This window comes from Pseudomonas baltica (genome assembly GCF_031880315.1).
Taxonomy (GTDB): Bacteria; Pseudomonadota; Gammaproteobacteria; order Pseudomonadales; family Pseudomonadaceae; genus Aquipseudomonas.
Genome location: NZ_CP134771.1, coordinates 860,469 through 1,321,841, shown reverse-complemented (window position 1 = coordinate 1,321,841; position 461,373 = coordinate 860,469). Strand labels below are relative to the sequence as shown.

Below are 461,373 nucleotides of genomic sequence, written 5' to 3'. Positions count from 1 at the left end.
ACGTTGACAGCATTACCCTGGGTGGCAAGCCGCTGGGGCAGTTGCGCTCGCTGTTCAAGTTCGGTCAGTTCGATGCCGCGGCGAGCAAATCGCTGTACCAGCTGTTTCAGACCAAAGTCGCGCCGCAGCAGCAAGCCGCCGCGGCGGCGGGTATTCCGTTCAAGTTGCAGCTCAGCGATGCCGACGAGCAGGCCATGAAAGGCGATATCACCAAGCTGCTCGCCGCCAAGCCGCATATCGAGCTGCAGGACCTGTCGCTCAAGACGGCCAATGGCCTCGGGCAGATGAGCCTGGCAATCGACCTGGCGCCAGTGCCGTTGAGCGGTACCGCCGTGGCTCCGACCTTTGGCGCCAACCTGTTGGGCGCAGTGGACGCCAAGGTGTCGTTGAGCAAGGCCATGCTCAATGACCTGGGCGTGGCGCAGGCCAATATCCAGGGCATTACCGACCCAGCGGCGATCGCGCAGAATGGCAAGAACGTCAGCGATATGGTCAGCGGCATGGCGGTGATGCTGCAACTGGGCAAGGCCGATGGCGATAACGTCACTTCGCAGCTGCATTACGAAGCCGGCATGGTCGACTTCAATGGTCAACGCATGACCGGGCCACAGTTCCTGGCCAGTGTGCTGGGGCGCTTCGGGCTGGGGCAGCGCTGATTCATTCGGGCGGCCTTGAGGGCCTCTTCGCGGGCAAGCCTTGCTCCCACAGGTAGCTGCTCCCACAGTGTGTGTAGGGTCAGAACTGTACACCAGTGGGAGCAAGGCTTGCCGCGAAGAGGCCTGCACTGATTGCACAAGGCGTGGCGCGATAGTCACGCCTTGGAGCTATTGTGTACAATCGCGGCCTCACCCGAGCTTCGCCTTCGAGTCGCCATGAACGATCAGCTGCCCTCCCTCAAAAAACCCGTAGGCACCGCCAAGACTGCCCGCACGGGCACCCAGGACGACCGCGTCTACGCGCATATCTTCGAGGCGATTCTGGAGCAGCGGCTGGCGCCAGGCACCAAGCTCAGCGAAGAAGCGCTGGGGGAAATCTTCGATGTCAGCCGTACCATCATTCGCCGTGCGCTCTCGCGCCTGGGGCATGAAGGCGTGGTGCTGCTGCGGCCCAATCGCGGTGCGGTGGTGGCCAGCCCCAGTGTCGAGGATGCACGGCAGGTGTTCTTCGCCCGGCGCCTGGTCGAGCGGGCGATCACCGAGTTGGCGGTGCAACATGCGGGCGCCGAAGAGTTGGCCGAGTTGCGGCAGATGGTCAATGACGAGCGCGACAGCTTTGCCCGCGGTGACCGTGGGGCCGGGATTCGTTTGTCTGGCGAGTTTCATCTCAAGCTGGCCGAGGCCGCCCGCAACACCCCGCTGATCAGTTTTCAGCGCAGCCTGGTGTCGCAGACTTCATTGATCATCGCTCAATACGAGAGCGGCAATCGCTCGCACTGCTCCTACGATGAACACACCCAGTTGATCGATGCAATCGAGGCCCGGGACGCGGTGCTGGCGGTGGAATTGATGATGCACCACATGGATCACATCGACGACAAGCTCAACCTCGATCCGGACAATGCGTCGGACGATCTGCACGCGGTGTTTTCGCATTTACTGGGTGGCAAGAGTGCGATCAAGGTCTGATCTTTTTCGGTTGCTTGCACTGGCCTCTTCGCGGGCAAGCCTTGCTCCCACAGATGTACGCTGATAGATCTCTTTACACTGTGGGAGCAAGGCTTGCTCTCACAGATGTACGCCGATAGACCTCTTTACACTGTGGGAGCAAGGCTTGCCTGCGAAGGGGCCCTCAGTAGCACCTCACATCTCGATCTACCGTTGATGCACCAACCCCCCCGCCGCATAGGTCTGCGCCACCGTGCGGTCGTCCCCCAGCGTCATCAGCACGAACAATGTCTCCTCGAAGCTCTTCGACTGGCTGATGCGGTAATCCAGCAGCGGCGTCGCCTTGTAGTCCAGCACCACGAAGTCCGCATCGCTGCCGGGCTGCAATGTGCCGATACGCTCTTCGAGGCGCAGCGCCCGCGCGCCGCCCAGGGTCGCCAGATACAGCGACTTGAAGGGGCTGAGCTTCTCACCCTGCAACTGCATCACCTTGTAGGCCTCGTTGAGGGTTTGCAGCAGCGAAAAGCTGGTGCCGCCGCCGACATCCGTGCCCAAGCCGACGTTGACCTTGAAACGCTCGGCCTGAGCCAGGTTGAACAGGCCACTGCCCAGGAACAGGTTCGAGGTCGGGCAGAAGGCGATCGCCGAACCGGTTTCGGCCAGCCGCGCGCATTCGTCGTCACACAAATGCACGCCATGGGCCAGCACCGAGCGCTCGCCTAGCAACTGATAGTGGTCATAGACGTCCAGGTAGTTCTTGCGCTCCGGGAACAGCGCCTTGACCCATTCCACTTCCTTGACGTTCTCGCTGATGTGGGTCTGCAGGTACAGGCCCTTATGTTCGCTCAGCAGTTGCCCGGCCAAGGTCAATTGCTCGGGCGTGCTGGTGGGCGCAAAACGCGGCGTCACCGCATAGTGCAGCCGGCCCTTGCCATGCCAGCGCTCGATCAGCGCCTTGCTCTCGGCATAGCTGCTGTCGGCGGTGTCGGTCAGGTAGTCGGGGGCGTTGCGGTCCATCATCACTTTGCCGGTGATCAGCCGCAGGTTCAGGCGCTCGGCGGCTTCGAACAAGGCGTCGACCGACTCGGGATGCATGCTGGCGAACACCAACGCGGTGGTGGTGCCGTTGCGCAGCAGTTCGGCGAGGAAGATCTCGGCCACCTGGTCGGCGTGGGCCTTGTCGCCGAACTGGCTTTCGCAGGGGAAGGTGTAGTTGTTGAGCCAGTCCAGCAATTGCTCGCCGTAGGCGCCGACCATGCCCGTTTGCGGAAAATGGATGTGAGTGTCGATGAAGCCGGGGGTAATCAGGGCGTTTTCGTACTCGATCAGTTCGACGTCGCCCAGGGTCGGCAATAGCGTTTCAGCGGGGCCGACCGCCTTGATCAGATCGTCTTCGACCAGCAGCACGCCATCGGCGAAATATTCATAGGACGCCTCGATGCCGACCTCGGCCGGGTCGGCGATGCTGTGCAGGATGGCGGCGCGGTAGGCGGTACGGGTAGAGCTCATGGTCGGGTCTCACGCAGATGGCTTGGTGAAAAAGGGTAGCGATTTGTGGTGGTCTTGGGGGCCCTTTCGCGGGCAAGCCCTGCTCCCACAGGTGTACGGCAGTAGACCTGCTTGCACTGTAGGAGCAAGGCTTGCCCGCGAAGAGGCCATCGGCATCGACGCATCGCTCAAGGCCTGACCTGGGCGCGTCGCGATACCGGCAGCAACTGCGCCACGGGCTCGCCGCTACGCACGCGGGTGGTACCAAAATTGGCGTTATACGTCGCGATGATCTCCGCCGCGATCGACACTGCAATTTCGATCGGCAGCTTGCCCTTGACCTCGGCCAGCCCCATCGGGCAGCGCATCCGCTGCAGCACCGCCGGCGCAAAACCGCGATCGCGCAGCCGATGTTCGAACTTGGCGCGTTTGGTTTTCGAGCCGATCAGGCCGAACCAGGTGAAGTCGTTACGCGCCAGGATCGCTGCGCTCAGTTCCAGATCGAGTTGATGATTGTGGGTCATGACGATGCAATAGCTGCCCGCTGGCAGCTCGTCGACTTCCTCCACAGGCTCCTCGGCCACTATTTTGTGCACCCCGGCCGGGATCTGGTCGGGAAATTCCTGCTCGCGCGAATCGATCCAGCGTACCCGGCACGGCAGGCTGGCGAGCAGTGGCACCAAGGCGCGGCCGACATGGCCGGCCCCGAACACGGCGATTTGCGCCTGCACCGCTGCCATCGGTTCGAACAGCAATACCGTGGCGCCGCCGCAGCACTGGCCCAGGCTGGCGCCGAGGCTGAAGCGCTGCAGGTGCGGGCCCTGGCTGGCGTTGGCGAGCATCTCGCGGGCGATGCGCATGGCCTCGTATTCCAGGTGACCGCCGCCGATGGTGTCGAACAGCTGCCGCGCGCTGACGACCATCTTCGAACCGGCATTGCGCGGCGTCGAGCCGAGCTCCTCGATGATGGTCACCAACACGCACGGTTCGCCCTGGGCTTGCAGGTCGGCGAGGGCGCTGATCCAGTTGTTCATGGTTTGGATTCCTCGGTGTGCTTGCGGGCCCCTTCGCGGGCAAGCCCTGCGCCCACAGATATACGCCGCTGGCGCTGTGTGCACTGTGGGAGCAAGGCTTGCCCACCAAAAGCCCGACCCAGCCTGCGCCGATGCATCCGGATAACCCCTGCACCCGCCGCACACCCTGCTAGTTGCCAGCCCATCAAACCACCTCCACCGCAGCCGGCACACTCGCCCCAGCCACCGCCCGGCGCATCTGCTCACACCCCCACAACACCCGCTCGGGCGTTGCTGGGGCGTCGATATCAGGCTGCAGACGATAATCCCCAAGGCTCGCCACCGCATCCTTGATCGCGCACCAAGCGGCAATACCCAGCATGAACGGCGGCTCACCCACGGCTTTGGAATGGAACACCGTGTCCTCGGGATTCTTGCGGTTCTCCACCAAAGTCACGCGCAGGTCGATAGGCATGTCCGCCACCGCCGGGATCTTGTAGCTGGCCGGGCCGCTGGTCATCAGCTTGCCCTTGCTGTTCCATACCAGCTCTTCGGTGGTCAGCCAGCCCATGCCCTGGATGAAGCCGCCCTCGACCTGGCCGATATCGATCGCCGGGTTCAACGAGGCGCCCACATCGTGAAGGATGTCGGTGCGCAGCATCTTGTATTCGCCCGTCAGGGTATCGACGATCACCTCGGCGCACGCCGCGCCATAAGCGAAGTAATAGAACGGCCGACCGCGGGCCTGGGAGCGATCGTAGAAAATCTTCGGGGTCTTGTAGAAGCCGGTGCTCGACAACGACACCTGCGCGAAATACGCCTGCTGCACCAGGGTCTCGAAGCTCAACAGCTCTTCGCGCACACGCACATGACCGTTGCGAAATTCCACGTCCTCTTCGCTGACCCGATAATGCCGCGCGGCGAACTCCACCAGCCGCTGCTTGAGCGTCTGCGCGGCATTCTGCGCGGCCTTGCCGTTCAGATCAGCACCGCTGGAGGCGGCGGTGGGCGAGGTGTTCGGCACCTTGTCGGTGTTGGTGGCGGTGATCTGGATACGCTCGATATCGACCTGAAACACCTCGGCCACCACCTGCGCGACCTTGACGTTCAGGCCCTGGCCCATTTCGGTGCCGCCATGATTGAGATGAATACTGCCATCGGTATAGATATGAATCAGCGCACCGGCCTGGTTGAGAAAACTGGCGGTAAACGAGATACCGAACTTGACCGGCGTCAGCGCCAGGCCCTTCTTGAGGATCGGGCTGTGGGCGTTGTATTGGCGGATCGATTCGCGGCGCTGGTGGTAATCGCTGCTGGCCTCGAGGTCTGCGGTCATCTCTTCGAGCAGGTTGTGTTCGACGGTCTGGTGATAGTGGGTGACGTTGCGCTCGGTCTTGCCGTAGTAGTTGGCCTTGCGCACCTGCAGCGGATCGACGCCCAGATGACGAGCGATGCGGTCCATCACCTCTTCGATGGCGACCATCCCTTGCGGGCCGCCGAAGCCGCGGTAGGCGGTGTTGGATGCCGTGTGGGTCTTGCAGCGATGGCCGTTGATGGTCGCGTCGCCCAGGTAATAGGCGTTGTCGGCATGGAACATCGCGCGGTCGACGATCGAGGCCGAAAGGTCCGGCGAGCAGCCGCAGTTGCCGGCCAGATCCAGAGCGATGCCGTGCAGGCGGCCGCTGTCGTCAAAGCCCACGTCGTATTCGATATAGAACGGATGGCGCTTGCCGGTCATCAGCATGTCTTCGACCCGCGGCAGGCGCATCTTGGTCGGTTGCCCGGTCAGGCGCGCGATCACCGCACACAGGCAGGCGGGGCTGGCGGCCTGGGTTTCCTTGCCGCCAAAGCCTCCGCCCATGCGGCGCATGTCGACCACCACCTTGTTCATCGGCACGGCCAGCACTTCGGCCACCAGCTTCTGGATTTCGGTGGGGTTTTGCGTTGAGCAGTAAACGATCATGCCGCCGTCTTCGCTGGGCATCACTGAGGAAATCTGCGTCTCCAGATAGAAGTGCTCCTGACCGCCGATGTGCAGGTTGCCCTGCAGGCGATGCGTGGCGGTGGCCAGGGCACCCGCCGAATCGCCCCGCTGATGGGTGTGACTGTCGAGCACGAAGTGGCGTTTGCGCAGCGCCTCGACCACGTCCAGCACCGGCTCCAGGTCTTCATACTCGATGACCGCCGCCATGGCTGCACGGCGCGCGGTGTCGAGGTCGCAGGCGGCGACGGCGAGCACCGGCTGACCGACGAACTGCACGGTGTCGATCGCCAGCAGCGGGTCGCCGGGCAGCAGCGGGCCAATGTCCTTGAGGCCGGGGATGTCCTCGTGGGTAATGGCGATGCGCACGCCCTCGATGGCGTAGCAGGGCGCTGTGTCGATGCTGAGGATGCGCGCGTGGGCACGGTCGGACAGCCGCGCGTACACATGCAGCTGGTTGGGGAATTCCAGCCGATCGTCGATGTAGATCGCCTCGCCTGTCACGTGCTTGTCGGCGCTGTCGTGCTTGACGCTGCGGCCGACGCCGGTGCTCAGGCCCTGGGCGAACAGCGCGGCCATTTCTTCCTGAGTCTTGATGACGTGGGGGTTAGACATAGGCGGTCACCCGGGTTTCGATATGCGGCGTATTGAGCTCGATGAAGTATTTGCGCAGCAGGTTCTGCGCGCTCAGCAGGCGGTATTCCTTGCTGGCGCGAAAGTCCGACAGCGGTGTGAAGTCATCGGCCAGCGCGGCACCGGCGGCTTCGACAGTCGCCGCTGTCCACGGCTGACCGATCAGCGCCGCCTCGGCGGCTCGCGCCCGCTTGGGAATCGCCGCCATCCCGCCGAACGCCAGGCGCGCCTCAACCACCAGCCCCTGCTCGACGCGCAGATTGAACGCCGCACACACCGCGGAAATGTCGTCGTCCAGGCGTTTCGACAGTTTGTAGGCACGGAAACGCCAGGCCGTGTCGGCACGCGGCACGATGATCTTTTCGATGAATTCGCCGGGCCGGCGCACGGTCACCCGGTAGTCGATGAAATAGTCCTGCAAGGGCAGGGTGCGAGTGCTGAGGCCTTGGCGCAGCACCACCTGCGCGCCGAGAGCGATCAGCAGCGGCGGCGAGTCGCCGATGGGCGAGGCATTGCCGATATTGCCGCCCAGGGTGCCCTGGTTGCGGATCTGCAGGGAGGCGAAGCGGTGCAGCAGGGCGCCGAAGTCCGGGTACTCCGCAGCCAGCGCCGCGTAGCAATCGGTCAGCGGCGTCGCGGCGCCGATTTCCAGGCGATCGGCGAAGGTGTCGATGCGCTTCATCTCGGCGACGTTGCCGACGTAGATCATTACCGGTAGCGGGCGATGGAACTGGGTCACTTCCAACGCCAGATCGGTGCCGCCGGCCAACAGCCGGGCATCGGGCTGCTGGGCATACAGCTCGGCGAGGTCGGCCACGGTCAGCGGCAGCAGGCAGCGTTTGTCGGCATCTGCCAGTTCGGCGGTGGCCTTGGGCGCGATGGCCTTGAGCTGGGCGATGGTGCTGGCCTCGCGGGCATCGAACTGGTCCGGCTGCGCCTGGCAGCAGGCTTGCTCGGCAGCGGCGAGGATCGGCCGGTAGCCGGTGCAGCGGCACAGGTTGCCGGCCAGAGCCTCCTGCGCCTGATGCAAGTCGGCGCCGTCGCTGTTCTTCTGCAGGGCGAACAGTGACATGACGAAGCCCGGCGTGCAGAAACCGCACTGTGAGCCGTGGCAGTCGACCATGGCCTGCTGCACGCTGTGCAGTTGCCCCTGATGTTTGAGGTCTTCAACGCTGAGCAGTTGCTTGCCGTGCAGGGCCGCCACGAACGTCAGGCACGAATTGAGGCTGCGATAACGGATGTGCTCGCGGCCCTCGGCGTTGATGTCCAGCTCGCCGACTACCACGGTACAGGCGCCACAGTCACCGCTGGCGCAGCCTTCTTTGGTGCCGGGCTTGTGCAGATGCTCGCGCAAGTACTCCAACACCGTCATGTTGGGGTCCAGCGCGTGCTCGCTGCGCAATTGCTGGTTGAGAAGAAACTGGATCACGGTAGGGCCTCGTGCGCGCTGCTTTTTAGTATGGACCGCTGCTAGGGCGGAATTTAGACAGCTGCAGTAACAGTGGTCAATTATTTTCTGACTTTCGGGTCAAGATATCGCTCCATGGCCCTCATTGGTGGCCAGAGCCCGCTCCCTCAGGCGCAGGCATATCCGCTTCGACCTGCTTATTCCATGCCAACCCACACTCCGCTTATGGCCAGCAATTGCGGTACACTGCGCCCCTTGCACCGTTGACTGATTGATGAAGGATAGCCATGACGTTCAAGGCACCGGACAGCCTTTCCGAGCAGATTGCCCATTACCTGGCCGAGCGCATCATTCGCGGCGAGCTCAAACCCGGCGAGCGCATACAGGAACAAAAGGTCACGCAGGCTCTCAATGTCAGCCGTGGCTCGGTGCGCGAGGCGTTGCTGATCCTGCAGCGCCGGCACCTGATCGTGATTTCCCCGCGCCGTGGCGCCCAGGTCAGCGAACTCAGCGCCCACAAGGTGCAGAGTCTGTGCAGCCTGATGAGCGAAATGTACATCCTGCTCGGCATCGCCGTGGCCCAGCGCTGGAAGGTCGAAGCCGACCTCGCGCCGTTCCTGGTGATCCAGCAGCGCCTCGAGGATGCCGAGGCGCGTCGCGATATCACCGCGTTCGTCGACGACAGCTTCAATGTCATGCGCGCGGCGTTCTCGTTCGCCGACAACCCCTATCTGCAAGAAACCGTCGAGAACCTGCAACCCGCCATGAGCCGCAACTATTACCTGGCCCTCGAACAGCGCAAGGCCTCGATGAACGAATACCTGGCGCTGTTCGGCGAGCTGCTTGCCGCTGTGGTGGCCCGTGACCCAGTGCGCGTGCGTGCGGTACTTACCGAGTATGGCGCGCGCAGCTGCCAGTTGGTGCTGTCCGCCCTCAAGGCCGGCTGACCGTGCGGCTCAAATCGATCAAGCTGGCCGGGTTCAAGTCGTTCGTCGACCCTACCACCGTCAACTTCCCCAGCAACATGGCGGCAGTGGTCGGCCCCAATGGCTGCGGCAAATCCAACATCATCGACGCCGTGCGCTGGGTGATGGGCGAGAGCTCGGCCAAAAATCTGCGCGGCGAGTCGATGACCGACGTCATCTTCAACGGCTCCACCAGCCGCAAGCCGGTCAGCCAGGCCAGTATCGAGCTGATTTTCGACAACAGCGACAGCACGCTGGTGGGCGAATACGCGGCCTACGCGGAGATTTCCATCCGCCGCAAGGTCACCCGCGACGCGGCGAATACCTATTACCTCAACGGCACCAAATGCCGCCGCCGGGACATCACCGATATCTTCCTCGGCACCGGCCTGGGCCCGCGCAGCTACTCGATCATCGAGCAGGGGATGATCTCCAAGCTGATCGAGGCGCGCCCCGAGGACCTGCGCAACTTCATCGAAGAAGCCGCCGGCATCTCCAAGTACAAGGAGCGTCGGCGCGAGACTGAAACCCGCATCCGCCGTACCTTTGAAAACCTCGAACGCCTCACCGACCTGCGCGAAGAACTCGAACGCCAGCTCGAACGTTTGCAGCGTCAGGCCCAGGCCGCAGAAAAGTATCAGCAGTACAAGGCCGAGGAGCGCCACCTCAAGGCGCAGCTGTCGGCGTTGCGCTGGCAGGCACTGAACGAGCAGGTCAGCCAGCGCGAAGGGGTGATCGGCAACCAGGAGGTCAGTTTCGAGTCGCTGGTGGCCGAGCAGCGCAATGCCGATGCCAGCATCGAGCGCCTGCGCGACGGGCACCACGACCTGTCCGAGCGCTTCAATCTGGTGCAGGGGCGCTTCTATTCCGTGGGTGGCGATATTGCCCGGGTCGAGCAGAGCATTCAGCACGGCCAGCAACGCCTGCGCCAGTTGCAGGACGATTTGCGCGAGGCCGAGCAGGCGCGGCAGGAGACCGAGTCGCACCTGGGCCACGACCGCACCTTGCTGGCGACCCTGGGCGAAGAGCTGGAAATGCTCGAGCCCGAGCAAGAGCTGACCAGCGCCGCCGCCGAAGAGGCCGCCGCTGCATTGGAAGAGTCCGAGCTGGGCATGCACGGCTGGCAGGAGCAGCTTCAATACCCGTTCCGCCGAGCCGCGCCGTCAGGCCGAGGTGGTGCAGGCACGTATCCAGCAGCTCGAGCAATCGATGGAGCGCCTGGCTGAGCGTCAGCGCCGCCTTGGCGAGGAGCTGGCGCTGTTGGCTGCCGACCCGGAAGACGCGGCCATTCTCGAACTGAGCGAACAGCTGGCCAGTACCGACCTGCTGCTCGAAGAGCTGCAACTCACCGATGAGCAGCAGGGTGAGCGTCTGGAGCAGACGCGCCAGCAACTGCAATCCGCGACCCGCGATCAGCAACAGGCGCAAGGCGAGTTGCAGCGCCTCAATGGCCGGTTGGCCTCGTTGGAGGCCTTGCAGCAGGCGGCGCTCGATCCAGGCACCGGGACGGCCGAGTGGCTGCGCGAGCAGGGCCTGGATCAGCGCCCGCGGCTGGCCGAAGGATTGCGCGTCGAGGCGGGCTGGGAGCTGGCGGTGGAGACGGTGCTCGGCGCTGATTTGCAGGCGGTGTTGGTGGATGATTTTGCCGGGCTGGAGCTGGCCGGGTTTGAACAGGGGGATTTGCGCCTGGTCGGCGGGCCCCTTCGCGGGCAAGCCTCGCTCCCACAAGGGCGCGCGGATGCTGACCCAGCAAAATTCCCACAAGGGCGCGCGGATGCTGACCCAGCAAAATTCCCACAAGGGAACGCAGATCCTGTGGGAGCAAGGCTTGCCCGCGAAGGGGGCCGAGAGCGCCTGCTCGATAAGGTCGAAAGTTCAGTCGATCTGGCCCCGTGGCTGGCGAACATCATCCCCGTCGAAACCCTCGACGACGCACTGGCCGCACGCACCCGTCTGCAAGAAGGCCAAAGCCTCATCAGCCGCGACGGCTACTGGGTCGGCCGCCACTTCCTGCGGGTATCCCGCGCCAGCGACGCCCACAGCGGTGTACTCGCCCGTGCCCAGGAACTCAAAGACGCCGAGGCCGATCGCGAACTGCGCGAAGCCGCCCTGGCGACCCTCGACGAGCAGTTGCAACAACTGCGCGAGCAACAGCAACAGGACGAACAAAGCCGCGAGCAGACCCGCCGCCAATTGCAGGAACAAGCCCGCCACCAAGGCGAGCTCAAGGCCCAGCTGTCCGCCAGCAAGGCTAAGGCCGAGCAACTGACCCTGCGCCGCCGTCGCCTCGACGAAGAACTCGCCGAACTGGCCGAGCAGCGCGCGCTGGAAACCGAATCCGTCGGCGAGTCGCGCCTGCACCTGCAGGACTCCCTCGACGCCATGGCCCTGGACACCGAACAACGCGAACTGCTGCTGGCCCAGCGCGACAGCCTGCGCGAGCGCCTCGACCGGGTCCGCCAGGATGCGCGTCAGCACAAGGACAACGCCCACCAACTGGCCCTGCGCCTGGGCTCGTTGCGTGCCCAACACGCCTCCACACGCCAGGCGCTGGAACGCCTGGAGCAGCAATCGGAGCGCCTGACCGAGCGCTTCGAGCAGCTCAACCTGGGCCTGGAGGAGGGCGAGGCGCCGCTCGAAGAACTGCGCCTCAAGCTCGAAGAGCTGCTCGAGCGGCGCATGGCCGTCGACGATGAAATGCGCATCGCCAAGAACGCCCTTGAAGATGCCGACCGCGAACTGCGTGAGGCCGAAAAACGCCGCACCCAGGCCGAGCAGCAATCGCAGCTGATCCGCGGTCAGATGGAGCAGCAGCGCATGGAGTGGCAAGCCCTGAGTGTGCGCCGCACCGCTCTGCAGGACCAACTGCTGGCTGACGGCTACGACTTGCACGGCGTGATCGCCACCCTGCAGGACTCGGCCAACGAAAAGGACGCCGAGCAAGAGCTCGAAAGCATCAATGGGCGCATCCAGCGCCTGGGCGCCATCAACCTTGCGGCCATCGACGAATACCAGCAGCAATCGGAACGCAAACGTTACCTCGACGCGCAGAATGCCGACTTGGTGGAAGCCCTCGAAACCCTCGAAAACGTCATCCGCAAGATCGACAAGGAAACCCGCAACCGCTTCAAGGACACCTTCGACAAGGTCAATGGCGGCCTGCAGGCGCTTTTTCCGAAAGTTTTTGGCGGTGGCAGCGCTTATTTGGAACTGACGGGCGAAGATTTACTCGATACAGGGGTCACAATCATGGCCCGTCCGCCCGGCAAGAAGAACAGCACCATCCATTTGCTCTCCGGTGGCGAAAAGGCGTTGACGGCATTGGCCCTGGTTTTTTCGATTTTCCAGCTCAATCCGGCGCCCTTCTGCATGCTCGACGAGGTCGACGCGCCGCTGGACGATGCCAACGTGGGGCGCTATGCGCGGCTGGTCAAGGAGATGTCGCAAACGGTGCAGTTCATCTATATCACCCACAACAAGATCGCCATGGAAATGGCCGATCAGCTGATGGGGGTAACGATGCACGAACCGGGCTGTTCGCGACTCGTCGCCGTGGACGTCGAAGAGGCAATGGCCTTGGTCGACGCGTGAATCGGCAGTTTTTGACGCTAAAAGCCCGCTTTGTAGCAGCCAGGTGCGACAGACGGTGTAAAGTTGACACAGGTCGTGCTAGTTTTAGCTAAATATTTCGTGCGTGGGAAAACGCCTGTCAGAACATAGGCTTGGCGCCACGTTTTAAAGGGGTTTAAACCCTTGTTTTTCAGCATTTTTTATTAGAGGCACGGGATTACATGGAATTCGGTCTGCGCGAATGGCTGATCGTTATCGGCGTCATAGTCATCGCCGGTATCCTTTTTGACGGCTGGCGCCGGATGCGCGGCAGCAAAAAAGGCAAGCTCAAATTCAGGCTCGACCGCAGTCTCTCCAATTTACCGGATGACGACAGCAGTCCAGAAGTCCTGGGCCCCTCACGCGTGCTCGACGAGCCGCGCGAGCCGGAACTCGATGAGCACGACCTGCCTTCGATGTCGGCCCCGGCCCGCGAGAGCCGCGAAACGCCCAAGCGCGCCAAGCGCCAAAGCGAACCGCAGGCCCCCGACATGAACCTCAAGCTCGATCTCGGCGAGCCGAGCTTCAGCAGCCGCGACAACGACTTCCCGGACGATAGCCCGGTGCCTCCCTTCAATGGCAATGGCAATGGCAATGGCAATAGCGAAGCTGCGGACCTGCCGCCGGTTGAAGAAGTACTGGTGATCAGTGTGATCTCGCGCAGTGAAAGCGGCTTCAAGGGCCCGGCGCTGCTTCAGAACATTCTGGAAAGCGGCCTGCGCTTCGGCGAGATGGACATCTTCCACCGCCATGAGAGCATGGCCGGCAACGGTGAAGTGCTGTTCTCGATGGCCAACGCGGTCAAGCCAGGGGTGTTCGATCTCGACGACATCGACCACTTCAGTACCCGCGCGGTGAGCTTCTTCCTCGGCTTGCCGGGCCCGCGTCATCCCAAGCAGGCGTTCGACGTGATGGTCGCCGCCGCCCGCAAGCTGGCTTTCGAGCTGGACGGCGAGCTCAAGGATGACCAGCGCAGCGTGCTGACCGCGCAGACCATAGAACACTACCGTCAACGCATCGTCGAATTCGAACGTCGCGCCCTGACCCAGAAACGCTGAGGCAACGCCTCAGCGGCGACACCAGAACCAACCAGAGAGCAGCCCAGGCTGCTCTCTTGCATTACGAGAGCCCCCATGAACGCTGCCCAAACCCGCATCCTTGAACTGCGCACCGAACTCGACGAGCACAACTACCGCTACCACGTGCTCGACGAACCGAGCATTCCGGATGCTGAATACGACCGCCTGTTCCGCGAACTCAAGGCTCTCGAAGCTGAGCACCCACAGCTGGTGACCCCCGATTCGCCCACCCAGCGCGTCGGCAATGCCGCGCTCACGGCGTTCAGCCAGGTGCGCCACGAAATTCCCATGCTCAGCCTCGGCAACGCCTTTGAAGACGACGACCTGCGCGAGTTCGACCGCCGTGTCCACGAAGGCCTCGACCAGCCCACCGGCGACCTGTTCGCCCGCACCCTGGAATACAGCTGCGAACCCAAACTCGACGGCCTGGCGGTCAGCCTGCTGTACCAGGACGGCCAACTGGTGCGCGGTGCTACCCGTGGCGACGGCACCACCGGCGAAGACATCAGCGTCAACGTGCGCACCGTGCGCAACATCCCGCTCAAGCTCAAGGGCAGCGGCTGGCCGGCGCTGCTCGAAGTGCGCGGCGAAGTGTTCATGTCCAAGGCCGGCTTCGAGCGCCTCAACCAGAACCAGGCCGAGCTCGGTGGCAAGACCTTCGCCAACCCGCGTAACGCCGCCGCCGGCAGCCTGCGCCAGCTGGATTCGAAGATCACCGCCAGCCGCCCGCTGGAATTCTGCTGCTACGGCCTCGGCCAGGTGACGGCGGACATCGCCAGCACCCACATCGACAACCTCAAGCAGTTGCAGCAGTGGGGCATGCCCATCAGCCGCGAGCTGAAAGTGGCCAAGAGCATCGAAGACTGCCTGGACTACTACCGTGACATCGGCACGCGCCGCAGCGCCCTGACCTATGAAATCGACGGTGTGGTGTTCAAGGTCAACAGCATTGCCGCGCAACGCGAATTGGGCTTTCGCGCCCGCGAACCGCGCTGGGCCATCGCCCACAAGTTCCCAGCCATGGAAGAGCTCACCGAGGTGCTCGACGTCGAGTTCCAGGTCGGCCGCACCGGCGCCGTCACCCCGGTGGCGCGGCTCAAGCCGGTCAAGGTGGCGGGCGTCACCGTGTCCAACGCCACCTTGCACAACATGGGCGAAATCGCCCGGCTGGGGGTCAAGATCGGCGACACGGTGATCATCCGCCGCGCTGGCGACGTCATCCCGCAGGTCATGCAAGTGGTACTCGAACGTCGCCCGGCAGATGCCCGCGATGTGCATATCCCAGAGCAATGCCCAGTGTGCGGCTCGCCTGTCGAGCCGACGCTGCTGGTCAAGCGCAGCAAGGGCAAGGAAACCGTCAGCGCCGGCGCAGTGTACCGCTGCACCGGTCGCCTGGCCTGCGCCGCGCAGCTCAAGCAGGCGATCTCGCACTTTGTGTCGCGCCGCGCCATGGACATCGATGGGCTGGGCGAAAAGATCGTCGAGCAGCTGGTGGACGAGAAGCTCGTGGGCTCACCCGCCGATCTGTTCAACCTGACGTTCGAGCAGGTCGTCGAGCTCGAAGGCTTTGCCGAGGTCTCCAGCCGCAACCTGATCGCGGCTATCGACGCCGCCAGGAAGCCGGGGCTGGCGCGGTTCATCTACGCGCTGGGGATCCCCGACGTGGGCGAAGAGACCGCCAAGGTGCTGGCGCGCTCCTTGGGTTCGCTGGAGCGCATCCGTCAGGCCATGCCGCAGGTGCTGACCTACCTGCCGGATGTGGGGTTGGAAGTGGCGTTCGAAATCAACGAGTTCTTTCAGGATCCACATAACCAGGACGTCATCGATGCCCTGGCCGCCCAGTTGGAGATTCAGGATCAGGGCGAGTTGAGCGCCGAGTTCGCCGCCAGCACCACCTTGGCGGGGTTGATCGACAAGCTGCATATCCCGTCGATCGGGCCGACCGGGGCGCAAAAATTGACGGACAAGCTCGGTTCGCTGGAGAAGATTCTGGCCGCCGACGGCATCGACCTGCGTCAGGCGCTCAACGAGAAACCGGCCAAGGCGGTCGCGGACTTTTTCGCCGTCGACGCCAACGCCGATCTGGCCAAACGCATCGAAGCACAACTGCTGGCCTTCGGCATGCACTGGGCCAGCGAGAAGAAGGTGGTCGAAGGCCTACCGCTCGCTGGGCAGACCTGGGTGCTCACCGGCAGCCTGGAGCGCATGAGCCGTGACGTCGCCAAGGACAAGCTTGAAAGCCTCGGCGCCAAGGTGGCGGGTTCGGTATCGGCCAAGACCCACTGCGTGGTCGCCGGCCCCGGCGCCGGCTCGAAACTGGCCAAGGCCAACGAACTGGGGCTCGAGGTGCTGGATGAAGACCAGTTCGTCAGCTTCCTTGAAGGGCAGGGTCTGTCGGCGTAAAAATCCGATACCCACTCTGGTCGAACTTGCCTCCCAGCACATATCCCGGCTGACCCTGTGGCCTCAACCTAAAACCCCGGCTGACCCTGTGGCGAGGGGGCTTGCCCCCGATAGGCCGGAACTGATGCACCACGGTGTGTCAGACCAACCCAATCGGGGGCAAGCCCCCTCGCTACATCCTGTGGCCAACGCCTCCAGCCAGCCCCCGCTCCATCGCCGCAAACGACACGCACACATCCCCCAGCAGAAAGTCGAACACCTCGCAGGTGCGCAAAAAATCCCGGTTATTCAGATCATGAAAGGTCGCTCGCGTCAGCAACTGCGCAAGGTCCCGGGCGGCGCGGGCGCGGCAGGTGGGGTCTTCGTGCAGGTCGGCGAGTTGGGTCGAGGTGTTGCAAGGGCGGTGCGAGGAATTGGCAGCCATATCACTCCATGCGAACAAACGGTGCCACCGCATCGGCGAGTGATGGGGTGGCAGTTGTGAGAGGGTTCGCGGACCGTGCAAACAAGTTAAATCGGCACACCCGAAGGTTTCCCTCTCACAACCGCCATGACGCGATTGGGTGTTCACAGCAACACCTCCCTAAAAGCGCGCTGACAAGCCTGGCGATGCGCGGACTGCGAAATCCGGTCGTTTATTTGGTAACAACGGCGGCGACTATGAAGGTCCGCGGCACCCGTACAAAGCAATAAATCGCTACAAGATGTTAGCAACGAATATATTATATTCATCGCTCGTTTAGGTCACGCCTTTCGATATGAACGTATATAAGCTAGCGAATGCGCCTGGGTGAGTACACGTCGGCTGTGGTGTCGGGCCGGACACGTTGAGCGAGACGTACGTTCTCGAGTTTGTACTTGTAGATACTCTTTTCGATGTTGATAGGTATTTTTATGCCCTTCTGAATATTTTGTGAGCGCGAAATGATGTTTGCTATGTCTGTACCTGAATAGGTTGTGATGAGGTCATTTTCATAAGCTTTTATTTTTAGTCCGGTGAGGTTGTGTAGCTCCTGGGCAAATGAATGCCCGCTCCCTGCGCCCAAACGGCAGGAAAGAAGATGTATGCGTTTATAGTTTCCTGGTAGAACGTTATTCAATTTCAATAGTTCTGCAAGCCCGGCAGCTTCAATTCCAGAGTCTTTTGATAGGTTGATTCGGCCGTTGCCACCGTGTGCATGAATAAATAAGGTCTTGTCCCCTTTGTAGTAATCGCTAGACCAAAATGCTTCTGGGCCAAGTACGCCGACCTCTTTAATTTTGTAGGTGGAAAACTTTACACGTGTATACTCAGCCGGCGTCCCGACTAGCACGGATCCCTGCGTCCTTCCCCTGGTAAGGCGCCGAAATAATTTAACCGGATCAATGCTGAAATGCCCAGACGGGTCTATGCGGTTCGCAGGATCATTTCCCACGTAGGCATAGGCGTTAAGGCCTCCCGCTGCGAACGGGCTAAGACTATCAGGGCTATGGAATCGCATCAGCAGTGGATTGAATGCTCGGTAGCCATTTCCAAGCAGATAGACGTTGGTGGCAGGCTCGTGATAGCACCCGTTGAATGCGGATCTGGGACCGATAGAATCATCCGTCTGCAAAAATCCAAAAGGTGAATAGCTCCTGACGCCAATTTCATCGCCATTGATCGCCGCTATTACCGATTGCGTTATGCTCGGTGCCAGTAGGGTTGTCTGTGTTTGGGGGCTCATGGCAATACTCCATCGTGATCTTCCGGCCAAATCTGACAGGGGTGAAGGGTTCCCGCCTAGCTCACAGATCTGCCAGCTTGCGTATCTGGTTCTTGTATGCTCAACGTTCGTCAGTCCTTCCGTTGGCCCACCTTCACCAACCCGCCACCCAACCGTCACCCAAGGTTCACAGCGGCACTTTATCGTCAGGTCCATGGTCAATAACCCCACGCCCATCTACCACGACGAAAAGGAGTCCGGCATGGACGATTACTGGGAAGAACTGCTTGAATACCGCGCTGCCGAAACCGATCCGCTGGAACCCGCTGACGACGCCACCGAGCTCTGATCCCGCTACTGGGGAGCGCTTCGGCCCGCGCGCCGAAACTCCCCGGGGGTCTGTCCGCACCAGCGCTTGAACGCCCGTTGAAACGCCTCCGCTGAAGCAAACCCCAACAGATAGGCAATCTCGCCAAAGGCCAATTCCGTGTCGCGGATATAGGTCATGGCCAGGTCGCGCCGCGTGTCATTGAGAATCGCGCGAAACTGCGTGCCTTCCTCGGCCAGCCGGCGTCGCAGCGTCCACACCGGCAGCTTCAGGCGTGCCGCCACCTCATCCAGATCCGGCTCGCGACCGCCGCTCAGCAAGGGCCCCAGCAATTGCATGATGCGCTCGCCCAAGCTGCGAGTCCGCGTCTGTTGCGTTAGCGCCTGTTCGCACAGCGCGAGCAACTCCTGCCAGGTGCCGGGGCAGTGCGCCGGGTTGCGCAGGGCAAGGCTGGCCTGATCAAGGCGCAGCTGGTTAGCGGCGCTGGCGAACTGCACGGGCTGCACACTCAACGGCTGATAAAACGCGGCGTAGGCGGGGGCCTCGAATTCGATTTCCAGGCGCTGCGCTTGCACCGCTGCACCGGCAACGCTTGATAGCTGCGCCAGCCAGCCGCTGAGTACCGCGTCCACCACAAAACGGTTATAGGCGTTGTAGGGACTGATGGAATAGAAGCGCAGCCACGCGCCATCGGCGTCTTCAGCGAAGCTCGACTGGCCGCGGTAGTTGGTGGCATACAACGGCTCGAAGCGGATCATCGCCCGCGCCGCTTCGCGCACGGTCGGCGCCTGGGCGGCAGTGATCCCGGCCAGCCCGGCGTGGGGCAAGCGGCTGCAGGCGCCCATGTGCAACCCCAGTGCGGGCTCGGCACACAGCTGCATCGCCGCATGGCCCAGGCGCATGTAACGAGGGATCGACAGCCGCGCGCCGGGGCTGGCCAGGCGTTCAGGGTCAAGCCCATACGCCGCCAGCAACGGCAGCGGGTCCTGGTGCAGTTGGCGAATGGCTGCCGCCAGGCTGTGGATAAAGCCTACGGACAAATCGCCCAGGCGCAGCGGCAGGGGTTGGCGGGTGTCAGTCATTTTGGGTGGCACCGAGGGATTTTTCGGGGGCATGCCCACTCGCTACAGCCATAGATTGATCAGGCGCGCACCAAAGCCGGCCGGTGCTTCTTCGGCCTGGCCATTGTGCGAGATGAAACTTTGGCCTTCGGCGACCACGTCCCAGAAGCGCCCGTGCATGAATACGCTCAGGCCGGCGCTGATGCCCACTGGCGTCAGGCCGGCCTGGGTGAGGCGTTGCCAGGCTTGCTGCTCAGTGACTTCGCCCGGTTGAATCGGCAGCGCCGCCGGCGGATGGAGGTCGTAGCCGCGCCAGGGCGTTTGCCAGTGGCCAGGGCCGGCGACGAAGGCGGGTATCGCCAGCAGTTGCACGCCCTTGGCCTGCAAACGGCGGTAGTTGTCCGGGTACCAGCTGTCGGTGCCGATCAGCACGCCCAGGCGCCCGGCCGGGGTGTCGACCACATCAAGGTCGCCAGGGTCGCCGGGCTGCACCAGGCGGCGGTTGTCACGATCCGGGAAAACCTGGTGTGTGGGCACGCCCAACGGCGCGCCGTCGGTGCCGAACACCACGCTGATATTGAACAGCGAGCCATTGCCGGGCGTCAGCACGCCGTTTTCGATATGGGGGGTGGGCAGCACGATCGAGCCGGCCACCAAGGTCACGCCGAACTCCTTGGCCAGCCCGCCGAACAGCGCCTGATAATCAGCGGCCATTTCATCGGCCTTCATGCGCAGCCGTGCGTTGCGCCCGCGATGACCGTTGCGGGCGCTCAGCCAGGCCTTAGCGAAGCGCACCGGGTTGCTGAGGCTCAGCCACTGGAAGGCCTCGTCGCGCCCGCGCGCCTGATAGACCTCGTCCTTTTCGCCTTTTATCCACAGCCAGCTGCCGATGTGTTCGGGCAGGATGACGATTGTCTTGGGGTTGATCAGGCCCAGGCTGCGGGCTTGCTGCAGATAGGCTTCGAGCTTGCGGCGCAGGCGTTCCGGGTCCTGATAGTCACCGGGGAAGAGTTCGGGCTGGATGCCCAGCAGGTTGCCGTTCTGGCCGGGTGTGCCCTGATCGACGGCGACTTGGATGCGCAGGTCCGAGAGGTAATGACCGTTGGGGCGCAGCGCCGCCCAGTACCCGTAGGCGCCGGCCAGGGCCAGCAGGGCCAGGATCAGCAGCGAGAAAAGAAATTTACGCATGGTGGTGAAACAATGCCCGCACGGTCCGCAAGGAAGGTGCGGTGAGACTACGGGAAAGGGGGGCTGGGCGGAAGGTTTTACGTTCGTGCAAGAGCGCAAGAGCGCAAGATGCTGTGCAACCAGGTCCGGCCCCTTCGCCGCCGAACGCGCTACCTCGCTCCCACAGTGCAGACAGATCCAGCGGCGTACACCTGTGGGAGCAAAGCTTGCTCGCGAAGAGACCCGTTCAGGCGCTGCACACTTCGCGGCAAGCCGGGCGTCTCAGCTCAAGCCACCTGCGCCTCACGCTGAGCAATCAACTGCCGCGTCAGCGGAATCAACGTGCGGCCATAATCGATGGCATCTTCCAGCGGGTCGAACCCGCGAATCAAAAAGGTAGTGATCCCCAGATCGTAGTAATCCACCAAGGCTTCAGCCACCTGCTCGGCGGTCCCGACCAACGACGTCGAGTTACCCTTGGCACCCAGCAGCCCGGCAACCCCCGTCCACAAGCGTTTGTCCAGGCGCGAGCCCTGTGCGGCAGCCGCCAGCAAGCGCTTGGAACCCTCGTTGGCTGGCTCTTTGCGCACCACGCCTTTTTGCGCGGCTACTTCCTTGGCCTGCTCCAGAATACGCTCGGCACGGGCCCAGGCCTGATCTTCGGTCGCCGCCAGAATCGGCCGCAGCGAGAGGCTGAAGCGCACCTGACGACCATGCTTGGCCGCCTCGGCACGCACCCGCGCCACCACTTCGCGCACCTGCTCATAAGTCTCGCCCCACAAGGCGTAGACGTCGGCGTGCTTGCCCGCCACTTCGATCGCGGCATCCGACGAGCCACCGAAATACAACGGGATCGGCTTGGCGGTCTTGACCGCCGAGTGTGCGCCTTCGAACTGGTAGTACTCGCCCTTGAAATCGAACGGCTTGTCGGCGGTCCACTCCTGGCGCAGCACGGTCAGGTACTCATCGGTACGCGCGTAGCGCTCGTCCTTGCCGATATAACTGCCGTCGCCACGCAGTTCCTTGTCGTCACCGCCGGTGATGATGTGCACGGCGGTGCGCCCGCCATTGAAGGTGTCCAGGGTGGCGAACTGGCGAGCGGCCAGGGTCGGCGCCGCGAAACCGGGGCGGTGGGCGATCAGGAACTGCAGTTTTTTGGTAACGCTGGCCGCGTGGCTGGCGATCAGCGTGCTGTCCGGACTGTTGGAATGGAAGGCCACCAGGGCGCGGTCGAAACCGGCTTCTTCATGGGCACGGGCGACCTTCTCGACGTACTCGGGTTGCAGCACCGGGCCGACCTGCGGGTGGATTTCGGAGCTGTGGTGGCCGGCGATGTAGCCGATGAATTCGATGCTCATGCTGGAATCCTTGGGAACTGTCTTCGAATAGGGCGCAACACAGGCCTGCGCCGGGCAATGGCCATGACAGTAGAAGCATCGGCGGCGTCTGTGAAATTCGATTTTCTTTTAAGGTAATTACTAAATATTTAGCATATTAGGATATGCATAAAATGAATTTAGGGTATGTGGTGGCCGGTGCTAAGGTGGCGCCGACTCGCCGCGCGCGAGCAATCATTCAATTGCTTGAGGGCCACCGTAGCAGCGGCGCCATTGAGCCATATCCCGTCATATATGGAGATGTTCGATGGTCCGCACCCTTATCAACCCGTTGTCGCGCCGCACCCTGCTCGGCTACGGCGCTGTGGCCCTGGCCAGCCCGCTGCTGCTGTCGACTCGCAGCGTCTGGGCCGCCGACGAGCACGACCACGCGGGCCATGGTGACGCGGCCCCCAGCGCAGAGCCGAACGGCACCGGCGAATTCATCAAGCTTGATGCGCCACAAAAACTCAAGCTGGCCATCAACCTCAACGCCGTGTGCCTGGCCCCGGTGGTGGTCGCCCACAGCGAAGGCTTCTTCAACAAGCACAACCTGGATGTCGAGTTCGTCAACTTCGGCAACTCCACCGAGGTACTGCTCGAAGCCATCGCCACCAACAAGGCCGACGCCGGCATCGGCATGGCCCTGCGCTGGCTCAAAGCGCTCGAGCAAGGCTTCGACGTCAAGCTCACCGCCGGTACCCACGGTGGCTGCATGCGCTTGCTCAGCGCCAACGGCAGCGCGATCGGCTCGCTCGCCGACCTCAAGGGCAAGGCGATTGGCGTCACCGACATGGCGGCCCCGGACCGCAACTTCTTCTCCATCCTGCTGCAGCGCCACGGCGTCGACCCGGTCAAGGACGTGGAATGGAAGCTGTACCCGGCCGACCTGCTCGGCACCGCGCTGGACAAGGGCGAAGTGCAAGCGATCAGCGGCAGCGACCCGTTCATGTACCGGCTGATCAAGGGCGGCCAGGCCCACGAGCTGGCCAGCAACCTGTCCGAGGAATACGCCAATCTGTCCTGCTGTGTGGTCGGCGTCAGCGGCACCCTGGTGCGCGGCGACAAGCGCGCGGCAGCGGCCCTGACCCAGGCCATTCTCGAGGCCCACGACTATTCCGTGAAGCACCCGGACGTGGTCGCCAAGGGCTTCGAGAAATTCGCCCTCAACACCAACGCGGCAGAGGTGCAGGCAATCATGCACGACCACACTCACGGCCATCATGCGGTCGGCCAGGCGTTGTCGACCGAGATCGTCACCTACGTCAACGACCTGAAAACCGTCGAGGTGTTCGATTCGAGCACCGACGCGGTCGCGTTCGCCAAGGAGATCACCGCCGATGTCTTCAGTTGATGAACTGACTCACAGCGTCAGCCTGCCGCGCAGCCTGTCCACCCCCGTCGGCTGGCTGCCGGCGGTGGCGGTAGTGGCCTGGTTGGCCGCAGCGCTGTTGACGCGCTTCTATCCCGACGCCACGCGCCACTGGCCGTGGACCGTGGGGCTGGCCAATATCGAGCTGGGGCTGGCGGTGATCATCGGCGCATTGACGCTGTTGGCGCCCCGCACCCCGCGCCTGGCCAAGCGCTTGCGCCATCTGGCGCCGTGGCTGATCGCCCTGGCCGTGGGGCTGGCGATCTGGGAATTGCTGACGGCCAAATCGGGACGCCTGCCGGTGCCTTTCTTCGCGCCGCCCCAGGCATTGATCGCGGTGTATTTCAACGACTGGGCGCGGCTGCTCGACAGCCTGTGGAACTCCGCCCTGCTGCTCGGCAGTGGGGTGTTGCTGGGGGCGGTCTGCGGGTTTATCGCCGGCGTATCGATCGGCTGGTCGCAGGCGATCGGCTACTGGCTGCACCCGGTGTTGCGCATCCTCGGGCCGGTGCCGTCGACGGCGCTGCTGCCGCTGTGTTTCTTCCTGTTCCCGACCAGCTGGAGCGCCAGTGTGTTCTTGATCGCGCTGGCGACCTGGTTTCCGGTCACGGTGCTGACCTGGTCGGGCGTGGCCAGTGTCGACAAGGCCTACTATGACGTGGCCCGCACCCTGGGCGCCAAGCCCGGTTTTCTGATCTTTCGCGTGGCGATCCCCGCGGCCTTGCCCCATGTGTTCGTCGGCCTGTTCATGGGCCTGGGCGCTTCGTTCTCGACCTTGGTGGTGGCGGAGATGATGGGCGTCAAGTCCGGCATCGGCTGGTACCTGCAGTGGGCTCAAGGCTGGGCGGCCTACGCCAACATGTACGCGGCCCTGTTGCTGATGGCGCTGGCGTGCTCGGGGCTGATCTCGGCCTTGTTCAAGATTCGTGACCGGCTATTGGCCTGGCAGAAAGGAGCAGTGAAATGGTAGCCCTGGCACAAGCCTCAGCAGATGATCGCGGCCTGGCGCTGCACATCGAAAACCTCAGCCACGCCTTCGACATCGACGGCACCCCGTTGCCGGTACTCGAAAACGTCAGCCTCGACGTGGCGCCGGGCGAATTCGTCGCCTTGCTCGGGCCTTCGGGGTGCGGCAAGTCGACCTTGCTGCGCCTGGTTGCCGGGCTCGAACCGGCCGATCGTGGCACCCTCAACGGCGACGGCCAGCCCATCACCGCCCCGGACCCTAGCCGGGTGGTGGTGTTCCAGGACCCGACCCTCTACCCCTGGCGGCGCGTGTGGGACAACGTCGCGCTGGGCCTGCAAGCGCAAGGCGTGCTCAAGGGCCAGGAGCAACGGGTGGACGCGGCATTGGCCAAGGTCCATCTGGGCGACTTCGCCCGCGCCTGGCCACGGCAGTTGTCCGGGGGCATGGCGCAGCGCGTGGCCCTGGCCCGAGCGCTGGTCAACGAACCGCGCTTGCTGATCCTCGATGAGCCGCTGGGCAAACTCGATTCGCTCACCCGCATCGCCATGCAAAAGGAGTTGATCGAGCTGTGGCAGCGCCAGGGCTATACCGCCTTGATGGTGACCCATGACGTCGAAGAAGCGTTGCTGATGGCCAACCGCATCATCGTGTTCAGCGATCGACCGGCGCGGGTCAAATCCGAGATCGTGGTGGAGCGGGGCTATCCGCGACGCCGCGATGATCCGTATCTGGTGGAGTTGCGCACGCAGATACTGGCGTCGCTGGGGCTGGGATGATTCGTAGAACCCGACCCGACCACCGCCAACCCCACCAATAAGTCCCGCCGCATCCATCACTCGATCCGGCTAATTTTCTTCGCGCCTCACCCGTCTTCACCTCCATGAAAATACGGTTGCCCGTTCCCGGTCAGCCGTTTCGCACCCATGGAAATGAGGACAGGTACCGCGATGGCCAACTTCTTCGAACGCCCGACTTCTCTGGCTCACGCACTGCTGCGTCATGCCGCAACACGGGCGGATGAGCCGGCCCTGCGCTTCCTCGATGGCCACAGTGACGACGGCCTGGTGCTCACCTACGGCCAGCTCGACCAGCGCGCCCGCGTCATGGCTGCCGCCCTGACACAGCGTGCCGAGCCGGGCGAGCGTGCGCTGTTGCTGCTGCCCAGTGGCCCGGACTACGTCGCGGCGTTTTTCGCCTGCCTGTATGCCGGTGTCATCGCCGTGCCGGCCTATCCGCCGGAGTCGATGCGCCCGCAGCACCTGGAGCGCCTGCTGTCGATCATCGACGACGCCGAGCCGGGGCTGATCCTCACCACCGCGCAGTTGCTGCCGGCCCTGAGCGAGCTGACCTTGCCAGGCGACACCCGCATGCCGGCGCTGCTGGCGGTCGATCAGCTCGACGCCGAACAGGACGAGCGCTGGAGCGGCGACGGCCCACGTGCGCAAGACATCGCCTTTTTGCAATACACCTCTGGCTCCACCGCCACCCCCAAAGGCGTGCAGGTCAGCAATGGCAACCTCGAAGCCAACGCCTGGTTGATCCGCCAGGGCTACGAGATCGACAACGATGACGTGATCGTCAGCTGGCTGCCGCTCTACCACGACATGGGCCTGATCGGCGGCCTGCTGCAGGGCATCTACAGCGGCGTGCCGGTGGTGCTGATGGCGCCGCAATACTTCCTCGAACGGCCGCTGCGCTGGCTTGACGCGATCAGCCGTTACCGCGGCACCATCAGTGGCGGCCCGGACTTCGCCTATCGCCTGTGCGTCGAGCGGATTGCGGATAACAAGTTGGCGGGGTTGGACCTGACGCACTGGCGTGTGGCGTTCTCGGGCTCGGAGTTGATTCGCCAGGACAGCCTGCAGGATTTCGCCAAGCGTTTCGGCGCCTGTGGTTTCGATGCCAATGCCTATCTGGCCAGTTATGGGCTGGCCGAGGCGACGCTGTTCGTCACCGGCAGCCGCCCGGGGCAGGGCATCGATGCGTTGCAGTTGGACGCCAGCGCGCTGGCCCGGCATGAGGCCAAGGTCGGCCAGGGCGTGCGCCTGATGAGCTGCGGCTGGCCGCAGCCCGAGCATTCAGTGATGATCATCGATGCCGTCACCGGCGAGCCCTTGGCCGATGGCTGCGTGGGCGAAATCTGCAGCGCCGGGCCGAGTGTTGCCCAAGGTTACTGGCGCAACCCCGAGGCCAGCGCCAAGGCGTTCATCCCGCGCGATGGCAGCACCTGGCTGCGTACCGGCGATCTGGGTTTCATGCACGGCGGGCAGTTGTATGTGAGCGGGCGGATCAAGGACATGTTGATCATCCGTGGGCAAAATCTGTATCCGCAGGATATCGAGCGCACGGTCGAGGCGCGGATCGAGGCGGTGCGCAAGGGCCGGGTGGCGGTGTTTGCAGTAGACGCTTCGCGGGCAGAGCCCGCTCCCACAGGGAATGGTGTTGGAGCGGGCGCTGCCCGCGAAGCGTTTGGGATTGCCGCAGAAATCAGCCGGCGGGTGCAGAAGCAGTACGCCACCGATGACTTGATCGCCGCCATTCGCGCGCAGGTCGCCGAGGTCCATCACGAGGCCCCCGCCGTGGTGCTCTTGCTCGAACCCGGCAGCCTGCCCAAGACCTCCAGCGGCAAGCTGCAGCGCGCCGCCTGCGCTGCGCAGTGGCGCGAGGGCAGCCTGCCGTGCGTGGCGCAATGGCAACTGGGCGAGGTGCACACCGGGGCTGTTCAGGATCAAGGCGAAGCGCTGCCCGAGCACATTGCGCGACTGTGGCGCGAAACCCTCGGGGTCGAGACGCTGGAGCCCGGTGCGAGCTTTTTCGCCCAGGGCGGCAACTCCATTCAGGCAATTCAGTTGATCGCCGAGTTACGCGACGCGCTGCGCATCGACCTCGAACTGCAAACCCTTTATGTAGCCCCTGACCTGGGCGCCTTCACCGCGGCCGTGCAGGCACTGCAAGCCGACCGCTCAGCGTCGACCCCGCAGAAAACACCGCGCAACTCCGATCAACCGCTGCCACAAACCCCGGCGCAAAGCCGTCTGTGGTTCCTCTGGCAACTGCAACCCGACAGCCCGGCGTACAACGTTCCCGGTGGCCTGCGCTTGCGTGGCGAGCTGGATCGCCCGGCCCTGACCCGCGCCTTCGCGGCCTTGGTCGAGCGCCATGAAGCGCTGCGTACACGCTTCTACCAGGACGGCGACTGCTGCTATCAACGCCTGGGCGACGGCAGCGAGTGGGCGCTGCAGTACGATGACCTCGGCGGCACCGCGCCAGACGTCGCCACCCTGCAGAATCAGGAAGCCGCCATCCCCTTCGATCTCGAACACGGCCCCTTGCTGCGAGTGCGCCTGATCCGCCTCGACGACCAGGATCACCTGCTGCTGGTGACCGTGCACCACATCATTGCCGATGGCTGGTCGTTCGGTATTTTGCTCGACGAGTTCGCGCGCTTGTATGCCGCCTTTAGCAGCGGTGAGACGGCCTCGGTGCTCGCGCCATTGCCGATCAATCACGGCGACTATGCTGCGGGGCTGAGCGACGCTGCGCTGGACGACGCGGCCGTCAGCCGCGAGCTTGCCTACTGGCGCGCCACCCTGGGCGGCGAGCGTGAGCCGCTGGCCTTGCCGCTGGATCACCCGCGCGGCTTGCAGCCATCGCCGGCCGAACGCTTGAGCCGTCCACTGCCCGCGGCGCTCGGTGAACGCTTGCAAGCCCTGGCCAAAGCCCAGGGCGCCAGTACCTTCATGCTGCTGTTGGCGGCCTGGCAGTTGCTGTTGCAGCGCTACAGCGGTCAGGCCGATATCCGTGTCGGGGTGCCCAATGCCAACCGTCAGCAGCGCTCCAGCCAAGGGCTGGTGGGTTTTTTGATCAACACTCAGGTGCTGCGCGCGCAGATCGATACGCGCCAGTCCTTCGCCCACTTGCTGGCGACGGTGCGCACTCGCGTGCTGGAGGCCCAGGCCAACGCTCGGCTGGACTACCAGCAGGTGTACGCGGCCTTGGGCGACGATGCCGGTTTCGAGGTGATGTTCAACCATCTGCAGCGCGATATCAGCGCCTTGCGGCTGCTGCCGGGGCTGTTCGCCGAGGAGCTGCCGTGGCACAGCCGCGAGGCCAAGTACGACCTGCAGTTGCACAGCGAGCAGGATCAGCAGGGGCGCATCCGCCTGTCGTTCGACTACGCCACGCAGCTGTTCGAGCGCGCCACGGTCGAGCGCCTTGCCGAGCAGTATGTCGCGCTGGTGCAGCAGCTGTGTGACCAGCCGAACACGGCGCTGGACGAACTGGCGTCGCTGACCGACAACGACGCGCGGCAGTTGCTGGCGTGGGGCGAGAATCCACAACCCGCACCGACCTGGCTGCTGCCGCAACGCTTGCAGGCACAGGCCCACGCCACGCCTGAAGACATCGCCTTGGTGGTCGGCGCGCGAACCTTGAGTTACCGCGCGCTGGATCAGTTGTCCAATCACCTGGCCCAGCGCCTGCGCGAGCAAGGTATCGGCCCCGAAGTGCGCGTCGGGGTACTGGCGGAGCGCTCGCTGGAACTGATGGTGGCGCTGGTGGCGATCGTCAAGGCGGGCGGCGTCTATGTGCCGCTGGACCCGGATTATCCGCGCGAGCGTCTGCAGTTCATGCTTGAGGACAGCGCGATCACCTTGTTGTTGGGTCAGGCGCAGGTGCTGCAGGCCTTCGAGGTGCCGGACGGTTGGTCGACCCTGTTACTCGACGCGGTGCTGGACGAAGCGTTGCTCGAGGTGCCGGTGGCGGCGCCGACCTTGGCGTTGCACGCCGATAACCTCGCTTACATCATCTACACCTCCGGTTCTACCGGGCGGCCGAAGGCGGTGGGCAGCACCCACGGCGCATTGGCCGAGCGCTTGGCGTGGATGCAGCGTGAGTACGCCATCGGTGGCCGCGATGTGCTCCTGCAAAAAGCGCCGTTGAGTTTCGATGTGTCGCTGTGGGAGTGTTTTTTGCCGCTGATCGCGGGGAGCCGCCTGGTGTTGGCCGGCAAGGATGAACACCGCGATCCGCAGCGGCTGGTGCAATTGGTGCGCGAGCACGGCGTGACGGTCGTGCATTTTGTGCCGCCACTGTTGCAACTGTTTGTGGATGAAGCGCTGGTTGGCCAATGCTCCAGCCTGCGTTTGCTGTTCAGCGGTGGCGAAGCGCTGCCGGCCGAACTGTGCCGCCGGGTGCATGAGAGGCTGCCTCAGGTGGCACTGCACAACCGCTACGGGCCGACGGAAACGGCTATCAATGTGACCCATTGGCAGTGTGTGGCCGATGATCTCGGGCAGCTTGCGCCGGCCCCTTCGCGGGCAAGCCTTGCTCCGACAGTGCAGGGCGCAACACTTCAGGGGGTCACAGCGTCAGCCAATCCAGACCCGGACACTGGTGGGAGCGGGGCTTGGCCGCGAAGAGGCCCGCAAGACCATCGCACACCCGCAGCCAGAATCCCCATCGGCCGCCCCCTCAGCAATGTCCTCACCCAGATCCGCGACAACGACTGGCAACTATCCCCCACCGGCGCCCAAGGTGAACTGCTGCTGGGCGGCACCGGCCTGGCGCGCGGCTACCTCGGCCGGCCAGCCCTCACCGCCGAGCGCTTCCTGCCCGCCGATGGCGGTGGTCGCCTGTACCGCAGCGGCGACCTGGCCCGCTGGCGTGCAGACGGCGCCCTGGAGTATCTCGGCCGCCTCGACGAACAAGTCAAGCTGCGCGGCGTGCGCATCGAGCTCGAAGAAATCCGCAACGCCCTGCTGGAACAATCCGGCGTCCGTCAGGCGGCAGTGATCCTTGCTGACGGCGCCGGCGGCGGCCAACTGCTGGCCTATCTGGTGGCCGAGGGCGAAGAGTCCGCCGCCGCCTTGGCCAGCCGCGTGCGCACGGCCCTGCAACAACGGCTGCCCGAACCGATGATCCCGGCGCATATTCTGCGTCTGCCAGCCTTGCCCCTGAGCCCGACCGGCAAGCTCGACCGCCGCGCCTTGCCGCAGCCTGAAGCCGCGCTTCGCGAGTACCGCGCGCCCCGCGACGCGCGCGAAATCCAGCTGGCAGCGATCTGGGCCCAGGTGCTGGAGCTGGAGCGCATTGGCCTCGACGACGACTTCTTCGAGCTCGGCGGCCACTCGCTGCTGGCCACCCGTATCGTCTCGCGCACGCGTCAAGCGTTTGCCGTCGATCTGCCCCTGCGGGCGCTGTTCGAGTCTCGGCGCTTGGTGGATTTCGCCGCCTGGGTCGCACGGGCCCAACAAGACGGGCGGGTCGACGGGCAGGGCGTCATCGAACGGGTCGACCGCCGCCAGCGCGTGGCATTGTCCTATTCCCAGCAACGCATGTGGTTCCTTTGGCAACTCGACCCCCAGAGCCCGGCCTACAACGTCGGCGGCATGGCGCGGCTGCGCGGCACGCTCGATGTCGACAGCCTGGAGCGTGCATTGCAGGCGCTGATCCAGCGCCACGAAAGCCTGCGCACCACCTTCCCGGCACAAGACGGCAAGCCCTGGCAGCAGGTGTCGAGCCAATCCGATGTGGCCATGCAGTGGCTGGACCTGTCCAGCGAACCCGAAGCGCACCGCCAGGTGGCCATTCAGCGTGTGGCCGAAGAGCAAGCCCACGCCCCCTTCGATCTGGAGACCGGGCCGCTGCTGCGCGTGTGCCTGGCCAGAAGCGCCGAGCGCGAGCATCACCTGCTGCTGACCTTGCACCACATCGTCACCGAAGGCTGGGCGATGGACATTTTCGCCCGCGAACTGTCGGCGCTGTACGCCGCCTTCGTCGATGAGCGCGAATCACCACTGGCGCCGCTGCCGGTGCAGTACCTCGATTACAGCCATTGGCATCGTCAGTGGCTTGAAGGCGGCGAAATGCAGCGCCAGCTCGATTACTGGCGCGCGCAACTGGGCAGCGAGCAACCCTTGCTGGCGCTGCCCAGCGATCGACCCCGGCCGGCGGTGCAGAGCCATCGCGGCGAGCTGCATCGTTTTGATCTGGACGCCGAGCTGGCGACCCAGGTGGCGCGTTTCAACAGCAGCCGCGGCCTGACTTTGTTCATGACCATGAGCGCCGCCCTGGCCGTGCTCTTGTACCGCTATAGCGGCCAGGATGACCTGCGTATCGGCGTGCCGCTGGCCAACCGCATTCGTCCTGAAAGCGAAGGCCTGATCGGCGCCTTCCTCAACACCCAGGTGCTGCGCATTCGCCCCCACGGGCAAATGACTGTCAGCGAGCTGCTGGCCCAGGTGCGCCAGGTGGCGATCGAGGGCCAATCCCATCAGGACGTGCCCTTCGATCATCTGGTCGAAGCCTTGCAACCGCAGCGCAGCGCCGCCTGGAATCCGCTGTTCCAGGTGATGTGCAACGTGCAGCGCTGGGAATTCCAGCAGCAGCGCGAGCTGGCCGGTGGCGTGCAGGTCGACTATCTGGTCAACGACGCGCGGGCGACCAAGTTCGACCTCAACCTGGAGGTCACCGACTTCGACGCGCAGCTGCGCTGCTGCCTGACCTACAGCACCGACCTGTTCGACGCGGCGCGCATCCAAGCCATGGCCGAGCACTGGCAACGCTTGCTGCGCAGCATGCTCGCCGACCCCGAGCAACGCCTCAGCGAATTGCCGCTGCTCAGCGCCGACGAGCACCAGGCGCTGGTCGCCAGCGGCCGTGGCGAGGTGCTCGATAAAGTGCCTGCCAGTGTTCACGCACTGTTCCAGCACCAGGCGCAGGCAACCCCGCATGGCCTGGCCGTGACCTGCGCCGGGCAGTCGCTGACCTACGCCGAACTCAACGCCCAGGCCAACCGCGTGGCCCGGCGCCTGATCGAGCTGGGCGTCGGGCCTGAGGTGCGTGTGGGCCTGGCCCTGCGTCGTTCGGTGGACCTGGTGGTCGGCCTGCTGGCGGTGCTCAAGGCCGGTGGCGCCTACGTGCCGTTGGACCCGGAATACCCGCTGGAGCGCCTGCGCTACATGATCGAAGACAGCGGCATCGCCGTGCTGCTCGGCCATGACCAACTGCTCAGCCAACTCGCGCCGTTGCCGTCCCATGTGCAGCCCTGGAGCCTGGAGCAGCAACGCGCTGGGCTGGGCGCCTACCCCAGCGATGATCTGCCTGAACGCAGCCAGCCGCAGCACCTGGCCTACATGATCTACACCTCCGGCTCCAGCGGTTTGCCCAAGGGTGTGACCGTCGAGCAGGGGCCGCTGGCCATGCACTGCCTGGCGGTGGGGCGCTTGTTCGAGACCAGCCCGGCTGACCGTGAACTGCACTTTTATTCGATCAACTTCGATGCCGCCAGCGAGCGCCTGCTGGTGCCGTTGCTGTTCGGCGCCGAAGTGATCCTGCGCGAACAAGGCCAGTGGGATGCCGAAGCGATCTGCGCGCTGATCCGTGACCGGCGCATCAATGTCCTTGGTTTCACGCCGAGCTATGGCGGCCAGCTGGCGCAGTGGTTGCGCGGTCGTCACGAGCAGCTACCGGTGCGCCTGTGTATCACCGGCGGCGAAGCCCTGACCCCGGACCATCTGCACGCGCTGCGGGAAAGCTTCGCCCCGCAAGCCGTGTTCAACGCCTACGGGCCCACCGAAACCGTGGTCATGCCCATGGCGTGCGCAGTGCCGCAAGCGCTGCCAGCCGGCGCCAGCAGCGTGCCGATCGGCACGGTGGTCGGCGCGCGCCAGTTGTACGTGCTGGATGCCGACCTGGCGCAACTGCCCGCTGGTGCCGTGGGTGAGTTGTACGTCGGGGGCTACGGCCTGGCCCGTGGTTACCACAGTCGCCCGGGCTTGAGCGCCGAGCGCTTCGTGGCCGACCCGTTCGATACCCAGGGTGGCGCGCGGCTGTACCGCACCGGCGATCTGGTCAGCCAACGCGCGGACGGCCAACTTGAGTACCTGGGGCGCATCGACCAGCAGGTCAAGGTGCGTGGTTTTCGCATCGAGCTGGGCGAGATCGAAGCCCGTCTGCTGGCCCACGAATCGGTACGTGAAGCCGTCGTGCTGGCCGTCGACGGCCCATCGGGCAAGCAACTGGTGGGCTACCTGCTGGCCGAACCGGGCCTGGAGTCCGCCGCCTTGCGCGAAGTGCTCAAGGCCCATCTGCACAACGGTCTGCCCGAGCACATGGTGCCGGCGCACCTGCTGGTGCTGGAGCGCTTCCCGCTGACCGCCAACGGCAAGCTCGACCGCCGCGCCTTGCCGGCCCCCGACGTCAGTGCCGCGCAAGAGGCTTATCAGGCGCCGGGCAATGCCATCGAACGCGGTCTGGTCGAGGTCTGGCAGGCCGTGCTGGGTGCGGCGCGGGTGGGTATCGATGACAACTTCTTCGCCCTGGGCGGTGATTCGATTCTGTCGATCCAGGTGGTCAGCCGCGCTCGTCAACGGGGTATTCATTTCAGCGCCAAGGACCTGTTCCAGCACCAAAGCGTGCGCACCCTGGCGGCAGCCTCGACCCTCAGCGAACGCCTGAGCATCGATCAAGGCCCGGTGACCGGCGCCACCGCGCTGACGCCGATCCAGCATTGGTTCTACGAACAGCAACTGGCCGCGCCGCAGCACTGGAACCAATCCGTGCTGATGCAGGCGCTGCAGCCCCTGCAACCGGCGCTGCTGGAGCAGGCGTTGCAAGCGCTGCAGGTGCACCACGATGCCCTGCGCCTGAGCTTCGAGCACGGTGGCAAGGGCGCGCCTTGGCGGGCGCAATATCGGCCTGCCGATAGCCTGCAGCCCTTGCTCTGGGTCCGCGAGGCGCGCAGCGCCGAGCAGCGCCTGGCGCTGTTCGAACAGGCGCAACAGAGCCTCGATCTGCAGCAAGGCCCGCTGTTGCGTGCGGTGCTGGTGCCAGGCACGCCGGAGCGTGTGCTGCTGGTGATCCATCACCTGGCAGTGGACAGCGTGTCGTGGCGTGTGCTGCTGGCAGATCTGCAGCATCTCTACCGTCAGCTCGAACAAGGCCAGGCGCCGCAACTGCCGACCAAGACCAGCGCCCTGCGTGACTGGGCCCAGCGCCTGCACAGCTATGCCAGCAGCGAATCGCTGCGCGAAGAATCGGGCTGGTGGCAAACCCAGCTGCAAGGCGTCGACGGCGAGTTGCCGAGGGATTTTCATGACACCGCCAACCTGGAGCGCGACGCCAGCAGCGTCAGCGTCACCTTGGCTGCCGAGATCACTGGCCGCCTGTTGCATCAGGCCCCGCAAGCCTATCGTGCGCGCACCGAAGACCTGCTGCTCAGCGCCTTGGCCAGCACCCTGTGCGCCTGGACCGGGCAGACCTCGGCCTTGGTGCAACTTGAAGGCCACGGCCGCGAAGAGCTGTTCGACGATATCGATCTGAGCCGCAGCGTCGGCTGGTTCACCAGCGCCTACCCGCTGCGCCTGACACCCGGCGCCAGTACCGGCGACACCCTCAAGGCTATCAAGGAACACCTGCGCAGCGTGCCGCACAAAGGCCTCGGCTACGGCGTGCTGCGCTACCTGGCCGACGACGCCGGCCGTCAGGCCATGGCGGCCTTGCCCCAGGCGCGCATCACCTTCAACTACCTGGGCCAGTTCGATCAGGGCTTTGCCGACGACGCGCTGTTGCGTCCGCTGCAAGAAGCCGGCGGTGCCCAGCATGCCAGCGACGCCGAGCTGCCCAACTGGCTGAGCGTCGACGGGCAGGTCTATGGTGGGGAATTGACCTTGCGCTGGACCTTCAGCCAGCAGCTGTTCCATACCCAGACCATCAGCCACCTCGCCGAGGCTTACCGGCGCAACCTCGTCGCGCTGATCGACCACTGCCTGCTACCCGAGAGCGGTGGTGTGACGCCGTCGGACTTCCCGCTGGCACGCCTCGATCAGGCCCAGCTCGACGCCCTGCCTCTGCCGTTCAAGGCCATCGAAGACGTGTTCCCGCTGACGCCGATGCAAGAGGGCCTGCTGCTGCACACCCTGCTGGAACCGGGCACCGGCATCTACTTCATGCAGGATCGCTACACCATCGACAGCGCCCTGGACGTCGAGCGTTTCGAGCGTGCCTGGCGCGCCGTGGTGGCGCGCCACGAAGCGCTGCGCGCCTCGTTCAGCTGGAACGCCGGTGAGCAGATGCTGCAAGTGATTCATCGCGGTGACGGCGACGGCGTGGAGTTCCTCGACTGGAGCGCGCTGCCCGCCGAAGGCCACCAAGCGCGCCTGCAACAGCTGCTCGAAGCCGAGCGCCTGGCCGGCTTCGCGCTGCTGGAGCGCCCGCCGCTGCGCCTGCGCCTGATCCGTCTGGCGCCGGAGCAGCACTGGTTCATCATGAGCAACCACCACATCCTGATCGATGCCTGGTGCCGTTCGATTCTGATGGGCGACTTCATGGTCATCTATCAGGCGCTGGAGCAGGGCGTCGACGCGCAACTGAGCACACCACCGCGCTACCGCGAGTTCATCGCCTGGCTGCACCATCAAGGCCTGGAGTCGTCGCAACGCTACTGGCGCGAGACGCTGGCCGGCTTTGCGCGACCGACGCTGATCCCCAGCGACCGGCCGATCCTCCACGACAACGGTGGCATGCAGGTCGGCGACGTTTACCGGCGCTTGCAGCCCGAGCAAGGCGCGCGCCTGCGCGAGTTGGCCCAGCGCCATCAATTGACCGTCAACACCTTCGCCCAGGCGGCTTGGGCGTTGGTGCTGCGCCGCTACAGCGGCGAGCGCGACGTGCTGTTCGGCGTCACCGTGGCCGGGCGCCCGGCCAGCCTGCCGCAGATGCAGGAATGCGTCGGACTGTTCATCAACAGCATCCCGTTGCGGGTGCGCATGCCGGATGTCGGTCAGCCGTTGCGCGTGCGTGGCTGGTTGCAACAGCTGTTCGAGCGCAACCTCGAGTTGCGCGAGCACGAGCATCTGCCGCTGGTGAGCATTCAGGCGTGCAGCGAACTGCCCAAGGGCCAGCCGCTGTTCGACAGCCTGTTCGTGTTCGAAAACGCTCCGGTCGACGCCACGGTGCTGCAAGGCGCCCAGGGCCTCAACGCACGCTCGGAGTCCGGCCGCACCCACACCAACTACCCGCTGACGGTAGTCTGCTATCCGGGTGACGACCTCGGCCTGCACCTGTCCTACGACCGCCGCTTCTTCGACGTGGCGACCGTCGAGCGCCTGCTCGGCGAGTTCCAGCGTTTGTTGCTGGCGCTGGTCGACGGCTTCGAACAGGACCTCGCCGCGCTGCCGTTGCTGGCCGCGGATGAACACTGCTTCCTGACCGAAGAGTGCAACCAGAGTGCGCGCGACTACCCGTTGCAGCAGGGCTATGTGCCGCTGTTCGAGGCGCAGGTGGCGGCGCATCCCGAGCGCATCGTGGCGGTCTGCGCTGGCGAGCAATGGCAGTACGCCGAGCTCGATCGCTACGCCAATCGCCTGGGCCAGGCGTTGCTGGCGGCCGGTGTGCGACCTGATCAACCGGTGGCCTTGCTGGCCGAGCGAGGCTTGCCGTTGCTGGGCATGATCGTCGGCAGCCTCAAGGCCGGCGCCGGTTATGTGCCGCTGGACCCGGCCCATCCACCGCAGCGCCTGGCGCGCATCCTCGAGGTCAGTGCCGCGCCGGTGCTGGTGTGCAGCGCGGCGTGTCGGGTGCAGGCCGAGCAGTTGCTCGACGAGCTGAGTTGTGCCGGGCGGCCCCGGTTGTTGGTGTGGGACGAGGTACAGGAGGGTGGCGGCGAAGTGGCTGCTCCGGGCATCGCGGTGACCGGCCAGCACCTGGCCTATGTGATCTATACCTCCGGTTCCACGGGGGTGCCCAAAGGCGTGGCGGTGCATCAGGCCGGCATGCTCAACAACCAGTTGAGCAAGGTGCCGTATCTGGCGCTCGATGAGCACGACGTGATCGCCCAGACCGCTTCCCAGGGCTTCGATATTTCCGTGTGGCAGTTCCTCGCCGCTGCGTTGTGTGGCGCCCGCATCGAGATCGTCCCCGACGCCATCGCTCATGATCCGGCGGCGCTGTTGCGCCATGTCCGCGACACCGGCATCACCGTGCTCGAAAGCGTGCCGTCGCTGATTCAGGGTTTGCTGGCCGAAGCGCCTGCCGAGCTTGAGCGCCTGCGCTGGCTGCTGCCCACCGGTGAAGCGATGCCGCCGGCGCTGGCCCGCCAATGGCTGCAACGTTACCCATCGGTAGCACTGGTGAACGCCTACGGCCCAGCGGAATGTGCCGATGACGTGGCGCTGTTCCGCGTCGACGCGGCCTCCAGTGCCGGCAGCTATCTGCCCATCGGCAGCGCCACCGACAACAACCGTTTGTACGTGCTCGATGACGAATTGCACAGCGTCGCGTTGCTGGCTCAGGGCGAGCTGTTCATCGCCGGTACCGGGGTAGGGCGCGGTTACTTGCGCGATCCGGCCCGCACGGCGGCGAGTTTCTTGCCCGACCCGTTCGGCACTGCCGGCGAGCGCTTGTATCGCAGCGGCGACCTGGCCCAGCGGCGCCTCGATGGCGTGCTGGAGTACGTGGGCCGGGTCGACCATCAGGTCAAGATTCGTGGCTATCGCATCGAGTTGGGCGAGATCGAAGCGCGCCTGCGTGAGTGGCCGTCGCTGCGTGAGGCGGCGGTGGCGGCGCAGCACGCGGCCACCGGTCAGTACCTGGTGGGCTATGTGGTCAGCGATCAGGCCAGCCCCGACTGGGAAGCGCTCAAGGCGCACCTGAGCCAGAGCCTGCCGGACTACATGGTGCCGCGCCATTGGCAGGCCCTGGCGCAGTTGCCGCTCAACGCCAATGGCAAGCTCGATCGCAAGGCGCTGCCGGCCCCGGATTTCAGCGCCACGCAGCACTATGTGGCGCCGAGCAGCGAGCTGGAACAGACCCTGGTGCAGATCTGGAGCGAGGTGCTGGGCGCCCCCCGAGTGGGCGTTACCGACGACTTCTTCGACCTCGGCGGCCACTCGCTGCTGGCCACGCAGATCGCTTCGCGGGTGCAGCAGGCGTTGCAGCGCAGTGTGCCGCTGCGGGCGATGTTCGAGTGCAGCACCGTGCAGGCGTTGGCGCGCTATATCGACGGCCTCGATGGCAGCGCGTTGACCGAGCAGAAGGTCAGCCGCATCGACGACCTGATGGCTCGGTTGGAGGCGTTGTGATGCGGACCCTGCTTGCCAGTCACCTTCAGAAAACCAACCCACCCTCGGCTTTTTAACTTCTCTTTCAGGAGCATGACCATGAGCACAGTGTTAGCCGAAAGCCCCATCGCCCACGAAGCAGACAAGGACTACCACTTCGAGGACAGCCCCATCCTGGCCCGGCAAAAGCTGCAGGAGTCCAACGCCCGCAGTTATCCGCGGCGCTTGCCGCTGGCGCTCAAACGGGCCCGGGGCATTCATGTCGAAGACGTCGAGGGCCGCACCTTCATCGACTGCCTGGCCGGCGCCGGCACCCTGGCGCTGGGCCACAACCACCCGGTGGTCATCGACGCCATTCGCCAGGTGCTCGATGACGAACTGCCGCTGCACACCCTCGACCTCAGCACCCCGGTCAAGGATCGCTTCGTGCAGGACCTGTTCGCCGCGCTGCCGGCATCGTTCGCCACCAAGGCGAAAATCCAGTTCACCGGCCCCACCGGCACCGACGCCGTCGAGGCCGCCCTCAAGCTGGTGCGCATGGCCACTGGGCGCAGCACCATCCTGGCCTTCCACGGCGGCTATCACGGCATGAGCCAGGGCGCGCTGAGCCTGATGGGCAACCTCAAGGCCAAGACGCCCCTGGGCGCGATGGTCAGCCAGGGCGTGCAGTTCATGCCGTTCCCCTACGACTACCGTTGCCCGTTCGGCCTCGGCGGCGTGCCCGGGGTCGAGGTCAACCTGCGCTACCTGCGCAACCTGCTCAACGACCCGGAAAGCGGCGTGCAGGCGCCGGCCGGGGTGATCCTCGAAGTGGTGCAAGGCGAGGGCGGTGTGATCCCGGCCGCCGACATGTGGCTGCGTGGCGTGCGCGAGATCACCGCCAAGGCCGGCATCCCGTTGATCATCGACGAGATTCAGACCGGCTTCGGCCGCACCGGCAAGCTGTTCGCCTTCGAGCACGCGCACATCGTCCCCGACGTGGTGGTGCTATCCAAGGCCATCGGCGGCAGCCTGCCGCTGGCGGTGATGGTCTATCAGGACTGGCTCGACACCTGGCAGCCCGGTGCCCACGCCGGCACCTTCCGCGGCAATCAGATGGCCATGGCGGCGGGCTCTGCGGTGATTCGCTACATCGAAGAGCACCGCTTGGTCGAACATGCCGCCAGCATGGGCCAGCGCCTGCGCACGCAGTTGCTGGACCTGCAAAAACGCGTACCGCAGCTGGGCGACGTACGCGGCCGCGGGCTGATGCTCGGCGTCGAGATCATCGACCCTCACGCCGCGCCCGACCCCCTCGGCCACCCGGCCGCCAACACCGCCCTGGCCAGCCGCATCCAGCGCGAGTGCCTCAAGCGCGGGTTGATCATCGAAGTGGGCGGACGCCACAGCAGCGTGGTGCGCTTTCTGCCGCCGCTGATCATCACCGCCGAACAGATCGATGAGGTGGCGCGGATCTTCGCCAAGGCCGTGACTGGCGCCCTGACCGGCGCCTGAACAGCTTCGCGGGCTCTGTCCGCGAAGCCTTTGACTTAATTTTCAAAGCCCTCATTCGTCTTGATTAAACGCGGCCCCTGCGTCGCATCCACCCTCAAGGAGCAACACTATGACCTCGGTATTCGATCGCGAAGACATCCTCTTTCAAGTCGTGGTCAACCACGAAGAACAGTACTCCATCTGGCCTGACTACAAGGAAGTCCCCAAAGGCTGGCGCACCGTCGGCAAGAGCGGCTTCAAGAAGGAGTGCCTGGCCTACATCGAAGAAGTCTGGACCGACATGCGCCCCCTGAGCCTGCGCAAGCACATGGAAGAGCAAGCGCGCCTGCGCGAGAACCAAGCCGTGCACTGAGGTCCCGACCATGGCGACGATGCAACTGTTTTGCCTGCCCTATTCAGGGGCCAGTGCCATGGTCTACAGCCGCTGGCGGCGCAAGCTCCCCGAATGGCTGCAGGTGCAGCCCGTCGAGCTGCCAGGCCGCGGCGCGCGCCTCGGCGAAGCGCTGCAGACCGACATGCAGGCCTTGACGCAGCAGCTGGCCCGCGAGCTGGCACCGCAGATTCAAGGCCCTTACGGGGTGTTTGGGCACAGCCTGGGCGCCTTGCTAGGCTTCGAGCTGGTGCACGCCTTGCGCGAGCTCGGCGCTCTGGAACCGGTGGCCTTGTTCGCCAGCGGTACGGCCGCACCGACCCGCCGCGAAGACTACGACCGCGGCTTTGCCGAACCCAAGTCGGATGACGCGTTGAAGGCCGACCTGCGCGACCTGCAAGGCACGCCGCCACAGGTGCTCGACGACGCCGAACTGATGGCCTTGATCTTGCCTGTGTTGCGCGCCGACTTCCTGCTGTGCGGGCGCTATGCGTATCGCGCGCGGCCACCCCTGAGCTGCCCGCTGCACGTGCTGGGCGGCGCTGAGGACAAGGCCACCCAGGCGCAGTTGATGGCCTGGCAAGCGGAAACCGAAGCGAACATTTCGCTGGACATGCTCGCCGGTGGGCATTTCTTCATTCATGAGCACGAGGCCAAGGTGCTGCGCTTGTTGAAGGCCAATCTGGAGGTGGACTTGCGCCGGTATGAGCGTGAGGCGCTGATGGAATCGCCCGCGATGTGGTGGGTCGGAGCCTGATCGGGCTCCGTTTCTGCCGCTGTTGTGTAAAGGCTAAATCAGCCTGCCGCTGTTTCGTTCTTGTGGAGTATCAGGGGTCACTGACCCCGCCTCCTATCCTCAAGGACGCAACGCATGAACGCCGAACTCTCGCTGAAACTCGCCCGCCGCTTTATCGAACTGCCCACGGAAAAACGCCGGTTGTTCCTGGAGGGCTTGCAGCAAGAGGGCGTCGATTTTGCACTGCTGCCCATCCCTGCCGATGTCGCCAGCGCGGAACGCGACGGTCTGTCGTATGCGCAGCAGCGCATGTGGTTCCTCTGGCAGCTCGACCCGCACAGCGCCGCTTACAACCTGCCCATGGCGGTGCGCTTGAAGGGGGCGCTCGACGTCGCCGCCTTGCACAGTGCCTTCAATCTCCTGGTGGCGCGTCACGAGACCTTGCGTACCCTGTTCCACGAGCACGACGAACAGATCCGCCAGCACGTGCTCGACTCCCTCGCCGTGGGCATTCAGCGCCATGATCTGAGCGCGCTGCAGCCGGATGACCGCGAAGCGCAGGTCACCCTCATTGCAGAAACAGAAGCCTGTGCACCGTTCGATCTGGTCCAGGGCCCCTTGCTGCGTGTACAGCTGCTGACGCTGGCCGCCGACGAACATGTGCTGCTGCTGACCTTGCACCATATCGTCGCTGATGGCTGGTCGCTGAACGTGCTGATCGAAGAGTTCCTGCGCTGCTACGACGCGGCATGCAGCGGCACCGAGGCGGCCCTTACCGTCTTGCCGATCCAGTACCGCGACTACGCCCTGTGGCAGCGCAGCTGGCTGGGGGCCGGCGAGCAGGAGCGGCAATTGGCATACTGGCGCGACAAGCTGGGCGAGGACCATACCCCCCTGGAACTGCCCAACGATCACCCCCGCCCGTCGCGGCCCAGCTACCGCGGCGCGCGCCACCCGTGCCTGATCGATGCGGCCCTGGCCGAGCGTTTGCGCGCATTGGCCAAGGACCAGGGCGTGACCCTGTTCATGGTATTGCTGGCGGCCTTCAAGGTCCTGTTGCACCGCTACAGCGGCCAGACCGCCATTCGCGTCGGCGTGCCCGTGGCCAACCGTAACCGTGGCGAAGTCGAAGGGTTGATCGGCTGCTTCATCAACACCCAGGTACTGCACACCGAGATCGATCCGCTCCACGACGTGCACGCGCTGCTGAGCCGCATCAAGGACACCGCCCTGGGGGCTCAGGCGCATCAGGAGCTGCCCTTCGAGCGTCTGGTCGAGGCGCTGGCGCTGGACCGCAGCAGCCCTAGCCCGTTGTTTCAGGTGCTGTTCAATCACCAGGCGAGCATCGCCGATGCCGGGCAGATCCGTACCCAGTCCGGCTTGAGCGTGGAGAAGCTGACGCTGGACAAGCACAGTGCGCGTTTCGATCTGGCCCTGGATACCTATGAGAGTGCCGGGCAATTGCACGCAGTGTTCACCTACGCGCTGGATGTGTTCGATGGCCAGACCATTGCCGAGATGGGCGAGCACTGGCTGCACGTGCTGCATGCCATGGTCGCTGCGCCGCACAACCGTATCGGTGACTTGACGTTGAACGCGGCGCCGCTGCCGAGCGGCGATCTGCCCGAAGCGCGCGACGTCGCCAGCGTCCATGCATTGATCGAACGCGCCGCCGAGCGACATCCGCAGCAGGTCGCGGCGGTCAGCGCGGGCGAAAAAATCACTTACGCCGCGCTGCAGCAACGTTCCGATGCCCTGGCCCAGCTGCTGCTGGAGAAGGGCGCGCAGCCCGATCAACGGATTGGCGTGCTGGCTGATCGCTCGGTCGACATGCTCGTGGCCATTGTCGCCGTACTCAAGGCAGGAGCCGCCTATCTACCGCTTGAGCCCGAGCAGCCGGCCGAGCGTCTGGCGTTCATGCTCGCCGACAGCCAGGTGCGGTGGGTGCTTGGGCGCGATATCGAACTGCCCGGCAAGGTACAGCTGATCGCGTTCGATGCCGCATTGCCGGCGGCGCGGTTACGGCCCGTACCGGTGCATGCCGACAACCTCGCCTACGTGATCTACACCTCGGGCACCACCGGCATGCCCAAGGGCGTGGCGATCAGCCACGGCGCCTTGGCCAATTACGTGTCGAGCATCGGCGAGCGCCTGCCGCTGGGGGCGGTGCGCAGCCTGGCGATGGTCACCACGCCCGCTGCAGACCTGGGCCACACGATGTTCTACGGCGCGTTGTGCGCCGGCAAGACCCTGCACCTGCTCGACAAGCAGACGGTGCTGGATGCCGATGTGTTTGCCGCCTATATGCGCGAGCACGCCATCGATGCCTTGAAGATCGTGCCGTCGCATTTGCAGGCGATGCTGACGGCGGGGGCGGCAGCCTTGCCCCGGCGCGTGTTGATCGTCGGTGGTGAGGCCGTCGCCCCTGCGCTGTTGAAGCGTGTGACGGCATTGGCCCCGGTGCTGCGGGTGATCAATCACTATGGTCCGACCGAAACCACCGTCGGCGTGCTCACCCATGAACTGGCGGGCGAGCCCCTGCTGGGCCGTGCGCTGGACAATATTCGCGCGCAGGTCCTGTCCGATTGCGTGCAGCCAGTGCCGGGCGCGGCCAAGGGCGAGCTCTACATCGGCGGCGCCGGGCTGGCGCGCGGTTATCTGGGCAAACCGGCGCTCACCGCTGAGCGCTTTGTGCCTGATCCAGCCAATGCCCACGGTGAGCGGATGTACCGCACTGGCGACTGGGTACGCGCTCAGCGTGACGGTGTTTTGCGCTTCATCGGGCGCATGGATGGCCAGGTGAAGATCCGCGGCTACCGGGTGGAATTGGCCGAAGTCGAAAGCCGCGTTCGCGCGCTGGCCGGGGTCGTCAATGCCGTGGTCAGGTTGGTGGGCGAGGGCGAGAACCAACAGCTGGCGGCGTACGTGGTGCCCGCGAGCTGGGCGCCGGATGCCGCCGCGCAGCGCGCGTTCGCCGAGCACGCACGTCATGCGCTCAAAGCGCTTTTGCCAGACTATCTGCAACCGCAGCACTGGCAGGTGCTCGAGCGCCTGCCGGTCACGGCCAACGGCAAGCTGGACAGCAAGGCGTTGCCGGCGCCGGTGGCTGTGGTCAGCGGTTATCAGGCCCCGGTAACCGAGTTGCAGGCACACGTCGCCGCGATCTGGGCCGAGGTGCTGCAGGTCGAGCAGGTGGGGCTTGCGGATAATTTCTTCGCATTGGGCGGGCACTCGTTGCTGGCGACCCAGGTGGTGTCGCGGGTCCGGCGCCAGCTGCGTCTGGAGGTGGCCCTGCGGGTGCTGTTCGATACGGCGGATCTGGGCGAATTCACTGCTGCACTGCAAGGCGTCGAGCAGGCGGTGGACACTCAGATCCCGGCGCTCGATCGCAGTCAGCCCTTGATGGTTTCCCACGCGCAACATCGGCAGTGGCTGTTCTGGAAACTCAATCCCCAGAGCACGGCCTACAACACGCCGTTGGCGGTCAGGCTGCAAGGTACGCTCGATGGAGACGCATTGCAGGCGGCTCTGGATGCGCTGGTGGCGCGTCACGAATCATTGCGCACGGTGTTCGACGAGCACGATGGCCAGACCTGGCAGCGCGTGCATGCGGCCACGCCGGTGCCTATCGAGCAGGTGGACCTGAGCGCGAAGCCGGGCGCCTTGCACGCGCACCTTGAGCAGGCCGCGACCCATGTTTTCGACCTGGCGCAAGGGCCGCTGATTCGCGCCACGCTGTTCAAGATTGCCGCCGACGAGCATGTGCTCGCGGTGGTGCTGCACCATATCGTCTCCGATGGCTGGTCGATGAGTGTCATGGTCCGTGAGCTGGCGGCCAGCTACAACGCCGGCGCCGCGGGCCTGGCCATCGACCGGCCGGCGCTGGCGGTGCAGTACGCCGATTACTCCGCATGGCAACGTCAGCGTCTTGCCAGCGGTGAGCTGCAGACCCAGCTGGCGTTCTGGAAAGCCGAGCTGGAAGACGATTTCGCGCTGCTGGAACTGCCGGCCGATCGTAGCCGTCCACAGGTGCAAAGCTACCGAGGGGCTCGCGTCGATGTATGGCTGCCAGCCGATCTGGTCCGCGATGTCCGACGCTGCGCCCAGGACGCCAACGCGACATTGTTCCATGTGTTTCTGGCCTCTTTCGTAGTGCTGCTGTCGCGCTATAGCGGCCGCGACACCCTCAACATCGGTATCCCGGTCACCAATCGCAACCGCCTGGAGCTGGAGGGACTGATCGGCTTCTTCGTCAATACCATCGTGGCCCGGGTTGCGCTGGCGCCTGGGCAGCCGTTCGGCGAGCTGCTGGCGCAGGTCAAGGACACCACGCTGGCGGCGCAAGCCAACAAGGACATCCCCTTCGACGCGTTGGTCGAAGCGCTCAAACCCGAACGCGGGTTGGGCCACAACCCGCTGTTCCAGGTGATGTTCAACCATCTCAGCGATCTCGGTGAGCGGCTGTCCGAGGACAGCGTGGCGGGCCTGCGGGTGAGTGAGGTCGATCTTGTGGAGCACACCACCCAATTCGACCTGTCGCTCGACACGCTGGAGCGCTCCGACGGCATCATGGCGTCGTTCGGTTACGCCACCGATCTGTTCGATAGCCAGCGCATCGAAGCGTTGGCCGAGCACTGGCAATGGCTGCTGGCCGCGCTGGTGCGTCAGCCGGACAAGGCGGCGGCCGAAGTGCCATTGCTGGACCTCGCCGAGGTCGGCCCCGGCATCGAGCGAGGTGACGAATCACCGGCCGCAACCTTCCAGCAGTCGTTCGAGGCCCAGGCCAGCTTGACACCCGATGCCACGGCACTGGTGCTGGGCGACCGCAGCTTGACCTATCAAGGGCTCAATCGTCGTGCCAACCGCCTTGCGCACAAGCTGCGCGAGCTGGGCGTAGGGCCGGATGTGCGGGTCGGCATCGCGGTGGAGCGCAGCCTGGAGATGGTCATCGGGCTGCTGGGCATCCTCAAGGCCGGAGGCGCCTATGTGCCCCTCGATCCGCACTATCCTGCGGAGCGCTTGAGCTACATGCTCGAAGACAGCGGCATCGAACTGCTGTTGACCCAGGCCGATCTGCAGGCACGTCTGCCACAGGCCCAGCGGGTTACGCGGCTGTTGATGGAAGCGGGGGATCAGTGGCTGGCGGACTACAGCGACGCAGATCTGCCCGATCTCGTCGTAGCAGACAACCTGGCCTATGTGATCTACACCTCGGGTTCGACGGGCAAGCCCAAAGGGGTCGCCATGGCCCACCGGCAGCTGTCGCTGTTCTGCACGGTAGCGGCGGACTATTCGCGGTTGACCTGCAGCGACCGGGTATTGCAGTTCGCCACGGTCAACTTCGACGGTTTCGTCGAACAACTGTACCCCGCGCTGTGCTGCGGGGCGCAGGTGATCATGCGTGGCCCTGAGGTCTGGGACATCGACACCCTGGTGCGCAAGATCAGCGCCCACGGCGTCACGGTGGCCGACTTGCCTACCGCGTACTGGCGGCTGCTCGCAGCGGAGCGGATGCTGGACTCTCGCTGCCCATCGCTCAGGCAAGTGCACGTGGGCGGCGAAGCCATGCCGATGGAAGCCATGAGCGACTGGTGGCGCAGCGGCCTGAGTGACGTGCGCCTGCTCAACACTTACGGGCCGACCGAAGCCACCGTAGTGACCACTGTGTATGACTGCGCCGCGCTGTCGCCCGCGCAGGTGAGCAAACCGGGTGTAGCCATCGGTCATGCGCTGCAAGGGCGGCGCACTTACGTCTGTGACAATGGTCTGCAACTGGCACCGCCCGGATGGGTCAACGAATTGTTGATCGGTGGCGCTGGTTGCCTGGCACGGGGCTATTTCAACCGACCAGCGCTGACCGCCGAGCGTTTCATTCCCGATCCCTTCGACGCCGTCGGCGGCGCTCGCCTGTACCGCACCGGTGACCTGGCCTCTTGCCGTCCCGACGGGGTACTGGAGTACGCAGGACGAATCGACCATCAGGTGAAGATCCGCGGCTTGCGCATAGAGATGGGCGAAATCGAGGCGCATCTGGTCGAGCATCCCGATGTGCGTGAGGCGCTGGTGCTCGCCATCGACACACCCACCGGCAAGCAACTGGCGGCCTACCTGGGCGTCGAAACGGCCCTGATGGCGCGCTCCGACGGGCCGGATGACCTGCGTCAGCAACTGCGTGCGCTGCTGAAGGCCTCGCTCCCCGAGTACATGGTCCCGGCGCATCTGGTCTGCCTGGCAGCACTGCCGCTGACGGCCAACGGCAAGCTGGACCGTCGGGCGCTGCCTGCCCCGGATGTCGATCAGGCGCGGCAAGCCTATGAGGCACCGCGCAGCGACCTGCAGGTGTGTATTGCCGCTATCTGGGCCGAAGTATTGAAGGTCGAACGCGTCGGCTTGACCGATCACTTTTTCGAGCTGGGCGGACACTCGCTGCTCGCGACCCAGGTGACGTCGCGCATTCGTCAGGCGCTAGGTCGCGAAGTCCCGCTGCGCACGCTGTTCGAAGCACCGCAGTTGACCGATTTCGTCGACCTGGTAGAGCACGCGGGGCGCGATCAAGCCCCAGCACTGCAACGCCAGGACCGCACACAGCCGTTGCTGTTGTCCTATGCCCAGCAGCGCCAGTGGTTCTTGTGGCAACTGGAGCCCGAAAACGCGGCCTACACCATGGCCACGGTGCTGCAGCTCACGGGCCGCCTGGACATTGAAGCCCTGCGCCTGAGCTTCGAGGCGCTGATAGCGAGACACGAAACCCTGCGCACGACCTTCCGTCAGCAAGGGGACCAGGCGGTGCAGGTGATCCATCCGACGCAGGCCTTCGCCCTGGAGCACGAGGTGGTCAGGCTGCCCCAGGGCTCTGCGGCCAGGATCGAGCTCGAGCGCCTGGTCGCGGCCCAGACGCAACGTCCTTTCGATCTGGAGCAGGGGCCGCTGCTGCGCGTGAAGCTGCTGGCGTTGGGCAGTGATGAGCATGTGCTGATCCTGACCCTGCACCACATCGTCTCCGATGGCTGGTCGATGCCGGTGATGGTGGAGGAGTTGGTACGGCTGTATGAAGGCTACCGCACCGGCCAGGTCGTCAGCCTGGTGCAGCTGTCGATCCAGTACGTCGACTATGCCCTTTGGCAGCGCCAATGGATGGCCGCCGGCGAACAAGCGCGCCAGTTGGCGTATTGGCAGGCGCAGCTCGGCGATGAGCAGCCTGTGCTGGAATTACCGCTGGATCGACCACGCCCGGCGGTCCAGGACTATGCGGGCGCCAGCCTGGATATTGCGCTGGATGAAACGCTGGTGCAGTCGTTGCGCCAGCTGGCCCAGCAGCGAGGCGCGACCCTGTTCATGGTGCTGCTGGCCAGCTTCCAGACCTTGCTGCATCGCTATTCGGGCCAGAACGACATTCGGGTCGGCGTACCCATCGCCAACCGCAACCGCATGGAGACGGAGCGCCTGATCGGTTTCTTCGTCAACACCCAGGTGCTCAAGGCCGAGTTCGCGCCGCTCACCACTTTCACTGAGCTGCTCAAGCAGGTCCAGCACACAGCACTGACGGCGCAGGCTCACCAGGACCTGCCGTTCGAACAGTTGGTCGAAGCGCTGCAGCCCGAGCGCAGCCTGAGCCACAGCCCGCTGTTCCAGGTGATGTACAACCACCAGCGCGAGGTCAAAGCCGAGCTGCACCGTTTGCCGGAGCTGACCGTGCAAGGGCTGCTCGGTACCCAGGCCCACGCCAAGTTCGATCTGAGCCTCGACACCTGCGAGCACGCACAGGGCATCGTCGCCTCCCTGACCTACGCAACGGCCCTGTTCGACGTGGCTACCGTGGAGCGCTTGGGCCGGCATTGGCTCAACCTGTTGCAAGGCATCGTCAAGGATCCCGAGCAGCGCCTGGCCGTGCTGCCGATGCTCGATACCGCTGAGCACGATGGAATCGTGGCGCGGCTCGACAATACCCATGGCGCCTACGCCAGTGACCGCTGTGTACACCAGCTGGTTGCCGATCAAGCCGAGCGCACCCCGGATGCGCCGGCCGTGCTGTTCGACGACCGGCAGCTGACCTATCGCCAGCTCGACACCCAGGCCAATCGCCTGGCCCATCGGCTGATCGAACTGGGCGTCGGGCCCGAGGTGCGGGTGGCGATCGCCATGCGCCGCAGCGCTGAAATCATGGTGGCCTTCCTCGCGGTGCTCAAGGCCGGCGGCGCCTATGTGCCGCTCGATGTGGCTTACCCGCCGGAACGCTTGCTGTACATGATGAACGACTGCGCCGCGGCGTTGGTGCTGACGCAAAGCGACCTGCTCGACACCCTGGCGATCCCGCAGGGCCTGGCCACCTTGCTGGTCGACCAGCCTGCCGCCTGGCAGGACCATCCCGTCAGTGCCCCGCTCGTGGCGCTGGCCGAGGACAATCTCGCGTACGTTATCTACACCTCCGGTTCCACGGGCCTGCCCAAAGGCGTGGCAGTGGCTCATGGCCCGCTGGTCGCGCACATCATCGCCACCGGCGAGCGTTACGAAACCAGCCCGGCCGACTGCGAACTGCACTTCATGTCGTTCGCTTTCGACGGCGCCCATGAAGGCTGGATGCATCCGCTGATCAACGGCGCTCGGGTGCTGGTGCGTGACGACAGCCTGTGGTTGCCCGAGCAGACCTACGCGCAGATGCATCGCCACGGCGTCACCATCGCAGTGTTCCCGCCGGTGTACCTGCAGCAACTGGCCGAGCATGCGCGGCTCGTGGGCAATCCGCCGCCGACGCGGGTGTACTGCTTCGGCGGTGACGCGGTGGCGCAGTCGAGCTACGAACTGGCCTGGCAAACCCTGCGCCCGCAGTACCTGTTCAACGGCTATGGCCCGACCGAAACCGTGGTCACCCCACTCCTGTGGAAAGCCGGCAAGGGCGAGCCCTGTGGCGCCGCCTATATGCCGATCGGCACCTTGCTGGGCCGTCGACGCGCCTACGTGCTTGGCGCCAATCTCGACCTGCTGCCGAGCGGTTTCGCCGGCGAGCTGTACCTGGGCGGCCACGGCGTGGCGCGCGGCTATCTGGATCGCCCGAGCCTGACCGCAGAGCGCTTCGTGCCGGACATGTTCGGCGACGGCGAGCGGCTGTACCGCAGCGGCGACCTCACCCGCGTTCGTGCAGACGGCGTAGTGGATTACCTGGGGCGCATCGACCATCAGGTCAAGGTTCGAGGCTTTCGTATCGAGCTGGGCGAGATCGAGGCGCGTCTGCAGCAGCACGCAGCCGTCCGCGAAACCGTGGTCATCGATATCGAAGGGCCGAGTGGCAAGCAGTTGGTGGCCTATATCGTCGCCCCTGGCGACACCGACCTAGAGCAGCAGGGGCAATTGCGTAGCGAGCTGCGCGATCACCTCAAGTCGGCGCTGCCAGACTACATGGTGCCGGCTTATTTGATGTTCCTCACCTCCATGCCGCTGACGCCCAACGGCAAGCTCAATCGCAAAGGCTTGCCCAAGCCGGATACCCGCCAGTCTCAACAGGTTTATGTCGCACCGCGCAGCGAGCTGGAACAGCAGATCGCGGCGATCTGGGCCGAGGTACTCAAGGTCGAGAAAATCGGTCTGACCGACAACTTTTTCGAACTGGGCGGGGACTCGATCATTTCGATCCAGGTAGTGAGCCGTGCCCGCCAGGCCGGAATTCGTTTCACGCCCAAGGCGCTGTTCCAGCATCAGACGGTGCAGGGGCTGGCTTCGGTGGCGACTCGTGGCGATGACGGTGGCCTGAAGATCGATCAGCGGCCAGTGACCGGTGAGGGTGTGCTGTTGCCGATCCATCAGCACTTTTTCGAGCAACAGATCCCCGAGCGCCACCACTGGAACCAGGCACTGTTGCTGACGCCGGGCAAAGCCCTGCAGGCGGACCGCCTGGAGTCTGCATTGCAGGCGCTGGTCGCTCATCACGACGCCTTGCGCCTGAGTTTCGCCCAAGCGGACGATGGTCGCTGGGCGGCCCATTACGGCCCGCTCGTTCAGACGGATTCGCTGCTGTGGCAGTCGAGCGTGCAAACCCACGCCGAGCTGGAGTCGCTGTGCAGCGAGGCGCAGCGCAGCTTGAATCTGCAAACCGGACCATTGATACGCGCGGTGCTGGCGACCTTGGCCGATGGCAGCCAGCGCTTGCTGCTGGCCATCCATCACCTGGCGGTCGATGGCGTGTCGTGGCGCATCCTGCTTGAGGACCTGCAAAACGCCTACGCTCAGTTGCAAGCGCAGCAGAGCATCGAACTGCCCGCCAAGACCAGTTCCACCAAGGCCTGGGGCGAGCTGTTGCAGACCTACGCGCGCACTGACGAGTTGCAGCGCGAGTTGGCCTATTGGGCAGACCAGCTACCGACTGTTCAGGCCGATCTGCCCTGCGATCATCCACAAGGTTCGCTGCAAGGCAGGCACGCCGGGAGCGCGCAGACCCGCCTGGACCAGACCACCACCCAGCGCCTGCTCAAAGACGCGCCTGCGGCCTATCGCACGCAGATCAACGACCTGCTGCTGACGGCCCTCGCCCGAGTCATTGCCCGCTGGACCGGTCAGGAGGACGTGTTCGTCCAGCTCGAAGGCCATGGCCGTGAAGACCTGTTCGACAGCGTCGATCTGACTCGCACCGTGGGCTGGTTCACCAGCCTGTTCCCGGTCAGGTTGAGCCCGGCCGCTACGCTGGCGGGCTCGATCAAGCAGATCAAGGAACAACTGCGCGCTATCCCCAACAGGGGCATCGGCTTCGGCGCCCTGCGCTACCTGGGGGACGAGCAGGCCCAGCGCACCCTTGCGGGCTTGGCCGCGGCGCGGATCACCTTCAACTATCTGGGTCAGTTCGATGCCAGCTTCGCCGGCGAGGCCAGCGAAGCGGCCTTCTTGACACCCGCCGCAGAAGCCCCGGGCCCAGGCCAGGACGCCGCCGCACCGTTGGCTAACTGGCTATCGATCAACGGTCAGGTTTACGGCGGTGAATTGAGCCTGGGCTGGAGCTTCAGCCGCGAGATGTTCAGTGAGCAGACCATCCAGCGGTTGGCGGATGATTATGCCCACGAACTCCAGGCATTGATCCAGCACTGCGCGAGCGCCGAGACTGTTGCGCTGACTCCGTCGGACGTGCCCCTGGCCCAGCTGACTCAGGCCCAGCTCGATTCGCTGCCGATTGCCGCCGCCGACATCGAGGACCTCTATCCGCTGTCGCCGATGCAGCAAGGCATGCTGTTTCACAGTCTCTACGAGCAAGAGAGCGGCGATTACATCAACCAGACCCGCGTCGATGTGGCGGGCCTGGACGTCGAGCGGTTCCAGCGGGCCTGGCAGGCAGCGGTTGACCGCCACGAGGTGCTACGCGCCAACTTCGTCACCTCGTTCGAACAGCCACTGCAGGTGATCCGCAAGCACATGGCCCTGCCTTTCACCAGCCTCGACTGGTCAAACCAGGCCGACGTCGAGCAGCGCCTGGACACCTGGGCCGAGGCCGATCGGCACGCTGGTTTCGACCTGCAGCACGATGCGTTGCTGCGCATTGCCGTGATTCGTACCCAGGACAACAGCCATCACCTGATCTACACCAACCATCACATTCTGATGGACGGCTGGAGCAACGCGCAGCTGCTGGGCGAGGTCCTGCAGACCTATGCCGGCATTGCGGCGAGCCCGCAGGGCAGCCGCTTTCGTGACTATATCGATTGGCTGCAACGCCAGGACAAAGCGCAGAGCGAAGCCTTCTGGCGCGCCCAACTCCGGGCCGTGGAAGCACCCACGCTGCTGGCCCAGGCCATTGGCCAGGACGCAGACCAGCTGAGCACCGGTTACGGCGAGCGTCTGCAGGTGTTGAGCATCGCGCAGACCCGGTCCCTCAGCGAGTTCGCCCGTGGCCAGCGGGTGACGGTCAACACGCTGGTGCAAGCGGCGTGGTTGCTGCTGTTGCAACGCTATACCGGTCAAGCGTGCGTGGCCTTTGGCGCTACCGTTTCGGGGCGTCCGGCTGAATTGAAAGGTGTGGAGCAGCAGCTCGGACTGTTCATCAACACGTTGCCGGTGATCGCCAGCCCGACGCCCGAGCAGACCGTAGCGCAATGGCTGGAACAGGTGCAGGCGCAAAACGTGAGCCTGCGTGAATACGAGCACACGCCGCTGGCCGAGGTTCAGCGCTGGGCCGGGCAGGGCGGCGAGAGCCTGTTCGACAACATTCTGGTGTTCGAGAACTACCCGGTGTCCGAAGCGCTGCAGCAGGGTGCGCCGGCGGGGCTGGTGTTCCAGAGCACGCAGAATCACGAACAGACCCACTATCCGTTGACGCTTGCCGTCGGCTTGGCAGACACACTGACGGTTCACTACAGCTACGATCGTGGGCACTACACGGCGGCGATGGTGGAGCAGGTCGCCGGCCATTTCGCCAACCTGCTGCAAGCATTGATACAGGACCCACAGCACCGCATCGGCGACCTGCCGCTGTTGGGTGTCGAGGAGCATCGGCAGATTGTCGCCGACTGGAACGCCACTCAGGCGCACTACCCGAGCGATTCCTGTATTCATCAGTTGATCGAAGCGCAGGTCGAGGCGACACCGGATGCTATCGCCTTGGTGTTCGGCGATCAGCAGCTGACCTACCGGGATCTGAACCGGCGCTGCAATCAGCTGGCGCACACGTTGCGTGAGCTGGGCGTGGGACCGGATAGGTTGGTCGGCGTGGCGGTCGAGCGCAGTGTCGATATGGTTGTGGGCCTGCTGGGTATTCTCAAGGCCGGTGGCGCCTATGTGCCGCTCGACCCGGAGTACCCGCAGGATCGTCTGGCCTACATGATGGAAGACAGCGGCATTGCGTTGTTGCTGACGCAGACGAGTCTGCAAGGGCAACTGCCGGTACCGGCGGGTGTCGAGTGCCTGATGCTGGATCAGGCTGGCAATGGACTGGACGCCTACAGCAGCGCTAATCCGCATAACTTCACCCAGCCGCAGAACCTGGCGTACGTCATCTACACCTCGGGCTCGACCGGCAAGCCCAAAGGCGCCGGCAACAGCCACACGGCGCTGGTCAACCGCTTGAACTGGATGCAGCAGGCCTACGGCCTGGACGCCAGCGACACCGTGCTGCAAAAGACCCCGTTCAGCTTCGACGTGTCGGTGTGGGAGTTCTTCTGGCCGCTGATCAACGGTGCCCGTCTGGCGGTGGCCCAGCCGGGCGATCATCGCGATCCGGAGCGCCTGGCCGAGACCATCCAGCGCTACGACGTCACCACGCTGCACTTCGTGCCGTCGATGTTGCAGGCATTCATGGGCCATGAGCAGGCCGACGATTGCACCGGTATCAAGCGTATCGTTTGCAGCGGCGAAGCCTTGCCCGCCGATCTGGCGCAGCAGACCTTGATGCGCTTGCCACACGCCGAGCTCTACAACCTGTACGGCCCGACCGAAGCCGCGATCGATGTCACCCATTGGACCTGTGATCAGCAAGCGCGCAGCAGCGTGCCGATCGGGCAACCGATCGATAACCTCAAGGCCCATATCCTCAGCGACAGCCTGCTGCCCATTGCTCAAGGCACCTGCGGTGAGCTGTATCTGGGCGGTATCGGGTTGGCCCGTGGTTATCACCAACGGCCAGCGCTGACGGCCGAACGCTTTATCCCCGATCCGCTGGACAGCAGCGAAAACGGCGGTGGCCGCCTGTACCGCACCGGCGATCTGGCGCGTTATCAGGAAGGGGGTGTGATCGATTACGTTGGCCGTATCGACCATCAGGTCAAGATCCGCGGCCTGCGCATCGAACTGGGCGAGATCCAGGCGCGCTTGCAGGAGCACGAAGCGCTGCGTAAAGCGGTGGTGATCGATATCGACGGGCCGAGCGGCAAGCAGTTGGTGGCTTATCTGGTCGTGGAAGGTCAACCATTCACGGACACTGAACAGCAGAACGGGCTGCGCAATGTTCTGCGCGAGCATTTGAAAGCCCAGCTACCGGACTACATGGTGCCGACGCACCTGATCTTCATCGAGCAGATGCCGGTAACCGCCAACGGCAAGCTGGATCGCAAGGCACTGCCCAAGCCGGATGCCACGCAATTGCAGCACGCCTATGTGGCACCGCAAAGCGAGCTGGAACAGCAGATCGCGGCGATCTGGGCCGACGTGCTCAAGCTCGAGAAAATCGGCCTTACCGACAACTTCTTCGAGCTGGGCGGCGACTCGATCATCTCGATCCAGGTGGTCAGCCGGGCACGGCAGGCAGGGATTCGTTTCACGCCCAAGCAGCTGTTCCAGCACCAGACGGTGCAAGGTTTGGCCTCGGTGGCCACACGGGGTGAAGACGATGGCCTGCAGATCGATCAAGGCCCGGTGACAGGCGCCGGCTTGTTGCTGCCGATTCATCTGTCCTTCTTCGAACAGGCGATTGCGGAGCGTCATCACTGGAACCAGGCGTTGTTGCTGACGCCGGGCAATCTCCTGCAGCCTGAGTGGCTGGAGTCGGCGCTGCAGGCTCTGGTCGCCCATCACGATGCCCTGCGTCTAGGTTTTGCCCAGCAAGGTGATGGCCGCTGGGCGGCTCGTTACCTGCCAGTCGCCGCGCAGCCAGCGCTTCTGTGGCAGGCCCGAGCCACGGACGCCGCCGCGCTGCAGGCGCTGTGCACGGATGCCCAGCGCAGCCTCAATCTGCAGACCGGACCGTTGCTGCGTGGGTTACTGGCGACGTTGGCGGACGGTAGCCAGCGCTTGCTGCTGGCCATCCATCACCTGGCGGTCGATGGCGTGTCGTGGCGCATCTTGCTGGAGGACCTGCAAACGGCCTATGGCCAGTTGCAAGCGCAGCAACGCGTCAAGCTGCCGGCCAAGACCAGCTCGACCCACGCCTGGGCCGAGCACCTGCAGGCATACGCCAGCAGCGATGCGCTGCAAAAGGAGTTGGGTTACTGGCAAGCGCAACGGGCAGCAGTGTCCGTCGAGCTGCCCTGTGAAAACCCGCAGGGTTCGTTGCACAGCCGCTACAGTGCCACCGCCCTGACCCGTCTGGATCAAGGCCTCACCCAGCAGTTGCTCAAAGCAGCTCCCGCTGCTTACCGCACCCAGGTCAACGATTTGCTGCTGACCGCGCTGGCCCGCGTTATCGCGCGCTGGACCGGGCACGACGACGTGCTGGTACAGCTCGAAGGCCACGGCCGCGAAGACCTGTTCGACACGGTCGACCTGACCCGCACCGTGGGCTGGTTCACCAGCCTGTTCCCGGTCAAGCTGAGTCCGACCGCTACGCTGGCGGGCTCGATCAAGCAGATCAAGGAACAATTGCGCGCGATCCCCAACAAGGGCATCGGCTTTGGCGTGTTGCGTCACCTGGGCGACGACCATGCCCGGCAGACCCTCGCTGGCCTTGCCGCGCCGCGGATCACCTTCAACTACCTGGGCCAGCTCGATGGCAGCTTCGACGGTGAGCGGCACGATGCCGCATTCCTGTCGCCCGCCGGCGAGGGCTCTGGTGCGAGCCAGAGTGCCGACGCGCCGTTGGCTAACTGGCTGTCGATCAACGGCAGCGTGTATGGCGGCCAATTGAGCCTGGAATGGACCTTCAGCCGCGAGATGTTCGCCGAGGCAACCCTGCAGCGCCTCGCCGACGAGTACGCTGCCGAACTCAAGGCGCTCATCGAGCATTGCATGAGCCAGGAGCACTTCGCGCTGACGCCAGCGGACGTGCCGCTGGCGAAGCTCGAGCAAGGGCAACTCGACGCGCTGCCGATCGCGGCTGCCGCTGTCGAGGACATCTATCCACTGTCGCCGATGCAGCAGGGCATGTTGTTCCATAGCCTTTACGAGCAGCAAGGCGGCGATTACATCAACCAGACTCGGGTCGATGTGATGGGCCTCGATGTCGAGCGTTTCCGCCAGGCCTGGCAGTTGGTGATGGCGCGGCATGAGGTGCTGCGGGCGAACTTCGTCACGCAGTTCGACCAGCCCTTGCAGGTGATCCGCAAGCAGGTCGATATGCCGTTCGTCAGTCTCGACTGGTCGGCCACGTCGGCCGTCGAGCAGGCTCTGGATAGCTGGGCCGATGCTGATCGAGGCCAAGGCTTCGATCTGCTGCACGACGCGTTGTTGCGCCTGGCGGTCATCCGCACGAGCGCAAACACGCATCACCTGATCTATACCCACCACCACATCCTGATGGACGGCTGGAGCACTTCACAGTTGCTGGGCGAGGTGCTGCAGCATTATGGGGGTGTGCCTGCGGTGCCTCAGGCCAGCCGCTATCGCGACTATATCCAATGGCTGCAACGCCAGGACGCGCAGACCCACCGAACCTTCTGGCGCGAGCAGTTGCTCGACCTGCAGGAGCCGACGCGCCTGGCGCTGGCGATCCGTCAAGAGCCCGCAAGCCTGGGGCAGGGGTACACCAGTGACTATCGAGTCCTGGATGCCCAGCGCACCCGGCACATCACCGAGTTCGCCCGCCAGCAGCGCGTCACGGTCAATACCCTGGTGCAAGCGTGCTGGATACTCTTGCTGCAGCGCTACACCGGTCAGGCGTGCGTGAGCTTTGGTGCCACGGTGTCGGGGCGACCGGCCGAACTCAAGGGTGTCGAGCAGCAGATAGGGCTGTTCATCAACACCTTGCCAGTGATCGCCAGCCCGCAACCCGAGCAGAGCGTGGCGCAGTGGCTGGCGCAGGTACAGGCGCTGAACCTCAGGCTGCGCGAGCACGAGCACACGCCGCTGTATGAGGTACAGCGTTGGGCAGGGCTGGGCGGTGAGGGGCTGTTCGACAACATCCTGGTATTCGAGAATTACCCGATTGCCGCAGCCCTGCAGCAAGGTTCGCCGGCCGGCCTGGCGTTTACCGGCACCCAGAACCATGAGCAGACCAACTTCCCGCTGACCTTGGGCATAGGCCTGGGAGACGTGCTGTCGGTCAACTACAACTACGACCGCGCGCATTTCAGCGCGGCGGCCATCGCACAGATTGCCGAGCATTTTGGCAATCTGCTGGCGGCGCTGGTTCAGGACCCAGCGCACCGCATTGGCGACTTGCCGCTGTTGGCCGTCGAAGCACATCAGCGCATGGTCGTCGACTGGAACCGCACCGAGGCGGACTATCCCCGCGGTCAGTGCATTCATCAGTTGATAGAGGCGCAGGCAGAGCGTAGCGGGGAGGCCATTGCCGTGATGTTTGCGGATCGGCAGTTGACCTATCGCCAGTTGAACGCCCAAGCCAATCAGCTCGCACACACATTGCGTGACATGGGCGTGGGCCCGGATGTGCTGGTCGGCGTCGCGGTCGAGCGCAGCGTGGAAATGGTCGTTGCTTTGCTGGGTATTCTCAAGGCCGGTGGCGCCTATGTGCCGCTGGACCCAGACTACCCGCAGGATCGTCTGGCCTACATGAACGAAGACAGCGGCATCGCGCTGTTGCTGACCCAGCAATCGCTACGCGAGCAGTTGCCGATCCCGAGCGATCTGCAATGCCTGCTGCTCGACCAGGGGGCTGACTGGCAGGAAGGTTCCAATACCACCAACCCGCTTGGCCTCACCGATCCGCAGAACCTGGCGTACGTCATCTACACCTCGGGCTCGACCGGCAAGCCCAAAGGCGCCGGGAACAGCCACACGGCGCTGGTCAACCGCTTGAACTGGATGCAGCAGGCCTACGGCCTGGACGCCAGCGACACCGTGCTGCAAAAGACCCCGTTCAGCTTCGACGTGTCGGTGTGGGAGTTCTTCTGGCCGCTGATCAACGGTGCCCGTCTGGCGGTGGCCCAGCCGGGCGATCATCGCGACCCGGAACGCCTGGCCGAGACCATCCGGCGCTATGACGTCACCACGTTGCACTTCGTGCCGTCGATGTTGCAGGCGTTCATGGGCCATGAGCAGGCCGACGATTGCACCGGTATCAAGCGTATCGTTTGCAGCGGCGAAGCCTTGCCCGCCGATCTGGCGCAGCAAACCTTGGCTCGCCTGCCAAATGCCGGCCTGTACAACCTGTACGGCCCGACCGAAGCCGCGATCGATGTCACCCATTGGACCTGTGATCAGCAAGTGCGCAGCAGCGTGCCGATCGGGCAACCGATCGATAACCTCAAGACCCATATCCTCAGCGACAGCCTGCTGCCCATCGCTCAAGGCACCTGCGGCGAGCTGTATCTGGGCGGTATCGGGTTGGCCCGTGGTTATCACCAACGGCCAGCGCTGACGGCCGAACGCTTTATCCCCGATCCGCTGGACAGCAGCGAAAACGGCGGTGGCCGCCTGTACCGCACCGGCGATCTGGCGCGTTATCAGGAAGGGGGCGTGATCGATTACGTTGGCCGTATCGACCACCAAGTGAAGATCCGCGGCCTGCGCATCGAACTGGGCGAGATTCAGGCGCGCTTGCAGGAGCACGAAGCGCTGCGTGAAGCAGTGGTGATCGATATCGACGGACCGAGCGGCAAGCAGTTGGTGGCTTACCTGGTCGTGGAAGGTGAACCGTTGACCGACATCGCGCAGCAAAACGCCCAACGTACGGCGCTTCGTGATCACCTCAAGGCCCAGCTACCGGACTACATGGTGCCGACGCACCTGATCTTCATCGAGCAGATGCCGGTAACTGCCAACGGCAAGCTGGATCGCAAGGCACTGCCCAAGCCGGATGCCACGCAATTGCAGCACGCCTATGTGGCACCGCAAAGCGAGCTGGAACAGCAGATCGCGGCGATCTGGGCCGACGTGCTCAAGGTCGAGAAAATTGGGCTCACCGACAATTTCTTCGAGCTGGGTGGTGACTCGATCATCTCGATCCAGGTGGTCAGCCGGGCACGGCAGGCGGGGATTCGTTTCACGCCCAAGCAACTGTTCCAGCACCAGACGGTGCAAGGTTTGGCCTCGGTAGCTACACGGGGTGAAGACGATGGCCTGCAGATCGATCAAGGCCCGGTGACAGGCGCCGGCTTGTTGCTGCCGATTCATCTGTCCTTCTTCGAACAGCCGATTGCGGAGCGTCATCACTGGAACCAGGCGTTGTTGCTGACGCCGGGCAATCTCTTGCAGCCTGAGTGGCTGGAGTCGGCGCTGCAGGCTCTGGTCATCCATCACGACGCCTTGCGCTTGAATTTTGTCCAGGGCGAGCAGGGTCACTGGATTGCCCACTACCGTCCGTTCACCGAGCAGCCAGCGCTGCTCTGGCACGCCCAGGTGCAGGATGAAGTCGCCCTGGAGGCCCTGTGCACTGAGGCCCAACGCAGCCTGAACCTGCAAACCGGACCACTGCTGCGCGCGGTACTGGCGACGTTGGCCGACGGTAGCCAGCGCTTGCTGCTGGCCATCCATCATCTGGCGGTCGATGGCGTGTCGTGGCGCATTCTGCTGCAAGATCTGCAAACGGTTTATGGCCAACTGCAACGCCAGCAGCCGATCAGGTTGCCGGCCAAGACCAGCTCGACCAAGGTCTGGGCTGAACGACTTCAGGCATACGCCAGCAGCGAAGAACTGCAAGGGGAGTTGAATGACTGGCAACGGCAACTGGCGGGTATACACGCCGACTTGCCTTGCGACAATCCGCAAGGTTCGCTGCAAGGTCGATATGCCGATGTCGCCCACACACGCCTGGACAAGACCGTCACCCAGCAGCTTTTGAAAGACGCGCCCGCCGCTTACCGCACGCAGATCAACGACCTGCTGCTGACCGCGCTGGCCCGCGTTATCGCGCGCTGGACCGGGCACGACGACGTGCTGGTACAGCTAGAGGGCCACGGCCGCGAAGACCTGTTCGACACGGTCGACCTGACCCGCACCGTGGGCTGGTTCACCAGCCTGTTCCCGGTCAAGCTGAGTCCGACCGCTACGCTGGCGGGCTCGATCAAGCAGATCAAGGAACAACTGCGCGCGATCCCCAACAAGGGCATCGGCTTTGGCGTGTTGCGTTACCTGGGCGACGACCATGCCCGGCAGACCCTCGCTGGCCTTGCCGCGCCGCGGATCACCTTCAACTACCTGGGCCAGCTCGATGGCGGCTTTGCCGAGCAAGCCAGCGAAGCCGTCTTCCTCGAACCCGCCGCTGAAAGCTCGGGTGCCGGGCAGAACGCAGCCGCGCCGTTGGGCAACTGGCTGTCGATCAATGTCCAGGTGTACGCCGGCGAACTGAATGTGGAGTGGACTTACAGCCGCCAAATGTTCAGCGCAGCGACCCTGCAGCGCCTGGCGGGTGAATACGCTGAAGAGCTCAAGGCGCTGACGGACCACTGCGTGAAGGATACGGCGGGCGGCCTGACCCCCTCGGATGTGCCTTTGGCCGCGCTGAGTCAGCTTCAACTCGATGATTTGCCGATCGCGGCGAACGAGATCGAAGACATCTTCGCGCTGTCGCCCATGCAGCAGGGCATGCTGTTCCATAGCTTGCTCGAAGCAAACGGCGGGGATTACATCAACCAGCTGCGGGTCGATGTCGCTGGGCTGGATGTCGAGCGCTTCCGCCGGGCCTGGCAGACGGTGGTCGATCGACATGAAGTGCTGCGCGCCAACTTCGTCACCCTGTTCGAACAGCCGTTGCAGGTGATCCGCAAACGGATCGAGATGCCTTTCGTCAGCCTGGACTGGCGCGCGCAGGCGGATATCGAGCCGCGCCTGAATGCCTGGGCCGAAGCCGACCGCCACACTGGATTCGACCTCGTTCAGGACGCACTGCTGCGCATTGCGGTGATCCAGACCAGCGCGCACAACCATCATCTGATCTACACCAGCCATCACATCCTGATGGACGGCTGGAGCAACTCGCAGCTGCTGGGCGAAGTGTTGCAGGCCTATGCCGGCGCTACGATCGCCCATCAGGGCGGCCGTTACCGCGACTATATCCAATGGCTGCAAAGCCAGAACAAGCCGCAGAGCGAGGCCTTCTGGCGCAAGCAATGTGTCGAGCTGGAGGCGCCCACTCGCTTGGCCTTGGCGATTCGCCAGGACCGGGGCGCGTTGGCGCACGGCTATGGCGATCATTATCAAACGCTCGACGCGCAGCGTGCCCGAGCGCTTGGCGAGTTCGCCCGTCGGCAACGGGTAACGGTCAACACCCTGGTACAAGCGGCCTGGCTGTTGTTGCTGCAACGCTATACCGGGCACGACTGCGTCACCTTCGGCGCCACTGTTGCAGGGCGTCCGGCGGAGTTGAGAGGCGTCGAGCAACAGCTCGGGCTGTTCATCAATACGCTGGCGGTCATTGCCAGCCCGAAACCCGAGCAGAGTGTGGCGCAGTGGCTTGCGCAAGTGCAGGCGCAGAACCTGAGCTTGCGTGAACATGAGCACACGCCGCTGTTCGAGGTTCAGCGCTGGGCCGGGCAGGGCGGTGAGAGCCTGTTCGACAACATCCTGGTGTTCGAGAACTACCCGGTGGCCGAAGCGCTGCAGCAGGGTGCGCCGTCGGGGCTGGTGTTCCAGGCCCCGCAGAATCACGAACAGACCCACTACCCGCTGACCCTGGCGATAGGCTCGGGTGAAGAGCTGTCGGTGCACTACAGCTATGACCGCAGTCACTTCACCGACGCAACCATTCAACAGATCGCGATGCATTTCAGCCAACTGTTGCAAAGGCTGGTCGAGGACCCACAGCAGCCGGTGGGTGATCTGCCGCTGCTGAGCGTCGAGGCGCGCTCGCGCATCGTCGTCGAGTGGAATCGCGCTGAAACGAACTACAGCCGCGAGCGTTGCATCCACCGCTTGATCGAAACCCAGGCCGCGCGCACACCGGATGCTCTGGCGCTGGTATTCGACGAACACGAACTGACTTATCAGGCGCTGAACGACAAAGCCAATCAGCTCGCCCATAAACTGCGCGCACTGGGTATCGGCCCGGATCGATTGGTGGGCGTGGCCGTGGAGCGTGGTCTGGAAATGATCGTCGGCGTGCTGGCGATCCTCAAGGCGGGCGGCGCCTATGTGCCGCTCGACCCTGAATACCCACAGGACCGCCTGGCCTACATGATGGCAGACAGCGGCATTCAGTGGCTGCTGACCCAATCCCATCTGCTCGCTCGGCTGTCGATCCCGAGCGGTATCAGCAGCCTGATCCTGGATCAGGACGGGGACTGGCTGGACGGCTTCAGCACGGCCAATCCAGGCAATACCACACACCCCGATAACCTGGCTTACGTGATGTACACCTCCGGTTCCACTGGACGGCCCAAGGGCGTGGCGATTTCTCACGATGCCCTGAGCAAGCACGCGCAGGTCTCGCAGGGCTTCTTTGGCTTGACCCGCGAGGACTGCATTCTGCAGTTCGCCACCTTCAACTTCGACGGTTTCGTCGAGCAGCTGTACCCGGCGCTGATGTGCGGCGCGCGGGTGGTGATCCGCGGCAAGGAGCTGTGGGACAGCGAGACGTTCTATCGCGAGCTGCTGGCCAAGGACATCAGTGTGGTCGACCTGACCACGGCCTACTGGTTCATGCTGGCCAAGGATTTCGCCAGCCAGGGCCCACGTGGCTACGGGCGTTTGCGCCAGCTGCATGCCGGCGGCGAGGCCATGGCACCGGAAGGCGTCGCGGCCTGGAAGCAGGCTGGGCTTGCGCATGTGCGCCTGCTCAACACCTACGGCCCGACGGAAGCGACGGTCACCGTCAGCACCCATGACTGCGCGCAGTATCTGTCGGGCGCCGAGCCGCTGCCAACGCTGATGCCGATCGGCAAGGTGCTGGCGGGCCGCACGCTTTATCTGATCGATGCGCAAGGCAATCTCGCCGTTCCGGGATCCATTGGCGAGTTGACCATCGGCGGCGATCTGCTGGCGCGCGGTTACTTCAACCGTGCGGCGCTGACGGCGGAGCGCTTTATTCCAGACCCGTTCGACAGCAGCGAGCAGGGCGGCGGGCGCTTGTATCGCTCCGGCGATCTGACCCGTCATTGCGCCGCCGGTGTGATCGAGTACGTCGGGCGTATCGACCATCAGGTGAAGATTCGGGGTTTGCGTATCGAGCTGGGCGAGATCGAAGCCAGACTGCAGGAACATGCCAGCGTTCGCGAAACCCTGGTAGTCGACATCGAAGGACCTGGCGGCAAACAGCTGGTGGCTTACGTGGTGGCTGATCTTGAGCTGCATTCGACATTGCGCAACGAGCTGCGCCAGCACCTCAAATCCCATCTGCCCGATTACATGGTGCCCGCGCACCTTGTGTTCCTGGCCGACATGCCGCTGACCCCCAACGGCAAGTTGGATCGCAAGGCCTTGCCCCCGCCCGATGCGGCGCAATTGCAGCAGGCTTTCGTGGCGCCGCAAACCGAGCTCGAACAACAGATCGCGGCGATCTGGGCCGAGGTACTGAAGATCGATCGCGTCGGCCTGAGCGATCACTTCTTCGAGCTGGGCGGCCATTCCCTGCTGGCGACTCAGATGGTCGTGCGGCTGCGCAACCAGACGGGTATCGACGTCAGTCTGCGCGAGTTGTTCGAGCAGCCTGTGCTGCAGGACTTCGCCCAGGTGCTGCAAAACAAATCCAGCCAATTGGCGCCGTTGCAGAGCGAACTGGCTAAATCGCTGGAAGCCCTCAAACGTCTTACTGCGCAGGACATCGATGAACTGACTTCATAAGGGGACAATCCAGTGCAAGAGTTGCTCGACTCCGTTAAAGCCTTGTCCAGCAAGGAACGCAAGGCCCTGGCCATTCTGCTTAAACGCCAAGGGATAAATTTGTATGGAGTCGCGCCCATCTCGCCCCGCGAGCCGGGCGAGCCACTGGTGCTCTCCTACGCTCAGCAACGCCAGTGGTTCCTCTGGCAACTGGAACCCGATGGCACGGCCTACAACATGCCGACGGCGTTGCGGCTCAAGGGAGCGCTGGATGTCGATGCGTTACGGGCCAGCTTCGATGCACTGATCGCGCGTCATGAAACGCTGCGTACCACCTTTCACCATCAGGACGGTCTGGCGGTGCAGGTCGTTCATCCGCCTGTGCCCTTCGTCCTGGTGGCGGAGCCCGTGGCGTTACCGGCGGGCGATATCGACGGCGCGCTTGCCGCGCTGGTCGAGGCCGAGACCCAGCATGTCTTCAATCTCGAGCATGGCCCGTTGCTGCGGGCCAAGCTGTTGCGCCTGGGCGAAGATGACCACGTGCTGGTGCTTATCCAGCACCATATCGTGTCCGATGGCTGGTCGATGCCGATCATGGTCGACGAGTTGGTACGCGGCTATGAGGGCTTTTGCCGGGCGCAGCCGGTGCAGCTGCCAGCGCTGCCGATCCAGTACGCCGACTACGCGATCTGGCAGCGGCAGTGGATGGAAGCGGGGGAGCAGGAACGCCAGCTGGCCTATTGGACGGCCCATCTGGGCACCGAGCACCCGGTACTGGAGCTGCCCATCGACCGGCCGCGTCCAGCGCATCAGAGCTACGCCGGTGCCATCCTCGACATTGAGCTGGATGCGACCCTGGCACAGGCACTCAAGCAGCTTGCCCAACGCCAGGGCGTGACCCTGTTCACGCTCTTGCTGGCGAGTTTCCAGACCTTGCTGCACCGTTACAGCGGTCAAGACGATATCCGTGTCGGCGTGCCGGTCGCCAACCGCAATCGGGTAGAGACCGAAGGCCTGATCGGGTTTTTCGTCAACACCCAGGTGTTCAAGGCCCAATTCGATCTGTCCATGACGTTCGAGGCGTTGCTCAAGCAGGTGCACCGGCATGCGCTGGACGCCCAGGCCCACCAGGACCTGCCGTTCGAGCAATTGGTCGAGGCCTTGCAAGTACCGCGCAGTTTGAGTCATACCCCGCTGTTCCAAGTGATGTACAGCCATCAGGCTGGGGAGCGTGGCGCCAGCCAGCGTGTGTCGGGGCTGGTGGTCGAGGGATTGAGCTGGGAGCGGACGACGGCGCAATTCGATCTGACCCTCAATACCTTCGAGTTCGAGCACGGCATCGGCGCCTCTTTGGGCTATGCGACGGCACTGTTCGACACGCGCACCGTACAGGCGCTGGCTGGGCACTGGCTGACGCTGCTGCACGGGATCGTCCAGACGCCGGGGCACACCATCGCCCAGTTGCCGCTGCTCGATTCTGCGCAGCACGAGCAAATCGTCGGCGCCTGGAACCGCACGCCCGCGCAGTACCCCAGCGAGCAGTGCATCCATCAGGTGATCGAAGGCCACGCGGCGCACACCCCGGATCGCATAGCGGTGGTGTGCGACGATGGACAATTGACGTACCAGCAACTCAACTGGCAGGCCAATCGACTGGCGCAGCGTTTGCGCGACGCAGGTACGGGGCCGGATGTGCTGGTAGGCATTGCGGTCACGCGCAGCCTGGAGATGGTCGTTGGGTTGCTCGCCATTCTCAAGGCCGGTGGCGCCTATGTGCCCCTCGATCCAGAGTACCCGCAAGATCGCCTGGCCTACATGATGGCCGACAGCGGCATCGCGCTATTGTTGACGCAATCACCGCTGGTGGCGCAGTTGCCGATACCGCAGGGGGTGCGCACGCTTCTGATCGACCAGCCAGACGACTGCCCTCCAGACTGGCCCGCAGGCAACCTGGAGAACCTGACCCATCCGCACCACCTGGCTTATGTGATCTATACCTCTGGTTCAACGGGCAAGCCGAAGGGCACCCTGCTGCCCCATCACAATGTCACACGGCTATTCAGCGCCACGGCAGCGTGGTACCGCTTCGATGAGCACGACGTCTGGAGCGTGTTTCATTCCTATTCGTTCGATTTTTCCGTCTGGGAGTTGTTTGGTGCGCTGCTGCACGGCGCCAAGGCGGTGCTGGTGCCCAAGGACACGGCGCGCTCCGCTGACGACTTGCTGGCGCTGCTGGCGAAGGAAAAGGTCACTGTGCTGAATCAGACGCCCTCGGCGTTCAAGCAACTGGTGCGCGCCGCCACGTCGCCTGCCAGCGACTACCCGCCGCTGAGCCTGCGCTACGTGATATTTGGCGGTGAGGCGTTGGATGTCGGGAGCCTGCGGCCCTGGTTCGATGCATTCGGCGATGCACGGCCGCAACTCATCAACATGTACGGCATCACCGAAACCACGGTGCATGTCACGTATCGGCCGATCAGTCGCGAGGACTTGCACCAGCACGCCATAAGCCCTATCGGCGTCGCTATCGATGACTTGTCGGTGTACGTGCTGGATGCGGACTTCAACGTCGCGGTGCCCGGCTGCCAAGGCGAGTTGCATGTTGGCCGCGCCGGACTGGCGCGCGGTTACCATCAACGCGCGGCCTTGACTGCCGAGCGCTTCGTCCCTGATCCGTTCGATACCAGCGAGCGGGGCGGAGGGCGCTTGTATCGCACCGGCGACCTGGTACGCGGTCGTCGCGAGGGCGCCATCGACTACGTCGGGCGGATCGACCATCAAGTCAAGATTCGCGGTTTTCGTATAGAGCTGGGCGAAATCGAAGCCAGGCTGCAAGAGCACGAGGCCGTGCAAGAGGCACGGGTCCTCGATGTGCAGGGGCCCCATGGCAAACAACTGGTGGCCTATCTGGTAGCCGCAACCGAGCGCTCGGACGACGTCCGACAAGGCACGCTGCGCCAGCAGCTGCGCGAGCACTTGAACGCTCGGCTGCCCGATTACATGGTACCGGCGCATGTGTTGTTCGTGGCGCAGATGCCGCTGACCAGCAACGGCAAGTTGGACCGCAAGGCACTGCCCGCGCCAGACGCCGACCAGCAGCGTCAAGCCTATGTGGCGCCGCGCAGCGAGCTGGAGCGGCAGATCGCCGAGGTCTGGGCGGATGTGCTCAAGGTCGAAAAAGTCGGGCTGGATGACAACTTCTTCGAACTCGGTGGCGACTCGATCATTTCGATCCAGGTGGTCAGTCGCGCCCGCCAGTCAGGCATTCGCTTCACGCCTAAGCAACTGTTCGAGCATCAGACGGTGCAGGGGTTGGCGACGGTGGCCAGCCTTGCCAGTGACGACGATCTGCAGCTCGACCAGACAGCGTTGACAGGGGAGGGGCCGCTGCTGCCGATTCAACGGTGGTTTTTCGAGACGGATATACCCCAGCGTCACCACTGGAATCAGGCGGTGTTGCTCAGGCCTGGCGGCGTTCTGCAACCCGAGCCGCTGGAAGCGGCGCTCGCCGCGCTGCTCGAACATCACGACGCTCTGCGCTTGAGCTTTGCCCAGGACCCCGAGGGGACCTGGACCGCACACTACCGCCCGTTCGCGCCAATGCCGAGCCTGCTCTGGCGCTCGGATGTGCGTGACGATGCCGAGCTCAATGCCTTGTGCAGCGAGGCGCAGGCCAGCCTCGACCTGCAGCAGGGCCCAGTGGTGCGTGCCGTGCTGGCAACCTTGGCCGACGGCAGTCAGCGCTTGCTTCTGGCAATCCATCACCTGGTGGTCGACGGGGTTTCCTGGCGCATCCTGCTCGAAGACCTGCAGTTGGCCTATGAACAATCAGCGCGCAAGGCCAGCATCGTGCTGGCGCCGAAAACCAGTTCGACCCGCGCCTGGGTCGAACATCTGCAAGCCTATGCCAACAGCGCGGCACTGGAAGATGAACTGAGCCTGTGGCAAAGCCAGCTGGCGGTCGCCCATGCTGACTTGCCCTGTGATTACCCCCAGGGTTCGTTGCAAGGCCATCACGCCAGCGAGGTGCAGACGCGTCTGGATCAGTCCTGCACCCAGCAGTTACTCAAACAGGCGCCCACGGCCTACCGCACGCAAATCAATGATCTGCTGCTGACAGCCCTGGTGCGCGTGATCGCGCGCTGGACGGGGCACGACGACGTGCTGGTGCAACTGGAGGGTCATGGCCGCGAAGAGCTGTTCGATGACATCGACCTGACCCGTACCGTGGGTTGGTTCACTAGCGTATTCCCGGTCAGATTGACCAGTGCGGCCACGCTACCGGCGGCGATAAAGGGCATCAAGGAACAGCTGCGCGCCATTCCCCACAAGGGGCTTGGCTTCGGCGCGTTACGCTATCTGGGCCGCAAGCAGGTGCAGGATTCGCTCCGCCAGCTGGCGGTGCCCCGCATCACTTTCAACTACCTTGGTCAGTTCGATAGCAGTTTTGCAGGGCACGACAATCAGTCGGCCTTCTGGGTGCCGGCGCAGGAAAGCAGCGGCCCTGGTCAAAGCGCCGAGGCTGCGCTCGACAACTGGCTATCGATCAACGGCCAGGTGTATGGCGGCGAGCTGAGCCTGAGCTGGACGTTCAGTCGTGACATGTTCGACCCCGGCACGATCCAGCGCTTGGCGCACGAGTATGCGCAAGAGCTCAAGGCACTGATCGCGCACTGCATCAGCGAGGAGGCGGCCGGCTTGACGCCCTCGGACGTGCCCCTGGCGCGGATCACCCAAGCGCAGCTCGATGCGCTGGTCATCGCCAGCGTTCAAGTGGAGGATATCTACCCGCTGTCACCCATGCAGCAAGGCATGTTGTTCCACACCCTCTACGAGCAAGACGGCGGCAGTTATATCAATCAGCTGCGCATCGATGTCGAGGGCCTGGATATCGAGCGATTCCGCCAGGCATGGCAGCAAGTGGTCGACAGGCACGAGGTGTTGCGGGCGAATTTCGTCACGCAGTTCGGGCAGCCGCTGCAGGTTGTTCGCAAGCACCTGCAGATGCCCTTTGACGTCCTCGACTGGTCTGCTCATGGTGCAACGCAGCCTGAACTGGATGCCCTTGCCCAGGCCGAACGACGCAAGGGATTCGATCTGCAGCATGACCCCTTGCTGCGAATCACGGCCATCAAGTGCGCTGCCCACAGCTATCATCTGGTGTACACCAACCACCACATCCTCATGGACGGCTGGAGCAACTCACAGCTTCTGGGCGAGGTATTGCAGGCCTATGCCGGGGAACCACTGGCGCCCCAGACAAGCCGCTACCGCGACTATATCGAGTGGCTGCAGCGTCAGGACGAGCGACAGGCCCGTGCGTTCTGGCAGCACCAGCTCAATGATTTCGATACACCGACGCGCCTGGTGCAGGCGTTGCGTCAAGACCCGCAAAGCCTGGTGGCGGGCCATAGTAAGTACGGCCAGGCACTGGACGAGCAAGCGACGCGGCGCATCAGTGAGTTCGCCCGTAGCCAGCGCGTCACCGTCAATACCCTGGTCCAGGCAGCCTGGCTGTTGCTGCTGCAGCGCTATACTGGACAGGCCTGTGTCGCCTTCGGCGCAACGGTAGCGGGGCGGCCGACGGAACTCAAAGGGGTCGAGCGCCAGCTGGGCTTGTTCATCAATACGCTGCCGGTGATCGCCTGTCCGGAACCGCATCACACCGTGGCCGAGTGGATCGCGCAGATCCAGGCGCAGAACGTCGCGCTGCGTGAATACGAGCACACACCGCTCTTTGATATCCAGCGCTGGGCCGCACGGGTGGGCGAGGGGCTGTTCGACACTATTCTGGTCTTCGAAAACTACCCGGTGTCCGAGGCGCTGCAGCAAGCGAGCAGCTCTGGCCTGACTTTCATGGGGACCCAGGCACACGAACAGACCCACTACCCATTGACCCTGGCGATCGGCCTGGGCGCACAGCTGTCGATCGAGTACAGCTATGACACATCAGCCCTCAATGACCAGACGGTGCATCGGATCGCTGGCCATTTCGTCAATCTGCTGCAAGGGCTTATCGAGGATACGCAGCGCTGCATAGGCGCATTGCCTTTGCTGGATGCCAGCGAAACCCGCAGCCTGGTGGCGCAGTGGGACAACAGCCATAGCGGCTATCGCAGTGATCGCGCGGTGCACCAGCTGTTCGCCGATCAAGCCGAGCGCACGCCCGATGCGGTCGCCGTGCTGTTCGACGACCAGCAACTGACCTATCGCCAGCTCGATACCCAGGCCAACCGCCTGGCCCATCGCTTGATCGCATCAGGCGTCGGCCCCGAGGTGCGGGTGGCGATCGCCATGCGTCGCAGTGCCGACATCATGGTGGCGTTTTTGGCCGTGCTCAAGGCGGGCGGTGCCTACGTGCCGCTCGATGTGGCGTATCCTGCGCAGCGCCTGCGATACATGATGGACGACTGCGCGGCAGCGCTGGTGCTGACTCAAAGCGACCTGCTCGGCACCCTGGCGATCCCTGAGGGCCTGGCGACCCTGCTGGTCGATCAGCACGCCGATTGGGTGGATTGCCCCGCCGGCGCACCGGTCGTGGCGCTCACCGAAGACAACCTCGCTTACGTGATCTATACCTCAGGTTCTACCGGCCTGCCCAAAGGCGTCGCGGTGGCCCACGGACCCTTGGTCGCGCATATTCGCGCGACCGGCGAGCGCTATGAAACCGGCGCGGCTGACTGCGAATTGCACTTCATGTCGTTCGCCTTCGACGGCGCCCACGAAGGCTGGATGCATCCGTTGATCAACGGTGCACGGGTGCTGATCCGTGATGACAGCCTGTGGCTGCCGGAGCAGACCTACGCGCAGATGCATCGCCACGGTGTGACCATTGGTGTTTTTCCACCGTTGTATCTGCTGCAGTTGGCCGAGCATGTCCGGCGCGTGGGCAATCCGCCGGCAACACGGATTTATTGCTTCGGCGGCGACGCGGTGCCCCAGGCCAGCTATGCGCTGGCCTGGCAAGCCTTGCGCCCGCAGTATCTGTTCAATGGCTATGGCCCCACCGAAACCGTGGTCACGCCGCTGCTATGGAAAGCCGGGCCAGGCGACCCCTGTGGTGCGGCCTACGCGCCCATCGGGAGCTTGCTGGGGCGTCGTCGTGGCTATCTGCTCGACAGCAGCTTGAACGTACTGCCCACGGGCTTTGCCGCAGAGCTGTATCTGGGCGGCCACGGGGTCGCGCGTGGCTATCTCGATCGCCCCGCGCAGACGGCCGAGCGCTTCGTCCCTGATGCGTTCGGTGACGGCGAGCGGGTCTACCGCAGCGGTGACTTGACCCGGTTGCGTGACGACGGGCTGGTCGACTACCTGGGGCGAGTCGATCACCAGGTGAAGGTTCGGGGTTACCGCATCGAACTGGGCGAGATCGAAGCCCGGTTGCAGCAGCACGCGGCGGTGCGCGAATCGGTGGTGATCGATATCGACGGGCCCGGTGGCAAGCAACTGGTCGCGTATGTCATTGCCAGCGACCACGAGGAGCAGGAGGACCGTTTGCGCGCACAGTTGCGCGAGCACCTTCACGCGCAACTGCCGGACTACATGATTCCTGCTCATTTGCTGTTCCTGACGGCAATGCCGTTTACGCCAAACGGCAAGCTGGACCGCAAAGCCCTGCCTCGACCCGCAGCCATCGAGCGCGCTCATGAATATGTAGCGCCGCACAGTGAGCTGGAGCGGGCGATGGCGGCCATCTGGGCGCAGGTGCTGGACGTTGACAAGGTCGGTCTGACTGACAACTTCTTCGAGCTGGGCGGCGACTCCATTCTTTGCATGCAGGTGATTGCCCAGGCCCGCTCGCTGGGGCCCTGGGGCGCTACCTTGAGCCTGCGCGACTTGATGCACAAAGCGACGCTTCGCGAGCTGCTCGGTGCCAACACTCAGGGCGGTTGCCTGGTGCCGCTGAACGAGCAGCGGCAGGGTGCGCCGATGCTGTTCTGCATCCATGGCGGGTTCGGCACGGTGTTCGACTACCGGCGTTTGGCCGGCGAGTTACAGTCACGCTGGTCAGTCGTCGGGGTTCAGTCACGCATGCTGCTCGAACCTGACTGGCTGGACGAATCGCTCGAGGCGATGGCCAAGGAATATGCCGCGCAGATTCGTTTGCGCCAGCCCCAGGGGCCCTATCACCTGCTGGGTTGGTCGCTGGGCGGTACGTTGAGTGTGCTGGTCAGCCATGAGCTTGAAACGCAGGGCGAGCAGGTGGCGTTTCTGGGCTTGGTCGACAGCTTTGTGCGCCCGGCCGCGGACGATCCCCGTGAACATTGGCAGGACGACCTGGCCGCCTTGGTCGATTCATTGACGTTGACCCGCGAGGCTGGCGAAGGACCGGCGCTTGCGGACTGCGTGTCGGAGCTGGCGCAAACAGCGCCCAACATCCTTCACGTGACCCGGCAGTTGATGAACGGCCGCACCCTGCGTCTGGCGCTCGCGGCTGAGGATCTGGCCAACGGCTTTCGCGTCGAGCGGCACATGGGTCGGCTGGTCAGCGTGTTCCGGGGCGTGCCGCACGTGCGCGTCAGCCCCGTCACCTGGTGGGTCGAAGGCCGGCGGGAGGACAGTCGTACATTGGCTGTGCAGATGGGCAAGGAGCCGCTGGCGCAGCACTTCATCGCCAGTAGCCACTACCAGATCCTGCAGGAAGAGGACTTCATCCGGGCGGTCGAAGCCCGGCTCGGCGGGCAGTGAACGGCAAGCGGACGGGCCTTGCACAGGGCCCGATCCGCTAACCGAGGGTCGATGAATTTCGGTCGATAAAAAACCCAGCATGATTGCTGGGTTTTTTATTGACGCTTTACAGGGCTTAGAAGTCGTAGCGCATGCTCACGTTCATATTACGGGGTTCGCCCCAGGTGTAATAAAGCCCCTGACCGAAGTCGAAGCCGTTGATCCCGGAGAAGTACTTCTTGTCGAGCACGTTGTTGACGTTGAGGCTGGCGCTCAGGTGCTGGTTGAAGCGATACCGAGTCATGGTATCGAATACCCAATAGGCTTTCTGTTCCAGGGTGTCGTAGTCCGAGCTCGCCGATATCTTGCTCTGCCAGCGGGCACTTGCACCCACGGTCAGATTCGACAGCGCGCCGGGTAACTGGTAGGTGGTGTCGAACTTGAACTGCTGCTTGGGCAGGCCATAGTAAGAGTCGTTCAACTCGCTGTTGTTCAGCACATAGCTGCCCTGGGCTTGCAGGCCGGGCGCCAGTTCACCGGACAGCTCCAGCTCGTAACCGTGTTCCATCACGCCGGTGACATTGCGATACGCGGTATCGCCGGTCGGGGTTCTGCCGCCGCTGGATTCGTAGGTGTTTTTCCAGTTTTTCCAGAAATAAGCGACGCTGGCGTTGAGGCGGCCGTCGAAAAATTCTGCCTTTGAACCCACCTCGTAGGTGACACCCTTTTTCGGGTCCAGCAGTTTGCCATCGGCATCCTGCACCGTGACCGGCTGGAAGATATCGGCATAGCTGGTGTACAGAGAGAAGTTCTTGTTGAGGTCATAGACCAGACCGGCGTAAGGGCTGACGACGCCGGATTCCTTTTGATGGATATCACTGATATAGCTGCCGTCGGTAGCGCTCTGGTCGGTGTAGTCGTATTTATAGTCGGAGGTCCGCGCGCCGAGGATCAATTTCACGTCGTCGGCCAGATTCAGGCGGGTAGCCAGATAGGTACCGATGCGCGTGGTGTTGGCACGGAATTCATCGCGGGGGCTCCAGTTGCCCTCGACCTCGGGGAACCGACTGCCACCCGAACTCAGGTAGTTCTGGGGATTGGCAATGAAATCGGTGAAGTCCGACAGCTGGTTGGCCTGGTAATCCGCCGGGGAGCGCCAGCGGTTCATCCGTGCATCGTTGCGCGTGTAGTCGCCCCCAATCAGCAGTTGGTGGGTTCTGCCAAACAGCTCGAAGTCACCTTTGATATCGACGTTGAGGCCTTTGTTGAGGTTTTCGGTGCCGGTGTACCGGGAGACGCTCGGGGTCTCGCCTGGCTGGTTGACCGTGGCGTTTTTCCACTCCGGAATCTTGGATTTCTCGATATTGAATTGCAGCTTGGCGTCCCAGCCGTTATCGAAATGATGCTCTAGCGTGGTGAAGAATGTCAGGTCGTTGAGGTTGTACCCGGACCATGGCGCGCCCGCGTTCCATGAACGCGATGTCTTGCCTTGATAATTGCCGGAAAGATCATAGGCGCGGGCGCCGGTCGAGTTCGAGTTGCCCCGCGTCTGCCGCTCTTTGTAATCGAACCCTATATTGAGCAAGGTGTCCGGGGTGAGGTCGAAGTCGACCGTGCCGTATAACAGGGTGTTGCGGTTCTGGACGTTGTCCTTGTAGGAGTTGCCATCCTTGTAGGCCGCCACCACGCGGCCGCGGACATTGCCGGTGTCGGTCAGGGGGCCGCTGACATCGACATCGGAGCGATAGGTGTCCCAGGAGCCCGCCCCGGCATCGACATGCGCCTGGAAGTCGCGAGTCGGCTTTTTGCGTACCAGGTTGATGGTGGCGCTGGGGTTGCCGTCGCCGCGCAGCAGTCCGGTCGAGCCCTTGAGCACTTCGACGCGATCCATGTCGGCCATGTCATCGAATATCAGCCCGGTATTGATCGGCGCGCCCAGGGAGGACGCCGCGCCCGCCGTGCGCGAGCCATCGATCTGATAGTTGTTGATCTCGGTGCCGCGGGCGAACAACGTCACGCTGTCGGCCAGGTAGGACACCGAAACGCCAGGCGTCTGCTTCATGACATCCTTGAGCGTCTGCGCGTTGAAATCATCCATTTTCTGCCGCGTCACCACGGTGATCGACTGCGGCGTTTCACGCAACGTCAGGCCCAGGCCGGTAGCCGTGGAACTGGGGCCGGCCTGGGTATAACTGTGGGTACCCTCGGTGGTCGAGGGATCGACGATGGCATTGCTGTCGATGTTCACCGCATCCAGGTTGATCGACCCGGCGTCGGTACCGGCGGCATACACGGTAATGGCGTTGTCGGAGTGGCTGAATACCAGCCCTGTACCGTTGAGCAACAGCCTGATGGCCTGATCGGTGCTCTGGCTGCCCTTGATGGCATTGCTGGTTTTACCGTTGAGCTCCGCGGAGCTGTAGAGCACCTGGACGCCGGCCACTTTGCCAAATTGCTGAATCGCCTGCGCCAGTGGCATGGCCGGGATATCGAATTGAATATCCTGCGCCTGCACCTGCATGCAGGACACTGCCAAGGTAATCCCGACCGCTATTTTACTGGGGCTGAAGGTGAGCATTCGACCGATAGTGAACGCCCGGACGAGGGGCAAGGTTTTATTTGACGTTGGCATGTCGTTCTCTAGGTATAGGCAGTCAGGAGCACAAATGGGAATGGTAATCAAATCGGGTCATATGACGGACGATCCGGCAGGAACCGGAATGTTTTTTCAGCCGCCGCATAGAACTTCTCGATGTGCCATGTTTCGGGCCATGTTTCAGCGCGTGAAAAGGGCCCTCGGGCCCTTGTGGAAAGCAACGCTCAGGCTGTCGTCGACGCGCGCTGGCCAATCGTTGCCAGCCGCGACAACCCCTCGGTCAATGCCGGAAACAGACTGCGGTTGAAGTTGTTCCAGCGCAGTTCGAGAATGCTGTCCTGCGGGTCGATGTGGGTCTGCAGCACGTCATGAATGACTTCTCCAGAGTCGATCCCGTTGTCCATGTAATGGAACGATGCCCCTGTCTTGTCGACTACCGGCGCGTCTATCTGCTGCCCGGTCTTCCAGTTGATGACCTTGCGGCCGCGGGCGCCGTATAGCGCGTCCCATGTGGCATGGGCGCCGCGGCGCTCATAGGCGGATTCGAGACGGGTGATGCCCGGGTGAATATTGACCATGCGCCGGAAATACGGGCTGCCGGGCCGCACCAGCTCATCGAGGATCACCAGCAGGCCGTCGACCACCACCAGTTCGATCTCCAGCGCCTGCAGCGTGCCCAGCAGGCGCTGTTCAAAGTCATGTTTGCCTGCAGGACGTTCGCTCGAGTCCAACGGCAAACGACGGTAAGTCGAGGCGACTGGCGTCAACAGGTCGTTGACCAAACGCCCCTGGACCTGCAACTGCGGGGGGTAGAACCAGCGCTGGCCGTCGCGATAGCGCAAGCCATACTCGGCCAGCGCCTGCTGGTCGCGAGGCGACTCGGCGTCGTCGTCATAGATCACCGTGTCGAGGCTGTACAGCTCCCCGAGTGACGTGCGTTCGAGTTGCTCGACAAGGTGTTCGAGCACCGACTTCATGTAGCGCTGCTCGCCCTTGTAGGCGATGTTCTGACCCGCCTTGTCGGCGGCGGCGTTGCGCAACGACCAGAGGTAAGCAATCTTCTTTTTGTGCATGGCGAACGTTCTCTCGCAGGGTAGGGCGTCAGGCCGGCAGCAAGTCCGGGTCGTCGACGCGTTCGATAGCCACCCGACCCTTGTCCATGCGGATCAACTGGTCGGCGATGTGGAAGTAGCGGTCATCGTGGGAGATGACGATGAGGGTGCGGCCCTGGCGTTTCATTTCCGGCAGCAGCTCGGTGTAGAACACCCGGCGGAACGAGGGGTCCTGATCGGCAGCCCACTCGTCGAACACCAGTATCGGGCGTTCGTCGAGCCAGGCATTGACCAGCGCCAGGCGCTTGCGCTGGCCGGTGGACAGCGCCGTGGTGCTGTAGCTGCCGTCCACCAGGCTGACCTTGTGGGCGATGTCCAGGCGTTCGAGGTAGCGGGCGACCAGCTCGGGTTTATCCTGCGCGCCGGGGCTCAGGTCGTCGAACAGGTGGTGGTCGGCGAAGATGGTGGTGAACAGCTGGCGGTAGTCGTCGCGTAGGGCGTCGTCGATGAGATGGCCGTCCAGATGCACCGCCCCGGCTTGCGGTGGATAGAGCCCCAGCAGCACTTTGATCAGCGAGGTCTTGCCACAGCCGTTCTCGCCGACGATGAACAGGATCTCGCCACGGCTCACCGTGAGGTCTACCGGCCCCAGGCTGAACGGTTCGCTGCCTTCCACCACTGGATAGTCGTAGCGCACGCCGCGCAGTTCCAGTTGTTGAAATGCCGCCAACGGCTCGGCGGCGCCAGGCTGGCCTTGTACTTCAGGCGAGGAGAAACGCGCCGACAGTTCGGCGATGCGGCCCAGGGCGATACGTGCGCGGCTGACCATCGGCAGGTTGATCACCAACTGCTCCAGCGGGCCTTTCATGAAGAGCATGACCAGCACGAAGCCGCCGAGCACGGTGCGTTCGGTGGTCGGCCACAGCACCAGGAACGCGATGGCCAGGCCAATGACGGCGAAGAACAGCATCGAGCCGAAGATCTCGGCGCTGATAAAGATGTCTGCCGCGCGGATGTTGGCCTGGGCAATCCGTTCGGTTACGCCCTTGATCGATTCATCGCGCATGTGCCAGCGTCGGGGTCGCTGGATACGCAACTCCTTGGCCCCGTCGGTGATTGCCTGGTAGTAACTTTGCAGCTCGTCTTCGCCGTCTCGTGCCTGGGTCAGGCGCACGTTGCCAAAATGCTGAGCCAGATACTGGGCACCCACGCCGATCAATACCGTGACCAAGGTCAACAGCAGGATCTGCCAGGACAGCAGCGCCAGATAGGTCAGGCATGCCACGGTCACGGTGAAGGCGATGACCATGGGCGCCACCGACAGGGCGAAGGTACTGAGGGTGGTGACATCGTTGAGCAGAATCGGAATCAGCCGGTGGCTGCGAAACCGCTCCAGTTGCGCCACCGGCGCCGCCAGGACCTTGCCCGCCAGTTCGCGACGCAGATTGCGCACCACGCGCTGGCCGACCGCATTGGTCAACAGCTGCGAGCCGGTCGAACTCGCCAGCGTCAGCAGGCAGAAACCTGCGAACTGCCAGGCCAGCCAGACGGTCGGCCCGGCGCCTTCGTTCATCGCGCGGTTGATGGTGGCCAGCAACGCGGTGACGCTGAGGCCGCTGATGACACCCATGATGACCGAGGCGATGACAGCCACCCGGAACGGTTTGAGGAGGTGCCAGGTTTCTCGCGCCAGTGTGTGTGCCGAAGCGGTCATGTCGAGGACTCCATGCAGTGAGCGGCGGGGTGCACGATTTACATCCCCGCCAGCGCAGCACGCGGCTGTTCGAGTGGCTGGCTGGCCGACAACGCGTACAGCGCCCGGCCGATCTCTTCGCTGCGCGCCGGCAACACCGACAGCAATGTGTCGCTCAACCCATGGGATGCCTCGCAGAAGCCCTGGAGGAACACGGCAGCCTTGAGCTCGGGGCTGGTCAGCGCGCGGTAGTGACGATCGACCTCGAACTGCTGCAGGTGCTGTTGCACCGGTGCCAACAGGTCGCGGTGCGATCGACGCTCGTACCCCGTGGCCAGCACTACGGCGTCGTAACGTCGTTGGCGGCGATCACCCGTGGACAGATCGTGCAGTGTCAGTTCGATGCCCTGATCGGTAGCGCGGGCGGCGTCGATCTGCTGCCGGCAGAGCACGCCGTGGCGATAGACCTTGGAGACTTTCTGGCGATAGAGCATGCCGTAGATGCGTTCGATCAACTGCGGGTCGACCACCGAGTAGTTGGTGTTGTGATACTCCTGCAGCAACTTGCGACGCTCCTGCGGTGGCTGGTCGAAAACGAGGTCGGTGTAGGCCGGCGAGAAGATATCGTTGACGAACGGCGTGTCGTCGGCCGGCTTGAGTGCCGAGCCGCGCACGATCATGTCGACGCTGGCCGCCGGGTAGGTATCGTGCAGGTCGATAAAGGCTTCGGCTGCGCTCTGGCCGGAGCCGACAATGGCGACCCGAGTCGGCGTGCCGCTGGCGCAGGGCAGGGTCTGCACACGGCTGAGGTACTGGGCGTGATGGAAGATGCGCGGATCGTCCTTGAGCGCGATGAAGGGTTCGACGATGCGCGGCGTACCACCGCTGCCGACCACCACGGCGCGTCCGTAGCGCGCGTGTTCGCGGCCTTGGGCGTCGCGGCTGACGACGCGCAGGTGATCGACCTGATCGTCAAGGTGGACGGGCTCGATACGCAGCACCTCTTCGCCGTAATGAGCCTGGTTGTTGAAGTGTCTGGCGACCCAGCACAGGTAGTCGTTGAACTCCATGCGCGAGGGATAGAAGGTGCCCAGGTTGATGAAGTCCACCAGGCGGCCGTGACGATGCAGGTAGTTGACGAAACTGTAGGGGCTGGCCGGATTGCGCAGCGAGACCAGATCCTTGAGGAAGGAGATCTGCATTTCGCTGCCGCCCACCAGCGTATTGCCGTGCCAACGGTAATCGGCCTGTTTTTCGAGGAACACAGCGTCAAGGGAGCGCCCCTCGGACTGGGACAGTTCCTGCAGGGCGATGGCCAAGGCCAGGTTGGAGGGGCCGAAGCCCACACCGATGACATCATGTACGGTCTTGCTGTTGAGTGTGTTCATCTCGGGGGCTCCTTGACGGATGAAATCCGGCTTCATGAGTGCTGCATGACAACGAAGAATGAGTTCAGAAACGCTTGCATCTGGGCGGCCGTCCCCACCGTGACCCGCATCCAGTCCGGCCAGGCATCGAACACTCGGCCCACCTGTACGCCGCGCTTGGCCAGCGCCTCGATCACCGGCGCGGCAGGGCGCTTGAGCGCCACCATTAAACAGTTCGCCTGCGCCTCGGTGCAGCGATAGCCCGCTGCTTGCAGTTTGCTGACGGTGTCCTGCAGCACGCGCTGGTTGGTCTGCTTGCGCTCGGCCACCAGTTGCGGTTGCTGCAGGCTGGCGATGCCGCCCAGCGAGGCGCTCACCGAGATGAAGTTGTGGCCGTTGAGGGTCTGCAGCTTGTCCAGTACTTCAGGCGACGCGATGGCCAATCCCAACCGCGCCCCGGCCATGCCGTAGAGCTTGGAGAAGGTGCGCAGCACCAGCACGTCCGGGTGTTTGAGCACCAGACCCAAGCAGGGCTGGGCATCGGAAAAGTGGATGTATGCCTCATCGATGATCGCCAGGCAGCCCGCTGGTTTGTTCACCACCAGGTGCTTGATGTCTTCATAGGGCGTGAGGGTGCCGGTAGGGTTGTTGGGGTTGCACAGGTAGATCGCCCCGGCCTGATCGTCCGCTGCGAGCATGCCGCGCACGTCATGGGCATGGCGTTCGTCCAAGGGCACTTCGTGGACCCTGGCGCCGACTTCGGCGGCACCATTGGCAACCGAGTCGTAGGTCGGCGCGGCGGTCACCACGCTGCGCGCACCGGCATACAGCGCCATGGCGTACTGCAATGGCGAACGCGAGCCGCAGAACACTGCCACATGGTCTGCGGGCACGTGGTTCTGTTCGGCGAACAGTTCGATCAGGCGCACCTGTTGTTCGTAGTAGTAGCGCCCGCTCTGTCGCGCGCCCAGCTCCATGGCCTTGACGGCGGGCGCGCAGGGGCCGTAGGGGCTTTCGTTGTAATCGAGGCGGACGATATCGTCGTTGAAGATCGGATCCCGTATAGCGAGGGGGCTTGCACCCGACGACGGCGCGCCAGGCGCTGCATTATCTGCGGCCGTGGAATTTTCGGTGGCGAGCCCCCTCGCTACAGCGAGCTGAGGGGCGAGGCTGGCCAGGGTCGCGGCGGTGACGAAATGGCGGCGGCTGAGATCGGTCATGGCGGGGCTCCTTGTTCGTGTTCAGTCCTTGTCGGCACCGTTGAGGTTGCGGGCTACGCGAAAGCTCAACCAGTCACCGCGTACGTCGGGCTCGCGCTCGTTGCGGTTGCCGGAGCGGGAGAAAATCGGCGGTTCGATCCAGTCGTTGCCGCGGATCTGCCGGTGCTCGCAGGTGCCGCCGGTGATCCAGGCGCTGCCGTCGGTGGGGGCGCCGACGTAGTCGGTGTGCCAGCAGTCCGCGAGCCATTCATAGACGTTGCCGTGCATGTCGTAGACGCCAAAGGCGTTGGGCGCGAAGCTGCCCACCGGGGCGGTGTAGGTGTAGCCGTCCTTGGGCCCGTAGCCGTTGGCGTGCTCGGTGATCTGGTAGCCGCCGGCCTTGTCGAACGGGAAGGGGAAGGGCCCGGTGGAGCCTGCGCGGGCGCCGTATTCACGTTCCGACTCGCTGAGCATGCGGTAGGGCTTGCCGGTCTTTTTCGCCAGCCAGGCGATGTAGCCGCGGGCTTCTTCCCAGTCCATGCACACCGCCGGTTGGCGTGGGCCCTGGGGATAGCTGGGCTTGCCGTTGGTGCAGCGTCGGCCGGGGCGATCGTCGCCATCGGGGATCACCACGCCGGTGTCCTTGGTGTAGACCTGCCACTGCTCGGCGGTGACGTGAAAGCGGCTGATGGCGAAGGGTTCGGCAAAGGTCACCTGGTGCAGCGGGCCTTCGTCGGACTGGCGACCGACTTCATCGTTGGGCACGCCCATGGTGTAGCCGCCGGCGGGCAGCACGACCATTTCCGGGCAGTCATTGCAGTCTTGGAAGACCTTGCCGGGTTCGGTCGGGTCGGCGGCATAGGCGCCGACCGACAGCGACAGGCAAGCGAGGGCGATGAATGCGTTCAGGCGTTTCATGAGGGTCCTTAAGGGTGTTGGACGACAGGGTTGGCGGGTGTTGCCTCGGCGGGCCTGGCGGCCTGTTGGGTGGCCTCCCACACGCGCAGGAAGTTGGCGCCCCAGAGCTTGGCGATGTCTTCGTCGGAGTAGCCGCGCTGGATCAGCTCGGCGGTGACGTTGCGGTTCTCGCTGCTGTTCTGCCAGCCGATCACGCCGCCGCCATCGTTGAAGTCGGAGCTGATGCCGACGTGGTCGATGCCGATTTTCTTTACCGTGTAGTCGATGGAGTCGACGTAGTCGCTCAGGGTCGCTTCGGGCTCCTGGCGCAGGATGTCGTAGAAGGGCGTGAGGTATTCGCCGAACTTCTTCTCTGACCAGATCGAGAATACCGGGTCGGTGGTGGTGCCCATCTGTGTCTGGTTCTGCACGTCGGGCAGGTGATAGCGGGCGCGCAGCTCGTTCATTTTGGCGATGGTCGCGCGGGAGAACGGCTTGAGGTATTTGGAGTAGGCGACGATGTTGACCAGGCCGTCGGTGGCCTTGATGTTGGCCAGATCCGCGTCGCTGAGGTTGCGGCGGATGTCCATCAAGCCTTGCACGCCGGTGTGCGAGACCAGCACCGGGGCGCGGCTCAGGTGCGTGACCTGGGTCAGGGCCTGACTGGACATCTGCGCGACGTCGATGACCACGCCCAGGTCATTGAGCCGGGTTACGGCGCGCCGGCCAAGGTCGGAGAGGCCGCCCAGCGGATCGACCGAATCGCCGAGGAAGGGCAGCGGCCGCGCCGAGTCGGTCCAGCTGTTGTTGCCCACGTACCCCGGGCCGAATACCCGCACACCGCGAGCCGCCCAGAGGTCGAGCTGGTCGATGTCGTCGCCCAGCGGGGCGGCGTTGAGCATGCTCAGGACGATGGCGAACTTGCCCTCGGCAGCCAGGCGGCGGAAGTCGGCGGGGGTGTAGGCGATGCCGGCCTGGTCGGGGAAGTCCTTGGCGATGCTGGTGATGATGCGGTAGCGCACCTCCAGCTCGTTGGCCATGGCCGCCTGGAAACCGCCGGTGGGGCGGTGCGGCCAGTTGGGGCCGCTCCAGAATTCGGGCCACGACCAGAGGGCGATCGAGGCGCCGCGCAGGCGGCTTTTGCCGGCCTTGACCAGATCGAACTGGGTCGGGCCGTCGCGGTTGGCTTCCTCGCCGTCGCTGCCGTAGCTCAGCGGGACGTCGAGGTGGCCGTCGAGGCTGAGGATGCGCGCTTGCAAGGCGTTTGCACGCTGTTCTATCTCGCGGCTATAGGGATGCGCTTCGCGGTACACCCAGTACCACCAGGCACCTGCGCCGCCGACCAGCGCCAGCAGGATGATCAATGCCACGGCATAGGGCCATTTACGCGATTGCTGAGGGTGTTTCGTCATGACTGTCTCGACCCGTTTGTGCGACCGCGCTCTACAGCGGCGCCGTCGGAACTGTCTGGGTGAAACGAGCCGACTCACAGAGAATTTACCGCCGCGCTAAATCGCCCCGGCAACCATTCGTTTTCGCTGCAGTAGTCACGTCATGAGTACAGTGGATGAAGGTGTCGCGTCGAAGGATGCTGGCCGGCCTGGTGGCCGCTGGTGCAGTGCTGCCGGCAGGCTTTGCGGCCCGCCAGCAATGGCAGGAATATCAGCAGGCACAGGAGGCCGAGCTGAGCTCCGACGAGCCTGGCGTACCGGTGGCCGATGTGCCCAATGCCTTGCTGGGCGAGCGCCTGGTGGGCATCTGGGACTGGCAGCTGCTGGGCGATACGCAGCAGTTGCCGGAGCTGGCGCAGCCGCTGGAGCTGATCCTCGATGTTGGCCAGAACGCCCGCGCCGTGTGCGGTTATCTGGGGCGTGCGCCTTATGGCGATGATGGCTTGCAGGTGTATGGGCGGCTTGAGGCCGAACAGCTGCCCAGCGTGCGCTGGAAGCTGATCGCGCCATCGGGCCAGGCCTACGATTGCGAAGCCGTGCTGGACGAGATCTGGGGCGTGTGGAGCGAGGGCGGCGGTGGCGCGACCATCAGTGGTGAAGTGCGTGTCGCCGGTACCCAGGCAGGCTATTCCGGACCGCGCGCGCGGTTTGTGGTGGTACGCCGCCACTTCGTTCAGGCCCGTGAGCGCTTGGCGTATGTGCCTGCGTTGCATGAGGATCTGATCTCCCCCGAGCGCCGTTATTTTCACCAGCTGTGGCATGCCAGCCGCGATCGCTGGCACCGTATCGACGCCTCAAGACGCCAGTCCATTCGCGCTTTGGGCTGGCAGGTCGGGGTGCCGGGCAAAGAGCGCAATGCGCGTGGCCATGATCGGCATCGCAATGGCTCGGGTGAGGACTTTTTGTTCATGCACCGGCACATGCTGCATGGCGTGCGGCAGGTGCAGGATTTGCGTTCATGGACGAGCATCCCGCCGCCGCGTCCGGCCATTGGTCAGGGGGTTCCGGCCTTTGTCGATTATCTGAGTAATCGCAACGGCTATAGCGTGCCGCCCAGTTGGGTGGCCGAAGACGATGAGCATTTCAATCAGTGGCTGTACTACATCAAAAGCGCCGATGGGCTGTACGCGAACTTTCAGCTATGGGAGGCGCAACTGCACGACCCGCAATACCTCAGTACCTTGTGCCTGGGCGAGCTGGGATCGCGTATCGAGCTGGGGATTCATGACTGGCTGCACATGCGCTGGGCGGCGCTGGGGCGTGATCCGGATTCGGGGTATCCGATGGTGTATGCGCGGCGGCCCGATGATTTCGCCGAGCGCTGGTTTGGCGCGGATAACGATTTTCTCGGCGACCCGTTTTCGTCCCATGTGAACCCGGTGTTCTGGGCGTTTCACGGCTGGATCGATGATCGTCTGGATGACTGGTTTCTGGCCCATCAGCAGGCGCATCCCGGCGAGGTGCGGCACAAGACCGTGAACGGGATTCCGTGGTTTGCTCCGGGGCCATGGGTGCGGGTGGCCGAGCCGTGGCTGGGGCCTTCCAGGGAGGGGTGTGGGGCCTGGGGGATGGGTAATGGTGGCGGTAGCGATCAGTTGGATGTCGAGACCATGAAGCTGGCATTGCAGATGATTTTCAGCGCTGATGAAGAGGCAGAGCGGTTGTCTGGACGGGTGCCGCGTCGGCCCTGGTACGGTCGTTATCTGGCAGCAGGGCCGAGCAAGGATCATCTATGAGGCCAGGGTAGTGAGCTGCGGTTGCGGTTCGGGTTCGTGCTCGTGCTCGTGCTCGTGCTCAAATCAAGATCGGAGGCCTAGGTGTTTTTTCGATTGGTGCACGTTCTGCTTTCGAATCGGCCTTGGGGGTGCCGCCCACCATTTGGCCCCTCGCCAAGGCTCGGGGTGCCCGTGCGCAGGTGCTGAGAACAGGGTACGCCGCACACGCGCCATCCATGGCGCAGTGCGGCTCCCCCGACATCCTGTCGGGGGCCCCTGTTTTCAGGCACCTGCGCACGGCCTGCTGGAAACGGGCGGCACCCCCAAGGCCGATTCGAAAGCAGAACGTCGAGAATTGCGGTGAATGTTGAAATGGAGAGCTGTTGGCTCTGAGGCTTTTCTATTTTCCAGCAGGCAGCGCCTGCACGATCTTTGAAGCCAACAGCTCAAAAAGCTTGAACGCTTTTGCTCTTCAGATCTCGTTTGGTCCTGCTTGCTCCGGGGCTGTGTGGCGAGCCCCTCGAGCAGGCCGCACTCCGGCGTGCTGAAGCTGGGGCCCCGGACAGGATGTCGGGGGAGCCGTGCTGCGCCATGGATGGCGCTTGTGCGGCGGACCCAGCTTCAGTGCGTCGGAGTGCGGGTACCCCGAGCCTCAGCGAGGGGCCAAACGAAAGGGCTCGCCACACAGACCCAGAGCAAGCAGGGCCATACACAAAAATCCGCGTCGCCGCAAACCCGCTTTCAAGCTGTCGCGCTTTACTGCTGTTGAGCCGTTGAGCTTTTCCGCCCCCCGATCATGTCTCTGATCCTTACCCAAACCGCAAACCCGAGCCGCTCCCCGTAGCCTAATCCGCCCTGGTCGTTGCCACCGACTGATCATCCCAGCCTCCCCCCAGCGCCTTGTACAGCGCCACGCTGGCCTGCAACCGCTGCTGACGCAACTGCACTCGCTCAGCCTGCGCACCATACAGACTGCGTTGTGCATCCAGCACGGTGAGCAGGTCTTCGGCGCCTGCTCGATAACGGCTCTGGGCCAAGTCGAGGGCGCGCTGTGCCTGGTCAAGTTCCTCTGCCTGCCAACGTGTCTGGCGATCCAGACCATCGATGCTGTTCAGCGCCTTTTCGACTTCACCAAAGCTGGTGATCAACACGCCGCGATAGGCTTCGAGCAGTTCATCCTGACGCGCGACGGCCTGGTCCCGCCCTGCGCGCAATCGGCCGTTGTTGAAGATCGGCGCCGTCAGCCCTGCACCGAGGTTGAGCGCGGGATTGCGCAGCAGATCCATGGCCTGGCGGTCGCCGGTGGCAAGGCTCGCCGTAAGGGTCAGTTTAGGGAACAGCGCGGCGCGGGCGACGGCGACATCCGCCTGCGCAGCGGCCAACCGTGCCTCGGCGCTGGCGATGTCCGGGCGGCGGCGCAGCAACTGGCTGGGCACGCCGGCGTCGATACTCGGGCCTTGCAGTTGCTCGAACCCTTGCTCGCTCAACTGCAACTGCTGGACTGGCAAGCCGAGCAAGGTCGCCAAGGTGATCAACGCATCGCCAGCCTGTTGCTGATACAGCGGCAACTGGCGCTGTTGATTGGCGACCAGACTCTGCTGCTGCGCCAGCTCCAGCGCAGTCGCGGAACCGGCCTGATAACGACTGCGCACCAGCTTGAGCAGGTCATCGGCGTTGTGCAGGTTGAGCGCGGCGATGCGTGCCTGCTCGCGGGCGGCGAGGGCGGTGACATACGTATCGGCGACGCTGCCCAGCAGACTCAGCTCCAGAGTGTCGCGATCGAACGCGCTCGCCTGCAGAGCAAACCGCGCGCTGTCACGAGCGGCAGCGTTGCCGCCCCAGAAGTCAACCTCATAGCTGGCGCTCAGGGTCGTGTCGAAATACTGATAAGTGCGCGTGCTGCTCGAGGCGTCCTGCTCGCTGTAACCCTGGCCCCTGAGCAGCCGCTGACGGTAGGCATCGGCACCGCCCTCGACCGTGGGCAGCAAGGTACCGCCGGCGATACGCACTGCGGCGCGGGCCTGATGCACCCGCGCCATGGCGGCCTTGAGGTCGTAGCTGCCCAAGCGTGCCTGATCGATCAACTGCACCAGCTGCGGGCTGCCGAAACGCGTCCACCATTGCCGGTTGTCTGCCGACTGGCCGGGCTGTGTTTCGGGGCGGCCTGATGCCTGCGGGCTGGCGGCGCTGGTGCTGCGGGCGCAGGGCTGGCGCGCGTTCGCAGGCGTGCTGTCAGCCGCCCTGGCGCACTCGCGCGCCGGGCTCTGCCAGCTCGGCGGTGTGGCAATGTCGCTGTCGAGCCGCGTCGGCGTCTGGCTGCACGCGCCGACCAACACTAGAAGAGGAAGCAACGGAGCTTTAGTCATGGTCATTCACTGGTCAGGGCGGCGACAGGATCGAGGCGGGCGGCTTTGCGGGCGGGCATGAAGCCGAAGATCACCCCGGTGGCGACCGAGCAGGCAAAGGCGCCGAGGATGGCCATCGCGGAAAACACGACCGCGATATTGCCCAGCGTCAGGGCCCCGCCGATCAGCAGCGCCAGGCCAACGCCGATGACCCCGCCGACCAGCGACAGCACCACGGCTTCGGTCAGGAACTGGCGCAGGATGTCGCGCTGGCGCGCCCCGGTGGCGATACGAATGCCGATCTCGCGGGTGCGCTCGCGCACGGTCATGAGCATCACGTTCATCACCCCGATCCCCCCCACCAGCAACGAGATCGCCGCGATGGCGCCAAGCATCAGCGACAGGCCGTTGCGAGTGCGCGCCTCGGCCTGGATCATCGCCGCGCTGTTGTCGATCTCGAAGTCGTGCACGCCGTTGTGCAGGCGCAGCATGAGGTTGCGGATCGCCTGCTCGGCTTCATTGACCAGGGTGCTGTCGGCGGCGCCGATGATCACGTACTCGGGGTATTCGGTGCCGGCCAGGCGGATGCTCGCGGCCGAGTAGGGGATGGCGATGCGCAGATCGTTGCGCTGGTTGGCGCCGCTGGAGCCTTTGCTGGCCAGCACGCCGATAACCTGGAACGGCACGTTCTCGATCAGGATGTATTGGCCGATCGGGTCCTGGCCATCGATGAACAGCTTCTTGCGCACCTCTGAACCGATCACCGCCACGGCGGCAGCGGTGGCCATGTCGGCGTTGGTGAAGAAATTGCCTTCGGTCACCGGCCAGTTCAGCAAGGTCGGGAACTGCGGGTTGTAACCGCCGATGGTCGAATTCATGTCACGGTTGCCGTAGCGCACCTGCGCTGACACGATCATGGCCGGCATGATGTTCTTCACCTGGGGCAGTTCGGCCAGCGCAGAGATGTCGCTGAGGCGGATATTGCCGGGCGGGGCGCGGGGCGTCGGCGGTGCGCCGTTCATGTAGATGATGTTGGAGCCGAACGCACCCATCTGCGCCATTACCTGGCGCTTGCTGCCTTCGCCGACTGCCAGCATCACCACGACCGACGCCACGCCGATGATGATCCCCAGCAGCGTCAGCGCGGTGCGCATGCGGTTGCTCCACATCACTCGCCAGGCGGCATGCAGGGCGTCACGGGTTTCACCGAGCCAGTCGCCGTGGTCGCTGTTGGCGCCGCTCAGGCGTTGGCGCAGATCGGTGGCCTGCAGTGCGCCGGCCGGCGGCGGCTGGTCAGTGTGGCTGGCGCCACTGTCGCTGATCACCTGGCCATCGCGGACCTCGATGATGCGCTGGGCGCGGGCGGCGACGTCGCGGTCGTGGGTAATCAATATCACCACGTGGCCAAGGCCTGCGAGCTCGTCGAGCAGGTTCATCACTTCGGCGCCGCTGTGGCTGTCGAGGGCGCCGGTGGGCTCGTCGGCGAGGATGATGTGACCGCCGTTCATCAAGGCGCGGGCGATCGACACGCGTTGTTGCTGGCCGCCGGACAACTGCCGCGGACGGTTGCCGGTGCGCTCGCCCAGGCCCAGGCGTTGCAGCAGCGCGGTGGCGCGTGCGGCGCGCGGGCCGGCGGGGGGTACCGGCGTAGATGGCGGGCATCTCGACGTTTTCCTGGGCCGAGGCCGAGGGAATCAGGTGGTAGCCCTGAAACACGAAGCCGAACGCCTCGCGGCGCAGCCAGGCCAGTTCGTCGTTATTGAAGCCGGCGACGTCTTCGCCGGCAAAACGGTACTCTCCGGCGCTGGGCCGGTCGAGGCAGCCGAGAATGTTCATCAGCGTCGATTTGCCCGAGCCCGAGGTGCCGACGACGGCGATGAATTCGCCGGCATGGATGGCCAGGTCGATGCCGCGCAGCACATCGACCTGCGGGCTGTCGCCGCCGCCATAGGATTTGCGGATGCCGCGCAGTTCGATCAGGGGCGTGTTCATTCAGCCACCGCTGCCGGCAGGGTTGACCAGCAATTTGTCACCCTCGGCCAAGCCGTCGAGGATCTGGATGCGCAGGCGGTCGCTTATGCCGGTGTGCACCTGGCGGCGCTCGACCTGGCCGTTGGCGGCGAGCACTTGCACCTGTTGCTTGCCCTCGCTATTGCCCGGCCCTTCGAAGGCGGCGATGGGGGCGGTCAGCACGTTTTGCGCGCTGGCGTTGACGAAAAATACCTGAGCGGTCATGTCCGCCATCAGCGCGTTGTCGGTGTTGTCCACGTCCAGCAGCACAGTGTAGAGCACCACGCGGCCGCCGCCGCTGCTCCCCCCGCTGCTGGAGTTGCCCGCGGCGGCGACCGGGCTGCCACCGCCCTGGCTCAACTGGTCGAGGGGTTTGGGCGGGATAGGCAGGATCTGCCGCACGGTGCTGGTCCAGCGCCGCCCGCCGCCACTCAAGGTGGTGAAGTAGGCCTGCATGCCGGCCTTGACCTGGCCGATATCGGCCTCCGACACCTCAGCCCACACGGTCATCGGCGACAGCCTGGCGATGCGCAGTATCAGCGGCGTGCGCTGCTGGGCGTTGAGGGTCTGGCCTTCACGCGCATCGACAGCGACCACGGTGCCGCTCATGGGCGCATAGATGCGCGTGTAGCCGAGTTCGGCCTCCGCGCTGCGCAGGTTGGCCTGGGCCTGGAGAATCTGCGCCTGGAACATGTCGATCTGCGCCTGAGTGGTCAGCACCTTGGCCTGAGCGGTCTGCACGTCTTCGTCGCGGGTCGCGCCATCGCTGACCATGCGTTGCTGACGGCGCAGTTGTTGTTCGGCCAGCAGGTGCTCGGCGCGTTGCTGCTTGACCTGGGCCTTGAGGGTGTCGATGGCGTAGCGGCCGGCATCCAGGGTGGCTTGCTGAGTGGAAGGGTCGATCTCGACCAGCAACTGGCCTTGCTTGACCGTGTCGCCGACCTCGACATGCAGGTTGCGGATCTGCCCCGAGGCTTGGGCGCCCACATCCACATATTGGCGCGGCTGCAGGGTGCCCAGGGCAGTGACGCTGGATTCGATATTACCGCGGGTGACGCTGACGAAAGGCCGTTGCGCGGCCTCTTCGGGCAGCAGCCGCCAGGCCGCCAGCGCGGCCACGGGGATCAGGCACAGTAAGACGGTGACGACACGGCGAGTCAGGCGAGGGGAAGTCATGCAGGGTTCCGGCCGGTGGAGGGTAACGCCGTCTACTCGGAGCAGCGCGCGAGGCTGTCGAGTAGACGAGAGCAGTGCTGGGAAATTTAGACGCACGAGGGGGTCGATTCCGGCAAAGATGTAACGGCAGCTTTAAACTTGATGAGAATTATTATAATTTAGATTCCTTGCAAGCTATCATTTAGCCTGCATGGCGTTTCTCCCAGGATCTCACTTGCAAGGAAGGCTTTGTCGATGTCTGCCCCAGGCCTGCTGTTCGAACACTATTACCGCGAGCTGGTGGGCTATCTGAGCGCCCGCATGGGCAGTCGTCACGCCGCCGAGGATGTCGCCCACGACGCCTATGTGCGGGTCCTGGAACTGCGCGAAGACGCGCAAGTCACTCATCCGCGGGCGTTCCTCTATCGCACTGCCATCAACCTGATCGTCGACGGTCACCGGCGCAACCGTGTGCGCCGCAGTGAGTCACTGGATATCCTCGATCGTGACGAGCGCTTCTTTCAGGCACCTAGCTACACCCGCTCGGTGCATGACGAGAATCTCGATCTGCTGCAGCGGGCCCTGGCCGAACTCAGCGAGCCCTGTCGCCAGTGCTTCCTGCTGCGCAAGCTCGAAGGCCTGTCGCACCCGGAAATATCCGCGCGGCTCAACGTCTCCAGGCACATGGTCGAAAAGCATATCGTCAATGCCATGAAGCACTGCCGCGTGCGCATGCACAAGTGGCAGGCCGAGGCACTGGCCGACGATCAGGGCGCGTAGCGCGGTTTGCTGCGGATCACGGTGTCGCCGTCATCGTTGCGACTCAACAGCACTGGCAACACCTTGGGCAGATTCTGCACCAGCCCGGCGATCTCGCCGGTGTTGTAGATGCCGCCGATGCGCAGCTGCGCCGTGTTGCGATCCGCCACGCGGATCGGCGACTTTAGGTAGGCATTGATCATTGGCAGAGCGTCGCTCAGGCTCAGGTCGTCGAGGATCAGCTTGCCGTCGCGCCAGGCCAGGGCGGTGGTCGGGGAGGCGAGGCTGACTTGCGCCAGGCTGCTTTGCGCGTCGTAGCGGGCTTGCATTCCCGGCGTCAGGTAGGCGACCTGGTCGGGGCGGCTGCGGTCGTTGATGACCTTGACCGAGCCTTCGGTGAGGGTCACCACCACTTGATCCTGATAGGTCCAGACGTTGAAGTGCGTGCCGGTCACGCGGATCTGGCCGCGCCCGGCGTTGACAATGAACGGGTGGCGGGCGTCGTGGCTGACCTCGAAATACGCCTCGCCCTGGCTCAAGGTCACGCTGCGGTGGTCCTTGAAGTTGGCGAACGACAGGCGCGTGGCGAGGTTGAGCTGCACCTTGGAACCGTCGGGCAGGGTGACGCTGCGCACGCTTGCATCGCTTTGATAGCGCTGGTAGCTGCTGGGGATCCAGCTTTGCTGCCAGCCGATAAACCCTGCGAGCGGCAAACCCAGTACCAGCAGCGCCGCGGCCAGCAGCGGGCGCCGGGAGCGACGTTTGGCAACTGGTGCGGGGGGCGCGGGTGTGGGCAGGTAGGCGCTGAGGGCCCAGATTTCCATCATCGCGTCGAACTCGCGCTGATGGGCCGGATCGCGCTCGAGCCAGGCGTCGAGCTGCGCGCGTTCTTCTTGGGTAAAGTCGTCTTCATGCAAGCGCATGCACCAATGCGCCGCTTCATCACTGAGGCGCGAGCTGGATGAATCAGGGGCGCTGGGGCTGGACATCACGGGCTACCGGTCGGGCTGAGCTGGGCATGTCATGCAGCAGCCTTGGGCGCTGCTGTGAAGATCGTTCGATGCGGATAAGAATTGATCACGGGGCCTAGTGTAGCGCATCAATGCGGGCCGATGTCTAGGTGCCATCAGCATAGAGCGTAGTGGAGAAGGTTTGTAGTCAGGGGGGCGGGGCGCGTCTGGCGCCGAAAAGGCCACGCCCCTGCAAAGAGTGTCAGCTCAATGCAACTGAGCGCCCAGCGAATTCTTGCAGTGCACCAGCGCGTCGCGAATCATGAAGTTCACCAGGGTCGGCGATACCCCCAACTCCGCCGCGATGTCCTTCTGCTGCTTGCCGTGCACGCGATACATGATGAAGGCATAGCGCGTGCGCTCCGGCAGTTGCAGCAGCGCATCGTTGACGCTGCCCAGGGTCTGGCGATCGACGTTGATCGATTCCGGATTGGCCAGTTGCGGCGCCGCGTTCAAATCGTTGTCATCGCTGACGAAGTACTTCTGCTCCATCGACTGCTTGCGATAGTGGTCGATCGCCAGATTGCGCACGATGCGGAACATGTAGTTGAGCCGTGCATTGAAGGGCAGTGTATCGACCTGCATGCCCGAGACCCGCAGGTAGGCATCCTGGACGACATCTTCGGCACGACTGTAACAACCTGTGATTCTGGCGGCTGCCTTGATCAAGCCGGCGCGGTGGGTGATCAGCGTCTGGAGAAGGGACGGAAATCCATTGAGGTGGAGGTCTGTGGTGCCTGATTCCTGCATGGGGATACCTAAGCGGGCGAGGTTGACAGAGGGGTTGTTTCCTTTTGACGGCGTGGACAATAAGTTTGATGATTATCATTGTCAAATGAGAATTGATTCTATCTACGAGGTTTTTTGCTCTAAAAGGGTGCGATATTTGTCACAAATCATGACCGCAGCCCAGTAAAGACGCGGGTCATATGGCACCGATTTAAATATTTTTTAATCTTTCGTGGCAGCGCGGCTGCGCGGGTAATCCTCAGCACTAAATTCCTGGGTCGGCCATGCGTCTGTTCTGCAACGACTGTCGATTCACTCCAAGGAGCCGCTGTGTACCCGATTTCCCATAGTGTCGTGGCTTGCCTGGGCGGCTGGCTGCTGGCGGTGTCCGCCGTTGCGGCCGATGCGCCGAGCACTGCGCGCATCAGCTGGTCTGCCCTGGGCGTACCCCATGTCGAGGCCGATGATGAGCAAGGCCTGGGCTACGGCATCGGCTATGCCTACGCGCGGGACAACCTGTGCCTGCTGGCGGATGAGGTACTGACCGTCAGTGGTCAGCGGTCACGCGTGATTGGCCGCGCCGGCCGCTCATCCACCGGGCTCGATAACCTGACCTCGGATATCTTTTTCCACTGGCTCAACAGCGACGAACAGGTGCGGGCCTTCTGGCGCGCGCAGCCGGCGGCCATGCAACAGCGCATCAGTGGCTATGTCGCCGGTTTCAATCGCTACCTGGCGCAGACGCCAGTCGCCCAGCAGCCGGCGCTATGTCGCAACGCCGGCTGGCTGCGCCCGCTACAGACCGAAGACGTGGTACGCCTGGCGCGACGCCTGTTGGTCGAGGGCGGGGCAGGCCGCTTTGCCACCGCGCTGGTCGGCGCGACGCCACCAGCCGCCCAGCCGTCGGCATTTTTGCCGCGTTCGGCAGATAGCCGCTTGGCCGCGCGCAATCTGGCTGAGCTCAACGCCTTTGCCGCCACCCACGGCAGCAACGCCATCGCCGTGGGCGGCGCGCGCAGCGACAACGGCAAGGGCCTGCTGCTGGGCAATCCGCATTTTCCCTGGACGGGCGGCCTGCGCTTTTACCAGATGCACCTGACCCTGCCGGGCCGGCTGGATGTAATGGGCGCCGCGCTGCCGGGCTTGCCGCTGGTGAACATCGGTTTCAATCAGCACATGGCCTGGACCCACACGGTCGATCAGTCCAGCCACTTCACCTTGCATCGCCTCAAGCTGGACCCTCAGGACGCACTCAGCTACAGCGTCGATGGCCAACGCGAGGCGCTGACAAAACGCAGCATCCAGGTGCAGGTGCGCGAGGCCGATGGCAAGGTGGTGACGGTCAGTCACGATCTGTACACGTCGCGCTTCGGCCCGTTGGTGACCATCCCCGGCCTGCTGCCATGGGATCGGCAGCGCGCCTACGCGCTGCAGGACGTCAACCTTGGTAACGACCGGATCCTCACGCAATGGGATGCGATGAACCGCGCCCACAGCGTCAAGGAACTGCAGCAGGTGGTCGCCTCGATCCAGGGCATACCGTGGGTCAACACCCTGGCGGTCGACGATCAGGGCGATGCGCTGTACATGAATGCCTCGGTGATCCCCAACGTGCCTACTGCGCAGCTGGCCCAGTGCGCCGATCCCGAACTGGTGAAGGCCGGCCTGCCGGGGCTCGATGGCAGCCGCAGCGAATGCAATTGGCAGGATGATCCGGGCGCCAGCCAAAAGGGCATCGTCGCGGCCCGACATTTGCCGCAGCTGCTGCGCACCGATGTGCTGCAGAACTCCAATGACAGCGCCTGGATGACCCAGCCTGGCGCGCCGCTGGTGGGCTTCTCGCCGCTGATCAGCCGCAGCGATCGGCCCCTGGGCCTGCGGGCACGCTTTGCCCTGACCCAGTTGCAGCAGCACGGCAACGGGCCGCTGTCGGGAGCGTTTCTGGCTGGGCTGGTGAAGGGCAATCAAGTGCACATGGCCGATCTGGCGCTGGATGACATTCTGGCGTTCTGCAAGGCCCAGCACGGAGTGACGCTGCGGCCCGCCTGCACGGCGTTGAGCCGTTGGGACCGCCGCGCGCAGGTCGACAGTGGCCTGGGCCTGGTGTATTTCCAGCTGACCATGGCGGCCCTGCAGAAAGGCCGGGAACCCTGGCGCCAACCGTTCACGGCCAGCGACCCGATTCACACCCCGCGCGGTATCGCCTGGGAGCGCGCCGATGTCGCCAGGCAGCTGGCGCAGAGCATGACCGATGCCCAGGCGCAGGTCTCGGCCATGGGCGTACCGGCCGAGACCCGATGGGGTGAGTTGCAGACCGTGCGCCGTGGCGAGCAGCGCATTGCCATCCCGGGTGGCGACGGCAAGCTGGGGATCTACAACGCCATTACCACCGAGCCGGATGGGTACCGTTTCGACGTCGATGGCGGCAGCAGCTATATCCAGCTGGTCAGCTTCGATCAGGCCGGCCCGGTGGCCCAAGGGCTGCTGGCGTTTTCCCAGTCCAGCGATCCGGCGTCGAAGCACTTCAAGGACCAGACGCAGCTGTTCTCGGCACAGGCGTGGCGGTCGTTGCCGTTTACACCGGCGCAGATCAAGGCGGATGGAGGGAGTGAGGTGGTGCAGTTGAAGTAGATATTCCCGTGTAGCGAGGGGGCAAACCCCCTTGCTACAAGGAGAGGGGTTGAGGATTCAACCACCCAGCATCAATGTCCCTTTCATCATGGTCGAATGAAACGGATACGAGCAGAAGAACACGTAAGGTCCACCCGCCTTCTTCAATGCCGCCACATCCAGCGTCACCGCATCTTCCTCGCCACCGCCAATCAGCCTGGTATGGGCCAGCACGTGTGGGTCGTCCTTCTCTATATAGTCATCCGCCTCACCAGCCTTGGCGCCGGCCTCGGTCACCGCTTGCATGTCCGCCTCCTTGGTCAGCACCCAGTTATGCCCCATGACGTTCTTGGGCATGTCGCCCGGATGCTGCAGCGTCACCGTGAACGTCTTGCAACGGGTCGGCACCTTGATGGTGGTGAGGTCGTAGGTCATCTGATCGGTACCATGAATGTTGACCGAGCAGGGCTCGCCCGCCCAGGCAAGGCTGGACAGGGTCAATGCGGCAATTGCGACGGCAGGGCGAAACATAGGGGATCTCCAGAAATGATCGAATAGGGCAGCGATTGCCTAGAGACAGACGAACCTCGCCTGTGGCGGTTTAACGCCTCGATCTTCCTTTCATCCGAGCTTCATCTTCACGGTGTGGTGCGCACCGCCGCCAGTTGCTCCACCACATACTGCGCATCCCGGGCGATACCGGAAAAACGCCCGGAGCCCCAGGTATGCAGCCAGGGCAGGCCAAGAAAATACAGACCCTGCTGCGCCGTCACGCCACGGCGGTGCCCCGGGTAGCTGCGGCCGTTGAACACCGGCACATCGACCCAGCTGAAATCCGGCTGGAAACCGATGCACCAGATAATGCTGGTGATGCCGCTGCCGGCCAGGTCCAGCTCGGTGGTTTCGTGTTCAGGTACCCACAGCGGCGTGTAGGGGGTGCCGGGCGGTGCCTCGATGCCCTGCTCGGCGATGTACTTGTCGATGCTGGCGTTGATGCGGGTATAGACGGCATCTGCGGCGTCGAGCTTGCCGGCCAGATCGGCCGCAAATTGCAGCGTGGTGCCCTGCAGGCTGTCGAGGCGCCCGAACAGTTGCATGCCTTCTTTGGCGAAGCGCCGCAAGTCGATATCGCGCCCGCCATCGCGGCCGGTCACATAGTGATTGGTGTTGTCGCGCACGCCTTCGCGCAGCGGGTGGGTGTCGACGCCGATATCGTAGTAACCCATGTCGGCCAGCCAATCGACCACGTCACGGCCGCGGTGAAAGCGCGCGCAGCGGGGTGCATCGCCCACGGCCAGGAACACCTTGCGCCCGGCCAGGTGCAGGTCTTCGGCGATCTGCGCACCGGACTGCCCCGAGCCCACCACCAGCACGTGACCGGGGGGCAGCGCTTGCGGGCTGCGGTATTGTTCGGAGTGCAGTTGGGTGATTTCGGCGGGCAGGCGTTCGGCCAGGCGCGGGATGATCGGCGTGTGATAGCCGCCGCTGGCGATGATCACCTGATCGGCAGTGAATTCGCCCAGGGAGGTGCTCAATGCGTAGCCGCCTTCGGGCCGCGTGACCAGGCGCCGGACCGCGCAGCCTTCGCGCACCGGGGCATTGACTGCGGCGATGAAGCCATCCAGGTAGGCGATGATCTGGTCTTTTTTCATGAAGCCGTGGGGATCGTCGCCGGCATAGGGATAGCCGGGCAAGGCGCACTGCCAGTTCGGTGTGACCAGGCAAAAGGCGTCCCAGCGTTGATTGCGCCAGGTGTGGGTGAGGCTGTGCTTTTCGAGCACCAGGTGGTCGATGTCCTGTTGCTGCAGGTAGTAGCTGGCGGACAGACCGGCCTGGCCGCCGCCGACGATGATGGCGCTGTAGTGGGTCATGGTGGGTGCTCCTGTAAGGGTGTTCGGGGCAGAATGATGCAGCGATGCTGATGGCCTCTTCGCGAGCAAGCTTTGCTCCCACAGGTGTACGGCGATGGATCTGCGCGAAGAGGCCAGTGAATTCAGTACAAAATTCATATCCGTGCACTTGTGGGAGCAAGGCTTGCCCGCGAAGAGGCCAGTGAACTCAGTACAAAATTCAGATCTCGCCGAAGCCTGAGTAGTGAACCTTGCCGCTGCCCTGCTCACGGATCTCCAGCACCTCGACCTGCGCCTGCGGATCGTTGAATTTGCGGGCGGTCATGCGGATGCCGCCAAGGCTGTCCATGGCCGAACTGCAATAGAACCCCTTGACCTGCTTGACCCGTTCCGAGGCCGCATTGAGGCCGGTTTCAGCGCGGCGCAGGAACTCCGCCAGGCGATAGGACTGCCCCGCCTCGAGGTGCTCGAAAATGGTGGTGGAGGGTGAATAGACGTTGCTTTCCTGGCCATCGGGCCAGCGCAGACGAACGTTGACGGCGGGCATGTCAGTGCTCCTTGTGGATCAAGGCGGGGCGCGCCTCATGGCTGAATTGCGGGTAGTGGAACCCCGTGAACGGCTGGCGCGACAGGTCCCAGAAGTCCGCCTGTGCCGGGCCCTGGCGGACCTGCAACCGCGCGCTGTCATCGACCTCGCCGATGCGCGCGCAGTGCAGGCCCTCGAAGGCGAACGCGGCGGCCACCGTGGCCAGGTCCTCTGGGTCGAGGGTCAGCACAAAGCCGTAGCTGGGGAACACCTGCAGCCAGCGTTCCAGCGGCGTATCGGCCGGTTGCGGCAGGGCCGCCAGATCGATCAGCGCACCGCAGCCCTTGGGTTCGAGCAGCATCAGCAGGGTGCCGAGGATGCCGGCGTTGCTGATGTCCTTGGCGGCGTGCAGCAGCCCGGCTTCGGCCAGCCGCGGGATGACTTCGAGCTTGTCACGCAAGCGCTGTGGGGCGACGTTCTCGAAGGCCTTCCAGTACGGCGCGTCGCCGTGCCAGCGACCATCGAGGTCGACCGCCATGGCGATGATCTGTCCTGGCGCCACGTGCAGGGTCGAGAGCAGATTGCGCGCCCAGCCGCTGACCGCCACGGCCAGCGCCGCCGGGTTGCCCGCAGCCTGGCTGGTGTGGCCGCCCGCGAGGATCAGACCATAGGCCTCGCAGGCGGCGCGGATACCACCCAGCACCTGCTCGGCGGCGGTCACGTCGTGGTGCCAATAGGCGTTGACCACCGCGGTCGCGCGGCCGCCCATGGCAGTGATGTCGCTGACGTTGGCCATCACCGCCGACCAGCCGGCGAACCAGGGCGCCTGCTCGACGAACGCCGGGATCATGCCTTCGATCGCCAGCAACTGGTACTGATCGCCGCAACGAATCGCCGCGGTGTCGTCGCCGGGCAGGGCATACAGGTCGTCGCAGCTCTGGCCATGCGGCGCCAGGGCGCTGGCCGGTTGCTGGATCGCCAGTTTCGACTGCATCGCCGGGGTGTTGCGCAGGCGGTCGAGCAGGGCTGTCAAGGCCGCTTGCGGACTAGTCATGAGCAGCGGCCTTTTTGCGCAGCAGTGAGGTTTGCCGGGCCATGAACGGGTAGCGCTCCAACCGCGCCTGCATCAGGCAGTGGGGGTGGCCGAGCAGGTCGAGCGTCTTCAGCGTGTGCCAGTGCAGGCTGTGGAAATAGCCCTCGTTGGCCTGCTGCACGGTGGCCAGGAATGTCTGGCAGCCCAGGTCGATGGCCCGCGACACGGCTTCGTTGACCAGCGCTTTGCCGATCATCGCGTGCCGGCGGTACTGGCGCTCGACGCACAGGCGTCCGCCGTACCAGACGCCGGGTTCGCTCTGGTAGATGCGCACCGCGCCGATGACCTGCTCGGGCATGCCGCAGTGGTGCGCCACGGCGACGATGGGGATGGCCTGGAAGTCCTTTTCGTCCTTGTCCTGGGCGAGCAATTGTTGCTCGTCGCTGAACACCGCGCGGCGCAGGCTGAAGTAGTGCTGGCGTTCCCAGGGTTGATCGGCGGGCTTGACCAACAGGTCGCCGGCGAGGAATTCGCTGAAGGTCCCGTCGACCAGCGCGAAGGCGTGTTCGGCCATGGATTGCGCTCCCTTTACTCGTGGTGTTTGAGGGCCGAGCAGGCGCCGCATTTGGCGCAGCCGGCGTTGATGTTGTCCGAGTGCAGGCCGTGCTTGCGCAGGCTGGCGCCGATGCGCGGGTAGAGGCGTTGCATGAAGGCGCTGTCGGGCTTGGGGTGGCGTGCCAGGGGGGTGCCGTCGATGGGCACGAAGGGCACCACGAAGGGATACACCCCGACGCTGGCCAGGCGTTCGCTCATCTGCGCGATGGCGTCTTCGCTGTCGCCCAGGCCGGCGAGGATGTAGGTGCTCACCTGGCCGCGGCCGAACACCTGCACGGCGGCGTCGAAGGCGCTGAAGTAACGCTCCAGCGGCACTTCGGCCTTGCCCGGCATGATGCGTTGGCGCACCGCGTCGGTGACGGCTTCCAGGTGCATGCCCAGAGATACCACGCCGCTGTCCTTGAGGCGCTGGAACCACGCGTCGTCGTCGGGCGGCTCGCACTGCGCCTGGATCGGCAGGTCGACCACGGCGGTCACGGCGGCTGCCGATTCACAGAGGATGGCGGCGCCGCGATCGCTGGTCTGCGGCGTGCCGGTAGTCATCACCATGTGCTTGACGCCGTCCAGCTCGACGGCGGCCTTGGCCACTTGGGCGAGTTGTGCGGGGCGCTTGCGAGCGATGGTCTTGCCGCTCGCCAGCGACTGGCCGATGGCGCAGAACTGGCACGAGGTGGCGGCTTCGTTCATGCGGATGCAGTGTTGCAGGACGGTGGTGGCGAGGACGTCCTTGCTGTGCAGGGTGGCGATCTTCCAGTAGGGGATGCCGTCCTCGGTGTTCAGGCCGTAGAACTTCGGCACGCCGGGCAGCTGCACCTGGCCAACTTGCAGGCCCTCGCGAAAGATCAGCGCCTGGGCGCCGCTGCTGTCGGGCACGGCGGAGTAGGGCGAGTCGAGCGAGGCGCGGTTGAGCATCGGCACCATGGCGGTGTGCTCGCCCAGGCTCAGGGCCTTGTGATCCGAGGGCCCGGCGCCGCCCTTGCGCGCCAGGCCGTCGGCGCCTTGCCAGCGCACACCGTGGCACTGCAGTTCGGCGAGCAGGTCGGGACTGGCGGTGCTGCCTTCGCGGGCAAGCCTTGCTCCCACAGGCGTACGCTTGGGATCCGGGGCGTGCTTGCCGACGTCTTCGCCAGCAAGCTGTGCTCCCACAGGGTGAACGGCACTGTCCGAAGCCGAGCCGTACACTTGTGGGAGCAAGGCTTGCCCGCGAAGAGGCCCTTGCAGCTTGCCAGCAAGCTGTGGTCCCACAGGGTGAACGGCACTGTCCGAAGCCGAGCCGTACACTTGTGGGAGCAACGCTTGCCCGCGAAGAGGCCCTTGCAGCTTGCCAGCAAGCTGTGGTCCCAAAGGGTGAACGGCACTGTCCGAATCCGAGCCGCACACCTGTGGGAGCAAGGCTTGCCCGCGAAGAGGCCCTTGCAGCTTGCGCAAAATCGTCGAGTCATTCATGGCTGTGCTCCCCGCAAGTCTGTTGCTGCTCATGCACATGCGCCGTCGCCCGCCGATCGATCAGCAGGCTCAGCAATTCCGGCCGGCTGTAGTGCCCCACCGAATCCATCATGCGTTTGCGTTTGTCGATCAAGGCGAAGTCCAGGTCGGCGATCACCGCGCCTTCGCCCTCTGTGCGCTGGCCGAGCACCTTGCCTTCCGGGGAGACGATGGCGGTGAAGCAGCCGCCGCTGATCGGCTCCAGTGCGCAGCCGGTGTCGGTCATGATTTGCGCCTGCTGCTCGGCATCCAGCCAGGCGGTGGCGTTGACCACAAAGCAACCGCTTTCCAGGGCGTGGTGGCGAATGGTGACCTCCATCTGCTCGGCGAAAATCTGCCCCACCAGGGAGCCGGGGAACATCGCCGCGTGGATCTGCTCGCCGTCGGCCATCAGCGCGTAGCGGGCCAGCGGGTTGTAGTGTTCCCAGCAGGCCAGCGCGCCGATGCGCCCGACCGCGCTGTCGGTGGCGCGCAGCCCGGAGCCGTCGCCTTGGCCCCAGACCATGCGTTCGTGATAGGTGGGGGTGATCTTGCGCCGGTGCTGGATCAGGCTGCCGTCGGCGTCGAACAGCAGTTGCGCGTTATAGAGGGTGCCGCCGTCGCGCTCGTTGACGCCGATGCAGGCGACGATCCCGGCTTCGCGGCACGCCTCGCCGATTTGGCGGGTGACGTCCGAGGGCACGGTGACGGATTGTTCGAGCAGCTTGAGGTGTTGCTTGCCCATGGCGAAGGGCGGCTGCACGAAGGAGAAATAGGGGTAGTAGGGCACCACGGTTTCGGGGAATACCGCGAACTGCACGCCTTCGCGGCCCAGTTCGAGCACGGTGGCGCAGAGCTTGGCGACAGTGGCCTCGCGGGAGTACAGCACGGGGCTGAACTGGACGGCGGCGGCGCGGATGATGGGCATGGTGACGGGCCTCTGGATGGGTGGCGGGTGCTGTGATCTATGGCGGCTGTGAGGCCCCCTTCGCGGGCAAGCCTTGCTCCCACAGTGCAAGCAGATGCAGAGCGGTACACCTGTGGGAGCAAGGCTTGCCCGCGAAGGGGCCGGCAAGTCGAGCTACGCCGTCCAGGTATCAATGATCATCGCGCCTTCACGGCGCATCAGCAGGCGCAGGTCCATGACGTCCAGCGGATTGATCGGGCGAATACCTTCGATCAGGGCTTTTTCGGTCTGCCCGTACAGGGCCTGCAAGGCGAAGCGACAGGCGTATACCTCACCGCCTTCGGCCATGAACGCCTTGATCTGGTTGTTGACCGCCAGGTGCCCCGGAAAGGCCTCGGCGCCCAGGGTCGGGAAGCCGCGTTGCACGCCCAGTTGCACGCCTGGGCCATACAACAGGATCTTGGTTTCGAAGCCCTTGCGCAGCAAGCGTTTGGCCTGCAACAGGTTGACCAGGCCGATGGAACCTTCGAAGGCAATGGTGTGGAACGTCAACAGCGCTTTTTCACCCGGTTCGGCCTTGACGTCCTCGAAGACCTTTTCTTCGTAGTTGACCAGGAAGTCGCCGTCTTGATAGTGAGCAATGTCCACGTTTGGCATGTCGTCATCTCCGTTGTTGCGTCGCTGTTATCGATGGCCGAGAGCGGCTGATCGGGTTACAGCGGTGCAGTGCGAAGGACGTGCCAGGGCGCGAAGCTATTATCTAACTGGCTGATGCGTAAGGCATAAACGCAGCTGATCCGGTTTTTATACGGGGTTCTGCACCGCCCGGATCCCTACGCAACTTCGTGTTAATACGAAGTTGCGTAGGGAAAACCACGAAAGTTCGTGGTGCTGCCGGTAGAGGCTCATTGGCCGTTGAGGGCCGACAGCGCCACCGAGGTCGCGGCCGTGCGGGTCTCGACGCCGAGCTTGATGTAGATGTGTTCCAGGTGCTTGTTCACCGTGCGCGGGCTGAGGCCGAGGATGTCGCCGATGTCCTTGTTGGTCTTGCCGCAGGTGACCCAGTGCAGCACTTCGATTTCCCGCTCGGTCAGGGCGAAGCGGGTCGCCAGGCAGCGCTGCGCCGAAGCATCCTCGAAGCTTGCCTTGCGCGTGGTCGCCGACTGCAGGATGCGCGCGGTGCGCAGGTGCGAGGCGATCCGTGCAAGCACCTCGTTACACTCGATGGGCTTGGTCACGTAGTCGATCGCGCCGGCTTCGAAGCCTTTGACCACGTGCTCGCTCTCGGTCAGTGCGGTCATGAACAGCACCGGGATGTCCGCGCTCATGGCATCGGCCTTGATCTGCCGGCAGGTGTCGAAACCGTCCAGCCCCGGCATCAGCGCGTCCAGCAGGATCAGGTCCGGGCGGCGGCGCTGGATGCGGCTCAGGGCGCTGGTGCCGTCCAGCGCCACCAGCACCCGGTAGCCGGCATCATCCAGCGCGTCGGAGAGCAGCGCCAGGTTATCCGGCGCATCGTCGACGATCAGGATGGTGCCCTTAGAGGCGCTCGCGGGAATGTTCATTGATGCTCTCTGTGAGTACCCGATTCAGTTCATCCAGGCGAAAGCCCCGGGCCAGGGTGCGCAACCGCGCGATTGCGGTGGCGCTGTCGGGCCAGCGTTGTTCGATACTCGCGAGCTGCTCTTGCAGCTCGATCATGTCGCCATCGGCGCACAACTCGCGCAGCAGCGCCAGCTCCGCCCTGGCCAGCGCCCGGTGCGGCGCCACGGGGGCCGCCAGTGCCGGTGCAGCCCGCAGCCAGGTCAGTTGCAGGTGGTGTTCGATGCGGTCGAGCAGGTGCTGCAGGAGCACCGGTTTGGCCAAGTAATCGATAGGCCCCAGGTCATGATCGGCACGTTCGTCGGCGAGCGCATTGGCGTGGGCCGACACCACCACTATGGGCGCCAGGCATTGCACGTTGCGGCGGATCAGGCGGCTGGTTTCCCAACCGTCCATCTGCGGCATGGACAGGTCCATGAGGATCAGGTCCGGCTTGAGCAACGACACCTGGCGGATCGCTTCCTGCCCGTTGGCGGCCTGGACGACGTTGAAGCCTAACGGTGTGAGCATGCCGCTGATGACCTGGCGATGCTCGACATGGTCGTCCACCACCAGCACCAGTCGTGGTGGCCCGGCATAGCCGATGAGATCGTGGTCGGCATGGATGATCGCCTTGGGCACCCGCACTTCTGATAGAAACAGCCGCACCTGGAAACGCGTACCGGCACCCGGCACGCTGCTGACCGAAATCTCGCCGCCCATCAGGGCCGTGAGCATCCGCGTGATGGTCAGACCGAGGCCGACGCCGTTGTCGTGGCGGTCGATCTCGCCGCGCTCGAATGGCTGGAAGATCCGCTCCAGCTGGTCTTCGGCGATGCCGATGCCACTGTCGATGATCTCGAAAGTAGCGGTCTGGCGGCGATAGCTGACTCGCAGGCAGACTTCGCCGCTGTCGGTGAAATTCACCGCGTTGCCCAGCAGGTTGATGAGGATCTGCCGTACGCGTTTCTCGTCGCCACGCACCACAAGCGGCAGCTCGCCGATGATCTGCAGACCGAAACCCAGGCCCTTGTCATGGGCGGCGGGCGCGAACAGGCGCTCCAGGTCGCGGATGAAATCCATGAAGGCGATTTCGGACGGCTCCAGGCGTAGCTTGCCGGCTTCGATCTTGGCCACGTCGAGCAGGCCGTCGATCAGCGACAGCAGGTGCGAGCTGTTGCGCAGGATAGTCGCCAGGGCTTCCTGCTGGCGCGGCGGGGTGCTGGCGTCGCGCTGCAGAATCTGCGTGTAGCCGAGAATGCTGTTGAGCGGCGTGCGCAGTTCATGGGACAGGCCGGTGACGTAGCGGCTCTTGGCGGCGTTGGCGGCTTCGGACGCTTCCTTGGCGCGCTGCAGGGCCAGGTCGGTCTGCTCGTGGGCTTCGATTTCCTGCATCAGGAGGGCGGTCTGGCGCTCGGATTCTTCCTGGGCCACGTGACGGCTTTCGCGGGTCAGCACCACCCACCAGGCCAGCACTGCGGCGAAGACGCACAGCGCCAGAAACGCCTTGATGAAGGCCAGGGTCAGGGTTTGCTGGGTTTGCCAGGAGTGCTCGGCGAGGTTGTGGGTGACCTGGGTGTACACCAGTGCCAAGGCGCCGGAGAGCAGCGCGATGAGCACGGCGAGGATGCCCATGTAGTGGGCCAGGCGGGTGTGCAGGTTGCGCGAGAAGGACTTGGGCAACAGCCGCGCCAGGCCATCCTCGACTTGCATCAACAGCCGCGAACGCGGTTTGCACTGGTCGCCGCAACGCACTTCCAGCGAACAGCACAGCGAGCAGATCGGCGACGCATACGCCGGGCACCAGGCCATGTCCGGGCGCTCGAAGGGGTTGCTGCACACGCCGCAGGTCACCGTCGCCGTAGTGCCCAGGGGATACAGCAGGCCGGGGTCGCTTTCCCGTGCCAGGTAGTAGCGTCCTTTGGTTGCCCACGCGATCAGCGGCGCCACGATCAAGGCGGTGATCAACGCCAGTAACGGCGGAGCGGCCTGGGCCAAGGCGCCGAACCAGCCGAAATGCGCGAGCATCGACACCAGGGAGGCCACGCCCATGGCCCCGACCCCCACCGGATTGACGTCGTACAGGTGCGCGCGCTTGAACTCGATGTGCGGCGGCGACAGCCCCAGCGGCTTGTTGATCACCAGATCCGCCACCAGTGCGCCGATCCAGGCAATGGCGATGTTAGCGTAGAGGCCGAGCACCTCGCCGATGGCGTCGAAGATGCCCATCTCCATCAGCAGCAACGCGATGACCACGTTGAACACCAGCCACACCACGCGCCCCGGATGGCTGTGGGTCATGCGCGCGAAGAAGTTCGACCAGGCCAGCGAGCCCGCGTAAGCGTTGGTGAGGTTGATCTTGACCTGAGAGATGACCACCAGCAGCGCCATGGCTGCCAGCGCCCATTCCGGCGAGTTGAACACGTAGCTGTAGGCCACCAGGTACATCTGCGTAGGCTCGACGGCGCGGGCCACCGGCACTTCATGCTGAATCGCCAAAAACGCCAGAAAGGCTCCGGCCATCAGCTTCAGTGCTCCGGGCACGATCCAGCCGGGCCCTGCCAGCAGCAGCGCGGTCCACCAGCGCAGGTTGTTCTGCGCGGTGCGCTGCGGCAAAAAGCGAATGTAGTCGACCTGCTCGCCGATCTGCGTCACCAGGGAGAGCACCACGCTCAACGCCGCACCGAACAGCAGCAGGTCGAAGGTGCCTGCCTCGCCATGGCGCCCGGCGAATGAGGTGAAGTCGCTGAGCGTGCCCGGGCTTTTGTAGATGACGAATACGTACGGCACGATCAGCAACGCCAGCCACAACGGCTGCGACCACATCTGTAGCCGGCTGATGAGGGTGAAGCCATAGGCGGCCAATGGAATGATGATCACCGAACACAACACGTAGCCCCAGGCCAGCGGGATGTGGAAGTACAGCTCCAGGGCCAGCGCCATGATCGCCGCCTCCAGCGCGAAGAACAGGAAGGTGAAGCTGGCGTAGATCAGCGAGGTGATGGTCGAGCCGATGTAGCCGAAGCCGGCGCCGCGGGTCAGCAGGTCCATGTCGACGCCGTAGCGGGCTGCGTAATAGCTGATCGGCAGGCCGGTCAACAGGATGATCAGCGCCACCGCCAGCACCGCCCACAGGGTGTTGGTGAAGCCATAGTCCATTACCAGGGTGCCGCCCACCGCCTCCAGTACCAGAAACGACACCGAGCTCAAGGCGGTGTTGACGATGCGCCCCTCACTCCAGCGCCGGAACGAGGAGGGCGCGTAGCGCAGGGCGTAGTCCTCCATGCTCTCGTCAGCGACCCAGCGGTTGTAGTCACGACGGATCTTGGCGATGCGTTGGGTACCGGGGATGGACAAGGCTGAGCTCCAGAGGCGCGGGGTGCGAGCAATCAGCATGCAGGGCGCGTGCCTGATGCGAGCGCGAGAATGCCGTAAATCCCGGCGCTTGGCGCTATGTCAAATGACGTACGGCGCTACGTCATGGTGCGTATACCGGGAAAAGTTCCGCCACCGCATTCTTGCTGCCACAACGCAGACGCCCTTCCACACAGGAGCAGCAAGATGGACTTGATGAAAACGAGGGGCACCCGCCGGTTTCTGCCGCCGGGCCTGGTCAAAGGCGCAGCGACCCTGTCGCTGATCGCGGCCGCGGTATTCGGCCAGTTCGCCCAAGCGGCTGACGTCAACACCACGGGGCTGGCGGTCACCGACACCACCGTCACCGTCGGCCAACTGCACTCGGCCACCGGCACCATGGCGATCTCCGAAACCGGGTCGATTCAGGCCGAGCGCCTGGCCATCGAGCAGATCAACGCCTCGGGCGGCATCCTCGGTCGGCAGATCAAGGTGATCCAGGAAGACGGCGCTTCGGACTGGCCGACCTTCGCCGAAAAAGCGCGCAAGCTGCTGGTCAACGACAAGGTCGCCACGGTGTTCGGCTGCTGGACCTCGGCCTCGCGCAAGGCGGTGCTGCCGGTGTTCGAAAAAGAGAACGGCCTGCTCTATTACCCGACCTTTTATGAAGGCCTCGAGCAGTCGAAGAACGTCATCTACACCGGCCAGGAAGCCACTCAGCAGATCCTCGCCAGCCTCGACTGGATCGCCAAGGAGAAGGGCGCCAAGACCTTCTACCTGATTGGCTCGGACTACATCTGGCCGCGCACCTCGATGAAGATTGCCCGCAAGCACATCGAAAACGTGCTGCACGGCACCGTGGTGGGCGAAGACTACTACCCGCTGGGCAACACTCAGTTCGGCTCGTTGATCAACAAGGTCAAGCTGAAAAAACCTGACGTGGTGTTCGCCGCCGTGGTCGGTGGCTCCAACGTGGCCTTCTACAAGCAGCTCAAGGCCGCGGGCGTAACGGCGGACAAACAGACCCTGCTGACGCTGTCGGTGACCGAGGACGAACTGCTCGGCATCGGCGGCGAGAACATGGTCGGCTTCTATGCCTCGATGAAGTACTTCCAGTCCCTCGACAACCCCGCCAACAAGGCCTTCGTGGCGGCGTTCAAGGCCAAGTACGGGCCCAATTCGGTGATCGGCGACGTGACCCAGGCCGCCTATCTGGGCCCCTGGCTGTGGAAAGCGGCGGTGGAAAAGGCCGGTAGCTTCGACGTCGACAAGGTAGTGGCCGCGTCCCCTGGCATCGAGATGACCAACGCCCCTGAAGGCTACGTGAAGATCCACGACAACCATCACCTGTGGAGCAAGGCGCGCATCGGCGAAGTCCAGGCCGACGGGCAGTTCAAGGTCGTGCACGAGTCGGAGCTGATCGAGCCGAATCCGTTTCCCAAGGGCTATCAGTAGGGCCTGAGTCTGGCCGCTGATTTTCGGCGGCCAGCACTGGCCTCTTCGCTGGCAAGCCATGCTCCCACAGAGTCAGCAGGTCCATCGCCGTACACCTGTGGGAGCAAGGCTTGCCCGCGAAGTCGCCAGCACTGGCCTCTTCGCTGGCAAGCCATGCTCCCACAGAGTCAGCAGGTCCATTGCCGTACACCTGTGGGAGCAAGGCTTGCCCGCGAAGTCGCCAGCACTGGCCTCTTCGCTGGCAAGCCATGCTCCTACAGAGTCAGTAGGTCCATCGCCGTACACCTGTGGGAGCAAGGCTTGCCCGCGAAGTCGGTCTGACTGACGCCTTCGCTGGCAAGCCATGCACCTACAAAGAGATCTTCATAAGGCCCGCCAGCGCCGCTACTGATCCACCGGAGACACAGATATGGAATGGCTATCGCAATTCGGCGCCATCGCCGCCATGCAGGGCTTCAACGGCCTGTCGGTGTTTTGCGTATTGCTGTTGATGGCGTTGGGGCTGGCGATCATTTTCGGCCAGATGGGCGTGATCAACATGGCCCACGGTGAGTTCCTCACCATCGGTGCGTACACCACCTACGTGATGTCGTACCTGACCACCACGTATTTCCCGGCGATGCAGCCGTACTACTTTTTCTTTGCCATCGCGCTGTCGTTCATCGTGGCCGGTGCGGTGGGCTGGCTGGTGGAGTGGATCATGATCAGCCGCCTGTACCACCGGCCGCTGGACACGCTGCTGGCCACCTGGGGCCTGTCGTTGATGATGCAGCAGACGTTCCGCTCGGTGTTCGGCGCCCGCGAAGTCAGCGCCGAGCCACCTGAGTGGCTGATGGGCTCGTTCAGCCTCAGCGACGCCATCGATATCCCCCGCAACGGCGTGTTCACCATGGTCTTGACGGTGCTGATGACGGCGTTGATTTTCCTGCTGCTGTATCGCTCGCGCTGGGGCTTGCAGGTGCGCGCCACCATGCAGAACCGGGTGATGAGCCGTGCCGTGGGGATCAACACCAGGAAGGTCGATCGCATGACTTTCGCCCTCGGCTGCGGGGTGGCCGGGGTCGCGGGTGCGGCGTTCACCACCATCGGCTCGACCGGGCCGACGGCGGGTTCGCTGTACATCGTCGACACCTTCCTGACCGTGGTTTTCGGCGGCGCGGCGAGCCTGTTCGGCACCATCGCCTCGGCCTTCGCCATTGCCCAGACGCAGTCGATCTCGGAGTTTTTCATGACCGGTTCCATGGCCAAGGTGCTGACCCTGTCGGCCGTGGTGTTGATTCTGATGGTGCGCCCGCAAGGGTTGTTCGCCAGCAAGTTGCGTAAGTGAGGCCCTGCATGAATGCGCTCGACAAATTGCTCGGTGGCCGCCAGGGCACCCTCGGCCTGCTGATCCTGGCGGTGCTGATTCTGCTGGTGTTTCCGCTGTGCCTGGATGCCTTTCGGCTGAACATGGTCGGCAAATACCTGACCTACGCTTTCGTCGCCGTGGGCCTGGTGCTGTGCTGGGGCTATGGCGGCATTCTCAGCCTCGGCCAGGGCGTGTTTTTCGGCCTGGGCGGTTACTGCATGGCAATGTTCCTCAAGCTGGAGGCGTCGACGCCCGAGGCGACCAAAATTCAGTCCACGCCGGGCATTCCGGACTTCATGGACTGGAACCAGATCACCGAACTGCCGGCGCTGTGGGTGCCGTTTCACAGCTTCACCTTCACGGTGGTGGCGGTGATCGTGGTGCCGGTGCTGCTGGCGCTGGTGATCGGCCTGGCGATGTTCAAGCGCCGGGTCGGTGACGTGTACTTCTCGATCGTCACCCAGGCGATTGCGTTGATCCTCACGGTGCTGATCGTCGGCCAACAGGGCCTGACCGGTGGGGTCAATGGCATCACCGATCTGAAGACCCTGCTGGGCTGGGACATCACCAGCGACGCCGCCAAGCTGACGCTGTACTTCATCAACGCCGCGCTGTTGCTGGGCTGCATCGTGCTGGGCAAGTTCATCCTCGCCTCCAAGCTGGGCCGGTTGTTGATGGCCATGCGCGACAAGGAAGAGCGCGTGCGCTTTTCGGGCTATGACGTGGCCAGCTTCAAGGTCTTCGTGTACTGCGTGGCCGCAGCGTTCTCGGCCATTGGCGGCGCCATGTTCGCCTTGCAGGTGGGCTTCATGTCGCCGTCGTTCGTGGGCATCGTGCCGTCCATCGAGATGGTCATCTTTGCCGCCGTGGGTGGGCGCATGTCGCTGCTCGGCGCGGTGTACGGCGCGTTGCTGGTCAACTACGGCAAGAGCTACTTCTCAGAATCCTTTCCCGAGCTGTGGCTGTACCTGATGGGCGGCTTGTTCATCGTCGTGGTCATGTACTTCCCCAACGGCCTGGCCGGGGTCTGGGACAGCCAGTTGCGCAAATGGCGCGGGCGCCACGCCAAGACACCTCAGGTGCTCGCGCCGGCCGCTGCGGCCAAGGCCCCGAACGCCGAGAAAACCCTGGAGGTGCAGCCATGAAGGCAGTCGGTTTCGAAAGCAACAAACCGGTGCTGGCCATCGAAGGCCTGACCGTGTCGTTCGACGGCTTCAAGGCGGTCGACGACCTCAACCTCTATATCGATCGCAACGAAGTAAGGGTGGTGATCGGCCCCAATGGCGCCGGCAAGACCACGGTACTCGATCTGATCTGCGGCAAGACTCGCGCCACCAGCGGCAGCATCCAGTTCGATGGTCGCGAGCTGACCAGGATGCACGAGTACGACATCGTCCGCGCTGGGGTCGGGCGCAAGTTTCAGAACCCTTCGATCTACGAAAACCTCTCGGTGTTCGAGAACCTCGAGATGTCGTATCCGGCCGGGCGCAAGGTCCTTGGCGCGCTGTTCTTCAAGCGCACCAGCGAGGTGGTGGCGCGGGTCGAGCAGGTGGCGGGCGAGATCTTTCTCAGCGAGTTGCTGCAACAGCAGGCCGGCTTGCTGTCCCACGGCCAGAAGCAGTGGCTGGAGATCGGCATGCTGCTGATGCAGGACCCGGACCTGTTGATGCTCGACGAGCCGGTGGCGGGCATGAGCGTGAGCGAGCGGGTGCAGACCGCCGAGCTGCTCAACCGCATCAGCCAGGGCCGCTCGGTGCTGGTGATCGAGCACGACATGGAGTTCGTCAAGAGCATCGCCCACAAGGTCACCGTGCTGCATCAGGGCAAGGTGCTGGCCGAGGGCAGCATGGAGTCGGTGCAGAACAACCCGAAGGTCATCGAAGTGTATTTAGGTCATTAAGTCAGGGGGCAGCTCATGTTCAACGTCAAGCAACTGTCCTGCGGCTACGCCCAGAGCCAGATTCTGCACGACCTCGACCTCAACGTCGGCAAGCAGGAAATCGTCGCCATCATGGGCCGCAACGGCATGGGCAAGACCACGCTGTTCAAGAGCCTGATGGGCGTGCTGCCGCAATGGCGCGGCCAGGTGCAGGTCGATGGTGTCGAGGTGTCGGGCCTTGAAACCCATGCCCGCGTCGCCAGTGGCATGGCTTATGTGCCTCAGGGGCGAATGATCTTCCCGGCCATGAGCGTGCTGGAGAACATCCAGACCGGCCTGCCGGCGTCGGCGCGTGGCGTGGTCCCGCAGGATCTTTACGACCTGTTCCCGGTGCTCTACGACATGCGCGGACGCAAGGGCGGCAACCTCTCCGGCGGCCAGCAACAGCAATTGGCGATCGCTCGTGCGCTGGCCACCAATCCCAAGGTGTTGCTGCTCGATGAGCCCACCGAGGGCATCCAGCCGTCGATCATCAAGGACATCGCCCGCACCCTGAAGGACATTCGTACCCTGCGCGACCTGACCATCGTGGTCTCCGAGCAGGTGCTGTCGTTCACCCTGGACATCGCCGACCGCTTTCTGGTCATCGAGAAAGGCCGCTTCGTGGTCGAGGAAACCCGCGCCAACGTCGACGAAGCCACCATCAGCCGTTACCTGTCGGTGTGACAGGTCCGCTTTTTATCACTCAGGAGCCATGCCATGACTGAAACATTGATCAAAGTCGACCTCGACCAGCCCGTCACCGAGAACGAACAGGTGCACAACCGCTGGCACCCGGACATTCCCATGGCCTGCTGGGTCAATCCGGGGGATGACTTTATCCTCGAAACTTACGACTGGACCGCCGGGGCGATCAAGAACAACGACGACGCCAGCGACGTGCGCGATGTCGACCTGTCCACTGTGCATTACCTGTCCGGTCCTGTAGGTGTGCACGGTGCCGAGCCGGGCGATCTGCTGGTGGTCGACCTGCTCGACCTCGGCCCCAAGGCCGAATCGCAATGGGGCTTCAACGGGTTTTTCTCGCGGCAGAACGGCGGTGGTTTCCTGACCGACCACTTTCCGCTGGCGCAGAAGGCCATCTGGGATTTCAAGGGCGTGTACACCAGCTCGCGGCACATTCCGGGCGTAGAGTTCGCCGGTTTGATCCACCCTGGGCTGATCGGCTGCCTGCCGGACCCGGTGATGCTCGCTGAATGGAACCGCCGCGAACAGGAGCTGATCGACACCAACCCGACCCGCGTGCCGCCGCTGGCCAACCCGCCGATGGCGCCGACCGCGCACATGGGCAAGCTCAAGGGCGAGGCCCGCGACAAGGCGGCCCTGGAAGGCGCGCGCACGGTGCCGCCGCGCGAGCATGGCGGCAACTGCGATATCAAGGATCTGTCCCGCGGCTCGAAGGTGTTCTTCCCGGTGTACGTCAATGGCGCCGGGCTATCGGTGGGCGACTTGCACTTCAGCCAGGGCGACGGTGAAATCACCTTTTGCGGCGCCATCGAGATGGCCGGCTGGGTCCACATGAAGGTCGAGCTGATCAAGGGCGGCATGGCCAAGTACGGAATCAAGAACCCGGTGTTCAAGCCCAGCCCGATCGTGCCCAACTACAACAACTTCCTGATCTTCGAAGGCATCTCGGTGGACGAGCAGGGCCAGCAGCATTATCTGGATGTGAACGTCGCTTATCGTCAGGCTTGCCTGAATGCCATCAACTACCTGACCAAGTTCGGTTATTCACCGGCGCAGGGGTATGCGTTGTTAGGCTCGGCGCCGGTGCAGGGGCATATCAGCGGGATCGTCGATATTCCCAATGCCTGCGCGACTTTGTGGTTGCCCACGGACATCTTCAAATTCGATATCAATCCGAATGCGAATGGGCCGACGAAGTTTATCGATGGGACTGTGGATTTGCCGATTGCGCAGGATAAGTGAGGTTTTTCAGTTGGCACGGACGCCGACCTTTCGGGCCCCTTCGCGGGCAAGCCTCGCTCCCACAGGTGTACCTCAGTGGGAGCGAGGCTTGCCCGCGAAGGGGGCAGCACAGCCATCACATCAGGATCCGTAAATGCCGATATATGAATATGACTGCCCCACCTGCGGGGACTTCACCGCCTTGCGCAAGATGGATGCGTGCAACGAGCCATGCGCGTGCCCGGTCTGCACGCTCGACAGCCCACGGGTGATCCTCACTGCCCCCGGCCTGTCGACCTTGGCCGGCAACACCCGCAAGGGTATCGAAATCAACGAGCGTGCCGCCCACGAACCCAAGACCCTCGACCAGTTTCGCGACAGCCGCCGCCATTCCCCCGGTTGCAGCTGTTGCGGACCGAACAAGCCGCTGGCGCCGAGCAAGGCCAATCCCCATGCACTGAAGGCCAAGCCTGCGGGCAGGCCTTGGATGATCAGTCATTGAGGGTGCTGGATACAGCCTTGCACATTGAAATCATTATCCTGTCACTTTCAGCCATTGTGACGTGACGTTCAGCTCTTTACTGTCCATGCTCATTGCAATGACGGGCCCCAGCCACGAGGCGCCCGCATCCCGTGAGATCGCCTGTTGGAGTTGATCATGACCGCCGCTCGTTACCCGCACCTGCTTGCCCCCCTCGATCTGGGTTTCACCACCCTGCGCAACCGCAGCCTGATGGGCTCGATGCACACCGGCCTTGAAGAAAAGCCCGGCGGCTTCGAGCGCATGGCGGCGTATTTTGCCGAGCGCGCCCGCGGTGGCGTCGGTCTGATGGTCACCGGCGGTATCGGCCCCAACGAGGAGGGTGGGGTGTACGCGGGTGCAGCCAAACTGAGCACCCCTGAAGAGGCCGAAAAACACCGCGTCGTCACTCACGCCGTGCACGAGGCCGGCGGCAAGATCTGCCTGCAGATCCTCCATGCCGGGCGCTATGCCTACAGCCCCAAGCTGGTCGCGCCGAGCGCTATCCAGGCGCCGATCAATCCGTTCAAGCCGCGCGAGCTGGACGACGCCGGTATCGAGAAGCAGATCGCCGACTTCGTCAATTGCGCCACCCTGGCCCAGAGCGCCGGCTATGACGGCGTCGAAATCATGGGTTCCGAGGGCTACTTCATCAATCAGTTCCTGGTGGCCCACACCAACCACCGCACCGACCGCTGGGGCGGCAGCTACGAGAACCGCATGCGCCTGGCACTGGCAATCGTCAGCCAGGTGCGGGCGGCGGTGGGCGCGCGCTTCATCATCATCTTCCGCCTGTCGATGCTCGACCTGATCGCGGGTGGCAGCAGCTGGCAGGAGGTGGTGCAGCTGGCCCAGGCGGTCGAGCAGGCCGGCGCGACCATCATCAACACCGGCATTGGCTGGCATGAGGCGCGCATCCCCACCATCGCCACCAAGGTGCCGCGCGCGGCCTTCGCCAAGGTCACCGCCAAACTGCGCGGCGCGGTGAAGATCCCGCTGATCACCACCAACCGCATCAACACCCCGGAAGTCGCCGAGCAGATTCTGGCCGAGGGCGACGCGGACATGGTGTCGATGGCGCGGCCGTTCCTCGCCGATCCGGAGTTCGTCAACAAAGCCGCAGCAGGTCGTAGCGATGAGATCAACACCTGCATCGGCTGCAACCAGGCCTGCCTGGACCACACTTTCGGCGGCAAGCTGACCAGCTGCCTGGTCAACCCGCGCGCCTGCCACGAGACCGAACTCAATTACCTGCCTGTAACGCGAGTAAAGAAAATCGCCGTGGTCGGTGCCGGTCCGGCAGGTCTTGCCGCCGCCACGGTCGCCGCCCAGCGTGGCCATGCCGTGGTGCTGTTCGACAGCAGCGATGAGATCGGCGGGCAGTTCAATGTCGCCAAGCGTGTACCGGGCAAGGAGGAGTTTTACGAGACCCTGCGCTACTTCAACCGCAAGCTGCAGACCACCGGGGTCGATGTGCGTCTGGGCCACCGCGTCGGTGTTGACGAGTTGCTGGCTGGAGGCTTCGACGAAGTGCTGCTGGCCACGGGCATCGTACCGCGCACCCCGGCCATTGAAGGCATCGACCATCCGATGGTGCTGAGCTACCTCGACGTGATCCTGCGCGGTAAACCGGTGGGCCCGCGGGTCGCGGTAATCGGTGCGGGTGGGATCGGGTTTGACGTCAGCGAGTTTCTGGTGGATCAGGGTGGCGGGTCGACCAGCCAGGATCGCGATGCGTTCTGGAAGGAGTGGGGGATCGATCCGTTGTTGGAGGCGCGCGGTGGCGTGGCCGGGGTCGAGCCTGTCGTGCATGCACCGGCGCGGCAGGTCTACCTGCTGCAGCGCAAGGCGTCCAAAGTCGGCGACGGCCTGGGCAAGACCACCGGCTGGATTCACCGCACCGGGCTGAAGAACAAAGGCGTGCAGATGCTCAACAGCGTCGAGTACGTGAAGATCGACGACGCCGGGCTGCACGTGCGCATCGGTGAGGGTGAGGTGCAGTTGCTGGCCGTGGATAACGTGGTGATTTGTGCCGGTCAGGATCCGCTGCGCGAGTTGCAGGACGGGTTGCTGGCGGCGGGGCAGTCGGTGCGGTTGATCGGTGGCGCAGATGTGGCGGCAGAGCTGGATGCGAAGCGGGCGATTGATCAAGGGTCGCGGGTGGCGGCGCAGATTTAAGGCCGGCAACAGGCTCATCTGGCGCTACATTTAAATCCATAAAATTTTGGTCAAAATTCGTATTCATTACTTATCACCAAAGATATGGGATTTATGTTTCGGTGGGCGTCATCGTCGACCTCACGAGTTGCGACCGTGCAGGGGCCGAAGGTGAACATGAATACGCTGGACTTGGGGTTCAGCAAGCCGGGCGAGATCGTCGTGCGTCTTTGCGGGCGTCGCGACCAATACGGTGTCCAATCTAGAGGCAGGACGCAACGTCGGCTTCGAGAGCATAGTTCGTGTGGCCATGGTTCTCGGCCGAGGTAAAGATCTGGAAGGGCTGTTCTTGCCTAGGCTGGAGAGCCTCGAAGATATCCGGCGTTACGAAAACAGCTTGCAGCGCCGGCGTTCCAGAAGGAAATCTGACTGATTTGTGGGGGCGTGCTAGAGGCGGAAAGCCAGCCATTGCCCTTGGTCGCTGAGATTGCTAGATATTTTAAATAACTCGACGCAGTTTAGGTGGAGGGCCAAACTGAAGGTCCAATAATAGAATTCTTACTAATGGTGGCGCTTTAAGGCCTTTTTTTGTGTGGTTTAGAGATATTTAGAAACTAATTTTTCAGTTTTAACCAATGGTTATCTTTTGTGCGGGAATGGTCCTAGTAGGAAATATTTCCCTATCGGCTTTGGCTTCATCACGGTACATGATTTCCCCGTTCCAAAGAGAAGAGTCGCCTCCGTATTTATCCTGCCAAGGCGGAACTTTTAAATATTAATTGCACGTGCGTCGAAATGGCAGCGTGTCGTTCTGAACGAGGAAAAACTATGGTGAAGCCTACTCAAGTTGAATTGCCCGCTATTCATGTAACGGCACAAGCGCCGACGAATAATTTCAGTGTTAGTGCTAGGCCGCCTCCTGTTAATGAAGCTATCCGGTTTGGGAGCTATATATGGACTGAGATTATTCAGTGGAATAAAGAGTTTGAAATGAGTTTGGCGTTGGTCATTTCCGCTGTAGAGACGGAAGTGGCGGAGGTTCGTGGAGGTCCATCGCTGGATGATGAAACCGAAGTGGGTCTTGTACAAGAACTAACCTTCCTGGATCAAGTTATCGCGAGAAAAACAGCGGATATTGAAGCGTTATCTCCTGTGGCAGATCGGTTCTATGGCGTGGATCCCCTTGCGCTCACTACCGATCAGCAAGTATCAAAAATAGCGGTTCAACTCCGGGGTGGTGCCGATCTGGGATACCTGCGTACCCAAATAACGGCTACTCATGAGGCCGCCTACAAAAGAAAGTTTGCGGCGGAGGGGCTCGTAGCACTCAACGGGAGAGCTACCCAGCTACGAGCCAAATTAGTGGAGGTTCAAGCGCGTGATGCCGCTCATAGGGCGGAGCTGGAAGCACAGCGATTGAAAGACGAAGCGCACCGCCTGAAATTAATCGCTGCCAACACATTCCACATTTCTACAGGCGCCTTATCCCAGGCACAGATAGTGATTGCAGGTAGCAGGGCTGCGCTTGCCGATGGCGTTGGCGTTGCACTGCAAACGGCTATTCGCAGCGCCGTTGCAGCCCTGGCTGGGACGGTATCAGGCTTCTTCATCGGTATCGGTACGCTGCTTTACGCACCCAAGTTGGGTAACGGCGAGTTGCCCGAGCGATTCGCCGTCACGTTGCCGCTTTCGGATCTAGGGCCTGCGCCTTCTAACGATCTGCACGCCATCGCCGCCGCGGGTGGCACTGTCGACATGCCGATTCGTCTGGGCACTAAAACGGTAGATGACGACAGGTCGGAAATCATCGTCATCCAAGCGGACGGGATGATTGTCCCGAACAAGGTGCGCGTGGTTGCCGCTACCTTCAATGCCGACCAGAACCTTTACACTGTCACCACGGCAGATACGCCATCAAGAACGTTGACCTGGACGCCGGTCGTCGCCCCGACTGATGCCTCGACGACGCTGCCAGTCGAGGCTCCGCCTGTCCCGGTCTACGAAGGCGCCGCAGTCACCTCGGTTGAAGCGCGCGTCGATGTGTTTCCCGAGGTAGCGGACTCGGGGTTCGACGACTACATCTTCGTCTTCCCGGCTGATTCCGGGTTGCCGCCGCTGTATCTGGTGTTTAAAAGTGCAAGGGACATGCCAGGGGTCGCGAGTGGATTAGGGAAGCCGGTTTCGGGAGTGTGGTTAGACCGACTAGGCACGGATCCCGCGCCTGTCCCAGAGCAAGTTGCGGCCCAGTTGGCGGGACGTGACTTCAGCAATTTTGATGCGTTCAGAAGATCATTCTGGAAGGCAGTAGCAGCGGATGCCGTGCTTGGGGCCCAGTTTAGCCCTGTTAATCTTATCAATATGCGAGAGGGTAAGGCCCCCAGGGCTTCAAGTGCTCAGGAAGTAGGAAAGCGGCAGGTTTACGAGCTGCATCATATTGTATATATAGCGAAGGGTGGAGAGGTCTATAATGTCGATAATCTTCATGTTCTTACCCCAAAGCAGCATATTTCAATTCATAAGGTGGGAGGCTGATATGGAAAAGAAAACTATCTCTGATTATACAGAAACCGAATTCCTCGAGTTTGTCAGGCTGTTTTTCAAGGGGACTACTACAGAAGCCGAGGACACTGAGCTATGCGCTGAGTTTGATCGGCTGTCCGAGCATCCCGAACGTTATGATGTTATTTATCAACTTGCTCCCGGACGTGACGGTAGTCCCGAAGGGGTAGTGCGAGAAGTAAAGCAGTGGAGAGAAGCTAACGGGAAGCCCGGGTTCAAGGCTGAATAGTCAGGTCCTAGCAAAAAGCCTGGTGTCCTTACCAAGCACACTAGGCTTTGCTGCATAACCGGGTGGCGGAGCCGGACGCGATGCGAGCGATTGATCAAGGGTTGCCACAAGCCCTCTCACCACACAGTTGGTTCACCGCCTGCTTTTCCTTCAACAGCCCCATCGCTGAAGCGGTAACACGGGCGGCCCTCAGGTAGAATTCCCGCCCCGGCAACCAGGAAGGCAGCGCTATCAAAAATGATGCACAGGACGTTACTCGGTCTGGCACTGGCGCTCATGCTGCTGGCCGCTTCTTTAACCGGTTGCACGCAACCAGCCACCCCATTGCCCAACGATGCCTATATCTGGCAGCGCCAGTGGACACCCGCGCTGGTGTCCGCGGTGCAGTCCAACGCGGACATCGTCAGCCAGTGGCGCGTGCTTGCCGCCCAGGCCGACGCCCATGGCCAGTGGCTGACTACGACACCAGAGTGGTCCGCGCTCGCTGAAAGCGGCCGCCCGGTCATCGCGGTGTTCCGCATCGATGGGCAGTTGGCGACTATGGATGAACTGGCGCTGTCCGCCCGAATCGCCGACATCCTCGACACTTGGCAGCGCAGCGGCGTCCAGGTGGCCGGTATCGAGATCGACCACGACTGCGCCACCGCCCGGTTGCCGGCCTATGCCCATTGGCTGGGCACTTTGCGTGAGCGCCTGCACCCCCAAGCACGTCTCTCGATCACCGCGTTGCCGACCTGGCTGAACAGCGCGGCACTGGACGGCGTGCTGGCACACGTCGATGAAGCCGTGCTGCAGGTCCACGCCGTGCAAAACCCGCGTGTCGGCCTGTTCGATCCGCAGATCGCCCGAACCTGGCTGGACCAGTTCGCAGCGCGCATGCACAAACCGTGGCGCGTGGCCTTGCCGGCCTACGGGAGTCGCGTGGCCTGGGACCAGAACGGGCGGGTGGTGAGCATCGAGAGCGAGCAGGCGATGCTGGTGGCCGGCATGGAGGCCCATGAACTGATGGCTGATCCGCAAACGCTGCAGGACTTTGCTCGTCAATTGACTCAGAATCCTCCCGCCGGGCTGGCGGGCATCGTCTGGTTCCGCTTGCCTACCGAGCAGGACGCTCGCGCCTGGAGCCCGCTCACCTGGCGCGCCGTATTGACCCAAGCGCCGATCAGGGCGCAGATCAGTGTGCAACTGCGCGGCACCGCAGACCCGCAGCTGTTTGATCTGGTGTTGAGCAATAGCGGTGTCGGCGATGGCCCGCCACCGTCCACCCTGCGCATCACCGGCCAATGCGTGGCGGCGGATGGCATCAATGGTTATTTCATGGAACGCAATGCATCAGGATTGCGCTTCCAGGCGCGTCAGCCGGGCCTTCTCAAGCCTGGGCGGCAGCGTACTGTCGGATGGCTGCGTTGTGAACAAGGAAAGGAATCGCTGCATGTGGAATCGTAAAAAGCTCGCGGTAGTAATCGCAGCCACCCTGTCGACCGGCACGGTCGCCGTCATGGCCTGCGGGCCGTTTTTTCCGTTGCAGGTCCTGGATAACCGCGCCGCGACCTTGGCGGCCACGCCCAGCAACTCCTTCGCCTATGAAGCGGCGCATTTGGTAAAGGCTGGCGATACGCTCAAGGCTATCGAGAGCCCGAGCAATACCTGGGATGACGCGCCAGCGGTCAACCCCGATCAGCCGGATCAAGCTTCCTTGCCGGCTGCGCAGTGGCAGGCGTTGCAGGCCATGCGTCAGGCACCCAGCGATGAGCAGGCGTATGCCCTCGGACGCCAGCTGCCGCCGGCGCTGCGGCTGTATACCACGGGCGCCGTGGACCTCCTGGCCGCGCACGTCTGCGGGGCGTCCGGCGAGGACTGCGGGCGCACCCCCGAGGCGCTGCAAGCGCTGGCCATCGATCGTTTCCAGGCCGTGTTGGCGCTCCCTGCCGAGCAAGCTGCACCCCGTGCGGTGTGGGCGGCCTATGCGCTGGCACGCCTGCATGCCGCACGCAGTGCGCCCGGCGCTGCCGATGCCTCGGCGGAACGGGCCCTTGCATTGGCCGCTTTCGCTCAGGTACGCAGCCTGGCATTGGCCGGCGCGCCAGACCCATGGGGTATGGCGGTCGGCAGCTATGGCGAACAGGCGCGTTTGTACCTGAGTACAGCCGAGCAGCGCTGTGATTACACTGATTTCATGAACTCCACCGCCTGTGCCAGCGCCATCGCCCCTGCGGACTTGAAGCAGGCGCTGGCGCTCTATGCCGAGCAAGCAGCCCGCGGGTCCGACAGCGCCGTGCAGTCGCTGCGCATGATCGCCGAATGGCTATTGCGCGATGGCAGCCCGGCCGCGGCGATGGTTGACGACCCGCTCAGCCAGCAGTTGCTGGTCGCCTACAGCCTCGCGTTGATGGGCGATATCGTCAACGACGACCCCAACAGCGCCACCGACTATTTCGCCAATGCCGACAACACCGGGCAGTTGGGCTACGCCGATGCCGCCCAGGGCTACAAGGGAGTCAGTGCCAATCCGGTGCTGCAGCGGCTGGTCGCAGCGATCAGCCAGAACGGCGTGCAACAGGTGGCCGGGGCCGACCGCCTGGCCGCGTTGGCCTATCGCCTGGGTGACTACCGCCTGGCGCAGGCGCTCGTCGACAAACAGCCTGGCGTTTTGGCCAGTTGGGTACGCGCCAAGCTGGCGTTGCGCCGCGGCGACAGCGAGGCGGCAGTGCAAGCCTACGCCGAGGCTGCTCAGGGGTTCCCGACGCTAGACAGCAGCATCGAGCCGGGCGAGGCAGGGCGACTCAAGGCTGAGCAAGCGGTGCTGTCACTGTCCCGTGGCGACTACCTGCAAGCGCTCGATCAGTTCTATAAATCAGGGTACGCCGAGGACCTGTACTACGTCGCCGAGCGCGTGCTGACCCTTGAAGAGCTCAAAGCCTATGTCGACGAGCACGTGCCGGCATCCCCGATACCACCCAAGCCCGCAGATTTTTCCAGTTTCAGCGCCGAGCAATTCAGCACCTGGCGTGGGCAACAGCAGGGTCTGACTTTCACCCAGGCTGACCAACTGCGTTCATTGCTGGCGCGGCGCATGGTGCGTCAGGGGCAGATCGACCAGGCGCTGGGGTATTTCCCGGATGACGGCGATCCGCGCAATACCGAGATCGGCTATGACTACGAAACCAACACCTCGACCCTCATCGCGATGACCCCGAGTGGCTGGGCCAAGGCCTACGGCGACGCGCGGCACGATGGCGAATCGGACTGGTTCGCCACCGACCGGGCCGAGGCCTGGTTCACCGCTGCCAACTTGGCGCGCCAGCATGGCATGGAGATCATGGGCTTCCAGCAGGGGCCGGACTTCGCCGAGTTCGGCGGCGCTTATACCTATGGGACGGGCCGCCAATCGTGGCAAGGCACCCGCGACGACAGCACTCCCGTGCCCCGTGATACCCCGCAGCAACGCGCCGCAGCTGATCTGCCAGGGCCGCTGGTTACTGCTGACGAGCGCGACCGCTATGCGGCCAGCGAGGCCAAGCCAGCGCAGACTTTCCACTATCGTTACGTCGCGGTGGCGCTGGCGGAAAAGGCCGCCGACAACCTGCCGGCGCGTTCCCAGGCGTTCGCAGCGGTGCTGTGTCGGGCAGCGAGTTTCGTGCAAAACGATCAGCCGCGGGCCAACGCGGTGTACCAGCGTTACGTCCGGGAGGGCGCGGCAGTGCCGTTCGCCGAGGACTTCGGCCGCCATTGCGTCGAGCCGGATTTCATCGCCGCCGGGCATTTCACCTATGTCCAGGCATGGCGCGCTACGCGGCACTGGGTGCATCAGCACCTGTATGTGCCGGTAGGTGTATTGCTGGTCCTCGGTGCAGGGATCGTGGCTTGGCGAGTACGTCGTGCGAGGGCCGCATCGTGAGGTCAGCGATGGGTGTCAAGCATGGCTGATTTCGCCGATCTGCCCCGCGCCCCGCTGCAACGGGTCAGCCTCGACTGGGCGCGGGCGGCCGGGGTGGAACTGGCTGTGCTGCGCCTGGATCAGGTCGACCCGCTGATCAGTGGCAACAAGAGTTACAAGCTTGCGGGCTATTGGCAGCAGGCGAAAAGGATCGGCGCACGTGGCTTGATCAGCCTCGGCGGCGCCCATTCCAATCATCTGCATGCCCTTGCGGCGGCGGGGCAGCGCTTTGGTTTCAGCACTGTCGGGCTGTTGCGTGGCGAGCCACACGAGACGCCAACGGTGAGCGATCTGCAGGCCTTTGGCATGCAACTGCACTGGTTGGGCTACAGTGGTTATCGAGCGCGCCAACGGCCGGATTTCTGGTCGCCTTGGCAGGCCCATTATCCGCAACTGCTGCCGGTGCCCGAGGGCGGCGGTGGCCCGCTGGGCGCGCAAGGTTGCGAGACGCTGATCAGCCATGTCAGAGACCAACCCCTGTGGCCGGATTACCACGGCTGGTGGCTGGCGTGTGGTACCGGCACTACCCTGGCCGGACTGGTGCGGGCCGAAGCCGGCGCGCACCCGGTGTATGGCGCATTGGCGGTACCGATGGACCATGGCGTGCCGGAGCAGGTCGCGGCACTGGCTGGGCCAAACGGCTACGAACTGTTCGATGCCAGCCGCGGTGGGTTCGGCAAGGTGGATGACGCGCTATTGGCCTTTATGGCCGATTGCGAGCAGCAGATGGGCATGCTGTTGGAACCGCTGTATACGGCCAAGGCGTTGTGGGCATTACGGGAGGCCGTGCGGGAAGGGTGGTTCGCCGCCGGCACGCGTCTGATCTACGTGCACACCGGCGGCCTGCAGGGGCGTCGGGGATTCAGTCTGTAGCCAATCCTTCGGCCGCTACAGTTCGGCAGGCGTATGCGTCTTCAACCAATCGGCCAGCGCTGCGTTGACGCGGGTCTGCCAGCCAGGGCCCGAAGCGCGGAAGGGTTGCAGAACTTCAGGGGCGAGGCGGATGGTGATGCGCTCGCGCACGCTATCCGCCTTGGGGCGACCGCGTTTCACCAGGCGCTCGCCCTGATATTGGTCGGCTGCCTCGAAAAAATCGGCGGTCAGCTCCGGTGCATCGTCGGGATCAACCCAGGCGGTGCCGGTAGAGGGCTTGTTCACGCTCATTGGCTTTCCTCATGGAAATGATGCGGCGATCTGCGCCGCGCAGGGTCCAGACCATAACCACCATGCGCTCATAAAGCAGGCCGGCAGTGATGAAATGGATTTCGCCGTAGTCCTGGCGACGGTCTTCGCTGGTGAAATGCACGCCGGCAAAAACGGCCGAAGCATTGGCGAAGTCAAGGCCACGCTCGGCGAGCGTCTTGTCGCGTTTTGCATCGTCGAAGGATATTTGCATGGATTTATTGTATGTACAATAAATATCCGCCGAACAGCATTTGGGTGTGTCATTTCATTGCATGGCCTCAGAGCATCGGCCAGGCATCGGCCACCAGAAACAGCCGTTCAGCTTCAAGATAATCGCCGTCGTCACCCTCGACCATCCGCACCACCAACTGCGCTCTGGCCAGCGGTTCCAGGCCAAGGCGCCACTCATCGAAGCGTGCCCTGTTCCAGCATTCCTCCACCCCGCAACGCGCCGGCCCCAGCCAGGCTTCTCGCGCCAGCGGCTGCCAGTGTCCGGCGGGGCGGCTGGCCACAAAGGCATCCCAGCCCCGCCGGTGCAGCCAGTGGCCGCGCAGATGCTCGGGATCGGCCCCCAACGGCGCGGCGCATTGCGCCCCCCAGGGATAAAACAGATACCCCGCCAGCCACAGATGCGACTCGCACTCGCCAATCCCCAGCGCTGCCAAGGCCGCCACACTCTGTGGCCGTGCCGACATGGGCAACTGATGCTGACTCAGATGGCCGAGCTTCAAGCCCAGACGATCCTGGCACCCTGGCCCCAGCCATTCCAGCGCCTGGCGGCCATCGCCTGCGGTCGGCCCCAGATACAGCTTCACCGCCAGTTCCAGATGATGCACGCCGTCTCGGTCGCGCAGTACCATGTCGAGCTCGCCCAGAGTATGCCCGCCGTCACGAATGGGCAGATTGGCCGCCAGCAGTTCCACCCCCGGTGCGTGGGTCAGGACAAATTGCCACAGGCGCTCGTAATAGACCCCCAGCCGCCGCGTATTGCCATAAGTCAGCCACTGCAACAATGGCGCCGGATCGCGGTCAAGATCTTCCAGCCAGTGCTGCAATCGAGCGGCGGTCCACTCGCTGGCCGTCAGCGGATGACGTTGGCGCCAAGGCGCTACACTGAGCAGCGGCGGGGCGAAAAGCGCCCAGGCAAGGTCGCGCACCTGAGGCTGGCGCAGGTGCTGGGGCAGGGCTGTCAAGGAGGGGAACGGGTTCATGCTGCGAGCATAGCGGTTTGCGCGCTGGCTGAAAGGATTTTGTCCTGTGATTGCTTTGCGCCATAATCGGCCCCACCTACAGTGGACTGCGCTCGGTGTCGTGCCGGCGCGCGTTATCGATTTGAAGTGGCATGCCGTTCGTGCCTGCGGGAGCCCCATGGAGCAGTTTCGTAATATCGGCATTATCGGTCGCCTCGGCAGCTCGCAGGTGATCGACACTGTTCGCCGGCTGAAAAGGTTCCTGCTGGAACGCCAACTGCACGTGATCCTCGAAGACACCATCGCCGAGGCGCTGCCCGGCCACGGCCTGCAAACGTCCACGCGCAAGATGCTCGGCGAGGTCTGTGACCTGGTCATCGTGGTCGGCGGTGACGGCAGCCTGCTGGGCGCCGCGCGGGCACTGGCCAAGCACAACACCCCAGTGCTGGGCATCAATCGCGGCAGCCTGGGCTTTTTGACCGATATCCGCCCCGACGAACTCGAGATCAAGGTCGCCGAGGTGCTGGACGGCCACTATCTGGTGGAAAACCGCTTCCTGCTGCAAGCCGAAGTACGCCGTCATGGTGAGTCCACGGGGCAGGGCGACGCCCTCAACGACGTGGTGCTGCACCCTGGCAAGTCGACGCGCATGATCGAGTTCGAGATCTACATCGATGGCCAGTTCGTCTGCAGCCAGAAGGCCGATGGCCTGATCGTCGCTACGCCGACCGGCTCCACGGCCTACGCGCTGTCGGCCGGCGGACCGATCATGCACCCCAAGCTCGATGCCATCGTCATCGTGCCGATGTACCCGCATACCTTGTCCGGCCGGCCCATCGTGGTCGACGGCAACAGCGAGCTGAAAATCGTCGTGTCCAAGGACATGACCATTTATCCCCAGGTGTCCTGCGACGGCCAGAACCACTTTACCTGCGCCCCCGGTGACACCATCACCGTCAGCAAGAAATCGCAGAAACTGCGCCTGATCCATCCACTGGACCATAACTACTATGAAGTCTGCCGTACCAAGCTGGGGTGGGGCAGTCGGCTCGGTGGTGGAGGCGATTGATGCTTGATCCCGCGCGAAGTTACGATTTGATCGGCGACGTGCATGGCTGCGCCCACACCCTCGAGCATCTGCTCGATACCCTCGGTTATCGCCTGACCCAGGGCGTCTGGCGGCATCCGTCGCGCCAGGCGCTGTTCCTGGGCGACATCATCGACCGCGGCCCGCGTATCCGCGAGGCCTTGCACATCGTTCATGGCATGGTCGAGGCCGGGCAGGCGCATTGCATCATGGGCAACCATGAGTTCAATGCGCTTGGCTGGGTGACCCCGGCCGATCCGCACAGTGGCAAGACCTTCGTGCGCGAACACACCCCGCGGCATCTGCGCCTGATCGGCGAAACCCTGCGCCAGCTCGAGGACTACCCCGGTGACTGGCAGGATTTTCTCGGCTGGTTCTACACGATGCCGCTGTTCCTCGATGTCGGTCGCTTCCGTGCGGTGCATGCCTGCTGGGATGGTGGGGTGATCGAGCAACTGCGCAAGGACTACCCCGACGGTTGCATCGATCAATCCTTGATCCAGGCTTCGTCGATTCGCGACAGCTTCGCCGCCAACGCGTTCGACCGCCTGCTGCGTGGCACCGACATGCGCTTGCCCGGCGGCTTGACCCTGACCGGCGGCGACGGCCTGACGCGCTCGTTCTTCCGTACCAAGTTCTGGGAAGACGATCCACAAACCTATGGAGACATCGTGTTCCAACCCGACGCCCTGCCTGAACAGGTGGCTCTCACCCCGCTGAGCTCCAGCGACAAGAGCGCGCTGCTGCGCTATGGCGTCGATGAGCCGCTGTTATTCGTCGGCCATTACTGGCGCAGCGGCCAACCGGCGCCGATCCGCCCCAACCTGGCGTGCCTGGACTACAGCGCCGTGCTGTACGGCAAGCTGGTGGCCTACCGGCTGGATCAGGAAACCACCCTCGACCCGCGCAAGTTCGTGTGGGTCGACGTGCAGCGCCCGGAGCTCACGCCATGAGCCCGGTCGCCGTATTACGCGTGCCGTTGGCAGACGACTTGAGCGGTTTCGTCGGCCTGCTGCGCAAGCTGCAGGTGCCCCATCGCGTCAGTGAGGAGGGTGGTCAGCAAGTGCTCTGGGCCGTCAACGAAGGCATGGCCGAAGATATTCGCCAGCTGTACGGGCGATTCCCGGATGGCAATGCCGACGTCGATATTCCGCTGACCCTCGAACACAGCAGCCGCCCCGGCCTTGCTCAGCAACTACGCGGCAGCCTGATGACGGCGGCGATCTTGCTGTTGTGCGTGATCGTCGGCGCGATCAGCCTGCTGGGCGATCACCTGGAGCCGCTGCACTGGCTGACCTTCCAGGATTTCGCCTTGCGCGGCGATTACGTCTACTTCAAGCCGTTGGCCGAGAGTCTGCAGCAAGGTCAGGTGTGGCGGCTGTTCACGCCGATGCTGATCCACTTCGGCATCCTCCACCTGGCCATGAACGGGTTGTGGTACTGGGAGCTAGGGCGGCGTATCGAGCTGCGTCAGGGCCGCTGGTACTTGCTGGGCCTGACCCTGCTGTTCAGCGGCGTCTCCAATGTCATCCAGTATCTGTTCAGCGGGCCGAGCCTGTTTGGTGGTCTGTCCGGCGTGCTGTATGGCCTGCTCGGGCACATCTGGCTGTTCCAGTGGCTGGCGCCGACGCCGGCCTATCGCATGCCGCGCGGTGTGCTGGTGATGATGCTGATCTGGCTGCTGCTGTGCCTGTCCGGGCTGGTCAGCCTGCTGGGCTTCGGTGACATCGCCAACGGTGCCCACGTGGGCGGGTTGTTGGTCGGTTGTTGCAGCGGGCTCTTGGGCGGTTGGCTTGCACGCCGTAAACTAGGCACATCCTTGAGGAGCATTGAATGACTTCGTTTGCACACATGATCGAAAACATCACCCCCGAGATCTACGAGAGCCTCAAGCTGGCCGTCGAAATCGGCAAGTGGTCTGACGGCCGCAAGCTCACCACAGAGCAGAAAGAACTGTCGTTGCAGGCCGTCATCGCCTGGGAAATGAACAACCTGCCCGAAGACCAGCGCACCGGTTACATGGGCCCGCAGGAATGCAGCTCCAAGTCGGCGCCGGTCGCCAACATCCTGTTCAAGTCGGACGCTATCCATTGACCGATCTACCTTTGCAAGAGCTGGGGCGCGGTGTCGTCAACAAGATGGCCACCGAGCTGCAGGACGCCGCCGTGCAGTACCAGTTTCGCCTCGGCGAGCTGCGTATTCCGGTCAACCCGCTGATCGGCAGGACCGTGCGCCTCGAATACCTGGGCGCCATCCATTGCGTGAACTGCGGGCGCAAGACCAAGACCAGCTTCAGCCAGGGCTATTGCTACCCGTGCATGACCAAGCTGGCGTCCTGTGACGTGTGCATCATGGCTCCGGAAAAATGCCATTACGACGCAGGCACCTGCCGCGAGCCGAGCTGGGGCGAGCAATTTTGCATGACCGACCACGTGGTGTACCTGGCCAATTCGTCGGGCATCAAGGTCGGCATCACCCGCGCCAGCCAGCTGCCGACTCGCTGGCTCGACCAGGGCGCCAGCCAGGCGCTGCCGATCATGCGCGTGGCGACCCGTCAGCAATCCGGGCTGGTCGAAGACCTGTTCCGTTCCCAGGTGGCCGACCGCACCAACTGGCGTGCGCTGCTCAAGGGCGAAGCCCAGGCCGTGGACCTGGTCGCCGTGCGCGATCAGTTGTTCGACAGCTGCGCCGCCGGTATTCATATGCTTCAGGCGCGTTTCGGCTTGCAGGCGATCCAGCCGCTGTTGGACGTCGAGCCACTGGAAATCCGCTACCCGGTCAGCGAGTATCCGACCAAAGTCGTCAGCTTCAACCTGGACAAGACCCCGATCGTCGAAGGCACCCTGATGGGTATCAAGGGCCAATACCTGATCTTCGACACCGGCGTGATCAATATTCGCAAATACACGGCGTATCAACTCGCCGTGCACCAGTAAAAGGATGCAGGCCATGCGTACCGAACAGCCGAAAATGATCTACCTCAAGGATTATCAGGCGCCTGAGTACCTGATCGACGAGACGCACCTGACCTTCGAACTGCATGACGACCACACCCTGGTCCATGCGCAGCTGGTCATGCGTCGCAACCCGGCACGCGGCGCAGGCCTGCCACCGTTGGTGCTCGACGGACAGTTGCTCGAGCTGCTGAGCGTCAAGCTCGACGACGCCGAGCTGACCGCCAGCGACTACACCCAGAGCCCAGACAGCCTGACTTTGCAGCCTGGGGCCGAGCGCTTCACGGTCGACACCAGCGTGCGTATCCACCCCGAGACCAACACCGCGCTCGAAGGCCTGTACAAGTCCAGCGGCATGTTCTGCACCCAGTGCGAGGCCGAGGGCTTTCGCAAGATCACCTACTACCTCGACCGCCCGGACGTGATGAGCAAGTTCACCACCACCCTGAGCGCCGACAAGAACGCTTACCCGGTGCTGCTCTCCAACGGCAACCCGATCGCCAGCGGCCCGGACGACGACGGCCGCCACTGGGCGACCTGGGAAGACCCGTTCATGAAGCCCGCGTACCTGTTCGCGCTGGTGGCCGGTGACCTGTGGTGCGTCGAAGACACCTTCAAGACCCAGTCCGAGCGCGACGTGACCCTGCGCATCTATGTCGAACCAGAGAACATCGACAAGTGCCAGCACGCTATGACCAGCCTGAAAAAATCGATGCGCTGGGACGAACAAGCCTACGGCCGCGAGTACGACCTGGACATCTTCATGATCGTCGCGGTCAACGACTTCAACATGGGCGCGATGGAGAACAAGGGCCTCAACATCTTCAACTCCAGCGCCGTGCTGGCCCGCGCCGAAACCGCCACCGATGCCGCGCACCAGCGGGTCGAGGCCATCGTCGCCCACGAATACTTTCATAACTGGTCGGGCAACCGCGTGACCTGCCGCGACTGGTTCCAGCTGTCGCTCAAGGAGGGCTTCACGGTCTATCGCGATTCGGGCTTTTCTGCCGACATGAACTCGGCCACGGTCAAGCGCATTCAGGACGTCGCCTATCTGCGCACCCACCAGTTCGCCGAAGACGCCGGCCCCATGGCGCATGCCGTGCGCCCGGACAGCTTTATCGAAATCTCCAACTTCTACACCCTGACCGTCTACGAGAAGGGTTCGGAAGTCGTCGGGATGATCCACACCTTGTTGGGCGCCGAGGGCTTTCGCAAGGGCAGTGACCTGTACTTCGATCGCCACGACGGCCAGGCCGTGACCTGCGATGATTTCATCAAGGCCATGGAAGATGCCAACGGCGTCGACCTGACCCAGTTCAAGCGCTGGTACAGCCAGGCCGGCACGCCGCGTCTGGCCGTCAGCGAGCACTATGACGCCGCCGCGCAGACCTACAGCCTGACTTTCCGCCAGAGCTGCCCGGCCACTCCGGACAAGGTCGAAAAACTGCCGTTCGTGATTCCCGTGGCCCTCGGCCTGCTGGACGCCAGCGGCGCCGAAATCGCCCTGCAACTGAGCGGCGAAGCGCAGGCGGCGGGCACCACTCGCGTGCTGTCGGTGACCGAGGCCGAGCAGACCTTCACTTTCGTCGGCATCAAGGCCAAGCCGTTGCCGTCCCTGCTGCGCGGCTTCAGTGCGCCGGTCAAGCTCAGCTTCCCCTACGACCGCGACCAGTTGATGTTCCTCATGCAGCACGACAGCGACGGCTTCAACCGTTGGGACGCTGGCCAGCAATTGTCGGTGCAGGTGCTGCAGGACCTGATCGGCCAGTACCAGAGCGGTGCACCGCTGGTGCTCGATCCGCGCCTGATTACGGCCCTGGGCACTGTGCTCGACAACGAAGAGCTGGACGCGGCCATGGTCTCCGAAATGCTCTCGTTGCCGGGTGAGGCCTACCTTGCCGAGATCAGTGAAGTGGCGGACGTCGATGCCATTCATGCCGCTCGCGAGTTCGCCCGCCTGCAATTGGCCGAGCAGCTGCACGACAAATTGTGGCGCCGTTATCAGGCCAACCGCGAGGTATCCAAGGCCACCCCGTACGTGGCCGAAGCCGAGCACTTCTCGCGCCGCGCATTGCAGAACATCGCCCTGTCGTACCTGATGCTGACCACCCAGCCGCAGGTGCTGGCCGCCGCGCTGGAGCAGTTCGATGCCGCCGATAACATGACCGAGCGCCTCACCGCGCTGGCCGTGCTGGTCAATTCGCCGTATAGCGCGGAGAAGGCCAAGGCGCTGGAAAGTTTCGCCGAGCACTTCAAGGACAATCCGCTGGTCATGGATCAGTGGTTCAGCGTGCAGGCGGCAAGCACCTTGCCGGGTGGTTTGGCACGAGTGCAGGCACTGATGGAGCACCCGGCGTTCAACTTCAAGAACCCCAACAAGGTGCGCGCGGTGATTGGTGCCTTTGCCGGGCAGAACCTGATCAACTTCCATGCAGCGGATGGTTCGGGTTATCGCTTCCTGGCGGATATCGTCATTCGCCTGAACGCCCTCAACCCGCAGATCGCTTCGCGGCAACTGGCGCCGCTGACGCGCTGGAGGAAGTACGACAGCAAGCGCCAGGCGCTGATGAAGGGCGAGCTGGAGCGGATTCTGGCGTCCGGCGAGTTGTCGAGCGATGTGTATGAAGTGGTGAGCAAGAGTTTGGCTTGACCCTGTAGTGAGGGGGCAAGCCTCCTCTGCACAGTGATCGCGCACACCGTGATTTTTTGTAGCACCCGCCGGCCTTATTGGCGCCGAATGCGCACCCTTGCTCCCACAGATGTATGACTCCAGTCCAGTCGACTCTGTGGGACCAAGGGTGCGCGTTCGGCGGCGAAGAGGCCGGTCCTGCATCAATAATCCATAGACCTCCCTGTTCCCCAGGACCGCATGTGATCAAGACCATCCTGCGCATCGGGTCGCTACTGGCGGCCCTTGCTCCATCTTGGGTCCACGCGTCCCAGGCCCCCTTGCTGCAACTCGACGTCGCCCACGCCGGCAACCGCCTCGTCAGTGTCGGCGACCGCGGCAGCGTGCTGTATTCCGATGACCAGGGCCGCCGGTGGCAACCCTCACCGGCAGTCCCCAGCCAGCAATTGCTGACTGCGCTGTACTTCGTCGATGCCGACCACGGCTGGGCGGTCGGACATGACGCGCAGATCCTCGCCACCCAGGACGGCGGCGTCCATTGGACCTTGCAGTTCGAAGACCGCAACCGCCAGGCGCCGCTGCTGGATGTCTGGTTCCAGGATCGCGAGCACGGCTTTGCCGTCGGTGCCTACGGCGCGTTGCTGGGTACCGAGGATGGCGGTGCCCATTGGCAAGACCACAGCGACACCCTCGACAACCCCGAACAACTGCACCTCAACGCCATCGCCGCTGCCAAAGGCGGCGCGCTGTTCATTGTCGGTGAAGCCGGCAGTCTGTTCCGCTCCACCGATCAAGGCCGCGTCTGGCAGCGCTTGCCCCTCGACTATCAAGGCTCGCTGTTCGGTGTACTGGCGACGACCCAAGTCAACACACTGCTGATCTACGGTCTACGCGGTCACGTCTATCGGTCTACCGATAATGGCGACCATTGGCAGGTCGTCATGCTACCTGGCGACCAGCCATCATTGAGCGGCGGCAGCCTGCAGGCGGATGGCTCGCTGGTGCTGGTGGGCGATGCCGGCAGCGTGCTGCGCAGCACCGACGACGGCCGCACGTTCAGCCTGATGCAGCGCCCGGATCGCCTGGCGCTGTCCGGCGTCACCGGCACGGCCGACGGTGCGCTGATACTGGTCGGGCAGGACGGCGTCTTGCGGGCATCGGCCACCGGCGCCGTGGAAGCGGTGCAACCGTGAGCGCCGCTGCGGGCGTTAATGGCAGCTGGCTGGAGCGCCTGATCTTCAGCCGCCGGCCCTGGGTCATCGCCCTGTGCGCGCTGATCAGCGTGTTGCTGTTCTGGCAGGCGGCGCAGATTCGTCCCGGCACCGGCTTCGAAAAAATGATCCCCCAGCAGCATCCGTTCATTCAGAACATGCTGGCCCACCGCAGTGACCTCGGCGAGCTGGGCAACAGCGTGCGTATCTCCGTGGCTGCGGAGCAGGGCGATATCTTCGATCCCGCCTACCTTGAGACCCTGCGCCAGCTCAACGACGAACTGTTCTACCTGCCCGGCGTCGACCGCACCGGCCTGAAATCGTTGTGGAGCCCCAGCGTGCGCTGGAACGAGGTCACTGAAGAAGGCTTTGCTGGCGGCCAGGTGATCCCCCAGGACTACGACGGGTCGCCCGCCAGTCTCGACCAACTGCGCACCAACGTGCTGCGGTCCGGTCAGGTCGGGCGGCTGGTAGCCAACGATTTTCGTTCGAGTATCGTCGAGGTGCCGCTGCTCGAATCCTACCCCGATCCACAGCAGCCAGGGCGCCTGCTCTCGCTTGATTACCAGGCGTTCTCGCACCAGCTTGAAACCCGCATTCGCGCGCATTTCGAGACGCAGAACCCGCGCATCAAGGTGCATATCGTCGGCTTCGCCAAGAAGGTCGGCGACCTGATCGATGGCCTGTCGGTGGTCGCGATGTTCTTCGCCATCGCACTGTTCATCACCTTGTTGCTGCTCTACGGCTTCACCCGCTGCCTACGCAGCACCCTGGCGGTCCTGGCGACCACGCTGGTGGCGGTGGGCTGGCAACTGGGGCTGATGCACCTGGCCGGCTTTGCCCTCGACCCGTATTCGATGCTGGTGCCGTTTCTGATCTTCGCCATCGGCATTTCCCACGGCGTGCAAAAGATCAACGGCATCGCCCTGCATTTCAGCGACGCCGCCGATCCACTCACAGCCGCGCGGCGCACCTTTCGCCAGCTGTTCGTGCCGGGCATGGTGGCGATCCTGGCCGACGCCGTAGGCTTCATCACCCTGCTGGTGATCGACATCGGCGTGATCCGCGAACTGGCCATTGGCGCCGCGATCGGCGTCGCGGTGATCGTGTTCACCAACCTGATCCTGTTGCCGGTGGCGATTTCCTACACCGGCATCAGCCGCCGCGCCGTGCAGCGCAGTCGCCTGGATGTCGGGCGCGAACAGCCGTTCTGGCGCTGGCTGGCTCGGTGCGCGAGCCCCCGCGTCGCGCCATGGTCTTTGTGCGTGGCGTTGCTGTTGCTGATCGGCGGCCTCTGGTACGGCCAGCGCCTGCAAGTCGGCGATCTCGACCCCGGTGCGCCGGAACTGCGAGCCGACTCGCGCTACAACCGCGACAACCAGTTCATCCTCGACCACTACGCCACCCGCTCCGACGTGCTGGTGGTGATGGTCAAGACCGCGCCGGAACACTGCGCCAGCTACGCCACGCTCACCGCTATCGACGACCTGATGTGGACCCTCGGCCAAGTGCCCGGCGTGCAGTCGACCCTGTCGCTGGCGACCGTCGCCAAACAGGCGATCAAGGGCATGAACGAGGGCAGCCTCAAGTGGCAGACCCTGTCGCGCAACCCCCAGGTGCTCAACAGCGCCGTGGCCCGCGCCGACGGCCTCTACAACGGCGACTGCTCGCTGGCGCCGGTGCTGGTGTTTCTCGACGACCATAAAGCGCAGACCCTCGCGCAAGTGGTCGACAGCGTCGATATTTTTGCCTCCCAGCATGACCACCCCGACCTGAAATTCCTGCTGGCCGCCGGCAACGCCGGGATCGAGGCCGCTACCAACGAAGTGATCGGCTCGTCCGAGAACCTGGTGTTGGGGCTGGTCTACCTGTGCGTCGCATTGATGTGTCTGGCGATGTTCCGCTCGCTCGCAGCCACGCTATGCATCGTTGTCCCGCTGGTGCTGACGTCCATTCTCGGCAACGCGCTGATGGCGTTCATGGGCATCGGCATCAAGGTCGCGACCTTGCCCGTGGTCGCGCTGGGGGTGGGTATTGGCGTGGATTACGGGATCTATATCTACAGCCGCTTGAAGCATTTTCTCGAGGCGGGATTGCCGTTGCAGGAAGCCTATTACCAGACCCTGAAATCGACGGGCAGGGCGGTGCTGTTCACCGGTTTATGCCTGGCGACGGGGGTGGCGACCTGGATGTTTTCGGCGATCAAGTTTCAAGCGGATATGGGGTTGATGCTGGTGTTCATGTTGCTGTGGAACATGGTGGGGGCGTTGTGGTTGTTGCCGGCGTTGGTGCGGTATTGGGTCGTCCGTCGATAGCAAGTGCCAGTGGGTTACAATTGCGCACTTTCAAACAGACCAGACGCCCCCCCCATGACCGACACCCTCATCACCGCACTGCAATCCACCGACATGCTCCTCATCGACAACCTCCACGCCTTCGACTTCACCCTCGACGCCAGCGGGTTGCGCGTTGAATGCATGGACGGCAGGGACCTCAAGCGCTGGACGTTCACGCCAGCACAAATCGCCGCCGCGGCCATGAATATTGATTTACAAGCATGGTGTATCAGTGACGACACGGGTGCGCATCAGCTAGTCTGCGTGCAGGCCTTCGGTGGCCAAGATGAAGAACACGCCGAGCAAGAATAATGCAGTGTCTTGGAGTTCCGGCCTGATCCTCACCCAACATGGATGACTATCAGGAAATGCATACATGCTACAAATTCTGGGACCTTTAGTGGTGGCTTCAAGCATGCTGATAATGGCAACCAATGCGTCTGCACAAAGTTATGAACTGCTGGTCGGGACTTACACCCAAGGCACCAGCAAAGGCATCTACCGCTATCGCTTCGACAGTACTCGCGGTGAAATCAGCGCCAAACCCGAGCAGTTGGTGGTGGTCGCCAACCCTTCATGGCTGACCCTGTCGGCCGACCAGCGACACCTCTATGCGGTCAACGAGAATGGACCTGGGCAGGCCGACACTGTCGGCAAGGTCACCAGCTTCTCGATCAACCCGCAGACCCACATCATCGATCAACTCAATGAAGTCGAAACCCAGGGCGACGAGCCCACCCATGCCAGCCTGAGCAAGGATGGGAGCTTGCTGTTCGTGGCCAACTATGCGGTGCACCCCGAGCCTGGAGGCAGCGCGGTGGCGATGGGGGTCGCGCCAGACGGCAGCCTGTTGCCTGTGGTGCAGCAGGAGCGGCATCCCGCCAGCCATGTCGATGCCGAACGCCAGGCCGGCTCCCACGTGCACAGCGTGGTCTCGGCGCCGAACGGGCGTTATGTGTATGTCAGCGATCTGGGTGCGGACAAGGTGTTCATCTATCGCCTCGACGCGGGCAACAAGCAATGGCCGTTGGGGCCTGCCACGCCCAGCGTGGTCGAGTTGCCGCCGGGTAGCGGGCCACGCCATCTGGTATTCGACGCAAAGACCAAGTACGCCTACCTGACGCTGGAAATGACCGCCCAGGTGGCCAAGTTCGACTACCGTTCCGGCGGCCTGGACCTGGGCAAGATCACTGACCTGGACCGCCAGGGCGGGCCGAAGGGCGCAGCGGGCGCGCTGCATCTGTCTGCCGATGGGCGTTTCCTGTACGTCAGCAACCGCGGTGCGGTCAATGAATTGGTGGTGTTTGCGGTGAATCCCGAGACCGGTGATTTGCGCGAGATCCAGCGGCGCAGCGTCGATGGCGATCACCCGCGCGAATTCGGCATCGATCCGAGCGGGCACTTCATGCTGATCGCCAATCAGAAGAGCAACGCCATCGTGGTGGTGCAGCGCGATGTGAAGACCGGCCTGCTGGGCAAGACCGTGCAAACGTTTGCCATTGATTCGCCGTCCGACGTGAAGTTTCTCACCCAGTAACCCGTGGCGCCGAGAGCGATTATCAATGGCAGTGATAATCGCTACTTCTGCAATGAATTTTCGTAGATGAGCCCTCGGGCGTACTTTGAATTCACGGCCTCAACGGCATGACTTCAAACCGAATCCCCGAGGGTACTCATCATGAACTTCAATCTTTTCTCGATCATCGCCGCTTCTGCCGTTTCCGTATCGGTGGCGCTGCCAGCCCATGCCAACGGCCAAACCAGCAGCAAACCCAGCACCACCCAAACATACACCCAGAAGTACCTGCAACAAAGCGCCAACTTCTACGCCGCGCTGGATCACAAGGTTTCGCATTGATTGATTCACGGGCAGAGAAAGTCTTATGTCTTTCCAAGGCTGTAACCGGTTTCGGTGATGCGTCATACTGACGCACCCTGTTACAAAATTAACTCTACACTGGGTTTCGGTTACAACTGCCTTGGGAATACAACAATGAAAAAGATCTTCATGCCTCTGCTGCTCGCCAGTGCCTTGGGCCTGGCAGCCACTGCTGCTGGTGCTGCCAGCCAACCTGCTCAATACGATGTGCTGATCGGCACCTATACCGGAGCGACCAGCAAGGGCATCTATCGGTATCGCTTCGACACGGCCACCGGCCAGCTCGGCGCCCAGCCGCTGCAAGTGGTCGACAGCGAAAATCCTTCCTGGCTCACCCTCAACCATGAACAGACCCGCGTTTATGTGGTCAACGAGAACGGTCCGGGGGCCAAGGACAATCTGGGCAAGGTCAGTACCTTTACACTGGACCCGCGCACCCATGATCTGAAATTCAGTGGTCAGGTGCTGAGCCGTGGCGATGAGCCGACGTTTTCCAGCCTGGCCAAGGGCGATCAGCATCTGTTTGTCGCCAACTATGCGGTGCACCCCGATCCGGGCGGCAGCCTGGCGGTGTTGCCGATCGATCGCAAAGGCGATCTGACGGAGGTGGCGCAGCAAGAGCGGCACCCTGCCTCCAAGGTCAACCCCGAGCGCCAGGCCAGCAGCCATGTGCATTCGGTGGTGTCGTCGCCAGATGGACGCTTCGTATATGTGCAGGATCTGGGCGCGGACAAGATCTTTGTCTACCACTACAACGCCAGCAAGACCAGCCAGCCGCTGACCGCCGCCAACCCGGCCTCGGTGGACCTGCCGCCAGGCAGTGGGCCGCGGCACCTGCTGTTCAGCGCCGATGGCAAGCACGCCTACCTGACCCTGGAAATGGCCGGGCAGGTGGCGGTGTTCGATGTGAATCAGGGCAATCTGGTGCGCAAGCAGCTGGTTGATCTGGCGGCCGGGCAGGATCCCCAGCACAAGGCCGGTGCGGCGCTGCATTTCTCTGCCGATGGCAAGCTGCTGTACGTCACCAACCGCGGCAAGACCAACGAGATACTGGTCTTTGCCATTGATGGCAAAACTGCTGAATTGAAAGAGCTGCAGCGCCGTTCGGTGGAAGGTATCGAGCCGCGGGAATTCAGTATCGATCCGTCCGGCCAGTACGTGCTGATCGCCAATCAGAAGAGCAACCAGATCGTGGTGGTCAAGCGTGATCCGGCCACAGGTTTGCTGGGCGCGACGGTGCAGACCTTCGCGATCGATTCGCCTTCGGATATCAAGTTCTTGCGTTGAGGCTTGAAACCCGGGCTTGCTCCTGCAATGGCGTTGGCTGAAGTGACGTCTTCGCGGGCAAGCCTTGCTCCCACAGTCCATTGTGGGAGCAAGGCTTGCCCGCGAAAGCGTTTTCGGGATTAGCCGACTTCTACCGTACTCAAGCCATTCCCCTGGCGTATCACCCTGATCTGCACCGGGATGCGTTCGTGCATTTCCTGCACGTGGGAAATCACCCCGACCTTGCGGCCTTGGGCCTGCAAGCCATCGAGGGCGTCCATGGCCAGTTGCAGCGACTCGGGATCGAGGCTGCCGAAGCCCTCGTCGATAAACAGCGATTCGATCTTCAGCGTGCTCGACGCCATCGACGCCAGTCCCAATGCCAGGGCCAGCGAGACCAGGAAGGTTTCACCCCCCGACAACGAATGCACCGAGCGCAGTTCGTCGCCCATCTCGGTGTCCATCACCAACAGCCCGAGCATGCTCCCGCCGCGTTTGAGGCGGTAGCGGCGCACCAGTTGGCGCAGTTGCACGTTGGCATGGTGGACCAGCAGATCGAGGTTGTAGGCCTGGGCGATCTTGCGGAAGGTGTCGCCGCTGGCTGAACCGATCAGCGCACTGATACGGCCCCAGCGCTGGTATTCGGCATAGGCCAGGGCGATGCGCTGCGCAAGAGCCTGGTTGGCGTCGCGTCGGCGTTGATCGTCGACCTGGCGGGCGCGCAGCTCGGCGCTGTGCTGTTCGCTGCTGTGCACGGCGGATTGCAACTGCGCGAGGGCCTGCTCGAGCTGTTCGCCGAATGCCTGAATCTCTGTGGGACTGGGCTCTGCCCAGCAAGGTGTCGGGATGGACACGGCGGGGCTTGGAGGGGTGTCAAGGATGGCTCCTTCGTCCGCCTCCACAGCTGTTGAGCCAGTCGTGGCTGGGGCAGCTTCCGCTGCCACGGCAGGGCTATGCGCTGCGGCGTGGGCCTGCAGCCGTTGCTCGCGCTCGGCGACCAGCACCTGGGCCTGTTCGATGGCTTTGTCGCTGGCCTGCAAGCGTTGCCGAAGCGCCTGCAACTGCGCGTCATCGACACTCAACAGCCGAGCCACGCCATCGTCGTCGAGCTCGGCATGGCGCGCGCGCCACTGTTCGATGTCGCCGGCCAGGGTCTGGCTTTCTTCAGTCATCGCCTGCAGGCGTTCATCGCTGCCCTTGAGTTCGGTGGCCAGTTGCAGCAACTGCCGGTCGATCTCCTGCACCCGCTGTTCGCTTTCGGTCTGGGCGGTGCGGGCTTGTTCGACCGCTTGCTGTTGATGCTGTTGCCAGTGTTCGGCGCTGGGGTGTTCGGCCAGCAGTTGCAGCAGCTGTTCGCGCACGGTCTGCAACTGAGCCGTCTGCTCGCCGAGGCGGGTTTGTAGCGCTTGCAGTTGCTGCGCGGCATTTTGCTGATGCAGTTGTTGGCGGTCGATCAGTTGCTGGCGTTCGAGCTGCTCGTTGTGTTCGTCACGATGTTGCTCCGCGCCGGCCAGGCGCTCGGCCACTTGCCGATCGAGCTGCATGAAGGTGGTGGCGGCATCCACGACCAGCCCTTCCATCCAGCTGGGCGGCAACACGGCGGCGAATGCCTGACGGTCTTCATCAAGGCGCCGCTGGTCGTTGTTCAGCTGGCTTTGCTGCTCGGCCAGTTGCTGGCTGGCGGTTTCGCTGGCCTGGGTGGCGGCGCGCAGTTCCTGCTGCAGGCGCGCGGCATCCTGTTGCAGGGTCAGCAGGGCGTTCTGGCGCACTTCGTCCTGGCGGATCTGCTGGTCGAGATGGCTCAGTTGCTGGTTCAGCCAGGCATCGCGCTGGGGCGCGTCGCGATCCAGCAATGCGCTGCCCAACGTGTGGGCTTCGAGGGTCGGCAGCAGCGCGCTGCGTTCCTGATGCAGGCGTTCCTGTTGTTGCAGCAAATCCTTCTGGCGGGCGATCACGCCGCCGACGCGCTCGCGCAGTTCCACGACCTTTTCTTTCAGGGCATCGACCTCCTGTTGTGCGCTGGCGCCTTCCTGCTCGTCGTGTACGGCCATGTCCTGCAGCAGGGCCTCGGGTTGATGCCAAGGGTGCTCGGTACTGCCACACACCGGGCAGGGTTCGTCGCTCTGCAATTGCTCGCGCAGGGTTTCGACGCTGGCGCTGCGGGCCAGGCGCTGGCGCTCGAGCAAGGCGCGGGTGACGCTCAGGGCCTGCTCGGCCACTTGCAAGGCGTCGCGGGTCTGCAAGCCTTCGCCGGTGAGTTGCTCGCGTTGCTGCTGGGCGGTGGCTTGATCTTCCTGCAAGGCGGCGGCGCGGCGGTCGAGTTCCTGCAGGCTGGCCCACAGGCGCGACAGTTCTTCGAGGGCGCGGTGTTGCTTGCGGTTGTCTTGCAGCAGGCTGGCGAGTATCTGCACCTGCTCGGCGACGGCATCCGGCTCGGTATCGGCTTCGCGGTACAGCACCTCGAGGGTACTGCGCTGGGCCGCCAAGGTCTCGCCGGTACGCTGGGCGCGCGCTCGCAATTGGGCCAGTTCGGTGCTGCCCTGGGCGAGGCGGTTGTGCACCAGCAAGTAGGCCTGCAACCGATCGCGCCAGGCGCTCCAGGCGTCGGCCAGCGGCGCCAGTTCGGCGGATTTTTCCAGCTCGCCCTGCAGCCGCTCCAGGGTGGCGGCGCTCAGTTGCTGACGGGCGAGCAGATCGTCGAGGCTTTTTTGCCCGGCCTCGGTCTGTTGGTGGTGAGTCGCGACCTGGGCTTGCAGGGCGTCGGCCTCTTGTTGCATGCGGGCCAGATCGCGCTCGGCCTCGAACGCCTGGCGCAGGCGCGGTGCCGATTCGCTTTGTTGCGCCTGGGCCGCACTCAAGGCCTGGCGCGCTTGCTCACCGGCACTTTGCAGTTGGGCTTGTTCGCTGCTCAGCCGGCGTTGGCGTTCGCGCATCTGTTGCAGCTGTTCGGCCAGGGGCGTCAACTGCGCCTGCAACACCTGGCGGCGGGCGAACAGATGGCGCTGCGGGCCCAGTTGCTCCAGCAGGCCAAGGTCGAGCCGTTCGCCGGCGAGCGCCTGCCATTGGCCTTGGGCGTGCTGCTGTTGGGTGACGGCCTCGTTGACCTGGGTGTGCAGGCGCAGAAATTCGGCCAGCCACTGGCGTTGCTGGTCGAGCTGCTTGAGTTGACCGCGCTGCGCTTCGAGTTGCTGCTGGGCTTCACTGAACTGCTGATCGAGCAGGCTGCGCTCGTCTTCGCTGAGCGGTTGCACGCCCACGGCTTCGGATTCTAGCTGGCGGTGCGCGTCCTGGGCTTCGCGTGCCTTGACGAAGGCGCGGCGCCCGAGCTGGCTGTAGACGGCGGTGTTGGTGAGCTTTTCGAGCAGCTCGCTGCGGTCCTTGTCGTCGGCCTTGAGGAAGGCGCTGAACTCGCTTTGGGCGAGCATCACGGCGCGGGTGAACTGCTCGAAATTGAGCCCCAGGCGCGCCTCGATCAGCAGCTCGTACTCGCGCTTCTGGCTGGTCAGCACTTGCTCGGCGTCGATGTCGTAGAGGCTCTGTTTGCTGTTTTGCAACTTGCCGTTGGCCTTGTCGCGGGCGCGGTTGGTTTCCCAGCGGGCGCGGTAGCGACGGCCATCGATGCCGACGAAATCCACCTCGGCAAAGCCGCTGCCGCTGCCACGGCGCAGCAAGGTGCGCGGGTCGTCGGAGCCGATGTCGCTGTCGACGTCTGGCACCTTGGTCTCGCGCTTGAGGTTGCCCAGGCGCGGCACGCTCCCGAACAACGCCAGGCAGAGAGCGTCGAGCAGAGTGCTTTTGCCGGCGCCGGTGGGGCCAGTGATGGCGAACAGGCCGGTGCTGGCCAAGGGTTCGGCGGTGAAGTCGACTTCGATCGGGCCAGCCAGGGAGGCGAGGTTTTTCAGGCGGATGGCGAGGATCTTCATGCTTCGCTCTCCAGTTGCACGTCCTGCAACAGCAGGGCGAAATCGCTCAGGGCCTGATCATCGGCGGCGCTGCCGTAGCTGTCCTGCCAGGCGCGGCTGAACAGTTCTACCGGGCTCAGCTGGCCGAGCTCGATCAGCGGGCCGTCGTCATCCTCCTGGCGGCCGCGGCCGGCGTATTCGGCGGCGATGCGCACCAGGCGCACGGCTTTGTTCTGCAGGGCGGTTTCGATCTGGTGGCGCAGGTCCGGTTGCGGTTCGTCGAGGATCACCCGCGCTTCGAGCCATGGCTGGCGCTCGGGGTCGGCGAGCAGGTCGAGATCGGGTAACTCGCTCAAACGCTTAATCAGCTCGGCCAAAGGTAAGGGACCGACGCGCATCAGGGCCACCGCGCGGGGAATGGGCAGCGCTTCGACGCTTACCAGTTGATCGTCCTGGCATTCGATCTGCAGGATCTGGTGCTTGTAGGCGATCTCGGAGAATGACAATGGGATCGGCGAGCCGCTGTAGCGGATCCGCGATTCACCGTTGACCTGCTGGGGCTTGTGCAAGTGGCCGAGGGCGACGTAGGCGATGCTAGCGTCGAACAGGCTGGCAGGCAGGGCTTCGGCGTTACCGATGATCAGGCTGCGCTCGGATTCCAGCGACACGCTGCCGCCGGCCATGTGCGCGTGGCTGATGGCAATCAGCGCCTGGTCGGGCTCGCGGCGAGCATTGGCGGCTTTGATCAGGGATTCGTGCACATGGGCAATGCCCTTCAGGTAGTCGTCGCCCAAATGCAGGCCGGTGACTTCCGCCGGGCGCAGGAACGGCAGGGCCAGGCACCAGGCGGCGACCTTGCCGCTGGCATCGGGCAGCGGCAACAGCAGACGCTCGGCGTCGAGCTGACCGTCGTCCAGCCACAGCACGCGGCCCAAGGCGTGAGTGCGCAAGCGGCGCATCAGCGGGGCGGGCAGCTCGATGCGCGAGCCGGAATCGTGGTTGCCGGCGATCATTACCATGGTCAGCTGCGGTTGCTGCTCGTGGGCGGCGACGATGAAGTCGTAGAGCCGCTCCTGGGCTTTGACCGGCGGGTTGACGGTGTCGAAGATATCGCCGGCAATCAGCAGTACGTCGGGCTGGCGGTGCTTGAGCTGGCCAAGCAGCCAATCGAGAAAGCAGCCGTGTTCGAAGTCGCGGTCCTGGCCGTGGAGGCTTTGACCCAGGTGCCAGTCGGAGGTGTGGAACAGTCGCATGGGAATCCTGTCGGGGTTCCTCTGTGTGGCGGTGATGCCTTCGCGGGTAGAGCCCGCTCCCACAGGAGAAGAATGACTATTTGGGGTAGAGCGGCGGCAGGCCGGGGTCGCCGCCTGGCGTCTGCCGCCGTTCGCTGGCCGGGATGGTGCCAATGGCGCGCCACAGCGCCTCGCCTTGCCAGAACTGCCCGGCCTCGCTGTACAGCGCGCCGTTGAGACCGTCCAGGGCATTGGACAGCGGCACGAAGCGGGCGGCCATGTCGGCCAGGGTTTCTGGCTGCTGGCGGGCCCAGGCGTCCAGCGCCTGGCGCGTGGCCTGTGGATCGTTGGCCAGGCTGGCGCGCTTGAGATCGTCGAGCAGTGTACGCGGGCTCGGGCCGGTTTGCGCGACGCGCTGGATCGCCGGTTGCGAGCGAGCGCGCCACCACAGGCCGAAGCCCAGCGCGGTGGTGCAGGTCAGCAGCAAGGTGGCCAGCTTCCACGGCCACAAGGCGCTGGCGGTGGCGCTTTGCGCGGCGGTGTCACCGGCCGGGGTGTCGACGGCCAGGCTCGGGCTGTCGCTGACCTGCAGGCTGCGCGCGGGCAGGCTGCTGTGTTCGAGGTGATCTTCGCGGGTGTTCCACCAGAGCACATCGATGGCTGGCAGGTCGATTTCGCCGCTGCGGGTCGGAACCAGTGCGGTGCGTTCTTCACGGCTGCCGATCAGGCCGCGCTCGCTGTTGGTGTTGCTCAGTTGCGGCTGGTCGGGGTAGCGGCGCAGGCCTTTGAGCTCGGCGCCGGGCAGCGGTGGCAACTGCGCACTGGCCAGGCCATCGGCCTTGATCGTGACGGTTCGGGTCAGGGAGTCGCCGACCTGGCTCTGCTCAGGTTCCGGACTCCAGCTTTCTTCCAGCGCCAGGCTGCGCGCCGGCAGCCAAGGCGCATCGGCCGGGTAGGCCGCCGGTTTGGCTTTGACTTCCAGCGGCATCTGCGCCGAGCTGACGTGGGCCAGCTTGCCCGGCTGAGCACTGGCAGGGTCGTCGGCGGCATTCATTTGCGCCGGGGTGGCGCTGAACACCAACGCTGGAATCAACAGTTCGCCGCTGCGCTGCGGGTAGATTGCGAAGCGCCATTCGATCACGCCATGGCGCACGCCATTGATGAGTTTTTCATAGGTGCGCGGCGGGCCCAGCGACTCGATGCGCGCGTCGGGGATCTGCAACGGGGTGAGGCTGCTGTCGTCATACAGCGCCACGGAGTGGTAAACGCGCAGGGTCAAGAGTGCTTGCGCCTGGACGTAGACCTGGTCTTGGTCGAGGCTGGCGTCGATGAAGATCGGCGCCGCGTTCTGTTTGCCGGGCGCATCGGCCGCCAGCACGGTGAGGGTGATGCTCTGGCTGTGGGCGTCACCCAATTGCAGCGACGGGATGCTCAGGTTGCCAGCGCGCTGCGCCACCAGGGTGATGATCCAGCGGGTGGTGGCCGGGGCGTCGCCATTGAGGCCGGTCAAGTGGTTGATCTGCCGCGTGTCGCGCACTTCGAAGTCGGCCTGCAGGGCAGAGAGGTCGGGTTTGCCGAACTGGGTGAAGTCGTCTGAAGCAAGGGTCAGCTCGAAGGTCTCACCGACGGCCAGGCGGGTGCGATCGACGCTGGCCACCAGGGTCGCGGCCTGGCTGACGCTGGCCAGCAGGGCAAGGATGACGATCGAGAGCAAGGCGCTGATGCGGCTCATTGGGGGTTGTCCTGACGCTGTTGCTGTTCGTACCAGAATTTTCTGCGAAGCAATTCTGAGGGGTGGTCGGGGATTTGTCGCAACCATTGTTCCAGGGCCTGGCGTTGTTCGCCATTGAGGTCCTGATCGGGCGGCGCGGCGGGGGCCTTGGGCGCTGGTTCCGTGGCGTCCGCCAATTGTCTGCTGTCGGGAGGCGCGTTTTTGGTCGGTGGCGTTGCCGGGCGATTGGGGGCCAGAGCGCCGCTGTTCGGATTGCTCGGTGCCGTGGCGGGCGGGGCGCTGCTGGCGGCGGGCGGGCTGTTCGGAGCCGCCGCGCCGTCATCGGCGCCCGCGGCATTGCGATTGCTGGCGCTGCTATCGGCAGTGGCCGCGCTGCTGGCGCCTTCGCCGGCACCGGCATCGGGAGGCGTCGACGGGTTGCCGTGGGCGGCCTGTTCGCGAGCTTTTTGTGCCTGCGCTTCGGCCAGCTCGCGGGCCTGGCGAGCCTTGAGCAGGCGCTGCACCAGCAGGCGGTTTTTCAGCGCCGGTTGCAGGTCGGGCTGACGTTCCAGGGCTTGATCATAGGCATCCAGCGCCGCCGCCAGGTCGCCGCTGTGGGCCAGGGCGTTGCCGCGGTTGTAGTGACCGGCCGCGGTGTCGTCTTTGGCGAAGCGTTCCAGGGCCCCGGCGTAATCGCCGGCCTCGTAAAGTGCCACGCCTTGCCAGCGGGTATCTTCGAACTGCTGCGCGGCGGCGGCCGGGCGTTGCGCTTCGAGCAGTTGCTGGCCGCGCTGATCGGCGCGCCACCACAGGTCGCTGAAGTCGAAGGCGTAGCTGGGCTGTGGCAGACACAACAGTAACGGCAGGCAGAACAACCAGCCGCGTCTTCCGGCGCAGGCAGCGAGGAACAGCAGCGGCAACAGCAGCCAGTAGCCCTGGTCTTCCCAAGTGTCGAGTTGCAGGGTGCTTTGCAGATTCTGCCGGCTGTGGGGCGCATCGAGCAGGCCCAGTTCGCGCAGGTCGAGGCTGTCGACCCGGGCCTGGCGATAATGGCCACCCAGGGAGTCGATGAAGTGGTCGAGGCTGGCGCTGTCGAGGCGCGGCAGGGCGATGCCACCCAAGGCATCCTTGAGCAGCTCGCCGTTTTCCTCGGTGACGGGCGCGCCCTCCGAGGTGCCGATACCGATCATCAACAGCGGCGGGGTGTTGCGGCCCAGGCGGCGGTGCAGGCCGTCGCGCTCCTGATCGCTCAGCGAGGAGGCGATCAGCAGCAGCCGGCCCTGGCCCAGCCCGGCCTGCTTGAGCAGCGCCAAGGCACGATCCACGGCCAGATCGGCGCGCTGGCCGGGCTCGGGCATGATCGAGGGGATCAACGCGTCGAGCAGGTTGCGGCTGGTGATCAGGTCGTCGGACAGCGGCACCAGCACGTGGGCACTGCCGGCGTAGACGATGATCGCGGTCTGCGCCTGGCCACGGCTTTCGAGCAGGTCGAGCAGCTTGCGGCGGGCGACTTCGAGGCGGTTGGGGCTGACGTCGGCGGCGAGCATTTCCGGGGTCAGCTCGAACAGCACCACCAGCGGGTCGGCTGGTTTTTGCGTGGTCTGTTCGACCCGTTGCCAGCTGGGGCCCAGCAGTGCACCGATTGCCAGCAGCCAGGCCAGGGCCAACAGCGCCCATGGCAGTTTGCTGGTGCGCCCGCTGCCGCCGCCGAGCAATACCGCATGGAAGGCCGGCGGCAGAATCGCCTGCCAGCGCCCGCTGCGCCGCGGTCGATGCCACAGGCGCCAGAGCAGCCACAGCGCCAGCGGCAACACCAGCAGCCATAGCGGACGAAACCAGAACGGCCATGGCTCGCTCATTTGTGCCTCCGCAGGCGCAGCCGATCGAGGCGTTCGCGCCAGTGCGGGGTGGCCACCGGCAAAAAGCGCCGCTTGGCCAGCAGCCGTTGCAAGGGGTTGTCCGGCCAGTGCTCGCGCAGTATCAGCAGCATGCTCAGCAGCAACGCGGCCGCCAGTGGCCAGCTGTACAACGCCTGCGCCGGGCGCGCTTCGGTGGGCTGCTGGGCCACGGGTTCAAGCAGGTCGAGGCTGGCACCGATGCGTTGCAGTTCGGCGCCGTCGCGGGCGCGGAAATAGCTGCCATTGGTGAGGCTGGCGATCTGCTTGAGGGTCGGTTCGTCGAGGTCCAGGCTCGGATTGACGCCGGGCAGGCCGATGGCGCTTTCCTGATCGGGGTCGGCGCCGATGCCGATGGTGTAGATGCGCACGTGTTCCAGTGCCGCCAGGCGCGCCGCAGTCAGTGGATGAATCTCGCCGGCGTTGTTGGCGCCGTCGGTGACCAGCACCAGCACGCGGCTTTGGGTGGGACGTTGGCGCAGGCGTTTGAGGGCCAGGCCGATGGCATCGCCGATGGCGGTGTTCTTGCCGGCGATACCGACTTGGGCATCGTCGAGCCAGGTGTGCACGGTACGCCGGTCGAAGGTCAGCGGTGCTTGCAGGTAGGCGCGGCTGCCGAACAGGATCAGGCCGACGCGATCGCCGGTGCGGTTCTCCAGAAAGTCGCCCAGCAGGTTTTTCACCAGGGTCAGGCGGCTGACGTCTTCGCCTTGCCATTGCATGTCGGGGTAATCCATGGAGCCGGACACGTCCACCGCCACCAGCAGGTCGCGGCCGCTGGCGGCGATCGGCAACGGCGCGCCGAGCCATTGCGGGCGCGCGGCGGCGCACAGCAGCAACAGCCAGAGGAGGATGTAGGGCAGTTGCTGGCGCCAGGCGGGCAGGTTGATGCGTGCGCGGCGCCCGGCCAGGCCTTCGAGTTCGTCGAGGAAACCGACCTTGAGCACCGGCTCGCCGCTGTCGGCCACGGGCAGCAGGATGCGCATCAGCCACGGCAGTGGCAGGAGGATGAAGATCCACGGCCAGGCGAGATCAAACATGCTTGCGAATCCAGGTGTCGATCGACTGATACAGGCCATTGATGGCCTTGTCGTCCAGTTTGCATTCAGGCTTGTAGACGCCCTCGACCAGAATCATCCAGCGCGTGAGGCCGGCTGCCGGGCAGCGGTTGTCGAGGAACGCCAGCCACTCGCGGCCGTTGAGCGTATGGCTGTTGGCGTTGGGGTAATGGTTGCGGCACAGGCGCTTGAGCAGGGCGTTGAGCTGTTGCAGCCACTCCCCGGCCGGGGCGCTGTAGGGCCGCGGCATGACGGCGAGCTGGGCCAGGGCTTCGAGGCGTACCGGGTCGAGAGGGAGTTCGCTGCGCTCGGGTTCGGGCGCGCGTTGCCAGCGCCCGCGCGCGCGCCACAGACCCCAGGCCAGCACGCCCACGAAGACCGGCAGCGCCCACCAGCCGGGCGCCAGCGGCCAGGCGCTGACGGCCGGCGGCAGCATCAAGGGCTGCAGTTGGTCGAGGGCGCTCACGCGGGGCTCACCGGGCGTTGTGGGTTGAGGTATTCGCGCAATTGCTCGATCATTTCGCTCTGGGTGCTGAGGGGCATCAACAGCACTCGCAGTTTTTGCGCCAGCAGCTCCCAGCGCGCCACCCGTGCCTCGCCTTGGGCACGGTAGGCCTGGCGCAGGTCTTGATTGAGGGTGTCCAGTTCCAGCCGCGCACCGCGTTGTTCGAAGCGCAGCAGGCCGGCGGCGGGCAGGGCGTGATCGAGTGGATCGGACACCGGCAACAGCAGCAGGTCGCAATGCCGCGCCAGCAGGCTCAGCTGTTGTTCGGCGGCGTCGGTCAGGGCGCGCTCGTCACACAGCACGATGGCCAGGCTGCCGGGGCGCAGCACCTCGCGGGCGCGGCGCAAGGCCAGGTTGAGGGAGTCGGGCTCGGGCCGCGCATCGGTGCTCAGCGAGTGATTGACGTGCACCAGTCGGTTGAGCAGTTGCAACAGGCTCTGCTTGCTGCGCCGTGGTTTGATCTCGTAATGCTCGTGGTCGCCATAGACCAGCCCGCCGATGCGGTCGTTGTGCTCAAGCGTGGCCCAGCCAATCAGCGCTGCGGCCTGGGCGGCGAGCACCGATTTGAACATCAGCCCCGAGCCGAAAAACAGCTGGCGGCTCTGTTCGACGAGGATGAACACCGGCCGCTCGCGTTCTTCATGGAACAGTTTGGTGTGCGGCTCCTGGGTGCGCGCCGTCACGCGCCAGTCGATGCTGCGCACGTCGTCGCCGGCCTGATAGACCCGCACCTGGTCGAAGTCGACGCCGCGCCCGCGCAGCTTGGAGTGATGCAGCCCCACCAGCGGGCTGCGCTGTCCGGGGCCGGAGAACAGCTGCACTTCGCGCACGCGATGACGCATCTCGATCAGCTCCTGGAGGCTGACGCGGATACCGGGCGCGGAGGGCAGTGAGCTAGGCATGGGGCAGGATCAGGCGACCGCTACCACATCGAGGATGCGCTGGATCACCCGATCCTGGTCAACCCCGGCGGCTTCGGCTTCGAACGACAGGATGATGCGGTGGCGCAGCACGTCGAACAGCACCGCCTGGATGTCTTCCGGGCTGACGAAGTCGCGCCCGGCCAACCAGGCGTGGGCGCGGGCGCAGCGGTCCAGCGAAATCGAGCCGCGCGGGCTGGCGCCATAGGCTAGCCATTCGGCCAGCTCGGCGTCGAACTTGGCCGGGGTGCGCGTGGCCATCACCAATTGCACCAGGTACTCCTCCACCGCATCGGCCATGTAAAGGCCGAGGATCTCCTTGCGTGCGGCGAAGATGGCCTGTTGGCTGACCCGGCGCTCGGGCTTGGTCTCGCCATTGAGGGCTTCGCCGCGGGCTTGCTGGAGGATGCGTCGCTCGACGGCGGCATCCGGGAAGCCGATCTTGACGTGCATCAGGAAGCGATCGAGCTGGGCTTCGGGCAGCGGATAGGTGCCCTCCTGCTCGATGGGGTTCTGCGTGGCCATTACCAGGAACAGCGGCGACAGGTCATAGGTGCTGCGCCCGACACTGACCTGACGCTCGGCCATGGCTTCGAGCAAGGCCGATTGGACCTTGGCGGGCGCACGGTTGATTTCGTCGGCCAACACCAGGTTGTGGAAGATCGGCCCCTGCTGGAACACGAAACTGCCGGTCTCGGGCCGATAGATTTCGGTGCCGGTGATGTCGGCAGGCAGCAGGTCGGGGGTGAACTGGATGCGATGGAATTGCGCCTCGACGCCTTCGGCCAGTTCCTTGATGGCCTTGGTCTTGGCCAGCCCCGGTGCCCCTTCGACCAGCATGTGGCCGTCGGCCAGCAAGACGATCAACAAACGTTCGACGAGTTTTTCCTGGCCCAGGATCTGGGTGGAGAGAAAGGTGCGCAGCGCGATGAGCGCTTCACGATGTTCCATCGTCGAGGGTTCCTGGAGAGAAGTGCCGAGCAGGCGGGACGCGGCAGGGCAGGGGGCCACTACTTTAATGGATTTCCGGTTGAGGGGCGATGGAAATAGTGAAGCGAAGCGGCGAAAGCGAGCTTAAATGTTATTTAGGTGTAACATAACGAACCATTTGTTATGCAAACGTCACATGCATGGACAGGATGAGATGTTATCTATAGAGTACATCTAATATACGGTGTTACGTAAAGGTAACAAACATGGACCCTGTCCTTATTATCGAGCGCCTTGGCGACCAATTACGCGGCATGCGTCAGCAGCGCGGCATGACCTTGATCGAGCTGGCTGAGCGTGCTGGCATCACGCGGCAGAAGCTGGCCGAAATGGAAAAAGGCAAGCCGACGGTTTCGATGTTCTTTTACGCCAAGGTCATCGCCGCCATGAGCTCCGAGGTGAAAATCGTGCCCGCACGCAAGCCCACCTTCGAAGAGCTGCGCGAGGTGTTTAAATGAGCGAGCTTGATCGCGTGCGCGTCTTGACTGCCCAAGGGGCTTGTGGGGAGTTGTCGCAGGGAAGGGATGGCGACTATCTGTTCCGCTACGGCATAGGCGTGCCAGACGAGGCGCAGATCAGCCTGACCATGGCCGTGCGTGACATGCCTTACCTCAATCGCACGCTGCATCCGGTGTTCCAGATGAACCTGCCCGAGGGGTATGTGCTGGAGCAACTGCGCCATCGGCTGGCCAAGACGGCGACGCTCGACCCCATGCTCTTGCTGGCGTTGACGGGCAGCGGTTCGCCTATCGGCCGGGTGCAGGTGCAGTCACCGGCGCTGGATGCGCTGCTCGATCGAGGCGTCATGCCCCGCGGCGAGCGCCTGGCTGATTTGCTGGCCTGGGACGGCGCCGAGGACCTGTTTACCCAACTGGTCGACAAGTACATCCTGCGCGCGGGCATTTCCGGAATTCAGCCCAAGGTGTTGGTGCCCGAGGACATGACGGCGGATCCCAAGGCGACCCTGCTGACACCGGAACTGATCGTGAAGGCGGGGCGTGAGGATTTCCCTGGGTTGGCCATCAACGAATTCCTGTGCATGGATGCAGCGCGCCGGGCAGGCATGCCGGTGCCGGCGTTTTTCTTGTCGGATAATCGCAAGCTGTTCGTCATGCGCCGTTTCGACCGTGACAAGCATCAGCAACCCTTGGGTTTCGAGGACATGGCAGTATTGACCGGCGTCGGTACCGAGCAAAAATACGGCGCCAGCTACGAGAAGATTGCCCGGGCGATTCGACTGTTCTGCGCGCCAGAGCAGGTTCAGTCATCGTTGCGGCAGTTCTTCGATATCGTTGCCTTGAGCTGTATGGTCGGCAATGGCGATGCGCATCTGAAGAACTTCGGCGTGCTCTATACCGATCCACTGGGCGCGGACGCCAGGCTGTCGCCCGCCTACGACATCGTCAATACCACCGCCTATATTCCTGAAGACTCCCTGGCCCTGACGCTCGACGGCTCCAAGAGTCTGTTTCGATCGCGGCTAGGGATATTGGCGCTGGCGAAAACGTGCGATGTGGTCGAGCCCCGTCAGCGGTTGCGCGACTTGATCGCGGCTGTCGAGGCGTCCCTCAGCGCCAACGCGGCATTGGCCGGGCAAGTGCCGCAAGTCGCTGCGGCCATCGCGCATTGCACCGGATTGTTCCGTCAGACGTTTGCTGATCAGGACGCTCAGGTCGGGGTTACAGGCCTTTGACCAGCGTCCCGGTGCCCTTCAGGATATTGGTCAGCGTTTCCAGTACTTCAGGCAGGTCGGCGGCATCGGTCGAGTGTCCGATGTCCAGGGTGTCGCGGCCATTGAACAGCCCGGCATCGACAGCCGCCACTTCGATCAGCAACTGATCGGCGCTGAGGGTGACCTTGATGTCGCGCACCAACTGCGGGTCGTTTTCGCCGAAGGTGATTTCGATCTCGTCCTCATCCGGGAACCGCGTCATGAGGAACAGCTCGCCCATAAGGCCGTAACAGCACAGCATGGCCATGTTGTCTTCTTCATCGTCGCAAGGGTTGGCAAGTAGCTGCAGTACGTCGAGTTTCATGGGGCGGGTCCGGGGCATGGGAGCGAGCTGGGGATTTTGCCAGTTTTCTTTGATTTGTGCTGGTGCTGATGGCCTCTTCGCGGGCGAGCCCTCGAAATCAGCGCCATCGCCGAGGGTTTCACCAAGTGCAACCCGTCAATGCCTCAAAATGTCGCATCCCCGCAAGTTATCGTCGGGCCGGTCTTCTAAGCTGGTGCGCCGTATATATTTCTCCCCTTGGACACAAGGTTGACTAAGGTTGACTCGAGCAAGGGGAGTCCACGCGACGCTTCATTCGATAACAAGCCAAAGCGGAGTATCACAGATGGCGTTCTTCACCGCGGCCAGCAAAGCCGACTTCCAGCATCAACTGAAAGCGGCCCTGGCGCAGCACATCGACGAGCAGGCCTTGCCACAAGTGGCCCTGTTCGCCGATCAGTTCTTCGGCATCATCTCGATGGACGAGCTCACCCAGCGGCGGCTCTCCGACCTTGCCGGTTGCACCCTGTCGGCCTGGCGCCTGCTGGCGCGCTTCGAACATGCCCAGCCGCAGGTGCGGGTCTACAACCCCGATTACGAACGCCACGGCTGGCAGTCCACCCACACCGCGGTCGAGGTGCTGCACCACGACCTGCCGTTTCTGGTCGACTCGGTACGCACCGAGCTCAACCGCCGTGGCTACAGCATCCACACCTTGCAGACCACCGTGCTCAGCGTGCGCCGCGGCGCCCAAGGCGAGCTGCTTGAAGTATTGCCCAAGGGCAGCACCGGCGCCGATGTGCTGCAAGAATCGCTGATGTACCTGGAGATCGACCGTTGCGCCAACGCCGCCGACATGAGCGCGCTGGCCCGGGAGCTGGAACAGGTACTGGTGGAAGTACGGATCGCGGTTGCCGACTTCGAACCGATGAAAGCCAAGGTTCGCGACCTGCTGGCCTTGGTGGACGAGACGCCCTACGCCGCCGACGAAGAAGAAAAGGCCGAGATCAAGACCTTCCTGCAATGGCTGGTGGATAACCACTTCACCTTCCTCGGCTATGAAGAGTTCGTGGTCGCCAACGATGCCGATGGCGGCCAGCTGCAATATGACGAAAGCTCGTTCCTGGGCCTGACCCGCCTGGTCCGCAAAGGCCTGACCGCCGACGATCTGCGCATCGAGGACTACGCCGTCAGCTATCTGCACGAGCCGCTGCTGCTGTCGTTTGCCAAGGCCGCGCATCCGAGCCGCGTGCACCGTCCGGCCTACCCGGATTACGTGTCGGTGCGTCAGCTGGATGCAAGCGGCAAGGTCATCAAGGAATGCCGCTTCATGGGCCTGTACACCTCGGCGGTGTATGGCGAGAGCGTTCATCAGATCCCCTATATCCGCCGCAAGGTTGCCGAAATCGAGCGACGCTCGGGCTTCGACGCCAAGGCGCATCTGGGCAAGGAGCTGGCTCAGGTGGTCGAGGTGCTGCCGCGCGACGACCTGTTCCAGACCCCGGTCGACGAGTTGTTCAACACCGTCATGGCCATCGTGCAGATCCAGGAGCGCAACAAGATCCGCGTGTTCCTGCGCAAGGACCCGTACGGGCGTTTCTGCTACTGCCTGGCGTACGTGCCGCGTGACGTCTATTCCACTGAAGTGCGCCTGAAGATCCAGCAAGTGCTGATGGAGCGGCTCAAGGCCAGCGACTGCGAGTTCTGGACTTTCTTCTCGGAATCGGTGCTGGCTCGCGTGCAGTTGATCCTGCGCGTCGATCCTCGCGTGCGTCTGGACATCGATCCGGCGCAACTGGAAAACGAAGTGATCCAGGCCTGCCGTTCATGGCAGGACGACTACGCCGCGCTCACCATCGAGAGCTTCGGCGAGGCCCAGGGCACCAATGTGCTGGCGGACTTCCCTAAAGGCTTCCCGGCGGGCTATCGCGAGCGCTTTGCCGCGCACTCGGCGGTGGTCGACATGCAGCATTTGCAAGCCCTGTCCGATAGCCGCCCGCTGGTGATGAGCTTCTACCAGCCGCTGGCGCAGTCGGGTGAGCGCCAGTTGCACTGCAAGCTGTATCACGCCGACACGCCGCTGGCGCTGTCCGATGTGCTGCCGATCCTCGAGAACCTCGGCCTGCGCGTGTTGGGTGAGTTCCCTTACCGCGTGCGCCATCGCAATGGTCGCGAGTACTGGATCCACGATTTCGCGTTCACCTATAGCGAAGGCCTCAAGCTCGACATCCAGCAGCTCAATGACACCCTGCAGGACGCTTTCGTGCACATCGTCAACGGCGATGCCGAAAACGATGCGTTCAACCGCCTGGTGTTGACCGCCGGCCTGCCGTGGCGCGATGTTGCCCTGCTGCGTGCCTACGCGCGCTATCTCAAGCAGATTCGCCTGGGCTTCGACCTTGGGTACATCGCCAGTACCCTCAACAACCACACCGACATCGCCCGTGAACTGACGCGCCTGTTCAAGACCCGTTTCTACCTGGCACGCAAACTGGCCGGCGATGATCTGGACGACAAGCAGCAGCGCCTCGAACAGGCGATTCTCAGCGCTCTGGACGATGTGCAGGTGCTCAACGAAGACCGCATCCTGCGCCGCTACCTGGACCTGATCAAGGCCACCCTGCGCACCAACTTCTATCAGCCGGATGCCAACGGCCAGGCCAAGTCGTACTTCAGCTTCAAGTTCAATCCCAAGCTGATCCCCGAGCTGCCCAAGCCGGTACCCAAGTTCGAGATCTTCGTCTACAGCCCGCGGGTCGAAGGCGTGCATCTGCGCTTCGGCAACGTCGCGCGTGGTGGCCTGCGCTGGTCCGATCGCGAGGAAGATTTCCGTACCGAAGTGCTGGGCCTGGTAAAAGCCCAGCACGTGAAAAACTCGGTCATCGTACCGGTGGGTGCCAAGGGTGGTTTCCTGCCGCGGCGCTTGCCGCTGGGCGGCACCCGCGACGACATCCAGAACGAGGCGATCGCCTGCTACCGCATCTTCATTTCCGGCCTGCTGGACATCACCGACAACCTCAAGGATGGCGGCGTGGTGCCTCCAGCCAACGTCACCCGTCATGACGACGATGACCCCTACCTGGTGGTGGCTGCCGACAAGGGCACCGCGACCTTCTCCGACATCGCCAACGGCATCGCCATCGACTATGGCTTCTGGCTCGGTGACGCCTTCGCCTCAGGCGGTTCGGCGGGTTACGACCACAAGAAGATGGGTATCACCGCCAAGGGTGCCTGGGTCGGCGTGCAGCGCCACTTCCGCGAGCGCGGCATCAATGTGCAGGAAGACAGCATCACCGTGGTCGGCGTCGGCGACATGGCCGGCGACGTGTTCGGCAACGGTCTGTTGATGTCCGACAAACTGCAACTGGTGGCGGCGTTCAACCACTTGCACATCTTCGTCGATCCTAATCCGGAGCCGGCCAGCAGCTTCGCCGAGCGCCAGCGCCTGTACGACCTGCCGCGTTCGGCGTGGAGCGACTACAACACGGCCATCATGTCGGCCGGCGGCGGGATCTTCTCGCGCAGCGCCAAAAGCATCGCCATCAGCCCCGAAATGAAGGCGCGCTTCGACATTCAGGCCGACAAGCTGACCCCCACCGAGTTGCTCAACGCCTTGCTCAAGGCGCCGGTCGACCTGCTGTGGAACGGCGGCATCGGTACCTATGTCAAGGCCAGCAGCGAGACCCATGCCGATGTCGGCGACAAGGCCAACGATACCCTGCGCGTCAACGGCAACGAGCTGCGCTGCAAGGTCGTGGGCGAGGGCGGCAACCTGGGGATGACCCAGCTCGGCCGCGTAGAGTTCGGCCTGGCGGGCGGGGCGACCAACACCGACTTCATCGATAACGCCGCAGGTGTCGACTGCTCCGACCATGAGGTCAATATCAAGATCCTGCTCAACGATGCGGTGCAGGCCGGCGACATGACCGAGAAGCAGCGCAATCTGCTGCTCGGCAGTATGACCGACGAGGTCGGCCACCTGGTGCTGGGCAACAACTACAAGCAGACTCAGGCGTTGTCGCTGGCCGCCAATCGCGCTTACGAGCGGATCGCCGAGTACCGTCGTCTGATGGTCGACCTCGAGGGCCGCGGCAAGCTCGACCGTGCCATCGAGTTTCTGCCATCCGAAGAGCAGCTCAACGAGCGGGTAGCGGCCAGGCAAGGCCTGACCCGTGCCGAACTGTCGGTACTGATTTCCTACAGCAAGATCGACCTCAACGAAGCGCTGCTGGCCTCCTTGGTGCCGGATGACGACTACCTGACGCGCGATATGGAGACGGCATTTCCAGCGTCGCTGGTCAGCAAGTACGCCGAGCCGATGCGTCGTCATCGCCTCAAGCGCGAGATCGTCAGCACCCAGATCGCCAACGATCTGGTCAATAACATGGGCATCACTTTCGTTCAGCGCTTGAAGGAGTCCACCGGCATGAGCGCGGCCAATGTGGCCGGGGCCTATGTCGTGGTGCGCGACATCTTCCATCTGCCGCACTGGTTCCGCCAGATCGAGGCGCTGGACTATCAGGTGTCTGCCGAGGTGCAGCTCAAGTTGATGGACGAGTTGATGCGTCTGGGGCGTCGTGCGACGCGCTGGTTCCTGCGCAGCCGCCGCAACGATCTGGACGCCGCGCGCGACGTGGCACACTTCGGGCCGCACATTGCCGCTCTGGGGCTCAAGCTCAACGAGCTGCTCGAAGGCCCGACTCGCGCCGTGTGGGAGGAGCGCTACCAGGGGTATGTCGCCGCCGGGGTGCCGGAATTGCTGGCGCGCATGGTCGCCGGTACCAGCCACCTCTACACCTTGTTGCCGATCATCGAGGCATCGGACGTGACCGGGCAGCCGGCCGCCGACGTTGCCAAGGCGTTCTTCGCCGTCGGTAGTTCGCTGGAGCTGAACTGGTATCTGCAGCAGATCAGCAGCCTGCCGGTGGAAAACAACTGGCAAGCGCTGGCGCGCGAAGCCTTCCGTGACGACATCGACCATCAGCAGCGAGCCATAACCATTTCGGTGCTGCAGATGAGCGATGCGCCGGAAGACGTCGAAGCGCGTGTCACCTTGTGGCTGGAACAGCACGAAGGCATGGTCAAGCGCTGGCGCTCGATGCTTGACGAGCTAAAGGCTGCCACCGGCACCGATTACGCCATGTATGCCGTGGCGAACCGGGAGTTGATGGATCTGGCGCTCAGTGGAGCTGTTGTGGCTTCTTGAGGTCAGCTTTGATCGTCGTGCGTCGCGCGACGATTTCCGCGCAAATGGATGCCCCGCTCGATTCTTGAGCGGGGCCTTTTTTTGCGTGCGCTTTGGGCTGCACGCATGTTCAGCAACGATATGAATCCACTGAATTGCCATAGCATGTTACGGCTATCATCGATAGGGGGAGCGTGTTCTGATGGCGTTGCACGTCGAATCCAGGCCTGTATGGATTCATGGCGTCGTGACTGGAGACGACACCGATTTGGTTGGCGTCTCGCTTGATACTCATTAAAAAGGATTTGATCATGGACGAATTTATTGGCCGATCATTTATCGCTCGGATGCGAAGTGTTACACCAGGGTTGCAAGGGCCCATCTGTTTTTCTATGCGCCATGAAGCGACCAAGAGCGGCTGGCTGCTACGCGGGGGTGAAGATATGCCCGCCGTGCCACTGCGTTTCGATTATTTGGATCATGCCGACGATCGTATCTATTACGACATCTGCGCGGCGCCGGCCCGTCATGAGTATGCGGGGGCCAAGCTTGGTGTCAGTACCAATGGTTATCTGGGGCTTTATCACCATGCCCGAGTCAGCGACCCTTGGAAAATCCAACTGATTGGCGAAGGGTCGCTTGCGCAAGGATTCCGCTTTTATCTGCGTGATAGTTACGGTCAGCGGGTAGCGGTTTCTTCGGAAGAGGAGCAGTTAGGTAATCTGGCGAACCCTCACCCGGCTAATCTCAAACGCTACGATTATCTCAACGTGAGTGACGGCCAAGTGATAGAGCTGCAAGCGCAGGTTCTGGAGGTTCTGTGATTGCCGGGATAGAGCCCCATCCTGATCAATTAGAAGCACCAAGCGTAAAAGGAACACAATAAAAAACCCGCCAGTGGTTACGCTGGCGGGTTTTCTTTTACTGCGGGTTACTGATTACGCCTGAACCACCGGAATGTTTGCGTTGGCAGCTGCCTCGCGGAACTCGGCGATCTGGTCGAAGCTCAGGTAGCGGTACACGTCCGCTGCCATGCTGTCGATGCTGGCGGCGTACTCCATGTATTCCTCGACCGTTGGCAGCTTGCCCAGGATCGAGGCAACGGCGGCCAGTTCGGCGGAAGCCAGGTAGACGTTGGCGCCATCGCCCAGACGGTTCGGGAAGTTACGGGTCGAGGTCGACACCACGGTGGAGTTCGGTTCTACCCGTGCCTGGTTACCCATGCACAGCGAGCAGCCCGGCATTTCCATGCGTGCGCCGGCTTTGCCGTAGATGCCGTAGTAGCCTTCTTCGGTGAGCTGGTGAGCGTCCATCTTGGTCGGTGGCGACAGCCACAGACGGGTTGGCAGCTGGCCTTTGACCTTTTCCAGCAACTTGCCCGCAGCGCGGAAGTGGCCGATGTTGGTCATGCACGAACCGATGAACACTTCGTCGATCTTCTGGCCTTGAACGCTGGACAGCAGGCGGGCGTCGTCCGGATCGTTCGGCGCGCAGAGCACCGGCTCCTTGATGTCGGCCAGGTCGATCTCGATGATCTCGGCGTATTCGGCATCGGCGTCGGCGGACAGCAGGTCCGGCTTGGCGATCCAGGCTTCCATCGCCTGCGCGCGACGTTCCATGGTCCGGGTGTCACCGTAGCCTTCGCTGATCATCCAGCGCAGCAGGGTGATGTTGGACTTCAGGTACTCGGCGATGGCTTTTTCTGGCAGCTTGATGGTGCAGCCAGCAGCGGAGCGTTCGGCCGAGGCGTCGGACAGCTCGAAAGCCTGTTCGACGGTCAGGTCGTCGAGGCCTTCGATTTCCAGGATGCGGCCGGAGAAGGCGTTGATCTTGCCTTTCTTCTCGACGGTCAGCAGGCCGTTCTGGATGCCGTAGTAAGGAATCGCGTGAACCAGGTCGCGCAGGGTGATGCCGGGGTTCAGCTTGCCTTTGAAGCGCACCAGTACCGACTCCGGCATGTCCAGCGGCATGACGCCAGTGGCTGCGGCGAAGGCGACCAGCCCGGAACCGGCCGGGAACGAGATGCCGATCGGGAAGCGGGTGTGCGAATCGCCGCCGGTGCCGACGGTGTCAGGCAGCAGCATGCGGTTCAGCCAGCTGTGGATGATGCCGTCGCCAGGACGCAGGGACACGCCGCCACGGGTGCGGATGAAATCCGGCAGGGTGTGGTGGGTGGTGACGTCGATCGGCTTTGGATAGGCGGCAGTGTGGCAGAACGACTGCATCACCAGGTCGGCCGAGAAGCCCAGGCAGGCGAGGTCTTTGAGCTCGTCGCGGGTCATCGGGCCGGTGGTGTCCTGAGAGCCGACGGTGGTCATCTTCGGTTCGCAATAGGTGCCAGGGCGCACGCCCTTGTCGGCGGGCAGGCCGCACGCTTTGCCGACCATCTTCTGCGCCAGGGTGAAGCCCTTGCCGGTATCGACCGGGGCTTCAGGCAGCTTGAACAGATCGGTCGGGCCCAGGCCCAGCTCGGCCCGTGCCTTGTCGGTCAGCCCGCGACCGACGATCAGCGGGATACGGCCGCCGGCGCGGACTTCGTCCAGCAGAACCGGGGTTTTCAGTTCGAACGTGGTGATCACTTCGTCGCTGTCGTGCTTGCAGACCTTGCCCTGGTGCGGGTACAGGTCGATGACGTCGCCCATGTTGATGTTGCTGACGTCGAATTCGATCGGCAGAGCGCCGGCGTCTTCCATGGTGTTGTAGAAGATCGGAGCGATCTTGGAGCCGAAGCAGAATCCACCGGCGCGCTTGTTCGGCACGAACGGGATGTCGTCGCCGAAGAACCACAGCACGGAGTTGGTCGCCGATTTACGCGACGAGCCGGTACCGACCACGTCGCCGACGTAGGCGACCGGGAAGCCGTCGCCGTACATCTGGGCGATCTGCTTCATCGGGCCGATGGAGCCTTGCACGTCCGGCACGATACCGTCACGGGCCATTTTCAGCATGGCCAGGGCGTGCAGCGGGATGTCGGGGCGCGACCAGGCATCGGGAGCAGGGGAGAGGTCGTCGGTGTTGGTCTCGCCGGTGACCTTGAAGACGCGCAGGCTGATCTTGTCGGCCAGGGTCGGACGCTTCTTGAACCACTCGCCATCAGCCCAGGATTGCAGCACGCCTTGGGCGTGGGCATTGCCGTTCTTGGCTTTTTCAGCGACGTCGTGGAAGGCGTCGAACATCAGCAGCGTGTGCTTGAGCTGTTCGGCGGCGACGGAGGCCAGGTCGGCGTCGTCAAGCAGCTCGACCAGGGTGGCGATGTTGTAGCCGCCCTGCATGGTGCCCAGCAGTTCAGTGGCGCGCTTCTTGTCGATCAGGGGCGAGGTGACTTCACCTTTAGCCAGGGCGGACAGGAAACCGGCCTTGACGTAGGCCGCTTCGTCCACGCCCGGTGGCACGCGGTTGGTGATCAGGTCGACCAGTACGGATTCTTCGCCGGCAGGGGGATTTTTCAGCAGCTCGACCAGGCCTGCAGTTTGTTCGGCGTTAAGCGGCTGGGGCACGATACCCTGGGCGGCACGCTCTTCAATGTGTTTGCGGTAGGCTTCAAGCACAGTCATTACCCTCATCAGTGGTCCCGGATCGGGACGCTCATCCAGTAAATCCCCGCGCCCATGCGCTGCACGGCTTCTTGGGCCGTTTAGCCTGGGTGACGGACATTCCTTGCAGAAGCTGCTTTCAAAGTTTTACGCCTGCAGGACGGGAGGCTTGATGAGGGCTGGGGCAGATTAAAGGGGGTAAAACCTGCTTCCATTCCGTCCTGCTGGATCGACTGTGCTCGTGACGCTTTGAAAACAGCTTCCAACGGATATTTTTGTTGCCTTGGAAAGGCTGCATGATTCTACGGCAAAAAAACAAGAAAGGTAAGTTAAGCCCTGCGACTTCTGGGGTGACCCTCGTTAGACAAAGGGCTAACATGGACGTCTGTTCCGCTTGTCAGTGCTCCGTGTCGCCATGTCCAATAACTCCATCAAAACCCCCTGCGTCGGCCTTTGCTCCACTGTTTACGGGGATCTGGTGTGCCGTGGCTGCAAGCGCTTCCATCATGAAGTGATCCACTGGAACGGTTACGACGAGGCGGCCAAGCGTGCCGTCTGGTTGCGCCTCGAACAACTGCTGGCGCAGGTGATGGAGGCCAAGCTGGAGGTGTTCGACGCGGGGCGCCTGCGCGAGCAATTGCTGCAGCGCAAGATCCGCTTCGTCGAGCAGCAGTCGGTGTATTGCTGGGCATATCAATTGATTGCGCGCGGTGCGCGAGTGATCGTCAATCTTGAAGCATATGGCATCGTGCTGCTGCCGGAGTTTCGCGACTGGGACCTGCCGCAATTGCGGGATGCCATTGATCGGGAATTCTTCATCCTGTCCGAAGCGCACTACGAGCGCTACATCGCGCCAGGCTTTCTTGAGGACGCCCTGGGCGCCAATCGAATCCTGTAGCGAGGGTGCTTGCCCCGACAGTCTCCCAAAGATGTCACCGATACGATTTTTCAGCGCCAGCCGCGCAGCCCCCTCGCTACCTGTGCCGGTGCCCTCTATAATCCCGCGCTTTTGACAGGGGAACCGTGCCCATGCTGGCCGAAATTCATGATTTTCTCGGTTGCCGCACGCCCCACGCCTGGGTCGAGGCCGCGCTGGCGGACCTGACCACGCTGCTGCTGGATCACAAGAACTGCGAGTTCAAGGCAGCCTCCACGGCCCTGAGCATGATCGCCCGTTACCCCGTGCACGCCGACGTGATCAACATGATGTCGCGCCTGGCCCGCGAGGAGCTGGTGCACCACGAGCAGGTCATGCGCCTGATGAAGAAGCGCAGGATTGAACTCCAGCCTCTGAGCGCAGGGCGTTATGCCTCGGCCTTGCGCAAGCAGGTGCGCAGCCATGAACCGGTCAAGCTGGTGGATACGCTGGTGGTCGGTGCCTTTATCGAAGCCCGTAGCTGCGAGCGTTTCGAAGCGCTGGTGCCGCATCTGGATGAAGAGTTGGGGCGTTTCTACCATGGTTTGCTGAAAAGCGAAGCGCGGCATTATCAAGGCTACTTGAAGCTGGCCTACCAGCACGGGGACGCGGCCGACATCGCCAAGGTCATCGAGCGAGTGCGGGTCGCTGAGGCCGAGCTGATCGAAAGCCCCGATCCGGAATTCCGCTTTCATAGCGGCGTGCCTGCCTGATCCTTTCCATTTGCCTGCGCTGGCCGCTTCGGAACAAGCTCCGCTCCAAGTAGGTGCAAGACTCAGGGTCTGCTCGCGCCTGTAGGAGCAAAGCTTGCTCGCGAAGAGGCCCTAAGCGACACCGCAGAACATCACCGCTGCAAATGCCCCCTTCGCCACCGAACGAGCAACCCATCCCCACAAGGTGGCGGCATTTCGCCAATTACATAGCATGCTAATAAGTGATTTGACATTCGCTGCCTAAGCAGTAACATCTAGACACATTATCTGCCTAGGCAGGGCTTTGGGTCGATCTGCATGAAACACTTCACTCCCGAGAACTTCCGAAGCTGCACCATCGGCCTGTTGATGGGCCGCAGCAGCATGGTCAAGGACCGTATCCTCGATGCCCATCTTGAGCCGGATGGCGTCACCGCTGCGCAATTCAAGGTGCTGATCATCGTTCAGCAATTCGATGTCGATACCCCGGCAGAGCTGTGCCGGTACCTGTCGCTGGACAGCGGCTCGATGACTCGGATGCTCGATCGTCTGGAACAAAAGGATTTGATCAAGCGCCGCCGCAGCGAAGCCGATCGCCGACAGATCCGGCTCGAGTTGACGGATGCCGGTCAGCGCCTTGCCGACCGCCTGCCGCACATTGGTGCCGACGCAATGAATCAACTGGTAGGCGTGCTCGAGCCGGCAGAATTGGCCGATCTGGAGCGCATTCTGATGAAAGTACTGGTCGCTGCCGGGGATGCCCTGACGATAGCGCGCATAGGTCAAATGAAATGAGCGGAACATCACAGCGTCTTCGCTTGAGCCTGGTGCTGGTCGCCATGAGCCTGGCCGGGTGCGCCAATTTTCACGGTCTCGACACTCAGGGCAAAAGCCTCAAGGCGCAAGACCTCAAGGCCGGTCAATCGCTGGCAGGTATCACCCTGTCGCCCGCCGCCTGGCCCAAGCGCGACTGGTGGACCAGCCTCGGCGATCCGCAGCTCGACGGCCTGATCAAGGAAGCCCTGCGCGACAGCCCGGACATGCAGATCGCCAGCGCCCGCAGCCATCAGGCAGTTGCTGCGGCCGCCGCCGCCGATGCCGATCGCAGCCCGACCCTCGATGCCGACGCCAGTGTCCAGCGCGCGCGCTTCAATCGCGAGCAGGATCCACTGGGGGTAGGTGAGGCTTATTCGACCTCGCGCAATATCGAGGCCACGTTCAACTACAACTTCGACCTCTGGGGCGGCGAGCGCGCGGCCTGGGAAGCGGCGCTGGGGCAGGCCCGCGCAGCCGAAGTCGATCGTCAGGCGGCAGCCTTGACCCTGGCCGCAGATGTCGCCCGGGCCTACAGCAATCTGGGCCAGGCGCACATCGTCGCCGACCTGGCCCAGGAGGATCTCAAACGCACCGGCCAGATGCTCAGCCTCGGTCAGCGTCGGCACACGGCCGGCGTCGACAGCGACTACCAGTTGCAGCAGACCGAAAGCCTGCAGGCCAGCTCCCAGGAGCAGGCCATCAATGCCGAGAAGCAGCTGGCCAGCGCCCGTATCGCCCTCGCCGTGCTGCTGGGCAAAGGCCCCGACCGCGCCAACGAGATCGCCCGGCCGAAGGTCTTGCAACCAGGCGTGGTGCAACTGCCGTCGACCTTGCCGGCCGAGCTGTTGGGCCGCCGTCCTGATCTGGTGGCCGCGCGCTGGCGGGTCGAGGCGGCGAGCAAGGATGTGGTGGCGAGCAAGACGCGCTTCTATCCCAACCTCAACTTGAGCGCTGCGGCTGGCGTGCAGTCGATTCTCGGAGACGCGCTGCTCGGCGGTCCGAGCCGCTTCTGGAATATCGCGCCAGCGGTGTCGCTGCCGATTTTCGACGGTGGCCGACTGCGCGCCAATCTCGATGCCCGGGACGCCGACTACGACCTGGCCGTGGCGCAGTACAACAAGAGCCTGGTCAAGGCGCTGGGTGACGTCAGCGACAGCATCGTCCAACTGCGTGCTCTGAATCGCCAGGTCGAGGCGTCGCAGCGTGCCGCAGAGATTGCCCAGCGCTCCTACGACAGCGTCAGCCAGCGCTACGGCGCGGGCATCGGCAGCTACGTCGATGTGCTGACCATCGAACAGCAATTGCTCCAGGCCCAACAACAACTGGCCAGCCTCAACGCCGAGCGGATCGACCTGTCGATCCAATTGATGCAGGCGCTGGGCGGTGGCTTCCAGGACGATCAACTCGCCCAGGCGCCTTCCGCTACCGCCACGCCGACTGAATAATTCAAGGTACTTGTCATGGCTACTGCCTCTTCCAATACTGCTCCCGACAATAACGCCCAGCCGCAAGAGAAAGCCGCACCGCAGAAAAAAGGCGGCGGCAAGCGCAAGCTGATGCTGTTTATCGTGCTGATCGTGGTCGTGCTCGGCGGCCTTGGCGTCTGGGCCTGGTACGAACTCTACGGGCGCTTCAACGAAAGCACCGATGACGCCTACGTCAACGGCAACGTGGTAGAAATTACCCCGCTGGTCACCGGCACCGTCACCAGCATCGGCGCCGACGACGGTGACCTGGTGCACGCCGGGCAAGTGCTGCTGCAGTTCGATCCGGCCGACGCAAAGATCGCCCTGCAAAACGCCCAGGCCAATCTGGCCAAGGCCGTGCGCCAGGTGCGCGGGCTGTACAGCAACGTCGACGGCATGAAAGCGCAGGTCAATGCGCGCCGTTCCGACGTGCAAAAGGCTCAGGACAACTTCAACCGCCGTCGCAGCCTGGCTGCGGGCGGGGCGATTTCCCAGGAAGAACTGTCCCATGCGCAGGACGACCTGAGCTCGGCCCAGAGCGCGTTGAACAATGCCTTGCAACAACTGGCCAGCACTTCGGCACTGGTGGATGCCACGGTGATTTCCGACCATCCGGACGTGCAGGTTGCGGCCGCGCAACTGCGTGACGCCTACCTGGCCAATGCGCGGACCACCCTGATCGCGCCGGTCACCGGTTACGTCGCCAAGCGCACCGTGCAGCTGGGCCAACGCATTCAGCCGGGCACCGCGACCATGGCCGTGATCCCGCTGAACCAGTTGTGGATCGATGCCAATTTCAAGGAAACCCAGCTGCGTAACATGCGCATCGGCCAGACCGTCGAGATCGAATCCGACATCTACGGCAGCGACATCAAGTACAGCGGCACCATCGACAGCCTCGGCGCCGGTACCGGCAGCGCGTTCGCCTTGTTGCCGGCACAGAACGCCACGGGTAACTGGATCAAGATCGTCCAGCGGGTGCCGGTACGTATTCACATCAATGCCGACGAGCTGGCCAGGCACCCATTGCGTATCGGTCTGTCGACGGTGGTCGATGTCGACCTGCACGACCAGAGTGGTCCGGTACTGGCGCAGCAACCGCCGCAAAAGGCGTCGTTCACCACCAATGTCTACGACCAGCAACTGGGTGAGGCCGACGCCATGATCGCCCGTCTGATCCGTGACAACAGCGCCGCTGGCAGCACCGCCCAGCGCTGATCCGCTGCTACCTGCGCCGCGACGAGCCCAGTCGCGGCGCCACGTCTTCGAAGGACAAGTGATGAGCAACAATGCGTCGTTCACGCCGCCCAGCCTGCTGCTCAGTACCATCGGGCTGTCGCTGGCGACATTCATGCAGGTGCTCGACACCACCATTGCCAACGTCGCCTTGCCGACGATTTCCGGCAACCTGGGGGTGAGTTCCGAGCAGGGCACCTGGGTCATTACCTCGTTTGCGGTGAGCAACGCCATTGCCTTGCCGCTGACCGGCTGGCTGAGCCGCCGCTTCGGTGAGGTCAAGCTGTTCCTGTGGGCGACGCTGTTGTTCGTGCTGGCGTCGTTTTTATGTGGTATCTCGACGTCGATGCCCGAACTGGTGGGCTTTCGTGTGATCCAGGGCCTGGTGGCCGGGCCGCTGTACCCGATGACCCAGACGCTGCTGATCGCGGTTTACCCTCCTGCCAAGCGGGGGATGGCGCTGGCGCTGCTGGCCATGGTCACGGTGGTGGCACCGATTGCCGGGCCCATCCTCGGCGGCTGGATCACCGACAGCTACAGCTGGCCGTGGATCTTCTTCATCAATATTCCGGTGGGCATCATCGCGGCCGGGATCGTGCGTCAACAACTGGCGGCGCGGCCGGTGACTATCAGCCGCCAGCCCATGGACTATATCGGCCTGATTACCTTGATCATCGGGGTCGGCGCGCTGCAGGTGGTGCTCGACAAGGGCAATGACATGGACTGGTTCGAGTCCAACTTCATTATCATCGGCGCGGTGATTTCGGCGATCGCGCTCACGGTGTTCATCATCTGGGAAATGACCGACGACCATCCGGTGGTGAATCTGCGGCTGTTCAAATATCGCAATTTCCGCGTGGGCACCATGACCCTGGTGATGGGTTACGCTGGGTTCTTCGGCATCAACCTGATCCTGCCGCAATGGTTGCAGACGCAATTGGGCTACACCGCAACCTGGGCGGGGCTGGCGGTAGCGCCGATCGGTATCCTGCCGGTACTGATGTCGCCGTTCGTGGGCAAGTACGCGCAAAAATTCGACCTGCGGATCCTCTCCGGGCTTGCCTTCACGGCCATCGGTGCCAGCTGCTTCATGCGCGCAGGCTTCACCAATCAGGTGGACTTCACCCACATTGCGCTGGTGCAGTTGTTCATGGGGATCGGCATTGCGTTGTTCTTCATGCCGACCCTGAGCATTCTGCTCTCGGACTTGCCGCCGGCGCAGATTGCCGATGGATCGGGCCTGGCGACCTTTTTGCGCACGCTGGGAGGCAGCTTCGCGGCGTCATTGACGACCTGGATCTGGATTCGCCGTGCCAATCAGCACCATGCCTATCTGACCGAGAGCATCACGGCCTACGATCCTGCGACTCAGCACACGATGCAGGTCATGGGTGGAGCGGGGCAGACGACTTATAGTCAACTGGACCAGATCGTCGAAAGCCAGGCGTACATGCTGTCGACGGTGGATTACTTCACGTTGATGGGCTGGATGTTCGCGGCGCTGGTGGTGTTCGTCTGGCTGGCCAAGCCGCCGTTCAGTGCCAAGGCCGGGCCGGCGGCATCCGGGCACTGAGCGGCCTCCTTCAGAGCCCGAACACCTCCAGGGCATGGGCCAGGCTGGCCGCTGACAGTTCGCCCAGATGGGTGCCCACCAGGCGGCCATCCGCGCTGTAGAACAGGGTGGTCGGCAAAGCGGCCGAACCCACCTGTTGCGCCAGCGCCGTCTGTGGATCGAACAGCACCTGGGAGCTATCGATACCGACAGTGCCGAGAAAGGTGCTGACATCCGCCACGCTCTCGCCCTGATTGACCAGCGCGAAGGCCACTTGCGGATAATCCCGCATGGCCTCGCGCAGCACTGGCATCTCGCGCCGGCAGGGCGGACACCAGGTGGCCCACAGGTTGACCACCATCGGCCGCCCGCGCGCGTCCGCCAACGGCACCACCAGGCCTGTCGAGTTTTGCAGATGCAGCGCGGGCAAGCGCCGATCTTTATCGAGCTGTTGTGTGGTGATGCTCACCAGCGTCCACAGCAGCAGGCCAGCACTCATGCCCCAGCCCAGCGGACGCCGGAGCGATGCACGCCGCCAGCCGATCAGCAGCGTGCCCAGCACTATCGTCACGACCCCGGGCCAGGCCAGGAAGCCGCCATCGCGCAGGTCGATCGCCTGCAGCGGATCGCTGTGGTACTGCGGCCAGTATTGGATGATGAAACCCGCACGCGCCATTAGCAGGGCGATTGCGAACAGCCAGAATATGACCGATTCCCCCGTCCGTTTGCCAGGTCGCCGACGCTCGATCCCCCATGCCACGGCCATGCCTAGGCCGACCGCCGCCAGCAGGCTGAGGTGTTGCAGCGACAGGGCGAAGGGCCCGAGGTTGAAGCTCAGCATGGGCGGGTATCCAGAGTAAGAGGTGATCTTGCAGGCCTCTTCGCGGGCAAGCTTTGCTCCTACAGTTCATGTGTGGGCAAAGCTTGCTCGCGAAGAGGCCGGCACTGCGCATGGCAACGCGCATAGGTATACGGTGGCCACACGTCAAAGCATGAGTCCATTCGGTTAACCGCGGATTAACGGTATTCCTGCAGCCGTCGATCAGGTAGCCAGTGGGGCTATAATCCTCGCTTAATCGGCTTCGACCATGCTCTCCACCGACCTGTGCCCTTCTAGCCTGCGAGAACCCCCATGCACGTACTGCTTTGTGAGGATGACGACCTGATCGCCAGCGGTATTGTCGCCGGGCTCGGCGCCCAGGGGCTGATCGTCGATCGCGTGGCCACCGCCGCTGCGGCGCAAAGTTTGCTGCAGACCGCGCATTTCGACGTGATGGTGCTCGACCTCGGCCTGCCCGACGAAGACGGCCTCAAGCTGTTGCAGCGCCTGCGTCATCAGGGGCAAGTGCTGCCGGTACTGGTATTGACTGCCCGCGATGCGGTCACCGATCGGGTTGCCGGGCTGCAAGCCGGCGCCGACGATTACCTGCTCAAGCCGTTCGACCTGCGCGAGCTTTGCGCTCGCCTGCACACCTTGCTGCGCCGCGCCGCCGGGCGCACGGTCAATGTCATCGAGCACGGGCCGCTGCGGTACGACCCCAGCAGCCGCGAGGCCTGGCTGGGCGAGGTGGCGGTGGACCTGTCGCGGCGCGAGCAAGCCTTGCTGCAGGCGCTGTTGCACAACCGCGGCCGAGTCCTTTCGGGTGATCAACTCAAGGACAGCGTCTACGGCTTCAGCGACGAGGTCGAAAGCAACGCCCTCAATGTGCATATCCACCACCTGCGGCGCAAATTGGGCAACGGCATCGTCGAGACGGTGCGCGGCCTCGGCTACCGTCTGGGGCCCGCGAAAATACCGACGCAGGAGGGCGCATGAGCCTGCGTCTGCGCCTGAGCCTGATTCTGGGCGGTGCCTTCATCCTGATCTGGGCACTGGCGGCCGCCTGGATGTTTCGCGATCTGCGCAATCAGATGATGTTTTCCCTCGATCAGCGCCTGGTGGCTTCGGCGCGCATGGTCGCCGGTCTGGTCGATCAGCTGCCCGCGCCGCTGTCGACCCAGGGCAGCGGCACGCATTTCAGTGCCGATCAGCTGAGCATTCCCGACGGCATGGCGTGCCAGGTCAGTTCTTTGCGCGGCGAGATTCTGGCCCGCAGCCACAGCAGTGTCGAGCAGATGCTGGATGATCAAAAGAGCGGCTTCCACGATCAAGTCATCGATGGAGCGCATTGGCGCAGTTTTACCCTCGCCCGTGACAACGTGCGCATCACCACCGCCGACCGCCAGCAGGAGCGTGAAGCACTGAACACCTCAATGCTGATGGCGGCGTCGGCACCTGTGCTGATGGCGCTGCTGGGCAGCCTCGGGGTGCTGTGGCTGGGGGTGCGCCAAGGCCTCGCGCCGCTGCACCGCATGCGTGATGCCCTGACCCGACGCAGCCCGGACTCCCTCGAACCCTTGCAGATAGACCGCCTGCCCAGCGAGCTGCAGCCGTTGCAGGCGACCCAGAATGCGTTGTTTTTGCGCATTGCCCGCACCTTGGAGCGTGAACGGCGGCTGACCGGTGACGCCGCCCATGAGCTGCGCAGCCCGCTGACGGCGGTCAAGACCCATCTGCAAGTGGCGCGCATGACTGACGGCAGTGTGCGTGAGCAAGCGCTGGAAAACGCCGAGCTGGGCGCCGATCGCTTGCACCGTACGCTGGAGCAATTGCTGCTGCTGGCGCGGGTGGAGGGCAGCCTGTCGTTCGATGACGGCGTGCAGTGCACGGCTGAACAGGTCGCGCGACTGGCCATCGAGGATGCCAGCCATGGCGACCGCGAACGTATCGATCTGCAGATACCGCAGCGTCTGTCCGGCGCCTGCCTGGAGATGCCCTCGGCACTCGCTATCGCGGCCTTGCGCAATCTGCTCGACAACGCCCTGCGGCACAGCCCGGTCACCACTGCGGTGGTGTTGCGCCTGCGCGCCGATGCCGGGCAGGCACTGTTCGAGGTCGAGGATCAGGGGCCGGGCATTGCGCCCGCCGACCTGCAGCAACTCACCCAACGCTTCTGGCGCAGCGGGCCGCAAGCAGGCTGCGGCTTGGGCCTGGCCATCGTCCACGCGATTGTCCAGCGCTGCGCGGGTCAACTGGACTTCGACAATCGCAAGGGTGGCCTGCGCGTGCTGTTGCGGCTGCCACTGCGCACGAATGCGTCGATCAGCCCTGAGTATGATGGACCTTCGACCCTGGCTCAGGGCGCTGCGGCAAGAACGCGTTCGCACACACACGATTTGTAACGCTGCGAGGGTCGCTCGTTGCCCAGGTGGAGCGTATGTTGACGCTGGCCCTTTCGGGGCCTTACCACTCTGGAGCAGGAGTCATGATATGGATATCTACCCCCAAGTCCGTCCCGCCAAGGCCAGTGATGCCAGCCTTGTCAGTCGAATTCTCATCCGCTCGTTCCGAGCCGGCTGCGCTCTCGATCATCGTAACAACCCGTTGTTGGTCAATGCCTGGCTGCGCCGCCATTCGGCCGAGCAGGTGAGCGCGTGGTTATCGGACAGCACCGCCCAGGTCGAGGTCGCCTGGCTGCAGGGCAAGCCGGTCGGCGTCGGCATGGTGCGCAACACGGGCGAGGTGAGCCTTTGTTACGTGTTGCCGGAGTTTTTCCGTCGTGGTGTCGGGCAGAGCCTGATGAAGTCTCTGGAGCGGCATCTGGCCCGCATCGGCCAGGCGCGGGTGCTGATCTACAGCACGCTCACCGGCCAGGGTTTCTATCAGCGCCTGGGCTATCGTGAAAACGGCCAGGCGTTGCGGGTGGCGAGCGTGCCGTTGCGGCCGATGCACAAGCCGTTGCCGCCCTTTGAGGCTTGAGCGTGTCCTCAGTCGGCCTTGCCGAACAGCATGCAGGTGGTGGTGCCGGTAGCGTAAAGACGGCCATTGGCGTCGACGATGCGGCCCTCGGCGAGGGCCGTGGAGCGGCCGACGTGCACCACCTTGCCTTCAGCGCGAACCGGGCCGGTGGCCTCGTTCATGCCGCGAACATAACTGATGCGCAGGTCCAGGGTGGTATAGCCCTGGCCCTTTTGCAGGCGGGTATGAATCGCACAACCCATGCACGAATCCAACAGGGTTGCGGCATACCCGCCATGTACCGCCCCTAGAGGATTGTAATGCCTGGCATCCGGGGTGCCCTGAAAGGTGAAGGTGCCAGGTGACCATTCGATGGGCACGAAATCAAGCAACACGCCAATGGGCGGGCAAGGCAGTTCGCCGCGGGCGATGCCTTCGAAGAACTCTTTCGGTTCCAGGGCGCTGACCTGCGCCATGCTCAGGGCGCCTGGTTCACCCAGGGTCGCGCGTATGGCCGCTTCCTGGGCTTTCCATTGGGCAAGCACTTCTTCCAGAGAAAGGGTCTGCATCGGGGCGATTCCTTGTTCGAGTCGAGGAGGGTGCTGCAATAGTATTATGATCGAAATATCAGTGCTGGTCGTATAACCGCCAAACTCCGTGACAAACAGGCCGACTTTGGTGCGCGGAGCCGGCCGCGCGAACTGCCGCCGACGGTTTTTGTTATCCTGCGCGCTTTCGGACGGTGCCACGCGAGCGCCGCCAATTTCATCGAAGGATGATTGCATGTCTGCCAAGCCTCTAGCCCCACCGCTGCGCTTGTCCCGCAGCGACCACAAGACTTTAGGTCTGGCCGCCTTGGGCGGCGCGTTGGAGATCTACGATTTCATCATTTTCGTGTTCTTCGCCCTTACCCTCAGCCAGCTGTTTTTCCCGCCTGAGATGCCCCAGTGGCTGCGCCTGCTGCAAAGCTTCGGTATTTTCGTCACCGGCTATCTGGCCAGGCCCTTGGGCGGCATTCTCATGGCGCACTTCGCTGATCGCATGGGGCGCAAGAAGGTCTTCAGCCTGAGCATCCTGATGATGGCCCTGCCATGCTTGTTGATCGGCGTGATGCCCACCTACGCCGAGATCGGCTACGCCGCTCCGCTCATCCTGCTGGCTCTGCGCATCCTGCAAGGCGCCGCAGTGGGCGGCGAGGTGCCGAGCGCCTGGGTGTTCGTGGCCGAGCACGCCCCGGCCGGGCGTCGTGGCTATGCCTTGGGTTTCCTGCAGGCGGGGCTGACGTTCGGCTATCTGATCGGCGCACTGACCGCCACGGCGCTGGCGCAGTTGTTTTCCCCGCAAGAGATTCTTGCTTACGCCTGGCGCCTGCCGTTTCTGCTGGGTGGTGTGTTTGGCGTGATCGGCGTGTGGTTGCGACGCTGGCTGAGCGAAACGCCGGTATTCCTGGCACTGCGCGAGCGTAATATGCAACGCCAGGAATTGCCGCTGCGCACTGTACTGCGCGAGCACCGCAAGGCAATGTGGCCGGCGGTCATCCTCACCTGTGTGCTGACGTCCGCCGTGGTGGTGCTGGTGGTGATTACGCCAACCTTGATGCAGCAACGTTTCGGCATGACGGCCAGCCACACGTTCGCCCTCAGCAGCCTGGGCATCGTATTCCTCAATATCGGCTGCGTGCTGGCAGGCCTGTTGGTCGATCGCATCGGCGCATGGCGGGCGCTGCTGGTCTACAGCCTGCTGTTGCCGATCGGAGTGGCCGGGCTGTATGCCAGCCTGATCGGTGGCTGGTCCTGGCCGGGAGTGGCCTACGCCTTGGCGGGGCTGGGATGCGGCGTGGTCGGGGTGGTGCCGTCGGTGATGGTCGGATTGTTCCCGGCCGATATCCGCGTCTCAGGTATCTCATTCACCTACAACATCGCCTACGCCGCCTGGGCCAGTACCACGCCGCTGTTGCTGATCGCGCTGGTGCCCTGGAGCCCGTGGGTGTGTGTCGGCTATTGCCTGGTCATGGGCACGGTCGGTGCGTTGACCGCGCTGCGTTTTGCACCTTCGCCGGGCAAGCCGGCGACGGCAGTGGCGACTGAGCATCCTTGAGCTGCGCGTTCCTTCCCTGCACAAAGGCCCTCTCGAGGGCCTTTTTTGCATCTCTTAAAAATCCCTAAATATGGGATGTGTATTTATATATTGAGATATTTGCCGGGTCGGCGTTATAGTCGTTGCCAGTGACTCCACGACCTCACTGTCAATAACAACTCAGGTGAAGCGATGCAGGCGCAATTGATCGCGCTCGATTGGGGAACGACTTCCTTGCGAGCTTACAAACTTGGCGCGGCCGGTGCGGTGCTCGACCAGCGCGGCCTGTCCTACGGGATCATGGCGCTGCCCGATATGCCTCGTATCATCCACGGTCAGCTGTGTGAAGACCGTTTTGAACTGGCCTTCGACGAAGCCTGTGGCGATTGGCTCGATGCCCAACCAGGCATTGCCGTGATCGCCTGTGGCATGGTCGGCAGTGCCCAAGGCTGGCAGGAAGTCCCTTACTGCCCGACGCCCACCCAGGTATCCGGACTCGGTAGCCAGTTACAGCGGCTGCGCAGCCGGCGCGGCGTCGATGTCCATCTGGTGCCCGGGGTGATCCAGCGGTCGCGGTTGCCCAACGTCATGCGCGGTGAAGAAACTCAAGTGCTCGGGGTACTCGAGGATCTGCCTGCCGAGCGCCTCGATGCGCCCTTGCTCATCGGCCTGCCTGGCACCCATTCGAAATGGGTGCAGGTGATCGAGGGTCGCATCGAGCACTTCGATACCTTCATGACCGGTGAGGTCTATGGGCTGCTGTGTGCTCACTCGATCCTCGGTCGCACCCAACAGCGCAGCGAGCACTTCGACCTGCAGGCATTCGATTGCGGCGTCCAGGTGGCGCTGTCGGACGCCGGTGATCTCGGTGTCCTCTCGAATCTGTTCAGTGCCCGCACGCTGGGCCTTACCGGGCAGCTGTCGGGCGCCGAGCAGGGCGATTACCTGTCCGGTTTGATGATCGGCCACGAGCTGCGCGCTGTGGCCCAGGCCCAGCGTCGTCAATCCGCAGGTGCGCAATTGCCCGAGGTGGTGCTGATTGGCAGCGATGCCTTGTGCCAGCGCTACCAGCGGGCCTTGGCCGATGTCGGCTTCAGTGCCGTGAGCCAGGCGCCGCAAGCCACCGAGCGCGGTTTATGGAGCCTGGCCTGCGCGGCCGGGCTGGTAACTTCTTCGTTCAAGGATCTTCGACATGCCTGACATTCATACGCGCGATCTCCTGGCTCAAGCCCTGGCCAGCAACGGTTTGATCGCCATTCTGCGTGGTCTGCAACCCAGCGAGGCCGTAGCCATGGGCAAGGTGCTGTACAGCGCCGGGCTGCGCATCATCGAGGTACCGCTCAATTCGCCGCAGCCGTTGCAAAGCATCAGCCTGCTGCGTGAGCACTTGCCTGCCGATTGCCTGATCGGTGCCGGCACCGTGCTGAGCCCGGTCCAGGTGGCCGAGGTCAAGGCAGCAGGGGGGCAGTTGATCGTCATGCCCCATAGCGATCCTGCCGTGTTGCAGGCCGCCAAGGCTCAAGGCCTGTATCTGGCGCCCGGCGTGGCAACCCCCACCGAAGCCTTTGCGGCGCTGGCAGCCGGCGCCGATGTGCTCAAGTTGTTCCCGGCCGAGGCGCTGACGCCAGCGGTGGTCAAGGCGTTGCTGGCAGTGCTGCCCAAGGGTACGCGGCTGGTGCCGGTGGGCGGCATCACCCCGGACAACATGGGTGCGTTTGTAGCCGCCGGTGTCGCAGGCTTCGGCCTGGGCTCCGGGCTGTACAAGCCGGGCATGAGTGTCGCCGAAGTTGGCGAGCGGGCCCAGGCCTACGTGGCCGCCTGGAACGCCCTGCACCACTGAAATACCCCTAATTCGAACATCGACAAGAGAAATAAACGATGAAAATCACCAAGCTCACCACCTATATCGTTCCTCCGCGCTGGCTGTTCCTCAAGGTCGAGACCGACGAAGGCGTCAGCGGCTGGGGCGAGCCTGTGGTCGAGGGGCGTGCGCACACCGTGGCGGCCGCCGTCGACGAGTTGTCCGATTACCTGGTCGGCAAGGACCCACGCAATATCGAAGACATCTGGACCGTGCTCTATCGCGGCGGCTTCTACCGCGGCGGCGCCATTCACATGAGCGCCCTGGCAGGTATCGACCAGGCCCTGTGGGATATCAAGGGCAAAGCCCTGGGCGTGTCGGTCAGCGATCTGCTGGGCGGGCAGGTGCGCGATCGCATTCGCGTGTATTCCTGGATTGGTGGCGATCGCCCGGCCGACACCGCCCGCGCGGCAAAAGAAGCGGTAGGTCGGGGCTTCACGGCGGTGAAGATGAATGGCACCGAAGAACTGCAGTTTCTCGACACCTTCGACAAGGTCGACCTGGCCCTGGCCAACGTCGCGGCCGTGCGCGACGCAGTGGGGCCGAATGTGGGCATCGGCGTCGACTTTCATGGTCGCGTGCACAAGCCCATGGCCAAGGTGCTGATGAAGGAGCTCGACCCCTACAAGCTGATGTTCATCGAGGAGCCGGTGCTCAGCGAGAACTACGAGGCGCTCAAGGAATTGGCTCCGCTGACCAACACTCCGATTGCTCTGGGCGAGCGGTTGTTTTCCCGCTGGGACTTCAAGCGCGTATTGAGCGAGGGTTACGTCGATATCATCCAGCCAGATGCTTCTCATGCCGGCGGCATCACCGAAACCCGCAAGATCGCCAACATGGCCGAAGCCTACGACGTCGCGCTGGCCTTGCATTGTCCATTGGGGCCGATCGCGTTGGCCGCCTGCCTGCAGCTCGATGCGGTCTGCTACAACGCCTTCATCCAGGAGCAGAGCCTGGGCATCCACTACAACGAAAGCAACGACCTGCTCGATTACGTGACGCATCCCGAGGTGTTCGATTACGACAATGGCATGGTGAAGATTCCCAACGGCCCGGGTCTGGGCATCGAGATCAATGAGGAATACGTGAAGGAGCGCGCCGCCATCGGCCACCGCTGGCGCAACCCGATCTGGCGTCATGCTGATGGCAGTTTTGCCGAGTGGTAAAACGCCGTATCACATCAATGGTTGTGTCTGAGCCGGCGAAGAGGCCGGTGCAGGCAACACCATGGTCGCGGTAAAACACATCCACCTCCAACAAAGACAACAAGAGGTATGTGCGATGCAGACTCGAACCCTGGCCGCTTCGGCCTCGGCGGCGACGTTGGCTACGCCCAGTCGCAAGCGCTTTTTCATCATGGTGCTGCTGTTCATTACCGTGGTGATCAACTACCTGGACCGCAGCAATCTGTCCATCGCCGCCCCCGCGCTCACCCGTGAGCTGGGCATCGATCCAGTTCACGTGGGCCTGGTGTTTTCGGCCTTCGGCTGGACCTACGCAGCCATGCAGATCCCCGGGGGCTGGCTGGTGGATCGGGTGCCGCCACGGATCCTCTACAGCCTGGCGCTGGCGTTGTGGTCTTTGGCCACGGTGATGCTCGGTTTTGCAGGTAGCTTCGTCGCGCTGTTCGTACTGCGCCTGGCGGTCGGGGCGCTGGAAGCCCCGGCTTATCCGATCAACAGCCGCGTGGTCACCACCTGGTTTCCTGAGCGCGAGCGCGCGACGGCCATTGGTTTCTACACCTCCGGGCAATTCGTCGGGCTGGCGTTCCTGACCCCTGTGCTGGCCTGGCTGCAGCAGACCTTCGGCTGGCACATGGTGTTCGTCAGCACTGGCGTACTGGGCGTGGTCTGGGCCGGGGTGTGGTACTGCCTGTACCGCGAGCCGCGGGATTTTCGTGGCGTCAACGACGCCGAGGTAGCGCTGATCCAGGACGGTGGCGGGCTGGTGGACATGCAAGCCAAAGCGGCGCGGACCAAGGCTGCATTCAGCTGGCGTGACTTGGGCATTGTGCTGTCGCAGCGCAAATTGTGGGGCATTTACCTGGGCCAGTATTGCCTCAACTCGACGCTGTGGTTTTTCCTGACGTGGTTTCCCACCTACTTGGTGAAATACCGGGGCATGGACTTCATCAAGTCCGGCTTGCTGGCGTCCGTGCCGTTTCTCGCCGCCTTTGTCGGCGTGCTCTGCTCAGGATTCTTCTCCGATTGGTTGATCCGTCGCGGCGCCAGCATCGGTCTGGCGCGCAAGCTGCCGATCATTGGCGGCCTGCTGATTTCGACGGCCATTATCGGGGCCAATTTCGTCGATTCCACGCCGCTGGTGATTGCCTGCCTGGCGCTGGCATTCTTCGGCAACGGCCTGGCATCGATCACCTGGTCGCTGGTCTCGACCCTGGCACCAGCGCGTCTGCTGGGGCTGACCGGGGGTATGTTCAACTTCATCGGCAATCTGTCGGCGATCAGCACGCCCATCGTCATCGGTTTCCTGGCCACGGGCGATTCCTTTGCGCCGGCCATTACCTATATTGCCGTGACGGCCTTGGTGGGGGCGCTGTCGTACATCCTCCTGGTGGGCAAGGTCGAACGGATCGTGCTCGAAGGCGAACCTGAGCCGCATCCTTGATCCAGCTGGTGCTGCGGGGGCTGGATGCCCATAATGAGCGGGCTTTTTCATCGGATCAGACAAGGCGTTTTCATGCAGGATGATGCATCCAGACTTGGCAAAGACACACCGCCGACCGGGACCCAAACCCTGTTGCGCGGCCTCGCAGTGGTGCAGGCGGTGGCGGCAGGTGCACGCGATCTGAAGGCGATCGCCCAGCAGATCGGCACCACACGCAGTACCACGCACCGGCTGGCCAGTTGCCTGGTGGAGGAGCGTTACCTGCGGGTGTTGCCGCAAGTGGGCTATCTGCTGGGGCCACGGCTGATCGAGCTGGGTTATCAGGCACGCGAGGAAGTGCCATTGGTGGCGTTGGCGACCGGGTATCTGGACGAGTTGTCGCAACTGACCGGCGATACCGTGCACCTGGCGGTTCGCGATGGCGATGAAGTGCTGTATCTGCACAAGAATCCTGGTCGCAATGGGCCGGAAATGCGCTCACGGGTTGGTCATCGCATGCCACTGGCACGCACCGGGATCGGCAAGGCGTTGTTGCTCGACAGTACCGAGCAGGAATGGCAGCGCTTGTACCTGAGCAGCCTACCCATGGGGGCGGTGCACAGTGGCCGGCCCAATCATGTCGAGCAGACCTGGGCGCAGGTGCTGGAAAGGATGCAGACTTATGTGGCAGGGGGTTATGCCTTCGATCTGGAAGACAACGAACCGTCGATTCGCTGCGTCGCCGCGCCGATTCGCGAGGTCGGTGGGCAGATCATCGCGGCCATCAGTGTGGCAGGCACGGTGCCCTATATGCCGCTGGAGAAGATGCGCGAGTTGACGCCGCTCGTGCAAAAGGCGGCGCGCAGTATCAGTGCCGAGTTGGGCGGCTGATTCAACTGTAGCGAGCGGGGCTCGCCCCGAGAGCGGTTTGCCAGATACCACGAGGGTGATGGTAAAACTGCAATCGGGGGCGTACCCCCTCGCTACATGTGGGTTGCAGTCTTAACCCTTCAGCGTCGCCATATCGATCACGAAACGATACTTCACATCCCCCTGGATCATGCGCTCGAATGCTTCGTTGATCTGGCGGATATCGAGCATTTCGATATCGCAGGTGATGCCGTGCTCGGCGCAGAAATCCAGCACTTCCTGAGTCTCGGCGATGCCGCCGATCAACGAGCCAGCCAGCACGCGGCGCTTCATCACCAGCTTGCCTGCATGCACTGCAGGGTCGATCGGCTCGATCAGGCCCACGAGGATGTGCACGCCGTCGAAGCGCAAGGTATCCAGGTAGGGGTTGAGGTCGTGCTGTACCGGAATGGTGTCGAGCAGGAAGTCGAAGCGTTCGGCAGCGGCCGCCATCTGCGCCGCGTCGGTGGAGACGATGACGTGATCGGCGCCCTGGCGACGTGCTTCTTCGGCCTTGGCTGCGGAGCGCGTGAACAGGGTGACTTCAGCGCCCATGGCTTTGGCGAACTTGATGCCCATGTGGCCCAGGCCGCCCATGCCGAGGATGCCGACTTTGTCACCGGCCTTGACGCCGTAGTGCTTGAGCGGCGAATAAGTGGTGATGCCGGCGCACAGGATCGGCGCGGCGCTGGCCAGGTCGAGCTTGGCCGGGATGCGCACGACGAAGCGTTCGCTTACCACGATAGCGTTCGAGTAGCCGCCCATGGTGGTGGTGCCGTCGACGCGGTCCGGGGTGGCGTAGGTCATGGTCGGGCCTTCGGAGCAGTATTGCTCAAGGTCCGCCTTGCAAGCTTCGCAATGGGCGCAGGAGTCGACCATGCAGCCGACGCCGACGGTGTCGCCGACTTTGTAGCCGCTGACGCTGGCGCCGACGGCGGTGACTTTGCCAACGATTTCGTGGCCGGGCATCAATGGGTACATGGCGATGCCCCACTCGTTGCGGGCCTGGTGGATATCGGAGTGGCAAACGCCGCAGTAGAGGATCTCGATCGAGACATCATCGGCGCGCAGTGCACGACGCTGGAAGTTCATGGGCGCCAGTGGGCTGGTAGCGGTTTGAGCGGCGTAGCCGATTGCAGTGAACATGGTGATACCTATGCAGCAGAGTTAGCCGCCCATTGTCCCTTTGCGCGAGGGGCAGAGCCATGGCGATTCCTCCGGCACCCTTGTCCATTCCTCCGAAAGTCAAACGATTCAGCCTGGTACTTTGCTGAAATCTGCGATCATGGGCATGTCTGATCCTCTGGTAAGCCGCCCTTTATGTTGACCCGTCACCTCAATGCCAACGCCACGCTGGTGTCGTTGATCCGGCCGTTGGCCACCTGTTCCGGTTTTATCGCTACGTTGCTGCCCGATGTGCGGCTGGTGTGCGCCTATGGCCAGGTCGCGCGGTGTCCGCAGATCTACGAGCCGAGCCTGATCGTCATCGCCCAGGGCAGCAAGATTGCCTACCTCGAAGGGCGCACCCTGGAATATGGCGCCGGGCACTACCTGGTGCAGGCACTGCCGGTGCCCTTCGAGTACGAGACGTTTGCCAGTCAGGAGCAACCCCTGCTGGGGGTGTATATCCGCTTTGATCGGACCATGCTCGCCGAGCTGGTGCTGGAGATGGGTGAAGAGGGCGCCCCGAGTGCCCAGGCGCAAACACCGGCATCGATGGTTTCGGCGGTCCTTGACGCCCCTATGCGCGAGGCCGTGGAGCGCTTGCTGCGTTGCCTGCAGGACCCTCTCGAATCGCGGATCATGGGGCCGGCGCGGCTGCGCGAGGTACTGTTCGCAGCGTTGCGCGGCAGCCAGGGCGGGGTGTTGCGGGCGTTGGTGCAGCAACAGGGTCAAATGGCACGAGTGGCCGCTTCGTTAAATTATCTGCACCAGCATTTCAGCGACAACCTCGACGTGGCCACGCTGGCGAGTTTTGCCAATATGAGCCCGTCGACCTTTCACGAGCACTTCAAGCGCACCACGCATCTGTCGCCACTGCAATATCTCAAGCGCCTGCGCTTGCTCAAGGCGCAGCAGTTGCTGGCGGCCGAGGGGCTCGGGGTGGCGCAGGTAGCGCATCGAGTCGGGTACCAAAGCACCTCGCAGTTCAGCCGCGAGTACAAGCGCTATTTCGAGCGTAATCCGGGCCAGGAAACGGTGCAGCTGTCATGAAAAAGCCCCCGCAGCATCGACGCTGCGAGGGCTTTTTGAACAGCAGGAGTTACATGTTCGGGTAGGTCGGCCCGCCAGCGCCTTCCGGGGCGACCCAGGTGATGTTCTGCGAAGGGTCCTTGATGTCACAGGTCTTGCAGTGCACGCAGTTCTGGGCGTTGATCTGGAAGCGCTTCTCGCCGTCTTCCTGAGTGATCACCTCGTACACACCGGCCGGGCAGTAGCGCTGCGCGGGCTCGTCGTACAGCGGCAGGTTGGTGCCGATGGGGATGCTCGGGTCCTTGAGCTTGAGGTGGCAGGGTTGTTCCTCTTCGTGGTTGGTGCTGGAGAGGAATACCGAGCTGAGCTTGTCGAAGCTGAGCTTGCCATCGGGCTTGGGGTAGGCGATTTTCTGCGAATCGGCGGCGAGCTTGAGGCAGGCATAATCCGGCTTGGTATCGTGCAAGGTGAAAGGCAGCTTGCCGCCGAACCAGTTCTGGTCGATGTAGTTGAATGCCGCGCCGACCACGGTGCCGTACTTGTGCATCGCTGGGCCGAAGTTGCGGCTCGCAAACAGCTCTTCATGCAGCCAGCTGGCCTTGAAGCCCTCGACGTACGCGGTCAGAACATCACCGCCTTCACCCCCGGCCAGCAGCGCATCGGCCACCGCTTCGGCGGCGAGCATGCCGGACTTCATCGCGGTATGGCTGCCCTTGATCTTGGCACCGTTCATGGTGCCCAGGTCGCAACCGATCAGTGCGCCGCCCTTGAAGACCATCTTCGGCAGCGAATTGAGCCCGCCCTTGGCCAGCGCCCGGGCGCCGTAACTGATGCGCTTGCCGCCTTCCAGATATTGGGCAATCACCGGGTGATGCTTGTAGCGCTGGAATTCGTCGAACGGCGACAGGTATGGATTGCTGTAAGACAGATCGACGATCAGCCCGACCACCACCTGGTTGTTCTCCAGGTGATAGAGGAACGAGCCGCCTTGGTTGGCGTTGTCCAGCGGCCATCCGGCGGTATGCACTACCAGGCCTTGCTCGTGCCTGGCTGGGTCGACTTCCCAGATTTCCTTGAGGCCGATGCCGTAATGCTGCACGTCGGACTCGCTGTCGAGCTGGTAGCGGGCGATCAGCTGCTTGCCGATGTGACCGCGGCAGCCCTCGGCGAACAGCGTGTACTTGCCGCGCAGCTCCATGCCTGGGGTGTAGAGGCCTTCCTTGGGATGGCCTTCACGGTCGACGCCGAGGTCGCCAGTGATGATCCCGCGTACCACGCCGTTTTCGTCTATCAGCGCTTCCTGAGCGGCGAAGCCAGGGTAGATCTCTACGCCCAGATTCTCGGCTTGCTGGGCCAGCCAGCGGCACAGATTGCCCAGGGAGATGATGTAGTTGCCGTGGTTGTGCATGGTCTTGGGCACGAACAGGTCAGGGACCTTGATGGAGCCCTTGGCATCGCGCAGTACGTAGATATCGTCGCGTTTTACCGGAGTATTGAGCGGCGCGCCGAGTTCCTTCCAGTCCGGGAACAGCTCATTGAGCGCGCGGGGCTCGAACACCGCGCCGGAGAGGATATGGGCACCGACCTCAGAGCCTTTTTCGACCACACAGACGCTCAGCTCCTGGCCGGCCTCGTTGGCTCGCTGCTTCAGGCGGCAGGCGGCAGACAGGCCGGACGGGCCAGCGCCGACGACGACCACGTCGAACTCCATAAATTCGCGTTCCACGGATATCTCCTGTTCAAGGCTCATCGGTTTTTCTAATTAGAGGGGGCTAGCTGTCATCAACCTCCGCTGTAGCGCGGGTAATGATGGACTACACAGCAGGCTTTCCAGGTTGCGCATTATATCTACACCACCGGGGAGGTCCAATACAAACGTTTGTTTGAATTTATCCATCCCCCGGATAATCGGGGTGCGGCAGGCGTGACTGGCCGGTTTCGCTGGTTGACCCTATGGTGCGATGCGGTCAAGATACGGACGGTTTACGTTTGCCCGCAGGTGAACGTTGTGCATCAGGGCTTCTCTAAAAACCAGGCCTCGCCACGCGGTTGCCGCCCACGCAGGCCAGCTGCGCCGTGTGTAGTGAAGTTTACACACCGCGACAGCCAGTGACTCGCGGCTTTTCGCCGCTTGTCATCGAAAGGGTGAGCAAAAAGCTGAATTCGTATTGGCTGCCAACGTTTTAAAGGTGCCTTGTGCCTATGAACACTCGCCCGGCACTGCCCCGGGCGATTTCCCTACACCGGAGAGTAACGAGGAATCCATGAAGGTTCTTGTAGCTGTCAAACGAGTGGTCGACTATAACGTCAAGGTCCGCGTCAAAGCGGACAACTCCGGCGTCGATCTTGCGAACGTCAAGATGTCGATGAACCCTTTCTGCGAAATCGCCGTTGAAGAAGCGGTGCGCTTGAAAGAGAAAGGCGTGGCCAGCGAAATCGTCGTGGTCACCGTTGGCCCGGCCACTGCCCAGGAGCAATTGCGCACCGCGCTCGCGCTGGGTGCCGACCGTGCCATCCTGATCGAGCACGCCGAAGAGCTCACCTCCCTGGGCGTCGCCAAGCTGCTGAAGGCCGTCGTCGACAAGGAGCAGCCACAACTGGTCATCCTCGGCAAGCAGTCGATCGACAGCGACAACAACCAGACGGGCCAGATGCTTGCCGCACTCAGCGGTTATGCCCAAGGCACCTTCGCGTCCAAGGTCGAAATCAACGGTGACAAGGTCAACGTCACTCGTGAAGTGGACGATGGTCTGCAGACCGTTGCCCTGAACCTGCCGGCGATCGTCACCACCGACCTGCGCCTCAACGAGCCACGCTACGCTTCCTTGCCCAACATCATGAAGGCCAAGAAGAAGCCCCTGGAGACGTACACGCCAGAGGCTCTGGGTGTATCCGTTGCCTCCACCGTGAAGACCCTCAAGGTCGAAGCGCCTGCCGTACGCAGCGCGGGTATCAAGGTCAAGTCGGTGGCCGAGCTGGTCGAGAAACTCAAAAACGAAGCGAAGGTGATCTGACATGACCATCCTGGTAATCGCTGATTACGTAACTGAAGGTCAGGCCCATACCGGCGTCGCTCCTTCGACTCTGAACACCGTAGCCGCCGCGCAGAAGATCGGTGGCGACATCCACGTGCTGGTCGCCGGCACCGGCGTCGCTGCTGTGGCCGAAGCCGCTGCAAAAATCGCCGGCGTGAGCAAGGTGCTGGTTGCGGACAACGCCGTCTACGCCCACCAGTTGCCGGAAAACGTCGCGCCGCTGATCGTCGAACTGGCTTCCGGCTACAGCCACGTGCTGGCCGCCGCGACCGCCAACGGCAAGAACATCTTGCCGCGCGTCGCTGCTCAGCTGGACGTCGACCAGATCTCCGAGATCGTTTCGGTTGAATCGCCCGACACCTTCAAGCGTCCGATCTATGCCGGTAACGCCATTGCCACCGTGCAATCGAGCGCGGCCATCAAGGTTATCACCGTCCGCGCCACCGGCTTCGACGCCGTGGCCGCTGAAGGGGGGTCGGCTGCCTTGGAGTCGGTCGGCGCTGCACACGATGCGGGCAAATCCTCCTTTGTCGGTGAAGAGCTGGCCAAGTCCGATCGTCCCGAGCTGACAGCAGCGAGCATCGTGGTTTCTGGCGGCCGCGGCATGCAGAACGGCGACAACTTCAAGCACCTCTACAGCCTGGCCGACAAGCTCGGCGCTGCCGTCGGTGCTTCCCGCGCTGCCGTCGATGCCGGCTTCGTGCCCAACGACATGCAGGTCGGTCAGACCGGCAAGATCGTCGCGCCACAGCTGTACATCGCCGTCGGTATCTCCGGCGCGATCCAGCACCTGGCGGGTATGAAGGACTCCAAAGTGATCGTCGCGATCAACAAGGACGAAGAAGCGCCGATCTTCCAGGTCGCCGATTATGGCCTGGTAGCGGATCTGTTCGAGGCAGTACCCGAGTTGGAGAAGCTGGTTTAATCCAGCGGCTTCACTTATAAAGAGCCCGGTCATTGCGGGCTGTCCTGTAGGGGGCAGCCCGAGTGGCCGGGCTTTTTTGGTTTTCGCTCAAAGGAAGTTTTTGTGAGAGTTCACCCGTTTTACCTGCTGCTTGGCGCCCTTGCGCTGGGCGGCTGCGCCAGTGCTCCGGCGCCCGTCGAGCAAATGCGCCTGGCTGATCAGGCGCTGGACCAGGCCCGAGCGGTCGGCGCCACCGAGGATACTGCCGAGTTCAAGCTTGCGCTCGAGAAAATGACTCAGGCGCGCAGTGATATGGCCGACGGGGCGTTCAAGGCTGCGCGTCTGCAAGCGGAACAAGCCGAGCTCGATGCTCGCGTCGCCGAAGCCAAAGTGCTGACGCAAAAGAGCCAGGATCAACTAGCGGCCAGCAATGTCCGTATCGACCGCCTGCGCAAGCAGTTGCAGGAGGGGAAATGATTTTGAAGTCTTTGCAGATGGCTGCGCCGATGATGACTGCCTGCCTGTTGGCCCTGTCTGGTTGTGCGGTATCTTCCTCGCCCGAGGGCGCTTTGCAGCAAGCCGGTGACCGCTATCAGGCCATACAGGCCGATGCCAATGCGCAGCGTCTGGCGCCGAAGGATGTTGCCCGTGCCGAAGACTCACTCAAGCGCGCCCAGCGCCTGTCCGCGTACTGGGGGTCAGGCAGTGATGTGGCGCACTATGCTTACCTGAGCGAGCGCTACAGCGAGATTGCTCGCCTGCATACGGTACTGGAGTTGAATCAGGAGCGTTTGGCCAAGCTCGAGCTGGATCGTCAGCGTCTGCAATCGGCGTTGCGTGAATCGCGGTTGGCCAGTGTGCGTCAGCAGGATCAGTGGGTCGAAGACCAGATCATGAGCCTGACCACCACCGATGCCGATCGCGGCGTGGTATTGACCCTCGGCGACGTACTGTTCGATAGCGGTGAGGCTGAACTGCAGCCCTCTGCCAACCGCACCCTCTTGAAGCTGGTGCAGTACCTGCAGGCCAACTTGAAACGTACCATTCGTATCGAGGGCTATACCGACAACACCGGGGAAAAGAGCTTCAATCTTAGTCTGTCCCGAGATCGCGCGCAGGCGGTGGCGGACATGCTGGTGGACTTGGGCATCGATGAAAAACGCATCGAGGTCCAGGGGTATGGCGATCAATATCCTGTCGAGGCCAATGCGTCGGAGCGGGGAAGGGCGTTGAACCGACGGGTCGAAGTTGTATTCTCCGATAATCAGGGAGTGCTCGGGGAAGCGCGATAAGTGCTGCATCGACAATGGCGCTGCTGGATTGAATATCTGGCAGCGCCGCTGTTTTTTATATAAATTTTAAATCGCCTTGTTCAATCGGGTGATCGCGCGTTCGTACATGCGATTGCGGCGATGGCCCTTGCCGTAACCGCCGCAGGCTGCGACCGTACCTGATTGAATATGATCGAGATACTTGAATAGTCGCCGGGCCGAAATTTCCGCTATGGAATAGCCTGAAGCTGTCATTCGATCTTGTAGGGTATAGCCCGGAACTTGTTCGTCCATGCAGAAATGCAGGCCATGTTGTTTGATTGCCTTGCTGTTCCATAACGTGCAAAAACTTTTCAGATGTATTTCCTTCCATGGCTTGGGGATTCGCCCTGGAACACCCAGCGCCTGCAGCATTCGCCGATAATGGTGTTTGCAATAACGAGAACAGAAGCGCCAAGAGGTGCGCAGCAGGCCGCGATCCAGCTGCTCGACGCAGCCAACCGCCGCGACCTTCGGGTCCTGGGTGCAGAGATCAAGCATCAGCTTGAACACCTGATCATCGAAAATGAAGGTGTCGGTGTGCATCAGCAGAATATAGTCGGTGTCGATGCGCTCCAGGATCATGTCCAAGGCCTTGCCATGTGCGATGTGCCCTAGCTCTCCTTCAGGCTGTACGCGCTCGATCAGATTGATCCACGGCAGACTGCGCAGGTAGGCGGTGCTTTCATCCGCCGAGTTGTTATCCACCACCCATACGGGAACATTTGTATTGACCAGATGCTTTTGCAGAAGCTCCAGGCAGGTTTTAGTCATTTCGCATGTTTTGTAGTTTACAAGTGCAATGCTGAACGTCGCTTTAGATGATGACGGTTGCACATAGGTATTCATAGGGCGCCCTGTAACGGCTGTATTACAGTGTTATTGCAAAGATAACTCCATATTCACATCGCTCGCCGCTACCCGTTCGGGCTCCGTGGCTTTGACATACTTCTCTGAAGCGTTGGAGCGTGTCGACAAAACTGATTCGATATCAAAGATGTCAGGTGTGCATGCAGGAATATCGGGTTAACTATCATTCGGCGAACGTGAAAAATTTGTCATGTGGCGGTTGGAAATTTGTACCTGAAATGTAACGGAATGTTAATTTGAGAGTGCCTGAGCAGATGTTTCAAGATTATTTCAATAGTTAAATAATTAGTACTACCTGTTCCGGTGGAGCTTGCCATCACGATAGAATCCTACTCGTGCGATCAATGTGGGGTGTACCTTTGCATTCAGATTGTGTTGCCCCAACGTGCTGCATCCGACCTATCAGATGCACAATGAAATAATTAGGCCTTCAGGGGACGTGGTGCAGCTAGAACACCGCGTGACGAAAGCTACTGTGCAGGGGTGGTTCAACCGCAGTATTGGGGAGGGTACCCAGGCGATCCTTTGGGACGTACAGATCGACGCTGTTATAGGTGGGGAGGCGTATTCGGACAACGTGCGCTTTACCGTGTCGCTTTTCTGAGCGGGTAAGCGGATGCTTCGAGCGATGTGCTACGTAGTCGCTGGCGCATTCGCTCCATTCGAAAACTGTGCCCGTACACTTCGCAACTGTAGTGGTAGGATAGCGCCAGCCAGTGTACGGAGCGCGGCCCCATGACCAGTCTTTTGCTTTATCAGCGTATCGCCCAGCAGTTGGCCGAAGATATTCGCCGTGGCGTGTATCGACCCGGGGAGCGGGTGCCGTCCGTGCGCAAAATGAGCGCGCAGCTCAGCGTCAGCCATGCCACAGTGCTGCAGGCCTATGCCAACCTCGAAGATCAGGGGTTGATCCGCGCGCGGCCGCAATCTGGCTATTACGTGCACCAGACGCCGGCGCTGACCGCCACCACCCCGGACATCGCCAGGGTCGAGCGCCCTGGCCTGGTGACCCGCAGCAGCATCATCCAGCAAGTGCTGGACGAGTCGCGTCGCGAAGGGGTTTTTCCCTTGGGCGCTGCGGTGCCCCATGTCGATTATCTGCCCGTGCGTGCGCTGCACCAGCAAATTGCCAAGGTCACTCGGTTCCAGAGTCCGCGGGCCTTCAGTTACATGTTCAGTCCCGGCTTCGAACCGTTGCGTCGGCAGATTGCCATCCGCATGCGCGATGCCGGTGTGGTGGTCGACCCCGCAGACATTGTCATCACCCACGGCTGTGTCGATGCGCTGCAGATGGCCTTGCGGGTGCTCACTCGTCCGGGCGACCTGATCGCCGCTGAGTCACCAACCTATTACGGGCTTTTGCAGTTGGCCGACCTGCTGGGTTTGAAGGTTATCGAGATTCCCAGTGATCCGGCCAACGGCATCAGCATCGAGGCTTTGCAGCTGGCGGCCAACCAGTGGTCGATCAAGGCCCTCGTGCTGACCCCACGGCTGAGTAATCCCTTGGGCGGCGCCATGCCTGAGGAGCGTCAGAAGCAACTGTTACGGCTGGCATCGGATTTTGATATTCAGATCGTCGAGGATGATATCTACGGCGAGCTGATGTTCGAGCAGGGGCGTTACAAGGCGCTCAAGTCCTACGACCGACTGGGCCACGTGATCTATTGTTCGAGCTTTTCCAAGACGCTCTCGCCAGGGGTGCGGATCGGTTGGATGATTGCGGGCAAGTATCAGGCCGAGGTCCAGCGCCTGCAAACGTTCAGCACCCATTCGGCGTGCAGCGTGACGCAGATGGGCATTGCCAGTTATCTGGAGAACGGTGGCTACGACCGGCATCTGCGCTTCATTCGCCAAGAGTATCGCAAGAATCTCAGCGCCTATCAGTTGGCGGTGCAGCAGTTCTTTCCGGAGGGCACGCAGATGACCCGTCCAGTGGGCGGGTTCATTCTTTGGGTCAGCCTGCCGGGTCGGGTGAACACCCAGGAGTTGCACGTCCGGGCGCTGGAGCAGGGCATCAGTATTGCGCCGGGGTTGATCTTCAGTAATACCGAGCAGTTCAACCACTGCATTCGCCTCAATTGCGGTATCCCGTGGAACCGCGAAGCGGAGCGGGCGCTGATGACGCTGGGGATGTTGGCCAGCCAATTGTGTCAGGAAGTTGCGTCGGGCAGTTTTCTCTAGGTTTGCGCGCGAGTGGCTCTTGCCAGTCGCGAGCGGAACGGGGAGCATAGAGTTTTCTCGGCATTTGCTGGGCTGCCTCATGAACCTACTGAAGAATTTCCGTTGTGTGTTTCTGAGCTTGGCGCTTCTTGCGCCCGTCACGCTTGCCGCTGGGCCATCCAGCCCTGCGCCGGCGGCGGAAAAATCGCCGGCTTCAACCAGCTCCTCTCCTGCCAGCAAACCCAGCGCAAAGGCCGGGTCCGCAAAGTCAGCCGCCAAGGCTTCCACGCAAGCGAAGAAAACGCCTGCCAGCAAGGTGGCGCGCAAGGGCAAGGCGCGCAAGGACTCCGATGTGCTGGCGACACCCGTGCCCGCCGCCCAGTTGGATCTGACGCTGCCCAAGGCGATGGTCGACAAGCTCGAGCCGCCCGCCAAGGAGGCCCAGAAGCCCTCTACGGGCAATCCCATACTCCCGCAGATGTTCGCCGAGAAGAAGCCCGATACTGATGACTTCCAGCTTAACGGCCGCATCTTGAACAACGAAATGGGCCTGCCGATGATTCGCAACGAAGGCCGTCGCGACATCGAAGGCGCCGCCCTCGACTTCAAGTTCAGGCAATAAATTGAAACGGCCCGAACGCGAAATTTTCGTGGGCGCAATTTCAAACGTCCGTTTTAGCGGTTACTATCGCGGCTGTTCGACCCCTTTCTGCCTGAGGTGACTGTCATCATGAAGTGTCGTGAAGGCTGCGGTGCCTGCTGCATCGCGCCATCCATCAGTTCGCCTATACCTGGAATGCCCGATGGCAAGCCTGCGGGCGTGCGCTGCGTGCAATTGTCCGCAGCCAATCTGTGCGCGATTTTCGGCCAGGCTGCGCGGCCAGCGGTGTGCGGGCAGTTCGATGCCGATATCGAGGTATGCGGCACCAGTAACGCTGAGGCAATGCGCTTGCTGACCTGGATGGAAGCAGTGACGGCGGCTTGAGTGGGGAGGGTGTTCGTTTCGCGAGATCTTCGACAATAAGGAAAACAAGATGGGATCAAAGCTTCGAATGACAGCGGTACTGGGTGTTTCGATGTTGCTGGCGGGCGTCGCTTGCGCCGAGGACTGGCAGGTGGCGAAGGATCAGGACGGCATTCAGGTGGCGCTCAGCGATATTGCTGGTTCCAAATACAAGGCCTATCGCGGCACGACCTTGATCAAGGCGCCGTTGGCCAAGGTTCGTGCGCTACAGGAAGACGCCGCCGGGGCCTGTGCCTGGATTCATGAATGCAAGCAGCAAAAACTGCTCAAGCATGAAGGCGATGATGCCTGGACCTACACCCAATTCAATACGCCGATCATGGTCACGCCACGGGACTCGGTGCTCAAGGTCACCACCGCTGTGAGTGCCGACGGTACGGTAACGCGCAAGCTACAGGGGGTGCCCACCTATATCCCTGAAGAGCCGGGCTTTGTGCGTGTCACCCAGGTGGAGGGCTACTGGAGGCTCACCCCCAAAAGTGCAGACAGCACCGAGGTAACCTACCAGGTGCATACCGAGCCGGGAGGAAGTGTACCGTCGTGGGTGGCGAACAAATTTGTCGTCGATGCGCCCTTCGAGACGCTTAAGTCACTAAAGGCACTGGCGGAAAAACCCTGACGGTACAGTTGCTGGTCATGTCGGCTCGTTCAGCAACTGTGACATACGACAGACAATAAAAAAGGCTGCCATCGAGGCAGCCTTTTTCGTTCAGGCGGGAAGTCTTACGCGCGATCTTCCAACTTGACTACATCGCGTGAAGGCTTGCCGGTGTACAGCTGGCGCGGGCGGCCGATCTTGTACGGGCTGGAGAGCATTTCTTTCCAGTGCGAAATCCAGCCGACCGTGCGTGCCAGGGCGAAGATCACCGTGAACATGCTGGTCGGAATGCCGATCGCCTTGAGAATGATGCCCGAGTAGAAGTCCACGTTCGGATACAGCGAGCGCTCGATGAAGTAGGGGTCGGTCAGGGCGATCTCTTCCAGGCGCATGGCCAGTTCGAGTTGCGGATCGTTCTGAATGCCCAATTCCTTCAAAACCTCATCGCAGGTCTGTTTCATGACCGTGGCGCGAGGGTCGCGGTTTTTGTACACGCGATGGCCGAAGCCCATCAGCTTGAACGGATCGTTCTTGTCCTTGGCCTTGGCGATGAACGTGTCGATGTTGGAAACATCGCCGATCTCATCGAGCATGGTCAGCACTGCCTCGTTGGCACCGCCGTGGGCGGGGCCCCAGAGCGCGGCGATACCGGCGGCGATACAGGCGAACGGGTTGGCACCCGAAGACCCCGCCAGGCGCACGGTAGAGGTCGAGGCGTTCTGTTCGTGGTCGGCATGGAGGATGAAGATCTTGTCCATGGCCTTGGCCAGCACCGGGCTGATCGGTTTGATCTCGCACGGGGTATTGAACATCATGTGCAGGAAGTTCTCCGCGTACGTCAGGTCGTTACGCGGGTACATCATGGGTTGGCCCATGGAGTACTTGTAAACCATGGCTGCCAGGGTCGGCATCTTGGCCACCAGGCGTACGGCAGAAATCTCGCGGTGCTGCGGATTATTGATGTCCAGCGAGTCGTGATAGAACGCCGACAGCGCACCGACCACGCCGCACATCACCGCCATCGGGTGAGCGTCACGACGGAAGCCGTTGAAGAAGGTCTTGAGCTGCTCGTGCACCATGGTGTGATTCTTCACGGTGCTGACGAACTTGGCTTTCTGTTCAGCGGTTGGCAGTTCACCGTTGAGCAGCAGGTAGCAGGTTTCGAGGTAGTCGGACTGTTCGGCCAACTGTTCGATGGGGTAGCCGCGGTGCAGCAGGACGCCTTTATCGCCGTCGATGTAGGTGATCTGCGACTCGCACGAAGCGGTCGACATGAAGCCTGGGTCGAAAGTGAACAGGCCCGAGGCCGTAAGCGACCGGACATCGATGACTTCTGGACCCACGGTGCCGGTTAAAATCGGCAGTTCGACGGGGGCTGCGCCCTCGATGATCAACTGCGCTTTTTTGTCAGCCATGTGGCCTCCTATTAATGCTTGGTATCATCAGACAGAACCCCCCACGCAGGGCCCGCACCACTATAGTGTGATAAATCCTAAAGTCAATTTGCTTGAAATACGCCTTTAGGAGCCTTGCAATATGACTTTTTCTTCGAACTTAAGCCCCATTTACGCCTTTTGTCGGTTCAATGCAATGCGCTATTCGGGGGAGGCCAGTGCGTTGTCATTAGTAGCCTAACTGTCTATACTCGGCAGCCGACCGCCTCGGGCTTTTTTGCCCATTCCGAGGGCGATCACTTCCTGGGTGGTGCGTACCTGACCAGTACACTTTCCCTACAACTTGCCCTGCTTGCTAGGGGCTCTTCAGTGTGAAAAAAAGCCGTGAATAGCCAACGACCTGTAAACCTAGACCTAAGGACCATCAAACTCCCGATCACTGGCGTTACGTCATTCCTTCATCGTGTTACCGGGATCATCCTCTTCGTCGGCCTCGCCATCATGCTCTACGCATTGGCCAAGTCGCTGGGGTCGGAAGACGGTTTCAACGATGTGAAAGCGTACCTGACCAGCCCGCTTGTGAAGCTGGTGATCTGGGCTCTGCTGTCCGCGCTGCTGTATCACATGGTGGCCGGTATACGCCATTTGCTCATGGATTCGGGTATCGGCGAGACGCTGGAAGGCGGCCGACTGGGCTCGAAAATCGTTATCGCCATCTCCGTGGTGCTAATCGTTCTGGCAGGAGTCTGGATATGGTAACCAACGTCACGAACCTCTCTCGTTCGGGCCTCTATGACTGGATGGCACAGCGTGTGTCTGCGGTCGTTCTCGCGGCTTATTTCCTGTTTCTGATCGTATGGGTCATTGCCCACCCTGGTCTGCAGTACGACCAGTGGCATGCTCTGTTCGCCCACAACGCAATGCGCATCTTCAGCCTGCTGGCGCTGGTAGCACTCAGTGCCCACGCCTGGGTAGGGATGTGGACGATCGCGACCGACTACCTGACGCCGATGGCGCTGGGCAAGTCCGCGACGGCAGTGCGTTTCCTCTTCCAGGTCGTATGCGGCGTTGCAATGTTCGCGTACTTCGTCTGGGGCGTGCAGATTCTTTGGGGTATCTGATCCATGGCTAACATCAACACCAATACATTCGACGCCATCATCATCGGTGGCGGCGGCGCAGGCATGCGTGCTGCGCTGCAGCTGGCTCAGGGCGGTCACAAGACTGCCGTAGTCACCAAGGTCTTCCCGACCCGTTCGCACACTGTATCTGCCCAGGGCGGCATCACCTGTGCCATCGCTTCGGCCGATCCGAACGATGACTGGCGCTGGCACATGTACGATACCGTCAAGGGTTCCGACTATATCGGTGACCAGGACGCTATCGAATACATGTGTTCCGTAGGTCCGGAGGCAGTGTTCGAACTCGAGCACATGGGCCTGCCGTTCTCTCGCACCGAGCAGGGTCGCATCTATCAGCGTCCGTTCGGTGGTCAATCCAAGGACTTCGGTAAGGGTGGCCAGGCTGCCCGTACGTGCGCCGCCGCTGACCGTACTGGCCATGCGCTGCTGCACACCTTGTACCAAGCCAACCTCAAGGCTGGCACTGTATTCCTCAACGAATACTACGCAGTGGATCTGGTCAAGAATCAGGATGGCGCCATCGTAGGTGTCATCGCCATCTGCATCGAAACCGGTGAAACCACCTACATCCGCGCCAATGCAACTGTGCTGGCGACCGGCGGCGCGGGCCGTATCTACTCGTCGACCACCAACGCTCTGATCAATACCGGTGACGGTATCGGCATGGCCTTGCGTGCTGGCGTGCCGGTGCAGGACATTGAAATGTGGCAGTTCCACCCAACCGGCATCGCTGGCGCAGGTGTACTGGTCACAGAGGGTTGCCGCGGCGAAGGTGGTTATCTGATCAACAAGCACGGCGAGCGTTTCATGGAGCGCTATGCTCCGAACGCGAAAGACCTTGCGGGTCGTGACGTGGTTGCGCGTTCCATGGTCAAGGAAATCATCGCCGGCAACGGTTGTGGTCCTGACGGTGATCACGTGATGCTCAAGCTCGATCACCTGGGTGAAGAAGTCCTGCATAGCCGTCTGCCAGGTATCATGGAGCTGTCCAAGACCTTCGCACACGTGGATCCGGCCGTTGCGCCGATCCCGGTCGTGCCGACCTGCCACTACATGATGGGCGGCGTCGCCACCAACATTCATGGCCAGGCCATCACTCAGGATGCCAATGGCGTCGACACCATTATCCCGGGCCTGTTCGCCGTCGGTGAAGTGGCTTGTGTGTCGGTTCACGGTGCCAACCGTCTGGGCGGCAACTCGCTGCTCGATCTGGTGGTCTTCGGTCGTGCGGCGGGTCTGCACCTGGAGAAGGCGCTCAACGAAGGTATCGACTACCGTCGTGCCAGCGAAACCGATATCGACGTCGCTCTGGCGCGCCTCAACAGCCTGAACGAGCGTACCACTGGCGAAGACGTCGCCAGCCTGCGCAAAGAACTGCAAACCTGCATGCAGAACTACTTCGGGGTGTTCCGCACTGGCGAATTCATGCAGAAAGGCATCGCTCAGCTGGCCGGCCTGCGTGAGCGCATTGCCAACGTCAAGATCAACGACAAGAGCCAGGGTTTCAACACTGCTCGAATCGAAGCCCTTGAGCTGCAGAACCTGCTGGAAGTCGCTGAAGCTACCGCGATTGCCGCAGAGCATCGCACCGAGTCCCGCGGCGCGCACGCCCGTGAAGACTACGAAGATCGTGACGACGAAAACTGGCTGTGCCACACCCTGTACTTCCCGGGTGAGAAGCGCGTAGCCAAGCGTGCCGTGAACTTCTCGCCGAAAACCGTTCCGACCTTCGAACCGAAGATCCGGACCTACTAAGGGTGGCCGCCATGTTGAAAGTCAGCGTTTATCGTTACAACCCGGACCAGGACAGTGCGCCGTCCATGCAGGACTTCCAGATCGACACCGGTGGCAAGGATGTCATGGTGCTGGACGTGCTGGCCCTGATCAAAGAGCAGGACGAAGGTTTCTCCTATCGTCGCTCTTGCCGCGAAGGTGTTTGCGGTTCGGATGGCATGAACATCAACGGCAAGAACGGCCTGGCGTGCATCACGCCGCTGTCCGCTGTCGTAAAGGGTAACAAGTTGGTGATCCGTCCATTGCCAGGTTTGCCGGTTATCCGTGACCTGGTCGTCGATATGAGCATCTTCTATAAGCAATACGAAAAGGTGAAGCCTTTCCTGCAGAACGACACGCCGGCTCCGGCCATCGAGCGTCTGCAGACGCCGGAAGAGCGCGAGAAGCTGGACGGTCTGTACGAGTGCATCCTGTGCGCTTGCTGCTCGACGTCCTGCCCGTCCTTCTGGTGGAACCCGGACAAGTTCCTGGGTCCTGCTGCACTGCTGCAAGCCTATCGTTTCCTGGCTGACAGCCGTGACACCAAGACCAGCGAGCGCCTGGCTTCACTTGATGATCCGTTCAGCGTATTCCGCTGCCGCGGCATCATGAACTGCGTGAACGTGTGCCCCAAAGGGTTGAACCCCACCAAGGCCATTGGTCACGTTCGCAACATGCTGCTCTCGAGCGGCGTGTAACAAAGATTCAAGAAGTGTTGCACCCGTAAGCCGCTGCAGTGCAGGTATGAGACCTGCGCTGCAGTGATAACCAAAGCGGCATCCCACAAGGTTGCAGCTTTTACTTTTGAAGTATTGAGACCAGCAGGGGCATCCGGGCTGGTACCCGGACTATCTGCGAGATCCTCGGTAGCTTGACCAGTCCGCGCCAATGGGACTTTTCGGGCACGCCGCGACATCTTGCCGATGGAGTCCCCTTACCGAGGGTGACCAAGCATGCAAGAAAGCGTGATGCAGCGCATGTGGAACAGCGCCCACCTTTCAGGTGGTAACGCTGCCTATGTGGAAGAGCTCTATGAGCTTTACCTGCACGACCCTAACGCTGTGCCAGAAGAATGGCGCACCTACTTTCAGAAGCTGCCTTCCGAGGGCAGTTCTGCCACCGATGTCTCGCACTCGACAATTCGCGACCATTTCGTGCTGCTGGCAAAGAACCAGCGCCGCGCTCAACCGGTCTCCGCCGGTAGCGTGAGCAGCGAGCACGAGAAGAAGCAAGTTGGCGTGCTGCGATTGATTCAGGCCTTCCGCATGCGCGGCCATCAAGCGGCCCAGCTGGACCCGCTGGGGCTCTGGCAGCGTCCGGTGCCGGCAGACCTGTCAATCAACCAGTACGGCATGACCAATGCCGATCTGGATACGACCTTCCGTGCCGGCGACCTGTTCATCGGCAAGGAGGAGGCGAGCCTACGCGAAATTCTCGAGGCTTTGCAGCAGACATATTGCCGCACCATCGGCTCCGAGTTCACCCACATCACCGATTCCGAGCAGCGCAGCTGGTTCCAGCAGCGTCTGGAGAGTGTGCGTGGGCGTCCGGTGTTCTCTGCCGAGATCAAGGGCCACGTCCTTGAGCGCGTCACGGCGGCGGAAGGTCTGGAAAAATATCTGGGTACCAAATACCCGGGCACCAAGCGCTTCGGCCTGGAAGGCGGCGAGAGCCTGATTCCGATGCTTGACGAGATGATCCAGCGTTCCGGCTCCTACGGCACCAAGGAAATCGTCATTGGCATGGCCCACCGCGGTCGTCTGAACGTGCTGGTCAACACCTTTGGCAAGAACCCGCGCGAGTTGTTCGACGAGTTCGAAGGCAAGAAGAAAGTCGAGCTGGGCTCCGGCGACGTCAAGTATCACCAGGGCTTCTCGTCCAACGTGATGACCGCAGGCGGCGAAGTTCACCTGGCCATGGCGTTCAACCCGTCCCACCTGGAAATCGTCTCGCCGGTGGTTGAGGGGTCGGTTCGTGCCCGTCAGGATCGTCGCAACGACAGCGTGGGCGACAAGGTCCTGCCGATCTCGATCCACGGTGACGCAGCCTTCGCCGGCCAGGGTGTGGTGCTGGAAACCTTCCAGATGTCCCAGACCCGCGGCTTCAAGACCGGCGGCACCATCCACATCGTGATCAACAACCAGGTCGGCTTCACCATCAGCAACCCGCTGGACGCGCGCTCTACCGAGTACGCCACCGACGTGGCCAAGATGATTCAAGCGCCGATCCTGCACGTCAACGGCGATGATCCGGAAGCGGTGGTGTTCGTTACCCAGCTGGCCATCGACTACCGCATGCAGTTCAAGCGCGACATCGTCATCGATCTGGTCTGCTACCGCCGTCGCGGCCACAACGAGGCCGACGAGCCTAGCGGCACTCAGCCGTTGATGTACCAGAAGATCGCCAAGCAGCCGACCACCCGCGAGCTCTACGCGCAAAGTCTGATCCAGACCGGTGCTCTGGACGAAGCCAGCGTGCAGTCGCAGATCGACGAATACCGCAACGCGCTGGACAACGGTCTGCACGTGGTGAAAAGCCTGGTCAAGGAGCCGAACAAGGAATTGTTCGTCGACTGGCGTCCGTATCTGGGTCACGCCTGGACCGCTCGTCACGACACCTCGTTCGATCTCAAGACCCTGCAAGAGCTGTCCGCCAAGCTGCTGGAAATTCCGGAAGGCTTCGTGGTTCAGCGCCAGGTTGCGAAGATCTACGAAGACCGCCAGAAAATGCAAGCTGGCGGCCTGCCGATCAACTGGGGTTACGCTGAAACCATGGCGTACGCGACCCTGGCGTTCGAAGGTCACCCGATCCGCATGACCGGCCAGGACATCGGCCGTGGCACCTTCTCGCACCGTCACGCGGTATTGCACAACCAGAAGGACGCCGGTACCTACGTCCCGCTGCAGAACCTCTTCGAAGGCCAGCCACGTTTCGATCTGTACGACTCGTTCCTGTCCGAAGAAGCGGTGCTGGCGTTCGAATACGGCTACTCCACCACTCAGCCTAACGCGCTGGTGATCTGGGAAGCCCAGTTCGGCGACTTCGCCAACGGCGCGCAAGTGGTGATCGACCAGTTCATCACCAGTGGCGAACACAAGTGGGGCCGTCTGTGTGGTCTGACCATGCTGCTGCCGCACGGTTATGAAGGGCAGGGGCCGGAACACTCCTCGGCCCGTCTGGAGCGTTATCTGCAGCTGTGCGCCGAGCACAATATCCAGGTGTGCGTACCGACCACTCCGGCACAGATCTACCATCTGCTGCGCCGCCAGGTGATTCGTCCGTTGCGCAAACCGCTGGTAGTGCTGACGCCGAAGTCGCTCCTGCGCCACAAGCTGGCAGTGTCGACCCTCGAAGATCTGGCCCACGGCTCGTTCCAGACGGTGATCCCGGAGATCGATACCCTCGATCCAGCCAAGGTCACGCGCCTGGTGCTGTGCAGCGGCAAGGTCTACTACGACCTGCTGGAAAAACGTCGCAACGAAGGTCGCGAAGATATCGCCATCGTGCGTATCGAGCAGCTGTACCCGTTCCCGGAAGACGACCTGATGGAGGCCATCGCGCCTTACACCAACCTGCAGAACGCAGTGTGGTGTCAGGAAGAGCCTATGAACCAGGGCGCCTGGTACAGCAGCCAGCATCACCTGCGTCGCAGTATCGGCAACCACGTGAAGGGGCTGGGACTCGAATATGCAGGTCGTGACGCTTCTGCTGCACCTGCCTGCGGATACGCTTCGATGCACGCCGAACAGCAGGAAAAACTGCTGAAAGACGCATTCACTGTCTAACGCCTTCGCGCTACTGAAACCGAATTTAAGGAATTACTGATAATGGCTATCGAGATCAAAGCCCCTACTTTCCCGGAATCGGTTGCCGATGGCACCGTTGCCACCTGGCACAAGAAACCGGGCGATGCAGTCAAGCGTGATGAGCTGATCGTCGACATCGAGACTGACAAGGTCGTCCTCGAAGTCCTGGCCACCGCTGACGGCGTCCTGGGCGCGATCGTCAAGAACGAAGGCGACACCGTTCTGTCCGACGAACTGCTGGCGACCATCGAAGAGGGCGGCGCTGCTGCCGCTCCGGCCGCCGCGGCTCCAGCTGTAGCGGCAACTGCCGCCGCTGCCCCTGCCGCTGGCGCAGGTGACGAAGATCCTATCGGCGCTCCGGCTGCCCGCAAACTGGCTGAAGAAAACGGCATTGCCCTGAGCAGCATCAAGGGCACTGGCAAGGACGGCCGCGTGACCAAGGAAGACGTGGTTGCCGCCATCGAAGCCAAGAAGTCCGCACCCGTTGCCGCCAAGCCGGCCGCGCCAGCCGCTGCTGCGCCGGTGGTGACCGCGCCTGGCGATCGCACCGAGAAGCGCGTGCCGATGACTCGCGTCCGTGCCACCGTTGCCCGTCGCCTGGTCGAAGCCCAGTCGAACATGGCCATGCTGACGACCTTCAACGAAGTCGACTTGACCGAAGTCATGGCGCTGCGTTCGAAGTACAAGGACCTGTTCGAGAAGTCCCACAACGGCGTACGCCTGGGCTTCATGTCGTTCTTCGTCAAGGCTGCCACCGAAGCGCTGAAACGCTTCCCGGCCGTCAACGCGTCGATCGATGGTGCAGACATCGTTTACCACGGCTATGCCGATATCGGTGTGGCCGTGTCCAGCGACCGTGGCCTGGTGGTTCCGGTACTGCGTAACGCCGAGAGCATGAGCCTGGCTGAAATCGAAGGCGGCATCGCTGCCTATGGCAAGAAAGCCCGTGACGGCAAGCTGTCGATCGACGAAATGACTGGCGGTACGTTTACCATCACCAACGGTGGTACCTTCGGTTCGATGCTGTCGACCCCGATCGTCAACCCGCCACAAGCGGCCATTCTCGGCATGCACAACATCATTCAGCGTCCGGTGGCGATCAACAATCAGGTGGTCATTCGTCCGATGATGTACCTGGCGTTGTCCTACGATCACCGTCTGATCGATGGTAAAGAAGCCGTGACCTTCCTGGTGACCATCAAGAACCTGCTGGAAGACCCAGCTCGTCTGTTGCTGGATATCTGAAACAGCAGCTGCAAGCTGTAAGCGACAAGGCTCGATCCGTTCACGGCGTGTCTTGGCTTACGGCTTGAAGCTTGAAGCTTGAAGCTAATAGGAATTTATTTATGACCCAGAAATTCGACCTGGTAGTGATTGGCGCAGGCCCTGGCGGCTACGTGGCCGCCATCAAGGCTGCGCAGCTTGGCCTCAAGACTGCCTGCATCGAGAAGTATCAGGACAAGGAGGGCAAGCTGGCCCTGGGCGGTACTTGCCTGAACGTTGGTTGCATTCCCTCCAAAGCGCTGCTGGACAGCTCCTGGAAGTTCCATGAAGCCGAGTCCGGCTTCGCCATCCATGGTATCAACCACGCTGGCGTGACCATGGACGTACCGGCCATGGTCGGTCGCAAGGCCAATATCGTCAAAGGCCTGACCTCTGGTGTTGCCACCCTGTTCAAAGCCAACGGCGTGACCACCCTGCAAGGCCATGGCAAGCTGCTGGCCGGCAAGAAAGTCGAAGTCACCGGTGTCGACGGCACTGTTGAAGTGATCGAGGCCGATAACGTGATCCTGGCTTCCGGTTCGCGTCCGATCGATATTCCACCGGCTCCGGTCGACCAGAACGTTATCGTCGATTCCACCGGTGCTCTGGAATTCCAGACTGTACCTAAGCGTCTGGGCGTGATCGGCGCTGGCGTCATCGGTCTGGAACTGGGTTCGGTATGGTCGCGTCTGGGTGCTCAGGTCACCGTGCTTGAAGCGCTGGAAACCTTCCTGGTCGCCGCCGATGCCGCAGTGTCCAAGGAAGCCTACAAGACCCTGACCAAACAAGGCCTGGACATCAAGCTGGGCGCTCGCGTCACCGGCTCCAAGGTCAACGGCGAAGAAGTCGTGGTCACCTACACTGACGCCAATGGCGAGCAGACCATCACTTTCGACAAGCTGATCGTTGCCGTTGGTCGCCGTCCTGTGACCACCGAATTGCTGGCCACTGACAGCGGTGTAGACATCGACGAACGTGGTTTCATCTTCGTCGACGATTACTGTGCTACCAGCGTACCGGGCGTCTACGCCATCGGTGACGTGGTCCGCGGCATGATGCTGGCCCACAAGGCTTCTGAAGAGGGCATCATGGTCGTCGAGCGCATCAAGGGTCACAAGACCCAGATGAACTACGACCTGATTCCATCGGTCATCTACACTCACCCGGAAATCGCGTGGGTCGGCAAGACCGAACAGGCCTTGAAGGCTGAAGGCGTTGAAGTTAACGTGGGTACCTTCCCGTTCGCCGCCAGTGGTCGTGCCATGGCTGCAAACGATACCGGCGGTTTCGTCAAGGTCATCGCCGACGCCAAGACTGACCGCGTATTGGGTGTTCACGTCATTGGCCCGAGCGCTGCAGAACTGGTTCAGCAGGGTGCAATCGGCATGGAATTCGGCACCAGTGCCGAAGACCTGGGGATGATGGTGTTCTCGCACCCGACCCTGTCCGAAGCCCTGCACGAAGCGGCCTTGGCTGTGAATGGCGGCGCCATCCACATTGCCAACCGCAAAAAGCGTTAAACAATAAGAAACCACGACGCGCTGCCCGTCGTGAGCCCTGCCTGCAGGGCCCACCGCGGAATGTTCGTCGGACTCGACCTCGCAAGGTCTCGATTCAGGCCAGGTCCACGCGCCGTCGGCCGGGATAGGGCACTTGCGAGCAGCAGTCACAGGTGGTGCGGCACTTTCACAGTGCAGCGCCGAACGCGCAGTACCTAACGAAGACGGTAATAAGCATGAATCTTCACGAGTATCAGGGTAAGCAGCTGTTCGCTGAGTACGGCCTGCCAGTATCGACAGGTTACGCAGTAGACACCCCCGAAGCAGCGGCAGAAGCCTGCGACAAGATCGGTGGCACTGAATGGGTCGTCAAGGCTCAGGTCCACGCCGGTGGTCGCGGTAAAGCGGGCGGCGTCAAGCTGGTTCGCAGCAAGGAAGACGCCAAGGCTTTCGCACAGCAGTGGTTGGGCAAGCGTCTGGTGACTTACCAGACTGACGCCAACGGTCAACCCGTCACCAAGATCCTGGTCGAATCCTGCACCGACATCGCCAAAGAGCTGTACCTGGGCGCGGTTGTAGACCGTTCGAGCCGCCGTATCGTGTTCATGGCTTCCACCGAAGGTGGCGTGGACATCGAGAAGATCGCTCACGACACTCCTGAAAAGATTCTCAAGGCCACTATCGATCCACTGGTTGGCGCTCAGCCATTCCAGGGTCGTGACCTGGCGTTCCAACTGGGTCTGGAAGGCAAGCAAGTCGCCCAGTTCGCCAAGATCTTCGTCGGCCTGGCCAAGCTGTTCCAGGACCACGATCTGGCCCTGCTGGAAGTCAATCCGCTGGTGATCAAGGCTGACGGCGATCTGCATTGCCTGGACGCCAAGATCAACATCGACGCCAACGCCATGTATCGTCAGCCGAAGCTCAAGGGCTTCCACGATCCATCGCAGGACGACCCGCGCGAAGCCCACGCTGCCAAGTTCGAACTGAACTACGTTGCCCTTGAAGGCAACATCGGCTGCATGGTCAACGGTGCTGGCCTGGCCATGGGTACCATGGACATCGTCAACCTGCATGGCGGCAAGCCTGCCAACTTCCTCGACGTAGGCGGTGGTGCTACCAAAGAGCGCGTGACCGAAGCGTTCAAGATCATTCTGTCCGACACCAACGTCGCGGCCGTTCTGGTCAACATCTTCGGCGGCATCGTTCGCTGCGACATGATTGCCGAAGGCATCATTGGCGCCGTGAAAGAAGTCGGCGTGAAAATCCCGGTCGTTGTCCGTCTTGAAGGCAACAACGCTGACCTGGGCGCTAAAGTACTGGCAGAAAGCGGTCTGAACATCATCGCTGCTACCAGCCTGACCGACGCTGCTCAACAAGTCGTCAAAGCTGCGGAGGGCAAGTAATGAGCGTCCTGATCAATAAAGACACCAAAGTCATCTGCCAGGGTTTCACCGGCTCGCAAGGTACTTTCCACTCCGAACAAGCCATCGCCTACGGCACCAAGATGGTCGGCGGCGTTACCCCAGGCAAAGGCGGCACCACGCACCTGAACCTGCCGGTATTCAACACTGTTCGCGAAGCTGTGGAAAAGACCGGCGCTACTGCCAGTGTGATCTACGTACCGGCTCCGTTCTGCAAGGACTCCATCCTTGAAGCGGCGTTCGGCGGCATCAAGCTGATCATCTGCATCACTGAAGGCATTCCTACCCTGGACATGCTGGACGCGAAGGTCAAATGCGACGAGCTGGGCGTTACCCTGATCGGTCCTAACTGCCCAGGCGTGATCACGCCGGGCGAGTGCAAGATCGGCATCATGCCTGGTCACATTCACTTGCCAGGCAAGGTCGGTATCGTTTCCCGTTCCGGCACCCTGACCTATGAAGCCGTGAAGCAGACCACTGACGCCGGTTTCGGTCAGTCCACCTGTGTCGGCATCGGCGGTGACCCGATCCCGGGCTCCAACTTCATCGACATCCTGAAGCTGTTCCAGGAAGACCCGAAGACCGAAGCGATCGTCATGATCGGCGAGATCGGCGGTTCGGCTGAAGAAGAAGCGGCGGCCTACATCAAGGCTAACGTGACCAAGCCTGTGGTTTCCTACATTGCGGGTGTGACTGCTCCTCCGGGCAAGCGCATGGGCCATGCTGGCGCGATCATCTCCGGCGGCAAAGGCACTGCAGACGAGAAATTCGCTGCGCTGCAAGACGCTGGCGTGAAGACCGTGCGTTCGCTGGCCGATATCGGCAAGGCCTTGGCCGAGCTGACTGGCTGGGAAGTCAAGAAGGCCTAAGGCTGGATTGATCGCTCTGCACACAAAGGCCACCTTCGGGTGGCCTTTGTCGTTGTTGTAGGTGACAACTGCTCGATAACCAGTTATTGAAGGTAGGACGCGTCTGATTCTGGTGCGCTTTATCGGTTCTCGGCCCTTAAAAAGTGCGTTTTATGCGCATTTTCGCTACCCTAGCCGCCGCTTTGCGCGTGTTGCCCTCAAAAGGGGCTGACGTGCTCCTAAGGATTGGCCTCCATCGCGGCCGATCACATTTCCCGCACCCTTGGGAAATCCCCCTCTAAATTCCGATTTGAATGTGTGGTTTCCCCCTGATGAAAGTGTTGAAAGGCCAGGACATCCTGGCACTGGGTTTCATGACCTTCGCCCTGTTCGTAGGCGCCGGCAACATCATCTTCCCGCCGATGGTCGGCCTGCAGGCGGGCCCCCATGTGTGGATGGCAGCGCTGGGCTTCCTGATCACGGCTGTCGGCCTGCCGGTCGTCACGGTAGTGGCGCTGGCCAAGGTCGGCGGTGGCATGGATGCACTCAGCAGCCCGATCGGCAAAGTGGCCGGCGGTATCCTGGCGGCGGTGTGCTATCTGGCGGTAGGGCCGTTGTTCGCGACGCCGCGCACGGCCACGGTGTCTTTCGAAGTCGGCATGGCGCCGCTCACAGGTGACGGCCCATTGCCGCTGTTCCTCTACAGTCTGGTGTATTTCATCCTGGTGTTCTTCATCTCGCTGTACCCGGGCAAGCTGCTGGACACGGTAGGGCGCTTCCTGGCGCCGTTGAAGATCGTCGCCTTGGCTGCGCTGGGGATTGCCGCGTTCCTGCTGCCGGCCGGTCCCATTGGTGACGCGGTACCCGAGTATGCGGCCTCGCCGTTCTCGCAGGGGTTCATCAATGGTTACCTGACCATGGATACCCTTGGGGCGCTGGTGTTTGGCATCGTCATCGTCAATGCCATCCGTTCGCGCGGCGTCGAGTCGCCGCAGTTGATTACCCGCTACGCGATCATTGCCGGCCTGATCGCCGGGGTTGGCCTGGCCCTGGTCTACTTCAGCCTGTTCCGCTTGGGCGCGGGCAGCCACTCCATCGCTGCGGGCGCGGGTAATGGCGCGGCGGTATTGCACGCTTATGTGCAACACACCTTCGGGTCGATCGGTAGCGTATTTCTGGCGGTACTGATCTCGCTGGCGTGCCTTGTCACTGCGGTGGGCCTGACCTGTGCGTGTGCCGAGTATTTCAGCGAGGCGCTGCGACTGCCCTATAAAGCCCTGGTTGTCGCGCTGGCCTTGTTTTCGTTGCTGGTGTCGAACCTCGGATTGACCAACCTGATTCACTTCTCGATCCCGGTGCTGACGGCAATCTACCCGCCGTGCATCGCGTTGGTAGCGTTGAGTTTTTGCAAAGGGTTCTGGCATTCGCAAGGGCGCATCGTGGCGCCGGTGATGCTGGTCGCGTTGGTGTTCGGTATGGTCGATGCGATCAAAGGCACCAGCTACGCCAGCTACCTGCCGGACGTGTTGGCACACTTGCCGCTGAGTGATCAAGGCTTGGCCTGGCTGGTGCCGTCGGTGCTGGCGCTGCTGGCGGCGGTGATCTGTGATCGCTTGCTGGGTCGGCCGGAACATGCGGTGGCGTAATGCCTGGAATTCCTGCGGATTGTTCGTTGCGCTTTCGGCGGCGAAAGGGCTGTCAGAGCGACACATAATCCGCAGGATGAACTCTTTGTGCCCATAAATGCTACGCTCCTGCACTCAATGACTCAGGAGAGCAGGGCACATGGCGATGGCGATTGGCGGGTTTTTCGAGCTTGAATTCAATCGCGGGACCACGCTGTACCCTCAGGCGCTAGGGTTCAACAGCGCCCGCTTCGCTTTGCAGGCATTGCTGCAGGCCAGCGTCATCAAGCGTCTCTACCTCCCCGACTATACCTGTTCGACCATGCATGACGCGGCGCTGCGCTCGGGTGTGGAGGTGGTGCGCTACCCAGTCGATGATCAGTTGCAACCGGTGGAGTTGCCCACCTTGAATGCCGACGAGCATCTGCAATACGTCAATTACTTCGGGCTCAAGGATGATTACATCCGCCAGCGACTGTGGCCGGCGTTGTCCGGGCGATTGATCATCGATAATGCTCAGAGCCTGTTCAGTGCGCCTCTGGACGGCGTCCCCACGCTGTATTCCCCGCGCAAGTTCGTAGGCGTTCCGGACGGTGGCTGGCTGGTCAACGGCCCGGCGGATATACCAGGCCTCGAGCCAGGCAGCAGCGAAGGCCGTACCCGGGCGTTGATAGGGCGGTTGGAAGCCGGTCCAGAGCCGTTTTACGGGACGTTTATCGAGGTCGAGCACAGCATTCGCGACGAGGGCATGCGTGGCATGTCGGCCCTTACGGCGCGTTTGCTCGATGGCCTTGATTACTCACGCATCCGGGCACGTCGCCAAGCCAACTTCGCAGTGCTGCGCGAGCGCCTCGATGGGCTCAATGGCTTCAGTCTTTTTGCCGGGGTGAGCGCGCCCATGGTCTACCCGTTGCTGCTCGCCAGTGCGGAACAGGCCAATCAGGTGCGCAGCGCGTTGCAGCAGCAGCGCATCTACGTGGCGACCTACTGGCGTGAGTTGCTGGATGACCCAGCCCTGGGCGCGGCGGCCAGGCGCTGGACAGAGTGCATGCTGCCGTTGCCGATCGATCAGCGCTACGATGATGGCGATATGGAACGAGTGGCTGGCGCCGTTCTCCAAGCTTTAGGACGCACATAAAAGGGCCCGGGTCGTCCGCATGGCCCACGGCGTCCATCAAGGAGCGTTACCCATGAGTATTCCATTCTGGTGTGTGTTCATCAGTGCGCTGTTGATTTTCGTGGCCCGAGTGCCAGTGACTCGCGAGATGAAGGCGCAGGGTTACGACAACCATAATCCACGGGCGCAGCAGGCGAAGTTAAGCGGGCTGGGTGCGCGTGCAGTGGCGGCGCATCAAAACTGCTGGGAGGCTTTCACGTTGTTTGCGGTGGCGGTGCTGATGGCGCACACCACGCAGACTCAGGGGTGGCTGATCGATCTGCTGGCGATCCTGTTCGTGATCACTCGGGTGCTTTATCTGTTCCTGTACTGGAACGACAAGTCGAGCCCGCGCAGCCTGGTATGGCTTGTCGGTTTGATCTGCACCTTCTTGATCATGCTCAGCCCGGTGTATCGCCAGATCGTCATGGCGACGATCTAGGTCTACGTGGGGGCGCGATGTGCCCGCGAAGCTTTTCGCAGGCACAGCCCGCTCCCACAGGGATAGACGCAGTTACGGCTTGGTGGCCGGCACAGGCTGGGTTTCCGGAGCTTTTTGCATCATCGCGCCGTTCTGTTCCTTGGCGGCTTCCTGAGCGGACTGATTGCTGTCTTTGGCCGCTTCAGCATTTTCTTTCGCTGCATCATTCATCTTGCTTTGTGCCTGGTCCATTTTTTCCTGGGCCTGTTCGGCGTGCTGCTGGGCGTCTTGCGCCTTGTCTTCGGATTTTTTGTCGCAGGCCGCGAGGCCCAGGGCGGCAGTCAGCATCAAGGTCAATGCCAGAGATTTACGCATGGGGTGTTTCTCCTGTTTTATAGTGTTCACGCCCCCCTTCGAGCCGATACCCAATTTAAAGTTCCTTTCACTTGGGTGAACGCAAGTGATGGATCGCTATAGGTTTTTTGCTCGGCGGCGCGCGCCCGTCACGGTTTCAGGTAAGCCGGCTCTCTGTCTCGGGCTGTGCAGCGTGCGGATACATTTGCCTGGCATCGCATCGACATACCTGGCCTTGAAATCCTCACTCACGCCCCCATCTGTTGCTCATCCCGCCGCAAACCGGCCAGTGCCGAGCGTGTCGCTCAGCTCAAGGTAAGCGGCTTCTGCCATCTGATTGGAGTGTGTGACCATGAGCGTGGAAACTCAAAAAGAAACCCTGGGCTTCCAGACCGAGGTGAAGCAACTGCTGCACCTCATGATCCATTCGCTGTATTCCAACAAGGAAATCTTCCTTCGCGAATTGATCTCCAACGCTTCCGACGCCGTCGACAAGCTGCGCTTCGAAGCCCTGGCCAAGCCAGAGCTGCTTGAAGGCGCTGGCGAGCTGAAGATTCGCGTAAGCTTCGACAAGGACGCCAAGACCGTCACGCTCGAAGACAACGGCATCGGCATGAACCGCCAGGACGTGATCACACACCTGGGCACCATCGCCAAGTCCGGCACTGCCGACTTCATGAAAAACCTCAGCGGCGACCAGAAGAAGGACTCGCACCTGATCGGTCAGTTCGGCGTCGGCTTCTACTCGGCGTTCATCGTCGCCGACCAGGTCGAAGTATTCAGCCGTCGTGCCGGCACCGCTGCCAGCGAGGGTGTGCACTGGTCGTCCAAGGGCGAAGGCGAGTTTGAAGTCGCCAACGTCGACAAGGCCGAGCGCGGCACCCGCATCGTGCTGCACCTCAAGGCCGCTGAAGACGAGTTTGCCGACGGCTATCGCCTGCGCAACATCATCAAGAAGTACTCGGATCACATCGCCCTGCCGATCGAATTGCCTAAAGAGCAGGCGCCCGCCGCTGAGGGCGAAGAGCAGCCCGCGCTGGAGTGGGAAACCGTCAACCGCGCCAGTGCCCTCTGGACCCGTCCACGTACCGAGATCAAGGACGAGGAATACCAGGAGTTCTACAAGCACATCGGTCACGATTACGAGAACCCGCTGAGCTGGAGCCACAACAAGGTCGAAGGCAAGCTGGAATACAGCTCGTTGCTGTACGTGCCGGCCCGCGCGCCGTTCGACCTGTACCAGCGTGAAGCCCCGCGCGGCCTCAAGCTCTATGTGCAGCGCGTGTTCGTCATGGACCAGGCAGAATCCTTCCTGCCGCTGTACCTGCGCTTCATCAAGGGTGTGGTCGATTCAAACGACCTGTCGCTGAACGTATCGCGTGAAATCCTGCAGAAGGATCCGATCATCGACTCGATGAAATCGGCCCTGACCAAGCGCGTGCTGGACATGCTGGAAAAATTGGCGAAGAACGAACCCGAGCAATACAAGGGCTTCTGGAAGAACTTCGGCCAGGTCATCAAGGAAGGCCCGGCTGAAGACTTCGCCAACAAGGAGAAGATCGCCGGCCTGCTGCGCTTCGCGTCGACTCACGACAGCAGCGGCGAGCAATCCGTCGGCCTGGCTGAATACCTGGCTCGCGCCAAGGAAGGTCAGGACAAGATCTACTTCCTGACCGGCGAATCCTACGCTCAGGTCAAGGACAGCCCGCACCTGGAAGTCTTCCGCAAGAAAGGCATCGAAGTGCTGTTGCTGACAGATCGCATCGACGAGTGGCTGATGAGCTACCTGACCGACTTCGATGGCAAGGGCTTCGTTGACGTCGCCCGTGGCGACCTGGATCTGGGTAAGCTGGATTCCGACGAGGACAAAAAAGCCCAGGAAGAAGTCGCCAAGGACAAGGAAGGCCTGGTCGAGCGCCTCAAGGCTGCGCTGGGTGATGTGGTCAGCGAGGTGCGGGTTTCGCATCGCCTGACCGACTCGCCGGCGATTCTGGCCATCGGGGAGCAGGACCTGGGCCTGCAGATGCGTCAGATCCTAGAAGCGAGTGGGCAGAAAGTGCCGGACTCCAAGCCTATCTTTGAATTCAACCCGGCCCACCCGCTGATCGAAAAACTGGACAACGAGCAGAGCGAAGACCGTTTCGCCGACTTCTCGCACATCCTCTTCGACCAGGCCGCACTCGCGGCAGGGGACAGCCTGAAAGACCCGGCGGCGTATGTGCGTCGCCTGAACAAGTTGCTGGTTGAGCTGTCAGTCTAACCAGTCGCAGATCAAACCCGCTTCGGCGGGTTTTTTCGTTACAGTCGTCAAGACTTCAATTGGGGAATAAATCCATGAGCGCAGTCACTGTTCAATCCGTTGTCTATCAGATCGATGGCATCGATTACGAAAGCCGTCTGGTGTATGACGCAGATGTCGTTTCCCCACGTCCTGGCCTGGTGATGGCCCCCAACTGGATGGGCGTCAGCGAAGGCGCTGAGCGTATCGCCCAGTCCGTGGCTTCCAAAGGCTACGTAGTGCTGCTGGCTGACCTCTATGGGCAGGCGGTGCGTCCACAGAATGGCGATCAGGCTGCAGCGGCGATGACACCGTTGAAGAATGATCGTGCGCTGCTGAACAAGCGTATGCAAGCGGCGCTGGATCAGTTGCAAAGCCAGACCGTAGCCAGCGTCAACAGCGCCAAGCTGGCGGCTTTCGGTTTCTGCTTCGGCGGTTGCTGTGCATTGGAGTTGGCCCGTACCGGCGCGCCATTGAAGGCGGCAGTGTCGTTCCACGGTACCCTGGATACGCCGAATCCGGCTGATGGCAAGAACATCAAGGGCAAGGTCCTTGTATTGCATGGCGCCAGCGACCCGCTGGTTCCCAAGGAGCAACTGCCAGCATTCGAGAAGGAAATGAACGACGCTGGTGTGGATTGGACCCTGACCAGTTTCGGCGGCGCGTATCACTCGTTCACCGATACCGAAGCCAACAATCCTGGCGTGCAGATGTACAACAAGACGGTCGCCGATCGTGCGTTCGCCTCGATGCACTACCTGTTGGATGAAGTGTTCCAGGACTGATCCGCGCTTGCCTCACCACAGCTCAAAGCAAAAACAAAAAAGGCGCCTTTCGGCGCCTTTCTTGTTAAGCAAGGTCGAACCTTACTTGCCCTGCCAGCGTTGCAGTACCAGGGTAGCGTTGGTGCCGCCGAAGCCGAAGCTGTTGCTCATCACGGTGTTGAGCTCGACGTTTTCTTTGGTGACAGTCTGGATCGGCAGATCGGCGACTGCTGGGTCCAGCTCGTCGATGTTGGCCGAGCCGGCGATGAAGTTGCCTTCCATCATCAGCATGCAGTAGATCGCTTCATGTACGCCTGCGGCGCCCAGAGAGTGACCCGACAGGCTCTTGGTGGAGCTGATGGCCGGCGCCTTGGCACCGAACACTTCGCGCACACCTTTGATTTCCGCGACGTCGCCGACCGGAGTCGAGGTGCCGTGGGTGTTCAGATAGTCGATTGGTGCGTCGACGGTAGACATTGCCATCTGCATGCAGCGGATGGCGCCTTCGCCGCTCGGTGCGACCATGTCGTAGCCATCGGAAGTGGCGCCGTAGCCGACGATTTCAGCGTAGATCTTGGCGCCGCGGGCGAGGGCGTGTTCGAGCTCTTCGACCACCACCATGCCGCCACCACCGGCGATGACGAAACCGTCACGGTCGTTGTCATAGGCGCGGGAGGCTTTCTCCGGGGTGTCGTTGCGCTTGCTGGACAACGCGCCCATTGCGTCGAACAGGAACGACTGGCTCCAATGCTCTTCTTCACCGCCGCCGGCAAAGACGATGTCCTGCTTGCCCATCTGAATCTGCTCCATGGCGGTGCCGATGCAGTGAGCGCTGGTGGCGCAGGCCGAAGCGATCGAGTAGTTCAGACCCTTGATCTTGAAGGGGGTGGCCAGGCAAGCCGACACCGTGCTGCTCATGGTGCGGGTGACGCGGTACGGGCCGACGCGCTTGACGCCTTTTTCGCGCAGGATGTCCAGCGCTTCCATCTGGTTGAGGGTCGACGCGCCGCCGGAGCCGGCGATCAGGCCGGTGCGGGGGTTGGAGACCATCTCTTCCGTCAGGCCCGAGTCCTTGATGGCATCGGCCATGGCAAGGTACGCGTACGCGGCGGCGTGGCCGACGAAACGGAAGACTTTACGGTCGATCAGCTCTTCGAGGTTGAGGTCGATGGAGCCGGAAACCTGGCTGCGCAAACCCATTTCGGCATATTCCGGGTTGAATCGGATGCCAGGGCGGCTCGCCCGCAGGTTTGCGGAGACGGTGTCTTTGTCATTGCCCAAGCAGGAAACAATGCCCAGACCAGTGATAACGACGCGGCGCATGCGGATAACCCTTAGAAATTTTCGGTGGATGTGAACACGCCGACCCGAAGGCCTTCGGCGGTGTAGATCTGCTTACCGTCAACGCTGACAGTACCATCGGCGATTGCCAGGTTCAGCTTGCCCTTCATGACACGCTTGATCTGGATGTTGTACGTGACCTTCTTGGCGGTCGGCAGTACCTGACCGGTGAATTTCACCTCGCCCGAGCCCAGTGCGCGACCGCGGCCAGGCAAGCCCTGCCAGCCCAGGAAGAAGCCGACCAACTGCCACATGGCGTCGAGGCCCAGGCAGCCCGGCATTACCGGGTCGCCTTCGAAATGGCAGGCGAAGAACCACAGGTCCGGGTTGATATCCAGCTCGGCGACCAATTCACCTTTGCCGTATGCACCGCCTTCTTCGCTGATATGAGTGATGCGATCCACCATCAGCATGTTGCCGGCGGGCAGTTGCGCATTACCTTGGCCGAACAGCTCACCGCGACTGCAGCGCAGCAGGTCTTCCCGGGTAAAGGCGTTTTGTTTGGTCATGCGAGCTCCTCAATAGTCCCTGCCTGGCAGGGGGCAAATCTTCCCGATCGACCCGTTGGATGAAGGCCGAGTCGGCAGCCTGTACATAGACTATTGCGTAATGATGAAAGTCACAGCACAGAGTATACGAATGTACAGGTGTGCACTGAAATGGTTTTTCGGACGTTTTTTTTGGTCCGAGTAAATGTCAAAGACTCCCGTACTCTAACATTTTCGTCACCTGGTGGCAGCCGTTTAGCGCCAATGCCCGCCGATGTGTCTGCGTAGCAGGGCGCAGAAGGGCTCGCCCAAGGCGGTAATGACGCGTTTCAGGATATCCAGCGCTGCAGGATCAGCAACAGATCGCTGCGTTTGAACGGTTTGGCCAGGTAATCGTTCATCCCGGCGTCGATACAGGCTTCCCGATCGCCATGCAGCGCGTTGGCGGTGAGGGCAATGACAGGAACGTCGTTATGCAACGTTAGCAGACGAATTCTGCGTGTGGCTTCGTATCCGTCGATGACCGGCAGACGGCAATCCATCAGTACCGCATCGAAGCGCAAACGCGATACTTCCGTCACTGCCTGGGCGCCATCGCCGACCACGCTGACGGTGAAGCCCAGGCTGCGCAGCATGGCTTCGATAACGGTCTGGTTGACCGGATTGTCTTCCACCAGCAGCACGTGCAAGCCGGTCCCGATGGTCTTGGTGCCATCGTTGGGACTTGATCGTGCGGGCGCTGGCACGCTGACCACCAGCGGCGGGTTGCTCAATGCCAGCGGCAGTTCCAGGGTAAAGGTGGAGCCCTGGCCGACCTCGCTGTCGGCATGCAGGGTGCCGCCCATGCGCTCGGCCAGGTTACGCGCAATCGGCAGGCCCAGGCCGGTGCCGCCGTAGCGCCGGGAAATCGAACTGTCGGCCTGGCGGAAGGCGACGAACATCGATTCGAGGTTCTGCGCGCTGATACCGATGCCAGTGTCGCTCACCGTACAGGTCAGCCAGATCAGGTCGTGGTCCAACGCCTGGCTGGAGACTTCGATACGCACATGGCCCGCCTCGGTGAACTTCAACGCGTTGCCGATCAGGTTGACCAGTATCTGCCGGATGCGCGTCGGGTCGCCGGCGACGTGCACGCCACGCAACGCTGCACCGATTTCCAGCTCCAGGCGCAGGCCGCGCTGCTCGGCATCGAGGCGGAAGGGCTGGGCAATCAGTTCGATCAGTTGCGGCAAGTCGAAAGCGATGTGTTCCAGTTCCAGGTTGGCGCGCTCGATACGCGAGAAATCGAGAATGTCGTTGATGACCTTGAGCAAGTGTTCGGTCGATTGAGTCGCCAGCGCGGCATATTCCTTCTGCTCGTCGGTCATCTGCGTGGTTTCGAGCAACTGCAGCATGCCCAGCACGCCGTTCATGGGTGTGCGCAATTCGTGGCTCATCATCGCCAGGAATTCCGATTTGGCGCTGTTGGCGCGTTCTGCTTCTTCGCGGGTATGGATGAGTTCGTCCATGGCCACGCGCTGCTCGTGGCTGGCTTGTTGCAGCCCGGTGGCCAGTTCGTTGAGGTGGCGCGCCAGTTCGCCCAGCTCGGTATCGCCAGGGGGTACCGGCAGTACGGCCTGGAAGTCGCCCTCGCGAATGGCAGTGACGGCGGCGCTCATGTCGCTGATCGGTTGTGACAGGTCGCGGGACAGGCGCCGGGCCAGCAGGAAGGTCAGAATCAAGGCGAACAGCGCCAGCACACCGGCCTTGAGGACGATCTCCTGCTGGCGCTGGCTGAACGCGTCATCCGACATGCCGACAATCACTCGACCTAGATACTCGGGCAGTTCGCCGCTGATCTCGCTGGGTGGCACGCCGCGCTCGGTGGCGTCCTTGAGAGCGTTGCGCTGCTGGCGAATGGGAGCCTGGAACACCTCGATGCGTCGGGACGGCGTGTCGCCCTCGCTGGGCTGCTCGACGTAGGCGAGGATGCGGTCCTGAGCATTCTGGATTTCCAGGAAACGCACATGGGGAATCGCCAGGGTGGCGTTCATCAGTGCTTCAAGCACGTCAGTGTTACCCGTCACTACGCCGTATTCGGAGGCGGGGGCCAACTGGTTGGCGATCAACTGGCCGGTGTGGTTGAGTTCCTGGCGCAGGTCCTGGATGCGGACGAAGGTGAAAAAACAGATCAACAGCAGCGTCAGCAAGATCGCCGGGCCCAGGCTGATCAGCTGGGTGCGGGTATGGATATCCCACTTGCGCCGCAGCTTCACCGGCGCCTCCGATCAACGCCCACAATAACGGGATCGACGCCAGGGACGCTCGATGAACGAGGGGAATGAAGGGGGTGGGATTGCACGACAGCAGTGTGTCCACAAAGATTTATGAAGCATGGTAACTGACTGTTACGACATTTTCAGTCACATACATGCATTCTCGACGGAGAACCGCGTCGCTGGCGCTGTCCTACCCCATAGCGTGTGCGCGACCGCACGCCGAAGGACTGGTGGTGCCGACACCGCCCCGTATAATGCGACCTTTGTCACTGTAACCCGCTAACGGATTGAATATGACTGATAAACAGCCTGTGGCAGTGCTAGGCGGTGGCAGTTTCGGGACCGCCGCCGCCAATCTGCTGGCCGAGAATGGTCATCGTGTGCTGCAGTGGATGCGCGACCCCGAGCAGGCCCGTGCCATGCGCGAGCAGCGGGAGAATCCACGCTACCTCAAGGGCATCAAGGTGCATCCAGGCGTGGAGCCGGTCACCGACCTGCTGGCCACGCTCGAAGCGGCGCCGCTGATTTTCGTGGCCCTGCCGTCCAGCGCCCTGCGTGCGGTATTGGCCGACCACGAGGCGCTGCTGGCGGGCAAGATGATGGTCAGTCTGACCAAGGGCATCGAGGCCCAGTCGTTCAAATTGATGAGCGAGATCCTCGAGGAGATCGCTCCGCGAGCGCGTATCGGTGTGCTCTCCGGGCCGAACCTGGCCCGTGAAGTGGCCGAGCACGCCCTGACCGCCACCGTCATCGCCAGCGCCGACGAGCAGCTCTGCCAGAGCGTCCAGCAGGCGCTGCACGGCCCGACGTTTCGGGTGTATGCAAGCACCGATCGCTTTGGCGTCGAGCTCGGCGGCGCGCTCAAGAACGTGTACGCGATTATCGCCGGCATGGCCGTGGCGCTGGGCATGGGCGAGAACACCAAGAGCATGCTGATCACCCGTGCCCTGGCGGAGATGACCCGCTTTGCCGTCAGCCAGGGTGCCAACCCCATGACCTTCCTCGGGCTCGCCGGCGTCGGCGACCTGATCGTCACCTGCTCGTCGCCCAAGAGCCGTAACTATCAGGTCGGTTTTGCCTTGGGCGAAGGCCTCAGCCTGGAAGAGGCGGTCAGCCGCCTGGGCGAAGTAGCGGAGGGCGTCAACACCCTCAAGGTGCTGAAAGCCAAGGCGCAGGAGGCGCAGGTCTATATGCCACTGGTCGCCGGGCTACACGCGATTCTGTTCGAGGGTCGTACCTTGAAGCAGGTCATCGAAGTGCTGATGCATGCCGAACCCAAGACCGATGTCGACTTCATCTCGATCAGCGGTTTCAATTGATTGCTCGCCAAGGTACTCCGCCATGAACGCTCCCCGTCCCCCCTCGACCCATGAATCGATCATTCTGCGCATCGTCTGGATGCTGGTGTTCGTCCTCGTCTGGCAGGTCGCGCAGTTTCTGCTCGGCGCGCTGGTCTTGGTACAACTGATCTACCGTCTGATCTACAGCGCGCCGAACGCCGGGCTGATGAACTTCGGCGACAGCCTGAGCCAGTACCTGGCGCAGATCGGCCGTTTCGGCAGTTTTCATACCGAGCAAAAGCCTTGGCCGTTCAGCGACTGGCCGGCGCCGCGCCCACCTGAAGGCGAAGCGCCCCACAGCGTACCGCCCGCCGCGCATCCGGTGCGCGACGAGGACCCCAAGCTATGAAGCTATGGGTACTGCGCCATGGTGAGGCGCACCATCAGGCGCCGACCGATGCCGAGCGGGAGCTGACCGAGGCGGGGCGCGCAGAGGTGCTGCGCAGCGCAGCGCATCTGCAAGGGCTGGCGCTGGACGCTATCTATGCCAGCCCCTATGTTCGGGCGCAGCAGACGGCGAAGTTGGTCCGCGACGCACTCGGTCATGGCGAACCCATGAGGACAGTGGCGTGGCTGACACCGGACCAGTCGCCGAGTGCAGTCATCACTCAGTTGGAGGCGATAAAGCTGGAAAACATCCTGCTGGTCAGCCATCAACCCCTGGTCAGCACCTTGCTCGGGCTGCTGGACAACCATGAACATCACATGGGTACCGCCAGCCTGGCAGAGCTGGACGGCGAGTGGCCGTTGGCCGGGTTGATGACGCTCAAGAGCCTGCGGCACGCTTGACCCTCGCCGCAGCCGCTGTGCCCGAACTGGCATAGCCGCGCGCCTTGGCGGCTGACCGGAACGCCGTTGGCGATGGCGTTTCCGGGCATTGCCCATCTGCGACGTGCTGCGGACAATCCATGCGTGCGCTCCTGCCTTTGAAGCTTTTGTTCCGGACGATTGATCGTATGCCGCAGCTCCTGTTCTTCGCCCACGCCAATGGTTTCCCCTCTGCGACCTACGGCAAGCTGTTCGCTGCCCTGTCAGCGCAATTCACGGTTGTCCACCTTCCCATGCACGCCCATGATCCGCGCTTTCCGGTGGACGACAACTGGACCAGCCTGGTAGACGAGTTGATCCTGCACCTCGAGGCCCAGCCCGAGCCCATCTGGGGCGTGGGACATTCTCTGGGCGGAGTGCTGCAACTGCATGCGGCGCTGCGGCGCCCAGACCTGTATCGGGGCGTGATCATGCTCGATTCGCCGCTGCTCACCACGCGCGACCAATGGGTGATTCGCGCCGCCAAGCGCTTGGGTCTGATCGACCGTTTGACGCCTGCCGGGCGCACCTTGGGACGGCGCGAGGAGTTTGCCGACCTGGCTTGCGCCCGTGAGTATTTCGCGGGCAAGGCGCTGTTTCGCCATTTCGATGCGCAGTGCCTTGAGGCCTATCTGCAGCACGGTTTGCGAGTCGAGGGGCAGGGGTTGCGGCTACGCTTCGATCCGGCCACGGAAATCAGCATCTATCGCAGCGTCCCCCATCTGCACCCCGTGCGCCTGCAGCAGTTGCAAGTGCCGCTGGCATTGGTGGGCGGGGTGCAAAGCCAGGTGGTGCTGCGTCATCATGCGCGAGCGGCTCAGCGACTGGCCCAAGGGGAGTTTCATGGCGTACCCGGTGGGCACATGTTTCCCCTTGAGCGGCCGCTGCAAACGGCCGAGCTGATCCGTGAGGTTATTACCCGCTGGCAGGCGTCAGCGTCAATCCGTCATCAGGAGTCTTGTCTATGAAGGCCGTGCAAGAGTTGAGATTGACCTTGCCGCATATCGAATTGGCCGCTCATGCGTTCGGGCCCGAAGACGGCCAGCCGGTGCTGGCCCTGCATGGCTGGCTCGACAACGCCAACAGTTTCGCGCGCCTGGCACCACGCCTGCACGGGCTGCGCATCGTGGCGCTGGACATGGCCGGGCACGGGTTTTCCGATCATCGTCCGGCGGGTGCCAGCTATGCCCTCTGGGATTATGCCCACGACGTGCTGCAGGCTGCCGAACAACTGGGCTGGGAGCGCTTTGCCTTGCTCGGGCATTCACTCGGCGCGATCGTTGCGACACTCGTCGCTGGCGCCGTGCCGGAGCGCATCGAGCGGGTGGTGCTGATCGACGGTATCGTGCCGCCCAATCCGCTGCCCCATGATCCGGTGGCGCGCATGGGCCTGGCACTGCGCGAGCAGTTGGCGCTCGGACGCAAGCGCAAGACTGTGCATCCGACGCTGGAGCGGGCCATCGAAGCGCGGATGAAAGGCCACGTCGCGGTATCGCGAGAAGCCTCCGAACTACTGGGCGAGCGCAGCCTGATGCCAGTGCCGGGCGGCTTCACCTGGCGTAGCGATTCGCGCCTGATGCTCAGTTCGCCGGTGCGTCTGAGTGAGGAGCAGGCATTGGCATTCGCCCGTGCCATCGAGTGCCCGGCCCAGTTGATCATCGCCCAGGACGGGCGCTTGGCACAGGAGGCCGAGCTGCTCGGGCGCCTGCCGTGGGCCCCGGTATTCCTGCCAGGCGGCCACCACTTGCACCTCAATGATGAGGCCGGCGCCGATCTTGTCGCAGACTGTATCAATAGATTCTTCGCCGTTCCTTGACTTGCACCAGTGAACTGCCGAGGCTTGGCGGGTTGAAATGGAGACAACCATGATAAAGCCTCACCTGGCCAGCCTTGCGCTGTTGCTTTCATCGCTGGCCGTGCCAGCTGCCTGGGCCGTCGACGTTGGCGCTCGGGTACACGAGGTCGATGCCACGCCCATCGATGAACGCCCAGTGACCGAGCAGGAACGTATCTACCCCTTGGGCGCATTACGCAAGATCAGCGGGCAGCTGCGCATGGAGTCGCAGATCAACGCCCGCGGCCAGGTAAGTTCGGTGACCTATGAACTGCCCCCCGAGCGCAATGCCAAGGAGGCGTTTGCCGCCGCTCGGCAAAGCTTGCAGACCCCGGGCACCCAGTTGCTGTTCTTGTGCGAGGCGCGAGAATGCGGTGAAAGCAGCCTGTGGGCCAACGAGATCTTCAGCAACGCCAAGCTGCTCGGTGCCGACGATCAGCAAAGATTTTTCCTCCTGCGTCTGGCCTCACCCGATGCCGATACCCTGCTGGCAGTCTATTCCGTCACCCGCACCAACCGGCTTGTATCGATGCATGTCGAACAGTTCACCGCTGATGCGCCGCTGGGCGAAGTCTTGCCTAACCCCGCCACCGTGCTGAACGAGCTGCGCACGACCGGTATGCTCGATTACCCCGCCCTGGCCTCTGCGCCGGCCGCACCTTGGGTGACCTTATTGAGCCGCGCCCTGAACCTGGACAGCAGTCTGCGGGTCACATTGGCCGGGCAGGGGGCTGCGGCCTGGCAAACGGCACTGGTCGCTGCCGGGGTACGGGAATCCCGCCTCCAACTGGGTACCCTGGAACAACCCGGGCTGCACATCACACTGATTCGCTGAGCCTGTGGCTGCAGTCGTAACACTTTTTCCTGGATGGAACCCGCAATGCTCAATACCGACCGTCTATTGGTCCAGATTCTGCTGCTCGCGCTGCTAGGGGCATGCCTGTGGGTGATGATGCCGTTCGCTTCGGCACTGTTGTGGGGAGCGATCCTCGCCTATGCCAGCTGGCCGTTGATGCGCCTGCTGACCCGCTGGCTGGGTGGGCGGGAAACGTTGGCGGCAGCGATTCTGACGTGCGGCTGGATGCTGCTGGTGATCCTGCCGCTGGTGTGGCTGGGGTTCAACCTGGTCGACCATGTGCGCGATGCCACGGCCTTTATCCGTGACGTTCAGGTCGATGGTCTGCCGGCGGCGCCGCAATGGCTGGGTAATCTGCCACTGGTAGGCCCGCGCTTGTTACAAACCTGGGAAAGCCTCGACCACCAGGGCGCGGCCTTGCTGCAAAGCGCCAAGCCGTACTTCGGTCAGGTCGGCAACTGGTTGCTGGCGCGCAGTGCGCAAGTGGGTGGCGGCTTGCTCGAATTGACCCTGAGCCTGGTGTTCGTGTTCTTCTTCTACCGTGACGGGCCGCGGGTCGAGGCCTTTGTGCTGCGCTTGCTGGAACGCCTGATTGGCGAGCGCGCCGGTTACTACCTCGAGTTGGTGGCCGGGACGGTTCAGCGGGTGGTCAATGGTGTGATCGGTACGGCGGCTGCGCAGGCGCTGCTGGCGCTGATCGGCTTTCTGATTGCCGGTGTGCCGGGCGCATTGGTGTTGGGGATCGTCACCTTCATGCTCAGCCTGATCCCCATGGGGCCGCCGTTGGCGTGGGTACCCGCGACGCTATGGCTGGCGTGGAAGGGTGACTACGGCATGGCGATCTTTCTCGGGGTCTACGGGACGTTCGTCATCAGTGGCGTCGATAACGTGCTCAAGCCTTATCTGATCAGCCGAGGCGGTGATCTGCCGTTGGTGATCGTGCTGCTGGGGGTATTCGGCGGGTTACTGGCGTTCGGCTTTATCGGCCTGTTCATCGGCCCGACGCTGCTGGCGGTGGCTTACAGTCTGCTGATGGACTGGACCCGTACGAACAAGGCAGTTTGATCCACGCTGAACCCCTATGAGATCGAGCGCTGCCCGCGAAAGGGCCGTCCCTGAATACGCAGTGCGTCAGTTATGGCGTCTTCGCGGGCAGAGCCCGCTCCCACAGGGGAGTAATCGCAAGCTTTACGCAGAAGCGCTCAACTGGCTGCCTACAGTCTGGCTGTTATCCAGCTGATACTCGCGATTGATGCTGGCGATGAGTTTGCTCAGCGCTGCAGACGTTTCACTCTGGCTGCTGCTGGTGTCAGAGCTGCTGGAGCTGTCGCTGCTCATCGCGCTGCTCAACTCGGAGGCCGAGATGCTGCCGTTGCCGTCGCTGTCGAGGGCGCTGAACAAGGCGTCGCTGGACGTGGAGCTGGCGTTCTGGGCAGGTGGCGGTGGTGGAGGAGTCATGGCGGCGGCCAACTCGTCGGCGCTGATCGTGCCGTCCTTGTTGGTATCCAGCGCCGAAAACACCTGGCTGCTGTCGGTGCTGCTGCCAGCGCTGCTCAGGGCAGTGCTCAACTCGTCGCTGCTGACCGAGCCGTCGCCATCGCTGTCCAGAGAGGCGAGCAGGTCGTCGACCATCTGGCTGTCGCCAGGGCCGTCAGTCGGTGGCTGGGTGCCGGCCTCCAGCTCGTCCAGGCTCAAGCCGCTGCTGGAGTCGCCGTCGAGCTTGCTGAAGTTCTGGCTCAAACTCACCAGAATACCGCTCAGGCCCTTGTCGCCGCTGCTTTCGCTGCTGGACAGCGCAGTGCTCAGCTCGGTGCTGCTGACCGAGCCGTCGCCGTCGGTGTCCAGGCTGGCAAACAGCTGCTCCTGGAATTTCTTTGCGGCGGCTGCGCTGGTGGTGCTGGTTGTGCTATTCGTGCTGCTGAGTGAGCTGTAATAGCTCGAAGAACTGCTGATGCCACTGATCATTGGGCATGCTCCCCTGTGTTGGGCCGGTGACGGTCCACCGGCTCATGGAGAATTGCAACAAAGTATGTCCAGCGTGTGTGGCGATTGTATCGGCGCCGCTAGGTCCTGAGCACCGCATGCTCGCCCCGAGACAGGCGAACCACGGCCGTGAGGCCTCCGCCGGGTGTTTCCTCCAGGCTCAGGCTGCCGCCCAGGCGATGAGCGGCTTCCTTGGCGATGGTCATGCCCAGGCCCACGCCGCCGGAATTGCGATTGCGCGAGCCTTCAAGGCGGAAGAACGGCTCGAACACCGCTTCGCGCTTGTCGGCGCTGATACCGGGGCCGTGATCGATCACCCGCACCACCACCTCGGTGGCGCCATCGGTGATCTCGATCTGGGTCGCACCGGCGTAGCGCAGGGCGTTATCCAACAGATTGCTCAGGCACGAACGCAGCGCCATGGGTTGCGTCTGCAGTGGCGCACACTGGCCGCGGGCCTCGACCAGTGCGCCGTTGTCTTCAGCGTTCTCGCAGAGCGATTCCACCAGCGCCTGCAGGTCGTAGCGCTGCAGGGCCTCGCTGGTGCGCTGTTCGTGCAGGTAGGTGAGGGTCGAGTCGAGCATGCCGATCATGTCGTCCAGATCCTGACGCATCTGGCCCTGAAGTTTCTCGTTGTCGATCTGCTCCAGGCGCAGCTTGAGCCGCGAAAGCGGCGTGCGCAGGTCGTGGGACACCGCGCCCAGCATGCGTGATCGCTGCTGCACCTGTTCGCGAATACGCCGTTGCATCACGTTGAAGGTGCTGGCGGCGCGGCGCGCTTCGCTGGGGCCGGTTTCTTCCAGCGCCGGGGCGTCGAGGTTTTCGCTCAGGCGTTCGGCGGCTTCGCTGAAGCGCTGGATGGGGCGCGCCAGCAACTTGGCACCGTACCAGGCGGCGATGATCAAAATGATGAACTGGAATATGAACGGCACCAGCGGCCCGCCCCACCAAGGGCGCGGACGCGGGCGCAGATGTTCGTTACGCTCGAACGCCTCGATTTTTTCATCGGCTGTGGCATTGGCGCTGTCGACAAACGACTCGTTCGGTTGCATGTGCGGCGGCGGGGGTGGCGGTGGTGGGCCGCCATACGCCTGGAACCAAAGAAATGCCAGCAAATGGGCGATGATGATCGCCCCGAGCGAGACGCCGAACAGCCTGGCGAACAGCGTATCGCCTCGCATCAGCCAATTTCTCTCGCATCGAACAGGTAGCCTTCGCCGCGTACGGTCTTGATCAACTGCGGCGCTTTTGGATCATCACCGAGTTTCTGCCGCAGGCGCGAGACCAGCAGGTCGATGCTGCGGTCGAAGGCTTCGATCGAGCGGCCCCGGGCGGCATCCAGCAGTTGCTCGCGGCTCAACACCCGACGCGGTCGCTCGAGAAATACCCACAGCAGGCGAAATTCGGCATTGGACAGCGGCACCACCAGGCCGTCGGCGGAGATCAACTGACGCAGCACGCTGTTCAGGCGCCAGTTATCGAAGCGCACGTTACCGCGTTGGTCGCTGCGATCATCACGCACACGGCGCAGGATGGTCTGGATGCGCGCCACCAGTTCACGAGGCTCGAAGGGCTTGGCCATGTAATCGTCGGCGCCCAGTTCGAGGCCGATGATACGGTCGGTCGGCTCGCAGCGCGCGGTGAGCATGAGGATCGGAATGTCCGACTCGGCGCGCAGCCAGCGGCACAGGGACAAGCCGTCTTCGCCGGGCAGCATCAGGTCCAGCACCACGACGTCGAAAACGTCTTCCTGCAACGCCTGGCGCATGCCCTCGCCATCGGTGACACCGAAGCCGAGGATGCCGAAGCGGGCCAGGTAGTCGATCAGCAGCTCGCGAATCGGCACGTCGTCGTCAACGATGAGCGCCCGAGTGTTCCAGCGTTTTTCGTCTTCACCGAGGGAAGCTTTGCTGGCATCGCTGGAGGAGATCGGGGAGTTCTGCATGCTTGCGGTCATCTGCCTGGTAGGGCTGCCGGCCTCACGGCGGGCGGCGGGGTGTAGTGTGCAGGACAGTTGCAGGTCGCAAAGAGCGGGCGATCTGTCGACTGCAGCGTCCGGTGGCCGGACGGTACAGGGGATAAGTATGCCGGGCATTTCCTGAATGTATCAGTCTAGATACATTTCTGCTTTCTGCGACTTTTCAAACAGCTTCCCCCCAATCCCTCACAGGGTTGGCGAAACGGTAGGGGATAATACGCCTTTCGCTGCTATGCATCGAAGTCGGCGAGGGCATTGATGGTCAAGGCACTTGCATCACTTTATGCTTGCCGCTGCAGCGCCAGCCCGGCGATTTGGAAGATGCCTGAACCATGAGTCAGCCCCCCACCATTCTGGTCATCGACGACGAACCACAGATCCGCAAGTTTCTGCGCATCAGCCTCAGCTCTCAAGGCTATAGGGTGATCGAGGCAGCCAACGGCGAGGAAGGTCTGACCCAGGCCGCGCTGGCCAGCCCGGCGCTGATAGTGTTGGATCTCGGGCTGCCGGACATGGATGGCCAAGCGGTGCTGCGCGAGCTGCGACAATGGTCGGCGGTGCCGGTGCTGGTACTGTCGGTGCGCGCCGGGGAGGGCGACAAGGTCGAGGCACTGGACGGCGGCGCCAACGATTACGTGAGCAAGCCCTTTGGCATTCAGGAGTTCCTCGCCCGGGTGCGGGTGTTGTTGCGCCAGGCAGCCGTGGTGCCGGTCAGCAGCGCGGCGATCCTGACGCGGGGCGAGTTGAGTATCGATCTGGCCTCCCGGCAGGTGTCGCTGGCGGGCCTTGCAGTCACCCTGACCCGCAAGGAGTACGCGCTGCTAGCGTTGCTGGCTCAGCACGCCGGCCGCGTGCTCACCCAGCAGCAGTTGCTCAAGGACATCTGGGGGCCGAGCCACGCCGAGGACAGCCACTATCTGCGTATCGTGGTCGGCCATTTGCGCCACAAGCTCGGCGACGACCCCACCGCGCCACGCTATATCGTCACCGAGCCAGGGGTGGGGTATCGGTTGCTTTAGTTGATACACGAGGGTCTCTTGGTCAGCAGAGGCCCGGTCAGACGCCGCGGTCAATAAACCCTGTCAGTGTTTTTCACTTTCATAGTTATCCAACGTATCGCTGGCGATTTCCCGCCCCAAGGCAATCAGTTCCGGCGCCTTGTAGAACTCGAAAAAACGACACACCCGCTTTGGCACGTTGATCAGTACATCCGGCGGATAGCCCGCAATCTTGTATTGCGCCAGCGAGGTCTGCATCACCTCGAAACTCTGGTTGATCAGGTCTAGCAAGGAAGCCGGGCCGACGTTGTCGATGATCACCGAGCCGGTCGCGGACTTTGGCGCGGCTTCGGCCAGCGGCGCGGCGGCCGCTTGTTGCAGGGTCGGATTGGCCGTTTCGGCCAGCCAAGGATTGGGCAGCACGGCGGCATCTGCCTTGAGTGTCTGTTGCTCCAGGCGCAGCAGTTGTTCGGCCTGCTTGCGCCGGAATGGCAGATGCGAGCCCAGCGAGCTGAGTAACTGATCGAAGCGCAAACGGAACGCCGCCGGCCGCTCTATCACCGGCAGCGTGTAATGATTCTGCGCTGTGGAATTGAGGTTGACCGCGATGATCAGGTCGCAGTGGCTGGACACCACCGGCACGATCGGCAACGGATTCAACAAGCCGCCATCGACCAGCGTGCGATTGCCTTGGACTACTGGGGTGAACAAGCTCGGGATCGCCGCCGAAGCGCGCATGGCCTGGTGCAGGCAGCCCTCCTGAAACCAGATCTCCTGCTGGTTGGTCAGGTCGGTGGCGACGGCGGTGTAAGGAATGCGCAGGTCCTCGATATTGACCTCGCCGACGATCTTGCGAATCTGCCCGAATACCTTCTCGCCACGAATGGCGCCCAGCTTGAAACTGACATCCACCAGGCGCAGTACGTCGAGGTAGTCCAGGCTCTCGATCCAACGCCGGTATTCATCGAGCTTGCCGGCGGCGTAAATGCCACCGACCACCGCGCCCATGGAGCATCCGGCAATGCAGGCGATTTCATAGCCCCGCCGTTCGATTTCCTCGATCACGCCAATGTGCGCATAACCACGCGCACCGCCAGAGCCGAGGACCAATGCCACCCGCTTTTTCATCGATCGATTCCGCCGTCGTCGCAATGCCATCAGCATGCCACGCATCGGTTGTTTCAGCGCATGAAATACCGGTTAAAAAGAGCGGACGAACGGCACTTATCGCTAGGTGAAACGTCTGATTGGGCACTACCCTATGTTTTTTCTCGAGGTGTCACCCATGAAAGCCTGGATCTGTGTGCCGTTGTTTGCTTTGGTACTGACGGGTTGCGCCGGCAAGACAGCCTATCGCGATAGTTGCGCCACTAATCTGGACGCCGCCTGGCACGAGCTGGATCTGGCCAAGGCCGAAGGTTTTGCCGGGACAGTGAGCTACTCCAAGGCACTGGGGCTGCTGACCGGTGCCAAGACCCAACAGCAAGTCGAAGCGTTCGAGGGTTGCGATAGCAAGGCCGAGAAGGCACGCTTCTACATTCGTGAGTCTCGCGCCGGGCGTTGATCGTCCGCAGTAAGTACCTGCTGCCAGGCTGGCGGCAGGTGCCTTGGGCTATCGGTACAGGGAGCGTCGAGCCATGCGTCATGCACTTGAAGCCTGTCTGCAAGCCGTCAATGAAATACTACTGGGCAAGGAAGTCCAGGTCCGCCTGGCGCTGACCTGCCTGATCGCCAACGGTCATCTGTTGATCGAAGACCTGCCCGGCATGGGCAAGACCACCCTCAGCCATACCTTGGCAAAAGTGCTGGGTCTGAGCTTTCAGCGCATCCAGTTCACTTCCGACCTGCTCCCCAGCGACATCCTCGGCACCTCGGTGTTCGACAAGGACAGTGGCCAGTTCGTGTTCCACCCTGGGCCGATCTTCGCCGAACTGATTCTGGCCGACGAAATCAACCGCGCCACCCCCAAGAGCCAGAGCGCCTTGCTCGAAGCCATGGAGGAGGGGCAGGTGACCATCGAAGGTGCGACGCGTGCGCTGCCGCAGCCGTTCTTCGTCATTGCCACTCAGAACCCCACCAGTCAGGGCGGCACCTTCGCGCTGCCGGAGTCGCAGCTCGATCGCTTTCTCATGCGTCTGTCCCTTGGTTATCCGGCCAAGGCGGCGGAGAAAGCCTTGCTGTTGGGCGAGGCGCGGCGGGATCTGCTGCCACGCATGACGGCGTTGCTCAGCCATGCCCAGCTCGCCGAGTTGCAGGCTCAGGCCAGGCGCGTGCGCGTCAGCGATGCGCTGGTCGATTATGTTTTGCGCCTGGTCGAGGCGACGCGCACCCAGCCGCAGTTCGCCTGGGGCCTGTCGCCGCGTGGCAGCCTGGCGCTGCTGGCGGCGGCGCGAGCCTGGGCCTTGGTGGTGGGCCGCGACTATGTGATTCCCGAAGACGTGCAAGCCGTGCTTCCTTCAGTAGTCAGCCACCGGCTGCGTGAGCGCGCCGACCCGACCGGGCAGGGCGGCAGTGCCCTGGTGCAGTGGCTGTTGCGCGAAGTACCGACGCTTTGATCGCCGCGCTGGACCGTCGCTGGCGCCAGTGGCAGGCGCGCCGCACGCCGGCGGTGGCGCGGCTGGAACTTGGTCAGCGGCATATCTTCATCATGCCCAATCGCCTGGGCAGCAGTTTTTTGCTGACCTTGCTGCTCATTTTGCTGGCGGCCATCAATTACCAGAACAGCCTGGCCTACGCCCTGGTATTTCTGCTGGGGTCGATCTTTGTGGTGGCTATTTTGCATACCTTTCGCAATCTGTCGGGGTTGTGGGTCAGCGGCGTGGCCACCGGGGCGGTATTCGTCGGCGAGCAGGCGCGGTTCACCTTGCGCCTCGAGAGCCGCGACAAGCTGCACCAAGCGATTGCCGCAGGCTGGTCGCGTGGCGGTCTGCAGCGAGTCGACATCGATGTCGGCCATGTCATGGAGCTGGAACTTGACCTGCCCAGCGACAAGCGCGGCTGGCTGGTAGCGCCACGGGTGTGTGTCGAGACCAGCTTTCCATTGGGCGTGCTGCGTGCATGGAGCTGGATCGATCCGGGCCAGCGCGTGCTGGTCTATCCGCAGCCGCTGGAAGGCGAATTGCCGACCCTGGCCACGGCACCCACCGATGTCGAAGACGAGGGCATGCGCACGCTGGGGCAGGGCGTCGATGACTATCAGGGGCTCAGGGAGTATCAGCCGGGTGACTCCTGGCGACGTTTGCACTGGAAAGCCTGGTCCCGGGGCGGCGCCTTGTTGATCAAGGAGTTCGCCGAGCTGCGTGGGCGTGATCTGAGCCTGGATTTTCTGGCGCTGGGCGGCGATGTCGAACAGCGCCTGTCGCGCCTGTGCTACTGGGTGCTGACGCTGTCGGCGCAGCAGCGTGCGTTCTCGCTGCAACTGCCCGGGCAACTGCTCGCCAGCGCCAGTGGCGAGGCGCACCGCGAAGCCTGTCTGCGCGCCCTGGCGCTCTACGGGCAGGGCGCATGAGCGTCGCGGCTATCCCGCGCGTCAGCCTAGGCTGGCTGTTGCTGGCGCAGGCGCTGGTGATGCTGCCGTTCTGTTTTCAGCTGCCGCTGTGGATGATCGCCCTGTGGCTTGGTTGCAGCCTGTGGCGCGTGCAGATGTTTCGCATGCGCGCGGCCATCCCCGGCAAGTGGCTGAAGGCCGGGTTGCTGCTGGTTACCGCGGTGTGCGTCTACCTGTCCAGCGGGCGTCTGTTGGGGTTGGAGACAGCCGCCGCGTTGCTGGTCGCGACGTTTTTGCTGAAATTGGTCGAGATGCATAGCCCGCGCGATGCCCAGGTGCTGATCCTGCTGGGGTTCTTTTGCGTAGTGGTGGGCTACCTGTTCGACGACAGCCTGCCGTGGGCCCTGTACAGCCTGTTGCCGGTGACCGCGTTGCTCGCGGCGTTGATCGGTCTGCAGCAGGCGCGGCTGGTGGCCAATCCCTTGGCGACGTTGCGCACGGCGGCGATGCTGATGCTGCAAGCGCTGCCATTGATGCTGTTACTGTTCGTGTTCTTCCCCCGCTTGCCACCGTTGTGGTCGTTGCCGATGCCGGGTAACCAGGCCCGGACCGGCCTGAGCGACAGTATGTCGGCGGCCGATATCACCGAGCTGGGCCGCTCGCCCGCGGTGGCCTTCCGAGTCAGCTTCGACACGCCGATGCCGGCGCATGACCAGCTGTATTGGCGTGTACTGACGCTTGACCGCTATGACGGTCGGCGCTGGAGCCAGACGCCGTTCACCGGGCTGAACACGGTGTCGCCGTGGCAACCGCAAGGTGAGCCGTGGCGTTATCGAATAATCCAGGAGCCCAGCGGGCAGCCGTGGCTGGCGGCGTTGGATGTGGCCCGGCCACCGAGTGCCGAGGTGCGTCAGTCCAGTGATTTCGCCCTGCGTCGCCAGCGCCCGATCACCCAGCCGTTCGCTTACAGCCTGAGCTCCTGGCCCCAGGTGCTGCGTGATCCCCAGCCTCTGAGCGATAGCGAGCGCATCCAGGCCTTGCGCCTGCCCACTAGCGGCGATCCACGTACCCGCGCCTGGGCCCAGGACTTGAAAGCGCGCTATGCGCAGGCCCCGGCGCTGGTGCAGGCGATACTCACGCACTTTCATGACCAGGACTACCACTACACCCTCAAGCCGCAGGCGCTAGGGGTGGACGCGGTGGACGATTTTCTGTTCAACAGCCGCCGCGGTTTCTGCGCGCACTTTGCCGGCGCCATGGTCTACGTACTGCGGGCAGCGGGGATCCCGGCGCGGGTGGTGGCGGGTTATCAGGGCGGGGAGTTGAACCCGGCGGGCAAGTTCATCACCGTGCGCCAGTACGATGCCCATGCCTGGGTCGAGTACTGGCAGCCGGAGCAGGGCTGGCGCAGCGTCGATCCGACGTTTGCCGTAGCGCCGCAACGCATCGATGTCGGCCTGGCCGAGGCCTTGGCCAGCGATGAGGACTTTCTGCCGGACTCGCCGTTTTCGCCGTTGCGCTATTCCAATCTGGCCTGGCTGAATGACCTGCGCCTGGGCTGGGACAACCTCAATTATGGTTGGCAACGCTGGGTGCTGGGGTATCAGGGCGAGCAGCAGGGCGCGTTGATGCTGGCCTGGTTCAAGGGGCTGGCGGCGTGGATATTGCCGGTGGGCGGCGTGTCGATCATGTTGATACTGACGCTGGTGCTGCTCAAGCCCTGGCGGGCGCGGCAGGAACTCGCACTGCGCCAGTTCCAGCGCTTCGAGCGATTGCTGGCCCGCCTTGGCCTGCAGCGCGAGCCCGGGGAGGGGCCGCAGGCCTTTGCCGACCGGGCGGCGCTGGCATTACCGGAGCAGGCGGCGGCGATCAACAGATTCGCCGAAGCCTTTGTTGCCCAGCGTTATGCCGGCGAGGCTGCTGTGCCTGCGATCCTCGACCAGCGCCTTGACGAACTGCGCCGCGCCGCAAGAAAGCCCCGCCGGCCTTAGTAGGGAGGGGGCTTGCCCCCGATAAGGCCAGCCCTTCGTTCTGCGGCGTGTCATGGATGACTCTGTCGGGGGCAAGCCTGCGCCGCTACGGTATTATCCGTTGTCGTGTGCCTGAATCTGCGGCAAGGCAAAGAACGCCCGCGCGCAGGCGGTGGTGTGCTGCGCCAGATCGGCCTCGGTCTCGCCGCGATGCAAGGCCACCTCGCGCAATACCTCGGGCAGATAGCCCGGTTCGTTGCGGCCGTTCTTGGGCTTGGGGCGCAACGAGCGGGGCAGCAGGTAAGGTGCATCGCTCTCCAGCATCAGGCGTCCGCGGGGGATTTCACGAACCAGTGGATGCAGATGGCTGCCCCGCCGTTCATCGCAGATCCAGCCAGTGATGCCGATGTGCAGATCCAGATCGAGATAGCTGAACAGCGCCTGCCGTTCGCCGGTGAAGCAGTGCACCACGGCCGCCGTCAGCTGGTCGCGGTAATCCTTGAGGATCGCCAGCAGGCGTTGATTGGCATCGCGCTCGTGAATGAACACCGGCAGACGATGTTCGACCGCCAACGCCAGATGCCGCTCGAAGACCTTCTCTTGTTGAGCGCGTGGCGAGAAGTCGCGATTGAAATCCAGCCCGCATTCGCCCACCGCGCGCAGCCGTGGATGGGTCAGCAGGGTGCGCAGACGCTGTTCGCTGTCGGCGTTCCAGTCACTGGCGCTATGGGGGTGCACGCCCGCCGTGGCGAACAGGCGCTGGGCGGATTCGTCGAGCTGTTCGCACAGTTCGAGGGCGTGCTCGCTGCCGTCGATGCTGGTGCCGGTCAACAGCAGTTGGCAGACCCCGGCGGCATAGGCGCGCTCGAGGACTTCGGGCTGGATGTGCGCAAAACTTGCATTGGTAAGATTGACGCCGATGTCGATGAGTTGCATGGTGCTACCTCAGGCAGGAGGCCGAAAAGCATACCAGAGCTGGATAATTTTAATTAAAGCCAAGAACTTCAAGAGGTTATGGCGGTCTGTTGCGGCGAATCATGACCATGGCTACGGCGCCGGGAGGGCGCTGTCGGGGTCTCCAGGTTCACAGGCACCGGTCCAGTCTGCCCGCAAGTTGCGGTTTTGGTGGCGCCTTGCGTCGTTTTGCAGCATTTGAGCGGCCCCGGGGAAAGTAGATGGCCTGGCTATCGACGACAACGGTCGACCTAACCTTGTGCGCTGAACGGAGCCGGCTACTTTTCTGGAGAGCGGATGACGCGTCCCTCACGTTTGATCCTGGCTTGCCTGGGCTTGCTGTTGCCTATGGCGGCGGTGGCCGGGGCAGCACCCCATGCCGATTCGGCCGCTGCGCATGACAAGCCCGCAGGGCACAAAGGCGCGCCTCGTCAGGTCGCCATGCACAAGGCTCTCACCGCCAAGGTGCGCGATCTCGACGAGATTCGGCGCAGCAAGACCTTGCGCGTGCTGGTCAACCAGAGCCGCAACAGTTCGGGCGAGGTCGACGGCAAGCTGATCGGTGTCGAGAATCTGCGCCTGCGCGCCTTCGAAACCTACCTCAATGGCCATGCCAGCCCCGCGCAACGCATCCATCTCAAGCTTATCCCCAAGCCCAAGGAGCAACTGCTCGCTGCCTTGCAACGCGGTGAGGGCGACGTTGCGGCACCCGGCGAAGGCGTCGATGCGGCAGCAACCCAGGGCCTGACCGCGAGCGCACCGACGGTCGAGCATGCGCCGATGATCGTGGTCGGCAACAAGGGCGAGCGCACCTTTACCCGAATCGAGCAGTTGTCGGGGCGCACCCTGGCGCTGCCAGCCGGCAGTACGGCGGGGGAGGCGATCACGGCCATCAACGACAAGCTCGCGCAGCGACACCAGCGGCCGGTGCAGGTCGAGTGGGTCGATGGCAGCCTGGCGGTCGAGGACGTGCTGGAGATGGTCCAGGCCGGTATCTATCCCTACACCGCCGTCGAGCAGCCGATCGCCGAGCGCTGGGCGAAAGTGATGCCCAACCTGCGTCTACAGCGCAAGGTCGCGCTCGACAGCCCCGGCCATATCAGCTGGTTTACCAGGGCCAATGCGCCGCTGCTCAGTGCCACGGTGGACCGCTTCGTCGGCGCCTACGAGGTGCCGGCCGATCAGGACACGGCGTTCGTCAAAGCCTACGCGCGCCTGTACAAGGTCCACTATCCGCTGGCCTCGGCAGATCGCCGACGCCTCGAACAATTGCGCCCTTTGCTGCAACGCACGGCGCACCAGCAAGGCATGGACTGGTTGAATCTGGCCGCATTGGCGTTCAAGGAATCGGCGCTCAACCCTTCGGCTCGAGGCGCGGGCGGCGCCACCGGATTGTTGCAAATCACCCCGGCGGCGGCGCAGCGGGTCGGCGTCGGCAACATCCAGGAAGTCGATGGCAATGTGCAGGCCGGGGCCAAGTACCTGGCGATGCTGCAGCGCAAGTTCTTCTCCAGCCAGAAACTCAATGATCGCGAACGCATGGCGTTCGTGCTGGCGGCGTACAACCTTGGGCCGGAGCGCGTCCAGGCAATGCGCGCCGAAGCCCGCAAGCGCGGCCTGAACCCGGACCGCTGGTTCTTCCAGGTCGAGCGCGTGGCCATGGAACAGGTGGGCATGGGCCCCGTGAGCTACGTCAACAGTGTGAACAAGTATTTCCTGGCCTTCGACCGCGAGCGTGAATCCCTGGAGCCGCAGGGACGGAAACTGGCAGAACGCTGACCTATCAATTTTATCGATAGTTATGTTGCGTTTAATGCGCTTTAAGTATCTGTATATTTGATTAATATGGCGTCCAACACAGACATTCACTTGAATTGAATACAGGACGCCACACCATGAACACACTGATCAAAACCGTACTGACTACCCGCGCCAACTGGGGCATTACCGCACTGCGCATCGCCGTCGGGGTGATCTTCGCCGCCCACGGCTCGCAGAAGCTGTTCGGCCTGTTTGGCGGCTATGGCCTGACTGGCACCGCACAATGGATGGAGAGCATCGGCCTGGCGCCCGGCTTGCTGATGGCCTTGATGTCGGGTGGCGCGGAATTCTTCGGTGGTTTGGCGTTGATATTCGGCTTGCTGGTGCGGCCAGCGGCGGCGGTGTTGTCGATTACCCTGGTGGTGGCAATCCTCTCGGTGCATATCCATAACGGTTTGTTCATGGCCAACAACGGCTACGAATTCGCCTTGGCGCTGCTGGGCGGTACAGTGGCGGTGCTGCTCGAAGGCGCAGGCAAATTGTCGCTGGATCGGGTAATCGGTCGCCGAGTCTTCGTTTGAATGATGCCCAGGTATCACAGGCCTCTTCGCGGGCTCTCCCCGCGAAGAGGCCGACATGGCCGAAGATGTTTCCAGATTCGTCGTTGACAGCCATAGGCCAGCTTCTCTAGCATTGCCACTTGCGCCGATTTAAACAGCTACTTGCGGGGCGCCGATGGGCCACAGGCTCGTCAAATACCGCTAAAGCGCTGGTTCGGTGTTGCCTCCCACCGCTGCCAAGCGGAATCTGGAGGCTGAGATCCCACGCATGAGCAACCTGCGCCCTGACCTGTCCAAGGCTCCTGTCATTACGAGCCCGGTCGCCCGCAATCCCCGCATCCTTCTTGCTGGCAGTCACCAGCCGACCCTGCTGCGCTGCCTCGATGGCTGGCCGCGACGCGGCGGCAAGCCCAGCGCCTTCCTGATCCAGTTCACCGATGACGCCAGCGCCCTGGCCGGGTTCGCCACTGATCGCTTCGATCTGGCCGTGGTCCAGGCGCCCAGCGCCGAGCAACGCGAAGACGTGTTGGGGCACATCACCCGCATCGCCCGGCAGGGCTTGATCACGTTGGGTTGATCACTGCGCCTTGTTGTACTCGATCAAGGTGATCCACCAGCAGACCTCCCCGGTAGGTGTCTGCACCATGGCTTCGTCGTCAACCTGCTTTTTGAGCAGCGCTCGGGCCATGGGTGAATCGATCGAGATATAGTCCATGCGCTGGTAGATCTCGTCGTAGCCGACCACACGAAAGCGTTTGGTTTCGCCGGCTTCGTTCTCGATCTCCACCCAGGCACCGAAAAACACCCGACCTTCCTGTTCCGGCGCGTAGTCGACAACCCGCATGTCTTCAAGGCGTTTGCGCAGGTAGCGCACGCGGCGGTCGATTTCGCGCAGCAGTTTTTTGTTGTACTGGTAATCGGCATTCTCGCTGCGATCGCCAAGCGAAGCCGCCCACGCGACCTTTTGCGTTATTTCCGGGCGATATTCGCGCCACAGGTAGTCCAGCTCTTTTTTCAGAGCTTCATGGCCCTCGCGGGTAATGATCTTGGTACTGAAAACCTTGTTCTCGCTCACGACCTGTCCTTAACCTTCACGTAGCACCGTCAACGGGCTGGCATTGAGTGCCCGGCGTGTGCCGAATATACCGGCCCCGCCGATCAGCAGTGCGCCTATCAGCGGCAATACCAGCAGCCAAGGGTGCGGGCTCCATTGCAGGTGGAAGGCGAAGCGGTACAGCACCCAGCTGATCAGCTCGGTACCCAATGCCGCGAGCAAGCCACTGGCGGCGCCCAGCAGGCCGAATTCGATACGCCGCGCCTTGACCAGCAACCGCCGCTCCGCGCCCAGTGCCCGCAGCAGTGCACCTTGGCGGATGCGTTCGTCGAGGGTCGCCTGCAAGCCCGAGAACAGAACGGTCATGCCCGCCGCCAGCACGAACAGCAATACGTACTCTACCGCCAGGGTGACCTGGGCCAGAATGCTGCGCAGTTGTTCAAGCAAGGCCTCGACTTGCAACAGCGTCGCCGCCGGAAAGGCCCGGGCCAGTTCGACGATTTGCTGGTCGTGACCGGGCGCCAGGTAGAAGCTGGTGAGGTAGGTAGTCGGCAGGTCCTTGAGGGTGCCGGGCTGGAAGATCATGAAAAAGTTGGGCTGGAAGTTGTCCCAGCTGACGTCCCGCAAGCTGGTGACCTTGACGTCGCGGATCATGCCAGCGACGTTGAAAGTCAGGGTGTCGCCCACCTTGAGCTTCAGGCTGTCGGCCAGTTTCGCTTCGACCGATACGCCCGGCACATCGCTGGCGTTCGCCGCAGTGGTGGTGCTCCACCATTGCCCGGCCGTAATGCGGTTGCCGCTGGGGAGGTCGGCGGACCACGTCAGGCTCAGGTCCCGTTGCGTGGCGTTTTCGCCGCGCGAATCGGCGGTGACGAGCTCGGCTACGGGTTTGCCATTGATGGTCGTCAGGCGGCCCGGCACGATCGGATACAAGGGCGCAGCGTGCGCGGAGATATCGCGCAGATGATCGGCGAAGGCCTGCTTTTCGGCGGGCAGGATATTGAGCACGAAATAATTCGGCGCATCCTTGGGCAACTGGTTTTGCCAAGTGTCCAACAGCTCGCCGCGCAGCAGTGCGATCAGCGCCATTGACAGCAGGATCAAGCCGAATGCCAATGCCTGACCGGCAGCCGCGAGGGGATGGCGCAGCAACTGCCCCAGACCCAGGCGCCATGGCAGGGGGGCATCGACCAGCATGCGGCGCAGGTTTTGCAAGCCCAGCAGCAACAGGCCGCCCAGCACCAGGGCGGCGATCAGGCCGCCGCCGAGCAGGGCGAAGGTCAACAGCAAGTCGAGGCTCAGCCGCCACATGATCAGCCCCAGGGCCAGCAAGGCGACGCCGTAGGTGGCCCAGGTGCTGGTGGCGACAGGCAGCATGTCTCGACGTAGCACGCGCAACGGCGGAACCCGGCCCAGCCCGGCCAATGGCGGCAAGGCGAAACCGGCGAGGGCGACCAGGCCGGTGGCGATGCCTGCCAGTGCCGGCAGCGCGCCACCTGCGGGCAAGGTGCCTGGCAGCAGGCCTTGCAGCAGGGCGAACAACCCCAGTTGCGCGACCCAGCCCAGCAAGGCGCCGGCGAAGCAGGCCAGGCCGCCGAGCACCGCCAATTGAATGCAGAACAACAGCATAACCTCGCGCCGCGACAATCCCAGGCAGCGTAACAGTGCGCTGGCATCGAAGCGGCGCATGGCATAGCGGCTGGCCGACAGCGCCACCGCAACGCCGGCCAGCAGGACTGCCACCAGGCTCGCCATGTTCAGGTAGCGTTCGGCCTTGCCCAGGGCGCCGCCGATCTGCTGGTTGCTGTCGCGGGAGTCGAGCAGGCGTTGATTGGGGTCCAGGTGTTCGGACAACGCCTGGCGCCAGGCCGCCACGGATTCGGCCTGGCCACTCCAGAGTTCGCGATAGGTGACTCGGCTGCCCGGCTGGATGATGCCGGTCGCGGGCAAATCATCAAGGTTGATCATCACCCGAGGCGTCAGGCTGTAGAAGTTGCCGGCGCGGTCCGGCTCGTACGTCAGCACCCGGCTCAGGCGCAGGGTCTTCTGGCCGACGTCGATGCTGTCGCCGATCTTCAGGTTCAGGGCCGCCAGCAGGCGCGGCTCGACCCAGGCCTCACCGGGCGCGGGACGATTGCCGGCGGTTTCGACGCCATACGGCTGGGCAGCGCTTTTGAGTTCGCCGCGCAGCGGGTACTGGTTGTCGACCGCCTTGATGCTCGACAGCTGGATGCCGGTATCGGTGGCGATCACACTGGTGAACTCCGCCACCCGCGCATGCGCCAGTGTCGGTGCCTGCAGCTGTTCGGGGCGCGCCGCGCCGGAGCCTTGCAGCACCAGGTCGGCGCCGAGGAATTCGGTCGCGCGCAGCAGCATGGCGCCATTGAGGCGAGCACCGAAATAGCCGATGGCGGTGCTGGCGGTGACGGCCACCAGCAGGGCGAAAAACAGCACGCGCAGCTCGCCGGAGCGGGCGTCGCGCAACAGTTGGCGCAGGGCGAGGCTGAACAGACGCGGCAAGGGCAGGCGAGTCATCAAGGCTCCAGAGGGGCGACCAGACGTCCGGCGTCCAGGCGAATCAGGCGGTGGCAGCGGTGCGCGAGGCGCTCGTCGTGGGTGACCAGCACCAGGGTCGTGCCGCGCTCCTTGTTGAGTTCGAACAACAAGTCGCTGATGCGTTCACCGGTATGGCTGTCGAGGTTGCCGGTAGGTTCGTCGGCGAACAGCACATCGGGCTCGGCGGCAAAGGCGCGGGCGATGGCCACACGCTGTTGTTCGCCGCCGGACAACTGGCGCGGCGAGTGGCTCAGGCGCGCGCCCAGGCCGACCCGTTCGAGCAGGCCGCGGGCGCGTTCGCGGGCGTCGCTGCGGCCGTCCAGTTCGAGCGGCAGCATGACGTTTTCCAGAGCATTGAGGCTGTCGAGCAGTTGGAACGACTGGAACACGAAGCCGACATGTTCGGCCCGCACGCGTGCGCGCTGGTCTTCATCCAGGGTGCTCAGGTCGCGGCCGGCCAGGGTCACGCGCCCGGCACTGGGCAGGTCGAGGCCAGCGAGCAGGCCCAGCAGGGTCGATTTGCCCGAGCCGGAGGCGCCGACGATGGCCAGGCTGTCGCCTCGCTTCAAATCCAGGGAGAGATGGTGCAGGATGGTCAGTTCGCCTTCCGCGCTGGGCACGACCTTGCTCAGATCCTGTGCGGTGAGAATGCTACTAGTGGTCATGGAGATTCCCGATGCGTGTCTGGTTGATGAGTGCTGGCCTGGCCTTGATGTGTCTGGCGCAGAATGCCGCGGCGGGTACAGTCCTGATCGTGGGCGATAGTATCAGTGCCGGTTTCGGACTGGATACCTCCAAGGGCTGGGTTGCCCTGTTGCAGCAACGGCTTGAGCGCGAGGGTTTCAGCGATAAAGTGATCAATGCGTCGATCACCGGCGACACCAGTGGCGGGGCCCAGGCGCGGCTGGCGCCGCTCCTTGCAGCCAACAAGCCGGACCTGGTGATTCTTGAACTCGGCGGCAACGATGGCTTGCGCGGTCAGCCGCCCGCGCAATTGCAACAAAACCTTTCAATGATGATCGACAGTGCCAAGGGCGTCGGTGCCAAGGTGCTGCTGCTGGGCATGCAACTGCCGCCCAACTACGGCAAACGCTATACCGATGCTTTCGCCAAGGTCTATCCCGATCTGGCACAGCAAAAGTCCGTGGCCCTGGTGCCGTTTTTTCTTCAGGGCATAGGGGGGGTGCCGGCGCTCATGCAAGCGGATGGTCTGCACCCGGCCGTGGGGGCTCAGGGCATGTTGCTGGATAATGTCTGGCCGGTGCTCAAGCCTTTGTTGTAGGGCGGTTTGGTCGGGTGCGTATATTTGCCGATGAGGCCCTTTTCTATGCGGGCCCTTTCGGCTAATGTGGCGCCCCCGATTTGGAGCCCCTGATGCCGCGTCCTGCCTGGTCACTCTTTGCCTATCAACTGATCGAGCCCGATGAGCAGCTCGACCTGTTCGCGTGCCAGGAAAGTCGTGTGCATATGGTTGCCCGGCAGCTGGAGCTGGGCGGTTCGATCGACCGCACCCTGTGCGGCACCTTGTTGCCGGCGCAACCTCGATGGTCCGGGGTGGCCAAGGCCATTTATCGTGACCAGCGCCTGTGCCGCCTGTGCCGAGCGATTCTGATGGCGCAACGCAAGGGCACGCGGCCGATCTGGCCGGAGCTGCAGTCGGAGTTGTAAAAAGTTTCATGCAGGGCGCCCTCGGGGCTGCTCGGCGGCCTCCCGGACAGCCGGGCGGCAGTGTACAATCGCGGTTTTGCCCTCCCGAATGATTTGCGAAGGATTTTCCGGATGTTGCCGCGCTTTTCCGTCGTCACCCGCGCTCTTTCCCTGACGGCTGCCTTGTCGGGTGCCCTGTCTGCTACGTCGGCCATGGCGCTGGAGTTTCCCTTGCCGCCGCCGGGCGAAGACATCGTTGGCCAGGTCCAGGTGATCAAGGCCAAGTACGAAGACACCTTTGCCGATCTGGGCACCACCTTCGATCTGGGCTACCTGGAAATGATCGCCGCCAACCCGGGTGTCGACGCCTGGTTGCCCGGCGCCGGTACCCAGATCGTGCTGCCGACGCGCTTCATTCTGCCACCGGGCCCACGGGAAGGTATCGTCATCAACCTGGCCGAGTACCGCATGTACTACTACCCCAAGGGGCAGAATGTGGTGCGCACTTACCCTATCGGCATCGGCCGGGATGGCTGGGGGTCGCCGATCGGCCTGACCAAGATCACCGCCAAAACCCCGAACCCGACCTGGACGCCACCGGCGTCGGTAAAGGCCGAGCACCTGGCCGATGGCGATCCGTTGCCTAACGTGGTGCCGGCCGGTCCGGACAACCCGCTGGGGCCGTTCAAGTTCGGTCTGGGCTTGCCCGGTTACCTGATCCATGGTTCCAACAAGAAGTTCGGCATCGGCATGCGCACCAGTCATGGCTGCTTCCGCATGTACAACAACAACGTGCTCGAGCTGGCGACCATGGTGCCAGTCGGTACGCCGGTGCGCATCATCAACGAGCCGTACAAGTTCGGCATCAGCGCTGGCAAAATCTATCTCGAGGCGCACACGCCGCTGGACGCCAAAGGTGATCCGTCCCACGAAGACAAGCACGCCGCCGTGGTCAATGCCTTGCTCAATCGCAAGGACCTGGCCGGCAGTCTGAACATGAACTGGGACACCATGCGCGATGTGATCGCGGCGGAAGATGGTATGCCGGTCGAGATTGCCGCGCCGAATGGCCCGGCCATCTCGTCGGCGCCAGCCACGCCCTGATCAGAGGGCAGCACAAAGGCGCCAGGGCCTGCGAGTGCTGCCTCTGGGAAATGGCCCTTTATACCGGTCATAAAAAAAGCCGCCCTTCGCGAGAAGAGGCGGCTTTTTCATGCTGAAGCCATAATCCAGAGGATTATTACTTGCGGCTAGCCTTGTCGAGCATGCGCAGAGCGCGCTCGTTGGCTTCGTCGGCAGTCTGCTGGGCTTTTTGAGCGGCAGCCAGAGCTTCGTCAGCGTGACGATAGGCTTCATCAGCACGGGCTTGAGCACGAGCCGACGCGTCTTCGGTAGCGGTCAGGCGAGCTTCGGTTTCTTTGGATGCGCTGCTGCAACCGGTTGCCAGAACGGCGGCCAGGGCCAGAGCAGAGAATTTCAGAACGTTATTCATCGTGTTCCCCTTAAATTTCTATTTAATAGCCATCTCTCGAGAGTGAGACAATGGCCGGCGTACATAGTACTCATTACTTGTAGTAAGTAAACTGACGAAGCGCAAGAAGCAAAAAAATCCATGCAGATTGATGTGCCGCGCATCATCGCGCACTTATGCAGACCGCGGTGATGCGTCCTTGTTCCGGTAATCCCCCGTCAAACCGGCAGTGCAGCATGGAATGTCAGGTTGAACTAGACTGATTGCTACTGAACCATGAGTGACTTTAAGTGTCCGTCGGCGTCTCAATCAACATGCAGTCAGTGTCACGTTTGCAATCATGGGTAATCGCTGTTTCATGCGCGTCCCATATGACAGAGAACGATACCTCTACCTTCGATGTGCTCTTGCTGCCGGCTTCTATTGGCCAAGGACGAGCGTCGATCGAACAGAGGTTTCCCTCACTGGTAAAACAGCGGTAAGGTAGCGGTCAAAATCCAAGACCCGCGAGGAGTAATGATGAGCGAGGCGCCGTCCATACACCATGACCAGGCTGGTCATCAATTCGAAACCTTCGTCGACGGCCATCGTGCCTATCTGACCTACATGGACTTGGGCAAGCAGACGCTGGATATCTATCGCACATTCGTCCCCAACGAGCTGCGCGGGCAGGGTATTGCTGCAGCCTTGACCGAAGAAGCCCTCGAGTACGCCGAGCGTATGGGCTATGTGGTGATCCCTTCGTGCTCTTATGTCGAGCGCTATATGGAGCTGCATCAGCGGCAGGCGGCCAAGTTGTAAGCGCCAGTGCGAGTCGCGCCGCCATAAAAACGCCGGGCTGAGCCCGGCGTTTTCGTGTCTGTCCTAGTCTTGAAGACGCTTGCGTCGCGGCAGCACGTCCTTGAGCTTGGCGTGCATGCTGCGCAGCGTGGTCTCGGTGCTTTGCCAGTCGATGCAGGCATCGGTGACCGAGACGCCGTACTGCAGGTCGGCCAGGTCCTTGGGAATGGCTTGCGCGCCCCAGTTCAAATGACTTTCCACCATCAGGCCGATGATCGAGTTGTTGCCCTCGACGATCTGGTTGGCGACGTTTTCCATCACCAAAGGCTGCAGGGCAGGGTCCTTGTTGGAGTTGGCGTGGCTACAGTCGACCATGATGTTCGGCCGGATACCGCCTTTTTCAAGCGCCTGTTCGCACAACGCGACACTGACCGAATCGTAGTTCGGCTTGCCGTTGCCGCCGCGCAGTACCACGTGCCCATAGCGGTTGCCCTTGGTGGTGACAATGGACACGCCGCCTTGCGGATTGATGCCCAGGAAGCGGTGCGGGCTGGAGACTGACTGCAAGGCGTTGATCGCTACCGTCAGGCCACCATCGGTGCCGTTCTTGAAGCCCACGGCCGAAGACAGGCCGGAAGCCATTTCCCGGTGGGTCTGGGATTCGGTGGTGCGTGCGCCGATCGCCGACCAGCTGATCAGGTCCTGCAGATATTGCGGCGAAATCGGGTCGAGCGCCTCGGTGGCGGTGGGCAGGCCCATTTCTGCCAGGTCCAGCAGCAATTGCCGACCAATGTGCAGCCCGTCCTGGATCTTGAACGAGTCATCCAGGTAGGGATCGTTGATCAGGCCTTTCCAGCCGACGGTGGTGCGGGGTTTTTCGAAGTACACGCGCATCACCAGGTACAGGGTGTCGCTGACTTCCGCCGCCAGGGCCTTGAGGCGCTGGGCATACTCGTGAGCGGCCTTGATGTCGTGGATCGAGCAGGGCCCGATGACGACGAACAGGCGGTGGTCGGTGCCGTCAAGAATGTTGCGGACCACTGCGCGGCCTTGGGTCACCGTGTGCAAGGCGGCGTCGCTGAGCGGGATGTCCTTCTTGAGCTGATCGGGGGTGATCAGGGTCTCGTTGGACTCCACGTTCAGGTCATTGATCGGTAAATCGGCCATGGTGTTACTCATCAGGTCACAAGTGGTGTCCGCCAGCGATGCCCCGCACGGCGGTGCACACTATTATTCGGCGCAGCGGGGAGCGGAACCTTAGCGCGATACCCCCTGCCTCGACAATGCCCAGTCTTGGCTTTGTGCGCTGTGCGATGGCGGCGAGCGCCTTGCGGCGGCACTGCTAAACTCTAGCGAGCGCTGTCGTTCGCAGCAGTGACAAGGGGGTTGAATGATCCGGTCCATGTTGTATGCCTCTGATCTTGGTCCGTACGCGCCTTTCGTTCTGCAGCACGCGCTGTCCCTCGCCCGCGCGTTCAAGGCCGATCTGTACGTCATTCACGCCGTCGAGCCGATGAGTCCGTTCGCCGAGTCGGTGTTGCAGAGTTATCTCGATCCTTCCACCCTCGATGATTTGCACCATGAAGGGGTGAGTACGGTTCTGGCGACCATCGAGCAAAAGGTCCTCGACAGCTTCGTCGACGAGCTCGAGGAACCTCAGGACCTGGCGCTGATCAGCGCCGTACGGGTGCGCCAGGGGGATCCGGCGCAAGTCATCCTCGATCAGGTAGCGCGTCTTGATGTCGACCTGCTGATCATCGGCAGCCATGGCGAAGGCTGCAGCGCGGACACTCCCTTGGGGCGCACGGCCACGCGAGTCCTGCAGCTCAGTACGGTGCCGGTCTATTTGGTGCCCCTGGGGCAGACCCTGAATGGGCGAGCGCCGGGGCAAGGCGAATAGCCTTTAAAAGGCCAGCAGGGGTGGCCTGTGGAAAATTTTCATTACAATTAATAAAAAGTTCTATGTTTCCGGGTTTTACCATTGATATAGTTATAACCCGTCGCTGCTGCAGGTGACGTCTATCTGCTTTGAGGGAACTTTATGAAGCTTCAGCAACTGCGCTACATCTGGGAGGTGGCGCATCACGACCTCAACGTCTCCGCCACAGCGCAAAGCCTGTACACCTCGCAGCCGGGGATCAGCAAACAGATCCGCCTGTTGGAGGACGAGTTGGGAGTCGAGGTGTTCGCCCGCAGCGGCAAGCATCTGACCCGCGTGACGCCTGCGGGCGAGCGGATCATCAATACGGCCGGCGAGATTCTGCGCAAGGTCGAGAGCATCAAGCAGATCGCCCAGGAATTCTCCAACGAGAAGAAAGGCACCCTGTCGATCGCCACCACCCATACCCAGGCGCGTTATGCCCTGCCACCGGTGATCAGCAATTTCATCAAGCAATACCCCGATGTTGCCTTGCACATGCACCAGGGTTCGCCCATGCAGATTGCTGAAATGGCCGCAGACGGCACCGTCGATTTCGCCATCGCCACCGAGGCGCTGGAGCTGTTCGGCGACCTGATCATGATGCCGTGCTACCGCTGGAACCGTTGCGTCGTGGTGCCTCAGGGCCATCCACTGACCAAGGTCGGCAAGCTGACGCTCGAAGTGCTCGCCGAGCATCCTATCGTCACGTACGTGTTCGGTTTTACCGGTCGCTCCAAGCTCGACGAGGCTTTCAGTCATCGCGGCCTGACCCCGAAGGTGGTGTTCACCGCAGCCGACGCCGACGTCATCAAGACTTACGTGCGCCTGGGTCTGGGGGTCGGTATCGTTGCGCGCATGGCGGTCGATGAGAAGCTGGACAGCGACCTGGTGGTGCTGGATGCCGACCATCTGTTCGAGGCGAGTGTGACCAAGATCGGCTTCCGTCGCGGGACCTTCCTGCGCGGATTCATGTGCGACTTCATCGAGAAGTTCGCGCCGCACCTGACCCGCGATGTGATGGCCAAAGCTATCCAGTGCCACAACAAGCAAGAGCTCGAAGAGCTGTTTGCCGGGGTCGAGTTGCCCAAGCACTGATCGCTCTGCTCTCTGTGGGAGCGGGCCTGCGCGTTCGGCGGCGAAGCCTTTGAAGCTTCGCCGCCGGACGCGCAGGCCCGCTACTTCGAGGAAGTCCGGTGGCGCCTCAAGCCTTGCTGATCAAATTGCCGGCATGCAGCCCGCATTCCTTCTGGGTGGCTTCTTCCCACCACCAGCGGCCTTCGCGCTCGTGCTGGTTCGGCAATACCGGGCGGGTGCAGGGTTCGCAGCCGATGCTGATGAAGCCGCGCTCGTGCAGGCTGTTGTAGGGCAGTTCGAGCATGCGGATATAACCCCAGACTTCCTCACTGCTCATCTGCGCCAGTGGATTGAACTTGTACAGCGGGCGATCTGGCGTCGAGAACGCTGCGTCGATTTCCAGGGCTGCCACCTGGCTGCGGGTGCCGGGGCTCTGATCGCGGCGCTGCCCGGTGGCCCAGGCCGTCACGCCTGACAGTTTACGTCGCAGTGGCTCGATCTTGCGCACGCCGCAGCACTCGCCATGGCCGTCCTTGTAGAAACTGAACAGGCCCTTTTCCTTGACGAACGGCTCCAGCTTGCTGTGATCCGGGGACACCAGCTCGATGGCGATCTTGTAGTGCTCGCGGACCTGGTCGATGAAACGATAGGTTTCCGGGTGCAGGCGGCCAGTGTCGAGGCTGAAGACTTTGACGTTCTTGTTGAGTTTCCAGGCCATGTCCACCAGCACCACATCTTCGGCGCCACTGAAGGAAATCCAGACATCGTCACCGAACTGGCTGAAGGCAAGCTTTAGGATGTCCTGTGGGGACTTGTTGGCGTAGGTCGCGGCGAGTTCGGCGACATCGAAGGGTTGGCTCATCAGGCGGCTTCCGGTAGTCAGTGGCGCTTGGGCGCTCGAATGGTGCAATGGTAACAAAATCTTGCGGCTCAGAGCTGTTGCAGCGTATCGAGCAACACCTGCACCTTGGTCAGTGATTCGGTGTATTCATCCTCCCAGTTCGAGTCGGCCACTACCGCGCCGCCGCCCCAGCAACTGACCTGGCCATCTTTGACCAACAGGCTGCGGATGGCGATAGAGCTGTCCATTTCGCCACGCACGTCCATGTACAGCATCGAGCCGCAATAGAAGCCGCGATGGTGCGGCTCCACCTCGTCGATGATCTGCATGGCGCGGATTTTCGGCGCACCGGTAATGGAGCCGCCCGGGAAACTGCCGGCGATCAGGTCCAGTGCGTCGTTACCGGCGGCCAGCATGCCAGTTACGCTGCTGACCATGTGGTGCACGTTGGGGTAGCTCTCCAGTGCGAACAGTTCGGGCACCTTGACCGAGCCGATCCGGCAGGTGCGGCCCAGGTCGTTGCGCAGCAGGTCGACGATCATCAGGTTCTCGGCACGGTCCTTGGCGCTGGCCAGCAGCTCGGCACCATTGGCCGCATCCTGCGCGGGTGTCGTACCACGAGGGCGCGTGCCCTTGATCGGGCGGGCCTCGACCTGGCCGTCGCGCGCTTGAATGAAGCGCTCCGGGGAGAGGCTCAGCAGGGTGCTGCCGTCGGCCAGCGGCATGAACGCCGAAAACGGCGTCGGGCAGGCCGCCCGCAGAGCGCGATAGGCGCTCCAGGCATCCCCCTGGCAAGGAGCGCGAAAGCGCTGAGTGAGGTTGATCTGGTAGCAATCGCCAGCCTGGATGTAGGCCTGGATGCGTTCGAAGGCGCGTCGATATTGATCGGGCGTCCAGTCGCCAGTCATGGCGTGGCCCAGCTTGAAGGGGTTGCTCATGTGGGGGCGGGCTCTGCCCGCGAGATCTGCGTGCGCGGCAAATAATTCGGTCAGGCGCGTACGCTCCTGCTCCGCCAGCGCCGGATGAAACACCAGCTGCGAGGTGCGCAGCCGATGATCGCTGATCAGCGCCCAGCCATATACACCTAACTGTGCGTCTGGCAATTGCAAGTCATCGACGCTGTTGCCGGCGATGTTTTCCAGCCGACGTCCAAAGTCGTAGCTGAGGTAGCCGATCAGGCCTCCAGCGAAGGGCAGGTTCAGGCCCTCTGGCAGCCGCGCCGTGCCCAGAGCGGCGAGGCTGGCGCGCAGCCGCTGGATGAACGCTACCCCGGCTTCTTCAGCGGCGGGTTGCAATTGTTGCAATGGCCAGGCGCTCAGCAGGTCGAAGCGCCCACGCTCGGCCCCTGGCCGGGCGCTGTCGAGGAGCACGGCGCCGGGCGCGTGACGGATTGCCTCGAACCACAGGGTGGCATCGGCATGATAGGTCAAAGAGTGAAGGTGGCAGAGGGGCATGCGGGATCGTCTGGCAGGCGAAAGCGCCCTATTGTAAAGGTTTTGGGGCGGGTCGGCTTTTTCCACATGATCGGGTCATTACCTGGGCTGCTGCGGCGGCGACGAGGGGCGCGTGGACAATCTCTCTGCCTGCTATTTGAACCGCCGCTCCACGCCTTTCTCGACAAGGATCTTGGCCGAGATCTCTTCCACCGAAAAATGCGTCGAGTTGATATGTGGAATGTTTTCCCGACGGAACAGACTTTCGACCTCGCGCACCTCGAACTCGCACTGCGCGTAACTCGAATAGCGGCTGTTGGGCTTGCGTTCATGACGGATCGCCGTCAGTCGGTCAGGGTCGATGGTCAGGCCGAACAACTTGTGCTGGTGGGCCTTGAGCGCCGGCGAAAGTTGCAGACGCTCCATGTCGTCTTCGGTCAGTGGGTAATTGGCCGCGCGGATGCCGAACTGCATCGCCATATAAAGGCAGGTGGGCGTCTTGCCGCAACGCGAAACTCCGACCAGAATCAGGTCTGCCTTGTCGTAGTAGTGGGTGCGGGCGCCGTCGTCGTTGTCGAGGGCGAAGTTCACCGCTTCGATGCGCTCCATGTAGTTGGCGTTGTGGCTGATCGAGTGGGATTTGCCCACCGAGTACGACGAATGCGCGTTGAGCTCCATCTCCAGCGGTGCGAGGAAGGTCGAGAAAATATCGATCATGAAGCCGTTGGAGGTTGCCAGCACCTCGCGGATGTCCTGGTTGACGATGGTGTCGAAGATGATCGGGCGCATGCCGTCACGCTCGGCGGCGGCATTGATCTGCTGGACCGTGGCGCGGGCTTTTTCGACGCTGTCCACGTAGGGCCTGGTGAACTTGTTGATGGTTATGTTTTCGAATTGCGCTAAGAGACTTTGGCCCAGTGTTTCAGCGGTGATGCCGGTGCCATCAGAGATAAAGAATGCCGATCGTTTCATTATGCGTACTGGGCCTTAAGCGAAAGGAGAGTTGTGTATATGATAGGCGCGTTTCCACGGTCTTGAATGATGGCTAGCGTCAGCGTTTCGCGGCCCCGGTCACAATGCTCGGAACGCGCTGCTGCATCGCGTCGCGCGGCTCCAGGTTTTTCTTGCACACACAATACTTACAGTCAGTGGAGAGATCACCTTGGTAGAGTACGTAGTTTCCCTCGACAAGCTCGGCAAACACGACGTTGAGCGCGTGGGGGGCAAGAACGCATCCCTGGGCGAGATGATCAGCAATCTGGCAGGTGCCGGGGTGTCGGTGCCTGGCGGCTTTGCGACGACGGCTGAAGCCTATCGTGATTTCCTCGAACAGAGCGGCCTAAACGCCCAGATCCACGCCGCGCTCGACGCGCTGGATGTCGATGACGTCAATGCCCTCGCCAAGACCGGCGCGCAGATCCGCACCTGGATCATGGACGCCGAATTCCCCGAACCCCTCAACGAGGCGATTCGTACCGCGTTCGCCGAGCTGTCCAAAGGCAATCCGGACATCGCCGTGGCAGTGCGCTCCTCGGCCACCGCCGAAGACTTGCCGGATGCTTCCTTCGCTGGCCAGCAAGAGACCTTTCTGAACATCCGCGGCGTCGAAAACGTCATCCGCGCGGCCAAGGAGGTGTTCGCGTCCTTGTTCAACGACCGAGCGATTTCCTACCGCGTGCATCAGGGTTTCGACCACAAGCTGGTGGCGTTGTCGGCTGGCGTGCAGCGCATGGTGCGCTCCGAAACCGGTACCGCCGGGGTGATGTTCACCCTTGATACCGAGTCGGGCTTCCGTGACGTGGTGTTCATCACCGGCGCCTACGGGTTGGGCGAGACCGTGGTGCAGGGCGCCGTCAACCCTGACGAATTCTATGTGCACAAGCACACCCTCAAGGGCGGTCGCCCGGCGATCCTGCGCCGCAACCTGGGCAGCAAGGCCATCAAGATGATCTACGGCGACGAGGCCAAGGCCGGTCGCTCGGTCAAGACCGTCGACGTCGACAAGGTCGAGCGCGCGCGTTTCTGCCTGAGTGACGCTCAGGTCAGCGAGCTGGCCAAGCAGGCGATGATCATCGAAGAGCACTACGGTTGCCCGATGGACATCGAATGGGCCCAGGACGGTGACGACCAACAGCTCTATATAGTGCAGGCCCGCCCTGAAACCGTGAAGAGCCGCTCGAGCGGCAATGTCATGGAACGCTACCTGCTCAAGGAAAAAGGCAAGGTGCTGGTCGAAGGCCGGGCCATCGGTCAGCGCATCGGCGCCGGCAAGGTGCGGATCATTCACGACGTATCCGAGATGGACAAGGTCCAGCCCGGCGACGTACTGGTGTCGGACATGACCGATCCGGACTGGGAGCCGGTCATGAAGCGTGCCAGCGCCATCGTCACCAACCGCGGCGGGCGTACCTGCCATGCCGCGATCATCGCCCGCGAGCTGGGCATCCCGGCGGTGGTCGGCTGTGGCAACGCTACTCAGTTGCTGGTGGACGGGCAGGGCGTGACGGTGTCCTGTGCCGAAGGCGACACCGGTTATATCTTCGAAGGCGAGCTGGGTTTCGACATCAAGCAGAACTCCGTGGACGCCATGCCCGAGCTACCGTTCAAGATCATGATGAACGTCGGCAACCCCGACCGCGCCTTCGACTTCGCTCAGTTGCCCAATGCCGGTGTCGGCCTGGCGCGCCTGGAGTTCATCATCAACCGCATGATCGGCGTGCATCCCAAGGCGCTCCTCAACTACGCCGGCTTGCCGCCTGAGATCAAGGACAGCGTCGACAAGCGTATCGCCGGCTACAACGACCCGGTGGGCTTCTACGTCGAGAAACTGGTCGAAGGCATTAGCACCCTGGCGGCAGCGTTCTATCCGAAGAAGGTCATCGTGCGGCTGTCGGACTTCAAGTCCAACGAATACGCCAACCTGATCGGCGGCAAGCTGTACGAGCCGGAAGAAGAGAACCCGATGCTGGGCTTCCGGGGGGCCTCGCGGTATATCAGCGAGTCCTTCCGTGACTGCTTCGAGCTCGAATGCCGGGCTCTCAAGCGCGTGCGCAACGAGATGGGCCTGACCAACGTCGAGATCATGGTGCCGTTCGTGCGCACTCTGGGCGAGGCGTCGCAGGTGGTCGATCTACTCGCCGAGAACGGCCTGGCGCGCGGCGACAACGGCCTGCGCGTGATCATGATGTGCGAATTGCCGTCCAACGCGATCCTGGCCGAAGAGTTCCTGGAGTTCTTCGATGGCTTCTCGATCGGCTCTAACGACCTGACCCAGTTGACCTTGGGGCTGGATCGCGATTCGGGGATCATCGCGCACTTGTTCGACGAGCGAAATCCGGCGGTCAAGAAGCTGCTCGCCAATGCCATCGCCGCCTGTAACAAGGCTGGCAAGTACATCGGCATTTGTGGCCAGGGGCCTTCGGATCATCCGGACCTGGCCAAATGGCTGATGGAGCAGGGGATCGAGAGCGTCTCGCTCAATCCCGACTCGGTGTTGGAAACCTGGTTCTTCCTGGCAGAGAAAGAGGCCGGGGTCTGATATTCTGATCGCGCCTGGCCGTGTGGTGGGGTGGCAGTGCCGGCCTCTTCGCCGGCAAGCCGCGCTCCCACAGGGTGAACTCCGGATTGGATTCACCCTGTGGGTGCACAGCTTGCTGGCGAAGGCGTTATTGCAGGCACCCCATCAATCCATCCCTACCGCAGTCCGGTCAAGTGGCGACTTTTTCCCGTTCTGGTCAATTCCCATTCTATGCAAAGCAGCAGTCAACTTTATCCCGTGGCCTTGCTCAGCGCCGACCGGCGTGGTGATCTGAGCGAGGATGTCTACCGCATCAAGGCGGCCAACAGTCCGGATGCCAGTGTCGAACTGGCCGTTACTCGTCTGGGGCTCGCTGATCAGCCCGCCGCTCGTGGCATCCCGGTCATCCTGCTGCATGGCAGCTTTGCCAACCGACGCTTCTGGTATTCGCCCAAGGGTATCGGTCTGGGCGCATGGTTGGCACGCCAGGGTTTCGATGTGTGGATCCCGGAGATGCGCGGTCATGGTCTGTCGCCGCGCAATATCGACTACAAACGCAATCGCGTGGCCGATTACGCGCAGTACGATTTGCCGGTCATCAATGCCTTTGTCCTCGAACAGAACGGTCGCAAGCCGCACTGGCTCGGCCATTCGCTGGGCGGTACGACCCTGGCCGCGGCACTGGGAGGGCGTTACCTCACTGACGAACAGGTGGCTTCGGTGGCCCTGTTCGGCAGCCAGATCACGCGCAATTACTGGCCTCTGAAAGTTCCGCCGGTGGCGTGGGCGGGGCGTTTGTTGCTCAAGCGGTTCCCTCATCTGTCGGGCGCACGTTTCAAGCGCGGGCCGGAGGACGAGCCTATCGGTCTGGTGCTGGAAGTCATGCGCTGGTACGGCCTGTTCGGCAAATTTGGCGATCGGCATAGCGACTGGTGGGCGGGGCTGGCGGACAACAGCATCGCAGTCATGGCGGTTGCGGCGGCGGGGGATCGGCAGGATCCGGTCGAGGAGTGTCGCCGGCTTTTTGATCAGTTCGGTGGCGACAGCAAGCGCTTTGTCGAGTTGGGGCGCGAGGGCGGGTACAGCGAAGACTTCGGCCATGTCGAGATGCTGGTCAGCAAACCGGCTCAGACTGAGGTCTGGCCGCTGGTTGTCCAGTGGCTTCGGGATAACGAGCAGTTGGAAACGAATACGTTGCAACAGGCTGTATGAATTGATCGGCAGTTGCGGCCTCTTCGCCGCAGAACCATTTGCCCGAACTAGGTCTAGACTGCAAACGCGTCTCCCATCCTTGCGTGACAGGAGTTACCCCATGCATTACCTCACACCCGATCTGTGCGATGCGTATCCCGATCTGGTCACCGTGCTGGAGCCGATGTTCAGCAATTTCGGTGGTCGCGACTCCTTTGGCGGTGAGATCGTCACGGTCAAGTGCTTCGAGGACAACTCCCTGGTCAAGTCCCAGGTTGAGCTCGATGGCAAAGGCAAGGTGCTGGTAGTCGACGGTGGCGGCTCGTTGCGCTGTGCACTGCTGGGCGACCTGCTGGCCGAGAAGGCCGCGCATAACCACTGGGAAGGGCTGGTGATCTACGGCTGCATCCGCGATGTCGACATGATCGCGCAACTCGACGTCGGGGTGCAGGCGCTGGCCACTCATCCGCGCAAGACCGACAAGCGCGGCATCGGCGACCTCAATGTCGTCGTGCATTTCGCCGGTGTCACGTTTCGCCCCGGAGAATTCATCTACGCCGATAATAACGGCGTTATCGTATCGCCGGAACCGCTGAAAATGCCGGAATAACCCGTAGTACTGCTGTGGAGTGAGGATGTTCGAGGAAGAAAACGCGCAGTGGGGGCTGGTGCATGCCCTGGTGCTGGACGGCAAGGGTGGTGCGCGTGCAATAGCTAGAGCCGAGATCGATGACCTTGTGTTGCAGCCGGCCGAGAGCCTTTGGCTGCACTGGGATCGTGGCCATCCACAGACCCAGAGCTGGCTGCGCACCAGCAGCGGGCTCAATGCGTTCACCTGTGACCTGCTGCTCGAGGAGAACACCCGCCCCCGCCTGCTGCCGTTGCCGGACTGCCAGTTGCTGCTGTTTTTGCGCGGGGTCAACCTCAATCCCGGAGCCGAGCCCGAGGATATGGTTTCGGTGCGCATTTTTGCCGAGGCGCAGCGGGTCGTGTCGCTGCGCTTGCGACCCCTGCGGGCCACCGACGAGCTGCTGACCCAGTTGCAGGCCGGTGTCGGGCCGAAGACGGCCTCTGAGGTCATCCTGTATCTGGCGCAATACCTGACCGAGAAGGTCCAGGCGCTGGTGGGCGATCTGTCCGAGGCCGTGGATAACGAAGAAGACAAGGTCGATGCCGATGAGCGCTACGCCCCCGAGCACGGCAGTCTTTTGCACTTCCGCCGACGGGCCGCCGGGCTGCGGCGTTTTCTGGCCCCGCAACGCGATATCTACGCGCAATTGGCGCGCCACAAACTGCCGTGGTTCGAAGACGACGACGGCGACTATTGGAATGAGCTGAACAACAGCCTGATTCGTTACCTCGAGGAGCTGGAGTTGACTCGTGAACGTATCGGGTTGCTGCTGGAGGCCGAAGATCGACGCCTCAGCGAGCGCATGAACCGCACCATGTACCGTTTCGGCGTGGTGACCGGGGTGTTCTTGCCCATGACCTTTATTACCGGCTTGCTGGGCATGAACGTCGGCGCGATTCCTTTGGCGCAAAGCCCCCATGGTTTCGAGATTGCCTGTTCGTTGATGCTGCTGGTCGCGGTAGGGCAGTGGTGGCTGTTTCGGCGTTTGCGTTGGGTGTGAGCATGCGGTAGGTAACCAGGCGGTTACAAAAATATTGGACGCGCGTTCCGTGTCGATGTGACCCATGGCGGCCGTGGCTCGTCTTTGAATGAAATTCGCGAGGTGCCCATGGTCGATCCGTTTGAAGAGTCCCTGCGCGACATGCTCAATGCATCCTCGTCCACTCGCGACCACGATGCCTCTTTGGGCCGGGTGTTGAAGACGGCCAACCGTCAGGTGGGTGCGCAGGACCTGTTCAGCCTGATGGGGCGTTGGTTGCAGGCCTGCATGATTGCGGTCAATAACGGTTCCGGGCATGTTGCGCCGGTATCGCGGCGTACTATCTCTGCGCAACCCGCAGATAAGGCTGACTGAATATGCAACTCGATCTCTGGACGCAGAGCCTGGTCACCGCCATGACGGCGTTGTGGACCAAAATCGCCAACTTCATCCCCAACCTGTTCGGGGCGCTGGTGGTGGTGCTGCTCGGGTTCGTGGTGGCCAAGCTGCTCGACACCTTGCTGTCCAAGCTGCTGGCCAAACTCGGCCTGGACCGCATCATGGGCGGCACCGGCCTGACCAAGTTGATGAGCCGCGCCGGTATCAAGGTGCCGATCTCGACGCTGGTGGGCAAGATCGTCTATTGGTTCGTGCTGTTGATTTTCCTTGTTTCAGCCGCCGAGTCCCTGGGTCTGCAACGAGTGTCGGCGACCCTCGACGTGCTGGCGCTGTATCTGCCCAAGGTGTTCGCCGGTGCGCTGGTGCTGCTGGTCGGTGTGCTGTTGGCACAACTGGCCAACGGCCTGGTGCGGGGCGCGGCCGAGGGCGTCGGGCTCGACTATTCAGCAGGTCTGGGGCGTGTCGCGCAGTGGTTGGTGATCATCATCAGCATCTCGGTGGCCATCAGCCAACTGGAGATCAAGACCGACCTGCTCAATCATGTGATCGTGATCGGGCTGATTACCGTTGGTCTGGCTGTGGCGCTGGCCATGGGGCTGGGCAGTCGTGATATCGCCAGTCAGATCCTTGCCGGCATTTATGTGCGCGAGCTGTACCAGGTCGGTCAGCACGTACGGGTTGGAGAGGTCGAAGGACAGATTGAGGAGATCGGCACGGTGAAGACCACCTTGCTGACCGACGAAGGCGAGCTGGTGTCGTTGTCGAACAGGATTTTGCTGGAGCAGCGTGTGAGTAGCCGCTAACCCGGCATTCCTGCTAATGTATGCCGCCGCAAAATGGCCCGATCTCCGGGTTGTGGCGGACATTGAACACTGCCGGCCCGACTTGTTTTGAATAACGTACATTCGCTGCCTTTGCGCTACGATCCCCGCGAGCTGACCGATGAGGAGCTGGTGGAGCGTTCGCACGTCGAACTGTTTCATGTGACGCGGGCGTATGAAGAGCTGATGCGGCGCTATCAGCGCACCCTCTTCAACGTTTGTGCACGCTATTTAGGGAACGATCGTGACGCCGACGATGTCTGTCAGGAGGTGATGCTGAAGGTGCTTTACGGTTTGAAGAATTTCGAGGGTAAGTCGAAGTTCAAGACCTGGCTCTACAGCATCACCTACAACGAGTGCATCACGCAGTACAGAAAGGAGAGGCGCAAGCGCCGCTTGTTGGATGCCCTGAGTCTCGACCCGGTCGAGGAAGCATCCGAGGAGACGACGCCCAAGCCAGAAGAAAGGGGCGGTCTTGACCGTTGGCTTGTGCATGTGAATCCGATAGATCGGGAAATTCTGGTGCTGCGATTCGTTGCGGAGCTTGAATTTCAGGAGATAGCCGACATCATGCACATGGGTCTGAGCGCCACCAAAATGCGTTACAAGCGCGCGTTGGACAAGCTACGAGAAAAATTTGCGGGAATGACTGAAACTTAGTTCATAGCAAATATCTCTAACCATTCGGCGAGTTCTGCTAGACTTGCCGACCAGTTGCCTCTGAATTTTTTGAGGCTGCTAACAATCACCAGATGGGGATTTAACGGATGAAACTGAAAAACACTTTGGGCCTGGCTATCGGTTCGCTGGTAGCTGCGACCTCTTTCGGCGTTCTGGCTCAAGGCCAAGGCGCAGTAGAAGGCGAAGCTTTCTACTCGAAGAACTACAACGACAGCGTCAAGCACGTTGAAGACGGCCGCACCGCCGGCGGTTCGATCGGTTACTTCCTGACCGACGACGTAGAACTGGTTCTGGGCTACGGCAAAACCAACTACACCCGTTCGAACGACGGTACCGGTTCGCAGAAGATCCACGGTGACACCGGTTCCCTGTCTGCTCTGTACCACTTCGGTGCTGTTGGCGACTCGATCCGTCCATACGTTTCCGGTGGCTTCGCTCACCAGAGCCTGAGCAACGTCGAAGCTGACGGCCACAGCGGTCGCGATCAGTCGACTTTCGCTACCATCGGCGCTGGCGCCAAGTGGTACTTCACCAACAACCTGTACGCTCGTGCCGGTGTTGATGCTTCGTACAAACTGGACAACGGCAAGTGGGACTATGCTCCTACCGTTGGCCTGGGCGTGAACTTCGGCGGCAGCGGCGGCAAGCACGAAGCAGCTCCTGCTCCTGCTCCAGTTGCTGATGTCTGCACCGACAGCGACAACGATGGTGTTTGCGACAACGTCGACAAGTGCCCTAACACTCCAGCCAACGTCACCGTTGACGCTACCGGTTGCCCGGCAGTGGCTGAAGTCGTTCGCGTTGAGCTGGACGTCAAGTTCGACTTCAACAAGGCTGTGGTCAAGCCTAACAGCTACGGTGATATCAAAAACCTGGCTGACTTCATGAAGCAGTACCCACAAACCACCACTACTGTTGAGGGTCACACTGACTCCGTCGGTCCTGACGCTTACAACCAGAAGCTGTCCGAGCGCCGTGCAAACGCCGTTAAGCAAGTTCTGACCAACCAGTATGGTGTTGAGTCGAGCCGCGTCAACTCGATCGGTTACGGTGAAACCCGTCCAGTCGCTGACAACGCCACTGAAGCTGGCCGCGCCGTTAACCGTCGCGTAGAAGCTAAAGTAGAAGCTCAAGCTAAGTAATTAGCCCACAGCTCCAGAAAAGCCCGGCTCAGGCCGGGCTTTTCTTTGCCTGCGATTTAGTGCGCCGGCTGCTACAATCCCTTTCCTCATTTCGTCTTGCCGAGTCCATTGCGCCCATGTACAACCTGGCCCGCCAGCTGCTGTTCAAACTGTCCCCGGAAACCTCCCACGACCTGTCCCTGGACCTGATCGGCGCCGGTGGCCGTCTCGGTCTCAACGGCCTGCTGACCAAGGCGCCAGCGGCATTGCCAGTCACGGTGATGGGCCTGCAGTTCGCCAACCCGGTAGGCCTTGCAGCGGGGCTGGACAAGAACGGTGCAGCCATCGACGGCTTCGCCCAGTTGGGCTTCGGGTTCGTCGAGATCGGTACCGTGACGCCGCGGCCTCAGCCGGGCAATCCCAAGCCGCGTATCTTTCGTCTGCCGGACGCGACCGCGATCATCAATCGCATGGGCTTCAACAACCTGGGCGTCGACAATCTGGTCGCTCGGGTACAGGCCAGCAAATACCGTGGCACGTTGGGGATCAACATCGGCAAGAACTTCGATACCCCGGTAGAGCGCGCAGTCGACGATTACCTGATCTGCCTGAACAAGGTTTACGCTCACGCCAGCTATGTGACCGTCAACGTCAGCTCGCCCAATACGCCGGGGCTGCGAAGCCTGCAGTTCGGCGAGTCGCTCAAGCAGTTGCTCGATGCGCTGGCGGTGCGTCGCCAGCAGCTCGCGCTTGAGTATGGCCGTCACGTACCGCTGGCGATCAAGATCGCACCGGACATGAGCGATGAAGAAACCGCATTGGTGGCCAGCGCCCTGCTCGAGTCGGGAATGGATGCGGTGATCGCCACCAACACCACGCTCAGCCGTGTGGGTGTCGAAGGCTTGCCCCATGGCGATGAGGCGGGCGGCTTGTCCGGTGCGCCAGTGCTGCAACAGAGCACCCACATCGTCAAGGTGCTGGCTCAGGAGCTGGGCGGCAGGTTGCCGATCATTGCTGCGGGTGGTATCACCGAAGGGCGTCACGCGGCCGAGAAGATCGCCGCCGGGGCGAGTCTGGTGCAGATTTACTCGGGCTTCATCTACAAGGGACCGGCGTTGATCCGCGAATGCGTGGACGCCATTGCGGCGCGTACGTTGTAATTTCGAGGCCAGCGCCATATCTCGAAATCATGGGGGATGGCGCAAAAAAGAGGGCCCCATCAAGGGGCCCTTTGGGCGCTAGCCCGCCGCCCGGGTCGGGCGTGCATGGTTAAACGAATAAAGTCGGTTCGCAGTCTTGCTCAGCCGACAGCGTGAAGTTCGTTGAGCCTGTGTATCCCCGCAGTGCCGGTCATACCGTCCCAGTTGTCGCCGCGTCCTTCGCGCCAGCCATTGATCCAGGCTTGACGAACCGACGGTAGAGTAAAAGGGCAAAGCTCGCGGGATTTGCCATGGATACCGTACTGGTAGCCGCGTAAAAATGCTCTTTCCAACGGATCACGCTTGAGTCTTCTCATAGGGTGTAGCCCTCACTTGTTGACTGTTATGTCCCGTCGACCTCAATAGGTCGGGCAGAATCTTTCTGCCGGTGCTGCGCTCGCTGCCGGCGTCGCGAGCCTGGATGTCGTCCCGTTGCGGTGGCGACTTGATGAGTTGTAAAGAAATGAGCAGGCGCTGGGAACGATCTTTTTGTCATAAGGCGGTAATGATTTTGTAGTCCTGACCATAAGTAAAAATTTGCGTCATCGCTCGCAGCGTTCAAACCCCGTATGATCAGGCCCTTGCATTGCTATAGGGTCATCGTGCCATTGCGAATGATGGCTATTTGCACCGTAATGTTTGGCGACGAAGGGTCATATTGCAACCGTTCGCCGTTGCTGAATCGAATACTCTGCTCACAAATCCAGGCTGGCCGTCGTCCGATGGTACTGGCGAACTTGTGGGTGGTGCGGCACCTTGAAGGTGTCACGCGGGCGCCTTGCTGGAAGGGCGCTTACTCAACCTGGAGACGGCAACGCGCTTGCCGCCTCAATGACTGCCAAGGCTTGGATTGACACATGTCGGATCGTTTTGAACTCTTTCTCACCTGCCCCAAAGGCCTTGAAGGCCTGCTCATCGAGGAAGCTACCGGCCTGGGCCTGGAAGAGGCCCGCGAGCACACCTCGGCGGTGCGCGGCATGGCCGACATGGAAACCGCCTACCGGCTGTGCCTGTGGTCGCGACTGGGTAACCGCGTATTGCTGGTACTCAAGCGCTTCCCGATGAAGGACGCTGAAGACCTCTATCACGGCGTGCACGATGTCGAGTGGGCGGACCATCTGTTGCCTGATGGCACCTTGGCGGTCGAGTTCAGTGGTAACGGTTCGGGCATCGACAACACTCACTTCGGCGCCCTGAAGGTCAAGGACGCCATCGTCGACAAACTGCGCACCGCCAGCGGCGAGCGACCGAGTGTCGACAAGCTCAACCCTGATTTGCGCGTGCACCTGCGTCTGGATCGCGGCGAAGCTATCCTTTCCCTCGACCTGTCCGGCCACAGCCTGCACCAGCGCGGCTATCGCCTGCAGCAGGGCGCTGCACCGCTGAAGGAAAATCTCGCGGCGGCGATCCTCATCCGTTCCGGCTGGCCACGCATTGCTGCGGCGGGCGGCGCGCTGGCCGACCCGATGTGCGGTGTGGGGACCTTTCTGGTCGAGGCTGCCATGATCGCCGCCGACATGGCCCCCAACCTCAAGCGCACGCGCTGGGGCTTCAGCGCCTGGCTCGGCCACGTGCCGGCCCTGTGGCGCAAGCTGCACGACGAGGCGCTGGCTCGCGCGGCGGCCGGCCTGGCCAAGACGCCAAGCTGGATTCGCGGTTATGAGGCGGATCCAAGGCTGATTCAGCCGGGGCGCAACAACGTCGAGCGCGCCGGCCTGAGCGACTGGATCAAGATCTACCAAGGCGAAGTGGCCACCTTCGAGCCGCGCCCGGACCAGAACCAGAAAGGCCTGGTCATCTGCAACCCGCCCTACGGCGAGCGGTTGGGCGATGAAGCGAGCCTGCTGTACCTCTATCAGAATCTCGGCGAACGCCTGCGCCAGGCGTGCCTGAACTGGGAGGCGGCGGTGTTTACCGGTGCCCCCGATCTGGGCAAGCGCATGGGTATTCGCAGCCACAAACAGTATGCGTTCTGGAACGGCGCCTTGCCGTGCAAACTGCTGCTGATCAAGGTCACCCCGGATCAGTTCGTCACCGGCGAGCGTCGCACTCCGGAACAGCGCCAGCTGGAGCGCGAACAGGCCGAACAGGTCGAGCAGTCCGCCCCCGTAGTCGACCCCTATGCGCGGGTCAACAAGAACGGCAACCCGGTCAAGCCGACTCCGGTTCCGGCGCCAGTGGTCGAGCAGCCTCGCCTCAGCGAAGGCGGGCAGATGTTTGCCAATCGCCTGCTCAAGAATCTCAAGGCGCTGGGCAAATGGGCCAAGCGCGAAGGCGTTGATTGCTATCGCGTCTACGATGCCGACATGCCCGAATATTCCCTGGCCATCGACCTGTATCACGACTGGGTGCACGTGCAGGAATATGCCGCGCCCAAGTCAATCGATCCAGAGAAGGCTCAGGCGCGCCTGTTCGACGCCCTGGCGGCGATTCCCCAGGCCCTGGGGATCGACAAGAGTCGCGTGATCGTCAAGCGTCGTGAACGCCAGAGCGGCACGCGCCAGTACGAGCGCCAAAGTGCTCAGGGGCAGTTCACCGAGGTCAGCGAGGGCGGCGTCAAGCTGCTGGTCAACCTGACGGATTACCTGGACACCGGGCTGTTTCTCGATCATCGGCCGATGCGCCTGCGTATTCAGCGGGAGGCGGCTGGCAAGCGCTTCCTCAACCTGTTCTGCTACACCGCGACCGCCAGCGTTCATGCTGCCAAGGGCGGCGCCCGCAGCACCACCAGCGTCGACCTGTCGCGCACCTATCTGGACTGGGCGCGCCGCAACCTGTCGCTCAACGGTTTCTCCGACAAGAACCGTCTCGAGCAGGGCGATGTCATGGCCTGGCTGCAAGCCTGCCGGGACGAGTTCGAGCTGATTTTCATCGATCCGCCGACCTTCTCCAACTCCAAGCGCATGGAAGGGGTGTTCGACGTGCAGCGCGACCACGTGCAATTGCTCGATCTGGCCATCGCGCGTCTTGCGCCGGGCGGCGTGCTGTACTTCTCCAATAATTTTCGCAAATTCCAGCTCGACGAGCACCTGGCTACGCGCTACGTCGTCGAAGAAATCACCGCCCAGACCCTGGATCCGGACTTCGCCCGCAACACCAAGATTCACCGCGCCTGGAAAATTCAGGCCAAGTGATGCGTGCTCGGCTGGTGGCGGCACTACCGACACGGACTGCTTCGCCCCGTTAGCGTGCAGTCCGTCGCAAAGTTGGATAAATCCACCGTCTGCGGCCAGGGCGCAGATGAAATGAGATGATAAGCCACTAGTCAAAGTAGTGGCATATCGCTATAACTCGGTTCAAGCCATGCGAACGCTTTGCTTTGCTGGCGTACCGAGTCCTGCCTATGTCACAGACTGGCGCGCGCCCCAGAATTCTCGGCTTTATCAGCGTGGATGCGGCTGCGTGGCTGGTGGCTGTAGTGGTGTGTACCGGCGGCCTCGTCAGCACCGGGCTGATCGCCTGGTCGAGCTACGACAGCTTCCAGCGCCAGCTTCGTCAGCGCTTCGAATTGCTCGCGGGCGAGCGCTTCACGCGTATCGAAGAGCGCTTTACCGATCAGGTCCAGCGCCTCGATGGGGTGCGCCGCTTTATCGTCTATTCCCAGACCGTCAGCCGGGATGAATTCAACGGTTACGTCAAACCCCTGCTGGGCCGCACCCTGGCCTACAGCTGGGCGCCGCGCGTTGCCCGCAGTGAGCGTGAGGCCTTCGAGCGCGACGCGCGGGCCGAAGGTATCGCCGGCTTCAGCATTCGCGATCTGGCAGGCAACGGGCAACTGGTGCCCGCCGCACGGCGGGACGACTACCTCCCGGTGTTCTTCACCCAGAGCAAAGTGCAAGCGGATGTGCCTCTGGGCTATGACATGCTCACCAACGAACCGCGGCGTCAGACCTTCCAGCGCGCCCAGGCCATCGGCAGTTTTGCCCTGTCCCCCCCCGTGGTGCTGGTGGGATTGAGGGAGGAGGACAGCCACGGCATGTTGATGGTTGCGCCGGTCACCGGCCCGAGTCGGGGCGATCCATTGCTGGCGCGGCCAGTCCCAGGTTTTGTCAGCGCTATCATCAGTGTGCCGTTGCTGATGACGGACGGCCTGCCGACCCCGGCGGACGACAATCTGCAGGTCCGTATTCGCGATCTGGCCGCGCAGCCGACCGACGCGCTGTTGTTTCAATCACCTGTCGCCGCGACCGAGTTGAATCTGTCGGCCATCCATTTCATGACCTTGGGGGATCGCTCCTACGAAATCATGTTGCGGCCCAGTAATGTCTTCGCTCACGCCAACCGCTCCAACGCACAGCTGACCGTGCTGCTGCTGGGCAGCTTGCTCAGCGTGTTGCTCAGCACCTTGCTGTACAGCTTGATCAGTCAGCGTCAGCGCGCGCTGGCGTTGGTGCACGAGCGCACGATTCAATTGCAGGAACGCGATCGGCTCTTGCAAAAACTCAGCGCCGAAGTACCCGGCGGGATTTATCAGTATCTGAAGACCGCCAATGACGCCGAGCGCTTCACCTACGCCAGCAAGGGGCTGCTGGATATTTTCGAGCTGTCCACTCAAGACCTGGTACTCGATACGCGCCGGATGCTGGAGCGCTTGCACCCGGATGATCTCGATCAGGTCAACAAATCCATCAACTGGTCCCGCGAGCACCTGAGTCGCTGGCGCGAAGAGTTTCGTATCGTCGTTCCGCGGGCGGGCCTGCGCTGGGTTCGTGGCGAGGCGACACCTGAGCGACTGGACGATGGCGGAACCCTCTGGCACGGCTACTTCACTGATATTTCCGATCTCAAGCGGGTGGAGGAAGAGCTGCGGGCGCTGTCGATTACCGACGCGCTGACCGGTATCTATAACCGCCGGTATTTCCAGGAACGGCTCAAATCCGAGCTCAGTCGCGCCGAGCGTGACGGCACCGAGCTGTCGGTGATCATGCTGGACATAGATCACTTCAAGCTGATCAACGATCAATACGGACACGCCGAGGGCGATCGGGCGCTGCAGTCGCTGTGCCAGCGCATCGCCCAGCGCCTGCGTCGCGGCGATGTGTTCTGCCGGTTGGGGGGCGAGGAGTTCATGGTGCTGTGCCCGGGCACCAGCAGCGATCAGGCCTATGCGCTGGCGCTGGAACTGTGGCAAGGATTGCGCGCAGCGCCTACCGATGGCGTCGGCGTGGTCACCGCGAGCTTCGGTATCGCCAGCTGGCGCCGCGGGGAGGGGGCCGACACCTTGCTGCTGCGCGCCGACTCTGGCGTCTATGCGGCCAAGCAGGCTGGACGCGATCGCGTCCAGGCGCAGTTGCCCTGAGGGCGATCAGTTCTGCAGCGAGATCGACGATGTGTTGCTCGCGGGCTGGCGATACAAGTCCAGCAGCACCTGGTCGAGCACCGACGACGTGCCCCACGGCTTGGGGTCATTGAGGATGGCCACGACCGCCCACGTCGTGCCGTTATCGTCGCGGCTAAAGCCGGAGATCGCGCGAACGGTATTCAAGGTGCCCGTCTTGATATGGCCTTCGCCGGCCATGGCCGTAGTCTTGAGGCGCTTGCGCATGGTGCCGTCCATGCCCACCAGCGGCATCGAGCTCATGAACTCGGCCTGGTAGGGGCTTTGCCATGCCGACTGCAGCATCATCGCCATTTCCCGGGCGCTGACCCGTTCGTCACGGGATAGCCCGGAGCCGTTTTCCATGACCAGGTGGGAAGCGGTGATGCCTTTTTTCGCCAGCCATTGGCGAATCATCCGCTGAGCTGCCTTGGCATCATCGCCGTCGGCGTCGCTGCGATACTGCGCGCCAATGCTCAGGAACAGCTGCTGGGCCATGGTGTTGTTGCTGTATTTGTTGATGTCGCGAATGATCTCCGCCAGATCCGGGGAGAACGCTCGGGCCAGCAATGTGGCGGTCTTCGGTACTTCACCCTGGCGGTCGTGGCCCTGGATGCTGCCACCGAGCTCGTTCCAGATGGCGCGAACCGCTCCGGCGGCGTATTCAGGATGATCGAGCAGCGACAGATAAGTCTGCGAGCTGCAGCCTTCAGCCAACTGTCCGCTCACCACCACCGATATGCCATCGGCCTGAGGCACGGGGTTGTAGCGCACATCGGCGCCGCATTTGCTGCCTGGGATGGCCTTGACCTGATTGTCGATATGAATGGTGGCGATCGGTGGCTCAACCGATACGCTGACCTTGCCCGCGTCGTTGCGGGCGATGAAACGCATGGCCTTGAGGTTGATCATCAGCGCGTCGGGCTTGACCAGGAACGGCTTGTTGTCGTCGCCGCCATCGTCGTTGAAGTCCGGCAACTGCGGCTGGATGAAGTAGCTGCGATCGAGCACGAGGTCGCCGGTGATCTGCCGCACGCCGTTATTGCGCAGATCGCGCATCAGCAGCCAGAGTTTTTCCAGGTTGAGCTTCGGATCGCCGCCGCCCTTGAGGTAAAGATTGCCGTTGAGGATGCCGCTGTCGAGTTTACCGTCGGTGTAGAACTCGGTTTTCCACTGGTAGTTGGGGCCCAGCAGCTCCAGCGCTGCATAGGTGGTCACCAGTTTCATGGTCGACGCCGGATTGACCGACACATCAGCGTTGAACACCGTCGGCGTGCCGGGGCCGCTCAATGGCACCATGACCAGCGACAGGGCATTGTCGTCCAGTTTGGCGGCCCGCAGCGCCTGCTGAACCTTGGGCGGCAGGGTGGTGTTGAGCGGGGCGGCGGAGAGGGAGAACGTCAGCGGCAGCAGAAAGCCGGCCAGCAACAATGGACGTAAAGATTTGATCATCTGCACTAAGACTCTGCATGAAGAGGTGAAAAGTCGAGGGCGAAGAAAGATGAAGGCCCTCGTTCCAAAAATGTGCGGGGGCATTATGCCCTGCGTGCTCGCCCGTAGCGAGGGCAGGGCAACGAAGGTTCGGCAATCTTCGGCATAAACTGCTAAAGTGCCGCGCGTTATTACTCAAGAGGATTGTATTCATGGCCACTAATCGTTCCCAACGTCTGCGCAAAAAACTCTGCGTCGATGAATTCCAGGAGCTGGGTTTCGAGCTGAACCTCGAGTTCAAGGAAGGGCTGGCTGAAGAGGCAATCGATGCATTCCTCGAAGCGTTCCTGAAAGACGCCATGGAGGCCAATGGCCTTGGCTATGTCGGCGGCGATGACTTCGGTCTGGTTTGCCTCGAGAAGCGCGGCTCGGTCAGCGAAGAGCAACGTGCCACTGTCGAAGCCTGGCTCAAGGCGCGTAGCGAACTGACCAGCGTTGAAGTCAGCCCGTTGCTGGATGTCTGGTATCCAGAAAAGCCGATCAATCCGGTTGCCTGATGCCCTGGCCGGCGGACGCCCTTGCGGGTGGTCCGCCGGTCATTCATTCGCTTTGCCGTTCCAGATATCGATGTAGATAGGCCCGCGCGGTCAGCGTTCGCCACCGCCTGCTTTTACCCGAGTCACCAAGGGTATTTCATACCTCCAGTTTTCCCACGGATGCCGCCAATGGCTGCGGTTCATGCCCGACGATGCCAGCGGCCGCGGTGCTGATCACTGCGCGAATGAACGCAATGCGATCAGGGCCCAGGGTGTCCGTTTCCGTCAGCATGCCGGTGTCGCGGTGCAGCAGCACCAGCAGGCCCACCAGTTGTTGGCCACGATTGCGCAACGGGATCGCCACCAAGTGTACGCGTGGGCTTTGCAGGCGGCTCATGAGGACTTGCAGGTCTTGGGCGTTTTCGAACCCCAGGGAGGTCACCAAGGCCGTGCTGCCACTGCAGGCCTGGCGCATCCAGTCCGGAGCGTCGAGGTCGGTAGCCAGGCGCGAGCGCAGATTCAATGTCGATGGCGCCAGGCGCTGCTGCTGGATGATTACGCCACTGACCGACAGTCGCGGGCCGCTCTCATCGATCTGATAAATCAGCCCGCCATGGGCTTGGCTGACCATCAAGGTCTCTTCCAGCAGATGCTGCAACAGCGGCGCGAACTGCGGTTCGGCGCACAGGCGACTGGCAACGCTGAAGAATTCGCCTAGGGTGCCTTTCATGCGCTGCATGGCGGTGGTCAGTTCATCCACTTCAAGCACCGCCGAAGGCTGGCTCAGGCAACGCTCGAATTCAAAGCGCCTCACGCTTTCGGCCTCTTTCACCAGCGCCCGCATCGGTCGTACCATCAGGCGCGCCGCCAGCCAGCCGAATGGCAAGCACAGCAGCAACGCAGTCAGTGTCAACGGGGCGCCGTTGCGCCGCAGCCGATACGCATCCGCCAGCAGTTCGTCCTCGGGCATCAATAACGCCAGTTGCAAGCCTCCCGGGCCGCCTTCCGGCTGCAGACTGTGGGCGATAATCCAGGTGCGGCCTGTGACCGTCAGGCGCTGGTCGGCGGGCACACCTTGGGCCAGGAGCTTGGCCAGTACCGGTGACAGATCGGCGACCCTGGCCAGATGCGGAGTCCCGCCTTCGACCACTAGCTGGCTGCTGTCGGGGTAAGCGACCGCATTGCCCTGTGGGTCATAGAGCACGGCCTGGGTGCTCGGGGTGATTTTGTGCTTGCTCAGCGTGGCGCTCAGTTGCGCCAGGGTCAGGTCTGCGGCAATTACCGTACCGGCGCTGCTGCGCCTGGCCAAGGTAGTCCCCACCTGATGGCCGGAGTAGAACACATAGGGAGCCGTGGTGATCGCGCCGTCATGGTTGTTGGCATCCATGAACCAAGGGCGTTTGCGCGGATCGTAGGTTTCGTTGCTATTTTGCTGGCGGGTTATCAGTTGTAGCTGATTGTCATAGAACAGCGACTGCGAATGCGCCATGCCCTGAGCGTCACGCTCGACGCTCCAGACTTGCAACTGCGCACCACTCGGCGCCTTGAGCAGCGTTTTAAGGGCATCGGTGCGTAACGGCCGGACCATGAAGAAGCTGCCGTCGATGTCGCCGATGAATAGCGAGGTGAGATTCGAATTGTCGGTCAGCGCCTGGTTGAAGGGTGCCAGCAGCTTCAGGCGCTGCTCCAGCGGAGCGTGGGTGCCGGGATCGGCCAAGGCCAACAGGTTGAGCACGTTGCGGATAGGTTGATAGGTGTTTTGCAGGTCGAGGCGTACATCCTGATCGAGCCGGGCAAAGAGTTGCTGGCTACTGCCGAGAATGATCTGCGACGCTTGGCGATAGTTGAAGAGGCCCAGCAGGGTGCCAATCAACAGCAGCATCAGGGTCAACATGGCGCTGATGTGAACGTGCAAGGGAAAGCGGCGTCGCGTGGGCCAGTGCATCGAGAATCTCTCCTGAGGGATGCGTCGGCTGGCGCCAGTGTGTGCCGCTTTCAGGGGGGCGCAAGGCAGGCGGGCAGTCCTGGTTGGCGATAATGTCAATTTGATGCTGCTGTGACAAGCCTGACGCACTAAATGCTGCGATTGCTGGATAACCTTGCGCGGTCATATGCCTTCATACCAGCCCATGACGCTTGGCCAATTCGATAAGGTCGATGGCCGAGTCGATCTGCAACTTTAGCATCAGGCGTTTTTTATAGGTGCTGACCGTTTTGTTACTTAAAAACATACTTTCGGCAATCTCGTGATTGGTACGGCCCTGGGCGTACAGTTGCAGCACCATCAGCTCTCGATCATTGACCAGTTTGAATAACCCCATTTCTTTTGAATGTTCAGCGCAACGGGCAGGGGCGGCCATGGCGTCCCTGGGGAAGTAGTTATAGCCGGACAATATCGCCTTGATCGCGCTCAGCAGTTCGGTTGGGTCTTCCTTTTTGCTGACAAATCCAGATGCGCCTTGGCCGATACAACGTCGAGTGAAGTGCTCTGGCGGTTGCACCGTCAGTATCAGCGTACGCACAGGCTGGTTCATGGCTCGTAGGCGCGCTAGTAGCTCCAGCCCGTCGAGACGCGGCATCTGGATATCGAGGAGTAACAGGTCAGGACTGGTTTCGCGCACCATCTGGATGGCATCGGCACCATTGTCGGTTTCGCCGGCTATTTGATAACCGGCGTCTTCCAGTACCTTGCGCATACCGAAGCGAATGACTGGGTGGTCGTCAACGATGAATATCGAATGCATAGTGCGCTCCAGGCTGGGCACGAATAGTATTCGCACATTAGCGCAGTTGTAGCGAGGGGCACATATGGATAGGTGGTTGTAGTGCTTATATAAGAAAATTCCTACTGGAAAAGTATGCGGTAAATATAAATTCAATAATCTTGGATGTTGTCAATCGGGGTGATTGATTCTGATTGTGTCTATGTGCCGAGCCGGATTTGGCGCGACGGGTGTGCAAGCAGGGAGATATCAGCGCCCCTTGCGGTCGATGCCGCAAGGGGGGGCTCATACGGGGCTCGAGCGGCCGGTCATTTCCCGGGCCATCTCGCTGGCATAGCTGTCGGTCATGCCGGCAATAAAGTCGATGACCCGCATGAACGAGGTGTGTAATGGCACTCCCGGACTCGGCGCATTGTTGCCCAGCAGGTCCAGAATACGCCGGCTCTTGAACGAAGGTGCACCGCCGTCGTGTTGTTCCAGAGCCGCTCCGCAGAAGGCGTTGAGGAGGATCTCCAGAGTGGTATAGGCGCCTATTTCATGCAGCGTTTTGCGCTTGTCCTGGAAGATCTTCTTGCGGGCCATGTCCTTGGCGCTCAGCACGCAGCGTTTCGCCGGACCGTGCATGTGCTCGACCAGATCACCCGGCAAGGTACCGGCCAGCAAGGCTTCCTGCTGCTCGACGAAGGCCCTGGCTGCCGCGTTGGTCAGGTGCTCGATGGCCTTGCCGCGCAAGATTGCCAGCTTGCGTCGGCGAGAATCGCCTGGGCCCAGTTGGCGGTAAGTCTCGGGAAGATCATCGCCCACCAGCCCGAGCAGCAGCGCTTCGACCTCCGCGTATTCGAGCAGATCCATCTCCAGGCCATCTTCAAGGTCGATCAGTGCGTAGCAGATGTCGTCGGCGGCCTCCATCAGGTACACCAGCGGATGGCGCGCCCAGCGTTGGTCTTCGATCTGAGGCAGGCCGAGTTTGTGGGTGATCTGCTCGAGCAAGGGCAGCTCGCTCTGGTAACAGCCGAACTTGTGCTTCTTGTAGCCCAGCGAATCGGCATGGCGCGCCGTCCAAGGGTACTTGAGAAAGGTCCCCAGCGTGGCGTAGGTGAGCCGGGTGCCGCCATCGAACTGGTGGTACTCGAGCTGGGTGAGCACGCGAAAGCCTTGGGCGTTGCCTTCGAAGTTGAGGAAGTCCGCACGTTCGGCGAGGCTCATCGCATCCAGCCAGCCACGGCTTGCCGCCTGATGGAACCAGCTGCGGATGGCGTCTTCGCCGGAGTGGCCGAAAGGCGGGTTGCCGATGTCGTGGGCCAGGCAGGCGGATTGCACGACCATGCCCAGGTCGCTGGGGTCGCACCACTGGGGCAGGCGGTCGCGCAGGGTTTCGCCCACACGCATGCCCAGCGAGCGACCGACGCAGCTGACTTCCAGTGAATGGGTCAGACGCGTGTGGATATGATCGTTGCTGGTGACAGGATGCACCTGGGTCTTGCGCCCGAGGCGGCGGAAGGCACCGGAGAAGATGATCCGGTCGTGGTCCTTGTGAAAAGGGCTGCGGCCCAGCTCCTCGGCGCTGTGCAGGACCTTGCCGAGGCGTTCACGGTTAAGCAGTTCAGGCCAATCCAAGGCGAGGCACTCCAATACGGTAACAAGCACCTAGCTTCAGGCCTGGCGCGTGGTTGCGCAAGGGTGGCAGGCGTATCTGCATGTATCGTCGGCCGTCGGCCTGGCGCGGACCTATAGCACAGCAGCGTCCACGTCGATCAGCAGCAAGCGGTTGCCGTTGTCGAAGAACTGCCCCGCGGTCAGGCAATACTGGTTGCTGGTGGCGTCGCGATAGGTGCTGGAGAGGATCAGCCGACGCTCGTCCCAGCCCTCGGCCAGCAGGTGGTAGAAGTAGGGGCGCCACGACCAGTTGTGGCCCAGATAGCTGGCGTCGGTCTGCCAGGCGTTGTCACGCCATTCGTGGTTGGGGGTCAATTGCGTACCTTGCCGATCGCATTGATAGAAACGCAGTAGCCAGGGGCTGTCGACGAAGTGCGGCAATTCGCTGATCGGTGCATTGGCGCTGGCCCAGGTCTGCAGATGGCCCATAAGTGTTACCAGTTGCTTGCGCAGGGTCATCAGCCGGGCGCGTTCATCGACCTTGCGCGCCACATAGTGCTCGCGCAATTCGGCGAAGCGGCTGACGAAGGCGTCAGGATCGAAGAAGTGCGGTTCGGCGCGGGCGAACAGGTAGCCCTGCACGTAGCGGGAACCGCATTCGAGCGCGAAATCCAGCTCGGCTTCGGTCTCGACGCCTTCGGCGATGATCCAGCAGCCGGTCTTTTCCGCCATCAGCGCCAGCGCCTTGACCACCTCACTGCTAGGGCCGCCTCGGGCGGCGGCCTGGAACAGACGCATATCAAGCTTGAGAATGTCCGGCTGCAACGCCAGCACGCGGTCGAGCTGCGAGTAGCCGGCGCCGAAGTCGTCGATGGCAATCCGCGCGCCTACTTCACGGTAGCGGCGTACCACTTCGCTCAGGCGTTCGGTATCGCCATTGAATTCGGTGATTTCGAAAACGATCCGCTGCGGGTCGATGCCGTGTCGTTCCAGCTGCCGCAGGCTGGGCAGAGCTTGTCCAGGCTTGAGGCGGCTGATCCAGCGCGGCGACATGTTGAGGCTCAGGAACCAGTCCTCGGGGACTTCCTTGAGTCTGCTCAGGGCGTTGTCGCGGATCATGCGGTCGAGCTTGCGCAGTGTCGCTGCTGGTGTGCGTGGGTCGGCGAAGAGCGGGCCGACCGAGGACAATTGGCCGTCGGCCTGACGCAAGCGCCCCAAGGCCTCAATTCCAGCGATACGACCCGTGGCGGTGTCGATAAACGGCTGGAAACATGCGAGCGGTTGCCCGTCGATCACGGCGACTCCTTAAACACTGTGGGTTTTTGCTGCGGATGGTGCAGGCGTCAGACGCCATTACGGCCGTCGATGCGCAGGGCGCACGACAGCCGTAATGGGGATGTACTGCAAGAATGTAGCCAAATAGTGGCACGCCGCGCGGGCCGATCAGTGTTTGTCGGCGCCGCCTCTCATTACCAGCTTGATCAAGGGCATCAAGGTCGCGCTCAACTTCAGCAGGCGCGACACGCTGCCCTCGGTACGAACCACGGCAGGAGCGGCTGGCTTGCTCGACCCTGCACCCTTGCCGGTAAAAAAGCCCATGAGCATGACCGCGCCCATGCCCCAGAGTGGTGCATGCTTGATCCCCAGTCCTTCCTGAACCGAACGACTGGCGCCCTTGAGGCGGGTGAGGGGGTTGACCAGGCTGCGAGCTTCCTGGCGAATTTCCTGGCGGTGCATTTCAAGGCGCAAACGAATCAGCGCCTTGCGCATGTCCTGGCGTGAATTCTTGCTCGGCGGATGGGCACTCATGGCAACAGGCGCTCCCGGTCATTGGCCAGTTCTTCGAGGGTGCCGCTGAACGGCGAGGATTCATCGAAGATCGCCGCTTTGAGGCGTACCGCACAGAACAGCCCGGCCAGCAGGTAGAAAATGCACAGGCCGATCATCCCTGGAATACGGTAGTTGTCCCACAATAAAATGAGGATCAGACCAGACAGCGCCACCAGCGCCAGCAGGGCGAAGACCAAGGCCAGCCCGGCGAACAACAGCAGGCTGACCGTGCGGGACTTCTGCTCTTGCAGCTCGATCCCGAACAGTTCGATATGGCTGTGCAGCATGCCCAGCACCGCAGCACCGAGTCGGCGTGCGGTGGAGCCGCTGCTGGATGAAGTATCGCTGTCCAGAGCCATGATCAGCGACGAGACGCCAGCAGGCCGATGAGGAAGCCGACACCGGCGGCAATGCCGATCGACTGCCATGGGTTGGCCTGTACATAGTCTTCAGCCTGAACCACCACTTCCTTGCTCTTTTCGCTCAGGGATTCCTGGGTTTCCTTGAGGGATTCCTTGGCCTTGAGCAGGCTTTCGTGAATCTGGGCGCGCAATTCATCAGCTTGGTCGCCTGCCAGCGTGGCGGTGTGTTCGAGGAGTTTTTCAGCGTCCTTGACGAGGATCTGAAAGTCGTTCGCGAGTACTGCCTGAGCCGTCTTTGCTGTCTTGCTGACCATGTCTTTCTCCGTTGATTGCGTTATGGGTGTTCGAGTACTCAGGTATCGGGAAGGTTCATTCCGGAGTGCTGGTACGGCTTTTGCTATTTGCTGGTGCGTTTACTGAAAAGATGCCCCAAATAGGTTCGCGGTCACGCCGTAAAGAACCATATCGGTGCGCGGTAATCATGCTTGCCCTGTTTCAGTGCTTTTAACTACCTTAGGCCTGCCGTTCTCATGGAAATCTCTCAAAGCGCTGTGGATTCGCTGATCCACGGTTCCAATACCCTGTTCATTCTTGCCGGTGCCGTGATGGTACTGGCCATGCACGCGGGCTTTGCCTTTCTCGAAGTGGGCACCGTGCGCCACAAGAATCAGGTCAACGCGCTGTGCAAGATACTCAGCGATTTTGCCGTGTCGACCCTGGCGTACTTCTTCGTCGGCTACTGGGTCGCCTATGGCGTGACCTTTTTGCAGCCTGCCGCAGTGATTAACGTCGACCATGGCTTCGCGCTGGTCAAGTTCTTCTTTCTGTTGACCTTCGCCGCCGCTATCCCGGCGATCATTTCCGGGGGCATCGCCGAGCGCGCGCGTTTCGTGCCGCAGCTGTTCGCCACGGTGTTGATCGTAGCCTTCATCTACCCGTTCTTCGAGGGGATGATGTGGAACGGCAACCTCGGTGTCCAGGCCTGGTTGCAGGCGCAGTTCGGTGCCGGCTTCCACGATTTTGCTGGGTCCGTGGTGGTGCATGCGATGGGCGGCTGGCTGGCGCTGGCGGCGATCCTGTTGCTGGGCCCGCGCGATGGCCGCTATAGGGATGGCAAGCTGGTGGCCTTCGCACCGTCCAATATTCCGTTTCTGGCGTTGGGGTCGTGGGTGCTGATTGTCGGCTGGTTCGGCTTTAACGTCATGAGCGCGCAGACCCTGCAGGCGGTCAGCGGCCTGGTGGCGATCAATTCGCTGATGGCCATGGTCGGCGGCACTCTGGCGGCGCTGATCGTCGGCCGCAACGATCCGGGCTTCCTGCACAACGGTCCTCTGGCCGGTCTGGTGGCGGTGTGCGCCGGTTCCGACCTGATGCACCCGGTGGGTGCGCTGGTGACCGGGGCGATTGCGGGTGGGCTGTTTGTGGTGTGCTTCATCGCTGCCCAGCGCCAGCGCCGATTCGATGACGTGCTCGGGGTCTGGCCGTTGCATGGCATCTGCGGCGTCTGGGGCGGCATTGCCTGCGGCATTTTCGGCCAGACGGCGCTAGGCGGCCTTGGTGGTGTCAGCCTGATCAGTCAAGTGTTCGGCAGCGCGCTCGGGGTGCTGATAGCGGTGGTTGGAGGTTTTTTGGTTTACGGCGTGATCAAGGCAGTGGCCGGGATCCGCTTGAGCCAGGAGCAGCAGTATTACGGCGCGGACCTGTCGATTCACCGGATTGGAGCGAATGCGCATGAGTGATGACGCACTGGGTTGTCGTCGTGCGCAGAGAGTCCTAGACTGAGGGCTCAGACCGGTTAAGGGCGCGTCGAGCATGAACCCCGAATGCCAGCTTTTCATCACCGTCCAGTGCCACCTGTGCGAGCAGGCGGAGGCAGAACTGATGCCTTGGGTGGAGCTGGGTCTGTTGGTCGAGTTGATCGATATCGCCGACCATCCCCAGTACCTTGCTCCCTATGAAATGCGCATTCCGGTGCTGCGTCGGCTTGATACCGGCACCGAACTCGATTGGCCGTTCGAGCCCGAGCAGATCTCGCGGTTTCTGGCCTATGATCCGCGCAGTGCGTGAAGGATAATGCCTGACCGCCTTGATCGCCGAGCCCGTCATGACTGCCACGCCCTTCAATCCTTCCCATCATCAGGCCAGTACGGTCAGCTTGCCGGCTGGGCCGTGGGTAACGGTGTTGGAATGTCTGTGCGCGCATTTTCAGGCAATCAGTCGCCAGCAGTGGCTGGACCGTATCGCCCGGGGGCGCGTGCTGGATGCCAGCGGGCAGCCGATCAGCGTTGATCTCGCCTATCGCCAGGGCCTGCGCATTCACTATTTTCGTGAAGTGCCCAACGAGAAAGTGATCCCCGCTCAGGAGAGCATTCTGCACATCGACGAGCACCTGGTGGTGGCCGACAAGCCGCATTTTCTCCCAGTGACGCCGACCGGTGAATACGTCGAACACACCTTGCTGCGGCGCCTGATCCGGCGTCTCGATAACCCCCATCTGGTGCCCCTGCATCGCATCGATCGGCACACCGCCGGACTGGTGCTGTTCTCGGCCAATCCTGAGACGCGCTCCGCCTACCAGTCGCTGTTCCCCACGCGGCGTATCCACAAGCATTATCAGGCGGTTGCTGCCGCGTTGCCGGACTTGAATTTTCCGCTGACGCATTGCAGCCGGTTGGTGCATGGCGAGCCGTTTTTTCGCATGCAGGAAGTGGCAGGGGTGAACAACAGCGAGACCCGGGTGCAGGTGGGGGAGAAGATGGGTGATTTCTGGCGCTATGATCTTTTTCCCATTACCGGCAAGACTCATCAGTTGCGCGTGCACATGATGTCGTTGGGGGCGTGTATCCGGCATGACCCGTTTTATCCGGATGTGCAGCCGAATGGGGCTGAGGACGATTATGCCAAGCCGCTGCAATTGCTGGCTCGGGGGCTGCGATTCGATGATCCGTTGAGCGGTGAATCACGCCAGTTCGAGAGCGCGTTGCGGTTGCAATTGTTGAATGACGGTTTTGTTGGGCGGGGTTGATTGGGATTTTGGGTGGTTCTGCTTTCGAGCCGGCCTTGGGTTCGCCGCCCCAGCATTGGCCCTTCGCCTAGGCTCAGGGTGCCTGCGCTCCGGCACGCGGCCTGCTGGATGGGGCGGCGAACCAAAGGCCGACTCGAAAGCAGAACAGTGACATTGGTGGTGTCTGCTCTTTCATGAAATCGCTCGAATCTCGGCTGGTCCTTTGCTGCGGGCCTGTGCGGCCGCCCCTCCAGCAGGCCGCGTGGAGGCGCCTGAAGAGAGGACGATCCCGGCAGGATGCCGGGTCAGGCGCGTTGGGCCAGGGATGGCCCATTGCGCCGTGCCCTCTCTTCAGGTGCCGGAACGCGGGTACCCTGAGCCTAAGCGAAGGGCCAATGGACAGGGCGAGCCGCACAGGCCCGCAGCAAAGGACCACACCCCATCTCCAGCAAAAATACCGGCAACAAAAAAGCCCGCTGTGTGCGAGCTTCTTGTTAACAGCGGCCCAAGCCACTGTCATGAATCTGGTCGGGGAGACAGGATTCGAACCTGCGGCCTTCTCGTCCCGAACGAGACGCGCTACCTGGCTGCGCTACACCCCGAAATCGACATTGCGTTCGAACCGCATGTTGTCACTTGGCAGATCATCCTTGAAGCACCGGCGCGGATGCGTGTCTTTGATCACGCATCCAGCGGCCAATGAATCACAGCTCCTTGACGGTGCGCACCTGATCCTTGTTGACCTTGGTCTCTTTACCGTCCAGTTGCTTGAACTGGTAGAAGCCGGTGTCATCGTCATACTTCGGCGTGTCGGTGGTCTGGATTTCACGCCCGTCGTTCAGGGTGATAACGCTAGGGTTGGCGCAGCCAGCGAGGGTGGCAAGGCCCAAGGCGAGCAGGACGGCGGGCAGAATACGGTGGTTCATGGGTGTTCTCCGGTAAGTAATGCTTGTTCTCCTCTGTTCGGACGCCCGTTTGCGAATGTAAGTTCCATCGATAACTGACCTCTTAAATACTTGCGTTGCCACCACCGTGCGTTTGCGCGAGGGCTTCAGGGGTATTGAGATTGGCCAGGCGTGGGTCGTCAGGCAGGCATTGCAGCGGCTGCGCGTCCAGTGCCAGGAGGATCTTGCGCGGGCTGCGCTCGCCCGCATGCCAGGCGCCCTCGAACAGCGCCGCGTGCATCACCGGAATGATGCAAATCAACGGCTCCCAGTGTTCACCATGACGCACCATCACAGGCTGCTGGGGGTGCCGAGCCGCGCACTGCAACAGGCCTTGCAGCAGCGAGGCGTCCAGGCCCGGGACGTCACAGGGCAATACCAGCAGATGGGTATGGCGAGCCACGGCCAGGCCCGCGCGGATACCCGCCAGAGGGCCAGGGAAGTCATCGCTGTCGTCACTGACCAGCCGATCCGCATACGCGGCGTACTGCGCCGGGTTACGGTTGCAAGAGATGATCAGGTCATCGCCCAGCGATCGCACCAGGGCCTGCAAATGCGCGATCAGCGGCTGGCCGCGCCAGTGCACCAAGCCCTTGTCGCGACCGCCCATGCGCTGGCCCCGGCCGCCGGCCAGCAGCAGTACCGAGCAGGGTGTCAAAGGCAGATCAGCAGGCATGGCGGGTCTCGGCAGGCGTAGGGAAGCGAGGCTGTGATATAACACCGCGCATCTATTTGAACAACTGGACCTAGCCCATGAAGCCCAAGGCCGATGTACCTTTTGTGCCGCTCAATATTGCGGTACTCACTGTCAGCGACACACGCACGCTGGAAACCGATACCTCAGGTCAGCTGTTCGTCGATCGATTGACCGCTGCCGGTCACTCACTGGCCGAGCGCGTGTTGCTCAAGGATGATCTGTACCGCATTCGCGCCCAGGTCGCGCACTGGATTGCTGAAGACGTGGTGCAAGTGGTGTTGATCACCGGCGGCACCGGTTTCACCGGGCGCGACAGCACTCCGGAAGCCGTCAGCTGCCTGCTCGACAAGCAAGTGGATGGTTTTGGTGAGCTGTTTCGGCAGATTTCCGTGGCCGATATCGGCACTTCTACCGTGCAGTCGCGCGCGCTGGCCGGGCTGGCGAACGGCACGCTGGTGGTGTGCTTGCCAGGCTCGACCAATGCGTGTCGAACCGGCTGGGACGGCATCCTCGCCGAGCAACTGGATATACGCCATCGGCCGTGCAATTTCGTCGTGCACTTGAAGCAGGCCGAACCCTGCGCCAGCCGTGGCTGAGTTGGGCGCGGCAAAGCCGCTGATGCCGCTGGAACGGGCGCTGGCGCAATTGCTGGCAATGGCCGACGCGACCCCGATCATCGAGCGTGAGACAGTAGCGCTGGCGGCGGCTCATGGTCGTGTGCTGGCCGAGGACCTGGTCGCCGGCCTCGATCTACCGCCATGGCCAAACAGCGCCATGGATGGTTATGCCTTTCGATGCGCAGACTGGACCGGTACGCCGTTGCCGGTCAGTCAGCGTATCTTTGCGGGCCAGGCGCCAGCACCGCTGCAGCCGGGCACGTGCGCGCGGATTTTCACGGGGGCGCCGTTGCCAGCGGGCGCCGATTGCGTCGAGATGCAGGAAAACGCCGAGATCCTGGGTGACGAGCGTGTGCGCTTCGTCGAGCCCATCGCGGTCGGTCAGAATGTTCGACCGCAAGGGCAGGAAACGCGGGTCGGGGAGTTGGTGCTAGCAGCAGGCACCCTGCTCAGTGCCATCGAACTGGGATTGGCGGCGTCGTTAGGGCGTGCCGAGTTGCAAGTGGCGCGTCGGGCCCGAGTGGCGGTGTTGTCCACGGGTGATGAACTGGTCGAGCCAGGGCAGCCGCTAGGGCCGGGGCAGATCTACAACAGCAATCGGCAGTTGCTGATCAGCTGGTTGACGCGTTTGGGGTGTGACGTGGTGGATGCGGGGATCTTGCCGGATGATCTGGACCGTACCCGCGCGCGCCTGGGCGAGTTGCGAGAGGTCGATCTGATCTTGAGTACGGGCGGGGTGTCGGTCGGCGAGGCTGATTTTCTCGGCATCGCGCTGCGGGAGGAGGGGGAGCTGGCGCTCTGGAAGTTGGCGATCAAGCCCGGCAAGCCACTGACCTGTGGCCAGTTCCGTGGGGTGCCGGTGATCGGGTTGCCGGGTAATCCGGCGTCAACGCTGGTGACATTTGCGCTGCTGGCCCGGCCCTATCTGCTGCGCCGCCTGGGTGTGCAGGACGTCACTCCCTTGCAGTTCAGCGTGCCGGCCGGCTTCGATTGGCCGCGTGCCGGCAATCGTCGGGAATACCTGCGTGCACGCCTGGAGAATGGTCGGGCGGTGATCTATCCCAACCAGAGTTCAGGCGTGCTGCGCAGTGCAGCCTGGGCTCAGGGCCTGGTGGAGGTGCGCGAAGAGCGGACCTTGCAGGCCGGCGAGCCGGTGGTCTTCATTCCCTTGAGTGAGCTACTCGGCTGAGGGTTTTCAGCTCTTGGCTTTCTCGGGTACCCGGCCGTAGATATCGGTGAAGCGCACGATGTCGTCTTCGCCGAGGTATTCGCCGCTCTGCACCTCGATCATCACCAGGTCGATCACCCCAGGGTTTACCAGGCGGTGCACGCGACCTGGCTTGATGAAGGTCGACTCGTTGGTATCGAGCATGAACTCGCGATCATCGTTGGTGACCGTCGCCATGCCCGAGACCACGATCCAGTGTTCGCTGCGGTGGTGATGCATCTGCAGCGACAGCGAGCCACCTGGACGTACGACGATGCGCTTGATCTTGAAGCGCTTGCCTTCCTCGAGGATGGTGTAGGTACCCCACGGGCGGGTCACGGTACGGTGCAGGCGGTAGGCGTCGTGGTCCTGACGCTTGAGCTCCTGGGCGATCAGCCTGACGTCCTGGCTGCGGCTGGCGTCGGCGATCAGCAGCGCGTCCGGGGTGTCGATGATAATCAGGTTGTCCAGGCCTATGGCGCCTACCACCCGACGAGGCGAGTCGATATAGCAGTTGCTCACGTCGTGCAGCACGGTCTCGCCATTGCACTGGTTGCCGTTGACATCGGCGGGGGTCAGTTCGCGCACCGCCTGCCAGGAACCGATATCGCTCCAGCCCAATTGGCAAGGGATCACCGCCACGCGGTTGGAACGCTCCATGACGGCGTAGTCGATGGAGATATCCGGTGCCAAGGCGAAAGTGGTGCTTTCGAGTTCGAGCTGCAACTCGCTGTCGCCAGTCTTGCTGTGACTGAGCGCCAGGCAAGTGCGCGCGGCCTCCAGTACGTCCGGTGCATGAATTTCCAGCTGTTCGATGATGTTGCCCGCGCGCATGCAGAACATGCCGGCGTTCCACAGGTGCTGGCCGCCGTCGACGTACGTCTGGGCAGTAGCAGCGTCAGGTTTTTCCTTGAAGCAGGCAACCTGATAAGCATCCTCGCCGATAGGAGCACCTTTTTCGATGTAGCCGAAGCCGGTTTCCGGTGCAGTGGGCAGCAGCCCGAAGGTCACCAGCAGGCCTTGATCGGCGAGCGTCTGGGCGGTGCTGACGGCGGCTTCGAAGGCGGCCTGGTCGCGGATCAGGTGATCGGCTGGCAATACCAGCATTTGTGCATCGCTGCCATATTGCGTGGCAATGTGCAGTGCGGCGACGGCAATGGCTGGCGCGGTGTTGCGCCCGGCGGGCTCCAGCAGGAAGTCCAGCGCCACGGGGGCCTTCTGGTTGAGTGCACGGTGTTCGTCCAGCGTGCGGAAGAACACTTCGCGGTTGGTCACCGTGACGATGCGCTCGACGCCAGGCAGGGCCTTGGCGCGCTTGAACGTCTTTTGCAGCAGGCTCTCGCCATCTGGCAAGCGCATGAATGGCTTGGGCATGGCTTCACGGGAAACGGGCCACAAACGTGTGCCAGCGCCGCCAGCGATGATGCAAGGAATAAGAGTGCCCATACGAAACCTCATGATCGGTCGAGTGCACAGCCTTCATGGCGGCGCAGGATAAGTGCAGAGCGATAGCAGTAATGGTCACCGGCACGGCGCGCGGCGGCGTGCAGGCGAGGCGGGATGTGGGATCAGGCAAACAGGATGCGTTGCGCGCCCACCCGGAGCGTGTCGGGGGGCTGCGTCGATAGACTTGTAATGGGTCGCATTGATGCTACCGCCACATGGCGACATGGGAAGTCGTCAAGGCGAGGAGAATACAGTTCGAGATATAGTGAACATGATAGTCAAATTAATGGCAAGTTCAATCGCCTTTGGTCGGCAGGGTCATTAATTTGTCGTGCCATCATGCCTGATGGCACTGATTGTTTCAATCCATCATGGCTTTTTTTCTGCTTATCGTGGTCCACATCACATCTTGTTGAACAGCTGACGGAGTACTGAAGCATGACTGAGCGCAAGGCGCTACTGATTCTGCATGGCAAGCAGGCCCTCAACGAAGATGTGCGTACGGCCGTCGAAGACAAGCGAGCCGGGGGCTGGCACATTGCCGTGCGGGTCACCTGGGAAGCCGGCGATGCCCAGCGCCTGGTGACGGAGGCACTCGCTGCGGGGTATCTGCATCTGATAGCAGGGGGCGGCGACGGTACCCTGCGCGAGGTCGCCCAGGCCATGGCCGAGGCGGGCACCGAGGCGACGCTGGCGTTGCTGCCATTAGGTACCGCCAATGACTTTGCCCGTGCTGCCGAGGTGTCGCTTGAGCCCGGCGCGGCCCTGGCGTTGCTGGATCTGCCTGCCAGCGCCATCGACCTGGGCAAGGTCGGCGGGCAGATGTTCTTGAATATGGCCACGGGCGGCTTTGGCAGTCAGGTGACCGCCAATACGTCCGAAGACCTGAAAAAGGTGCTGGGCGGCGCTGCCTACCTGTTCACCGGACTGTCGCGATTCAGCGAGCTGCGTAGCGCCTATGGCGAGTTTCACGGGCCGGACTTCCAGTGGCAAGGTGAGATGCTCGCGCTAGGCATCGGTAATGGCCGTCAGGCGGGTGGCGGCCACGTGCTGTGTCCGCAGGCGGTGGCCGACGACGGTCTGCTGGATGTCAGTATTCTGCCGGCGCCGACCGAGCTGGTGGGCACCTTGAAAGATCTGCTGGCGGGCGGTCTGGGGCTGGACCGGATGTTCGTGCGCGCAAGGCTGCCATGGGTGGAGATCAAGAGCTCGCAGGGGCTGGACATCAATCTGGATGGCGAACCGTTACAGGGCGATAGCCTGCGTTTCGAGGCGCTGCCGCGCGCGATTCGGGTGCACTTGCCCGCGCATTCACCGCTGCTCAGTCATCGAGGCTGATCACGCCTTCGCGCACGGCATGCAGGACGAGTCCGGCAACGTCGAAAATCTGCAGGCGTTTCATGATCTGCGAGCGATGGCTTTCGACCGTCTTGATGCTCAAGCCAAGGCCCGTGGCCATTTCGCGTGTCGATTTGCCACGGGCGATCAGCCGCAGGATTTCCAGCTGTCGGGCGGTGAGGCGACTGATGGGCGCATTGCTCTGGCGCGGTTGTTCGCTCGATAGCGCCGCGCTGAGCACCTCGTGGGCAATGCTGGGGCTTAGATAGCGCTCGCCGGTGCGCAGCGCATCCAGTGCCTGACGCAGCTCCGAGTCATTGGCGCTTTTGAGCAGAAAGCCTTGGGCACCCGCCTGCATGACCTTAAGTACTAGCTGTGGGTCGCAGGGGTCAGCAAGTATCAAGAATCGGCTGGCAGGATACACGGTGCACATCTGCGCGATCCCTTGCAGCCCGAGGTTCAAGCCCAATTTGAGGTCCAGAAGGATGATATCCGGCGCCCATTGCGTCAGGCGGTCCACCATTTGTGCGCAATCGCTGCATTCTCCGCCGACCGTATAGCCGACGAATTCATCGATCCATGCACGCAGGCCGGCGCGGATCAACAAATGATTTTCCACCAGCAGGAGGTTGCAGGTCATGCCGAAAATCCGTCAGGGGCATGCCCGGAGCATGCGCCGAAGTTGGATGGCTATAAGCGCCTGCGATGGAACGGATGGGGGCGCCTGAGTCGGCATCGTAACACTTTGAAACTCAAATTTCTTGAAATGGACTGCCCAGTACGTACGCGTCAGTACTAGCTATTGCTCTGCAGGGACGGGCTTGGCAGTTCGGTCTCGAGCGTCCCCGCCAGGGCTTCCACCAGTACGGTCTGCTCTTCAGAGTCGAGATCGAGCCGGCCGGTGCGTGGGTCGATCAACTCAAGTTGCCAGGCCAGGTGCGTCAGACAGGCAGACAGCGTCTTGAGCGGCGTGTCGTGAAGACGATTTCGCGCCTGGGCGGTGTTGAGCAGGCAATGGATTTTCGAAGAGAAATCGGCAAGTTCGGCGATACCCAAGCGACGTGCGCGCGCGGCAAGCGTCTGCAGAGCGCTGCACAGGCCACGAGCGGCATCAGGATCATTGCCGATCATTTCCAGGTGGCTATGGCACTCGTTCAGGCGATTGAGCAGGGTGTTGGCGTCCTGCAAAAACTCCGCCAGCCCGTCGGGCGCTGAAATGTTGTCTTGCATGCACGATCTCCCGGATCCGGCCTGGTCGCCAAAGCATAGCGTCGGTTCCACGACACCGCCCACGGGAAAGCCAGGGCTGCCAATTGTGAAAGCGACCAATGGGGAGGCTCCATTCAACAATGAGAATGGCGTCACATTAATGACAATCTTGAGAACCGAATATCAGGCTAAACCTGATCGAGGGTATAGGGGATTCCCCGATAGGGGTCAGCGCGATGTTGAACGGCGGGGTTTGTAGAGTAGCTTGATATTAAAGTGATATCATCCAAATGTGAAATATTAAGCGACGAGTGCGTCAAGTTTCCACATTTCACGCCGATACGACTCCCATGTATTGACTCAGTTCCATCACCAGGAGCCTTTCTTAATGGCCGGCATTCTCGATACGGTAGACCAACGCACTCAACTGGTGGGTGAGAATCGCCTGGAGATCCTGATGTTCCGCCTGGCGGGTCGCCAGTTGTTCGCGATCAACGTGTTCAAGGTTCAGGAAGTTTTACAGTTGCCCAAGCTGACGCTGATGCCTCAGCGCCATGCCTTCGTCTGTGGCGTGGTCAACCTGCGCGGGCAAACGTTGCCGGTGATCGACCTGTCTCAGGCAATCGGTATGCGGCCGCTGATCCCGGGGCCTAACAGCACCATCATCGTTACCGAGTACAACCGCTCGGTGCAGGCGTTTCTGGTAGGCGGTGTGGACCGCATCGTCAACATGAACTGGGAAGCGATCATGCCGCCGCCCACCAGTGCCGGTCGCCAGCATTACCTGACGGCCATCAGCAAGGTCGACGAGCAGTTGGTGGAAATCATCGACGTCGAGAAAGTACTGGCCGAGATCGTCCCGTACAGCGGCAAGGTGTCCAGCGAAAAACTTGCCGACCCGGTGCTCGAGCGCGCGCGCGGTCGCGAGGTGCTCTTGGTGGATGACTCTAGCGTCGCCCTGTCCCAGCTGCGCGGTACCCTGTCGCAACTGGGATTGAAGCTGCACACCGCCAGTGACGGGCTCAAGGGCCTGCAGAAACTCAAGGCCTGGGCCGACAGTGGCGAGAACATGACCGACAAGCTACTGATGGTCTTCACTGACGCTGAAATGCCGGAAATGGACGGTTATCGCTTGACCACCGAAATCCGTCAGGATCCCCGTCTGCGTGGCTTGTATGTAGTGTTGCACACGTCATTGTCGGGCAGTTTCAACGAGTCGATGGTGAAGAAAGTCGGTTGCGACAATTTCCTCTCCAAATTCCAGCCCGATCGGCTGGTGGAAGTGGTGCGCGAACGGCTGATGCTCGACCAGCATTGATTCGCGGCTGCGCCGCTTTTCATTTCCTGCCAATTGCGCCTTCGGGCGCAGGATCGCTTGCGATAGACTGCGCTTTTCTCGTCATCGCAAGGCACGATCATGCACCTGAGCGCCCTCTACCGCTATCCCCTCAAGTCCGCCATCGCCGAGCCGTTGCAAGGTTCAGCCGTTGACCTGCTCGGCTTGCAGGGTGACCGACGCTGGATGCTGGTCGACGAAGCCACCGGGCGTTTCCTCACTCAGCGCGCCGTTGGCAAAATGAGCCAGCTCGGTGCGCGCTATACCGACAGCGGTGGGCTGACCCTCAGTGCTGCAGGTATGCCTGCCCTGTCGGTGGCGCTGCCTGCGGCTGACCAGAACCTGCGCGGTGTGACTATTTGGAAAGACTCGCTGCGGGTGCCGGATGCCGGTGACGCTGCCGCGGCCTGGTTGAGCGAGTTCGTGGGCAAGCCGACCCGTCTGGTGCAAGTACCTGAGGCGCGGGCGCGGACTGTAGAGGCGGGCTATGGCGAGCCGGGGGACAGGGTGGCCTTTGCCGATGGCTTTCCGTTATTGCTGATCGGTCAGGCGTCGCTGGAAGATCTGTCGAGCCGCATCGGAAGGCCGATGGAAATGCTGCGCTTTCGACCCAACCTGGTGATTGGGGGCAGCGAAGCGTTCGCGGAGGATGGCTGGAAGCGCATCCGTATCGGCCAAACCGATTTTCGGGTGGTCAAGCCCTGCAGCCGCTGCATCCTCACCACACTGGATCCGCTGACCGGAGAGCGCAGTGCCGATCGCGAACCTATGACCACGCTGCTGACTTATCGCAAGCAAAGCGACGGCATCATGTTCGGCCAGAACCTGGTGCCGGATGGTGCAGGGCATCTGCAGGTTGGGATGGCTGTCGAGATTCTGGAATAGTGCGCAGAGCGTGGTCGGGCAGACCGGCCTCTTCGCGGGCAACCCTTGCTTGCACAGTGTTGACCCACCTTGAGTCAAACACCTGTGGGAGCAAGGCTTGCCGGCGACAACGCCAGTGTTGCCAGCGCTGTTCGAGCTACCGTCAAAGATCGTCGAAGAACCGCTCATGCCAGTCGACGATCGGTTGCGGCGCGTTGAGTTTCTGTCCATAGATGACTGCATACGACAGGACGTTTTGCACGTACTGACGGGTTTCATCGAAGGGGATCGACTCGACCCATACGTCGAAGCTCAAGTGATTGGCGCCCTTGAGCCACTGGCGCACGCGGCCGGGCCCGGCATTGTAAGCGGCGGTAGCGAGCACCCGATTGCCATTGAACTGCGCGTGTACCGAACTCAGGTAGGCAGCGCCCAGCTGGATGTTTTTGTCCGGATCCAACACCTGCGCGGGCGAGGCCAGCGGGATGCTGAACTTGCGCGAGGTTTCCTTGGCGGTGGCTGGCATCAACTGCATCAGGCCCATGGCGCCGACGCCGGAACGGGCATCTTCCATAAAGGCCGATTCCTGGCGGGTGATGGCAAATACCCAGCTCGAATGCAAACCCCGCAGGCCGGCTTCGCGTACCAGAGCGTCGCGGTGTGCCATCGGGAAGCGAATGGTCAGGTCATCCCAGTATTGCGCCTGGCTGATGGTACGGATGGCAGGAAAGTACCAGCCCATGTCGTAGGCCATCTTCGCCTGGGCGACCATCTCGTCGCGGCTGAAGCGGCGAGTGGCGTGATACCACTCGCGGCGCGCATCGACCACTTGACCTCGGTCGAGCAGCTCCAGAGCGCGCTGGATGCCGGGGGCCTTGCGAACGGTGGTGACGGTCTGCGGGGTCAAAACCAGCGGCTTGTTGAGTACCTGATAGGGCGCTTGAATTCGGTCGGCAGCCAGGAAACCATAGAAATCACGTTCCCGCGCGACCACTTTGTACAAGGCCGGTACTTGCGGATTTTGCGGTTGTGCCAGCTCGAGTGCGCGGGCCTGCCAGTAGTGCCAGCGATTGCTGGCGGCCAGGTCGCCGTGCAGCTTGCGGGTGAGGTCGTACGCATCCTGCCAGCGGCCCAGGCGCAATAGCAGGCGCAGGCGCCATTCGGTGACGGTATCGTCGACCAGTTCCGGGTCGTACTGGGTCATCAGGTCCAAGGCGCGCGGATCGTAGCGGCGGGCCAGGGTCAGGCCGATTTCGCGAGCGATGGCGACCTTTTCGTCGCGGGAGAAGCGCATGGAGCTGGCATAGTTGTCCAGCTCGCCCATGGCCTGATCCGGGTCCTGCTTGGCGAGCCGGCGCAAGCCCAGGCTGACGACGTCGGACATGGCTTCGTCGGCTGGCACGAACAAACTCGGCTGGCTCAGCAGTTCGGGCTTTTGCGCCACGCTGAGGAGGAGTTTACCTTGCGGGGCGAGGGTGTTGAGGCTGTTGACCAGGCGTGTGGCCAGCGAGTAATTGCGTGCCTGGGCCGCCAGTTTGGCGCGATTCCAGCGTTTCTGTTCAGTCAGCTGGCCTTCGGCGGCCCAGCGTGCGAACAGCGGGTCGCAGGTGGTGGGCTGGTCCTTGCCGACGTTCCAGAGTTTTTCGGCGGTGGCATAGCCTTCGGCGCGCAGGTTATGGCTCAGTTGGTATTGACCGTTGAGGCAGTCCAGTTCGGTGAAATTGAGCTTGGGGTCATAGTACTTTGCGAAGGTGTCCCAATCGCCACGGTCGGCCAGCATGCGCAGCCAGCGCAGAATCATCCAGTTGGCCTGAGGCAGATCGCCGTGCTGGGCGAGGAATTGCTCGATTTCTTCGTTACTGGCGGTGTTCAGGCGAGCGGTGAGCTCGTCGTAGGCCAGGTACGATTCCAGCGGGTAGTCGGCCAGCGCCGCGCGATTGCGCAAGTAGGGCCCGGAATCACCCTTGGCCAAGGCGCGTTTGGCATCGTCGTAGTACTGGCGTTGAAGTGTCAGGTCGACTGCCTGGGCACTGTTGATCGCGAGCGTGGACAAGACAAGGCAGGACAACAGACAGAACAGGCGACTGCGCATGAGACTTCCGGGCAGATAAAACAGAACAGGCGGCGCCATGCACGGCGTCACATACCATGGGTGTTACACAATAGCGCTGTAGCTTAGCCTTTAGCCTCTCGCGATGAAAGCGCTGTGCTTGTATCTGATTGTGAGCGGTCGGATTGTCTGCGCCGTGGCTGTGGGGCGTGTCATTATCGCGTCACTTACTGCACTGAGCCCGTATAACGGGTAGAATGCGCCCCCGATTTTGGAGAAGCTCATGACCCTGCTCAAATTAAGCGAAGTGTCCCTCGCTTTCGGCGCGATGCCGTTGTTGGACAAAGTGTCCTGGCAGATCGCCCGAGGAGAGCGGGTGTGCATCATCGGCCGCAACGGTACTGGCAAGTCGAGCATGATGCATCTGGTCAAAGGCGACCAGAAGCCCGATGAAGGCTCCGTCTGGCGCGCCCCCGGGCTGAAGATCGGCGAGTTACCACAGGAGCTCCCGCGCGCCGACGAGCGCACGGTATTCGACGTGGTTGCCGAAGGCCTGGATGGCGTGGGCGCATTGCTCGCCGAATACCATCACCTGAGCCAGAACATCGTCACCGATGAAGACCTGACCAAGCTCATGCATGTCCAGTCCGACCTCGAAGCCCGAGACGGCTGGCGCCTGCAGCAACTGGTCGACAGCACCCTGAGCCGCCTGCAACTGCCGGCCGACAAGACCCTGGCCGAACTGTCCGGTGGCTGGCGCCGGCGCGTGCTGCTGGCCCAGGCGCTGGTCTCCGAGCCCGACCTGCTGCTGCTCGACGAACCGACCAACCACTTGGATATCGGTGCGATCGCCTGGCTCGAAGAGGCCCTGAGCGGTTTTGGCGGCGCCGTGCTGTTCATCACTCACGACCGTTCCTTCCTGCAGAACCTGGCCACGCGCATCCTCGAGCTGGACCGTGGCGGTCTGATCGACTGGAACGGCGACTATGCCAGCTTCCTGGTGCACAAAGAGGCCGCGCTGGCCGCTGAAGAAACAGCCAACGCCTTGTTCGACAAGAAGCTGGCCCAGGAAGAAGTCTGGATTCGCCAGGGCATCAAGGCCCGCCGCACCCGCAACGAAGGCCGCGTGCGCGCCCTCAAGGCGTTGCGCAACGAACGCAGTGACCGTCGTGAACGCACGGGCAAGGCCAATATCCAGCTCGACGTGGCCGAGAAGTCGGGCAAGCAGGTAATGGTTCTCGAGAACGTCAGCTTCGCCCACCCGGGTGGCCCGTTCCTGGTCAAGGACTTCTCCATGGTCCTGCAGCGCCAGGATCGCATTGGCCTGCTGGGTGCCAACGGCACCGGCAAGACCACCTTGCTCAAGCTGATGCTCGGCGACCTGCAGCCGTCGAGCGGCACGGTCAGCGAGGGGACCAAGATCGAAGTGGCCTATTTCGACCAGATGCGCATGCAACTGGATCTGGAAAAGACCGTGATCGACAACCTCGCCGAAGGCCGCGATTTCATCGATATCGACGGTCAGAGCCGTCACGTGCTGAGCTACCTGGGCGATTTCCTGTTCAGTCCGCAGCGCGCACGTACGCCGGTCAAGGCCCTATCGGGCGGTGAGCGCGCGCGGCTCTTGCTGGCCAAGCTGTTCAGCAAGCCGGCCAACCTGCTGGTGCTCGACGAACCGACCAACGACCTCGACGTCGAGACGCTGGAGCTGCTTGAAGAAGTGCTGTCGAACTTCAAGGGCACCGTGCTGATGGTCAGCCACGACCGGGCATTCCTCGACAACGTGGTCACCAGCACCCTGGTGTTCGAAGGCGAGGGCCTGGTGCGCGAGTACGTTGGTGGTTATCAGGACTGGATTCGTCAGGGCGGTTCGCCGCGTCTGCTGGGCGTGACCGAAAACAAGTCCGGCAAGGCCGAGCTCAATAGTGCGGTAGTCGAAAAAACCGAAGCGACTGTAGCGCCTGCCGCGCAAGCCGTTGCACCGGCGAAGAAAAAGCTCAGCTACAAGTTGCAGCGCGAGCTGGAGATGCTGCCCAGCCAGATCGACGAGGCGGAGCAGAAGATCGCCGCACTGGAAGCCGATATCGCCTCGCCGACCTTCTATCAGAAGTCGTCGGAGCAGACTAGCGCAGTGTTGGCGCAGCTGGAACTGGCTCAGGTGCAATTGGATGGCCTGGTCGAGCGCTGGGCTGAACTCGATAGCTGAGACGTGCGTCCGCGCTCGGCGGGAGCGTGCTCGGCCCGCGAAGCTCTTCAGATCCAAGCTTCGCGAGCAGAGGCCGCTCCCACAACAGGCATTTGATCAGGCTTTTTCGGTAGGCTTGTCTTTTACCAGGCGCACGGCAAGCACGTCGCACGACGCGCCATGCAGAATGTCATTGGCCGTCGACCCCAGCAGCAATGCCAGGCCATGGCGGCCGTGGCTGCCCACGACGATCAAGTCGCAGTTCTGTTCCTTGGCCAGGCCATGGATTTCCTGGCGCGGCTGGCCATAGGTCAGGTGCGAGTTTTCCTTGGTCAGTTCCGGATACTTGGTAATCAGCCGTTCCAGGCGCTCCTTGGCCTGGTCGAACTGCTGCTGTTGCAGTTGCGAGAGGTCCATCGGCACGTCGCCACCGAACGCCATGGCCATGGGTTCGACGATATGTACCAGGGACAGCTTGGCCTGGGACAACCCGGCGAGATCCCGGGCGCGCTTGATGACCGGGTCGCATTCCTCGGTCAGGTCCACGGCGACCAGAATATGTTGGTAGGACATGAGAGCACTCCAGACGATTCTATTGGCCTAAGTATGGCCGGTTTCCAGCCGAGCGGGTCAAAACACCGCCAAGCTACTCATTTCACAACGCTTTGTGGGGGCTACTCATATGACGGTCTGGATAGTGCTGTCAATCCTTGCGCTGATTTTAAGTCCGCTGGCCTGGCTGCGGCCGAGCCGTAATCAGAGCGGCAAGATGAGCTTGCGCATGGCTGCGCGGCGTATGGGCCTGGCAATGCAACTGACGCCTGTGCAATGGCCACACTGGCTGGGCCAGCCGGCGCCAGATCCCTGTGCGCAGTACCATCGGCCGCGTCGCCAGGGCCGGACGGACCAGTGGGCCTATTGGCAAAGCACGCCCGGCCAATGGCTCAATCAATGGCGCGAGCCCTTGCAGGAGCCGCACCTGCAGGCGCTATTCGCGCGGCTGCCGGGCAACGTGTTCAAGATAGAAGCAGGGCCGCAACTGCTGTCGTTGTACTGGGGCGAGAAGGGCGAAGAAGAAGTGCTTCAAGACATTGCTAAGGTGCTTGAAGCGCTCGCCTGATCCCATTGGGAGCGGGAAGTGGCAAATCACAGGCAATAAAAAGCCCGATAGCAAGCGTCGGGCTGGGTGTGGCCAGGCAGGCCGGTAATTCGATGGAGGCGATGATACGCCTGTGAAAAATAAAAATCTCGCCTATTTCGATCATCGCTAGCAATTTTTCCTGCGGGTTGTTCGCGGCCAACCTGTCATCCCGGCCTGCTATTGTATGTCTGTACGCACCGTCGACCGGTGGTGCGGTTGGCGCTGTATGCCGTTCAAAAAGTGACCGTTAAGTCGGGCAGATACCGCACGTTTAGTCCGATTGACAATCGGGCGAATTTCCGTGATGGTGTGCGTACCCCAATCAAACGGGCGTATGAATTGAGCGTTTGCCAGCAAACGACGTTCTACACAATCCCTACAATAAGCGCCGACGGGTGATGCAGATGCGGGTTCGTGCCAAGGCTTCATCGCCTCGGCAAGCCAGCAGTCCGCGCTCGGCGTGTACCGTTCAGCTCCCCTATCCTGGAGATCAGTTGATGATTTACGAAGGTAAAGCCATCACGGTTACGGCTCTTGAAAGCGGCATCGTCGAACTCAAGTTCGACCTCAAGGGCGAGTCCGTCAACAAATTCAACCGTCTGACCCTGAGCGAGCTGCGCCAGGCCATCGAGGCCATAAAGGCCAATGCCTCGGTCAAAGGCGTGCTCGTCAGTAGCGGCAAGGACGTGTTCATCGTCGGTGCCGACATCACCGAGTTCGTTGACAACTTCAAACTGCCGGACGCCGAACTGCTCGCCGGCAACCTCGAAGTCAACCGGATCTTCAGCGATTTCGAAGACCTCGCCGTGCCGACCGTGGTCGCTATCAACGGCATCGCCTTGGGTGGCGGCCTGGAAATCGCCTTGGCAGCGGATTACCGAGTGATGTCCAGCGAGGCCAAGATCGGCCTGCCCGAAGTCAAGCTCGGCATCTACCCTGGCTTTGGCGGTACCGTACGTCTGCCGCGAGTGATCGGTGTCGACAACGCCATCGAGTGGATCGCCTCGGGCAAGGAAAACCGTGCCGATGACGCCTTGAAAGTCGGTGCCGTCGACGCCGTCGTGGTCCCGCAGAAACTGCGCGATGCTGCGCTGGACCTGCTCGGCCGCGCCATCAGTGGCGAGTTCGATCACAAGGTCAAGCGTCAGCCCAAGCTTGAAAAGATCAAGCTCAACGCTATCGAACAGATGATGGCCTTCGAGACTGCCAAGGGCTTCGTTGCGGGTCAGGCTGGCCCGAACTACCCGGCGCCGGTCGAAGCCATCAAGACCATCCAGAAGGCCGCCAACTTCGGTCGCGACAAGGCCATCGAAGTCGAAGCCGCGGGCTTCGTGAAACTGGCCAAGACCTCGGCTGCCGAGAGCCTGATCGGCCTGTTCCTCAACGATCAGGAGCTCAAGCGCAAAGCCAAGGCCTACGATAAGATCGCTCGTAACGTGTCCCAGGCCGCCGTGCTCGGCGCCGGCATCATGGGTGGCGGCATCGCCTACCAGTCGGCCCTCAAGGGCACGCCGATCCTGATGAAGGACATCAACGAAAAAGGTATCGAGCAAGGTCTGGCCGAAGCCGCCAAGCTCTTGGGCAAGCGTGTCGAAAAAGGCCGCCTGACCCCGGCGAAAATGGCCGAGGCGCTCAATGCCATTCGTCCGACCCTGTCCTATGGCGATTTCGGCCATGTCGACATTGTCATCGAGGCCGTGGTGGAGAACCCCAAGGTCAAGCAAGCCGTGCTCGCCGAGGTCGAAGGGCAGGTCAAGGAGGGCACCATCCTGGCCTCCAATACCTCGACCATCTCCATCACCTTGCTGGCCAAGGCGCTCAAGCGTCCACAGGACTTCGTCGGCATGCACTTCTTCAATCCGGTGCACATGATGCCGCTGGTGGAAGTCATTCGCGGTGAGCATTCCAGTGAGGAGGCCGTCGCTACCACCGTTGCCTACGCGAAGAAAATGGGCAAGAACCCAATCGTCGTCAACGATTGCCCGGGTTTCCTGGTCAACCGTGTGCTATTCCCGTATTTCGGCGGCTTCGCCCGTCTGGTCAGCGCCGGTGTGGACTTCGTGCGCATCGACAAGATCATGGAGAAGTTCGGCTGGCCGATGGGCCCGGCCTACCTGATGGACGTGGTCGGTATCGACACTGGGCACCACGGTCGTGACGTTATGGCCGAAGGCTTCCCTGACCGCATGAAGGACGAGCGCGCCAGCGCCATCGACGTGTTGTACGAAGCCAACCGCCTGGGCCAGAAGAACGGCAAAGGCTTCTATTCGTATGAAACCGACAAGAGCGGCAAGCCGAAGAAGGTATTCGATGCAGCGGTGTTGGACGTACTCAAACCCGTGATCTATGAACAGCGTGAGCTCAGCGACGAGGACATCATCAACTGGATGATGATCCCGCTGTGCCTCGAGACAGTGCGTTGCCTGGAAGATGGCATCGTCGAAACCGCCGCCGAGGCCGACATGGGCCTGGTCTATGGCATTGGCTTCCCGCCGTTCCGTGGCGGTGCGTTGCGCTATATCGATGCAGTCGGCGTGGCCGAGTTCGTCGCCCTGGCTGACAAGTACGCCGAACTGGGGCCGCTTTACCAACCCACCGAAAAACTGCGTGCAATGGCCAGCAACGGCCAGCGTTTCTTCGGCTGAGCCGCCCGACACCTGAGCGAGATAGAATTTATGAGCTTGAATCCAAGAGATGTGGTGATTGTCGACTTCGGTCGTACTCCCATGGGCCGCTCCAAGGGCGGCATGCACCGCAATACCCGCGCCGAGGACATGTCGGCGCACTTGATCACCGAGTTGCTGGCACGCAACCCCAAGGTCGACCCGAACGAAGTCGAGGACGTGATCTGGGGCTGCGTCAACCAGACCCTGGAGCAGGGCTGGAACATCGCCCGCATGGCCTCACTGATGACGCCGATCCCGCACACATCGGCGGCGCAAACCGTCAGCCGCCTGTGCGGTTCGTCGATGAGCGCGCTGCACACCGCGGCGCAGGCGATCATGACGGGCAACGGTGATGTCTTCGTCATCGGCGGCGTCGAGCACATGGGGCACGTCAGCATGATGCATGGCGTCGATCCCAACCCGCACCTGTCGCTCTACGCGGCCAAGGCTTCGGGCATGATGGGCTTGACCGCCGAAATGCTTGGCAAGATGCACGGCATCACCCGCGAGGCTCAGGACGCTTTCGGCTTGCGCTCCCATCAGTTGGCTCACAAGGCCACGCTGGAAGGCAAGTTCAAGGATGAAATCATCCCGATGCAGGGGTATGACGAAAACGGGTTCCTCAAAGTCTTCGACTATGACGAGACCATCCGTCCCGACACCACCCTTGAAAGCCTTGCGGCCCTCAAGCCGGCGTTCAACCCCAAAGGTGGTACGGTAACGGCAGGTACGTCCTCGCAGATTACCGACGGTGCCTCGTGCATGATCGTCATGTCGGCCCAGCGCGCTCAGGACCTGGGCATCCAGCCGCTGGCGGTGATTCGCTCCATGGCGGTCGCGGGTGTCGACCCGGCGATCATGGGCTACGGTCCGGTGCCAGCGACCCAGAAAGCCCTCAAGCGCGCGGGTCTGAGCATCTCCGACATCGACTTCTTCGAGCTCAACGAAGCCTTCGCGGCACAGGCACTGCCAGTGCTCAAGGATCTGAAAGTGCTCGACAAGATGAACGAGAAGGTTAACCTGCACGGCGGCGCCATTGCTTTGGGTCATCCGTTTGGCTGCTCCGGTGCGCGGATTTCCGGCACTTTGCTCAACGTGATGAAACAGAACGGCGGCACCCTCGGGGTGTCTACCATGTGCATTGGTCTGGGCCAGGGCATCACCACCGTCTTCGAACGAATCTGATCGCAGCGGTGTGAAAGCCGGGGCCAGGTGCCCCGGTTTTTGTTTTTCAGCATATTTATTTTCAAGCGAGGCACAGGATGCAGTTGCAGCCCGGACTTTACCGTCATTACAAAGGTCCGCAGTACCGTGTTTTCGGAGTGGCGCGTCACTCCGAGACGCAAGAGCAAGTCGTGTGCTATCAGGCCCTGTACGGCGAATTCGGCCTCTGGGTACGACCGCTGAGCATGTTTCTGGAGTCTGTCGAGGTTGACGGCGAGCAGGTCCCACGCTTTGCTTTGGTGCAGGCCGAAACCACCCCTTGGGACACCGAAAAAGCTAGTGGCGTTTAGCTATCGCGCTTGACCTCATGGTTTTGCCACTATATATAGCGGGGCCTCGACAGGCGCCACGCGCCTTTCATTTATCTGTATTCAGGAATTTTCCGATCCATGGGCAAATCGCTGGTCATTGTGGAATCCCCGGCTAAGGCCAAGACCATCAACAAGTATCTGGGCAACCAATACGTGGTGAAGTCGAGTATCGGCCATATCCGAGACCTGCCCACCAGCGGTTCGGCGAGCGCCAGCAAGGAGCCCGCTGCCAAGCGCGGCAAGGCGGCGGCCGAGGGCCCGGTACTGACGGCCAAGGAAAAAGCGCGCAATACGTTGATCGCTCGCATGGGGGTCGATCCCGAACACGGCTGGAAAGCCAAGTACGAGATCCTTCCGGGCAAAGAGAAGGTCATCGAGGAATTGCGCCGCCTGGCCAAGGATGCTGACACCATCTATCTCGCAACCGACTTGGATCGCGAGGGGGAAGCCATTGCGTGGCACCTGCGCGAAGCCATCGGTGGTGACGACAGCCGCTACAAGCGCGTGGTGTTCAACGAAATCACCAAAAAGGCCATCCAGGAAGCGTTTTCCAAGCCGGGCGAACTCGACATCGATCGCGTTAATGCTCAGCAGGCGCGGCGCTTTCTCGATCGCGTGGTCGGCTATATGGTTTCCCCGCTGCTGTGGGCCAAGATCGCCCGCGGTCTGTCGGCAGGCCGTGTGCAATCGGTGGCCGTGAAGCTGGTGGTGGAGCGCGAGCGGGAAATCCGTGCCTTCATCCCTGAAGAGTACTGGGACATCCACGCCGACCTCGGTACCGCCAAGGACGCCAAAGTGCGCTTCGCCGTCGCCCGGGAAAAAGGCGAAGCCTTCAAGCCGCTGAACGAAGCCCAGGCCATGGCCGCCCTGGCCAAGCTCAAGGACTCGTCCTACAGCGTGCTCAAGCGTGAAGACAAGCCCACCAGCAGCAAGCCCTCGGCGCCGTTCATCACCTCCACGCTGCAGCAGGCGGCGAGCAATCGCCTCGGCTTCGGCGTGAAAAAGACCATGATGATGGCCCAGCGCTTGTATGAAGCGGGCTACATCACCTACATGCGTACCGACTCCACCAACCTGTCCGTCGATGCCGTGGCAGCCGCGCGTGATTACATCGAGCAGGAGTTTGGCAAAAAGTATTTGCCCGAGTCGCCAATGGTGTATGGCAGCAAGGAGGGCGCACAAGAGGCGCACGAAGCGATTCGTCCATCCGACGTGAATACCCATCCGTCGAAGCTTAACGGCATGGAGCGTGACGCTGAGCGCCTTTACGAGCTGATCTGGCGCCAGTTCCTGGCCTGCCAGATGCCGCCGGCGCAATATCTGTCGACCACCGTCAGTGTTGCGGCTGGCGACTTCGAGCTGCGCGCCAAGGGCCGCATCCTCAAGTTCGATGGTTATACCCGCGTACTGCCGCAGATTGCCAAACCGGGTGATGACGACGTCCTGCCGGAGATGACCCAGGGCGAAGCGCTCAAATTGATAGCGCTCGATCCGACCCAGCACTTCACCAAGCCGCCGGCGCGTTACAGCGAAGCGAGCCTGGTCAAGGAAATGGAAAAACGCGGTATCGGCCGTCCATCCACCTACGCCGCGATCATCGGTACCATCCAGGATCGTGGTTACGTGGCGCTGCATAATCGTCGGTTCTACTCCGAAAAGATGGGCGACATCGTCACCGAGCGCCTGTCGGAAAGCTTCGCCAATCTGATGGACTACGGCTTCACTGCCGGCATGGAAGAGAACCTCGATGACGTGGCCCAGGGAGAGCGTGACTGGAAGAATGTCCTCGACGAGTTCTATGGCGACTTCAAGACCAAACTCGAAGTGGCGGGCGCGGCCGACAGCGGCATGCGCGCCAACCAGCCGACCCTGACCAACATCGCCTGCCGTGAGTGCGGTCGGCCGATGATGATTCGTACCGCGTCTACTGGCGTGTTCCTCGGCTGCTCGGGCTACAGCCTGCCGCCCAAGGAGCGTTGCAAGGCCACGGTGAATCTGGTGCCGGGTGACGAGATCGCTGCCGATGACGAGGGCGAGTCGGAATCCCGCGTACTGCTGGGCAAGCATCGCTGCCCGATCTGTGCGACGGCGATGGACGCTTACCTGCTCGACGAGAAGCGCAAGCTGCACATCTGTGGTAACAACCCGGATTGCACTGGCTATGAGATCGAAGAGGGCAACTATCGCATCAAAGGCTATGAAGGCCCGAGCCTGGAATGCGACAAGTGCGGCAGCGAGATGCAATTGAAGACCGGTCGTTTCGGCAAATTCTTCGGCTGTACCAACCCCGAATGCAAGAACACCCGCAAGCTGCTCAAGAGCGGCGAAGCGGCGCCGCCGAAGATGGACGCGGTGAAGATGCCGGAGCTCAAGTGCGAGAAGGTCAACGATACCTACGTGCTGCGTGACGGCGCCTCGGGGTTGTTCCTGGCCGCCAGCCAGTTCCCGAAAAACCGCGAGACTCGTGCGCCGCTGGTGATGGAGATCATCCCGCACAAGGACGAGATCGATCCCAAGTACGCGTTCCTGTTCGACGCGCCGAAGAAAGATCCTGAAGGCCGTCCGGCGGTGATTCGCTACAGCCGCAAGACCAAGGAGCAATATGTGCAGACCGAGGTAGAAGGCAAGCCGACTGGCTGGAAGGCTTTCTACGACGGTTCAGCCTGGAAGGTCGAAGACAAGCGCTAAGCATCACCGCTGCAGCGAGGGGGCTTGCCCCCGATAGCGATTTATCATTCACTTTGCGGTGGTTGGGCGATCGCGATCGGGGGCAAGCCCCCTTGCTACATGTGCCTTTAAAGATGGAGAGTACCGAAATGGCCCACGAACTCTATACCCGTACCAATCAAAAGATTTTCTTCGCCGGGCTGGCGCTCGAAGCCTTGGGCAGGGCCGAGCAGGGTACAGCCGTCAATGCGCCCGGCCTGCTGCAAGCAGAGCGCGAAGCCGCGTTGTTCCACCTGTATGGCGCGTTGCTCGGGCTTTGCCATGAGATTGCCGGCTTCTATCGTCTGCCTCAGGCCAATGCACCTCGTGCCGAGTTGTTGCTGACTCGCGAAGTGCTCGCGGCTATCGCGATCCCCGAAATGGCCGAACTGGTAGAAATGGCGGAGCAGCCACAGAGCTGGTTGGCGCGGCTGATTTCGGAATATTCCAAGCTGTTTCTGCCCCCACAGGCGCCGCGCAAGCCAAAGGGCGATGTCAGGCAGCCGCTGATTCAGGCGATCAGCCTGGATGACGATGAGGCAGCCCCGGCATTGGATCGTGCGGAGCTGGAAAGCTGGCGTCAGCAGCTCAAGGGATTAGCCATTCGTTACCGTGATGGGCTGAGTGAGTGCTGATTCGCTTCGGCACTGCTACAATGTCGGCCTTTCGTGGAGATTGATTCCCTATGCCAACGTCCTTTCTAGAAATTGTCGAGTTGCCTGACGGGCGGATCGAGCTGCGCCGGGCCGATGATGAAGGCTCGTTGGTCACCCTGGCGTTTTCCGAAGATGCCAAAGTCTTCCTGCAAGGTCAGCATGTTGAAGTAGCCAAGGCCATGCTCAGCGTAGGCGTGCAAATGGCTGGCAAGCTGGTGGAGGGCGAGGTTGATCGTGACGAGGGGCCGCGCGTTCTGCACTGATTCTGTGCACGCTGATCACGTAGCGAGGGGGCTTGCCCCCGATAGGTCGTAATGACACCAAGAGGTGTGAATACGGACCTATCGGGAGCAAGCCCCCTCGCTACATTGTGTGGCAGTATGTTCAGCCCAAGCGAATATTCAGGCTCTGCGCATCGCCCACGCGGGCGGCGGTGATCAGCTGCTGACGAGCCGTGCTGGTCAGTGGATTCAACCAGCTGACGACTGTGTGGCTGCGACCGAGGCGCAAGGCTTCGCACGTCAGCTGCAGCGCGCTCTGCGTACCGCGAGGCTGCAATAGCAGGATGCGTTCACGGTTGAGGCCGGCGTCGCGCAGCCAGGCTTGGGTCAGGCTCCCTGGCGGCGCGATCAGCGTCAGCCAGCGTGCATCCTGCTCTTCGCTCAACTCGCGCAGCATCGGTGCCAGCAGGCTCAGGCAGTTCCCCGTTGCACCCCGGAGTGAGAGCTCACTGAACACCTCTGGATCATCGGTGACCCAAGGCGCTTCAAGGGTGGCCAACACGGGTGCGGGTGCAGTCTGTGGCTGGGCCATGAAAGCCTCGAACAAGGACATTTGTGCCTGTTGCGCTGCTGGCGGCTGTGACTGTGGGAACTGCATCATGATGCCTCCTGTTAGCGGCGGATGACGCCGACGCTCAAACCTTCAATGACCAGCTCCTGATCCTTGAGATCGACCTCGATGGGGGCGAACTCAGGATTCTCGGCCAGCAGAAAGACCTTGTTGCCTTCGCGCTGGAAGCGCTTGACGGTAACTTCTTCACCAATTCGAGCAACCACGATCTGGCCATTGCGCGCTTCACGGCAGGTGTGCACGGCCAGCAGGTCACCGTCGATGATGCCGACATCGCGCATGCTCATGCCATGGACGCGCAGCAGGTAGTCGGCACGCGGGTGAAAGAATGCCGGATTGATGTTGCAGGATTCCTCGATGTGCTGTTCGGCGAGGATCGGCGCGCCAGCAGCGACGCGGCCGATGATCGGCAGCGAGCTTTCGTCGGCCTTGGCCTCGAAGCCGGGGATACGAATACCGCGCGATGCGCCCGGGGTCATCTCGATGGCGCCCTTGCGCGCCAGCGCCTTGAGGTGCTCCTCGGCGGCGTTGGGCGATTTGAACCCGAGTTCCTGAGCGATTTCCGCACGGGTAGGGGGGAAACCGTTGTCTTCAAGGCAGCGCTTGATGAAGGCGAGAATTTCGGCTTGGCGTGGCGTCAGTTTCAGCATGTCTATCGCTCTGTCTTTTTATACAGTGACTGGGATTATATACAGTATTGGACCCTTGGCAATCGCCCTTTTGCTCCCAGGGAACAATTACCCTTCTGCTATGTGGTTAAATGCTGCAACAACCGGGTGCCAAAATCCCTCTGCAGGCTTGACAATATCGGCTCCCGATACGTATGTTTCAAACAGTTGTTTGTATTTTTCAGCTCAAACCCGGAGTGATCATGGCCCAGTCGGAAACCGTCGAGCGTATCCTCGACGCCGCCGAGCAACTGTTCGCAGAAAAAGGCTTCGCCGAAACTTCTTTGCGGCTGATTACCAGCAAGGCGGGGGTCAACCTGGCGGCGGTCAATTATCACTTCGGATCCAAGAAGGCCCTGATACAGGCCGTGTTTTCGCGTTTTCTCGGGCCGTTCTGCCTGAGTCTCGATCGCGAACTCGAGCGCCGCCAGGCGCGGCCCGAGCACAAGGCCAGCCTTGAAGAACTGCTGGAAATTCTCGTCGAACAGACCATGGTGGTACAGCCGCGCAGTGGCAATGACCTGTCGATCTTCATGCGCCTGCTGGGCCTGGCCTTCAGTGAGAGTCAGGGCCACTTGCGCCGCTATCTGGAAGACATGTACGGCAAGGTGTTTCGCCGCTACATGATTCTGGTCAACGAGGCGGCGCCGCGGGTTCCGCCGCTGGAGTTGTTCTGGCGGGTGCACTTCATGCTCGGTGCCGCCGCGTTCAGCATGTCCGGGATCAAGGCCTTGCGGGCGATCGGCGAGAATGATTTCGGCGTCGATACCTCCATCGAACAGGTCATGCGCTTGATGGTGCCATTCCTGGCGGCGGGCATGCGTGCCGACAGCGGCGTCAGCGATCCCGCCATGGCCGCGGCGCAATTGCGTCCGCGCAGCAAAACCTCCTCTGCTCCTCTGGCCAAGGCTCTCTGATCCGGTTGGGCCAACACAACCTGTATCGTCCAGCCGGGCCTGTTCGCGGTCCAGCCTTGCTGCCACAGGTGAACGGCTCAAGATGTGTGGCAGGCTTGCCCGTGAAGAGGCCTGCGCATTGAACGCAGATCTTCCAGAGGTGTGCCTGCCAGGCGCCTTGCGCTAAGCTAGGCGGCTAGAATTCCTGCCCTCCCGCTTCAAGGACAACCCATGAGTACCCGCCTGCAAGGCTCGTTGATGGTGGATATCGCCGGCACCTGGCTGACCGCCGAGGACCGTCATCTATTGCGTCAGCCGCAAGTCGCCGGTCTGATCATCTTTGCCCGCAATATCGAAAGCCCGCGTCAGGTGCGCGAGCTGACGGCCTCGATTCGTGCCGTACGTCCTGATCTGATCCTTGCCGTGGATCAGGAGGGCGGTCGCGTGCAGCGCCTGCGCCAGGGCTTCGTGCGTTTACCGGCAATGCGCGCCCTGGCGGATAACCCCAATGCCGAGTATCTGGCCGAGCAGTGCGGTTGGGTGATGGCGACTGAAGTGCTGGCCGTTGGGCTGGATCTGAGTTTCGCGCCGGTGCTGGACCTCGATCATCAGCGCAGTGCTGTGGTCGGTACCCGTGCGTTCGAGGGTGATCCCGAACGCGCCGCATCGCTGGCTGGAGCCTTTATCCGCGGCATGAACACCGCTGGCATGGCGGCTTGCGGCAAGCATTTTCCGGGACATGGCTGGGCCGAGGCCGACTCCCACGTCGCCATCCCTACCGACGAGCGCAGCCTGGACGAGATCCGCGCCAAGGACCTGGTAGCGTTCGCCCGGCTCAGCACGCAGCTGGCGGCGGTGATGCCGGCGCACGTCATCTATCCTCAGGTCGATGCGCAGCCGGCGGGGTTCTCCCGACGCTGGCTGCAGGACATTCTGCGCGGTGAGCTGGAGTTCGACGGGGTTATCTTCAGTGATGATCTGTCGATGGCCGGAGCCCATGTTGTGGGCGACGCGGCCAGTCGCATCGAAGCGGCGCTGACGGCGGGTTGCGACATGGGGCTGGTGTGCAACGATCGGGCGGCGGCAGAGCTGGCCTTGTCGGCAGCACAACGCATGGGCGTTCAGCCGTCGCCGCGCATAGCGCGCATGCGTGGTCAGGCGACACCGGGAATCGAGTACCGTGAGCAGCCACGCTGGCTGTCGGCGGTGGGTGCATTGCGCGCGGCGCAGTTGATTGAATAGTGAGTTGTGTTCGGCCGCGAAGCTTTTGCTTCAGCGCTTGCGCTTGCGCCCCGGCAGTGGCTCGAACAGCGCATCGATATCCTCGGCGTGCATGCGCCAATCGCCACCCTGACGCCCCTCCAGCACCCCGGCAGCCAGGGCCGACTTTTCCTGCTGCAGGTGCTGGATCTTTTCCTCCACGGTGCCGCGGGTGATCAGCTTGTAGACGAACACCGGCTTCTCCTGACCGATCCGATAGGCACGGTCGGTGGCTTGATGTTCGGCTGCCGGGTTCCACCAAGGGTCGTAATGGATCACCGTATCCGCCGCCGTCAGGTTCAAGCCGACCCCGCCAGCTTTCAGGCTGATCAAAAATATCTGCAGCTTGCCCTGTTGAAAATCCTGCACCGGCGTGCGCCGATTGCGCGTCGCACCGGTGAGCAGCGCATAGGGAACGTTTCGCGCCTGCAGCTCCGCTTCGATCAGCCCCAGCATCGAAGTGAACTGCGAGAACAGCAGCACCCGTCGCCCCTCGGCCAACAGTGCGTCGAGCATTTCCATCAACGCACTGAGCTTGCCCGAACTGCTGCCTTGCGCAGGGTGCGGCACGCTGTTGACCAGCCGCAGATCGCAGCACACCTGACGCAGTTTGAGCAGGGCTTCGAGGATGATGATCTGGCTGCGTGCCACACCTTTGCGGTTGATCTCGGCGCGTACCTTCTGGTCCATGGCCAGGCGCACGGTTTCATAGACATCACGCTGAGCGTCATTGAGCTCCACCCAATGGGTGATCTCGGTCTTGGCTGGCAGTTCAGTGGCCACCTGCTCCTTGGTGCGGCGTAGCAAAAACGGGCGGATACGCGTATTGAGGTGTTGCAGGCGCATTTCGTCGCCATGCTTTTCGATCGGCGTGCGGTAGTCCTGAGTAAAGGATTTTGCATCCCCCAGCCAGCCGGGCATCAGGAAGTGGAACAATGACCACAACTCGCCCAGGTGGTTTTCCAGCGGCGTACCACTCAGGCACAGGCGTTGCCGCGCGTTGAGCAGACGCGCGGCCTGAGCGGCTTTGCTGCCTGGAGTCTTGATGTACTGCGCTTCGTCGAGGATGAGCACGTGCAGCGGCACCTTGGCCAGGTCTTCCAGGTCCTTGGGCAGCAGCGCGTAGGTGGTCAACAGCAGGTCGTAATGCGCCAGCTCCGGGAAATGCTTTTTGCGCGACGGGCCATGCAGCGCCAGAACCTTCAACTGCGGGGCGAAGCGTTCGGCCTCGTCTTGCCAGTTGGGGATCAGACTGGTGGGCATGACCACCATGGCCGGTCGGTCGAGACGTCCGGCGTTCTTTTCCACCAACAGATGCGCCAGGGTCTGCAACGTCTTGCCCAGGCCCATGTCATCGGCGAGGATGCCGCCGACGCCCAGCTCGCGCAGCGCCTGCATCCAGCTAAGGCCGTCCAGCTGATAGGGGCGCAACTGCGCCCGCAATCCTTCGGGCACTACCGCTGCTTGCTGACGCACATCGCGCAGGCGTTCGGCAAAGTCGCGCATGCGCTCGCCGCCTTCCCAGCACAGCGGCAACTGTTGCAAGGCATTGAGGCGCAACGCGTCGGGGGTCGACAGGCGCAGCTTGGTTTCGCCCGGCTCCTGTTTGTAGAAGTCGCCCAGGGTCGCCAATACTGGTTTCAGGCGGCCATAGGGCAGGGCGACCTGCACCGGGCGTTGCTTGCCCGCTGGGTGGCTGTGCAGCGGCACGAGGATCTGTTCGTCGTCACGGCGCCGAGCCATCTGCGCCGGGTTAAGCAGTTCAGGGTGGGTGCGCAGCAGATTGATGAGGATGGGCAGCAGGCTCAGGCGTTCGCCGTTGACCACGATGCCCAGCTCGAGGTCGAACCAGTCGCGCTCGGGGCCCTCGTCGATCACCGCGTACCAGTCATCCACCGGCGTCAGGTCGAAGGCGAATTCTTCTGAGTACTCGATCTCCCAGCCCTGGCGACGCAGGCCCGGCAACTCGTTGAGCACGAAACGCAGCCAGGCGCCGTCGCTGGGCAATTCGAAGATATCACCGGCGCTTTCAGGCAGCGCCTTGCTCTGCCGCGTGGCGATCTTGAAGCCCAATTGCTGCAGGGTTTCGCGCAGGGCTTTTTCCGCCAGCGGTTGGCGCTGGATACGCAGGGTGTCGTCGGCCTCGCGTTTGATGATGGCGCCGTTGCCGTGGCCGTTGGTGGCGACATATTCACCGGCATAGCCGTAAGCCAGCGCCGCGCGATGTTGCACGTAGCGCTGCATGCGGCCGTTGCGCGGCTCGAAGGCACTGAACTCGACACTGCCCAACCATAGCCGAGGCTTGGGCGCGAGGTCGTCGATCAGGCGCTCGGGCATCTCAGCGCGCCATCGCGGCAGGCGGGTTCAAGCCCATCGGCGCCGCCCTCATGATGAGGCCGGTGTCAGGCGTTCGAGCAGCGCTTCGACCACATTGAAGCGCTCCTCCGGGCGCTCCATGGGCACTATGAACTTGAACAACGTGGCGCCTTCGAACTTGTAGCGCTTGGGCTGGCTCTGGATCAGCTTGATCAGGGTCAGCGGATCGACCGGCGTTTCGGCCGCGAACTCCAGGCGGCCGCCTTGCGGGCCGCCGTCGATTTTCTTGATGCCGAGTTTTTCTGCCTGCAGCTTGAGCAGGGTGATGCGTACTAAATTCTTGGTCGGCTCGGGCAGCAGGCCGAAGCGGTCGATCATCTCCACTTGCAGGTCCTTGAGGCCTTCTTCGTCGGCCGCCGAGGCGATGCGCTTGTAGAGGATCAGGCGCGTATGCACGTCAGGCAGGTAGTCGTCGGGAATCAACGCCGGTACCCGCAGGTTGACCTCCGGACCGCCGCCCAGCGGCTGATCGAGATTCGGCTGTTCGCCTTTGCGAATGGCCTTGACCGCGCGTTCGAGCATTTCCATATAAAGGGTGAAGCCCACCGCCTGGATCTGCCCGCTCTGGCCTTCGCCCAGCAACTCGCCGGCGCCGCGGATCTCGAGGTCGTTGGTGGCCAGCACGAAACCGGCACCCAGGTCCTGGGTGTTGGCGATGGCTTCGAGGCGCTTCTCGGCGTCACCGGTGATCTGCTGGCGGGGTGGCGTGAGCAGGTACGCATAGGCCTGGTGGTGACTGCGCCCGACGCGGCCGCGCAGTTGGTGCAATTGCGCCAGACCGAACTTGTCGGCGCGCTCGATGATGATGGTGTTGGCGCTGGGGACGTCGATGCCGGTCTCGATGATGGTCGAGGCGATCAGCACGTTGAAGCGCTTGTGATAGAAGTCGCTCATCACCTGTTCGAGATCGCGTTCGCGCATCTGCCCATGGCCGATGCCGATGCGGGCCTCAGGCACCAGTTCGACCAGGTCGGCGGCGCATTTCTCGATGGTCTTGACGTCGTTGTGCAGGTAGTACACCTGGCCGCCACGCAGCAATTCGCGCAGCAGGGCCTCTTTGACCGTGCTCTTGTTCTGCTCCATGACGAAAGTGCGTACCGACAGGCGTCGCGCCGGCGGCGTGGCGATGATCGACAGGTCGCGCATGCCCGACACGGCCATGTTAAGCGTGCGCGGAATCGGCGTGGCAGTGAGGGTGAGAATGTCGACCTCGCTGCGCAGGTTTTTCATTTGCTCCTTTTGCCGCACGCCGAAACGGTGTTCTTCGTCGATGATCACCAGGCCGAGGTTCTTGATCTTGACGTCGTCCTGCAGCAGCTTGTGGGTGCCGATGACGATGTCGATCTTGCCTTCGGCCAGTTCGACCACCGCGTCGTTGACCTCCTTGGTCGACTTGAAGCGGCTCATCACCTCGACGCGCACCGGCCAATCGGCGAAGCGGTCGCGGAAGCTGTTGTAGTGCTGTTGGGCGAGCAGGGTGGTGGGCACCAGAATGGCCACCTGTTTGCCGCCGTGCACGGCAATAAAGGCGGCGCGCATGGCCACTTCGGTCTTGCCGAAGCCGACGTCGCCGCACACCAGGCGATCCATCGGCTTGGCGGCCAGCATGTCTTCGCGCACCGCCTCGATAGCGGTCTGCTGATCTGGGGTTTCCTCGAACGGGAAGCCGGCGCTGAACGTCTCGTAATCCAGCGCCGGGTCGGCGAAGGCATAGCCCACCCGTGCGGCACGCCGGGCATAGATGTCGAGCAGCTCGGCGGCCACGTCGCGTACCTGTTCGGCGGCTTTGCGCTTGGCTTTCTGCCAGGCTTCAGAGCCCAATCGGTGCAGCGGCGCCAAGGCGTCATCGCTGCCGGTGTAGCGGGCAATCAGGTGCAGGTTGGCCACGGGTACGTAAAGCTTGGCGCTCTCGGCGTATTCCAGCGTGAGAAACTCGGCGGCCTGGCCTTCGATTTCCAGCGTCGCCAGGCCCAGATAGCGGCCCACACCGTGGTCGATATGCACCACCGGTGCGCCTTCGCGCAATTCTGTGAGGTTCTTGATGACCGCGTCGTTGCTGCCGTCGCTGCGTTTTTCCCGGCGACGACGCTGCATCACCCGTTGACCGAACAACGGGCTTTCGGCAATCAGTGCCAGGGCTGGGTCGTTGAGCTGCAGGCCGTCGTCGAGCGGCGCGATGGTGATCGCCAGGCGCGCCTTGCTGCTGACGAACTCGTGCCAGCCATCGACGGTCTGCGGCTTGAGTTTGAGGCGATCGAGCAACTCAAGGAGGACTTCGCGCCGACCTGCTGATTCAGCAGTGAACAGTACGCGGCCGGGGAACTGCTCGATATACCCGGACAGCGCCGCCAGCGGATTGGCCGCCTTGGCCTGGATCGCCAGGTCCGGCAGGGCGCTGGCGGGGAACGACTGGGCGCCTTCGACCTCGGCCTGGCTGGCGATCACCCGCGGCCAGGTCTTGAGCCGGGCGAAGCAGTCCTCGACCGGCAAAAACAGCTCGGCGGGCGGCAGTAGCGGGCGCATCGGGTCGATGCGGCGCTCTTCATAACGGTTGCGCACATCATTCCAGAACTGCTCGGCGGCCTGCTCGATGCCCGGCAGCGAAAACACCTGGGTGTCTTGAGGCAGGTAGTCGAACAGGGTCGAGGTGCTCTCGAAGAACAGCGGCAGGTAATACTCGATACCAGCGGGGGTAATACCGCTGCTGAGGTCCTGGAAGATCGGGCTGCGGCGGAAATCGACGTCGAAGCGCTCGCGAAAACGCGCCTTGAACCGGGTAACTTCGTCTTTTTGCAGCGGGAATTCCCGGGCCGGCAGCAGGCGAATCGACTCGACCTTGTCGATCGAGCGCTGGGTTTCCGGGTCGAAGGTGCGCAGGGTCTCGATTTCGTCATCGAACAAATCGATACGGTACGGCAGCTTGCTGCCCATCGGGAACAGGTCGATCAGCGCGCCACGCACGGTGAACTCGCCGTGTTCGTAGACGGTGTCGACATATCTATAGCCGCTGGCTTCGAGCCGCGTGCGCATCTGTTCGACGTCGAGGCGTTGACCAACGTCCAGTACCAGGCTGCTGCCAAGCAGGAACTGCGTAGGCGCCAGGCGATGTAGGGCAGTGGTGATGGGCACTACCAAAACGCCATGGACGAGCTCCGGCAAGCGATACAGACTGGAAATTCGCTGGGAGATGATGTCCTGGTGCGGCGAGAACAGATCGTAGGGCAGGGTTTCCCAATCGGGAAAATGCAGCACCGGCAGCTCGGGAGCGAAGAAACGCAGCTCCTGTTCGAGGCGGTCGGCGCTCTGGCTGTCGGCCGTCAGCAGCAGGGTGAAACGCTTGGCCGCGCTCGCCGCTTCGGCGATGGCCAGGCTCAGGGCGGCCCCGGGCAGGTTGCCCCAGAGCTGTTTGCTCGCGGTTTTTTGCGCGGCGGTAGGGAGTAGCGGTAGACGCAGGACAGGCACGGGCGATCGAGCTCCAAGCGTTACGACAAAGAGATCGATTGTACCGGCACCTTGTGCCCCTGTCAGTTTCGACTGTGCAAAAGAAACTTGCCGGAAATTTTCCGCTGAAACGTTTCTCCCTGCGACCTCGCGCATTGCCCCCGTCAGCCTGTTAAAGTCATAATGTAGCCCCTTTTCTCAGCCCCTACATGTGGAAGGTTCCCGTGACTCAGAAGCCCGACCAGTGTCTTGGTGAATGGATCGATCGTGAAGCACTCGCCGAGGCGATGATTCCTTTGATCGGCCAGCTATACCGCAATAACAATGTCGTCACCTCGATCTACGGCCGTAGCCTGATCAACCGCTCGGTGATCGAGTTGCTCAAGGCCCACCGCTTCGCACGTCACCGCCAGGCCGATTCCCACGAGCTGTCGGTACACGAAACATTCCCTCTTCTTAAAGCCATGAGCGAGCTCAAACTGGGCGCGGCTTCGGTCGACCTCGGCAAGCTGGCGGTCAAATTCAAGACCGATGGCAATGGCCGCAGCGCCGAAGCCTTCGTGCGCGAAGAGCTCGGCCCTGTAGTGGGGCAGCAGAACGTCGGCGAGCGCAAAGGCACGGATGTCGTGCTTTACGGGTTCGGTCGTATCGGCCGTCTGCTGGCGCGCATCCTGATCGAGAAGGCCGGTGGTGGCGATGGCCTGCGCCTGCGCGCCGTGGTAGTGCGCAAGGGTGCCAGCAACGACTTGGCCAAGCGCGCCAGCCTGCTGCGCCGGGACTCGGTGCATGGTTCGTTCGACGGCATCATCCATGTCGACGAAGAGGCCAACACCTTGACCGTCAACGGCAACTTGATCCAGTTCATCTACGCCAAGAGCCCGACCGAGGTGGATTACACCCAGTACGGCATCAGCAATGCGCTGCTGGTGGACAACACGGGTGTATGGCGTGATGCCGAGGGCCTTGGCCAGCACCTGACCTGCCCAGGTATCGACCGCGTGCTGCTGACCGCACCGGGCAAGGGCAAGCTGAAGAACATCGTGCATGGCATCAACCATGGCGACATCACCGCCGACGACAAGATCGTCTCGGCGGCGTCCTGCACCACCAACGCCATCGTGCCGGTGCTCAAGGCCGTCAATGACAAGTTCGGCATCGTCAATGGCCACGTCGAAACGGTTCACTCGTACACCAACGACCAGAACCTCATCGACAACTTCCACAAGGGCGATCGCCGTGGTCGTTCGGCCGCGCTGAACATGGTCATCACCGAGACCGGTGCCGCCACCGCCGCCGCCAAGGCGTTGCCTGAACTGGCCGGCAAGCTGACCGGTAACGCGATTCGGGTGCCGACGCCAAACGTTTCGATGGCGATCCTCAACCTGAACCTGGAAAAAGCCAGCAGCCGCGAAGAGATGAACGAGTACCTGCGCTACATGGCGCTGCACTCCGATCTGTCGCGTCAGATCGACTTCGTCGCTTCGCAGGAGGTGGTATCGACCGACTTCGTCGGTTCGCGCTACGCTGGTGTGGTCGATGCCGAGGCCACCATCTGCAACGATAACCGTGTCGTGCTGTACGTCTGGTACGACAACGAATTCGGTTACAGCTGCCAGGTGGTACGCGTGATGGAAGACATGGCCGGGGTCAACCCGCCTGCTTTCCCGCAGTAAGGTTGCCGCACCAATGAAAACGCCCCGACTGGTTCGGGGCGTTTTTTTGCATGGCTGGCATATGCTGTCGGCCGCACCGGCCTCTTCGCGAGCCAGCTTTGCTGCCACGGGTGTACACCGCCATTGTGGGAGCAAGGCTTGCCCAGGCCAGTAATTACGCCCGAGCCGCTTCAGCCGTGCGCAACTCATGGCGATTCCCCTTGAACAGCACCAGGGTCGCGATCAGCCCCAGTACCGCCGCGCCGGTCAGCCAGATGCCGGGGGCGGCCTTGTTGCCCAGCACGTGGATCATCCAGGTACAAGCGGCCGGGGTAAAGCCGCCAAAGGTCGCGGTCGCCAAGCTGTAGGCCAGCGAAAAGCCGGTAGTGCGCACTTCCTGCGGCATGATCTCGGCCAGTGCCACTACCATCGCGCCATTATACGAGCCATACAGGAACGAGAACCACAGCTCGACCAGCAGCAGGTGGCTGAAGCTCGGTGACGATACCAGCCAGGCCAGTGCCGGATAGGCAGTCAAGATCGCCAGTATCGTCGCTGCCAACAGCAATGGCTTGCGCCCAACCCGGTCAGACACCGAACCCATCACCGGCAGCCAGATGAAGTTGGACACCCCCACGGCCATGGTGACCAGCAATGCATCGAGGTCGGACAGCTGCAGCTCGGACTTGCCGAAGGTCGGCGTATAGGCAGTGATCAGATAAAACGACACCGTGGTCATCACTACCATCGCCATGCCCGCCAGCACCACACCCCAGTTCTGCGCGATCGAGCGCACCACTTCACCCAGCGAAGGGCGGTGGGTACGGGCCTCGAATTCCGGAGTTTCTTCCAGCGAACGGCGAATGAAAAAGATCACCGGCACGATCAGGCAGCCGATCAGGAACGGTACGCGCCAACCCCAGGCGCCCATGTCCTGCGGGCTGAGGAAATGGTTGAGCAGCACGCCCAGCAAACCCGCGAACACCACGGCCACCTGCTGGCTCGCTGACTGCCAGCTCACGTAAAAGCCTTTGTTCCCCGGCGTGGCGATTTCCGCCAGATACACCGAGACACCGCCCAGCTCGACGCCCGCCGAAAATCCTTGCAGCAGGCGTCCGACCAGGACCAGCAGTGGCGCCGCCACGCCGATGGTGGCGTATCCCGGCACACAGGCGATCAGCACGGTGCCCATGGCCATCATCATCAGCGTGACGATGAGGCCTTTGCGCCGCCCATGGCGATCAATGTAGGCGCCCAGGAAGATCGCCCCTAGCGGGCGCATCAGGAAGCCCGCGCCAAAGGTCGCTAGCGACAACATCAACGAGGCGAACGCGTTGTCCGAAGGGAAGAAGGTCTTGGCGATGGCGGTGGCGTAAAACCCGTACACCATGAAGTCGAACATTTCCAGGAAGTTGCCGCTGACAACACGAAAGATCGCGGTGCCTTTACCAGTGTTCGAGGCCATGGGGCGGTCTCCTGCGTTTCACGGTTGAGTGCCACGGTGTCTGCCGACCGCGGTCGAAGGATTTGTAACGCTATGTAAACGATGGACCGAGGGCAAATGAAATCGTTCGCTAGCTAACGATTTCATCCGATGAAGCCCGGGTTCGGCGGCTCTCAAGGGCAGCCTGCGGCGAAAAGCCACAGACAAAAATTGCCTGTGGCGCGACCAAGGGTTAATGTTCGCGCCATCAAGTGTTCATTAGACTGCACACCGTGTTTTTCAATGCCGACCGTGGCATGTTGCGTCAGAGGCGTCCGGCAGGGCGTCGTGGCCTGAGAGGAAGGAGTACGCATGGCTGTCTATAACTACGATGTCGTGGTGTTGGGTTCCGGTCCAGCCGGGGAAGGGGCGGCGATGAATGCCGCCAAGGCAGGCCGCAAGGTCGCCATGGTCGACAGCCGCCGTCAGGTCGGCGGCAACTGCACCCACCTGGGGACCATCCCGTCCAAGGCCTTGCGCCACTCGGTCAAGCAGATCATTCATTTCAACAACAACGAGATGTTTCGTCTGATCGGTGAGCCGCGCTGGTTCCCCTTCCCCGACGTGCTCAAGAGCGCCGAGCGGGTGATTGCCAAGCAGGTCCAGTCGCGGACCGCTTACTACGCGCGCAACCGCGTCGACGTATTCTTCGGTACTGGCAGCTTCGCCGACGAGCAGACCATCGATGTCATCTGCCCCAACGGCATGCAGGAGAAGCTGATCGCCAAGCAGGTCATCATCGCCACCGGTTCTCGCCCCTATCGTCCGGCCGACATCGATTTCAGCCACCCACGCATCTACGATAGCGACACCATCCTCAGCATCACCCACACCCCACGTAAATTGATCATCTACGGCGCCGGCGTGATCGGTTGCGAGTACGCGTCGATCTTCAGTGGCCTGGGGGTAATGATCGAACTGGTGGACAACCGCGATCAGTTGCTCAGCTTCCTCGACTCGGAAATTTCCCAGGCGCTGAGCTACCACTTCAGCAACAACCACGTGATGGTGCGCCACACCGAGGAATACGAGCGGGTCGAAGGCCTGGAGCACGGTGTGATCCTGCACCTCAAGTCAGGCAAGAAGATCAAGGCCGACGCCTTGCTCTGGTGCAACGGCCGTACCGGCAACACCGACCGCCTGGGCCTGGAGAACATCGGCATCAAGGTCAACGGCCGCGGCCAGATCAACGTCGATGAAGCCTACCGTACCAGCGTCCCGACCATATATGGCGCGGGCGACGTGATCGGCTGGCCGAGCCTGGCCAGTGCCGCGTACGACCAAGGCCGCTCGGCCTCGGGCAGCGCCATCGACAACGGCAGCTGGCGCTTCGTCAATGATGTGCCGACCGGCATTTACACGATTCCGGAGATCAGCTCGATCGGCCAGAACGAGCATGAGCTGACCCAGGCCAAGGTCCCGTACGAAGTGGGCAAGGCGTTCTTCAAGGGCATGGCGCGGGCGCAGATTTCCGGTGAGCCGGTGGGCATGCTGAAGATTCTGTTCCACCGCGAGACGTTGGAGGTGCTGGGCGTGCATTGCTTCGGTGACCAGGCTTCGGAGATTGTCCACATTGGTCAGGCGATCATGAGCCAGCCAGGCGAGTTGAACACCATCAAGTACTTCGTCAACACCACGTTCAACTACCCGACCATGGCCGAAGCCTATCGGGTAGCGGCCTATGACGGGCTCAACCGGCTTTTTTGAGCGGCTCCGGCCGGTGGCCTGAGCCGGCCGGAGAGACCGATTTCAGCGATTCCCGATCGTGGCGCTGGCCAAACCGGGAAAGTCTGTAATCAGGCTGTCCACGCCGAAGTCAGCGAGGCGGCGCATCAGTGCTGCGTCGTTGACTGTCCATACCGACACATGCAAACCCTGGCGCTGCGCTTTTTGCAGGCGCTCGGGGCTGCACAGCGTCCAGTTCAACGCGAGAAATTCGCAGCCGTAATTCTGCGCGACCTTCAGGGGGTCGAGCCACGCATACTCAGCCACCAGCCCGCGGGAAATATCCGGGGTGAACTGCTGGGCGGCGCGCAACACTTCGCGCGAACTCGAGGTGATGGTGACCTTGTCCATCAACTGGTAGCGCTGGGCCAGTTCGCGAATCGCCAGCACGGTGGTGGTGGCGCGGGTACGTGAAGCGACCTTGACTTCAAGTTGCCAATGCTCGAACTGGCACTCCTGAAACAGCGTCTCCAGTGTTGGAATGGGGCAGGGCGTCACCCAGCCAGGCCCACCCTTGCGGGCATCGAAGGTGACCAGGTCGGCGGCGGTCTGCTCGATCACCTTGCCGCGCCGTTCCGTGGTGCGTTTGAGTGTCGGGTCGTGAATGACCATCAGCTCGCCGTCGCTGGACAGGTGCAAGTCCAGTTCGCAGCGTTTGACGCCGTGTTCCAGACAGCGTTGAAAGCTGGTCAGAGTGTTTTCCGGTGCTTCGCCTTTGGCACCGCGGTGGCCGTAGATTAGGGTCACGTCTGTTCCTTGATGAGATACGTCTGAAGATGCCGCACTGGCGTTTGGATGTAGGCGTTGGCGCTGCGTCAGGCCGCAGGCAGGTCGTCGCTGTGCTCCCGTGCCAGGCGCCGTTCGGCCGCCTGTTTTTGCAGAATGTAGCGCGCCAGCAATTGCCGCTGGGCATCGGTCATGCCGTCGAATTCCAGGCCCAGTTCGTAATGTCCCAGGCTGACCGCATCGGCGCGAGTGACCCGGGCGCGCAGCAACAAGCCCAAGGCCTGGGGCATGAGCACGATCTTGACGCTGACCAGGCTGCCGACCGGATATGACTGCGGCATCTGGCATTCCAGGCCGCCTTCGGAAATGATCACCGGCACGGTCTCGCCGATTTCGCCCAGCAGGGTATGGGCGACCACCTGACTGAGCAGGTCGATGCGCTTGTTCTGCGCGCGCAGGAAATTGCCCAGCGTACGATCGCTGTCACCCAGCTGGCGCAGCAGGTGCTGGGATTCGAACTCGCTCAGGTGGAGTTCGCTGAGCAGGTTGAAAAGCGGTGAAGCATCCTGCAACACCTCGGCCCCCATCGCGTCAGTCTCCGCCAAAGGGGTAATTTCCAGTGCGATATGATCACTGATGCGATAGTATTCGCGGCGATCTTCTTCATCTAATGTCGACATGGTTGAACCCATGGTGTTGGCGGTAATCTGAGTGTAAGGCCGCTCGGCAAGCCCCGCCACAAGGACGTTCTTCTTTCACCCGAACAAGCCCCGACATGTTCAGACCTCTCTTCGTTTTCATTGGCACGCGTTATACCCGTGCCAAACGCCGTAATCATTTTGTGTCGTTCATATCCCTGACCTCGATGATCGGACTCGCCCTTGGCGTTGTCGTGATGATCGTCGTCCTCTCGGTCATGAACGGCTTCGATCATGAGATGCGAACCCGCGTGCTCGGGATGGTTCCACACGCCACCATCGAGTCCGCCAAACCCATCGACGACTGGCAGGCGCTGGCCGCGCGCGTCAAGCAGAACCCGCAGGTGGAGGCCGTCGCGCCGTTCACCCAGATGCAGGGTTTGCTGACCAACAACGGCCGCGTGCAAAAGATGCTGCTCAACGGTATCGACCCGGCGCAAGAGCGCAACGTGTCGATCATCGATGCGTTCGTCAAACAAGGGTCGCTGGATGCCCTCAAGCCTGGCGAGTTCGGCATCCTGCTGGGCGACAAGGCGGCGACCAAGCTGGGCGTGACCCTGGGCGACAAGGTGACCTTCGTGTCCCCTGAAGTCACCGTGACCCCCGGCGGCATGTTCCCGCGCATGAAGCGCTTTACCGTGATCGGCATCTTTCACGTCGGCGCCGGTGAGCTGGACGGCTACGTCGGCCTCACCAACCTGCAGGACCTCAGCTTGCTGCACCGCTGGAAGCCGGAACAGGTACAAGGCTTGCGGCTCAAGTTCACCGATCTGTTCAAGGCACCGCGCACCGCCTACGAGATTTCCCACCAGTTGGGCGACGATTACTACTCGCGGGACTGGACGCGCACCCACGGCAATCTGTACCAGGCCATCGGCATGGAGAAATCCATGATCGGCCTGCTGCTGTTGCTGATCGTGGCGGTGGCGGCGTTCAACATCATTTCCACACTGGTGATGGTGGTCAACGACAAGCGCGGCGACATCGCCATCCTGCGGACCCTAGGCTCGACGCCAGGGCAGATCATGGCGATCTTCATGGTCCAGGGCACGGTGATCGGCGTGGTCGGCACTTTCGTCGGCGCGGCGCTGGGCATGCTTGCGGCGCTCAATGTGAGCGCTGGGGTGGCGCTGCTCGAAAGGCTGATCGGTCATAAATTCCTGAATGCTGATGTGTATTTCATCGACTATCTGCCGTCGCAGCTGCAAAGCCAGGACGTGCTGATGGTCTGTGGTGCGGCGCTGGTCCTGAGCTTCCTCGCCACCTTGTATCCAGCCTGGCGCGCGGCGCGTACCCAGCCTGCGGAGGCGTTACGTTATGAGTGAGTTGGGCATGAGTGATAAAGCAGTTCTGAGTTGCCGCAACCTGGGCAAGTCCTACGACGAAGGCCCGGAATCGGTGGTGGTGCTGGCCAATCTGCAGCTCGAACTGCAGGCCGGTGAGCGAGTGGCCATTGTCGGCAGCTCCGGCTCGGGCAAAAGTACCTTGCTGAACATGCTCGGCGGCCTCGACACGCCGAGCCAGGGCAGCGTATGGCTGGCCGGCGAAGAGCTGTCGGCGCTCAACGAGCGTGACCGCGGCCTGCTGCGCAACCGCGCGCTAGGCTTCGTGTACCAGTTTCACCATTTGCTGGCCGAGTTCACTGCGCTCGAAAACGTGTGCATGCCCCTGCTGATCGGTAAAACGCCGATCCCCGAGGCCAAGGAGCGCGCCACGGCGCTGCTGACCCGCGTCGGCCTGGCGCACCGCCTGACCCACAAGCCTGCCGAACTGTCCGGTGGCGAGCGTCAGCGCGTGGCCATCGCCCGTGCGTTGGTCAACCGCCCTGGCCTGGTAATGCTCGACGAGCCGACCGGCAACCTCGATCAGCACACGGCCCAAGGTATTCAGGACCTGATGCAGGAACTGAGTACGTCGTTGAACACGGCGTTTCTGGTGGTGACCCACGACCTGAGCCTGGCTCGGCAGATGGATCGCGTCCTGAAGCTCGAAGAGGGCCATCTGGTCCCGATCTGATCGGCTTCGCCTGGCGCGCCGCTGGTCGGTGGCGCGCCTGCTCCACTCTTTTTGTCACGGTGCGTTCATGTTCAGACCCTTATCGATCTTCATCGGCGCGCGCTACACCCGCGCCAAGCGCCGCAACCATTTCATCTCGTTCATTTCCATGACCTCGATGATCGGCCTGGGCCTGGGCGTCCTGGCGATGATCGTGGTGCTGTCAGTGATGAACGGCTTCCAGCGCGAGATGAGTGACCGCATCCTCGGCATGGTGCCCCATGCCATGATCGTCGGCACCCAGCCGTTGGACGACTGGCGTCCGGTCGCCGATGCCGCGCTGAAAAACCCGCAAGTGCTGGCTGCGGTGCCGTTCACCGAGATGGACGGGATGATTTCGTTTCGCGGCGCCATGCAGCCGATCCAGATCAGCGGCGTCGACCCAGCCCAGGAAGGCAAGGTGTCGATCGTCGCGCAGCACATAACCCGCGGCAACCTGCAGGACCTGCGCCCAGGCGAGTTTGGTGTAGTGGTCGGCGATATCACCGCGCGGCGTTTCGGCTTGACGGTGGGTGACAAGTTCACCCTGATCGTGCCTGAGATCAGTTCCGCGCCCGGCGGCATCACCCCGCGTCTGCAACGCCTGACGGTGGTGGGCGTGTTCAAGGTCGGCGCCGAGCTGGACAGCAGCATGGCCCTGATCAACGTCGCCGATGCGGCGACCATGCAGCGCTGGCAGCCGAATCAGGTGCAAAGCGTTCGACTCAAGCTGAAGGATCTGTACGCCGCACCAGAGGTCTCCAAAACCATCGCTGCCAGCCTGGGCGCCGGTTATCAGGCCGATGACTGGACCCACACCCAAGGCAGCCTGTTCAGCGCCATGAAAATGGAGAAGACCATGATCGGCCTGCTGCTGTTGATGATCGTCGCGGTAGCGGCGTTCAACATCATCGCCACCTTGATCATGGTGGTGAACGACAAGGGCGCAGACATCGCCATCCTGCGTACCATTGGCGCCACGCCGCGGCAGATCATGGGCGTGTTCATGGTTCAGGGCACGGTGATCGGTGTGGTAGGGACGGTGATCGGCGGCGTGCTGGGGGTGATCGCGGCGATCAACGTCAGCGCCATGGTCGGCTGGGTCGAGCGCGTCAGCGGACAGCATATCTTCACGTCGGACGTGTACTTCATCAGCAACTTGCCGTCGCAACTGGAATGGAGTGACGTGGCGGTGATTTGCTCGGCCGGTTTGATCATGAGCTTTCTGGCGACTATCTATCCTGCGTGGCGTGCATCCCAGGTCGAGCCGGCGCACGCGCTGCGGTACGAGTAATCGCCGAATGACCGGGTGCTCTTGCGCTCGCGTTCGGCGCCGAAGAGGCTCGCGAGAGCGCCACAAGGTGTGCGGATCATCAGCTGATGGGTAGCAGCACCCTGAATCGCGTCCAGCCATCGGTGCACTTGCAGGTGATACTGCCGCCGTGGGCGCGGACGATGGATCGAGTGATTGCCAGTCCCAGGCCAGCATGCTCGCTTTGGCTGGCACTGCGGGCAGAGTCGGCGCGATAGAAGCGATCGAACAATCGCGCCAACGCAGGCTCCGGGATGGCTTCACCCTGATTGGCGACTTCGATAATCACCTGCCCATCACTGTGCGTCAGTGATATGCGCACTTGCCCCTCTGCCGACGTGAAGCGCAGTGCATTAGCCAGCAGGTTGGACAGCGCCCGGCGCAGCATGCCGCGATCGCCTTGCACGTCGGCATCCCCCTGACGTAACAGCCGCACCCCAGCCTCTTCAGCCAGTGGGGCGAAAAACTCCAGCAAGCCATCCACCTCGTTCGCCAGGCTCAGCGGCTCACGCCCGGCCGGCATCAACCCGTGTTCTGCCTTGGCCAGGTAGAGCATGTCGTTGACCAGTTGCGCCATCCATTGCAGGTCTTCGAGATTGCTGTGCAGGGCCTCTTCGTAGTCGGCTGCCGAGCGTGGGCGGGTAAGGGTGACTTGCGTGTGGGTGAGCAGATTGGACAGCGGCGTGCGCAGCTCGTGGGCGATATCGGCCGAGAACGCCGACAGCCGCGTAAAGGCGTCATCGAGCCGGGCAAGCATGGCATTCAGCGACTGGCCGAGATCGGCCAGTTCCGGTGGCAGCCCTTGCATCGGCAAGCGCGTGGTCAGCGATTGCGCCGATACTCCCGCGGCCAGTTCGGTCATGCGCCGCAACGGTCGCAGGCTCAGGCGCGCGGCCCAGGCCCCGAGCAAGGCGGTGGCCAGTGCCGAGAGCCCCACGGTCAGCCAGATCAGCCCTTGCATGCGCTGCAAAAAGTGCTGGTGGTGAGTGATGTCGAGCAGCAGGGTGAGGCGCGGGGACTTAGGCTGTCGTGGATCAAGAGGCGCGCTGTAGGTGCGAAATTCGCCATGGCCCGTGTGCAAAGTCGACAGCCCGGCGGTTGGCGCGGCGGCGGGGAGGGCGGGGCGGCTGTTGAACCATTCGGCGCTGTCTGCCGCGCCGTCCGATGCGCCATTGGCCGCAAAGACGCGCAAACCCTCATCGGGTTGCCGCGCCAGTTCGAGCTGCAGTATCGGGCGCCGTGCCTCGAAACTCGCTTGGTCCTCGACGCCCACCAATACCCCACGCAGGCTGGCCATGCGGCTATCCAGCAACTGCTGATCGAGCTCGAGAAAGTGTGCCTCGCTGGCGGCATTGAACAGCAGCCCCGCCACCAGCGACACCAGCGCGGTGCAGGCGGCGAATAACAGCGCCAGGCGCGCACTCAGCGACAGTTTCAATGCCGGGCCTCCAGCACGTAGCCCATGCCGCGTACGGTATGAATCAGTTTTTCCGGGTGCTCGTCATCGATCTTCAGGCGCAGGCGGCGAATGGCGACCTCGATGACGTTGGTGTCGCTGTCGAAATTGATGTCCCACACCTGGGAGGCGATCAGTGACTTGGGCAGTACCTCACCGCGGCGGCGCATGAGCAGCTCCAGCAGCGCGAATTCCTTGGCGGTAAGGTCGATTCGCTGGTGGCCGCGCTCGACGCGGCGGCGAATCAGGTCCAGGCGCAGATCGTCGACTTCCAGGCTGGTTTCCTGGGCGGGCTGGGCACCACGGCGCAGCAGCGTGCGCACCCGTGCCAGCAGTTCGGCGAAGGCGAAGGGTTTGATCAGGTAGTCGTCAGCGCCCAGTTCCAGCCCATGCACGCGATCGGCAACGCTGTCGCGGGCGGTCAGAAACAGCACGGGTACGTCCATCCCGGCGCCGCGCACGGCCTGGAGGATCTGCCAGCCATCGCGTTGCGGCAGCATCACGTCGAGGATCAGCAGGCTGTAGTCGCCGCTCAGCGCCAGGTGCTGACCGCTGAGGCCGTCGTTGACCAGCTCGACGGCATAACCGGCTTCCTGCAGGCCTTGGCGCAGGTAATGTCCGGTTTTGACTTGGTCTTCGACGATCAACAGTTTCATCTGGCGCTCGGTAATGGCAGGCAAGGAGCAGTGCATGGGCTTTATACCCTGTGCGCTGAGGCTGGCGGGTTAGCTGACAAAGTTGTAATGCGCGTGTCAGGTCGCTGCCAGCGCCGCAGGCCTACAGTGTCCCATAGCCTGCATCCAGGGGCCTAATACCCCCAGGGCAGGACCCGATTTGCCACGGATCTGGAGAGGACCGCGCATGAACTTCATTCGTCACTTGAGTATCGCCACACTGGTCCTGGCCGGTAGCGCCATCAGCGGCATCGCCGTTGCCAACGAGGCCAGCTTCGACTTCGGCCACGCCGCCAAGGCCAGCCAGGCCACCCGCACCGTCAAGGTAACCCTGGCGGACATGTCCTTCTCCCCCAATGCCGTGGAAATCAAAGCAGGCGAGACGGTGCGCTTCGAGCTGGCCAACACCGGCGCAGTGGTGCATGAGTTCACGCTGGGCGATGCCGCTCTGCAGGCCAGTCATCAAAAGGAAATGCTCGCGATGGCGACCATGGTCCACGACAAGGACGCCCACGGTGCCATGACCGGCATGCACCACGACGCCAACAGCATCACCCTCAAGCCGGGTGAAAGTGGCGAGCTGACCTGGACCTTTACCCGCGCCACCGCGCTGGAATTCGCCTGCAACGAACCCGGCCATTACCAGGCCGGCATGGTCGGTCGGTTGACAGTCGACAAATAACCGCCCCGGCGGACCATGGGCGCTGAAACCGGCACGTAAACCCGATAAACTGTCGGCGTTTATTCAGTCAGGTTATTGCCATGCACCCCGCCGCCGAACACTCTCCGCTGGGCAAGTCCAGCGAGTACATCGCTACGTACACGCCATCGCTGCTGTTCCCTATTCCACGCGCGGCGAAATGGGCCGAACTGGGTTTGACCGCCGACACCCTGCCGTATCAGGGCGTGGACTTCTGGAATTGTTTCGAGCTGTCCTGGCTGCTGCCTTCCGGCAAGCCGGTGGTAGCGATCGGCGAGTTCAGCATCCCGGCGGACTCACCCAACATCATCGAGTCTAAATCCTTCAAGCTGTATCTCAATTCGTTGAACCAGACGCCGTTCGCCAGTAATGACGAGCTGCGGGTCGTGCTGGAAAAGGACCTGTCGGCCGCCGCAGGTAAACCGGTGGGCGTGAGGATCCGCAGCCTGGACGACGTGCAGGCGGATGGCGTGGCGAAGCTCCCGGGGGTGTGCATCGATGATCTGGATATCAGCGTCAGCCAGTACGAGCACCCGCAACCGGAGTTGCTGCGCTGCGATGCCGCGAGGGTCGAAGAGGAGAGTGTCTACAGCCACCTGCTCAAGTCCAACTGCCCAGTCACCAGCCAGCCTGATTGGGGCACCGTGGTGGTGACCTACAAGGGCGCGGCGCTGGACCATGCCAGTCTGCTGGCGTATCTGGTGAGCTTTCGCCAGCACTCTGATTTCCACGAGCAGTGCGTGGAGCGGATCTTTCTAGACCTGCAGCGCTTGCTCAAGCCGCAGTCGCTGACGGTGTACGCACGTTATGTGCGCCGAGGCGGGCTGGATATCAATCCGTACCGCAGCACCGAGGCGCTGGATGTGAGTAACGTTCGGTTGGTGCGTCAGTAGTGAGGGCCTCTTCGCGAGCAGGCTTCGTTCCTACAGTGTCCACCAATACATAGTCGTACACTTGTGGGAGCAAGGCTTGTCCGCGAAGGCGTCGCAAGGGTTATCGGTCACACTCCGATATTGCCCAATGTCACGGCAATATTGCGCAATACCCCGGCGACCGTGGGATGTTCGGCCTCGAAGGTCTCGGCGGCGACATTGATACTGTCGACCATGCTTGGTCGTTCCTGAGTAGCTTCTTCCAGAGCGATCTCGCTCTCGATCTGTTGCATCAAATCATGGACGCGGTCGCGTTCATCCAGGCTCAGCGTAGGGTTCTGGTCCAACTGTTCACGCAGGGCGATCAATTGTTCTTGCAGTTGTGCGGCAGGCATGTGGATCTCCCTTCTAGGATAGGCACAACCATTGACCGCAGCGCCGCTGCAAAGGTCCATGGCTACCCCTTGAGCATAATCCATGCACACTCGCTGCGCTTGATACCAATCATTCATACTGTTGATACGCAAAAATGTTTCAGGTGGCCTTATACTTGGTTTTTTTCGAACCGGCCTTCGTGCCCGCCAATTGTTTTTAAAGGGAGTATGTATATGCGCAAGATCGGCTCGGCAAGCCTCGATCGATTGGCCATGGCCTGTGTTCTGGCAACCGCTTTCCTGGCGCCTGTGGCGGCTCAAGCAGCAGATGATGTGAATCCTGATCCTTGGGCCGGTTTCAACCGCCCGGTGTTCAAGTTCAACGATACCGTCGACACCTATACCCTCAAGCCTCTGGCTCAGGGCTACCAGAAAATCACCCCACAGTTCGTTCAGGACGGCGTGCACAACTTCTTCCAGAACATCGGTGACGTCACCAACCTGGCCAACGATATCTTCCAGGCCAAGCCTCGCGCTGCCGGTATCGACACCGCGCGCCTGATCTTCAACACCACCTTCGGCTTGCTCGGCGTCATCGATGTCGGCACCAAGATGGGCCTGCAGCGCAACGACGAAGACTTCGGTCAGACCCTCGGTTACTGGGGCGTGAGCAGCGGTCCGTACCTGGTATTGCCGTTCTTCGGTCCGAGCACTGTGCGTGACGCCTTCGCCAAGTACCCTGACACCTACACCGCTCCGTATCGCTACGTGAACGATGTGCCGGTGCGCAACACCGCGTTCGGCATCAACTTGCTCGATACCCGCGCGAACCTGCTGTCGTCGGAGAAGCTGATCAATGGCGATCGCTACACCTTCGTTCGCAATGCGTTCCTGCAGAACCGCGAGTTCAAGGTCAAGGATGGTCAGGTCAAAGACGACTTCTGATTTATCCTGATACGAAAAAGGCGACCCATCGGTCGCCTTTTTTGTGGCTGTTGCTCAGGCTGGCGCCGTGGCCAAGCCAAGGATCTGCTCGCCGTCGCCCAGGTCTTCAACGCGCACCACCTCGGCGTCGACGTTGTACGGATCGAGGTTCGGCGTAGGGGAGGGTAAATGAACTGCCAGTACGTCACCCACAGTCAGTTGCGACCGGGATTTGACCTGCATGCCATTGCTCGACAGATCGATGCACACCCCGCTGAACTCCAGCCCCTTGAAATGCAATGTGACGTTGGCATCGATTGTCATGCGGATGTAATCGCGTTTTTCGCTGTAATCCCTGTCGCTCTGGCTCATGCTTGATACTTCCATATCGTTGCTGTTCAGGGGGTTTTTATAACTCCCGGTCATTTGCCGTGTAAAGACGTCAGGCGACCATCGGTGCAAGCTTGAAACCCCTGCCGGATGGGAGTACCGTCTGCGCCTTACAGGGCACCTCTAATATTTGCCGCAGCTGGGATTGTCATCCCGCTGTACCCAGTATAAGAGAGGCTGGAAGCGAATCCAGTAGGCGAGTGCAGCCCAGGCCGAACTCCTTTACATCCACCTATTTCTGGCGCCGTTTGCCCACATGCAGAAAACCAGTGCCACGCTGCTGTTAATCGATGACGACGATGTAGTGCGCGAAAGCCTTGCAGCCTACCTCGAAGACAGCGGCTTCAGTGTCCTGCAGGCCAGTAATGGTCTGTTGGGCCTTCAGGTGTTCGAGCAAAAGCAGCCCGACCTCGTGATCTGCGACCTGCGCATGCCACAGGTGGGCGGGCTCGAGTTGATTCGCCAGGTCACCGAGCGCTCGCCGCAGACGCCAGTGATCGTGCTCTCGGGCGCAGGGGTGATGAACGACGCGGTCGAGGCGTTGCGCCTGGGTGCGGCCGATTACTTGATCAAGCCGCTCGAAGACTTGGCGGTGCTGGAGCATTCGGTTCGCCGGGCACTGGATCGTTCGCACCTGCTGCTGGAAAACCAGCGCTATCGCGACAAGCTGGAAACCGCCAACCGCGAGCTCGAGGCAAGCCTGCACCTGTTGCAGGAGGACCAGAACGCCGGGCGGCAGGTGCAGATGAACATGTTGCCGGTCAACCCGTGGGTCACCGATGGCTTCAAGTTCGAGCACCAGATCATTCCGTCGTTGTACCTGTCGGGTGATTTCGTCGACTGCTTTCGCGTTGACGAGCATCGCGTGGCATTCTATCTGGCTGATGTGTCTGGGCACGGTGCCTCATCGGCCTTCGTCACGGTGCTGTTGAAGTTCATGACCACGCGGCTGATGTTCGAATCGCGGCGTGGGGGCAGCATGCCCGAGTTCAAACCGTCGGATGTGCTTGGGCATATCAACCGCGGTCTGATCAATTGCAAGCTTGGCAAGCACGTGACCATGGTCGGCGGCGTGATTGACGAGCATACTGGTCTCCTGACGTACAGCATTGGTGGCCATCTGCCGCTCCCCGTGCTCTATACTGAAGATCAGGCGCGGTACCTGGATGGTCGTGGCCTGCCGGTCGGTCTATTCGACGAGGCCACCTATACTGACCATGTGATTGAATTGCCGGAACGTTTCAGCTTGACGCTGCTGTCTGATGGCATTCTGGATCTTTTGCCGGGTGAAACGCTCAAAGACAAAGAGACTGCCTTGCCTGAAATAGTCAAAGCAGCAGGCGGTTCCCTGGATGGGTTACGTCAAAAGTTTGGATTGGCCACGCTGGGGGAGATGCCGGACGATATCGCCCTCCTAGTGTTAAGCAGGAACCTTGAATGAGTACTGGTAGAATCCAGTTCGCCGAGCAGAATGGTACGTTCGTTCTGAAATTCGTCGGTGAAGTGCGTCTGACGTTGTGTTCGGCGCTGGATGCGACTATTGAAAAAATCTTCACTGCCCTGAATTTCTCTGCGATCGTCATCGATCTCACCGAAACCCGCAGTATCGACAGCACCACACTTGGCTTGCTGGCCAAGCTGTCGATCCTTTCGCGGCAGAAAGTCGGTTTGCTCCCCACCGTCGTGACGACCCACGAGGACATCACGCGCCTGCTGGCTTCCATGGGCTTCGATCAGGTGTTTAACATCGTCAATCGGCCGATCCCTTGCACTGACTGCCTGACCGATCTGCCGTCCCAGGATCAGTCCGAGGACATCGTCAAGGCCAAGGTGCTCGAAGCGCACAAAATCCTCATGGGCCTCAACGATTCGAATCGTGAAGCTTTCCACGACCTGGTCAATGCCCTCGAGCGTAGCTGACCCGTTCCTTGTGCGACCAGGCTCTGCCCCAGAAACCATCAGGCCACCGAGCGGCTGGCGTGGTTAGCAGAACTAACCCCCCAAGCTGCGCATAAAAAAGGGCGACTCAAACGAGTCGCCCTTTTTAGATCTCGTAACTACTCAAGCCTTGCCTTGCAGCAACGCCTCCAGCTTCTCTTGGTCGCGAGCGAACTGACGGATGCCTTCGGCTAGCTTCTCCGTCGCCATGGCGTCTTCGTTGGACTCCCAGCGGAACTCGGCCTCGCTCAACGTCTTGCGCGCTTCGCCGGTGGTGCCTGGCTTGAGGATGCGCGGCAACTCGCCTTGATCTTCAGACAGCTTCTGCAGCAGTTCAGGGCTGATGGTCAGGCGATCGCAGCCGGCCAGCTTCTCGATCTGGTTCAGGTTGCGGAAGCTCGCCCCCATGACCACGGTCTTGTAATCGTTGGTCTTGTAGTAATCGTAAATGCGCGTCACCGACTTCACGCCCGGATCGTCGCTACCGGTGTAATCGGTGTTGTTGGCCTTCTTGTACCAGTCGTAGATGCGGCCTACGAACGGCGAAATCAGGAACACGCCTGCGTCGGCGCAGGCCTGAGCCTGAGCAAAGGAGAACAGCAGGGTCAGGTTGCACTGGATACCATCGCGCTCAAGCTGTTCGGCGGCGCGAATGCCTTCCCAGGTGGACGCCAGCTTGATCAGTACGCGGTCGCGGCTGACGCCAGCTTTGTCATACAGCTCGATCAGTTGATTGGCCTTCTTCAGCAGCGCTGGAGTGTCGAACGACAGGCGCGCGTCGACCTCGGTGGAGATACGGCCAGGGATGACTTTGAGGATACCGCTGCCCACTTCAACCGAAAAACGGTCGCAGGCCAGGCCCACGTCGCCGTTGTTGCCCTCGACTACCTTCTTGAGGATGTCGGCGTAACCGGCGATCGATGCAGCCTTGAGCAGCAGCGACGGGTTGGTAGTGGCGTCCACTGGCTTGAGACGGGTGATCGCGTCCAGATCGCCGGTGTCCGCGACCACAGTGGTGAATTGCTTGAGTTGTTCCAGCTTGGAAGTCATGAGCGCTCTCTAGTCCTTTTGCGGTTGGACGACAATACTCCAGCAGTTGCGGCGCCTCAAGGCTTTGGCCCTACTGCTGAATCGATAAGGATATCCCGTTCGAGTGCCGACGCGGCCAGTGGTTCCGCAGGTTTCATCTACCCTCGATGATCAGCGCCGCTTGGTCCAGCACCTGCAACGGGTCAGGGTGCTTATGAATATCCACCGACAGCATCTGGCGGAACTTGCGCGCCCCTGGGAAGCCCAGCGCCAGCCCCAGTACGTGGCGGGTCACATGGTGCATCGTACCGCCCTCGGCCACGTGCTTGGCGATATACGGGCGCAACTGGTCTAGTGCTTCGCTGCGGGTAATCACCGGCGCCGTGCTGCCGAAAAGTTGCTGGTCGACCTCAGCCAGCAGATACGGGTTGTGATATGCCTCGCGACCCAGCATCACGCCATCGAACGTCTGCAAATGCGTGTGGCAGTCGGCAAGCGTCTTGATACCGCCGTTGAGCACGATCTCCAGCGCCGCAAAATCCTGTTTCAACTGAGCGGCGACGTCATAGCGCAGCGGCGGGATATCGCGATTTTCCTTCGGCGACAGGCCTTCGAGGATGGCGATGCGCGCATGCACGGTGAAACTGCCGCAGCCGGCTTCGCTCACCTGTCCAACGAAATCGCACAGCTCGGCGTAGGAATCGCGGCCGTTGATGCCAATGCGATGCTTGACCGTGATGGGGATCGACACCGCGTCGCGCATGGCCTTGACGCAATCTGCCACAAGGGCGGGGTGGCCCATCAGGCAGGCCCCGATCATGTTGTTCTGCACCCGGTCGCTCGGGCAGCCGACGTTGAGGTTTACCTCGTCGTAGCCGTATTGCTCGGCGATCTTCGCGCATGCGGCGAGGTCGGAGGGGTTGCTGCCGCCTAACTGCAGGGCCAGGGGATGCTGAGTGTCGTCGTAACGCAGGAAGCGGTCGGTGTCGCCATGAAGCAGGGCGCCGGTGGTGACCATTTCGGTGTAGAGGAGGGTGTTGCGGGACAGAAGGCGCAGGAAGTGGCGGCAGTGGCGGTCTGTCCAGTCCATCATAGGTGCAACGCTGAAGCGGCGGGAGGGCTCCGCAGCAGGTTTTACGTGGCGTTCAGCTACATTTTCTAACATTTTACTCTGCGCGTTTTAGGCCGGTTTTCAGGCGATTTCGGACGTTTTTTGAGGGTCGCCGGTACAATGTACCAGTTGAAATCAGGCGTGTACCAGTTGCCCATGGCTACGATAAGAAAGCGACTCAGAGCTGACGGAACGGCCAGTTACACCGTTCAAATCCGCTTGGCCCGTGAAGGGCTGCAAGTCTATCAAGAGAGCCAGACTTTCGCCCGGAAACAGGCTGCCCAAGCCTGGGCCCGTCGACGAGAGGCCGAGCTCGCTCAACCAGGTGCGATAGAGCGCCTCGCCCGCCAAGGCGTCAGCGTCAAAGACATGATCGACCGCCAGCTTGCTAGTAGGCCGAGCCAGCGTCGGTGAGTACCTCAATCGATTTGCTGCCAGCGGCATCACATGGCCATCTGCGCTGACTGCTGCCGAGTGACAGCAGCATCTTTTCCGCCACCGCCCATCGTCCCCGCGATCAAAGGCCGATACCTGATTGGGTGTGGGCGCATGCCGAGTTGCGCCCACCCGACGTAACGGCAGGGATATCGACTCGCTCACTCGCAAGGCTTCCAGTACCGCCGGTTCTGCGAGCACTACCGCCTCTGGGAGGCCAAGCTCGCCGTGGTCATGCGTCAGGAGCATCGTGCCGGCAAAAAGTTGTTCGGCGATTACGCCGGACAAAACACGCCAATCATCGACCGATAGACCGTCGAAATCCGGCAGGCCAAGATGTTCGTCGCTGTCCTGGGCGTCGCGCTACACCTTCGCCGAAGCCACATGGTCGCAGAGACTGCCCGACTGACTGGGTTCGCACTAACGCTGCTTCACTTTTTTTCGGCGAGCCCCGGAGCCGGATATAAAGCGTACGCGTTTGCACTAAAGCTCAAATGGGTCGAGTGCCGAGCAGCAGCCTACACATCGACAGAGGCCGCATGCGCTGGCTAACCATAGCCATGATTTTGAAATGAAGAAGTCCGCTGCCAGGGCCGCCGCAAAGCTGGGGATTTTGCCGTCCGGGCAGCTTAGCGAGTCCCCGAGCGCAAGAAGTCCGCCCAGCGCCTGACCAGGTAGTTGTGTTCGTCCATCACCGAGTTCCAGACGCTGATGTGGCCCATGCGTTGGGCATAGGAACCACCTTCCCGACACAGGCCAACGTCAATCAACGGCAAGCCGTCGCTACCGGGCAGTTCCTCGCGCGCTGGCTTGCCGTCATACCAGTAATCCCATTCGGCCGCGCTCAAATGGTCCCGTGCGCGCAACGGATTGGAGATATAGAACCCTTGTCGGGCCATGACCGCGCCGGGCCAGCCCGCCAGCCACCAGTTCAGGTACGCATAGGCCGCATCACGTACGCGGCCCTGTGCGCAGCGCGACAGCGACAGGCCGCCGAACCAGGCGCGGTAACCTTCCTTGGGCACCGCCAGGCGATATTGCACGCCAGCGCGGTGCAATTGCATGAGGGTGGGCGACCACAGGCTCTGGATATCGATGCGCGGTTGCAACATCAACTCGCCGGCCTCCTGCCCATCGGACCAGAACCCGGCAAAGTGTCCGTGGCGCTGTTTTTCTATCAACACTTTGGCCAGGCGGTCGATTTCATCCAGATCAAGGTTGCCGATATTGTTGAAGCTGGCCAAACCCGCTGCCTGTACCGCGAGGGCCGCATCGAGGGCGCCGATCGATGCGTCGCTCTGCAAGGCGATGCGTCCACACCATTGTTCATCCACCAGCCACGACCAGCTCTCCTCGGCACCCGCCAGGCCCGCCGGCAGGCGCTCCGGGCGATAGGCGAAACTGTCGGCATTGTGGGTGAGGGGCAGCATGCTGATGAACTCGCCAGGACGGTTGCCCAGATTGCCATCGTGCTGCACGAACAGGCGATCGCACGGCAGGCTGCCGGTGGCCAGGCGATCGTCGGGGTTCAAGCGCCCACGTTTGGGCAGGTCGTTGATTTCTTCCCACAGCGCCAGGCGGCGGGTGTCGATGGGTTGTATCGCGCGTGCCGGCCAGACCAGGTCGACGTTATGAAACCATTGGTCGTAGAGGTCGTAGCTGTCCGGGTGCATGACGGCGATGCGTTGGGCCTGCTGCACTTCATGAATCTGATAGACCAGGCGGATCCCCAGTTCCTCTTCGGCGCGCTGGCGGATGGATTCGATCAGCGTGACCGAGGTGCCAAGTACTCGCAGGGTGATGGGTTCGCTCATGCGGCCAGGCTCGGCGGTTGTAGAAAGGCGGCGAACGAGCGGCGCAGCAGGTCGGGGTCCAGGCCGCGAACGATGAACACCAGCCGCGAGCCGCGCTCGCCAGTGGGCCAGCGGGGCAAATGCAGTGGGGCGTGCAGGCAATGCTGCACGCCGTGAATAACGATGGGTTGGTCGCTGTTGATCACTTCGAGGATGCCCTTGACTCTGAGAACACGTTCACCGTGGCATCTTAACAGCATGGAAAGCCACACGCCGAAGGCCATCCAGTCCAGCGGTTCGTCGAGGGTCAGGCAGCATACCTGGGCCTCGCCATGGCGCAGGCTGTCGAACGGTTTGAGCAACTGCCAGCGGGCGACTTCAGCCTCTATCCTGGCGCCGCCAAGCCCCTCGCCCCACAGCAGTTCGTCGCCACCGCCCACGTCGCGGCTGAGCCGCTGCGGGGCATCGCCGTTGAGCTGCATGAGCCGCTCGCGCAACTGCTCCAGCACGTCGCCAGGGACCAGATCGTCCTTGCTCAGCAACAAGCGATCGGCGGCAGCGACCTGCGCCAGCCACTCCGGATGCAGGCGTTCCTGCAGTTCGGCGTGCAAGGCATCGACCACGGTAATCATCAAGCCCAGATGGTAATGACCGCGCAGATTGGCGTCCTTGGCCAAGGTCGCGAGGATGGGCGCTGGGTCGGCCAGGCCGGTGGTTTCCAGCAACACCCGGTGAAAGGCCGGCAGCTCACCGCGCTGGCGGCGCCCTTCAAGCGTGAGCAGTGCGGCCTTGAGGTCGCCGCGCACCGAGCAGCACACGCAACCGCTGGGCAGCAGTATCGCGTCGGGGGCTATTGCTTCGATCAGCAGATGGTCCAGGCCGACTTCGCCGAACTCGTTGATCAGCACCACGGTATCACCCAGTGCCTGGTCACTGAGCAAGCGCTTGAGCAGGGTGGTCTTGCCGCTGCCGAGGAAGCCGGTGATGACGTTCAGCGGGATACTCATCGATGGGTCTCCAGATGTTCCAGCACGCGCAGATCAAGCGGGTCCACAGCGCGGCCGAGAATGGCGCCGGCCTTGCTCCAGAGTTCATCCAGGCCGCTGGCCATTTCCTGGCGCCCGGTGGCGCCGTGCAGCAGGTACGCGGCGCCCTGGAAATCACTGACCGTCAGGCGGAAGGGGGCGAGCACGTGGTTGATCGCCGCGATCCGCCGCAAGCGCTCGCGGCGCCGTGGCAAGGTGTCACCCAAGGGGTCGCTCCAGTGAATGTCTTCGCCCAACAGGCCACACAGTCCACACATGTTGATTGCCTCTGGGTGAGTGCGCCGGGCGTGGCTGCGCCGGCGCGAAGTCGATCGATCAAGGCATCACATCGCCGGAATTAGGCCCCAGCGTCTGCCCGACAAACAGGTTGCCGCCCGGCTCGCTGGCGAGCAGCACGGCAATCGGCGCGACTTCTTCGGCCAGCCCGAATCGCCCCAGGGGCAGCTCCTTGGCCTTGGCGGTTTTCCAGGCCTGGCTCAAGTCGTCCACCAGCGCCGTGGTGATCGGTCCGGGGGCGATGGCATTGACCAGAACGTTGTCCTTGGACACTTCCAGCGCCAGCGACTTGGTGAAGCCAATGACGCCGGCCTTGGCCGCGGCATAGTGGGTCAGCTCGGCGCCGCCCTTGATGCCCAGTTGCGAGGCGACGTTGATGATCCGCCCCCAGCGCTGCGCAAGCATGTGCGGCAGGGCACGCTGGCTGGCGATGAAGACGCTGGTGAGGTCGACGCGCAGCATGTCGTCCCACATCTCCTGAGTCAGGTCGATGCACTTGGCCTGGGTCAGCATACCGGCGTTGTTGACCAGAATATCGATACCGCCGAAGGCCTGCACGCAGGCGTCCACGCCGGCTTGGGCACCACTGCGCTTACCGACGTCGGCAATGCATTCATGTACCGTCGAACCCAGCGCGCGGCAAGTGGCGGCCACGTCTTGCAGCGCGGCGCCGTTGCGGTCGGCCAGCACCAGGCTGGCACCCGCCTGTGCGTAAGCCATGGCAATGGCCGCGCCGATACCGCTGGCGGCACCGGTGATCACGGCGCGGCGCCCGGCGAGCGGGGTAGTAAGGGTTCTTTGCATAGGGTTCTCCATCGGTCAATCCGGCCAGCGAACGGTGAGGCCACCGTCGACGATGATGCTTTGCCCGGTGAGGTAACTGGCCTCGGTCGATGTCAGAAAGGCCACCAGCGCCGCGACCTCATCGGCGCGGCCGACGCGGCCCAGGGGAATGCTGCGCGCGGCCTTGGCCAGGCCTTCGGAGCCAAGCGAATTTTTCGCATCGAGCGACTGCGGGGTTTCGATCAGCCCCGGGATCACCGCGTTGCAGCGGATGCCCCGAGGTGCCAGCTCCACCGCCAGCGATCGGCACAGCCCCGGCACGCCGGCCTTGGCAGCGGCGTAGTGCGAGTGGTCCTGCCAGCCATATACGCCGCCGGCAATGGACGAAATGGCGACCATCGCGCCACCGTCGCCCATATGGCGCGCGGCCGCGCGGAAGGTCCGCATGACCCCGGTCAGATCGACGTTGAGCAGTTCATTCCAGCGCTCGTCGGTCATCTCCAGCAGCGGCGCGGCGCGCAACAGGCCGGCGTTGGCGACGGCGTAATCAAGGCGGCCGAAATGTTCCATGGCAGCAGCGGCCAGGGCGTCGACCGATGTGGTATCGGTCACATCCAGCGGCAGCATGATGCACTCGCCACCTGTCGCGGCAACGCGCTTCAAGGTATCTTGATGGTCGTGCGGGTCAGCCGGAAAATAGCCGCCCACCACCCGTACACCGCGTTGGGCATAGGTCACGGCCAACGCCTGGCCGATACCACTGGCAGCGCCAGTCACCAACGCCACGGGAAGGTTGTGTGAATCAGTCATTCGCGTCTCCAGTCATTTAACGCTGTCAGGGGCGACGTGACGGGCGGCCAGCATCACCAACCCGGACAGAAAGCACGGCACTGCGCCAAACCAGATGGCCGCGCTGTACCACTCGCCACCCGCCGTCAACACGCCGGTGATGCCCAGCCCGGCCGACACGGCGCCGATCGGCCCCATGGCATGGACGATGGCACCGCCGGTAGCGCGGATACTGGTAGGGAAGCTTTCGCTCATGAAGAACAGCAGCGCCGAGTAAGGCCCGTTGAGAAAAAACAGCCCCACGCTGTACAGGGTGACCACGGTGACCAGATCACTCGGGCCATAGATCATCGCGGCGAAGGCCACGCCACCACACATCCAGCCCAAGGCCACGGTGTTGCGTCGACCGATGCGATCGCCCAGCCAGCCGTGGAACAGGTAGCCGCAGAAACCCACCAGGTTGGACAACACCAGGATCCACAGCGAGTTCTGGAATGACACATGGTGAACACTGACGATCACCGAGGTGCCCAGTACGCTGAATACCTGGATGGCGGACCAGTTCAGCAGCAGCGCGATGCTCAGCACCAGGGTGGCGCGCAACGCCGGACCACGAAAGGCGGCTGCGATGCCGGCCTTGGCGTGCTCGTGATAATCCACGCCGTGGGTGTTGGCCAGCAGCTGAGCTTGGGCTTCATGGCCGGCCTTGCGCAGTTGAGCGATGCGCAAATGCACCTGGAACTGCGGGCTTTCCTTGAGCTTGCGGGCCAGGAACGCCACCACGAAGGCCGGAATGGCGGCAAACACGAAGCAGCCCTGCCAGCCGATCTGGGGCAGCAGCAACGCTGTCAGGCCCGCCGCAATCAGCGCACCGACTGGCCAGCCGCTCTGTACCAGGCTGTAGATGAAGCCACGGCGCTTGATCAGTTTGGGATCGGTGGACGCGGCGTAGATCTCGGTCAGGTAGGTCGCGTTGACGCCTTCCTCGGCATAGCCCAGGCCCGCCACCGAACGCACGCCGATCAGCGCGCCCTTGCCCATACCGGCCGTGAAGGCGGTCAGCAACGAGCACAGCGCCGAGCCGGTCACGGTAAAGATGATCCCCGCGCGCCGCCCCAGTCGATCGACCACTGGCCCGACCGCGAAGGCCACCACGGCCCCTCCCAACGCTACCCAGGTGGCGATCTCGGCCTGGGTGGCCTGGTTCCAGTTGAAGTGCTCACCCATGACCGGCAGCAGGGTGCCGAACAGGATGAAGTCATAGACCGCGAATACCCAGGCGAAGAAAGCGATCCAGGTCGCGTATTTGACGTCACCCGACGTCAGGTACTGGGGTTGCCAGTCAGCGCTGAGCGCGGGTCGGGAGTCTAAAACAGCGGTGGGCATAGTCATGGTCAATCCTCGGCGGGATAAAGGTCAGCGCTGGCGGGGTTGGCGTTTGATGAAGTCGTCGGCGATTTCATCCATGGTCACGAAGCGCACACCGGCATGGCCTTGCATGTGCTCGATAAAGCGTTCGAGCATCAACAGCACCTGTGGGCGACCGGAGACATCGGGGTGGATGGTGATCGGGAACACGGCGTAGTCATGTTCGCGGTAGACCCAGTCGAACTGATCGCGCCACATTTCTTCCAGATGACGCGGGTTGACGAAGCCGTGGCTGTTCGGCGATTTCTTGATGAACATCATCGGTGGCAGGTCGTCGAGGTACCAGTTGGCCGGGATTTCGACCAGGTCGGTTTCTTCGCCGCGCACCAGTGGTTTCATCCAGGTGTCGGGGTGCTGGCTGTAGTCGATCTTGGTCCAGGTATCACCAACTCGCACGTAGTAGGGGCTGAAGTCGTTGTGCATCAGGCTGTGGTCGTACTTGATGCCTTTTTTCAGCAGCAACTCGTTGCTGACGCGGCTGAATTCCCACCAGGGCGCGACGTAACCGGTGGGGCGACGGCCCGTCAGTTCGGTGATCAACGCGATGGACTTGTCGAGGACGATCTCCTCCTGCTCGGCGGTCATGGCGATCGGATTTTCATGGCTGTAGCCATGGATGCCGACTTCGTGGCCCGCCTCGGCGACGGCCTTCATCTGCTCGGGGAAGGTTTCTACCGAGTGGCCGGGGATGAACCAGGTGGTGCGCAGATCGTATTTCTTGAACAGCTTGAGCAGGCGCGGTGCACCGACTTCGCCGGCGAACATGCCGCGGGAGATATCGTCCGGCGAATCTTCGCCGCCGTACGAACCGAGCCAGCCAGCCACCGCGTCGACGTCGACGCCGATCGATACCAGAATTTCTTTAGCCATGCTTGCATCCTCGTCCCGGCGTATTGCTGGCAAACGCCTGGGCCGGGTCCCGGGCGTTTGAATTCAGGCGGTCAGGGGTGTTGCTTGAGCAATGTTTCCACGGCCAGCGCGGCGCGCAGTACAGCGATGTCGTTGCCGCTGCACGCGGCGAGCAGCAGGCCGGTGGGCAGCCCATCGCCGTCGACGCCGCTGGGCAGCGTCACCCCTGGCATGTCCAGCAGGCTCCCGGGCATGGTCAGGCGCAACGTGGCCAGATTGGTGCTGGCGAACAGTTCGTCATCGCTTTGCAGCGGCTCGAGCAAGTGGGCGACATGGGCGACGGTAGGGGTGATCAACAAGGCGCCGTCGAGTTCGCTGTGCAACTGCGCCTGCAATAGCCCGCGCTGCTCGTACAGCCGCAATTGGCGACTGGCCGGCATCGAGCGGGCGGCTTCGAGGCGCCGACGCACGCGGGGGTCGAGTCCGGCCGCGTCGGCACTGTCGAGCAGTCGCTCGTGGGAGGCGAACGCCTCTGCGGCACCAAGCCAGCCTTGCTGGGCAATGCAGTCCAGCGCCGATTGCCATGCCCGCAGCGGGCGGCGATCGATGTGCGCGCCAGCGCTGCCCAGGCGTTGCAGGCAGTGCTCCAGGTTGTCGCGCACTGCCGGTTGCACGCGGGGATCGTTCAGCGTGGCTTCGTCGACCCGCAGTCGCAGGCCGCGCAGGTCGGCGGTGTCAAGGTTCATATGGGTGTGGGTGAACAGTTGGTCGAGGGCGATGGCGTCCCGCACGCTGCGCGTGATCGGCCCCAAGGCGTCGAGCGAGCGGGCCAGCCCGAAGACTCCGGCGAAGCCATATCTTTTGCGGCTGCTGCGGTAGCCGACCAAGCCGTTGAAGGCGGCCGGGATGCGAATCGACCCCGCTGTATCCGTGCCCATTGCAATGGGCACGACACCTGCCGCCACGGCAATGGCCGAACCGCTGGACGATCCGCCCGGTGCCCGTGGCGCTGCAGAAAAACGCGGGTTGATCGGCGTCCCGAAATGCGGGTTCAGGCCCAACCCCGAGTAGGCCAGTTCGCTCAGGTTTGTCTTGCCGAGGCTGACCATGCCGGCCTGAGCGAGTCTGCTCACCAGGGCCGCATCTTGCGGCGCGGTCTCCGCATGGCGGCGGATGGCGGCTCCGGCGGTGGTGACCATGCCCTTCATGTCGAACAGGTCTTTCCAGGCGATTGGCACACCATCAAGCGCAGACAAGGGGCCGTGGTCCAGCCAGCGCCAGCGCGCTGCCTCGGCTTCGCGTCGGCCGCGACCTTGAGTCAGCGCGATAAAGGCATGTTCTGCCACTGGCAAGCGCTCCAGCGCGGCTTCAAACGCCTCGACGGGATCGGTTTGGCCGATGGCATAGGCATGAGCCAGGTCGTGACCATCGGCGGTGGCGAAATCGAATGGCATGAAGCGCTCCAAAAAACGTATATCAACAAATGTACATTTGCTGCATAGATACGTTTTATGTAGCAGGCATCGTGCCAAGCGGTTAGCCGGCAGAGATCATGCATTGGCAATCGCGGGACAGAGCGGTTCGTTAAAATATGATGCGCGCTGTTAACAAATGTATATATTTAATAAATAACCATTTGTGCGCAGAAAAGTAACACGCTTGCTACTTCTGGCCCCACTTTGGTGCTGAGGGTCGACGCTCCGTCGTCCCGCAGGTGTGAGAGAATTTCCCCACTACAGTAGGGATGGCAGCCGATGCTGGTCGAAGAAGACGCCGTAACTGACGAAAACCGCAGTGCCCCTCGCTACGAACTGATCCGCAGTGCTTTGCGTGACGCGATAATCCAGGGCCTCGCCGAGCCTGGGCTGGTGCTAGTGGAAGGGCCGTTGGCGCAGCTGTTCGCGACCAGTCGCGTACCGGTGCGCCAAGCGTTGACCCTGCTGCATGAAGAGGGGCTGATCAGTCGTTTCGAAGGCCGCGGCTACCTGATCAATCCCGAGGGGCTGGACCTGCCTGCCCAGCGCTTGCCCTTGACTCGGCAGTTGCTGGGTCTGGAAACCCATGAAGAGCTGATCGACCTGCGCCCACTGGGCGAGCGGGTGTATGACGACATCGCCGCGTGTGTATCAACGGTGATGGTGTTCGGGCATTACCGCCTGGATGAACAGCGGGCCGCCGAATATCTGGGGGTGAGCCGCAGCGTGGTGCGCGAAGCCCTGTTGCGTCTGCGTGACCGCGGCCTGGTCGAAAAGGAACCCTATGCCCAGTGGCTGGCGGGGCCGTTGACGGCGCGCGAAATCAGCGATGACTATGAACTGCGCGCCTTGCTCGAACCGCAGGCCTTGCAGCAGACGGCTGCCCAGCTGTCGCATCCGCAATTGCAGGCCATGCTCGAGCGCATCGCGCAGTTGCAGGGGGATGCAGCCAACGCGACGCGTGAGGCGGTCGATCAACTGGAGCGGGATCTGCACCAGCATTGCCTGGGCGGCCTGCGCAACCGCAAGATGGCCGTGCTGATTCAGCAATGTCAGAGCCCGATGAACGTCAGCCGCATCTTTCATGATGCATTGGGAATGGGCGTTGACGAGGCCACATTGATTGAGCACCGGCTGGTCATCGAAGCCTTGCTGCATGGCAATGTCGACTCGGCGGCGCTCAGTCTGCGTGATCATTTGTTGCGCGCCCGGGATCGAACGCTGCAACGTCTCAAGGTATTGTCGGTACTGCCCGAGCCTGACCTGCCGCCTTATCTGACGCGTCTGAGTTGAGCGCCAGTCGTGTAGTCGTCGACCCTTAGCCCGACGAACTTCAAATTGCACCCGCATTCCCTGGCGCTGGTCGCGCAATGCCGACGGATCAAAGCTGGCTGAAGCGACTGATGATGCCTTGGCGAACGCTGTCGATGTGCGCCGCAGCGGCGCTTTGCGCGGTGTTCGCATCGCCAGAGCGCAGCGCCGCGATGATCGCCAGATGCTCCTGATAACCGACCTTCAATGCTTGCACGATCGCCAGATGCTCATGATGAGCACTTTCAAAACGTTCCGGCGCGACACTCAGGTTGAACATGCGGGTTTTCAAGCGCAGCGTTTCAATGTACTGGGTCAGCAGCAGGTTGCCGCTGTAATGGGAGATCATCTGGTGCAGCTTGCTGTCCACGATCCAGTCTTCCTCGGCGTCGGGCACTTCGGCGGCAAGCAGACGCCGCACGCTGGCTTCCAGCTCGTCGAGCTCGGCGGCGGGCACGCGACCTGCGGCCAAGCGCGCGGCTTCGGCCTCCAGCGTACGGCGCACGTGCAGCGTTTCGATCAATTCGCGGATTGAAAACTGCCGGACCACCAAGGTGCGCCCCGCGGTTCGACTGATCATGCCTTCATTTTCCAGCCGAGTGAGGGCATCGCGCACCGGGGTACGGGAGATATTCAGCAACTCGGCGAGCCTGCGCTCCTGCAGCACGGTATTGGCGGGCAGCTCGCGGCTGATGAGCATCTGCAGCATGGCGTCATACGCCTTGGCGCTGAGATTCTGTTCCCGCTCACCGAGGAAGTCGGCCGTGGATTTGATCGGTTCCATGAGTCACTTCACACAATGGCTATCGGAAAAAGTGGATCGGCGGCCGATCAGTGCGAGCGGCCGCCAATTAACGTGCGGATTTTACGCTGTGTCGCTCATCGCGCGATAGCACGCGGCCCCACTTGAGCGGTGATGGCTGCCCACTCAACGCGCTTAGCTCAAACGCGTCTGACGGCGCTCCATCCAGGACGCCATCTGCGTCAGCAGCGTGGTCAGGACCAGGTAGATCAGCGCCGTGGCAATGAAAAACTGGAACGGGCGGAAGGTCGTGGAAATAATGGTCTGTGCATACATCGTCAGGTCGACCACGGTGATGGTGGACAGTAGCGACGTATTCTTCAGCGCGGAAATGGCCTCGTTGGTCAGCGGCGGCAGGATGATCCGGAACACCTGAGGCAGGACGATGCGCACCATGGTTTCCGGATGACTCATGCCCAGCGCTTGCGACGACTCGAATTGGCCCTGGGGAATCGCCAGCAATCCAGAGCGAATGATTTCTGCCACGTAGGCACCGCTATTCAGGCCCAGCGCGATCACGCCAGCCATGAACGGTGAAGGGTTGAGCCCCAGTTGCGGCAGCCCGAAGTAGATGATGAACACCTGAATCAATGCCGGCGTGCCGCGGATGAACCACACATAGAAGCTGGCGATTGCCCGCAGCCCGCCGAATTTGGAACGTTTGCCCAGCACCGCCAGCAAGCCGAACACCCAGCTCAGGACGATGGTCGCCAAGGTAATCAGCAGGACCAGCCAGGCGGCTTCCATGAAGCCGGCGCCGTAAAGAACAATGTCGCTGTACAACTGATTCATCGCGGTTGCTCCAGGGCTGACGGAGTGATGTCTTCACGCAGGATGCGCTTGAGAAACTGGCGCAGGCGCTCGTTCTTCGGATTGCGCAGCACTTCTTCAGGGGGGCCGTCCTCGGCGATGCAGCCTTGATCGAAATACAGCACGCGGCTGGCGACATCGCGGGCGAAGGCAATTTCGTGGGTTACCAGCAGCATGGTCATGCCTTCGCCAGCCAGAGCGGCAATCAACGCCAGCACTTCGCCGACCAGTTCAGGGTCGAGCGCCGAGGTGGCTTCGTCGAACAACATCACCTTGGGCTTCATCGCCAGCGCACGGGCAATCGCGACGCGCTGCTGCTGGCCACCGGACAACTTGCCGGGATATTGGTGGCACTTGTCGAACAGCCCGACTTTGGTCAGCAGCGCTTCGCCTTCCTCGATGGCCTGCGCTCTGGGGATTTTCAGCACGCGCATCGGCGCTTCGATGACGTTTTGCAGCACGGTCTTGTGCGGCCACAGGTTATAGCTCTGGAAGACCATGCCTATCTGGGCACGCAAGGCGCGTAATTGATCGGGGGTTGGCTGGGCTCGGGCCCCGTCGCGAAAATCGAACGAGAAATCCTCAAACTCCATGAACCCTTCCTGGGGCATTTCCATGACGTTCAGGCAGCGTAGAAAGGTGCTTTTACCGGACCCGCTGGCGCCGATGATCGAAACCACTTCACCCGGGTAGACATCCAAAGCGACGTTCTTGAGCACATGCAGATCGCCGTAGCTTTTGCTCAGTTCCTTGATGCGCAGCATCGGTTTGACGGCTTGGTTCATGGGGTCATTCCTGAGCGCTAAGAGTTTGGATGACCCAGGCGATGTCGCTGGGCTGACGTTCGGCGCCGTTGATCGGCGTGATGTCCTGCGGGCAGGCCGAGAGCACCACCAGCACGTCCATTTCAGCGAGCAGGGTGACGCTGTCGCCGGGCCTTGAACGTGGCGGCACGCGCTGCACGCTGCCGTCATCGGCCACTGGAATGTTCATGAACAGGTTCAGCGACGCGGGCGTGTAACTGCAGGCGACTCCCCGCTCGGCGAGTGCCTCGTGAAAGTTGTCGGTGCAGCTGCGGTGATAGTCGGTGCAGCCCAACTCTTGGTAAATAGCGCTATTGCACGGGCACAGCAGGGTGTCGTGGCGACCGGGCGAAGTGTCTTCGATCAGCGTGAGCATGGGCCGGCGCAGGTTGCTGACCAGTGTCATGCCTGTTTCAAAGAATATATTGCTGTTGATCGAGCGGGTATGTTCCAAGGCACCGCACTCGCTAGAGTCCAGAAGGTTGACGGCCCAGGTGTCGACCACCTGACTGCCATGCAGGTTGGTGATCCGGATGGCCTCTCCCTTGTACAGCTCGATGGCGGTCCCTCGTGTCGCCTTGAGGATCTGCTGTGAATCATCGTCGGGCGTTAAGCGGGGCATGGCGTCCTCTCTGGCGGGAACGAATCGCAGAAGGCGTTCAGTTCTGGTAGATTCTCGGTATACCGGTGGAATGCAAGGTAAATGCCACCACGCTATTCCCAGCCACATCCCGTGAGGGCGCCATGAAGCAGTGTCTGATGCCGCAACCTATTCACCCCAGTGGCATCGAGATATTGCGTATTGCGGGCCTGGAGCCCTTGATTGGTGAGCAGGCCTGCGCACACGCCGATCCAGAGCAGGTCGTGGCGGGCATTTTTCGCAGCGATCGGTTCGGCCGCCCGGAGATGGCGCGCTTCAGGCATCTGCGCGTCATCGGAGTGCACGGCTCAGGATTCGACAATATCGACCTGACGGCCGCACGGGACTTCAACATTGCGGTGTTCAACACCCCCGGACGCAACGCCCGCTCTGTAGCCGAACACGCGCTGACCCTGATGCTTGCGCTGAGCAAACAGTTGCTGCAAAGCGATCAGGCCGCGCGGGCCGGGGACATGGCATTCAGGTTCCGGGCGCAGTTGCGCGAGTTGCACGGGCAGACACTGGGGCTGGTCGGTTTTGGCGCAATCGGCAGGGCAACCGGGTCGCTGGCGCTGGCGTTGGGTATGCGGGTTCAGGTGTTGGCGCGCAGCGCCACGTGCGAACAATTGGCGGCTTTGGGCATGGGGCGGGTCGAGAGCCTGAAGGGGCTGCTCAACAGCAGCGATATCGTTTCACTGCACGTGCCCAGCGTGCCGCAAACCAACCACCTTATCGGCGCCCAGCAGTTGCGGGAAATGAAGCCGACCGCGTTGTTGATCAACACCGGCCGTGCGCCGCTGATCGATGAGGCTGCCTTGATCGAGGCGTTGCAGTCGGGCGTCATCGCCGGCGCAGGGCTGGATGTCTATGCCTTCGACAGCATGGCGGCCGACTATCCGCTGTTGCACCTGCCCAATGTTCTGCTGACCCCCCATACCGGCGCTTCCACCGAGCAATCACTGATCCGCATGGCCAGCGCAGTGACCCAAGGCGTGTTGCATGTATTGGCCGGCGGGGAGCCGCAGGATCGTCTGGCCTAGCGTGGTACGCGGCGCCGGGTCATTGGCCAATCACCGTGGCCATGGGTGCAATTCTCACGCCGGCCGCTTCCAGCAGGGAGCGTAAATGCTGCGCCATGCGGGTCGCACCGGGGGTGTCGCCATGCACGCAGACGGTGTCGATGCGTACCGGCATCCGCGTGCCGTCAACGGTGGTGATAGATTGCTCTTCAATCATGCGCAGCACGCGGGCGGCGGCTATTTCGCTGTCGTGGATCACCGCCCCCGGCGCGTTGCGCGACACCAGATTGCCATTGGCGGCGTAAGCGCGGTCGGCGTAGATTTCCCGCGCCATGCGCAGGCCCAGCTGCTCGCCCGCACGCTCGGTTTCAAGGCCGGGCATCACCACGAAGATCAACGCTGGGTCCACCGCCTTGATGGCCCGCGCCACGGCCAGCGCCAGCTCAGGGTCTTCATTGGCCATGTTGCCCAGCGCACCGTGGGCCTTGACGTGTTGCAAGGGCAGTCCCGCAGCGGCCGCGAGCGCTTTGAGCGCGCCGATCTGGTAGATGATCTGGCGTTCGATCTGTGCCGGGCTGTCACCGCGTATCTGCCGACGACCGAAGCCGTGCAGGTCGAAAAAGCTGGGATGGGCACCCACCGCCACTCCCTTGTGACGGGCCATGGCAGCGGTGTCGAACATGATGTCCGGATCACCTGCGTGGAAGCCGCACGCGATGTTGGCGGAGCTGACGAGGTCGAGCATTGCGCTGTCGTCGCCCATTTTCCAAGCGCCAAAGCCTTCACCCATGTCGCAGTTCAAGTCGATCAGCATGCGTTCACCTGTGGGACGATCAGCGTCATCGTGGTCAAGTCGAACCCGCTGGATATGCCGGGCCCAGTGGCTGAAAAATCCAGCATTCGCGCTGGCTTTAGTCATGGCATATTGACAGAATACTTCTGGTATTCCAAAAGCATTCCAACGTATCACGGGGAGCCTCGCAGTGAACACCGAAGAGCCGGAATCGTCTGTGCGCATTGCACCCATCGCTGATCATGCGCTGTACATCGACTTCGGTGAAGTGATCGATGCAGCGGTCAACCAGCGCGTCACGGCATTGGCAAAGCATGTTGCCGCAGCCTGTATAGACGGGGTCACAGGCTTGATTCCCACCTACCGGGCCCTGACCGTGGCGTATGACTGCAGGCGGATTCGCCAGGCACGGCTGCGTGGGCGCATCGAGGAACTGTTGGCCGAGCCCGACGCCGGCGCCGATCCGGTGCGCAGTTGGCAGGTTCCGGTGGCTTACGGGGGCGACCACGGTATTGATCTGCACTGGCTATGCGACCTGCACCACCTCGATCCTCAAGACCTCATACGCCTGCACAGCGCGGTGACGTATCGCGTCTACATGATCGGCTTCATGCCAGGCTTCGCTTATCTGGGTGGGCTCGACGAGCGCCTGCACACCTCGCGCCGCGAATCTGCACGACTTAACGTCCCGGCAGGCTCGGTCAGCATCGGCGGCATGCAAACGGCTGTCGCCTCAGTCGAAGCCCCCAGCGGCTGGCATCTGATCGGGCGAACGCCGGCGCGCAGTTTCGAGCCATCGCGCGAGCAGCCTTTTCTGTTCGGCGCGGGCGATGAGATTCGGTTTTTCGCCATCGGCGTGGATGAGTTCGACGATCTCTGCGCTCAACCTGATTACCTCCCGCACTGGACGTGGCGCACATGAGCACGCTGCACGTATTGAACCCTGGGCTGCTGACGACCTTGCAGGATCATGGCCGCAGCGGTTATGAGGACCGCGGAGTACCACCTTCAGGTGCGCTGGATGAATTGAGCTTTGCCATTGCCAATGCCCTGGTCGGCAACCAGTCGGGCACCGGGGCGCTGGAGTTCACGTTGCTGGGTGGGCAATTTCAGGTCGGACAGGGGGGTTGTGTCATCGCGGTCACGGGGGACATGCAGGTATTCATCGATGATCAGCCCGTCGCCTCCTATCAGTGCCACGTGCTGCAGTCCCACGCAGTGCTCAAGGTAGGCCGCGCGCTCAGCGGCGCGCGAGGGTATCTGGCGGTTGCCGGCGGGTTTGCCGCCGAGCCGGTACTGGGCAGCGTCTCGACCTTGTTGCGCGGTGCGCTGGGTGGTTTTGCCGGTCGCGCGCTGGTCAAAGGTGACGACCTGCCGTTGGCTGCGCCCTCGCAATATCTGCCAGTGGCCGCCCGTGCACCTGGGCAGCGCCTGTGGCCGCAACGCGAACGCCTGCCGCTGCGCGTGGTATTGGGGCCGCAGCAGGCATATTTCAGCCCCGAGCAAATCAGCCGCTTCCTCAGCGAATCCTTTCAGGTCTCGGGCCAGAGCGATCGCATGGGCTACCGCCTGACCGGGCCAGGGATCACTCACCTCAAGGGGTTCAATATCGTCTCGGATGCCATCAGTACCGGCAGCGTCCAGATCCCCGGCAGTGGCCACCCGATCATCGCCATGCATGACCGACAAACCACCGGTGGCTATCCTAAAATCGCCACGGTGATTCGTGCGGATCTCGCGCGGTTGGGGCAATTCAAGCCCGGGGATTGGCTCAGCTTCAGCGAAGTGTCGGTCGAAGACGCCGAAGACCTGTGGTGTGAGCGACAAGCACTGCTCGGCGCTTATCTGGACGAGCTGTCGCTGCGCTATGGACGTCGGCGTTGATGCCCGGTTGCCCGAGGGACCCGTACCCCCTCGGGCGACAATGGTTTATTTGAAGATCGAACGGATGGGCTCTTTCGGTGCCGGGTTGTAGCCGACCAGGTCCAGCGTCAGCTTGTCGTAGGTGCCATCGGCATTCATGTCGGCCAGGCCCTTGTTGACCGCTTTGACCAGGTTGTCCTTGCCGAGCTTGAAGGCGAAACCCTTCTGGATATGACTGACGTAATCGTCGGTCATGACGATGGGCAGGTGCACGGTTTTCATCAGGTACGCGGCGCTTATGGAGTCGGTGATGACCGCATCGGTATTGTGGTTGACGAGGTCCTGGATCGCGTCGGACTCAGCCTTGTAGTTTTTCAGCAAGGCGCCTTTTTCTTCGGCGATGGCGCTGAAGGTGGTGGACACCTGGACTCCGACATTTTTACCCTTCAGGTCGGCCGCTGACTTGATCGGCGAGTTCACCGGCGTGACGACGCGTCCACCCGATTCCAGCCAGCCGTCGGAGAACAGGATTTGCTGCTGCCGGGCCGGCGTTATGTCCATCGCCGCGCTGATCACGTCGTACTGATTGGCCGCCAGGCCCACCAGCAGTGCATCCCATTTGATCAGCACCGGGGTGTATTCGAGGTTCAAGCGGCGGGCGACTTCCTTCATGACCCGGATCTCGAGGCCATCGAGCTGACCGTTGGCACTGCGCATGCTGAACGGCGCAAACGTGCCTTCGGTAGCGACCAGCAGCTTGCCTGGGTGTATCAGCTCCAGCGGTTCATCGGCACTTGCCCAAGTGCCGAACGTCAGCACCGACATTGCCGCCAAGATCTGCACGATATTTCTGACTTTCATGGTCACGCTCTCTATGCGGGTTGATGTTGATCGCAGGTAGCAGGCACGGGCAGGCCGGAGTTTCAGTCCATCAAATCGATCAGGCGTATGTCGCGCCGCGTGCACGTTCGCTCGCCAGCAATGACATGAACTCATTCAGCACGGTGGCCCCCAGCAACGAGGTGATCTGCCCCGGGCCCTCGTACATCGGGCTGATCTCGGTGACATCGCAACCCACCAGGTTGATGCCATGCAGGGCGCGCAACAGTTGCAGGGTTTCACGGGTGGTCGGGCCGCCTGCTTCCGGGGTCTGTACGCCTGGTGCCGAGGCGGGGTCGACGAAATCCATGTCAAAAGTGATGAACGTTGGGCGACCTCCCGTGCGTTCCCTGATGCGCTCGGCAAGCGCGGCGATGCCCATTTCGAACATCTGGTCGGTGGTCACCACGTCGTAGCCCAGGTCGATCGACTGAGTGATGTCGGTGGTCCGAAACAACGAGCCGCGCAGGCCCACTTGAATCGAGTGCGCCGGGTCGACCAGGTTCTCGTCCACGGCCCGGCGAAAAGGCGTTCCGGCGCTGTACAGTTTGTCGGCGAAGTACTTGTCCCACGTGTCGCTGTGGGAGTCGAATTGCACCAAGGCCACCGGCCCGTGCTTGGCCGCCACGGCGCGCAATTCGCCTAGCGTCACCGAATGATCGCCGCCGATACCGAACGGCACCACGCCAGCGTTGACCAGACCTGCCACCGCTTGCTCGATGCGCGCCAGGCATTCTTCTTCATAGCCGGGCACCACGGCAGCGTCTCCGGCATCGGCAATGTTCAACGTCTCGAAGATATTGATGTTGTCGCGATACGGGCTGATGGGGCGCAGCATCACTGACATTGCCCGCACCGCATTGGGTGCGAACCGCGAGCCCGTACGGAACGCCGCACCGGAATCGGAAGGCAGGCCGATCACCGCGGCATCAAGGCCGTCGAGCGTGGTCGCCATGGGCAGCCGCATGAACGTCGGTACGCCGCAGAACCGCGGCCTCGAGAGGGAATCGGTAGGGAGCACGCTCATTTCATTTATCCAGTGGCTCAACAGGTGGGCGGGGTGGTGACGCAATCAAGCATCGCCACGTGGCATTGGTTCGGGCCTACGCAGGCAGCAGGATGCCTGAGCGCGGGTCGCTGGCGAGTAAGTGCAGCGCCGCAGCCACTTCCTCCAGAGCTGGGCCTTGCAGGTCAAGCAACGGTTGGCGTACCGAGCCGCCTTTGAAACCCCGCAGGTTCATGATCGCCTTGGTGGTTTGTGGTTGCCCGTGCTTGCGTGCCAGTTCGCGCAGCGGGAACCAAATACGATGCAATTCAATGGCCAGCTTGGCGTCGCCGGCCTGCAGCGCCCGGAATGTCGCCAGAATGAGCTCGGGCAATGCGCCGCTGTTGGTCGAGCTGATGCCATCGAAACCAGCCATCATCGGCCCGCTGAAGACCAGGTCCGATGCGCAGAACAACCGCACTTTGCCGCCCAGGGTATTGGCAATACGGTCGATGACGGTCGGGGTCAGGTCACCTTGCTTCAAACCCACCACGCCATCGATGGCAGCCAACTGCTCGATCACGGGGACAGAGAGGGTGATACCGATGCCGGGAGCGTTGTAGATCAGGATCCCGGTCTTCGACAGCGGCGCCATCTGTTTGAAGAAGCTGACGATCTGGGCGTCGGTGATCTCGGAAACGAAAGGCGGCGTGACCATCGGCAGGCCACCCAGGTCGCCAGCCAGCTGGGTAAGTTCGCGCACCACGCGGCTGTCCGAGCCTGCTGTACAGAGCATCACCGGCACCCGATCGCCAACGATCGCCATGACCTTGCGAAACATCTCGGCGCGCTCTTCACAGGTCATGACGGCGAATTCGCCGTAGGTCCCGCCAATCAACAAGCCGTCGTAACCCAGCGCGATGACACGCTCGATGTTCTCGGCCATGGCCGGGTAGTCGAAATCTCCCGCAGCGTTGAAGGGGGTCACGGTGATGTTGAAGATTCCGTGAAGGCGTTCGCGGCATTCTTGAAGGTTGTGCATGATTTTCCCGTGGGCTGTGGGTCGAAGTGATTCGATATTGTATTATTTGTATTCATATGTACAATAATTTTTCGTCTGTCGCGGATGCGCTTTTTCCCATAGGCAGGCGGCAGCGGTGTAGGTCCTTGATAGGATGTGCGCACTTTATTTTCGAGGTTTCCTTTCCATGGCTTCGTTACCGGGTCAGAACAGCCGACGGCTGGCTAACCAGATTCTCGATTTCGTCCGCAAGGCGAAATTCGAGCCGGGGCACCACCTGCGTGAACAACCAATCGCCGATCTGCTGGGCGTGTCCCGCACGCCGATCCGCAATGCCCTCACGTTGCTGGTAGAGGAAGGAATCGTCGAAGCCCGACGCAACCAGGGCTTCTTCCTGCTCAAAGCGTTCGATGCCCTGCAACGGGTGGAACTGAGTGTCTCGTCGAGCCTGGAGGATTCACTGTATGAACGCCTGGTGAATGATCGTCTGAGTGGCGAGATCGCCAATTCCGTGACCCAGACCGAAATCGCCAAGCGCTATGACGTCGACCGGGTCACGCTGATGACCACGTTGAAGCGGCTGGCCGAAGATGGGCTGCTGATGCGCAACAAGGGGCACGGCTGGAGTTTCCTGCCGACGCTGGATAACGACAAGGCGCTGCGCAGTGGCTACCAGTTTCGCCTGATGGTCGAGCCGGCCAACTTCCTTGAACCTCAGTTCACGCCCAATCCCGCCGCGCTCGAGCGCTCGCGGCTACAGCATCTGTATCTGGCCAGCCATGCTGATTCTGCGGCCGTCAGCAACGCGCTGTTATTCGAAACCGATGCGCAATTCCACGAGATGTTCGCCGAGTTCGGTGGCAACACCTTCGTGATTCAGGCCATCCAGCAACAGAATCGCCTGCGCAAGCTGCTGGAGTTTGCCGGCTACGCGAACCGCCGGCGGGTCCGTGCCTGGTGCACGGAGCATCTGGCGATCATCGACGCCGTTGCCAATGGGCAGTACGCCGAGGCCAGCGCGTTGATGCGCAAACACTTGACTCACGCCGACGATGCCGCGCAGCCGGGCAACAAATCGGCGCGCAGACCGGCGACCAAACCCCGCCCGCCGCGCAAGATCGCGACGGTGCCCATTCCCGGCTAGCTTCGCGAGGAGCGCCCCATTCGAGAGAGGTCTTCATGGATTTTGGTTTGCAAGGTAAACGCGCATTGGTGCTGGGTTCCAGTCGTGGCCTGGGGCTGGCGATTGCCCAGTCACTGGCGGCCGAAGGGGCCGCAGTCACGTTATGCGGCCGTAACCGTGAAGCGCTCACGGACGCGGTCGTAAAGATCACCGCAAGCGGTGCAAACGCCGATTATCTGGTGCTTGATCTGGCCGATCCTCTCCAGCGCCGCGCCGCGCTCGAAGCGCAACTGGCCGACGGGCGCGGCTACGACATCCTCATCAATAACAGCGGTGGGCCTGCGCCGGGTGCGGTCAGTGCTGTCGAGCCTGCGCAGTGGCAGGGCGCTTTCGAGAGCATGGTCAGCGCGCTGTTCGACATCACCGCCATGGTGCTTCCAGGCATGCGCGAGCGCGGCTGGGGCAGGGTGATCAATCTGGTGTCTTCTGGCGTTGTGCAACCCATCCCCAATCTCGGTATTTCCAATACCTTGCGCGCCGCCATTATCGGCTGGGCCAAGACCTTGGCGGGAGAGGTCGCGGCAGATGGCGTTACCGTCAACTCGGTTATCCCCGGGCGTATTGCCACGGATCGCGTCGGCGAGCTCGACGAAGCAGCGGCCAGGCGCACCGGCACCACCGCGCAAGCGGTCGCCGAAGCCTCGCGCAAGACCATTCCGGTTGGCCGTTATGGCGATCCCGCCGAATTCGCCGACGCGGTGGCCTTTCTGGCCAGTGCCCGCGCAGGCTATATCACCGGGACCCATCTACGCGTCGATGGCGGCTTGATTCGCAGCATCTGAACACTCCCAACAGGCAGATCAGTTCAGCGTCGTGGCGCCGACACGGTGCCTGACGCGGGCGGGCGGATCTGCCCCTTCCATGCCCTGACCGAGAGAAAATTCCATGTCCACAGCCCTTTTGGCACAGCGCATGCGCCGTGTCCGGCCATCGCCCACCGCAGAAATCTCCGACAAGGTCCGCGCGTTGACGGTCGCGGGGCATTCGGTGATCAACCTGGGTGAGGGCGAGCTGGATTTCCCTACTCCAGCGCACATCGCCCAGGCCGGTATCGTGGCGATCAATGCGGGTGAAACCAAGTACACCGCGGTGCCCGGCAGCGCGCGCCTCAAGCAAGCGATCATCGACAAGTTCAGCCGCGAGAATGGCCTGAGCTTCAGCGCCGGCGAGGTGATCGCCGGCGCCGGCGCCAAGCAATTGATCTTCAATGCGCTGATGGCGACGGTGAATCCCGGCGATGAGGTCATCATCGCGGCGCCGTATTGGGTGTCATACCCCGACATGGTCGCGCTGGCTGAAGGCGAAACGCGAGTGGTCCAGTGTCATGAGGGCGACGGCTGGAAACTCCAGCCCGAGGCGCTTGAAGCGGCGATCACCGAACGTACGCGCTGGGTGCTGCTTAATTCGCCCAGCAACCCGACCGGTGCGGTGTACAGCGAAACCGAGATGAAAGCGCTGACGGACGTGCTGTTGCGTCACGAACAGGTGCTGATACTGGCCGACGACATCTACGAGCACACCCGTTACGGCAAGGCGTTCTGCACCCCGGCCCAGGTCGAGCCGCGTTTGCTGCACCGTACGTTGACGGTCAACGGCCTGTCCAAGGCCTTCTCCATGACCGGTTGGCGGATCGGTTACGCAGGCGGGCCGAAATGGCTGGTGGACGCGCTGCAGGTGCTGCAATCGCAAAGCACCTCGAACCCCAGTTCGATTTCCCAAGCGGCAGCAATCGTTGCCCTGGATGGCGGCACCGGTTTTATCGACGACTGGATCGAGCGGCTGGCGTACCGCCGGGATCGTGTGCTTGCGAGTATCGAGCGCATCGTCGGGCTGAGCTGCCAGCTGCCGGAAGGGGCGTTTTACCTGTTCGTCAATTGCCAGGGCATGGTCGGCAAGCAGACAGCGGACGGCAGGATGATTGCCGATGATTTCGATTTTGCCAGCTATCTGCTCGATGTCGCGAAGGTTGGTACCGTGCATGGCTCGGCGTTCGGAACGCCGGGTTATCTGCGCATTGCCTATGCGGTCGATGATCGCGTGCTTGATGAAGCGTGCCAGCGAATCGAAATAGCCTGCGCGCAGTTGCGCTAGGCGAGGCGCGGGTACGATCGCTCGTACCCGCGGTTTTCGGCTCAGACCAACAGCAAGGGACGCTCGACGGTACCGAGCACGCGGTACCCGGTTTCGGTGATAAGCACTGTCTCGCTGACGCCCACCGTAAATTCACCGTAGATGCGCAAGGCCGGTGGGATGTGGAAGCACATGCCCGCTTGCAGCTCGGTTTTCACCCCGCTGTACAGGCTCAGGATCGAGCCTTCGCCCCAGTCAGGCGCGAATGAAACGCCCACCGAGTAGCCCGTGCGCTTCTTGAACGCTTCGGTGAAGCCAGCCTGATCGATGACCGCCTGGCACGCGAAGTGCGATGCCTCGCACGGTTCACCTGGACGCAAGGCCTGCAGCGCCGCTTGCAAGGCCTCCTGGCAGACTTTTTCCATTTCCACCGCAATGGCGGGTGGTTCGCCAAGCCAGGCACAGCGCATCAGCGCGGCGTGATAGCGGTCGTGGCTGGCGGCCATTTCCAGGAAGGCAGGCTCGCCAGCCTGCAGGGTGCGTCGGCGCCAGGTGCCATGGGGAATCCCCGTCCGCGGCCCGCTGGACACCAGCGGCTCCATGCCCATGTATTCGGACCCAGCGCCAATCGAGGCGTGCAGCATCGCCGCCACCAGATCGTTCTCGCTGGCGCCTTCGCGCACCGCGGCCATGCCCGCGCGCATGCCGGCATCGACATAGCGCGCGGCACATTCGAGCTTTTCCACCTCGGCGGGAGATTTCACCGCCCGCAGTTTTTCCACGACGCCAGTGGCGTCATGCAGCGTGCCCAGCTTCGATTGAAGCGCTTCATAGACCGCCACAGGCAGGAACCAGCCGCGCTTTTCGATGGCGATGCGCCGACCGCTCCAGCCTTTGCGGGCAATGGCCGCCACCAGAAAACCCACGGGGTCGTCGCCGTCCAGATACACCGAGGCATCGCTGATAAAGGTGTTGGCGATGAAGTTGAAGTACTCCAACTGCCGAATGACGAACATCGGCTCGCCCTCCACTGGCAACACCAGCGCCTGAAAGGTGTAGTAACCGGGCGTTTGCTGGCCGGTCAGGTAGAAGATATTCTCCGGGCCAGTGACGATCATCACGTCGATACCGGCCTGCACCATATTGGCTTTGGCGCGGCGCACGCGCTCAGCATATTCACTGGCAGCGAATGCCGACTCGCTGCCTTGGCGGACGTTGACAGGGGGCGTCAGGTTCATCAGAAACTCCAAATCAGTTGAGTTTTGTCGAGGTCAAGGGAGATGCCCAGGCCTGGTGCCATGGGCATCCAGACTTGGCCATCCTGGTAGTGGAGGGGGGTCGCGGGGTCGTCACACAGCCCATCGGCGCCGTACAGTTCCGCGTAGGGCGGATGGCTCGCGCAGGCCACATGCAGCGCGGCGGCCGTCGCGGCCGCGCCTTCGTTCATCTGTCCGATCATGCAGGTGACACCCGCGTCGGCCAGGCGCCGAGCAGCAGCCAGGCAGGGCGCGATGCCGCCAATCTTGACCAGTTTCAGGTGCGCCCACAGCTTGCCGCGCAAGGCGCAGAGTCGATCGAGATCGGCGGGCCCTGCCAGGCCTTCGTCGATCATCAGCGGCAGCGGACTTTGCGCGGCGAGCCGCTCCATGGCGTTCCAGTCACCGGCTGCGATGGGTTGTTCGACATAGGCCAGATCGAATTGCGCCAGAGCCTGGAGGTACGCTGGTGCTTGTCGCTGTGTCCATTGCCCATTGGCATCGACGGCGATCTTGATGCGGTCACCGAAGCGATCGCGCAAGGCCTGCAAACGCTGCAGGTCGTCGTCGAAGTGGGTCACGGCGATACGCACTTTGAGGTCTCGAAAGCCTCGATCAACGTAGGCCTGCGCCTGTGCGAGAAACACCTCGAACGACGACCAGAACAGTGTCTGGTTGCTGGCATGACCAACGACCGCGTCTGGGGCTCCCAACCATTGTGCCAAAGGCACGCCGGCACGCCGCGCGAGCAGATCATGCAAGGCGCAGTCGATCAGCGTGCGCACTGGCATGCTCATGTCGGCCGCCCAGTGCGGCATGTCGGTCAGCAATCGTTGCGGGTCCTGCTGCCAGTCGAGTGACGATACGGCCTGCAGTGCCTGCGCGATCACCTGATCCGGCGTATAGCCATTGAGGTAGCCGATGTTGATCCGCACCTCACCGACGGCCTGATGCTGGCCGTCGTCCAGGCACAGATACAGTGCCTCAAGCGCGCCAACACTGCCCGAGGCCGCAGTGTGCAGTTGCACGCCGTTGCCGTAATGCAGATCCGCACGGCGCAACGAAGCTTTGATGCTCATGCCTGCGCCTGGCGCAGCATCTGCAGGGCGATGTCACGGTAGATCAAGCTGGCAGCGATGAATTCGTCGATGGGCACGAACTCGTCGGGCTTGTGCGCCACCGCCAGCGTGCCCGGGCCAATCACGGTGCCGGTGGTGCCCAGGCTGCGGAAATGCACGAGGTCACAGCCGCCCTGAAATCCGAAAGGCCCGGCGTTGCCGTGATTGTGCTCGCGGCAGGCGGCGAGGCTGGCCTGCACGATGGCCTCGGACAGCGCGGTCTCGGTGGCACCGCCGGTGGTGGGCACGTACTTGAGCACCTCTGCCCGTACACCGAACTGCTCATTGGCCAAGGCCAGCAGCTGTGAAATTTCGGCTTTGACGTCGTCTTCGTTTTCGCCGGGAACCATGCGCCGGTCCAGCAGCAGATCACAGGCGCCGGGCAGCACGTTGTCAGCGTGCCCGCCGTTGATCCGTGTGACAGTGAGGCTGGCTTCGCCAACCAGCGCGTGGCAGTGGCACTTGACCGCGGTTTCATGGTGCTGCTCGATCAAGCCCAGCAGCTGTCCGGCCCGGTAGATTGCATTTTCGCCCAAGTGCGGCGTACCGGAATGCGCTGTTACGCCGTGCACTCGTACCAAGGGCCTGAGGCTGCCTTTGTGCGCGGTAAAGGCGGTGTTGGAGGTCGGCTCGCCGATCACCGCAAAATCGATGTGCGGCGGTTGGTTGGCCACGTAGTGCTTGGCACCCTCGCTGGCGATTTCTTCATCGGCGGTGAACACCGCCATCAGCGTGCCGGACCACCGGTCGCGGCAGGCCATGAGCATGCGCGTGGCTTCGATCATCGCCACCATCGGGCCCTTGGCGTCGCAACTGCCGCGCCCATACAGCTTGCCGTCGGCCTCGTGCAGCACGAACGGGTCCGTGGTCCAGCCTTCGCCGGCCGGTACGGTGTCGATATGGGTGTTGAAGGCGAAGGTCGGCCCAGGACCGTTGGCGTAGCGTGCGATGACATTGACGCGGCCGGGTTTGTACTCCGACAGCGAAAGATCGAAGCCCTCGGCTTCCAATAGCGTTTTCAGGTACTGAGCGGCTTCAAGCTCGTGGCCCGGCGGGTTCTCGGTGTTGATCGCGACCAGTGCGGCAAGGTCACGTTTCATTCGGGCAAAATCAGGTTGCTGGTTCATGTGCAAGGATCTCAGTGCAGGATCTGATCAAGAAAGTGTCGGGTGCGGGGGTTGACCGCACCGCCAAAAAAATCGGCGCTGCTGGCGTTTTCGATGATTTCGCCGCTTTCCATGAAGACGATGCGGTCCGCGGCGCGGCGGGCGAACCCCATCTCGTGGGTCACCACCAGGCTGGTCATCCCCTCGCTCGACAGCTCGGCCATCACGTCGACCACTTCGCGGATCATCTCCGGGTCCAGGGCCGAAGTCGGTTCGTCGTAGAGCATGACTTTGGGCTTCATGGCCAACGAGCGGGCGATGGCTACGCGTTGCTGCTGACCGCCGGAAATCTCGTCCGGGTAGGCGTCGGCCTTTTCCGGGATGCGCACCTTGCCGAGCAACTCGAGCGCTATGTCATGGGCATCGGCGCGGCTCATGCCCAATACCTGGATGGGCGCGAGCATGATGTTTTCCACCACCGAGAGATGGGAGAACAGTTCGAAGTTCTGAAACACCATGCCGATATCCCGGCGCAGCAGATGGACGTTGCGCTTGTCGTAGTCAATGCGCCGACCTTCGAAAAACAGGTCGCCGCCATCGGCAGGCTCGAGCTGGTTGACGCAGCGCAGCAACGTGGATTTGCCTGATCCGGAAGGCCCGATGATCACTACGGTCTCGCCGGTCTGGACATTCAGTGAACAGTTTTTCAGTACCTTGAATGGCCCGTAGCTTTTGTCGATACCGATGAGTTCCAGCAGCGGTTTGGCGTTGGCCGAGAAATTCTTTTGCATGTGCGATTGCTCCTGGCAAGCAGTGGCCCTAACGAACGGCGGCGCCGCGTGAAGTGCCGAGCATGCGTTCCGTGAGGCTGGTGCGCGGGCCTTTGCGACGTCGTTTGGGATCGAGCTTGCGTTCGATCAGCGCCTGAACGCCCATGAACAGGGTGGTGAGGATCAGGTAGTAGATCCCTGCGGCAGTAAGGGCCTCGAAATAGCGAAAGTTCGCGCTCGCGGTCTGGTTGGCCACCAGCATCAGCTCTTCCACCGCCACCACCGAGACCAGCGCGCTGAGCTTGAGCATGCCGACCATCTGATTGCCGATGGGCGGCAGAATCATCCGCGTGGCTTGCGGGATCACCACATGGCGCAACACCGCAAAGGGCTTCATGCCCAGTGCCAGGGCGGCAGTGCGCTGGCCTTTTTTCACGGCCTGCATGCCGGAACGAATGATTTCGGCCATGTAGGCACCTTCGTTGAGCGACAAGGCCAATACCGCACTGACCATGGCCGACAGGCGAATGCCGAAGGTGGGCAAAACGTTGTAGATGAAGATGATCTGGAACAAGACTGGCGTGCCGCGAAACAACCACAGATACATCAGCGCCAGCGTGCGCCCCAGGCGCGTCTGGCTGTCTTGCAGCAGGGCGATGACAACGCCGACCGCGACGCCGAACACCAGCGAGTACAGGGTGATGAGCAGCGTCGTCACGGCCCCGTGGAAAAACGCCGCAGAGATGAAATATTGCCAAACCAGTTCAAGCGACATGATCGGTCCTCAATTGCAGTTGCCCGGCGCTGAAGCCTTGCAGCGCCGTGGCCTCTCGATGGTCAGGCATCAGTCGAACAGTGAAACCGTTGCAGGAAACTTCCATTTCTCGATGATCTGTTTGTAGGTACCGTCGGCAACCAGCTGCTTGAGCGCGACCTGCAGCGCATCGCTCATGCTGGTGTTGCCCTTGGCCACGGCCATGCCGATCCGGGTCTCGGATTCGAACTCGGGGCCAGCCGTCTTGTAGACGCCAGGCACATCGCGCAGCATCTGCACCACGCCGGGGGTGGAATCGAACGTGGCATCGGCGCGGCCCTGGCGCAGGCTGAGCGCCGAGGCTTGGGCGGTGGGCAGAGTCTGTACCGTGACCGGATTCAGCCCGGCATCGCGACAGCGCTTGTCGTCCTGGCGGGCGTAGGTTTCTTCAATACCGCCCAGCGTCACGGCGATGGTCTTGCCGCACAGCGAATTGTCGCGACCGGTAATCTTCGCGGGGTTGTCCTGAGTGACCACCACCTGATTGCCAATGCGCAAGTAAGGGACGAAGTCGACCTGTGCGGCCCGCGCCTCGTTCATGTACATCGCCGAGTTGATGAGGTCTACGCGCTTGCCTTGCAGTGCCGGGATCAGGCCCTGGAACTCCATGTTCATGGCCGTCGGCTTGAGTGCCATGACCTTGCCGAGGGCCTCGATCAGATCGATGTCAAAACCGCTGAGCTTGCCGTCGGCCTGGAACTCGAATGGCGCAAAAGTCGCCGCAGTGCCATAAGTGAGCTGACCTGGAGTCATGACCGGAGCTGAACTGGCGGCGTTGACCCACGGGGCGGCGAGGAGGGCGATCATCAGGGTGATGGGGCGCAGGCTGATGCGTGAGGGTGTCATCATGAATAACTCCAAAACTATGGGTGTATTGCACGAGTTGTGTCAACAAGTGCAAATTATCCGGAAGTTGCAGTGAGCCCTTGAGGGGCATGCCGCTCTGTAATGATGCAGCGGGTGCGACTTGCGGCGTTTTTAGCAGGAGGGGTGATGCCTAATCAGGCGTCAAGGTTGTGCAGCAATATGCATTCCATGTTCTGGCTGTTTTATCCGATGGGGTATTTCAGGGGCCTGCGACCTGACGCCTCATGCTGTCCTTCGCCAAGGCCGAAAGGAGAAACGCTTCGATCAACGGATGTGCATTGTCACTTCGTGAGCCAAGTTCCGGATGGCCTTGCATGCCCTTGTAGAAGGGGTGCTGTGGCCAGTCGATAGCGTCGACGATGTGCCCACTGAGATCGGTTGCGGTGATTTCCAGGCCAACGATTCGCAGCGGTTCAATCAGGGCGGGATCAAGCATGAACCGGTGGTTGCAGCGAATCTCGCGGTGCTCACCGAACTGCCGTTCAAGCGCGCTGTTCGCAAAGCTCAGCGTGTGGCTCCCCAGCCGATGCGTCGGCAAACCCGGTGTGCCGGCCATTGGCGTAAAGCTTTTGCTGGGCGCATCGGGCGCTGCCTCAGCCATATTGACCTGCTCGAGCCCGGGGCAAGACTGCGCCAATGCGGTGGTCATCGATTGCATGCCCAGGCACAGCCCCAAGGTCGGGGTCATCGTGCGCAGGCCGTGTCGCGCCGCTTCGATTTGCCCCGGCACGTTGCGCATGTCCGAGCCACCTGGCAAAACGATGCCGGCCGCTTCAGCCAGCTCCGAGGGCTGCAGTTGCTGTGGCGCAACGAACCGCACCCGCAGATCGATCTGCGTGGCCTGCGCGGCGTCGCCCAGCGCTGCCAGCGTGGCAGGGTAAATGTCGGTCTGATCGGATTGTGTGCCGATCAGTACGACGGTGAGCGTGGGTGTGCCCAGGGGGCTCTGCAGGCCATCTTGCGAGCGGCCCCAACGGCCGAAGGCATCGCGGGTCCAGGTTCCGTATTGCGAGGGCCGCTGTTGGGCCGTCTGCAGATCCCAGCGATCCTGCAGGCGGCGACCCTGCAGATGGACGACCGCCACCCCAGCCCGGTCGGCTTTATCGAGCAACTCGGCACGCAACGCTGCATTCTGGTACTCGGGATGCCACGGCACCACGACGGCACGCTGGGTTGCCATCTCGACTATTTGGTCGACACTGCTGACCGGCAGCACGTTATTGGCGGTGAGGCGCTCATACCAAAGCAGGCCGCTGGGCACCAGCGCGCCGGCGGCGGCAACCATCTGCACGGTGTCTGCCCCATGCTCGGGTCTGAACGCGACTGCGCAGTGCATCAGCAGCGCGTCGTCCATGTGCGCGACGCTGGCCGCCAGGGCACCGAACAGGGCAGGGCTGGCATTGGAATGGGTGACCAGCGTGAGGGCCATCGAGGGTCTCCGTTGGGGCGCGCACGGGCGCAACGTTGCGATGCAATCAAGAGTGTCCCTTTAACGCCGATAGAGATAGCCTGTATTTTTTGTTTCAATCAAAAGAATTTCTTATGGACAGTCGATACCTGAAAAGCCTGCTGGCCGTGATCGAATGCGGCTCCATCGCCGATGCTGCGCGCGCGGAGGGTCTGACTGCCGCGGCGGTCAGTCAACGCATCCAAGTGCTTGAACGCTCGCTGGGGTTCGCGCTGTTATCACGCGTGGGGCATTCGGCCAAACCCACCGAAGCCTGCGTGGCGCTGCTGCCACGCGCCCGCCATATTGTCAGTGAGGTGCAGTTGCTGGCCGGCGATGCCGATTTGAGCGGCATGACCGGTTCCCTGCGCATCGGTGCCATTTCCACCATGCTCACAGGATTGCTGCCCAGCGCCTTGCTGGAACTGAGTCGACAGGCCCCCGGTATCCAGACCTCGATTCTTCCCGGCACGTCACGCTCGCTGTATGCGGCCCTGCAGAACGGCGAGCTCGATGCGGCGATCATCGTCGCGCCACCGTTCGAGCCCCCGAAGATGTTTCGCGTGGCGCTACTCCACCGGGAGAAGCTGGTACTGGCGTCCAAAGCGTTGCCCGCCACCGGGATTGCCAACGTGTTGCAGGCCCATCCTTATATCTGCTACGAGCCGAGGTCCTGGGGTGGTTTGCATGCCGAACGCTACCTCAACGACAACGGTCTGGCGCTCAAGCCGCTGTTCAGCCTCGACGGCCTGGAGGCGATTGCCATGCTGGTGGCAGACGGCGTGGGTGCCAGTCTGGTCCCTCAATGGGCGGGGCTGGATCGGCTGGCCCAGGACTTCAACATTACTCCGGTGGGTGAAGGCTATGACCGCCAGATCGTGTTGATCATGCTGGCCCATACCGACCGGCCACGTATGCTTGAGGCTTTGCTGCAGTCGTTGGCTAAACGCTGAGGAGCTGGCGGGTTTTGGATCGAGGTGGTTCTGCTTTCGAGCCGGCCTTGGGATCGCTCCCCCGCCAGTGGCCCTGAGCCCAAGCCCTTAACGGGAGGTATAACTCAGCTGCCAGCGCCGCGGGACTTGGGTAAAAGTGATGCCTAGTACCAACGCGAACACGCCGCTGACCCACAGCGCACGCAAACCAAGGTGGTTTTGCAATGTCGCACCGACTATCGCCCCTATCAACATTCCCGACCATGGCACAAGCTGTACGCGCCACCCAAGAGGCCGTTCTCCCGTCAACCATCCGCCGAGCCCGCGGCCAAACCTGGAAAGCGCACCCGTGACATAGGTGACACCGATCGGCAAGCCATTGACTTGTTCTACGGCGGCATTGAGCGCGCCCATGGCAAGAATGGTGGCGAACAGCGAGAGCGCTTGCGGCGCCAGTGTTGAAAGTGCTGCGGTGCAGAGCAGGGCTGCGATACATAGCATCAAGGGCCAGGCGCGTCGGCCGGTTGTTCGACTGATGACCACCCCAACCGAGTTACCCATCACGAATGTGATGACCACCAGTACCAAGTGCAGTATCGCTCGCCAATTGCCTTCACTGACCTCGACTGCCAGGCGCGTGGTATTTCCACTCATGAACGAGACAAAATCCCCCGTCGCCATGAATCCGATGGCATCCGTCATGCCCGATAGCATGCTGAGTGCGGCGACAAGAAACAGGCCGATCCGGCCTCGCCATATTCGTGCACGGGCAAGGCGGTGATTATTGAAGATCCTGCGAGGCTTGGGCAGCATCGGATCGTTCCTGGTAAAGGGATGGCAGGGCGCCGTTGTTGATTTATATCACCTTAAGCTCAGTCCCCAGCAGACGGTAACCGCTACAGGGTGCATGATGCTTGTCATCGTCGTCCCCGGAGCACCACCGTGGAATTCAAGAATTACTATCAGATTCTGGACGTACCCAATACCGCGACTGCCGAAGAGATCAAAAAATCTTATCGAAAGCACGCTCGCAAATATCATCCGGACGTTAGCAAGGAGAAAGATGCAGAGCTTCGGATGAAGGAGATAAACGAAGCTTATGCGGTGCTCTACGATCCCGAAAAGCGCGAGGCGTACGACCAATTAGGTGACAGCTTCGAGGAAGGCCAACCGTACAAGCCACCGCCAGGATGGGATGCCGGATTCGAGTTCAGTGGGCCTCGACGGTCCTCGGGCAGTGCGCCGGACTTCAGCGATTTTTTTGCTGATTTTTTTGGCCAGGCCCACCAAGAAGGAGGGCACGGCAGCAGGGCGCAGAAGGGCGAAGATCAACACTCGTCGATCAACGTCGGGTTGGCTGATCTGTATTCCGGAACGACCCAGACTATCACCCTGCGTGGACCTCGCCACGATGCGTCAGGACGCCTGGTGATCCAGGACCATACGCTCAGTGTGAAAATCCCCAAAGGTATTCGACCCGGTCAACAGATCCGGCTGAGTGGTCAAGGGCTGCCGGGCAGTGGAGGCGAATTGGCTGGGGATCTTTACTTGGAGATCCAGCTACGGGCCGATCCACGTTACCGGGTTGAAGGCGCAGACGTATTCCAATCGCTTCCAGTTACCCCCTGGGAAGCGGGCCTGGGCGCCTCCGTCGAGACCTCTACCCCGTCTGGAATCGTGAATGTCAAAGTGCCTCCAGACTCCCAAGGGGGAAGACAGCTGCGTTTGAAGAATCGGGGTATTCCAGGCTCGCCAGCAGGTGACCTCTACCTGCAATTGGAGATCGTCCTACCACCCGCGGACAGTGAAAAGATGCGCAAGCTTTATGAAACGATGGTAAGCGAAATCTCCTTCAATCCTCGTCAGAACAAAGGGGTATGAAAATGGCCAATATCCAGATTACGACCGTCGAGCAGGTTGATATCGTTCTGCTGGACACTGCGCAGCTGGCGCGCGCCTGCAATGTCCAGGTGGGATGGGTGATCGAGCGAGTCGACGCTGGCCTTCTTGAGCCAGCTGGCTCTGGGCCCTGGATCGATTACCGCTTTACCAGCTCGCAATTGCGAAGGGCACGAGAAATGCTTGCAGTGGAACGGGACTTCGATGCAAATCCCGAACTGGCAGCGCTAGTTGTCGATTTGCTCGAAGAAGTGAGAGCGCTGAAGCGTCGATGGGGCGTCTAGGTAAAGATGACCCCGACATCCGTCAGTCATTGACCTCCCAATACCTTTGCATTTCCAGGAATAGAAATGAGGCGGTCCAGGTGATGAGCATCAGTCCCGTCAAGGCTTCTAGACCGGTCAGAAACTTGAGCGAGCCGACTGGTTGAATATCGCCAAAACCAATGGTTGTAAACGTGGTGAAAGAAAAGTAGACGCAATCCAGCAAACTACCATCGAACTGACCCTCCAACGTGCCCCAGTCTGTGTAGGCGATAATCAGCCGGTAGGCGAGAGCAAAACACCAGACCTCCGCAGCGTGGGCTGCCATAGCGCCAAAAACACCAATCACTAGCCTGAAACGCAACCAAATCCTCAGCCGGGGTAATAACAGGTTTAAGCGAAGAAGACATTCGTAGTGAAGAATCACTGTGAGCATCACCACGAACAAATTGACCACCGTCACTCCAAGCATGGCCACGGCCTCCGGTGTGCGCCTTCCTATAGTGCCCGACTCGTGACTCAAGAAGCGATTTTCGATGCCTCAAGGTCGTCAACGTGGCCGCGTTTCAGGGGAGCAAAGTCGCAGGTGCGCAGCCGTTGGAAAACAGGTGCTGCCCCGAACTGAAGTTTCGCCATCACTCTCGCACACTGATTTGCGTAACCGTTTCAACCTGCCAATAGCCGACCCTGCCGTAGTGGTTGTACAACGTCGCTTCGTGCCCGCGATTCAACTGCTCCGATGAGTCGTACTGTGGTGAAGTTTTGACAGCGTCCTGATCAAGGTCCAGCGCCACTGTCTGGTCCTCCCATGACACAGAATCGATCCACTCGGGTGAGATCAGCACGGTGTGTCCAAGCCACCAGTTGCTGGTGTAAACAACCAGATATTGAACTGCCCAAGTCTCTTCGTTGATCAGCAGACTTTCGACATGACCTATCTCCCCATCGGTAGCTCTGATGTGGTAACCGATGATGGCTTGGCAACTACGTAAATGCGGATCGTCATTTTGATGGAGGAGGCGATGTGCAGTCGCCAGATTCTCCCTGGTCAGGCTGTCTGGCCCTCCTGAGGGGGAGGCGTTACCGGCACTTCCCCAATAGTAAGGGTAGCCGTAGTAACTAAGAGATTGCATCTCGTGTTGCCGGGAAATCGGCCTGTCGGTGTCTATGTTGGGGCTATTCTCGACTTGGTCCTTGTTGAGCGTCACCAGCAGCCGATGAGATCCTATATCGTTTTCTCTGATGGCGAGAGGCGGTATGAGCACCTTTCGGCTAAAGAGCCAGGATCCGGTATCCACTATTAGATAGCGCACGACCCAGACCTCATCATCGAAGTAGAAGTCTTTCACCGTGCCGATGTCACCGTCGATGGCGCCGAGAGTAAGATTCTCGAGATCTTGCATGCTGCGTAGCATAGGGCTGTCCTTTTCTATACGGCATGGTGTATCAGATACACGACAAGGCTGCTGGTCGAGCAAGTGACTCAACCAATTCATTACTGTGCGCTGAGCGGTCTTCGACGTCTGTTCGGTGCCGCACGTGGCCAATGGACAGGTAACGAAGATTTTTGTCGGAGCAGGACTTTTGAACATGGCCGGTCGGTGATCATTTATGACGCTGTCGTGTGTATTGCTGCAATCGATCGGTTTCGGACTTGACCACCGAATAGCTCTCGCAGGAGAGCTGCTCCAGCCGAGGGTGGTCAAGAACTCGAGTCTGTCCACGCCTGTATTCGATGACGCGGTAACAGCGAGATGATGCAGTCTGTGGGAAAGTACACGTGACGCATCGTATCCCCGGGCTCATACAACACCTGACCCAGTGGCAAGTTGACGATTTCCAGATGCGGTGCGAGACGCTCGAGTTCTTCGCTGGCAAGGGCGGCGAGCAGGTAGTTATGGTTCGGTTGCGGTGCGCCATGCATGATCGAGCTCCTTTCAAGAGAACGGCTACGCCGCGTCGGGCGATCCTATGTAGTCTGATACCACTGTCATCGCAAGCACCACCGCGGATGGTTGCTGGCACCAAGTAGGCGCGCCCGAGTTCGCTACGACGATACCGCGTGCATAGCCATCGTTGCTGACCACTTTCCCCCGCGCTCAAGGCATCACGGGCGCAACATAATCCAGCGTCATCGAAAACCCCCACAGCATCAGCAGTACCAGTGGCGCGTGCACGAGTAGCTGGGTAAAGGTGAAGCCCACTACATCCCGTGCCTTGATACCCAGAATCCCCAGCATCGGCAGCATCCAGAACGGATTGATCAGATTTGGCAATGCTTCAGCGGCGTTGTACACCTGCACGGCCCAGCCGAGATTGACCTTCAATTCGTTGGCTGCCTGCATCACGTAGGGCGCTTCAATGATCCACTTACCGCCCCCGGACGGAATCAGAAAGCCCAGCACCGCCGAATAGGCACCCATCACCGGAGCAAAGGTATTGCTGTCGGCCACGGTGACGAACGCGGCGGCGATGTGATGTGAAAGAGTCGCGCCGTCGATACCCGGTGCCTTGGTCATCATGAAGGCGATGGCGCCATAGAGCGGAAACTGAATGAGCATTCCTGCCAGTGACGGTACCGATTTGGCCACCGCATCCAGGAAGCGTCGCGGCCTCCAGCACAGCAACATGCCCAGCATGAGGAACAGGATGTTGTAGGTGTTGAGTGAAGAGATTGCGTAGAGCGGGTCCTTGGTGGTGAACTCGTTGAACAACCAGATCCCGCCCAACGCCACCATCAGCAGGGTCAGGACCGGACTGTGCTCCAGCCATTCGCCCGGGCGCCGTTCGCTTTTTGTGTCCGTGGCAGGCTCGCTCAAGTCCACACCCATATCCTGGGCGGTATGCGCACGTTCAGGGGCCGGGGTCGAAAACCAGGCCACCAGCAACGACACCACGATCAGCACCACTGCCATGGTCATCGACTGCCACAGGAAAATAGTCTGCGCAAAGGGAATGATCCCGGTGATGTCCAGCAGCGACTTGGGCAGGCTCGCCGGGTTGGCCTGGATCTGCGCGGCGGCAGACGTCAGGCCCAGTGCCCAAGTCGCGCCCATGCCCAGATAGGCGGCGGCACTGGCGGCGCGGTAGTCCATCCGCAGCCCGGTACGGCGTGCGAGGGCGCGCACCAGCAGGCTGCTGAACACCATGCTGATCGCCCAGTTGACCAGGGACAGGGCCATGCTGACCAGCGCCACGAAGGTCACGGCGGCGCGTGCCGAGCGGGGCAGGGCAGCGAGCTTTTCGATCAGCCTGGAAGCCATCGGCGAGACCGCGCACACGTAGCCCGAGATGGCCACGAAGGACAATTGCATGGTGAACGGAATCAGGCTCCAGTAGCCATCACCGAAGGCGCCGGCGACTGACTTCACCGAGGCCCCCGAGGCCAGTGCGCATACCGCGACCAGAATCACCGCCAAAGCGGCAAATACATAAGAGTCGGGAAACCAACGTTCCGACCAGTTGGAAACACTAACGGCAATTCTCTCGAAAAAGCCAAGGTCTTCTTTGAGGGTGTCACGGTGCAGCACGGATTCTTTCATGGGTGTCTTCCTGATGGGACGAGTGGAAGGCAGTCATACAAAAAAGGTCAGACGTTCTAATTATTAGGTGACTTGCAGGTAAACCAGTTGGGCGGCGGCCAGATCCTCCAGGGCGGTGCCCACGGCCTTGAATACGGTGATCTGCAGTTCGCCGGTGCGCCCCGGATGCAGATCCCTGCACAGGGCGGCCAGGTCGGCACGGATATCGGTACGCTGCAGCACTCCACTCTGCAGTGGGCTCAGCAGATCGCCGGCTTTCATCGGTGCTTCGGCGGTATCGATAAACACCTCGGTACCGTCGAAGCAGGCGTCGTCGCTTTCGCGCATCAGCGGGGTAAAGCCGCCTATCAGGTCCAGATGGGTGCCAGGCTTGAGCCACTCGCGTCGGATAAGTGGTGTGGTCGACAGGGTGGCGCAGGTCACGATGTCTGCCGCCGCGCAGGCTTGCCCCAGGTCATCGGCTACCTGGGCTTCGAAGCCATCCGCTTGCAACTGATCGACGAGGCGCGCGGCCTGAGCCGGGTTGATATCCCATACAGCCACGCGCTGAATCGGGCGGACCACGCGATAGGCGTAGGGCAGCAGACTGGCGACGCGACCGGCGCCGACCACCAGCAGTGAACTCGACTGCGCACGGCTCAAGTAATCGGCGGCCAGGGCCGAGGCTGCGGCCGTGCGCCGGGAGGTGATTTCATTGCCATCGATCAGTGCCAAGGGCGCACCGGTGGTCGCGCTGTGCAGCATGTAGGTCGAGTGCAGGCCGGGAAGGCCGACGGCCGTGTTTTGCGGGTAAATGGTGACGGTCTTGATGCCGAGAAAGCCCTGATTGTTCCAGGCCGGCATCAGCAACATGCAGCCGGGCATCGCCGAGTCGGGATGGATGGCATGGTTATGCCGCAATGGCACCTGTACCTCTTCCCGGAATGCTTGGGCAAGGGCGGGCACCAACTGCTCGAAAGGCAACAGCGCTCGGGTTTTTTCTGTGTCGATGATCAGCATGCTTCACCTGGTTGATGGGTCATATCAAGCATCCAGCGTGATTGCGCTGGACGGTATTGCCTGGCAGGCCAGGCACATTGCCGCAAGGTCAGGTTCCTGGCCGTGCAGGTGCACCACACTGCCGTGCTGCACAGTGACCGCGCAGCTCTCGCACTGCCCGACACGGCAGCCGCTGGGCAAGCGCACGCCAAGTTTTTCGGCGAAGCTCAGCAGCGAGCCGTCGGCGGATGTCCATTGAGCGGTGATGCCCGATCGGCTGAAGGTCACGTCGTGGACTTGCCCGGGTCGGATTTGCGGTTTGACTGGCGACTTGAATGCTTCTTGCTGAATATCGAAGCGCCGTACACCGCGCTCAAGCAGGCGAGTATTGACGTCGCTCATCATGGCGCTCGACCCGCACAGATAGAACAATGGGCGCTGGCGCAGCAGCGCCTTGGGCAGATCGTCGACGCTGACCCGACCGACCACGTCATAGTCCTGGCCTGGCCGATCGGCAGCGGCGGGAGCGCTGTAGTAATTGATCAGTTTGACCTTGGGCATTGCCTCGACCAATTCAGCGAGTCGCTCCTTGAACGCATGGGCAATGCCGTTGCGATTGCCGTAAAGCAACAGGATCGAAGGGGTCTGCGCTTGGCCGCGCAGCGATTCGAGCAGGTTCAGGAACGGCGTGATGCCGATGCCGGAGGCGATGAGTACCAAGGGGCGGCGAGCGTGCATCGGCAGGATGAAGTGTCCCGAGGGCATACGTGCCAGCAACGTGTCGCCAACCTGCAGGTGATCGTTGATAAAGCCTGAGGCGATGCCAACCTGGGCGCGGCCCGAGGCACCAGTGGCCAAGGCCCGGCGTACCGAAATCTGATAACCGCAGCGTTGCGCCAGGCGCGCCGGGCCGGTGAGCGAGTAGGAGCGCAGGCTCGGCTCGCGGGGTGTCGCCAGTTGCACGGTGAGGTGTTGGCCAGGTTGGAAATCAGGCACGCGGCCGCCGTCACTGGCCTCGAAGCTCACCGTGGTGACGTCCCCTGCCTCAGCCTTGAGGGCGGTCACCCTGAAGGACCGCAGGTCTTCCCAACGGCAGTGTTGTTCATCATTGGCGGTGTCTCGTCGCACGCTGCAGCGATAGGCGCGCAGCGGCGATGAGCCACTGATGGGGTCGATGGCTGCGTTGCCCACCAGACTGTTGAAGTTGCTGTTCTGACTGCCCGATGGCGGCAGTTCATTCTGCCCCAGGGCCTCACAGCGCTGCCACCAACCGTATTCACCGACCACCACGGCCGGGTGCAGGCCCTCGGCGATACTGGCCGAGAAGTGCGCCTGGCCTTGGTCAGTGGTTACCACCACGGTATCGCCGTTTTCGATCTGCTGGACGCTGGCCAGGTCGGCTGAAATTTCCAGCACGGGGTGCAGCGCCTTGCGCCGCAGTGAGGCCAGGCTGCGGTGCTGGCTATGGCAAAAATAGCCGTTCTTGGCCGAGGTCAACACCATGGGAAAGTTGCGGTAGGCCGCTTCCAGGCTTGGATCGATCGCAGTGGCACGCGGCAGCGGCGCGTAGCCATGGCGCAGGAGTTTTTCGGAGTACAGCTCCACCAGTCCGGTAGGGGTATCGAAGCCCTGATGGCGAGCCTTGTGAGCGTACTTGCACGTGTGATCCGGCAGGTCGATGAAGATACCTTGCGGATTGGCGCGCAGTTGTTCGACGCTCAGGCCGAGCGGTTCGAGCATGTGGTTCCATCCCGCATCCAGCGAGCCGCCGAAGAATTCCTGGTCCATGCCCAGCCGTGCGGCCAGGTCGAAGACGATCTCGGTGTCCGAACGTGACTCCCCCCGCGGCGACACCATGCGCTGGCGCAACTGCACCAGGCGACTGGCCTCGGCGGAAATCTCGAAGCCCAGGCGCAGGCCTTCCCGCTCCCATGGGGTGTTGACCGGCAGAAAAATGTCGGCATAGCGTGCACTGGGGGACTCGAAGAGGTCGCAGTGCACGTAGAAATCCAGCGCCTCGAGCGCTTGCTCGCCCAGATGAACATCGGGTTGGGACATCAACAGGTTGGTACCAAATGCCACCAGTGTACGGATGGCGTAAGGTTGGCCGTGGACGATAGCCTTGTACAAATCCCGAGCCGTCACCCAACCTTGCGAGGGCGGGCCGAGAGGACGTTCGTCGAGGCCCAGGGCCTTGACGCGCTGCTCGGGCGCCAGCAGGTCGAAGGACATCACAGGGTTGTAAGGCAGTTTTGGATACAGGCGATTGCCGCCATCCGCGTCGAAGCTGCCCGTCAGTGCATACAGGCACGCCATGGCTCGATCGGTTTGCGACGCGTTGGCTTGCTGTCCGACCCCCGACCATGCATGAAACGCCACCCGCGAGGCAGATCCGATCAGCGCAGCGGCCTGTTGCAACTGCGCCATCGGTATATGCGTCAGGGCTTCGACTCGTTGCGGGGTGTAGAGCGCACACTCGCGCGCGTACAGCTCAAAGGCTGGCGAGCAGGCGATCGGCAGTTCTTGCGTGGTGAGCTGCACCTCGAACGTTCCACGCAGCGCCACTCGTTGCATTGCTTCTGCAGTCATCGGTGCCGAGGCCTTGGGTGCCTGGCGAGTTGCATCCCAGACCACGAAATCCTGATCGCCCTCCAGACCGAGGTCCGCACAGCGCAGAAAGTGGCCGTTGTCGGCGCGCACCAGCAGCGGTCCATTACTCCACTGGCGAACGAATGCCTGGTCATAGCTGTCGTTTTCGATCAACTGCCAGGCGAGGCCCATCGCCAACGCCAGATCGGTGCCCGGGCACACGCGCAGCCAGCTATCGGCTTGCCCTGCCAGAGCGGTCTTGCGTGGATCGACCACAATCATTTTCGCGCCCGCGGCCTGCCCCGCGCCAATCGCTTCAGCCTGGGCCAGCCAGGTATTGGTCGGGTTGTGCCCCCACAACAGGATCAGGTCCGCCTGCCGATAATCGGCGGTCGGCATGCCGCAACCGAAAGTGAAGGCGTGGGCGTGGTCCTTGTGCCAGTTGCAGATCTCGGTGGCATAACAGGTATTGGGGCTGCCATAGAGGCGGATGAAACGCTCGATCCAGTCGATGCTGTCGCTCAGCGGCGTGCCGCTGGGCGTGGTCACGGCGAACGCGACGGATTCCGCCCCTGCATCTCGTCTCGCGGCAGCCAGGCGCTGGGCCACTTCATTCAGCGCCTCCTCCCAAGAGATGATTTTCCAACCCGGATCAGGATGCCCCTTGGGGTGGGTGCGCCGCATCGGTGACAGCTGCCGATCGGCGCTGTGCAGCAGCTCGGGCGCCGCCTTGCCCTTCAAGCACATGGCCTTGCCGGTGGGATGCTCGGGGTTGGGGCGAACCTCGATGAGTTGATCGTTTTCGACAACGTTGACGGTACCGCAGCGCGAGCGGCACAGAGTGCAGTAACCCACTTTGTCGTGTCGTTGCGTAGCGGTCATCACTCATCGCCCATGGCAAACCTGATGGCTGAATGTTATTACTGGCCGCCGACACATTGATAACTCAATAAACTGGTATTGCATTATCGAGGCAATCGATGCTCCCCACCCTCAAGCAACTCCAGCACTTCGTTGCCATTGCCGACACGGGCCAGATTTCCAAAGCGGCGCAGCGTTGCCATGTGACGCAGTCATCGATGACGGCTTCGCTCAAGGGGCTTGAGTCGACCGTGGGCGCGACCTTGTTCACTCGCCATGCCGGCGGCGTACGTTTGACCGACGCCGGTGCACGCTTCCTAAGGCATGCGCAGCAGATAGAAAGTGGATTGCATGACGCGATGGAGTCTGTGGCCTTGAGAGTATCGAGCGCCAGCGGCCCACTGCACATCGGTGTGACCGAGACCATTTCCGCCTATGTGCTGTCGCCCCTGATCAGGGCTCTGGAGAAGAAATTCCCCGATCTGGAACCCAGCTTCAGCGAATTGAAACGTGCTGATATCGAAGACGATATCAATACTGGCAAGCTCGAAATGGCGCTGTTGCTGGCCTCCAATTTCCCGGACGACAAATCATTGTCCTGCGAACCCTTGATTCGCTCGCCACGCCAACTGTGGGGTCATCCTGAGCATCCTTTGATGAACGCTAATCGCGTCAGCCTCGATCAGGTGGCCAAGCAGCGCTACATCCTGTTGGACATGGACGAACACGTCTCCACCGTCGAAAAGTACTGGAACCATTACGGCCTGCAGCCGAACCTGGGCTATCGCAGCTCCTCGATCGAGGCCGTTCGCAGTTTGGTGGCGGCGGGGCAGGGCGTGACGATTCTGTCCGATCTGGTCTACCGACCGTGGTCGCTGGATGGGCACCGGATCGTCAGACGGCAGTTGATCGATGCGGTACCGTCCATGGATGTGGGGCTGGTCTGGGACCCAGGACGGCCCCACAGCGGAAATTTCTTTGAGGTGAAGGACTATCTCATGGCGTCGTTCAAGGAATTGATGAGGCGATAGGTGTTGCTGCTGGTGCAGGATTGACCGATCTGCCGACACAAGTTTACACCGCCCAAGATAATTCAAAAGCTAATGCCAGAGTGGATGTGGTGAGCAACAGCGTGGGTCAGTGAAGCCTCAGCAGATGGGCCAATTCCACATCAGCGGCCACAGTATTCCTGTCACTGTAGCGTCTGTACGAGTCAAACAGCCGGAGAGTGACGGGGAGTACGATGACAATTCAGACACCACACGACACCGGTGACCAGAAGTGCAATCGCCGCAATTTCATATGAGTCGGGCAGCCGATGCTCCCACAGAAATCCAAAAACCAGCGCCGCTAACGTCTCGATCACGAGCACTTGTCCGCTGAGTGCAAGGGGTAGAAGTCGGCTCGCCTGATTCCAGCACGCACCACCCACAACCGAAGATAAAAACGCTACGCCACCGGCTACCATGACAAAATGTAGCCATTCGCAATTGCCATGCCTTCCGACCTGCCAACCCAGGACAGGTACCGCCAAAAGCAGTGATTGAGCGCCAGTCATGACCCCTGTCAGCAGTGCCCAGTCATGGGCGGAAACGCTGGCTACCTGAGCCAGCCGCCGAGCGTTGCTCACTGCGAACCAACTCCATGTCACTAACGCGCCCGCCGCGCATAGAATTCCGGCGATGTTTGTCAGTGTATCGGGCCTGTCGCCGTTGATCAGTGCGTGCCAGCTGATAAGTGTGACCCCGCCCACAGCGCAGCACAGCGAGGGAGTGAGCTTGCGCAAAGAAACGGCGTTGACGTCATGACGGCCTGCCAGCGTGACGAACACCGGAATGAGTCCGACGATCAGGGACGTTGTGGCAATGCCAACCAACTGCACACCGGTGCCCACCAGCGTGTAGTAAATGAGGTTCCCAATCAGGCTCAGCCAGAAGAGTGACTTCCAGTCTGCCATGGTGAGATTGGCGCAAACGCGCCTCCAGCGGGGCATAAGCAAGGCCACCGAAATCGCGCCGTAGCAGAGAAATCTCAGAACGGCGAATTGCAGGCCGCTCAGCCCCGGGGTGAGCTGGGGGCCGAGGAAGATCACCCCCCAACACAGCCCCGCGCAAACTCCGTAGACAATGCCCTTTAGCAGTAATCGATCAGCAAACATTTCATCCGCGCTCCAAAGCGTTATGGATGAAGTCTGGAGCAACTGATTCGGGGAGTATTGTCGGTAACTGCGGGATTTTTTACCCAGACTGTTTTTGCGTTTTACGATAAACCGCCGGGGTCGTGCCCCGCACGCGCTGCATGGCACGGGTCAGCGATGCCTGGTCGCAAAAGCCGGCACGCAAGGCAATCTCGGATATGGTCAATGAGGTTCCACGCAACCATCGTTGAGCTTCTTGCAGGCGTAAATCAGTCAACCAAGCTTGCGGACTCATATCGAACAGTAGCCGGAAACGTTGGTGCAGCTGACTCATGCTCATTTTTGCTACTTGAGCCATGGCCTCATTGCTCCAATTCGCTCCAGGATCCGCCCGAAGACGAGTGATCAACTGCTCCATGGGGTCTGGAAAACAGGAGATTTCCGGATTTAGGGACGACAAAAGCAAAGGCCCCAATTGGGAGGCCGCGATGGACAATTGTGCGTTGCCGATTAGCTCGGCGAACTCTATAAGCCGACGAGTTGCGGGGGAAATGGGCACATATATTTTCTGAGCAAGACGCTCGATCTGGATCGTTTCCAGAGTCGCCGGCGCACAGTCCAAAACTAAAAAACGGCTATCGAGGTTAGTCTGCTGCGAATGGATCGAGCCAGGTGTCACAAGCGCTGCCAATGATTGATCAATGCAGCCGCCGCAACCGTTTACGTCAATTTCCATTTCGCCACGAATCGGCAGTACCAGTTGAGCATGATCGTGGTGGTGGTGAGGGGTTTCCCTCTCATAGCGGCGAACTTCAAGACTTAGAAACATTACTGCACCTTCCGGCCCGTCTGGCTATTCAAGGTTGACGTCCCAAAACGCCCAATGCGCACCCGCGTCAGGTCAGGCTCGCCAATGATTCTAACATCTACGGATCAGACCGTTGATCGCACAATTCGCTCTGGGGCTGACATGAGGGTGGTCACATTGGCTGCGGTAGCGAGGATTCCGGGCGCGGCATCAATCTTGATTCTCCCGCGCAACGTGACAGCCCATTCCCTCCCTGCCTTGATCAGTTTCCACGTGCTTTTGTCTGGGAAGCTCAGTTCATGCAAGAGCGCCTCGTGAGACGTCAGGTCTTCGGGGCAGCCCTCTCTCTGCGAGGTATGCCGGCGAGGCCACGAGTACTCGAAAACCGAAGCAATTTGCCGAGCTCCAAAGGTGGAATCCTCGAGAGCGCCCATTCGTATTGCCATATCGACCCCGGCCTCCACCAGATTCTGCCGTTCATCTCGCCTGGTGATTTCAACCCGCAGATCAGGGTAACGCTGTAGAAAACCAGCCAAGGCAGGAATGTCCGCCTGGGAGCCATACACAATTGGTACCGCAAGACGAATGGTGCCACGGAGGGAATCTACTCCACGGGCCGCATCTTCAGCGTCTTCCAAATCGGCAGTCGCTTGGCGAGCACTCTCAAGAAAAGCTGCGCCTGCATCGGTGAGCGCCACGTTCCGAGTCGTGCGCAATAACAGCTTTACGCCCAGTCGGGTTTCCAATCCAGTGACGATACGAGAAGTCGATGGCTGTGAAAGGCCAAGCTCCTGAGCAGCACGAGAAAAACTTCCCGATTCAGCTACACGGGTAAAGACTTCGACTTCAAGCCAACGATCAGTCATTCGTAACAGCTGGCCAGTGAAAATGCTTTGTTGCAGGCATTGGAGTCTCGAGGCGCGGATCATAGAATTCAAGGTCGACCGACCACCGCGGAACCCGACGTGCACGTGAGGGCGCGCGAGGTAAGCGGTGGGGTCAACGAAGGGTGTAGAGAGGGTATTCAGGGGGCGCGCGGATTCAGATTGGGCTGGTTGCCTACAAGCCACTGCCGCTTTCGGCGGGGCGCTTGAGGCAGCGCAACGGCTCAGCCAAACTCCATCCGGTCAAAGCCCTTGATCCGGTACAGCGCCACCGAGACCAGCCAGCTGAACACGAAGATACCGATGATCAGATAGCCGAGCATGCCGAAGTGGCTGTTCATGATGCCCACCAGGTCCCAGAACGGTCCTTCCAACGACAGTTTGTTGGCCAGCAGGCCGAGGCCCTCGACGCTGCTGATCAGCACCGCGACCACTACCGAGACCAAGGTGATGGTCATGTTGTAGTAGATCTTGCGCATCGGCTTCAGGTACGCCCAACCGTAGGCGCCCAGCATCAGGTGGCCGTCGAGGGTATCGACCAGCGACATGCCGGCGCTGAACAGAATCGGGAACACCATGATCGCCCACGGCGACATTCCTTGGGCGGCTTGGGAGGCGGAAATGCCCATCAGGGCGATTTCAGACGCGGTGTCGAAGCCCAGGCCGAACAGAAAGCCCAGCGGGAACATGTGCCAGCTACGGGTGATCACCCGGAACAGCGGGCCGAACAGGCGGGCCAGGAAACCGCGGTTGGCCAGCAGCAGGTCGAAATCGTCATCGTTGTACTCGCCACCTGCGCGTACATTTTTCCAGGCGCGATAGATGGAGCGCAGGATGATCAGGTTCATCAGCGCGATCAGCAGCAGGAAGGTCGCCGACACTGACGTGCCGATCACCCCGCCGATGTTCTTGAAGCCTTCGAAGCGGTCGCTGAGAGCCGAGGTAGTAAAGGCCACCAGCAGCGATGCAACCACTACGACCGTGGAGTGGCCCATGGAGAAGAAGAAACCGACCATGGCCGGGCGCTGGCCATCCTGCATCAGCTTGCGGGTGACGTTGTCGATGGCGGCGATATGGTCGGCGTCCACCGCGTGGCGCAGGCCGAAGCCGTAGGCGAGCAGGGAGGTACCCAACAATACGGGGTGATCATGGAACGCGATCAGTGCCCAGCTCCAGGCTGACAGGTTGATAGCGATGAGCAGCGCGTAGGTGCTAGCGAGTTTTTTACGGGTGGCAGGGTCGGCATTACGAATGACTTTTCGCCATTTTGCGAACATGGGGCTTACCTCGGGATAACGCGTCCCAGTGGATAAGGAAGAGGGGGCAAAGGCGGGTCTGACTCCCAGCGAACTGGCTACAGTGGCGCGACCGTGCGGCGTTTAACCGGCTTCCGACTTTGCAATGTTTTGAAACAGCTAGAGTTTACAGGGCCCGAGGACTGCGTCGATGTTGATTGTGTGAAACATACCGTGCTTTTTTGGCATTTGCCCCTATTGCAGGACAAGGACAGTAAACGCGACCCGCAGATGCACCAAACGAAGAAAGGCAACCAGTATTACTTCGGCGCCAAAGCGCACATTGGTGTCGAGAAGCGCAAAGAGCATCCTGAACGCCAAGTCATCTGGCAGGTTGCAGCCCGGCGCAGCACCTCCAGGAAGCACGGAAAACGCAGCGTCGAACCTTGGCGCAAGCACAGTCACGCTGGCCTATCCGAGCCCCAACGCCTCCACCAGGCCGATGATTGCCGCAGTCGTCTCACGGACCCGTCGATCATTGCGGCGGTCAGGGTGCAAAGCCAACCAGATACCGAGATTCAACATCGGCTCGGTTGTCTGCAACTTCACCAGCCGGGGGTCGCTGTCGGCGAGGAAACACGGCAGCCCGGCGACCCCGATTCCGCTACAGGCCGCCTCATATTGATTGCTGAGGTCGGCCACCTCGCAGATCACCCGGCGATCTCCGATGATTTGGTATAGCCAGGTCTTGTGATCGAAAGACAGCTCATTCGCGGTATAGCCGATGAACTCCCACTGCTCAGGCGTAACGATGTTGGGATAGGCCATTGTCGCGTACAGGGCAAATTCCATTTGGCCGATTTTTTTGACGATGTCGCAATCCGCAACGCCTGGTGCGAGGCGCATGGCCAGGTCCGCCTCGAGTCTGGACAAGGACGCAAAATGAGGTTCGCTTAACACCGAAATCTGCACCTGCGGCAGCCCTTGGGAGAGGGTCAACAGATGAGGTGCCAGAAAATGCCGTGCAAGGATTGGCGGCGCGGAAATGGTGATCTTGGCGCGCAGTTCACTATGCGCCGTCATGGCCAAGCGTTTGATCGAAAACATTCTGTCCTCGATCGCCAGCGCTTGCTCCAACACCTCCTGGCCCAGGCTCGTCAATTCGGCCCGCCTGGGAAGCCGATTAACCAGGCGTGTCCCTAGCTCTGCTTCAAGCGTGGCCAAGCGGCGGCTGATGGTCGCTTGATCGACATCGAGCTGCCTGGCCGCCCCTGAAAGCGTTCCAGCGTTGGCGATAGCCAGAAAATAGCGGACATCTTCCCAATTCATAATCTATGCACTTATGCATGGTATGGCCGCTTATTTTAGTATTTACGCATGGCAGGTCAAGGCATAGGCTTTCACGACATCTGAAACGACGGCTGGGACATGTACAAAACATCGAATTTGACAGCAATCAAGCTCGCCACCTGCCTGGGCTACCTGGTTGTTCAACTGGATGTCAGCGTGGTGAACGTAGGTCTGGGCGCTTTGAAATCAGCCTTCAATACCAATCTGACCGGGCTGCAGTGGGTGATCAACAGCTATGCGCTGGTGTTCTCTGCACTGCTCATCCTCGGTGGCGGCCTTGGCGACAAATTTGGCGCCAAACGGGTGTTCATCTTTGGCTTTGCCGTGTTCACATTGGCTTCGACCGGGTGTGGCATGGCGACAAGCATGCCGATACTGATTGCAATGCGCTGCGTTCAGGGCATTGGCGCTGCGTTTCTCATCCCCACCTCATTGATGCTGATCCGCCAGAACTTCGACGATCTGAACCAGCGGCGTTCCGCTGTTGCGCTATGGGGCGCCTGCGGCGGTATCGCGCTGGCGGCCGGCCCAGTATTGGGCGGGATGATGATCGAGCACCTGGGCTGGCGCAGCGTGTTTCTTATCAACATTCCGCTGGGGGCACTGGCGATCATGCTGACCTTGCGGTTCACGCCAGCATCGTCACGCATAGACAAAAAAATCGACGTCGCCGGGCAGATCAGTATTGCGATCTGCCTGGCGCTGCTGACATACGCGCTGACCGAGGCGAGCAGCCTGGGGTGGAGTGCAATCCCCGTCTCGAGCATGGGCCTTGCCGCGCTGGCTCTGGCGGTGTTCATACTCGTGGAAACGAAGGCGCAGGCGCCGATGTTGCCTGCCCGCCTGGCCCGCAATAACGTATTGCTCGCGACAATGTTCACCGGGGCAATTATCAATCTGACGTTCTTCGGCGTTGTCTTTGTGCTGAGCATCTATTTCCAGACGATCCTGCACTACGATGCCCTCCACACCGGGCTGGCGTTTATTCCCCTGACCGCCGTCATGACGATCTCGTCACTGACGTCCGCGCGTGTCGGCAAACGCATTAGTGCGCTAAGCATCATGACCACGGGCCTGGCGCTCCAGATTGTGGGATTTGCACTGCTTTCCCAGGTTGGGCCTGAGAGCTCATTCTGGCTGCTCAATGGCGCCTTGATAATCGTCGGTATTGGCAGCGCCTCTACCGTGCCTTCAATGAACAACTCCATGCTCGCAGCGGTCAGCCCTGAGGATGCCGGCATGGCCTCGGGCCTGATGTCGTCGGCGCGGCAACTGGGGGGTGTGGTTGGAGTGGCGGTCTTTGGAATCTTGATATCGAACGATGATCCAGACGCATTCGCTCACGGCATGTCCTGGTCGATGTGGGTCTGCGTGGCGGCGCTGGTAATGTGCATTCTGCTCAACCAGAAGCTGGTTCGCGCTCATCCCATATCCGCCCAGGCCCAGTAGATATTTATCCCGCTAACCAGGAGGGCCGCATGGCCAATTCAACTCGTTCCAATGACACCATCAGTTCCGTTGTAGAAGTAGACTATCCAGACTTCGCCAAACTGCCTGAAGCCGTTCGCACGAAATTCGAGAGCCTGCCCACCAAGGTCAATTTCTTTCGAATGATAGGCCACAGCGCCGGCGCATTCGTGCCGATGATTGACCTGACCAATGCGGTATTCCGCGACCTGACGATCTCCGATTATCACAAGGAGCTGCTGGTTCTGCTGGTGGCCGCTCATGAAGATGTGAGCTACGAATGGGAGCAGCATATTTCCATCGCTCAAGTCGCAGGGGTTCGCCCGGATCAGTTCATCGCCATTGCTGAGGAGCGGATCAATGACGACAAGGCCTTCAAGGAGGACGAGCAGGTTCTGCTGCGGTTCGGCAAGGCCATTCTCACCAACGGCAAAGCGCCTGGCGTGGTGTTCAACCACGCCTTGCAGCACTTTTCGGTTGAAGAATTGAGTGATGCAACCATCGTGATCGGTTACTACCGAATGGTGTCCAATTATCTTCTGACATTCAATGTCGAGACGGATGCCCAAAAGGATGGCAGCTGGATCAAGGGCTGATCTGTTCTCGTTGCAGCGCTGCGCAGGCCTTGGCGCGCTCCGCCTGGGCATTCAGCCATGCCGAGGTTCGGGCACAAAGCGGTGCATGATGATCGCCAGAAGCACCGGAATCAGCGCAACGTAGAACAGCCAGCGCCAGCCATGGTTGGGCATTATCCAGCCAGCCAACAAAGTATCGACGATATAGCCCACCGACCCTCCGGCCTGCAGCGTACCGAGCACAGTCGTGCGGTAGCGGGTGGGTAAATATTCGGACATCAGCGTGTTGCAGGCTACATAAAGGGCGCCGATGCCAAGGGAGGCGATGAACCGGTGATTGCGAACTGCAGGCCTGCCTTTGACCTTGGAGGATTTGGGCCTGAAATCTTTCGTAGAGCAAGAATGGCGAAAAGTAGCTGAAGCGGCATGTGATAAAAACGATACGATTCACAATATGCCGTCCGAATTTCGATCTGCCGATAATTGAACGCTGAGTAGCAAGGGCGCTGAGTTTAAATTAATGATTGGTATATACGTTGAATGATAAAGTGCGCCGCTGGCGGCGCTATCAGAAAATGATGGCGCTCAGGCGACAAGGCGTCGCGGTCATCGCCGATCGATTTCCGCAAATTGCCGTGGCCAAGATGAAAATCGACGGGCCTGGCCTCAGTGACTCGCCCCCTGGCAACGCGTTGGTTCGCTTGCTGGCGCGGTGTGAGCGGCTGTTGTACTGCTACATGGTCAGCTACCGCCCGAACGTGGTGATCCGTCTCAACGTCGATCTCGAAACGGCCTACAAGCGCAAGCCGGACCACCGCTATACATCGCTGGCCACCAAGATCGCCTTGGTACCGCAGTTGGAATACCAGGGCAGTCCGATCATCGATTTGGACAGCACGCAGCCGCTCGACGAAGTGATTGCGCAGGCCAGGCAGGCGATCAGTCTGCACCTGTCTCAACGGCATGCCGGGTGATGGGCAATCCTCGCCCCCCAATGCGGCTGGCCCCGCTGGTTGCCATCATCGGGCCGGACGGTTCCGGCAAGACCACCACGGCCCACTACCTGTGTGCGCAGATTCCCAATAGCCAGTACGCCTACCTGGGCCTGGGTTCAGGGGCCTTGGGGCTGAAAATTCGCCAGTGGCCCCTGGTCGGACCGTTGATCGAGCGCTATCTCACCGCCAAGGCGGGCCGAGCGCGTACGCCTGGGGAGCGGATTCCCGGGCCCTTCACGGCAGCGGTCATCTACTGGTTTGGTCGGCGGCGAATGGGCCGCTTCCTGCGCATGCTGCAGGTGCGCGAAAGTGGCCGCTTGGTGATCTGTGATCGCTACCCGCAAGTGCAAATCGCCGGACTCAACGATGGTCCGGGGTTATCTGCCGCCAGCGCTACCGGCTGGCTGACCGCGTGGCTGGCCCGACGCGAGCGGGAACTGTACATCGAGATGGCCCATATACCGCCCACCCTCGTCATCCGCCTCAATGTGGACGCTCGCACCGCCTGGGCGCGCAAGCCCGACCATGATCTAGCCCTGATCGAACGCAAGGTCGCCGCTAACGCTGCGTTGAAGTTTCCGGGGGGGGGCGGGTCGTCGAGGTCGATGCGCGATTGCCCCAAGCCCAGGTCCAAGCCATCTGCCAGCAGCTCATCGAAAGGCTGGTCGATCAGACCCTTTGATTTCCCTCAAATCTCGAATCGCAGGTTGCATGCGTTGAACAACACTAAGCCCTTCCAAAGCCCAAGCGTTCCGGGTGCTGATGCCGCGCTGCCCAGACGTTACTCCAACACCCGTTCGCTGGCCCGTATGTACCTGTTCTTCTGGTACTTTTCCGGGCCCCTGCAATTATTGATCTTCCATGCCGGTGTCGCTGGGCTCAAGGGCTTCTGGCAGGCCAGTGCCGTGAGTCTGCTGTGGCTGATCCCGCCGCTGCTGTTGCCGCGCTGGACGCGGCCCATCGTGGGGATCACAGGGCTATTGTTGTGGATGTGTTCGCTGACGGCGCTGGCTTATTTTCTGATCTATGGCCAGGAGTTTTCCCAGAGCGCGATCTTCATCATGTTCGACTCGAACATGAACGAGTCCAGCGAGTATATTTCCCAGTACTTCTCCTGGTCGAAGGCGGCCGCACTGTTGGCCTATACCCTCATCGCGCTGGTGCTGTGGGTCAGGGTGCGCCCAGTAGCATTTTCCAGCCGCGCCAGGATTGTCCTGTGCCTGGTGATCGCGTTCGTGTCGGTGGGCTATTCGGCTATTCATGAGTTGCGCAAGCGTGGCGACCTGGACATGCGCATTGGCAAGTTCGAACAGAACCTGCAATCGGCGGCGCCCTGGCAGATGGTCATCGGCTACACGCAGTATCGCCAGCAGCTGACTGACATGGGGCAGATGTTCGATAACTGGAAAGCCATCCCGCCCCTGCAGCATCTGGTCGATAGCAACGCCGCGCAACCCGCGACGCTGGTCCTGGTGATCGGCGAGTCGACTGACCGCCAGCGCATGAGTCTGTACGGTTACCCGCGCCAGACCACCCCGCAACTTGACGCCCTGCGCCCCGAGCTGGATGTGTTCGATAACGTCGTCGCGCCACGCCCCTACACCATCGAAGTGCTGCAGCAGGTGCTGACGTTCGCTGACCAAACGCATCCAGACCTGTACCTGAGCACGCCATCGTTGATCAGCATGATGAAGCAGGCGGGCTACAAGACGTTCTGGATCACCAATCAGCAGACCATGACCCAGCGCAACACCATGCTCACGACCTTCTCCAAACAGGCAGACGAGCAGGTCTACCTGAACAACAACCGGGACCAGAATTCCACCAGCCAGTACGACGACGATGTGCTGGAACCCTTTGCCCATGTGCTCCAGGACAAGGCGCCGCGCAAGCTGATCATCGTGCACCTGTTGGGGACCCATATGGACTATCGCTATCGGTATCCCAAAGACTACGCACGCTTCAAGGACAGCGCGCAGGTACCGCCTTACGTCACCGGCAAGAAGCTGCACAAGTACAACGATTGCGACAACGCCGTGTTGTACAACGATCACGTCGTGAGTTCGTTGATCGACCGCTTCAAGGGCTCAGACCCCCGCGGCTTCCTGCTCTACCTGTCCGATCATGGCGAGTCGGTCTACGACCCCGTCGCGCCGCACATGCTGGGACGTAACGAGCAAGCGCCCACCCGGCCAATGTACACCGTGCCGTTCCTGGTATGGCGTTCGCCGAGCTGGAAGCAGGACCACCCGCTCGATCTGCACGATGCGCTGCACCGGGAGTGGACCACGTCGCACTTCATCCACACCTGGGCGGATCTGGCAGGGCTGCGCTTCGACACGTTCGAACCGTGGAAAAGCTTGGTCAACCCCGCGTACCAGCGTGGCCAGCTGCTGATTGGCGACCCTCGACAACCGGCCAAGCTGCGCGACTTCGACACCCTGGAAAAGGCGCCGTAGCGACCGGGTCAGGGCGCGCCGCTGGTGCTCAGGTTGCCCATGTATTGCTCCAGTCGGGTGCGCAACCAGCGCTCGGCTGGATCGTTGTCGGTCAGGCTCAGCCAGACCATGGACAACTCCATGGTGGAGACTGCAAATGGGCAGGGTTCGTCGCGCAGATTACCCCATTCCAGCAGTGCTTTCGCTGCGTAGTCCGGGCAACTTGCCAGCAAGTCAGTACCCTTGAGTGCCGCTGGCAATGAGCTGAACTGCGGGATGGACAGCACCACCCTGCGCTCGCGGCCAATGCTGGCCAGGTATTCGTCGACAATGCCGTGAACATTGGCCGTGTAGGACACCTGAACGTGCGGGCGGGCACAGAACTCGTCCAGTGTCAGGGGCGTATCGCTGTTGTCGGCGCGCAGAATGCGCGGTTCGATGCGTCTGAGCAGCTTGCGCTTGGCGTTAGCCGGCAGTTCACGGGTCTCGGTGATGCCGACGGTAATTTCCCCCGATGCCAGCAGATCGGGAATGCGCCAGTAGTCCGCATGCTGGATGATCACGATGACGTGGGGGGCTTCGGTGCGCAGCGCTTGCAGAAAGCGCGGCAGCAGCGCGAATTCGACGTCGTCGGAGAGCCCGATCTTGAAGGTCAGGCGGCTTTGCAGTGGGTCGAACTGGTAAGCGTGGCTGAGCGCCGTGGCCAGCGAATCCAAGGCCGGCGACAGGTGCCGGAAGATTTCTTCGGCACGTCGCGTGGGTTCCATGCGATGCCCGATGCGGACGAACAGCGGATCGCCGAACTCCTTTCGCAAGCGCGCCAACGCCGTGCTCACGGTGGGCTGGCCGAGGTGCAGCTTCTCAGCGACCCGGGTGACGTTCTGTTCCTGGATGAGCGCTTCGAAAATGACCATCAAGTTGATGTCGGATTTTCGTAATTCGTTTCGATTCATGGGGGCCTTTCAAGCGCCGTGCAGGCCAATGTACGGTGGTGGCTGGATGATTGAGCGAACAAGCGCCGGGTAGATGAAGATGCGCGCGTGCGCACCGCGCAAGCAGCTGCAGACAAGGGCGCGGAAACTAGCATCTGGTGATGGGCACGACTACGGTGTTTTGCACAACGTTTAGTTGCGTATTACGCAACAATCTCGAATGCGCAGGGAGGATCAAGTGCGACTTGCTCGTTTAACCTGGATTGAATCTGGCCGCGCGGCTATAGGTTGCTCAGCAGTGGGTAGCGGCGCCGCGCGTGCGATCCCGCTGATGGATATCTGTAATGGGCGCGCCGACGGTCATATGCAAACCGATATGTTTCAACCTGATCTGCAAGGCCTGGATCTGCTGCCCTCGGACGGCGAGCTGAATGATTTCGGCAGGGTCTTCTGCGGCCGCGAAGCCGACATTATTCTGCACCGCTTGCTGCGAGACGTACCTTGGCAGGCGGATACCGCCTTGGTGAACGGCCAGGTCATCAAGAGCGGGCGCCAGGTGGCGTGGTATGCCGATGATAAATTTCGATACAGCCATTCAGGGCTGCTGCGTGAAGCCATTGTGTGGGAGTTGCCCATCCTCGAACTGATCAAGAACCGGGTCGAACGGGTCACGGGTGCGACCTTCAACAGCTGTGTGCTCAATCTGTATCACAACGGCAGCCAGGGATTGGGCTGGCACAGTGATCGGGAGGCAGTCGGTGCGGACTGGATGCCCACTGGCGACGACACGGGTCGATGCAAAGGTGGGACAGCCCGCCGGAGCGAGCTCTCCCGTCCCCCACCCTGTGTCAGGCGTTACGCGCCTGGCTTGAGGACAACCTTGGTCCATCCATCATCACGGGCATCGAAGTGCTTGTAGGCGTCAGGCCCTTCGGACAACTTCAGGCTATGGGAAATAATCTGCGAAGGCTTGGCACGGTCATGCTCGATCAGCTTGGCCAACCGGCGGTTATAGGCTTTGACGTTGGCCTGCCCGGTACGGATCTGCTGACCCTTGAACCAGAACGAACCGAAGTCGAACGCCATCTTGCCTTGCTTGGCCAGTTCGTTTTCCGCCCCCGGGTCCTGTGGTACGAATACCCCAACGACGCCTATCCCGCCGGTGGGTTTGGTGGACGCCACCAGATTGTTCATGGTCAGGTGATTGGCTTCATGGCCGTGTTTGTCGCAGCACTGATAGCCGACGCATTCGCAGCCACGGTCGGTACCTTTACCCTCGGTCAGATTCAGAATCTGCTCGACCGCTTCTTTTTCCACCGCGTTGATCGGGGTAGCGCCCAGCTTGGCGGCCAGCGCCAGGCGGTCAGGGTGGCTGTCAACCACAAACACTTGCGACGCACCCTTGATCATTGCTGAATGGGCCGCCATCAGTCCTACCGGACCGGCGCCGTAAATAGCGATACTTTCGCCAGGCAACAGTCCCGAGAGCTCGGTGGCATGCCAGCCCGTGGGAAAAATATCCGAAAGCATGACGTAATCGTTTTCTTTCTCCTGAGCGCCTTCCGGCAACACCAGGCAGTTGAAATCGGCATAGGGCACACGCAGCAACTCGGCCTGGCCACCCTGATACGGCCCCATGTCGGCGAAGCCATAAGCGCCCCCGGCACTACCGGGGTTGACGGTCAAACAGTAACCGGTGAGGCCTTTTTCGCAGTTTTCGCAAAAACCGCAGCCAATATTGAAAGGCAGGCAAACGATGTCTCCGACTTTGACGCGGTCGACACCGGCCCCGACTTCAATCACCTCTCCGAGGTTTTCGTGACCCAGAATTCTGCCGGTCTCAAAGCTGGTACGGCCTTCATACATATGCAGGTCCGACCCACATATATTGGTCGTGGTAATACGTACCAGCGCATCGGTGGGCTTTTCGATCTTGGCATCGGGAACGTTGCGAACGCTGACGTCGTGGGGGCCGTTATAGACGATTGCTTTCATGTCGCTCTCCGGTAATGGTGAATCATAAATTCATATCGCTCGGAGTGTCTGGCACGGGATCGGCAAGGGCGTTCCCGCCAAATTGCAACGAGGCCGACCAACGGTATTAGTTGCTTGGATTGTCATTGCCATAGGTTGGATTTTATCAATCGCAACTGTTTACTTGATGTCTACAGTTTGTAGAGTTGGAGTCTATCAAGTTGGAAGTTTCGCCGTGGTAATCTATTAGAGTCACGCGACGCACCGGTATTTCGCCGGTCAAACGCAGTGAGTGGGTTCATATAATTCAAATAAATCGGGAGATCCAACTTGTCTGTTACTTCACCTGTGCAAAAACCAAGCGTCTCAATGGGGTTGAGGCTTTATACCGTTATTCTGGGAATAATCCTCTTGGTAGCAGGTGCCTACCTGGTCTACGGAGGCGGCCAACTGATCGGTTTGGGCGGGTCGTTTTACTATCTGCCTGCGGGCATCGCGTTGATCCTCGTTGCGGTGCTGTTGCTGCGGTGTGATCCGCGAGCGCTGTATCTGTTTGGTGCGTTTTTTATCGTTACCCTCGTCTGGGCGTTCGTCGAAGCCGGCCTGCAGTTTTGGCCCCTCGCTGCGCGGCTGGGCATGTTCGCGGTCCTGGGGATGTTCATCGCGCTGTGCACGCCGGCGTTGGCCAAGGCGCAGGGCAAGGTGGACGCGCGATTGTGTGGAGTTTCCTACGCCAGCGCCGCGGTACTTGGCATTGCGCTGATCGCAGCGTTCATCAACGCGTTCAGTCCCATCTGGTTGGTCAAGCCGGGTAATGCTCCCTCAGCGGCGACCGACTACAGCGACTCGACCGATCAACACCGGTCGGTCGGTTTTGGTCGGACGCCCTCTGGCGAGAACTTCGCCCCGGACAAGCAGATAACGCTGGATAACGTCAGCAGCTTGCAAGTGGCCTGGACGCTACGCAGCGGTGACGTGACCTTCAATGGCGCCGAAAACCAGAATTCGCCGCTGCAGATCGGCAATACCTTGTACCCCTGCACCCCGACCAACCAGGTGATGGCGGTACGCGGCGATACGGGGGAAGTGCTGTGGCGCTTCGATCCCAAGGTGACAGTTAAAAGCGCGGCCGGCTGGATGCGCTGCCGTTCGTTGGCGTACATGGAGGTCGCCGATCTACCCGATGGGGCGCCCGGCAAGACACGGGTATACCTCACCACCGGTGACATGCGCCTGATTGCCCTGGACGCGAAAACCGGTCAGCCGGTGGCCGACTTTGGCGAAAACGGCACCGTATTCCTGGCCACCGGCATGGGCGCGGTGATTCCCGGGTTTTATAACCCGACCTCGGGCCCGGTGCTTGCTGGCAAGAACCTCATCGTCGGCGGCTGGGTCATGGACAACCAATCCACCGACGAGCCTTCCGGGGTGGTGCGAGCATTCGACGCCGTGACCGGCAAGCTCGCCTGGGCGTGGGACGTCGGCCGCCCCGGTCAGCCGAATCCGCCGGCACCGGGGACCAGCTACACCCGCAGCACGCCGAACATGTGGGCGACGCCGACGTTCGACGCCGAGCTGAACACGGTGTATCTGCCAACCGGTAACGGCACCCCGGATATGTTCGGCGGCAAGCGCTCGCCCGAGACGGATCGCGTCAGCACTTCGGTGGTCGCGCTGGATGCCAGTACCGGCCAGGAGCGTTGGACTTACCAGCTCGTGCACCACGATATCTGGGATTACGATCTGCCTTCCAAGCCTGTGCTCTACGACATGCCGGATGGCAAAGGCGGACGTATCCCGGCGCTGATCCAGGCCAGCAAGAATGGCGAGATCTTCGTGCTGGACCGCCGCACCGGCGTACCGATCACCAAGGTCGAGGAACGCCCCGTACCAGGCGATGGCGTAGCGGGCGAACGTTTGTCCAAGACCCAGCCTTACTCGGTGGGCATGCCGAGCATGCGTGACACGGTGCTCAGCGAAGCGAAAATGTGGGGCATCACCCCGCTGGATCAGTTGAGCTGCCGAATCCAGTTCAAGAAGCTCTACTATGCCGGCGACTACACACCGCCGCAGATGGAATGGTTTCTTCAGAACCCGTCATGGTTCGGTACCACCAACTGGGGTGGCCAGTCGATCGACAAACGTCACGACCTGATGATCGTCAACGACATGCGCGTGATGATGAAAGGGCGCTTGCTGACTCGCGATCAGCAAATCCAGCGCGCACGTGAGTCGGGCAAAACCGACCACAACGTCGGTGGTGTCGTGCCGATGGACAACACGCCATATGGTGCCGAACGTGGCATGGTGCAGTCGGTCCTGGGTGTACCGTGTACTACTCCACCGTTCGGCACTATGGCGGCCATCGACATGAAAACTCGAAAAGTGCTCTGGCAGCGCTCGTTAGGGACTCCGGAGCAGTTCGGGCCGCTGGGGCTCAAGACTCACCTGCCGATCGAACTGGGCATGCCGACGCTGGGCGGCGCCACCACCACCGCTTCAGGGCTGATCTTCTTCTCCGCGACTTCGGACTATTACCTGCGTGCATTGAATGCACTGACGGGGGAGGTCGTATGGAAAAGTCCGCTGCCGGTGGGCGCAGGGGCCACGCCACTGGTGTTCACCTCGCCTAAGGACGGTCGCCAATATGTCGTGGTTACCGCTGGAGGCACGCGCGCGGCGCCGGATCATGGCGACTACATCATTGCGTTTGCGCTGCCCAATAAGTAACGCGTGACCGTAAGGAGGAGCAGGTCTCCTCCTTACGCCGCGCAGTTGAATACTTCTGAGGGCGACACACTGTCGTTGGCAACAAGACGCATGGGATGGGCGATCAGGCGATGCAGGCCCAGTTGAATAGTGACGCACCGTAAATATCCACGTTACGGCAAGTTACTTCAAATAAGTCCTGATCAAGGAAATGACTTCGTCTATTGAAGACTTTTGGGCCTGCGTGGCGTCATCCAGACCGGTGAACTCTTCTCGCAGATGGCTCTCCAGCACCCCTGCCATCAAGCCGTTCACGGCGCCACGCATTGCGGCTATCTGCTGAAGCACCGGACCGCATTCAGCACCTTCTGTCAGCGCCGTTTCCAAGGCGTCCAGTTGTCCGCGGACGCGGCGAATACGTGCAAGAACACGTTTTTTCTCTTCTGGTGTGTGCGGCATGGAACCCCCTATCGTGTTACCTGGCGGGGGAGTCTACACATCTACCGCAGGGCAGTATATCCAGCCACGCGCAGCTACCTTTGACGAAGAGGGGGGCAAGCGGTGATCGCGCTGCTGACCGCTAACGGTCATTATCGGGTGCTGATGCCTCCAGATGCTGTGCCAGGCTTTGCAAAAACAACGTGATTGCCGCCTCATTACGTTTGAAGAAACGGAAAGTCCCTGCGCTTTGCATCTCTACCAGCCCCGCGCGTTTCAATTGCGCCATATGCGTTGAAACCGTTGATTGCGACAGTCCGCAACGCCGTGCGATCTCACTCAAGCAGACGCCAAGCTCCATCCCGTGGTGTTGCTCCGGGAAATACTTGTGCGGCTGCTTGAGCCATTCGAGAATGTCTCGCCTCGCGAGGTGCGCGATAGCCTTTATCAGCGCGTCCAGGTCGGTCAGCGGCGCCGCACTTCTAGAGTCGTCACGCGGATTATTCTGTGACACCTTCAGACCCTCATCAGCCATACGTAAAGAGCCGCGTCAGTCCAGCAGATCGCCAATCGACTCGGCGGCGAGTTGGTAGGAAAGGCAGCGCGCCTGACTGTCATGAATCCGCGCGTCGATGATGACTTCGTCCGCCTGCGTTGTGGCAATGAACTGTCGAAGCCAGTTACCCACGTCTTCGACATCGCCCACGGCGGTGCAGGACATGGCCTGGAACAGGTTGTGCCGTTCGTAGTCGGACAATCCCCGCATGAAGCCTTCTGTGGGCAGCGGCAGCGGCCCTGGCTTGCCGCTATAGAGATCGTGGACCCAGTGCTGGTGGGAGCTGGCCAGGAACTCTGCCTCGGCGCGATCGGGTGCCGCAAAGACATTGGCACCCGCGATCACGTACGGCCTGTCGAGCACCGCTGAGGGACGAAAGGTCGATCGATAGTGCTCGATCGCTTGCATCAAAAAGCGTGGGGCAAAATGCGAGGCGAACGCGTAGGGCAAGCCGTTTCTCGCTGCCATGTCTGCACTGTTCGGACTCGAGCCCAGCAACCAGAGCGGTAGGCTGTGATCGCCTGGAATTGCCCGGACCGGCTGACTGCCATCGTCGGCGAGGTAGCCGGTCAGTTGCTGCACGTCTTGCTCGAAATCGCGTTCCGTGGCATCCCCGCGCAACGCGCGAATCGCGGCCCCGGCCGAGCCCGGTGCACGTCCAACGCCGAGGTCAATGCGCCCGGGAAACAGCGTGTCCAGCGTGCCGAATTGTTCGGCCACGGCCAGCGGCGAGTGGTTGGGCAGCATGATGCCGCCGGACCCGACGCGCAACGTGGTAGTCGCCGCAGCCAGGTGTTGAATCAGCAAGGTTGTGGCGCTGGAAGCGATCCCCGGCAAATCGTGGTGCTCGGCGACCCAGTAGCGTTTGTAGCCGTGCGCTTCGACGTGCTGGGCCAGCGCTACGGCATCGTTCAGTGTATTGGCGAAGGTGTTGCCTTCGCCGATCATCATCAAGTCAAGTACGGATAAGGCAGTCATTACAGAATCTCGCTGAAAACGTGGATAGGTCAGGCGTCTGCGCGTAAGGGTGCCCAGGTCGGATGCGCCTGCAGACGTCGGTCAATGTCTCGCAAGGTCGTGAGGCAACGTTGCAGCTTGAGGTAGATATCCCCGCCGTAATCCCAACCCAGTACACCGATGCTGCCGGTGTAGCCGACACGGTTCAGGGCGTCGATCACTGCAAAGTTGTCCATTTCGCCGCGGTCGACCGGCTCCATGGTGGCGGCACCGCCCCAGCCCAGTTGCGATAGCGCGCTGCCGGAAGTCACCACCTGCATCAGCCACGGTTTCATCGCCTGCAGCCGTTGTTCAAGCTGGCCTTCCTGGCTGGCATACCAGTGGTAGGCATTGAAAGAGGCGCCCAGACGGGGGTGGTTGAAGTGTTCGCAGATCTGCACCACTTGGCTGGTGGTCTGTGTCACGTGATGAAGGTGCGGATAGAGGGCGATGCGCAAGCCGCGCCGCTCGGCGATCGGCAGCAACGATTCAATGAAACGCAGGATCGCGGCGTTACCGTTGATGGAGGTCTGCACGGCCAATTCGATCAGTTCGACGCCCTCGACGGTTTCGACGACCTTGCGCAGCAGGTGGTCGTTGCGGCCTTCATGCAGCACCAGGTAAAGCCCTTCGACTTTGAGCCCGTGGCGTTCGCGGACTTGTGGCAAGAGGGTCAGGTCGGTCAAAGGCGTGCCGCCCCAGACGGAAACGGTGATGCCATCGTAGCCGAGGTCGGCGAGCATCGCGCATTGGGTCTCGAAGGCATAGACGCCCATCGACGAGTAAAAAAACGAGTCGAGCGCATGGACACAGTGATTCATGGAAAGGCCTCGCGATCAGTAGGGCAGTGGGTCGAGCACGGCCCACTCTGGATGGGCCGCCAGGCGCTGTTCCATGGAGCGGAAGGCGGTCATCGAACGACGCAGATTGCCGTACACGTCACCGCCCATGCTTTCCCAGCCCAGCACGCCCACGCGACCCTCGAAGCCTCGGCGTCGCAGGGCCCCCAGGAGTACGAAGTTATCCATTTCGCCTTCATCCAGAGGCTCGATGGTCGCCAGACCACCCCAGCCCAGTGGCGATAGGCGGCTGCCGGCGATGTTCACGTTGCGCAGCCAAGGCCACACGGCATCGAGTCGTTGCTCCAGGTGTTTTTCCTGGTTGGCGTACCAGTGGTAGCCATGGAAAACGATACCCAGGCGCGGATGGTCGAATTGCTCACACAGGGCAACGGCTTCGGTGGTGGTCTGCAGGCCGTAGCGTGCATGGGGATACAGGGCGATCTGCAGGTTGCGGCGCTCGCAGATCGGCAGCAGTCGTTCAAGCATACGGCGATCGAGGTCGGTCACCGTGTCGCCTGAATGCAACGCGAGCTCGATGGTCGAGCAGCCCTCCAGGCTTTCGAAAATGCTGAGGACGAACGCCTCGAGGCCCTCGCGATAGATCAGATAGACCGCACCGACATCGAGCCCCCACTGCGTCTTGATGTCAGGAATGGCGGCGAGATCCTTGCTCCAGGCTGACATGGTCATGCCTTGGTAGCCAGTCTCGACCAGCATTTCGCATTGTGCCTGCAGAGGGTAGGTCCCCAGGCGGGTCTGGAAAATGAAGTCCATATGATGGAGGGCATGTTTCATGCGGGCTGCTCCGTACGTAATCTGGCAGAAGTTGAGGTCAGGCTTGGGAAGTGCGGCAACACGTATTCACCGAGCTCGTCGATGACCTCCGAAGCATGGCGGCGTTGCGGCTTGAAATGCAGGGCGACATGGTTGACGCCTTGGTCCTGCTGGCGCTTCCACAGTTCGATCAGTGCATTGCGCCCGGCGCGCAACACGCGGCCCGGTTGTACCGGGAGGTCGGGGTCCTTGGCCAGGTCGAACAAGGTGCCGTACCCGTAAGGCTTGAAGCCATTGCCACCACAGGCCGCACGCCAGCGTTCGATGATCTGGGGGAGGAGTGCCGGGTTGGAGATGTAGGACAAGATGCCGTCGGTTTGCTCACCGATCCACTCCAGCGACTGGCCCGATTGACCAATGACAAGGGTCGGTAGGCGTGAAGCGGCAGGTTTGGGGACCAAGTCGAGGGAGCCGTCGAGGCGGCCATAGAATTTCGACGCATGGGTGGCCCAGTTTTCTTCCGTGGCTGCGCGCACCATCGCCAGCGCATCACGAAAGCGTTCGGCGCGGTTCTCGAACTCGAGGCCGAACGCCGGGTACTCCACGGGACGGTCTCCGGTTGCCAGGCCAAGGATGAACCGCCCACCGAGCAGTTGATCGATGCTGGCGGCCTGTTTGGCGACGATGAGCGGGTCGCGCAGTGGCAAGACGATCCCGGCGGTGCCGATGGTGATGCGCTGGGTGACGGCAGCCAGGTAGCCGGCGTACACCAAGGGGTCGAGTATTTGCCCGACGTCACCGAAGTTGGGATCGTAGAACGGTACATCGCGCAGCCAAATCGCGGCGAAGTTGGCCTCGTCAACTTTTTGCGCCATCAGCGCATGGTCTTCTAGCGTCGGGCCAGGGCTGTCAGGGTAACTTTCCAGGGGGGCAATAAAACCGAAAGTCAGATGGCCTGGCTGAAAAACCCGCGAGTAGCCACGGTGCGCCATCAATTCAGGGCTAAGAGGGGGCAGGGACGCATTGGTATTCATGACAATCCTCATACAGGGCCGGATTGGATCAGTCCGCCGACAAAGGTGCTTCTGGATGAGGTCAACTATAAGGAGATCATGCCAAGAGAAAAACAGGATACAATTCCGAACATTCAGGAATCCAATTCTCGGCTGGTGTACCCCATGGATCATTTCGGAGCACTCGGCACATTCGTACTCGCCGCGCACACCCGCAGTTTTACCGAGGCCGGAAGGCGCATCGGGCTGTCTGCTTCGGCGGTCGGTAAAGCCGTCGCACGGCTGGAGGCAGACTTGGGGGTGCGCTTGTTTCACCGCTCCACGCGGGCGATCACGCTCACTGCCGAGGGTGGTTTGTTCCTTGAACGATGTAATCGAATATTTGCCGAATACGAGGTCGCCAGAAATGAACTGACCCTGGCCGCAGGCAAGCCGCAAGGCAAACTGCGGGTGGGGCTGCCGCAACTGGGCACCAATCTCATGCCGCATCTGATCGCTTTTCAGCAGGCGTACCCCGACGTGGAGCTTGAATTGGAATTCAGCGACCGACTGGTCAATGTCATTGAGGAGGGGTTCGATGCAGTGATGCGCATCGGCGATGTCGAAGACTCCCGGCTAGTCATGCGCAAGCTCAACGGATACAGCCACCGCTTGCTCGCCTCGCCCACCTACCTGGCCAGGCACGGTGTGCCGGATCAACCCAGCGACCTGAGTGCCCACTCCTGCCTACGCTATCGCTACCCGAGCAGTGGCAAGCTGGACCCATGGCCACTCGTGACAAACGATCAAGAAGGCATGCCGGACGTCCCCCGATCGGCTACCGCCAACGCGATCGAACCGCTGTTGGCGATGGCCGAGGCGGGGCTGGGGATCGCCTGTCTGCCTGACTTTTCCGTTGAGGAGGCCGTCGCCACAGGACGATTGGTGCCGGTGCTCGAAGCGTACGTGCGTGACTATCGGACCTTCAGCATTCTTTGGCCCTGGAGTCGCCAGCCGCTGCCGAAGATCAAGGCCTTCGTCGACTTCATGGCTAAGCGGCTTGGCTGAACATTCACGCAAAAATGCCGGCACTTGAGTGTCCGGCATTCGTGCGAGAGTGTTTTGTTCAGTCGGCCAGCAGCAACGTTTTGGTCAGCCACCTGGAAAAGTCGGCCAGTTCGTCACCGGTGATTTCGTGAGCCATATCGTAGTGATGGGTCTCGTGGGCAACGCCAATCCGGTCCAGCCAGGCATCGGCTTCCTTGGCCCAATCGATCGGCAATACACCATCGCGCTGGCCGTGGGCGATAAACGCTGAGGTCGACTTCAAGCGCTCCGCAGAAGCGATCTGCGGTTCGATCTCGCGCAGCATGCGGCCACTCAACAAGGCAAACCCCTTGACCAGCTCCGGCTCGGTGACGCCGATGCTCGAACTCATGATGCCGCCCTGGCTGAAGCCGGCGATCACGGTTGGCAGTTTGGGCAACGCTTCGATGAAGGTTTGCAGCAGCTTGCGGCTGCCTTCGGCTTGCTCATAGCTGAACGATGGGCCGTTGCTGGTGAAGTTGACCTGATACCACGCGAAGCCCTGGGGGCCCACCTGCAGCGGACCGCGCAGCAGCAGGACTTCGATATCGTCAGGCAGCGAGGCCGCCAGCGAGGCCAGGTTGGCTTCATTGGAGCCCACGCCATGGAGCAGCAGCAAACGCGCCTTGGGGCTCGAGGTGTTGCAAGCCTTGCGGAAGAAGATGCCGGATTCCTGCTCGCGAGCGGGCTCCGAGAAAGTGATATTAGCCATGATCAATTACCGCCTTGTGCAGGTTGAGCCGACTCGACGGGCGCGGCGCCGGCCGAGGAGAATAAGTAGCTGTCCATCGCCAGGACACCGTAGGTCACGCCGCCTTCAAGGACGCGTGTCTGATAGTCCTCGCCCGCAGCGCCGAGCGCGATGAACAGCGGTAAGTAGTGCTCATCCGTTGGATGAGCACGCTCAGCCGAGGGGGCGTATTGCTTGTAGTCCAGCAGTTGATCGAGGTTGCCTGCGGCGAGGGTTTTTGCGGTCCAGGCTGCAAAATCCTTGACGTATTGGGCGCCGTGGGGCGTCGCACCGCGGAACTCGTACAAGTTGTGGGTCAGGCTGCCGGACGCAATGATCAGAACGTTCATGTCCCGCAAAGGCTTGAGTGCCTGGCCTAATTTCCATGCTTCACGCGTATCGAGCGTAGCGGGCATCGACACTTGCACTACGGGAATATCAGCCTCAGGCGCCAGATACAGCAGCGGCACCCAGGCACCGTGATCCAAACCGCGATTGACGTTCAGGCTGGATTTCCAGCCGGCCGTGTGAAGCATGTCGACGATCTGCGCCGCCAGTGCCGGTGAGCCCGGCGCCGGGTATTGAATCTGGTAAAGGGCGTCGGGGAAACCGCCGAAATCGTGAATGGTGGATGGTGCGGTGCTCGCGGTAACGCTGACTTCGTCGCGAGTCATCCAGTGCGGAGAGAGGATGACGATCGCGTCGGGTCGCGGCAGTTCGCGACCGAGCTCGGCCAGATGTTTACCAGCCAGACCGGGCTCGATTGCAAACATGGGAGCACCATGAGACACAAACAGCAGGGGGAACGACGTGTTCATGGCGTTGACTCCGGGTTGAGTTACTTGTTCAGCCAGACGGGGGCGAGCGAAGTGCCCAGGCCTGCGCCGTAACCGAGATAGATGTTGAAACCAGCCAGCGGCTCCAGATAACGCGCATTGACCAGGCCACCGGCGTCTACTGTGTTCCAGCCCAGGCTGCGGGCCAACGAAACGGCGGTTTGTTTGGCGCGTTCGCTGTCACTGGCAACGAATACGCTGCCGCGCTGGTTGTCAGCGAACAGCGGCCCGTCGGCCAGTACCTGAGCGAACAAGGTGTTGAAGGCCTTGACGACCTGGGCACCGGGCACTGCCTTGGCGATTTCTTCAGCAGCGCTGGTAACGTGGCCAATGGTCAGTGACATGTAGTCAGCGCTGAGCGGGTTGGTAATGTCGATGACCACTTTGCCAGTGAGATCGCCAAGGCTCTGCAGCGCTGCGGCGGCGTCCGGGAACGCAGTGGCGACGATCACTACTTCGCTGTCGCCCAGTGCTTCAGCCGCGTTATAGGCGCTGACGTTGGTGAACGGTGCGGCGACGCTCTTGGCTTTTTCAAGGTCGCGCCCAGTGATGCGCACGGTGTGACCGGCGGCATCGAGTTGTTTTGCGAACGCCGAGCCCATGTTGCCGGTACCGATTACTGTGATTTTCATAGCTACCTCGTAGGAGTTGGTTTGCGTTTCGATGGGGTTAGTTTATAGGTTTGAAAAAAGGCATAAATAAGTGTAAATATGATTAATAGTTCCACTAGGTGAGATAGTCATGGATCGTGCTTTAGAAATGCAGGTGTTCTGCATGGTGGTCGACAAGGGCAGTTTCGTAGGGGCCGCCCAGCCTCTGGAGATGTCCAAGGCGGCCATCTCGCGCTATGTCAGCGGGCTGGAGGAAAGACTCGGTGCGCGCCTGTTGCACCGCACCACACGGCGCCTGTCGCTCACGGAGGAAGGTCGGCAGTTCTATCATCAGGCCAAGGATGTATTGGCGATGATGGACGCGGCGGAGGAAGCGGTATCTTCGGCGGCGCCCGAGCCGACCGGTGTTCTGCGGGTCAATGCGCCGGTCAGTTTCGGCGTCCTGCATTTGGGCTCCGTCTGGGCAGATTTCATGAAGGCATATCCCAAGATCGAGTTGGACATCAGCCTCAACGACCGGCTGGTGGATCTCGTGGAAGAGGGATTCGATGCAGCCATTCGTATTGCCCGCATGGAGAATTCGTCGCTGGTGGGGCGGCGTCTTGCGACTACCCGGATGTGTCTGTGCGCGTCGCCAGAATATCTGCAGAGTCATCCGCCGGTGCTGGCGTTGGAGAATCTTGCCGAGCACGGTGTGGTGGCCTATACCAATTTCGCGAGCGGCAATGACTGGACGTTTCACGGGCCGGCTGGGCCTGAAACCGTGCGCACGCGTCCGGTCGTGCGCTGCAACAATGGCGATACCTGTCACAGCATCACCTTGGCGGGCGGCGGAATTTCTTTGCAACCGAGCTTTATGGTGGCCGAGGATCTGCGCACCGGGATGTTGCAGGAGATTCTTCCCGAATACCGTTCGATCGAACTGGGCGTCTACATAGTCTATCCATCGCGCAAGCACTTGCCGCCCAAGGTGCGGGCGCTGGTCAACTATCTGGCCGAGCGGTTCGCGCATCCGGTATGGGAGCAGTGATTTAGCGATAGGAAAAGGCCCGGCCGCGAAGGGAGCGAAACTGTCGGCCGGGCAAGATGGGTTGAACGTTGACTTGGAGGCGATCGATGTCCGACCTCAAGCGTTGTCGAGAAAGCCCCTCAGGTCGGCTGCGAATTTCTCGGGATTCTTGAACGCCAGAAAGTGATCTCCGTTCTCGGCTTTCGTGTACACGTGAAGCTGCGACCCCTCGATGACCGAATTCATCCAATGCTGGCTGTGCAGCCAATCGCTGTACTCGCCGGTAAAAATGGCGGTGGGTACATCGATCTTGGTACTGATTACATCCCGCCAGTCGTTGGTGGTGTGATCAAACAGGACCTGTCCGGTAAAGGCCATATCGTCACGCACGACCGCCTGGACCAGGCTCAGGACGTTGTGGAAATAGGGTGAAGAGACATCCACCGCTCGTTCCAGTACTCGGGTCTGGGAAATCAGCATGTTAGTGGTGCCACCGGTATAGGACGCAATCATTCGTTCCGGGGAGGTGGTGAATGCGCCTGCATCGAGTCGCTCTTGCTCAGTCCAGTCGGCGTGGCAATAGATCGAGGGCGCCTGGTCGATAATGGTCAGCGTGCGAACGCCGCGCGTGCCAAACAAATCGATGTAGGCCCACATCACCGACGCGCCCATCGACCAACCGCAATAGTCGGCCTCGGTCAGGTCCAGGTGTTCAGCAAACTCCTTGACGTCCATGGCATAGCGCGCAATTCGGTTACCAAAGGCGGCCTTTTCGGACAGGCCTTGATTGCGTACGTCCAGCACATACACGCGGTAGTGCTGGCTCAACAGCTGCATGAGATGGAAGTACATCGCCCCATTTGCCGACCAGCCGGGGATAAACACCAGCGGCTTGCCGCTGCCCGCTTCCCAGTACGCAAGATTGACGTTGTCGGTGGTGACGAAGCTACTGACCGTAAGCCCAGCAAAATCCGATGCCTTGGATGGCTGGCCGGCGATCTCATGGGGGAACTGGAACTCTTCGCCGAGCAGATCGCGAAGAGATAAAGCCTGCAGTGGGTAATTCATTCAAAAACCTGCGATAAATCGGCAGGGCCGGCGAAATTCGCCGGCCCTGCACATCAGACGATGTCGTCGACCACGCCGCCGTCGACCCGCAGCGAGGCGCCGGTGGTCGCGCTGGCTTGAGGCGAGCAGACGTAGACGACCATGTTGGCCACTTCTTCGGTGGAGGCGGCGCGCTGGATCACCGAACTCGGGCGATGCTCCATCACAAACTCGGCGGCGACCGCCTCCAATGATTTGCCGCTACGCTGCACTTCGGCCTGTAGCATGTCGGCCAAGCCTTCGGATAAGGTCGGGCCCGGCAATACGCTGTTGACGGTCACGCCGCTGCCGGCAACGCGTTTGGCCAAGCCCCGGGCCAAACCCAGCTGAGCCGTTTTCGAGACGCCATAGTGGATCATGTCGGCTGGGATGTTACGGGCCGACTCGGAGGCGATGAACACCACCCGGCCCCAACCCTTGGCGACCATGGCGGGCAACAGAGCGCGGCTCAGGCGGACGCCCGACATGACGTTGGTGTCCCAGTACTGGTCCCAGACGTCGTCGGCGGTTTCAAAAAAATCCTGAGTGCCGTAGATACCGGCGTTGTTGACCAGCACGTCGATCGTACCCGCACCGCTGACCAAGGCCGCTGCGCCTTGCGCATTGCCCAGGTCGGCCGCGACGCCGGAGATCGAGGCGTCTGGCACTGCTGCTTGCAGACGAGCGATGGCGTCCGTGACGGACTTTTCGCTGCGGCCATTGACGATGACCGTTGCGCCGGCCTCAGCCAGGCCTTTGGCTATCGAGTAGCCGATACCGCTGGTCGAAGCGGTGACCAGTGCGCGTTTACCGCTCAAATCTATTTTCATGGTGACTCCTCAAGAACAGGTGTGGGAGGTGGGCCTATACAAGTTGGCCGCTCCTCCCAAATTTGGGCTGCGATCAAACGAACTCGAGCACGTCTTGAACAGCCGTCGGGACTGTGCAGGTTGCAGCGCTCAGCGGCTGAAGCCGTCAAACGGCGTCATGTACACGGCGCCGAACGGGTCAAGGCGCTTGCGGATGTCCGCGTCAGGGGTGCCGTAGACGGTCAGGCTGGTGATGGTGCACAGCTGCAGAAAACGCTCGCCAAAAGGAGCAAACGTGAGGTCGACGTGGCTGACCACGGAGTCGGCTTTGTAACGTTCAAGGATATGCGCGGTGCTGTTGTCTTCGTTGACGCTGTACTCGTAGACCAGAGTGCCAGGTTCCTTTTGGGTCTCTGGAACGATCTGAGCGATCAGGGCTTTGAATTCGGCGAATTCTTCAGGCTTTACTGCGAGGGTGAACAAGCAAGAAATATACGGGTGCATAAGAGGATTCTCGTTCGAGGGTGCCGTCCGCAGACGAGCAGGGTGATGCATCGCTGAACCAGCCGATGCATTGAGGCGTGCAGACAAATCAGGACTTGTCGGGCGCGCCACCGAACAGCTTGCCGGCACCTGCCCAGTCGGACGGTGCTACGTCTTCGAAGATGACGTAGATGTAGTTGGCATCGGTACCGGTGTTCTTGACGATGCTTTCGGTGATTTCTTTGGCAACGGCTTCTTTAGCGGCGTGCTCTTTACCTTCGAACCAGCTGACACGTACTACGGGCATGGGATATTCCTTTTGGATGAAGTTTGAAATGAGTGGAGGCGTCATCGGCTTTTCGGCCTTTGGCTGGCTTCCCGCTCGCAAGGTGTAAAGCGCTAAGTGCAGGGCGCTGGGCCTCGAGCCTCGGTCACCTTTCGAGATGAATCCATGCTAGTGTAGAAATCATCTACGATAAACAGCCCTTAGCTCTCTTATGGGTAGACAAAATATCTACAGTGGTCAGTACTTATGCTTCCTACAGATACGCTTCAGGGTGTCCTCACCTTCGTTGTAGCTGCTCGGGCCCAGAGTTTCACTGAGGCCGCCGAGCGCCTCGGTATCTCCAAATCAGCGGTTGGCAAGGCAATTGCGCGTCTTGAAGAGCGCCTGGGCACGCAGCTTTTTCATCGGTCTACGCGCCGTATTAGTCTTACCGCCGATGGCGAGGCTTACTTCGCGGCCTGTTCGACGGGGCTGGAAGAAATCAGCGCTGCTGAACGAGGCCTTGGTCCCGGAGACCGCGAGCCGTCTGGGCGGTTGCGGGTTGATATGCCTGTGGCATTCGGGCGTCGTGTCGGCGCGCCGCTGCTATTCGAAATCGCCCAGAAATATCCGGCGCTGCAACTCAACATTACCTTTTCCGATCACTTGGTGGATCCGATCGAAGAGGGCATCGATTTGTTGGTGCGCTTTGGCGAACTCAAGGACACCCATGGATTGGTTGCACGCTTGCTGACGCGCCAGCGATGGGTCATATGCGCGGCGCCTAGCTATCTGGCCCGGGCCGGGGAGCCCAAGAGTCTGGCTGACCTGGCCACCCACCACTGCATTGTGGGTCATCGACGCGGCCAGCCATTAAGTTGGCGGGTCAATCTGAAGGGCGAGAAGGTACGCTACGCGCCCCCTTCGACTCACCAGATCGGCGATGGTGAAGTCATGATTACCGGCGCTGTGGCCGGGATCGGCCTGTGCCAAATGCCGCGTGCCTTGCTCGAAGACGATATCAAGGCAGGAAGACTGGTAGAGGTGCTCCAGGAGTTCGAGCCGGAGGCGGTGGACGTGCATGCAGTATGGCCAAAGGTTTCGCATTTGCGGCCCAAGGTTCGGTATGCGGTCGATGAACTGGTGAAGATTTGCCAAGGTTGGTCCTGACCCACTTCTTTTGCAGTGCGGGCCTAGTCGCTGAACAGCTCGAACATCAAATTGCGGAACCAGATATTGGCTGGATCACGGTTGAATCGCGTATGCCAGAACAGGTTGATGGCTATTTCCGGCAGTGGCAGGGGCAAAGGTACCGTGGTCAGGCCGAACGGACCGACGCAGCTGGTGGCAAACCGCTCGGGTACTGTGGCAATCAAATCAGTGTTCTGCAGGATATGGCCCACGGCAACGAAATGCGGCACCTCCAGGCGGATGTCCCTGACCAGCCCAGCGCGGTGCATATAGGTGTCGATCTCGCCGTGGCCAGTGCTGGCGGCCACAATTCGAACGTGGCCGTACTGACAGAACAGCGCCTGGGTCATTTCACTGCGGGTAATCGGGTGGCCTTCGCGGCACAGGCACACGTAACGATGGTGGAACAAGCGCCGCTGATAGAAGCCTGCCTGCAGGTCCGGGAGCAGGCCGACTGCCAGATCGACATCGCCATTGGCCAGTCCCTCGGACAGACCCGCATGACTGCGCAGGGTGCTGACTGAAATCCCCGGAGAGGCCGCCAACAGGCGCTCGATCAGCCGCGGCATGAAATAGATCTCGCCAATATCGGTCATTGCCACGGTGAAGCGCTTTTGCGCCGTAGCGGGGTCGAAGTGATCATGACGGTTGAGGGCGCCGTGCAAGGTGGTGATTGCGTGGGAGACCGGCTCCGCAAGCTGTACCGCATAGGGGGTTGGATCCATGCCTAGTGACGTGCGAACGAACAGATCATCGCCAAGCACGCCGCGCAGACGCTTTAACGCATTGCTCACCGCCGGCTGGGTCATTCCCAGATTTTCGGCGGCTCTGGAAACGCTGCGGTCAATGAGTAACTGGTGAAAAACCACCAACAGATTGAGATCCAGTTCGCGTAGCTGCATGAGCGTTCTCCTGGGATCAAGGGGAAACAACGCGAGGAATTATATTCACACTGGTGATAGTGTGTATGGGGATGGCGCCATTTATCAATGGGTTGTGAATAGTCATGATCGGTCTATTCCAAAAACAACACATAAGGTCTTCCCATGAGTAGCCCTCATTCCAAGCTGCAGATCGGTATCGTTGGCGGTGGTATCGCCGGGGTGGCGTTGGCACTGGATCTGTGCCGTCACTCCCATCTTGATGTTCAACTCTTCGAAGCCGCCCCTGCGTTCGGCGAGGTAGGCGCGGGTGTCTCCTTTGGTGCCAATGCCGTACGGGCTATCGAAGGGCTTGGCCTTGGCAAACCCTACGAGCTCATCGCTGATCGAACGGCAGCACCGTGGCAAGATATCTGGTTCGAATGGCGCCGCGGCGAAGACGCAGGGTACCTGGGCGCCAGTGTGGCCCAGGGTGTAGGTCAATCGTCTGTTCATCGTGCCGACTTCCTCGATGCACTGGCGACGCGCTTGCCCGAAGGCGTGGCAAGTTTCGATAAACGTGCCACGCGGGTGGAGCAGCAGGGCGAGCGTGTTCGAGTTCACTTCGCCGATGGCAGCGCCCATGAGTGTGACCTGCTTATAGCAGCAGACGGCATCAAGTCCAACATCCGTGACTATGTGCTTGAGGGGTTGGGCCAGCCCTTGGTCGCGCCCAAATTCAGCGGAACCTGCGCCTATCGCGGGATGATCGACAGCGAACAGCTGCGAGCAGCCTATCGGGCGGCTGGCGTCGACGAGCACCTGATCAACGTACCGCAAATGTACCTCGGCCTCGATGCCCACATTCTGACCTTCCCGGTGAAGCAGGGCAGGTTGATCAATGTGGTCGCTTTCATTTCGGATCGTACTTCCCCAGATCCTGTCTGGCCGCAGGATACGCCTTGGGTAAAAGCCACCTCCCAGGCCCAGATGCTTGAGGCTTTTGCGCATTGGGGGGATGCCGTGCGCGTGCTGCTGGAATGTATTCCAGCGCCGACGCTTTGGGCACTGCACGAGCTCGATGAGCTGCCGTGCTATGTGCACGGCCGTGTAGGGCTGATCGGCGATGCGGCGCACGCGATGCTTCCTCACCAAGGCGCTGGCGCGGGCCAGGGCCTGGAAGATGCCTGGCTGTTGGCGCAAGTGCTGGCCGACCCCCGCGTGACCGAGGCCAGCCCTACAGAGGTGCTGAAGGTCTACGACGAGATTCGCCGTCCGCGCGCTTGTCGCGTGCAGCGCACTTCCCATGAAGCCGGGGACCTCTACGAGTATCGAGACCAAAAGGTGGAGGGCGACGAAGCGCGGCTCTCAGCCACCCTGGCCAGTCGTTTTGACTGGCTGTGGAACCACGATATGGCCGCCGACCTGGCGCAAGCCCAGGTACGACTCGGCTGGACTGCGCCCGCCCGAGCCTAACTTTTGTGTGCACGGCCGCCTTGTGCGGTCGTTGCAGCCTTGCAGCTAGATCGACCGACACCGCCCAACCCCAAGAAAACCAATAAAGAGAATCAAGGCATGTCCGTAACCGAACTCAAACCTGTCGAAGTTACCGTTGCTGTCCTGCGCGAAGCGGGGGCGCCACTGAAGCTGGAGCGCGCGAATCTCGGCGTGCCCCGCACCGATGAAGTACGCGTGCGCATCGTCGCCACTGGTGTCTGCCATACCGACATGGTGGTACGCGATCAGCTGTTTCCTACGCCGTTGCCAATCGTTCTAGGCCATGAAGGCTCAGGGATAGTCGAAGCTGTCGGTGCCTCGGTCACCACCATCGTGCCGGGTGATCATGTGGTGATGACCTACATGTCCTGCGGCCTGTGCCTGCCGTGTGAAACTGGCCACCCGGCGCACTGTTCGCACATGCATCCGCTCAACTTCGGCGGTGGCCGCATGGATGGCAGTACCTCCACCTGTGGCTGTGAAGACAACGCGCCCATTCACGATCACTTCTTTGGCCAGTCGTCATTCTCGACCTATGTCGTGGCCAATGAGCGCAATGTGGTCAAGGTCTCTAAAAACGCCCCGCTTGAATTACTCGGGCCGCTAGGTTGCGGTATTCAGACTGGCGCAGGTTCCGTGCTCAAGGCCATGAAGGTAGAGGCGGGCGCCAGCTTCGTCGCCTTCGGTGCCGGCGCGGTAGGCCTTGCAGCGGTAATGGCCGCCAAGGTTGCAGGCGCCACCACCATCATCGCGGTGGATGTCACACCCAGTCGGCTTGCCCTGGCGCTCGAAGTAGGCGCTACCCACGTGATCAACAGCCGCGAGGAGGATCCAGTGCAACGCGTGCGCGAGATCACCGGTGGCGGCGCCAACTACAGCCTCGAATGTTCGGGCCGCGCCGAGGTGCTGCGTCAGGCCATCGACGCGATCACCACGCTGGGCACCTGCGGCATCGTCGGTGCCACGAAGATGGGCACAGAGGTGGCGTTCAATATCAACGACGTGATGATCCCCGGCAAACGCATCATGGGCATCGTCCAAGGCGATGTGGTTGCCAATGCGTTCATCCCGACCCTGGTCGACCTGCACCTGCAGGGCCGCTTTCCGTTCGACAAGCTCTGCCGTTTCTACTCGTTCGAGCAGATCAACGAAGCGATGGCGGACAGCGAGAGCGGTATCACCATCAAGCCTATCTTGCGCATGACCGTTCAAGCCGATCGGGCCTGATTCACGCGACCCAATCAAAGGTATCAAGCATGAATGTCCAACTGCTAATCGATAACGTCAAACAGCCCGCCTCAGGGGGCAAGACTTACCAGCGCCACAACTCTGTGAGCGGGAAAACCGTTACGACCGGTGCGGCAGCGTCCGTAGACGATGCCCTGAAAATCGCTGAATCCTCGCAGCAGGCGTTCAAGCGATGGTCCAAAGTCGGCCCTACCGAGCGGCGCCGCTTGTTGCTGGCCGCCGCCGATGTCTTGGAAAGCAAGATGCCGCAGTTCTGTAGCGTGATGGCCGAGGAGATTGGCGCATCGCAACTGTGGGCGCAGTTCAATGTGGGGGCTTCGGCCAATCTGCTGCGCGAGGCGGCTGCGCTGACCACGCAGATCAAGGGCGAGACCATTCCCACTGACAAGCCCGGCACCTTGTCGATGACGCTGCGTCAGCCTGTGGGAACCGTGCTCAGCATCGTGCCGTGGAATGGCCCGGTCATTCTTGGCGCCCGCGCTATCGCTTACCCACTGGCGTGCGGCAATACGGTGATCTTCAAGGGCTCGGAGAACAGTCCGCGCACGCACGAGCTGCTGGCTGAAGCGTTCATTGAGGCCGGGCTACCCGCAGGCGTGCTGAACTTCCTGATCACGGCCCCAGAGGACGCCGCAGCGGTGACGGAGGCCCTGATCAGCCACGACACCGTACGCAGGGTGAATTTCACCGGCTCTACCCATGTTGGCAGAATGATCGCGCAGACCAGCGCCAAGTACCTCAAGCGCTGCTTGCTGGAACTGGGCGGCAAGGCGCCGTTCGTGGTGCTTGACGATGCCGACCTCGATGGCGCTGTTAACGCAGCGATATTCGGCGCGTTCCTGTATCAAGGCCAAATCTGTATGTCGACCGAGCGCTTCGTCGTGGACGAGAGCATTGCAGATGCCTTTGTCGAAAAGTTCGCCGATCGTGTGCGCAAGCTAGAGCAGGGCAATCCCGTCGACGCTCCGTCGTGCGTCATCGGCCCGGTCATCGCGCAGGGGGCCGTGCAGCGGATCAACCAACTGCTCGATGATGCGATTGGCAAAGGCGCCAAGATCGTCGCCGGTGGCTTGGGCGACCAGGCCTTGATGAGCCCGACACTGGTCGACCGGGTGACATCCGCCATGTCGATCTATGACGAAGAAACCTTTGGGCCAGTGACCACCATTGTCCGCGTCAAAGGCGCCGAACACGCCCTGGAAGTCGCTAACGACACCGCCTATGGGCTGTCGTCCGCGATTTTCAGCCGGGATGTCAGCCGTGCCTTGGATCTTGCCAGCCGTCTGGACGCAGGCTGCGTGCATATCAACGGCGCCACGGTACAGAACGAGCCGCAGGCACCTTACGGCGGCATGAAAAATAGTGGCTATGGCCGTTTTGACGGTAGCGCTGTAGTCGAGGAATTCACTGAAGTGAAATGGGTAACGGTCGAACCCTCCGACCAGCCTTACCCCTTCTGATTGCGCTAGCAGCGGCAACAAGGCGGTCGATGCTTTCACCTGAGCGCAGATGTGATTGCGCCTCCGCGCGGAAGGGGAGCCTATTGGCTAAAGCTGACTATCCCGTTGTAGCGACATCGGGATTCGATCAGCTCACTTGATATACCTGCCCAGCACAATGCTGGGCAGTTCGCTTATTGCGATCACTCACATAGCGATGCATGATGCCAGCCCTTATAGGTGTAGCAGGCACGCTATGCATCAGGCTGAAACAGCACAGCACAGGTCGCTCGACCAGGCCTGCAGACGCTTGCACTGACGACCCTACATTTGCAGAGGAAACTTCATGGCTTCGTTGAAGCGTCAGTACTCGGGTATCGAGCGCGAGTTGGCGCGGGCGCTGACCCGTGCCTGTGAGACAGCTAAAAGCGAAATACCCGGTTTCGAGTGGCTGACCCATCGCGTCGACTACAACCACTTCCCTGCCAGCCTGGAAGTGACATGGGTATTCGATAGCGACGCTAGTTTGAACACCGCTCTAGGCAATCAGGACAAGCGCAGGATGCAAGACCTGACCCTCACGGCTTTCGAGGATATTGGCATCGCAGTTTCGAACCCCGCATCGCACGTTGTGTTCGACTCCCAAGAGCGCTGCGAGTCCGTACATGGCGGTAACTGGGCGGCCCGCCTGAGTTCTAGCCGTTCGGGGAGCAAGCGTGGCTAAAGATATTGAAAACCCCTGTGTGTCGCTGTGCCAGCTGAACAGCGAAATGTGCGTAAGCTGCGGCCGCACCCGGGAAGAAATCCGTAAGTGGCGCGGTATGAAACGCCCTGAGAAAATGGCGGCGGTGCAGAATGCCGCCGCGCGTATGAAAGCGATCGCCAAACGTGTCGCCAAGAACAGGTAGCAGTTCCTTGGCCGACCTGAATTATCGCGCTTCGGCTCACCGCACCCTGCAAGAAAAAGCCAGCGGCAAATCGCACAGCCGCTATTGCGATGGTTTTAACGGCGGGCGTCTTTTCGTTGCGCCTGGTTCACCAGGGGCGAGGGCGACGCACCACTTTCTCAGTGGTTAGGCAGATTCACTGCAGCGATCGCCTCGCTCGCTTAGGCAAAGCTGAGCAATGGCAGTCGTTCAGTCTCGAAGGACATCAGCCAGTTTGCGCAGGGCCACATCCAGTGCAGCCAATTCCTGTATGGCAGAAGACCTCCCAGCCCCCCGGTCGCCGTTCGACAGTGTTTTTGAAGCCTGTCGATAAGTACTTGCACCCTTACTGGACAGACGCAATACGAATTCGCGCCGGGCACTGCCCTTGGTTTGCGGTACCAGCAAGTCTTTTTTTTCCAATTGGCCAATCAGGTGCGTAACAGTCGAGCCGGACATGTACAGCTCATAGGCGCATTGACTGGGTGTGCAGCGGCCATGCCGGAAAATGAATCCAAGCATTTGAAAATGGACTGTGCCAATACCCCACCGAAGAAGCTCGGAGGCAATGCGGCGATCCAGGGCGCTACGGGCCTGTGCAAGCACATGGAAGGCCTGTGTTCTGAGGCTTTTGGGATCAAGCGGGTCGATGGTGACTGCGGTGTCGTCACTTTCGTCCGCGCGAGGAGTCGGCCGGGAGGGATGCTGAGTCACTTGAAGGTCCTTTGGCCGATGGATACCAATAGGGCAACACCTGCCACGCCGATAATCATCCAAAAATATTCGGTGCTGGCTACCAGGGTCGATTGCTGTTGCAGTGTCTGCGCCAGCATTGCAGTTGAAATCTCCCCCGCATGACTGGCACCCACGTCGGGCGTCAGTGCGTGAGTCAGTAGCTGGAGTTGCTGTTGGTAGCGGGGATCGTCCTTGAGAAAAAACAGGTTGAGGTTGTTGTACTGAGTCGTGGTCCGCCACTGGAGGAACAATGTGGCGACGGCGGTACCCATGGCCATCGCGATCTGACCCAGCATGCTTTTGATTTGATAAGCGTGGGTGAACAGAGTGTCGTGATGGCTGACGTCGCGAAAGGTCTGCATCGCTGCCGTGGCGAGTACCAACATCACGAAGCAGCCGTTAAGTATCAGCGCTGGCAGAATGTTGGACCACATATTGGCTTCTGGGGTGATGGAAGACAGCAGCCAACCGAAACCCATCAGCCCCCCGAAACCGGCCACGAAGAACTTCTTGGGCCCTGGATACCGCGGGATCAATAACGCCATCACCAACCAGGTCAGCAAAGCGCCTGCGAGTCCGAATGCCTGAAAGGTACCGATGGTGTCCCACGAGTAGCCAAGGGCGGATTGCAGAAAGTACGGCAAGATATAGTTGTTGCTACCGAGCACTATGTAGGTGAAACAGAACAACGCCACGCCTTGCAGGTAGCGCGCTTGAATAAGGCCGCGGACATTGAGCAGCGGTTCAGCCTTCTGGAGTTCGGCATGGAAAAAGATATAAATGCCCAAGGCCGCCAGGAGCGCGAACGCGGCCAGAATGAATGTCTCGTTGTAGAAGTCATAGTAGGAGCGCTGCAGCACATACAGCAGGAAGAAACTGCTCACCGCCAGCAGCAGTACATTCGCGGGGCTGGAAGTCGTTCGATCTTCAAGCGGCACCGGCGTGTTGGTCAGAAATCGGCAACACAACGCTGCAGCGTTCAGAGCGCCTGCGATCAAGATCCAGAAGATTCCGTGCCAAGTGTCTTCGACCACTACCAGAGAGGACAGGAAAGGTGCCGACGCGGTACCAATGGCCAACCCGGTGGCAAACACCTTGACCCCCACGAATCGGCCTGGCCCCGGCGGTAGCATGTTGACCATCACGCGTGCCGAAGTCATGAACGCGGCACCGCCCAAGGCCATGATCACCCGCCCTGCAGTGAAGGTGCTCAGATCACTGCTGACCGCGCAGACAAATGCGCCGAGCACGTTGATGCTGATCGAACCGAGCATGTAGTTACGCCAGCCCAAGCGCTCGGTCAGCCAGCGTTGTTTGGAGATCACTACCACGGCGATACAGGCATACAACGCAGCGACAAGCGTGAACTCTTCCGGGCTGGCATCGATTTCGCCGCGGATAGGGGCCGAAGCAAAGGCGATCATTCCAGCTTGCAGGTATTCCAGTGCCACCAACACGCCTACGGTGGTGAGCAGGGCGGCATTCTTGCGGTACATGAGCGACCCCGTCACTGGTTGAGGCTGACGGCGGCCGGCCCGCTGCCTTCGTTGCCAGCGATGACCTGTTCGACTACTGCGTTGGCATCCTTGAGCTCGTTTTCGAAAATGTGGGTGCTGTAGCTCGGCTCGGTCGGCGCTTTACGGTTGAGCAGGCTGCCACTGCGATCCGTGGTATCGACCGATACCCGCATGGACAGGCCCAGGCGTAGTGGGTTGGCAGCGATTTCACTTGGGTCCAGCTGGATCCGCACGGGCACCCGCTGAGTGACCTTGATCCAGTTACCGGTGGCGTTCTGCGCCGGCATCAACGAAAAGGCGCTACCCGTACCGGCATCCAGGCCAACGATGGTGCCGTGAAACACGACACTGCGGCTGTAGGCATCGGCGCGCAGCTGCACCGCCTGGCCAATACGAAGGTTTTCAATCTGCGATTCCTTGAAGTTGGCGTTTACCCAGATCTGCTCGATCGGCACCACCGACATCAGCGCCACGCCTGGGTTGATCCGCTGCCCGACCTGGACGTTGCGTTTGGTGATCAGCCCCGAGACCGGCGAATAGATTTGCGTGCGGTGCAGTGCGATATAGGCGTCGCGCAGATTGCTCGCCGCGACCAGCACGTCGGGATGGGTACGCAAGGTAGTCCCATCGACCATCGCCAAGCGCACAGCCAAGGCGTGTCGTGATCCATCGAGGCCGGCTGTGGCATTCTTGAGGATGTCTTCGGCATGACTGATCTCCTCACGCGATACCGCGCCGCTGGAGGCCAGCTGGCTGCGCCGACGCACGTCTTCGCGAGCCTTGCTGACATCATTGCGGCGCTGTTCGACCTCGGCCTCGAGCTGCTGGACCTGGTAATACTCGGTCCGCGCCAATCTCACCGCGCGGGCAAGATTGGACTTGGCGCGCTCGTACTGAATCTCGGCGTCGACCGCGTTGAGGGTCACCAACGGTGCGCTGGCATCGACGTGATCGGTATCGTCGCCGCCGATAGCGGTCACCGTGCCGGTGATCTGCGAGGTCACTTGCACCACGTTGCCATTGACGTAGGCATCATCGGTCGAGACCGAATCAAGGCCGGCGACGTACCAGATGGCCAGTGCCGCGACGAGAACGCCGATTGCCAGGACTAACAGCAGCCAGGGCCGTGAAGGGGATGCAGCGGGTGTGGGTGGTGTCGTCATGGCGGTCATTTGTCAGCAAGGGTAGGGGAGACGTTGGTCGGTGTCGCGATCTCAGGGCGATAGCCACCGCCCAGCGCTCGACTCAGATTGGCCTGCAGCGACAGGCCACGCGATTGCAGGTCGACCAATCGACGCTGCTCGGCCAGGGTCGCGTTCTGCGTGGCCAGTACTTGCAGATAGGTCGCGAGCCCGGCGCCGTAGCGTTTGTTGACCAGGTCCGAAGCCGCCTGAGCCGTCGCCACCGCTTCGTTCTGTTCGCTCAGGCGCTCCTTGAGCCAGCGCAGCGAGGCCAACTGATCGGCGATATCACGCAGTGCATCGACCACGGTCTGGTTGTAGTTCTCCACCGCCATGTCGTAAGCGGCGTCCTGCGCATCGAGGTTGCCGCGCAGGCGGCCACCCTCGAAGATCGGCAGACTGATGGCCGGCGAAAAACCGAGGATGCGGCTGCTGCGATCGTTGAACGTATCGAAGGCCAGGCTCTGCATGCCGATGAACGATGTCAGGTTGACGTTGGGGTAGAAGCGCGCCTTGGCCACGTCGATTTCATGGCCGCTGGCTTCCACTCGCCAGCGTTGCGCGACGACGTCAGGACGGTGGCCGATCAGCTCCGCGGCGATGTGGGTCGGCAACGTTAAAGTGTCGCTCGCCTGCAACTGGGGCCGAGCGATGCTGCGTCCGCGGTCAGGGCCTTTGCCCAGCAACGCTGCCAGCTTGTTTTGATCCAGCTCGATAGACTCCTTGAGCGCGGCGATGGCTGCGCGGCTGGCAGGGAGCGATGCCTGGGATTGCTTGATGTCGATCTGGGTACCCAACTCGGCGGCGAATCGTTGCTGGGTCAGCTTCTCGATTTGCTGCTGTTGGTTGAGTAACGCCTGTGCGACGTCCAGCTGCTGATAGGTATTGTGCAACGCGATGTAGGCCTGAACGATCGAGGCAGACAGCATCAGCGCGGCGGCGTGCTCGTCTACTTCCAAGGCATGGCGACGGCCTACTGCGGCTTCGACGGCGGATCGGTTCTTACCCCAGAAATCCAGCTCGTAGCCGACGTTGAACGTCGCTTGATCAATGTTTTGCCACGTACCCTTGACCGGCGCTGGCGTGGTGCCGTTGGCGCTGAAGTGTTCACGTTCGGTGCTCATCTTCGCGTCCGCGGTAGGCAGCAGCGTGGCCGCTTCAATGGCCTCGAAAGCACCCGCCTGATGCACGCGAGCGGCAGCGGCGCGCAGTGAGGGACTGTCGGCCAGCGCCTCATTTACCAGGCTATCGAGTTGTGCATCCTTGAATCCGCGCCACCAGTCGGTAGTGGGCCAGGCCGCTGGAGAAAGAGGCACTGTGCTGTCGGCCATCGTCTGCTCGACGCCGGTGGGATCAACAAGCCGCGATTGCGGTTTCAGCCCACTGAAGCCACAACCACCCAAGGCAGCCAGTACCAGGGCAATCGAAAGCTGGCCACGGTATCGGCAATAGAAGGGCAGAGACGGCGCGCCCTTCAGATTGAATGTTTTCATCAGCACAAGCCCTGCTCTTCGCTGTTTTGAGAGGCGCGACGGGCATCAGGCTCCGTCGCTGTTAATAAACACTGACAGTGTCGTTAGGGGTAAAAAAATTTACCGCGGTGTTTGAGCCCGCAACCCATTGACCAGGATGCCCACCGCATCATCGATGAACTGCAGGTTGTCCAGGTTTCCAGCCATCAGATGCAGCCACGACATGCCGGTCAGCATCGACACCGCCACACCCGTATCGGCTTGCGCATGGATCTCACCGCGCTCGACGGCCCTGGCAAAAATCTTGCGCAGTGTCCGTTCGCGGCGCGGCATGAACTCCTCGCGCAACTCTTGGATGGCTGCCGGATCAAGCTGGATTTCGGTGAAATAGCTACGCAGGGTTTCTCCCGCACTGGACGAGCGCCACCATATCCACAACGACCGCAGGTGTGTCACCAGATCACTGTGCAGCTCTCCGGTGTCAGGGGAAGCCACGAACGTCAGGGCGGTGCGTTCATAGACATCCCGCAGCAGCGCGCCCTTACTGCGCCACCAGCGATAGATGGTCGGCTTGCTCGACCCCGCACGCTCGACCAGTGCGTCCATCGTGAAGGCGCGATAGCCCCGCTCCTCGAGAATCGCCGCAGCAGCATCAAGAATCGCTTCGGTACTTTGCGGGCTGCGAATCGCGCCGATTGACGACCGGCTGCGAGATTTGACGGGTTTGGGCGTATCTGAGGTCGATTTCACAGTGGTCAGCATCGGGTGAGGGTGGCTAATAGAAACTGTCAGTATTTATACCGACGCTTTTCACCTTGTTCAATGCAAAACCTGCAAAAGACTATTTCATCGTCATGGGGTAATTGAGTACGGTATTGCGCGACGGACGGAAGTCAGGGCTGCCGACTATGCCAATGCCTGGGCGTGATGGCGCAGGTGCTCTTCAATGAACGTTGCGATGAAGTAATAGCTGTGGTCGTACCCCGGCTGCAAGCGCAGCGTGATGGGATGCCCAGCTTTCTCTGCCGCCTGTTTCAGCGCGCCAGGCATGAGTTGCGTTTCGAGAAAATCGTCACTTTCGCCCTGGTCGATCAAAAGCGGCAGCCGTTCGCTGGCGGTTTCAATCAATACCGTCGCATCCCATTCCCGCCATTTGCTGCGGTCATTACCCAAGTAGCGCGAAAAAGCTTTTTCACCCCACGGGCATTTCATCGGATGCGAAATAGGTGAGAACGCCGATACCGAGCGATAACGCCCAGGGTTGCGCAGGGCGCACACCAAAGCCCCGTGCCCACCCATGGAGTGCCCACTGATACTGCGCACGTCACTCGCTGGGAAATTCGTCTCTATCAACGCTGGCAGCTCATCCACGACGTAGTCATACATCCGGTAATTCTTGGCGTATGGCGCCTCGGTGGCATTGAGGTAGAACCCCGCACCCAGCCCGAAGTCCCAAGCGCCGTCAGGGTCACCGGGCACCTGCGGGCCACGGGGACTGGTATCAGGTGCAACGATGATAAGCCCCAACTCGGCGGCGATGCGTTGAATCCCCGCTTTTTGCATGAAGTTCTCATCGGTACAGGTCAAGCCACTCAGCCAATACACGACCGGCAGCTTGTCGGTTTGTTCGGCCTGAGGGGGCAGATACACGGCAAAAACCATGTCGCAGTCGAGGACTTCAGATCGATGTTTGTAGCGTTTATGCCAGCCGCCGAAGCTCTTCTGGGACGAGATGATTTCAAGGCTCATTGTGGACTCCGGTGTAGGGGGAAGTTCTTGGTCTATTGGGTACAGTCACGCCACTAATAAAGTTTGAAATGATCAAGAAAAAACGGTGTACCCGCTCGGTGGCTTTATTAAGGGCGAACGGGTACGCCTGATAACACTAAGTGCTATCGGGTTTGTTGCTACGCACTAAGGCAATTTCAGTTCGCTCAGAGCACGCCGTTCTGCTTGGCGGTGTGGGTTGCCAGAGCATCCATCAGTGCTGGAGACAAGCAGTCATAGGTCGGCAGGCCGATCTCGTGGAAGCGAGCACGGATACCGTCCATTTCGGCCGGTGGAGTACCGGTTTCGATGACCGACGACACGAATGCCGCGAAGCCTGGAGCAGCCCAACCGGTTTGTGGCGACAGTTCGGTGTGTACGAAGTCCAGGCCGTGGAATGCGTGGCCAGTGTTTTCGATACGACCGTACAGGTGCGCGCCGCAGTCTTTGCAAGCATGACGCTGGATGGTGGCGCTGTCATCGACGATAGCCAGTTTGGCTGCGTTGGCAGTCACGCTGACCTTGTCACGTGGCACTACGGCGATTACCGCGAATTTGGCGCCTTCAGGCTTCCAGCATTTGCTGCAACCGCAGGCGTGGTTGTGCAGGGTCTGCGCGTCAATCTTGACTTCAACCTTGTTGGTTGCGCACAAGCACTGCAAGGTGCCGCCCGCGAAATCAGCTGCGGCTGGCTTGATACCGGCGTCCAGTGAAGGATGCAGTTTTACATTGCTCATTTGTATCTCCAGAATTGCTCAGGGTTGATACGAAAAGCTCCCCGGGGCTCGCGCCCCGGGCAACCTGTCAGTATTTGATGACAGTGCGGATGGATTTGCCTTCGTGCATCAGGTCGAACGCTTCGTTGATGCGCTCCAGCGGCATGGTGTGGGTCACGAATGGCGCAAGTTCGATTTCGCCTTTCATCGAGTCTTCAACCATTTTCGGCAACTGGGTGCGCCCTTTGACGCCACCGAACGCCGAACCTTTCCAGGTACGACCGGTTACCAGCTGGAATGGGCGAGTGGAGATTTCCTGACCGGCACCGGCGACGCCGATGACGATGGATTGGCCCCAGCCACGGTGGGCGCACTCGAGCGCAGCGCGCATTACGTGAACGTTACCGATGCACTCGAAGGAGTGATCGACCCCCCAGCCGGTCATTTCGATGATCACTTGCTGAATCGGCTGCTCGTGATCTTTCGGATTGATGCAGTCGGTGGCACCGAATTGGCGAGCCAGGTCGAACTTGGAAGGGTTGGTATCGATGGCAATGATGCGACCGGCTTTGGCCTGACGAGCGCCTTGAATGGCCGCCAACCCGATGCCGCCCAGGCCGAAAATGGCCACGGTATCGCCCGGCTGGACTTTAGCGGTGTTATGCACTGCGCCAACGCCGGTGGTCACACCACAGCCCAACAGGCACACGTGTTCAGGATTGGCATCCGGATTGATCTTGGCCACCGAAACCTCGGCGACCACGGTGTATTCGCTGAAGGTCGAGCAGCCCATGTAGTGGTACAGCGGCTGGCCATTGTAAGAGAAGCGGCTGGTGCCATCGGGCATGACGCCTTTACCTTGGGTAGCGCGCACGGCGGTACACAGGTTGGTTTTACCCGACTTGCAGAACAGGCATTCGCCGCACTCTGCGGTGTACAGCGGGATGACGTGATCGCCAGCCTTGAGGCTGGTAACGCCTTCGCCGACTTCAATCACGATGCCGGCGCCTTCATGACCGAGTACGACAGGGAACAGGCCTTCAGGATCATCACCGGACAGGGTGAAGGCGTCCGTGTGGCAAACGCCGGTATCGGTAATTTTGATCAGCACTTCACCTGCACGAGGGGGTGCTACGTCGATCTCAACAATTTGAAGCGGCTTACCTGCTTCAAAGGCAACTGCTGCACGAGATTTCATAGGGTTTTCTCCAAAGGGTAGTGCTCAGTGAGAGTGGCACCGTCATCGGCATGTGGCCGTGGCGGCTATTTCAGGTAGGTGCGCACCAGAGAAATCACCTCATCGATCGAAGATCGCTGGGCGTCTGATGTATTGACTAAAGCGGTGAACTCTTCCCTCAGGTGGCTTTCCAGTACGCCGGCCATCAGTCCGTTCACAGCGCCCCGCATGGCGGCGATCTGCTGCAGCACCGGACCGCATTCGGCTCCCGCCTGCAGGGCTGATTCAAGCGCATCCAGTTGCCCCCGAACTCGTCGGACTCTGGCCAAGACGCGTTTTTTCTCTTCGGGTGAATGTGGCATCGAGATAATCCTAGTCAATCCTGACAAGATGGCTATGCGGGTACTGGTAGGGAGTATATATATGTACTGGAGGGGAGTATAGCGGCAGTGATGCGTCAAGCCGCCACATCACGACATGAACAGCGCAATCCTGTGCTGCTGGTAGCTTGAATTCGCCAGCGCAGGACTCAGTGCTTACCCATCATCGCAGCGGTTTTTTCTGCGAATGTGCCGTCGTCGGGTGACAGCCCACCGGCGACGCCAACGGCGCCGACGAGTTTTCCGTCGATCAGGACCGGCACTCCACCTTCCATTGGTCCTCTACGACACTGGTGACGATGGGCGCGCGTCCTGCAGGGGCCTGCGTTGTGCTTGACGACACTGCCGCTTTGGCAGATGCCAATGTGATGATCGGTTTGGTTGCAGGCCGAGTTTGCGCGAACGCTGAATGGCAGCAGACCCAGGACAGCGCCAGTATTGGCCAGAGTTTGTTAGAGGCCATGTGAATTCGCTCATGGAAAAAACCCGGTTGAAGAAAGGGGAGCGCAGCGGTCAACCGGGTAGAAATGTACGGAAGGCTTTCAAGCGATCGGTAACGGCCCCTCCAGACCTACCCTTTGCTTGCAGACTTCAGAGCAAAGGGCCCATCGCCAAGCAGTGCGACAACCAGCGCAGTCACACAGAGGTAGATCGGATACTCCCAACCACCATTGGCGTTGGTGAAGCTCCAGCCATTACCGAAGTGTACGGTTGATGCGACGAAGAGCTGTACGACCGCAATCAAGGCTACCCAGCGAGCGTAAACGCCCAAGACCAACATCAGACCGCCCACCACTTCGAATGCCATGACTGGATAGGCGAGGAAGCCTGGGAACCCGATGGATTCGAAGAAGCCGACGGTGCCAGCGGGGGTGAATACCAGGACCTTTGTCAGGCCGTGGGCAATGAACATGATGCCGAGCGCCAGGCGCATGACGAGTGCAGCATAGGGGGCAGTGCGTGAGTCGATCATGGTGTCGTTTCCTTCTGTTCAATAGGAGAGTTGCGTTGTGATAGGGCTATGATATAGATCCTTTTTTAGAGATAAATAAGAGCAGGCGCGATTAATAGTTCCGAAAAACGGAACAATTATCCATTTGGCAATGACTGCGTGGTTGGACTGCCGGGCGCTGCCCGAGACCGGACGTCAAGCCGGCCGAAACGCAAAGAGGGGCTGCAATCGATGATTGCAGCCCCTCTCTATGGTTTCGGTCTAGCGTTGCCACGGCACCCAGGTCCTCTGGTGCTGGACTTTGGCCGCTTAGATCGCTATTGGGTCGTGGAGGTCGATCCCACTGCGTTCGGCCATGCGAACTCGATAAGCCTCGACAGCAGGCGGATACACGATGCCTTGCACGATCGACATACTACGCAAAGTGGCGAACAGATGGATGTCGTCTTCTGACAGCTCGCCATTCACCGCGTCCGGGGACTGGATCAGCGGTTCGAGCGCCAGCAATTGCTGGTTCAGCGACGCGATATAATCGGGGCTGGCGGCCAGATGGCCCTCGAAGCTGCCGAGCATGCGCTCCTTGTTCCGGGTGAAATAGTCACGCGCGGCGGGGGTAGAAAACTCCTCGAAATCCGAGACGGCCCAACGTGGGATTGCCAGCGAATAAAGCGGGCTGGTCACGTCTTTGTTCCACTGCGCCAAGGCTGGATTATTTGAGCCGGACAAGATCTTCGCGCCGGACCGACCATCGATATGGGCAACGATATCCATGCTCTCGGCCAGATACTGATCAGCGTCTTGAAGGATAGGCGCCATTTTTTTGCCAATCATGCGAATGGGGGTGGCCTCATCATCGTTCATGAGGATGACGAGTTCGACGGCTGTTTGCTTGAGTCCGAAAATCATGCGGGCCTTCACGCAGAAGGGGCAGTGATCGTAAACGAAGAGCTTCATGGTGTCTGAGTTCCGAAAAATTGAGCGCGGCGGGCGAGCATGCTGCTGGCCTCAGCTTAAGTAAGCGCTAAGGAAAGTGATCTGCGGCTTGCCGATCATCAGATGTTCAGCGTCGCGCTCGAAGGTGTGAAAGTGAGGCTGGGTGAGGTGAAGATCGAATGCGGCCCGGTCGCGATAGATTTCATGAAAAAACCACGTAGGTCTCATCATCTTCTGGCACCAGAACATTGAACGCCATACATCCCGCTTCCGTAGCCAACGCATCCCTTGCATCTGCTGCAGCCACTGGCAGGAAGGCGGCAAGTGCGCCAGGCTGCAGGGCGATTTTGGCAATAACGACGAACGTGGATAAAGACACTTGGGCTTTCCCTATTCATAAAAGAGGCGCCACTTTAGATGCCACAGGTTTGAAAGAGAATGGCCACAGATGAGACCATGGCTTTCATAAATGAGAGGACGATCGATGGATCTCAATGCGGTGCAGATGCTGGTAACAATCGTCCAGGCTGGAAGTATGACCGCAGGCGCGGAGCGGTTGGGAGTGCCGCTGCCAACTATAAGCCGCAGAATTCGTGCACTTGAGCAGGAGCTCAAAGTGGAATTGCTGGAACGTTCAGCCCGGGGCGTAAAGCTGACCGAAGCCGGCGCGCGCCTTTTTGAGCACGCAAGCCGGGGGTTGGATCTCTTGCAAGAAGGGCGAGACGCACTGGTCAGCGACCAGGCCCACATCAAAGGGAAGTTGCGTCTGTCAGTGCCTCCATCGTTCTCGCCCTGGTGGCAGCTAATATCGGACTTTCAGAAAGCCCATCCTGACATACGTGTGCACCTGCTTTCGACGGAGCGCCGCGTTCACCCTGTGGAGGACGGCATTGACGTCGCACTTCGCGTCGGCAGGGTAGAGCACGAGGCTTTGATCGCAAGGCATCTGCTCGATTATCGACACGTCTTGGTCGCGAGCCCACAATTTCTTGAGTCGAATGGCAGGCCGAACAGTCCGCAGGATCTGAGCAGATTTCCTTGCGCAACATGGAGCCTTGGTACAAATACGACCTCGACCTGGCGATTCCCCGACTTATCGATGGAGCCTAATGCAGTGCTTTCAACGAATGACAGCATGCACCTGCTGCACAGCGCGATGTCAGGCGAAGTCATCACCGAACTGCCCCCCTTCATTGTCAAGGAGCCCATCCGAAGGGGACAACTTGTGCAGTTGCTGTCTGACTATCCATTGCCTGAGTTTTCCCTGAATCTTCTCTATCCTCCGCACCGCCATCCTTCTGCTGTTGTCCGCACTTATCTGGAATACTGTCGTCGACGTATTCCTTGGTTGGTAGACGCATGCTGCCCGGGGCCATAGCCGCCGCTTAAAAGTATATGACTGGCAGAGGCGAGAAAAAATCGGCGTATACCATTTCCAGCGGGATGATCACTTTTGCGTCTCAACCGGACCAATGCGCGGCCTGGCCCAATTTGCAGCATTTTATCGAGTTGGGCCGAAAGCATTGGCTGGCTGAGGCCGCGCAGGGTTGCCACCCAGGATTTGATAGGATCATCACGGACCCGATACGGCATCAAATACGACCAGTTTAGCGCTATAAAATTTTAGGGCCGGATGGTCGCTATGTAGGTTAAAAAGGCTCTCTCCCATTGACCTGAATGCCCTGAGATAAAGGCGAAATCGCATCTGGCGTCATCAGACGCTTGCTGGGTCGGTCTTGGCAGGGTCTATGCCCATTTCCGTCAAGGCTTTCGAGACGACCTTTCGCGCTATGGCGCCGTCGTCGGCCAATGCCTTCAACGCGGCGAGCACGATAAACTGGCGGTCCACTTCAAAATGTCGGCGCAGTGCCTCCCGGGTATCCGACTGACCGAAACCATCGGTGCCAAGCGCCACGAACCGGCGGCCATGGACGAAAGGCCTGATCTGATCGGCGAAGATCTTCATATAGTCGCTGGCGACTACCACCGGTCCGTGGCGGTCGGCCAGGCAATCTTCGACATGGCAAGTGCGGGGCACTGAGTCTGGGTTCAGCAGGTTCCAGCGTTCCACGGCTTGGCCCTCACGGCGCAGTTCGGTCAGGCTGGTGGCGCTCCAGATGTCACTGCTGACCCCATAGTCACGGGCAAGGATGTCACCCGCCGCGATCACCTCGCGCAATATCGAACCGCACCCCATCAACTGCACATGGGGCACGCCCTGATTCACCTCGGTACTCGATAACGAATACAGCCCCTTGAGAATACCTGCGCTGACGCCCTCGGGCATCTCCGGGTGCGGGTAGTTCTCGTTGAGCAAGGTGATGTAGTAATAGATGTCTTCATTCTCGACGTACATGCGCCGCATGCCTTCCTGGATGATCACCGCCAGTTCGAATGAAAAAGTCGGGTCGTAGGCGACGCAGCAGGGAATGGTCGAGGCCAGTACGTGGCTGTGGCCGTCGTCATGCTGCAGGCCTTCGCCCATCAGCGTGGTGCGCCCTGACGTGGCGCCCAGCAAGAAGCCGCGGGCACGGGCATCGCCGGCGGCCCAGGCGAGGTCGCCGATGCGCTGGAAGCCGAACATCGAGTAGTAGATGTAAAACGGGATAGTCATCACGCCGTGGTTGGCGTACGAGGTGCTGGCCGCGATCCAGGATGACATGGCACCGGATTCGTTAAGGCCCTCCTGCATGATCTGGCCGTCCTTGCTCTCCCGGTAATAGCTGAGCTGCCCAGCGTCTTGCGGGGTGTAGAGCTGGCCCACGTGGGAGTGGATGCCGATCTGCCGGAACAGGCTTTCCATGCCGAAGGTGCGCGATTCATCGGGCACGATGGGCACTACCAGCTTGCCGATCTGCTTGTCCTTGAGCAGCGTGCTGAGGATGCGCACGAAGGCCATGGTGGTGGAGATTTCGCGTTCGCCGGTGCCCTTGAGCTGGGCCGCCAAGGCGGCGAGCGGTGGTATGGCCAGTGGTGGGACCTCGGCGTGACGCGCCGGCACATAGCCGCCCAGCTTGGCGCGCGCGGCCTGCAGGTAGCGGGTTTCCTGACTGTCGGCGTCGGGCTTGAGATAGGGCAGTTCGGCCAGTTGCGCGTCGCTGAGGTTGAGGTCGAAGCGGTCGCGGAAGGCGCGCAGGGCGTCGATGCCCATCTTCTTCTGCTGATGGTTGATGTTCTGGCCTTCACCCGCCTCGCCCATGCCAAAGCCTTTCACGGTCTTTGCGAGGATCACCGTGGGTGCGCCGCTGTGGCGCATGGCGGCCGCGTAGGCGTTGTAGACCTTGAGCGGGTCGTGGCCGCCACGGGACAGCTTCCAGATGTCGTCGTCGCTCATGTCGGCGACCAGCCCCAGCAGCTGTGGGTAACGGCCAAAGAAATGCTCGCGCACATAGGTGCCGTTCTGGGATTTATAGTTCTGGTAGTCGCCATCGACGCATTCCATCATGCGCTGGCGCAGCAGCCCGCTGCGGTCCTGGGCCAGCAGCCGGTCCCAGCCGCTGCCCCAGATCACCTTGATCACGTTCCACCCGGCGGCGCGGTACAGGCTCTCGAACTCCTGGATGACCTTGGCGTTGCCGCGCACCGGGCCGTCGAGACGCTGCAGGTTGCAATTGACCACGAAGATCAGGTTGTCGAGCTTCTCACGCCCGGCCAGTGAGATGGCGGCGAGGGATTCGGGCTGGTCCATTTCGCCGTCGCCCAGAAAGGCCCAGACCTTGCGGCCCTGATATTCCTTGAGCTGGCGGTTTTCCAGGTAGCGCATGAAGCGCGCCTGGTAGGCGGCGGTGATCGGGCCAAGTCCCATGGATACGGTGGGGAATTGCCAGAAATCGCCCATCAAGCGCGGGTGAGGGTAGGAAGAAATACCGTCGCGGTCGGTTTCTCGGCGAAAGTTGTCCAACTGTGCCTCGCTGAGACGGCCTTCGAGGAAGGCCCGGCCATAAATGCCCGGTGAGCTGTGGCCCTGGATATACACCAGGTCGCCGGCGAAGGTGTCAGTGCGGCCACGGAAGAAATGATCGAAACCGACGTCGTAGAGCACTGCCGCCGATGCGTAGCTGGCGATGTGGCCGCCGACGCCGGAATGCTTGCCGGCGCGCAAGACCATGGTCAGAGCGTTCCAGCGGATGAAGGCATTGATGCGGCGCTCGATACCGAGGTCGCCTGGGTAGGGCAGTTCGCGTTCGGGGGCGATGCTGTTGACGTAGGGGGTGGTGACCCGGCCGTGGAAGTCGCCGTGGCGGGCGACATCGAAGTCGAGTAGCTGGTCGATCAGATAGTGCGCGCGGGGGCGGCCTTCAACGTCGATGACCGACTCCATCGAGTCGAGCCATTCGCGGGTCTCTTGCGGGTCCTTGTCCTGAAGCGTCGATTGCTCGTGCATGGCCAATCTCCTTGGGCAGCGTTGCCGGGAACCCTACGGGCGGGTCCCTGCAGGGCGTGATGCCAGCCAACGAGGGCTGTGGATTATTTATTTGATTGCAAGTGCAACTATATGCTGAATCTATCCCTTGCTAGCGTACAATTGCAACTAAAATCCCCCCGCGCTTCAGGAGAGCCCATGGCTCAGGCAGCATCCGACCTCTGGTTCAACTTTGTCCGCGCCCACCGTTCGCTGATTCGCGAAATCGAGCGCCGCCTGGCGGCCGAAGGCTTGCCTGCCTATGCCTGGTATGACGCTCTGTGGGGCATCGAAAGCGGCCCCAAGGGCATGCGGCGTATGCATGAGCTGGCCGATGTGATGGTGATCGAGCGCTACAACCTCACGCGTCTGGTGGACCGCCTCGAAGCAGAGGGCCTGGTCGAACGGCGCCGCACCGAGGCCGATGGCCGGGGCGCGATTGCCTGTATCACCAGCAAGGGCAAGACCCTGCGCAAGCGCATGTGGAAGGTGTACGAAGGCGCCGTGCAGGAGTTGTTCCTCAACCAGTTCGACGCAGCGGGCCAGCCTGCATTCGCTGCGGCGCTGGAGCAGGCGCGCTTGGCGGCGAACGCGAGCGCTGAAGGTCAGTGACGCCGGCAGGCCAGGCAACTGCCTGCTCGGCCGTAGCGGCGCGTAATGGCCGTCACTCGAACAGGGCTCTCCCGATTGCGTTTCGGTTAACTCAGACGTAGCAAAATGTCACTTCTGAGCCCTCGCGGCACTGCATAAGATCCTTGCTCCTTCATCGTCAGGAGCAATGAACTATGGCTTCATTGGTAGTACCAACCGTTCCTTCAGCGGGTGTGGTCTCGTGAACTCGGTGGCCAGCCCGTTAACCCCAACTGCACGCGGCGTGCCGGCCAGTGCTCCCGCCAAGCCTGTCGCCGCGCCTTTTAGCGTGCGCATCGCCACGGGGCTGATCGGTATTCTGCTGGCCGTTCTGGTGTCCGGCTTCAACGAAAACGTGACCAAGTTCGCCATGCCGGATATTCGCGGCGCCATGGGCTTGAGCTACGACCAGAGCACTTGGTTGCTGGCGACCTACGCGGCGACTTCGGTGACGGCCATGGCGTTCGCCCCCTGGTGCGCCGCCACTTTCACGCTGCGCCGCTTCACGCTATTGGCGATGGGCGTATTCACGCTGCTGGGTCTGCTCAGCCCCTTCGCACCCAACTACGAAGCGCTGCTGGTGCTGCGTGTTTTCCAGGGCTTCGCCGGTGGCGCGTTGCCGCCGATGTTGATGTCGGCGGCGCTGCGTTTCTTGCCTCCCGGTATCAAGCTTTACGGCCTGGGCGGCTATGCACTCACTGCCACCTTCGGCCCGAGCTTCGGGCTGCCGCTGGCGGCCTGGTGCGTCGAGTACCTGGGTTGGCAGTATGCGTTCTGGCAAATCATCCCGGCATCGCTGATCGCCATGGCGTGCATCGCCTGGGGCCTGCCCCGCGACCCCCTGAAGCTGGAACGGCTCAAGCAGTTCAATTGGCGGGGTGTGCTGTTGGGCATGCCGGCGTTGATCATGATCGTCCTGGGGTTGGAACAGGGTGAGCGCTTGGATTGGTTCAACGATCAACTCATACGTCTGTTGATCGGCGGCGGCGTAGCGCTGTTCGTGTTGTTCTTGAGCAACGAGTGGTCGGCGCCGGTACCCTTCTTCAACATCCAGATGCTGCGCAATCGCAACCTCACCCACGCGCTGATCACCCTCGGTGGCGTGCTGTTCGTGTTGCTCGGTGTGATCATCGTGCCGGCCAATTTTCTCGCCGAGGTGCAGGGCTATCGTCCGTTGCAGACCACACCAGTGCTGCTGTGGGTGGCAGTGCCCCAGTTGCTCGCTCTGCCGCTGGTAGTCGCGTTGTTGAACAACCGTGTCGTCGATTGCCGGCTTGTCCTGGCGGTGGGCCTGGGGCTGCTGGCGCTGGCGTGCCTGATCGGTTCCCATGTCACCCAGGCGTGGCATCGCGAAGACTTCTACCTGATACAGATGATCATGATTTTCGCCCAGCCGATGGCGGTCGTGCCCTTGCTGATGCTCTCCACGGGTGGCTTGCAACCCGCCGACGGCCCCTTTGCGTCGGCGTGGTTCAACACCGTCAAAGGCTTTGCCGCCGTGGCCGCCAGCAGCGCGTTGGAAACCGTGACGCTGCACCGGCTGCATTTTCATTCGACGATGCTGGTTGATCGCTATGGCAGCAATCCATCGGTGACCGCAGGCATTGCCCCGCAGCACATGGCGCAGCGACTGCACGAGCAGGCCGTGGTGTTGACCTCATCCGACCTGTACCTCTGCCTGGGCGCCGTCGCCGTGCTGCTGATCGCGCTGATTCCCATCTTGCCGACGCGCATTTTCCCGCCGCGCGCCGCCTCTTGAACTCTCAGGAAGTTGAAAAATGAGCCAAGCAATCGCTTCGAAAAAGTTGTTATGGATGGTCGTCACCGTGCTGCTGGCGGTGGTGCTGGCCGGCGCGGTGTGGCGCTTCGTGTTTGGCCAGAGTGCGGTGCAAAGCACCAACGATGCCTTCGTCACTGCCGACTTCACTTTGGTGGCGCCCAAGGTGTCCGGCTTCATCGGCGAGGTGCTGGTGGAGGACAACCAGCAGGTCAAGGCCGGGCAGGTATTGGCACGCATCGATGCCAAGGACTATGAAGCGGACCTCGCCGCCGCCAACGCCGCCATCGCCACCGCCCATGCCAACGCGCAGAACGCCGACGCCGCACGGGTACGTCAGCAGGCGCTGATCGAACAGGCCAAGGCCGTCGTGGACGGCGATGTGTCTCTGGTCGAATTCGCCCAGCATGAGTTGCTGCGTTATCAGAACCTCGCGGGGCAGGGGGCCGGTACGCTGCAGAACTTCCAGCAGGCAAGGAGCCGCTTGCAGACGGCCGAGGCGCTGAAAGCCGAACACCGTGCGGCCGTCAATGCCGCCACCAGGCAACTGGATGTGCTGGAGGCGCAACATAGCGCCGCGTTGGCCGAAGTGCTGCACGCCGAGGCGATGCAAAAGCGCGCCAGCCTGAGCCTTTCCTATACCACGCTGGTGGCCCCGTTCGACGGCACCGTGGGCCGCCGCAGCGTGCGCGTCGGGGCCTACGTGAAGCCAGGGGACAACCTGATGGCCGTGGTGCCGATCGCCCAGGCCTATATCGTCGCCAACTTCCAGGAAAGCCAACTGACCGATGTGCTGCCCGGCCAGACCGCCAGCGTGGCCGTGGATACCTTCCCCGGGCATGTTTTCAAGGGGCATGTGCAGAGCATCGCGCCGGCGACGGGCGTCACCTTCGCAGCGGTGGCGCCCGACAACGCCACCGGCAATTTCACCAAGGTCGTCCAGCGGATTCCGGTGAAGATCGTGCTCGATGACCAGCAGCCCATGACCGCGCGGTTGCGCGTTGGCATGTCGGTCGAAGCACAGATCGACACCCACACCACTAACCCCGAGGTGACCCAGCGATGAAGGCGAAGCTGATCACCCTGCTGGCCAGTGCATGCGCTGTGCTAGGCCTCAACGGTTGCACGCTCGGGCCGAACTTCCATGCGCCGAGCACACCGCTGGGCGCGCATTGGCAACAACCAGATGCCTCGACCACCCGCAGTCGCGCGGTGCCTGGCGACGTCGACAGCCAATGGTGGCGCAGTTTCGGCGACCCTCAACTGACGGCATTGCTGGCCGAGGCTCAGGCCAATAACCTGGATTTGCGCGTCGCCGCCAGCCATGTCGAGCAAAGCCTCGCCGCACGCGCCACCGTGAGCGCAGACCGCCTGCCGAGTATCGATGCCACGGGCGACTACAGCCGTGCGCGGGGCTCCGAACGTGGCCTGTCGGATATCTCCGGGAACAATGGCAAGGATAATTACAACGTCTGGAACAGCGGCCTGAATATCGCCTGGGAAGCTGACCTGTGGGGACGCGTGCGGCGCTCGGTGGAAGCGGCGGACGCCAAGGTGCAGGTCAGCGTCGAGGAACAGCATGCGGCGATGGTGTCGATCATGGCCCAGGTCGCGCGGGACTACATCGAGCTGCGCGGTACCCAGAGCAGCCTCGAGGTAACCCGGCAGAACCTCGATATCGCCCGCCATAGTCTGGACCTCACCCGGGCGCGATTGGCGCAAGGCGTGGCGACCGATCTGGAGGTGGCTCAGGCAGCCGCGTTACGCGCCTCGATCGAAGCGCGTGTGCCGGCACTGGAGCAGCAGCGTAGCGTGCTGATCAACGCTCTCAGCTTTCTGGTCGGGCGCCAGCCGGGGGCATTGAGTGCTGAACTGTCGCCCAGCAAAGCCATCCCCGCAGGCCCCGCCAATGTCCCTATAGGTCTGCCCAGCGAACTGGCTCAGCGGCGCCCGGACATTCGCCGCGCCGAGGCCGACTTGCACGCTGCCACAGCGGCAATCGGCATTGCCAAGGCCGACTTCTATCCGCGCATCAGTCTGTCGGGCAATGCGGGCTTTCAAGCCATTCAGCTCTCCAACCTGGGCAGTTGGGGCTCGCACACCTTTGCCTTTGGCCCAAGCCTGAGCGTGCCGATCTTCGAGGGTGGCCGCCTGCAAGGCCAGTTGCAATTGCGCGAAAGCGCCCAACGCGAAGCCGGGATTGCCTACCAGCGCACGGTGTTGGCGGCCTGGCATGAGGTGGACAACGCCTTGAGCGGTTATCAGGCCGACCAGCGACGGCACCAGAGTCTTGAGCTGGCGGTCACCGAGAGCCAACGGGCGCTCGCCAGTGCCCAGCAGCAATACGCGCAGGGATCGGTGGATTTTCTCAACGTATTGACGGTGCAGAACGCCTTGTTGGCAAACCAGGCTGCCTTGGTGCAAAGCACCGCTGACGTGTCGCTCACGCTGGTCACGCTGTATCAAGCCTTGGGTGGTGGGTGGCAACAGCCGGCTCAGGCGGCCCTCGCCGGGGACGGCAGACACCCCTGATGACACTACCCAGCAGCCATTGGGGCAGGTGGACGTGCGGCCACAGGGTGGATTGCGGTGTGCGTCTGGCGCAGTGTGGAAATCTGCCCATGTGCGGGCAATTAACTTGTACGCCTTGCGGTTTTGGATATTCTTGAGCGATGAAAACACCTGACCTCAATCTGCTTGTCTCCCTCCATTGCCTCATCGAAGAGTGTTCCGTTGCAGGGGCGGCACGGCGGATGAACTTGAGCGCACCGGCCATGAGCCGAACGCTCGCTCGTATTCGCGAGGCTATGGAAGATCCTATTCTCGTACGCTCGCAGCGGGGAATGATTCCAACGCCCAAGGCTCTGCAGATACAGGAGCAGGTCCGCGGTATCGTGGAGCTCGCCCAGGGCTTCTTCGTGCAAAGCCAGGGTTTCGACTTGAGGACCATGAGCCGAACTTTCAGTATTCGCGCCAATGACGTATTCGTCGGCGCTTATGGCGTAAAGCTCGTGGCGATACTGAAAGAGCAGGCGCCGAATTCGGTTTTGCGTTTTGTCGCTGAAAGCGATCTGGAGGTGGACCCCCTCAATGCTGGCAGCATTGATCTGGTGATCGGTTCGTCGCGAAAATTCGGCGCGGACATCAAAGTGCAAAACCTCTTCAGCTGCCCCTTCGTAGGCATTGCTCGCACTCATCATCCGATATTCGACGAGGAAATTACCCCTGAACGCTTTGCCTCGTTCGATCATATAAGCGTTTCGCGGCGTGGTCGTTCGCAAGGCCCTATCGATGTCGCTTTGGCCGAGCTGTCCCTGACTCGGCGTGTCAGTTATATCATTCCAACCTTTCACGCAGCCTTGTTTGCAGTCGCTGACTCCGATCTTCTGTTGCCAGTGCCGGTTCCGATGCTGGAAAAGATCAGCCATCTTGGTTTGAATCTGCGGACTTTCACCCTGCCGATCCCTACCACCAGCGTCATGATCGTTCAGGCATGGCACCCGCGTCTGGAGCACGATGAGGCACACCGTTGGTTACGCCGCACTCTGAAGGTCATGACTGCCGATTGAGATCGGACTCTACGATAATCAGGTCACTTGCTGGTGCTGCTTCCGGCATCAGCGGTCATTGGGTATATTCCGATGACAATCTATAACGGTGCTTGTCGATGAAATCGCCCGACATGGACGCTATACGCGCCTTTTTTCTGGTAGCGCAGTTCAGGAGTTTCACCCGGGTGGCCGATACTATGGGTACCACCCAGGCCGCCATCAGCTTGAAGATCAAACGCCTTGAAGATGCCCTCGGTCGTGCCTTGCTGGACCGTACTCCACGACGGGTGACCTTATCGGCGCATGGCCAGGCTTTCCATGCCAATGCCCAGCGCCTGCTGGACAGTTACAACGAAGCCATGGGTTGCTTCGACACGCCCAAGCGCACCCTGCGCATCGGCGTCAGCCACCATATCGTTGGCGCCGACCTGTCCTACTGGCTGCAACGCCTGATGGCCGCCGACCCGGAAGTGGTGGTGGCCTTCAGCCTAGGGACCTCCCGCGAGCTGCTCGACGGTTATGAGCAAGGCAAGTTGGACGTCGCGCTGGTCCTGCGCCACGACAATCGCCGCCAGGATGGCGAGGTGATTGGCGCCGAGCACTTCACCTGGATGGCGGTGCCTACCTTGCAGGTCGCGCCTGATGCGCCGCTGCCGCTTGCCATTCAGCCAGCGCCGTGCGGAATGCGCAGCATGGTTTCAAGCGCGTTGCAGGCCCATGACCGACCTTGGCGCGAGGCTTTCGTGGGCTCAGGCATTCTAGCGATAGGCGCTGCGGTTGCGGCGGGCATCGGCATTGGCGCCATGGTCGGGCGCATGGCCCCGGCGTGCTGCGAGGATGTCACCAAGCGTTTCGGCCTGCCGGAATTGCCGATCCGCGACGTCGCGCTCTATACCACTCATCGCGACGTCCAAGTACGCCACTTGACCGACACCCTCGTGGCCGCGATGAGTCACAGGGGCTAGAACAGCCGTTTGAAAAGGGCGGCCAATACTATTGCCAGCCCTGAAAGAGCTACGGCACATAGCAAAAAACTGACGAGGTAACTCAGGGCGAGGGAGATGCGGGACATGAGGATACTTCCGTGTTAATCAGAGAAGCATCAGTATTAAAGCCAGCCCCCCGCGAGATCGAGTGGGTCGCGGCTATTTCAGTGATAAGCAAAAGTTAAGTTTTGTGGCGCAGTGCATGCCGCTTCCCAGCCGGTGGCGATGGAGAAGGGCGATGAGGACGCGGCACTGTGAGGCTGGCAAGTGTGCCCCTGGATCCGGACTGGGGAGATGATGAGCCAAAGCGTTACAACGCGGGTGGATCTGCTCTTGATGGTTTACTGTCATTGAAGTTCGAAGGCGTCCTGCGATCATCGCCTCCCGGCGCGGCGCCTCTTCCATCGCCGGATCACTGTAACCAGACCAGTTCTGGATGAGATGAACACGCAGCATCGCCATCAACGGATACCAGGAAGTCTTTTTCAGAATCTCCTTAGCAGCAGCCACTAACGGAGATGCTCCTCAGTAGCCCGGAAGCGTACCGCTGCTCGGTCAGCGATGCGGCGCAAGGGTCTCCAGGCAACGTTGCAAAGTATCCGAGACATCGCCGGTACGGTAGCTGACGACGATCGGCGACGTCACGCTGCTATCAAGTAGTGCCACATAGCCGATGTCATCCCGGTGCAGCCGCTGCACCGAGGCAGGCACCAATGTGATGCCCACCCCGGCGGCCACCAAGCCAATTGCTGTCTGCAACTCGTTGGCCATCTGAGCGACGTGGATTTTCAAGCCACGCTGAGCAAACACTCCCAACACGTGATCGGCATAGCTGGGCCGCGGGTTGCCGGGGTACAGAATGAACGGCTCTGCGCTTAATTGCTGCAAAGTGACCGGCTCGTCGAGCAAGGGGTGCCCCGCCGGAAGCGCGGCCACCAGTGGGTCTTCACGCAGCACTTTCTGAGTGATCGCCGGATCATCGAACAGCAAACGGCCGAAGCCGATATCGATACGCCCGCTTTTTAGGGCTTCCAGTTGCTGAAGGGTGATGAGCTCCGACAGGCCCAGTTCGATGTCGCCGTAGCTGCGCAGCCGGCGTATCAGGTCGGGGAGGGCGCCGTAAAGTGTCGACGGTGCAAAGCCGATACCCAACCAACGCTTGTGGCCTGTGCCGATCCTGCGCGTGTCGGTACTGACACGCTCCAGTTGCTCGAGCAGCAAGCCGGTCTTTTCCTGGAAGTATCGACCCGCTTCGGTCAGCCGTAGCGGGCGGGACCGTTCCAGCAGGTGGACGCCCAGCTCGTCTTCCAGTTGCTGGATCTGCCGACTCAAAGGCGGTTGAGCAATGTTCAGCTGCTGCGCCGCACGTGTGAAGTTGAGGGTTTGCGCGACAACCCGGAAGTAACGCAGATGGCGAAGCTCCACAATACCTCCTGGGTATTCAACGAGACCTATTCAATATTGGACCGGCGGGTCGTCCCGCGTCAATCTGGGGGCAAGAACAAACATAAACAGGACGGACATCATGACCGCCACGATCGAACATTTCGATATCCAGATCGTCGATCTGCCCACCATTCGCCCGCACAAGCTGGCCATGCATACCATGCACGGGCAGACGCTGGTGATTCTGCGCATTCGTTGCAGCGACGGCATCGTCGGGATTGGCGAAGCCACCACCATCGGTGGCCTGGCTTACGCCGGAGAAAGTCCGGAAAGCATCAAGACCAACCTCGATACCTGGTTTGCGCCCCTGCTCATCGGCCAGGATGCCAGCAACCTCAACGCTGCCATGCAGCGCGTCGACCGAGCCATCCGTGGCAATACCTTTGCTCGTAGTGCGGTGGAAACCGCCTTGCTCGATGCCTTGGGCAAGCGCCTGGGCCTGCCCGTGGCCGAGGTGCTGGGTGGTCGAGTGCGCGACGGCGTCGAAGTCGCCTGGACGCTGGCCAGCGGTGACACTGATAAGGACATCGAGGAAGCCGAGCGCATGCTCGATCTGCGTCGCCATCGCCATTTCAAACTGAAGATCGGTGCAGGCGAGCCGGCCCGCGACATTGCCCATGTCGCGGCTATCAAGCGCGCCCTGGGGGACCGGGCCAGCGTCCGGGTGGACATCAACCAGGCGTGGAGCGAAGCAGTGGCAATCAATGCCTGCCGTCGGCTGGCCGATGCCGGCGTCGAGTTGATCGAACAACCTCTGTCGCGCCACGACCGTGCCGGCATGGCACGCCTCAGCGCCCACAGCCCGATCCCGCTGATGGCCGACGAGGCCATCGAGTCTGTCGAAGACAGCTTTGCCTTGGCACAGATGGGCGCGGCGCCCATCTTTGCCCTGAAGATTGCCAAAACCGGTGGCCCTCGTGCCGTATTGCGTACGGCCGCCATCGCCCAGGCAGCGGGCATCGGGCTGTACGGCGGCACCATGCTCGAAGGCAGCATCGGCACACTGGCGGCGGCCCATGCCTTCGCGACTCTGGACAAGCTTGAATGGCACACCGAATTGTTCGGCCCGCTGCTGTTGACCGAGGATATTCTGGTCCAGCCACCGGTGTACCGCGACTTCCAGCTTTTGATCCCGCGCCTGCCTGGCCTGGGTCTGGAACTGGACGAAGCACGCCTCGCCCGGTTCGCCCGTCGATAAACGCATCATTTGTTCAACTGAGGAACCTGCCATGCTTTTTCATGTACGCATGACCGTCAAACTTCCTGCCGACATGCCAGCCGATCAAGCAGCAAGGCTCAAGGCCGACGAAAAGGAACTGGCTCAGCGCCTGCAGCACGAGGGCACCTGGCGACACCTCTGGCGTATCGCCGGCCTGTACGCCAACGTCAGCATCTTTGATGTGCCCGATAACCAAGCCTTGCATGACACGCTGATGCAACTGCCGCTGTATCCCTACATGGACATCGAAGTCATGGCCATGTGCAGACACCCCTCGTCGATCCACGCCGACGATCGCTGAAAACTGCCTGATATCTTCACAAGAATGACGTTTGTTTCCACAAGAATAAAGATGAGGAACCGCCATGACCGTTCGTATTTCCCATACCGCCGAAGTGCAGAAATTCTTCGAAGTCGCCGCCGGTTTTGACAAGACCGCCGGCAGTGCCCGCATGAAGACCGTGATCCATCGCGTGCTGACCGACAGCATCAAGATCATCGAAGACCTTCAGGTCACGTCCGAGGAGTTCTGGAAAGCCGTGAACTACCTGAATGAGCTGGGTGCTCGTCAGGAAGCCGGGTTGCTGGTAGCTGGCCTTGGCCTGGAGCACTACCTGGACCTGCTGATGGATGCTGAAGACGAGCAGGCCGGCCATGTGGGCGGCACTCCACGCACTATCGAGGGCCCGCTGTATGTGGCCGGCGCGCCGCTGTCGCAATACGAAGCGCGGCTCGACGACGGCCAGGATTCCGGCACATTGCTGTACATGAAAGGCCAGGTGCGCAATGTGGCGGGCGAGCCCGTGGCCAATGCCATCGTCGATGTGTGGCATGCCAATACGGCAGGTACCTATTCCTACTTCGACCCCTCGCAGTCCGAGTTCAACCTGCGCCGCCGCATTCAGACCGACGAGCAGGGACGGTACCGCTTTCAGAGCATCGTGCCCTCCGGTTACGGCTGCGCTCCGGATGGCCCGACCCAGGCACTGCTGGATCAGCTCGGCCGCCACGGTCAGCGCCCGGCGCACATTCATTTTTTCATCTCCGGACCCGGCTATCGCCACCTGACTACCCAGATCAACCTGGCGGGCGACAAGTACCTGCACGACGATTTCGCCTATGCCACACGTGACGAGCTGATTGCCGACATCGTGTTCAAGGAAGACGGCGCTGATCGGTATGCCGAGATCGAATTCGACTTCGTGCTGCAGCCTACCGAAGAGCCCAGGGAGCAGGACAAGCGCGAGCGGGTGAGGGCGCTGGAAGCCTGATGACGAAACGCTGAAGTGTTCAGCTCCCGACCGCAATGCGGCGGGAGCTTTTGTCGTCACCCCGAGCCTGCTTATAAAAAAACAAGAGAGGCGCACACCATGACCACCCTGTTGAGTGAACGCAGCTGCATCTTCAACCAGGCGGATGCCTACGCGGTGTCTGAATACGTGAACCAGCATGTGGGGAGCCATGAGATTCGCATGCCCCCCAAAGGCCAACCGCGGGCGAGCATCAGCCATCGGACTTTTTCCAGCCTGGACCTGTGCCGTATCAGTTACGGCGCGCGAGTGCAGGTGCTGTCCCCGGCCCTGGAATCGATCTATCACCTGCAAATCCTGTTGCGCGGCCATTGTCGTTCCTTCGCCCGCGATAGAGAACAAATTTACACCCCCGGGGAGATCTTGCTGATCAATCCCGATGACCCCGTCGACCTGACCTACTCGGCGGATTGCGAAAAATTCATCATCAAGGTGCCCGTAGGCCTCCTGGAGAGTGCTTGTGTGGAGCAGAAATGGGTCCTGCCCAGCAACGGCATACGCTTCGCCGCCTCGCGTCATGACCTCAGTACCCTTGAGTGTTTCGTACAACTGCTGGGATTGATCTGTCAGGAGGCAGAGAGCGCGGCAGCGCCTGAGGTCCAGGTGCTTTATGAACGCCTTGTGGCCAGCAAGCTGCTGGGGATGCTCGCCAGTAACGTAGCCCGACAAATACCGGTGCAATCCCAAGGCCAGGGGTTCGAGGCGGTGAGGCAGTTCATCGATGCACACCTGCGCAAAGAGATCAGTATCGAACAGCTGATGGCTGTTGCACGGGTGAGCGAGCGCTCGCTGTACTTGCTGTTCGAAAGGCAGGTGGGCGTGTCGCCGCGCGATTACGTGCGCCAGCGCAGACTGGAACGGGTCCACGAGTTGCTGCAGTCGCCCGCTGCCCGTAGCGTCACAGAGGTTGCGCTGGATCATGGCTTCCTGCACCTGGGGCGTTTCTCCGAAGCCTATCGCAAGCGCTTCGGTGAACTGCCATCGCAGACCACACGTCGCTGCCAAGAGGGCCTTGCGGTAAACGGATAGCGATGTGCAGTGGCTGGATATCGCCAGGAAGGCGAGGCATTTAAGGTGAAAGTGCCTGATACAAGAACAACGGAGGGCCCAGCCCATGAATCAGAATATCGACGCTCTTGCTCGACAGATCCGTGAATCTGTCCAGGAAGATCCTGCCACTGGCGTTTTCCGCTGCCGCCGAGACATCTTCACCGATCAGCAGCTGTTCGACCTGGAGATGAAACACATCTTCGAAAGCGGCTGGGTGTACCTGGCGCACGAAAGCCAGGTACCAGATATCAACGACTACTTCACTACCTACATCGGCCGTCAGCCGGTGGTGGTGACCCGGGACAAGCAAGGCCAGCTGCACGGTCTGGTCAACGCCTGCGCCCACCGCGGCGCCATGCTTTGCCGACGCAAGCAAGGCAACAAGGGTTCGTTCACCTGCCCGTTCCATGGCTGGACGTTCAGCAATGCCGGCAAGCTACTCAAGGTCAAAGATGCCAAGACCGGCGCCTACCCTGACAGCTTCGACTGCGACGGCTCCCATGACCTTCGCCGGCTTGGTCGCTTCGAAAACTATCGTGGGTTTCTGTTCGGCAGCCTGAGCGAGGCGGTGCCCGAGCTGAGCGACTACCTGGGTGAAACCCGCACGATCATCGACCAGATGGTCGACCAAGCGCCCGAAGGCTTGGAAGTGTTGCGCGGCAGTTCGTCTTATATCTACGACGGCAACTGGAAGCTGCAGATCGAGAACGGTGCCGACGGCTACCACGTCAGTTCCGTGCACTGGAACTATTCGGCGACCATGGGTCGACGCAACTACGAGGCCGAGGGTACCCGTACCGTCGATGCCAATGGCTGGTCGAAGAGCCTGGGCGGGGTGTACGCCTTCGAGCACGGGCATATTCTGCTGTGGACCCGCTTGCTCAATCCCGAAGTACGTCCGGTGCATGCCCACCGTGAAGCCCTGGCCGAGCGCCTTGGGCAAGAGCGCGCGGACTTCATCGTCGACCAGACCCGCAACCTGTGCCTGTACCCCAACGTCTATCTCATGGACCAGTTTTCCACGCAGATCCGCGTGGTAAGACCGATTGCCGTGGACAAGACCGAGGTGACCATCTACTGCATGGCGCCAAAAGGCGAAAGCGACAAGGAGCGCGCCACCCGCATTCGGCAGTACGAGGACTTCTTCAACGTCAGCGGCATGGGGACGCCGGACGATCTGGAAGAGTTCCGCGCCTGCCAGACCGGCTACCAGGGTGCGACCACGTTGTGGAACGATCTGAGCCGTGGCGCGAAGCAGTGGGTAGAAGGCCCGGACGACAATGCCAAGGCCATGGGCATGCGTCCACAGCTCAGTGGCGTGAAGACCGAGGACGAGGGCCTGTTCGTGCGCCAGCATGCATTCTGGGCATCACGCCTGCTGACCGCGCTGGAGTCCGAGCATGCTGGCGTGATCACCACTGACAAGGAGGTTCAGCCATGAGTACCTCCCGTGACCTGCTGCTGGACTTTCTCTATCGCGAGGCGCGGTTGCTGGACGACCGTCAGTGGGATGAGTGGCTGCAATGCTATTCCCCGGACGTGGAGTTCTGGATGCCGGCCTGGGACGACCAGGACAGCCTCACCGAAGACCCGCACCGGGAAATCTCGCTGATCTACTACCCTAACCGCGATGGCTTGGAAGACCGGATATTCCGCATCAAGACAGAGCGCTCCAGCGCCAGTACACCAGAGCCACGCACTGCACACTTGATCGCCAACCTGGAAGTGCTGAGCGACGACGGCGCCACCGTCGAGCTGCGCTTCAATTGGCACACCCTCAGCCATCGCTACAAGACCACGGATTCGTATTTCGGCACCTCGTTCTATCGCCTGGACGTCAGCGGCGAACACCCGCTGATCACACGCAAGAAGATCGTGCTCAAGAACGACTACATCCATCAAGTCATCGACATTTACCACATCTGAGGGCAAAGCCATGACGTATTCGATTGCCTTGAACTTCGAGGATGGGGTCACCCGATTCATCGACTGCAAGCCGGGCGAAAAGGTGCTGGATGCAGCCTATCGCCAGCGTATCAATCTGCCCATGGACTGCTCCGATGGCGTATGCGGCACCTGCAAGTGCCACTGCGAAACGGGCGAATACGACCTGGGCGACGACTACATCGAAGATGCCCTGGCCGAGGATGAAGCCGAGCAGCGTCAGGTCCTCACTTGCCAGATGGTGGTGCAGTCCGATTGCGTGCTCAGCGTGCCGGTACCTTCCAGTGCCTGCAAGACGGGGACCACGCATTTCGGCGCGACGGTGTCGGGCATCGTTACCCATGCCGACGCCGCTGTGGAGGTCAGTTTCACCCTCGACCAGGCGCCTGTTTTTCTGCCGGGCCAGTACGTCAATATTGCCGTCCCTGGGGGCCAGCAGACGCGCTCGTATTCGTTCAGCAGCCGCCCCGGTGACACCCAGGCCAGCTTCCTGATCAAACAGGTGCCCGGAGGCCTCATGAGCAGCTGGCTGACCGCTGCCAGCGTCGGCGAGCAGGTCAGCATGACCGGCCCACTGGGCAGTTTTTACCTGCGCGCGGTCACTCGGCCTCTGCTGTTCCTGGCGGGCGGCACCGGTCTGGCGCCTTTTCTGGCCATGCTCGAAGTGCTCGCTGAAAAAGGCGAGACCCAGCAGATCTGCCTGATCTATGGCGTCACACGCGATCAGGATCTGGTGATGGTCGACGCCTTGAAGGGCTTCTCGGATCGCTTGCACAACTTCAGCTTCGTGACCTGTGTTGCCGACCCGGCCACTGCCCATTCGCGCCAAGGCTATGTCACCCAGCACATGTCTTCGGGCGCCCTGAATGACGGCGATGTCGATGTGTACCTGTGCGGCCCGCCACCGATGGTCGATGCCGTGCGCAAGTATTTCACCGAGCAGGGCGTGACCCCCGCCAGTTTTCATTACGAGAAATTCACCCCGAACGCCGTCGTAACCGGTGATGCCGCATAAGGAGGTTGATATGAGCTTACGTTTTACAGACAAAGTCGCGGTGGTCACCGGCGCTGCACAGGGCATAGGGCTTTGCGTGGTCGAGCGCCTGCTGGAGGAGGGCGCCTGGGTGGTCGCAGTGGACCGCTCCGAGCTGGTGCACGAGCTCAGCAGCGAGCGAGTGTTGACGCTCACCGCCGACCTCGAGCAGAGCACCGAATGCGGCGAGGTCATGGGCGCTGCCCATGGTCGATTCGGGCGTATCGATGTTCTGATCAACAACGTTGGCGGCACCATCTGGGTCAAGCCTTTCGAGCACTACCGCAGCGAAGAAATCGAGGCTGAGGTGCGTCGGTCATTGTTCCCGACACTGTGGTGTTGCCACGCCGTACTGCCCTACATGATTGAGCAGGGTAGCGGAGCGATCGTCAATGTTTCTTCTGTCGCGACTCGCGGGGTGAACCGGGTGCCTTACGGCGCTGCCAAGGGTGGGGTGAACGCTCTGACCGCCTGCTTGGCGTTCGAGACCGCCGAACGAGGCATCCGAGTCAATGCCACGGCGCCGGGCGGCACCGAGGCGCCACCACGACGCATCCCCCGCAACACCCAAGCGCCCAGCGCCGACGAACAACGGTGGTACCAGCAGATTGTCGACCAGACCGTCGATAGCAGCTTGATGAAGCGCTACGGCACGATCAACGAACAAGCGAGCGCCATTCTGTTTCTGGCCAGCGATGAGGCTTCCTACATCACCGGCGTCACGCTGCCGGTAGGGGGCGGAGATTTGGGCTGATCCGGCAGTCGGTCCTCAGGTTTGCTCATACCAACCCTAAATTCACGAGCGCATGAATACCAATGGCGGGGTTGCCAAAATCCACTTCGCGCTGGCCCATCCAGCATGAGATGTCAGCCTCGATGCAAAGCACTTCCATGGTGCATCGCAAAATGACCGGTCTTGTCGCTTTGCACCTCGTATTGTGGCTCGTCCTTGGACGCCGGGCGGTGCTTGCCCATGAAGTCCACATCTTGTTCATGAACCTTGGTCACCTTCCCGTGAATTTCGCCCGCCTCTGAATTCCACCGGACAGCGTCACCGACCTTAAAGGTATTGGCCATAATCTTTCTCTCAAGAATGCGAATGGGTGTCGGGGTGTAGGGGATAACTCATAGCTCACAGCTCACAGCTCACAGCTCATGCCGCTCGGCATCGCCACTAAGCGTGTGATGCGCAACTTGAATGTTTGGTTTCATATTTCGACATCACCAGAGTGACCTCCGCCAGCCGCTCCGCTCGCGCTATCGAAGACGTTGCCGCTGAGGAACTGAGAATGGCGGCGGCGATCATCGATGCTGCCGATCCAGCGCTGGAGGTTGCGCGTTTGTTGGGCATCAAGCGGCTTACCGGGGGGGCGCGTGAGCGTATCGAGCGTATTTTGCGGACCTGAAATGGCCCTTGAATGCTCGGGCTTTCCCACTAACGGCACTCAAAGGTAGTGCTATAGGCTGTATGAACAGTATAAGGAGGGTGGCGGTGAGGGGTAGAAGATGGGCGGTAGAATTCAAATGGCCGTGGATGTAGTCAGGTGCGCTACATCGATTTAACCGACACCAACTCCACGTATCTGTATTTCTTTCGTGCCGCCTTCGTGGCCTCTTGTTCTGCGAGGATGGTGCTCAGCGTGTCGGCCTCATGAATCAGTTCAAACATCTCACCTTCAAATTCATTTCCTACCCGCAAGGTGACTTTCAATCTGGGTGTGAATGCTTTGGATGCTTTCTTCTTAACCTGGGGTTTAGCCGTCGGCACAATCACGATATCCGCGACGGGCTCCTTCAGGGGTGGGGCGATGATTATCGGAGCGCAGACTTCTGCATGGCCGAAGAGGGCACGGCGCATCTCTTCTTCAGTTAATTCTGGATTCATGTGATGTCTCGGGAAGTTGGCGTTTGAGGCTGATGGCATTCTATCAGCACCGCTAGCGGCTGATCAGCAGAAAGAAAGCCATGCGTGGCATTCGAGACTGTTGTAAAGCATCTGGAGGGTTCGCAGCAATATCCAGCCATGCGTACAGTCAGGCCTGGCAACAGATTGCCCCCCATGGCCTGCCCGCCAACGGGATGCAACGAAAACGGTCGGGTGAAGCTGGAAAGGGCGCTCCGAAGAGCGCCCCATGGGTTTATTGCCCTGCGACAGCTTTGAGATCGGGCTTGTCAGAGCCACCAATAGCAATGCGTCGTGGCTTGGCCTCCTCTGGAACGGTGCGGAGCAACTCGATGCTCAGCAAGCCGTTGTTCAGCGCCGCTCCTCGGACTTCGATGTGATCCGCCAGGCGGAATGACAACCGAAATGCCCGCTGGGCAATGCCCTGATGAAGGTAGGTGACTGCCTTCTCGTTTTCACGTTTGCCGCCGGCAACCGTTAGAACACCTTTTTCGACTTGAATGTCGATGTCCTGCTCAGCAAGTCCAGCCGCGGCGATGACAATGCGATATTCATCATCACCATGTTTCTCGACATTGTGAGGGGGATAGGCATTGCCGGTCTCGCTACGAAGCGCCGACTCGAACAGGTCGTTGAAACGATCAAAGCCTACGGACTGACGGAACAGTGGTGCCAACGAAAGAGTAGTAGCCATTGCGAAATCTCCTGAGTTTTCTCCAAGTGATTCAAGACGCGACCCGTGTTCGGCATCGCGTAATAAAAATCTAGGATCGACCAAAAACGATTTCAAGAGCTCAGGCGAAATTATTTTTTGGCGGTGAAACTGGGGCTTCGACGGCCGATTGGTTTTGAATGTGTCAGGGTGCAGGCGGGTAGACCGCTCTGCAACGAGCTCAACAGGTGCCGGCTTCCATCGCAACGCCCGACCACGCTCGACTCTGGCTAGAACTGAGCGGGTAACCTCACCGAAAACGTCGTGCCTGCCCCGCTGCAGGACGTTACGTCCACCGTGCCTCCATGCGCCTTGGCTATTTCGCTGACGATGTAAAGCCCTAGCCCGACGCTTCTGACCACTTGGCCCACGCCCGTTCCGCGAGTCATGGGTGTAAACAATGTCGGCATCAAGGTGGTGGGTATAGGGTCACCCTGATTGTGCACGCTAATGACCAGTTCAGCGGCATCCAGACGGGCATTGACGGTAACCGGGGTATCAGCAGCGCCATAGGTCATGGCGTTCGAAATCAGGTTGCCCAGCAGCTGCGTGATTCTGTCGATATCCAGATGAAAGTGCCGGGCTGCATCAACGACCAGAATGATCTGCCTGCCGGGATTGGCGAATCGCAGCGCCTCCACAGCCATCTGCAGTACGTCTTTGACGACAACGTCAGCGGGATTGATCGACAGGCCCTGTCCTATCCGAGCCTGGGTGAAATCCAGCAGATCGTTGATCAGTCGTTGAGCCCTGTGCGTGGCCTCGCGGACGTGACCGAGCATGGTGATCTGGTCCGACGGTTGTCGGCTGGTCTCGATGCGCTGTGTCGCCATCGAGATGATCTGCAACGGATTACGCAAATCGTGACTGACGATGCCGATCATCTGTTCGGCGAATACCGCGCGGTCTTCCGCCATCATCCGTTGCAGGCTGACCTCGGTGATATCGTGGAGCACCCCGACAAACTGCAATAACGCCTGATTGGCGTCTGCCACGCCGCGGCCGGTGGCCAGCACGGTACGCGGGCTGCCGTCGACGCCGTTCAAGCGGTATACGCAGCGATAGGTATGACCGGGTGATTCCATGGCTGCTTGAAACAACTGTCGTTCTTGCGCGACGTCGGCGGGATCGATGAAACTGTTGTAGGCAGCCTCGGTGATAGGCTGCGGCGAGTTGAAGCCCAGCAATCGCGCCACACCGGGATCATAGCGGCGCTCCATGGTCTGCAGATCAACGTCCCACACGTACAACTGAGCGGACTCCAGCGCGATACGCAGCCGCGCATCGGCGACCGATAACTCCCGCTGCAGCACCAGATGCTCTTCAAGGGCCGATTCGGCCTGGCGTTTTGCGCCTTTGAGCTCCTGCTCGAACAGGTGCCGCTGGGCAATCACGATGGCCGAAATTTCGTCGTAGAGATGCCCGTCGTGCTCGCGCCGAGTAGCGTTCACCACCATCGGCACAAGGCGGCCATTGCTGGCTTTGAAGTCGAATTGAATCTCTGCCACCGACCGCTGCATTTCCAGCAGGGGGAGCCAGTGGGTCTGATGGAACATTCTGCCGCCGACGGTCAGCAGTTCCTGTATCCGACGCTTATTCACCAAGGCTTCGCTGCTGTAGCCCAGCCAGGTGCAGAAGGTTTGATTGACCTTGAGAATCAGCCCGGCTCGACTGGTGACCAACAGCGCGCATGAGGCATGGCGATAGAGCGTTTCTGCGTCCGGAATGAAGGCGTCGTCACCTGGCATCGCGGCGGGTGTCCACGTGCTGCTGGAGGAAGCCGTTCATCGCCGCGATGCAGGCATGCGGTGCGCTGAGGTGCGGGCAGTGTCCGGTGTTCTGTACGACCGCCAGATGCCCCTGCGCAAGCGTGTCGCGCAGATACTCGCCAACTTCCATAGGCGCGATGAAATCGTCCGAAGACTGGATGACCAGCGCCGGTTCGCTCAACCTGGCCACTTCGTCGCGCAGGTCGGACAAAAACGTCACCCGAGCGAAGCGCTTGGCGATTTCAGGGTCGGTGTTGCAGAAGCTGTTGGTCAATTCGATGCCGTGTTCGGGATGCTCCGGCGCTCCCATGATGGCTGGAGCCATAGCGCTCGACCAACCCAGGTAGTTGCTTTCGAGGGTCTCCAGCAGGGCGTCGATATCTTCTCGGGTAAAGCCGCCAAGGTAGCTACCGTCGTTGATATAGCAAGGGGAGGGGCCGATCATCACATGCGCCTGGATGAGGCCCGGGCGCAGATTGGCGGCGACCACACCCGCCATCGCGCTGACCGAATGCCCGACGAACACCACTGTACCCTCGCCGAACTCATCGATGATCTCGATGATGTCCTGGGCATAGCCCTCCATGGTGGCGTATTTGTCGATTTCGTAAGCGCCAAGATCAGAGTTGCCACATCCCACCAGATCGAAAAGTACCGTGCGCCAGCCCTCCCTGAAAGCAGGCTCGACGTACCGCCACATGTTCTGGTCGCAGCCAAAGCCATGCGCGAAGACCAGCGTTATCGGCCCGTGGCCGAAGACATGCACATTGTTGCGGGCTTGGACGGACATCATGCGATTCCTGATTCAGTGCGGGGCCAGCCCGCTTGGCTGGGTCAGTGTATCCAACAATTCTGTCGTCGTAATCCCAAGGCGCGTAAAACTTACTTGATGGAAACGCCTGTTGCGCAGGGCGACCAGCACCGTCTGACCCTGTTTGCTCATTCAGGGAGGCTCTGGAAATAAGGCCTGACATAGTAGCGCACGCCAGATCAGCGCGGGTCAGAGAGGCCAAGGTGTACGGGTGGTTCGGCGGTTGACGACTTTAGCTACCGAGCAGGCGAGGGCAAAGCCAGTAGCGGCCGCAGTGCGCTTGAGGAGGGGCGCGGGCAGGCTGAAGAATACCGCCACGGCACCGATGATCGCCAGATCGTGTCGATCATGCTGGCTCGTAGCGCGTGGGCAGAGGGGACGCCAGGACGATCAGTGCCGGCTGCGCAGCATGTTCTCGATCTGCCCGACCGAATCCTGGGTGCGCCTTGCGAGGTTGCGCACTTCATCGGCGACCACTGCAAAGCCGCGTCCCTGATCCCCGGCGCGTGCAGCTTCGATGGCGGCGTTGAGGGCGAGCAGGTTGGTTTGTTCGGCGACGCTCTTGATCACGCTGGCGACTTGGGAAATGTTCGCGTAGGTGTCGCGCATGCCGGCCTGTTCACGGTCGCGCAGGTCGATGGCGGCGCGCTCGTCGCTGATATCGCGAACCGCGCCGATCACCCGGATCAGCACACCTTTGTCGTCATAGAGGCAACGCCCGCGTTCGCGGAACCATAGGTCGCCACGGGTCTTGTGGCGCATGCGGTACTCGGTCATGTAAGGCTCGGTGTTGCCGGGAATGGCCAAGTGATCGCTGAGGACCTTGAGCGTGCGGTCCAGATCCTCGGGATGCAGCACGGCCATGAAGCTGTCCCAGTCGTCACCAAAATCCGCTGCCGTATGGCCGATGAGGGCCCGAAACTGATCCGACCAGCTGATCACGTTGGAGCCGTGATTGGCGTCGCCGTGATGGACCTGCAGGTCCCAGCAACCTTCGGTGAGGGTGCGTCGGCTCAGCTCCCAGATTCTGGCCTCGGCTTGTAGTCGAGTCAGCTGGTCTTCAAGTTCATGGCGCTCGTCAACGTTACGCTGCAACTGCTCGTGGAGGTCATTCACGTCGTGTTGATGCTGCGCCAGCTCGGCCTGCAGCAGCGCATATTGCTGGGCGGTGCAAGGCGGCACAGGCAGGGCGCGTATCTCGCGCTCCAGCGCCTCCAGCTGGCGCAAGCGTTCCGAGACCTGCGCCAGCACTTCGGGTATTTGCGGGACGACTGCCAGGCTAGCGCTGTCGTCATCGTCGATACGCTGGCCGGCCAACAATTGACGAAGCGCCTGGACGATGGTGCGCGCGAGTTGCGTGCGGCCTTTGAACCACCCCATTGATTACCCTCCTGCAGTCCGTACCCAATAGCGCGAGCGTTCGAATCGCGTGTTTTCGCCGAGCGGCGCCGGTGGTCAGTCCAGTTCCAGCACCTTGGCCAATTCGACGTAATCCAGGCTCCACAGGGTGCCGCCACCGAGCTTCTCGTTATGCTGCGAACGGAACCCGGTCAGCTGCTGGCCGCGTTTGCTCAGGGTGCGGGCCATTTCCAGCGGGACGGCGAACGGATAGGCCTCTTCCGGCACCAGCCAGCCTGGGCAGAAGGCCAGGGCCAGAGCACGACGCGGACGGTTGGAGACGTTGGCGCCGCCGCCATGCACGACCTTGCCGGAATACAGAAACGCGTCGCCTTTTTCCATGACCACCGGGATGGTCGGAGTGTTCTCGATGCGCTCGCGATCGTTGAAGTCGGGCCAGCTTTGGCTCCCGGGGATGATGCGCGTGGCGCCCATTTCTTCGGTGTACTCGGACAGCGCCACCAGGCAGTTGCACATGACCTCCGGGCCCGCTGGGCCGAGGCTGCGAAACACGGGGTAGTTTTCCAGGTCGCGGTGCAGGTATTGCAGTTTTTCGCCTGGCTGGATCTCGATGATCTGCGCGGCGTTCATCCAGTAGGCGTCACTGGTCTCGAGCATCATCGTGTCGATATACGAGAGCAGGATGTCGTGGTCGAGCATCTCTTCACGGAACGTCTTGCTGCGGCGGATCAACTGGGTCACGCGCTTGGTCTTCTTGCCGGTGAACTCCTGCATCCATTCCGGGCAGGTGCTGTTGCCCGAGGCCCAGTCGGCGACGATCGGGTCCATGTCGGCGTTGAACCGCTCGACCTGGGCGCTGAACAGGCCCTTGATGATCACGCCGCCGTCTTCGTCGATGATCTGCTTGACGATTGCCGGTGCGGTGCCTGCGGGCACTTCACGCAGTTGGGTCAGCGTGTGTTCTTGAGGTTGGATCTGGGTGGCGGGCATGAGGTTCTCCGGTCGTATGGGACGCTGCGCGGCTTGCGCAACGGCGCAAGGCATGGACCGATAGTAGGACCCGCGACAGGCCTCAAACAGGTGGATGGAGGCCATTTATCTGCGCTTTGACGGCCAGCTTTGCGATTGGCTGGCACGCACAGAAGTTTGGCCACCGCGAACCTGTCCGCAGTGCCTGCACGCCTGCAACATCGGCTGAAAAAGGGCCGGCGTGACGCCCGGTTCGCCCATTGCAGGAGATGCTCATGCGTAGCGATATCAGCTTCAAGACCACCGACGGCCTGACCCTCAAAGGTTGGCTCTATGTGCCGGCTGGCGCGGCTGGCCAGCACCCGGCGATTGTCATGGCCCACGGCTTTACTGCGGTCAAGGAACAGTACCTGGACCGTTATGCCGAGGTGTTCGCACAAAACGGTTTCGCGGTGCTGGTCTATGACAACCGCAACTTCGGCGCCAGTGAAGGCCTGCCGCGTCAGGAGGCCGACCCGCAATGGCAGGTGCGCGACTACCGCGACGCGATCACCTACGTCAGCAGCCTCGATAACATCGACGCCGCGCGTATTGGCGTGTGGGGCTCGAGCTACAGCGGCGGCCATGTGCTGCAAGTAGCGGCGTTCGATCGCCGGGTCAAGTGCGTGTCGTCCCAGGTGCCCGCCATCAGTGGCTCGGCCGATGTGCGCATGGCCGTGCGCCCCGATTTGATGCCGGGCCTGATCGAAGCCTTCGAGGCCGACCGTGCCGCCCGTTATGCCGGCGAGGTGCCGCTGCTGATGGAGGTAGTGGCGGAGGATGCAAAAGCCGATTGCGCCTTGTCCGGTCAGGACTGCTACGACTTCTTCACTCAGAGCGGCGACACCGTGGCTCCGGCCTGGCGCAACGAGGTGACGCTCAAGAGCATCGAGCTGCTCAACGAGTACGAACCCGGTTATGCCATCGATCGCATCAGCCCGACGCCGCTGCAGCTTATCGTCGCTCTCAAGGACACCGTCACCGTGCCGGATGCTGCGCTCAAGGCTTACGAGACAGCCTTGCAACCCAAGCATCTGGTACTGCTGAACTGTGGCCATTTCGATCCGTACCTGAGTGAATTCAAGGCCTCGAGCGGCGCCGCCGTCGAGTGGTTCAAGCGCCATCTGTAAGCCTCGTTCGTTTAAACCCCCGGTCTGCCCGCTGTACTCGTGACAGCTTCAAGGAACCCCACTATGTCCGCTGCAAAATGGCCCGAAAACCACAGTCAATCCAAAGCCCTCTACGACCGCGCGATCAAGGTCATGCCCGGCGGCATCACCCGCATTCTGCCGTGGCAGGAGCCGTTCCCGGTATATGCCGGCAGCGGCTCGGGGGCCTATGTCACTGACGTCGACGGCACCCGCCGGCTCGACCTGCTCAACAACTTCGCTTCGTTGATCCACGGCCATGCCCACCCGGCGATCGTCGCGGCGATCCAGGAGCAGGTCACCAAGGGCACGGCGTTCACCTTGCCCACCGAGCCCGAAGTCGCCTTGGCCGAAACCGTCTGCGAACGCGCCGAAAGCTTCGAGTGGATTCGCTTCTCCAACTCCGGTACCGAAGCGGTAATGTGCGCGATCAAGGCTGCGCGTGCGTTGACGGGGCGCTCGAAAATCGTCAAATGCGAAGGCGTCTACCACGGCTCGTATGACTATGCCGAAGTGAGCCTCGACTCGTCGCCGGAGAACTGGGGCGATGATCCCAAGTCCACCGGTTATTCAAAGGGCGTGCCCGAAGGCGTCAAGAACGACGTAGTGGTGATCCCGTTCAACGACGTCGAAGCCGCCGAGCGCATCATCCTCGCCAACCGCGACGCCATCGCCGCGATCCTGATCGATCCGGCGCCGAGCTACTTCGGTTTCGTCCCGGTAAGCCAGGCATTCATCCAGATGATCCGCCGCGTAGCGACCGAGATCGGTGCGGTGTTCATTCTCGATGAGGTCATTACCTTCCGCGTCCACCGTGGCGGCGCGCAGACGCGCTTCAACATCAAGCCGGACCTCACCGTGCTGGCGAAGATCATCGGTGGTGGCTTCCCGGTGGGCGCCGTGGCCGGTTTGCGTAAATTCATGCAGGTGTTCGATCACCGCGAGGGTAAACCGTTGCTGCCCTGGAGCGGCACGTTCACTGCCAACCCGATCACCATGACGGCCGGCAAGATCTGCCTCGACCTGTACACCCAGTCCGAGTCCGATCGCCTGGACGTGCTGGGTGATCGCCTGCGTGCAGGCGTCACCGAGGCGTTCGCCAAGGCCGGCTTCCCGGGGCAGGTGACGGGCTTCTCGTCGATGTTCATGGTGTTCGGTCATCAGCGTGAAATCACCGATTACCGCAGTGGCTATTCCAGCAAGGAAGAGTCAAAGTGGGTGACACGGTTGCAGCGCAACCTGGTGCTCGAGGGTTATCACATCGCCAAGACCGGCAAGGCGTTCCTGTCGACGGTGATGACCGAAGCGGACGTCGATGGCTTTATCGCCGCGACCGAGCGTGCGGCGCGTCAAGCGGTCAAGGAAGCAGCCGAGGGCTGAGGGTTCGGCAATGAAAGAAGCGGCGCTGCCATACGGTAGCGCCGCTTTTTTATGCGAAGCTTTTGCTCTTCAGCGATTTACTGCGCGGTATAGGCGCCATCTACCGTCAGCAGTGAACCGGTCATCCACTGGGCGTCTTCGCTGGCGAGGAAGGTCACCGCCTTGGCGACGTCCTGAACGTTGCCGATACGCGGCCAGGGCGTGAGGTTTTCGAGCAGGGTCTTGATCTCGGGATCGTCCAGCTCCTGGCGCACCATGGCCGTGGCGAGAAAGCCCGGGCACACGGCATTGACGTTGATCTTGTGCGCAGCGAAGTCCACCGCCAGTTGCCGGGTCAGGTTGTTGACCGCACCCTTGGACGCGCAATAGGACGCTTCCTGGGCCAGACCCACCAGGCCGCCGATCGAAGAGATATTGACGATCTTGCCGCGGGTGCCGGTATCGCTGACGTCCTGCTTCATCATCTGCGTGATCGCGAACTTGCAGCCCAGCCAGGTGCCTTTGGTGTTGACGTTCATGGTCAGGTCGTAATCGGCTTCGGTCTCTTCGACGATGGTCTTGAGTTCCACCGCTACGCCGGCGTTGTTGATCATGATGTCCAGGCGCCCGAAGCGCTCGACGGCGGCCGCTACGAGCCCTTCCATGTCAGCGTAGCGAGAGACGTCGGCCTTGACGAAGATGGCTTCGCCGCCGTTGTCACGGATCAGTTGGTCGGTATCGATGTGCAGATCGCTCTCGAAACCTTCCGGACGTGCGCTGCTCTTGAGGTCAGAGCACACCAGGCGCGCGCCTTCAGCCGCCAGCGCCAAGGCGATAGCGCGGCCATTGCCGGAACTGGAACCTGTGACAATGGCTATTTTATTGTTGAATCGCATTGAGTCGCCTCCATCGGCAAGCAGGGGTTGAGCAGAGGGAAATGCCCTCGTGCCAGGTATCTCGCCCAGAAGTCTAAAAAGCTGCCGCGGGCGTTAACAGGTGCGAAACGGACAGCGCGTAGACGCTATCGGAAATACCGAAAAGGTCGTCGGGCGAAGTGAAGTTGGCCGCTGGCAACCTGTTGAGCAGAGGCCCGGCGGCGTTAGCCTTGAGGCAGTTCCGTTCTGTTTCGAGGCCCTGAAACCATGTCCCATCCCGCAGACCATTCACTTAAACGCGACACCCTGGACACCAAGGATCTGGTGCTGCTGGTGCTGGCCGCGGTCGCGCCCATGGGCATCGTGGTGTCGCTGACCACGCTGTCCATCGCCTTGGGCACAGGCGCCGGCACACCGGGTACCTACATTGTCGCGGCGTTGATCTTTTCGGTGTTCGCCGTGGGCTATCTGAAGATGAGCCAGCGCATCACCAATGCCGGAGCGTTTTATGCGTATATCAGCGCCGGCTTCGGCGAGCGGGCAGGGCGCATCGCTGCATGGCTGGCGGTGATGACCTACAACGCGATCACCATCGGCACCTTCGGCAGCCTGTCGTTCTTCAGCAGCCTGGTGCTCAAGGACCTGACCGGCGTCGACATCGGCTGGCAGTGGTTCGGCGTGTTATGGCTGGCTGCGACCCTGGTACTGGGGTACCTGGATGTCGGTGCAAGCGCCAAGGTGCTGGCCATCGCCCTGTTGCTGGAGGTGATCAGCCTGTTCGCCTTCGACCTGGCGGTGCTCTGGGACAAAGGCTTTCACGGTTTCTCGCTGGAGGTGTTCAATCCCTCGCTGGTGCTGGGCAGCGGTGCCGGCCTGAGCCTGATTCTCGGGCTGGGCTCGTTCATCGGTTTCGAGGCGACGGTGATCTACGGCGAGGAGGCCCGCGATGCCCGGCGTACAGTGTCGCGCGCGACCTATATCGCCATTGCGCTGATCGCGGTGTTCTATCTGACTACCACCTGGGCAATGGTCTCTGCGGTGGGTGTCGAGCAAGCCAAGGCAACGGCGGCCGCGGATCCTGCGTCATTCCTGTTCATCATCAACACGCAATACGTTGGCACCCTGGCAACGCAAGTCATGCAGGTGCTGGTGATCACCAGCCTGTTCGCCGGCTTCCTGGCCTTGCACATGAGCGCAGCGCGTTATCACTTTTCGCTGGCGCGCAGCGGCATCCTGCCGGCCTGGATGGGCAAGACTCATCCCAAATATCATTCGCCGTTCAACGGCACGGTGGTGCAGCTGGCACTGGTGGCTGGCGTGACCCTGGCCTTTGTCGCCGCGGGTCAGCACCCGTATCTGCAGATGGGCGTGGCGCTGTTCGGCATGGGCGTGCTGGGTATCGTGTTGTTGCAGTGTCTGACCAGCTTTGCGGTGTTTCGCTATTTTCAGCGCGAGCGTCTTGGCGAGCCGCTATGGAGCACAGCGGTCGCGCCGTTGCTGGGTGGGCTGAGCATGCTGGTGGCCTTCCTGCTGATGATCGACAACTATGCGGTGATGACGGGCAGTGATCAGTGGTGGGTCAATCATCTGCCGCTGGTGTTTGTGCTGGCGCCGGTGCTGGGGTTGGCCGGTTCGATGGCGGCGGGCAAAGCGCAGGTAGCGTAGTCCTGATCGTTGAGGTACCTGAGGCGGCGAAGGCGCCGTCAACGTCAGCGCGAAACCTGGGTGCACGCAGCGATAAACCCTGCCGCCTCGGCCAGCAGCCGTTGTCCGCTTTCGATCTTGCCGGCGCTGGTCATCACCCCGTGAGCATGGCGGGGCAGGTGGTGATGCACCACTGCCGTACCCGCGCTGGCCGCCGCCGCGGCATAGGCGATGCCCTCATCCGCCAGCGGATCATGTCCCGCCGTGAGGATGAACAGATCCGGCTGCGTGCGGCCTTCGGCATGCAGCAACGGCGATAGCCGCGCGTCGCTCAGGTCCTGACCCGCAGGCACATACTGCTCGCGGAACCAGTACATAGACTTGGCCGTCAGCGAGAAACCCTCGGTGATCCGTTGATACGACCCCAGGCTGGCGGTCAGGTCAGTGACTGGATAGAACAGCACCTGCGCCTTGAAGGCGACCCCCTCGACCTGATACGCCGGGTGATTGGCCAATACCGTGGCCATGTTGCCGCCGGCGCTGTCGCCGGCCACCACGGCGTTCTCCAGATCCAGTCGCAGGGCGCTGGCGTTGTCACGCACGAACCGCAGCGCCGCCAGGCAATCGTCCAGCGGCACCGGAAAGGGATGTTCCGGCGCCAGGCGATAATCCACCGCCACCACACTGGCCCCGGACTGGTTGGCCAGGCGGCGGCAGAGGCTGTCGTGGCTGTCGAGGTTGCCGATCACCCAGCCGCCGCCATGGATGAACAACACCCAAGGGGTCAGTGCGTCGGCAGCGCTGCCCGCCGGGCGATACAGGCGCAGGGCGGCGCTGCCCTGGGCGACTGGATACGCCAGAGTATCGACCTTGGCGACTGCTTCCGAGGCCAGGCCATTGGCGGCGCAGGCCTTGAGGTAGTTGGCGCGGGCATCCGCCAGGGGCACGTCCGTGAAGGATACCTCGCCGTTGTCGCGAAACGCGCGGACCAGGTCCACCGCATCGGCGGCGACCTGTTCCAGTGCTATGCGTTGACTCATGAGACGACCTCGTTGTGGATACCCAACAGATGGTAGTCGCTCGCGCGCCAGTCGGTGGCCAGGGCGCGGTATTCATCCACGGTGCCTGACCAGTTGTTGATCACCTTGCCGGCGGCATTCTTGTACCAGCTGGAGCAGTCGGAGGAGAACGCCGAGGACTGCATGTTGGTCTGCAGCGCGTCATTGTAGGCGCTGAAGGCTTCTTCGGTGACGTCCAGCGCTGGTGTTTCAAGGCGCTGCACGGCCTGGATGATGTAGCGCTGCTGGATTTCCAGCATGGTGATGATCGAGTTGTGGTTCAGGTTGGTGTTCGGGCCATAGATCATGAACAGGTTAGGGAAGCCCGGCACCGTCATGCCCAGGTAAGCTTCGGCACCGTCCTGCCAGCGCTGGTGCAGGGTCTGGCCGTTGCGGCCGATTACCTGCAGGTCGCCCTGGAAGGCCTGACTCTCGAAGCCGGTGCCGAAGATCACCACGTCGAATTCATGCAAGGTGCCGTTCTTGTCGACGATGCCCTCGGGCACGAAGTGATCCACAGCAGTGGTCTCGAGGCTGACGTTGCTGCGCATCAGCGCCGGGTAATAATCGTCGGAGCGCAGGATACGCTTGCAGGCGAACTCGTAGTCGGGAGTCAGCTTGGCGCGCAGATCGGCGTCCGGCACCTGGGCGGCAAGGTGACCGCTGGCCATCTTGATGCCTTCCTGCTGCGCGTCGGTGCCGTGGCGGGTGCGGGCAAAACCGTTCTCGCGAAACGCGTGCAGGTCACGGCGGCTTTCGTGGAACAGCTCGGGTCTGGCACTGTAGGCGTCAAGCTGTTCCTGGCTGAAGACGATCTGGTTGCGCGGCATGATCCAGTTGGCGCTGCGCTGGAACACCGTCAGCTGCGCCGCCTCCTTGGCGACTTCCGGCACGTACTGCACGGCGCTGGCGGCGGCGCCGATGCTGGCGACTTTCTTGTCGGCCAGTTGCGCATCGGCCGGCCATTGTGCGGAGTGGAAGTACTGCCCGGCGAAGCTGTCCAGGCCCTTGAAGGCGGGAATCGCCGGCTTGTTCAGCTGGCCCCAGGCGGGGACGAAGAAGCGCCCTTGCAGGTGCGAGCCGTCGGCCAGGGTGAAGCCCCAGCGCTGAGCGTCCTCATCCCAGCGCGCCTCGGTCAGCTCGCTGTCGAGCCGCACGTGGGGCAGCACCTCGTAATGGGCGGCCAGGGCGTCCATGTAGCGCAACAGCTCGTTGCGGTCGGCGTACATCTTGCTGACCCGCAGGTGCGGGAAGAAGCTGTAGCAGTACAGGTGTGATTCGGTGTCGCAGGCGGCGCCGGGGTAAGCGTTGTCGCGCCACACGCCGCCGATGCGATTGCCGCGCTCGAGCACGATGAAGTTGTCGATGCCCTGCATTTTCAGCTGGGCGGCCATGCCCAGGCCGCCGAAGCCGGCACCCAGGATAACGATGTCGTAGTTCGATTGTGCTGCGTTCAACATGAGCTTTGTCCTTGTTTTTAGACGCTGGAAGAAGGCGACGCGCCTGGATTAGAAGGCGGCCTGGTAGAGCGCCAGCGCATCGGCTTCGCGCAGCTCCACGGGGTTGTTCTGCAGCAGGCGCTCCTGCTTCATGGCATCGCTGGCCAGCAGCGCCAGGCTGTCCTCGGTGACCTTGACGTCGCGCAGGCGGCGCGGGGCGCCCGAGCGATTCATCAGGTCATCCATGAATGCCACGAAGCCTGTCGCGCGGTCAGTGACGGTAGCCTCGCTGGGGCCCAGCAGCACGTCGGCCAGCTCGGCATACAGCGGCGCGGCAGCGCTGAGGTTGAAGCGCAACACCGGGCCCAGCATCAGCGCATTGGAGAGGCCGTGGGGGATGTGGTAATGGCCGCCCAGAGGATAGGCCAAGGCATGCACGGCGGCGACCGGCGCGTTGGCGAAGGCCTGGCCGGCCAGGGTCGCGCCCAGCAGCATGGCTTCGCGTGCCTGGCGATTGCTGCCGTCTTCGCAGGCGGCCACCAGGTTGCTCGCCAGTAGTCGCAGCGCTTCACGGGCGAGGGCGTCGGAAAGCGGATTCTTGCGGTGGCGGCTGGTGTAGGCCTCGATGGCGTGCACCATGGCGTCGATGCCGGTGGCAGCGGTGATCAGCGGCGGCAGGCCGACGGTGAGCTCGGCATCGAGGATGACTTTATCAGCGTACAACTGCTGCGCCACGACCCCCATCTTGGTGGTTTCGCCGGTGGTCAGGATGGTGATGTTGGTGACCTCCGAACCGGTGCCCGCCGTGGTCGGGATCTGCACCAGCGGCAAGCGGCTGCCCTTGACCTTGCCGATGCCATAGAGGTCGGCCAACTGCTGACTCGAAGGGATCAGCACGGCGGCGAGCTTGGCGATGTCCATGGATGACCCGCCGCCCAGGCCCAGCACCAGGTCGACCTTGGCGGCGCGCGCCTGGCCTACGCAATCGTGCAGCACCGACTCGGGCGGATCGGCGACCACGTCGTCGAAGATGCTCAGGGTGAAGCCGGCCTGCTGCAGCGAGGCCTTGGCGGCATCCAGCAGGCCGTTGGTGTGCAGAAACTTGTCGGTGACGATCAGCAGGTTTCGCGACTCGGTCCAGCTCCCGAGGATTTCTCCGAAGCGCCGTGCAGCGCCCCACTCGGCGACGATGGAGGCGACAGTGTCGAAGGTGAACGGCTTGAAGCTACTCATGGGCTCGGTTCCATTGCAGACAGAAGAGGTGATGACCGGCGTGTGCGTTACACCGAATAACGCGACAAGGTCTCGCCGCCATCGATGCGTATCAGGTCGCCATGAATATAGCTGGAGCGATCCGAGGCCAGGAACACCGCCAGGTCGGCGACGTCATCGATTTCGCCCCAGCGCTTGAGCGGGATGGTTTCAGCAAAATCATCGACGTAGCCCGGCTGCTCCATCAGGGCGCGGGTGAGGGCGGTCTTGGCATAGGTCGGGCAGATACCGTTGACGCGGATGCCCTGATGGCCGTATTCGATGGCCAGGCAGCGGGTCATGTTGGCCTGGGCCGCCTTGGAGATGTTGTACACCGACTGCCAGGGATGGCCGCCCAATCCGGCGGTGGACACCAGATTGATGATGTTGCCGCCCCCTCCCTGAGCGAGGAACGCGGTCACTGCCGCCTGGGCGCCAAAGAAGGTGCCTTTGACGTTGACGTTCAGGCACAGGTCGAGTTCTTCCTCGCTGAATTCATGAATCAGTTTGCCGTCACGGTAGACGCCGGCGTTGTTGATCATCACGTCGATGCGGCCAAACCGCTCGGTCGCGGCTTGCACCAGATGGGTCAGGTCATCGCGGCGGGTCACGTCGCACTGTTGAAAAAGGGCCTGGCCGCCGCGCTGGCCGATCAGTTGGCTGGTGGTCAGTTCAGGCTGTTCGTCAAAGCCCTTGGGGTTGCTGGCTTCGCTGATATCGCCGATCACCAGGTGGGCGCCTTCTTCGGCGAGCTTGAGGGCGATGCCGCGGCCCAGACCGGTGCTCGCGCCCGTGATCACCACGACTTTGCCTGCCAGTTTCATGTCCATCGATGTGTTCCTTGTAGGGAGTGATGCGTGAGAGGGGCTGCGCAGCCCACACACTTCAGCCGGCCGCCGCCATGCTCTGCTCGGCCCGTGCGCCCAGCGAGTGCAGTGGCTGGCCGCCGGTGCTCTTGCCATGGCCGAAGCGCAAGGCGTATTTGCCGCCGTTGTTGAGCACCCGGTACTCGCGCGGCGAGCGCCCGGTCCAGCGCTTGAAGGCGTGGCGGAAGTTGGCTGCGTCGCTGTAGTTCAGCTGTTCGGAGATGGCCTCGGTGGTCATCGGCGTGTTGAGCAGATAACGAATCGCCAGCTTCTTGCGCACTTCCACTAGCAGGGCGTTGTACGAAGTGCCCAACGCATCCAGGCGTCGGCGCAGGGTGCGCGGCGACAGGTGCAGGCGATCGGCGATATCCGACAGCGAGGCGATGCAGTGGCCCGAGCCGAGCAGCAAATTCTGCACTTGATAGCTGAGGTCGTACTTCTGGATGACTTCACGCAGTTGCGCCTGGCAAGTCGCTTTGCAGCTGGCATGGGTGATGCCGTTGGCCTGGGCCAGCTTCGCGTCGAGCCAGTGCCCGGCAAAGCGGATGGCGGTGCGCGGGCAGTTGAAGCGCACGTCGATCCCCAGGCTTTCGCCCACGCGGGCCTGTTCCTCTGCCGGAGCGTCGATGGCCAGGTCGATGCCTTCGCACATGAAACTCAGGCCGAGGAGGTCCTGTAGCAGGGTGATGAGCTTGGAGATTTCCAGGTAATACCAGAAGCCCTCCTGGTTGTCGTTCAGGCCGTACTGATCGCTGAGCTCCAGGCGGGCGCTGTCGTCATCGTCATTGATGTGCAGGCCGAGTTTGAAGTTCATCAGCAGCCCGAACTGTGCCGCGACGGTCAGGGCTTCACGCAGGGTGGCGCTGCTGAGCAGGGCGAAGCCGACGATGCCGTAGGAGGTGAGGTGCAGACGTTTGCCCACTTCCAGGCCCAGCAGCGGATTGTTGCAGCTGCGATTCAAGGCGGTATGGATCAGCGCATGCTGATTGAGCGAAATTCTGCCCTGGGGGTTGTGCAGTTGCGCGAGGGTCAGGCCCCCGGCCGCGAGGCACAGGCCGAGCTGTTGCTCGTCACAGCCGCTGACATTCATGGCGGCGAGGATTTCCGCAGTGGAGAAAATCTTGTCGTCGCAGGTTACAGGTGTGGTGTCGATCAGTCCCATCATGCAGCCCTCACAGCGATAATCACGCAACTGGATCGCGCAGCGAGGCGCAATCGAAAGGAGATATCCGCATCGAATTCAACCTGGAGAAACGCATTCCAGATTCGACGCATTGGCTTGGGCAGGCCGGGGAACTCCGGGTACGAGCAAGGCATCGATGTGAGATGCCGCGCCGATACGGGCGGATAGATTGAATACAGCAAAAAAGGGTGTTTCTTCACGCTGCCGGGCAGCGCTTTCACAACGGGTCTTTGACCTCATTTTTATCTCCTGACCTTTCGGGTCCGGCATGCGGAACCCTGTTTTTGTTGGTCTATCAGGTAGGGATTGCGCTTGCACGCAGGACCTTGGGGAGCGCATGGCGATCAACTAGGTCGTGTGACCGATTAAATACGGTCATATGACCTAGGTCAAGTGACGGATGAGCGAATTGTTTAAAAAAACTACATCGGGGAGGGGGTGTTCGAGGTGTCGTGAGGGGGGCAAAAGCTGCGCCGCCGCACGCGCAACCCCGGCGGCGAAGACGGATCGCAGATCAGCACACCGCCCGGGATGGCTGGTGTTCCAATGTCGCGCCACAATCGCTGCCCAGATAGGTCAGTGAGGCACCGAGGCTGAGGCACAACGGCTTGAGACGCTCATACACGCGTCGCGGGCCGGCGCACACCAATTCGCAGTCGCTTTGACCGATGCTTTCGGCCTGACCATTGAGGCTGATTTCCAGATAGTCGATGTGCTCGCTGCGGGCCCACTCGCCCATGGAGCGCGCCGAGGAGGCCGGGCGTGTCTGGGCGGTGTTGAAGCTGATCAGCGCCTTGCCGTGCAGGCCGAAAGTGGTTTGCGGACTGCACAGCCGCGCGCTCATCAGCAGTTGGTCGGGGAAGCAGGTGATCACGATATCGCTGCTGTCGACCGCCTGTTCGAGGTTGCGCAGCAAGGTAAAGCCTTCGCACGGCGCTACCAGGTTGTTGCGCAGAGGGTCCAACCCGGCCACTGCGAAGCCCTGCTGCGCCAGCGTGCGGGCAATGTTGCTGCCGAAGGGGTCGAGGCCGATGATGGCGACGCGCTGAGGGTGAAGCGGGCGGGCTACAGTGGTCATGATGAATCGCTCTCTGGTTGGACGTCGTTCAGGGTTGCATGGCTTTGTAGACGGCGGCGATATCCTGGTCACCCATGCCGGCGGCCTGAGCCATGCGGCAGTAACTCAGGTAGGCATCGGTGCTGGCGTGGGGCACCTTGGCGCTCACCAAGGCATCGAGGACCACTTCCTGGCCGGCGACGTGAACATCCACCGAGGCTTGTTCGCCGCCGTATTCGCCAGCGGTGATGCGGTCGGCGGCGGTGTCGATACCGTCTACCAGCATGTCGGTCATGATCGACGACAGGTGCTTGAAGTCACCCACCGCAACGCCGGCGGACGATGCCAGCACCGTGCCTTCGAGCCAGGCGGCGAAGGCACCGAAATAGAAGGCGTAAAGCGCCAGGTAGGTTGGGGTACAGGCTTTCGGGTCAGCGCCCAGGTAGCGGGGATTGCCGGCCAGAATCTTCAGGGTCTGCTGATGCTCTTCCCAGGCTTGCGGATGGCCGGAATAAAGAATCGCGGTCTTGGCTGCGCCGATGTCCTTGGGGTAGCAGAGGATGCCGCCATCCAGGTATCGCGCGTTGTGCTCGTCGGCCCAGCGCGCCAGGCGCTCGACGTCGGCGACGGTACCGGTGCTCATGTTGACCAGGGTCTTGCCACCCAGATCGAAGGTCGGTCCGAGGCTCGACAGCACGGTTTCGGAGGCCGCCTTGTCGATCATGCAAATGACGATCAGGTCGCTGGCCTGCAGTGCCGATTGCACATCTACCGCCAGGGTCGCACCCGCTTGTACCAGCGGGGCCGCTCGTTCTGCGCTGCGGTTCCATACAGTGACTGCACAGCCTGACTTCAGCAGCGTCTGGGCGAGCACGCCGCCCATGGCACCGAGGCCCAGAACGCTGACGGAAGGAGTTGGTAGGGACATGGACATACCTCTGCGAGTGAGTGGCGGCGGCCTTGAGGCCACCGCTGGACGGTGGCTCGGTTCAAACCTTCGCTGGGGTATCGTAGTCAACCGCGGTACCCAACCAGCCGTCCCAGCGCTTGGTCCAGTACAGGTTGTGCAGTTGCGTGGTCAGTTCGCCAGGGCCAGCCTTGCCGCCCAGTACGCGGTCGTCGACGCTGTTGATCGGCATCACGCCGCCGGCGGTGGAAGTCAGGAAGGCCTCGTCGGCGTTGAGCAGTTGCTCGACGTGCACGCGCTCCACATGCAGCGGCAAGCCCAGCTCCTTGGCCAGTTCGAGGGTGGTCTTGCGGGTGATGCCTTCCAGGCAGCCGGAATCGGGGGTGTAGAGCGCCCCGTCCTTGATGAAAAAAATGTTCGAGCCGGGCGCTTCGGTCAAGTAGCCGTCAGCGTCGCACAGGATCGACCATTCTTTTTGCGCCGCTTGGGCTTCGAACAACGACAGTTTGAGGTCCATCCAGTGGAAGTTCTTGGCGGTAGGATCGACCGCTTTCGGTGGAATACGGATGAACAGCTTGCTGACCATGACATCGATGCCGCGAGCACGCTGTTCGTCGTCGGAGATGAACACGTAAGGCACCACGAAGGCATAGAAGCGGTTTTCATAGGCCGCCGGATTGATGCGGTCGTTGCCATCGGGCATGAAGCCGCGGGTCACGGCCCACCACACGTAGGCTTCCTTGGTACCGGCCTGCTTGATCAGGTTCTCGAGGATCTCGACGGTCTCGGCCTTGCTGTAGGGGTTGGTCAGCTGGAACTTGCGGCAGGCGCTTTCGAATCGCTCCAGGTGATCTTCGAGGCGAAACAGATAACCCTTGCTGACGCTGACCACGTCGTAGCAGGCGTCGGCCTGCGTAAAGCCCAGGTCCGACATCGGGATGCCGGCGTTATCGATGTCCACGTAAGTGCCGTGGATGAAAGCCGAACCGTGACCGTACTTGGGATCGTGCGCCAACCGGACGTGCGCCGGGTCGTTCAACATGATGTGGTCTGCTTTGATGATGGTCATTGCTCGCTCTCTCTTTAAATGGATGAAATCGAGCCCTGTGGCGCTGCGCCCGGGCCGCTGGTCAGGGGCTATGTTAGGTGCGCGATGGCGCAAGCCAACAGGTGAGCAGGGGCCAAGTTAGCAAGGCAACGCGGCCAGTTTGGCGGTGACGGTGGGGATCGAGCAGGTGTCCCGCCAGGGTCATGTTCTTGGCCGCAAATCACCTTTTGTATGGGCAGGGGGATGCCTAAAGTCTTGGCTGGCCGACGCGCTGGCGTCCAGGCACAGCACTTCAATGCACACCACCTGAAAGGAAATTCGCCATGAAACATTCGAACGTGACGTTCATCGGGCTTGGGCAAATGGGGGCGGCGCTGGTGCCGCCCTTTATCGATGCGGGCCTGCAAGTCACGGTGTGGAATCGTTCGATCGCCAAGGCTGCCTCCCTGGTGGTGCTAGGCGCCAAGGCCCAAGCCAGCTTCGTTGAAGCGCTCAAGGCCAGTGAGCTGATCATCGTGTGTCTGTCCGATTACGCCAGCACCAACGACCTGTTCCTGCAGGACGACATCGCGCCCTTGCTCAAGGGCAAGACCCTGGTGCAGTTCACCACCGGCGACGCCAGGCAGGCCCAGGCAGGTGCCCAATGGGCAGCCGAAATCGGCCTGAATTATCTGGACGGCGCGATCATGGATTACCCCACCAAGGTCGGCACGCCTGAGTGCATGTTGCTGGTCTCGGGGCCCAGGGCGGCATGGGAAAGCTGTGAGCCAGAAATGCTGCTGCTGGGCGGGCGCATGACCTATGTCGGCGAAAACCCCGGCTCGGCCAACGTGCTCGACGGTACCTTGCTGACCATGTATTACGGCAATACCTTCGCCTTGATGCAAAGCGCGGCGATGCTCCAGGCCGAGCGCCTCGACATCAAGGATTTCGCCACCGCCCTGCAAGCGTTCAAGCCGGTGATCGAAAGCGCCTGGAAGCGCACTATCGATGCCATTGACCGCCAGGACTATACCGGCAACGAAGCCTCGATCCATGTTCACTCCCTGGGTGTGCAGTCACTGGTCGACCGGGCGCAGAATGCGGGTGTCGAGCACAGCCTGCTGAAGCTGTTTTCAGGCTATGTGGACCAAGCGGCGAGCAAGGGTCATGAAGCGGACGAATTGCCGGCTGCCTATGAGGCCTTTCGGCCGCGCTGACTCTGGACGTTGAGCAAGATGGCCGTTATGCACCTGTTGGCCATCCTCGGCACGGGCATAATCGGCCCACGACAGCGGTGCATTCAGAGAGACGTGTGCCGCGGTCGGCCAGAACAATAATGATTTGCCTCGGAACCCTGCCTTTATCAGTTTCAGGAGCACCTTATGCGTGACGCATCCAGCTTTCATCTACTGGGCGATCATTCGTTCTTGATAGAAGAATCCATCGGCGATCTCGACCTCGATCTGGTGAAAAGCCTGGTCGCGCTGGATTCACCTGCAAACGCTTTGGACGAGACCCGTCAACCCACGGGTTCGATCCTCGCCACGGCCGCCGGCTGGTTCATCGTCGGCATCGCGCTGTGGGCGCTGGTGGGCTTCTCCCTCTGATGGTCCATCACGTCATCGTCATCGTTCCGGACTTCACGCTGGACGGCGTCCTGGCGCGCGGCAATGCAATCATTGAATGACCCACTGGTCGCGCTGTTCCAGCGCTGAAGATGGGCCGAGTTTCTATTAACGTTCGTGATGGGGAAGTACATGAGTCATTCGCAGACACAGGTGAGCACAGTCACCGCGCGCGAGGCGTTGGCAGGGCGCCTGCCGATTCAGGGGGACGATCGGCTGTACAAGGGCTTTGGTACCCTGGTAGCAGCCTGCGTCGCTATCGGCGCGGCCAGTTTCAACTACCTGTTCGGCGCCTCCATTGCCTATATCGGCAATACCCGCATCGGCATCCTTGGCTATCTGATCGGTTTGATCGTCGGCCTGGCGCCGGTGTACCTCGCCTCAGGACTGATCAGCTATCGCCTCGGCGTCGATCCGGTGGACGCGTCCAAAAGCTCCATGGGCACCCGCGGTTCGTCGCTGCTGCTGGCGTTGATCCTGGTCACCACCCTGGGCTGGTCTTTTGTCTTGATCGCCATGACCGGGCAGGCTGCCGGTCGACTGCAGCAGATCCTGTTCAACCCCGGTGGCCAGATCGACAACGGCTTCGTTGCTGCGGTTTCGGTGGCGATGCTGTTGTTAGTCTGGGTGTTGCTGAAGAAAGGCCCGGCGATGATCGCCTTGCTGACGCGCTTCACTTCTCCCGCGATTCTGATCATCGCTTGCGTGTTGCTGTATCTGATCACCCGTGATGTCAGCCTCGGCACTTTGTTGAACACCAATGTCGATCCCAAACAGGCCTATGCCACCGATCCGCTGTTGCAGCTGGCCTATGGCGTCGAGTTCGGCGCATCCAATGCGTTGACCAGTGTGCCGTTCTTCGGTGGCATCGCGCGGCTGATCCACAAGCGCAAGCATCTGATCACCCCCTCGCTGGTTGGCGCTGGTGTCATTGGTGCCGGGTTTACCTCTGCGGTCGGTGCGCTGGCGGCCATCGCTACCGGTTCCACCGAGCCTGCCGAGTGGGTGGTCAAGACCGCTGGTAACGGCCTGGGCACGGTCATCGTCTCCTTGTTGCTGCTGGCCAACCTGGGCACTTTGCTCAGCTTCTTCTATTTTGCCGGCGTGTCGGTGCAGCAGGTTCGCTTCTTCGCCAAGATGCGCTGGGATCTGATCGTCGCCATCTTGCTGCTGCCAGGGCTGGTGGTCGCGTTCAATACTCAATGGCTGATCGCTCATGTGATGAACTGGCTGGCCTACAACAGTGCGATGTTCATCGGTATCGCTGCCGTGATGCTTACCGATTACGTGTTATTGCGGCGTCAGGTGGTGTTGCCGGCGCATCTTTTCGTCAAAGACAAACAGAGCGCTTACTGGTTCTGGGGTGGGGTCAACTGGGTGGCGATGCTCATCATCGTGCTGGGCGTGGTGGTCTACTTGATGCTGTTCGATCCGTTGTCGCTGCAGGTCGGGCCGAGCTTTCGGTATGTGGGGGCGTCGATTCCGACGCTGGTGATCTGCATCGCGGCGTACTACGTGCTGATGCGGCTGGTGATTGCCACGAGCTATCGCGGCGGCTATCGCAACGTCAAGCAGTTGGCCGAGAAGAAGGTGCGGGTAGGGCTGTAATCTGCCGTTGCTCAGCACTGCAAACAATCCAGGCGTTCATATGAACGCCTGGATTGTTTGTGCGCCACGTTCGCGGCGCTTGCGGGCTTGATCAGGCGCGGGCGTGGGCCCGCGCGGTGGTATTGGCGCCGGGCAGGGTGAAGGCTGGCGGCATGCTCCAGTCGATCTCGCGGTTCTGCGAACGGAAGGCGCGCGGTGCGGTGCCGGTCCAGCGCTTGAAGGCGTGGCGAAAGTTGGCGGCGTCGCTGTAGCTGAGCTTCTCGGAAATCGCCTCGGTGGTCAGTGGCGTGTCGAGCAGGTAGCGGATGGCGAGTTTCTTGCGCACGTCTTCAAGGATCTGGTTGTAGGAGCTGCCCACGGTTTCGAGTTTGCGCCGCAGGGTGCGTGGCGACAGGTGCAGGCGCGAGGCGACTTCGGGCAGCGGCGGGATATGGCTGGGCGAGGCCAGGAGCATTTTCTGGATCTGGTAGCAGAGGTCGTAGCGCTGGCTGAGTTCATGCAGTTGCGCGCTGCACAGCGCCTTGCACGATTGGTGGGTCATGGCGTGGGACTGGGGCAGCGGTTGGTCGACATAGTGGCTGCTGAAGCTGATGCAGTTGTCCAGGCAGTTGACCTGCACCGGCACGCCCAGGGCCTGGGAGATGCCCTGGGCACCGGCCGGCTCGGGGTTGAGGTTCAGACGTAGCGCCTGGGCCTTGAAGCCATGGCCGAGCATGTCGCCGAGCAGGGTGAGGATCTTCGCGCTTTCGAGCAGGGTGGAGAAGTATCTCTCGCTGCCCAGCAAGGCGAAGTTCTCGCGCAGGTGCAGGTGGGCGACGTCGCCATCCACCTCCAGATGCAATTGATGCTTGAGGTTGGCCAGCAACCCGAACTGATTGGCGATATCCAGGGCTTCGCGCAGCGACGCGCTACTGAGCAGGGTAAAACCGAGCATGCCATAGGCGGTCAGGTGCATCTGTTGGCCGACCCGCAGAGCCAGCAGCGGATCCTTGCTGGCGTGGCAGCAGCCGGTGAGGGTGCCCAGCCATTGGCTCAGGGACAGGCGTGTGAGGGGGGCCTGGAGTGCATCGATCGGCAGGCCGTTGTGTGCCAGCAACTCGGTCAGGGCGCCAGGCCCGTCGCTATGGCTGGCCAGCAGCGCTTGCAATTCGACGGTCGAGAACACCCGGTCTTCGGGAGTGATGGGTGATGCTTGCACTGACACCATTGTACGGCCCTCATCGGCTAGCCAAGTCGTTCCAGGGCAGCACGCAATAGCGCTGCGGGGTGGAACATTGCAGGTAACGCGGTCTTGGCAGGCCGGGGATCATCGATGTGGCGCAAGGGCAATGCGGTAGGTCGGTCGGTGTCGCTACGCCTGATCTTGTGCTGATAAGGTCGTGCGACCTATAAGACATGGTCGATTGACCTAAGTCAACTTTTTCATCGCCCGCAGGTCGTGCAGGTCGCGGATAGACATGTCCGTCCATCCGCAGCGGTTTCGGCACCGCTCGCTCAGCGATAAGCTCAGCGCAACGGATTGCAGGGCAGGCTGATCGATCCCCCAAAATGACCCTTCGGCACCTGTTTGGCTAACGCGCCGAGCCCTACTTTTAGCTCCCACGAGGTCCCGGTTGCGGGGCCGAGTCATCAGCTGCAGCGGGAGCCGACGCTTGCGTCGCGCCCCCAACCACCTCTCAGGGTCAACAGAAGGGCTATCCGGTGAGTACGACAAACAATCTCTCCAATCTCCACCCAGACGGTGTGCCGAGGATGGCCACTGAAAACATCAGCCAGGTGTTCACCCCCGGTGCCGGTGCGCCGCTGGATGGCCATCGTGCGGTCGAGCTGGTCAATGGCGGCCTGGAAGGCGACATGGGGCTGTTCCGCTTGATGGGCGCGGTGCTGGCCTTCGCGGCGCCGCTGGTGACCGTGGCCGGCTACATTTCCATCATCGTCATGTTCGGCGGCATTGGCGCCCCGGCGGTGTACCTGTCCGGGCTGGTGCTGGTGGGTATCTTCGCGGCCGGCTTCACTGCCATGAGCCGCTTCCTGCCCAATCCGGGGGCGTACTACGCCTACATCACCGCTGGCCTGGGCCGCGTGGCAGGGCTGGGGTCGGCGTTTCTGGCGGTATTCACTTACTTGATGATGTCGGCCTGTACCTACACCTTCTTCGGTATCTCGGCCTCGACCCTGGTGGCGAGTACCTTGGGCGGGCCGGTGATCGAGTGGTACTGGTACGCCATCGTTATCTGGGCGATCGTCGGCTACTGCGGTTATCTGAAACTCGAGGTATCGTCGCACCTGCTGGTGGTCGCCATGGTCATCGAGCTGGTAGTGATCTCGGTGTTCGACCTCGCGGTGTTGATCAATGGCGGGCCGGAAGGGCGTTCCATGGAGCCGTTCACCTGGCACGCGCTGACCGGTGGCCAGTTCGGTCTGGCCATGCTGTTTGCCGTGCTGTGCTTCAACGGCTTCGAGGCCACGGCGGTGTTCCGTGAAGAAACCAAGAATCCGGAGCGTACCATTCCATGGGCCACGGGTCTGGTAGTGGCGTTGATCGGCTTGTTCTTCGCGGCATCGGCCTGGGTGATGGTGACGGCCTATGGTGTGACCAATGCAACGGAAGTGGCTACCAACAACACCGTCGGCATGTTTCCGGATGCCATGGGCAAATATGTCGGCCAGTTCGGTGTCAACCTCGCGGCGGTGCTGGTGGTGACCTCGATCTTCGCCGGCCTGCTGTGCATGCAGAACATCATGTCGCGCTACCTCTACTCGCTGGGCATGGACGGTGCGCTGCCCAAGGTCCTGGCCAAGGTGCACCCGCGCAACAAATCGCCGTACATGGGCTCGCTGGTGGCAACCATCATCGTTGCCTTGCTGGAAGTACCGTTCATCTTCAACGGTGCCGATCCGGCCACGCTCTATGCACATCAGTCGGGAGTCGGCGCTTATGGCTACCTGGTCATGATGCTGATCACCAGTGTGGCGATCGCCGTGTACTTCCTGCGCAACAAGCCCCCGGTCAAGGTCTCGGCGCTGCGCACCTTCGTCGCGCCAGTGCTGGCGGCGCTGGGCCTGGGCTACGTGTTCTATTTGGCCATCGTCAACTTCGAAACCCTTGTAGGCATTACCGGGGAAGGAGCGCAGCTGCTGCAACTGGCTATCTGGGCAGTACCGGTCGTCGGCATGTTGCTGGCGCTGTACCTGCGAGCAGCGAAGCCTGATTGCTACCGTCGTATCGGTCGCCAGGACCTGTAGAGCCTGGACTGCCCGACACCAAGGTCAATCGCCTGGATTAATAGGTCGGTTGACCTTGGTTTGCCTGGTTCAGTACACTTCAAGCAATCTGGGCGGTGAACCGGCACTACACCCATCAGCCGCAGGCTTGCGCCACCCGCTCTGCGGCAGGCATTCTGTGTCACCGGCTTCTGCTTTGGAGTATGTCAATGTTGAGTGAAGCTTCACGCGCCGAGTCGCTGTTCGAGCGCACTGCCAGCCCCCGCGAGAAGAAACGCGTGCAGCGTATCGAGGACATCATCGATACCGCGGCCATGATCTTCGTGCGCGATGGCTATGCGCAGTTTTCCGCGCGTCGCGTCGCCAGCGAGATGGGCATCAGCCTGAGCAACCTCCAGCATTACTGCGGCACCACGGAGAATCTGC

At 61.9% G+C, this 461,373-nt stretch carries 369 protein-coding genes, 1 tRNA gene and 14 pseudogenes (2 of these 384 running past the window's edge); 199 read left to right on the top strand and 185 right to left on the bottom strand.

The annotated features are described in order from the left end of the window. Positions 1-656, top strand: the final stretch of a protein-coding gene (locus REH34_RS05695; protein WP_226505691.1) for a YdgA family protein. Its footprint begins 841 nt before the window's first position; the window shows 656 of its 1,497 coding nt (coding positions 842-1,497); the start codon falls outside the window, past its left edge; the stop codon is at positions 654-656. Between the two features lie 216 nt (positions 657-872). Then, on the top strand, positions 873-1,625 hold the full coding sequence (locus REH34_RS05690; RefSeq protein WP_311971056.1) for a GntR family transcriptional regulator: 753 nt from the start codon (positions 873-875) through the stop codon (positions 1,623-1,625). A 186-nt stretch (positions 1,626-1,811) separates the two neighbouring features. Here REH34_RS05690 and guaD read toward each other — a convergent pair whose 3' ends face one another. The 4 genes from guaD to xdhA form a co-directional block, all read right to left on the bottom strand. After that, positions 1,812-3,113, bottom strand: coding sequence for a guanine deaminase (gene guaD / locus REH34_RS05685; RefSeq protein WP_311971055.1), 1,302 nt, complete (start codon positions 3,111-3,113; stop codon positions 1,812-1,814). A 167-nt stretch (positions 3,114-3,280) separates the two neighbouring features. Further along, positions 3,281-4,126, bottom strand: a complete 846-nt coding sequence (xdhC, locus tag REH34_RS05680; RefSeq protein WP_226505688.1) for a xanthine dehydrogenase accessory protein XdhC — start codon at positions 4,124-4,126, stop codon at positions 3,281-3,283. A gap of 184 nt (positions 4,127-4,310) precedes the next feature. Continuing rightward, on the bottom strand, positions 4,311-6,701 hold the full coding sequence (gene xdhB, locus REH34_RS05675) for a xanthine dehydrogenase molybdopterin binding subunit (RefSeq protein ID WP_311971054.1): 2,391 nt from the start codon (positions 6,699-6,701) through the stop codon (positions 4,311-4,313). Beyond that, positions 6,694-8,148 (bottom strand): xanthine dehydrogenase small subunit, encoded by a 1,455-nt coding sequence (gene xdhA / locus REH34_RS05670; protein WP_311971053.1) that lies wholly within the window; start codon positions 8,146-8,148, stop codon positions 6,694-6,696. The genes xdhB and xdhA overlap by 8 nt, the downstream gene beginning before the upstream one ends. Before the next feature lie 266 nt (positions 8,149-8,414). Here xdhA and REH34_RS05665 point away from each other — a divergent pair, with 266 nt between their 5' ends. From REH34_RS05665 to ligA, 4 genes and pseudogenes are all read left to right on the top strand, one after another. Continuing rightward, on the top strand, positions 8,415-9,074 hold the full coding sequence (locus REH34_RS05665; RefSeq protein ID WP_226505685.1) for a GntR family transcriptional regulator: 660 nt from the start codon (positions 8,415-8,417) through the stop codon (positions 9,072-9,074). A 2-nt stretch (positions 9,075-9,076) separates the two neighbouring features. Beyond that, positions 9,077-12,683, top strand: a pseudogene (gene smc / locus REH34_RS05660) (chromosome segregation protein SMC). Between the two features lie 200 nt (positions 12,684-12,883). Next, positions 12,884-13,759: a cell division protein ZipA gene (gene zipA, locus REH34_RS05655; protein WP_226505683.1), complete on the top strand. Its 876-nt coding sequence runs from the start codon at positions 12,884-12,886 to the stop codon at positions 13,757-13,759. 75 nt (positions 13,760-13,834) lie between these two features. Next, positions 13,835-16,183, top strand: coding sequence for an NAD-dependent DNA ligase LigA (gene ligA, locus REH34_RS05650; protein ID WP_311971052.1), 2,349 nt, complete (start codon positions 13,835-13,837; stop codon positions 16,181-16,183). Positions 16,184-16,355: 172 nt separating this feature from the next. Here ligA and REH34_RS05645 read toward each other — a convergent pair whose 3' ends face one another. Both REH34_RS05645 and REH34_RS05640 read right to left on the bottom strand, forming a co-directional pair. After that, positions 16,356-16,607: a hypothetical protein gene (locus tag REH34_RS05645; protein ID WP_311971051.1), complete on the bottom strand. Its 252-nt coding sequence runs from the start codon at positions 16,605-16,607 to the stop codon at positions 16,356-16,358. 349 nt (positions 16,608-16,956) lie between these two features. Further along, positions 16,957-17,889 carry an RHS repeat-associated core domain-containing protein gene (locus REH34_RS05640; RefSeq protein ID WP_311971050.1) on the bottom strand — a complete coding sequence of 311 codons (933 nt, stop codon included), beginning with the start codon at positions 17,887-17,889 and terminating at the stop codon, positions 16,957-16,959. A 193-nt stretch (positions 17,890-18,082) separates the two neighbouring features. On the opposite strand from REH34_RS05640, the gene REH34_RS05635 reads away from it, so the two are divergent. Next, on the top strand, positions 18,083-18,217 hold the full coding sequence (locus REH34_RS05635) for a hypothetical protein (protein WP_311971049.1): 135 nt from the start codon (positions 18,083-18,085) through the stop codon (positions 18,215-18,217). A gap of 5 nt (positions 18,218-18,222) precedes the next feature. Here the strand turns inward: REH34_RS05635 and REH34_RS05630 are convergent, their stop codons facing one another. The 3 genes from REH34_RS05630 to REH34_RS05620 form a co-directional block, all read right to left on the bottom strand. Beyond that, positions 18,223-19,278 carry an AraC family transcriptional regulator gene (locus tag REH34_RS05630; RefSeq protein ID WP_311971048.1) on the bottom strand — a complete coding sequence of 352 codons (1,056 nt, stop codon included), beginning with the start codon at positions 19,276-19,278 and terminating at the stop codon, positions 18,223-18,225. Between the two features lie 42 nt (positions 19,279-19,320). Then, complete coding sequence (locus REH34_RS05625) at positions 19,321-20,445, bottom strand: carbon-nitrogen hydrolase family protein (RefSeq protein WP_311971047.1); 1,125 nt, start codon at positions 20,443-20,445, stop codon at positions 19,321-19,323. A gap of 266 nt (positions 20,446-20,711) precedes the next feature. Next, positions 20,712-21,782, bottom strand: a complete 1,071-nt coding sequence (locus REH34_RS05620) for an LLM class flavin-dependent oxidoreductase (RefSeq protein ID WP_311971046.1) — start codon at positions 21,780-21,782, stop codon at positions 20,712-20,714. Positions 21,783-22,068: 286 nt separating this feature from the next. Here REH34_RS05620 and REH34_RS05615 point away from each other — a divergent pair, with 286 nt between their 5' ends. From REH34_RS05615 to REH34_RS05575, 9 genes are all read left to right on the top strand, one after another. Beyond that, a complete protein-coding gene (locus tag REH34_RS05615; protein WP_311971045.1) occupies positions 22,069-23,154 on the top strand; it encodes an ABC transporter substrate-binding protein in 1,086 nt (361 codons plus the stop codon). Then, on the top strand, positions 23,141-24,142 hold the full coding sequence (locus REH34_RS05610) for an ABC transporter permease subunit (protein WP_311971044.1): 1,002 nt from the start codon (positions 23,141-23,143) through the stop codon (positions 24,140-24,142). The genes REH34_RS05615 and REH34_RS05610 overlap by 14 nt, the downstream gene beginning before the upstream one ends. Further along, the gene (locus REH34_RS05605; protein WP_311971043.1) at positions 24,136-24,915 is read left to right on the top strand and encodes an ABC transporter ATP-binding protein; all 780 of its coding nucleotides are present in this window, start codon (positions 24,136-24,138) and stop codon (positions 24,913-24,915) included. The genes REH34_RS05610 and REH34_RS05605 overlap by 7 nt, the downstream gene beginning before the upstream one ends. 171 nt (positions 24,916-25,086) lie before the next feature. Further along, on the top strand, positions 25,087-38,220 hold the full coding sequence (locus tag REH34_RS05600; protein ID WP_311971042.1) for a non-ribosomal peptide synthase/polyketide synthase: 13,134 nt from the start codon (positions 25,087-25,089) through the stop codon (positions 38,218-38,220). Between the two features lie 78 nt (positions 38,221-38,298). Continuing rightward, the gene (locus REH34_RS05595; RefSeq protein ID WP_409373249.1) at positions 38,299-39,693 is read left to right on the top strand and encodes an aspartate aminotransferase family protein; all 1,395 of its coding nucleotides are present in this window, start codon (positions 38,299-38,301) and stop codon (positions 39,691-39,693) included. A 109-nt stretch (positions 39,694-39,802) separates the two neighbouring features. Then, a complete protein-coding gene (locus REH34_RS05590) occupies positions 39,803-40,045 on the top strand; it encodes an MbtH family protein (RefSeq protein ID WP_311971040.1) in 243 nt (80 codons plus the stop codon). A gap of 10 nt (positions 40,046-40,055) precedes the next feature. Continuing rightward, positions 40,056-40,820, top strand: a complete 765-nt coding sequence (locus tag REH34_RS05585) for an alpha/beta fold hydrolase (protein WP_311971039.1) — start codon at positions 40,056-40,058, stop codon at positions 40,818-40,820. A gap of 114 nt (positions 40,821-40,934) precedes the next feature. Next, the gene (locus REH34_RS05580) at positions 40,935-64,316 is read left to right on the top strand and encodes a non-ribosomal peptide synthase/polyketide synthase (RefSeq protein ID WP_311971038.1); all 23,382 of its coding nucleotides are present in this window, start codon (positions 40,935-40,937) and stop codon (positions 64,314-64,316) included. A 12-nt stretch (positions 64,317-64,328) separates the two neighbouring features. Beyond that, positions 64,329-72,983 (top strand): non-ribosomal peptide synthetase, encoded by an 8,655-nt coding sequence (locus REH34_RS05575; protein ID WP_311971037.1) that lies wholly within the window; start codon positions 64,329-64,331, stop codon positions 72,981-72,983. Between the two features lie 115 nt (positions 72,984-73,098). Here the strand turns inward: REH34_RS05575 and REH34_RS05570 are convergent, their stop codons facing one another. From REH34_RS05570 to REH34_RS05540, 7 genes are all read right to left on the bottom strand, one after another. Beyond that, positions 73,099-75,594 (bottom strand): TonB-dependent siderophore receptor, encoded by a 2,496-nt coding sequence (locus REH34_RS05570; protein WP_311971036.1) that lies wholly within the window; start codon positions 75,592-75,594, stop codon positions 73,099-73,101. A gap of 188 nt (positions 75,595-75,782) precedes the next feature. Further along, on the bottom strand, positions 75,783-76,631 hold the full coding sequence (locus tag REH34_RS05565) for a N(5)-hydroxyornithine transformylase PvdF (RefSeq protein ID WP_311971035.1): 849 nt from the start codon (positions 76,629-76,631) through the stop codon (positions 75,783-75,785). Positions 76,632-76,659: 28 nt separating this feature from the next. Next, entirely contained in the window at positions 76,660-78,324 is a 1,665-nt protein-coding gene (locus REH34_RS05560) for a cyclic peptide export ABC transporter (RefSeq protein ID WP_311971034.1), read from the bottom strand. Between the two features lie 38 nt (positions 78,325-78,362). After that, positions 78,363-79,691 carry a SidA/IucD/PvdA family monooxygenase gene (locus REH34_RS05555; protein WP_311971033.1) on the bottom strand — a complete coding sequence of 443 codons (1,329 nt, stop codon included), beginning with the start codon at positions 79,689-79,691 and terminating at the stop codon, positions 78,363-78,365. Positions 79,692-79,723: 32 nt separating this feature from the next. Next, on the bottom strand, positions 79,724-80,890 hold the full coding sequence (locus tag REH34_RS05550) for an aminotransferase class I/II-fold pyridoxal phosphate-dependent enzyme (protein WP_311971032.1): 1,167 nt from the start codon (positions 80,888-80,890) through the stop codon (positions 79,724-79,726). A 21-nt stretch (positions 80,891-80,911) separates the two neighbouring features. Beyond that, on the bottom strand, positions 80,912-81,787 hold the full coding sequence (locus tag REH34_RS05545) for a formylglycine-generating enzyme family protein (protein WP_311971031.1): 876 nt from the start codon (positions 81,785-81,787) through the stop codon (positions 80,912-80,914). Between the two features lie 8 nt (positions 81,788-81,795). Beyond that, positions 81,796-83,178 carry a membrane dipeptidase gene (locus REH34_RS05540; RefSeq protein ID WP_311971029.1) on the bottom strand — a complete coding sequence of 461 codons (1,383 nt, stop codon included), beginning with the start codon at positions 83,176-83,178 and terminating at the stop codon, positions 81,796-81,798. A gap of 155 nt (positions 83,179-83,333) precedes the next feature. Between REH34_RS05540 and REH34_RS05535 the strand changes: the two genes are divergently transcribed. Beyond that, positions 83,334-84,953, top strand: a complete 1,620-nt coding sequence (locus REH34_RS05535) for a PvdJ/PvdD/PvdP-like protein (protein ID WP_311971028.1) — start codon at positions 83,334-83,336, stop codon at positions 84,951-84,953. Between the two features lie 824 nt (positions 84,954-85,777). Here REH34_RS05535 and REH34_RS05530 read toward each other — a convergent pair. From REH34_RS05530 to REH34_RS05520, 3 genes and pseudogenes are all read right to left on the bottom strand, one after another. Continuing rightward, entirely contained in the window at positions 85,778-87,304 is a 1,527-nt protein-coding gene (locus REH34_RS05530) for an efflux transporter outer membrane subunit (protein WP_311971027.1), read from the bottom strand. Beyond that, a pseudogene (locus REH34_RS05525) lies at positions 87,301-89,269 on the bottom strand (MacB family efflux pump subunit). The gene REH34_RS05530 and the pseudogene REH34_RS05525 overlap by 4 nt, the downstream one beginning before the upstream one ends. Next, on the bottom strand, positions 89,270-90,463 hold the full coding sequence (locus REH34_RS05520; protein WP_311971026.1) for an efflux RND transporter periplasmic adaptor subunit: 1,194 nt from the start codon (positions 90,461-90,463) through the stop codon (positions 89,270-89,272). 234 nt (positions 90,464-90,697) lie between these two features. Between REH34_RS05520 and REH34_RS05515 the strand changes: the two genes are divergently transcribed. After that, complete coding sequence (locus REH34_RS05515) at positions 90,698-91,222, top strand: sigma-70 family RNA polymerase sigma factor (RefSeq protein ID WP_311971025.1); 525 nt, start codon at positions 90,698-90,700, stop codon at positions 91,220-91,222. Here REH34_RS05515 and REH34_RS05510 read toward each other — a convergent pair. Together REH34_RS05510 and REH34_RS05505 are read right to left on the bottom strand one after the other, a co-directional pair. Further along, positions 91,210-92,190: a FecR family protein gene (locus tag REH34_RS05510; RefSeq protein ID WP_311971024.1), complete on the bottom strand. Its 981-nt coding sequence runs from the start codon at positions 92,188-92,190 to the stop codon at positions 91,210-91,212. The two genes, REH34_RS05515 and REH34_RS05510, sit on opposite strands and share 13 nt — an antisense overlap. Before the next feature lie 228 nt (positions 92,191-92,418). Continuing rightward, on the bottom strand, positions 92,419-92,961 hold the full coding sequence (locus REH34_RS05505; RefSeq protein ID WP_311971023.1) for an RNA polymerase factor sigma-70: 543 nt from the start codon (positions 92,959-92,961) through the stop codon (positions 92,419-92,421). Between the two features lie 309 nt (positions 92,962-93,270). Between REH34_RS05505 and REH34_RS05500 the strand changes: the two genes are divergently transcribed. Then, positions 93,271-95,571: an acylase gene (locus tag REH34_RS05500; RefSeq protein ID WP_311971022.1), complete on the top strand. Its 2,301-nt coding sequence runs from the start codon at positions 93,271-93,273 to the stop codon at positions 95,569-95,571. Positions 95,572-95,628: 57 nt separating this feature from the next. On the opposite strand, the gene azu is transcribed toward REH34_RS05500, so the two are convergent. The 10 genes from azu to REH34_RS05450 form a co-directional block, all read right to left on the bottom strand. Continuing rightward, entirely contained in the window at positions 95,629-96,081 is a 453-nt protein-coding gene (gene azu / locus REH34_RS05495) for an azurin (RefSeq protein WP_311971021.1), read from the bottom strand. A gap of 107 nt (positions 96,082-96,188) precedes the next feature. Then, positions 96,189-97,421, bottom strand: a complete 1,233-nt coding sequence (locus REH34_RS05490) for an MSMEG_0569 family flavin-dependent oxidoreductase (protein ID WP_311971020.1) — start codon at positions 97,419-97,421, stop codon at positions 96,189-96,191. 199 nt (positions 97,422-97,620) lie between these two features. After that, the gene (locus REH34_RS05485) at positions 97,621-97,947 is read right to left on the bottom strand and encodes an MSMEG_0570 family nitrogen starvation response protein (protein WP_226506684.1); all 327 of its coding nucleotides are present in this window, start codon (positions 97,945-97,947) and stop codon (positions 97,621-97,623) included. Position 97,948: 1 nt separating this feature from the next. Further along, positions 97,949-98,980, bottom strand: coding sequence for a sll0787 family AIR synthase-like protein (locus REH34_RS05480; RefSeq protein WP_311971019.1), 1,032 nt, complete (start codon positions 98,978-98,980; stop codon positions 97,949-97,951). After that, complete coding sequence (locus REH34_RS05475; protein WP_311971018.1) at positions 98,973-99,533, bottom strand: MSMEG_0567/Sll0786 family nitrogen starvation N-acetyltransferase; 561 nt, start codon at positions 99,531-99,533, stop codon at positions 98,973-98,975. Before REH34_RS05475 ends, REH34_RS05480 begins: the two co-directional genes overlap by 8 nt. 14 nt (positions 99,534-99,547) lie before the next feature. Further along, positions 99,548-100,657 carry an MSMEG_0568 family radical SAM protein gene (locus tag REH34_RS05470; RefSeq protein WP_311972050.1) on the bottom strand — a complete coding sequence of 370 codons (1,110 nt, stop codon included), beginning with the start codon at positions 100,655-100,657 and terminating at the stop codon, positions 99,548-99,550. A 355-nt stretch (positions 100,658-101,012) separates the two neighbouring features. Further along, positions 101,013-101,966 carry a Nit6803 family nitrilase gene (locus tag REH34_RS05465; protein ID WP_311971017.1) on the bottom strand — a complete coding sequence of 318 codons (954 nt, stop codon included), beginning with the start codon at positions 101,964-101,966 and terminating at the stop codon, positions 101,013-101,015. Positions 101,967-102,119: 153 nt separating this feature from the next. Continuing rightward, positions 102,120-102,602 (bottom strand): MSMEG_0572/Sll0783 family nitrogen starvation response protein, encoded by a 483-nt coding sequence (locus REH34_RS05460; RefSeq protein ID WP_213880398.1) that lies wholly within the window; start codon positions 102,600-102,602, stop codon positions 102,120-102,122. Between the two features lie 248 nt (positions 102,603-102,850). Next, entirely contained in the window at positions 102,851-103,510 is a 660-nt protein-coding gene (locus tag REH34_RS05455) for a response regulator (protein WP_311971016.1), read from the bottom strand. Continuing rightward, a complete protein-coding gene (locus tag REH34_RS05450; RefSeq protein WP_311971015.1) occupies positions 103,485-106,883 on the bottom strand; it encodes an ATP-binding protein in 3,399 nt (1,132 codons plus the stop codon). Before REH34_RS05450 ends, REH34_RS05455 begins: the two co-directional genes overlap by 26 nt. A gap of 213 nt (positions 106,884-107,096) precedes the next feature. Here REH34_RS05450 and urtA point away from each other — a divergent pair, with 213 nt between their 5' ends. The 14 genes and pseudogenes from urtA to REH34_RS05380 all read left to right on the top strand — a co-directional run bounded on the left by urtA (position 107,097) and on the right by REH34_RS05380 (position 123,805). Next, complete coding sequence (urtA, locus tag REH34_RS05445; protein WP_226506707.1) at positions 107,097-108,335, top strand: urea ABC transporter substrate-binding protein; 1,239 nt, start codon at positions 107,097-107,099, stop codon at positions 108,333-108,335. Positions 108,336-108,744: 409 nt separating this feature from the next. Further along, entirely contained in the window at positions 108,745-109,662 is a 918-nt protein-coding gene (gene urtB, locus REH34_RS05440) for an urea ABC transporter permease subunit UrtB (RefSeq protein WP_311971014.1), read from the top strand. Between the two features lie 8 nt (positions 109,663-109,670). Further along, positions 109,671-110,828, top strand: coding sequence for an urea ABC transporter permease subunit UrtC (gene urtC, locus REH34_RS05435; protein ID WP_311971013.1), 1,158 nt, complete (start codon positions 109,671-109,673; stop codon positions 110,826-110,828). Further along, positions 110,825-111,583, top strand: coding sequence for an urea ABC transporter ATP-binding protein UrtD (gene urtD, locus REH34_RS05430; RefSeq protein ID WP_226506676.1), 759 nt, complete (start codon positions 110,825-110,827; stop codon positions 111,581-111,583). Before urtC ends, urtD begins: the two co-directional genes overlap by 4 nt. A 15-nt stretch (positions 111,584-111,598) precedes the next feature. After that, positions 111,599-112,288 (top strand): urea ABC transporter ATP-binding subunit UrtE, encoded by a 690-nt coding sequence (gene urtE, locus REH34_RS05425; protein ID WP_226506675.1) that lies wholly within the window; start codon positions 111,599-111,601, stop codon positions 112,286-112,288. 33 nt (positions 112,289-112,321) lie between these two features. Beyond that, positions 112,322-113,551: a formamidase gene (gene fmdA, locus REH34_RS05420; protein WP_311971012.1), complete on the top strand. Its 1,230-nt coding sequence runs from the start codon at positions 112,322-112,324 to the stop codon at positions 113,549-113,551. Between the two features lie 133 nt (positions 113,552-113,684). Then, positions 113,685-114,032 carry a zinc ribbon domain-containing protein gene (locus tag REH34_RS05415; protein ID WP_311971011.1) on the top strand — a complete coding sequence of 116 codons (348 nt, stop codon included), beginning with the start codon at positions 113,685-113,687 and terminating at the stop codon, positions 114,030-114,032. A 156-nt stretch (positions 114,033-114,188) separates the two neighbouring features. Beyond that, the gene (locus tag REH34_RS05410) at positions 114,189-116,228 is read left to right on the top strand and encodes an NADPH-dependent 2,4-dienoyl-CoA reductase (protein ID WP_311971010.1); all 2,040 of its coding nucleotides are present in this window, start codon (positions 114,189-114,191) and stop codon (positions 116,226-116,228) included. Between the two features lie 156 nt (positions 116,229-116,384). Continuing rightward, positions 116,385-116,640 (top strand): annotated as a pseudogene (locus REH34_RS05405) (XRE family transcriptional regulator). A gap of 395 nt (positions 116,641-117,035) precedes the next feature. Further along, positions 117,036-118,739 (top strand): S-type pyocin domain-containing protein, encoded by a 1,704-nt coding sequence (locus REH34_RS05400; protein ID WP_311971009.1) that lies wholly within the window; start codon positions 117,036-117,038, stop codon positions 118,737-118,739. Between the two features lies 1 nt (position 118,740). Continuing rightward, positions 118,741-118,995 carry a bacteriocin immunity protein gene (locus tag REH34_RS05395; protein WP_311971008.1) on the top strand — a complete coding sequence of 85 codons (255 nt, stop codon included), beginning with the start codon at positions 118,741-118,743 and terminating at the stop codon, positions 118,993-118,995. A 237-nt stretch (positions 118,996-119,232) separates the two neighbouring features. Continuing rightward, complete coding sequence (locus REH34_RS05390; RefSeq protein ID WP_311971007.1) at positions 119,233-120,441, top strand: DUF3142 domain-containing protein; 1,209 nt, start codon at positions 119,233-119,235, stop codon at positions 120,439-120,441. Further along, on the top strand, positions 120,428-122,893 hold the full coding sequence (locus tag REH34_RS05385) for a hypothetical protein (protein WP_311971006.1): 2,466 nt from the start codon (positions 120,428-120,430) through the stop codon (positions 122,891-122,893). The genes REH34_RS05390 and REH34_RS05385 overlap by 14 nt, the downstream gene beginning before the upstream one ends. Before the next feature lie 21 nt (positions 122,894-122,914). Then, positions 122,915-123,805, top strand: a complete 891-nt coding sequence (locus REH34_RS05380) for a pyridoxal-phosphate dependent enzyme (protein WP_311971005.1) — start codon at positions 122,915-122,917, stop codon at positions 123,803-123,805. Positions 123,806-123,820: 15 nt separating this feature from the next. On the opposite strand, the gene REH34_RS05375 is transcribed toward REH34_RS05380, so the two are convergent. From REH34_RS05375 to REH34_RS05365, 3 genes are all read right to left on the bottom strand, one after another. Continuing rightward, positions 123,821-124,096: a BrnA antitoxin family protein gene (locus tag REH34_RS05375; protein WP_226506668.1), complete on the bottom strand. Its 276-nt coding sequence runs from the start codon at positions 124,094-124,096 to the stop codon at positions 123,821-123,823. Continuing rightward, positions 124,056-124,328: a BrnT family toxin gene (locus REH34_RS05370; RefSeq protein WP_311971004.1), complete on the bottom strand. Its 273-nt coding sequence runs from the start codon at positions 124,326-124,328 to the stop codon at positions 124,056-124,058. The genes REH34_RS05375 and REH34_RS05370 overlap by 41 nt, the downstream gene beginning before the upstream one ends. 67 nt (positions 124,329-124,395) lie before the next feature. Continuing rightward, a complete protein-coding gene (locus REH34_RS05365; protein WP_311971003.1) occupies positions 124,396-125,328 on the bottom strand; it encodes a DUF1853 family protein in 933 nt (310 codons plus the stop codon). A 157-nt stretch (positions 125,329-125,485) separates the two neighbouring features. Here REH34_RS05365 and REH34_RS05360 point away from each other — a divergent pair, with 157 nt between their 5' ends. From REH34_RS05360 to REH34_RS05305, 12 genes are all read left to right on the top strand, one after another. Beyond that, complete coding sequence (locus tag REH34_RS05360) at positions 125,486-126,376, top strand: NAD(+) kinase (RefSeq protein ID WP_226506665.1); 891 nt, start codon at positions 125,486-125,488, stop codon at positions 126,374-126,376. Beyond that, positions 126,376-127,347: a metallophosphoesterase gene (locus REH34_RS05355; protein WP_311971002.1), complete on the top strand. Its 972-nt coding sequence runs from the start codon at positions 126,376-126,378 to the stop codon at positions 127,345-127,347. Before REH34_RS05360 ends, REH34_RS05355 begins: the two co-directional genes overlap by 1 nt. Then, complete coding sequence (locus REH34_RS05350; protein ID WP_311971001.1) at positions 127,344-128,231, top strand: rhomboid family intramembrane serine protease; 888 nt, start codon at positions 127,344-127,346, stop codon at positions 128,229-128,231. The genes REH34_RS05355 and REH34_RS05350 overlap by 4 nt, the downstream gene beginning before the upstream one ends. Continuing rightward, a complete protein-coding gene (locus REH34_RS05345; protein ID WP_226506662.1) occupies positions 128,228-128,488 on the top strand; it encodes a YeaC family protein in 261 nt (86 codons plus the stop codon). The genes REH34_RS05350 and REH34_RS05345 overlap by 4 nt, the downstream gene beginning before the upstream one ends. Positions 128,489-128,499: 11 nt before the next feature. After that, positions 128,500-129,330 carry a DUF2797 domain-containing protein gene (locus tag REH34_RS05340; RefSeq protein ID WP_311972049.1) on the top strand — a complete coding sequence of 277 codons (831 nt, stop codon included), beginning with the start codon at positions 128,500-128,502 and terminating at the stop codon, positions 129,328-129,330. A gap of 13 nt (positions 129,331-129,343) precedes the next feature. Continuing rightward, a complete protein-coding gene (gene pepN / locus REH34_RS05335; RefSeq protein ID WP_311971000.1) occupies positions 129,344-132,001 on the top strand; it encodes an aminopeptidase N in 2,658 nt (885 codons plus the stop codon). A 224-nt stretch (positions 132,002-132,225) separates the two neighbouring features. After that, positions 132,226-133,173 (top strand): WD40/YVTN/BNR-like repeat-containing protein, encoded by a 948-nt coding sequence (locus REH34_RS05330; RefSeq protein WP_409373312.1) that lies wholly within the window; start codon positions 132,226-132,228, stop codon positions 133,171-133,173. Beyond that, positions 133,170-135,506 carry an MMPL family transporter gene (locus REH34_RS05325; protein ID WP_311970999.1) on the top strand — a complete coding sequence of 779 codons (2,337 nt, stop codon included), beginning with the start codon at positions 133,170-133,172 and terminating at the stop codon, positions 135,504-135,506. Before REH34_RS05330 ends, REH34_RS05325 begins: the two co-directional genes overlap by 4 nt. Before the next feature lie 54 nt (positions 135,507-135,560). After that, the gene (locus REH34_RS05320) at positions 135,561-135,839 is read left to right on the top strand and encodes a DUF5629 family protein (protein WP_311970998.1); all 279 of its coding nucleotides are present in this window, start codon (positions 135,561-135,563) and stop codon (positions 135,837-135,839) included. Between the two features lie 103 nt (positions 135,840-135,942). After that, positions 135,943-137,064 (top strand): lactonase family protein, encoded by a 1,122-nt coding sequence (locus REH34_RS05315; RefSeq protein WP_311970997.1) that lies wholly within the window; start codon positions 135,943-135,945, stop codon positions 137,062-137,064. Positions 137,065-137,205: 141 nt separating this feature from the next. After that, a complete protein-coding gene (locus tag REH34_RS05310; protein WP_226506657.1) occupies positions 137,206-137,385 on the top strand; it encodes a hypothetical protein in 180 nt (59 codons plus the stop codon). Between the two features lie 135 nt (positions 137,386-137,520). Next, positions 137,521-138,693 carry a lactonase family protein gene (locus tag REH34_RS05305; RefSeq protein WP_226506656.1) on the top strand — a complete coding sequence of 391 codons (1,173 nt, stop codon included), beginning with the start codon at positions 137,521-137,523 and terminating at the stop codon, positions 138,691-138,693. 119 nt (positions 138,694-138,812) lie between these two features. Here REH34_RS05305 and REH34_RS30135 read toward each other — a convergent pair. The 9 genes and pseudogenes from REH34_RS30135 to REH34_RS05265 form a co-directional block, all read right to left on the bottom strand. Then, positions 138,813-139,466: pseudogene (locus REH34_RS30135) on the bottom strand (SbcC/MukB-like Walker B domain-containing protein); the annotation flags it as partial. Between the two features lie 1,731 nt (positions 139,467-141,197). After that, positions 141,198-142,595 (bottom strand): annotated as a pseudogene (locus tag REH34_RS30130) (AAA family ATPase); the annotation flags it as partial. Beyond that, positions 142,592-143,827: an exonuclease SbcCD subunit D C-terminal domain-containing protein gene (locus REH34_RS05295; protein ID WP_311970995.1), complete on the bottom strand. Its 1,236-nt coding sequence runs from the start codon at positions 143,825-143,827 to the stop codon at positions 142,592-142,594. The gene REH34_RS05295 and the pseudogene REH34_RS30130, both read right to left, overlap by 4 nt. A 76-nt stretch (positions 143,828-143,903) precedes the next feature. Beyond that, positions 143,904-145,538: a BatD family protein gene (locus tag REH34_RS05290; RefSeq protein ID WP_311970994.1), complete on the bottom strand. Its 1,635-nt coding sequence runs from the start codon at positions 145,536-145,538 to the stop codon at positions 143,904-143,906. Further along, the gene (locus REH34_RS05285; protein WP_311970993.1) at positions 145,535-147,376 is read right to left on the bottom strand and encodes a VWA domain-containing protein; all 1,842 of its coding nucleotides are present in this window, start codon (positions 147,374-147,376) and stop codon (positions 145,535-145,537) included. Before REH34_RS05285 ends, REH34_RS05290 begins: the two co-directional genes overlap by 4 nt. Continuing rightward, positions 147,373-148,452, bottom strand: coding sequence for a VWA domain-containing protein (locus REH34_RS05280; protein ID WP_226506651.1), 1,080 nt, complete (start codon positions 148,450-148,452; stop codon positions 147,373-147,375). The genes REH34_RS05285 and REH34_RS05280 overlap by 4 nt, the downstream gene beginning before the upstream one ends. Next, positions 148,445-148,936: a DUF4381 domain-containing protein gene (locus REH34_RS05275; RefSeq protein ID WP_226506650.1), complete on the bottom strand. Its 492-nt coding sequence runs from the start codon at positions 148,934-148,936 to the stop codon at positions 148,445-148,447. The genes REH34_RS05280 and REH34_RS05275 overlap by 8 nt, the downstream gene beginning before the upstream one ends. Beyond that, entirely contained in the window at positions 148,933-149,877 is a 945-nt protein-coding gene (locus REH34_RS05270; protein WP_226506649.1) for a DUF58 domain-containing protein, read from the bottom strand. The genes REH34_RS05275 and REH34_RS05270 overlap by 4 nt, the downstream gene beginning before the upstream one ends. Before the next feature lie 9 nt (positions 149,878-149,886). Next, the gene (locus REH34_RS05265; protein WP_226506648.1) at positions 149,887-150,846 is read right to left on the bottom strand and encodes a MoxR family ATPase; all 960 of its coding nucleotides are present in this window, start codon (positions 150,844-150,846) and stop codon (positions 149,887-149,889) included. 245 nt (positions 150,847-151,091) lie between these two features. Between REH34_RS05265 and REH34_RS05260 the strand changes: the two genes are divergently transcribed. Then, entirely contained in the window at positions 151,092-151,343 is a 252-nt protein-coding gene (locus tag REH34_RS05260; protein WP_226506647.1) for a helix-turn-helix domain-containing protein, read from the top strand. After that, positions 151,340-152,578 (top strand): type II toxin-antitoxin system HipA family toxin, encoded by a 1,239-nt coding sequence (locus REH34_RS05255; protein ID WP_311970992.1) that lies wholly within the window; start codon positions 151,340-151,342, stop codon positions 152,576-152,578. Before REH34_RS05260 ends, REH34_RS05255 begins: the two co-directional genes overlap by 4 nt. Here REH34_RS05255 and REH34_RS05250 read toward each other — a convergent pair. Continuing rightward, positions 152,565-152,921, bottom strand: a complete 357-nt coding sequence (locus REH34_RS05250) for a hypothetical protein (protein ID WP_226506645.1) — start codon at positions 152,919-152,921, stop codon at positions 152,565-152,567. The two genes, REH34_RS05255 and REH34_RS05250, sit on opposite strands and share 14 nt — an antisense overlap. 304 nt (positions 152,922-153,225) lie before the next feature. Between REH34_RS05250 and REH34_RS05245 the strand changes: the two genes are divergently transcribed. Continuing rightward, a complete protein-coding gene (locus REH34_RS05245; RefSeq protein ID WP_311970990.1) occupies positions 153,226-158,085 on the top strand; it encodes an NAD-glutamate dehydrogenase in 4,860 nt (1,619 codons plus the stop codon). Positions 158,086-158,375: 290 nt separating this feature from the next. Continuing rightward, the gene (locus REH34_RS05240; RefSeq protein WP_311970989.1) at positions 158,376-158,888 is read left to right on the top strand and encodes a hypothetical protein; all 513 of its coding nucleotides are present in this window, start codon (positions 158,376-158,378) and stop codon (positions 158,886-158,888) included. A 114-nt stretch (positions 158,889-159,002) separates the two neighbouring features. On the opposite strand, the gene acnB is transcribed toward REH34_RS05240, so the two are convergent. After that, complete coding sequence (gene acnB / locus REH34_RS05235) at positions 159,003-161,612, bottom strand: bifunctional aconitate hydratase 2/2-methylisocitrate dehydratase (RefSeq protein WP_311972047.1); 2,610 nt, start codon at positions 161,610-161,612, stop codon at positions 159,003-159,005. Between the two features lie 400 nt (positions 161,613-162,012). Here acnB and REH34_RS05230 point away from each other — a divergent pair, with 400 nt between their 5' ends. From REH34_RS05230 to REH34_RS05205, 6 genes are all read left to right on the top strand, one after another. Continuing rightward, positions 162,013-162,495: a DUF1289 domain-containing protein gene (locus REH34_RS05230; RefSeq protein ID WP_311970988.1), complete on the top strand. Its 483-nt coding sequence runs from the start codon at positions 162,013-162,015 to the stop codon at positions 162,493-162,495. A gap of 131 nt (positions 162,496-162,626) precedes the next feature. Then, on the top strand, positions 162,627-163,226 hold the full coding sequence (locus REH34_RS05225; protein WP_311970987.1) for a tRNA isopentenyl-2-thiomethyl-A-37 hydroxylase MiaE: 600 nt from the start codon (positions 162,627-162,629) through the stop codon (positions 163,224-163,226). Positions 163,227-163,523: 297 nt separating this feature from the next. Further along, positions 163,524-164,000, top strand: coding sequence for a MarR family winged helix-turn-helix transcriptional regulator (locus REH34_RS05220; protein WP_226506640.1), 477 nt, complete (start codon positions 163,524-163,526; stop codon positions 163,998-164,000). Beyond that, entirely contained in the window at positions 163,997-165,466 is a 1,470-nt protein-coding gene (locus REH34_RS05215; RefSeq protein ID WP_311970986.1) for an efflux transporter outer membrane subunit, read from the top strand. Before REH34_RS05220 ends, REH34_RS05215 begins: the two co-directional genes overlap by 4 nt. A gap of 15 nt (positions 165,467-165,481) precedes the next feature. Continuing rightward, positions 165,482-166,705 (top strand): efflux RND transporter periplasmic adaptor subunit, encoded by a 1,224-nt coding sequence (locus REH34_RS05210; RefSeq protein ID WP_311970985.1) that lies wholly within the window; start codon positions 165,482-165,484, stop codon positions 166,703-166,705. Positions 166,706-166,766: 61 nt separating this feature from the next. Then, entirely contained in the window at positions 166,767-168,296 is a 1,530-nt protein-coding gene (locus tag REH34_RS05205; RefSeq protein ID WP_226506637.1) for a DHA2 family efflux MFS transporter permease subunit, read from the top strand. Between the two features lie 10 nt (positions 168,297-168,306). Here the strand turns inward: REH34_RS05205 and REH34_RS05200 are convergent, their stop codons facing one another. Beyond that, positions 168,307-169,116: a TlpA family protein disulfide reductase gene (locus tag REH34_RS05200; RefSeq protein ID WP_226506636.1), complete on the bottom strand. Its 810-nt coding sequence runs from the start codon at positions 169,114-169,116 to the stop codon at positions 168,307-168,309. A gap of 291 nt (positions 169,117-169,407) precedes the next feature. Between REH34_RS05200 and REH34_RS05195 the strand changes: the two genes are divergently transcribed. The 3 genes and pseudogenes from REH34_RS05195 (at position 169,408) to REH34_RS05185 (ending at position 172,074) form a co-directional block, all read left to right on the top strand. Next, the gene (locus REH34_RS05195) at positions 169,408-170,091 is read left to right on the top strand and encodes a response regulator transcription factor (protein WP_226506635.1); all 684 of its coding nucleotides are present in this window, start codon (positions 169,408-169,410) and stop codon (positions 170,089-170,091) included. Next, positions 170,088-171,404 (top strand): annotated as a pseudogene (locus tag REH34_RS05190) (ATP-binding protein); the annotation flags it as partial. The gene REH34_RS05195 and the pseudogene REH34_RS05190, both read left to right, overlap by 4 nt. 181 nt (positions 171,405-171,585) lie before the next feature. Next, entirely contained in the window at positions 171,586-172,074 is a 489-nt protein-coding gene (locus REH34_RS05185) for a GNAT family N-acetyltransferase (protein WP_226506633.1), read from the top strand. An 8-nt stretch (positions 172,075-172,082) separates the two neighbouring features. Here REH34_RS05185 and REH34_RS05180 read toward each other — a convergent pair whose 3' ends face one another. Continuing rightward, a complete protein-coding gene (locus REH34_RS05180; RefSeq protein WP_226506632.1) occupies positions 172,083-172,622 on the bottom strand; it encodes a PaaI family thioesterase in 540 nt (179 codons plus the stop codon). Between the two features lie 214 nt (positions 172,623-172,836). Here REH34_RS05180 and REH34_RS05175 point away from each other — a divergent pair, with 214 nt between their 5' ends. From REH34_RS05175 to REH34_RS05150, 6 genes are all read left to right on the top strand, one after another. Continuing rightward, positions 172,837-174,150 carry an MFS transporter gene (locus REH34_RS05175; protein ID WP_311970984.1) on the top strand — a complete coding sequence of 438 codons (1,314 nt, stop codon included), beginning with the start codon at positions 172,837-172,839 and terminating at the stop codon, positions 174,148-174,150. 171 nt (positions 174,151-174,321) lie between these two features. After that, positions 174,322-175,329 carry a 2-dehydro-3-deoxygalactonokinase gene (locus tag REH34_RS05170; RefSeq protein ID WP_311970983.1) on the top strand — a complete coding sequence of 336 codons (1,008 nt, stop codon included), beginning with the start codon at positions 174,322-174,324 and terminating at the stop codon, positions 175,327-175,329. Continuing rightward, the gene (locus REH34_RS05165) at positions 175,322-175,969 is read left to right on the top strand and encodes a 2-dehydro-3-deoxy-6-phosphogalactonate aldolase (RefSeq protein WP_311970982.1); all 648 of its coding nucleotides are present in this window, start codon (positions 175,322-175,324) and stop codon (positions 175,967-175,969) included. The genes REH34_RS05170 and REH34_RS05165 overlap by 8 nt, the downstream gene beginning before the upstream one ends. Positions 175,970-176,007: 38 nt before the next feature. Then, positions 176,008-177,156, top strand: a complete 1,149-nt coding sequence (gene dgoD / locus REH34_RS05160) for a galactonate dehydratase (protein WP_311970981.1) — start codon at positions 176,008-176,010, stop codon at positions 177,154-177,156. A 115-nt stretch (positions 177,157-177,271) separates the two neighbouring features. Then, the gene (locus REH34_RS05155; RefSeq protein ID WP_311970980.1) at positions 177,272-178,615 is read left to right on the top strand and encodes an MFS transporter; all 1,344 of its coding nucleotides are present in this window, start codon (positions 177,272-177,274) and stop codon (positions 178,613-178,615) included. Positions 178,616-178,687: 72 nt separating this feature from the next. Beyond that, the gene (locus tag REH34_RS05150) at positions 178,688-179,485 is read left to right on the top strand and encodes an IclR family transcriptional regulator (protein WP_311970979.1); all 798 of its coding nucleotides are present in this window, start codon (positions 178,688-178,690) and stop codon (positions 179,483-179,485) included. 111 nt (positions 179,486-179,596) lie between these two features. On the opposite strand, the gene REH34_RS05145 is transcribed toward REH34_RS05150, so the two are convergent. Continuing rightward, positions 179,597-180,649 (bottom strand): NAD(P)-dependent alcohol dehydrogenase, encoded by a 1,053-nt coding sequence (locus REH34_RS05145; protein WP_226506625.1) that lies wholly within the window; start codon positions 180,647-180,649, stop codon positions 179,597-179,599. A 174-nt stretch (positions 180,650-180,823) separates the two neighbouring features. Between REH34_RS05145 and REH34_RS05140 the strand changes: the two genes are divergently transcribed. Then, the gene (locus REH34_RS05140) at positions 180,824-181,717 is read left to right on the top strand and encodes an AraC family transcriptional regulator (RefSeq protein WP_311970978.1); all 894 of its coding nucleotides are present in this window, start codon (positions 180,824-180,826) and stop codon (positions 181,715-181,717) included. Positions 181,718-181,766: 49 nt separating this feature from the next. Here the strand turns inward: REH34_RS05140 and REH34_RS05135 are convergent, their stop codons facing one another. Continuing rightward, positions 181,767-183,422: an electron transfer flavoprotein-ubiquinone oxidoreductase gene (locus REH34_RS05135; protein WP_226506623.1), complete on the bottom strand. Its 1,656-nt coding sequence runs from the start codon at positions 183,420-183,422 to the stop codon at positions 181,767-181,769. Positions 183,423-183,960: 538 nt separating this feature from the next. Between REH34_RS05135 and REH34_RS05130 the strand changes: the two genes are divergently transcribed. From REH34_RS05130 to REH34_RS05115, 4 genes are all read left to right on the top strand, one after another. Then, positions 183,961-184,710 carry an electron transfer flavoprotein subunit beta/FixA family protein gene (locus REH34_RS05130; RefSeq protein WP_311970977.1) on the top strand — a complete coding sequence of 250 codons (750 nt, stop codon included), beginning with the start codon at positions 183,961-183,963 and terminating at the stop codon, positions 184,708-184,710. A 1-nt stretch (position 184,711) separates the two neighbouring features. Continuing rightward, a complete protein-coding gene (locus tag REH34_RS05125; protein ID WP_226506621.1) occupies positions 184,712-185,656 on the top strand; it encodes an electron transfer flavoprotein subunit alpha/FixB family protein in 945 nt (314 codons plus the stop codon). Positions 185,657-185,758: 102 nt separating this feature from the next. Next, positions 185,759-186,112 carry a DUF4398 domain-containing protein gene (locus REH34_RS05120; RefSeq protein WP_311970976.1) on the top strand — a complete coding sequence of 118 codons (354 nt, stop codon included), beginning with the start codon at positions 185,759-185,761 and terminating at the stop codon, positions 186,110-186,112. After that, entirely contained in the window at positions 186,109-186,927 is an 819-nt protein-coding gene (locus tag REH34_RS05115; RefSeq protein ID WP_311970975.1) for an OmpA family protein, read from the top strand. The genes REH34_RS05120 and REH34_RS05115 overlap by 4 nt, the downstream gene beginning before the upstream one ends. A gap of 66 nt (positions 186,928-186,993) precedes the next feature. Here REH34_RS05115 and REH34_RS05110 read toward each other — a convergent pair whose 3' ends face one another. Beyond that, positions 186,994-187,794, bottom strand: coding sequence for a glycosyltransferase (locus tag REH34_RS05110; RefSeq protein ID WP_226506618.1), 801 nt, complete (start codon positions 187,792-187,794; stop codon positions 186,994-186,996). 756 nt (positions 187,795-188,550) lie between these two features. Here REH34_RS05110 and REH34_RS05105 point away from each other — a divergent pair. The 4 genes from REH34_RS05105 (at position 188,551) to REH34_RS05090 (ending at position 191,618) form a co-directional block, all read left to right on the top strand. Then, complete coding sequence (locus tag REH34_RS05105; protein WP_226506616.1) at positions 188,551-189,996, top strand: PLP-dependent aminotransferase family protein; 1,446 nt, start codon at positions 188,551-188,553, stop codon at positions 189,994-189,996. A gap of 79 nt (positions 189,997-190,075) precedes the next feature. Continuing rightward, on the top strand, positions 190,076-190,597 hold the full coding sequence (locus tag REH34_RS05100) for a translation initiation factor 2 (RefSeq protein ID WP_311970974.1): 522 nt from the start codon (positions 190,076-190,078) through the stop codon (positions 190,595-190,597). Positions 190,598-190,705: 108 nt separating this feature from the next. After that, positions 190,706-190,960, top strand: a complete 255-nt coding sequence (locus tag REH34_RS05095) for a YkgJ family cysteine cluster protein (RefSeq protein ID WP_226506614.1) — start codon at positions 190,706-190,708, stop codon at positions 190,958-190,960. A gap of 49 nt (positions 190,961-191,009) precedes the next feature. Further along, positions 191,010-191,618, top strand: coding sequence for an START domain-containing protein (locus tag REH34_RS05090; RefSeq protein WP_311970973.1), 609 nt, complete (start codon positions 191,010-191,012; stop codon positions 191,616-191,618). A gap of 104 nt (positions 191,619-191,722) precedes the next feature. Here REH34_RS05090 and gltA read toward each other — a convergent pair whose 3' ends face one another. Continuing rightward, positions 191,723-193,012, bottom strand: coding sequence for a citrate synthase (gene gltA / locus REH34_RS05085; RefSeq protein ID WP_226506612.1), 1,290 nt, complete (start codon positions 193,010-193,012; stop codon positions 191,723-191,725). 363 nt (positions 193,013-193,375) lie between these two features. Between gltA and sdhC the strand changes: the two genes are divergently transcribed. The 12 genes from sdhC (at position 193,376) to REH34_RS05025 (ending at position 207,966) form a co-directional block, all read left to right on the top strand. Next, positions 193,376-193,750: a succinate dehydrogenase, cytochrome b556 subunit gene (gene sdhC / locus REH34_RS05080; protein ID WP_226506611.1), complete on the top strand. Its 375-nt coding sequence runs from the start codon at positions 193,376-193,378 to the stop codon at positions 193,748-193,750. Then, positions 193,744-194,112, top strand: a complete 369-nt coding sequence (gene sdhD, locus REH34_RS05075) for a succinate dehydrogenase, hydrophobic membrane anchor protein (protein WP_226506610.1) — start codon at positions 193,744-193,746, stop codon at positions 194,110-194,112. Before sdhC ends, sdhD begins: the two co-directional genes overlap by 7 nt. A gap of 3 nt (positions 194,113-194,115) precedes the next feature. Continuing rightward, positions 194,116-195,888: a succinate dehydrogenase flavoprotein subunit gene (gene sdhA, locus REH34_RS05070; protein WP_226506609.1), complete on the top strand. Its 1,773-nt coding sequence runs from the start codon at positions 194,116-194,118 to the stop codon at positions 195,886-195,888. An 11-nt stretch (positions 195,889-195,899) separates the two neighbouring features. Beyond that, positions 195,900-196,604, top strand: coding sequence for a succinate dehydrogenase iron-sulfur subunit (locus REH34_RS05065; RefSeq protein ID WP_226506608.1), 705 nt, complete (start codon positions 195,900-195,902; stop codon positions 196,602-196,604). A 255-nt stretch (positions 196,605-196,859) separates the two neighbouring features. Then, positions 196,860-199,691: a 2-oxoglutarate dehydrogenase E1 component gene (locus REH34_RS05060; RefSeq protein ID WP_226506607.1), complete on the top strand. Its 2,832-nt coding sequence runs from the start codon at positions 196,860-196,862 to the stop codon at positions 199,689-199,691. A gap of 42 nt (positions 199,692-199,733) precedes the next feature. Further along, positions 199,734-200,957 (top strand): 2-oxoglutarate dehydrogenase complex dihydrolipoyllysine-residue succinyltransferase, encoded by a 1,224-nt coding sequence (gene odhB / locus REH34_RS05055; protein ID WP_226506606.1) that lies wholly within the window; start codon positions 199,734-199,736, stop codon positions 200,955-200,957. 101 nt (positions 200,958-201,058) lie between these two features. Further along, a complete protein-coding gene (gene lpdA / locus REH34_RS05050) occupies positions 201,059-202,495 on the top strand; it encodes a dihydrolipoyl dehydrogenase (RefSeq protein WP_226506605.1) in 1,437 nt (478 codons plus the stop codon). Between the two features lie 215 nt (positions 202,496-202,710). Next, the gene (gene sucC, locus REH34_RS05045; protein WP_226506604.1) at positions 202,711-203,877 is read left to right on the top strand and encodes an ADP-forming succinate--CoA ligase subunit beta; all 1,167 of its coding nucleotides are present in this window, start codon (positions 202,711-202,713) and stop codon (positions 203,875-203,877) included. Further along, positions 203,877-204,764 (top strand): succinate--CoA ligase subunit alpha, encoded by an 888-nt coding sequence (gene sucD, locus REH34_RS05040; protein WP_226506603.1) that lies wholly within the window; start codon positions 203,877-203,879, stop codon positions 204,762-204,764. The genes sucC and sucD overlap by 1 nt, the downstream gene beginning before the upstream one ends. A 311-nt stretch (positions 204,765-205,075) precedes the next feature. Beyond that, positions 205,076-206,389 carry a branched-chain amino acid transport system II carrier protein gene (gene brnQ / locus REH34_RS05035; protein WP_311970972.1) on the top strand — a complete coding sequence of 438 codons (1,314 nt, stop codon included), beginning with the start codon at positions 205,076-205,078 and terminating at the stop codon, positions 206,387-206,389. A 139-nt stretch (positions 206,390-206,528) separates the two neighbouring features. Next, positions 206,529-207,506 carry a hypothetical protein gene (locus REH34_RS05030; RefSeq protein WP_311970971.1) on the top strand — a complete coding sequence of 326 codons (978 nt, stop codon included), beginning with the start codon at positions 206,529-206,531 and terminating at the stop codon, positions 207,504-207,506. 52 nt (positions 207,507-207,558) lie between these two features. Further along, entirely contained in the window at positions 207,559-207,966 is a 408-nt protein-coding gene (locus tag REH34_RS05025; protein ID WP_226506600.1) for an MAPEG family protein, read from the top strand. 72 nt (positions 207,967-208,038) lie between these two features. Here the strand turns inward: REH34_RS05025 and REH34_RS05020 are convergent, their stop codons facing one another. After that, the gene (locus tag REH34_RS05020; RefSeq protein WP_226506703.1) at positions 208,039-208,320 is read right to left on the bottom strand and encodes a hypothetical protein; all 282 of its coding nucleotides are present in this window, start codon (positions 208,318-208,320) and stop codon (positions 208,039-208,041) included. A 331-nt stretch (positions 208,321-208,651) separates the two neighbouring features. Between REH34_RS05020 and htpG the strand changes: the two genes are divergently transcribed. Both htpG and REH34_RS05010 read left to right on the top strand, forming a co-directional pair. Continuing rightward, positions 208,652-210,559, top strand: a complete 1,908-nt coding sequence (gene htpG / locus REH34_RS05015) for a molecular chaperone HtpG (RefSeq protein WP_226506599.1) — start codon at positions 208,652-208,654, stop codon at positions 210,557-210,559. Between the two features lie 74 nt (positions 210,560-210,633). Next, positions 210,634-211,362, top strand: coding sequence for a dienelactone hydrolase family protein (locus REH34_RS05010; RefSeq protein WP_226506598.1), 729 nt, complete (start codon positions 210,634-210,636; stop codon positions 211,360-211,362). Between the two features lie 81 nt (positions 211,363-211,443). On the opposite strand, the gene fabB is transcribed toward REH34_RS05010, so the two are convergent. From fabB to REH34_RS04995, 3 genes are all read right to left on the bottom strand, one after another. Further along, entirely contained in the window at positions 211,444-212,664 is a 1,221-nt protein-coding gene (gene fabB, locus REH34_RS05005) for a beta-ketoacyl-ACP synthase I (protein WP_311970970.1), read from the bottom strand. Between the two features lie 11 nt (positions 212,665-212,675). Further along, positions 212,676-213,191 (bottom strand): 3-hydroxyacyl-[acyl-carrier-protein] dehydratase FabA, encoded by a 516-nt coding sequence (gene fabA, locus REH34_RS05000; protein WP_226506596.1) that lies wholly within the window; start codon positions 213,189-213,191, stop codon positions 212,676-212,678. A 308-nt stretch (positions 213,192-213,499) separates the two neighbouring features. Continuing rightward, positions 213,500-215,425, bottom strand: coding sequence for an ATP-binding protein (locus REH34_RS04995; RefSeq protein WP_311970969.1), 1,926 nt, complete (start codon positions 215,423-215,425; stop codon positions 213,500-213,502). A gap of 296 nt (positions 215,426-215,721) precedes the next feature. Here REH34_RS04995 and REH34_RS04990 point away from each other — a divergent pair, with 296 nt between their 5' ends. The 7 genes from REH34_RS04990 to REH34_RS04960 all read left to right on the top strand — a co-directional run bounded on the left by REH34_RS04990 (position 215,722) and on the right by REH34_RS04960 (position 221,330). After that, entirely contained in the window at positions 215,722-216,747 is a 1,026-nt protein-coding gene (locus REH34_RS04990) for an NAD(P)H-dependent glycerol-3-phosphate dehydrogenase (protein ID WP_226506594.1), read from the top strand. A gap of 22 nt (positions 216,748-216,769) precedes the next feature. Beyond that, a complete protein-coding gene (locus tag REH34_RS04985; RefSeq protein ID WP_311970968.1) occupies positions 216,770-217,117 on the top strand; it encodes a DUF4389 domain-containing protein in 348 nt (115 codons plus the stop codon). Next, positions 217,114-217,557, top strand: a complete 444-nt coding sequence (gene sixA / locus REH34_RS04980; protein WP_311970967.1) for a phosphohistidine phosphatase SixA — start codon at positions 217,114-217,116, stop codon at positions 217,555-217,557. The genes REH34_RS04985 and sixA overlap by 4 nt, the downstream gene beginning before the upstream one ends. A gap of 167 nt (positions 217,558-217,724) precedes the next feature. Continuing rightward, positions 217,725-218,543, top strand: coding sequence for an alpha/beta fold hydrolase (locus REH34_RS04975; protein ID WP_226506591.1), 819 nt, complete (start codon positions 217,725-217,727; stop codon positions 218,541-218,543). Then, positions 218,540-219,391, top strand: coding sequence for an alpha/beta hydrolase (locus REH34_RS04970; RefSeq protein ID WP_311970966.1), 852 nt, complete (start codon positions 218,540-218,542; stop codon positions 219,389-219,391). The genes REH34_RS04975 and REH34_RS04970 overlap by 4 nt, the downstream gene beginning before the upstream one ends. A 37-nt stretch (positions 219,392-219,428) precedes the next feature. Then, positions 219,429-220,244 (top strand): DUF4892 domain-containing protein, encoded by an 816-nt coding sequence (locus REH34_RS04965; RefSeq protein WP_409373248.1) that lies wholly within the window; start codon positions 219,429-219,431, stop codon positions 220,242-220,244. A 45-nt stretch (positions 220,245-220,289) separates the two neighbouring features. Then, the gene (locus REH34_RS04960) at positions 220,290-221,330 is read left to right on the top strand and encodes an AI-2E family transporter (RefSeq protein WP_226506589.1); all 1,041 of its coding nucleotides are present in this window, start codon (positions 220,290-220,292) and stop codon (positions 221,328-221,330) included. Between the two features lie 123 nt (positions 221,331-221,453). Here the strand turns inward: REH34_RS04960 and xopAW are convergent, their stop codons facing one another. The 3 genes from xopAW to REH34_RS04945 form a co-directional block, all read right to left on the bottom strand. After that, positions 221,454-222,230: an EF-hand domain-containing protein gene (gene xopAW / locus REH34_RS04955; RefSeq protein ID WP_226506588.1), complete on the bottom strand. Its 777-nt coding sequence runs from the start codon at positions 222,228-222,230 to the stop codon at positions 221,454-221,456. Between the two features lie 98 nt (positions 222,231-222,328). After that, the gene (locus tag REH34_RS04950; RefSeq protein WP_311970965.1) at positions 222,329-223,429 is read right to left on the bottom strand and encodes a HAMP domain-containing sensor histidine kinase; all 1,101 of its coding nucleotides are present in this window, start codon (positions 223,427-223,429) and stop codon (positions 222,329-222,331) included. Further along, positions 223,429-224,193: a response regulator gene (locus tag REH34_RS04945; protein ID WP_226506586.1), complete on the bottom strand. Its 765-nt coding sequence runs from the start codon at positions 224,191-224,193 to the stop codon at positions 223,429-223,431. The genes REH34_RS04950 and REH34_RS04945 overlap by 1 nt, the downstream gene beginning before the upstream one ends. Positions 224,194-224,558: 365 nt before the next feature. On the opposite strand from REH34_RS04945, the gene REH34_RS04940 reads away from it, so the two are divergent. After that, positions 224,559-225,245, top strand: a complete 687-nt coding sequence (locus REH34_RS04940; protein ID WP_226506585.1) for a response regulator — start codon at positions 224,559-224,561, stop codon at positions 225,243-225,245. 63 nt (positions 225,246-225,308) lie between these two features. On the opposite strand, the gene REH34_RS04935 is transcribed toward REH34_RS04940, so the two are convergent. Continuing rightward, positions 225,309-226,352 (bottom strand): patatin-like phospholipase family protein, encoded by a 1,044-nt coding sequence (locus REH34_RS04935; protein ID WP_311970964.1) that lies wholly within the window; start codon positions 226,350-226,352, stop codon positions 225,309-225,311. A 157-nt stretch (positions 226,353-226,509) separates the two neighbouring features. Here REH34_RS04935 and REH34_RS04930 point away from each other — a divergent pair, with 157 nt between their 5' ends. From REH34_RS04930 to REH34_RS04915, 4 genes are all read left to right on the top strand, one after another. Further along, the gene (locus REH34_RS04930; protein WP_226506583.1) at positions 226,510-226,788 is read left to right on the top strand and encodes a hypothetical protein; all 279 of its coding nucleotides are present in this window, start codon (positions 226,510-226,512) and stop codon (positions 226,786-226,788) included. Between the two features lie 73 nt (positions 226,789-226,861). Further along, positions 226,862-227,779, top strand: coding sequence for a MoxR family ATPase (locus tag REH34_RS04925; RefSeq protein ID WP_226506582.1), 918 nt, complete (start codon positions 226,862-226,864; stop codon positions 227,777-227,779). Beyond that, complete coding sequence (locus tag REH34_RS04920) at positions 227,749-228,732, top strand: DUF58 domain-containing protein (RefSeq protein ID WP_409373247.1); 984 nt, start codon at positions 227,749-227,751, stop codon at positions 228,730-228,732. The genes REH34_RS04925 and REH34_RS04920 overlap by 31 nt, the downstream gene beginning before the upstream one ends. Continuing rightward, a complete protein-coding gene (locus REH34_RS04915) occupies positions 228,693-230,702 on the top strand; it encodes a DUF3488 and DUF4129 domain-containing transglutaminase family protein (protein ID WP_409373311.1) in 2,010 nt (669 codons plus the stop codon). The genes REH34_RS04920 and REH34_RS04915 overlap by 40 nt, the downstream gene beginning before the upstream one ends. A 93-nt stretch (positions 230,703-230,795) precedes the next feature. On the opposite strand, the gene REH34_RS04910 is transcribed toward REH34_RS04915, so the two are convergent. Beyond that, positions 230,796-231,617 carry a TatD family hydrolase gene (locus tag REH34_RS04910; RefSeq protein ID WP_226506580.1) on the bottom strand — a complete coding sequence of 274 codons (822 nt, stop codon included), beginning with the start codon at positions 231,615-231,617 and terminating at the stop codon, positions 230,796-230,798. Between the two features lie 315 nt (positions 231,618-231,932). Between REH34_RS04910 and REH34_RS04905 the strand changes: the two genes are divergently transcribed. The 3 genes from REH34_RS04905 (at position 231,933) to REH34_RS04895 (ending at position 234,533) form a co-directional block, all read left to right on the top strand. Continuing rightward, complete coding sequence (locus tag REH34_RS04905) at positions 231,933-233,414, top strand: transglycosylase SLT domain-containing protein (RefSeq protein WP_311970962.1); 1,482 nt, start codon at positions 231,933-231,935, stop codon at positions 233,412-233,414. A gap of 116 nt (positions 233,415-233,530) precedes the next feature. Then, positions 233,531-233,977 (top strand): DoxX family protein, encoded by a 447-nt coding sequence (locus tag REH34_RS04900; RefSeq protein ID WP_226506578.1) that lies wholly within the window; start codon positions 233,531-233,533, stop codon positions 233,975-233,977. 247 nt (positions 233,978-234,224) lie between these two features. Next, entirely contained in the window at positions 234,225-234,533 is a 309-nt protein-coding gene (locus REH34_RS04895; RefSeq protein WP_226506577.1) for a class I SAM-dependent methyltransferase, read from the top strand. Here the strand turns inward: REH34_RS04895 and greB are convergent, their stop codons facing one another. Genes greB through REH34_RS04880 form a run of 3 tightly spaced genes read right to left on the bottom strand, consistent with a single transcriptional unit; the run spans position 234,534 to position 238,231 of the window. Beyond that, positions 234,534-235,031 carry a transcription elongation factor GreB gene (gene greB / locus REH34_RS04890; protein WP_226506576.1) on the bottom strand — a complete coding sequence of 166 codons (498 nt, stop codon included), beginning with the start codon at positions 235,029-235,031 and terminating at the stop codon, positions 234,534-234,536. Between the two features lie 9 nt (positions 235,032-235,040). After that, on the bottom strand, positions 235,041-237,545 hold the full coding sequence (locus REH34_RS04885) for an ABC transporter permease (RefSeq protein ID WP_311970961.1): 2,505 nt from the start codon (positions 237,543-237,545) through the stop codon (positions 235,041-235,043). Continuing rightward, positions 237,545-238,231: an ABC transporter ATP-binding protein gene (locus REH34_RS04880; protein ID WP_226506574.1), complete on the bottom strand. Its 687-nt coding sequence runs from the start codon at positions 238,229-238,231 to the stop codon at positions 237,545-237,547. Before REH34_RS04880 ends, REH34_RS04885 begins: the two co-directional genes overlap by 1 nt. Before the next feature lie 11 nt (positions 238,232-238,242). Between REH34_RS04880 and REH34_RS04875 the strand changes: the two genes are divergently transcribed. The 3 genes from REH34_RS04875 (at position 238,243) to REH34_RS04865 (ending at position 240,317) form a co-directional block, all read left to right on the top strand. Further along, positions 238,243-238,848 (top strand): arylesterase, encoded by a 606-nt coding sequence (locus tag REH34_RS04875; RefSeq protein ID WP_226506573.1) that lies wholly within the window; start codon positions 238,243-238,245, stop codon positions 238,846-238,848. A gap of 92 nt (positions 238,849-238,940) precedes the next feature. Next, positions 238,941-239,234 carry a hypothetical protein gene (locus REH34_RS04870; protein WP_226506572.1) on the top strand — a complete coding sequence of 98 codons (294 nt, stop codon included), beginning with the start codon at positions 238,941-238,943 and terminating at the stop codon, positions 239,232-239,234. Positions 239,235-239,345: 111 nt separating this feature from the next. Further along, positions 239,346-240,317: a L,D-transpeptidase family protein gene (locus tag REH34_RS04865; RefSeq protein WP_226506571.1), complete on the top strand. Its 972-nt coding sequence runs from the start codon at positions 239,346-239,348 to the stop codon at positions 240,315-240,317. Positions 240,318-240,453: 136 nt separating this feature from the next. Here REH34_RS04865 and REH34_RS04860 read toward each other — a convergent pair whose 3' ends face one another. Beyond that, on the bottom strand, positions 240,454-240,705 hold the full coding sequence (locus REH34_RS04860) for an Lpp/OprI family alanine-zipper lipoprotein (RefSeq protein WP_226506570.1): 252 nt from the start codon (positions 240,703-240,705) through the stop codon (positions 240,454-240,456). Positions 240,706-241,203: 498 nt separating this feature from the next. On the opposite strand from REH34_RS04860, the gene REH34_RS04855 reads away from it, so the two are divergent. Beyond that, entirely contained in the window at positions 241,204-241,485 is a 282-nt protein-coding gene (locus REH34_RS04855) for a GNAT family N-acetyltransferase (protein ID WP_226506569.1), read from the top strand. Between the two features lie 63 nt (positions 241,486-241,548). Here REH34_RS04855 and REH34_RS04850 read toward each other — a convergent pair whose 3' ends face one another. Further along, positions 241,549-242,631 carry a 3-deoxy-7-phosphoheptulonate synthase gene (locus REH34_RS04850; RefSeq protein ID WP_311970960.1) on the bottom strand — a complete coding sequence of 361 codons (1,083 nt, stop codon included), beginning with the start codon at positions 242,629-242,631 and terminating at the stop codon, positions 241,549-241,551. A 223-nt stretch (positions 242,632-242,854) separates the two neighbouring features. Here REH34_RS04850 and REH34_RS04845 point away from each other — a divergent pair, with 223 nt between their 5' ends. Then, the gene (locus REH34_RS04845; RefSeq protein WP_311970959.1) at positions 242,855-243,364 is read left to right on the top strand and encodes a universal stress protein; all 510 of its coding nucleotides are present in this window, start codon (positions 242,855-242,857) and stop codon (positions 243,362-243,364) included. A gap of 141 nt (positions 243,365-243,505) precedes the next feature. Next, the gene (gene cysB / locus REH34_RS04840; RefSeq protein WP_226506566.1) at positions 243,506-244,480 is read left to right on the top strand and encodes an HTH-type transcriptional regulator CysB; all 975 of its coding nucleotides are present in this window, start codon (positions 243,506-243,508) and stop codon (positions 244,478-244,480) included. Between the two features lie 106 nt (positions 244,481-244,586). On the opposite strand, the gene REH34_RS04835 is transcribed toward cysB, so the two are convergent. The 3 genes from REH34_RS04835 to REH34_RS04825 form a co-directional block, all read right to left on the bottom strand. After that, positions 244,587-245,321: a phosphoadenylyl-sulfate reductase gene (locus REH34_RS04835; protein ID WP_226506565.1), complete on the bottom strand. Its 735-nt coding sequence runs from the start codon at positions 245,319-245,321 to the stop codon at positions 244,587-244,589. A gap of 68 nt (positions 245,322-245,389) precedes the next feature. Then, positions 245,390-246,754 (bottom strand): aminodeoxychorismate synthase component I, encoded by a 1,365-nt coding sequence (gene pabB / locus REH34_RS04830; protein ID WP_311970958.1) that lies wholly within the window; start codon positions 246,752-246,754, stop codon positions 245,390-245,392. A gap of 132 nt (positions 246,755-246,886) precedes the next feature. Further along, on the bottom strand, positions 246,887-247,705 hold the full coding sequence (locus REH34_RS04825) for a pyruvate, water dikinase regulatory protein (RefSeq protein WP_226506563.1): 819 nt from the start codon (positions 247,703-247,705) through the stop codon (positions 246,887-246,889). A gap of 190 nt (positions 247,706-247,895) precedes the next feature. On the opposite strand from REH34_RS04825, the gene ppsA reads away from it, so the two are divergent. From ppsA to REH34_RS04780, 9 genes are all read left to right on the top strand, one after another. Further along, positions 247,896-250,271, top strand: a complete 2,376-nt coding sequence (gene ppsA / locus REH34_RS04820; RefSeq protein WP_226506562.1) for a phosphoenolpyruvate synthase — start codon at positions 247,896-247,898, stop codon at positions 250,269-250,271. A gap of 210 nt (positions 250,272-250,481) precedes the next feature. Beyond that, positions 250,482-251,462, top strand: a complete 981-nt coding sequence (locus REH34_RS04815; protein WP_311970957.1) for an alpha/beta fold hydrolase — start codon at positions 250,482-250,484, stop codon at positions 251,460-251,462. A gap of 100 nt (positions 251,463-251,562) precedes the next feature. Next, on the top strand, positions 251,563-252,051 hold the full coding sequence (gene rraA / locus REH34_RS04810) for a ribonuclease E activity regulator RraA (RefSeq protein WP_311970956.1): 489 nt from the start codon (positions 251,563-251,565) through the stop codon (positions 252,049-252,051). 25 nt (positions 252,052-252,076) lie between these two features. Continuing rightward, on the top strand, positions 252,077-253,072 hold the full coding sequence (locus tag REH34_RS04805) for a zinc transporter ZntB (RefSeq protein ID WP_311970955.1): 996 nt from the start codon (positions 252,077-252,079) through the stop codon (positions 253,070-253,072). 108 nt (positions 253,073-253,180) lie between these two features. Continuing rightward, entirely contained in the window at positions 253,181-253,426 is a 246-nt protein-coding gene (locus tag REH34_RS04800; protein ID WP_226506558.1) for a CrfX protein, read from the top strand. Positions 253,427-253,428: 2 nt separating this feature from the next. Next, positions 253,429-254,253, top strand: a complete 825-nt coding sequence (locus REH34_RS04795; protein WP_311970954.1) for a mechanosensitive ion channel family protein — start codon at positions 253,429-253,431, stop codon at positions 254,251-254,253. A gap of 87 nt (positions 254,254-254,340) precedes the next feature. Next, on the top strand, positions 254,341-254,931 hold the full coding sequence (gene sigX / locus REH34_RS04790; protein ID WP_226506556.1) for an RNA polymerase sigma factor SigX: 591 nt from the start codon (positions 254,341-254,343) through the stop codon (positions 254,929-254,931). Between the two features lie 107 nt (positions 254,932-255,038). Next, entirely contained in the window at positions 255,039-256,094 is a 1,056-nt protein-coding gene (locus REH34_RS04785; RefSeq protein WP_226506555.1) for an OmpA family protein, read from the top strand. 116 nt (positions 256,095-256,210) lie between these two features. Then, a complete protein-coding gene (locus tag REH34_RS04780) occupies positions 256,211-257,233 on the top strand; it encodes a quinone-dependent dihydroorotate dehydrogenase (protein WP_226506554.1) in 1,023 nt (340 codons plus the stop codon). A 140-nt stretch (positions 257,234-257,373) separates the two neighbouring features. Here REH34_RS04780 and rmf read toward each other — a convergent pair whose 3' ends face one another. Continuing rightward, positions 257,374-257,589 carry a ribosome modulation factor gene (gene rmf / locus REH34_RS04775; protein ID WP_008368461.1) on the bottom strand — a complete coding sequence of 72 codons (216 nt, stop codon included), beginning with the start codon at positions 257,587-257,589 and terminating at the stop codon, positions 257,374-257,376. A 540-nt stretch (positions 257,590-258,129) separates the two neighbouring features. Between rmf and rlmKL the strand changes: the two genes are divergently transcribed. After that, entirely contained in the window at positions 258,130-260,406 is a 2,277-nt protein-coding gene (rlmKL, locus tag REH34_RS04770) for a bifunctional 23S rRNA (guanine(2069)-N(7))-methyltransferase RlmK/23S rRNA (guanine(2445)-N(2))-methyltransferase RlmL (protein WP_311970953.1), read from the top strand. Positions 260,407-260,615: 209 nt separating this feature from the next. Beyond that, positions 260,616-262,571, top strand: coding sequence for a GGDEF domain-containing protein (locus REH34_RS04765; RefSeq protein ID WP_311970952.1), 1,956 nt, complete (start codon positions 260,616-260,618; stop codon positions 262,569-262,571). A 6-nt stretch (positions 262,572-262,577) separates the two neighbouring features. Here the strand turns inward: REH34_RS04765 and dacB are convergent, their stop codons facing one another. Continuing rightward, a complete protein-coding gene (dacB, locus tag REH34_RS04760; protein WP_311970951.1) occupies positions 262,578-264,041 on the bottom strand; it encodes a D-alanyl-D-alanine carboxypeptidase/D-alanyl-D-alanine-endopeptidase in 1,464 nt (487 codons plus the stop codon). A 191-nt stretch (positions 264,042-264,232) separates the two neighbouring features. Here dacB and REH34_RS04755 point away from each other — a divergent pair, with 191 nt between their 5' ends. Beyond that, positions 264,233-264,577, top strand: a complete 345-nt coding sequence (locus REH34_RS04755; protein WP_226506550.1) for a YggL family protein — start codon at positions 264,233-264,235, stop codon at positions 264,575-264,577. Positions 264,578-264,713: 136 nt separating this feature from the next. Here the strand turns inward: REH34_RS04755 and REH34_RS04750 are convergent, their stop codons facing one another. The 7 genes from REH34_RS04750 to REH34_RS04720 all read right to left on the bottom strand — a co-directional run bounded on the left by REH34_RS04750 (position 264,714) and on the right by REH34_RS04720 (position 271,381). After that, positions 264,714-266,501: a cache domain-containing protein gene (locus REH34_RS04750; RefSeq protein ID WP_311970950.1), complete on the bottom strand. Its 1,788-nt coding sequence runs from the start codon at positions 266,499-266,501 to the stop codon at positions 264,714-264,716. Positions 266,502-266,673: 172 nt separating this feature from the next. After that, positions 266,674-267,300, bottom strand: a complete 627-nt coding sequence (locus REH34_RS04745; protein ID WP_226506548.1) for a response regulator transcription factor — start codon at positions 267,298-267,300, stop codon at positions 266,674-266,676. 264 nt (positions 267,301-267,564) lie between these two features. After that, positions 267,565-268,896, bottom strand: a complete 1,332-nt coding sequence (locus REH34_RS04740) for a deoxyguanosinetriphosphate triphosphohydrolase (RefSeq protein WP_311970949.1) — start codon at positions 268,894-268,896, stop codon at positions 267,565-267,567. 111 nt (positions 268,897-269,007) lie between these two features. Then, positions 269,008-270,171: an EAL domain-containing protein gene (locus REH34_RS04735; RefSeq protein WP_226506546.1), complete on the bottom strand. Its 1,164-nt coding sequence runs from the start codon at positions 270,169-270,171 to the stop codon at positions 269,008-269,010. 147 nt (positions 270,172-270,318) lie between these two features. Then, a complete protein-coding gene (locus REH34_RS04730) occupies positions 270,319-270,684 on the bottom strand; it encodes a hypothetical protein (RefSeq protein ID WP_311970948.1) in 366 nt (121 codons plus the stop codon). Continuing rightward, the gene (locus tag REH34_RS04725; RefSeq protein ID WP_226506544.1) at positions 270,681-271,064 is read right to left on the bottom strand and encodes a phage holin family protein; all 384 of its coding nucleotides are present in this window, start codon (positions 271,062-271,064) and stop codon (positions 270,681-270,683) included. Before REH34_RS04725 ends, REH34_RS04730 begins: the two co-directional genes overlap by 4 nt. 2 nt (positions 271,065-271,066) lie before the next feature. After that, positions 271,067-271,381 (bottom strand): YqjD family protein, encoded by a 315-nt coding sequence (locus tag REH34_RS04720; RefSeq protein WP_226506543.1) that lies wholly within the window; start codon positions 271,379-271,381, stop codon positions 271,067-271,069. A gap of 216 nt (positions 271,382-271,597) precedes the next feature. Here REH34_RS04720 and REH34_RS04715 point away from each other — a divergent pair, with 216 nt between their 5' ends. From REH34_RS04715 to REH34_RS04705, 3 genes are all read left to right on the top strand, one after another. After that, positions 271,598-272,806, top strand: coding sequence for an ammonium transporter (locus REH34_RS04715; RefSeq protein ID WP_226506542.1), 1,209 nt, complete (start codon positions 271,598-271,600; stop codon positions 272,804-272,806). A 73-nt stretch (positions 272,807-272,879) separates the two neighbouring features. After that, entirely contained in the window at positions 272,880-273,134 is a 255-nt protein-coding gene (locus REH34_RS04710) for a glutaredoxin family protein (protein WP_311970947.1), read from the top strand. A gap of 37 nt (positions 273,135-273,171) precedes the next feature. Continuing rightward, positions 273,172-274,092, top strand: a complete 921-nt coding sequence (locus REH34_RS04705; protein WP_311970946.1) for a pseudouridine synthase — start codon at positions 273,172-273,174, stop codon at positions 274,090-274,092. Positions 274,093-274,596: 504 nt separating this feature from the next. Here REH34_RS04705 and REH34_RS04700 read toward each other — a convergent pair. The 3 genes from REH34_RS04700 to mobA all read right to left on the bottom strand — a co-directional run bounded on the left by REH34_RS04700 (position 274,597) and on the right by mobA (position 275,691). Then, positions 274,597-274,673: transfer RNA gene (locus tag REH34_RS04700), tRNA-Pro, on the bottom strand. A gap of 102 nt (positions 274,674-274,775) precedes the next feature. Beyond that, a complete protein-coding gene (locus tag REH34_RS04695) occupies positions 274,776-274,997 on the bottom strand; it encodes a YgdI/YgdR family lipoprotein (protein ID WP_226506539.1) in 222 nt (73 codons plus the stop codon). Positions 274,998-275,079: 82 nt separating this feature from the next. Further along, positions 275,080-275,691: a molybdenum cofactor guanylyltransferase MobA gene (gene mobA, locus REH34_RS04690; RefSeq protein ID WP_311970945.1), complete on the bottom strand. Its 612-nt coding sequence runs from the start codon at positions 275,689-275,691 to the stop codon at positions 275,080-275,082. A 77-nt stretch (positions 275,692-275,768) separates the two neighbouring features. Between mobA and moaB the strand changes: the two genes are divergently transcribed. Continuing rightward, the gene (gene moaB, locus REH34_RS04685; RefSeq protein ID WP_226506537.1) at positions 275,769-276,308 is read left to right on the top strand and encodes a molybdenum cofactor biosynthesis protein B; all 540 of its coding nucleotides are present in this window, start codon (positions 275,769-275,771) and stop codon (positions 276,306-276,308) included. A 22-nt stretch (positions 276,309-276,330) separates the two neighbouring features. Next, entirely contained in the window at positions 276,331-277,518 is a 1,188-nt protein-coding gene (gene glp, locus REH34_RS04680) for a gephyrin-like molybdotransferase Glp (protein ID WP_311972044.1), read from the top strand. Positions 277,519-277,524: 6 nt separating this feature from the next. On the opposite strand, the gene REH34_RS04675 is transcribed toward glp, so the two are convergent. Beyond that, positions 277,525-278,982 (bottom strand): mannose-1-phosphate guanylyltransferase/mannose-6-phosphate isomerase, encoded by a 1,458-nt coding sequence (locus REH34_RS04675; protein ID WP_311970944.1) that lies wholly within the window; start codon positions 278,980-278,982, stop codon positions 277,525-277,527. 438 nt (positions 278,983-279,420) lie between these two features. On the opposite strand from REH34_RS04675, the gene yegS reads away from it, so the two are divergent. Continuing rightward, positions 279,421-280,320 (top strand): lipid kinase YegS, encoded by a 900-nt coding sequence (gene yegS, locus REH34_RS04670; protein ID WP_311970943.1) that lies wholly within the window; start codon positions 279,421-279,423, stop codon positions 280,318-280,320. On the opposite strand, the gene REH34_RS04665 is transcribed toward yegS, so the two are convergent. After that, positions 280,304-280,960 (bottom strand): response regulator transcription factor, encoded by a 657-nt coding sequence (locus tag REH34_RS04665; RefSeq protein WP_311970942.1) that lies wholly within the window; start codon positions 280,958-280,960, stop codon positions 280,304-280,306. The genes yegS and REH34_RS04665 overlap by 17 nt on opposite strands. A gap of 155 nt (positions 280,961-281,115) precedes the next feature. Continuing rightward, on the bottom strand, positions 281,116-281,550 hold the full coding sequence (locus REH34_RS04660) for a histidine kinase (RefSeq protein WP_311970941.1): 435 nt from the start codon (positions 281,548-281,550) through the stop codon (positions 281,116-281,118). Between the two features lie 367 nt (positions 281,551-281,917). Here REH34_RS04660 and REH34_RS04655 point away from each other — a divergent pair, with 367 nt between their 5' ends. Next, a complete protein-coding gene (locus REH34_RS04655) occupies positions 281,918-282,847 on the top strand; it encodes a chemotaxis protein CheV (protein WP_226506531.1) in 930 nt (309 codons plus the stop codon). A gap of 99 nt (positions 282,848-282,946) precedes the next feature. Further along, positions 282,947-283,750, top strand: coding sequence for an MOSC domain-containing protein (locus REH34_RS04650; protein WP_311970940.1), 804 nt, complete (start codon positions 282,947-282,949; stop codon positions 283,748-283,750). 142 nt (positions 283,751-283,892) lie between these two features. Here REH34_RS04650 and REH34_RS04645 read toward each other — a convergent pair whose 3' ends face one another. Beyond that, on the bottom strand, positions 283,893-285,821 hold the full coding sequence (locus REH34_RS04645; RefSeq protein WP_311970939.1) for a transglycosylase SLT domain-containing protein: 1,929 nt from the start codon (positions 285,819-285,821) through the stop codon (positions 283,893-283,895). A gap of 241 nt (positions 285,822-286,062) precedes the next feature. On the opposite strand from REH34_RS04645, the gene REH34_RS04640 reads away from it, so the two are divergent. After that, the gene (locus REH34_RS04640; RefSeq protein ID WP_311970938.1) at positions 286,063-287,985 is read left to right on the top strand and encodes an ATP-binding cassette domain-containing protein; all 1,923 of its coding nucleotides are present in this window, start codon (positions 286,063-286,065) and stop codon (positions 287,983-287,985) included. A gap of 96 nt (positions 287,986-288,081) precedes the next feature. Here REH34_RS04640 and REH34_RS04635 read toward each other — a convergent pair whose 3' ends face one another. Continuing rightward, a complete protein-coding gene (locus tag REH34_RS04635; protein ID WP_226506527.1) occupies positions 288,082-288,537 on the bottom strand; it encodes a universal stress protein in 456 nt (151 codons plus the stop codon). Between the two features lie 109 nt (positions 288,538-288,646). On the opposite strand from REH34_RS04635, the gene REH34_RS04630 reads away from it, so the two are divergent. From REH34_RS04630 to REH34_RS04600, 7 genes are all read left to right on the top strand, one after another. Continuing rightward, positions 288,647-289,084, top strand: a complete 438-nt coding sequence (locus tag REH34_RS04630; protein ID WP_226506526.1) for a hypothetical protein — start codon at positions 288,647-288,649, stop codon at positions 289,082-289,084. Between the two features lie 518 nt (positions 289,085-289,602). Further along, positions 289,603-291,750 (top strand): fatty acid oxidation complex subunit alpha FadB, encoded by a 2,148-nt coding sequence (gene fadB, locus REH34_RS04625; RefSeq protein WP_311970937.1) that lies wholly within the window; start codon positions 289,603-289,605, stop codon positions 291,748-291,750. Between the two features lie 30 nt (positions 291,751-291,780). After that, positions 291,781-292,956 (top strand): acetyl-CoA C-acyltransferase FadA, encoded by a 1,176-nt coding sequence (gene fadA / locus REH34_RS04620; protein ID WP_226506524.1) that lies wholly within the window; start codon positions 291,781-291,783, stop codon positions 292,954-292,956. Positions 292,957-293,033: 77 nt separating this feature from the next. After that, positions 293,034-293,285: a DUF1653 domain-containing protein gene (locus REH34_RS04615; protein ID WP_311970936.1), complete on the top strand. Its 252-nt coding sequence runs from the start codon at positions 293,034-293,036 to the stop codon at positions 293,283-293,285. 99 nt (positions 293,286-293,384) lie between these two features. Further along, positions 293,385-295,994: a type I DNA topoisomerase gene (topA, locus tag REH34_RS04610; protein ID WP_311970935.1), complete on the top strand. Its 2,610-nt coding sequence runs from the start codon at positions 293,385-293,387 to the stop codon at positions 295,992-295,994. A 128-nt stretch (positions 295,995-296,122) separates the two neighbouring features. Then, positions 296,123-296,647 (top strand): DUF6586 family protein, encoded by a 525-nt coding sequence (locus REH34_RS04605; protein ID WP_226506521.1) that lies wholly within the window; start codon positions 296,123-296,125, stop codon positions 296,645-296,647. A gap of 50 nt (positions 296,648-296,697) precedes the next feature. Then, a complete protein-coding gene (locus REH34_RS04600; protein WP_226506520.1) occupies positions 296,698-296,931 on the top strand; it encodes a hypothetical protein in 234 nt (77 codons plus the stop codon). Positions 296,932-297,052: 121 nt separating this feature from the next. On the opposite strand, the gene sulA is transcribed toward REH34_RS04600, so the two are convergent. Both sulA and lexA read right to left on the bottom strand, forming a co-directional pair. Continuing rightward, positions 297,053-297,547, bottom strand: a complete 495-nt coding sequence (gene sulA / locus REH34_RS04595; RefSeq protein ID WP_311972043.1) for an SOS-induced cell division inhibitor SulA — start codon at positions 297,545-297,547, stop codon at positions 297,053-297,055. Positions 297,548-297,561: 14 nt separating this feature from the next. Then, complete coding sequence (gene lexA / locus REH34_RS04590) at positions 297,562-298,170, bottom strand: transcriptional repressor LexA (RefSeq protein WP_226506519.1); 609 nt, start codon at positions 298,168-298,170, stop codon at positions 297,562-297,564. Between the two features lie 221 nt (positions 298,171-298,391). Here lexA and REH34_RS04585 point away from each other — a divergent pair, with 221 nt between their 5' ends. Continuing rightward, positions 298,392-299,105, top strand: coding sequence for a TetR/AcrR family transcriptional regulator (locus REH34_RS04585; RefSeq protein WP_226506518.1), 714 nt, complete (start codon positions 298,392-298,394; stop codon positions 299,103-299,105). Between the two features lie 222 nt (positions 299,106-299,327). Then, positions 299,328-300,326 (top strand): beta-N-acetylhexosaminidase, encoded by a 999-nt coding sequence (nagZ, locus tag REH34_RS04580; protein ID WP_311972042.1) that lies wholly within the window; start codon positions 299,328-299,330, stop codon positions 300,324-300,326. 30 nt (positions 300,327-300,356) lie between these two features. Here the strand turns inward: nagZ and REH34_RS04575 are convergent, their stop codons facing one another. Together REH34_RS04575 and mfd are read right to left on the bottom strand one after the other, a co-directional pair. Next, positions 300,357-302,681 carry a DEAD/DEAH box helicase gene (locus tag REH34_RS04575; RefSeq protein ID WP_226506517.1) on the bottom strand — a complete coding sequence of 775 codons (2,325 nt, stop codon included), beginning with the start codon at positions 302,679-302,681 and terminating at the stop codon, positions 300,357-300,359. Between the two features lie 48 nt (positions 302,682-302,729). Then, positions 302,730-306,182 carry a transcription-repair coupling factor gene (mfd, locus tag REH34_RS04570; RefSeq protein WP_311970934.1) on the bottom strand — a complete coding sequence of 1,151 codons (3,453 nt, stop codon included), beginning with the start codon at positions 306,180-306,182 and terminating at the stop codon, positions 302,730-302,732. A 188-nt stretch (positions 306,183-306,370) separates the two neighbouring features. Between mfd and REH34_RS04565 the strand changes: the two genes are divergently transcribed. Beyond that, positions 306,371-307,834 carry a glyceraldehyde-3-phosphate dehydrogenase gene (locus REH34_RS04565; RefSeq protein ID WP_311970933.1) on the top strand — a complete coding sequence of 488 codons (1,464 nt, stop codon included), beginning with the start codon at positions 306,371-306,373 and terminating at the stop codon, positions 307,832-307,834. Positions 307,835-307,988: 154 nt separating this feature from the next. On the opposite strand, the gene REH34_RS04560 is transcribed toward REH34_RS04565, so the two are convergent. Continuing rightward, positions 307,989-309,278, bottom strand: coding sequence for an MFS transporter (locus REH34_RS04560; protein WP_226506514.1), 1,290 nt, complete (start codon positions 309,276-309,278; stop codon positions 307,989-307,991). Positions 309,279-309,608: 330 nt separating this feature from the next. On the opposite strand from REH34_RS04560, the gene sthA reads away from it, so the two are divergent. Beyond that, positions 309,609-311,003 carry a Si-specific NAD(P)(+) transhydrogenase gene (gene sthA / locus REH34_RS04555; protein WP_226506513.1) on the top strand — a complete coding sequence of 465 codons (1,395 nt, stop codon included), beginning with the start codon at positions 309,609-309,611 and terminating at the stop codon, positions 311,001-311,003. Positions 311,004-311,045: 42 nt separating this feature from the next. Here sthA and REH34_RS04550 read toward each other — a convergent pair whose 3' ends face one another. Next, the gene (locus REH34_RS04550; protein WP_226506512.1) at positions 311,046-311,768 is read right to left on the bottom strand and encodes a glycerophosphodiester phosphodiesterase family protein; all 723 of its coding nucleotides are present in this window, start codon (positions 311,766-311,768) and stop codon (positions 311,046-311,048) included. A gap of 68 nt (positions 311,769-311,836) precedes the next feature. Further along, positions 311,837-312,427, bottom strand: coding sequence for a PilZ domain-containing protein (locus tag REH34_RS04545; RefSeq protein WP_226506511.1), 591 nt, complete (start codon positions 312,425-312,427; stop codon positions 311,837-311,839). Between the two features lie 95 nt (positions 312,428-312,522). On the opposite strand from REH34_RS04545, the gene REH34_RS04540 reads away from it, so the two are divergent. The 3 genes from REH34_RS04540 (at position 312,523) to REH34_RS04530 (ending at position 315,773) form a co-directional block, all read left to right on the top strand. After that, positions 312,523-313,770 carry a lipoprotein-releasing ABC transporter permease subunit gene (locus REH34_RS04540; RefSeq protein ID WP_226506510.1) on the top strand — a complete coding sequence of 416 codons (1,248 nt, stop codon included), beginning with the start codon at positions 312,523-312,525 and terminating at the stop codon, positions 313,768-313,770. Positions 313,771-313,777: 7 nt separating this feature from the next. Continuing rightward, positions 313,778-314,461 carry a lipoprotein-releasing ABC transporter ATP-binding protein LolD gene (gene lolD, locus REH34_RS04535; RefSeq protein ID WP_226506509.1) on the top strand — a complete coding sequence of 228 codons (684 nt, stop codon included), beginning with the start codon at positions 313,778-313,780 and terminating at the stop codon, positions 314,459-314,461. 67 nt (positions 314,462-314,528) lie between these two features. Then, positions 314,529-315,773, top strand: a complete 1,245-nt coding sequence (locus REH34_RS04530) for a lipoprotein-releasing ABC transporter permease subunit (protein ID WP_311970932.1) — start codon at positions 314,529-314,531, stop codon at positions 315,771-315,773. Between the two features lie 79 nt (positions 315,774-315,852). Here the strand turns inward: REH34_RS04530 and REH34_RS04525 are convergent, their stop codons facing one another. Both REH34_RS04525 and REH34_RS04520 read right to left on the bottom strand, forming a co-directional pair. Further along, positions 315,853-317,229: a heavy metal sensor histidine kinase gene (locus tag REH34_RS04525; RefSeq protein WP_311970931.1), complete on the bottom strand. Its 1,377-nt coding sequence runs from the start codon at positions 317,227-317,229 to the stop codon at positions 315,853-315,855. After that, positions 317,226-317,903 carry a heavy metal response regulator transcription factor gene (locus tag REH34_RS04520; protein WP_311972041.1) on the bottom strand — a complete coding sequence of 226 codons (678 nt, stop codon included), beginning with the start codon at positions 317,901-317,903 and terminating at the stop codon, positions 317,226-317,228. Before REH34_RS04520 ends, REH34_RS04525 begins: the two co-directional genes overlap by 4 nt. Positions 317,904-318,108: 205 nt before the next feature. On the opposite strand from REH34_RS04520, the gene REH34_RS04515 reads away from it, so the two are divergent. Continuing rightward, positions 318,109-318,603, top strand: a complete 495-nt coding sequence (locus tag REH34_RS04515; protein WP_311970930.1) for a cupredoxin family protein — start codon at positions 318,109-318,111, stop codon at positions 318,601-318,603. An 80-nt stretch (positions 318,604-318,683) separates the two neighbouring features. Continuing rightward, a complete protein-coding gene (gene queF, locus REH34_RS04510) occupies positions 318,684-319,514 on the top strand; it encodes an NADPH-dependent 7-cyano-7-deazaguanine reductase QueF (protein ID WP_226506505.1) in 831 nt (276 codons plus the stop codon). Positions 319,515-319,621: 107 nt separating this feature from the next. On the opposite strand, the gene REH34_RS04505 is transcribed toward queF, so the two are convergent. Continuing rightward, positions 319,622-319,888, bottom strand: coding sequence for a DUF4404 family protein (locus REH34_RS04505; RefSeq protein WP_311970929.1), 267 nt, complete (start codon positions 319,886-319,888; stop codon positions 319,622-319,624). 252 nt (positions 319,889-320,140) lie between these two features. Between REH34_RS04505 and REH34_RS04500 the strand changes: the two genes are divergently transcribed. Beyond that, complete coding sequence (locus REH34_RS04500) at positions 320,141-320,812, top strand: VacJ family lipoprotein (RefSeq protein WP_311972040.1); 672 nt, start codon at positions 320,141-320,143, stop codon at positions 320,810-320,812. Between the two features lie 54 nt (positions 320,813-320,866). Here REH34_RS04500 and REH34_RS04495 read toward each other — a convergent pair whose 3' ends face one another. Beyond that, positions 320,867-321,163 (bottom strand): PilZ domain-containing protein, encoded by a 297-nt coding sequence (locus REH34_RS04495; RefSeq protein ID WP_226506503.1) that lies wholly within the window; start codon positions 321,161-321,163, stop codon positions 320,867-320,869. Between the two features lie 274 nt (positions 321,164-321,437). On the opposite strand from REH34_RS04495, the gene rssB reads away from it, so the two are divergent. Together rssB and rssC are read left to right on the top strand one after the other, a co-directional pair. Beyond that, positions 321,438-322,622, top strand: a complete 1,185-nt coding sequence (gene rssB / locus REH34_RS04490; protein ID WP_226506502.1) for a two-component system response regulator RssB — start codon at positions 321,438-321,440, stop codon at positions 322,620-322,622. After that, on the top strand, positions 322,619-323,101 hold the full coding sequence (gene rssC, locus REH34_RS04485) for an anti-sigma factor antagonist RssC (RefSeq protein ID WP_226506501.1): 483 nt from the start codon (positions 322,619-322,621) through the stop codon (positions 323,099-323,101). Before rssB ends, rssC begins: the two co-directional genes overlap by 4 nt. Before the next feature lie 141 nt (positions 323,102-323,242). On the opposite strand, the gene tal is transcribed toward rssC, so the two are convergent. Both tal and dusA read right to left on the bottom strand, forming a co-directional pair. Beyond that, a complete protein-coding gene (tal, locus tag REH34_RS04480) occupies positions 323,243-324,169 on the bottom strand; it encodes a transaldolase (protein WP_226506500.1) in 927 nt (308 codons plus the stop codon). A gap of 133 nt (positions 324,170-324,302) precedes the next feature. Then, the gene (dusA, locus tag REH34_RS04475) at positions 324,303-325,313 is read right to left on the bottom strand and encodes a tRNA dihydrouridine(20/20a) synthase DusA (RefSeq protein ID WP_311970928.1); all 1,011 of its coding nucleotides are present in this window, start codon (positions 325,311-325,313) and stop codon (positions 324,303-324,305) included. A 102-nt stretch (positions 325,314-325,415) separates the two neighbouring features. Between dusA and REH34_RS04470 the strand changes: the two are divergent. Both REH34_RS04470 and REH34_RS04465 read left to right on the top strand, forming a co-directional pair. Then, positions 325,416-325,646, top strand: a pseudogene (locus REH34_RS04470) (site-specific integrase); the annotation flags it as partial. Further along, a pseudogene (locus REH34_RS04465) lies at positions 325,642-326,100 on the top strand (IS21 family transposase); the annotation flags it as partial. The pseudogenes REH34_RS04470 and REH34_RS04465, both read left to right, overlap by 5 nt. Positions 326,101-326,323: 223 nt before the next feature. Here the strand turns inward: REH34_RS04465 and REH34_RS04460 are convergent. The 8 genes from REH34_RS04460 to REH34_RS04425 all read right to left on the bottom strand — a co-directional run bounded on the left by REH34_RS04460 (position 326,324) and on the right by REH34_RS04425 (position 334,112). Beyond that, a complete protein-coding gene (locus REH34_RS04460; RefSeq protein ID WP_311970927.1) occupies positions 326,324-327,508 on the bottom strand; it encodes an extracellular solute-binding protein in 1,185 nt (394 codons plus the stop codon). Further along, entirely contained in the window at positions 327,505-328,494 is a 990-nt protein-coding gene (locus REH34_RS04455; RefSeq protein ID WP_311970926.1) for a GTP-binding protein, read from the bottom strand. Before REH34_RS04455 ends, REH34_RS04460 begins: the two co-directional genes overlap by 4 nt. Further along, positions 328,491-328,790: a hypothetical protein gene (locus REH34_RS04450; protein WP_311970925.1), complete on the bottom strand. Its 300-nt coding sequence runs from the start codon at positions 328,788-328,790 to the stop codon at positions 328,491-328,493. The genes REH34_RS04455 and REH34_RS04450 overlap by 4 nt, the downstream gene beginning before the upstream one ends. Positions 328,791-328,848: 58 nt before the next feature. Beyond that, a complete protein-coding gene (locus REH34_RS04445; RefSeq protein WP_311970924.1) occupies positions 328,849-329,613 on the bottom strand; it encodes an SDR family NAD(P)-dependent oxidoreductase in 765 nt (254 codons plus the stop codon). A 15-nt stretch (positions 329,614-329,628) separates the two neighbouring features. Beyond that, entirely contained in the window at positions 329,629-330,402 is a 774-nt protein-coding gene (locus REH34_RS04440; RefSeq protein ID WP_311970923.1) for an SDR family NAD(P)-dependent oxidoreductase, read from the bottom strand. A gap of 12 nt (positions 330,403-330,414) precedes the next feature. Continuing rightward, complete coding sequence (locus REH34_RS04435) at positions 330,415-331,767, bottom strand: MFS transporter (RefSeq protein WP_311972039.1); 1,353 nt, start codon at positions 331,765-331,767, stop codon at positions 330,415-330,417. A 30-nt stretch (positions 331,768-331,797) separates the two neighbouring features. After that, positions 331,798-332,679, bottom strand: coding sequence for a polysaccharide deacetylase (locus REH34_RS04430; RefSeq protein ID WP_226507426.1), 882 nt, complete (start codon positions 332,677-332,679; stop codon positions 331,798-331,800). Between the two features lie 71 nt (positions 332,680-332,750). Beyond that, positions 332,751-334,112: an amidase gene (locus REH34_RS04425; protein WP_311970922.1), complete on the bottom strand. Its 1,362-nt coding sequence runs from the start codon at positions 334,110-334,112 to the stop codon at positions 332,751-332,753. A 300-nt stretch (positions 334,113-334,412) separates the two neighbouring features. Between REH34_RS04425 and REH34_RS04420 the strand changes: the two genes are divergently transcribed. After that, positions 334,413-335,426, top strand: a complete 1,014-nt coding sequence (locus tag REH34_RS04420; RefSeq protein ID WP_226507428.1) for a GntR family transcriptional regulator — start codon at positions 334,413-334,415, stop codon at positions 335,424-335,426. An 88-nt stretch (positions 335,427-335,514) separates the two neighbouring features. Here the strand turns inward: REH34_RS04420 and REH34_RS04415 are convergent, their stop codons facing one another. The 4 genes from REH34_RS04415 to REH34_RS04400 form a co-directional block, all read right to left on the bottom strand. After that, a complete protein-coding gene (locus REH34_RS04415) occupies positions 335,515-336,228 on the bottom strand; it encodes a GntR family transcriptional regulator (protein WP_311970921.1) in 714 nt (237 codons plus the stop codon). Positions 336,229-336,381: 153 nt separating this feature from the next. Next, entirely contained in the window at positions 336,382-337,038 is a 657-nt protein-coding gene (locus REH34_RS04410; RefSeq protein ID WP_226507430.1) for an amino acid ABC transporter permease, read from the bottom strand. Further along, the gene (locus tag REH34_RS04405; RefSeq protein ID WP_311970920.1) at positions 337,035-337,841 is read right to left on the bottom strand and encodes an amino acid ABC transporter ATP-binding protein; all 807 of its coding nucleotides are present in this window, start codon (positions 337,839-337,841) and stop codon (positions 337,035-337,037) included. The genes REH34_RS04410 and REH34_RS04405 overlap by 4 nt, the downstream gene beginning before the upstream one ends. A gap of 4 nt (positions 337,842-337,845) precedes the next feature. Continuing rightward, on the bottom strand, positions 337,846-338,481 hold the full coding sequence (locus REH34_RS04400) for an urea carboxylase-associated family protein (RefSeq protein ID WP_311970919.1): 636 nt from the start codon (positions 338,479-338,481) through the stop codon (positions 337,846-337,848). Positions 338,482-338,618: 137 nt separating this feature from the next. Between REH34_RS04400 and REH34_RS04395 the strand changes: the two genes are divergently transcribed. Further along, a complete protein-coding gene (locus REH34_RS04395) occupies positions 338,619-339,539 on the top strand; it encodes an NAD(P)-dependent oxidoreductase (RefSeq protein WP_311970918.1) in 921 nt (306 codons plus the stop codon). Between the two features lie 19 nt (positions 339,540-339,558). Here REH34_RS04395 and REH34_RS04390 read toward each other — a convergent pair whose 3' ends face one another. Next, complete coding sequence (locus REH34_RS04390) at positions 339,559-340,332, bottom strand: 5-oxoprolinase subunit PxpA (protein WP_311970917.1); 774 nt, start codon at positions 340,330-340,332, stop codon at positions 339,559-339,561. Positions 340,333-340,501: 169 nt separating this feature from the next. Here REH34_RS04390 and pxpB point away from each other — a divergent pair, with 169 nt between their 5' ends. Next, on the top strand, positions 340,502-341,233 hold the full coding sequence (gene pxpB, locus REH34_RS04385; RefSeq protein ID WP_311970915.1) for a 5-oxoprolinase subunit PxpB: 732 nt from the start codon (positions 340,502-340,504) through the stop codon (positions 341,231-341,233). Continuing rightward, positions 341,230-342,195, top strand: a complete 966-nt coding sequence (locus REH34_RS04380; RefSeq protein ID WP_226507435.1) for a biotin-dependent carboxyltransferase family protein — start codon at positions 341,230-341,232, stop codon at positions 342,193-342,195. The genes pxpB and REH34_RS04380 overlap by 4 nt, the downstream gene beginning before the upstream one ends. A 45-nt stretch (positions 342,196-342,240) precedes the next feature. Here REH34_RS04380 and REH34_RS04375 read toward each other — a convergent pair whose 3' ends face one another. The 3 genes from REH34_RS04375 to REH34_RS04365 all read right to left on the bottom strand — a co-directional run bounded on the left by REH34_RS04375 (position 342,241) and on the right by REH34_RS04365 (position 345,080). Then, positions 342,241-343,035: a transporter substrate-binding domain-containing protein gene (locus tag REH34_RS04375; RefSeq protein ID WP_311970914.1), complete on the bottom strand. Its 795-nt coding sequence runs from the start codon at positions 343,033-343,035 to the stop codon at positions 342,241-342,243. A 79-nt stretch (positions 343,036-343,114) separates the two neighbouring features. Continuing rightward, positions 343,115-344,080: an agmatinase gene (gene speB, locus REH34_RS04370; protein ID WP_311970913.1), complete on the bottom strand. Its 966-nt coding sequence runs from the start codon at positions 344,078-344,080 to the stop codon at positions 343,115-343,117. Positions 344,081-344,156: 76 nt separating this feature from the next. Then, on the bottom strand, positions 344,157-345,080 hold the full coding sequence (locus REH34_RS04365) for a dihydrodipicolinate synthase family protein (protein WP_226507438.1): 924 nt from the start codon (positions 345,078-345,080) through the stop codon (positions 344,157-344,159). Positions 345,081-345,246: 166 nt separating this feature from the next. On the opposite strand from REH34_RS04365, the gene REH34_RS04360 reads away from it, so the two are divergent. The 3 genes from REH34_RS04360 (at position 345,247) to REH34_RS04350 (ending at position 348,333) form a co-directional block, all read left to right on the top strand. Continuing rightward, positions 345,247-346,203 carry a GntR family transcriptional regulator gene (locus REH34_RS04360; protein WP_311970912.1) on the top strand — a complete coding sequence of 319 codons (957 nt, stop codon included), beginning with the start codon at positions 345,247-345,249 and terminating at the stop codon, positions 346,201-346,203. Positions 346,204-346,238: 35 nt separating this feature from the next. Beyond that, a complete protein-coding gene (locus REH34_RS04355) occupies positions 346,239-347,024 on the top strand; it encodes an SDR family oxidoreductase (RefSeq protein ID WP_226507440.1) in 786 nt (261 codons plus the stop codon). Positions 347,025-347,127: 103 nt separating this feature from the next. After that, entirely contained in the window at positions 347,128-348,333 is a 1,206-nt protein-coding gene (locus tag REH34_RS04350) for a pyridoxal phosphate-dependent aminotransferase (RefSeq protein WP_311970911.1), read from the top strand. Between the two features lie 41 nt (positions 348,334-348,374). Here the strand turns inward: REH34_RS04350 and REH34_RS04345 are convergent, their stop codons facing one another. The 7 genes from REH34_RS04345 to REH34_RS04315 all read right to left on the bottom strand — a co-directional run bounded on the left by REH34_RS04345 (position 348,375) and on the right by REH34_RS04315 (position 355,672). After that, positions 348,375-349,550, bottom strand: coding sequence for a Xaa-Pro peptidase family protein (locus REH34_RS04345; RefSeq protein WP_311970910.1), 1,176 nt, complete (start codon positions 349,548-349,550; stop codon positions 348,375-348,377). After that, on the bottom strand, positions 349,550-350,647 hold the full coding sequence (locus REH34_RS04340; RefSeq protein ID WP_311970909.1) for a mandelate racemase/muconate lactonizing enzyme family protein: 1,098 nt from the start codon (positions 350,645-350,647) through the stop codon (positions 349,550-349,552). The genes REH34_RS04345 and REH34_RS04340 overlap by 1 nt, the downstream gene beginning before the upstream one ends. Next, complete coding sequence (locus REH34_RS04335) at positions 350,644-351,786, bottom strand: M20 family metallopeptidase (protein WP_311970908.1); 1,143 nt, start codon at positions 351,784-351,786, stop codon at positions 350,644-350,646. The genes REH34_RS04340 and REH34_RS04335 overlap by 4 nt, the downstream gene beginning before the upstream one ends. A gap of 38 nt (positions 351,787-351,824) precedes the next feature. Further along, a complete protein-coding gene (locus REH34_RS04330) occupies positions 351,825-352,583 on the bottom strand; it encodes an amino acid ABC transporter ATP-binding protein (protein ID WP_226507445.1) in 759 nt (252 codons plus the stop codon). Positions 352,584-352,611: 28 nt separating this feature from the next. Then, positions 352,612-353,337, bottom strand: a complete 726-nt coding sequence (locus REH34_RS04325) for an amino acid ABC transporter permease (RefSeq protein ID WP_226507446.1) — start codon at positions 353,335-353,337, stop codon at positions 352,612-352,614. 69 nt (positions 353,338-353,406) lie between these two features. Beyond that, the gene (locus tag REH34_RS04320; protein ID WP_226507447.1) at positions 353,407-354,225 is read right to left on the bottom strand and encodes an ABC transporter substrate-binding protein; all 819 of its coding nucleotides are present in this window, start codon (positions 354,223-354,225) and stop codon (positions 353,407-353,409) included. 217 nt (positions 354,226-354,442) lie between these two features. Beyond that, a complete protein-coding gene (locus REH34_RS04315) occupies positions 354,443-355,672 on the bottom strand; it encodes a glutamine amidotransferase-related protein (RefSeq protein WP_311970906.1) in 1,230 nt (409 codons plus the stop codon). Between the two features lie 113 nt (positions 355,673-355,785). Between REH34_RS04315 and REH34_RS04310 the strand changes: the two genes are divergently transcribed. Then, entirely contained in the window at positions 355,786-356,643 is an 858-nt protein-coding gene (locus REH34_RS04310) for a LysR family transcriptional regulator (protein ID WP_311970905.1), read from the top strand. 87 nt (positions 356,644-356,730) lie between these two features. On the opposite strand, the gene REH34_RS04305 is transcribed toward REH34_RS04310, so the two are convergent. Next, positions 356,731-357,435 (bottom strand): YoaK family protein, encoded by a 705-nt coding sequence (locus tag REH34_RS04305; RefSeq protein ID WP_311970904.1) that lies wholly within the window; start codon positions 357,433-357,435, stop codon positions 356,731-356,733. Between the two features lie 129 nt (positions 357,436-357,564). On the opposite strand from REH34_RS04305, the gene REH34_RS04300 reads away from it, so the two are divergent. Continuing rightward, complete coding sequence (locus tag REH34_RS04300; RefSeq protein ID WP_311970903.1) at positions 357,565-358,503, top strand: DnaJ C-terminal domain-containing protein; 939 nt, start codon at positions 357,565-357,567, stop codon at positions 358,501-358,503. Between the two features lie 2 nt (positions 358,504-358,505). Continuing rightward, a complete protein-coding gene (locus REH34_RS04295) occupies positions 358,506-358,805 on the top strand; it encodes a chaperone modulator CbpM (RefSeq protein ID WP_311970902.1) in 300 nt (99 codons plus the stop codon). Between the two features lie 22 nt (positions 358,806-358,827). Here REH34_RS04295 and REH34_RS04290 read toward each other — a convergent pair whose 3' ends face one another. The 6 genes and pseudogenes from REH34_RS04290 to REH34_RS04265 form a co-directional block, all read right to left on the bottom strand. Continuing rightward, positions 358,828-359,256 carry a potassium channel family protein gene (locus tag REH34_RS04290; RefSeq protein ID WP_226507036.1) on the bottom strand — a complete coding sequence of 143 codons (429 nt, stop codon included), beginning with the start codon at positions 359,254-359,256 and terminating at the stop codon, positions 358,828-358,830. A 163-nt stretch (positions 359,257-359,419) separates the two neighbouring features. Then, complete coding sequence (locus tag REH34_RS04285; protein ID WP_311970901.1) at positions 359,420-360,199, bottom strand: PRC-barrel domain-containing protein; 780 nt, start codon at positions 360,197-360,199, stop codon at positions 359,420-359,422. A 329-nt stretch (positions 360,200-360,528) separates the two neighbouring features. Then, positions 360,529-360,708: pseudogene (locus tag REH34_RS04280) on the bottom strand (Crp/Fnr family transcriptional regulator); the annotation flags it as partial. Between the two features lie 175 nt (positions 360,709-360,883). Beyond that, positions 360,884-362,326: a TIGR00366 family protein gene (locus REH34_RS04275; RefSeq protein ID WP_311970899.1), complete on the bottom strand. Its 1,443-nt coding sequence runs from the start codon at positions 362,324-362,326 to the stop codon at positions 360,884-360,886. Positions 362,327-362,389: 63 nt separating this feature from the next. Further along, positions 362,390-363,325, bottom strand: a complete 936-nt coding sequence (locus tag REH34_RS04270) for an ornithine cyclodeaminase family protein (protein ID WP_311970898.1) — start codon at positions 363,323-363,325, stop codon at positions 362,390-362,392. Between the two features lie 24 nt (positions 363,326-363,349). Further along, positions 363,350-366,775: a molybdopterin-dependent oxidoreductase gene (locus REH34_RS04265; protein ID WP_311970897.1), complete on the bottom strand. Its 3,426-nt coding sequence runs from the start codon at positions 366,773-366,775 to the stop codon at positions 363,350-363,352. A 98-nt stretch (positions 366,776-366,873) separates the two neighbouring features. Between REH34_RS04265 and REH34_RS04260 the strand changes: the two genes are divergently transcribed. Continuing rightward, the gene (locus REH34_RS04260; protein WP_311970896.1) at positions 366,874-367,785 is read left to right on the top strand and encodes a LysR family transcriptional regulator; all 912 of its coding nucleotides are present in this window, start codon (positions 366,874-366,876) and stop codon (positions 367,783-367,785) included. Between the two features lie 182 nt (positions 367,786-367,967). Here REH34_RS04260 and REH34_RS04255 read toward each other — a convergent pair whose 3' ends face one another. From REH34_RS04255 to REH34_RS04240, 4 genes are all read right to left on the bottom strand, one after another. Beyond that, a complete protein-coding gene (locus REH34_RS04255; RefSeq protein WP_311970895.1) occupies positions 367,968-368,912 on the bottom strand; it encodes a DMT family transporter in 945 nt (314 codons plus the stop codon). A 79-nt stretch (positions 368,913-368,991) separates the two neighbouring features. Beyond that, a complete protein-coding gene (locus tag REH34_RS04250) occupies positions 368,992-369,720 on the bottom strand; it encodes an AraC family transcriptional regulator (RefSeq protein WP_311970894.1) in 729 nt (242 codons plus the stop codon). A 104-nt stretch (positions 369,721-369,824) separates the two neighbouring features. Next, positions 369,825-370,565 carry a LysR family transcriptional regulator gene (locus REH34_RS04245; protein WP_311970893.1) on the bottom strand — a complete coding sequence of 247 codons (741 nt, stop codon included), beginning with the start codon at positions 370,563-370,565 and terminating at the stop codon, positions 369,825-369,827. A 242-nt stretch (positions 370,566-370,807) separates the two neighbouring features. Continuing rightward, complete coding sequence (locus REH34_RS04240; RefSeq protein ID WP_311970892.1) at positions 370,808-371,860, bottom strand: HoxN/HupN/NixA family nickel/cobalt transporter; 1,053 nt, start codon at positions 371,858-371,860, stop codon at positions 370,808-370,810. 219 nt (positions 371,861-372,079) lie between these two features. Between REH34_RS04240 and REH34_RS04235 the strand changes: the two are divergent. Continuing rightward, positions 372,080-372,256, top strand: a pseudogene (locus REH34_RS04235) (IS5/IS1182 family transposase); the annotation flags it as partial. Between the two features lie 33 nt (positions 372,257-372,289). Here REH34_RS04235 and REH34_RS04230 read toward each other — a convergent pair. After that, entirely contained in the window at positions 372,290-373,147 is an 858-nt protein-coding gene (locus REH34_RS04230) for a LysR family transcriptional regulator (RefSeq protein ID WP_311970891.1), read from the bottom strand. Between the two features lie 99 nt (positions 373,148-373,246). Here REH34_RS04230 and REH34_RS04225 point away from each other — a divergent pair, with 99 nt between their 5' ends. Next, positions 373,247-374,617 (top strand): MFS transporter, encoded by a 1,371-nt coding sequence (locus REH34_RS04225; RefSeq protein WP_311970890.1) that lies wholly within the window; start codon positions 373,247-373,249, stop codon positions 374,615-374,617. Between the two features lie 29 nt (positions 374,618-374,646). Continuing rightward, entirely contained in the window at positions 374,647-375,231 is a 585-nt protein-coding gene (locus REH34_RS04220; RefSeq protein ID WP_226506975.1) for a carboxymuconolactone decarboxylase family protein, read from the top strand. A 28-nt stretch (positions 375,232-375,259) separates the two neighbouring features. Here the strand turns inward: REH34_RS04220 and REH34_RS04215 are convergent. Further along, a pseudogene (locus REH34_RS04215) lies at positions 375,260-375,543 on the bottom strand (MFS transporter); the annotation flags it as partial. Positions 375,544-375,746: 203 nt separating this feature from the next. On the opposite strand from REH34_RS04215, the gene REH34_RS04210 reads away from it, so the two are divergent. Next, positions 375,747-376,184 carry a nucleoside triphosphate hydrolase gene (locus REH34_RS04210; protein ID WP_311970889.1) on the top strand — a complete coding sequence of 146 codons (438 nt, stop codon included), beginning with the start codon at positions 375,747-375,749 and terminating at the stop codon, positions 376,182-376,184. Then, entirely contained in the window at positions 376,184-378,664 is a 2,481-nt protein-coding gene (gene cptA, locus REH34_RS04205) for a phosphoethanolamine transferase CptA (protein ID WP_311970888.1), read from the top strand. The genes REH34_RS04210 and cptA overlap by 1 nt, the downstream gene beginning before the upstream one ends. Positions 378,665-378,672: 8 nt before the next feature. Here cptA and REH34_RS04200 read toward each other — a convergent pair whose 3' ends face one another. Further along, positions 378,673-379,596, bottom strand: coding sequence for a LysR family transcriptional regulator (locus REH34_RS04200; protein WP_311970887.1), 924 nt, complete (start codon positions 379,594-379,596; stop codon positions 378,673-378,675). 271 nt (positions 379,597-379,867) lie between these two features. After that, complete coding sequence (locus REH34_RS04195; protein WP_311970886.1) at positions 379,868-380,170, bottom strand: hypothetical protein; 303 nt, start codon at positions 380,168-380,170, stop codon at positions 379,868-379,870. Between REH34_RS04195 and REH34_RS30125 the strand changes: the two genes are divergently transcribed. Beyond that, complete coding sequence (locus REH34_RS30125) at positions 380,060-380,494, top strand: hypothetical protein (protein ID WP_409373310.1); 435 nt, start codon at positions 380,060-380,062, stop codon at positions 380,492-380,494. The two genes, REH34_RS04195 and REH34_RS30125, sit on opposite strands and share 111 nt — an antisense overlap. Here REH34_RS30125 and REH34_RS04190 read toward each other — a convergent pair. Next, entirely contained in the window at positions 380,431-381,570 is a 1,140-nt protein-coding gene (locus REH34_RS04190) for a glutathione-independent formaldehyde dehydrogenase (protein WP_226506957.1), read from the bottom strand. The genes REH34_RS30125 and REH34_RS04190 overlap by 64 nt on opposite strands. Before the next feature lie 348 nt (positions 381,571-381,918). Between REH34_RS04190 and REH34_RS04185 the strand changes: the two genes are divergently transcribed. Next, the gene (locus tag REH34_RS04185) at positions 381,919-384,279 is read left to right on the top strand and encodes a membrane-bound PQQ-dependent dehydrogenase, glucose/quinate/shikimate family (RefSeq protein ID WP_311970885.1); all 2,361 of its coding nucleotides are present in this window, start codon (positions 381,919-381,921) and stop codon (positions 384,277-384,279) included. Between the two features lie 162 nt (positions 384,280-384,441). On the opposite strand, the gene frmR (REH34_RS04180) is transcribed toward REH34_RS04185, so the two are convergent. The 6 genes from frmR (REH34_RS04180) to REH34_RS04155 all read right to left on the bottom strand — a co-directional run bounded on the left by frmR (REH34_RS04180) (position 384,442) and on the right by REH34_RS04155 (position 388,898). Beyond that, positions 384,442-384,717: a formaldehyde-responsive transcriptional repressor FrmR gene (gene frmR, locus REH34_RS04180; protein WP_311970884.1), complete on the bottom strand. Its 276-nt coding sequence runs from the start codon at positions 384,715-384,717 to the stop codon at positions 384,442-384,444. Between the two features lie 121 nt (positions 384,718-384,838). Then, positions 384,839-385,231 (bottom strand): winged helix-turn-helix domain-containing protein, encoded by a 393-nt coding sequence (locus tag REH34_RS04175; RefSeq protein ID WP_311970883.1) that lies wholly within the window; start codon positions 385,229-385,231, stop codon positions 384,839-384,841. 15 nt (positions 385,232-385,246) lie between these two features. Further along, complete coding sequence (locus tag REH34_RS04170; protein ID WP_311970882.1) at positions 385,247-386,230, bottom strand: LLM class flavin-dependent oxidoreductase; 984 nt, start codon at positions 386,228-386,230, stop codon at positions 385,247-385,249. 29 nt (positions 386,231-386,259) lie between these two features. Further along, entirely contained in the window at positions 386,260-387,069 is an 810-nt protein-coding gene (locus tag REH34_RS04165) for a TIM barrel protein (protein ID WP_311970881.1), read from the bottom strand. A gap of 15 nt (positions 387,070-387,084) precedes the next feature. Next, a complete protein-coding gene (locus REH34_RS04160; RefSeq protein ID WP_226506951.1) occupies positions 387,085-387,885 on the bottom strand; it encodes a TIM barrel protein in 801 nt (266 codons plus the stop codon). After that, a complete protein-coding gene (locus REH34_RS04155) occupies positions 387,882-388,898 on the bottom strand; it encodes an LLM class oxidoreductase (protein ID WP_226506950.1) in 1,017 nt (338 codons plus the stop codon). Before REH34_RS04155 ends, REH34_RS04160 begins: the two co-directional genes overlap by 4 nt. Before the next feature lie 144 nt (positions 388,899-389,042). Here REH34_RS04155 and REH34_RS04150 point away from each other — a divergent pair, with 144 nt between their 5' ends. After that, a complete protein-coding gene (locus REH34_RS04150) occupies positions 389,043-389,924 on the top strand; it encodes a LysR family transcriptional regulator (protein WP_311972038.1) in 882 nt (293 codons plus the stop codon). Between the two features lie 58 nt (positions 389,925-389,982). Here the strand turns inward: REH34_RS04150 and REH34_RS04145 are convergent, their stop codons facing one another. The 3 genes from REH34_RS04145 to REH34_RS04135 are packed head-to-tail and all read right to left on the bottom strand — an operon-like array spanning position 389,983 to position 392,140. Further along, the gene (locus REH34_RS04145; RefSeq protein WP_311970880.1) at positions 389,983-390,654 is read right to left on the bottom strand and encodes a phospholipase; all 672 of its coding nucleotides are present in this window, start codon (positions 390,652-390,654) and stop codon (positions 389,983-389,985) included. 2 nt (positions 390,655-390,656) lie between these two features. Further along, positions 390,657-391,490: a class III extradiol ring-cleavage dioxygenase gene (locus REH34_RS04140; protein WP_311970878.1), complete on the bottom strand. Its 834-nt coding sequence runs from the start codon at positions 391,488-391,490 to the stop codon at positions 390,657-390,659. 20 nt (positions 391,491-391,510) lie between these two features. After that, positions 391,511-392,140: an NAD(P)-binding domain-containing protein gene (locus tag REH34_RS04135; RefSeq protein WP_311970877.1), complete on the bottom strand. Its 630-nt coding sequence runs from the start codon at positions 392,138-392,140 to the stop codon at positions 391,511-391,513. 109 nt (positions 392,141-392,249) lie between these two features. Here REH34_RS04135 and REH34_RS04130 point away from each other — a divergent pair, with 109 nt between their 5' ends. After that, on the top strand, positions 392,250-393,149 hold the full coding sequence (locus REH34_RS04130; RefSeq protein ID WP_226506946.1) for a LysR family transcriptional regulator: 900 nt from the start codon (positions 392,250-392,252) through the stop codon (positions 393,147-393,149). 96 nt (positions 393,150-393,245) lie between these two features. On the opposite strand, the gene REH34_RS04125 is transcribed toward REH34_RS04130, so the two are convergent. From REH34_RS04125 to REH34_RS04110, 4 genes are all read right to left on the bottom strand, one after another. Continuing rightward, positions 393,246-394,196, bottom strand: a complete 951-nt coding sequence (locus REH34_RS04125; RefSeq protein ID WP_311970876.1) for an alpha/beta hydrolase — start codon at positions 394,194-394,196, stop codon at positions 393,246-393,248. Positions 394,197-394,249: 53 nt separating this feature from the next. Further along, positions 394,250-395,044 (bottom strand): SDR family oxidoreductase, encoded by a 795-nt coding sequence (locus REH34_RS04120; RefSeq protein ID WP_311970875.1) that lies wholly within the window; start codon positions 395,042-395,044, stop codon positions 394,250-394,252. A 129-nt stretch (positions 395,045-395,173) separates the two neighbouring features. Continuing rightward, on the bottom strand, positions 395,174-395,527 hold the full coding sequence (locus REH34_RS04115) for an antibiotic biosynthesis monooxygenase (RefSeq protein WP_311970874.1): 354 nt from the start codon (positions 395,525-395,527) through the stop codon (positions 395,174-395,176). Positions 395,528-395,615: 88 nt separating this feature from the next. After that, on the bottom strand, positions 395,616-395,813 hold the full coding sequence (locus tag REH34_RS04110; RefSeq protein ID WP_226506943.1) for a 4-oxalocrotonate tautomerase family protein: 198 nt from the start codon (positions 395,811-395,813) through the stop codon (positions 395,616-395,618). A 225-nt stretch (positions 395,814-396,038) separates the two neighbouring features. Here REH34_RS04110 and REH34_RS04105 point away from each other — a divergent pair, with 225 nt between their 5' ends. Further along, a complete protein-coding gene (locus REH34_RS04105; protein WP_311970873.1) occupies positions 396,039-396,941 on the top strand; it encodes a LysR family transcriptional regulator in 903 nt (300 codons plus the stop codon). A gap of 23 nt (positions 396,942-396,964) precedes the next feature. Here REH34_RS04105 and REH34_RS04100 read toward each other — a convergent pair whose 3' ends face one another. Next, a complete protein-coding gene (locus REH34_RS04100) occupies positions 396,965-397,864 on the bottom strand; it encodes a LysR family transcriptional regulator (protein WP_311970872.1) in 900 nt (299 codons plus the stop codon). Positions 397,865-398,008: 144 nt separating this feature from the next. On the opposite strand from REH34_RS04100, the gene salA reads away from it, so the two are divergent. The 5 genes from salA (at position 398,009) to REH34_RS04075 (ending at position 402,914) form a co-directional block, all read left to right on the top strand. Next, positions 398,009-399,298, top strand: coding sequence for a salicylate 1-monooxygenase (gene salA, locus REH34_RS04095; RefSeq protein ID WP_311970871.1), 1,290 nt, complete (start codon positions 398,009-398,011; stop codon positions 399,296-399,298). 99 nt (positions 399,299-399,397) lie between these two features. Beyond that, positions 399,398-400,546, top strand: coding sequence for an NAD(P)-dependent alcohol dehydrogenase (locus tag REH34_RS04090; protein WP_311970870.1), 1,149 nt, complete (start codon positions 399,398-399,400; stop codon positions 400,544-400,546). A gap of 29 nt (positions 400,547-400,575) precedes the next feature. Further along, on the top strand, positions 400,576-402,027 hold the full coding sequence (locus REH34_RS04085; RefSeq protein WP_311970869.1) for an aldehyde dehydrogenase: 1,452 nt from the start codon (positions 400,576-400,578) through the stop codon (positions 402,025-402,027). Positions 402,028-402,352: 325 nt separating this feature from the next. Beyond that, a complete protein-coding gene (locus REH34_RS04080) occupies positions 402,353-402,730 on the top strand; it encodes a hypothetical protein (protein WP_226506937.1) in 378 nt (125 codons plus the stop codon). After that, a complete protein-coding gene (locus tag REH34_RS04075; RefSeq protein ID WP_226506936.1) occupies positions 402,723-402,914 on the top strand; it encodes a DUF1289 domain-containing protein in 192 nt (63 codons plus the stop codon). Before REH34_RS04080 ends, REH34_RS04075 begins: the two co-directional genes overlap by 8 nt. A 228-nt stretch (positions 402,915-403,142) precedes the next feature. Here the strand turns inward: REH34_RS04075 and REH34_RS04070 are convergent, their stop codons facing one another. The 13 genes from REH34_RS04070 to REH34_RS04010 form a co-directional block, all read right to left on the bottom strand. Next, positions 403,143-403,646 carry a hypothetical protein gene (locus REH34_RS04070; protein WP_311970868.1) on the bottom strand — a complete coding sequence of 168 codons (504 nt, stop codon included), beginning with the start codon at positions 403,644-403,646 and terminating at the stop codon, positions 403,143-403,145. Continuing rightward, positions 403,643-405,163: an MFS transporter gene (locus REH34_RS04065; protein WP_311970867.1), complete on the bottom strand. Its 1,521-nt coding sequence runs from the start codon at positions 405,161-405,163 to the stop codon at positions 403,643-403,645. The genes REH34_RS04070 and REH34_RS04065 overlap by 4 nt, the downstream gene beginning before the upstream one ends. Before the next feature lie 11 nt (positions 405,164-405,174). Beyond that, entirely contained in the window at positions 405,175-406,347 is a 1,173-nt protein-coding gene (locus REH34_RS04060) for an efflux RND transporter periplasmic adaptor subunit (RefSeq protein ID WP_311970866.1), read from the bottom strand. Positions 406,348-406,352: 5 nt separating this feature from the next. Beyond that, positions 406,353-407,858 (bottom strand): efflux transporter outer membrane subunit, encoded by a 1,506-nt coding sequence (locus REH34_RS04055; RefSeq protein ID WP_311970865.1) that lies wholly within the window; start codon positions 407,856-407,858, stop codon positions 406,353-406,355. Between the two features lie 99 nt (positions 407,859-407,957). Beyond that, positions 407,958-408,599 carry a TetR/AcrR family transcriptional regulator gene (locus REH34_RS04050; RefSeq protein WP_226506931.1) on the bottom strand — a complete coding sequence of 214 codons (642 nt, stop codon included), beginning with the start codon at positions 408,597-408,599 and terminating at the stop codon, positions 407,958-407,960. Between the two features lie 144 nt (positions 408,600-408,743). Then, entirely contained in the window at positions 408,744-409,586 is an 843-nt protein-coding gene (gene fghA / locus REH34_RS04045) for an S-formylglutathione hydrolase (protein ID WP_311970864.1), read from the bottom strand. 185 nt (positions 409,587-409,771) lie between these two features. After that, complete coding sequence (gfa, locus tag REH34_RS04040) at positions 409,772-410,341, bottom strand: S-(hydroxymethyl)glutathione synthase (protein WP_311970863.1); 570 nt, start codon at positions 410,339-410,341, stop codon at positions 409,772-409,774. A 67-nt stretch (positions 410,342-410,408) separates the two neighbouring features. Next, positions 410,409-411,518: an S-(hydroxymethyl)glutathione dehydrogenase/class III alcohol dehydrogenase gene (locus tag REH34_RS04035; protein WP_311970862.1), complete on the bottom strand. Its 1,110-nt coding sequence runs from the start codon at positions 411,516-411,518 to the stop codon at positions 410,409-410,411. Positions 411,519-411,583: 65 nt separating this feature from the next. After that, positions 411,584-411,859 carry a formaldehyde-responsive transcriptional repressor FrmR gene (gene frmR / locus REH34_RS04030; protein ID WP_226506927.1) on the bottom strand — a complete coding sequence of 92 codons (276 nt, stop codon included), beginning with the start codon at positions 411,857-411,859 and terminating at the stop codon, positions 411,584-411,586. 167 nt (positions 411,860-412,026) lie between these two features. Continuing rightward, positions 412,027-412,236, bottom strand: a complete 210-nt coding sequence (locus REH34_RS30120) for a heme-binding protein (protein WP_409373309.1) — start codon at positions 412,234-412,236, stop codon at positions 412,027-412,029. Between the two features lie 212 nt (positions 412,237-412,448). Continuing rightward, positions 412,449-412,850 (bottom strand): DoxX family protein, encoded by a 402-nt coding sequence (locus REH34_RS04020; RefSeq protein WP_226506926.1) that lies wholly within the window; start codon positions 412,848-412,850, stop codon positions 412,449-412,451. A 288-nt stretch (positions 412,851-413,138) separates the two neighbouring features. Further along, positions 413,139-413,783 (bottom strand): glutaredoxin 2, encoded by a 645-nt coding sequence (gene grxB / locus REH34_RS04015; protein WP_311970860.1) that lies wholly within the window; start codon positions 413,781-413,783, stop codon positions 413,139-413,141. Positions 413,784-413,964: 181 nt separating this feature from the next. After that, positions 413,965-414,141 carry an antibiotic biosynthesis monooxygenase gene (locus tag REH34_RS04010; protein WP_311970859.1) on the bottom strand — a complete coding sequence of 59 codons (177 nt, stop codon included), beginning with the start codon at positions 414,139-414,141 and terminating at the stop codon, positions 413,965-413,967. 105 nt (positions 414,142-414,246) lie between these two features. Between REH34_RS04010 and REH34_RS04005 the strand changes: the two genes are divergently transcribed. Continuing rightward, the gene (locus REH34_RS04005) at positions 414,247-415,140 is read left to right on the top strand and encodes a LysR family transcriptional regulator (RefSeq protein ID WP_311970858.1); all 894 of its coding nucleotides are present in this window, start codon (positions 414,247-414,249) and stop codon (positions 415,138-415,140) included. Positions 415,141-415,476: 336 nt separating this feature from the next. Here REH34_RS04005 and aceE read toward each other — a convergent pair whose 3' ends face one another. After that, complete coding sequence (aceE, locus tag REH34_RS04000; protein ID WP_311970857.1) at positions 415,477-418,146, bottom strand: pyruvate dehydrogenase (acetyl-transferring), homodimeric type; 2,670 nt, start codon at positions 418,144-418,146, stop codon at positions 415,477-415,479. Between the two features lie 177 nt (positions 418,147-418,323). Here aceE and REH34_RS03995 point away from each other — a divergent pair, with 177 nt between their 5' ends. The 6 genes from REH34_RS03995 to REH34_RS03970 all read left to right on the top strand — a co-directional run bounded on the left by REH34_RS03995 (position 418,324) and on the right by REH34_RS03970 (position 425,087). After that, positions 418,324-418,776 carry a MarR family transcriptional regulator gene (locus REH34_RS03995; protein WP_311970856.1) on the top strand — a complete coding sequence of 151 codons (453 nt, stop codon included), beginning with the start codon at positions 418,324-418,326 and terminating at the stop codon, positions 418,774-418,776. Between the two features lie 220 nt (positions 418,777-418,996). Then, a complete protein-coding gene (locus REH34_RS03990; protein ID WP_311970855.1) occupies positions 418,997-420,553 on the top strand; it encodes an MFS transporter in 1,557 nt (518 codons plus the stop codon). 19 nt (positions 420,554-420,572) lie between these two features. Continuing rightward, positions 420,573-421,637 carry an HlyD family secretion protein gene (locus REH34_RS03985; RefSeq protein ID WP_311970854.1) on the top strand — a complete coding sequence of 355 codons (1,065 nt, stop codon included), beginning with the start codon at positions 420,573-420,575 and terminating at the stop codon, positions 421,635-421,637. Beyond that, a complete protein-coding gene (locus REH34_RS03980; RefSeq protein WP_311970853.1) occupies positions 421,634-423,103 on the top strand; it encodes an efflux transporter outer membrane subunit in 1,470 nt (489 codons plus the stop codon). Before REH34_RS03985 ends, REH34_RS03980 begins: the two co-directional genes overlap by 4 nt. Before the next feature lie 140 nt (positions 423,104-423,243). Beyond that, a complete protein-coding gene (locus tag REH34_RS03975) occupies positions 423,244-424,140 on the top strand; it encodes a LysR family transcriptional regulator (protein WP_311970852.1) in 897 nt (298 codons plus the stop codon). A 98-nt stretch (positions 424,141-424,238) separates the two neighbouring features. Continuing rightward, complete coding sequence (locus REH34_RS03970; protein ID WP_311970851.1) at positions 424,239-425,087, top strand: LysR family transcriptional regulator; 849 nt, start codon at positions 424,239-424,241, stop codon at positions 425,085-425,087. Positions 425,088-425,501: 414 nt separating this feature from the next. Here REH34_RS03970 and REH34_RS03965 read toward each other — a convergent pair. Then, positions 425,502-425,579 (bottom strand): annotated as a pseudogene (locus tag REH34_RS03965) (transposase); the annotation flags it as partial. 84 nt (positions 425,580-425,663) lie between these two features. Then, complete coding sequence (locus REH34_RS03960; RefSeq protein WP_161460586.1) at positions 425,664-426,533, bottom strand: LysR family transcriptional regulator; 870 nt, start codon at positions 426,531-426,533, stop codon at positions 425,664-425,666. A 100-nt stretch (positions 426,534-426,633) separates the two neighbouring features. On the opposite strand from REH34_RS03960, the gene REH34_RS03955 reads away from it, so the two are divergent. The 8 genes from REH34_RS03955 to REH34_RS03920 all read left to right on the top strand — a co-directional run bounded on the left by REH34_RS03955 (position 426,634) and on the right by REH34_RS03920 (position 433,864). Beyond that, positions 426,634-427,752, top strand: coding sequence for a muconate cycloisomerase family protein (locus REH34_RS03955; RefSeq protein WP_226506917.1), 1,119 nt, complete (start codon positions 426,634-426,636; stop codon positions 427,750-427,752). A 31-nt stretch (positions 427,753-427,783) separates the two neighbouring features. Further along, complete coding sequence (gene catC, locus REH34_RS03950; protein ID WP_226506916.1) at positions 427,784-428,074, top strand: muconolactone Delta-isomerase; 291 nt, start codon at positions 427,784-427,786, stop codon at positions 428,072-428,074. A 64-nt stretch (positions 428,075-428,138) separates the two neighbouring features. Beyond that, a complete protein-coding gene (catA, locus tag REH34_RS03945) occupies positions 428,139-429,044 on the top strand; it encodes a catechol 1,2-dioxygenase (protein WP_311970850.1) in 906 nt (301 codons plus the stop codon). A gap of 99 nt (positions 429,045-429,143) precedes the next feature. After that, a complete protein-coding gene (locus tag REH34_RS03940; protein ID WP_311970849.1) occupies positions 429,144-430,112 on the top strand; it encodes an AraC family transcriptional regulator in 969 nt (322 codons plus the stop codon). A gap of 85 nt (positions 430,113-430,197) precedes the next feature. Continuing rightward, complete coding sequence (locus REH34_RS03935; RefSeq protein WP_311970848.1) at positions 430,198-431,574, top strand: Rieske 2Fe-2S domain-containing protein; 1,377 nt, start codon at positions 430,198-430,200, stop codon at positions 431,572-431,574. Next, positions 431,571-432,059 carry a benzoate 1,2-dioxygenase small subunit gene (benB, locus tag REH34_RS03930; RefSeq protein WP_311970847.1) on the top strand — a complete coding sequence of 163 codons (489 nt, stop codon included), beginning with the start codon at positions 431,571-431,573 and terminating at the stop codon, positions 432,057-432,059. The genes REH34_RS03935 and benB overlap by 4 nt, the downstream gene beginning before the upstream one ends. Before the next feature lie 10 nt (positions 432,060-432,069). After that, positions 432,070-433,092 carry a benzoate 1,2-dioxygenase electron transfer component BenC gene (gene benC / locus REH34_RS03925; protein WP_311970846.1) on the top strand — a complete coding sequence of 341 codons (1,023 nt, stop codon included), beginning with the start codon at positions 432,070-432,072 and terminating at the stop codon, positions 433,090-433,092. 10 nt (positions 433,093-433,102) lie between these two features. Then, positions 433,103-433,864, top strand: a complete 762-nt coding sequence (locus REH34_RS03920; RefSeq protein WP_311970845.1) for a 1,6-dihydroxycyclohexa-2,4-diene-1-carboxylate dehydrogenase — start codon at positions 433,103-433,105, stop codon at positions 433,862-433,864. Between the two features lie 113 nt (positions 433,865-433,977). On the opposite strand, the gene REH34_RS03915 is transcribed toward REH34_RS03920, so the two are convergent. From REH34_RS03915 to REH34_RS03880, 8 genes and pseudogenes are all read right to left on the bottom strand, one after another. Further along, positions 433,978-434,187, bottom strand: a complete 210-nt coding sequence (locus tag REH34_RS03915) for a DUF2945 domain-containing protein (protein ID WP_226506909.1) — start codon at positions 434,185-434,187, stop codon at positions 433,978-433,980. A gap of 472 nt (positions 434,188-434,659) precedes the next feature. Beyond that, positions 434,660-434,995, bottom strand: coding sequence for a hypothetical protein (locus tag REH34_RS03910; RefSeq protein ID WP_311970844.1), 336 nt, complete (start codon positions 434,993-434,995; stop codon positions 434,660-434,662). 253 nt (positions 434,996-435,248) lie between these two features. Then, entirely contained in the window at positions 435,249-435,707 is a 459-nt protein-coding gene (locus REH34_RS03905; protein WP_226506907.1) for an Hsp20 family protein, read from the bottom strand. A 248-nt stretch (positions 435,708-435,955) separates the two neighbouring features. Continuing rightward, positions 435,956-437,473, bottom strand: a complete 1,518-nt coding sequence (locus tag REH34_RS03900) for a PAS domain-containing sensor histidine kinase (protein WP_311970843.1) — start codon at positions 437,471-437,473, stop codon at positions 435,956-435,958. Further along, positions 437,463-438,284: an alpha/beta hydrolase gene (locus REH34_RS03895; protein ID WP_311970842.1), complete on the bottom strand. Its 822-nt coding sequence runs from the start codon at positions 438,282-438,284 to the stop codon at positions 437,463-437,465. The genes REH34_RS03900 and REH34_RS03895 overlap by 11 nt, the downstream gene beginning before the upstream one ends. 426 nt (positions 438,285-438,710) lie before the next feature. After that, a pseudogene (locus REH34_RS03890) lies at positions 438,711-438,986 on the bottom strand (methyl-accepting chemotaxis protein); the annotation flags it as partial. Further along, positions 438,963-439,685: pseudogene (locus tag REH34_RS03885) on the bottom strand (PAS domain-containing protein); the annotation flags it as partial. The pseudogenes REH34_RS03885 and REH34_RS03890, both read right to left, overlap by 24 nt. Positions 439,686-439,760: 75 nt before the next feature. Next, positions 439,761-440,654, bottom strand: coding sequence for a phytanoyl-CoA dioxygenase family protein (locus REH34_RS03880; RefSeq protein WP_311970841.1), 894 nt, complete (start codon positions 440,652-440,654; stop codon positions 439,761-439,763). Between the two features lie 254 nt (positions 440,655-440,908). On the opposite strand from REH34_RS03880, the gene REH34_RS03875 reads away from it, so the two are divergent. Together REH34_RS03875 and REH34_RS03870 are read left to right on the top strand one after the other, a co-directional pair. Then, complete coding sequence (locus tag REH34_RS03875) at positions 440,909-441,802, top strand: alpha/beta hydrolase (protein ID WP_311970840.1); 894 nt, start codon at positions 440,909-440,911, stop codon at positions 441,800-441,802. Between the two features lie 63 nt (positions 441,803-441,865). Then, positions 441,866-443,200, top strand: a complete 1,335-nt coding sequence (locus tag REH34_RS03870; protein ID WP_311970839.1) for an aspartate aminotransferase family protein — start codon at positions 441,866-441,868, stop codon at positions 443,198-443,200. A gap of 77 nt (positions 443,201-443,277) precedes the next feature. Here REH34_RS03870 and REH34_RS03865 read toward each other — a convergent pair whose 3' ends face one another. Continuing rightward, a complete protein-coding gene (locus REH34_RS03865) occupies positions 443,278-444,075 on the bottom strand; it encodes a glucose 1-dehydrogenase (protein ID WP_311970838.1) in 798 nt (265 codons plus the stop codon). A gap of 246 nt (positions 444,076-444,321) precedes the next feature. On the opposite strand from REH34_RS03865, the gene REH34_RS03860 reads away from it, so the two are divergent. Then, positions 444,322-445,719, top strand: coding sequence for an APC family permease (locus REH34_RS03860; protein WP_311970837.1), 1,398 nt, complete (start codon positions 444,322-444,324; stop codon positions 445,717-445,719). Between the two features lie 44 nt (positions 445,720-445,763). Here the strand turns inward: REH34_RS03860 and REH34_RS03855 are convergent, their stop codons facing one another. From REH34_RS03855 to REH34_RS03820, 8 genes are all read right to left on the bottom strand, one after another. Then, positions 445,764-446,738 (bottom strand): alpha/beta hydrolase, encoded by a 975-nt coding sequence (locus REH34_RS03855; protein WP_311970836.1) that lies wholly within the window; start codon positions 446,736-446,738, stop codon positions 445,764-445,766. Then, on the bottom strand, positions 446,735-448,216 hold the full coding sequence (locus REH34_RS03850) for an NAD(P)/FAD-dependent oxidoreductase (RefSeq protein ID WP_311970835.1): 1,482 nt from the start codon (positions 448,214-448,216) through the stop codon (positions 446,735-446,737). Before REH34_RS03850 ends, REH34_RS03855 begins: the two co-directional genes overlap by 4 nt. A gap of 48 nt (positions 448,217-448,264) precedes the next feature. Next, a complete protein-coding gene (locus tag REH34_RS03845) occupies positions 448,265-449,428 on the bottom strand; it encodes an iron-containing alcohol dehydrogenase (RefSeq protein ID WP_311970834.1) in 1,164 nt (387 codons plus the stop codon). A 47-nt stretch (positions 449,429-449,475) separates the two neighbouring features. Beyond that, positions 449,476-450,276 carry an SDR family oxidoreductase gene (locus REH34_RS03840; RefSeq protein WP_311970833.1) on the bottom strand — a complete coding sequence of 267 codons (801 nt, stop codon included), beginning with the start codon at positions 450,274-450,276 and terminating at the stop codon, positions 449,476-449,478. 55 nt (positions 450,277-450,331) lie between these two features. Beyond that, positions 450,332-451,477 (bottom strand): AraC family transcriptional regulator, encoded by a 1,146-nt coding sequence (locus REH34_RS03835; protein WP_311970832.1) that lies wholly within the window; start codon positions 451,475-451,477, stop codon positions 450,332-450,334. 532 nt (positions 451,478-452,009) lie between these two features. Then, positions 452,010-452,573, bottom strand: a complete 564-nt coding sequence (locus REH34_RS03830) for an NAD(P)-binding domain-containing protein (protein ID WP_311970831.1) — start codon at positions 452,571-452,573, stop codon at positions 452,010-452,012. 28 nt (positions 452,574-452,601) lie between these two features. Next, on the bottom strand, positions 452,602-453,480 hold the full coding sequence (locus REH34_RS03825; protein ID WP_311970830.1) for an NAD(P)-binding domain-containing protein: 879 nt from the start codon (positions 453,478-453,480) through the stop codon (positions 452,602-452,604). 61 nt (positions 453,481-453,541) lie between these two features. Further along, positions 453,542-454,528, bottom strand: a complete 987-nt coding sequence (locus REH34_RS03820) for an aminotransferase class IV (RefSeq protein ID WP_311970829.1) — start codon at positions 454,526-454,528, stop codon at positions 453,542-453,544. Between the two features lie 302 nt (positions 454,529-454,830). Here REH34_RS03820 and REH34_RS03815 point away from each other — a divergent pair, with 302 nt between their 5' ends. The 3 genes from REH34_RS03815 to REH34_RS03805 all read left to right on the top strand — a co-directional run bounded on the left by REH34_RS03815 (position 454,831) and on the right by REH34_RS03805 (position 457,722). Further along, positions 454,831-455,706, top strand: a complete 876-nt coding sequence (locus tag REH34_RS03815; protein ID WP_311970828.1) for an NAD(P)-binding domain-containing protein — start codon at positions 454,831-454,833, stop codon at positions 455,704-455,706. Between the two features lie 165 nt (positions 455,707-455,871). After that, the gene (locus REH34_RS03810; RefSeq protein WP_311970827.1) at positions 455,872-456,096 is read left to right on the top strand and encodes a hypothetical protein; all 225 of its coding nucleotides are present in this window, start codon (positions 455,872-455,874) and stop codon (positions 456,094-456,096) included. A gap of 150 nt (positions 456,097-456,246) precedes the next feature. Then, complete coding sequence (locus REH34_RS03805; RefSeq protein WP_311970826.1) at positions 456,247-457,722, top strand: cytosine permease; 1,476 nt, start codon at positions 456,247-456,249, stop codon at positions 457,720-457,722. A gap of 91 nt (positions 457,723-457,813) precedes the next feature. On the opposite strand, the gene REH34_RS03800 is transcribed toward REH34_RS03805, so the two are convergent. Continuing rightward, on the bottom strand, positions 457,814-458,920 hold the full coding sequence (locus tag REH34_RS03800; RefSeq protein WP_311970825.1) for an AraC family transcriptional regulator ligand-binding domain-containing protein: 1,107 nt from the start codon (positions 458,918-458,920) through the stop codon (positions 457,814-457,816). A gap of 554 nt (positions 458,921-459,474) precedes the next feature. Here REH34_RS03800 and REH34_RS03795 point away from each other — a divergent pair. Together REH34_RS03795 and REH34_RS03790 are read left to right on the top strand one after the other, a co-directional pair. Then, positions 459,475-460,968, top strand: coding sequence for an APC family permease (locus REH34_RS03795; protein WP_311970824.1), 1,494 nt, complete (start codon positions 459,475-459,477; stop codon positions 460,966-460,968). Between the two features lie 188 nt (positions 460,969-461,156). Beyond that, positions 461,157-461,373, top strand: the beginning of a protein-coding gene (locus REH34_RS03790) for a TetR/AcrR family transcriptional regulator (RefSeq protein WP_311970823.1). Its footprint extends 425 nt past the window's final position; 217 of the gene's 642 nt are visible here — the first part of the coding sequence; it begins with the start codon at positions 461,157-461,159; the stop codon falls past the right edge of the window.

Bases quoted from the DNA above. Each gene is read 5' to 3' on its own strand.
- REH34_RS05690 (WP_311971056.1), top strand. From the start codon at position 873: ATGAACGATCAGCTGCCCTCCCTCAAAAAACCCGTAGGCACCGCCAAG.
- guaD (WP_311971055.1), bottom strand. From the start codon at position 3,113: ATGAGCTCTACCCGTACCGCCTACCGCGCCGCCATCCTGCACAGCATC.
- xdhC (WP_226505688.1), bottom strand. From the start codon at position 4,126: ATGAACAACTGGATCAGCGCCCTCGCCGACCTGCAAGCCCAGGGCGAA.
- xdhB (WP_311971054.1), bottom strand. From the start codon at position 6,701: ATGTCTAACCCCCACGTCATCAAGACTCAGGAAGAAATGGCCGCGCTG.
- REH34_RS05665 (WP_226505685.1), top strand. From the start codon at position 8,415: ATGACGTTCAAGGCACCGGACAGCCTTTCCGAGCAGATTGCCCATTAC.
- zipA (WP_226505683.1), top strand. From the start codon at position 12,884: ATGGAATTCGGTCTGCGCGAATGGCTGATCGTTATCGGCGTCATAGTC.
- ligA (WP_311971052.1), top strand. From the start codon at position 13,835: ATGAACGCTGCCCAAACCCGCATCCTTGAACTGCGCACCGAACTCGAC.
- REH34_RS05645 (WP_311971051.1), bottom strand. From the start codon at position 16,607: ATGGCTGCCAATTCCTCGCACCGCCCTTGCAACACCTCGACCCAACTC.
- REH34_RS05640 (WP_311971050.1), bottom strand. From the start codon at position 17,889: ATGAGCCCCCAAACACAGACAACCCTACTGGCACCGAGCATAACGCAA.
- REH34_RS05635 (WP_311971049.1), top strand. From the start codon at position 18,083: ATGGTCAATAACCCCACGCCCATCTACCACGACGAAAAGGAGTCCGGC.
- REH34_RS05630 (WP_311971048.1), bottom strand. From the start codon at position 19,278: ATGACTGACACCCGCCAACCCCTGCCGCTGCGCCTGGGCGATTTGTCC.
- REH34_RS05625 (WP_311971047.1), bottom strand. From the start codon at position 20,445: ATGCGTAAATTTCTTTTCTCGCTGCTGATCCTGGCCCTGCTGGCCCTG.
- REH34_RS05620 (WP_311971046.1), bottom strand. From the start codon at position 21,782: ATGAGCATCGAATTCATCGGCTACATCGCCGGCCACCACAGCTCCGAA.
- REH34_RS05615 (WP_311971045.1), top strand. From the start codon at position 22,069: ATGGTCCGCACCCTTATCAACCCGTTGTCGCGCCGCACCCTGCTCGGC.
- REH34_RS05610 (WP_311971044.1), top strand. From the start codon at position 23,141: ATGTCTTCAGTTGATGAACTGACTCACAGCGTCAGCCTGCCGCGCAGC.
- REH34_RS05605 (WP_311971043.1), top strand. From the start codon at position 24,136: ATGGTAGCCCTGGCACAAGCCTCAGCAGATGATCGCGGCCTGGCGCTG.
- REH34_RS05600 (WP_311971042.1), top strand. From the start codon at position 25,087: ATGGCCAACTTCTTCGAACGCCCGACTTCTCTGGCTCACGCACTGCTG.
- REH34_RS05595 (WP_409373249.1), top strand. From the start codon at position 38,299: ATGAGCACAGTGTTAGCCGAAAGCCCCATCGCCCACGAAGCAGACAAG.
- REH34_RS05590 (WP_311971040.1), top strand. From the start codon at position 39,803: ATGACCTCGGTATTCGATCGCGAAGACATCCTCTTTCAAGTCGTGGTC.
- REH34_RS05585 (WP_311971039.1), top strand. From the start codon at position 40,056: ATGGCGACGATGCAACTGTTTTGCCTGCCCTATTCAGGGGCCAGTGCC.
- REH34_RS05580 (WP_311971038.1), top strand. From the start codon at position 40,935: ATGAACGCCGAACTCTCGCTGAAACTCGCCCGCCGCTTTATCGAACTG.
- REH34_RS05570 (WP_311971036.1), bottom strand. From the start codon at position 75,594: ATGCCAACGTCAAATAAAACCTTGCCCCTCGTCCGGGCGTTCACTATC.
- REH34_RS05565 (WP_311971035.1), bottom strand. From the start codon at position 76,631: ATGCACAAAAAGAAGATTGCTTACCTCTGGTCGTTGCGCAACGCCGCC.
- REH34_RS05560 (WP_311971034.1), bottom strand. From the start codon at position 78,324: ATGACCGCTTCGGCACACACACTGGCGCGAGAAACCTGGCACCTCCTC.
- REH34_RS05555 (WP_311971033.1), bottom strand. From the start codon at position 79,691: ATGAACACACTCAACAGCAAGACCGTACATGATGTCATCGGTGTGGGC.
- REH34_RS05550 (WP_311971032.1), bottom strand. From the start codon at position 80,890: ATGACCGATCTCAGCCGCCGCCATTTCGTCACCGCCGCGACCCTGGCC.
- REH34_RS05545 (WP_311971031.1), bottom strand. From the start codon at position 81,787: ATGAAACGCCTGAACGCATTCATCGCCCTCGCTTGCCTGTCGCTGTCG.
- REH34_RS05540 (WP_311971029.1), bottom strand. From the start codon at position 83,178: ATGACGAAACACCCTCAGCAATCGCGTAAATGGCCCTATGCCGTGGCA.
- REH34_RS05535 (WP_311971028.1), top strand. From the start codon at position 83,334: ATGAAGGTGTCGCGTCGAAGGATGCTGGCCGGCCTGGTGGCCGCTGGT.
- REH34_RS05530 (WP_311971027.1), bottom strand. From the start codon at position 87,304: ATGACCATGACTAAAGCTCCGTTGCTTCCTCTTCTAGTGTTGGTCGGC.
- REH34_RS05520 (WP_311971026.1), bottom strand. From the start codon at position 90,463: ATGACTTCCCCTCGCCTGACTCGCCGTGTCGTCACCGTCTTACTGTGC.
- REH34_RS05515 (WP_311971025.1), top strand. From the start codon at position 90,698: ATGTCTGCCCCAGGCCTGCTGTTCGAACACTATTACCGCGAGCTGGTG.
- REH34_RS05510 (WP_311971024.1), bottom strand. From the start codon at position 92,190: ATGTCCAGCCCCAGCGCCCCTGATTCATCCAGCTCGCGCCTCAGTGAT.
- REH34_RS05505 (WP_311971023.1), bottom strand. From the start codon at position 92,961: ATGCAGGAATCAGGCACCACAGACCTCCACCTCAATGGATTTCCGTCC.
- azu (WP_311971021.1), bottom strand. From the start codon at position 96,081: ATGTTTCGCCCTGCCGTCGCAATTGCCGCATTGACCCTGTCCAGCCTT.
- REH34_RS05490 (WP_311971020.1), bottom strand. From the start codon at position 97,421: ATGACCCACTACAGCGCCATCATCGTCGGCGGCGGCCAGGCCGGTCTG.
- REH34_RS05485 (WP_226506684.1), bottom strand. From the start codon at position 97,947: ATGCCCGCCGTCAACGTTCGTCTGCGCTGGCCCGATGGCCAGGAAAGC.
- REH34_RS05480 (WP_311971019.1), bottom strand. From the start codon at position 98,980: ATGACTAGTCCGCAAGCGGCCTTGACAGCCCTGCTCGACCGCCTGCGC.
- REH34_RS05475 (WP_311971018.1), bottom strand. From the start codon at position 99,533: ATGGCCGAACACGCCTTCGCGCTGGTCGACGGGACCTTCAGCGAATTC.
- REH34_RS05465 (WP_311971017.1), bottom strand. From the start codon at position 101,966: ATGCCCATCATCCGCGCCGCCGCCGTCCAGTTCAGCCCCGTGCTGTAC.
- REH34_RS05460 (WP_213880398.1), bottom strand. From the start codon at position 102,602: ATGCCAAACGTGGACATTGCTCACTATCAAGACGGCGACTTCCTGGTC.
- REH34_RS05455 (WP_311971016.1), bottom strand. From the start codon at position 103,510: ATGAACATTCCCGCGAGCGCCTCTAAGGGCACCATCCTGATCGTCGAC.
- urtA (WP_226506707.1), top strand. From the start codon at position 107,097: ATGAAAACGAGGGGCACCCGCCGGTTTCTGCCGCCGGGCCTGGTCAAA.
- urtB (WP_311971014.1), top strand. From the start codon at position 108,745: ATGGAATGGCTATCGCAATTCGGCGCCATCGCCGCCATGCAGGGCTTC.
- urtC (WP_311971013.1), top strand. From the start codon at position 109,671: ATGAATGCGCTCGACAAATTGCTCGGTGGCCGCCAGGGCACCCTCGGC.
- urtD (WP_226506676.1), top strand. From the start codon at position 110,825: ATGAAGGCAGTCGGTTTCGAAAGCAACAAACCGGTGCTGGCCATCGAA.
- urtE (WP_226506675.1), top strand. From the start codon at position 111,599: ATGTTCAACGTCAAGCAACTGTCCTGCGGCTACGCCCAGAGCCAGATT.
- fmdA (WP_311971012.1), top strand. From the start codon at position 112,322: ATGACTGAAACATTGATCAAAGTCGACCTCGACCAGCCCGTCACCGAG.
- REH34_RS05415 (WP_311971011.1), top strand. From the start codon at position 113,685: ATGCCGATATATGAATATGACTGCCCCACCTGCGGGGACTTCACCGCC.
- REH34_RS05410 (WP_311971010.1), top strand. From the start codon at position 114,189: ATGACCGCCGCTCGTTACCCGCACCTGCTTGCCCCCCTCGATCTGGGT.
- REH34_RS05400 (WP_311971009.1), top strand. From the start codon at position 117,036: ATGGTGAAGCCTACTCAAGTTGAATTGCCCGCTATTCATGTAACGGCA.
- REH34_RS05395 (WP_311971008.1), top strand. From the start codon at position 118,741: ATGGAAAAGAAAACTATCTCTGATTATACAGAAACCGAATTCCTCGAG.
- REH34_RS05390 (WP_311971007.1), top strand. From the start codon at position 119,233: ATGATGCACAGGACGTTACTCGGTCTGGCACTGGCGCTCATGCTGCTG.
- REH34_RS05385 (WP_311971006.1), top strand. From the start codon at position 120,428: ATGTGGAATCGTAAAAAGCTCGCGGTAGTAATCGCAGCCACCCTGTCG.
- REH34_RS05380 (WP_311971005.1), top strand. From the start codon at position 122,915: ATGGCTGATTTCGCCGATCTGCCCCGCGCCCCGCTGCAACGGGTCAGC.
- REH34_RS05375 (WP_226506668.1), bottom strand. From the start codon at position 124,096: ATGAGCGTGAACAAGCCCTCTACCGGCACCGCCTGGGTTGATCCCGAC.
- REH34_RS05370 (WP_311971004.1), bottom strand. From the start codon at position 124,328: ATGCAAATATCCTTCGACGATGCAAAACGCGACAAGACGCTCGCCGAG.
- REH34_RS05365 (WP_311971003.1), bottom strand. From the start codon at position 125,328: ATGAACCCGTTCCCCTCCTTGACAGCCCTGCCCCAGCACCTGCGCCAG.
- REH34_RS05360 (WP_226506665.1), top strand. From the start codon at position 125,486: ATGGAGCAGTTTCGTAATATCGGCATTATCGGTCGCCTCGGCAGCTCG.
- REH34_RS05355 (WP_311971002.1), top strand. From the start codon at position 126,376: ATGCTTGATCCCGCGCGAAGTTACGATTTGATCGGCGACGTGCATGGC.
- REH34_RS05350 (WP_311971001.1), top strand. From the start codon at position 127,344: ATGAGCCCGGTCGCCGTATTACGCGTGCCGTTGGCAGACGACTTGAGC.
- REH34_RS05345 (WP_226506662.1), top strand. From the start codon at position 128,228: ATGACTTCGTTTGCACACATGATCGAAAACATCACCCCCGAGATCTAC.
- pepN (WP_311971000.1), top strand. From the start codon at position 129,344: ATGCGTACCGAACAGCCGAAAATGATCTACCTCAAGGATTATCAGGCG.
- REH34_RS05320 (WP_311970998.1), top strand. From the start codon at position 135,561: ATGACCGACACCCTCATCACCGCACTGCAATCCACCGACATGCTCCTC.
- REH34_RS05315 (WP_311970997.1), top strand. From the start codon at position 135,943: ATGCTGATAATGGCAACCAATGCGTCTGCACAAAGTTATGAACTGCTG.
- REH34_RS05310 (WP_226506657.1), top strand. From the start codon at position 137,206: ATGAACTTCAATCTTTTCTCGATCATCGCCGCTTCTGCCGTTTCCGTA.
- REH34_RS05305 (WP_226506656.1), top strand. From the start codon at position 137,521: ATGAAAAAGATCTTCATGCCTCTGCTGCTCGCCAGTGCCTTGGGCCTG.
- REH34_RS05295 (WP_311970995.1), bottom strand. From the start codon at position 143,827: ATGCGACTGTTCCACACCTCCGACTGGCACCTGGGTCAAAGCCTCCAC.
- REH34_RS05290 (WP_311970994.1), bottom strand. From the start codon at position 145,538: ATGAGCCGCATCAGCGCCTTGCTCTCGATCGTCATCCTTGCCCTGCTG.
- REH34_RS05285 (WP_311970993.1), bottom strand. From the start codon at position 147,376: ATGAGCGAGCCATGGCCGTTCTGGTTTCGTCCGCTATGGCTGCTGGTG.
- REH34_RS05280 (WP_226506651.1), bottom strand. From the start codon at position 148,452: ATGTTTGATCTCGCCTGGCCGTGGATCTTCATCCTCCTGCCACTGCCG.
- REH34_RS05270 (WP_226506649.1), bottom strand. From the start codon at position 149,877: ATGCCTAGCTCACTGCCCTCCGCGCCCGGTATCCGCGTCAGCCTCCAG.
- REH34_RS05265 (WP_226506648.1), bottom strand. From the start codon at position 150,846: ATGGAACATCGTGAAGCGCTCATCGCGCTGCGCACCTTTCTCTCCACC.
- REH34_RS05260 (WP_226506647.1), top strand. From the start codon at position 151,092: ATGGACCCTGTCCTTATTATCGAGCGCCTTGGCGACCAATTACGCGGC.
- REH34_RS05255 (WP_311970992.1), top strand. From the start codon at position 151,340: ATGAGCGAGCTTGATCGCGTGCGCGTCTTGACTGCCCAAGGGGCTTGT.
- REH34_RS05250 (WP_226506645.1), bottom strand. From the start codon at position 152,921: ATGAAACTCGACGTACTGCAGCTACTTGCCAACCCTTGCGACGATGAA.
- REH34_RS05245 (WP_311970990.1), top strand. From the start codon at position 153,226: ATGGCGTTCTTCACCGCGGCCAGCAAAGCCGACTTCCAGCATCAACTG.
- REH34_RS05240 (WP_311970989.1), top strand. From the start codon at position 158,376: ATGGACGAATTTATTGGCCGATCATTTATCGCTCGGATGCGAAGTGTT.
- REH34_RS05230 (WP_311970988.1), top strand. From the start codon at position 162,013: ATGTCCAATAACTCCATCAAAACCCCCTGCGTCGGCCTTTGCTCCACT.
- REH34_RS05225 (WP_311970987.1), top strand. From the start codon at position 162,627: ATGCTGGCCGAAATTCATGATTTTCTCGGTTGCCGCACGCCCCACGCC.
- REH34_RS05220 (WP_226506640.1), top strand. From the start codon at position 163,524: ATGAAACACTTCACTCCCGAGAACTTCCGAAGCTGCACCATCGGCCTG.
- REH34_RS05215 (WP_311970986.1), top strand. From the start codon at position 163,997: ATGAGCGGAACATCACAGCGTCTTCGCTTGAGCCTGGTGCTGGTCGCC.
- REH34_RS05210 (WP_311970985.1), top strand. From the start codon at position 165,482: ATGGCTACTGCCTCTTCCAATACTGCTCCCGACAATAACGCCCAGCCG.
- REH34_RS05205 (WP_226506637.1), top strand. From the start codon at position 166,767: ATGAGCAACAATGCGTCGTTCACGCCGCCCAGCCTGCTGCTCAGTACC.
- REH34_RS05200 (WP_226506636.1), bottom strand. From the start codon at position 169,116: ATGCTGAGCTTCAACCTCGGGCCCTTCGCCCTGTCGCTGCAACACCTC.
- REH34_RS05195 (WP_226506635.1), top strand. From the start codon at position 169,408: ATGCACGTACTGCTTTGTGAGGATGACGACCTGATCGCCAGCGGTATT.
- REH34_RS05185 (WP_226506633.1), top strand. From the start codon at position 171,586: ATGGATATCTACCCCCAAGTCCGTCCCGCCAAGGCCAGTGATGCCAGC.
- REH34_RS05180 (WP_226506632.1), bottom strand. From the start codon at position 172,622: ATGCAGACCCTTTCTCTGGAAGAAGTGCTTGCCCAATGGAAAGCCCAG.
- REH34_RS05175 (WP_311970984.1), top strand. From the start codon at position 172,837: ATGTCTGCCAAGCCTCTAGCCCCACCGCTGCGCTTGTCCCGCAGCGAC.
- REH34_RS05170 (WP_311970983.1), top strand. From the start codon at position 174,322: ATGCAGGCGCAATTGATCGCGCTCGATTGGGGAACGACTTCCTTGCGA.
- REH34_RS05165 (WP_311970982.1), top strand. From the start codon at position 175,322: ATGCCTGACATTCATACGCGCGATCTCCTGGCTCAAGCCCTGGCCAGC.
- dgoD (WP_311970981.1), top strand. From the start codon at position 176,008: ATGAAAATCACCAAGCTCACCACCTATATCGTTCCTCCGCGCTGGCTG.
- REH34_RS05155 (WP_311970980.1), top strand. From the start codon at position 177,272: ATGCAGACTCGAACCCTGGCCGCTTCGGCCTCGGCGGCGACGTTGGCT.
- REH34_RS05150 (WP_311970979.1), top strand. From the start codon at position 178,688: ATGCAGGATGATGCATCCAGACTTGGCAAAGACACACCGCCGACCGGG.
- REH34_RS05145 (WP_226506625.1), bottom strand. From the start codon at position 180,649: ATGTTCACTGCAATCGGCTACGCCGCTCAAACCGCTACCAGCCCACTG.
- REH34_RS05140 (WP_311970978.1), top strand. From the start codon at position 180,824: ATGTTGACCCGTCACCTCAATGCCAACGCCACGCTGGTGTCGTTGATC.
- REH34_RS05130 (WP_311970977.1), top strand. From the start codon at position 183,961: ATGAAGGTTCTTGTAGCTGTCAAACGAGTGGTCGACTATAACGTCAAG.
- REH34_RS05125 (WP_226506621.1), top strand. From the start codon at position 184,712: ATGACCATCCTGGTAATCGCTGATTACGTAACTGAAGGTCAGGCCCAT.
- REH34_RS05115 (WP_311970975.1), top strand. From the start codon at position 186,109: ATGATTTTGAAGTCTTTGCAGATGGCTGCGCCGATGATGACTGCCTGC.
- REH34_RS05110 (WP_226506618.1), bottom strand. From the start codon at position 187,794: ATGAATACCTATGTGCAACCGTCATCATCTAAAGCGACGTTCAGCATT.
- REH34_RS05105 (WP_226506616.1), top strand. From the start codon at position 188,551: ATGACCAGTCTTTTGCTTTATCAGCGTATCGCCCAGCAGTTGGCCGAA.
- REH34_RS05100 (WP_311970974.1), top strand. From the start codon at position 190,076: ATGAACCTACTGAAGAATTTCCGTTGTGTGTTTCTGAGCTTGGCGCTT.
- REH34_RS05095 (WP_226506614.1), top strand. From the start codon at position 190,706: ATGAAGTGTCGTGAAGGCTGCGGTGCCTGCTGCATCGCGCCATCCATC.
- REH34_RS05090 (WP_311970973.1), top strand. From the start codon at position 191,010: ATGGGATCAAAGCTTCGAATGACAGCGGTACTGGGTGTTTCGATGTTG.
- gltA (WP_226506612.1), bottom strand. From the start codon at position 193,012: ATGGCTGACAAAAAAGCGCAGTTGATCATCGAGGGCGCAGCCCCCGTC.
- sdhD (WP_226506610.1), top strand. From the start codon at position 193,744: ATGGTAACCAACGTCACGAACCTCTCTCGTTCGGGCCTCTATGACTGG.
- sdhA (WP_226506609.1), top strand. From the start codon at position 194,116: ATGGCTAACATCAACACCAATACATTCGACGCCATCATCATCGGTGGC.
- REH34_RS05065 (WP_226506608.1), top strand. From the start codon at position 195,900: ATGTTGAAAGTCAGCGTTTATCGTTACAACCCGGACCAGGACAGTGCG.
- REH34_RS05060 (WP_226506607.1), top strand. From the start codon at position 196,860: ATGCAAGAAAGCGTGATGCAGCGCATGTGGAACAGCGCCCACCTTTCA.
- odhB (WP_226506606.1), top strand. From the start codon at position 199,734: ATGGCTATCGAGATCAAAGCCCCTACTTTCCCGGAATCGGTTGCCGAT.
- lpdA (WP_226506605.1), top strand. From the start codon at position 201,059: ATGACCCAGAAATTCGACCTGGTAGTGATTGGCGCAGGCCCTGGCGGC.
- sucC (WP_226506604.1), top strand. From the start codon at position 202,711: ATGAATCTTCACGAGTATCAGGGTAAGCAGCTGTTCGCTGAGTACGGC.
- sucD (WP_226506603.1), top strand. From the start codon at position 203,877: ATGAGCGTCCTGATCAATAAAGACACCAAAGTCATCTGCCAGGGTTTC.
- brnQ (WP_311970972.1), top strand. From the start codon at position 205,076: ATGAAAGTGTTGAAAGGCCAGGACATCCTGGCACTGGGTTTCATGACC.
- REH34_RS05030 (WP_311970971.1), top strand. From the start codon at position 206,529: ATGGCGATGGCGATTGGCGGGTTTTTCGAGCTTGAATTCAATCGCGGG.
- REH34_RS05025 (WP_226506600.1), top strand. From the start codon at position 207,559: ATGAGTATTCCATTCTGGTGTGTGTTCATCAGTGCGCTGTTGATTTTC.
- REH34_RS05020 (WP_226506703.1), bottom strand. From the start codon at position 208,320: ATGCGTAAATCTCTGGCATTGACCTTGATGCTGACTGCCGCCCTGGGC.
- htpG (WP_226506599.1), top strand. From the start codon at position 208,652: ATGAGCGTGGAAACTCAAAAAGAAACCCTGGGCTTCCAGACCGAGGTG.
- REH34_RS05010 (WP_226506598.1), top strand. From the start codon at position 210,634: ATGAGCGCAGTCACTGTTCAATCCGTTGTCTATCAGATCGATGGCATC.
- fabB (WP_311970970.1), bottom strand. From the start codon at position 212,664: ATGCGCCGCGTCGTTATCACTGGTCTGGGCATTGTTTCCTGCTTGGGC.
- fabA (WP_226506596.1), bottom strand. From the start codon at position 213,191: ATGACCAAACAAAACGCCTTTACCCGGGAAGACCTGCTGCGCTGCAGT.
- REH34_RS04990 (WP_226506594.1), top strand. From the start codon at position 215,722: ATGACTGATAAACAGCCTGTGGCAGTGCTAGGCGGTGGCAGTTTCGGG.
- REH34_RS04985 (WP_311970968.1), top strand. From the start codon at position 216,770: ATGAACGCTCCCCGTCCCCCCTCGACCCATGAATCGATCATTCTGCGC.
- sixA (WP_311970967.1), top strand. From the start codon at position 217,114: ATGAAGCTATGGGTACTGCGCCATGGTGAGGCGCACCATCAGGCGCCG.
- REH34_RS04975 (WP_226506591.1), top strand. From the start codon at position 217,725: ATGCCGCAGCTCCTGTTCTTCGCCCACGCCAATGGTTTCCCCTCTGCG.
- REH34_RS04970 (WP_311970966.1), top strand. From the start codon at position 218,540: ATGAAGGCCGTGCAAGAGTTGAGATTGACCTTGCCGCATATCGAATTG.
- REH34_RS04965 (WP_409373248.1), top strand. From the start codon at position 219,429: ATGGAGACAACCATGATAAAGCCTCACCTGGCCAGCCTTGCGCTGTTG.
- REH34_RS04960 (WP_226506589.1), top strand. From the start codon at position 220,290: ATGCTCAATACCGACCGTCTATTGGTCCAGATTCTGCTGCTCGCGCTG.
- xopAW (WP_226506588.1), bottom strand. From the start codon at position 222,230: ATGATCAGTGGCATCAGCAGTTCTTCGAGCTATTACAGCTCACTCAGC.
- REH34_RS04950 (WP_311970965.1), bottom strand. From the start codon at position 223,429: ATGCGAGGCGATACGCTGTTCGCCAGGCTGTTCGGCGTCTCGCTCGGG.
- REH34_RS04945 (WP_226506586.1), bottom strand. From the start codon at position 224,193: ATGCAGAACTCCCCGATCTCCTCCAGCGATGCCAGCAAAGCTTCCCTC.
- REH34_RS04940 (WP_226506585.1), top strand. From the start codon at position 224,559: ATGAGTCAGCCCCCCACCATTCTGGTCATCGACGACGAACCACAGATC.
- REH34_RS04935 (WP_311970964.1), bottom strand. From the start codon at position 226,352: ATGAAAAAGCGGGTGGCATTGGTCCTCGGCTCTGGCGGTGCGCGTGGT.
- REH34_RS04930 (WP_226506583.1), top strand. From the start codon at position 226,510: ATGAAAGCCTGGATCTGTGTGCCGTTGTTTGCTTTGGTACTGACGGGT.
- REH34_RS04925 (WP_226506582.1), top strand. From the start codon at position 226,862: ATGCGTCATGCACTTGAAGCCTGTCTGCAAGCCGTCAATGAAATACTA.
- REH34_RS04910 (WP_226506580.1), bottom strand. From the start codon at position 231,617: ATGCAACTCATCGACATCGGCGTCAATCTTACCAATGCAAGTTTTGCG.
- REH34_RS04905 (WP_311970962.1), top strand. From the start codon at position 231,933: ATGACGCGTCCCTCACGTTTGATCCTGGCTTGCCTGGGCTTGCTGTTG.
- REH34_RS04900 (WP_226506578.1), top strand. From the start codon at position 233,531: ATGAACACACTGATCAAAACCGTACTGACTACCCGCGCCAACTGGGGC.
- REH34_RS04895 (WP_226506577.1), top strand. From the start codon at position 234,225: ATGAGCAACCTGCGCCCTGACCTGTCCAAGGCTCCTGTCATTACGAGC.
- REH34_RS04885 (WP_311970961.1), bottom strand. From the start codon at position 237,545: ATGACTCGCCTGCCCTTGCCGCGTCTGTTCAGCCTCGCCCTGCGCCAA.
- REH34_RS04880 (WP_226506574.1), bottom strand. From the start codon at position 238,231: ATGACCACTAGTAGCATTCTCACCGCACAGGATCTGAGCAAGGTCGTG.
- REH34_RS04875 (WP_226506573.1), top strand. From the start codon at position 238,243: ATGCGTGTCTGGTTGATGAGTGCTGGCCTGGCCTTGATGTGTCTGGCG.
- REH34_RS04870 (WP_226506572.1), top strand. From the start codon at position 238,941: ATGCCGCGTCCTGCCTGGTCACTCTTTGCCTATCAACTGATCGAGCCC.
- REH34_RS04865 (WP_226506571.1), top strand. From the start codon at position 239,346: ATGTTGCCGCGCTTTTCCGTCGTCACCCGCGCTCTTTCCCTGACGGCT.
- REH34_RS04860 (WP_226506570.1), bottom strand. From the start codon at position 240,705: ATGAATAACGTTCTGAAATTCTCTGCTCTGGCCCTGGCCGCCGTTCTG.
- REH34_RS04855 (WP_226506569.1), top strand. From the start codon at position 241,204: ATGAGCGAGGCGCCGTCCATACACCATGACCAGGCTGGTCATCAATTC.
- REH34_RS04850 (WP_311970960.1), bottom strand. From the start codon at position 242,631: ATGGCCGATTTACCGATCAATGACCTGAACGTGGAGTCCAACGAGACC.
- REH34_RS04845 (WP_311970959.1), top strand. From the start codon at position 242,855: ATGATCCGGTCCATGTTGTATGCCTCTGATCTTGGTCCGTACGCGCCT.
- cysB (WP_226506566.1), top strand. From the start codon at position 243,506: ATGAAGCTTCAGCAACTGCGCTACATCTGGGAGGTGGCGCATCACGAC.
- REH34_RS04835 (WP_226506565.1), bottom strand. From the start codon at position 245,321: ATGAGCCAACCCTTCGATGTCGCCGAACTCGCCGCGACCTACGCCAAC.
- pabB (WP_311970958.1), bottom strand. From the start codon at position 246,754: ATGCCCCTCTGCCACCTTCACTCTTTGACCTATCATGCCGATGCCACC.
- REH34_RS04825 (WP_226506563.1), bottom strand. From the start codon at position 247,705: ATGAAACGATCGGCATTCTTTATCTCTGATGGCACCGGCATCACCGCT.
- REH34_RS04815 (WP_311970957.1), top strand. From the start codon at position 250,482: ATGCAAAGCAGCAGTCAACTTTATCCCGTGGCCTTGCTCAGCGCCGAC.
- rraA (WP_311970956.1), top strand. From the start codon at position 251,563: ATGCATTACCTCACACCCGATCTGTGCGATGCGTATCCCGATCTGGTC.
- REH34_RS04805 (WP_311970955.1), top strand. From the start codon at position 252,077: ATGTTCGAGGAAGAAAACGCGCAGTGGGGGCTGGTGCATGCCCTGGTG.
- REH34_RS04800 (WP_226506558.1), top strand. From the start codon at position 253,181: ATGGTCGATCCGTTTGAAGAGTCCCTGCGCGACATGCTCAATGCATCC.
- REH34_RS04795 (WP_311970954.1), top strand. From the start codon at position 253,429: ATGCAACTCGATCTCTGGACGCAGAGCCTGGTCACCGCCATGACGGCG.
- REH34_RS04785 (WP_226506555.1), top strand. From the start codon at position 255,039: ATGAAACTGAAAAACACTTTGGGCCTGGCTATCGGTTCGCTGGTAGCT.
- REH34_RS04780 (WP_226506554.1), top strand. From the start codon at position 256,211: ATGTACAACCTGGCCCGCCAGCTGCTGTTCAAACTGTCCCCGGAAACC.
- rmf (WP_008368461.1), bottom strand. From the start codon at position 257,589: ATGAGAAGACTCAAGCGTGATCCGTTGGAAAGAGCATTTTTACGCGGC.
- rlmKL (WP_311970953.1), top strand. From the start codon at position 258,130: ATGTCGGATCGTTTTGAACTCTTTCTCACCTGCCCCAAAGGCCTTGAA.
- REH34_RS04765 (WP_311970952.1), top strand. From the start codon at position 260,616: ATGTCACAGACTGGCGCGCGCCCCAGAATTCTCGGCTTTATCAGCGTG.
- dacB (WP_311970951.1), bottom strand. From the start codon at position 264,041: ATGATCAAATCTTTACGTCCATTGTTGCTGGCCGGCTTTCTGCTGCCG.
- REH34_RS04755 (WP_226506550.1), top strand. From the start codon at position 264,233: ATGGCCACTAATCGTTCCCAACGTCTGCGCAAAAAACTCTGCGTCGAT.
- REH34_RS04750 (WP_311970950.1), bottom strand. From the start codon at position 266,501: ATGCACTGGCCCACGCGACGCCGCTTTCCCTTGCACGTTCACATCAGC.
- REH34_RS04745 (WP_226506548.1), bottom strand. From the start codon at position 267,300: ATGCATTCGATATTCATCGTTGACGACCACCCAGTCATTCGCTTCGGT.
- REH34_RS04730 (WP_311970948.1), bottom strand. From the start codon at position 270,684: ATGAGTGCCCATCCGCCGAGCAAGAATTCACGCCAGGACATGCGCAAG.
- REH34_RS04725 (WP_226506544.1), bottom strand. From the start codon at position 271,064: ATGGCTCTGGACAGCGATACTTCATCCAGCAGCGGCTCCACCGCACGC.
- REH34_RS04720 (WP_226506543.1), bottom strand. From the start codon at position 271,381: ATGGTCAGCAAGACAGCAAAGACGGCTCAGGCAGTACTCGCGAACGAC.
- REH34_RS04715 (WP_226506542.1), top strand. From the start codon at position 271,598: ATGGAAATCTCTCAAAGCGCTGTGGATTCGCTGATCCACGGTTCCAAT.
- REH34_RS04710 (WP_311970947.1), top strand. From the start codon at position 272,880: ATGAACCCCGAATGCCAGCTTTTCATCACCGTCCAGTGCCACCTGTGC.
- REH34_RS04705 (WP_311970946.1), top strand. From the start codon at position 273,172: ATGACTGCCACGCCCTTCAATCCTTCCCATCATCAGGCCAGTACGGTC.
- REH34_RS04695 (WP_226506539.1), bottom strand. From the start codon at position 274,997: ATGAACCACCGTATTCTGCCCGCCGTCCTGCTCGCCTTGGGCCTTGCC.
- mobA (WP_311970945.1), bottom strand. From the start codon at position 275,691: ATGCCTGCTGATCTGCCTTTGACACCCTGCTCGGTACTGCTGCTGGCC.
- moaB (WP_226506537.1), top strand. From the start codon at position 275,769: ATGAAGCCCAAGGCCGATGTACCTTTTGTGCCGCTCAATATTGCGGTA.
- glp (WP_311972044.1), top strand. From the start codon at position 276,331: ATGCCGCTGGAACGGGCGCTGGCGCAATTGCTGGCAATGGCCGACGCG.
- REH34_RS04675 (WP_311970944.1), bottom strand. From the start codon at position 278,982: ATGGGCACTCTTATTCCTTGCATCATCGCTGGCGGCGCTGGCACACGT.
- yegS (WP_311970943.1), top strand. From the start codon at position 279,421: ATGACTGAGCGCAAGGCGCTACTGATTCTGCATGGCAAGCAGGCCCTC.
- REH34_RS04665 (WP_311970942.1), bottom strand. From the start codon at position 280,960: ATGACCTGCAACCTCCTGCTGGTGGAAAATCATTTGTTGATCCGCGCC.
- REH34_RS04660 (WP_311970941.1), bottom strand. From the start codon at position 281,550: ATGCAAGACAACATTTCAGCGCCCGACGGGCTGGCGGAGTTTTTGCAG.
- REH34_RS04655 (WP_226506531.1), top strand. From the start codon at position 281,918: ATGGCCGGCATTCTCGATACGGTAGACCAACGCACTCAACTGGTGGGT.
- REH34_RS04650 (WP_311970940.1), top strand. From the start codon at position 282,947: ATGCACCTGAGCGCCCTCTACCGCTATCCCCTCAAGTCCGCCATCGCC.
- REH34_RS04645 (WP_311970939.1), bottom strand. From the start codon at position 285,821: ATGCGCAGTCGCCTGTTCTGTCTGTTGTCCTGCCTTGTCTTGTCCACG.
- REH34_RS04640 (WP_311970938.1), top strand. From the start codon at position 286,063: ATGACCCTGCTCAAATTAAGCGAAGTGTCCCTCGCTTTCGGCGCGATG.
- REH34_RS04635 (WP_226506527.1), bottom strand. From the start codon at position 288,537: ATGTCCTACCAACATATTCTGGTCGCCGTGGACCTGACCGAGGAATGC.
- REH34_RS04630 (WP_226506526.1), top strand. From the start codon at position 288,647: ATGACGGTCTGGATAGTGCTGTCAATCCTTGCGCTGATTTTAAGTCCG.
- fadB (WP_311970937.1), top strand. From the start codon at position 289,603: ATGATTTACGAAGGTAAAGCCATCACGGTTACGGCTCTTGAAAGCGGC.
- fadA (WP_226506524.1), top strand. From the start codon at position 291,781: ATGAGCTTGAATCCAAGAGATGTGGTGATTGTCGACTTCGGTCGTACT.
- REH34_RS04615 (WP_311970936.1), top strand. From the start codon at position 293,034: ATGCAGTTGCAGCCCGGACTTTACCGTCATTACAAAGGTCCGCAGTAC.
- topA (WP_311970935.1), top strand. From the start codon at position 293,385: ATGGGCAAATCGCTGGTCATTGTGGAATCCCCGGCTAAGGCCAAGACC.
- REH34_RS04605 (WP_226506521.1), top strand. From the start codon at position 296,123: ATGGCCCACGAACTCTATACCCGTACCAATCAAAAGATTTTCTTCGCC.
- REH34_RS04600 (WP_226506520.1), top strand. From the start codon at position 296,698: ATGCCAACGTCCTTTCTAGAAATTGTCGAGTTGCCTGACGGGCGGATC.
- sulA (WP_311972043.1), bottom strand. From the start codon at position 297,547: ATGCAGTTCCCACAGTCACAGCCGCCAGCAGCGCAACAGGCACAAATG.
- lexA (WP_226506519.1), bottom strand. From the start codon at position 298,170: ATGCTGAAACTGACGCCACGCCAAGCCGAAATTCTCGCCTTCATCAAG.
- REH34_RS04585 (WP_226506518.1), top strand. From the start codon at position 298,392: ATGGCCCAGTCGGAAACCGTCGAGCGTATCCTCGACGCCGCCGAGCAA.
- REH34_RS04575 (WP_226506517.1), bottom strand. From the start codon at position 302,681: ATGCCCGAGCGCCTGATCGACGACCTCGCGCCCAAGCCTCGGCTATGG.
- REH34_RS04565 (WP_311970933.1), top strand. From the start codon at position 306,371: ATGTGGAAGGTTCCCGTGACTCAGAAGCCCGACCAGTGTCTTGGTGAA.
- REH34_RS04560 (WP_226506514.1), bottom strand. From the start codon at position 309,278: ATGGCCTCGAACACTGGTAAAGGCACCGCGATCTTTCGTGTTGTCAGC.
- sthA (WP_226506513.1), top strand. From the start codon at position 309,609: ATGGCTGTCTATAACTACGATGTCGTGGTGTTGGGTTCCGGTCCAGCC.
- REH34_RS04545 (WP_226506511.1), bottom strand. From the start codon at position 312,427: ATGTCGACATTAGATGAAGAAGATCGCCGCGAATACTATCGCATCAGT.
- REH34_RS04540 (WP_226506510.1), top strand. From the start codon at position 312,523: ATGTTCAGACCTCTCTTCGTTTTCATTGGCACGCGTTATACCCGTGCC.
- lolD (WP_226506509.1), top strand. From the start codon at position 313,778: ATGAGTGATAAAGCAGTTCTGAGTTGCCGCAACCTGGGCAAGTCCTAC.
- REH34_RS04530 (WP_311970932.1), top strand. From the start codon at position 314,529: ATGTTCAGACCCTTATCGATCTTCATCGGCGCGCGCTACACCCGCGCC.
- REH34_RS04520 (WP_311972041.1), bottom strand. From the start codon at position 317,903: ATGAAACTGTTGATCGTCGAAGACCAAGTCAAAACCGGACATTACCTG.
- REH34_RS04515 (WP_311970930.1), top strand. From the start codon at position 318,109: ATGAACTTCATTCGTCACTTGAGTATCGCCACACTGGTCCTGGCCGGT.
- queF (WP_226506505.1), top strand. From the start codon at position 318,684: ATGCACCCCGCCGCCGAACACTCTCCGCTGGGCAAGTCCAGCGAGTAC.
- REH34_RS04505 (WP_311970929.1), bottom strand. From the start codon at position 319,888: ATGCCTGCCGCACAACTGCAAGAACAATTGATCGCCCTGCGTGAACAG.
- REH34_RS04500 (WP_311972040.1), top strand. From the start codon at position 320,141: ATGGCCTGTGTTCTGGCAACCGCTTTCCTGGCGCCTGTGGCGGCTCAA.
- REH34_RS04495 (WP_226506503.1), bottom strand. From the start codon at position 321,163: ATGAGCCAGAGCGACAGGGATTACAGCGAAAAACGCGATTACATCCGC.
- rssB (WP_226506502.1), top strand. From the start codon at position 321,438: ATGCAGAAAACCAGTGCCACGCTGCTGTTAATCGATGACGACGATGTA.
- rssC (WP_226506501.1), top strand. From the start codon at position 322,619: ATGAGTACTGGTAGAATCCAGTTCGCCGAGCAGAATGGTACGTTCGTT.
- tal (WP_226506500.1), bottom strand. From the start codon at position 324,169: ATGACTTCCAAGCTGGAACAACTCAAGCAATTCACCACTGTGGTCGCG.
- dusA (WP_311970928.1), bottom strand. From the start codon at position 325,313: ATGTTAGAAAATGTAGCTGAACGCCACGTAAAACCTGCTGCGGAGCCC.
- REH34_RS04460 (WP_311970927.1), bottom strand. From the start codon at position 327,508: ATGAGCGAACCCATCACCCTGCGAGTACTTGGCACCTCGGTCACGCTG.
- REH34_RS04455 (WP_311970926.1), bottom strand. From the start codon at position 328,494: ATGAGTATCCCGCTGAACGTCATCACCGGCTTCCTCGGCAGCGGCAAG.
- REH34_RS04450 (WP_311970925.1), bottom strand. From the start codon at position 328,790: ATGTGTGGACTGTGTGGCCTGTTGGGCGAAGACATTCACTGGAGCGAC.
- REH34_RS04445 (WP_311970924.1), bottom strand. From the start codon at position 329,613: ATGCAAAGAACCCTTACTACCCCGCTCGCCGGGCGCCGCGCCGTGATC.
- REH34_RS04440 (WP_311970923.1), bottom strand. From the start codon at position 330,402: ATGACTGATTCACACAACCTTCCCGTGGCGTTGGTGACTGGCGCTGCC.
- REH34_RS04435 (WP_311972039.1), bottom strand. From the start codon at position 331,767: ATGCCCACCGCTGTTTTAGACTCCCGACCCGCGCTCAGCGCTGACTGG.
- REH34_RS04430 (WP_226507426.1), bottom strand. From the start codon at position 332,679: ATGGCTAAAGAAATTCTGGTATCGATCGGCGTCGACGTCGACGCGGTG.
- REH34_RS04425 (WP_311970922.1), bottom strand. From the start codon at position 334,112: ATGCCATTCGATTTCGCCACCGCCGATGGTCACGACCTGGCTCATGCC.
- REH34_RS04420 (WP_226507428.1), top strand. From the start codon at position 334,413: ATGCTGGTCGAAGAAGACGCCGTAACTGACGAAAACCGCAGTGCCCCT.
- REH34_RS04415 (WP_311970921.1), bottom strand. From the start codon at position 336,228: ATGGAACCGATCAAATCCACGGCCGACTTCCTCGGTGAGCGGGAACAG.
- REH34_RS04410 (WP_226507430.1), bottom strand. From the start codon at position 337,038: ATGAATCAGTTGTACAGCGACATTGTTCTTTACGGCGCCGGCTTCATG.
- REH34_RS04405 (WP_311970920.1), bottom strand. From the start codon at position 337,841: ATGAACCAAGCCGTCAAACCGATGCTGCGCATCAAGGAACTGAGCAAA.
- REH34_RS04400 (WP_311970919.1), bottom strand. From the start codon at position 338,481: ATGCCCCGCTTAACGCCCGACGATGATTCACAGCAGATCCTCAAGGCG.
- REH34_RS04395 (WP_311970918.1), top strand. From the start codon at position 338,619: ATGCCGCAACCTATTCACCCCAGTGGCATCGAGATATTGCGTATTGCG.
- REH34_RS04390 (WP_311970917.1), bottom strand. From the start codon at position 340,332: ATGCTGATCGACTTGAACTGCGACATGGGTGAAGGCTTTGGCGCTTGG.
- REH34_RS04380 (WP_226507435.1), top strand. From the start codon at position 341,230: ATGAGCACGCTGCACGTATTGAACCCTGGGCTGCTGACGACCTTGCAG.
- REH34_RS04375 (WP_311970914.1), bottom strand. From the start codon at position 343,035: ATGAAAGTCAGAAATATCGTGCAGATCTTGGCGGCAATGTCGGTGCTG.
- speB (WP_311970913.1), bottom strand. From the start codon at position 344,080: ATGAGCGTGCTCCCTACCGATTCCCTCTCGAGGCCGCGGTTCTGCGGC.
- REH34_RS04365 (WP_226507438.1), bottom strand. From the start codon at position 345,080: ATGCACAACCTTCAAGAATGCCGCGAACGCCTTCACGGAATCTTCAAC.
- REH34_RS04360 (WP_311970912.1), top strand. From the start codon at position 345,247: ATGGCTTCGTTACCGGGTCAGAACAGCCGACGGCTGGCTAACCAGATT.
- REH34_RS04355 (WP_226507440.1), top strand. From the start codon at position 346,239: ATGGATTTTGGTTTGCAAGGTAAACGCGCATTGGTGCTGGGTTCCAGT.
- REH34_RS04350 (WP_311970911.1), top strand. From the start codon at position 347,128: ATGTCCACAGCCCTTTTGGCACAGCGCATGCGCCGTGTCCGGCCATCG.
- REH34_RS04345 (WP_311970910.1), bottom strand. From the start codon at position 349,550: ATGAACCTGACGCCCCCTGTCAACGTCCGCCAAGGCAGCGAGTCGGCA.
- REH34_RS04340 (WP_311970909.1), bottom strand. From the start codon at position 350,647: ATGAGCATCAAAGCTTCGTTGCGCCGTGCGGATCTGCATTACGGCAAC.
- REH34_RS04335 (WP_311970908.1), bottom strand. From the start codon at position 351,786: ATGAAACGTGACCTTGCCGCACTGGTCGCGATCAACACCGAGAACCCG.
- REH34_RS04330 (WP_226507445.1), bottom strand. From the start codon at position 352,583: ATGCAAAAGAATTTCTCGGCCAACGCCAAACCGCTGCTGGAACTCATC.
- REH34_RS04325 (WP_226507446.1), bottom strand. From the start codon at position 353,337: ATGTCGCTTGAACTGGTTTGGCAATATTTCATCTCTGCGGCGTTTTTC.
- REH34_RS04320 (WP_226507447.1), bottom strand. From the start codon at position 354,225: ATGATGACACCCTCACGCATCAGCCTGCGCCCCATCACCCTGATGATC.
- REH34_RS04315 (WP_311970906.1), bottom strand. From the start codon at position 355,672: ATGGCCCTCACGCTGGTCACCCATTCCAATGCCAGCCCTGCCCTGTTC.
- REH34_RS04310 (WP_311970905.1), top strand. From the start codon at position 355,786: ATGGACAGTCGATACCTGAAAAGCCTGCTGGCCGTGATCGAATGCGGC.
- REH34_RS04305 (WP_311970904.1), bottom strand. From the start codon at position 357,435: ATGCTGCCCAAGCCTCGCAGGATCTTCAATAATCACCGCCTTGCCCGT.
- REH34_RS04295 (WP_311970902.1), top strand. From the start codon at position 358,506: ATGGCCAATATCCAGATTACGACCGTCGAGCAGGTTGATATCGTTCTG.
- REH34_RS04290 (WP_226507036.1), bottom strand. From the start codon at position 359,256: ATGCTTGGAGTGACGGTGGTCAATTTGTTCGTGGTGATGCTCACAGTG.
- REH34_RS04285 (WP_311970901.1), bottom strand. From the start codon at position 360,199: ATGCTACGCAGCATGCAAGATCTCGAGAATCTTACTCTCGGCGCCATC.
- REH34_RS04275 (WP_311970899.1), bottom strand. From the start codon at position 362,326: ATGAAAGAATCCGTGCTGCACCGTGACACCCTCAAAGAAGACCTTGGC.
- REH34_RS04270 (WP_311970898.1), bottom strand. From the start codon at position 363,325: ATGCTGATCATCGACACAGAAAAAACCCGAGCGCTGTTGCCTTTCGAG.
- REH34_RS04265 (WP_311970897.1), bottom strand. From the start codon at position 366,775: ATGACCGCTACGCAACGACACGACAAAGTGGGTTACTGCACTCTGTGC.
- REH34_RS04260 (WP_311970896.1), top strand. From the start codon at position 366,874: ATGCTCCCCACCCTCAAGCAACTCCAGCACTTCGTTGCCATTGCCGAC.
- REH34_RS04255 (WP_311970895.1), bottom strand. From the start codon at position 368,912: ATGTTTGCTGATCGATTACTGCTAAAGGGCATTGTCTACGGAGTTTGC.
- REH34_RS04250 (WP_311970894.1), bottom strand. From the start codon at position 369,720: ATGTTTCTAAGTCTTGAAGTTCGCCGCTATGAGAGGGAAACCCCTCAC.
- REH34_RS04245 (WP_311970893.1), bottom strand. From the start codon at position 370,565: ATGACTGATCGTTGGCTTGAAGTCGAAGTCTTTACCCGTGTAGCTGAA.
- REH34_RS04240 (WP_311970892.1), bottom strand. From the start codon at position 371,860: ATGTTCGCAAAATGGCGAAAAGTCATTCGTAATGCCGACCCTGCCACC.
- REH34_RS04230 (WP_311970891.1), bottom strand. From the start codon at position 373,147: ATGAATTGGGAAGATGTCCGCTATTTTCTGGCTATCGCCAACGCTGGA.
- REH34_RS04225 (WP_311970890.1), top strand. From the start codon at position 373,247: ATGTACAAAACATCGAATTTGACAGCAATCAAGCTCGCCACCTGCCTG.
- REH34_RS04220 (WP_226506975.1), top strand. From the start codon at position 374,647: ATGGCCAATTCAACTCGTTCCAATGACACCATCAGTTCCGTTGTAGAA.
- cptA (WP_311970888.1), top strand. From the start codon at position 376,184: ATGGGCAATCCTCGCCCCCCAATGCGGCTGGCCCCGCTGGTTGCCATC.
- REH34_RS04200 (WP_311970887.1), bottom strand. From the start codon at position 379,596: ATGAATCGAAACGAATTACGAAAATCCGACATCAACTTGATGGTCATT.
- REH34_RS04195 (WP_311970886.1), bottom strand. From the start codon at position 380,170: ATGGCTGTATCGAAATTTATCATCGGCATACCACGCCACCTGGCGCCC.
- REH34_RS04190 (WP_226506957.1), bottom strand. From the start codon at position 381,570: ATGAAAGCAATCGTCTATAACGGCCCCCACGACGTCAGCGTTCGCAAC.
- REH34_RS04185 (WP_311970885.1), top strand. From the start codon at position 381,919: ATGGGGTTGAGGCTTTATACCGTTATTCTGGGAATAATCCTCTTGGTA.
- frmR (WP_311970884.1), bottom strand. From the start codon at position 384,717: ATGCCGCACACACCAGAAGAGAAAAAACGTGTTCTTGCACGTATTCGC.
- REH34_RS04175 (WP_311970883.1), bottom strand. From the start codon at position 385,231: ATGGCTGATGAGGGTCTGAAGGTGTCACAGAATAATCCGCGTGACGAC.
- REH34_RS04170 (WP_311970882.1), bottom strand. From the start codon at position 386,230: ATGACTGCCTTATCCGTACTTGACTTGATGATGATCGGCGAAGGCAAC.
- REH34_RS04165 (WP_311970881.1), bottom strand. From the start codon at position 387,069: ATGAATCACTGTGTCCATGCGCTCGACTCGTTTTTTTACTCGTCGATG.
- REH34_RS04160 (WP_226506951.1), bottom strand. From the start codon at position 387,885: ATGAAACATGCCCTCCATCATATGGACTTCATTTTCCAGACCCGCCTG.
- REH34_RS04155 (WP_226506950.1), bottom strand. From the start codon at position 388,898: ATGAATACCAATGCGTCCCTGCCCCCTCTTAGCCCTGAATTGATGGCG.
- REH34_RS04150 (WP_311972038.1), top strand. From the start codon at position 389,043: ATGGATCATTTCGGAGCACTCGGCACATTCGTACTCGCCGCGCACACC.
- REH34_RS04145 (WP_311970880.1), bottom strand. From the start codon at position 390,654: ATGGCTAATATCACTTTCTCGGAGCCCGCTCGCGAGCAGGAATCCGGC.
- REH34_RS04140 (WP_311970878.1), bottom strand. From the start codon at position 391,490: ATGAACACGTCGTTCCCCCTGCTGTTTGTGTCTCATGGTGCTCCCATG.
- REH34_RS04135 (WP_311970877.1), bottom strand. From the start codon at position 392,140: ATGAAAATCACAGTAATCGGTACCGGCAACATGGGCTCGGCGTTCGCA.
- REH34_RS04130 (WP_226506946.1), top strand. From the start codon at position 392,250: ATGGATCGTGCTTTAGAAATGCAGGTGTTCTGCATGGTGGTCGACAAG.
- REH34_RS04125 (WP_311970876.1), bottom strand. From the start codon at position 394,196: ATGAATTACCCACTGCAGGCTTTATCTCTTCGCGATCTGCTCGGCGAA.
- REH34_RS04120 (WP_311970875.1), bottom strand. From the start codon at position 395,044: ATGAAAATAGATTTGAGCGGTAAACGCGCACTGGTCACCGCTTCGACC.
- REH34_RS04115 (WP_311970874.1), bottom strand. From the start codon at position 395,527: ATGCACCCGTATATTTCTTGCTTGTTCACCCTCGCAGTAAAGCCTGAA.
- REH34_RS04110 (WP_226506943.1), bottom strand. From the start codon at position 395,813: ATGCCCGTAGTACGTGTCAGCTGGTTCGAAGGTAAAGAGCACGCCGCT.
- REH34_RS04105 (WP_311970873.1), top strand. From the start codon at position 396,039: ATGCTTCCTACAGATACGCTTCAGGGTGTCCTCACCTTCGTTGTAGCT.
- REH34_RS04100 (WP_311970872.1), bottom strand. From the start codon at position 397,864: ATGCAGCTACGCGAACTGGATCTCAATCTGTTGGTGGTTTTTCACCAG.
- salA (WP_311970871.1), top strand. From the start codon at position 398,009: ATGAGTAGCCCTCATTCCAAGCTGCAGATCGGTATCGTTGGCGGTGGT.
- REH34_RS04090 (WP_311970870.1), top strand. From the start codon at position 399,398: ATGTCCGTAACCGAACTCAAACCTGTCGAAGTTACCGTTGCTGTCCTG.
- REH34_RS04085 (WP_311970869.1), top strand. From the start codon at position 400,576: ATGAATGTCCAACTGCTAATCGATAACGTCAAACAGCCCGCCTCAGGG.
- REH34_RS04080 (WP_226506937.1), top strand. From the start codon at position 402,353: ATGGCTTCGTTGAAGCGTCAGTACTCGGGTATCGAGCGCGAGTTGGCG.
- REH34_RS04065 (WP_311970867.1), bottom strand. From the start codon at position 405,163: ATGTACCGCAAGAATGCCGCCCTGCTCACCACCGTAGGCGTGTTGGTG.
- REH34_RS04060 (WP_311970866.1), bottom strand. From the start codon at position 406,347: ATGACGACACCACCCACACCCGCTGCATCCCCTTCACGGCCCTGGCTG.
- REH34_RS04055 (WP_311970865.1), bottom strand. From the start codon at position 407,858: ATGAAAACATTCAATCTGAAGGGCGCGCCGTCTCTGCCCTTCTATTGC.
- REH34_RS04050 (WP_226506931.1), bottom strand. From the start codon at position 408,599: ATGCTGACCACTGTGAAATCGACCTCAGATACGCCCAAACCCGTCAAA.
- fghA (WP_311970864.1), bottom strand. From the start codon at position 409,586: ATGAGCCTTGAAATCATCTCGTCCCAGAAGAGCTTCGGCGGCTGGCAT.
- gfa (WP_311970863.1), bottom strand. From the start codon at position 410,341: ATGAGCAATGTAAAACTGCATCCTTCACTGGACGCCGGTATCAAGCCA.
- REH34_RS04035 (WP_311970862.1), bottom strand. From the start codon at position 411,518: ATGAAATCTCGTGCAGCAGTTGCCTTTGAAGCAGGTAAGCCGCTTCAA.
- frmR (WP_226506927.1), bottom strand. From the start codon at position 411,859: ATGCCACATTCACCCGAAGAGAAAAAACGCGTCTTGGCCAGAGTCCGA.
- REH34_RS04020 (WP_226506926.1), bottom strand. From the start codon at position 412,850: ATGATCGACTCACGCACTGCCCCCTATGCTGCACTCGTCATGCGCCTG.
- grxB (WP_311970860.1), bottom strand. From the start codon at position 413,783: ATGAAGCTCTTCGTTTACGATCACTGCCCCTTCTGCGTGAAGGCCCGC.
- REH34_RS04005 (WP_311970858.1), top strand. From the start codon at position 414,247: ATGGATCTCAATGCGGTGCAGATGCTGGTAACAATCGTCCAGGCTGGA.
- aceE (WP_311970857.1), bottom strand. From the start codon at position 418,146: ATGCACGAGCAATCGACGCTTCAGGACAAGGACCCGCAAGAGACCCGC.
- REH34_RS03995 (WP_311970856.1), top strand. From the start codon at position 418,324: ATGGCTCAGGCAGCATCCGACCTCTGGTTCAACTTTGTCCGCGCCCAC.
- REH34_RS03985 (WP_311970854.1), top strand. From the start codon at position 420,573: ATGAGCCAAGCAATCGCTTCGAAAAAGTTGTTATGGATGGTCGTCACC.
- REH34_RS03980 (WP_311970853.1), top strand. From the start codon at position 421,634: ATGAAGGCGAAGCTGATCACCCTGCTGGCCAGTGCATGCGCTGTGCTA.
- REH34_RS03975 (WP_311970852.1), top strand. From the start codon at position 423,244: ATGAAAACACCTGACCTCAATCTGCTTGTCTCCCTCCATTGCCTCATC.
- REH34_RS03970 (WP_311970851.1), top strand. From the start codon at position 424,239: ATGAAATCGCCCGACATGGACGCTATACGCGCCTTTTTTCTGGTAGCG.
- REH34_RS03955 (WP_226506917.1), top strand. From the start codon at position 426,634: ATGACCGCCACGATCGAACATTTCGATATCCAGATCGTCGATCTGCCC.
- catC (WP_226506916.1), top strand. From the start codon at position 427,784: ATGCTTTTTCATGTACGCATGACCGTCAAACTTCCTGCCGACATGCCA.
- catA (WP_311970850.1), top strand. From the start codon at position 428,139: ATGACCGTTCGTATTTCCCATACCGCCGAAGTGCAGAAATTCTTCGAA.
- REH34_RS03940 (WP_311970849.1), top strand. From the start codon at position 429,144: ATGACCACCCTGTTGAGTGAACGCAGCTGCATCTTCAACCAGGCGGAT.
- REH34_RS03935 (WP_311970848.1), top strand. From the start codon at position 430,198: ATGAATCAGAATATCGACGCTCTTGCTCGACAGATCCGTGAATCTGTC.
- benB (WP_311970847.1), top strand. From the start codon at position 431,571: ATGAGTACCTCCCGTGACCTGCTGCTGGACTTTCTCTATCGCGAGGCG.
- benC (WP_311970846.1), top strand. From the start codon at position 432,070: ATGACGTATTCGATTGCCTTGAACTTCGAGGATGGGGTCACCCGATTC.
- REH34_RS03920 (WP_311970845.1), top strand. From the start codon at position 433,103: ATGAGCTTACGTTTTACAGACAAAGTCGCGGTGGTCACCGGCGCTGCA.
- REH34_RS03915 (WP_226506909.1), bottom strand. From the start codon at position 434,187: ATGGCCAATACCTTTAAGGTCGGTGACGCTGTCCGGTGGAATTCAGAG.
- REH34_RS03910 (WP_311970844.1), bottom strand. From the start codon at position 434,995: ATGAATCCAGAATTAACTGAAGAAGAGATGCGCCGTGCCCTCTTCGGC.
- REH34_RS03905 (WP_226506907.1), bottom strand. From the start codon at position 435,707: ATGGCTACTACTCTTTCGTTGGCACCACTGTTCCGTCAGTCCGTAGGC.
- REH34_RS03900 (WP_311970843.1), bottom strand. From the start codon at position 437,473: ATGCCAGGTGACGACGCCTTCATTCCGGACGCAGAAACGCTCTATCGC.
- REH34_RS03895 (WP_311970842.1), bottom strand. From the start codon at position 438,284: ATGTCCGTCCAAGCCCGCAACAATGTGCATGTCTTCGGCCACGGGCCG.
- REH34_RS03880 (WP_311970841.1), bottom strand. From the start codon at position 440,654: ATGCCCGCCACCCAGATCCAACCTCAAGAACACACGCTGACCCAACTG.
- REH34_RS03875 (WP_311970840.1), top strand. From the start codon at position 440,909: ATGCGTAGCGATATCAGCTTCAAGACCACCGACGGCCTGACCCTCAAA.
- REH34_RS03870 (WP_311970839.1), top strand. From the start codon at position 441,866: ATGTCCGCTGCAAAATGGCCCGAAAACCACAGTCAATCCAAAGCCCTC.
- REH34_RS03865 (WP_311970838.1), bottom strand. From the start codon at position 444,075: ATGCGATTCAACAATAAAATAGCCATTGTCACAGGTTCCAGTTCCGGC.
- REH34_RS03860 (WP_311970837.1), top strand. From the start codon at position 444,322: ATGTCCCATCCCGCAGACCATTCACTTAAACGCGACACCCTGGACACC.
- REH34_RS03855 (WP_311970836.1), bottom strand. From the start codon at position 446,738: ATGAGTCAACGCATAGCACTGGAACAGGTCGCCGCCGATGCGGTGGAC.
- REH34_RS03850 (WP_311970835.1), bottom strand. From the start codon at position 448,216: ATGTTGAACGCAGCACAATCGAACTACGACATCGTTATCCTGGGTGCC.
- REH34_RS03845 (WP_311970834.1), bottom strand. From the start codon at position 449,428: ATGAGTAGCTTCAAGCCGTTCACCTTCGACACTGTCGCCTCCATCGTC.
- REH34_RS03840 (WP_311970833.1), bottom strand. From the start codon at position 450,276: ATGGACATGAAACTGGCAGGCAAAGTCGTGGTGATCACGGGCGCGAGC.
- REH34_RS03835 (WP_311970832.1), bottom strand. From the start codon at position 451,477: ATGATGGGACTGATCGACACCACACCTGTAACCTGCGACGACAAGATT.
- REH34_RS03830 (WP_311970831.1), bottom strand. From the start codon at position 452,573: ATGACCACTGTAGCCCGCCCGCTTCACCCTCAGCGCGTCGCCATCATC.
- REH34_RS03825 (WP_311970830.1), bottom strand. From the start codon at position 453,480: ATGTCCCTACCAACTCCTTCCGTCAGCGTTCTGGGCCTCGGTGCCATG.
- REH34_RS03820 (WP_311970829.1), bottom strand. From the start codon at position 454,528: ATGACCATCATCAAAGCAGACCACATCATGTTGAACGACCCGGCGCAC.
- REH34_RS03815 (WP_311970828.1), top strand. From the start codon at position 454,831: ATGAAACATTCGAACGTGACGTTCATCGGGCTTGGGCAAATGGGGGCG.
- REH34_RS03810 (WP_311970827.1), top strand. From the start codon at position 455,872: ATGCGTGACGCATCCAGCTTTCATCTACTGGGCGATCATTCGTTCTTG.
- REH34_RS03805 (WP_311970826.1), top strand. From the start codon at position 456,247: ATGAGTCATTCGCAGACACAGGTGAGCACAGTCACCGCGCGCGAGGCG.
- REH34_RS03795 (WP_311970824.1), top strand. From the start codon at position 459,475: ATGGCCACTGAAAACATCAGCCAGGTGTTCACCCCCGGTGCCGGTGCG.